The sequence below is a fragment of the Bradyrhizobium paxllaeri genome (assembly GCF_001693515.2).
GTDB classification, from domain to species: Bacteria; Pseudomonadota; Alphaproteobacteria; order Rhizobiales; family Xanthobacteraceae; genus Bradyrhizobium; species Bradyrhizobium paxllaeri.
The window spans coordinates 3914886-4366093 of the sequence record NZ_CP042968.1 but is presented as its reverse complement, the minus strand read 5'-3'; the positions used below and the strand labels follow the sequence as shown (position 1 = coordinate 4366093).

At 63.3% G+C, this 451208-nt stretch carries 443 protein-coding genes, 6 tRNA genes and 1 pseudogene (2 of these 450 cut by a window edge); 223 read left to right on the top strand and 227 right to left on the bottom strand.

What is annotated here, in order from left to right; all coding sequences use genetic code 11:
* Positions 1-1033, bottom strand: partial view of a sensor protein FixL gene (fixL, locus tag LMTR21_RS20865; protein ID WP_065756113.1) — the 5' portion only. Its footprint begins 509 nt before the window's first position; only the first 1033 of its 1542 coding nucleotides appear in the window; it begins with the start codon at positions 1031-1033; the stop codon falls past the left edge of the window.
* 272 nt (positions 1034-1305) lie between these two features.
* On the opposite strand from fixL, the gene LMTR21_RS20860 reads away from it, so the two are divergent.
* Together LMTR21_RS20860 and LMTR21_RS20855 are read left to right on the top strand one after the other, a co-directional pair.
* Complete coding sequence (locus tag LMTR21_RS20860) at positions 1306-2133, top strand: universal stress protein (protein WP_065756114.1); 828 nt, start codon at positions 1306-1308, stop codon at positions 2131-2133.
* A gap of 25 nt (positions 2134-2158) precedes the next feature.
* Positions 2159-2584 (top strand): CBS domain-containing protein, encoded by a 426-nt coding sequence (locus tag LMTR21_RS20855; protein WP_065756115.1) that lies wholly within the window; start codon positions 2159-2161, stop codon positions 2582-2584.
* Between the two features lie 22 nt (positions 2585-2606).
* Here the strand turns inward: LMTR21_RS20855 and LMTR21_RS20850 are convergent, their stop codons facing one another.
* Entirely contained in the window at positions 2607-3329 is a 723-nt protein-coding gene (locus LMTR21_RS20850) for a CBS domain-containing protein (RefSeq protein WP_065756116.1), read from the bottom strand.
* Positions 3330-3502: 173 nt separating this feature from the next.
* Here LMTR21_RS20850 and LMTR21_RS20845 point away from each other — a divergent pair, with 173 nt between their 5' ends.
* From LMTR21_RS20845 to LMTR21_RS20830, 5 genes are all read left to right on the top strand, one after another.
* Positions 3503-4486, top strand: a complete 984-nt coding sequence (locus tag LMTR21_RS20845) for a zinc-dependent alcohol dehydrogenase family protein (protein ID WP_065756117.1) — start codon at positions 3503-3505, stop codon at positions 4484-4486.
* On the top strand, positions 4483-6051 hold the full coding sequence (locus LMTR21_RS20840) for a bifunctional aminoglycoside phosphotransferase/ATP-binding protein (protein ID WP_065756118.1): 1569 nt from the start codon (positions 4483-4485) through the stop codon (positions 6049-6051). Before LMTR21_RS20845 ends, LMTR21_RS20840 begins: the two co-directional genes overlap by 4 nt.
* A 2-nt stretch (positions 6052-6053) precedes the next feature.
* Complete coding sequence (locus tag LMTR21_RS20835) at positions 6054-6971, top strand: CHAD domain-containing protein (protein WP_065756119.1); 918 nt, start codon at positions 6054-6056, stop codon at positions 6969-6971.
* A gap of 149 nt (positions 6972-7120) precedes the next feature.
* Complete coding sequence (locus LMTR21_RS40145; protein ID WP_187399153.1) at positions 7121-7279, top strand: hypothetical protein; 159 nt, start codon at positions 7121-7123, stop codon at positions 7277-7279.
* Positions 7280-7383: 104 nt separating this feature from the next.
* Positions 7384-7614, top strand: a complete 231-nt coding sequence (locus LMTR21_RS20830) for a DUF6894 family protein (RefSeq protein WP_065756120.1) — start codon at positions 7384-7386, stop codon at positions 7612-7614.
* Here LMTR21_RS20830 and LMTR21_RS20825 read toward each other — a convergent pair.
* A complete protein-coding gene (locus LMTR21_RS20825) occupies positions 7583-7891 on the bottom strand; it encodes a hypothetical protein (protein WP_187399152.1) in 309 nt (102 codons plus the stop codon). The two genes, LMTR21_RS20830 and LMTR21_RS20825, sit on opposite strands and share 32 nt — an antisense overlap.
* Positions 7892-8026: 135 nt before the next feature.
* On the opposite strand from LMTR21_RS20825, the gene LMTR21_RS20820 reads away from it, so the two are divergent.
* The 6 genes from LMTR21_RS20820 (at position 8027) to LMTR21_RS20795 (ending at position 15387) form a co-directional block, all read left to right on the top strand.
* Positions 8027-8758, top strand: a complete 732-nt coding sequence (locus tag LMTR21_RS20820) for a Crp/Fnr family transcriptional regulator (RefSeq protein WP_065756122.1) — start codon at positions 8027-8029, stop codon at positions 8756-8758.
* A 205-nt stretch (positions 8759-8963) separates the two neighbouring features.
* On the top strand, positions 8964-9179 hold the full coding sequence (locus LMTR21_RS20815) for a hypothetical protein (protein ID WP_057833869.1): 216 nt from the start codon (positions 8964-8966) through the stop codon (positions 9177-9179).
* Positions 9180-9350: 171 nt separating this feature from the next.
* Positions 9351-10184, top strand: a complete 834-nt coding sequence (locus LMTR21_RS20810) for a universal stress protein (RefSeq protein WP_065756323.1) — start codon at positions 9351-9353, stop codon at positions 10182-10184.
* A 106-nt stretch (positions 10185-10290) separates the two neighbouring features.
* Positions 10291-10716 carry a hypothetical protein gene (locus LMTR21_RS20805; protein ID WP_148635990.1) on the top strand — a complete coding sequence of 142 codons (426 nt, stop codon included), beginning with the start codon at positions 10291-10293 and terminating at the stop codon, positions 10714-10716.
* Between the two features lie 13 nt (positions 10717-10729).
* Positions 10730-12589: a PHA/PHB synthase family protein gene (locus LMTR21_RS20800; RefSeq protein WP_065756123.1), complete on the top strand. Its 1860-nt coding sequence runs from the start codon at positions 10730-10732 to the stop codon at positions 12587-12589.
* Between the two features lie 104 nt (positions 12590-12693).
* The gene (locus LMTR21_RS20795; RefSeq protein ID WP_065756124.1) at positions 12694-15387 is read left to right on the top strand and encodes a bifunctional acetate--CoA ligase family protein/GNAT family N-acetyltransferase; all 2694 of its coding nucleotides are present in this window, start codon (positions 12694-12696) and stop codon (positions 15385-15387) included.
* 58 nt (positions 15388-15445) lie between these two features.
* Here LMTR21_RS20795 and LMTR21_RS20790 read toward each other — a convergent pair whose 3' ends face one another.
* Genes LMTR21_RS20790 through LMTR21_RS20770 form a run of 5 tightly spaced genes read right to left on the bottom strand, consistent with a single transcriptional unit; the run spans position 15446 to position 20152 of the window.
* Complete coding sequence (locus tag LMTR21_RS20790) at positions 15446-16285, bottom strand: universal stress protein (RefSeq protein ID WP_065756125.1); 840 nt, start codon at positions 16283-16285, stop codon at positions 15446-15448.
* Between the two features lie 26 nt (positions 16286-16311).
* Positions 16312-18906, bottom strand: a complete 2595-nt coding sequence (locus LMTR21_RS20785) for a cation-translocating P-type ATPase (RefSeq protein ID WP_065756126.1) — start codon at positions 18904-18906, stop codon at positions 16312-16314.
* Between the two features lie 2 nt (positions 18907-18908).
* The gene (locus LMTR21_RS20780) at positions 18909-19334 is read right to left on the bottom strand and encodes a hypothetical protein (protein WP_065756127.1); all 426 of its coding nucleotides are present in this window, start codon (positions 19332-19334) and stop codon (positions 18909-18911) included.
* Positions 19335-19383: 49 nt separating this feature from the next.
* Entirely contained in the window at positions 19384-19875 is a 492-nt protein-coding gene (locus LMTR21_RS20775) for a phage holin family protein (protein ID WP_065756128.1), read from the bottom strand.
* A 1-nt stretch (position 19876) separates the two neighbouring features.
* Positions 19877-20152: a hypothetical protein gene (locus LMTR21_RS20770; protein WP_065756129.1), complete on the bottom strand. Its 276-nt coding sequence runs from the start codon at positions 20150-20152 to the stop codon at positions 19877-19879.
* A 170-nt stretch (positions 20153-20322) separates the two neighbouring features.
* Here LMTR21_RS20770 and LMTR21_RS20765 point away from each other — a divergent pair, with 170 nt between their 5' ends.
* From LMTR21_RS20765 to LMTR21_RS20755, 3 genes are read left to right on the top strand one after another with little or no spacing between them, the layout of a single operon-like run.
* Positions 20323-21459 (top strand): MlaE family ABC transporter permease, encoded by a 1137-nt coding sequence (locus LMTR21_RS20765; protein ID WP_065756325.1) that lies wholly within the window; start codon positions 20323-20325, stop codon positions 21457-21459.
* A complete protein-coding gene (locus LMTR21_RS20760; RefSeq protein WP_065756130.1) occupies positions 21460-22233 on the top strand; it encodes an ABC transporter ATP-binding protein in 774 nt (257 codons plus the stop codon).
* Between the two features lie 4 nt (positions 22234-22237).
* Positions 22238-23341 carry an ABC-type transport auxiliary lipoprotein family protein gene (locus LMTR21_RS20755; RefSeq protein WP_065756131.1) on the top strand — a complete coding sequence of 368 codons (1104 nt, stop codon included), beginning with the start codon at positions 22238-22240 and terminating at the stop codon, positions 23339-23341.
* A 46-nt stretch (positions 23342-23387) separates the two neighbouring features.
* On the opposite strand, the gene LMTR21_RS20750 is transcribed toward LMTR21_RS20755, so the two are convergent.
* Positions 23388-23705 carry a c-type cytochrome gene (locus LMTR21_RS20750; RefSeq protein WP_065756132.1) on the bottom strand — a complete coding sequence of 106 codons (318 nt, stop codon included), beginning with the start codon at positions 23703-23705 and terminating at the stop codon, positions 23388-23390.
* Positions 23706-23886: 181 nt separating this feature from the next.
* Here LMTR21_RS20750 and LMTR21_RS20745 point away from each other — a divergent pair, with 181 nt between their 5' ends.
* The 10 genes from LMTR21_RS20745 to ccoS all read left to right on the top strand — a co-directional run bounded on the left by LMTR21_RS20745 (position 23887) and on the right by ccoS (position 33261).
* Positions 23887-24600: a Crp/Fnr family transcriptional regulator gene (locus LMTR21_RS20745; RefSeq protein ID WP_065756133.1), complete on the top strand. Its 714-nt coding sequence runs from the start codon at positions 23887-23889 to the stop codon at positions 24598-24600.
* Positions 24601-24693: 93 nt separating this feature from the next.
* Entirely contained in the window at positions 24694-24834 is a 141-nt protein-coding gene (locus LMTR21_RS40140) for a hypothetical protein (protein ID WP_187399151.1), read from the top strand.
* A 519-nt stretch (positions 24835-25353) separates the two neighbouring features.
* Positions 25354-26973 (top strand): cytochrome-c oxidase, cbb3-type subunit I, encoded by a 1620-nt coding sequence (gene ccoN, locus LMTR21_RS20740; RefSeq protein WP_430642589.1) that lies wholly within the window; start codon positions 25354-25356, stop codon positions 26971-26973.
* An 11-nt stretch (positions 26974-26984) separates the two neighbouring features.
* Positions 26985-27719 carry a cytochrome-c oxidase, cbb3-type subunit II gene (ccoO, locus tag LMTR21_RS20735; protein WP_065756135.1) on the top strand — a complete coding sequence of 245 codons (735 nt, stop codon included), beginning with the start codon at positions 26985-26987 and terminating at the stop codon, positions 27717-27719.
* Between the two features lie 27 nt (positions 27720-27746).
* Positions 27747-27911 (top strand): cbb3-type cytochrome c oxidase subunit 3, encoded by a 165-nt coding sequence (locus LMTR21_RS20730; RefSeq protein WP_065756136.1) that lies wholly within the window; start codon positions 27747-27749, stop codon positions 27909-27911.
* 7 nt (positions 27912-27918) lie between these two features.
* A complete protein-coding gene (ccoP, locus tag LMTR21_RS20725) occupies positions 27919-28791 on the top strand; it encodes a cytochrome-c oxidase, cbb3-type subunit III (protein ID WP_065756137.1) in 873 nt (290 codons plus the stop codon).
* A gap of 99 nt (positions 28792-28890) precedes the next feature.
* Positions 28891-30354, top strand: a complete 1464-nt coding sequence (gene ccoG / locus LMTR21_RS20720) for a cytochrome c oxidase accessory protein CcoG (protein WP_065756138.1) — start codon at positions 28891-28893, stop codon at positions 30352-30354.
* Between the two features lie 71 nt (positions 30355-30425).
* Complete coding sequence (locus LMTR21_RS20715) at positions 30426-30872, top strand: FixH family protein (RefSeq protein WP_065756326.1); 447 nt, start codon at positions 30426-30428, stop codon at positions 30870-30872.
* Between the two features lie 11 nt (positions 30873-30883).
* Positions 30884-33076 carry a heavy metal translocating P-type ATPase gene (locus LMTR21_RS20710; protein ID WP_065756139.1) on the top strand — a complete coding sequence of 731 codons (2193 nt, stop codon included), beginning with the start codon at positions 30884-30886 and terminating at the stop codon, positions 33074-33076.
* Entirely contained in the window at positions 33076-33261 is a 186-nt protein-coding gene (gene ccoS / locus LMTR21_RS20705) for a cbb3-type cytochrome oxidase assembly protein CcoS (RefSeq protein WP_065756140.1), read from the top strand. The genes LMTR21_RS20710 and ccoS overlap by 1 nt, the downstream gene beginning before the upstream one ends.
* Before the next feature lie 828 nt (positions 33262-34089).
* Here the strand turns inward: ccoS and LMTR21_RS20695 are convergent.
* Both LMTR21_RS20695 and LMTR21_RS20690 read right to left on the bottom strand, forming a co-directional pair.
* Entirely contained in the window at positions 34090-34362 is a 273-nt protein-coding gene (locus tag LMTR21_RS20695) for a hypothetical protein (protein WP_141688621.1), read from the bottom strand.
* A 217-nt stretch (positions 34363-34579) separates the two neighbouring features.
* Positions 34580-34834 (bottom strand): DUF3551 domain-containing protein, encoded by a 255-nt coding sequence (locus LMTR21_RS20690; RefSeq protein WP_084030968.1) that lies wholly within the window; start codon positions 34832-34834, stop codon positions 34580-34582.
* A gap of 379 nt (positions 34835-35213) precedes the next feature.
* Here LMTR21_RS20690 and LMTR21_RS20685 point away from each other — a divergent pair, with 379 nt between their 5' ends.
* Positions 35214-35429, top strand: a complete 216-nt coding sequence (locus tag LMTR21_RS20685; RefSeq protein ID WP_065756142.1) for a hypothetical protein — start codon at positions 35214-35216, stop codon at positions 35427-35429.
* Between the two features lie 863 nt (positions 35430-36292).
* On the opposite strand, the gene LMTR21_RS20675 is transcribed toward LMTR21_RS20685, so the two are convergent.
* A tRNA-Ser gene (locus LMTR21_RS20675) sits at positions 36293-36382 on the bottom strand.
* A gap of 947 nt (positions 36383-37329) precedes the next feature.
* On the opposite strand from LMTR21_RS20675, the gene LMTR21_RS20670 reads away from it, so the two are divergent.
* The gene (locus LMTR21_RS20670; RefSeq protein WP_065756144.1) at positions 37330-38256 is read left to right on the top strand and encodes a septal ring lytic transglycosylase RlpA family protein; all 927 of its coding nucleotides are present in this window, start codon (positions 37330-37332) and stop codon (positions 38254-38256) included.
* An 83-nt stretch (positions 38257-38339) separates the two neighbouring features.
* On the opposite strand, the gene LMTR21_RS20665 is transcribed toward LMTR21_RS20670, so the two are convergent.
* On the bottom strand, positions 38340-39284 hold the full coding sequence (locus LMTR21_RS20665; RefSeq protein WP_065756145.1) for an alpha/beta fold hydrolase: 945 nt from the start codon (positions 39282-39284) through the stop codon (positions 38340-38342).
* A gap of 231 nt (positions 39285-39515) precedes the next feature.
* Here LMTR21_RS20665 and LMTR21_RS20660 point away from each other — a divergent pair, with 231 nt between their 5' ends.
* Genes LMTR21_RS20660 through LMTR21_RS20630 form a run of 7 tightly spaced genes read left to right on the top strand, consistent with a single transcriptional unit; the run spans position 39516 to position 46709 of the window.
* Positions 39516-40712: a D-alanyl-D-alanine carboxypeptidase family protein gene (locus LMTR21_RS20660; RefSeq protein WP_246175715.1), complete on the top strand. Its 1197-nt coding sequence runs from the start codon at positions 39516-39518 to the stop codon at positions 40710-40712.
* 2 nt (positions 40713-40714) lie between these two features.
* Entirely contained in the window at positions 40715-41401 is a 687-nt protein-coding gene (gene tmk / locus LMTR21_RS20655) for a dTMP kinase (protein ID WP_065756147.1), read from the top strand.
* On the top strand, positions 41398-42438 hold the full coding sequence (locus LMTR21_RS20650; protein WP_148635989.1) for a DNA polymerase III subunit delta': 1041 nt from the start codon (positions 41398-41400) through the stop codon (positions 42436-42438). The genes tmk and LMTR21_RS20650 overlap by 4 nt, the downstream gene beginning before the upstream one ends.
* A 53-nt stretch (positions 42439-42491) precedes the next feature.
* On the top strand, positions 42492-44426 hold the full coding sequence (gene metG / locus LMTR21_RS20645) for a methionine--tRNA ligase (RefSeq protein ID WP_084030969.1): 1935 nt from the start codon (positions 42492-42494) through the stop codon (positions 44424-44426).
* A gap of 15 nt (positions 44427-44441) precedes the next feature.
* Positions 44442-45233, top strand: a complete 792-nt coding sequence (locus tag LMTR21_RS20640) for a TatD family hydrolase (protein ID WP_065756149.1) — start codon at positions 44442-44444, stop codon at positions 45231-45233.
* Entirely contained in the window at positions 45230-46036 is an 807-nt protein-coding gene (locus LMTR21_RS20635; RefSeq protein ID WP_065756150.1) for an MBL fold metallo-hydrolase, read from the top strand. The genes LMTR21_RS20640 and LMTR21_RS20635 overlap by 4 nt, the downstream gene beginning before the upstream one ends.
* 34 nt (positions 46037-46070) lie before the next feature.
* Complete coding sequence (locus LMTR21_RS20630; RefSeq protein WP_246173939.1) at positions 46071-46709, top strand: antibiotic biosynthesis monooxygenase family protein; 639 nt, start codon at positions 46071-46073, stop codon at positions 46707-46709.
* Between the two features lie 93 nt (positions 46710-46802).
* Here LMTR21_RS20630 and LMTR21_RS20625 read toward each other — a convergent pair whose 3' ends face one another.
* The 5 genes from LMTR21_RS20625 to LMTR21_RS20605 form a co-directional block, all read right to left on the bottom strand.
* On the bottom strand, positions 46803-48452 hold the full coding sequence (locus tag LMTR21_RS20625) for an acyl-CoA synthetase (protein WP_065756151.1): 1650 nt from the start codon (positions 48450-48452) through the stop codon (positions 46803-46805).
* Positions 48453-48481: 29 nt separating this feature from the next.
* Positions 48482-50383, bottom strand: a complete 1902-nt coding sequence (locus LMTR21_RS20620; RefSeq protein WP_065756152.1) for a TRAP transporter large permease — start codon at positions 50381-50383, stop codon at positions 48482-48484.
* A 15-nt stretch (positions 50384-50398) separates the two neighbouring features.
* Positions 50399-51418 (bottom strand): TRAP transporter substrate-binding protein, encoded by a 1020-nt coding sequence (locus tag LMTR21_RS20615; protein ID WP_065756153.1) that lies wholly within the window; start codon positions 51416-51418, stop codon positions 50399-50401.
* Positions 51419-51741: 323 nt separating this feature from the next.
* The gene (locus LMTR21_RS20610) at positions 51742-52293 is read right to left on the bottom strand and encodes a hypothetical protein (protein ID WP_065756154.1); all 552 of its coding nucleotides are present in this window, start codon (positions 52291-52293) and stop codon (positions 51742-51744) included.
* 3 nt (positions 52294-52296) lie between these two features.
* Positions 52297-53103, bottom strand: a complete 807-nt coding sequence (locus LMTR21_RS20605) for an enoyl-CoA hydratase/isomerase family protein (RefSeq protein WP_065756155.1) — start codon at positions 53101-53103, stop codon at positions 52297-52299.
* Between the two features lie 259 nt (positions 53104-53362).
* On the opposite strand from LMTR21_RS20605, the gene nthA reads away from it, so the two are divergent.
* The 3 genes from nthA to LMTR21_RS20590 are packed head-to-tail and all read left to right on the top strand — an operon-like array spanning position 53363 to position 55049.
* Entirely contained in the window at positions 53363-54004 is a 642-nt protein-coding gene (nthA, locus tag LMTR21_RS20600; protein WP_065756156.1) for a nitrile hydratase subunit alpha, read from the top strand.
* Complete coding sequence (gene nthB / locus LMTR21_RS20595; RefSeq protein WP_065756157.1) at positions 54004-54663, top strand: nitrile hydratase subunit beta; 660 nt, start codon at positions 54004-54006, stop codon at positions 54661-54663. Before nthA ends, nthB begins: the two co-directional genes overlap by 1 nt.
* Entirely contained in the window at positions 54663-55049 is a 387-nt protein-coding gene (locus LMTR21_RS20590; RefSeq protein WP_065756158.1) for a nitrile hydratase accessory protein, read from the top strand. Before nthB ends, LMTR21_RS20590 begins: the two co-directional genes overlap by 1 nt.
* 142 nt (positions 55050-55191) lie before the next feature.
* On the opposite strand, the gene queC is transcribed toward LMTR21_RS20590, so the two are convergent.
* Positions 55192-55902 (bottom strand): 7-cyano-7-deazaguanine synthase QueC, encoded by a 711-nt coding sequence (queC, locus tag LMTR21_RS20585; protein ID WP_065756329.1) that lies wholly within the window; start codon positions 55900-55902, stop codon positions 55192-55194.
* A 132-nt stretch (positions 55903-56034) separates the two neighbouring features.
* On the opposite strand from queC, the gene mazG reads away from it, so the two are divergent.
* The gene (gene mazG / locus LMTR21_RS20580) at positions 56035-56889 is read left to right on the top strand and encodes a nucleoside triphosphate pyrophosphohydrolase (protein WP_065756159.1); all 855 of its coding nucleotides are present in this window, start codon (positions 56035-56037) and stop codon (positions 56887-56889) included.
* A gap of 7 nt (positions 56890-56896) precedes the next feature.
* On the opposite strand, the gene hflX is transcribed toward mazG, so the two are convergent.
* The 7 genes from hflX to dusB all read right to left on the bottom strand — a co-directional run bounded on the left by hflX (position 56897) and on the right by dusB (position 66323).
* Positions 56897-58270 (bottom strand): GTPase HflX, encoded by a 1374-nt coding sequence (hflX, locus tag LMTR21_RS20575; RefSeq protein ID WP_065756160.1) that lies wholly within the window; start codon positions 58268-58270, stop codon positions 56897-56899.
* Positions 58271-58281: 11 nt separating this feature from the next.
* Entirely contained in the window at positions 58282-58530 is a 249-nt protein-coding gene (gene hfq, locus LMTR21_RS20570) for an RNA chaperone Hfq (protein WP_006020546.1), read from the bottom strand.
* A 283-nt stretch (positions 58531-58813) separates the two neighbouring features.
* Positions 58814-60184 (bottom strand): nitrogen assimilation response regulator NtrX, encoded by a 1371-nt coding sequence (ntrX, locus tag LMTR21_RS20565; RefSeq protein ID WP_057833813.1) that lies wholly within the window; start codon positions 60182-60184, stop codon positions 58814-58816.
* Positions 60185-60201: 17 nt separating this feature from the next.
* A complete protein-coding gene (locus tag LMTR21_RS20560; protein ID WP_065756161.1) occupies positions 60202-62529 on the bottom strand; it encodes a sensor histidine kinase NtrY-like in 2328 nt (775 codons plus the stop codon).
* Between the two features lie 168 nt (positions 62530-62697).
* Entirely contained in the window at positions 62698-64140 is a 1443-nt protein-coding gene (ntrC, locus tag LMTR21_RS20555) for a nitrogen regulation protein NR(I) (RefSeq protein WP_057833811.1), read from the bottom strand.
* Between the two features lie 9 nt (positions 64141-64149).
* A complete protein-coding gene (locus tag LMTR21_RS20550; RefSeq protein WP_065756162.1) occupies positions 64150-65325 on the bottom strand; it encodes a two-component system sensor histidine kinase NtrB in 1176 nt (391 codons plus the stop codon).
* Positions 65322-66323, bottom strand: coding sequence for a tRNA dihydrouridine synthase DusB (gene dusB, locus LMTR21_RS20545; protein ID WP_084030970.1), 1002 nt, complete (start codon positions 66321-66323; stop codon positions 65322-65324). Before dusB ends, LMTR21_RS20550 begins: the two co-directional genes overlap by 4 nt.
* Positions 66324-66605: 282 nt before the next feature.
* On the opposite strand from dusB, the gene LMTR21_RS20540 reads away from it, so the two are divergent.
* A complete protein-coding gene (locus LMTR21_RS20540) occupies positions 66606-67787 on the top strand; it encodes a bifunctional 2-C-methyl-D-erythritol 4-phosphate cytidylyltransferase/2-C-methyl-D-erythritol 2,4-cyclodiphosphate synthase (RefSeq protein ID WP_065756164.1) in 1182 nt (393 codons plus the stop codon).
* A 1-nt stretch (position 67788) separates the two neighbouring features.
* Positions 67789-68391: a CinA family protein gene (locus tag LMTR21_RS20535; protein WP_065756165.1), complete on the top strand. Its 603-nt coding sequence runs from the start codon at positions 67789-67791 to the stop codon at positions 68389-68391.
* Positions 68392-68395: 4 nt separating this feature from the next.
* Here LMTR21_RS20535 and LMTR21_RS20530 read toward each other — a convergent pair whose 3' ends face one another.
* Both LMTR21_RS20530 and LMTR21_RS20525 read right to left on the bottom strand, forming a co-directional pair.
* Entirely contained in the window at positions 68396-70069 is a 1674-nt protein-coding gene (locus tag LMTR21_RS20530; RefSeq protein WP_141688622.1) for a thiamine pyrophosphate-binding protein, read from the bottom strand.
* Between the two features lie 101 nt (positions 70070-70170).
* Positions 70171-71088, bottom strand: coding sequence for an NAD(P)-dependent oxidoreductase (locus LMTR21_RS20525; RefSeq protein WP_065756167.1), 918 nt, complete (start codon positions 71086-71088; stop codon positions 70171-70173).
* Between the two features lie 221 nt (positions 71089-71309).
* On the opposite strand from LMTR21_RS20525, the gene LMTR21_RS20520 reads away from it, so the two are divergent.
* Positions 71310-72041, top strand: coding sequence for a FadR/GntR family transcriptional regulator (locus tag LMTR21_RS20520; protein ID WP_187399150.1), 732 nt, complete (start codon positions 71310-71312; stop codon positions 72039-72041).
* Here the strand turns inward: LMTR21_RS20520 and LMTR21_RS20515 are convergent.
* The 3 genes from LMTR21_RS20515 to lipA are packed head-to-tail and all read right to left on the bottom strand — an operon-like array spanning position 72038 to position 74028.
* Entirely contained in the window at positions 72038-72514 is a 477-nt protein-coding gene (locus tag LMTR21_RS20515; RefSeq protein WP_065756169.1) for a type II toxin-antitoxin system RatA family toxin, read from the bottom strand. The two genes, LMTR21_RS20520 and LMTR21_RS20515, sit on opposite strands and share 4 nt — an antisense overlap.
* Positions 72514-73053, bottom strand: coding sequence for a P-loop NTPase family protein (locus LMTR21_RS20510; protein ID WP_065756170.1), 540 nt, complete (start codon positions 73051-73053; stop codon positions 72514-72516). The genes LMTR21_RS20515 and LMTR21_RS20510 overlap by 1 nt, the downstream gene beginning before the upstream one ends.
* 15 nt (positions 73054-73068) lie before the next feature.
* Complete coding sequence (lipA, locus tag LMTR21_RS20505) at positions 73069-74028, bottom strand: lipoyl synthase (protein ID WP_065756171.1); 960 nt, start codon at positions 74026-74028, stop codon at positions 73069-73071.
* A gap of 134 nt (positions 74029-74162) precedes the next feature.
* Here lipA and LMTR21_RS20500 point away from each other — a divergent pair, with 134 nt between their 5' ends.
* The 3 genes from LMTR21_RS20500 to LMTR21_RS20495 all read left to right on the top strand — a co-directional run bounded on the left by LMTR21_RS20500 (position 74163) and on the right by LMTR21_RS20495 (position 78171).
* Positions 74163-74768: a DNA-3-methyladenine glycosylase gene (locus LMTR21_RS20500; protein ID WP_065756172.1), complete on the top strand. Its 606-nt coding sequence runs from the start codon at positions 74163-74165 to the stop codon at positions 74766-74768.
* Positions 74769-75421: 653 nt separating this feature from the next.
* Positions 75422-75586, top strand: coding sequence for a hypothetical protein (locus LMTR21_RS40135; protein WP_187399149.1), 165 nt, complete (start codon positions 75422-75424; stop codon positions 75584-75586).
* Positions 75587-75867: 281 nt separating this feature from the next.
* Positions 75868-78171: a glycoside hydrolase family 113 gene (locus tag LMTR21_RS20495; RefSeq protein ID WP_065756173.1), complete on the top strand. Its 2304-nt coding sequence runs from the start codon at positions 75868-75870 to the stop codon at positions 78169-78171.
* Between the two features lie 137 nt (positions 78172-78308).
* On the opposite strand, the gene LMTR21_RS20490 is transcribed toward LMTR21_RS20495, so the two are convergent.
* From LMTR21_RS20490 to LMTR21_RS20465, 6 genes are all read right to left on the bottom strand, one after another.
* Entirely contained in the window at positions 78309-78695 is a 387-nt protein-coding gene (locus LMTR21_RS20490; protein ID WP_065756174.1) for a VOC family protein, read from the bottom strand.
* Between the two features lie 166 nt (positions 78696-78861).
* Positions 78862-81720 (bottom strand): valine--tRNA ligase, encoded by a 2859-nt coding sequence (locus LMTR21_RS20485; protein ID WP_065756175.1) that lies wholly within the window; start codon positions 81718-81720, stop codon positions 78862-78864.
* A 244-nt stretch (positions 81721-81964) separates the two neighbouring features.
* Entirely contained in the window at positions 81965-82672 is a 708-nt protein-coding gene (locus LMTR21_RS20480) for a PopZ family protein (RefSeq protein WP_065756330.1), read from the bottom strand.
* A 318-nt stretch (positions 82673-82990) separates the two neighbouring features.
* Positions 82991-84397 carry a TolC family outer membrane protein gene (locus LMTR21_RS20475; RefSeq protein WP_065756176.1) on the bottom strand — a complete coding sequence of 469 codons (1407 nt, stop codon included), beginning with the start codon at positions 84395-84397 and terminating at the stop codon, positions 82991-82993.
* A gap of 247 nt (positions 84398-84644) precedes the next feature.
* Positions 84645-85310, bottom strand: coding sequence for a protein-L-isoaspartate O-methyltransferase family protein (locus LMTR21_RS20470; RefSeq protein WP_065756177.1), 666 nt, complete (start codon positions 85308-85310; stop codon positions 84645-84647).
* Between the two features lie 148 nt (positions 85311-85458).
* Positions 85459-85650, bottom strand: a complete 192-nt coding sequence (locus LMTR21_RS20465; protein ID WP_065756331.1) for a hypothetical protein — start codon at positions 85648-85650, stop codon at positions 85459-85461.
* Between the two features lie 268 nt (positions 85651-85918).
* On the opposite strand from LMTR21_RS20465, the gene LMTR21_RS20460 reads away from it, so the two are divergent.
* Together LMTR21_RS20460 and LMTR21_RS20455 are read left to right on the top strand one after the other, a co-directional pair.
* Positions 85919-85993: transfer RNA gene (locus LMTR21_RS20460), tRNA-Asn, on the top strand.
* A 374-nt stretch (positions 85994-86367) separates the two neighbouring features.
* The gene (locus tag LMTR21_RS20455) at positions 86368-87087 is read left to right on the top strand and encodes a choice-of-anchor K domain-containing protein (RefSeq protein ID WP_084030971.1); all 720 of its coding nucleotides are present in this window, start codon (positions 86368-86370) and stop codon (positions 87085-87087) included.
* A gap of 66 nt (positions 87088-87153) precedes the next feature.
* Here LMTR21_RS20455 and LMTR21_RS20450 read toward each other — a convergent pair whose 3' ends face one another.
* The gene (locus LMTR21_RS20450) at positions 87154-87639 is read right to left on the bottom strand and encodes an anthrone oxygenase family protein (protein ID WP_065756332.1); all 486 of its coding nucleotides are present in this window, start codon (positions 87637-87639) and stop codon (positions 87154-87156) included.
* Positions 87640-87641: 2 nt separating this feature from the next.
* Complete coding sequence (locus tag LMTR21_RS20445) at positions 87642-88463, bottom strand: NmrA family NAD(P)-binding protein (protein WP_065756333.1); 822 nt, start codon at positions 88461-88463, stop codon at positions 87642-87644.
* Positions 88464-88564: 101 nt separating this feature from the next.
* On the opposite strand from LMTR21_RS20445, the gene LMTR21_RS20440 reads away from it, so the two are divergent.
* Positions 88565-89215 carry a TetR/AcrR family transcriptional regulator gene (locus LMTR21_RS20440; RefSeq protein ID WP_065756179.1) on the top strand — a complete coding sequence of 217 codons (651 nt, stop codon included), beginning with the start codon at positions 88565-88567 and terminating at the stop codon, positions 89213-89215.
* Positions 89216-89236: 21 nt separating this feature from the next.
* On the opposite strand, the gene LMTR21_RS20435 is transcribed toward LMTR21_RS20440, so the two are convergent.
* A complete protein-coding gene (locus LMTR21_RS20435) occupies positions 89237-89494 on the bottom strand; it encodes a hypothetical protein (protein ID WP_065756180.1) in 258 nt (85 codons plus the stop codon).
* A gap of 267 nt (positions 89495-89761) precedes the next feature.
* On the opposite strand from LMTR21_RS20435, the gene LMTR21_RS20430 reads away from it, so the two are divergent.
* Positions 89762-89941 carry a hypothetical protein gene (locus LMTR21_RS20430; RefSeq protein WP_065756181.1) on the top strand — a complete coding sequence of 60 codons (180 nt, stop codon included), beginning with the start codon at positions 89762-89764 and terminating at the stop codon, positions 89939-89941.
* Between the two features lie 57 nt (positions 89942-89998).
* Here the strand turns inward: LMTR21_RS20430 and LMTR21_RS20425 are convergent.
* A tRNA-Cys gene (locus LMTR21_RS20425) sits at positions 89999-90072 on the bottom strand.
* 347 nt (positions 90073-90419) lie between these two features.
* On the opposite strand from LMTR21_RS20425, the gene LMTR21_RS20420 reads away from it, so the two are divergent.
* Positions 90420-90671: a DUF6894 family protein gene (locus tag LMTR21_RS20420; protein ID WP_065756182.1), complete on the top strand. Its 252-nt coding sequence runs from the start codon at positions 90420-90422 to the stop codon at positions 90669-90671.
* 115 nt (positions 90672-90786) lie between these two features.
* On the opposite strand, the gene LMTR21_RS20415 is transcribed toward LMTR21_RS20420, so the two are convergent.
* Complete coding sequence (locus LMTR21_RS20415) at positions 90787-91467, bottom strand: hypothetical protein (RefSeq protein WP_141688623.1); 681 nt, start codon at positions 91465-91467, stop codon at positions 90787-90789.
* A 142-nt stretch (positions 91468-91609) separates the two neighbouring features.
* Here LMTR21_RS20415 and LMTR21_RS20410 point away from each other — a divergent pair, with 142 nt between their 5' ends.
* The 5 genes from LMTR21_RS20410 (at position 91610) to LMTR21_RS20390 (ending at position 97876) form a co-directional block, all read left to right on the top strand.
* Positions 91610-91948 carry a hypothetical protein gene (locus LMTR21_RS20410; RefSeq protein ID WP_065756184.1) on the top strand — a complete coding sequence of 113 codons (339 nt, stop codon included), beginning with the start codon at positions 91610-91612 and terminating at the stop codon, positions 91946-91948.
* Positions 91949-92041: 93 nt separating this feature from the next.
* The gene (gene ihpA / locus LMTR21_RS20405) at positions 92042-93310 is read left to right on the top strand and encodes a divalent metal ion exporter subunit IhpA (protein ID WP_065756185.1); all 1269 of its coding nucleotides are present in this window, start codon (positions 92042-92044) and stop codon (positions 93308-93310) included.
* The gene (ihpB, locus tag LMTR21_RS20400) at positions 93307-94284 is read left to right on the top strand and encodes a divalent metal ion exporter adaptor subunit IhpB (protein ID WP_065756186.1); all 978 of its coding nucleotides are present in this window, start codon (positions 93307-93309) and stop codon (positions 94282-94284) included. The genes ihpA and ihpB overlap by 4 nt, the downstream gene beginning before the upstream one ends.
* A 9-nt stretch (positions 94285-94293) precedes the next feature.
* Entirely contained in the window at positions 94294-97503 is a 3210-nt protein-coding gene (locus LMTR21_RS20395; protein ID WP_065756187.1) for an efflux RND transporter permease subunit, read from the top strand.
* The gene (locus tag LMTR21_RS20390; protein ID WP_065756188.1) at positions 97496-97876 is read left to right on the top strand and encodes a hypothetical protein; all 381 of its coding nucleotides are present in this window, start codon (positions 97496-97498) and stop codon (positions 97874-97876) included. The genes LMTR21_RS20395 and LMTR21_RS20390 overlap by 8 nt, the downstream gene beginning before the upstream one ends.
* Before the next feature lie 56 nt (positions 97877-97932).
* On the opposite strand, the gene LMTR21_RS20385 is transcribed toward LMTR21_RS20390, so the two are convergent.
* From LMTR21_RS20385 to LMTR21_RS20355, 7 genes are all read right to left on the bottom strand, one after another.
* Positions 97933-98793, bottom strand: a complete 861-nt coding sequence (locus LMTR21_RS20385) for a hypothetical protein (RefSeq protein ID WP_065756334.1) — start codon at positions 98791-98793, stop codon at positions 97933-97935.
* Positions 98794-99191: 398 nt separating this feature from the next.
* A complete protein-coding gene (locus LMTR21_RS20380) occupies positions 99192-99671 on the bottom strand; it encodes a hypothetical protein (protein WP_187399148.1) in 480 nt (159 codons plus the stop codon).
* A gap of 218 nt (positions 99672-99889) precedes the next feature.
* On the bottom strand, positions 99890-100621 hold the full coding sequence (locus LMTR21_RS20375) for a tRNA-uridine aminocarboxypropyltransferase (RefSeq protein ID WP_065756190.1): 732 nt from the start codon (positions 100619-100621) through the stop codon (positions 99890-99892).
* Between the two features lie 36 nt (positions 100622-100657).
* A complete protein-coding gene (locus tag LMTR21_RS20370) occupies positions 100658-103762 on the bottom strand; it encodes an efflux RND transporter permease subunit (protein ID WP_148635988.1) in 3105 nt (1034 codons plus the stop codon).
* The gene (locus tag LMTR21_RS20365; protein ID WP_065756192.1) at positions 103763-106912 is read right to left on the bottom strand and encodes an efflux RND transporter permease subunit; all 3150 of its coding nucleotides are present in this window, start codon (positions 106910-106912) and stop codon (positions 103763-103765) included.
* A gap of 39 nt (positions 106913-106951) precedes the next feature.
* Positions 106952-108349 (bottom strand): efflux RND transporter periplasmic adaptor subunit, encoded by a 1398-nt coding sequence (locus LMTR21_RS20360; protein WP_065756193.1) that lies wholly within the window; start codon positions 108347-108349, stop codon positions 106952-106954.
* Positions 108339-109793 carry an efflux transporter outer membrane subunit gene (locus LMTR21_RS20355; protein ID WP_430642588.1) on the bottom strand — a complete coding sequence of 485 codons (1455 nt, stop codon included), beginning with the start codon at positions 109791-109793 and terminating at the stop codon, positions 108339-108341. The genes LMTR21_RS20360 and LMTR21_RS20355 overlap by 11 nt, the downstream gene beginning before the upstream one ends.
* A gap of 383 nt (positions 109794-110176) precedes the next feature.
* On the opposite strand from LMTR21_RS20355, the gene LMTR21_RS20350 reads away from it, so the two are divergent.
* From LMTR21_RS20350 to LMTR21_RS20335, 4 genes are all read left to right on the top strand, one after another.
* Positions 110177-111490 carry an NAD(P)/FAD-dependent oxidoreductase gene (locus tag LMTR21_RS20350; protein WP_065756194.1) on the top strand — a complete coding sequence of 438 codons (1314 nt, stop codon included), beginning with the start codon at positions 110177-110179 and terminating at the stop codon, positions 111488-111490.
* Between the two features lie 4 nt (positions 111491-111494).
* Positions 111495-112337: a DUF1365 domain-containing protein gene (locus tag LMTR21_RS20345; protein ID WP_065756195.1), complete on the top strand. Its 843-nt coding sequence runs from the start codon at positions 111495-111497 to the stop codon at positions 112335-112337.
* A 55-nt stretch (positions 112338-112392) separates the two neighbouring features.
* Positions 112393-113622 (top strand): SAM-dependent methyltransferase, encoded by a 1230-nt coding sequence (locus LMTR21_RS20340; RefSeq protein ID WP_065756196.1) that lies wholly within the window; start codon positions 112393-112395, stop codon positions 113620-113622.
* 91 nt (positions 113623-113713) lie between these two features.
* Positions 113714-114754, top strand: coding sequence for a cysteine synthase A (locus tag LMTR21_RS20335; RefSeq protein WP_065756197.1), 1041 nt, complete (start codon positions 113714-113716; stop codon positions 114752-114754).
* Between the two features lie 118 nt (positions 114755-114872).
* Here LMTR21_RS20335 and LMTR21_RS20330 read toward each other — a convergent pair whose 3' ends face one another.
* The 4 genes from LMTR21_RS20330 to LMTR21_RS20315 are packed head-to-tail and all read right to left on the bottom strand — an operon-like array spanning position 114873 to position 119381.
* Positions 114873-115616 carry an amino acid ABC transporter ATP-binding protein gene (locus tag LMTR21_RS20330; protein ID WP_065756198.1) on the bottom strand — a complete coding sequence of 248 codons (744 nt, stop codon included), beginning with the start codon at positions 115614-115616 and terminating at the stop codon, positions 114873-114875.
* Positions 115617-115626: 10 nt separating this feature from the next.
* Positions 115627-117138 carry an amino acid ABC transporter permease gene (locus LMTR21_RS20325; RefSeq protein WP_065756336.1) on the bottom strand — a complete coding sequence of 504 codons (1512 nt, stop codon included), beginning with the start codon at positions 117136-117138 and terminating at the stop codon, positions 115627-115629.
* A complete protein-coding gene (locus LMTR21_RS20320; protein WP_065756199.1) occupies positions 117135-118340 on the bottom strand; it encodes an amino acid ABC transporter permease in 1206 nt (401 codons plus the stop codon). Before LMTR21_RS20320 ends, LMTR21_RS20325 begins: the two co-directional genes overlap by 4 nt.
* A gap of 24 nt (positions 118341-118364) precedes the next feature.
* Complete coding sequence (locus tag LMTR21_RS20315; protein WP_065756200.1) at positions 118365-119381, bottom strand: amino acid ABC transporter substrate-binding protein; 1017 nt, start codon at positions 119379-119381, stop codon at positions 118365-118367.
* A gap of 336 nt (positions 119382-119717) precedes the next feature.
* Here LMTR21_RS20315 and metC point away from each other — a divergent pair, with 336 nt between their 5' ends.
* Positions 119718-120911: a cystathionine beta-lyase gene (gene metC, locus LMTR21_RS20310; RefSeq protein ID WP_065756201.1), complete on the top strand. Its 1194-nt coding sequence runs from the start codon at positions 119718-119720 to the stop codon at positions 120909-120911.
* Positions 120912-120921: 10 nt separating this feature from the next.
* On the opposite strand, the gene LMTR21_RS20305 is transcribed toward metC, so the two are convergent.
* From LMTR21_RS20305 to LMTR21_RS20280, 6 genes are read right to left on the bottom strand one after another with little or no spacing between them, the layout of a single operon-like run.
* A complete protein-coding gene (locus LMTR21_RS20305) occupies positions 120922-121953 on the bottom strand; it encodes a 4-hydroxythreonine-4-phosphate dehydrogenase PdxA (RefSeq protein WP_065756202.1) in 1032 nt (343 codons plus the stop codon).
* The gene (locus LMTR21_RS20300; RefSeq protein ID WP_065756203.1) at positions 121950-123476 is read right to left on the bottom strand and encodes a tripartite tricarboxylate transporter permease; all 1527 of its coding nucleotides are present in this window, start codon (positions 123474-123476) and stop codon (positions 121950-121952) included. The genes LMTR21_RS20305 and LMTR21_RS20300 overlap by 4 nt, the downstream gene beginning before the upstream one ends.
* A gap of 11 nt (positions 123477-123487) precedes the next feature.
* Entirely contained in the window at positions 123488-123970 is a 483-nt protein-coding gene (locus LMTR21_RS20295; RefSeq protein ID WP_065756204.1) for a tripartite tricarboxylate transporter TctB family protein, read from the bottom strand.
* Positions 123971-123981: 11 nt separating this feature from the next.
* A complete protein-coding gene (locus LMTR21_RS20290) occupies positions 123982-124974 on the bottom strand; it encodes a Bug family tripartite tricarboxylate transporter substrate binding protein (RefSeq protein WP_065756205.1) in 993 nt (330 codons plus the stop codon).
* Positions 124975-125026: 52 nt separating this feature from the next.
* Positions 125027-126280, bottom strand: a complete 1254-nt coding sequence (locus LMTR21_RS20285) for a CaiB/BaiF CoA transferase family protein (RefSeq protein ID WP_065756206.1) — start codon at positions 126278-126280, stop codon at positions 125027-125029.
* 8 nt (positions 126281-126288) lie between these two features.
* Entirely contained in the window at positions 126289-127089 is an 801-nt protein-coding gene (locus LMTR21_RS20280; protein WP_065756207.1) for an enoyl-CoA hydratase/isomerase family protein, read from the bottom strand.
* Between the two features lie 122 nt (positions 127090-127211).
* On the opposite strand from LMTR21_RS20280, the gene LMTR21_RS20275 reads away from it, so the two are divergent.
* The 5 genes from LMTR21_RS20275 to LMTR21_RS20255 all read left to right on the top strand — a co-directional run bounded on the left by LMTR21_RS20275 (position 127212) and on the right by LMTR21_RS20255 (position 132490).
* The gene (locus tag LMTR21_RS20275) at positions 127212-127874 is read left to right on the top strand and encodes a GntR family transcriptional regulator (protein WP_065756208.1); all 663 of its coding nucleotides are present in this window, start codon (positions 127212-127214) and stop codon (positions 127872-127874) included.
* Between the two features lie 284 nt (positions 127875-128158).
* Positions 128159-128956, top strand: coding sequence for a Flp pilus assembly protein CpaB (cpaB, locus tag LMTR21_RS20270; protein ID WP_065756209.1), 798 nt, complete (start codon positions 128159-128161; stop codon positions 128954-128956).
* Positions 128957-128973: 17 nt separating this feature from the next.
* Positions 128974-130431: a type II and III secretion system protein family protein gene (locus LMTR21_RS20265; protein WP_187399147.1), complete on the top strand. Its 1458-nt coding sequence runs from the start codon at positions 128974-128976 to the stop codon at positions 130429-130431.
* A gap of 41 nt (positions 130432-130472) precedes the next feature.
* Positions 130473-131216, top strand: coding sequence for a CpaD family pilus assembly protein (locus LMTR21_RS20260; RefSeq protein WP_065756211.1), 744 nt, complete (start codon positions 130473-130475; stop codon positions 131214-131216).
* On the top strand, positions 131213-132490 hold the full coding sequence (locus tag LMTR21_RS20255; RefSeq protein ID WP_065756212.1) for a CpaE/TadZ family protein: 1278 nt from the start codon (positions 131213-131215) through the stop codon (positions 132488-132490). The genes LMTR21_RS20260 and LMTR21_RS20255 overlap by 4 nt, the downstream gene beginning before the upstream one ends.
* Positions 132491-132591: 101 nt before the next feature.
* On the opposite strand, the gene LMTR21_RS20250 is transcribed toward LMTR21_RS20255, so the two are convergent.
* Positions 132592-133419 (bottom strand): tetratricopeptide repeat protein, encoded by an 828-nt coding sequence (locus tag LMTR21_RS20250; protein ID WP_065756213.1) that lies wholly within the window; start codon positions 133417-133419, stop codon positions 132592-132594.
* 154 nt (positions 133420-133573) lie between these two features.
* On the bottom strand, positions 133574-133702 hold the full coding sequence (locus LMTR21_RS41470; RefSeq protein WP_283813491.1) for a hypothetical protein: 129 nt from the start codon (positions 133700-133702) through the stop codon (positions 133574-133576).
* On the opposite strand from LMTR21_RS41470, the gene LMTR21_RS40915 reads away from it, so the two are divergent.
* Positions 133692-134048 (top strand): hypothetical protein, encoded by a 357-nt coding sequence (locus LMTR21_RS40915; RefSeq protein ID WP_246173938.1) that lies wholly within the window; start codon positions 133692-133694, stop codon positions 134046-134048. The genes LMTR21_RS41470 and LMTR21_RS40915 overlap by 11 nt on opposite strands.
* Positions 134049-134107: 59 nt before the next feature.
* Positions 134108-135793, top strand: a complete 1686-nt coding sequence (locus tag LMTR21_RS20245; RefSeq protein ID WP_065756215.1) for a Na/Pi cotransporter family protein — start codon at positions 134108-134110, stop codon at positions 135791-135793.
* A 3-nt stretch (positions 135794-135796) separates the two neighbouring features.
* Here the strand turns inward: LMTR21_RS20245 and LMTR21_RS20240 are convergent, their stop codons facing one another.
* The 6 genes from LMTR21_RS20240 to LMTR21_RS20215 form a co-directional block, all read right to left on the bottom strand.
* A complete protein-coding gene (locus LMTR21_RS20240; protein WP_065756216.1) occupies positions 135797-136135 on the bottom strand; it encodes a lipid-A-disaccharide synthase N-terminal domain-containing protein in 339 nt (112 codons plus the stop codon).
* Positions 136135-136878, bottom strand: a complete 744-nt coding sequence (locus LMTR21_RS20235; protein WP_065756217.1) for a glycosyltransferase family 2 protein — start codon at positions 136876-136878, stop codon at positions 136135-136137. The genes LMTR21_RS20240 and LMTR21_RS20235 overlap by 1 nt, the downstream gene beginning before the upstream one ends.
* Positions 136879-136949: 71 nt before the next feature.
* Positions 136950-137795 (bottom strand): phosphatase PAP2 family protein, encoded by an 846-nt coding sequence (locus LMTR21_RS20230; protein ID WP_065756218.1) that lies wholly within the window; start codon positions 137793-137795, stop codon positions 136950-136952.
* A 1-nt stretch (position 137796) separates the two neighbouring features.
* The gene (locus LMTR21_RS20225) at positions 137797-139539 is read right to left on the bottom strand and encodes an ArnT family glycosyltransferase (protein WP_065756219.1); all 1743 of its coding nucleotides are present in this window, start codon (positions 139537-139539) and stop codon (positions 137797-137799) included.
* A gap of 77 nt (positions 139540-139616) precedes the next feature.
* A complete protein-coding gene (pbpC, locus tag LMTR21_RS20220) occupies positions 139617-141779 on the bottom strand; it encodes a penicillin-binding protein 1C (protein ID WP_148635987.1) in 2163 nt (720 codons plus the stop codon).
* Entirely contained in the window at positions 141776-146989 is a 5214-nt protein-coding gene (locus tag LMTR21_RS20215; RefSeq protein WP_065756221.1) for an alpha-2-macroglobulin family protein, read from the bottom strand. The genes pbpC and LMTR21_RS20215 overlap by 4 nt, the downstream gene beginning before the upstream one ends.
* 322 nt (positions 146990-147311) lie before the next feature.
* Here LMTR21_RS20215 and LMTR21_RS20210 point away from each other — a divergent pair.
* The 3 genes from LMTR21_RS20210 (at position 147312) to LMTR21_RS20200 (ending at position 148148) form a co-directional block, all read left to right on the top strand.
* A tRNA-Arg gene (locus tag LMTR21_RS20210) sits at positions 147312-147388 on the top strand.
* Between the two features lie 113 nt (positions 147389-147501).
* Positions 147502-147759, top strand: a complete 258-nt coding sequence (locus LMTR21_RS20205) for a hypothetical protein (RefSeq protein WP_057861442.1) — start codon at positions 147502-147504, stop codon at positions 147757-147759.
* A 104-nt stretch (positions 147760-147863) separates the two neighbouring features.
* Positions 147864-148148, top strand: a complete 285-nt coding sequence (locus LMTR21_RS20200; protein ID WP_065756222.1) for a DUF3551 domain-containing protein — start codon at positions 147864-147866, stop codon at positions 148146-148148.
* A 47-nt stretch (positions 148149-148195) separates the two neighbouring features.
* Here the strand turns inward: LMTR21_RS20200 and LMTR21_RS20195 are convergent, their stop codons facing one another.
* Positions 148196-148471: a hypothetical protein gene (locus LMTR21_RS20195; protein ID WP_084030972.1), complete on the bottom strand. Its 276-nt coding sequence runs from the start codon at positions 148469-148471 to the stop codon at positions 148196-148198.
* Positions 148472-148715: 244 nt separating this feature from the next.
* Between LMTR21_RS20195 and LMTR21_RS20190 the strand changes: the two genes are divergently transcribed.
* Both LMTR21_RS20190 and LMTR21_RS20185 read left to right on the top strand, forming a co-directional pair.
* On the top strand, positions 148716-148967 hold the full coding sequence (locus LMTR21_RS20190) for a PilZ domain-containing protein (RefSeq protein WP_065756224.1): 252 nt from the start codon (positions 148716-148718) through the stop codon (positions 148965-148967).
* 232 nt (positions 148968-149199) lie between these two features.
* Entirely contained in the window at positions 149200-149517 is a 318-nt protein-coding gene (locus LMTR21_RS20185) for a hypothetical protein (protein ID WP_065756225.1), read from the top strand.
* 128 nt (positions 149518-149645) lie between these two features.
* Here the strand turns inward: LMTR21_RS20185 and LMTR21_RS20180 are convergent, their stop codons facing one another.
* From LMTR21_RS20180 to LMTR21_RS20170, 3 genes are all read right to left on the bottom strand, one after another.
* On the bottom strand, positions 149646-149942 hold the full coding sequence (locus tag LMTR21_RS20180; protein ID WP_065756226.1) for an H-NS histone family protein: 297 nt from the start codon (positions 149940-149942) through the stop codon (positions 149646-149648).
* Between the two features lie 1721 nt (positions 149943-151663).
* The gene (locus LMTR21_RS20175) at positions 151664-151966 is read right to left on the bottom strand and encodes a hypothetical protein (protein WP_065756227.1); all 303 of its coding nucleotides are present in this window, start codon (positions 151964-151966) and stop codon (positions 151664-151666) included.
* A 38-nt stretch (positions 151967-152004) separates the two neighbouring features.
* Positions 152005-152250, bottom strand: coding sequence for a hypothetical protein (locus LMTR21_RS20170; protein WP_065756228.1), 246 nt, complete (start codon positions 152248-152250; stop codon positions 152005-152007).
* Between the two features lie 198 nt (positions 152251-152448).
* On the opposite strand from LMTR21_RS20170, the gene LMTR21_RS20165 reads away from it, so the two are divergent.
* Positions 152449-152664, top strand: coding sequence for a hypothetical protein (locus LMTR21_RS20165; RefSeq protein WP_065756229.1), 216 nt, complete (start codon positions 152449-152451; stop codon positions 152662-152664).
* An 11-nt stretch (positions 152665-152675) separates the two neighbouring features.
* On the opposite strand, the gene LMTR21_RS20160 is transcribed toward LMTR21_RS20165, so the two are convergent.
* Complete coding sequence (locus tag LMTR21_RS20160; RefSeq protein ID WP_141688627.1) at positions 152676-152858, bottom strand: hypothetical protein; 183 nt, start codon at positions 152856-152858, stop codon at positions 152676-152678.
* Positions 152859-152984: 126 nt separating this feature from the next.
* Between LMTR21_RS20160 and LMTR21_RS20155 the strand changes: the two genes are divergently transcribed.
* Positions 152985-153338, top strand: a complete 354-nt coding sequence (locus tag LMTR21_RS20155) for a DUF6481 family protein (protein WP_065756230.1) — start codon at positions 152985-152987, stop codon at positions 153336-153338.
* Between the two features lie 133 nt (positions 153339-153471).
* On the opposite strand, the gene LMTR21_RS20150 is transcribed toward LMTR21_RS20155, so the two are convergent.
* A complete protein-coding gene (locus LMTR21_RS20150; protein ID WP_065756231.1) occupies positions 153472-153711 on the bottom strand; it encodes a pentapeptide MXKDX repeat protein in 240 nt (79 codons plus the stop codon).
* A gap of 336 nt (positions 153712-154047) precedes the next feature.
* Here LMTR21_RS20150 and LMTR21_RS20145 point away from each other — a divergent pair, with 336 nt between their 5' ends.
* The 3 genes from LMTR21_RS20145 to LMTR21_RS20135 are packed head-to-tail and all read left to right on the top strand — an operon-like array spanning position 154048 to position 156976.
* Positions 154048-155070 carry a TRAP transporter substrate-binding protein gene (locus LMTR21_RS20145; RefSeq protein WP_065756232.1) on the top strand — a complete coding sequence of 341 codons (1023 nt, stop codon included), beginning with the start codon at positions 154048-154050 and terminating at the stop codon, positions 155068-155070.
* Positions 155067-155621 carry a TRAP transporter small permease gene (locus LMTR21_RS20140; protein WP_065756233.1) on the top strand — a complete coding sequence of 185 codons (555 nt, stop codon included), beginning with the start codon at positions 155067-155069 and terminating at the stop codon, positions 155619-155621. The genes LMTR21_RS20145 and LMTR21_RS20140 overlap by 4 nt, the downstream gene beginning before the upstream one ends.
* Positions 155618-156976 (top strand): TRAP transporter large permease, encoded by a 1359-nt coding sequence (locus LMTR21_RS20135; RefSeq protein WP_065756234.1) that lies wholly within the window; start codon positions 155618-155620, stop codon positions 156974-156976. Before LMTR21_RS20140 ends, LMTR21_RS20135 begins: the two co-directional genes overlap by 4 nt.
* A 79-nt stretch (positions 156977-157055) precedes the next feature.
* On the opposite strand, the gene LMTR21_RS20130 is transcribed toward LMTR21_RS20135, so the two are convergent.
* Positions 157056-158285: an acetyltransferase domain-containing protein gene (locus LMTR21_RS20130; protein WP_084030973.1), complete on the bottom strand. Its 1230-nt coding sequence runs from the start codon at positions 158283-158285 to the stop codon at positions 157056-157058.
* Between the two features lie 196 nt (positions 158286-158481).
* On the bottom strand, positions 158482-159162 hold the full coding sequence (locus tag LMTR21_RS20125; RefSeq protein ID WP_065756338.1) for a GntR family transcriptional regulator: 681 nt from the start codon (positions 159160-159162) through the stop codon (positions 158482-158484).
* Positions 159163-159336: 174 nt separating this feature from the next.
* Between LMTR21_RS20125 and LMTR21_RS20120 the strand changes: the two genes are divergently transcribed.
* From LMTR21_RS20120 to LMTR21_RS20105, 4 genes are all read left to right on the top strand, one after another.
* Positions 159337-159960, top strand: coding sequence for a TRAP transporter small permease (locus tag LMTR21_RS20120; protein WP_065756235.1), 624 nt, complete (start codon positions 159337-159339; stop codon positions 159958-159960).
* Positions 159960-161225 carry a TRAP transporter large permease gene (locus LMTR21_RS20115; protein WP_065756236.1) on the top strand — a complete coding sequence of 422 codons (1266 nt, stop codon included), beginning with the start codon at positions 159960-159962 and terminating at the stop codon, positions 161223-161225. The genes LMTR21_RS20120 and LMTR21_RS20115 overlap by 1 nt, the downstream gene beginning before the upstream one ends.
* A gap of 26 nt (positions 161226-161251) precedes the next feature.
* Complete coding sequence (locus LMTR21_RS20110) at positions 161252-162235, top strand: TRAP transporter substrate-binding protein (protein WP_065756237.1); 984 nt, start codon at positions 161252-161254, stop codon at positions 162233-162235.
* A gap of 78 nt (positions 162236-162313) precedes the next feature.
* Positions 162314-163240, top strand: coding sequence for a dihydrodipicolinate synthase family protein (locus LMTR21_RS20105; RefSeq protein WP_065756238.1), 927 nt, complete (start codon positions 162314-162316; stop codon positions 163238-163240).
* Positions 163241-163435: 195 nt separating this feature from the next.
* Here the strand turns inward: LMTR21_RS20105 and LMTR21_RS20100 are convergent, their stop codons facing one another.
* The 5 genes from LMTR21_RS20100 to LMTR21_RS20080 all read right to left on the bottom strand — a co-directional run bounded on the left by LMTR21_RS20100 (position 163436) and on the right by LMTR21_RS20080 (position 171148).
* Positions 163436-165208, bottom strand: a complete 1773-nt coding sequence (locus tag LMTR21_RS20100) for an adenylate/guanylate cyclase domain-containing protein (RefSeq protein ID WP_065756240.1) — start codon at positions 165206-165208, stop codon at positions 163436-163438.
* Positions 165209-165340: 132 nt separating this feature from the next.
* Entirely contained in the window at positions 165341-166249 is a 909-nt protein-coding gene (locus LMTR21_RS20095) for a hydroxymethylglutaryl-CoA lyase (protein ID WP_065756241.1), read from the bottom strand.
* Positions 166246-168255, bottom strand: a complete 2010-nt coding sequence (locus LMTR21_RS20090; protein ID WP_065756242.1) for an acetyl/propionyl/methylcrotonyl-CoA carboxylase subunit alpha — start codon at positions 168253-168255, stop codon at positions 166246-166248. The genes LMTR21_RS20095 and LMTR21_RS20090 overlap by 4 nt, the downstream gene beginning before the upstream one ends.
* A gap of 2 nt (positions 168256-168257) precedes the next feature.
* Complete coding sequence (locus LMTR21_RS20085; protein WP_065756243.1) at positions 168258-169862, bottom strand: carboxyl transferase domain-containing protein; 1605 nt, start codon at positions 169860-169862, stop codon at positions 168258-168260.
* A 113-nt stretch (positions 169863-169975) separates the two neighbouring features.
* Positions 169976-171148 (bottom strand): isovaleryl-CoA dehydrogenase, encoded by a 1173-nt coding sequence (locus LMTR21_RS20080; protein ID WP_065756339.1) that lies wholly within the window; start codon positions 171146-171148, stop codon positions 169976-169978.
* Between the two features lie 185 nt (positions 171149-171333).
* Here LMTR21_RS20080 and LMTR21_RS20075 point away from each other — a divergent pair, with 185 nt between their 5' ends.
* The gene (locus tag LMTR21_RS20075; RefSeq protein WP_065756244.1) at positions 171334-171987 is read left to right on the top strand and encodes a TetR/AcrR family transcriptional regulator; all 654 of its coding nucleotides are present in this window, start codon (positions 171334-171336) and stop codon (positions 171985-171987) included.
* 7 nt (positions 171988-171994) lie between these two features.
* Positions 171995-172492, top strand: a complete 498-nt coding sequence (locus LMTR21_RS20070; protein WP_065756245.1) for an Lrp/AsnC family transcriptional regulator — start codon at positions 171995-171997, stop codon at positions 172490-172492.
* Positions 172493-172543: 51 nt separating this feature from the next.
* Here LMTR21_RS20070 and LMTR21_RS20065 read toward each other — a convergent pair whose 3' ends face one another.
* Positions 172544-172849: an ETC complex I subunit gene (locus tag LMTR21_RS20065; RefSeq protein WP_057863457.1), complete on the bottom strand. Its 306-nt coding sequence runs from the start codon at positions 172847-172849 to the stop codon at positions 172544-172546.
* Positions 172850-173082: 233 nt separating this feature from the next.
* Between LMTR21_RS20065 and LMTR21_RS20060 the strand changes: the two genes are divergently transcribed.
* Complete coding sequence (locus LMTR21_RS20060) at positions 173083-174243, top strand: OpgC domain-containing protein (RefSeq protein ID WP_065756246.1); 1161 nt, start codon at positions 173083-173085, stop codon at positions 174241-174243.
* Positions 174244-174259: 16 nt separating this feature from the next.
* On the opposite strand, the gene LMTR21_RS20055 is transcribed toward LMTR21_RS20060, so the two are convergent.
* Positions 174260-176071 carry a carbamoyltransferase family protein gene (locus LMTR21_RS20055; protein WP_065756247.1) on the bottom strand — a complete coding sequence of 604 codons (1812 nt, stop codon included), beginning with the start codon at positions 176069-176071 and terminating at the stop codon, positions 174260-174262.
* Between the two features lie 340 nt (positions 176072-176411).
* Between LMTR21_RS20055 and LMTR21_RS20050 the strand changes: the two genes are divergently transcribed.
* Positions 176412-176702 carry a hypothetical protein gene (locus tag LMTR21_RS20050; RefSeq protein WP_065756248.1) on the top strand — a complete coding sequence of 97 codons (291 nt, stop codon included), beginning with the start codon at positions 176412-176414 and terminating at the stop codon, positions 176700-176702.
* A gap of 112 nt (positions 176703-176814) precedes the next feature.
* On the opposite strand, the gene LMTR21_RS20045 is transcribed toward LMTR21_RS20050, so the two are convergent.
* The 3 genes from LMTR21_RS20045 to LMTR21_RS20035 form a co-directional block, all read right to left on the bottom strand.
* Entirely contained in the window at positions 176815-177822 is a 1008-nt protein-coding gene (locus LMTR21_RS20045; RefSeq protein ID WP_187399384.1) for an amidohydrolase family protein, read from the bottom strand.
* Between the two features lie 131 nt (positions 177823-177953).
* A complete protein-coding gene (locus LMTR21_RS20040) occupies positions 177954-178730 on the bottom strand; it encodes a cyclase family protein (RefSeq protein ID WP_065756250.1) in 777 nt (258 codons plus the stop codon).
* A gap of 50 nt (positions 178731-178780) precedes the next feature.
* Positions 178781-179764, bottom strand: coding sequence for a fumarylacetoacetate hydrolase family protein (locus LMTR21_RS20035; RefSeq protein ID WP_065756251.1), 984 nt, complete (start codon positions 179762-179764; stop codon positions 178781-178783).
* Between the two features lie 88 nt (positions 179765-179852).
* Between LMTR21_RS20035 and LMTR21_RS20030 the strand changes: the two genes are divergently transcribed.
* Genes LMTR21_RS20030 through LMTR21_RS20010 form a run of 5 tightly spaced genes read left to right on the top strand, consistent with a single transcriptional unit; the run spans position 179853 to position 183818 of the window.
* Complete coding sequence (locus tag LMTR21_RS20030) at positions 179853-180776, top strand: ABC transporter substrate-binding protein (RefSeq protein WP_246175675.1); 924 nt, start codon at positions 179853-179855, stop codon at positions 180774-180776.
* Between the two features lie 10 nt (positions 180777-180786).
* A complete protein-coding gene (locus LMTR21_RS20025; RefSeq protein WP_065756252.1) occupies positions 180787-181485 on the top strand; it encodes a GntR family transcriptional regulator in 699 nt (232 codons plus the stop codon).
* A gap of 4 nt (positions 181486-181489) precedes the next feature.
* Positions 181490-182293 carry an ABC transporter ATP-binding protein gene (locus LMTR21_RS20020; RefSeq protein WP_065756253.1) on the top strand — a complete coding sequence of 268 codons (804 nt, stop codon included), beginning with the start codon at positions 181490-181492 and terminating at the stop codon, positions 182291-182293.
* Complete coding sequence (locus LMTR21_RS20015) at positions 182290-183054, top strand: ABC transporter permease (RefSeq protein WP_065756254.1); 765 nt, start codon at positions 182290-182292, stop codon at positions 183052-183054. The genes LMTR21_RS20020 and LMTR21_RS20015 overlap by 4 nt, the downstream gene beginning before the upstream one ends.
* Entirely contained in the window at positions 183051-183818 is a 768-nt protein-coding gene (locus LMTR21_RS20010; RefSeq protein ID WP_065756255.1) for an ABC transporter permease, read from the top strand. The genes LMTR21_RS20015 and LMTR21_RS20010 overlap by 4 nt, the downstream gene beginning before the upstream one ends.
* Positions 183819-184159: 341 nt before the next feature.
* Here LMTR21_RS20010 and LMTR21_RS20000 read toward each other — a convergent pair whose 3' ends face one another.
* The 6 genes from LMTR21_RS20000 to LMTR21_RS19975 all read right to left on the bottom strand — a co-directional run bounded on the left by LMTR21_RS20000 (position 184160) and on the right by LMTR21_RS19975 (position 187575).
* Positions 184160-184384, bottom strand: coding sequence for a hypothetical protein (locus LMTR21_RS20000; protein ID WP_065756256.1), 225 nt, complete (start codon positions 184382-184384; stop codon positions 184160-184162).
* A gap of 102 nt (positions 184385-184486) precedes the next feature.
* On the bottom strand, positions 184487-185056 hold the full coding sequence (locus LMTR21_RS19995) for a CAP domain-containing protein (protein WP_065756341.1): 570 nt from the start codon (positions 185054-185056) through the stop codon (positions 184487-184489).
* A 110-nt stretch (positions 185057-185166) separates the two neighbouring features.
* A tRNA-Pro gene (locus tag LMTR21_RS19990) sits at positions 185167-185243 on the bottom strand.
* A 63-nt stretch (positions 185244-185306) separates the two neighbouring features.
* Positions 185307-185804 (bottom strand): DUF192 domain-containing protein, encoded by a 498-nt coding sequence (locus tag LMTR21_RS19985; RefSeq protein WP_430642587.1) that lies wholly within the window; start codon positions 185802-185804, stop codon positions 185307-185309.
* A gap of 130 nt (positions 185805-185934) precedes the next feature.
* A complete protein-coding gene (locus tag LMTR21_RS19980; RefSeq protein ID WP_065756257.1) occupies positions 185935-186600 on the bottom strand; it encodes a cold-shock protein in 666 nt (221 codons plus the stop codon).
* A gap of 213 nt (positions 186601-186813) precedes the next feature.
* The gene (locus LMTR21_RS19975) at positions 186814-187575 is read right to left on the bottom strand and encodes an SIR2 family NAD-dependent protein deacylase (RefSeq protein WP_065756258.1); all 762 of its coding nucleotides are present in this window, start codon (positions 187573-187575) and stop codon (positions 186814-186816) included.
* A 233-nt stretch (positions 187576-187808) separates the two neighbouring features.
* Between LMTR21_RS19975 and LMTR21_RS40125 the strand changes: the two genes are divergently transcribed.
* From LMTR21_RS40125 to LMTR21_RS19970, 3 genes are all read left to right on the top strand, one after another.
* The gene (locus tag LMTR21_RS40125) at positions 187809-187976 is read left to right on the top strand and encodes a hypothetical protein (protein ID WP_187399383.1); all 168 of its coding nucleotides are present in this window, start codon (positions 187809-187811) and stop codon (positions 187974-187976) included.
* 868 nt (positions 187977-188844) lie between these two features.
* Entirely contained in the window at positions 188845-188991 is a 147-nt protein-coding gene (locus LMTR21_RS40120; RefSeq protein WP_187399382.1) for a hypothetical protein, read from the top strand.
* Between the two features lie 138 nt (positions 188992-189129).
* Positions 189130-189324 (top strand): hypothetical protein, encoded by a 195-nt coding sequence (locus tag LMTR21_RS19970; protein ID WP_065756259.1) that lies wholly within the window; start codon positions 189130-189132, stop codon positions 189322-189324.
* A gap of 63 nt (positions 189325-189387) precedes the next feature.
* Here the strand turns inward: LMTR21_RS19970 and LMTR21_RS19965 are convergent, their stop codons facing one another.
* Positions 189388-189567, bottom strand: a complete 180-nt coding sequence (locus LMTR21_RS19965; RefSeq protein ID WP_065756260.1) for a hypothetical protein — start codon at positions 189565-189567, stop codon at positions 189388-189390.
* Between the two features lie 109 nt (positions 189568-189676).
* On the opposite strand from LMTR21_RS19965, the gene LMTR21_RS19960 reads away from it, so the two are divergent.
* The gene (locus LMTR21_RS19960; RefSeq protein ID WP_065756261.1) at positions 189677-189910 is read left to right on the top strand and encodes a hypothetical protein; all 234 of its coding nucleotides are present in this window, start codon (positions 189677-189679) and stop codon (positions 189908-189910) included.
* Positions 189911-189927: 17 nt separating this feature from the next.
* On the opposite strand, the gene LMTR21_RS19955 is transcribed toward LMTR21_RS19960, so the two are convergent.
* Both LMTR21_RS19955 and LMTR21_RS40115 read right to left on the bottom strand, forming a co-directional pair.
* Positions 189928-190224, bottom strand: a complete 297-nt coding sequence (locus LMTR21_RS19955; protein WP_065756262.1) for a putative quinol monooxygenase — start codon at positions 190222-190224, stop codon at positions 189928-189930.
* Positions 190225-190305: 81 nt separating this feature from the next.
* Positions 190306-190464, bottom strand: a complete 159-nt coding sequence (locus LMTR21_RS40115; protein ID WP_187399441.1) for a hypothetical protein — start codon at positions 190462-190464, stop codon at positions 190306-190308.
* Between the two features lie 153 nt (positions 190465-190617).
* On the opposite strand from LMTR21_RS40115, the gene LMTR21_RS41845 reads away from it, so the two are divergent.
* From LMTR21_RS41845 to LMTR21_RS19935, 5 genes are all read left to right on the top strand, one after another.
* Entirely contained in the window at positions 190618-190899 is a 282-nt protein-coding gene (locus LMTR21_RS41845; protein ID WP_430642574.1) for a Flp family type IVb pilin, read from the top strand.
* A 192-nt stretch (positions 190900-191091) separates the two neighbouring features.
* Positions 191092-191544 (top strand): VOC family protein, encoded by a 453-nt coding sequence (locus LMTR21_RS19945; protein ID WP_065756264.1) that lies wholly within the window; start codon positions 191092-191094, stop codon positions 191542-191544.
* 4 nt (positions 191545-191548) lie between these two features.
* Positions 191549-191764 (top strand): hypothetical protein, encoded by a 216-nt coding sequence (locus tag LMTR21_RS19940; protein ID WP_065756265.1) that lies wholly within the window; start codon positions 191549-191551, stop codon positions 191762-191764.
* Positions 191765-191811: 47 nt separating this feature from the next.
* Positions 191812-191934, top strand: coding sequence for a hypothetical protein (locus LMTR21_RS41465; protein WP_283813560.1), 123 nt, complete (start codon positions 191812-191814; stop codon positions 191932-191934).
* 158 nt (positions 191935-192092) lie between these two features.
* Positions 192093-192740, top strand: coding sequence for a glutathione S-transferase family protein (locus LMTR21_RS19935; protein WP_065756266.1), 648 nt, complete (start codon positions 192093-192095; stop codon positions 192738-192740).
* A 7-nt stretch (positions 192741-192747) separates the two neighbouring features.
* Here the strand turns inward: LMTR21_RS19935 and LMTR21_RS19930 are convergent, their stop codons facing one another.
* Together LMTR21_RS19930 and LMTR21_RS19925 are read right to left on the bottom strand one after the other, a co-directional pair.
* On the bottom strand, positions 192748-192999 hold the full coding sequence (locus LMTR21_RS19930; protein WP_065756267.1) for a porin: 252 nt from the start codon (positions 192997-192999) through the stop codon (positions 192748-192750).
* Positions 193000-193133: 134 nt separating this feature from the next.
* On the bottom strand, positions 193134-193394 hold the full coding sequence (locus tag LMTR21_RS19925; RefSeq protein ID WP_065756268.1) for a PilZ domain-containing protein: 261 nt from the start codon (positions 193392-193394) through the stop codon (positions 193134-193136).
* 250 nt (positions 193395-193644) lie between these two features.
* Between LMTR21_RS19925 and LMTR21_RS19920 the strand changes: the two genes are divergently transcribed.
* From LMTR21_RS19920 to LMTR21_RS19885, 8 genes are all read left to right on the top strand, one after another.
* Positions 193645-193719 (top strand) — tRNA-Glu (locus LMTR21_RS19920).
* A 441-nt stretch (positions 193720-194160) separates the two neighbouring features.
* Positions 194161-194778, top strand: a complete 618-nt coding sequence (locus LMTR21_RS19915) for a PEPxxWA-CTERM sorting domain-containing protein (protein WP_187399381.1) — start codon at positions 194161-194163, stop codon at positions 194776-194778.
* Between the two features lie 142 nt (positions 194779-194920).
* Positions 194921-195133 (top strand): hypothetical protein, encoded by a 213-nt coding sequence (locus LMTR21_RS19910; protein WP_065756270.1) that lies wholly within the window; start codon positions 194921-194923, stop codon positions 195131-195133.
* A 476-nt stretch (positions 195134-195609) separates the two neighbouring features.
* Entirely contained in the window at positions 195610-196842 is a 1233-nt protein-coding gene (locus tag LMTR21_RS19905) for a Zn-dependent hydrolase (RefSeq protein WP_065756271.1), read from the top strand.
* Positions 196843-196860: 18 nt separating this feature from the next.
* Positions 196861-198075 carry an MFS transporter gene (locus LMTR21_RS19900; protein ID WP_065756272.1) on the top strand — a complete coding sequence of 405 codons (1215 nt, stop codon included), beginning with the start codon at positions 196861-196863 and terminating at the stop codon, positions 198073-198075.
* A gap of 116 nt (positions 198076-198191) precedes the next feature.
* Positions 198192-199235 (top strand): PrsW family glutamic-type intramembrane protease, encoded by a 1044-nt coding sequence (locus tag LMTR21_RS19895; protein WP_065756273.1) that lies wholly within the window; start codon positions 198192-198194, stop codon positions 199233-199235.
* A 117-nt stretch (positions 199236-199352) separates the two neighbouring features.
* A complete protein-coding gene (locus tag LMTR21_RS19890; protein ID WP_065756274.1) occupies positions 199353-199937 on the top strand; it encodes an HdeD family acid-resistance protein in 585 nt (194 codons plus the stop codon).
* A 215-nt stretch (positions 199938-200152) separates the two neighbouring features.
* Complete coding sequence (locus LMTR21_RS19885; protein ID WP_065756275.1) at positions 200153-201241, top strand: 3-deoxy-7-phosphoheptulonate synthase; 1089 nt, start codon at positions 200153-200155, stop codon at positions 201239-201241.
* A 133-nt stretch (positions 201242-201374) separates the two neighbouring features.
* Here LMTR21_RS19885 and LMTR21_RS19880 read toward each other — a convergent pair whose 3' ends face one another.
* Positions 201375-201737, bottom strand: a complete 363-nt coding sequence (locus LMTR21_RS19880) for a DUF6665 family protein (protein ID WP_065756276.1) — start codon at positions 201735-201737, stop codon at positions 201375-201377.
* A 410-nt stretch (positions 201738-202147) separates the two neighbouring features.
* On the opposite strand from LMTR21_RS19880, the gene LMTR21_RS19870 reads away from it, so the two are divergent.
* Complete coding sequence (locus LMTR21_RS19870; RefSeq protein ID WP_065756277.1) at positions 202148-203338, top strand: MFS transporter; 1191 nt, start codon at positions 202148-202150, stop codon at positions 203336-203338.
* A gap of 77 nt (positions 203339-203415) precedes the next feature.
* On the opposite strand, the gene LMTR21_RS19865 is transcribed toward LMTR21_RS19870, so the two are convergent.
* From LMTR21_RS19865 to epmA, 4 genes are read right to left on the bottom strand one after another with little or no spacing between them, the layout of a single operon-like run.
* A complete protein-coding gene (locus tag LMTR21_RS19865; RefSeq protein ID WP_065756278.1) occupies positions 203416-203670 on the bottom strand; it encodes a hypothetical protein in 255 nt (84 codons plus the stop codon).
* 27 nt (positions 203671-203697) lie between these two features.
* Positions 203698-203910 (bottom strand): hypothetical protein, encoded by a 213-nt coding sequence (locus LMTR21_RS19860; RefSeq protein ID WP_065756279.1) that lies wholly within the window; start codon positions 203908-203910, stop codon positions 203698-203700.
* Between the two features lie 6 nt (positions 203911-203916).
* Entirely contained in the window at positions 203917-205008 is a 1092-nt protein-coding gene (locus tag LMTR21_RS19855; RefSeq protein WP_065756280.1) for a lysine-2,3-aminomutase-like protein, read from the bottom strand.
* Positions 205005-206057: an EF-P lysine aminoacylase EpmA gene (epmA, locus tag LMTR21_RS19850; protein WP_065756281.1), complete on the bottom strand. Its 1053-nt coding sequence runs from the start codon at positions 206055-206057 to the stop codon at positions 205005-205007. The genes LMTR21_RS19855 and epmA overlap by 4 nt, the downstream gene beginning before the upstream one ends.
* A gap of 238 nt (positions 206058-206295) precedes the next feature.
* Between epmA and LMTR21_RS19845 the strand changes: the two genes are divergently transcribed.
* The 3 genes from LMTR21_RS19845 to LMTR21_RS19835 all read left to right on the top strand — a co-directional run bounded on the left by LMTR21_RS19845 (position 206296) and on the right by LMTR21_RS19835 (position 209431).
* Positions 206296-206994 carry a hypothetical protein gene (locus LMTR21_RS19845; RefSeq protein ID WP_065756283.1) on the top strand — a complete coding sequence of 233 codons (699 nt, stop codon included), beginning with the start codon at positions 206296-206298 and terminating at the stop codon, positions 206992-206994.
* 165 nt (positions 206995-207159) lie between these two features.
* Positions 207160-207726: an elongation factor P gene (gene efp, locus LMTR21_RS19840; RefSeq protein ID WP_057835516.1), complete on the top strand. Its 567-nt coding sequence runs from the start codon at positions 207160-207162 to the stop codon at positions 207724-207726.
* Between the two features lie 142 nt (positions 207727-207868).
* Positions 207869-209431 carry a M23 family metallopeptidase gene (locus LMTR21_RS19835; RefSeq protein WP_084030986.1) on the top strand — a complete coding sequence of 521 codons (1563 nt, stop codon included), beginning with the start codon at positions 207869-207871 and terminating at the stop codon, positions 209429-209431.
* Between the two features lie 24 nt (positions 209432-209455).
* On the opposite strand, the gene LMTR21_RS19830 is transcribed toward LMTR21_RS19835, so the two are convergent.
* Together LMTR21_RS19830 and LMTR21_RS19825 are read right to left on the bottom strand one after the other, a co-directional pair.
* A complete protein-coding gene (locus LMTR21_RS19830) occupies positions 209456-209719 on the bottom strand; it encodes a hypothetical protein (RefSeq protein WP_065756284.1) in 264 nt (87 codons plus the stop codon).
* 251 nt (positions 209720-209970) lie between these two features.
* Positions 209971-210450 carry a carboxymuconolactone decarboxylase family protein gene (locus tag LMTR21_RS19825; RefSeq protein ID WP_065756285.1) on the bottom strand — a complete coding sequence of 160 codons (480 nt, stop codon included), beginning with the start codon at positions 210448-210450 and terminating at the stop codon, positions 209971-209973.
* A 182-nt stretch (positions 210451-210632) separates the two neighbouring features.
* On the opposite strand from LMTR21_RS19825, the gene LMTR21_RS19820 reads away from it, so the two are divergent.
* Both LMTR21_RS19820 and LMTR21_RS19815 read left to right on the top strand, forming a co-directional pair.
* Positions 210633-211082, top strand: coding sequence for a MarR family winged helix-turn-helix transcriptional regulator (locus tag LMTR21_RS19820; RefSeq protein ID WP_141688630.1), 450 nt, complete (start codon positions 210633-210635; stop codon positions 211080-211082).
* A 67-nt stretch (positions 211083-211149) separates the two neighbouring features.
* On the top strand, positions 211150-212382 hold the full coding sequence (locus LMTR21_RS19815; protein WP_065756286.1) for a lytic murein transglycosylase: 1233 nt from the start codon (positions 211150-211152) through the stop codon (positions 212380-212382).
* Positions 212383-212447: 65 nt separating this feature from the next.
* On the opposite strand, the gene LMTR21_RS19810 is transcribed toward LMTR21_RS19815, so the two are convergent.
* Positions 212448-213137, bottom strand: a complete 690-nt coding sequence (locus LMTR21_RS19810) for an FMN-dependent NADH-azoreductase (protein ID WP_065756287.1) — start codon at positions 213135-213137, stop codon at positions 212448-212450.
* A gap of 109 nt (positions 213138-213246) precedes the next feature.
* Between LMTR21_RS19810 and LMTR21_RS41840 the strand changes: the two are divergent.
* A pseudogene (locus tag LMTR21_RS41840) lies at positions 213247-214136 on the top strand (LysR substrate-binding domain-containing protein).
* A 51-nt stretch (positions 214137-214187) separates the two neighbouring features.
* Here the strand turns inward: LMTR21_RS41840 and LMTR21_RS19800 are convergent.
* Together LMTR21_RS19800 and recJ are read right to left on the bottom strand one after the other, a co-directional pair.
* Entirely contained in the window at positions 214188-214997 is an 810-nt protein-coding gene (locus tag LMTR21_RS19800; protein ID WP_065756288.1) for an SDR family NAD(P)-dependent oxidoreductase, read from the bottom strand.
* A 33-nt stretch (positions 214998-215030) separates the two neighbouring features.
* Positions 215031-216872 carry a single-stranded-DNA-specific exonuclease RecJ gene (gene recJ, locus LMTR21_RS19795; protein WP_065756289.1) on the bottom strand — a complete coding sequence of 614 codons (1842 nt, stop codon included), beginning with the start codon at positions 216870-216872 and terminating at the stop codon, positions 215031-215033.
* Between the two features lie 312 nt (positions 216873-217184).
* On the opposite strand from recJ, the gene LMTR21_RS19790 reads away from it, so the two are divergent.
* Positions 217185-218279, top strand: a complete 1095-nt coding sequence (locus tag LMTR21_RS19790; RefSeq protein ID WP_065756290.1) for a methyl-accepting chemotaxis protein — start codon at positions 217185-217187, stop codon at positions 218277-218279.
* A 13-nt stretch (positions 218280-218292) separates the two neighbouring features.
* Here the strand turns inward: LMTR21_RS19790 and LMTR21_RS19785 are convergent, their stop codons facing one another.
* The 5 genes from LMTR21_RS19785 to LMTR21_RS19765 all read right to left on the bottom strand — a co-directional run bounded on the left by LMTR21_RS19785 (position 218293) and on the right by LMTR21_RS19765 (position 223356).
* Positions 218293-219012 carry a haloacid dehalogenase type II gene (locus LMTR21_RS19785; RefSeq protein WP_065756291.1) on the bottom strand — a complete coding sequence of 240 codons (720 nt, stop codon included), beginning with the start codon at positions 219010-219012 and terminating at the stop codon, positions 218293-218295.
* A gap of 124 nt (positions 219013-219136) precedes the next feature.
* Positions 219137-220135: a class II fructose-bisphosphatase gene (glpX, locus tag LMTR21_RS19780; protein WP_065756292.1), complete on the bottom strand. Its 999-nt coding sequence runs from the start codon at positions 220133-220135 to the stop codon at positions 219137-219139.
* A 78-nt stretch (positions 220136-220213) separates the two neighbouring features.
* On the bottom strand, positions 220214-221533 hold the full coding sequence (locus tag LMTR21_RS19775) for a homoserine dehydrogenase (RefSeq protein ID WP_065756293.1): 1320 nt from the start codon (positions 221531-221533) through the stop codon (positions 220214-220216).
* 27 nt (positions 221534-221560) lie between these two features.
* On the bottom strand, positions 221561-222781 hold the full coding sequence (locus LMTR21_RS19770) for an LL-diaminopimelate aminotransferase (RefSeq protein WP_065756294.1): 1221 nt from the start codon (positions 222779-222781) through the stop codon (positions 221561-221563).
* A gap of 281 nt (positions 222782-223062) precedes the next feature.
* Positions 223063-223356, bottom strand: a complete 294-nt coding sequence (locus LMTR21_RS19765; protein ID WP_065756295.1) for a hypothetical protein — start codon at positions 223354-223356, stop codon at positions 223063-223065.
* 287 nt (positions 223357-223643) lie between these two features.
* On the opposite strand from LMTR21_RS19765, the gene LMTR21_RS19760 reads away from it, so the two are divergent.
* Positions 223644-225449: a PHA/PHB synthase family protein gene (locus LMTR21_RS19760; protein WP_065756296.1), complete on the top strand. Its 1806-nt coding sequence runs from the start codon at positions 223644-223646 to the stop codon at positions 225447-225449.
* 70 nt (positions 225450-225519) lie between these two features.
* Positions 225520-225918 (top strand): MAPEG family protein, encoded by a 399-nt coding sequence (locus LMTR21_RS19755; RefSeq protein WP_057863514.1) that lies wholly within the window; start codon positions 225520-225522, stop codon positions 225916-225918.
* Between the two features lie 81 nt (positions 225919-225999).
* Here the strand turns inward: LMTR21_RS19755 and LMTR21_RS19750 are convergent, their stop codons facing one another.
* From LMTR21_RS19750 to LMTR21_RS19720, 7 genes are all read right to left on the bottom strand, one after another.
* Positions 226000-227412: an outer membrane protein gene (locus tag LMTR21_RS19750; protein ID WP_065756345.1), complete on the bottom strand. Its 1413-nt coding sequence runs from the start codon at positions 227410-227412 to the stop codon at positions 226000-226002.
* 190 nt (positions 227413-227602) lie between these two features.
* Entirely contained in the window at positions 227603-228196 is a 594-nt protein-coding gene (locus LMTR21_RS19745) for a class I SAM-dependent methyltransferase (protein ID WP_065756297.1), read from the bottom strand.
* 15 nt (positions 228197-228211) lie between these two features.
* Entirely contained in the window at positions 228212-229264 is a 1053-nt protein-coding gene (gene argC, locus LMTR21_RS19740; protein WP_065756298.1) for an N-acetyl-gamma-glutamyl-phosphate reductase, read from the bottom strand.
* Positions 229265-229281: 17 nt separating this feature from the next.
* On the bottom strand, positions 229282-230262 hold the full coding sequence (gene argC / locus LMTR21_RS19735; RefSeq protein WP_065756299.1) for an N-acetyl-gamma-glutamyl-phosphate reductase: 981 nt from the start codon (positions 230260-230262) through the stop codon (positions 229282-229284).
* The gene (locus LMTR21_RS19730; RefSeq protein WP_065756300.1) at positions 230259-230927 is read right to left on the bottom strand and encodes an FMN-binding negative transcriptional regulator; all 669 of its coding nucleotides are present in this window, start codon (positions 230925-230927) and stop codon (positions 230259-230261) included. The genes argC (LMTR21_RS19735) and LMTR21_RS19730 overlap by 4 nt, the downstream gene beginning before the upstream one ends.
* 327 nt (positions 230928-231254) lie before the next feature.
* Positions 231255-232244 (bottom strand): MBL fold metallo-hydrolase, encoded by a 990-nt coding sequence (locus LMTR21_RS19725; RefSeq protein WP_065756301.1) that lies wholly within the window; start codon positions 232242-232244, stop codon positions 231255-231257.
* 192 nt (positions 232245-232436) lie between these two features.
* On the bottom strand, positions 232437-232967 hold the full coding sequence (locus tag LMTR21_RS19720; protein ID WP_065756302.1) for a DedA family protein: 531 nt from the start codon (positions 232965-232967) through the stop codon (positions 232437-232439).
* Between the two features lie 369 nt (positions 232968-233336).
* Here LMTR21_RS19720 and parE point away from each other — a divergent pair, with 369 nt between their 5' ends.
* The 5 genes from parE (at position 233337) to LMTR21_RS19695 (ending at position 239280) form a co-directional block, all read left to right on the top strand.
* Positions 233337-235391 carry a DNA topoisomerase IV subunit B gene (gene parE, locus LMTR21_RS19715; protein ID WP_065756303.1) on the top strand — a complete coding sequence of 685 codons (2055 nt, stop codon included), beginning with the start codon at positions 233337-233339 and terminating at the stop codon, positions 235389-235391.
* Between the two features lie 231 nt (positions 235392-235622).
* A complete protein-coding gene (locus tag LMTR21_RS19710) occupies positions 235623-236423 on the top strand; it encodes an outer membrane protein (protein WP_065756304.1) in 801 nt (266 codons plus the stop codon).
* A gap of 540 nt (positions 236424-236963) precedes the next feature.
* A complete protein-coding gene (locus LMTR21_RS19705; protein ID WP_065756305.1) occupies positions 236964-237149 on the top strand; it encodes a hypothetical protein in 186 nt (61 codons plus the stop codon).
* A 129-nt stretch (positions 237150-237278) separates the two neighbouring features.
* On the top strand, positions 237279-238049 hold the full coding sequence (locus LMTR21_RS19700; RefSeq protein ID WP_065756306.1) for an SDR family NAD(P)-dependent oxidoreductase: 771 nt from the start codon (positions 237279-237281) through the stop codon (positions 238047-238049).
* Between the two features lie 502 nt (positions 238050-238551).
* The gene (locus LMTR21_RS19695; RefSeq protein WP_065756307.1) at positions 238552-239280 is read left to right on the top strand and encodes an outer membrane protein; all 729 of its coding nucleotides are present in this window, start codon (positions 238552-238554) and stop codon (positions 239278-239280) included.
* Between the two features lie 91 nt (positions 239281-239371).
* On the opposite strand, the gene LMTR21_RS19690 is transcribed toward LMTR21_RS19695, so the two are convergent.
* The 3 genes from LMTR21_RS19690 to LMTR21_RS19680 all read right to left on the bottom strand — a co-directional run bounded on the left by LMTR21_RS19690 (position 239372) and on the right by LMTR21_RS19680 (position 244074).
* Entirely contained in the window at positions 239372-240580 is a 1209-nt protein-coding gene (locus tag LMTR21_RS19690; RefSeq protein ID WP_141688631.1) for an FAD-dependent oxidoreductase, read from the bottom strand.
* A gap of 127 nt (positions 240581-240707) precedes the next feature.
* The gene (locus LMTR21_RS19685; RefSeq protein WP_065756308.1) at positions 240708-241997 is read right to left on the bottom strand and encodes an O-antigen ligase family protein; all 1290 of its coding nucleotides are present in this window, start codon (positions 241995-241997) and stop codon (positions 240708-240710) included.
* Positions 241998-242574: 577 nt separating this feature from the next.
* Positions 242575-244074, bottom strand: coding sequence for a caspase family protein (locus tag LMTR21_RS19680; protein ID WP_065756309.1), 1500 nt, complete (start codon positions 244072-244074; stop codon positions 242575-242577).
* A gap of 384 nt (positions 244075-244458) precedes the next feature.
* Here LMTR21_RS19680 and LMTR21_RS19675 point away from each other — a divergent pair, with 384 nt between their 5' ends.
* Both LMTR21_RS19675 and LMTR21_RS19670 read left to right on the top strand, forming a co-directional pair.
* Entirely contained in the window at positions 244459-245943 is a 1485-nt protein-coding gene (locus LMTR21_RS19675) for a DEAD/DEAH box helicase (RefSeq protein ID WP_065756310.1), read from the top strand.
* A gap of 129 nt (positions 245944-246072) precedes the next feature.
* Entirely contained in the window at positions 246073-247140 is a 1068-nt protein-coding gene (locus tag LMTR21_RS19670) for a GGDEF domain-containing protein (RefSeq protein ID WP_065756311.1), read from the top strand.
* A 21-nt stretch (positions 247141-247161) separates the two neighbouring features.
* Here the strand turns inward: LMTR21_RS19670 and LMTR21_RS19665 are convergent, their stop codons facing one another.
* The 9 genes from LMTR21_RS19665 to LMTR21_RS19625 all read right to left on the bottom strand — a co-directional run bounded on the left by LMTR21_RS19665 (position 247162) and on the right by LMTR21_RS19625 (position 255332).
* Positions 247162-247599, bottom strand: a complete 438-nt coding sequence (locus LMTR21_RS19665) for a TfoX/Sxy family protein (protein WP_065756312.1) — start codon at positions 247597-247599, stop codon at positions 247162-247164.
* A 227-nt stretch (positions 247600-247826) separates the two neighbouring features.
* A complete protein-coding gene (locus LMTR21_RS19660; RefSeq protein WP_148635986.1) occupies positions 247827-248213 on the bottom strand; it encodes a HesB/IscA family protein in 387 nt (128 codons plus the stop codon).
* A gap of 128 nt (positions 248214-248341) precedes the next feature.
* On the bottom strand, positions 248342-248755 hold the full coding sequence (locus tag LMTR21_RS19655; RefSeq protein WP_065756314.1) for a VOC family protein: 414 nt from the start codon (positions 248753-248755) through the stop codon (positions 248342-248344).
* 9 nt (positions 248756-248764) lie between these two features.
* Complete coding sequence (locus LMTR21_RS19650) at positions 248765-249136, bottom strand: SUF system Fe-S cluster assembly protein (protein ID WP_065756315.1); 372 nt, start codon at positions 249134-249136, stop codon at positions 248765-248767.
* Positions 249133-250380: a cysteine desulfurase gene (locus LMTR21_RS19645; protein WP_065756316.1), complete on the bottom strand. Its 1248-nt coding sequence runs from the start codon at positions 250378-250380 to the stop codon at positions 249133-249135. Before LMTR21_RS19645 ends, LMTR21_RS19650 begins: the two co-directional genes overlap by 4 nt.
* A complete protein-coding gene (sufD, locus tag LMTR21_RS19640; protein ID WP_065756317.1) occupies positions 250377-251702 on the bottom strand; it encodes a Fe-S cluster assembly protein SufD in 1326 nt (441 codons plus the stop codon). The genes LMTR21_RS19645 and sufD overlap by 4 nt, the downstream gene beginning before the upstream one ends.
* 17 nt (positions 251703-251719) lie before the next feature.
* On the bottom strand, positions 251720-252472 hold the full coding sequence (sufC, locus tag LMTR21_RS19635) for a Fe-S cluster assembly ATPase SufC (RefSeq protein ID WP_065756318.1): 753 nt from the start codon (positions 252470-252472) through the stop codon (positions 251720-251722).
* 124 nt (positions 252473-252596) lie between these two features.
* Positions 252597-254093 carry a Fe-S cluster assembly protein SufB gene (gene sufB / locus LMTR21_RS19630; RefSeq protein WP_065756319.1) on the bottom strand — a complete coding sequence of 499 codons (1497 nt, stop codon included), beginning with the start codon at positions 254091-254093 and terminating at the stop codon, positions 252597-252599.
* Between the two features lie 84 nt (positions 254094-254177).
* Entirely contained in the window at positions 254178-255332 is a 1155-nt protein-coding gene (locus LMTR21_RS19625) for a cysteine desulfurase family protein (RefSeq protein ID WP_065756320.1), read from the bottom strand.
* Between the two features lie 264 nt (positions 255333-255596).
* Between LMTR21_RS19625 and LMTR21_RS19620 the strand changes: the two genes are divergently transcribed.
* Positions 255597-256244 carry an alpha/beta hydrolase gene (locus LMTR21_RS19620; RefSeq protein WP_025589847.1) on the top strand — a complete coding sequence of 216 codons (648 nt, stop codon included), beginning with the start codon at positions 255597-255599 and terminating at the stop codon, positions 256242-256244.
* A gap of 562 nt (positions 256245-256806) precedes the next feature.
* On the opposite strand, the gene LMTR21_RS19615 is transcribed toward LMTR21_RS19620, so the two are convergent.
* From LMTR21_RS19615 to LMTR21_RS19605, 3 genes are all read right to left on the bottom strand, one after another.
* A complete protein-coding gene (locus tag LMTR21_RS19615) occupies positions 256807-257961 on the bottom strand; it encodes an IS110 family RNA-guided transposase (RefSeq protein ID WP_065750576.1) in 1155 nt (384 codons plus the stop codon).
* Between the two features lie 88 nt (positions 257962-258049).
* Complete coding sequence (locus LMTR21_RS19610) at positions 258050-258730, bottom strand: glutathione S-transferase family protein (RefSeq protein WP_065753939.1); 681 nt, start codon at positions 258728-258730, stop codon at positions 258050-258052.
* A gap of 118 nt (positions 258731-258848) precedes the next feature.
* Positions 258849-259949 (bottom strand): anhydro-N-acetylmuramic acid kinase, encoded by a 1101-nt coding sequence (locus LMTR21_RS19605; RefSeq protein WP_065753940.1) that lies wholly within the window; start codon positions 259947-259949, stop codon positions 258849-258851.
* A gap of 177 nt (positions 259950-260126) precedes the next feature.
* Here LMTR21_RS19605 and tyrS point away from each other — a divergent pair, with 177 nt between their 5' ends.
* Together tyrS and LMTR21_RS19595 are read left to right on the top strand one after the other, a co-directional pair.
* The gene (gene tyrS / locus LMTR21_RS19600) at positions 260127-261380 is read left to right on the top strand and encodes a tyrosine--tRNA ligase (protein WP_065753941.1); all 1254 of its coding nucleotides are present in this window, start codon (positions 260127-260129) and stop codon (positions 261378-261380) included.
* A gap of 69 nt (positions 261381-261449) precedes the next feature.
* Complete coding sequence (locus tag LMTR21_RS19595; RefSeq protein WP_065753942.1) at positions 261450-262697, top strand: MFS transporter; 1248 nt, start codon at positions 261450-261452, stop codon at positions 262695-262697.
* On the opposite strand, the gene LMTR21_RS19590 is transcribed toward LMTR21_RS19595, so the two are convergent.
* On the bottom strand, positions 262687-263613 hold the full coding sequence (locus tag LMTR21_RS19590) for a LysR family transcriptional regulator (RefSeq protein WP_065753943.1): 927 nt from the start codon (positions 263611-263613) through the stop codon (positions 262687-262689). The two genes, LMTR21_RS19595 and LMTR21_RS19590, sit on opposite strands and share 11 nt — an antisense overlap.
* Before the next feature lie 97 nt (positions 263614-263710).
* On the opposite strand from LMTR21_RS19590, the gene bla reads away from it, so the two are divergent.
* On the top strand, positions 263711-264610 hold the full coding sequence (gene bla / locus LMTR21_RS19585; RefSeq protein WP_430642586.1) for a class A beta-lactamase: 900 nt from the start codon (positions 263711-263713) through the stop codon (positions 264608-264610).
* A gap of 65 nt (positions 264611-264675) precedes the next feature.
* On the opposite strand, the gene LMTR21_RS19580 is transcribed toward bla, so the two are convergent.
* Positions 264676-268344, bottom strand: a complete 3669-nt coding sequence (locus LMTR21_RS19580; RefSeq protein ID WP_065753944.1) for a YhdP family protein — start codon at positions 268342-268344, stop codon at positions 264676-264678.
* A gap of 216 nt (positions 268345-268560) precedes the next feature.
* On the opposite strand from LMTR21_RS19580, the gene LMTR21_RS19575 reads away from it, so the two are divergent.
* From LMTR21_RS19575 to LMTR21_RS19560, 4 genes are all read left to right on the top strand, one after another.
* The gene (locus tag LMTR21_RS19575) at positions 268561-269322 is read left to right on the top strand and encodes a peroxiredoxin (protein WP_084030692.1); all 762 of its coding nucleotides are present in this window, start codon (positions 268561-268563) and stop codon (positions 269320-269322) included.
* A gap of 102 nt (positions 269323-269424) precedes the next feature.
* Complete coding sequence (locus tag LMTR21_RS19570; protein ID WP_084030688.1) at positions 269425-270780, top strand: M23 family metallopeptidase; 1356 nt, start codon at positions 269425-269427, stop codon at positions 270778-270780.
* A 223-nt stretch (positions 270781-271003) separates the two neighbouring features.
* Positions 271004-271450, top strand: a complete 447-nt coding sequence (locus LMTR21_RS19565; RefSeq protein WP_065753948.1) for an SRPBCC family protein — start codon at positions 271004-271006, stop codon at positions 271448-271450.
* 263 nt (positions 271451-271713) lie between these two features.
* A complete protein-coding gene (locus LMTR21_RS19560) occupies positions 271714-273879 on the top strand; it encodes a carbamoyltransferase C-terminal domain-containing protein (protein WP_065753949.1) in 2166 nt (721 codons plus the stop codon).
* 18 nt (positions 273880-273897) lie between these two features.
* Here LMTR21_RS19560 and LMTR21_RS19555 read toward each other — a convergent pair whose 3' ends face one another.
* From LMTR21_RS19555 to LMTR21_RS19520, 8 genes are all read right to left on the bottom strand, one after another.
* On the bottom strand, positions 273898-274395 hold the full coding sequence (locus LMTR21_RS19555) for a cupin domain-containing protein (protein WP_210250584.1): 498 nt from the start codon (positions 274393-274395) through the stop codon (positions 273898-273900).
* Complete coding sequence (locus LMTR21_RS19550; protein WP_084030689.1) at positions 274392-275075, bottom strand: helix-turn-helix domain-containing protein; 684 nt, start codon at positions 275073-275075, stop codon at positions 274392-274394. The genes LMTR21_RS19555 and LMTR21_RS19550 overlap by 4 nt, the downstream gene beginning before the upstream one ends.
* A gap of 62 nt (positions 275076-275137) precedes the next feature.
* Entirely contained in the window at positions 275138-276067 is a 930-nt protein-coding gene (locus LMTR21_RS19545; RefSeq protein WP_065753951.1) for a DMT family transporter, read from the bottom strand.
* A gap of 74 nt (positions 276068-276141) precedes the next feature.
* Positions 276142-277011 carry an NAD(P)-dependent oxidoreductase gene (locus LMTR21_RS19540; RefSeq protein WP_065753952.1) on the bottom strand — a complete coding sequence of 290 codons (870 nt, stop codon included), beginning with the start codon at positions 277009-277011 and terminating at the stop codon, positions 276142-276144.
* A gap of 3 nt (positions 277012-277014) precedes the next feature.
* Positions 277015-278146, bottom strand: a protein-coding gene (prfB, locus tag LMTR21_RS19535) for a peptide chain release factor 2 (protein WP_141688374.1) whose coding sequence is annotated in 2 segments (ribosomal slippage) — positions 277015-278076 and positions 278078-278146 — 1131 coding nt in all. Because the reading frame shifts where the segments join, the coding sequence is not laid out codon by codon here.
* 89 nt (positions 278147-278235) lie between these two features.
* The gene (locus LMTR21_RS19530; protein ID WP_065753993.1) at positions 278236-280776 is read right to left on the bottom strand and encodes a penicillin-binding protein 1A; all 2541 of its coding nucleotides are present in this window, start codon (positions 280774-280776) and stop codon (positions 278236-278238) included.
* A 208-nt stretch (positions 280777-280984) separates the two neighbouring features.
* Complete coding sequence (locus tag LMTR21_RS19525; RefSeq protein ID WP_148635985.1) at positions 280985-283528, bottom strand: penicillin-binding protein 1A; 2544 nt, start codon at positions 283526-283528, stop codon at positions 280985-280987.
* Positions 283529-283777: 249 nt separating this feature from the next.
* The gene (locus LMTR21_RS19520) at positions 283778-285106 is read right to left on the bottom strand and encodes an N-acetylmuramoyl-L-alanine amidase (protein WP_065753955.1); all 1329 of its coding nucleotides are present in this window, start codon (positions 285104-285106) and stop codon (positions 283778-283780) included.
* A 712-nt stretch (positions 285107-285818) separates the two neighbouring features.
* On the opposite strand from LMTR21_RS19520, the gene LMTR21_RS19515 reads away from it, so the two are divergent.
* Entirely contained in the window at positions 285819-288914 is a 3096-nt protein-coding gene (locus tag LMTR21_RS19515) for an Rne/Rng family ribonuclease (RefSeq protein WP_148635984.1), read from the top strand.
* 66 nt (positions 288915-288980) lie between these two features.
* Here LMTR21_RS19515 and LMTR21_RS19510 read toward each other — a convergent pair whose 3' ends face one another.
* The 3 genes from LMTR21_RS19510 to LMTR21_RS19500 form a co-directional block, all read right to left on the bottom strand.
* Entirely contained in the window at positions 288981-290309 is a 1329-nt protein-coding gene (locus LMTR21_RS19510; protein WP_065753956.1) for a dicarboxylate/amino acid:cation symporter, read from the bottom strand.
* Positions 290310-290654: 345 nt separating this feature from the next.
* Positions 290655-291272 carry a biotin transporter BioY gene (locus LMTR21_RS19505; RefSeq protein WP_430642572.1) on the bottom strand — a complete coding sequence of 206 codons (618 nt, stop codon included), beginning with the start codon at positions 291270-291272 and terminating at the stop codon, positions 290655-290657.
* Positions 291273-291328: 56 nt separating this feature from the next.
* Positions 291329-292516 carry a pyridoxal phosphate-dependent aminotransferase gene (locus LMTR21_RS19500; RefSeq protein WP_065753957.1) on the bottom strand — a complete coding sequence of 396 codons (1188 nt, stop codon included), beginning with the start codon at positions 292514-292516 and terminating at the stop codon, positions 291329-291331.
* A gap of 201 nt (positions 292517-292717) precedes the next feature.
* Between LMTR21_RS19500 and LMTR21_RS19495 the strand changes: the two genes are divergently transcribed.
* From LMTR21_RS19495 to LMTR21_RS19455, 9 genes are all read left to right on the top strand, one after another.
* Positions 292718-294124, top strand: coding sequence for a M48 family metalloprotease (locus LMTR21_RS19495; protein ID WP_065753996.1), 1407 nt, complete (start codon positions 292718-292720; stop codon positions 294122-294124).
* Between the two features lie 127 nt (positions 294125-294251).
* Positions 294252-295019: a DsbA family protein gene (locus tag LMTR21_RS19490; protein ID WP_065753958.1), complete on the top strand. Its 768-nt coding sequence runs from the start codon at positions 294252-294254 to the stop codon at positions 295017-295019.
* 438 nt (positions 295020-295457) lie between these two features.
* The gene (locus LMTR21_RS19485) at positions 295458-296255 is read left to right on the top strand and encodes a DUF1236 domain-containing protein (protein ID WP_065753959.1); all 798 of its coding nucleotides are present in this window, start codon (positions 295458-295460) and stop codon (positions 296253-296255) included.
* Positions 296256-296642: 387 nt separating this feature from the next.
* Positions 296643-297113: a type II 3-dehydroquinate dehydratase gene (gene aroQ / locus LMTR21_RS19480; protein WP_065753960.1), complete on the top strand. Its 471-nt coding sequence runs from the start codon at positions 296643-296645 to the stop codon at positions 297111-297113.
* Positions 297114-297203: 90 nt separating this feature from the next.
* On the top strand, positions 297204-297695 hold the full coding sequence (gene accB / locus LMTR21_RS19475; RefSeq protein ID WP_065753961.1) for an acetyl-CoA carboxylase biotin carboxyl carrier protein: 492 nt from the start codon (positions 297204-297206) through the stop codon (positions 297693-297695).
* Between the two features lie 24 nt (positions 297696-297719).
* On the top strand, positions 297720-299081 hold the full coding sequence (gene accC, locus LMTR21_RS19470) for an acetyl-CoA carboxylase biotin carboxylase subunit (RefSeq protein ID WP_057861890.1): 1362 nt from the start codon (positions 297720-297722) through the stop codon (positions 299079-299081).
* Positions 299082-299195: 114 nt separating this feature from the next.
* Complete coding sequence (locus LMTR21_RS19465) at positions 299196-300728, top strand: sensor histidine kinase (protein WP_065753962.1); 1533 nt, start codon at positions 299196-299198, stop codon at positions 300726-300728.
* A complete protein-coding gene (locus tag LMTR21_RS19460) occupies positions 300725-301165 on the top strand; it encodes a response regulator (RefSeq protein WP_065753963.1) in 441 nt (146 codons plus the stop codon). The genes LMTR21_RS19465 and LMTR21_RS19460 overlap by 4 nt, the downstream gene beginning before the upstream one ends.
* Positions 301162-302256 carry a sensor histidine kinase gene (locus LMTR21_RS19455; RefSeq protein ID WP_065753964.1) on the top strand — a complete coding sequence of 365 codons (1095 nt, stop codon included), beginning with the start codon at positions 301162-301164 and terminating at the stop codon, positions 302254-302256. The genes LMTR21_RS19460 and LMTR21_RS19455 overlap by 4 nt, the downstream gene beginning before the upstream one ends.
* A gap of 5 nt (positions 302257-302261) precedes the next feature.
* On the opposite strand, the gene LMTR21_RS19450 is transcribed toward LMTR21_RS19455, so the two are convergent.
* A complete protein-coding gene (locus LMTR21_RS19450; protein ID WP_065753965.1) occupies positions 302262-303056 on the bottom strand; it encodes an IclR family transcriptional regulator in 795 nt (264 codons plus the stop codon).
* 168 nt (positions 303057-303224) lie between these two features.
* Between LMTR21_RS19450 and LMTR21_RS19445 the strand changes: the two genes are divergently transcribed.
* Genes LMTR21_RS19445 through LMTR21_RS19420 form a run of 6 tightly spaced genes read left to right on the top strand, consistent with a single transcriptional unit; the run spans position 303225 to position 307865 of the window.
* Positions 303225-304202: a Bug family tripartite tricarboxylate transporter substrate binding protein gene (locus LMTR21_RS19445; RefSeq protein WP_065753966.1), complete on the top strand. Its 978-nt coding sequence runs from the start codon at positions 303225-303227 to the stop codon at positions 304200-304202.
* Positions 304203-304213: 11 nt separating this feature from the next.
* Entirely contained in the window at positions 304214-304831 is a 618-nt protein-coding gene (locus tag LMTR21_RS19440; RefSeq protein WP_065753967.1) for a flavin reductase family protein, read from the top strand.
* Positions 304832-304889: 58 nt separating this feature from the next.
* Complete coding sequence (locus tag LMTR21_RS19435) at positions 304890-305750, top strand: fumarylacetoacetate hydrolase family protein (protein WP_065753968.1); 861 nt, start codon at positions 304890-304892, stop codon at positions 305748-305750.
* A gap of 4 nt (positions 305751-305754) precedes the next feature.
* Positions 305755-306558, top strand: a complete 804-nt coding sequence (gene hpaH, locus LMTR21_RS19430; protein ID WP_065753969.1) for a 2-oxo-hept-4-ene-1,7-dioate hydratase — start codon at positions 305755-305757, stop codon at positions 306556-306558.
* Between the two features lie 28 nt (positions 306559-306586).
* Entirely contained in the window at positions 306587-306970 is a 384-nt protein-coding gene (locus tag LMTR21_RS19425) for a RidA family protein (protein ID WP_065753970.1), read from the top strand.
* Positions 306971-306989: 19 nt separating this feature from the next.
* Positions 306990-307865, top strand: coding sequence for an amidohydrolase family protein (locus LMTR21_RS19420; protein ID WP_065753971.1), 876 nt, complete (start codon positions 306990-306992; stop codon positions 307863-307865).
* A 12-nt stretch (positions 307866-307877) separates the two neighbouring features.
* Here the strand turns inward: LMTR21_RS19420 and LMTR21_RS19415 are convergent, their stop codons facing one another.
* Positions 307878-308819, bottom strand: coding sequence for an AEC family transporter (locus tag LMTR21_RS19415; protein ID WP_065753972.1), 942 nt, complete (start codon positions 308817-308819; stop codon positions 307878-307880).
* A 135-nt stretch (positions 308820-308954) separates the two neighbouring features.
* Between LMTR21_RS19415 and aat the strand changes: the two genes are divergently transcribed.
* A complete protein-coding gene (gene aat / locus LMTR21_RS19410) occupies positions 308955-309629 on the top strand; it encodes a leucyl/phenylalanyl-tRNA--protein transferase (protein WP_065753973.1) in 675 nt (224 codons plus the stop codon).
* 55 nt (positions 309630-309684) lie between these two features.
* On the opposite strand, the gene LMTR21_RS19405 is transcribed toward aat, so the two are convergent.
* Positions 309685-310680 carry a DUF2155 domain-containing protein gene (locus LMTR21_RS19405; RefSeq protein WP_065753974.1) on the bottom strand — a complete coding sequence of 332 codons (996 nt, stop codon included), beginning with the start codon at positions 310678-310680 and terminating at the stop codon, positions 309685-309687.
* 284 nt (positions 310681-310964) lie between these two features.
* Between LMTR21_RS19405 and LMTR21_RS19400 the strand changes: the two genes are divergently transcribed.
* From LMTR21_RS19400 to LMTR21_RS19375, 6 genes are all read left to right on the top strand, one after another.
* Positions 310965-311744, top strand: a complete 780-nt coding sequence (locus LMTR21_RS19400) for an SDR family NAD(P)-dependent oxidoreductase (protein ID WP_065753975.1) — start codon at positions 310965-310967, stop codon at positions 311742-311744.
* A 117-nt stretch (positions 311745-311861) separates the two neighbouring features.
* Entirely contained in the window at positions 311862-312809 is a 948-nt protein-coding gene (locus LMTR21_RS19395; RefSeq protein WP_065753976.1) for an alpha/beta hydrolase, read from the top strand.
* Between the two features lie 49 nt (positions 312810-312858).
* Positions 312859-314076 (top strand): citrate transporter, encoded by a 1218-nt coding sequence (locus LMTR21_RS19390; RefSeq protein ID WP_246175672.1) that lies wholly within the window; start codon positions 312859-312861, stop codon positions 314074-314076.
* 137 nt (positions 314077-314213) lie between these two features.
* Positions 314214-315137 carry a hypothetical protein gene (locus tag LMTR21_RS19385; RefSeq protein ID WP_246175671.1) on the top strand — a complete coding sequence of 308 codons (924 nt, stop codon included), beginning with the start codon at positions 314214-314216 and terminating at the stop codon, positions 315135-315137.
* Between the two features lie 89 nt (positions 315138-315226).
* A complete protein-coding gene (locus tag LMTR21_RS40110) occupies positions 315227-315415 on the top strand; it encodes an endonuclease/exonuclease/phosphatase family protein (protein WP_065753977.1) in 189 nt (62 codons plus the stop codon).
* Between the two features lie 126 nt (positions 315416-315541).
* Positions 315542-316027 (top strand): hypothetical protein, encoded by a 486-nt coding sequence (locus tag LMTR21_RS19375; protein ID WP_065753978.1) that lies wholly within the window; start codon positions 315542-315544, stop codon positions 316025-316027.
* A gap of 13 nt (positions 316028-316040) precedes the next feature.
* Here the strand turns inward: LMTR21_RS19375 and LMTR21_RS19370 are convergent, their stop codons facing one another.
* Positions 316041-316979: a GlxA family transcriptional regulator gene (locus tag LMTR21_RS19370; RefSeq protein ID WP_065753979.1), complete on the bottom strand. Its 939-nt coding sequence runs from the start codon at positions 316977-316979 to the stop codon at positions 316041-316043.
* 112 nt (positions 316980-317091) lie between these two features.
* Here LMTR21_RS19370 and LMTR21_RS19365 point away from each other — a divergent pair, with 112 nt between their 5' ends.
* Positions 317092-317796, top strand: a complete 705-nt coding sequence (locus LMTR21_RS19365) for a DJ-1/PfpI family protein (protein ID WP_065753999.1) — start codon at positions 317092-317094, stop codon at positions 317794-317796.
* Positions 317797-318287: 491 nt separating this feature from the next.
* Here the strand turns inward: LMTR21_RS19365 and LMTR21_RS19360 are convergent, their stop codons facing one another.
* The 3 genes from LMTR21_RS19360 to LMTR21_RS19350 form a co-directional block, all read right to left on the bottom strand.
* Positions 318288-318983 (bottom strand): hypothetical protein, encoded by a 696-nt coding sequence (locus LMTR21_RS19360; RefSeq protein WP_065753980.1) that lies wholly within the window; start codon positions 318981-318983, stop codon positions 318288-318290.
* Between the two features lie 65 nt (positions 318984-319048).
* Entirely contained in the window at positions 319049-319492 is a 444-nt protein-coding gene (locus tag LMTR21_RS19355; protein ID WP_065753981.1) for a MarR family winged helix-turn-helix transcriptional regulator, read from the bottom strand.
* Between the two features lie 73 nt (positions 319493-319565).
* Positions 319566-319976: an NADH:ubiquinone oxidoreductase subunit NDUFA12 gene (locus tag LMTR21_RS19350; protein ID WP_065753982.1), complete on the bottom strand. Its 411-nt coding sequence runs from the start codon at positions 319974-319976 to the stop codon at positions 319566-319568.
* 266 nt (positions 319977-320242) lie between these two features.
* Here LMTR21_RS19350 and LMTR21_RS19345 point away from each other — a divergent pair, with 266 nt between their 5' ends.
* Positions 320243-320908, top strand: a complete 666-nt coding sequence (locus LMTR21_RS19345) for a BA14K family protein (protein WP_148635983.1) — start codon at positions 320243-320245, stop codon at positions 320906-320908.
* 60 nt (positions 320909-320968) lie between these two features.
* On the opposite strand, the gene LMTR21_RS19340 is transcribed toward LMTR21_RS19345, so the two are convergent.
* Positions 320969-321859 carry a DMT family transporter gene (locus tag LMTR21_RS19340; protein ID WP_065753984.1) on the bottom strand — a complete coding sequence of 297 codons (891 nt, stop codon included), beginning with the start codon at positions 321857-321859 and terminating at the stop codon, positions 320969-320971.
* A 175-nt stretch (positions 321860-322034) separates the two neighbouring features.
* Between LMTR21_RS19340 and LMTR21_RS19335 the strand changes: the two genes are divergently transcribed.
* The 3 genes from LMTR21_RS19335 to LMTR21_RS19325 all read left to right on the top strand — a co-directional run bounded on the left by LMTR21_RS19335 (position 322035) and on the right by LMTR21_RS19325 (position 325122).
* A complete protein-coding gene (locus LMTR21_RS19335) occupies positions 322035-322439 on the top strand; it encodes a response regulator (protein ID WP_065754000.1) in 405 nt (134 codons plus the stop codon).
* Between the two features lie 18 nt (positions 322440-322457).
* Entirely contained in the window at positions 322458-324692 is a 2235-nt protein-coding gene (locus LMTR21_RS19330; RefSeq protein WP_065753985.1) for a CHASE3 domain-containing protein, read from the top strand.
* 97 nt (positions 324693-324789) lie between these two features.
* Complete coding sequence (locus LMTR21_RS19325; RefSeq protein WP_065753986.1) at positions 324790-325122, top strand: HNH endonuclease; 333 nt, start codon at positions 324790-324792, stop codon at positions 325120-325122.
* Positions 325123-325518: 396 nt separating this feature from the next.
* Here LMTR21_RS19325 and LMTR21_RS19320 read toward each other — a convergent pair whose 3' ends face one another.
* The 3 genes from LMTR21_RS19320 to LMTR21_RS19310 all read right to left on the bottom strand — a co-directional run bounded on the left by LMTR21_RS19320 (position 325519) and on the right by LMTR21_RS19310 (position 327302).
* Positions 325519-325800 carry a helix-turn-helix domain-containing protein gene (locus tag LMTR21_RS19320; RefSeq protein WP_065753988.1) on the bottom strand — a complete coding sequence of 94 codons (282 nt, stop codon included), beginning with the start codon at positions 325798-325800 and terminating at the stop codon, positions 325519-325521.
* Positions 325797-326054 (bottom strand): type II toxin-antitoxin system RelE/ParE family toxin, encoded by a 258-nt coding sequence (locus LMTR21_RS19315; protein ID WP_347339182.1) that lies wholly within the window; start codon positions 326052-326054, stop codon positions 325797-325799. The genes LMTR21_RS19320 and LMTR21_RS19315 overlap by 4 nt, the downstream gene beginning before the upstream one ends.
* Positions 326055-326237: 183 nt before the next feature.
* On the bottom strand, positions 326238-327302 hold the full coding sequence (locus tag LMTR21_RS19310) for a ketopantoate reductase family protein (RefSeq protein ID WP_065753990.1): 1065 nt from the start codon (positions 327300-327302) through the stop codon (positions 326238-326240).
* Positions 327303-327613: 311 nt separating this feature from the next.
* On the opposite strand from LMTR21_RS19310, the gene LMTR21_RS19305 reads away from it, so the two are divergent.
* Positions 327614-328759, top strand: a complete 1146-nt coding sequence (locus tag LMTR21_RS19305; protein WP_148635931.1) for an IS4 family transposase — start codon at positions 327614-327616, stop codon at positions 328757-328759.
* 67 nt (positions 328760-328826) lie between these two features.
* Here the strand turns inward: LMTR21_RS19305 and LMTR21_RS19300 are convergent, their stop codons facing one another.
* The gene (locus LMTR21_RS19300) at positions 328827-329726 is read right to left on the bottom strand and encodes a DMT family transporter (RefSeq protein ID WP_065756753.1); all 900 of its coding nucleotides are present in this window, start codon (positions 329724-329726) and stop codon (positions 328827-328829) included.
* Positions 329727-330515: 789 nt separating this feature from the next.
* Between LMTR21_RS19300 and LMTR21_RS19295 the strand changes: the two genes are divergently transcribed.
* Together LMTR21_RS19295 and LMTR21_RS19290 are read left to right on the top strand one after the other, a co-directional pair.
* Positions 330516-334259 (top strand): vitamin B12-dependent ribonucleotide reductase, encoded by a 3744-nt coding sequence (locus LMTR21_RS19295; RefSeq protein WP_065756754.1) that lies wholly within the window; start codon positions 330516-330518, stop codon positions 334257-334259.
* A 328-nt stretch (positions 334260-334587) separates the two neighbouring features.
* The gene (locus tag LMTR21_RS19290; RefSeq protein WP_141688667.1) at positions 334588-335610 is read left to right on the top strand and encodes a hypothetical protein; all 1023 of its coding nucleotides are present in this window, start codon (positions 334588-334590) and stop codon (positions 335608-335610) included.
* A 63-nt stretch (positions 335611-335673) separates the two neighbouring features.
* On the opposite strand, the gene LMTR21_RS19285 is transcribed toward LMTR21_RS19290, so the two are convergent.
* Positions 335674-336594 carry a DMT family transporter gene (locus tag LMTR21_RS19285; RefSeq protein WP_065756756.1) on the bottom strand — a complete coding sequence of 307 codons (921 nt, stop codon included), beginning with the start codon at positions 336592-336594 and terminating at the stop codon, positions 335674-335676.
* Positions 336595-336834: 240 nt separating this feature from the next.
* Here LMTR21_RS19285 and LMTR21_RS19280 point away from each other — a divergent pair, with 240 nt between their 5' ends.
* From LMTR21_RS19280 to LMTR21_RS19275, 3 genes are all read left to right on the top strand, one after another.
* Positions 336835-338904 carry an ATP-dependent helicase gene (locus LMTR21_RS19280; protein WP_187399380.1) on the top strand — a complete coding sequence of 690 codons (2070 nt, stop codon included), beginning with the start codon at positions 336835-336837 and terminating at the stop codon, positions 338902-338904.
* Between the two features lie 119 nt (positions 338905-339023).
* On the top strand, positions 339024-339197 hold the full coding sequence (locus LMTR21_RS40105; RefSeq protein ID WP_187399379.1) for a hypothetical protein: 174 nt from the start codon (positions 339024-339026) through the stop codon (positions 339195-339197).
* Positions 339198-339230: 33 nt separating this feature from the next.
* The gene (locus LMTR21_RS19275) at positions 339231-339926 is read left to right on the top strand and encodes a hypothetical protein (protein ID WP_065756757.1); all 696 of its coding nucleotides are present in this window, start codon (positions 339231-339233) and stop codon (positions 339924-339926) included.
* A gap of 198 nt (positions 339927-340124) precedes the next feature.
* Here LMTR21_RS19275 and LMTR21_RS19270 read toward each other — a convergent pair whose 3' ends face one another.
* Positions 340125-340589, bottom strand: a complete 465-nt coding sequence (locus tag LMTR21_RS19270; protein ID WP_246175670.1) for a DUF2846 domain-containing protein — start codon at positions 340587-340589, stop codon at positions 340125-340127.
* Positions 340590-341193: 604 nt separating this feature from the next.
* On the opposite strand from LMTR21_RS19270, the gene LMTR21_RS19265 reads away from it, so the two are divergent.
* Positions 341194-342084 carry a hypothetical protein gene (locus LMTR21_RS19265; RefSeq protein ID WP_141688668.1) on the top strand — a complete coding sequence of 297 codons (891 nt, stop codon included), beginning with the start codon at positions 341194-341196 and terminating at the stop codon, positions 342082-342084.
* 105 nt (positions 342085-342189) lie between these two features.
* Here the strand turns inward: LMTR21_RS19265 and LMTR21_RS19260 are convergent, their stop codons facing one another.
* The gene (locus LMTR21_RS19260; RefSeq protein WP_148635931.1) at positions 342190-343335 is read right to left on the bottom strand and encodes an IS4 family transposase; all 1146 of its coding nucleotides are present in this window, start codon (positions 343333-343335) and stop codon (positions 342190-342192) included.
* A 444-nt stretch (positions 343336-343779) separates the two neighbouring features.
* Between LMTR21_RS19260 and LMTR21_RS40100 the strand changes: the two genes are divergently transcribed.
* Positions 343780-344712, top strand: a complete 933-nt coding sequence (locus LMTR21_RS40100; protein ID WP_187399378.1) for a BA14K family protein — start codon at positions 343780-343782, stop codon at positions 344710-344712.
* 81 nt (positions 344713-344793) lie between these two features.
* On the opposite strand, the gene LMTR21_RS19245 is transcribed toward LMTR21_RS40100, so the two are convergent.
* The 4 genes from LMTR21_RS19245 to LMTR21_RS19230 form a co-directional block, all read right to left on the bottom strand.
* Entirely contained in the window at positions 344794-345804 is a 1011-nt protein-coding gene (locus LMTR21_RS19245) for a tripartite tricarboxylate transporter substrate binding protein (protein ID WP_084031038.1), read from the bottom strand.
* A 157-nt stretch (positions 345805-345961) separates the two neighbouring features.
* Positions 345962-346291: a hypothetical protein gene (locus LMTR21_RS19240; RefSeq protein WP_141688671.1), complete on the bottom strand. Its 330-nt coding sequence runs from the start codon at positions 346289-346291 to the stop codon at positions 345962-345964.
* Positions 346292-346294: 3 nt separating this feature from the next.
* A complete protein-coding gene (locus tag LMTR21_RS19235; RefSeq protein WP_065756768.1) occupies positions 346295-347008 on the bottom strand; it encodes an ROK family protein in 714 nt (237 codons plus the stop codon).
* 194 nt (positions 347009-347202) lie between these two features.
* Positions 347203-348201, bottom strand: coding sequence for a Bug family tripartite tricarboxylate transporter substrate binding protein (locus tag LMTR21_RS19230; RefSeq protein ID WP_065756769.1), 999 nt, complete (start codon positions 348199-348201; stop codon positions 347203-347205).
* Between the two features lie 291 nt (positions 348202-348492).
* Between LMTR21_RS19230 and LMTR21_RS19225 the strand changes: the two genes are divergently transcribed.
* Entirely contained in the window at positions 348493-348831 is a 339-nt protein-coding gene (locus LMTR21_RS19225; protein ID WP_065756770.1) for a zinc ribbon domain-containing protein YjdM, read from the top strand.
* Positions 348832-348925: 94 nt separating this feature from the next.
* Here the strand turns inward: LMTR21_RS19225 and LMTR21_RS19220 are convergent, their stop codons facing one another.
* Both LMTR21_RS19220 and LMTR21_RS19215 read right to left on the bottom strand, forming a co-directional pair.
* Entirely contained in the window at positions 348926-349192 is a 267-nt protein-coding gene (locus LMTR21_RS19220; protein WP_065756771.1) for a hypothetical protein, read from the bottom strand.
* A 298-nt stretch (positions 349193-349490) separates the two neighbouring features.
* A complete protein-coding gene (locus LMTR21_RS19215; protein ID WP_065756772.1) occupies positions 349491-350159 on the bottom strand; it encodes an FMN-binding negative transcriptional regulator in 669 nt (222 codons plus the stop codon).
* Positions 350160-350335: 176 nt separating this feature from the next.
* Here LMTR21_RS19215 and LMTR21_RS19210 point away from each other — a divergent pair, with 176 nt between their 5' ends.
* A complete protein-coding gene (locus LMTR21_RS19210) occupies positions 350336-350680 on the top strand; it encodes a tRNA-binding protein (protein ID WP_065756773.1) in 345 nt (114 codons plus the stop codon).
* 461 nt (positions 350681-351141) lie between these two features.
* On the opposite strand, the gene LMTR21_RS19205 is transcribed toward LMTR21_RS19210, so the two are convergent.
* A complete protein-coding gene (locus LMTR21_RS19205) occupies positions 351142-351411 on the bottom strand; it encodes a DUF2312 domain-containing protein (RefSeq protein WP_057856066.1) in 270 nt (89 codons plus the stop codon).
* Positions 351412-351519: 108 nt separating this feature from the next.
* Between LMTR21_RS19205 and pdxY the strand changes: the two genes are divergently transcribed.
* Positions 351520-352368 (top strand): pyridoxal kinase PdxY, encoded by an 849-nt coding sequence (gene pdxY, locus LMTR21_RS19200; protein WP_065756774.1) that lies wholly within the window; start codon positions 351520-351522, stop codon positions 352366-352368.
* Positions 352369-352572: 204 nt separating this feature from the next.
* Here pdxY and LMTR21_RS19195 read toward each other — a convergent pair whose 3' ends face one another.
* Positions 352573-353847: an IS701 family transposase gene (locus tag LMTR21_RS19195; protein ID WP_148635982.1), complete on the bottom strand. Its 1275-nt coding sequence runs from the start codon at positions 353845-353847 to the stop codon at positions 352573-352575.
* 121 nt (positions 353848-353968) lie between these two features.
* Here LMTR21_RS19195 and hisC point away from each other — a divergent pair, with 121 nt between their 5' ends.
* Entirely contained in the window at positions 353969-355033 is a 1065-nt protein-coding gene (gene hisC / locus LMTR21_RS19190; protein WP_065754951.1) for a histidinol-phosphate transaminase, read from the top strand.
* Positions 355034-355059: 26 nt separating this feature from the next.
* Here the strand turns inward: hisC and LMTR21_RS19185 are convergent, their stop codons facing one another.
* The gene (locus LMTR21_RS19185) at positions 355060-355653 is read right to left on the bottom strand and encodes a septal ring lytic transglycosylase RlpA family protein (RefSeq protein WP_084030828.1); all 594 of its coding nucleotides are present in this window, start codon (positions 355651-355653) and stop codon (positions 355060-355062) included.
* Between the two features lie 278 nt (positions 355654-355931).
* On the opposite strand from LMTR21_RS19185, the gene LMTR21_RS19180 reads away from it, so the two are divergent.
* Complete coding sequence (locus tag LMTR21_RS19180; protein ID WP_065754954.1) at positions 355932-356840, top strand: ketopantoate reductase family protein; 909 nt, start codon at positions 355932-355934, stop codon at positions 356838-356840.
* 83 nt (positions 356841-356923) lie between these two features.
* On the opposite strand, the gene LMTR21_RS19175 is transcribed toward LMTR21_RS19180, so the two are convergent.
* From LMTR21_RS19175 to LMTR21_RS19165, 3 genes are all read right to left on the bottom strand, one after another.
* A complete protein-coding gene (locus LMTR21_RS19175) occupies positions 356924-357103 on the bottom strand; it encodes a hypothetical protein (RefSeq protein ID WP_057839906.1) in 180 nt (59 codons plus the stop codon).
* 121 nt (positions 357104-357224) lie between these two features.
* Entirely contained in the window at positions 357225-357575 is a 351-nt protein-coding gene (locus LMTR21_RS19170) for a hypothetical protein (protein ID WP_065754955.1), read from the bottom strand.
* Between the two features lie 170 nt (positions 357576-357745).
* Positions 357746-358336: an NADPH-dependent FMN reductase gene (locus tag LMTR21_RS19165; RefSeq protein ID WP_065754956.1), complete on the bottom strand. Its 591-nt coding sequence runs from the start codon at positions 358334-358336 to the stop codon at positions 357746-357748.
* Positions 358337-358516: 180 nt separating this feature from the next.
* Between LMTR21_RS19165 and LMTR21_RS19160 the strand changes: the two genes are divergently transcribed.
* Complete coding sequence (locus LMTR21_RS19160) at positions 358517-358849, top strand: hypothetical protein (protein WP_141688485.1); 333 nt, start codon at positions 358517-358519, stop codon at positions 358847-358849.
* 61 nt (positions 358850-358910) lie between these two features.
* Here LMTR21_RS19160 and LMTR21_RS19155 read toward each other — a convergent pair whose 3' ends face one another.
* Positions 358911-359276: a hypothetical protein gene (locus LMTR21_RS19155; RefSeq protein ID WP_065754958.1), complete on the bottom strand. Its 366-nt coding sequence runs from the start codon at positions 359274-359276 to the stop codon at positions 358911-358913.
* A 316-nt stretch (positions 359277-359592) separates the two neighbouring features.
* Here LMTR21_RS19155 and LMTR21_RS19150 point away from each other — a divergent pair, with 316 nt between their 5' ends.
* From LMTR21_RS19150 to LMTR21_RS19145, 3 genes are all read left to right on the top strand, one after another.
* A complete protein-coding gene (locus LMTR21_RS19150; RefSeq protein ID WP_065754959.1) occupies positions 359593-359826 on the top strand; it encodes a DUF6894 family protein in 234 nt (77 codons plus the stop codon).
* A 9-nt stretch (positions 359827-359835) separates the two neighbouring features.
* Entirely contained in the window at positions 359836-359979 is a 144-nt protein-coding gene (locus LMTR21_RS40095; RefSeq protein ID WP_187399377.1) for a hypothetical protein, read from the top strand.
* 251 nt (positions 359980-360230) lie between these two features.
* Positions 360231-361238 (top strand): hypothetical protein, encoded by a 1008-nt coding sequence (locus LMTR21_RS19145; protein ID WP_141688486.1) that lies wholly within the window; start codon positions 360231-360233, stop codon positions 361236-361238.
* A gap of 43 nt (positions 361239-361281) precedes the next feature.
* Here LMTR21_RS19145 and LMTR21_RS19140 read toward each other — a convergent pair whose 3' ends face one another.
* A complete protein-coding gene (locus tag LMTR21_RS19140) occupies positions 361282-361467 on the bottom strand; it encodes a hypothetical protein (RefSeq protein ID WP_057840049.1) in 186 nt (61 codons plus the stop codon).
* A 237-nt stretch (positions 361468-361704) separates the two neighbouring features.
* On the opposite strand from LMTR21_RS19140, the gene LMTR21_RS19135 reads away from it, so the two are divergent.
* Both LMTR21_RS19135 and LMTR21_RS40090 read left to right on the top strand, forming a co-directional pair.
* Positions 361705-361938 carry a DUF6894 family protein gene (locus LMTR21_RS19135; protein WP_065754961.1) on the top strand — a complete coding sequence of 78 codons (234 nt, stop codon included), beginning with the start codon at positions 361705-361707 and terminating at the stop codon, positions 361936-361938.
* 11 nt (positions 361939-361949) lie between these two features.
* Complete coding sequence (locus LMTR21_RS40090) at positions 361950-362099, top strand: hypothetical protein (protein WP_187399376.1); 150 nt, start codon at positions 361950-361952, stop codon at positions 362097-362099.
* A 95-nt stretch (positions 362100-362194) separates the two neighbouring features.
* Here LMTR21_RS40090 and LMTR21_RS19130 read toward each other — a convergent pair whose 3' ends face one another.
* The 3 genes from LMTR21_RS19130 to LMTR21_RS19120 form a co-directional block, all read right to left on the bottom strand.
* Entirely contained in the window at positions 362195-362983 is a 789-nt protein-coding gene (locus LMTR21_RS19130) for an SDR family NAD(P)-dependent oxidoreductase (protein ID WP_065754962.1), read from the bottom strand.
* 131 nt (positions 362984-363114) lie between these two features.
* Entirely contained in the window at positions 363115-363315 is a 201-nt protein-coding gene (locus LMTR21_RS19125) for a hypothetical protein (RefSeq protein ID WP_065754963.1), read from the bottom strand.
* A 56-nt stretch (positions 363316-363371) separates the two neighbouring features.
* Complete coding sequence (locus LMTR21_RS19120) at positions 363372-363566, bottom strand: hypothetical protein (RefSeq protein ID WP_141688487.1); 195 nt, start codon at positions 363564-363566, stop codon at positions 363372-363374.
* A gap of 195 nt (positions 363567-363761) precedes the next feature.
* On the opposite strand from LMTR21_RS19120, the gene LMTR21_RS19115 reads away from it, so the two are divergent.
* Positions 363762-364196 (top strand): hypothetical protein, encoded by a 435-nt coding sequence (locus LMTR21_RS19115; RefSeq protein WP_065754964.1) that lies wholly within the window; start codon positions 363762-363764, stop codon positions 364194-364196.
* 20 nt (positions 364197-364216) lie between these two features.
* Here the strand turns inward: LMTR21_RS19115 and LMTR21_RS19110 are convergent, their stop codons facing one another.
* Positions 364217-364456: a hypothetical protein gene (locus tag LMTR21_RS19110; protein ID WP_141688488.1), complete on the bottom strand. Its 240-nt coding sequence runs from the start codon at positions 364454-364456 to the stop codon at positions 364217-364219.
* 211 nt (positions 364457-364667) lie between these two features.
* Between LMTR21_RS19110 and LMTR21_RS19105 the strand changes: the two genes are divergently transcribed.
* Positions 364668-364922: a hypothetical protein gene (locus tag LMTR21_RS19105; RefSeq protein WP_148635981.1), complete on the top strand. Its 255-nt coding sequence runs from the start codon at positions 364668-364670 to the stop codon at positions 364920-364922.
* A gap of 121 nt (positions 364923-365043) precedes the next feature.
* On the opposite strand, the gene LMTR21_RS19100 is transcribed toward LMTR21_RS19105, so the two are convergent.
* The gene (locus LMTR21_RS19100; protein WP_065754966.1) at positions 365044-365793 is read right to left on the bottom strand and encodes an SDR family oxidoreductase; all 750 of its coding nucleotides are present in this window, start codon (positions 365791-365793) and stop codon (positions 365044-365046) included.
* A 159-nt stretch (positions 365794-365952) separates the two neighbouring features.
* On the opposite strand from LMTR21_RS19100, the gene LMTR21_RS19095 reads away from it, so the two are divergent.
* Positions 365953-368037, top strand: coding sequence for a methyl-accepting chemotaxis protein (locus LMTR21_RS19095; RefSeq protein ID WP_065754967.1), 2085 nt, complete (start codon positions 365953-365955; stop codon positions 368035-368037).
* Positions 368038-368234: 197 nt separating this feature from the next.
* Here the strand turns inward: LMTR21_RS19095 and LMTR21_RS40900 are convergent, their stop codons facing one another.
* Together LMTR21_RS40900 and LMTR21_RS19085 are read right to left on the bottom strand one after the other, a co-directional pair.
* Positions 368235-368327 (bottom strand): nitroreductase family protein, encoded by a 93-nt coding sequence (locus tag LMTR21_RS40900; protein ID WP_246175669.1) that lies wholly within the window; start codon positions 368325-368327, stop codon positions 368235-368237.
* 52 nt (positions 368328-368379) lie between these two features.
* Complete coding sequence (locus LMTR21_RS19085) at positions 368380-369255, bottom strand: MBL fold metallo-hydrolase (RefSeq protein WP_065754968.1); 876 nt, start codon at positions 369253-369255, stop codon at positions 368380-368382.
* A 164-nt stretch (positions 369256-369419) separates the two neighbouring features.
* Here LMTR21_RS19085 and LMTR21_RS19080 point away from each other — a divergent pair, with 164 nt between their 5' ends.
* Positions 369420-370394: a glycerophosphodiester phosphodiesterase family protein gene (locus LMTR21_RS19080; RefSeq protein ID WP_065754969.1), complete on the top strand. Its 975-nt coding sequence runs from the start codon at positions 369420-369422 to the stop codon at positions 370392-370394.
* Positions 370395-370494: 100 nt separating this feature from the next.
* Here LMTR21_RS19080 and LMTR21_RS19075 read toward each other — a convergent pair whose 3' ends face one another.
* Entirely contained in the window at positions 370495-372117 is a 1623-nt protein-coding gene (locus LMTR21_RS19075) for an ABC-F family ATP-binding cassette domain-containing protein (RefSeq protein ID WP_065754970.1), read from the bottom strand.
* 168 nt (positions 372118-372285) lie between these two features.
* On the opposite strand from LMTR21_RS19075, the gene LMTR21_RS19070 reads away from it, so the two are divergent.
* Both LMTR21_RS19070 and LMTR21_RS40895 read left to right on the top strand, forming a co-directional pair.
* On the top strand, positions 372286-372468 hold the full coding sequence (locus LMTR21_RS19070; RefSeq protein ID WP_084030832.1) for a hypothetical protein: 183 nt from the start codon (positions 372286-372288) through the stop codon (positions 372466-372468).
* 17 nt (positions 372469-372485) lie between these two features.
* Positions 372486-372992: a hypothetical protein gene (locus tag LMTR21_RS40895; RefSeq protein WP_246175668.1), complete on the top strand. Its 507-nt coding sequence runs from the start codon at positions 372486-372488 to the stop codon at positions 372990-372992.
* A gap of 17 nt (positions 372993-373009) precedes the next feature.
* Here LMTR21_RS40895 and LMTR21_RS19060 read toward each other — a convergent pair whose 3' ends face one another.
* Together LMTR21_RS19060 and LMTR21_RS19055 are read right to left on the bottom strand one after the other, a co-directional pair.
* Positions 373010-373387, bottom strand: coding sequence for a response regulator transcription factor (locus LMTR21_RS19060; protein ID WP_065754972.1), 378 nt, complete (start codon positions 373385-373387; stop codon positions 373010-373012).
* On the bottom strand, positions 373384-374259 hold the full coding sequence (locus LMTR21_RS19055) for a S1C family serine protease (RefSeq protein WP_065754973.1): 876 nt from the start codon (positions 374257-374259) through the stop codon (positions 373384-373386). Before LMTR21_RS19055 ends, LMTR21_RS19060 begins: the two co-directional genes overlap by 4 nt.
* 297 nt (positions 374260-374556) lie before the next feature.
* Here LMTR21_RS19055 and LMTR21_RS19050 point away from each other — a divergent pair, with 297 nt between their 5' ends.
* From LMTR21_RS19050 to LMTR21_RS19040, 3 genes are read left to right on the top strand one after another with little or no spacing between them, the layout of a single operon-like run.
* Complete coding sequence (locus tag LMTR21_RS19050) at positions 374557-376809, top strand: TonB-dependent siderophore receptor (RefSeq protein ID WP_065754974.1); 2253 nt, start codon at positions 374557-374559, stop codon at positions 376807-376809.
* 52 nt (positions 376810-376861) lie between these two features.
* Positions 376862-377965 (top strand): PepSY-associated TM helix domain-containing protein, encoded by a 1104-nt coding sequence (locus LMTR21_RS19045; RefSeq protein ID WP_246175667.1) that lies wholly within the window; start codon positions 376862-376864, stop codon positions 377963-377965.
* 59 nt (positions 377966-378024) lie between these two features.
* On the top strand, positions 378025-378162 hold the full coding sequence (locus LMTR21_RS19040) for a hypothetical protein (protein WP_210250583.1): 138 nt from the start codon (positions 378025-378027) through the stop codon (positions 378160-378162).
* On the opposite strand, the gene LMTR21_RS19035 is transcribed toward LMTR21_RS19040, so the two are convergent.
* Together LMTR21_RS19035 and LMTR21_RS19030 are read right to left on the bottom strand one after the other, a co-directional pair.
* Positions 378159-378863 (bottom strand): GrlR family regulatory protein, encoded by a 705-nt coding sequence (locus tag LMTR21_RS19035; protein WP_065754976.1) that lies wholly within the window; start codon positions 378861-378863, stop codon positions 378159-378161. The two genes, LMTR21_RS19040 and LMTR21_RS19035, sit on opposite strands and share 4 nt — an antisense overlap.
* Before the next feature lie 84 nt (positions 378864-378947).
* Positions 378948-379097, bottom strand: coding sequence for a hypothetical protein (locus LMTR21_RS19030; RefSeq protein WP_141686549.1), 150 nt, complete (start codon positions 379095-379097; stop codon positions 378948-378950).
* A 139-nt stretch (positions 379098-379236) separates the two neighbouring features.
* On the opposite strand from LMTR21_RS19030, the gene LMTR21_RS19025 reads away from it, so the two are divergent.
* Complete coding sequence (locus tag LMTR21_RS19025; protein ID WP_065754977.1) at positions 379237-379680, top strand: DMT family transporter; 444 nt, start codon at positions 379237-379239, stop codon at positions 379678-379680.
* Between the two features lie 11 nt (positions 379681-379691).
* Here the strand turns inward: LMTR21_RS19025 and LMTR21_RS19020 are convergent, their stop codons facing one another.
* From LMTR21_RS19020 to LMTR21_RS19005, 4 genes are all read right to left on the bottom strand, one after another.
* Positions 379692-380516, bottom strand: coding sequence for a tetratricopeptide repeat protein (locus LMTR21_RS19020; RefSeq protein ID WP_084030833.1), 825 nt, complete (start codon positions 380514-380516; stop codon positions 379692-379694).
* Positions 380517-380548: 32 nt separating this feature from the next.
* Positions 380549-381232, bottom strand: a complete 684-nt coding sequence (locus tag LMTR21_RS19015; protein WP_065754978.1) for a substrate-binding domain-containing protein — start codon at positions 381230-381232, stop codon at positions 380549-380551.
* A gap of 6 nt (positions 381233-381238) precedes the next feature.
* Positions 381239-381943: a hypothetical protein gene (locus LMTR21_RS19010; RefSeq protein WP_065754979.1), complete on the bottom strand. Its 705-nt coding sequence runs from the start codon at positions 381941-381943 to the stop codon at positions 381239-381241.
* Between the two features lie 192 nt (positions 381944-382135).
* Positions 382136-383173: a glutamine synthetase beta-grasp domain-containing protein gene (locus tag LMTR21_RS19005; RefSeq protein ID WP_065754980.1), complete on the bottom strand. Its 1038-nt coding sequence runs from the start codon at positions 383171-383173 to the stop codon at positions 382136-382138.
* A gap of 568 nt (positions 383174-383741) precedes the next feature.
* Here LMTR21_RS19005 and LMTR21_RS19000 point away from each other — a divergent pair.
* On the top strand, positions 383742-383948 hold the full coding sequence (locus tag LMTR21_RS19000) for a DUF2735 domain-containing protein (protein ID WP_057862866.1): 207 nt from the start codon (positions 383742-383744) through the stop codon (positions 383946-383948).
* A gap of 93 nt (positions 383949-384041) precedes the next feature.
* On the opposite strand, the gene LMTR21_RS18995 is transcribed toward LMTR21_RS19000, so the two are convergent.
* Positions 384042-384359, bottom strand: a complete 318-nt coding sequence (locus tag LMTR21_RS18995; protein ID WP_065754981.1) for an MliC family protein — start codon at positions 384357-384359, stop codon at positions 384042-384044.
* Between the two features lie 92 nt (positions 384360-384451).
* On the opposite strand from LMTR21_RS18995, the gene LMTR21_RS18990 reads away from it, so the two are divergent.
* A complete protein-coding gene (locus tag LMTR21_RS18990; protein WP_065754982.1) occupies positions 384452-385198 on the top strand; it encodes a tyrosine-protein phosphatase in 747 nt (248 codons plus the stop codon).
* A 343-nt stretch (positions 385199-385541) separates the two neighbouring features.
* Here LMTR21_RS18990 and LMTR21_RS18985 read toward each other — a convergent pair whose 3' ends face one another.
* The 3 genes from LMTR21_RS18985 to LMTR21_RS18975 form a co-directional block, all read right to left on the bottom strand.
* Positions 385542-386180, bottom strand: coding sequence for a hypothetical protein (locus LMTR21_RS18985; protein ID WP_246175666.1), 639 nt, complete (start codon positions 386178-386180; stop codon positions 385542-385544).
* 123 nt (positions 386181-386303) lie between these two features.
* Positions 386304-386504, bottom strand: a complete 201-nt coding sequence (locus LMTR21_RS18980; RefSeq protein WP_057839937.1) for a hypothetical protein — start codon at positions 386502-386504, stop codon at positions 386304-386306.
* 107 nt (positions 386505-386611) lie between these two features.
* Positions 386612-387334, bottom strand: coding sequence for an SGNH/GDSL hydrolase family protein (locus tag LMTR21_RS18975; RefSeq protein ID WP_065754984.1), 723 nt, complete (start codon positions 387332-387334; stop codon positions 386612-386614).
* A 129-nt stretch (positions 387335-387463) separates the two neighbouring features.
* Here LMTR21_RS18975 and fabG point away from each other — a divergent pair, with 129 nt between their 5' ends.
* A complete protein-coding gene (gene fabG / locus LMTR21_RS18970) occupies positions 387464-388144 on the top strand; it encodes a 3-oxoacyl-ACP reductase FabG (protein ID WP_065754985.1) in 681 nt (226 codons plus the stop codon).
* On the opposite strand, the gene LMTR21_RS18965 is transcribed toward fabG, so the two are convergent.
* The gene (locus tag LMTR21_RS18965; protein WP_065755286.1) at positions 388141-388854 is read right to left on the bottom strand and encodes a GrlR family regulatory protein; all 714 of its coding nucleotides are present in this window, start codon (positions 388852-388854) and stop codon (positions 388141-388143) included. The two genes, fabG and LMTR21_RS18965, sit on opposite strands and share 4 nt — an antisense overlap.
* Before the next feature lie 192 nt (positions 388855-389046).
* Here LMTR21_RS18965 and LMTR21_RS18960 point away from each other — a divergent pair, with 192 nt between their 5' ends.
* A complete protein-coding gene (locus tag LMTR21_RS18960; RefSeq protein WP_065754986.1) occupies positions 389047-389733 on the top strand; it encodes a DUF2161 domain-containing phosphodiesterase in 687 nt (228 codons plus the stop codon).
* A 146-nt stretch (positions 389734-389879) separates the two neighbouring features.
* Entirely contained in the window at positions 389880-390182 is a 303-nt protein-coding gene (locus LMTR21_RS18955) for a hypothetical protein (protein WP_065754987.1), read from the top strand.
* Positions 390183-390251: 69 nt separating this feature from the next.
* Here LMTR21_RS18955 and LMTR21_RS18950 read toward each other — a convergent pair whose 3' ends face one another.
* A complete protein-coding gene (locus tag LMTR21_RS18950) occupies positions 390252-390884 on the bottom strand; it encodes a GNAT family N-acetyltransferase (RefSeq protein WP_065754988.1) in 633 nt (210 codons plus the stop codon).
* Between the two features lie 262 nt (positions 390885-391146).
* Here LMTR21_RS18950 and LMTR21_RS18945 point away from each other — a divergent pair, with 262 nt between their 5' ends.
* The 3 genes from LMTR21_RS18945 (at position 391147) to LMTR21_RS18935 (ending at position 394331) form a co-directional block, all read left to right on the top strand.
* On the top strand, positions 391147-392094 hold the full coding sequence (locus tag LMTR21_RS18945; protein ID WP_065754989.1) for an AraC-like ligand-binding domain-containing protein: 948 nt from the start codon (positions 391147-391149) through the stop codon (positions 392092-392094).
* Between the two features lie 153 nt (positions 392095-392247).
* Entirely contained in the window at positions 392248-393261 is a 1014-nt protein-coding gene (locus tag LMTR21_RS18940; protein ID WP_065754990.1) for a carbon-nitrogen hydrolase family protein, read from the top strand.
* Between the two features lie 29 nt (positions 393262-393290).
* Positions 393291-394331 carry a phenylacetaldoxime dehydratase family protein gene (locus tag LMTR21_RS18935; RefSeq protein ID WP_065754991.1) on the top strand — a complete coding sequence of 347 codons (1041 nt, stop codon included), beginning with the start codon at positions 393291-393293 and terminating at the stop codon, positions 394329-394331.
* Positions 394332-394938: 607 nt separating this feature from the next.
* On the opposite strand, the gene LMTR21_RS18930 is transcribed toward LMTR21_RS18935, so the two are convergent.
* A complete protein-coding gene (locus LMTR21_RS18930; protein ID WP_065754992.1) occupies positions 394939-395337 on the bottom strand; it encodes a PaaI family thioesterase in 399 nt (132 codons plus the stop codon).
* Positions 395338-395461: 124 nt separating this feature from the next.
* Between LMTR21_RS18930 and LMTR21_RS18925 the strand changes: the two genes are divergently transcribed.
* On the top strand, positions 395462-396253 hold the full coding sequence (locus LMTR21_RS18925; RefSeq protein ID WP_065755287.1) for a cobalamin-binding protein: 792 nt from the start codon (positions 395462-395464) through the stop codon (positions 396251-396253).
* A 96-nt stretch (positions 396254-396349) separates the two neighbouring features.
* On the opposite strand, the gene LMTR21_RS18920 is transcribed toward LMTR21_RS18925, so the two are convergent.
* On the bottom strand, positions 396350-397627 hold the full coding sequence (locus LMTR21_RS18920) for an ArgE/DapE family deacylase (protein ID WP_065754993.1): 1278 nt from the start codon (positions 397625-397627) through the stop codon (positions 396350-396352).
* A 51-nt stretch (positions 397628-397678) separates the two neighbouring features.
* Positions 397679-398404: a pyridoxamine 5'-phosphate oxidase family protein gene (locus tag LMTR21_RS18915; RefSeq protein ID WP_065754994.1), complete on the bottom strand. Its 726-nt coding sequence runs from the start codon at positions 398402-398404 to the stop codon at positions 397679-397681.
* A gap of 75 nt (positions 398405-398479) precedes the next feature.
* Here LMTR21_RS18915 and pdxR point away from each other — a divergent pair, with 75 nt between their 5' ends.
* From pdxR to LMTR21_RS18905, 3 genes are all read left to right on the top strand, one after another.
* A complete protein-coding gene (gene pdxR, locus LMTR21_RS18910; protein ID WP_065754995.1) occupies positions 398480-399979 on the top strand; it encodes a MocR-like pyridoxine biosynthesis transcription factor PdxR in 1500 nt (499 codons plus the stop codon).
* Between the two features lie 87 nt (positions 399980-400066).
* Positions 400067-400219, top strand: coding sequence for a hypothetical protein (locus LMTR21_RS40085; RefSeq protein WP_187399375.1), 153 nt, complete (start codon positions 400067-400069; stop codon positions 400217-400219).
* Between the two features lie 20 nt (positions 400220-400239).
* Positions 400240-400470, top strand: a complete 231-nt coding sequence (locus tag LMTR21_RS18905; RefSeq protein WP_065755288.1) for a DUF6719 family protein — start codon at positions 400240-400242, stop codon at positions 400468-400470.
* A 16-nt stretch (positions 400471-400486) separates the two neighbouring features.
* Here the strand turns inward: LMTR21_RS18905 and LMTR21_RS18900 are convergent, their stop codons facing one another.
* The 4 genes from LMTR21_RS18900 to LMTR21_RS40075 all read right to left on the bottom strand — a co-directional run bounded on the left by LMTR21_RS18900 (position 400487) and on the right by LMTR21_RS40075 (position 402261).
* Positions 400487-400906, bottom strand: a complete 420-nt coding sequence (locus LMTR21_RS18900; RefSeq protein ID WP_246175710.1) for a nuclear transport factor 2 family protein — start codon at positions 400904-400906, stop codon at positions 400487-400489.
* A 176-nt stretch (positions 400907-401082) separates the two neighbouring features.
* On the bottom strand, positions 401083-401556 hold the full coding sequence (locus tag LMTR21_RS40080) for a hypothetical protein (RefSeq protein WP_065754997.1): 474 nt from the start codon (positions 401554-401556) through the stop codon (positions 401083-401085).
* A 100-nt stretch (positions 401557-401656) separates the two neighbouring features.
* A complete protein-coding gene (locus tag LMTR21_RS18890) occupies positions 401657-402055 on the bottom strand; it encodes a hypothetical protein (protein ID WP_065754998.1) in 399 nt (132 codons plus the stop codon).
* Between the two features lie 44 nt (positions 402056-402099).
* Complete coding sequence (locus tag LMTR21_RS40075) at positions 402100-402261, bottom strand: hypothetical protein (RefSeq protein ID WP_187399374.1); 162 nt, start codon at positions 402259-402261, stop codon at positions 402100-402102.
* Between the two features lie 386 nt (positions 402262-402647).
* Between LMTR21_RS40075 and LMTR21_RS18885 the strand changes: the two genes are divergently transcribed.
* Positions 402648-402938 carry a hypothetical protein gene (locus LMTR21_RS18885; RefSeq protein WP_141688489.1) on the top strand — a complete coding sequence of 97 codons (291 nt, stop codon included), beginning with the start codon at positions 402648-402650 and terminating at the stop codon, positions 402936-402938.
* A 32-nt stretch (positions 402939-402970) separates the two neighbouring features.
* Here LMTR21_RS18885 and LMTR21_RS18880 read toward each other — a convergent pair whose 3' ends face one another.
* Complete coding sequence (locus LMTR21_RS18880) at positions 402971-403519, bottom strand: CreA family protein (protein WP_065754999.1); 549 nt, start codon at positions 403517-403519, stop codon at positions 402971-402973.
* Between the two features lie 334 nt (positions 403520-403853).
* Between LMTR21_RS18880 and LMTR21_RS18875 the strand changes: the two genes are divergently transcribed.
* The 7 genes from LMTR21_RS18875 (at position 403854) to LMTR21_RS18845 (ending at position 411236) form a co-directional block, all read left to right on the top strand.
* Entirely contained in the window at positions 403854-405569 is a 1716-nt protein-coding gene (locus tag LMTR21_RS18875) for a L,D-transpeptidase (protein WP_246175665.1), read from the top strand.
* A gap of 72 nt (positions 405570-405641) precedes the next feature.
* Positions 405642-406214: a glutathione peroxidase gene (locus LMTR21_RS18870; RefSeq protein ID WP_065755001.1), complete on the top strand. Its 573-nt coding sequence runs from the start codon at positions 405642-405644 to the stop codon at positions 406212-406214.
* 157 nt (positions 406215-406371) lie between these two features.
* Positions 406372-407325, top strand: a complete 954-nt coding sequence (locus LMTR21_RS18865; protein WP_065755289.1) for a polysaccharide deacetylase family protein — start codon at positions 406372-406374, stop codon at positions 407323-407325.
* 18 nt (positions 407326-407343) lie between these two features.
* A complete protein-coding gene (locus LMTR21_RS18860; protein WP_065755002.1) occupies positions 407344-407898 on the top strand; it encodes a dihydrofolate reductase family protein in 555 nt (184 codons plus the stop codon).
* 178 nt (positions 407899-408076) lie between these two features.
* Positions 408077-409153, top strand: coding sequence for a TRAP transporter substrate-binding protein (locus LMTR21_RS18855; protein ID WP_065755003.1), 1077 nt, complete (start codon positions 408077-408079; stop codon positions 409151-409153).
* Between the two features lie 74 nt (positions 409154-409227).
* Positions 409228-409821, top strand: a complete 594-nt coding sequence (locus tag LMTR21_RS18850) for a TRAP transporter small permease subunit (protein WP_065755004.1) — start codon at positions 409228-409230, stop codon at positions 409819-409821.
* Positions 409818-411236: a TRAP transporter large permease gene (locus LMTR21_RS18845; RefSeq protein WP_065755005.1), complete on the top strand. Its 1419-nt coding sequence runs from the start codon at positions 409818-409820 to the stop codon at positions 411234-411236. The genes LMTR21_RS18850 and LMTR21_RS18845 overlap by 4 nt, the downstream gene beginning before the upstream one ends.
* A 7-nt stretch (positions 411237-411243) precedes the next feature.
* On the opposite strand, the gene LMTR21_RS18840 is transcribed toward LMTR21_RS18845, so the two are convergent.
* Together LMTR21_RS18840 and LMTR21_RS18835 are read right to left on the bottom strand one after the other, a co-directional pair.
* Positions 411244-411696 (bottom strand): DoxX family protein, encoded by a 453-nt coding sequence (locus tag LMTR21_RS18840; RefSeq protein ID WP_065755290.1) that lies wholly within the window; start codon positions 411694-411696, stop codon positions 411244-411246.
* Positions 411697-411986: 290 nt separating this feature from the next.
* Entirely contained in the window at positions 411987-414296 is a 2310-nt protein-coding gene (locus LMTR21_RS18835; RefSeq protein ID WP_065755006.1) for an NADP-dependent malic enzyme, read from the bottom strand.
* Positions 414297-414555: 259 nt separating this feature from the next.
* On the opposite strand from LMTR21_RS18835, the gene LMTR21_RS18830 reads away from it, so the two are divergent.
* Positions 414556-416538: a hypothetical protein gene (locus LMTR21_RS18830; protein ID WP_065755007.1), complete on the top strand. Its 1983-nt coding sequence runs from the start codon at positions 414556-414558 to the stop codon at positions 416536-416538.
* A 1-nt stretch (position 416539) separates the two neighbouring features.
* Here the strand turns inward: LMTR21_RS18830 and aspS are convergent, their stop codons facing one another.
* Entirely contained in the window at positions 416540-418315 is a 1776-nt protein-coding gene (gene aspS, locus LMTR21_RS18825) for an aspartate--tRNA ligase (protein ID WP_065755008.1), read from the bottom strand.
* Between the two features lie 193 nt (positions 418316-418508).
* Here aspS and LMTR21_RS18820 point away from each other — a divergent pair, with 193 nt between their 5' ends.
* The 4 genes from LMTR21_RS18820 (at position 418509) to rnd (ending at position 422343) form a co-directional block, all read left to right on the top strand.
* Positions 418509-419981 (top strand): protein adenylyltransferase SelO, encoded by a 1473-nt coding sequence (locus tag LMTR21_RS18820; protein WP_065755009.1) that lies wholly within the window; start codon positions 418509-418511, stop codon positions 419979-419981.
* Between the two features lie 351 nt (positions 419982-420332).
* Entirely contained in the window at positions 420333-420587 is a 255-nt protein-coding gene (locus tag LMTR21_RS18815; protein WP_065755010.1) for a type II toxin-antitoxin system prevent-host-death family antitoxin, read from the top strand.
* A 9-nt stretch (positions 420588-420596) separates the two neighbouring features.
* Positions 420597-421022 carry a hypothetical protein gene (locus LMTR21_RS18810; protein WP_065755011.1) on the top strand — a complete coding sequence of 142 codons (426 nt, stop codon included), beginning with the start codon at positions 420597-420599 and terminating at the stop codon, positions 421020-421022.
* 172 nt (positions 421023-421194) lie between these two features.
* On the top strand, positions 421195-422343 hold the full coding sequence (gene rnd, locus LMTR21_RS18805) for a ribonuclease D (RefSeq protein ID WP_065755012.1): 1149 nt from the start codon (positions 421195-421197) through the stop codon (positions 422341-422343).
* Positions 422344-422570: 227 nt separating this feature from the next.
* On the opposite strand, the gene LMTR21_RS18800 is transcribed toward rnd, so the two are convergent.
* Positions 422571-423710, bottom strand: coding sequence for an autotransporter outer membrane beta-barrel domain-containing protein (locus LMTR21_RS18800; RefSeq protein WP_065755291.1), 1140 nt, complete (start codon positions 423708-423710; stop codon positions 422571-422573).
* Between the two features lie 367 nt (positions 423711-424077).
* Here LMTR21_RS18800 and LMTR21_RS18795 point away from each other — a divergent pair, with 367 nt between their 5' ends.
* Positions 424078-424281 (top strand): cold-shock protein, encoded by a 204-nt coding sequence (locus LMTR21_RS18795; protein ID WP_057857829.1) that lies wholly within the window; start codon positions 424078-424080, stop codon positions 424279-424281.
* Positions 424282-424340: 59 nt separating this feature from the next.
* On the opposite strand, the gene LMTR21_RS18790 is transcribed toward LMTR21_RS18795, so the two are convergent.
* From LMTR21_RS18790 to purM, 3 genes are read right to left on the bottom strand one after another with little or no spacing between them, the layout of a single operon-like run.
* Positions 424341-425072, bottom strand: a complete 732-nt coding sequence (locus LMTR21_RS18790) for a glutathione S-transferase family protein (RefSeq protein WP_065755292.1) — start codon at positions 425070-425072, stop codon at positions 424341-424343.
* Between the two features lie 51 nt (positions 425073-425123).
* Positions 425124-425777: a phosphoribosylglycinamide formyltransferase gene (gene purN, locus LMTR21_RS18785; protein ID WP_065755013.1), complete on the bottom strand. Its 654-nt coding sequence runs from the start codon at positions 425775-425777 to the stop codon at positions 425124-425126.
* Complete coding sequence (gene purM, locus LMTR21_RS18780; protein ID WP_065755014.1) at positions 425774-426847, bottom strand: phosphoribosylformylglycinamidine cyclo-ligase; 1074 nt, start codon at positions 426845-426847, stop codon at positions 425774-425776. Before purM ends, purN begins: the two co-directional genes overlap by 4 nt.
* Positions 426848-426997: 150 nt before the next feature.
* Here purM and LMTR21_RS18775 point away from each other — a divergent pair, with 150 nt between their 5' ends.
* Positions 426998-427540, top strand: coding sequence for a CDP-alcohol phosphatidyltransferase family protein (locus LMTR21_RS18775; RefSeq protein WP_065755015.1), 543 nt, complete (start codon positions 426998-427000; stop codon positions 427538-427540).
* Here LMTR21_RS18775 and LMTR21_RS18770 read toward each other — a convergent pair.
* From LMTR21_RS18770 to LMTR21_RS18755, 4 genes are read right to left on the bottom strand one after another with little or no spacing between them, the layout of a single operon-like run.
* Positions 427537-428265, bottom strand: a complete 729-nt coding sequence (locus LMTR21_RS18770; protein WP_065755016.1) for an amino acid ABC transporter ATP-binding protein — start codon at positions 428263-428265, stop codon at positions 427537-427539. The two genes, LMTR21_RS18775 and LMTR21_RS18770, sit on opposite strands and share 4 nt — an antisense overlap.
* Positions 428243-428902: an amino acid ABC transporter permease gene (locus LMTR21_RS18765; protein WP_065755017.1), complete on the bottom strand. Its 660-nt coding sequence runs from the start codon at positions 428900-428902 to the stop codon at positions 428243-428245. The genes LMTR21_RS18770 and LMTR21_RS18765 overlap by 23 nt, the downstream gene beginning before the upstream one ends.
* Positions 428899-429570 carry an amino acid ABC transporter permease gene (locus LMTR21_RS18760; protein WP_065755018.1) on the bottom strand — a complete coding sequence of 224 codons (672 nt, stop codon included), beginning with the start codon at positions 429568-429570 and terminating at the stop codon, positions 428899-428901. Before LMTR21_RS18760 ends, LMTR21_RS18765 begins: the two co-directional genes overlap by 4 nt.
* Before the next feature lie 56 nt (positions 429571-429626).
* Complete coding sequence (locus tag LMTR21_RS18755; RefSeq protein ID WP_065755019.1) at positions 429627-430424, bottom strand: transporter substrate-binding domain-containing protein; 798 nt, start codon at positions 430422-430424, stop codon at positions 429627-429629.
* Between the two features lie 352 nt (positions 430425-430776).
* Here LMTR21_RS18755 and LMTR21_RS18750 point away from each other — a divergent pair, with 352 nt between their 5' ends.
* The 6 genes from LMTR21_RS18750 to ppx all read left to right on the top strand — a co-directional run bounded on the left by LMTR21_RS18750 (position 430777) and on the right by ppx (position 438376).
* Positions 430777-431649 carry a MurR/RpiR family transcriptional regulator gene (locus LMTR21_RS18750; RefSeq protein ID WP_187399373.1) on the top strand — a complete coding sequence of 291 codons (873 nt, stop codon included), beginning with the start codon at positions 430777-430779 and terminating at the stop codon, positions 431647-431649.
* Positions 431650-431689: 40 nt separating this feature from the next.
* Positions 431690-432808: an o-succinylbenzoate synthase gene (gene menC, locus LMTR21_RS18745; protein WP_065755020.1), complete on the top strand. Its 1119-nt coding sequence runs from the start codon at positions 431690-431692 to the stop codon at positions 432806-432808.
* A 13-nt stretch (positions 432809-432821) separates the two neighbouring features.
* A complete protein-coding gene (locus LMTR21_RS18740) occupies positions 432822-433718 on the top strand; it encodes an asparaginase domain-containing protein (RefSeq protein ID WP_246175663.1) in 897 nt (298 codons plus the stop codon).
* A gap of 120 nt (positions 433719-433838) precedes the next feature.
* The gene (locus LMTR21_RS18735; RefSeq protein ID WP_065755021.1) at positions 433839-434516 is read left to right on the top strand and encodes a P-loop NTPase family protein; all 678 of its coding nucleotides are present in this window, start codon (positions 433839-433841) and stop codon (positions 434514-434516) included.
* Positions 434517-434662: 146 nt separating this feature from the next.
* Positions 434663-436861 (top strand): RNA degradosome polyphosphate kinase, encoded by a 2199-nt coding sequence (locus tag LMTR21_RS18730; protein ID WP_065755295.1) that lies wholly within the window; start codon positions 434663-434665, stop codon positions 436859-436861.
* 12 nt (positions 436862-436873) lie between these two features.
* Entirely contained in the window at positions 436874-438376 is a 1503-nt protein-coding gene (gene ppx / locus LMTR21_RS18725) for an exopolyphosphatase (RefSeq protein ID WP_148635980.1), read from the top strand.
* A gap of 39 nt (positions 438377-438415) precedes the next feature.
* Here the strand turns inward: ppx and LMTR21_RS18720 are convergent, their stop codons facing one another.
* On the bottom strand, positions 438416-438676 hold the full coding sequence (locus tag LMTR21_RS18720) for a GlsB/YeaQ/YmgE family stress response membrane protein (protein ID WP_065755023.1): 261 nt from the start codon (positions 438674-438676) through the stop codon (positions 438416-438418).
* A 26-nt stretch (positions 438677-438702) separates the two neighbouring features.
* Positions 438703-439161, bottom strand: coding sequence for a YidB family protein (locus LMTR21_RS18715; RefSeq protein ID WP_065755024.1), 459 nt, complete (start codon positions 439159-439161; stop codon positions 438703-438705).
* 213 nt (positions 439162-439374) lie between these two features.
* Here LMTR21_RS18715 and LMTR21_RS18710 point away from each other — a divergent pair, with 213 nt between their 5' ends.
* Positions 439375-439572 carry a hypothetical protein gene (locus LMTR21_RS18710; protein WP_187399440.1) on the top strand — a complete coding sequence of 66 codons (198 nt, stop codon included), beginning with the start codon at positions 439375-439377 and terminating at the stop codon, positions 439570-439572.
* Between the two features lie 107 nt (positions 439573-439679).
* Here the strand turns inward: LMTR21_RS18710 and LMTR21_RS18705 are convergent, their stop codons facing one another.
* The 9 genes from LMTR21_RS18705 to LMTR21_RS18665 all read right to left on the bottom strand — a co-directional run.
* Complete coding sequence (locus LMTR21_RS18705) at positions 439680-441104, bottom strand: TRAP transporter large permease (RefSeq protein WP_065755026.1); 1425 nt, start codon at positions 441102-441104, stop codon at positions 439680-439682.
* A complete protein-coding gene (locus LMTR21_RS18700) occupies positions 441101-441664 on the bottom strand; it encodes a TRAP transporter small permease subunit (RefSeq protein ID WP_065755027.1) in 564 nt (187 codons plus the stop codon). The genes LMTR21_RS18705 and LMTR21_RS18700 overlap by 4 nt, the downstream gene beginning before the upstream one ends.
* A 111-nt stretch (positions 441665-441775) precedes the next feature.
* Entirely contained in the window at positions 441776-442882 is a 1107-nt protein-coding gene (locus LMTR21_RS18695) for a TRAP transporter substrate-binding protein (protein ID WP_065755028.1), read from the bottom strand.
* Between the two features lie 185 nt (positions 442883-443067).
* A complete protein-coding gene (locus LMTR21_RS18690; RefSeq protein ID WP_065755029.1) occupies positions 443068-444021 on the bottom strand; it encodes an alpha/beta fold hydrolase in 954 nt (317 codons plus the stop codon).
* A gap of 21 nt (positions 444022-444042) precedes the next feature.
* On the bottom strand, positions 444043-445365 hold the full coding sequence (locus tag LMTR21_RS18685; RefSeq protein ID WP_065755030.1) for an FAD-dependent oxidoreductase: 1323 nt from the start codon (positions 445363-445365) through the stop codon (positions 444043-444045).
* Positions 445366-445638: 273 nt separating this feature from the next.
* The gene (locus LMTR21_RS18680; protein ID WP_065755031.1) at positions 445639-446253 is read right to left on the bottom strand and encodes a class I SAM-dependent methyltransferase; all 615 of its coding nucleotides are present in this window, start codon (positions 446251-446253) and stop codon (positions 445639-445641) included.
* Between the two features lie 65 nt (positions 446254-446318).
* Positions 446319-447023 (bottom strand): c-type cytochrome, encoded by a 705-nt coding sequence (locus LMTR21_RS18675; protein ID WP_065755032.1) that lies wholly within the window; start codon positions 447021-447023, stop codon positions 446319-446321.
* 56 nt (positions 447024-447079) lie between these two features.
* Entirely contained in the window at positions 447080-450274 is a 3195-nt protein-coding gene (locus LMTR21_RS18670) for an efflux RND transporter permease subunit (protein ID WP_065755033.1), read from the bottom strand.
* Positions 450271-451208: the 3' portion of an efflux RND transporter periplasmic adaptor subunit gene (locus LMTR21_RS18665; RefSeq protein ID WP_065755034.1), read on the bottom strand. Its footprint extends 460 nt past the window's final position; 938 of the gene's 1398 nt are visible here — the last part of the coding sequence; its start codon lies off the right edge, out of view — the gene reads right to left on this strand; the stop codon is at positions 450271-450273. The genes LMTR21_RS18670 and LMTR21_RS18665 overlap by 4 nt, the downstream gene beginning before the upstream one ends.

Here is a 451208-nt window from a genome sequence, read left to right as displayed (position 1 = left end):
TGCGCAACCGCCTGATGATGTCGCCGGCACGGATCGCCTGCTCCGCGGCGCGATCGAGCGCGACTTCGATTTTCGGCGCGTTGGCGTCGCTGCTGCCGGCCAGCAGGCGGCGCGATCCCTTCATATAATTGCTGATCGCCGACAGCGGCTGGTTGAGCTCGTGGGCGAGGGCAGAAGCCATCTCGCCCATTGCGCTCAGGCGGGAGACGTGGACCAGTTCGGACTGCAGCTCCTGCAGCCGCGCCTGGGTCTGTTGCTGCTCGGTGAGGTCGCGGACAAAGCCGGTAAAGAAGGGCCTTTCCGCGGAATGCATCTCGCCGATGGTCAGATGCATCGGAAATGTGGTGCCGTCCTTGCGCATGCCGGTGACGATACGCCCGATGCCGATGATGCGCCGTTCGCCGGTCTTCAGGTAACGCGCGATATAGCCGTCGTGACGGCTGCGGTCCGGCTCTGGCATCAGCGCGCTGATGTTCCTCCCGATCGCCTCGGGTTCGCTGTAACCGAACTGACGCTCGGCGGCGCTGGAGAAGAACTGCATGATTCCATGCTGGTCGATCACGATCATCGCGTCCGGAATCGTGTCCAGAATCGAGCGAAAGTGCCGCTCGCGCGTCCGGACCGCGTCCTCAAGACGTTTCTCGCGGTTGATGTCGATCATCACGCCGCTGAGCCGGGCGGGAGCGCCGTCGGGACCATTGACGGTCGTGCCCAGCGCACGCACCCAGTGACCTTCATCCGAGTGCCGGCGCACCCTGTACTGAACATCGAAACTGCATCCGGTAGCGATCGACTGTTGTACAGCCTCGGCCGTTCGGTCGCGATCCTGCGCATCGAGCAGGGACAGGAAGAGGTCATAATCGACAGGGGCATCCAACTCGACGCCGAAGAGCTTCCGCGCGGCGCTGGACCAGCTCAACTTGAGGGTCGATAGCTCGAGATCCCACGCGCCGACGCATGCCCCCTCGGCACCGCTGCGCACGTTCTGCTCGAGTGGGTCTTGATCTTGAAAGGGTCGATCGGCGTTGAACATGCTTCGCCTTCCGGACTGCTCTGGCTCATCAGATACCGCATTGGATCGGGCATGGGAAACAGCGGTAAAGCAACATCATAAAGGCTCAGCATCTATTTGATAATATGTGTAATTTTCGAATTTCCACCGACGCGCTGGCTGCGATGGCTGATGCTTCAAAGAGGCCAACGCGATTCTTGATCTAGGTCAGCTTCAAATCGGTGCCGCCCTCTAGGATGTCGCCGTGCGGGCAGCGCCCGCACGGCATTTCGTCCCAAGGCGTGGAGCAGGTAATGGACTACAAAACCATCATGGTCGGACTGGCGCTGGACCGACCCAACGATGCCTGCCTCAGGGTTGCCGGAGATATCGCCGAACGATTCGGAGCGCGAATCATTGGCGTTGCTGCCTCGGATCTCAGGCCGCCGATGTACTTCGCGAGTGGCGCCTTTGCGCAAAAGCTCCTGGAAGAGGAGACCGTTGCTATCGAGCGACAGTTATCGGAACTTGAATCGGAGTTTCGTGCTTCGGTCGAAAAGCGTGCAACGGCGGTGGAGTGGCGCGCCAGCCGCACGTTACCGGTGCCCTACGTGCTGCAGCAGGCAAGAGCCGCCGATATCCTCGTGGTCGGCGCGCGCTCCGAAACCCTGGTGGACCCCAATGTGGCTCCCGATCCAAGCGATCTGGTGATGCAGGCGGGCCGGCCGCTCATTGTGGTGCCATCCAGAGCCGAATGGCTCGATCTGAGAAGCGTTCTGATCGCCTGGAAGGACGTGCGGGAAGCACGCCGGGCCGTGTTCGATGCTCTGCCGATTCTGGCTGCTGCAACGGAAGTCACCATTGCGGAGGTTCCGGAGCAGGATGACCGTCGCGCGGATGCGCTCTCGCATGTTGCCGACGTGGCGGCATGGCTGCGCGGCCACGGCATTGCGGCGAACACCCTCGTTCCCGAAAAGGCCGGTAACGTGACCGAGCAGCTCGAGAAGATTGCCGGAAATGTCGGAGCGGGCGCCGTGATCGCCGGCGCCTACGGTCACTCGCGATTGCGCGAATGGGTGCTGAGCGGCGTGACACACCACCTTGCAACTGAATCGCGCCGCTGCGCGTTCCTGTCCCGTTGAGAATTTGCAATGGCGAGGACCCACCATGCATAAATTTCTCGAAGCAACCGTCGGACAATACATGACGCGCGAAGTGAAGACGGTTTCGCGCGACAACACCATGCGCGAATTGCATGGGATGTTCGAGGCCGATGATTTCAACTGCTATCCGGTGCGCGAGGGCGACGACGTTGTCGGCATCGTGAGCAATTTCGATTTCCTGAAATGTTTCGCCTTCAACCCCGGCCGCATGGTGCCGGCCTATGACGACCTGTTGTCGCGGATGGTGGTGGATGTGATGACGCCGGAATTCATCTATGTCGATCCGGCAACGAAACTGACCCGCGTCCTGCAGCTGATGGTGGACCACCGGATGAAGAGTCTGCCCGTACTGGACGCCGAGCAGCGGCTGGTCGGGATCATCTCGCGCGGGGACATCATGCGTGTCCTGACCGAGAGCGCGCGCAGATAGGTTGCTTCCGCGGGATGCGGGTCTAGTCCGCCTTTGCCATCTCAATGTCCTCCGGCGACTTCAGGATCATCCCGGACATGGTATCGACCCAACAAAGGTGGTCATGAACTTTGTTCACGCCTGGGATGTTCTGCGCGGCTACAATGGCTGCTTGTCGCGAACGTTCGTCGGTGATCACGCCACTCAGATGGACGATGCCGTCGCGCACGATAACGTTGAGCCCGAACGGGCTCCAATCGTTCTTGTCGATCGCGGCGAAGACGCGGCTGCGAATGTGGTCGTCGTCGGCGGTCGGATCGGGAATTTCATGAGCAAGGCTTGCGACCGCTTGCATCAGATTGGTACGCGACAGAATGCCGACGAGCCTGTCGCCGTCCATCACCGGCAGGCGCTTGACGCTGTTGGCTTCCATCGCATTGACGACCTCTTCCAGTGTCGCGTCTTGTGTAACGGTGACCGGGTCGCTGGTCATGACGTCCGAGACCCTGCGGCCGTGTTCTTGAACGTAATCGACGGCGGAGTCGCCTAACAGGACCTTGAGCCAGCGGCCGCGCTTGCGCTGCGTGCCAATCTCGCTGCGGCGAATGAAATCGCCCTGGGAAACGATGCCGACGAGGGCTCCGGCGGCATCGACTACCGGGAGCCCGCTGACATGATGCCGCAGCATGGTATTGGCAGCTTCAATGATAGTGGCATCAGGTGCGATCGTGACAACGGAGCGGGTCATGATCTGGTGGGCACGCATGTGACGATCTCCTGTTCCATGCCATCAGGAAATGGCAGAACGCCGCGGCTGGCGCAGCTCCGTTGACGCCGCCATGTTAGAGAATGTGCACTCGGGCTCGATTGACCAGGATCAAACGTACTCCCGTTCGCACCGGTTAGGCTGCACACGCTTGCGTGAGGATAAGCGACGACATGCACGCCATGGTCCTGAATGCGCCCGGCGCGCCGCTGCAGTTTGAGCTGCGAAAGGAACCGATGCCCGGGCCCGGCGAAGTGCGCGTCAAGGTCGGCGCCTGCGGCGTGTGCCGGACCGATCTGCACGTCGTCGACGGGGAATTGCCTGACATCGCCTACCCGATCGTTCCCGGTCACGAGGTGGTTGGCCGCGTGGAGGCCCTTGGCCCTGGCATGACTTCTCGCATGATCGGTGAGAGGGTCGGCGTCCCCTGGCTGGGGCATACCTGCGGCGAATGTTGCTATTGCCGAAGCGGCCGCGAAAATCTGTGCGACCGGCCGCGCTTCACCGGTTACACGCGCGACGGCGGCTTTGCCACGCATCTCGTCACGGATAGCAGCTATTGCTTTCCGCTCGGCGAGGCCGGCGATGATGTCGCCATGGCGCCTCTGCTTTGCGCAGGCCTGATCGGTTGGCGCTCGCTGGTGATGGCGGGCGAGGGGATGCATCTCGGCATTTTCGGCTTCGGCGCGGCCGGGCATATCGTTGCGCAAGTGGCGCGGTGGCAGGGCCGTTCGGTCTATGCGTTCACCCGTGCGGGCGACACGGATACGCAGGGGCTTGCAAAATCGCTCGGCGCAGAGTGGGCGGGCGGGTCGGAGGACCTGCCTCCGGTGCCGCTCGACGCGGCCATCATCTACGCACCGGTCGGTTCCCTCGTGCCATTGGCACTGCGCGCCGTACGCAAAGGAGGGCGGGTGGTCTGCGCCGGCATTCACATGTCGGACATTCCCTCATTCCCTTACAACCTGCTCTGGGAGGAACGGCAGTTGGTTTCAGTCGCCAACCTTACGCGCAATGACGGCATCGAATTCTTCGAGGTCGCCGCGCAAGCAGGCATCAAGACGCACACCAGCGTATTTCCGTTGCGCCAGGCAAACGAAGTCCTCTCGAAGCTGCGGGCCGGGCAGATCACCGGCGCGGCCGTGCTGCAGCCATGATCGCCCAGCCGCCCGCCAGTACGGCTGGAGTCGAGGCCGACCCGCAGCGGGAGGTGCTGAAGTTCCTCGACGGCTCCAGCTTTGGTCCGGCCAAGGGCGGCAGGCGGATCGACACCCATGCCTCGATGGTTTTTCTCGGCGCAGATCGGGCCTTGAAGATCAAGCGTGCCGTGCGCTTGCCATTCCTCGATTACTCGTCATTGGAGAAGCGCAAGCGCGCCTGCGAGGAAGAACTGAAAGTCAATGCCGGCAACGCCCCCAAGCTCTACCGGCGCATCGTCGCCATCACGCGCAATTCCGACGGCGCCTTCGAAATCGGCGGCTCGGGCACTCCGGTCGAATGGGCGGTCGAAATGACACGGTTCGACGAGACGCAGTCGCTCGATTGTGTCGCGAAATCGAAGACGATCGATGCATCGCTTGCGACCGCCACGGCCGACGCCATTCTGCGATCCCACGACAACGTGCCGCGCGCAGACGGAGAAAGCTGGCTGGCCTCCATTCGACCGATCATCGAGCGCAATACCGCAAGGTTTCGCACCGTGCGCGGGCTTGATGCCGTTGCCGTCGACCAACTCGATGCTGCGAGCAGCGATACTGCAACAACGTTGCAGCCGTTGCTCAGGCAGCGTGCCGAGCAGGGGTGCGTGCGCCGTTGCCATGGCGATCTGCATCTTGCCAATATTGCCCTGGTGGACGGCCGGCCGCTGTTGTTCGATGCCATCGAATTCGATCCGGTCATCGCCACAACGGATGTGCTTTACGATCTCGCTTTTACGCTGATGGATCTGATCCATTTCGATCAACGCGCGGCGGCAGGCACAGTCTTCAATCGCTACCTTGCGGAGGCAAGGGAGGAACAGATCTCTGGCCTCCGCCTGCTGCCGCTGTTCCTGTCGGTGCGGGCGGCGATTCGCGCGCATGTGCTGTTCGTGAAGAGCGAACATGCCGACGAGAGCGACGCGGTGTGGCGGGAGGCCAAGCGCTATTTCGATCTGGCCGGACGCCTCATCATGCCCAAGCCGCCGCTGCTGGTGGCGATCGGCGGGCTGTCGGGGACAGGCAAGTCGGTGCTCGCGCGCGGGCTCGCGGGCCTGATCGAGCCTCCGCCCGGCGCGGTCATCGTTCGATCGGATGTGGTTCGCAAGCGCCTGTTCGGTACCAGCGAAACCACCGCTCTGCCGGAGTCCGCCTATCGGGCGGACATTACGAAACGCGTCTACGACGCGCTTGCGGACACCGCGCAGCGCGTCCTTGCCCAGGGCTGTTCGGTCGTCCTCGATGCCATGTATCTGCAGGAATGGGAGCGGACCGAAATCGCCGACCTCGCGGCCGGGCGCGGCGCGCGATTCGTCGGCCTATTCCTGACGGCTGACCTGGCGACCAGATTGGCGCGGATCGAGCAACGCAGGGATGATGCATCCGATGCAACGCGGCATATCGCCCTGAAACAGGAGGCGGTCGGCGCGATAAATTGGCATATGATCGATGCCTCGGGCACACCGGAGCAGTCGCTGCGCAATGCCTGTGTGCCGCTATTCGCGCCAGCGCGGGGGGTGAGCTGACAATGGCGGCGCCGACCAGAACGACCAGCCGGCGCAAGGTCCCCGCGGCGGCAAGCCTCGATTGTGCAACCGCATTCCAGGCGATGGCGCTCGACTGCGTCGCGGCCATCAAGGCCCATCACAGCAGCGCATGCGCCGGCGATGCCGAGGCCGTGCATCAGATCCGCATCGCTATCACGCGGTTGCGCTCCGCGGTGGCGTTCTTCGCACCGATCGTGGTCGATGCGGAATGGCTGCGTCTGAAGAAGGAGATCGCGTGGCTGAATGGCTCGCTCGGTGCCGCACGCGACAGTGATGTCCTGCAGGAATATGCGCGCCGCAAGCGATACCGCGCATGGGCACAGCGCATGATCGGGAAGCAACTCGATCAGCGCCAGATGCGGGACCACCGCCAACTGGTTCGCGCTCTGCGCTCGGTTCGGACGCAACGTCTGATCTCGGCAATGGCAGGCTGGATCAGGCGAGGGCCATGGCTGGCGCGCTGGCAGCGGCGCAAGGACGCGGAGGCGCTGCAAATCTATTGTGCCCGTGAACTCATCCGCTGGTACGGGCGATTGGTCCGCAAGGGACGCCGGCTGAAGACCCTGGGCACCTCGCGCCGTCACCGGCTACGGATCAAGTTCAAACGGTTCCGCTACATGCTTGAAGCACTGACGGAAACCGTCAGTCTGTGGGGTCGCCGCGAAGTGCGCCATCTGCATCGGCCGGCAAAACGGCTGCAGCGCGCATTGGGCGACCTCCGCGACCTCAAGCGATTTGCGAGCCTTGCCGACGATGCGCCGCAAGCAAAGAAGGACAAAGCAAACAAGCATCCGCCGGGCTACCGCCGTCGCAAGGAAAAGCTGCTCGACGCTGCGCTCGCGTCTCATCGCGAGATCGCCATGCCTTTCGCCGGTTCCATTCTCCAGAATTCAATCTAAGCCATTGTGAGAACGACACTTCCTTCGGATTGACGAGAATTCGCACGAGCCTCGCCTCGCGATCCTGCGGCTGGCCCCGTCGCGGCACGCTGCAGGCAACAGGAACCTTTGGCAGGGTTGACGCCTAATCCTTCCAAGGAGGTAGCGGCATGAGCAAGGAAACTCCCAAAGACGACCCGCGTCAGCAGACCGACTGGGGAACGCACAGGCAAACCGACAAGCCGTGGAAGGGCAATCCTGAAAAGGAACAGAAGTCCGGCACGACCAAGTCCGACCCGGACAAATGGCAGGAATCGAACACGCATTGAGGGAACTGACGATGGTTGTGAAGGAGCCGGCCGACAGGTAGGCAACTGCCAAAGAGTTTGGTTGCGTATGGGTCGAGAAGCATGCGCCGTAAGGGAATGCCCTCATGCCACGTTACTTTTTCAACGTGTATTACGACAGGGTCGAACTTGATGAGGAAGGTGAAGAATTACCCGACGTGCGAGCGGCATGGCGGGAAGCAACGGTAACCGCGGGACAGATCATCCAGGATCTCGACGGAAAATTGCGCCCGGGCAAGGACTGGCGGATGGAGGTAACCGACGAGTCCTCCAATCCGCTCTACGTCATTCACGTCTGCGCCGAAAAGCCCAAGTAAGAACGCAAGCGTGAGTTCGTTCAATCTGGTTGCGCCGCGAGCCGCGGAGAAACCAGGCATTCCGAAGCTGGATTATTTGGGGCCCCTGCAAGCCCGGGGAGGAAAGCCAGCGGTCGATGCTGGCCGCAGCCTCGTTTGCCATCGCAATTTCGATGAGACGGTCGCGTTCCCGGCCCGGCGGCAGGCCGGCGGCCTCTTCCCGCGCGCGAAGGGCAATCTGGCCCAGCCGCTCCTGAAGCGTGAGGGCCGGGCGGCTGCGATTGCGTTTCTTCTTCATGACGGACCTCCGTGCGGGTTCTGAAACCCTTCCACGTCAGGGTGGCGGCGTCCTTAACGTTTGTTGGGAACCCCGCACCGGCCGGTCCGTTGCGTTCACTGAAGGACAGTCGTCCAAACGGAGGAGACACGGGTTTTGGATCGGGAGCTGGTCTTTGCGGCGATGCTGCGGCGGCTCAATACCGTCTCAGGATTGGAGGAGGCAGATATCGCCGCATTACGCGAGCTACCGATTGCCATTCGCCACTGGGAAGCGGGTAGAGCGATCGTATCGGACGGTGAGCGCCCGACGGATAGTTGTCTGGTTATCGAAGGCTTCTGCATTCGGTCCAAGGTCATAGCCAGCGGCCAGCGGCAAATTCTCTCCATCCATATCCCGGGGGAAATTCCCGACCTGCAGAGCCTGCACCTGCACCGTATGGACCACGATCTCATTAGCTTGACCGCGTGCACGCTGGGTTTCATCAGCCACGCGTCGCTGCGGGCGCTGACACGGGCGAAGCCGAACCTGGCGGAAGTACTCTGGCGCGACACGCTGATCGATGCAGCGATGTTCCGGGAATGGATCGTCAATGTCGGGCAGCGACCGGCGACGGGGCGGCTCGCCCACATCGTTCTCGAACTTCGCAGGCGGCTTGAAGTTACCGGCCGGCCAACGGCCGACAATTTCGAAATGCCGCTGACGCAGGAACAAATCGGCGAGGCGCTGGGCATCACGCCTGTGCATGCCAACCGTGTGATCCGGCAACTGCGCGAGGAGCGGATCGTCGACATCAGCCGGGGCCGGGTGACGGTACTCGACGAAGCAAAGCTCGGGGAATTGGCGCAGTTCGACGATCGCTACCTCCACCAGAATCCGTCGCTCTGAAAATAGATATGAAAGCCGCGGATGGCGAAGCTGTCAGGCGAAATGACACCGTGTCCGTCTGATTTCCGTGAATTTTTGGAACGATTCGTTTTCGGGAAAATTATGCAATATGTGTCCAAGGGATGACACAGCAAACTCAAGCGGCTGCTGATAGCAGTCCCGCCCCCTAGACGCATTGGCAGCCGCTCCCTTTTTTAGCCACCCCATGAAGGATTTTGCAAATGCGTCGTTCCCGCCCGAGATTATCTCGGTGATGGAAGCGGCATTTGATGCCGCGGTGGCTTCGCTTCCCGAACCGGTCAGCTCCAGTCACGTTCAGGCTATTGCCGAGGCGATCCTACGCGCCGCTCGCGACGGAGAATACGATCCGGTAGTCTTGCAACGACTGGCGCTAATGGAACTGCAGATCATTCCGCGATAGCACGGCGTGATACATTTGCCGCGGCGCGCGATCTCGCATTCGCTTCCTGAGATACAAGGAGCCAATTCGAGCTTGATGTGGGTCAACCTCGGCCCTCCGTCCATCGTTTATCTTTGCCGGCATAATCGGGACGGGGCCGTCAGCGCCCCGCGAATGTGTGGGAGAATGGCGATGTTCAGGAACATTCTGGTTCATATTCCCTCAGAGCGTCAGATGCGGCCGGTGATCGACGTCGCTGTTGCCCTGACCGTTGCACGCCGCTCGCACCTCGATGCGATAGCCATCGGCTATGAAGCGAGGAGTGCCGTCGGGATGATTGTCGAGGGCGGCGCCGCCGCTGTTGGAGCCGTCATGGGGGCTGAACAGGATCGCGCCCAGGAACGAGCGAACGCCGCGATCGCCATGTTCGAGATCGAGGCCAAGCTCGCCAAAATCGCCTACGGCGTCAGGAGCTTCGTGACAATTCCTGCCGACGCCGGGCGGACCATCAGCTCGCTTGCCCGGCTTTACGACATGACAATCGTGCTGCAGCCCAACCCCTCAAGAACCAGTTACGACAACGAGATTCCGCAGCAGATCCTGTTCAATTCCGGTGGGCCGATGCTGATGGTTCCCTATATCCATAAGGGACCGCTTGACGCCCATTACGTCGGCATTGCCTGGGACGGCAGCCGCCTTGCGGCCCGTGCGTTGCGCGATGCGATGCCGTTTCTGATGGGCGCGAATGCCGTGACCGTGATTGCGGTCAATGAGGAGGAGAGCGAAGCGTCCTCAGGCCAGCTCGCCGCGCATTTGGCGCGGCGCGGCATTGCCGCCCGGGTGCAACGGCTGACGACGGACCGCGGCAATGTTCAGGGCGCCATTCTGTCGATCGCGGCCGAAAGCAATATGGGTCTCCTGGTGATGGGTGGGTACGGCCATTCGCGATTGCAGGAGCGAATTCTGGGCGGCGTCACGCGCAGCATGTTCGACAGCATGACCGTACCGGTGCTGATGTCGCACTGATATCGGACGGGAACGGGATGTGACTTTTTGTCCGTGTGAGTTCCTTGTCGCATGTCTTTCGGCTGCGGCTGGCGTCGCAATGACGCCAGTTTGATGCACCTCAATGTTGGATCCGAAGCCGGTCAATATCATTTCGGCGAAAACCTGGAGATCGGAGATTGTCATGGCAGAACTGTCTGAGCGGGTAGCTTCCGGTTCCTTTCCGACCGTCGCAAATGGGGAAGCCGAAGCCACCAAGCTGAACCAGGGCGCGTTGGAGTTCATGCTCGGTGCGCAGAAGATGATGTTAGCGGAGCTGGTATTTCTCGGTGACGAGATGCTGGAACGAACGCGAACCGAGATGCATCTGTGCACGGAGTTCGTCGCGAAAATGGCCGGCGCGCACTCTGTAAAGGACATCCAGACCATGTGCCAGGAATGCGGCCAGCATCAGCTCGACTTCTTCCGCCGTGACTCCGAGCGGCTGTTCAAGCATGGCGAGCGGATGATCGCGGCCACGTCGAATTTGATCAATGGCCGCTCCCTGAACTGATCGGCTAACCAGCATGGACCGGAAATCGACCCTGCCGACGGCGGAAGTCGCCGTCTTGCCGCTTCATCCCCGTTCCGCAGAGCAGAGCGATGGCCGGCAGCCGGCAGCCACGGTCGAACCACAGGTCTCCGCGTTGAGGGCAGGTGCCGATAGCACCGAGACATATCAAGCCGACCGCGCTTTGCATGCCATGCTGGCACGCCTGAGCGGCGGCATTTCGCCAGCCGCACTGTCGCTGGCCTATATGGACTGGCTATTACACCTGGCCGCGGCGCCGCAGCGGCAGATCGAGATCGCGCAGCAAGCCCTGCTCAACGTCAGGCGCTTGTTCGACGCGTCGCAGCATTTCCTCTCGCCTGGCCAAGGGCCATGGTCGCTGATCAAACCCCAGCCGCAGGACAAGCGCTTCGGGCGACCGGAGTGGGAACTACTACCGTTCAATCTGATGGCCCAGGCCTTTCTGCTCGCCGATCGATGGTGGCACAACGCGACCACGGGCATGCGCGGTGTCTCGAAGCAGAACGAGGCAATCGTCGAGTTCTCAGTCCGACAAATGCTGGACGTGATGTCGCCCTCCAATTTCGCCGCGACCAATCCGGAAGTGCTGCGGCGAATGCTGGAGAGCGGCGGTGGCAATTTCCTGCGCGGCTGGCAGAATTTCTGGAGCGACTGGACACGCCTGGTTTCGGCAGGCCTCGGCCCGATCACAACAGGAGAGTTTGTCGTCGGCGAAACCGTCGCCACATCGCCCGGCAAAGTCGTGTTCCGCAACGAGCTGATCGAGTTGATCCAGTATTACCCGACCACCGACAAGGTGCATCCGGAACCGGTTCTGATCGTGCCGGCCTGGATCATGAAATACTACATTCTCGATCTGTCGCCGCAGAACTCGCTGGTCAAATATCTCACCGGCGAAGGCTTCACCGTCTTCATGATCTCGTGGCGCAATCCGGAAGCTGGTGATCGCGACATCGCTTTTGACGACTATAGAAAGCTGGGCGTTGACGCGGCGCTCGATGCGATCGGCGGTATTGTGCCGGGTCGGCAGGTGCAAGCGCTGGGTTATTGCCTCGGCGGAACGCTGCTCGCGATCGCTGCCGCCTCCATGGCGCGCAATGGCGACGAGCGCTTGAAGTCGATCAGCCTGCTGGCCGCACAAACCGACTTCACCGAGGCCGGTGAACTGACGCTGTTCATCAACGAAAGCCAGGTTGCGTTCCTTGAGGACATGATGTGGGAGCGCGGCGTGCTCGATACCACGCAGATGGCGGGAGCATTCCAGTTGCTGCGTTCCAACGATCTGATCTGGTCGCGGCTGACGCGCGACTATTTGATGGGGGAGCGGGCCGCGCCAAGCGACCTGATGGCCTGGAATGCCGATGCCACGCGCCTGCCATACCGGATGCATTCGGAATATCTGCGCAAACTGTTCCTCGACAACGACCTTGCCGGCGGACGATACCTCGTCGAGGGCAAACCGATCTCGCTGTCGGACATACATACGCCGATGTTCGTGGTGGGCACCGTTCGCGATCACGTCGCGCCGTGGAAGTCCGTCTACAAGATCCACTATCAGGTCGATGCCGATGTGACCTTTGTTCTCGCCAGCGGCGGCCATAATGCAGGAATCGTGGCTCCTCCGGGCGAAGAAGGGCATACGTACCGGATCAGGACCAAGGCAGCGGATGCCAGATATGTCGGTCCCGATGAATGGCGGACCATGGTGCGGGCGGTCGAAGGATCTTGGTGGCCCGAATGGACCAAGTGGCTCTCCGGACGATCCGGCGAGCCATCCGAGCCACCGCGCATGGGCACCCAAGCCGTGCAGGCAGAACACTTGCCCGAGGCTCCCGGCGACTACGTTCGCCATTGACGCGGGTCCGATCGCCAAGCCGAGTGCGATTTGTCATCACGCTGCGACCGTTCCGGGTTAACCTGCCGCGCGAAGGGCAGCGACCTACCGACACTGGAGAACGGATGTCCACCTATCGCCTGAGCAATCTGCTTTCGCCGCATTCCGTCGCACTGGTCGGGGCCAGCCCCCGTCACGGCTCGGTCGGCCGTGCCATTCTCAACAATATTCGTAAAGCTCAATTCAAAGGAGAATTCGGTCTCGTCAATTCGCGTTATCACGAGATCGATGGTGTCGCGACCGTCGATAGTATCGCCAAACTGGCGTTTGCGCCGGAACTGGTTGTCCTCACCGCGCCGGCGCGCACCATCGCGGGTCTCATCGATGAAGCGGGTCGCCGCGGCGCGGCAGGCGCGGTCATTGTCAGTGCCGGGCTCGGCCATGGCCCGGATTCGCTGGCGGAGGCGGCGGAATGGGCCGCGCAGAAATACGGCATGCGGCTGATCGGTCCGAATTGTCTGGGCATCATGATGCCGGGCGTCAGCCTCAATGCCAGCTTCTCGGCACATATACCGGTCGCGGGACATCTGGCGCTGATCTCGCAATCCGGCGCCATCGCCGCTGGCATGGTGGATTGGGCGGCGCAGCGGTCCGTTGGTTTTTCCGGCATTGTTTCGATTGGCGACCAGCTCGATGTCGATATCGCCGATCTGCTCGACTACTTCGCGCTGGATGAAAAGACCAACGCCATTCTGCTTTACATCGAAGCGATCAAGGATGCCCGCAAGTTCATGTCAGCGGCCCGCGCCGCCGCCCGGGTCAAACCGGTCGTCGTCGTCAAGTCGGGCCGCATGGCGCAAGGCGCGCGGGCGGCGGCAACGCATACCGGCGCACTGGCCGGGGCAGACGCCGTCTACGATGCCGCATTTCAGCGCGCCGGCGTCCTGCGCGTCTCCGATCTTGGCGAGCTGTTCGACTGCGCGGAAACGCTTGCACGGCTCAAATCCCCACCCGGCAAGCGGCTGGCGATCCTGACCAATGGCGGCGGCATAGGCGTGCTCGCCATCGACCGGCTGGCCGAACTCGGAGGCATCTCCGCCCAGCTTTCGCCGGAGACGCGCGAGCGGCTGGATGCCGCGCTGCCTCCGACATGGTCCAAGTCAAACCCGGTGGACATTGTCGGTGACGCCGATGCCGACCGCTATGCCGTGGCGCTGGAGGCGTTACTGGCCGATACGAGCAACGACGCCGTGCTGGTGATGAATGTCCAGACGGCAATCGCGCGCGCCGATGAGATTGCCGCGACCGTGACCGGCGTGGTCCAGAAATACCGTGCCGAACGCCGCATGCTGCCCAAACCCGTGCTCGCGGTCTGGGTCGGCGCGGAACCATCGATCGGCAAGTTGCTCAGCGACGCCGGTATTCCGAACTATCCGACCGAGGGCGACGCGGTGCGCGGCTTCATGCATCTGGTCCGGCATCGCGAGCTCGTGGAGGCGCTGGCGCAGGTGCCACCCGCGATGCCGAGCGACTTTGCGCCGGACGTGGACGCGGCGCGGAAGATCGTGACCGCAGCACTGGCTGATGACCGCTCCTGGCTCGATCCGATCGAGGTCAAGCAGCTCCTCGATGCCTATGATATCGCGGCCGTGCCGACCTTCGCAGCTGCTGACGTCGACGAGGCGGTCGCGCATGCGAATGCGATCTTCGCGCAGGGATCGACTGTTGTGCTCAAGATCATGTCGCGCGACATCGCGCACAAGTCCGACGTCGGCGGCGTCGTACTCAACCTCACCAACGCAGATGCCGTGCGCAAGGCAGCCGGCGAGATTTTGGAGCGGGCACGATCGCTACGGCCGGAGGCGCGGATTGCGGGCGTGATGGTGCAGGCGATGGTGGTGCGGGCCAAGGCGCGCGAACTCATTCTCGGCCTCGCCGACGATCCGACGTTCGGCACCGTCGTCGTGTTCGGCCGCGGTGGCACGGCGGTCGAGATCATCAATGACAAGGCGCTGGCGCTGCCGCCGCTCGACCTGCAACTGGCGCGCAGCCTGATCGAGCGCACCCGCGTCTCCCGGCTGCTGCGCGCCTATCGCGACGTGCCGGCGGTGAAGCAGGATGCGGTGGCGATGGTCCTGGTCAAGCTCGCGCAGATGGCCGCCGATATTCCGGAAATCCGCGGGCTCGACATCAATCCGCTGCTGGCCGATGAAGCGGGCGTGCTCGCCGTCGATGCGCGTGTCGTGATCGGACGTGTCGAGCGCAAGTTCCGCGGTTCGGGGCCTGCGAATTTCGCCGTACGCCCATATCCCTCGCAATGGCAGCGCCACATCGAGGTCAAGGACGGCTGGCGCGTATTCGTTCGTCCGATCCGCCCCGAGGACGAGCCGCTGATCCACGACATGCTGAAGCATGTCACGATGCACGATTTGCGGCTGCGATTTTTTGCACCTATGAAGGAGTTTTCCCACGAGTTCATCGCCCGCCTGACCCAGCTCGACTATGCACGGGCGATGGCCTTTGTCGCGTTCGACGAAGCGACCAATGAACTCGTCGGCGTCGTCAGGATCCATTCCGACTCGATCTACGAAAGCGGCGAGTACGCGATCCTGTTGCGCTCGGACCTCAAGGGCAGGGGCCTCGGCTGGGTATTGATGCAATTGATCATCGAATACGCCAAGTCGGAAGGCCTCAAAGCCATCTCCGGCGACGTGCTCGCCGAGAACACGGTCATGCTGGCGATGTGTCGCAGCCTCGGCTTTGAGGTGAAGACAGACCCGGTCGAGCACGACATCTGCAACGTCAGGCTGGCGCTCTAATCGTTGCTTGAGCTTGCCGCGGCGGCGCGATGACGCCGCGCGCGGCAACGGTTGAGCGTCAATGCGAAAACATGATTGGAAGGGGCGGCTTTGACAGCAGGCTCTGGGTGGCGCCGCCCAGGATAAACTCGCGCCAACGCGAGGTCCCGTAGGCCCCCATCACGAGGACGTCGATCTTCTGCGAAACCGTATAGGCTTCCAAAACCTCACCGATCCCCCGCCCCGCGGCGTCGACTTTGTCCAGCACCACATCGATGCCGTGACGGGCTAGGTTCTTTGCCAGCTCTTCGGCCGAATGCTTGTTATCGAGCTTCTTCTCGTTGGTGACGGTTACGATGCGCACCTTCTTTGCCTTCTCCAGCAGCGGAAGCGAATCCGAAATCGCGCGGGCGGCGCCGCGGCTGAAATCCCAGGCAACCGCAACCGTTCCGAGCTGGAAGGGACGTGGGTGAGGGCCCTCGGGCAGGACAAGCGTAGGCCGGCCTGATCCGAATATCACCTGCTCAGCATACCACTGGTCGCTATTTTCCGGCACCGGGACGATGGTGAGATCACGCAGCCTTGCATAGTCGACCAGCATGTCCGGTACAGCGTAGGTCGGGCATCGCTCGAGATAGGTCTCGTGAAGAATGCCAGCCTTGCTCGCAGCGGCGTCGAAATCAGCCAGTATCTCCTTGGCGTTCTTGCGGCTCTTTTCGGCTTCGCCGGCAATAAGGCCGGGGATATTTGCGACCGAGCCGGAAAGAAAATGCCCGGGTATTTCAACGTGTACCTCGCATGCGACGGCGGCAAGATGAGCGCCGAGACTCGCGGCAATGGAGACTGCCTCCTCCGTGACTGCGACAGGGGTAGGCTCGGGATAACTCGTCAGTGTCAGCAATATGTCCTTGAACGCCATGGGATTCTCCTGTTTCGGAAGACAATCTAGCGTCCCGTGGATTTGCGCGTTTGATCCAGCGCAAGGGGTTGCATTTTCCGGTTCCAGGATTGCAGCCGTGGGCGCAGCACCGGCTTGAACATTTCCAGGATGATCAGCGCCATCAATCCCGCGCCGAGCGTCAGGGCGATGTCATCGGCGTGCAGTGGTCCAAACGCAAAGAGCTTGCTTGCTGCGGGCCAAAGCAGCGTGAGAGCCGAAATGGCGGCAACAGCGGCCAGCACCGCGGCCAAAGTCCGGTTTTGCCGGCGAAACGCCGTCAGCAGCGAGGGACTGAAGGAGCGATTGACCAGGATCAGGCTGACGATCACCACGACGAGCGAAAAGAACGTCAGCGCGCGCACTTCCGGCACCGGCATGCCGGAGCGCAGTGCCATCACATAGATGGCGGCCACGAGCACGAACGCAACCGTGCCCTGCAATACGCTCCAGCCGATCAGCGCCCACGAGAACAGCGGCTCGTCGGGCGCGCGGGGAGGCCGGTGCATGACATCTTCTTCCTCGGTCTCGGCCTCGAACACCAACGAGCACACGGGATCAATAACCATTTCGAGGAAGGCAATATGAATGGGCCCGAGCAGAAGCGGCGTGCCGAACAGCAATGGCAGCAGTGCCAGACCTGCGATGGGCACATGAACCGCCAGAATGAAGCTCATTGCCTTGCGCAAATTGTCGTAGATGCGCCGGCCGAGGCGGATCGCCTTGACGATCGAACCGAAATCGTCGTCGAGAAGCACGATTGCTGAGGCTTCGCGCGCCACGTCTGTTCCGCGGCCGCCCATGGCGATACCGATATGGGCCGCCTTCAGAGAAGGTGCATCGTTGACGCCGTCGCCGGTCATCGCGACGACCTCGCCATTATCCTTGTAGGCATTGACGATGCGGAGCTTCTGCTCCGGCATGATCCGGGCGAAAACGCTTGCCGTTTCCACCTGCGTTGCCAACTCCGCCTCGCTCAGCTTCCCGAGCTCGGCGCCGGTGATGAGTTCACCGCGTGCAAGCCCGGCCTGATGGGCGATCGCCTTTGCGGTTGCGGGGTAATCGCCAGTGATCATCACGGCCTTGATGCCGGCTGACTGGCATTCACGTACGGCCTCAATCACGCTGGGGCGGAGTGGATCGGCGAGGCCGACCAGTCCCAGGAACTCAAACGTCAATTCATGCGGTGAAGTTGGCCAGGTCGAGCCAATATGCGTGGCGCGCGCGACGCCCAACACGCGCAGACCATTGGCAGCCATAGCATCGATGGATTGCGTCAGCGCGGTGCGATCCGTGGCGCTCAGCTTGCAAAGACCAGCGATTGCTTCAGGTGCGCCCTTGGCGGCGACGACGTACTCCTGCCGGGAGCTATCAGCTTGCCAGATATGCGTCACGGCGAGCAGGTCGGGGCGAAGACCATAGGCGTGAACGAGCTTCCAGTTCGGGTGCTGATACGAAGCCACCGTCAGCCGCTCGCACGCGAGCACATGGAATGCCCGCTCCATCGGATCGTATGGCTCCGGAGCGCTCGCGAGCAGGCCGAACTCGCTCAGTGTGCGGAATGCTATCGGCATCTCCTCAGAGTGAGCGGGACGAAAAATGGTCTCATCCTTCAGCCTCAGTTCGACGATCGTCATCCGGTTCTCGGTCAGGGTACCCGTCTTGTCGGTACACAACACCGTGGCCGAGCCCAGCGTCTCGATCGCCGCCGCGCGCCGCGTCAGCACGCGCGCCAGTGAAATTCGCCACGCGCCCATGGCCATGAAGACGGTCAGGACGACAGGAAATTCCTCGGGGAGCATCGACATGCCGAGCGCAATGCCGGCCAGCACCGCATCCAGCCACCCGCCACGCATCAGTCCGTAGAGCAGAACCGCGAGCAGGCTCACGCCGCCGCCGAGCACGGCAAACAGTGTGACGACGTGCCGGGTTTGCGCCTGCAGGCGGGGCGGTTCGGTTTCAAGGGTGGCCAGCGATTGACCGATCTTGCCGATCTCGCTTTGTGTACCGATGGCGGTCACTTCCGCCAGCGCGGAGCCCCGCACGACCAGCGAGCCAGAGAAGACCTGCGGCAGGTCATCGCCGCCCGGACGGTGTGGTCCCGACCCGGTGCGATCGTCCCAAGCGACCTTGCGAACCGGCACGGATTCGCCTGTCAGGGTCGACTCGTCGACCTGCAGATCACTGCACTGCAGGACAACGGCGTCGGCAGGCACCCGGTCGCCTTCGGAAAGAACGATGAGGTCGCCGCGCACGACGTCCCGGCCGGCAATCCGCCTGCGTTCTCCGTCGCGGATGACGAGCGCGCGGGGGCTCGTCAGGTCCCGCAATGCCTCCAGCACGCGCTCGGTCCGCGTCTCCTGCACTACGGTGATCGCGATCGACATGGTCGCGAAGGCGGCGAGGATAATCGCCTCTTTCAGGTCGCCCAGCGCGAGATAGACCAGGCCGCCGACCAGCAGCAACGCGAGCATCGGCTCGCGCAGTACCTCGACCACAATTCGAAACGGCGTGCGTCGATCGGGTTGGGGGAGCTCGTTGTGCCCCTCGGCTAGCAGTCGCGCCGCTGCCTCGGCTTCACTGAGGCCGGAAAGCGGTTTCATCGTCAGAGATACGATATCGTTGTCACCCGATAGATGTGCATCTTGCCACCTTCGTTGAGAGAGACATATTCGCCGACGACGAAGCGCTCGTCCGCGAAGTGATAGCCGACTTCGTCAGGCAAACTGGTTTCGCTGTCGTCATAGTGGAATGCCCAGCCGCCGCCGGGGCGGTGAACGAGGTGGCCATGCTTGTCCCGCTGGTCCGGGCGCTGGCGCACGACCCGGCAGGCGTCGCGGTGCTCGCGCCACAGTCCCGCATCGATGCGATCCTCCGAATCCAGCGGTGCCACGATGATATAAGCCACATCTGCGTCGCCTTCGGGGTGTCCGGGCTCGCGAGCCAGCGCCAGACGGAATTGCCGGAACTGCGGCGGCAAGGAAGCGTTCAGGATCGGCTTCGGCTGGGACTTGGATCTCGTCTTGGACATCTCGGATGGCTCCTTGGTTCTCTGACATGAGGGGTGAACGCCGCCGTGGTCAGCTCGACTCTGCCGTGGCTTTCGCAGCAGGGGCGCTTGCCCTGGATTTCCTCAGGCTCCTGGCGATGATCGCGATCAGCGGCACCAGCACCGTCGGCAGCACGCTTTTCAGGGGATGGTGCATCATGCCGGTGAATTGCGATTGCAGTGCGCGGGCCTCGTTCTGCAACGCCTCGACTGCCGAGCCGTGAATTTCGGTGGCCAGCTCGAGTTCGCGGCCTGCCGGCGGCCTTCCGCCGACCACGAACAAGACGGCCGCGATCACGAAATTGATGAGACCGAGAATCGCGGCCGCGGAAATCGCGCTCCAGATCTGCACCAGCGCGAAGTAGGCCGACAGCTCCAGCATCAACAGGCCGAAGGCCGCGATCAGCGCTGCAAACGCCCGCAGACCGAGCCCGACCAGCATGTGCCGCATCCGGATTTCCGCAATGATGCGATCGGTACGCCAGAGCGCACGCAACTGCTTGACGATGTTCTCGCTGTTCACGTCAATGTCTCCTCAGCATGAAGCCGGTCACGAGGCCGAGCGCGAAGGCGGATGCCAGCGCCGCAATCGGCCGCTCCGCGATCAGCGTCTCGATGTGCTCTTCTCCCTCGCTCAGGGTCTCGCCAAATTCGCTCAGCAAGTCCTTGAGCTGTTCGCCCAGCGCTTCGACGTGGCCTTTCGCGGCACCGAGCATGTCGTCGGCAGGCATATTCAGGAAGCGCGACATCTCGTCCTTGAGCGTTAATAGCTCGTCACCAAAACTGCCTGATTTGAACATCGCGCTTGCTCGCTATCTTTGACTGCCAAATCCTAGATGAGACGACGATAGCGGCATTTGATTTGGGTCAACCGCGATCCTCATGTCGCATCCGGTGCCTTGAGGCAGGTCAATATGGCTGCGCGCTCGCGATCTACAAAAAGGAAGCAAACAGTTTCGGGAACATCATCTTGGCGGTCGCACCTGTGCTCACAGCCACGTCATCGGGCGATGCGCTCGAACTGCATCCAGCCGGCTCGTGGACGGCTGCAAATGCGGCGACACTCGAACGAATTTCCAGCGACGTCGTGCCGCAACTCGACCGGGCCGCTGCGCTCAGGGTTGATATGACCGGCGTGCGCGAACTCGATACGCTCGGCGCCTGGTTGCTGGAAAAGATGTCGCGGCGCGTCACGTCTGCCGGTCATCGCGCCGATGTCATCGGTATGGACGATAGATACAGCGGCTTGATCGACGAGGTTCGTCAGGTCAATCGTCGAACGCCTGACCCGGTCCCGGCACGCAATCCGGTCGTGGCGAAGCTTGATGGCATCGGCCGCGCCACCATTGGTGCGAGCGAAGACGTCGCCGCATTCCTGCAGATGCTGGGCTCGCTATGCATGGCTCTCGTGGGCATCCTGCGCCGGCCATGGTCGTTGCGGCTGACATCCCTGACCTACCAGCTCTACCGCGTCGGCTGGCAGGCGATTCCCATCGTCGTCCTGATCACCTTCTTGATCGGCGCCATCATTGCCCAGCAGGGCATCTTCCATTTTCGCAAATTCGGTGCGGATTCCTACGTCGTCGACATGGTCGGCATTCTGGTGCTGCGCGAGCTTGGCGTGCTGATCGTCGCCATCATGGTCGCCGGGCGCTCCGGTAGCGCCTACACCGCCGAACTCGGTTCGATGAAGATGCGCGAGGAGATCGACGCGCTCTCGACCATGGGCCTCGACCCGATCGAGGTTTTGATGCTGCCGCGGGTTCTGGCGCTGGTTTTCGCCTTGCCAATCCTGAGTTTCATCGGCGCGATGGCGGCGCTTTACGGGGGCGGGCTCGTGGCCTGGTTCTACGGCGGCATGGGGCCGTCGATCTTCCTTGCGCGATTGCACGACGCCGTCTCCGTTACCCATTTCGAGGTCGGCATCATCAAGGCGCCGTTCATGGCGCTGGTAATCGGCATCGTCGCCTGCAGCGAAGGCCTGCGGGTGAAGGGCAGTGCAGAGTCGCTCGGCAAACAGACCACCACCTCGGTCGTCAAGTCGATCTTCCTGGTGATCGTGCTCGACGGGCTGTTCGCGGTGTTCTTCGCATCGATTGGAATGTAGATGCAGGGCACGTCAGGTCAGTTTGCTATCCGTGTGCGCGATCTCGTGGTCGGCTTCCGCCGCCATGTCGTCATCGATCACCTTGCGCTCGATGTGCGGCGGGGGGAGATCCTCGGCCTGGTCGGCGCTTCCGGCGGCGGCAAGTCGGTGCTGATGCGAACGATCATCGGGCTGATCCCGCGCCAGGGCGGCGAAATCGAGGTGATGGGGGCGCCGATCAATCATGATCGCGCCACGCCGAGCGCGGCCGGGCGATGGGGTATCCTGTTCCAGCAGGGCGCGCTGTTCTCATCGCTCACAGTAAGGCAGAACATCCAGTTTCCGTTGCGCGAAAACCTTGTGCTCTCGGAAAGCCTGATGGACGAGATCGCCACCGTCAAACTCGAAATGGTCGGGCTCAAGCCGGAGGACGGCGACAAGTTTCCGTCCGAGCTGTCCGGCGGCATGACCAAGCGCGTGGCGCTGGCGCGCGCGCTCGCGCTTGATCCGGCGATCGTGTTTCTCGACGAACCGACTTCGGGGCTCGACCCGATCGCCGCCGGCGATTTCGACGCGCTGATCAAGACATTGCAGAAAACACTGGGACTGACGGTGTTCATGGTGACCCATGATCTCGCCAGCCTCAATACCGTCTGCGACCGCGTCGCGGCGCTGGCCGACGGCAAGATCGTCGCCATCGGGCCGATGCACGAACTCCTTCAATCCGAGCATCCCTGGGTGCGGGCCTATTTCCATGGCAAGCGCTCGCAGATGCTGCAGCCCAGAGCGAGTTAAACAGATGGAAACCCGCGCTCCCTTCGTCATTGTCGGTGCTTTTGTGATGGCGGCTATCATGGCCGTGTTCGGCTTCGTCTATTGGCTGCAGAATACGGGTGGGCTTGGCCCACGTTCCAGCTATCGCGTGCAGTTCGAGGGATCCGTTCCAGGCCTCCTCGTCGGTGCGGCGGTGCTGTTCAATGGCATTCGGGTCGGTGAGGTGACGGAACTCGGGCTTGCCCCCGGCAATCCGCGCGGCGTCAATGCCACCATCTCGGTCGTTTCGACGACGCCGGTCCACGCCGACACAAGGGTCGGCCTCGAGTTCCAGGGGTTGACTGGCGTGCCCGTGATCGCACTCGAAGGCGGTACGCAGGTCGCGCAGGGCGGCAAGGTGCCGACGTTGGTCGCTGAGCCGGGCGCAGGGCAGGGCATGACCCAGGCCGCGCGCGACGCGCTTCGCAAGGTGGATAGCGTGCTGTCGGAGAATTCAGAGGCGTTGAAAGACACGATCTCGAATTTCAAGGTGTTTTCCGAAGGGCTGGCGCGCAACACCGGCAAGCTCGACGGCATTGTCGCCGGCCTCGAACGGATGACCGGGGTCACCAGTCCGCCGCCGAAGATCACCTATGACCTCGCCGCGCTGCAGAATACGGGACCGGCGAGCAAGGTCATCAATGTGCAATGGGCTATCCCGGAGCCGACGGCAGTTGCGATGCTGGAGACGCAACGCTTTCTGTTCTCGCCGGCGCAGGAATATCCCGGCTTCGCGGAAGCGATGTGGGCCGATGCGCTGCCGAAACTGATCCAGGCGCGGTTGATCGAAAGCTTTGAGAACTATGACATCGCGCATGCACCGTTGCGCATGGCCGACGTCGCGCAGACCGAATTCCAGTTGCTGATCGACGTCAGGCGGTTCCGTATCGCCGTCGAACAGGGGCCGGCCGCCGAGATCGGATTGTCGGCGAGGATCGTCGACAAGAACGGCAAGGTCATCGCCTCGCGGCTGTTCGAGCAAAGCGAGACGTTTGCTTCCGTCACCCCACCCGAAGCCGTTGCTGCGTTCAGCGCAGCGTTCGGCCGGATTGCGAAAGACATGATCGCGTGGACGGTGCAGGTGAACTAGGCGAGCGAGGCGTTGCTCGCTCGCACATCCCGAGGGCGAAGCCAGTCTATTCGAGCGTCTTCAGATACGCCAGCAGGTCGCCAATCTGGTCCGGATCGAGCTGAAACTCTGGCATGGTTGGGTGGCCAGTCTGAATACCTTCAGCCAGCGCTTCGCTCAGCGATTCGACGGGGTAGCGCTTATGCAGCGTCCGGAAGGGCGGCGCGATCTTGAGCGGGCTCGGCGAGACCTTGTCGATCGAATGGCAGCGCGCGCAATTGTTCAGCGCGAAGGTCTTGCCGCGCTGCTCCTGAGGCGAAGCGGCCGCTGCCGGCACCAGCGGGATCAACGTGAACGCCAGTGGCATCAGGATTCGTCCGATCATCGCAGTTCCAACCTTTAGTGTGAATCTCCAGCCGATTCCTATTGTGAAGGTTTAATCGTCGGCGAATTTGACCTGGATCAACCAGCGCACGCTGTATCAGCTACAATGAACTATATCTCCGAGGTCCTGAGCGCGGCCATGATCGGGGGGCGTCAATCCGGCGCTTGAACGGACAGCGGCAATGATACGAACCATCTCGCCAAATCGTACCAGTTTCGGCCGCTGTTCGGCCTGCACCGTGCGCTCGTTCAGCATCTGCGGCGCGCTTGACCAGGCCGACCTTGCCGAGTTCGAGCGGATCGCCCGCCACGTTCATCTCGCTCCGAACGAAGCGCTGTTCACGGCGGGTCAGCTCGCGCATTCGGTTCACAATGTGACGGCAGGCGTCGCGCGTCTGTACAAGCTGTTGCCGGATGGGCGGCGTCAGGTCGTCGGCTTCGCGCTGCCGGGCGACTTTCTCGGCATGGCACCTACCGATCGCTACAGCTTCTCGGCGGATGCAGTCGACTCCCTCACCGTATGCCGCTTCTCCAGGGAGGCGTTCGCGCACTTCATCGAGCAGAGGCCGCACTTTCTGCTTCGGATCAACGCGTTCGCGGCGCGGGAACTGATGCTGGCGCAGGAGCAGATGCTGCTGTTGGGCCGGCGCACCGCGGAGGAGAAGGTTGCGTCCTTCCTGGTCGGCTGGCGGAAGCGCCTGGCCCATATCGGCGACGAACGGCAGACCATTGCGCTGCCGATGAGCCGGCAGGATATCGCGGATTATCTGGGGTTGACGATCGAAACCGTAAGCCGGACGCTCACCCGGTTCGAGCGCGAGAAGATGCTCATCATCGTCGCGGGTGGCGTCCGTCTGTTGGACCCGAGCCGGGCTGCAGCCATGGCAGCGGCATAAGAAATCCCGCGTAAATCGCAGTGGATTTGATCCTGGTCAAAGCCGCGATGGAGGCCCGCGTGCATGCTGTCTTCATCGCAGGAGATCAGCCGCATGCCAACCGATTCGTTGCTCGTTACCGTCTTCGTCGTCACAATGTTCGTGCTGTTTGCCGGGGTGCTGTTCTGGGGTGATCTGCAAACCCGCCCGAAACAATCGGCCGATTCCTCTGCCGCGAAGCGCCGCGCGTTCTGATAGCGGCGATCCCATGCCTGCGCCGGAAGGGCGCGATCCAGCAAGGCTGCCGATTTCGCTTGATTCACGTCAAGGGTAGGGCGCGGCCTTGCGCCTTGGTCGCGCGTGATCATCAAGGTCCTTGTGACAATCATGAACGCCCATACGAGAGGATTGACCGCCGCGATTGGTCGCCAATGGCGGTCAATGGCCGCCAGGTTCGCATGTCCGTCGGAACGGAAAGGCATTGCGCACCCAGAACTTTGCGAACTTTCGACTGAACGGGCTGCTTCCGTCGCGAAGCGACGCCTGAGCAAGGCCGATGTATCTCGAGAACGCGCTAACGCAACGCAGGCTTATCCGCCGATTGGCCCGTCCTGTTGCTGAATTCACTCTTAGCCAACCAGCATCTCCTCGAACTGCGCAAAACCTCACGAAAATTGACTTCGATCAATTTCCCGGTCGCGAGGCTGTGATCAGTGGAGCCGGCATCCGCAGAAGAGAAGCTAGCTCATGAACCCATCTTCAACCGCAAAATCGATGACGCTTGGCGAGGCCGGTCTGATCACGGTCTTTTCGCTAACCGCGTTCTTGTGCTTGCTCGCCGTGGCCATGGCGCAGGACACGGCGTTTGCATTCCATGCCGCGCTGTCGTCCGCCGCCAGCCTTTGGGCGGTCATTGCGATCGGCAACCGGTATTTTGCCCGCCCGTCGCTGCCGCCGCAGGAAATCAACGGCCGGCCCAACTACAACATGGGCCCGATCAAGTTCTCGGCGGTGATGTCGGTGATCTGGGGCATCGCGGGATTTGCAATCGGGCTATTGATCGCGTCCCAGCTCGCATGGCCTTCGCTCAATTTCGATCTGCCATGGACCAGCTTCGGCCGCCTGCGGCCGCTACATACGTCGGCCGTCATCTTCGCCTTCGGCGGCAACGTGCTGATCGCGAGCTCGCTCTATGTCGTGCAGAAGACCTGCCGCGTGCGCCTGGCCGGCGATCTCGCCCCCTGGTTCGTCGTCATCGGCTACAATTATTTCATTCTCGTCGCCGGCACCGGCTATCTGCTCGGCGTGACCCAGTCGAAGGAATATGCCGAGCCCGAATGGTACGCCGATCTGTGGCTGACGATCGTCTGGGTGGTCTATCTGCTGGTCTTCCTGGGGACCATCATCAAGCGAAAAGAACCGCATATCTTCGTCGCCAACTGGTTCTATCTGGCTTTCATCGTCACGATCGCCGTGCTGCATCTCGGCAATAATCCCGCGGTGCCGGTGTCGATATTCGGCTCGAAGTCCTACGTGGCCTGGGCCGGTGTCCAGGACGCCATGTTCCAGTGGTGGTACGGGCATAACGCGGTCGGCTTCTTCCTGACCGCCGGCTTCCTCGCCATCATGTACTATTTCATTCCGAAGCGCGCCGAGCGGCCGATTTATTCCTACCGTCTGTCGATCATCCATTTCTGGTCGCTGATCTTCCTCTACATCTGGGCCGGTCCGCATCATCTGCACTACACGGCACTGCCGGATTGGGCGCAGACGCTCGGCATGACGTTCTCGATCATGCTGTGGATGCCCTCGTGGGGCGGCATGATCAACGGCCTGATGACGCTGTCGGGCGCCTGGGACAAGCTGCGCACCGATCCGGTGCTGCGCATGCTGGTCGTGTCGGTCGCCTTCTACGGCATGTCGACCTTCGAAGGGCCGATGATGTCGATCAAGGTCGTGAACTCGCTCAGCCACTATACCGACTGGACCATCGGTCACGTGCATTCCGGCGCGCTGGGCTGGGTCGGCTTCGTGTCCTTTGGCGCCCTGTACTGCCTGATTCCATGGCTGTGGGATCGCAAGGGGCTGTACAGCCTGAAGCTGGTCAACTGGCACTTCTGGACTGCGACCATCGGCATCGTTCTCTACATCTCGGCGATGTGGGTGTCGGGAATCCTGCAGGGCCTGATGTGGCGCGCCTACACCTCGCTCGGCTTCCTCGAATATTCCTTCATCGAAACCGTGGAAGCGATGCATCCCTTCTACATCATCCGTGCCGCAGGGGGAGGGCTGTTCCTGATCGGGTCGCTGATCATGGCTTATAATCTCTGGATGACGGTGCGTGTTGGCGAAGCGGAAGTGCCGTCGCCCGTCGCTCTTCAGCCGGCGGAATGAGGAGCGCTAAAATGTCTTTCTGGGCACGGCACCAAATCTTCGAAAAGAACTCGATCGTCCTGGTCGCGGGAATCCTGGTGGTCATCGCGATCGGCGGTCTCGTCGAGATCACCCCGCTGTTCTATCTCAAGAGCACGATCGAAAAGGTCGACGGCGTCAGGCCGTACACCCCGCTCGAGCTCGCCGGACGCAACGTCTATGTCCGCGAGGGCTGCTACCTCTGCCACTCGCAGATGGTCCGGCCGCTGCGCGACGAGGTCGAGCGCTACGGACACTACTCGCTCGCGGCCGAGAGCATGTACGACCATCCGTTCCAGTGGGGATCCAAGCGTACCGGTCCTGATCTGGCGCGTGTCGGCGGCAAATATTCCGACGAATGGCACGTCACCCATCTGAACAACCCGCGCGCGATCGTGCCGCAGTCGGTGATGCCCGGTTACGCCTTCCTGTCGCAGACGGAAGTCAACGAAGCCAGCGTTGCCGGTCATCTGCGTACCAGCCGAGCGGTCGGCGTGCCCTATACCGACGATCAGGTGGCCAATGCGGTCGCCGACCTCAAGGCGCAGGCCGATCCCGACAATACCGGCGCGGATGCGTTCACCAAACGATACCCGAAAGCGGTTGCCCGCAATTTCGACGGCAAGGCCGGCGCGCCGACCGAAATGGATGCGCTGGTCGCGTACCTGCAGATGCTCGGCACGCTGGTCGATTTCAAACTCTACAATGAAAAAGCAAATCTTCGCTGAGCAAACCTTCGCTGAGAAAGCAGAACGATGAAAGCAATCCTCACTGTCCATAATCTTGCGTCGGATCTGGTCACGACGTTCTGGACGCCGATCTTCGTCGGAATCTTCATCGCCATCCTGGTCTACGCGCTTTGGCCACGCAACCAGGCCGCTTTCGACGAAGCGGCGAAAATGCCTTTGCGCGAGGAGTAATGCGATCATGACCGAACACGGCGATCTCGATCATGTTTCCGGAAGGACCACCACCGGGCACGAGTGGGACGGCATCAAGGAGCTTAACACGCCGCTGCCGCGCTGGTGGTTGATCACCTTCTACCTGACCATTCTCTGGTCGGTCGGCTACTGGATCGTCTATCCGGCGTGGCCGCTGGTCTGGAGCCATACGACCGGTATCTGGAATTATTCCACCCGCGCCGAGGTCGCCGCCGAACTTGCCAATCTGGAAAAGATCCGCGGCGACAAGATGGTGGCGCTTGGCAACGCCTCGCTGGAGGAGATCGAGAAAAATCCCGCTCTGCTGGCGCTGGCTCGTGCGCGCGGCAAGACCGTGTTTGGCGACAATTGCGCGCCTTGCCACGGCAGCGGCGGGGCCGGGGCCAAGGGCTATCCCAATCTGAACGACGACGAATGGCTGTGGGGCGGCAGCCTCGACCAGATCATGCAGACGATCCAGTTCGGCGCGCGCTCGGGGCATCCGAAGACCCACGAGAGCGCCATGCTGGCGTTCGGCAAGGAGGGCGTTCTCAAGAAGGACCAGATCGTCACCGTCGCCAATTACGTCCGGTCGTTGTCCGGCCTGCCGACGGCGGCGGGATACGATCAGGCCGCCGGCGCGAAGATCTTTGCGGAAAACTGCACGTCCTGCCACGGCGACAACGGCAAGGGGAACCAGGAACTCGGCGCGCCCGACCTGACCGACAAGATCTGGCTCTACGGTTCGGACGAGGCGACGCTGGTCGAGACCATCAGCAACGGCCGCGCCGGCGTCATGCCCGCCTGGGTCGGCCGGCTCGATCCTTCCACGATCAAGGCGCTGACGGTCTACGTCCATTCGCTCGGCGGAGGCAAATAGCGGCGCAGCGATGCTGCGTCGCCGTTCTGTTTGAGATGGATCAAACGGGGTTCTGGGGCTGGCTCTAGAGTGAACTCCTGAGACGAGACCAACCCGGCGATGAACAAACCCGTGAGCCAGACCGACCTGCAGCTCGACGACGACGCGCCGCTTTATGCGGCGCAGAAGAAAGTCTATCCGCAGAGCGTCTCCGGCACGTTCCGCCGGACCAAATGGGGGCTGATGGCGTTCTGCCTCGGCGTCTATTACCTGCTGCCGTTCGTGCGCTGGAACAGGGGGCTCGGCGCCCCGGATCAGGCGGTGCTGGTCGATCTGCCCAACAGCCGCTTCTATTTCTTCTTCATCGAGCTGTGGCCGCAGGAAGTCTATTACTTCACCGGCCTTCTGATCGTAGCTGCCCTGACGCTATTCCTGATGAACGCCGTCGGCGGCCGCGTCTGGTGCGGCTATCTTTGCCCCCAGACGGTCTGGACCGACCTGTTCTATGCCGTCGAGCGGCTGATCGAGGGCGACCGGCGCGAGCGCATGCGCAAGGACGCGGCCAAGGGCACGATGAAGCTCGAGCGCTTTGCCGAGATCCTGCTGAAGCAATCGATCTGGCTGATGATCGCCTGGTGGACCGGCGGCGCCTGGGTGCTCTATTTCAACGATGCACCGACGCTGGTGAAGCAGCTCATCACCTTCCAGGCGCCTGTCATCGCCTATATCTGGATCGGCATTCTCACCGCGACCACCTATCTGCTGGCCGGTTTCATGCGCGAGCAGGTCTGCGTCTACATGTGCCCGTGGCCGCGCATCCAGGCCGCGCTGACCGATGAATGGGCGCTCAACGTCACCTACAAATATGATCGCGGCGAGACGCGCACGTCGCTGAAGAAGGCCAACGAGCTGCGCGCGCTCGGCCAGGGCGTCGGCGATTGCATCGACTGCTATCAGTGCGTGGCCGTGTGCCCGACCGGCATCGATATCCGCAACGGGCCGCAACTCGACTGCATCCAGTGCGGCCTCTGCATCGACGCCTGCGACACCGTGATGACCAAGATCGGCCGGGAAACCCGCCTGATCGGCTACGACAACGACATCAACATTCATCGGCGGCAGGAAGGCAAGCCACCGATTTACCGGATCATCCGGCCGCGCACCGTCACCTATGCCGCTCTGATCGCGGCCGTCGGCGCGGTGATGCTCTATGCGCTGCTGACGCGGTCGCTGCTCGACATCAACGTGCTGCACGACCGCAATCCGGTCGCGGTGAAGCTTGCCGACGGATCGATCCGCAACGCCTATACCGTGCGCCTTCTGAACAAGCGCGGCTTCGACCGCGTGATCGCGATCGACATCGACGGCCCGGTCAACGCCACGCTCCATGTCGTCGGCGCCGATTCCGTGACGCAGGACCGGCCCATGATCATCCTGGCGCGCGACACCACCACCGAATTGCGGATGCTGGTGACGGCGCCGGCGGAGAGCAATCACGCCAAATCCGTTCCGGTGAATTTCCGCGTGACCGACATCGGGCTCGGCGAAGTCGCCTCTGCCACCGACCATTTCGTGTCGCCATGACACTTCCGGGGGACATTCACATGAACAGGGCACAGAAGCCGAGACCGATCACCGGGCGCATGGTGTTCGTGATGATGGTGGCATTCTTCGGCGTCGTGATCGGGGTCAATCTCCTCATGATGCGTCTGGCGATCCAGACCTTGCCCGGCACCGAGGTCGACAGCGCCTATGCTGCCAGCCTTGCCTATCAGAAGGAGATCGCCACCGCCCAGGCCCAGAGCGCGCGCAACTGGAAGGTCGATGCCCATGTCGAGCGCAGCGGGGATGGCGGCGCGACGCTGCAGGTCGAGGCGCGCGATCATGACGGCAAGCCGATGTCCGGCCTGAAATTCCAGGGCCGGTTCGAGCGGCCGACGGATCGCCGTGCCGATCTGCCGGTCGCGCTCGCCGAAGTCGGGATCGGCATCTATCGCGGCAGTGCGGACGCCATCGCACCTGGCCAATGGGATCTGGTGCTCGAAGGCGTCGCGTCGGGACAGCGGATGTTCCTGTCCAGGAACCGCGTGCTGTTGAACTAGGAAGGTCAGTCATGCAGGCGACGCGAGACTTTTCACATTATGTCCGGCACCTCGGCTCGGGGCTGTCGCATATCGATCTGGCGGTGGAGGGCGTCAATTGCGCCGGCTGCATGTCGAAGATCGAGCGCGGCCTTTCCGCGCTGCCCGACGTGACGCTGGCGCGCGTCAACCTGACCGACCGCCGCGTGGCGCTGGAATGGAAGGAGGGCACGCTCGATCCGGCCCGCTTCATCGACCGGCTGGCCGAGCTTGGCTACAAGGCCTATCCGTTCGAGCCGGTTCGCGCCGAAGCGGTCGAGACCGAGCAGGCGAGCTTCCTGCTGCGTTGCCTCGGCGTCGCCGCCTTTGCCGCGATGAACATCATGATGCTGTCGATCCCCGTATGGTCCGGCAATGTCAGCGACATGATCCCGGAACAGCGCGATTTCTTCCACTGGCTGTCGGCGCTGATTGCCTTGCCGGCTGCGGCCTATTCGGGACAGCCATTCTTCCGCTCCGCCTGGGGCGCTTTACGGGCGCGCCGCACCAATATGGATGTGCCGATCTCGATCGGCATCGTGATGGCGCTCGGGATGTCGGTGATGGAGACGATCCACCACGCCGAGCACGCCTATTTCGACGCCGCACTGATGCTGCTCGCCTTCCTGCTGGCCGGCCGTTACCTCGACCAGAGCATGCGCCGCAAGACGCGTGCGGTCGCCGGAAACCTCGCCGCGCTCAAGGCGGAGACGGCGACCAAGTTCATCGGCGCCGACGAAATCAGCGTGGTGCCGATTGCCGCCGTGCAGACCGGCGATATCGTGCTGCTGCGCCCGGGCGAACGATCCGCCGTCGACGGCAACGTAATCGAGGGGCAGTCCAAGATCGACCAGAGCCTGATCACCGGCGAGACCCTGCCCGTGAAAGCGGGGCCGGGCACGGCCGTCTATGCCGGCACGCTCAACCTGTCCGGCGCCTTGCGGGTGCGGGTATCGGCGGCATCCGAAGGCACGCTGCTGGCGGAAATCAGCCGGCTGCTCGATAATGCCGTGCAGTCGCGCTCCCGCTATGTGCAGCTCGCCGATCGTGCATCGCGGCTTTATGCGCCGGTCGTGCATACGGCGGCGCTGCTGACCATGCTCGGCTGGGCCGCCTATGGCGCCACCTGGCACGACGCCATCGTCATCGCGATCTCGGTTCTGATCATCACCTGTCCCTGCGCGCTGGGTCTTGCGATCCCGGCGGTGCAGACCGTCGTGTCCGGCGCCATGTTCCGCACCGGCGTGCTGCTCAATTCCGGCGATGCCATCGAGCGGCTGGCCGACGTCGAACGCGTCGTGTTCGACAAGACGGGGACGCTGACCTTGCCGGAGCTCGACGTGACGAACGCCGTCGACGTGCCGCGAGACGTGTTCGAGCTCGCCGGGCGGCTCGCGCTTGCCAGCCACCATCCCGTCGCCGCCGCGGTGGCTCGCGCCTCCGGCGCAAGGACACCGTTGACGGGAGTAGAGGAGGTGGCCGGCCAGGGCGTGCGCGGCTTCCTCCGTGGGCTCGAAGTCCGGTTGGGCCGGCCGTCGTTCTGCGGCGCGGACCAGATCGCCAACGAGATCCTGCACCGCGATCCCGAGGCCTCCGTCGTCGCCTTCCGTCACGGCGAGACACGGCATGTCTTCGCCGTGCGCCAGCGCCTGCGCCCCGATGCGGCCAGCGCGATTGCCACACTCGTCAAGGCCGGGATCGAAGTCGAGATTCTGTCGGGCGACCGCGAGCCCGCCGTACGCCATGCCGCCGAACAGCTCGGCATTCATGAATGGCGCGCGGGCGTCACGCCGGCGGACAAGATTGCCCGCATCGAGGAATTGAAGCGGCGGGGCGTCAAGGTGCTGATGGTCGGCGACGGCATGAACGACGCGCCGGCGCTGGCGGCTGCGCATGTCTCGATGTCGCCGGTCAGCGCAACCCATCTGAGCCAGGCAACCGCCGACCTGGTGTTCCTCGGCGATCGCCTCGCGCCCGTCGTCGCCGCCATCGGCTTCTCGCGCAAGGCGCTGCTGTTGATGCGGCAGAACCTGTGGCTGGCCGTCGGCTACAATTTGCTTGCCGTGCCGCTGGCCATCGCAGGCCTTGCCACGCCGCTGGTCGCCGCCGCCGCCATGTCGGGTTCTTCAGTGCTGGTGATCTTGAACGCGCTGCGCGCCCATCGCGGCGCGAGAGAGCTTTGCTGATGGAAGTCCTGGTATTCCTCGTGCCGCTGGCACTCACCCTCGGCGCCCTCGGGCTGGCGGGTTTTCTCTGGTCGCTCAAGAACGGGCAGTACGACGACCTGGAGGGAGCAGGGTGGCGGGCGATTGCGGATGATGAGCCGGTGTCGGAGGAAACGGTGATTTCGACGGGGCGTGGCGATCACTAGGTGCTCGGGATCGCCAACCTGCTTTTTGGTGTTGATGTAAATCCAAACCGTCATTGGTGCTTCCTTCGCGCACCAGATCCGAAGCTATTTGATCAGGTGCACCAGCATGGCCTCACAGGCCTTTTCGGCTTCGGCAAACGTCCTAAAGGGTGATCCGCCTATCCTGACGGCCGGTCTGTTGAAATCGATGGGGCGCCAAGAAGCTACAAAGCCGGGCTGCCCGTGGAGGCCGGGGCCATTCCTACTCTCATTGCTGATTACAAATGAGTAGCCGAGCTCATTCGCGCTCCAAATCTCTAGCTCCTCTGTAGCGGGAGCAACGCGGCCGAAGTGCAGGGCCATTCCACGATCCAGAGAGTCTCTAAACGGCCCCAGGTCGCCCCTGGGACCGCCAACCTTTGGGAGGTCTCCTTCCGGTCAGAGCAGGGGGCATCGGCCGGAAGTGAGGATTCGACGTCTCGTCGTGCCGGGAGTTCCAACGATCGGAGCATTTCCCCACGGTAGCCGGAGGAGGGGCGCTGGCATCGGTACGTAACGCCCGCGTGGCCTTTGTGTTGGGGAGCGGGGCCGCCTCGAGGGCTCAAAGCGACCGCTGATCGCGCAGCACAGGCACAAACTTGGGGACTGGCCAATCTGCGCGATTTGCAGCCACGCTATGCCTGTTTCGATCGGCCGCAATGAAACTCGCGTGTTAAGCTTGATGTCCGCGTTGGAGGTTAATTCTGGAACACGGGTTCACTTCGTCTCCAGCCTATCGAGCGGCTTGTCAGCCCACCGCTAAAAGCGCCTACGCGGCGATTGAAGGGGAAATCACCGCCTAGGTTGAATTCAATAGCGATAGTAGTGGTGTCGCCAACGTGGCCGGTACTCTTCCCTGTAGTATCGACGCGACGGATAGTAGGCGTAGCCCTGGCGCGCCGCTTGGTATTGCGGCGGGATAACGCCGTTGGGATAGCAGCGGCCATGGATATCGATGTCATAGCCGTGGCTGCACGAACCGCCACGAACCTGAACCACTGGCACTTCGTTCTGATCGTGCTGGACTGCGGGCATCCCGAGCTGGAGAGCGAGGACCGCAGCTGCTCCGCTGATCAAAGGCATTTTCGTCTCCCATTAGGTTTGTAGGAACTAAACGCGGCAAAGCCGCGCGCGGTTTCTCCGAAAAAGGATGGTAGCGCTCCCAGACGCAACGGCTGCTGAACGGAGAATTTAGGAGATGTTCAGTTCCACTGCGATCAGCGTCCCCGGCCGTGGGGTGCACGTCGACATCCGTCGCAGCAGGCACGGCGGCTCGGCGTATGCGGTCCTGCGGCCAACTCTAGTAAACCCGGGGATGCCGCCGGTAACCCGCGGGCTCTTGCGCGCCCCCGAAATATGGATTGATGACGCACTGTGCCGAGCGGCCTGATGCCGAGGCGTTGCATTGAGGCAGCGAGGTATAGCTGCATTCGTAATAGGTAGCCGGGCCGTATATCCGCAGGCAAACCGGGTAAGCCGGATCGTACATCTGGGCGGCCGCCGGCCGTATTGAGACCATCCCGATCGCTAAAATCGCCAAGGCTAGAATGCGCATCAGAGCCTCCTTCGACAGCTCCGCTCAAAAAAAGGGGCCGCCGGCGTTCGGCGGCCCAAGTCTTGGGAGGAAACGTCTTGGGAGGAAACGCGCCGAGAAGCAAAGCGCCTCTTGAACTCGTCGCATTCGCAGATTGACAGGAGATTGTTTCCGGCCGTCTTCACTGAAAAAGAAAATGGCTGCGGGATCGCTTCTTCGGAACCGAGGCGGTGAAGTCAGTTCACGGGGTCGAGAGGTCCTGCGTTCGCCGATTCGCGCTGGCGGGCCTCTCGCAATGGGAACGTGTCATGCCTAGAGCGTAGCACTCCAGCTTGTCGTGATGCGGGCTTTATGCTCGACTGCCGGCGCGTCTTTTTTTCCAAGTTAGGGAGAGCTGAGCATGAAGAAAATAATTCTTGTCGGTCTTGCGATCTTCGCTGTCTCCACTTCTGGCGCTTTGGCAGCCAAGAAAACGACGAAGCCGAAGGCACCTGCCGCCGCCGCCACGACCACGAACACGGGTGGCGCAGCTCCGCTCATGTTGGGCCAGGTTAGTGCCGCTGACCGCGAGCTATATGCGAAAAATCAACGAGATTCCGGCATGAAGAAGAAGTAGAGGGACAAGCTGCTCCAGCGCGCGCAATCGGGGCTGGAGGCTTAGAAAGTAAGGCCGCCTCAGTTGGCGGCCTCATTCATTCCAGAACCTCGTACTCAAAGGCCACGCCTTCGGGGTCGTTTTCGTCAAACCGGGTGTACGAGGGCAATACGTTGCTCAAGCAAATGGATTTTCTGGCGTGCCAATGAGGACACCAAAACGGCCCCGGCGCGGAGGCTGGGAGTGCGCGTGCCGGAGCCGTCCCCTTGCGCGCCCTAACGAGCGCAGACTCTACTCTATCAAGGAAGCAAGAGCCGGACGGGCCTACTTTGTCATATTCGGAACTTTGGCGGGGTAGCCCCTTAGTGGAACTTGACGCCGATCAAGCGTTCCGTTCGCCATATCACCGTGCAGGCACATCTCAAGCGATCAGCAACGATCAGGAGGGTAAACTGCGCCGGAATGCCGCGTGGACCGACTACCTCCAGCAACGCCCCTGTGTCGGACTGGTTACGAATGAGACAGGCGATCGTGCGCCCGTTGAACTCGATGCTTCCTGACTTCAAAGCGCTTCATTCCCACTCGGCATTACCTCGTCACGGTATCGCAAATCCGCACACCTTCGTCGGTCCGGCAGCGATCGAAGCGCTTCCCGATTCCCTCAGCAATTCGGCGTAGATTGTCGGCCCGCCGGCGTGGCATGCGCCCAATTCTGCCAGGAATCGCACCCAGCCTGAATTAGCCATTTCGGGGCGCCTCGCAGTGGCGAGGCCGGCGTATGTCGTCCGGTCCCGTCGTGCGCCGGGCCAGTTCAAGTATCAGGCGGGAAGCAGGGCCGCAGACCAGCCGCACCGCGACCCAGGTTTCGGGGATTTTGCCAATTCTGGCGGAAGGGGTGGGATTCGAACCCACGGTACCCTTGCAGGCACGCCGGTTTTCAAGACCGGTGCCTTAAACCACTCGGCCACCCTTCCTTGCCTTTACGATCAAGCGCTTAGCCGATGCGAAGGTGGAAACACAAGAGAAGAAAACCGGATTCGTCCGGAAACGCCAGGGCAGGGCCGCGAAGAATCAGTATCGTTGGCCAGGCCGGAAAAGCCACTTCACACACGCCGGGAAAAGGTGGTGGATGGCACCGGCCGTTAGTCGGCGGTCTGTCGGCACTTGCCAATTTCGCCGGGATCGGATCGTCCCGGCATCGCTGCCCCAATCGGTTCGGCTGTCGCTAGCCGAATACAACTGCCAGCAGGCCCGAGCAGAGGAGCACGAAGCTGGCCGTCGTCAGAGCAAGAAATCCGTTGGAGACATTGTCGTGGTTGCGCATGAGACACCTACCACACCAGATTCTCGTCCGAATTCATTAAAGCTTTCCGAATCCCTAACGGAGCCTATCGCCATTTCTCTGTCTGAAGTCCGGGCAGGTCACCCGAACCCCGGCCGTCAAAACTCAAGCTCTGGAACGATAGCCTTCAAATGCATGAGCTAGAAAAATGCCTGCGCTCACCAGGCCCATCACCGCTGTAACCGTCTCGATCATCGCACAAATCCTTTGCGCCCCTGCAATCCACAGAACGACTCCACCGTTGCACAGTCAAAAAGATTCACTGGCGGAATCGCAGATCGGTAGTGAGTGGTGATTTGATGCAACAGATTGTCTGAAAGCGGCACAGGAAGCCCTACGACGAAGGATGCATACGTCGTGAATCGAAGCGCGCTATGCCCGTAGATCAACGGATAGAGCAGGCAACCATTCATTCACCACGCGCGACCAGATCATTCGCCACGTGCGACCACACCCCATTTCCGCCGTGTTCCGGTTGCGATATCTTCATCACGTGATGCGGAGGTGGGCTGCATCGTGGGGTTCAGGCCGTACCGCTTCAACGTAGGCAGCAGGCCGCTGAAAATGGTAATTGGGGTGATGGGGATTCGACGGCCAACAACGATCGTTCGGGCGGTTAGTGGCACGGTTGCCGTGGCAGCATGCCTTGTCCTCGCCAACTGCGCCTCGTCGGACAAATTCGCCAAGCGCATCGATCCCAAGTATGGCGTTTCCTCGAGCCCCCGTGTGGTGGCTTTCGGGGAGGCCGTGCCGAAGGGCGGGGGAACCTACCGCGTCGGCAAGCCCTATACCGTTGCGGGCCGGGTCTACGTGCCGGAGGAGGACCCGAACTACCGGGCCGAGGGAATGGCCTCCTGGTATGGCGATGACTTCCACGGCCGGCTAACCGCCAATGGCGAAGTCTTCGATATGACCTCGCTGACGGCGGCCCATCCGACCCTGCCGATCCCGAGCTATGCCCGCGTCACCAATGTCCGGAACGGCAAGTCGCTGATCGTCCGCGTCAACGACCGTGGCCCGTACCACGGCAACCGGCTTATCGACGTCTCGAACAAGGCCGCGGAACTGCTTGAGTTCAAAGCCAATGGCGTGGCCAAGGTCCGCGTTGAGTATGTCGGCCGGGCCCCGCTCGAGGGTTCCGACGACCGCCAACTGCTGGCGACGCTGCGGACCGGCGAGCCCGCGCCGTCTCCGTCCACGGTCCGGGTCGCTTCGGCTCGTCCGTTTGTTCCCGAGATGATGCCGTCGTCCGCGGGCCGGATCCGGGGTGAGGTGCCGATGCCGGAGGGGAGGCCCTATAACCTCGGCAATACCTCGGCGGACTACGCCTCGGTCAATGCGACCTCGGAAATGTCGGCCTCCAGCCGTTCGCGCGGCCGTGCTGCGGAAAATCTGCGCGCCGTGTCCTACGAGAACGAGGCCAACTACGCGGCCCCGAGCCAGGCCTACCTGCCGGTCGATCCGCGGGGCCCGAGCGAAGTCCTCAGCGGGCGTGGACTTTACTAGAGCGTTTTCAAGCGAAAGCCTGCCCCGGACTTGATCCGGGGTGGCCCCGGTTCGCGCCAAGAAAGCGCGTCAAACAAAGAACTTTACCCCTTCAGGAAGGCGATCAGCGCGGCGTTGACCTCGTCAGGGCGCTCCTGCTGGATCCAGTGCCCGGCCCCATCGAGAATAAGCTTCTGCCGCAAGTTCGGCAGCACGCGTTCCATCTCCTTCACCTGCTTGGCACCGATCAGCCCGGTAATGACGCCGTCCTTCGATCCCGCGATGAACAGCGACGGCTGCCGGATCTGCGCGCCCTGCCAGGGCGCCGTCAGTTCCCAGTTGCGGTCGATGTTGCGATACCAGTTCAGTCCGCCGCGAAAGCCGGAGGCCTGATAAACGGAAGCGAAATAAGCGAGGTCAGCCTCGGTCAGCCAGTTCGGCAACGGCCGATTAGGATCGGTATCGCCGAGGAAGCCCTTGCCCTCCTGAACGAACTGATGGGCCGCCGGATCGGCGAGCCCGCGCCCGGAGAGCACGATTCGCATGGTCGCCGCCACGTCGCGCTCGAACTCGGCCTCCGCCACGCCGGGAGGCTGAAAATACTGCCAGTAGAAATTGGTGACGCCGTTCTGCCTCAGCGTCTCGAGCGGCAGGCCGCGTCCGCGGGAGGGGGGCGGAACGCTTAAGCCAGCAACACCAGTGAAGATATCGGGCCGGAACATCGCCGCGTGCCAGGCGACCGGCGCACCCCAGTCATGGCCGACAATGACCGCCTGCTTTTCGCCAAGCGCGGCCACCAGCGCGACCATGTCTCCGACATTGTGGAAGAGGGTGTAGGCGCCGACATCGGCCGGCGCGCTGGTCCGCCCGAACCCGCGCATGTCGGGGGCGACCACATGGAAACCGGCTTCGGCGATGGCGGGGATCTGGTGCCGCCAGGAGTAGGACAGTTCGGGCCAGCCATGGCAGAGCAGCACCAGCGGACCCTGTCCCTGTTCGACGACAAAGAAGTCCAGCCCGTTGGCGGAAATAGTGCGTGAAGATGGCATCGCGTTTCCGCCCTGTTTTTCGTATTCTGTCGGGAGATTGCAGCATCGCCACGATATGTTCCTTCGTCCGCTGCCGCAATCGGATCGACACGGCTGCACGTTCCAAAACCTGTGTTGTTTGCGATACTTCCAACTGTTAGAACGCGCGGATTCAGGACATCGCCGATGGCAGCAGAGACCTCCGTTCCCCGCAAATCCGACGCCGCGGCCGTTCTCCCTTGGCGGAGCCTGATGGCGGCTGTCCTCGCACTTTCGGTCGGCTGGGGCGGGATCGTCTACGCTGCCAACAACAGCGTGCAGGGCGCGCCGAAGAAGGAAGACGGCGGCTTTGACGGCGATGCGCCGACCGCGATCCTGGTCGAGGCCTCCAGCGGCAGCGTTCTGTTCGAGAAGAACGCCGACGAATTGCGGGCGCCATCCAGCATGATGAAGCTGATGACGGTCGAGGTGGTGTTCAACGCCATCAAGGAAGGCAAGGTCAAGCTGACGGACGAATACCGGATCAGCGAGAACGCCTGGCGCAAGGGCGGTGCGCCGGCCGGCGGCTCGACCATGTTTGCCATTCTCAATAGCAAGGTGCCGGTGGACGACCTGTTGAAGGGCGCGATCATCCAGAGCGGCAATGATTCCTGCATTGCGTTGGCCGAAGGCATGGCCGGCAACGAGCGGATATTTGCCGCCGACTTCCTGACCAAGCGCGCCCGCGAGCTTGGTTTGACGAAGTCGACATTCGGCAATTCCAGCGGCTTGCCCGATCCCGCCAACAGGATGACGGTTCGGGAGCTGGCAAAGCTCGCCCGCCACCTGATCCTGGCCTATCCCGACATGTACAAATTGTTCGGCGAGCGGGAGTTCACCTGGAACAAGATCCGCCAGCAGAACCGCAATCCGCTTCTGAACACCCTCAACGGCGCCGACGGGTTCAAGACCGGTTACACCAAGGAAGGCGGCTACGGCATGGTCGGCTCCGCGGTGCAGAACGACACGCGGCTGATCGTCGTCATCAACGGGCTCGAGGATCCCGATGATCGCGCCTCCGAGGCGAAGAAGATGCTGGAATGGGGCTTTCGCAATTTCGAGACGCGCACCCTGTTCGCGGCCAACCAGCAGGTCGGCTACGCCAAGGTATTCGGCGGTGAAAGCCGTTCGGTGAAGCTTGCCAGCCCTCAGCCGATCAAGGTGATGGTGCCGAAGAATGGCAGCGAGAGACTGATCGCCCGCATCGTCTACAATGGTCCGGTGCGGGCGCCGGTAGAGGCCGGCCAGCCGGTCGGTGTCGTCAAGGTGTGGCGCGGCTCCAATATCGCGGTGGAGGCGCCGGTCTATGCCGCCGAAGCGGTCGGCACCGGCTCGACCATGCGCCGCGCGATCGACGGAGCCAGCGAGCTCGTCATCGGCGTGTTCCGCGCGGGAGCAGAGAAGCTCTGAGCATGACCCAGGCAACGCTGCAGCGGCCATCCGGACGCGGGAAGTTCATTACCTTTGAAGGCGGCGAGGGCTCCGGCAAGTCCACGCAGATCAAGAAGCTCGCCGAGCGTCTGGCGGCGGCAAAGCTGCGCGCCATCGTCACCCGCGAGCCTGGCGGCTCGCCGGGCGCGGAAATCATGCGGCATCTCGTGCTCTCGGGGATGGGAAAGCTGCTGGGACCGGACGCGGAGACATTGCTGTTTGCAGCCGCGCGCGACGACCACGTTCGCACCGTGATCCAGCCTGCGCTCAGCCAGGGAACGTGGGTGCTGTGCGACCGCTTCTCGGACTCGACCCGCGCCTATCAGGGCCGGTTGGGACAGGTCGCGCCCGGCGTTCTCAACGCCATGCAGCGGGTCACGATCGGCGATCTCAAGCCGGATCTGACCATCATTCTGGATATCCCGGTTGAAGTCGGCCACCAGCGCGCCGCGGCCCGCCGCGGCAGCGGCGTGCCTGACAGGTTCGAGGCGGAAGACCTGCAATTCCATCAGGGGCTGCGCGACGCCTACAAGCAGATCGCCGCGGAAGAGCCGCAGCGCTGCGTGCTGATCGATGCCAATGCCGACGCCGACACGGTCGCCGGCCGCGTCTGGACCGCGCTGCGCGATCACCTGCTCGCGGTCCCGAGCACGGCAGGTACGGCATGAGCGCACGCAAGGCCGAGCAGGAGACGGCGGTCAGGCACCCCCGCGAAACGGCCGATCTGTTCGGCCACCGCGAGGCGGAGACGGCCTTGCTGACGGCCTATCGCAGCGGCCGCATACCGCATGCCTGGCTGATCGGCGGACCGCAAGGCGTCGGCAAAGCGACGCTGGCCTACCGCATGGCGCGTTTCGTGCTCGCCAATCCCAACCCCGTCCTGCCTTCGGTGCAGCGCGCCGAGACGCTGGCGCTCGACCCGGACGATCATGTCGCGCGCCAGGTCACCGCCGGCGCGCATGGCGGGCTTTTGGTGCTGGAGCGTGGCCTCAACGATCGCGGCGTGATGCGGACGGTGATCACCGTTGACGAGACGCGGGAGACGATTTCGTTCTTCGGCTCGACGGCGGCGGTGGACGGCTGGCGGGTCTGCATTGTCAACACCGTCGACGAGCTCAATCCGAACGCCGCCAATGCGCTGCTCAAGATACTCGAGGAGCCGCCGCACCGATCGCTGTTTCTGCTTGTCAGCCATTCGCCGGCGCGGGCCTTGCCGACGATCCTGTCCCGCTGCCGCAAGCTGCCGCTGCGGCCGCTGGCGACCGACGACGTCATTCGCGCGGCATCGAGAGCCGCTGACATCGCACCCGATGATCCGGCACTGTCCGAGGCTGCTGACGCCGCGGAAGGGAGCGTGTCCCGCGCGCTGACGCTGCTCGGCGGCGACGCGCTGAAGCTGCAGCAGCGGACCGCGGCGCTGCTGGCGACGCTGCCGCAGGTCGACCCCCGCGAGTTGCACGCCCTTGGCGAAGCGCTGGGCACCAGCGACCGGGTGGCGCTGGCTGCCTTCATCGACGGCATCGATCGCTGGATCGGCGAAAAGCTGCGCGCTGGCGACGCCAACGCCAATCTGCCCCGCCTTGCACGGCTGGCGGAGGTATGGGAAAAGATCGTCCGCGCCGCGCGCGACACCGAATCCTATAATTTGGAGCGAAAACCGCTGGTTTTCTCGGTGTTCGGGATGCTCGCGGAAGCGACGCGGTAACGCTCCGCCTGATCTCAATCCAAGACAATCTTTGAGTCATAAAGGAATTCGTAGTGGCGACGGCTGGAAAGAAAGCTTCGAAAAAGAAGGCGAAGAAGGCTCGCAAATCGCCGTCCGCCAGCGCCAGCAAGAAGGCGGCGGCGAAAAAGCGTGCGGCCAAGAAGACTGCGACCAAGAGCAAGCGCGGCGTGAAGAAGGCCGGCAAGGCTCCGAAGAAGGTTGCAAAGAAGGCTCCGAAGAAAGCCGCGAAGAAGTCCGCCAAGAAGGTGACGAAGAAAGCCGTCACCAAATCAGCGAAGAAATCCGCAACGAAAACTGCGCCGAAGAAGCGCGTGGTAACGTCGCAAGAAGCGAACCCTGCCGTTCAAGCGGCGCCAGTGGCAGAGAAACTGAAGCCGGCCGCGCCGCGCGTGAAGCCGGCGCCTGCCGCCAAGCCGGCAACGGCTGTCGAGCGCGACACGTACTTCATCACGACCGCGATCGCTTACCCGAACGGCATTCCGCATATCGGCCACGCCTATGAGGCGATCGCCACCGACGCACTGGCGCGGTTTCAGCGGCTCAATGGCAAGGACGTGTTCTTCCTCACCGGCACCGACGAGCACGGTCTGAAGATGGTGCAGACCGCCGAGAGCGAAGGCATGAGCGTCGCCGACCTCGCGGCGCGCAATGCCGGCCGGTTCAGGGAGATGGACGAACGCCTGAACGTGTCGTTCGACCGCTTCATCCGCACCACGGAGCCCGATCATCATCGTTCGGTCCAGGTGGTCTGGAACCGGATGCAGCAGAACGGCGACATCTATATCGACACCTATGCCGGCTGGTATTCGGTGCGCGACGAGGCCTATTACGCCGAAGAGGAGACCGTCCTCGGCGAGGACAATGTGCGCCGTGGCCCGCAGGGCACGCCGGTCGAATGGGTCGAGGAGAAGAGCTACTTCTTCAAGCTGTCCGCCTATCAGGACCGATTGCTGGCGCTGTATGAGAGCCAGCCGGATTTCATCGGCCCGGATTCGCGTCGCAACGAAGTCGTCAGTTTCGTGAAGGGCGGCCTGAAGGACCTGTCGATTTCGCGCACGACGTTCGACTGGGGCGTCAAGGTGCCGAACGACCCCGAGCACGTGATGTATGTCTGGGTCGATGCGCTCACCAACTACATCACCGGCGTCGGTTTTCCCGATGAAAGCGATGCGAACTGGCGCTACTGGCCAGCGGACGTGCACATCATCGGCAAGGACATCATCCGCTTCCATGCGGTGTACTGGCCGGCGTTCCTGATGTCGGCCGGCATTCCCGTGCAGAAACGGGTCTATGCGCACGGCTTCCTGTTCAACAGGGGCGAGAAGATGTCGAAGTCGGTCGGCAACGTCGTCGACCCCTTCAACCTGGCCGATCAGTACGGCGTCGACCAGATGCGCTATTTCTTCCTGCGCGAGGTGCCGTTCGGACAGGACGGCAACTACAACCATGAAGCCATTGTCGCGCGCATCAACGCCGATCTCGCCAACGGTCTCGGCAATCTGGCGCAGCGTTCGCTGTCGATGATCGCCAAGCAACTGGGCGGCGTGCTGCCGGAGCCCGGCGAGTTCACCGACAACGACAAGGAGATGCTGGCGGAAGCGGACGCCATGCTGGAGGCGTCGCGGACGGCGATGGCGACCCAGCAGATCCATCAATGGCTGAACGTGGTGTGGTCCGTGATCGCCGAGGCTGACCGCTATTTCGCGGGCGAGGCGCCCTGGGCGCTGGCCAAGACCGATCCGGCGCGGCAGAAAACCGTGCTCTATGTAACTACGGAAGTGGTGCGGCAAATCGCGATCCTGACGCAGCCGGTGATGCCGGAGGCCTCGGGCAAGCTGCTCGACAGCCTCGGCGTTCCCGCCGACGCCCGGGACTTTGCGGCGATCGGGACGCGGATCACGGCCGGCACGAATTTGCCGCCGCCGGTCGGGGTATTTCCGCGCTACGTCGAACCAAAGGCGGATTGAGCCGTTTTGCAAGCCATGCTCGTCGACAGCCACTGCCATCTCGACTTCCCGGATTTTGCCGAAGATCTCGACGGCATCGTTGCGCGCGCCGAGACGGCGGGGATTGGCCGTATGGTCACCATCTCGACCCGCGTCAAACGGCTCGGCGGGCTGCTTGCCATCGCCGAGCGGTTTCCGAGCGTCTATTGCTCGGTCGGCACCCATCCGCACAACGCCGATGAGGAAGACGGCATTCCAGCGAGCGAGCTGATCGAGTTGAGCAAGCATCCGAAGGTCGTGGCGCTGGGGGAGGCGGGGCTCGACTACTTCTATGAGCACGGCTCCCGCGCAGCGCAGGAGCGCGGCTTTCGCGCCCATATAGCAGCCGCGCGCGCCACCGGCCTGCCACTGGTGATCCATACCCGTGAAGCCGACGAGGATTGCGGCCGAATTCTCGAAGACGAGATTGCCAAGGGGCCGTTCCGCGCGGTGCTGCATTGCTACACCGGCGGGCGCGAGCTGGCGATGAAGGCGATTTCGCTGGGTCTATCAATTTCGTTCACGGGAATCCTGACGTTCAAGAAGTCCGAAGCCTTGCGCGAGCTCGCGGCTGAACTTCCGGCCGACCGCATCATGGTTGAAACCGACTCGCCGTATCTGGCGCCCGGCAAGTTTCGCGGCAAACGCAACGAGCCGTCTTACGTGGTGGAGGTCGCGAAGGTGCTGGCGGAAACGCGCGGCGTCTCGCTGGAGGAAATCTCGCGGCAAACCACGGAAAACTTCTTCCGCCTGTTCTCCAAGGTGCCGGCGCCAAAGGCGGCCGCATGACGGTGACGCTGACGATCCTTGGCTGTGGATCCTCCGCCGGCGTGCCGCGTCCGGCGCTCGGCTGGGGCGCCTGCGATCCCAACAATCCGAAGAACCGCCGCCGCCGCTGCTCGCTGCTGGTAGAGCGCAATGGCGCGCACGGCACCACGCGGATCGTGATCGACACCTCGCCCGACCTGCGCGAGCAATTGATCGACGCCAATGTCGATCACATCGACGCGGTGTATCTGACGCATGAACATGCCGACCAGACCCATGGCATCGACGATCTGCGTTCGGTCGTGCTGCACCAGCGCCGGCGTATTCCGGTCTATTTCAACCAGTCGACCGCCAAAGACATCATGGCGCGGTTCTCCTATTGCTTCATCTCGCCCGAGGGCAGCGACTATCCGCCGATCCTGACGCGCCACTCGATCGAAGCCGGCGAGAGCCACTTGACCGAAGGGAAGGGCGGCCCGGTCAAACTGTTGGCCTTCCTGGTTCATCACGGCAGGATTCCCGCGCTAGGATTCCGCGTCGGCGCCGCCGCCTACACGCCCGATCTCCACGACATCCCCGAGGAGAGCTGGCCGGCGTTGCAAAATCTCGATCTCTGGATCGTCGACGGGCTGCGCTATGCCGGCCATTCCAGCCATTTCAGCGTCAACGACGCGCTGTCATGGATCGAGCGCTTCAAGCCGAAGCAGGCCGTCATCACCAACATGCATTCCGATTTGGACTACGAGGTACTGCGCCAAAGCCTGCCGGACGGCGTAGTTCCGGCCTATGATGGGATGCGGCTGACGCTGGACGGCAAGGGCTGAGCTGCGTCGCAAATCCGTCGCTGGATGCGGAGGAATGTCGATGATTGGCCTGTTCTTTGAGGTCCAGACGAAGCCTGGGCACCGTGATCAATATCTCGATCTCGCTGCTTCGCTGAAGCCCGAACTTGAGGCGATGGGTGGCTGCCTCTTCATCGATCGGTTCAGAAGCCTGACCCGCGAGGACCTGCTGCTGTCCTACCAGATATGGCAGGACGAGGGGGCCCTGACGGCTTGGCGGGCCCATGCGCATCATCATGATGTCCAGACCATCGGCCGCGCGAAAGTCTTCTCGGACTATCGCATCCGCGTCGCCCAGGTCATTCACGAGGCGAGGCCGGGACAGCCCGTCTGGCAGCCCGAGCGGCGCACGCCTTACAACGATCCTGCCAGGCGCAAGCCGACTTATATGCTGGCGGCGGAATCGACGAGCGGCACGCTTCCGGTCGCAACCGAATGGCGCCGTGACGCTTTCACAAGCGTCTACCGTGACGAACACTTCGCGCACCTGATCGATCTGCCCGACGAACAAGCCGGCGTCGAATTCGGTTCACGCCTGTTTGCCGATCCGGCAATGCAGTATTTTCGCGTTTTCGAAGTCATGCGCGATTACGGCATGTTCGAACGCACTGAAGCGCCGCAATATTATCCGCCGGTCAGGAGGGAGCAGGTGTAGGGTGGGCAAAGGCGCGCAAGCGCCGTGCCCACCATCGTCCGTCGAACTTCCCCGAGCATGGTGGGCACGCTGCGCTTTGCCCACCCTACGAAACTACGCCGAAATCGCTTTCGCCGAATCCACCTGGTTGCGCAGCATGAATTTTTGAATCTTGCCGGTCGACGTCTTTGGGATAACTCCGAATACGACGGCCTTCGGCGTCTTGAAGCCGGACATGTGGCTGCGGCAGAAGGCGATGATCTCGGCCTCCGTCGCCTTGGCGCCGTCCTTCAGCTCGACGAAGGCGCAGGGCACCTCGCCCCATTTGGAATCGGGTTTTGCGACCACGGCCGCGAACAGCACGGCCGGGTGCTTGTAGAGGATGTCCTCGACTTCCACGGAGGAGATATTCTCGCCGCCGGATATGATGATGTCCTTGGAGCGGTCCTTGATGATGACGTAGCCGTGCTCGTCAAGCACGCCGAGATCGCCGGTGTGGAACCAGCCGCCGGCGAAGGCTTCCTGCGTCGCCTTCTCGTTCTTCAGATAACCCTTCATCACGATATTGCCGCGGAACATCACTTCGCCGATGGTTTCCCCGTCGCGCGGCACCTCCTGCATGGTCTCGGGGTCGAGCACGGTGACGGCTTCCTCCAGCGGGTAGGGCACGCCCTGCCGGCGTTTCATCTGCGCGCGCTGGTCGGCGGGCAGTTCGTCCCAACCCGGCTGCTCGGCACAGACGGAGGCGGGGCCATAGACCTCGGTCAGGCCATAGACATGGGTCAGCTTGATGCCGATGCTTTCGGCGCCTTCGAGCACGGCAACCGGCGGTGCCGCGCCCGCGATCAGTCCGACCACGCGTCGCGCCATGTCGCCCTTGGGTGCGCCCGGCGCGTTGATCAGCGTGTTGTAGACGATCGGCGCGCCGCACATGTGGGTGACGCCGTGCTTGGGGATCAGCTCGAAGATCTTTGCTGGATCGACCTTGCGCAGGCAGACATTGATGCCGGCGGAAGCCGCGACCGTCCACGGGAAGCACCAGCCGTTGCAGTGGAACATCGGCAGCGTCCAGAGATACACCGGATGCTGGCCGAGATTGCCGGCCAGGATGTTGCTGACGGCGTTGAGATAGGCGCCGCGGTGGTGGGTGACGACGCCCTTCGGATTGCCCGTGGTGCCCGAGGTATAGCTCAGCGCAATCGCGTCCCATTCATCGCCGGGCAGTCTGGCGACGAAGCTGGCATCGCCCGCCGCAACCGCCGCCTCGTACTCGATCTCACCAAGCCGCTTGCCACCCGCAAAGGTCGCGTCGTCGACGTCGACGACGAAAGGCTTCGGCCCCTTCATCAGCGTCAGCGCTTCCACGATCACGCCGGAGAATTCCGGATCCACCAGAATGATCTTCGCGCCGCCATGATCGAGCTGGAAGGCGATCGACGGCGCGTCGAGCCGGATGTTCAGCGCGTTCAGCACCGCGCCCACCATCGGGACCGCGAAATGCACCTCGTTCATCGCCGGGATGTTCGGCAGCATCGCCGCGACCGTATCGCCGTTGCCGATGCCGCGGCCGGCGAGCCATGACGCAAAGCGCCGGCAGCGTTCGTAGGTCTCGGCCCATGTGAAGCTGCGGCCCTCATAGACCGTGCTGACGTGATTGGGGAAAACGGCGGCGCTGCGCGCGAGGAAGCTCAAGGGCGTCAGCGGCACATAATTCGCCGGCGTCTTGTCCAATCCGATGGAATACTGGTTCTGGGCTGCGCTCATCGGCTGTGTCCCATTTACAAAATTAGACCTTACAAGAACCCGATGGAAATCCACGGGAAGATCGCCACGATAATCAGGCCGACCATCAGCGCCAACAGGTAACCCCAGATCGGCCGGATACCCTCGGCCGGATCGACGCGTCCGATGGCGCACGCCGCATAATAGCCTACTCCGAAGGGCGGCGCGAATAACCCGATACCCATCGCGAGGATTACGATCATCGCATAGTGCACCTCATGCACGCCGACGGTGCGGGCGATCGGAAACAGCAGCGGCCCGAACAGCACGATCGCCGGAATGCCCTCGAGCACGCTGCCCAGGATCACGAAGGCCACGATCGAGACCGCGATAAAGGTCGCCGAGCCGCCGGGCAGCCCGGTCATGGCGGCCGCCAGCGTGCGCGAGAAGCCGGATTGGGTCAGGCCCCAGGCCATGCCGGTCGCGCAGCCGATGATCAGCAGGATCGCGCCCGACAGGCTCGCGGTTTCGACCAGCATCGGCATGATCCGCCGCCAGTCGAAATTGCGATAGATCAGGAGGCCATAGACAAAAAAGCCGACGATGAAGGCGTAGACGATACCGATGGTGGAAACCTCGGTCGCGGTCGCGATGCCCTCGACCACCGCGTAGCGGATCACGAATGGCAGTGCGATGGCGGGCAGGGCGATGGCGAAGGCGCGGGTGATCTCGGTAGCGTTCGCCCGCGTGACGTGCCGCAGGTCCTCCTTCCGATAGCGCCACCACACCAGCGCCGACAGCGTGATCGCCAGCACCAGGCCCGGCAGCAGACCGCCGGTGAACAGCGCCGCGATCGACACGCCGGTCACTGAGCCGATCGTAATCAACACGAGGCTCGGCGGAATGGTCTCTGTCTGCGCGCCAGTGGCGGAGAGCAGGGCGACCAGATCGCCCGGCTTGGCGCCCCGCGCCTTCATCTCCGGAAACAGCACCGGCGCCACGGCTGCCATATCGGCGGCCTTCGCGCCTGAGATGCCGGACACCAGATACATTGCACCGACCAGCACGTAATGCAGGCCGCCGCGGACATGCCCCAGCAGGCTCGCCAGGAAAGCGACCATGGCGCGCGCCATGCCGGTCATCTCGATCAGCAAACCGAGAAAGACGAAGAGGGGCACCGACAGCAGGATGAGGTGGCTCATGCCCTCGTCCATGCGGCCGACCAGCACCATCAGCGGCGTGCCGGTGGTCAGCGCCAGATAGCCATAGGTCGCCAGGCCAAAGCCGAACGCGATCGGCACCCCGGCGAACACGCAGAAGCCGGCCACGCCGATGAAGAAAATGATCAGATTGAGGTTGCCGAGCGGCTTGAGCGAGCCCCTGAGCAGCCAGAAGACCCCGATGACCAGCGCGACCGACAGGATCGCGCCCAGCACCGTGCGAAGGTTGCTGACGCGGGCCAGCCGCAGCAGCGCAAACACCGCCATCAGCGCGATGCCGACCGGCAGCGCCGCGGCACGCCAGATATTGCTGATCTGCAGCGCCGGCGTGGTGATGTAGCTTTCCTCGTAGGCATATTCATAGGCCGGCCAGGCGATCAGAATCAGAAACGCCAGCGCCGCCGACGTCGCCACCAGATCGAGATAAGCGCGCGTCGCAGGCTTCGCGCTGGCGACAATCGCCGTCATCCGCATGTGCTCGGCGCGGCGGAACGCGACCGCGGCGCCGAGCATGGCAAGCCACAGGAACAGGATCGAGGCCAGTTCGTCCGACCAGATCAACGGCTGGTGCAGCGCATAGCGCGCCACCACGCCCGCAAACAGGATCACGATCTCGGCTATGACCAGAAGCGCGGCCGGAACCTCGACCAGCACTCCCAGGGCATGTTCGATCGACGCCAGCAACGGACGGCGGCGAGGAGGGGACTGACCCGCCTCGCCGCCAACGCCCTCACTCAATTCGGCATGAGCCATGACGCCGCTCAGACGCTACGAGAGCTTGCCGACGGACTTTTCCAGCAACTCCCAGGCCTGGTCGCCATATTTACCTTTCCATTCCGCGTAGAAGCCCGCGGAGCGCAGCTTGTCGCGGAATGGCGTGACGTTGGGCTGGTTGAAGGTAAGGCCTTTCTCGGCCAGTTCCTGCTGCAGCCCGGCATTCAGCTTGGCGACGTCCTCGCGCTCCTTGACGGCCGCCGCATTAATGTTCTTGGCCACGATGGTCCTGATATCCTCTGGCAGCTTTTCCCAGGCGCGACGGTTCGCCAGGAACCAGAAGCCGTCCCACATATGGTTCGTCAGCGAGCAGAACTTCTGCACTTCATACAGCTTTGCGGTCGAGATGATCGCCAGCGGGTTTTCCTGGCCCTCGACGATCTTGGTCTGCAATGCGGAGTAAACTTCGCTAAAATTGATCGAGGCGGGCGCCGCATCGAATGCCTTGAACATCGAAGTCCAGAGCGGCGAGACCGGTACCCGGATCTTGAAGCCCTTGAAGTCCTCCGGGCCGTTGATCGGCTTGGTGGACGACGTGGTCTGGCGGAAGCCGTTATCCCAGATCTTCTCCATCACCACGAGGTTTGCCTTGGCGATTTCACCTCGGATATGAGCGCCCAGGCCCCCGTCCATGGCCTTCCAAACCGTATCGTAGTCCGGAAACGCAAAGCCGATGCCGCTGATGGACGCCGCCGGCACCAGCGTCGCCAGAATCAGCCCCGACAGCGTGAAAAACTCGACGCCGCCCGAGCGGATCTGGCTCAGCATGTCAGTATCGGAACCGAGCTGGTTGTTCGGGAAAATCTGCAGGTCGAACCGGCCCTTGGTCTCAGCCTTGATCGCCGCGGCCATTTCCTTGGCCCGGACGTTCAGCGGATGTCCGTCAGGGAGGTTATTGGCGTATTTGTAGGTAAATTCGGCAGTCTGGGCCCGCGCCACCAACGGCGCGCCAATGCCGCCCAAAACCGCTGACGCAGCGGATGCCTTGAGAAGCGTGCGTCGTGAAAAACTCATCTGGATTTCTCCCTTGAGGATTGTTGTTCTTGAGGCCACTAGATTGCCCGAAGGTCATCAGCGATCTCGCGCTCGCGCGCTTATTGCAGCGTCCGCCAGCGACGGCAACACAGGCTTTGGCGGAGCAGGATTGCTTGCGTCAGACGAATGACCGTATGGCCGCCAGGCTGGCTTGGTTTGCTAGCATATCAAGCTAAATATCTGATCTAATTGTAGATATAAATATTCCATAATATACCTTATGCGAATTCCGGATATCGAGCGCTGGGTCCCGCCTTCCTGTTCTCCCGACTTCAGGTGCCATGCTGAGGCCTTGAGTGCACTTAGTGGCTCTCATATGGCTTCAGCTCCACTGCTGCTGCCGCCAGACGCCGGTAGAGATCGCGCCGGCGCGCAAGCGGCCACCAGTCATAGAGGAATATCTCCAGCGGCCGCCAATTGGCGACGGTGCCGAGAATCAGGAGGCTTTCTTCAACGAGTCCCTGAAGCGGATCTTCCGTCAGGTATCCGGCGGCAAATCGCGCAGCAAAGATGCATGCGACAAGGACCGGAATGCCGATGGCGAGCGAGCGCCGGCCGATCCGAAACAGCTCATTGAGGTCATGCTGGACGGCGCGCGCCCTGTCCTCGAAATAACGATGGAAGGCCAGGTTCAAGTCCCGCGAATTTCCGGTTTCAGCAGCATCGTGCGGGAGATGGACCGCAATCCTTATTGGACGCTTGTCTGGCAGTTCGCGCGCCCAACTGACGATGTAGTCTTCGGCTTCCTGATCGAGGTCCTTTTCGCGAAATGGAAACGGATCGAGCGTCTGGAAAAGCTGCGCCACCCGGTCAACGCGAATTTCAATCAAATGCTCCGCATTTTGCGAAGTCATGACCTACTTTCCCCTGAACCGCGGCTGGCGGCGGCCGAGAAACGCCTCGACGCCCTCTTTGTGGTCCTCCGACATGCTCGCCAACGCGAACTGGTCGAGATCCATGTGGCTCGCGAGATCGTCGAGCGCATGCGCGAGACGATTGACCGTCAACTTGGTCATGGCGACCGACAGCGGCGGCTGGGCGGCCACCTTGGTGGCGAGCGCCACCGCAGCGTCTAAGGCCTTGCCGGGATCAGCCACCTCCTCCACCAGCCGCCATTCGTAAGCCTCGGCCGCGGAGATACGCTGGTCGGCCAGGATCACGGCCTGTTTGGTGCGGGCCGGTCCCATCAGATGCAGCATGCGCGGCACACTTTGCCAGCTCATGTTCATGCCGAGCCCGATCTCGGGGACGCGCATATGAGCGTCGCGGGCCATCACCCGGAAATCCAGCGCGACCGCCAGCGCCACGCCGCCGCCGACGCAAAAGCCCTCGATGGCGCCGATGGTGATCTGCTCCATGTCCTGCCACGCTCGCGTCAGCCGCGGTCCGAGCTTCAGGTGCCGGCGCAGCGCGCCAAGGTCCATCGTCTGTCGTGAGCGTCCTTCCGGGTCCTTCAGATCGAAACCAGCGCTGAACGATTTGGCGCCGCCTGTGAGCACCACGACGGAGGTCGCGGCGTCATCCTCAAAGCTGCGCGCGGTGTCGGTGAGCTGGCGCATCGCTTCCGGCGACAGCGCATTGATGCCATCGCCGCGGTCGAAACGCACGACAGCAATGCGGCCATCAGGTCCGAGGCCTTTTTCAATCTTCACAAATTCGGTCACACATGGCCTCCCTGCCCTTGTTTTCCCGAAGCTTATCCCAGAACTGAATCCGCCGTGGCGAGAAAGGCTTGCGAGCAAGCTTGAAGGCGGATCACAAATGTCCGGTGCGACGGTGTTCCGGCTGGCCGCTCCTGCCGGAAGCCAGGCCAAAGTGCCTGCCGCAACGGCGGCTCCGATGTGCCCTGCCCTGATCCCATCGGCAAATGCTAGCAGAGTCCCTGCCTCGACATATCAGGGATTTTGCGCCTATCCTCACCCCATGAGCGACCATGACCACGACCACCACGGCCATCATCACGACCACGATCATTCCGAGTTGTCGGAGACCGAGCTGCGCGTGCGCGCGCTGGAATCGATCCTGACCGAGAAAGGCTATGTCGATCCGACGTCTCTCGACCTCCTGATCGATCTCTATGAAAAGAAGATCGGACCGCGCAACGGCATTCGCGTGGTCGCGAAGGCCTGGAGCGATCCCGCCTATCGCGAACGTCTGATGAAGAATGCGAGCGCTGCGATCGCCGAGCTGGATTATTCCGGCCGCCAGGGCGAACACATGGTCGTCGTGGAGAACACGCCGGAGCAGCACAATATGGTCGTGTGCACGCTGTGCTCCTGCTACCCGCATCCCGTGCTGGGATTGCCGCCGGTCTGGTACAAATCCGCGCCCTACCGCTCCCGCGCCGTCTCCGATCCGCGCGGCGTGCTCAGGGATTTCGGCGTGACGCTGCCGGACACCACGAAGATCCGCGTCTGGGATTCCACGGCCGAGATCCGCTACCTCGTGCTGCCGATGCGTCCCGAGGGCACCGAGGGCTGGAGCGCCGAACAGCTCGCCGAACTCGTCACCCGTGACAGCATGATCGGCACCGGCCTGCCGAAACAACCCGGCGAGATCGCCTGATGGACGGCGCGCATGACATGGGCGGCGCCAAGGGCTTTGGCCCCGTCGTACCCGAGCCGAACGAGCCGGTGTTTCATGGCGACTGGGAGCGCCGCGCCTTTGCGCTGACGGTCGCCATGGCGCGTCCCGGCGGCTGGAACATCGACATGTCGCGGTTCGCCCGCGAGAACCGCCCGCCCGAAGATTACCTCAGCAAGAGCTATTTCCAGATCTGGCTGGCCGGGTTGGAAACACTGATGGTCGAGCGCGGACTGGTGACGCGCGAGGAGATCGAGGCCGGCAAGGTGCTCTCGCCGCCCAAGCCCGGCGTCAAACCGGTTGCTCCCAATGAAGTCACGCCGGCGATCCGGCGCGGCGGCCCGACCGAGCGCGAAGCAAAGGCACCTGCGATGTTCGCGGTCGGCGACACCGTGCGGATGAAGGATATCCACCCGGTAACGCATACAAGGCTGCCGCAATATGTCCGCGGCCATCTCGGCACCATCGAGCTCAACCACGGCTGTCACGTCTTCCCCGACACCAACTCGCTCGGCCAGGGCGAAGACCCGCAATGGCTTTACACCGTGCGGTTCGACGGGCCGGAATTGTGGGGCAATGGTACGGACCCGACGCTCAGCGTTTCCGTCGACGCCTGGGAATCCTATCTGGAGCGTGTGTGATGAATTTGACTCCGCAGCAAGCGATGCGGGCGGCTGTTGCCGTGCCCGGCGTCCCCCGCGACGAGGACGGCCCGGTGTTTCGCGAGCCGTGGGAAGCGCGCGCGTTTGCCATGGCGCTGGCGCTGCATGAGGCCGGCCTCTTCACCTGGAAGGAATGGGCGGAGACGCTGGGCGCGCAAATCAAGCGCGCGCAGGCCGCCGGCGATCCTGATACGGGCGACACCTATTACTGGCACTGGCTTGCCACGCTGGAAACACTCGTCGCCGCCAAGGGCGTCGCGACGTCGGATGTCCTGCATCGCTATCGCGACGCCTGGGACCACGCCGCCGATCGCACGCCGCATGGTGTGCCGATCGAGCTGACGCCTGGAGATTTTGGCAAGTAGCTCGGCGCCACAATCGTCATACCCGCGAAGGCGGGTATCCAGTACGCCGCGGCTTCTCGGCTCAAACGCCGGTCTCTGGAATACTGGATCGCCCGATTTTCGCGGGCGACGACATGCAAATGGACGACGGATGTCGCGCGAGCTACGCCAGCGCATATTCCCGCCAGCCCTTGGCCCGCAACGCGCAGGCTGGGCACTCCCCGCAGCCATAGCCCCAATCGTGCTGCGCACCGCGCTCGCCGAGGTAACAGGTGTGGGAGTGCTCGCGGATCAGGTCGACCAGCCCTGCCCCGCCGAGCTCATGCGCGAGCTTCCAGGTCGATGCCTTGTCGAGCCACATCAGCGGCGTGTGCAATTCAAAATTCTTCGCCATGCCGAGATTGAGCGCGGACTGCAGCGCCTTGATGGTCTCGTCGCGGCAATCCGGGTAGCCGGAGTAGTCGGTCTCGCACATGCCGCCGACGATGTGGCGGATGCCGCGCCGGCACGCCAGCGCCGCCGCGAAGGTTAGAAACACCAGGTTACGGCCGGGTACAAATGTGTTCGGCAGGCCGTCAGCCCCCATGGCAATGGCTACGTCGCGCGTGAGCGCGGTGTCGGAAATTTCCGCCAATGTCGGGATTTCCAGCGTGTGGCTATCGCCGAGCTTTGCCACCCACTCCGGCCGCAGCGATTTCATCCCGGACAGCAACCGGTCCCGGCACGCAAGCTCGATCGCATGGCGCTGGCCGTAGCTGAAGCCGAGCATTTCGACGCGCGCAAAGCGGCGCAAGGCCCAAGCCAGGCAGGTGGTGGAATCCTGCCCGCCGGAAAACAGAACCAGCGCGGTTTCGGAGGATGATTGGTCGCTCATGATGCGCAATTAGCACTCCCGCGGCTTGAGGCCAACCGGTGGAAATTGCCCCGATTTCCGGCTCGTTCCACTGGGATCGGCAAGCCGCTTGCGGCATAAAGCTGCTGTCTTTCCCTGGCTTTCGGAAACCCCATGACCCCTTCCCGCGATATTTCCCGCCTCATCGAAATCATGGCGGCGCTGCGCACGCCGGTCACGGGCTGCCCGTGGGACCTCGAACAGGATTTTGCGACGATCGCGCCCTACACGATCGAGGAGGCCTATGAGGTGGCCGATGCGATCACGCGCGGTGATCTCGACGACCTGCGCGAGGAACTTGGCGATCTCCTGCTGCAGGTCGTCTATCACGCCCGAATGGCGGAAGAGCAAAACGCCTTTGCCTTCGGCGACGTGGTCGAGGCGATCGCACGGAAGTTGATCCGCCGCCACCCGCATGTGTTCGCCGACAAGGACGGCAACATTGCCCCCGCCGGCGTCAAGAGCGCCTGGGAGCGCATCAAGGCCGAGGAAAAGGCCGAGCGCGCGGCGCGTCGGCCGCCGGAAGAGACGACGCACAAATCGCTGCTATCGAGCGTCAAGGCCGGCCAGCCGGCGCTGACGCGGGCGATGGAATTGCAGCGCAAGGCGTCCACCGTCGGCTTCGACTGGAACGACCCGCGCGCGGTGCTGGCAAAAATCCGCGAAGAAGCCGATGAGATCGAGGCGGCGCTCGACCGCAAGGACGTGGAAGAGCTTGCGGAAGAAACCGGCGATCTCCTGTTTGCGCTGGTCAACCTGGCGCGGCATGTGGGCGCCGATCCCGAAACCGCGCTACGGGGCACCAACGCCAAGTTCGAGCGCCGCTTCGCCTATATCGAGCGCGCGCTGGCGGCCAAGGGACGCTCACTGGAGGATGCAACGCTGGAAGAGATGGACGCGCTCTGGAACGAAGCCAAGGGAGAGCAGTCAGGGGCGGCCGCACCGGTTCGCGTGCAAAACACTCGCTGAATTGGGCTCACGCCACGCGCGGCACGGCGTCGAACCTGGACACCACGATGTCGCGCTTGGTCTCGTCGACGCGCACCGTCATGTCGAAGCGCCCGTCGTGAAGCTCCTTGGTGAGCACTTCAGCGTTGCGATGCAGCCAGCTGATGCCGGCGCCGTCGGAGGCGTCGATGGACAAATCCAGCGTCGTGCGCGTCGCCGCCAGCCGTTCCTCGATCGCGCTCAACAGTTCGTCGATTCCCTCACCCGACACGGCTGAGACCAGAAAGCACGGCCGTTCCGGCGGCCGGCGGGCGGCGATGTTGCGCAGGTTCTCGCGCGCTTCGGGATCGAAGCGATCGATCTTGTTCCAGACTTCAAGGATGCGCCCGCCGGAGCCGGGATCGATGCCGAGCTGACGCAGCACCGCGTCGACGTCACGCTCCTGCGCCTCCGCATCCTCATGCGAGATGTCGCGAACGTGGAGAATGATGTCGGCCTCCAGCACCTCTTCCAGCGTGGCGCGAAACGCAGCAACGAGTTGCGTCGGCAGGTTGGAGATGAATCCGACGGTGTCCGAGAGCATCGCCTTGCCGCCATGCGGCAGGCTCAGCGCGCGCAAGGTCGGGTCCAGCGTCGCAAACAACATGTCGGCTGCCTGCACGTCGGCGCGCGTCAGGCGGTTGAACAGCGTCGACTTGCCGGCGTTGGTATAGCCGACCAGCGCGACCACGCGATAAGGCACCCGCTGCCGCCCGGCGCGATGTAGCCGCCGCGTCGCCTGCACCTTCTTCAGCTCGTTCTCCAGCCGCGTGATGCGGTCGCCAATCAGCCGGCGGTCCGCTTCGATCTGGGTCTCGCCGGGGCCGCCCATGAATCCAAAACCGCCGCGCTGGCGCTCCAGATGGGTCCATGAGCGCACCAGCCGACTGCGCTGGTAATTCAGATGCGCCAGCTCGACCTGCAGCGCACCCTCTTTGGTTTTGGCGCGGCGGCCGAAGATTTCCAGGATCAATCCGGTGCGGTCGAGCACCTTGGCGTTCCAGGCCTTCTCGAGGTTGCGCTGCTGGATCGGCGACAGCGCGCAATCCATCACCACGAGCTCGATGTCGTGGCCCGCGATCAGGCCGGTGATCTCCTCGACCTTTCCCTTGCCGAGATAGGTCGCCGGCCGGATCTGGCTGATCGGTGCGATCAATGCATCGGCAATCGTGAGGTCGATGGCGCGCGCCAAGCCGGCGGCTTCCTCAAGCCGCGCTTCCGAATCGCGCATGGCCTCATTCGCCTGCGCATCGGTATCGCCGCGGCGCATACGCAAATAAGGGCCGATGACGATCACCCGCCCGCTTTGTTTGGCCGCCGACCGCGGACGGTCGGCGCTCCCTTCACGGTCGAAGGGTTCCAATCAGTTCACTCTCAAGCCGGAGCATCCTCGCCGCCCTCGAACAACTGGATCGGAGCGCCCGGCATGATGGTCGAAATCGCATGCTTGTAGACAAGCTGAGAATGACCGTCGCGCCGCAGCAGCAAGCAGAAATTGTCGAACCAGGTGACTATCCCCTGCAGCTTTACTCCGTTGACCAGAAAGATCGTCAGTGGCGTTTTTGTTTTGCGAACGTGATTTAGGAAGGTGTCTTGTAGATTTTGTGCGCGGTCTGCCGCCATTGTTTTTGTCCCGCCGTCTCGGTGCTTCTTTTTATTAAGCCGGTTGTTGCTCTCTCACGGAGCCTGCCCCCGACTCGCCGGCTTCCCCTGAGATCCCCCTCCGGTCGGCTCGGCAATCCGATTAGAGGCTACGCGCGCTTTTTAGGCAAGCCGGTTCACGCGTCAGCCCCTCGGAACCCAGTGGCCATTCTCTTCAAATGACCTGAAAGAGATAAATATTCCCAAGCAGATGCATGGACCTGTGCCGGCCCACGAACTATCGAACAAACGATTCATTCAAACTTCAGCCGACCCCAAGCGCCTTGAGCTTGCGATGTAGCGCCGAGCGCTCCATGCCGACAAATTCGGCCGTCCGCGAGATGTTGCCCGAGAATCGGCTGATCTGCGCGATCAGGTAGTCACGCTCGAACACTTCCCGCGCTTCCCGCAGCGGCAGCCCCATGATGTGCTCGCCATTATTGCTGGTCGGCATTGCCGGCACCATCGAGCCCACATCCTGCGGCAGCATATCGGCGGTGATGATCGCTTCCGGGCCGCCGCCGGCCAGAATCATCACGCGTTCGACATTGTTGCGGAGCTGGCGGACGTTGCCGGGCCAGACATGGGACTGCAATACCGCCATCGCGTCCTGGCCGATCTGCCGCTTCGGCAAGCCCGTCGCCACAGATATCTGATCCATGAAATAGTCGATCAGTTCGGGGATGTCCTCGCGGCGCTCCGAGAGCGGCGGAACGCGGATCGGCACCACCGACAGCCGGTGATAGAGATCTTCGCGGAAACGCCCTTCCGCAATCTCCTCCTCCAGGTTGCGTGCCGTCGAGGAAATAATGCGGACGTCGACGTGGATCTTGGCGGTGCCGCCCGAGCGCTGGAAGGTCTGATCGACCAGCACGCGCAGGATCTTGTTCTGGGTCTCGCGCGGCATGTCGGCGATTTCGTCGATGAACAGCGTGCCGCCATGCGCCTCTTCCAGCGCGCCGGGCTTGCGTGCCTGCTCGCCGTTCGACTGTTCGATACCGAAGAGTTCGACTTCCATGCGTTCCGGGGTGATCGCCGCGGCGTTGATGACGACGAACGGGCCTTCTGCACGGCTCGATGCATTGTGCAGCGTCCGCGCCGCCAGTTCCTTGCCGGAGCCGGACGGGCCGACGATCAGGATGCGACTGTTGGCCTTGGCCGCCCGGTCGATGGTCTGGCGTAACTGGTTCATGCAGGCGGAGCGTCCGGTGAGCACGCTGGCGGTCGGAGCCAGTTGCTTCAATTCCTTCACTTCGCGCTTGAGACGCGAGGTCTCCAGCGCCCGCGTCGCGACCAGGATCAGCCGGTCGGACTTGAACGGCTTCTCGATGAAGTCATAGGCGCCGCGCTTGATCGCCGCCACCGCAGTCTCGATGTTGCCGTGGCCGGAGATCATCACCACGGGAACGTCGGCATGTTCCTTCTTGACCTGCTCGAGCAATTGCAAGCCGTCGAGCTTGGAGCCCTGCAGCCAGATGTCGAGAAACACCAGATGCGGGCGACGGTTGGAGATTTCAGCCAGCGCCGAATCGCTGTCGCGGGCGGTGCGGGTATTGAAGCCTTCGTCTTCCAGGATGCCTGCAACGAGGTCACGAATATCGGCTTCGTCGTCGACAATCAGAATGTCACTTGCCATGGGTTACACCTGTCTTGTCAGTTGCCTGTCGCGGCTTCGGATTTTGTTCGATCATTGGTCGCTGATGCCGCCTCATTGGTTTCGCTTGACGACCCTTTTGTTTCATTGCCCTGCTGATGTGTTTCCACCTTCGCAGCATGCCCGGAGACGGCGAATCGCAGCCGCATCCAGGCGCCGCGCTGCCCAGGCCGGAAATCGGAGGCATCCTTGAGTTCGATGCGGCCGCCATGGTCTTCCAGCACGCGGCCGACGATGGCGAGCCCGAGCCCGGTGCCTTTTTGCCGCGTCGTCACATAGGGCTCCAGCAGCCGCGCGCGGCTCACCTTCGGCAGGCCGATACCGTTGTCGATCACGTCGATCAAAATGTCGTCGTTTTCGCGCGCGGCGATCACGTCGATGCGTCCCTTGCCGAGCTCTTCCGGCGGCACCTGTTCGATCGCCTCAGTCGCGTTCTTGATGATGTTGGTCAGTGCCTGCGAAATCAGCCGGCGGTCGAACTGCGCGCGAATCGGGTCCTGCTTGATATCGGCCTCGATATCGAGATCGGGATGCCCGACCTTCATCAGGAATACCGCCTGCCGCACGGTATCGGCGACGTCCTCGCCTTCCATCACCGGCTTCGGCATCCGCGCAAAACGAGAGAATTCATCAACCATCCGCCTGATGTCGTCGACCTGTCGCACGATGGTGTCTGTACATTGTTCGAAGATGTTCTTGTCTTCGGTGATGACCTTGCCGAATTTGCGGCGAATCCGTTCCGCTGAAAGCTGGATCGGCGTCAGCGGATTCTTGATTTCATGGGCGATGCGGCGCGCCACGTCGCCCCAGGCCGAGGTGCGTTGCGCGGAGACCAGCTCCGTGATGTCGTCGAGCGTGATGATGTAGCTGTCGCGCGAATGGCTGGTCTGCTCTGCGCTGACGCGGACCGACAAATTGCGCTCGTGGCCGTCGCGCATGATCGTGATCTGGCCCTGCACCAGGCGCTGTGTGCCCTCACGCGCCGTCTTCATCATGTCGTCGAGCTCGGGCAGCACGTCCGACAGCGGATGGTCCAGCGTCTCGGATTCGGCATGACCGATCAGTTTCTCGGCCGAGCGGTTCAGAATACCGACGCTGCCGGAGGCATCGACGCCGATGATGCCGGCGCTGGCCGAGGACAACACCGCCTCGATGAAACGGCGACGGCTGTCGATCAGGTCCGAGGCGCTGACCAGTTCGTCACGCTGGGTGCGCAATTCGGCCGTCATCTTGTTGAAGGTCTCGCCGAGTTGCGCGAGATCGCCTTCGGATTTGTGAACCGGCACCTGAACGTGCAGATCGCCGGTCGAAACGATGTTGGCCGCGCTCATCAGATTGCGGATCGGCGCCACCAGCCAGTTGGCGAAGTTTAACCCGATCAGCACCGACGCCATCAGAATGGTCAGCGCAATCACCGCAAACATCAGCGCGAACGCGACCTGAATGCCGAGCCGGCGGGCTTCGATCTGGGCGTATTCGGCGACGCTGGCCTCGGTCTGCTTGAGCTGGCTGATCACGCGCGCATCGAGCACACGCGCGACGTAGAGGAAGGTATCGTCGAAGGCGCGCAACCGGATCACCGCGGCAACATAATTGGCCTCGGGGAAGACCGCGATCGCTGGCTCTTCTTCATTGACGTTGCCGAGAAAATCCTTCGGCGGCGTCGTGAATTCCTGTTGGATGCCGGTCTTTGCCGTCACCAGGATGTTGCCATCCTTGTTGACCAGCATTGCCGCTGGCAGGTTTCGCGCGGCCGCATTTGCGGTCAGCAATTGCAGGAATGACCTGCGGTCCTGGTCGAACAATGGCCGGGCAAGAGCAATATCGTTGGCCATGCCCAGGATGTCGCCGCGGATAAGTTTCGCGTGCTCTTCCATGTAAGCGCGCGCAACCGTCAGCGAGTTCCCTATGACCTCGCGCGTCGGGCCCGAGAACAGCCGGTCCAGGCCGCGATCGATGGTGACGTTGGCGACGATCGCAACCAGTACGGCCGGCAGCACGGCAATGATGGAGAACAGGCTGACGATCTGGACGTGCAGCCGCGCCGCAGCCCGGCCACGGCGCCGCGCCTGAATGACCAGCCAGACCTCGCGGACGATGATGCCGACCAGGAGCAGGATGGAGGCCGCATTGATCAGCAGGAACGAGTAGACGACTTGGCGGGTCGGCTCGATCGGCGTCAGGCCGCTCAGGACCACGAAGGTCAGGAACGCCGACAGCAGCGCGATCCCGACCGCAAACGGCGCCACCCACTTCCGCAGGAATCCCCCTGTGGAGTGGGCAAGCGATGGGTCGAACGGTGGCGCCGAGGTCTCTGTGGTGGTCATCCAGCAATTCGGTGAGATGAAAGACTTTAAGCCCGCCGGTCGCGAACTGATGCATTCATATCACAATGTTGCCGAATTGCGACAATTCCGCGACCATCCAACCGCTTAAAGCGATCAATCCTCAGCCGAATCACCCCGTTTCATTGCAAACGCGGGCTGATTCAATCGCTAGCCGCCGCTCCGATAAACTTGGATATCGAGATCCCTGATCTTCTTGCGCAGCGTATTGCGATTGAGGCCGAGCAGGTCTGCCGCGCGGATCTGGTTGCCGCGCGTGGCCGCCAGCGCTGCGGTGAGCAGCGGCACCTCGATTTCCTTGAGGATGCGGTGATAGAGGCCGGGCGGCGGGACGCCGTTCGGGAAGCCGGAGAAGTGCGAGGACAGGTAGGCTTCGACCGCGCCGCCGAGGTTCTCCACACCCATCGGGGCATTGCCGCCCGAAGTGACCGCTGGCGGCGCCAGCTCGCCATCGATGACCGAGGCCGTAATCACGTCCTGCGGGTAGAGCGCGGCCAGCCGGCGTGCGAGGTTTTCGAGCTCGCGCACGTTGCCGGGCCAGCGGTGCTGCTTGAGTCGTTCCAAGGCCAGCGTATCGAGCTTCTTCGGCGGCAGCCCGTCCTTTTCGGCGAGCGAGAAGAAATGGCGGATCAAATCCGGCAGGTCCTCGATCCGCTCCCGCAACGGCGGCAGGCGCAGCGGCACCACGTTCAGGCGGAAGAACAAATCCTCCCGGAACAGGCCCTGCTGGATCAGGATGCGCAAATCCTTGTTGCTCGCCGCCACGATCCGCACGTCGGTCTTGATCGGGGTGCGCCCGCCGACGGTCGTGTATTCACCCTGCTGCAGCACCCGCAGCAATCGCGTCTGCGCTTCCATCGGCATGTCGCCGATTTCATCGAGGAACAGCGTGCCGCCCTCGGCCTGTTCGAACCGGCCCGAGGCACGGGTATTGGCGCCGGTGAACGCGCCGCGCTCATGGCCGAACAACTCGGATTCGATCAGGTCGCGCGGGATCGCCGCCATGTTGACGGCGACGAACGGGCCGTTGCGGCGCTTGCCGTAGTCGTGCAGCGCGCGGGCAACCAGTTCCTTGCCGGTGCCGGACTCGCCGGAGATCATCACCGTGAGGTCGGTCTGCATCAGCCGCGCCAGCACCCGGTAGATTTCCTGCATCGCCGGCGAGCGGCCGACCAGGGGAATCGAATCGAATTCACCCTCGTCCGCTGCGCTCGCCACTCGCTCCTTCGGCTCGGCCAATGCGCGGCCGACGATGGTGATGAGCTCCTTCAGGTCGAACGGTTTCGGTAGATATTCGTAGGCGCCGCGCTCGGAGGCCCGGATGGCCGTCATGAAGGTGTTTTGGGCGCTCATGACGATGACGGGAAGGTTCGGCCGCATCTTCTTGATACGCGGCAAGAGGTCGAACGCGTTCTCGTCCGGCATCACGACGTCGGTGATGACGAGGTCGCCCTCGCCCTGGCTGACCCAGCGCCACAGCGTCGCAGCGTTCCCGGTCAGGCGAACTTCATATCCGGCGCGCGAAAGCGCCTGGTTCAGAACCGTGCGGATGGCGGTGTCGTCATCGGCAACGAGTATGCTACCTGCGGGCATAATTATTCCTCATCTTGCGTCCTGTGAGGCAGGCGAAGGCGTACCCGGAACGCCGTCGCGATTGCTTTGGTCGAACTGTTTGGTGGGACTGAACACCGGCATCAGCACGCGGAAGGTCGTTTTCCGAGGCTGCGATTCACATTCGATGATGCCGCCGTGATCGCCGACGATCTTGGCAACCAGCGCCAGCCCGAGGCCGCTGCCGGTTTGTTTGGTCGTCACGAAGGGATCGAACAGATTTGGCAGCAGGTCTTCCGGCACGCCGGAGCCGTTGTCCTTGACGCAAAACTCCAGCGGCAGCGACACGCGCGATTTCTTGCCCGGCACCGACAGGCGCACGCCGGGACGGAAGGCGGTGGTGAGCTGGATTTCCGCGTCGTTGCCGAGATCGGCGACGGCTTCGGCGGCGTTCTTCACCAGATTGAGGAACACCTGGATGAGCTGGTCCTGATTGGCCAGCACCGGCGGCAACGACGGATCGTATTCTTCAATGAAGCGGATGTTGCGGGCAAAGCCGGACTGCGCCAGCCGTTTGACGTGGTCGAGCACGGAATGAATGTTGACCGGCCCGCGCGCCACCGGGCGGTCGTCGCCGAACACTTCCATGCGGTCGACCAGGGTGACGATGCGGTCGGCTTCGTCGCAGATCAGCCGCGTCAGCATGCGATCTTCGGACGAGGCCGCCTGCTCCAGCAATTGCGCCGCGCCGCGGATGCCGGACAGCGGGTTCTTGATTTCATGCGCCAGCATCGCCGCCAGCGCGATCACCGAGCGCGCCGCGCTCCGATGTGTCAACTGCCGGTCCATCTTGTCGGCGATGGTGCGCTCCTGCAGCATCACGACGATATGGCCGGGCCGTTCGGTGAGCGGAGCGACATGGAGATCGACCTGGCGATCGCCGCCGATCCTGGGCGTGCCGAGATCAACCTTGTATTCGTTGACCGGCGAGGCGCTCGCGCGCACCTGGTCGATCAGCGCCAGCAACGGACTGCCGAACGGCACGAGCTCTTTCAGGGATTGTCGGCGCAGGAATTGCGTCGATATCTCGAAGAAGGATTCGGCGGCGATGTTGGCGTCGACAATGCGGCCGTCGGGCGCCACCAGCAGCACCGGGTTCGGCAGCGCGTTGAGGATGGCCTCGCTGTCTGCAGGCACTGGCCGGCGATTTTCTGCGGCTGACGTCATGCAGCAGCACTCCATGCAAAGTCGTCGAACGCGTCCTGCAGCGATCGGTGCACGCGGTGCGGATCTTCCGACGTCAGAATCTTTTGCCGCCAGCCTTTCAGCGTCTCCGCCGGCGCGCGGCTGCACTGGGCTGCAATCTCCAGGGCCCAGCCGAGATGCTTGCGCGCATGCTTGAGCCCGATGCGCAGCCCGTAATGGCTGCAAACCTCGTCGTAGAGTGCGCGCACATGGGCGAGTTGTTCCGCGAGCGACGGTGCGGTCTCCACCGTCCCGGTTTCAAGCCGACGGCCTATTTGTCCCGGCAGCCAGGGCTGCCCCTGCGCGCCGCGCCCGATCATCACGGCGTCCGCGCCCGACGCTTCCAGCGCCTGGACCGCCTTCTCGAATGAAGTGATGTCGCCGTTGACGACGAGCGGCACAGAGATCGCGTCCCTGACCGCGCGCACGGCGGCCCAATCGGCCGCACCCTTGTAGAACTGGCAGCGCGTGCGGCCGTGCACCGTGATCATCTGCACGCCGGCGGCTTCCGCGCGACGCGCGAGTTCCGGGGCGTTGAGCGAGCGATCGTCCCAGCCGAGCCGCATCTTCAACGTCACCGGCACCCTCACCGCCGCGATGGTGGCGTCGATCAGCTTGAGCGCATGATCGAGATCGCGCATTAGCGCCGAGCCGGACTGACCGCCAGTGACATGACGCGCGGGGCAGCCCATATTGATGTCGATGACGTCGGCGCCGCCCGCTTCTGCAACCCTTGCACCCTCCGCCATCCAGCGCGCTTCGCAGCCCGCGAGCTGAACGACGTGTGGTCCGACACCGGCTTTCTCGCAGCGCAGAACCGACATCGGCCTGCCGTGCACGAGTTCATCGCTGGCGGTCATCTCGGAGACGACCAGGCCGACGCCAAGCGTGGCGGCTAGGCGTCGAAAGGGGGCATCGGTGACGCCGGACATGGGCGCCAGAAGAACCCGGTTGGCGACAGCAATCTCGCCTATTTTCAACGACTTAGGACGTGAACTTTCCGGGCCGGTCACGGCGTTCTCATGGTTGGGGCGGCGGCGTCATTGCAACCGTCAGCGCATATTGTGAGCACAAATCTTGGGCAGTCAAGCTTCTTGCCTACACTTTAGACAGATCTATCATTTGTGCAAGTGCACTGCAACAAAAACCGCTTTTCCCACAGGTGATGGGAATCACTCTGTTTTCCGTATTCGGCGTGGTAAGGCCTGTGCGCCAGCGCCGACCCCCTCCTCAACCCCGATTCGTTCGTATTTTGAGTCCAGATGCCCAGACCTGAGCGTACCGCAGCCATTCTCGTCGCAGCCGGGCGCGGGCTTCGCGCCGGTGCCGGGGGACCGAAGCAATATCGCGAGATAGGCGGGCAGACGGTCATCTATCGTGCCATGGCTGCATTTAGCCAGCACCCCGATGTCTTTGCCATCCAGCCGGTCGTAAATCCTGATGACGCCGCCATATTCAACGCGGCCGTCGCGGGACTGCGTCACCAGCCTCCGGCCAATGGCGGCGCAACCCGTCAGGCTTCGGTGCATGCGGGGCTCGAGGCGCTGGCGGCGGAAAAGCCCGACATCGTCCTGATCCATGACGCCGCGCGGCCCTTCGTGTCGCCTGCGGTGATTTCGCGGGCGATCGATGCCGCCGGCCGCACCGGTGCGGCGGTGCCTGCGATATCAGTCACAGACACGATCAAACAGGTGAGCGATACCGGCGACGTCGAGGCAACGCCCGACCGCGCCCGCTTGCGAATCGCGCAAACGCCGCAGGCGTTTCGCTTCGATGTGATTCTCGATGCCCATCGCCGCGCCGCGCGCGACGGCCGCGGCGATTTCACCGACGACGCGGCGCTCGCGGAGTGGGTGGGATTGACGGTAGCGACATTTGAAGGCGATCCTGCAAACATGAAACTGACAACGCCAGAAGATTTCGTCCGCGAGGAAGCCCGCCTCGCCGCCCAGCTCGGCGACATCAGGACCGGCACCGGCTATGACGTGCACGCCTTCGGCGACGGCGATCACCTGATGCTGTGCGGCGTACGGGTGCCGCACACCCGCGGCTTCCTTGCCCATTCCGACGGCGATGTCGGCCTGCACGCGCTGGTCGACGCCATCCTCGGCGCGCTGGCGGACGGCGATATCGGCTCGCACTTTCCGCCGAGCGATCCGCAGTGGAAGGGCGCCGCGTCCGACAAGTTCCTGAAGTACGCCGTCGACCGCGTCACCGCGCGCGGCGGCCGCATCGCCAATCTCGAGGTCACCATGATCTGCGAGCGCCCGAAGATCGGGCCGCTGCGCGACGTCATGCGCGCCCGCATCGCCGAGATCACCGGGCTCAATATTTCCCGTGTTGCGGTGAAGGCAACGACCAGCGAACGGCTTGGCTTTACCGGCCGCGAGGAAGGCATCGCCGCTACCGCATGCGCCACCATCCGCTTGCCCTGGAGCGAATAGCATGAGCGGCAGCGACGCCCGCGCCCTCGCCCGCTCGCTGCTCGATTTGTGCCGGATGCGAAAGCTGATGATCGCCACGGCGGAATCCTGCACGGGCGGCCTGGTCGCCGGCGCGCTTACCGATATTCCCGGCTCTTCGGATGTGATCGACCGCGCTTTCGTCACCTATTCCAACGACGCCAAGCGCGCGATGCTCGGCGTCAAGGCCTCGACGCTGACGACCTTTGGCGCGGTCAGCAAGGAGACCGCAACCGCCATGGCGGTCGGCGCGCTGGAAAAGGCCGGCGTCGATCTCGCGGTATCCATCACCGGCATTGCGGGTCCGGGCGGTGCCACGCCGGGCAAGCCGGTCGGCCTCGTGCATTTCGCCGTGGCCTCGCGCGACGGCAAGATTCTGCACCGCGAATTCCGTTTTGGAGCCATCGGCCGCACCACCGTGCGCCAGCGCTCCGTGGTGGAGGCGTTGCGGATGCTGATGGAACTGGCGCGCGGACCACAGCCGCCGGTCAAGCCGCGACGCCAGACGATGAGCCGGTTGCGTCCGCGGATCGCGCGAACGCCGCGGCGCAGCGCCGTCAAGCGACGCCGGCCGACGCGGACCTGACCGATCAGGCCTGCGCAGCCAAAGCCTTGGCGCGCGTCTCGCTCAGCGAAGCTACCGGTGTCAACGCCTCCGGGCTGATCGAAAGTTCGATGATGGCCGGAAGCCCGCTTGCCACGGCTTCGTCGAACGCACGCGCGAAGTCCTCGGTCCGCTCGACATGCGCGCCAAAGCCGCCGCAGGCGCGCGCCAGCGCCGCGAAGTCAGGGTTGGCGAGATCGGTGCCGGAGACGCGGCCGGGATAGGTCCGCTCCTGGTGCATGCGGATGGTGCCGTACATGCCGTTGTTGCAGACGATCACGATCAGCGACAGCCGGTTTTCGACCGCTGTCATGAACTCCAGCCCGGTCATCTGGAAGCAGCCGTCGCCGGCGAAGGCGATCACGGTGCGCTCGGGATGCTGCAGCTTGGCGGCAACGGCTGCGGGCAGACCGTAGCCCATCGAGCCCGAGGTCGGCGCCAGCTCGGTGCGAAATTGCCGATAGCGCCAGAACCGATGCACCCAGACGGCATAATTGCCGGCGCCATTGCAGATGATGGTGTCATGGGGCAAGCGATCGCTTAAGCCCCGCACCACCTGCGAAAGCTGCACCTCGCCCGGCGAGCGCGTCGGCTCGGCGAAACCGAGATAGTCGGCATGCGCCGCCTTGACGTAGTCGGCGCGCGAGCGATGTTTCGGCTCCAACCGCTTGATCGCGGCGGCAAAAGCCGCGCTACTCGCGACCACGCCGAGCGTCGGCGAATAGACGCGGCCGATCTCTTCCGGGTCGGGATAGACGTGAACCAGCGGCTGCCTTGGCTTCGGAATATCGAATAGCGTGTAGCCGCCTGTTGTGGCCTCCCCTAGCCTTGCGCCAAGCGCGATCACGAGATCGCTGGTGCGGACCCGCTCGGCAATCTTTGCGTCGAGACCGATGCCGATATGACCGCCATAGCAGGGGTGCAGATTGTCGAAATAGTCCTGGCACCTGAACGAGACCCCGACCGGGACCTCGTGCGCAGCAGCAAACGCCTCGAGGTCGCGGCGGGCCTGATCGCTCCATCCGCCGCCGCCGACGATCAGGAACGGCTTCTTCGCCTCCGACAGCAGCGCTTGGAACTGCCGCAAGGCGCCGTCATCGGGCGCGACCGGAATCGGATTGTAGGGCGGCGCATCCGGCACCTCGGCGGTGTCGGTGAGCATGTCCTCGGGCAGCGCCAGCACGACCGGACCGGGACGGCCCGAGGTCGCGGTGAAGAAAGCGCGCGAGATAAATTCGGGTATCCGCCGCGCATCGTCAATCTGCGCGACCCACTTCGCCATCGGCCCGAACATCAGGCGGTAGTCGATTTCCTGAAACGCTTCGCGCTCCATCATGTCGCGCCCGACCTGGCCAAGGAGCAGGATCAGCGGGGTCGAGTCCTGGAACGCGACATGGACGCCGGCGGACGCATTGGTGGCGCCGGGGCCGCGGGTGGCGAACACGATGCCGGGCTTTCCCGTCAACTTGCCATAGGCGTCCGCCATCATGGCAGCGCCGCCCTCCTGGCGCGCGTTGATGAACCGCACCCGCTGGCTCTGGTACATGCCGTCGAGGGCGGCCAGGAAGCTTTCGCCGGGCACGCCGAACACGGTATCGGCGCCGTGCAAGGCCAATTGCTCGATCAGAATATGGCCACCGGTTCGAAGATTTGCGTCCATCAGTTCGCCCTTCCGTTGCGGGATTTACGGATTTGGACCCGGCTTAAAGAATGGCGTCGGCACCAGCAACCGGTTTCCTGCAAGATCTGATATGCCGCGGGTCATGTTCCTTGCTGGTCTTTCGGCCCTACCCGCGCCTCAACGCCGGTCACGGCTTCATACGCCTTGATGACGGCAGTGCAGGACTCGCCGTCGTGCCCCAACAGCGCCGCCTGCCGGTAGGTCTGATGCACGGCCTCAGCCATGAACCCGGGCAGGCCCGCCTCCTCCAGCCAGCGCGCGTAGTAGCGGACATCCTTGCGCGCGTTCGCCAGCGACATCAGCGGGGTGAAGTCGCCTTCGAGCGTTGCCTGGCCATAAAGATCGAGCATGCCGCTCTTGCCGCCGGCGGCCGAGATAATGCCGATCACTTGCGACAGATCGAGCCCCTCCTTTGCGGCAAGAGCAAAGCCCTCGCACCACGTCGCCACGTTCGCGAAAGCGATATAGTTGTGAATGAGTTTGAGGCGGATGGCGTGCCCCAAGGGGCCGATGTGGAAGACGTTTTCGGCATAGAGCTCGAAATAGGGCCTGAGGTCGTCGAGCAGGTCGCGCTCGCCGCCGAACAGCACGTTGACCTTGCCGGCGTCAGCATGTTTCGGCGTCCGCGTCATCGGCGCTTCGGCGTAACGCCCGCCGGCCGCACGCACCATCCGATCGAGCTTCGCAACCATCTGCGGGCTGCCGGTGGTGTGATCGACGATGATGAAGCCGGGCGTGGAACCGGCGAGCAGCCCGTCGCGACACATCATCAGCGCCTCGACGTCCTCAGCTTCATTGACGCAAATCATGACGATGCGGCAATTGTCGCGGATTTGCTGAACACCGCTGGCGGCGGTCGCGCCGAACGATTGGGCAACGGCAACAGCAGCCGGGTTGAGATCGTAGGCGGTCACGGCCACGCCCTTGGCGACGAGGTTCTTCACCAAACCTCGTCCCATTCCACCGAGGCCGATAAAGCCAACGCGTTCGAATGTCATCTCCGGCCTTCCCTGTAATTTTGGCGCTCTTTTGAAATTTTTTTTGCATTGGCGTGTGGGCGCATCACCGCGCACCGCTAGCTTTTTTCATCGGGCTACCATGTCGGCGAGCTGTCTGACAACCTGATAGTTCTTTGCCCCGATTGTTCGATTTCGATATCCCTTCGGGCTGGCGTGTCCCATACTGTTCGGATCAACGTCATCAGGGCAGGATGATCAATTTGAAAGTAAAATCGCTTGAACGGAGTCCTTCATTACCGGAGGAGATCGTCGCCAGCCTGACCGGCGCCCTGCACGCGGGCGAGCTTCGGCCAGGCGACCGCTTGCCGTCCGAACAGGCGCTGGCGAACGAGTTCGGGGTTGCGCGCACCGTGGTCCGCGAAGCGATCTCGCAGCTCAAGTATGACGGCGTCGTCCAGAGCCGCGTCGGCGTCGGGGCCTTCATCGCCCAGCCGCAGGAGCGGACGGCGTTTCGGATCAGCCCTGAGTGTTTCCAGAAGCGCAAGGAGCTGTTGAAGCTGCTGCGCCTGCGCAACGGCGTCGTCATCGAGGTCGCGGCGGACGCGGCGGTCGCGCGCTCCAACCGGGACGTTGTCCGCATGGAGGCCATCCTCAAGCAGATGCGCGAGGCGATCAGCGACCGCGAGCGCGGCGCCGAGCGCCATTTCGAGGCCGAGCGCCAGCTGATCCACACCATCGCCAAGGTGGCGGACAATGAGCACGCCCTCAACTTCATCATGATGATCGACGGCCAGATCGCCGAGAAGCTGCGATCGGTCGCGGTCAAAAACACCAAGGCCACCGAGCTCGCTACCGTTGCGATCGAGGAGCAGGCCCGCCTGGTCGAGGCGATCAAGCGCGGCGATCCCACCGCGGCGCGGGACAAGGCTCGCAAGCATTACGATAACGCCGCGCGCCGCCTGGCCGATCGCGCCGACCTTGCGGATGTTTAGCCGGTAGCAGGCCCCGCCCCCGCCTTGCCGTAAACCGCATCCGCGCGCTTCTCGAACGCGGCGGCAAAGCGCTGGAACGCGGCGTCGAACATCGTTCCCATCAGCATCGCCAGCATCCGGCTTTTGAATTCGTAGGACAGGAAGAATCCGACATCGCAGTCGGTTTCCGATCTCGGCTCGAACGTCCAGCGGTTTTCCAGATTGCTGAACGGGCCCTTCAGGTATTCGACCATGATCTTCAGGTTCGCCCGGTCCAGCGTCACCCGGCTGGTGAAGGATTCCCGCACCAGCTTGAACGACACGGTCATGTCGGCCACCACGATTTCAGTGCCGTCCGGCCTCGCCGTGCGCTGACGGATCCGCAGCGACTGGCACAGCGGCACGAATTCCGGATAGCGCTCGACATCGGCGACCAGGTCGAACATCTGCGTCGCGGTGTGATGAACCCGGCGCTTGCTGGAGAAGCGCGGCATCAGTGAATACTCGTTTGACTGCGCTTGAGCGCAATCTGGTTCAGATAGTCGTCCGCCTGCATCCGGTCGGTGAAGCAGACGAGCGATTGATCGGCGCGCAAACCTTGAAAATAGTCGAGAAGCTTCGGCCGCTGTTGCCGGCGATAGGTCCAGACGTAACGGAAGAACTCGAAGTCGATCCTCTCGGGGCAGCCTTCAGCCATCTCCGGGCGGACTTGGCCATAACTGCCGGCGATCCGCCGCATGATGCCGAGCATGCAGCTCCGGCGCGGCAGGTCGAACCAGATCACGGTGTCGCTGATCTCGCGGCGCAGTTCGCCCGCGCCGCTGCTGGTGTAATTGTCGTCGATGACCCATTGCGGCTTACGCATGACCTCTACCACGCGCTGCCCGAACTCCGCATTATCTGAGGCGACCCAGCCGGGTTTCCAGTACAGCGCGTCCAGCGAGACGAAGGGAATGCCGGTCATATCCGACAGCCGCCGCGCAAATGTCGATTTGCCGGACCCCGACGATCCCATCACGAGAACACGTTGCATTGGTTCAATCCGAGGCTAGCGGCCCCGCGCGATGCGCGCCGCCTGCAACTTGGCAAAATCCTCGCCGGCATGGTGCGACGAACGGGTCAGCGGGCTCGCCGACACCATCAGAAACCCCTTGGTGTAGGCGACCTTCTCGTAGCCCGCGAATTCATCCGGCGTGACGTAGCGCATGACAGCGTGATGCTTGCGCGTCGGCTGCAGATACTGCCCGATGGTGAGAAAATCGACATCCGCCGAGCGCAGATCGTCCATCACCTGCAGCACCTCGTGGCGCTCCTCGCCAAGGCCGACCATGATGCCTGACTTGGTGAAGATGGTCGGGTCGATCTCCTTGACCCGCTGCAACAGCCGGATCGAATGGAAGTAGCGCGCACCCGGCCGAACGGTGAGATAACGCGCCGGCACGGTTTCCAGATTGTGGTTGAACACGTCGGGCTTTGCCGCCGCGACCACTTCGAGCGCGCCCTCCTTGCGGAGGAAATCTGGCGTGAGGATTTCGATCGTCGTGGTCGGGCAGCGCGCGCGAATGGCGCGAATGGTCTGCGCAAAATGCTCGGCGCCGCCATCGCCGAGATCGTCGCGATCGACCGATGTCACGACCACATGGGTCAGGCCGAGCTTGAAGGTCGCTTCCGCCACATGTTCCGGCTCATTGGCGTCGAGCGCGCTGGGCATGCCGGTCTTGACGTTGCAGAACGCGCACGCCCGCGTGCAGGTGTCCCCCATGATCATGAAGGTGGCGTGCTTCTTGTCCCAGCACTCGCCGATATTCGGGCAGCCGGCCTCCTCGCACACCGTGACGAGGCCGTTCTCCTTGACGATCTTCCTTGTATCGGCATAGCCGCGGGTGTTCGGCGCCCGCACCCGGATCCAGTCCGGCTTCGGCGGCGACAGCGCATCCGGCCGGTTCACCTTTTCGGGGTGACGCGGGCGCACCTGGTTGGTGGAGACGGTATCGACGAGGACGACCATGTTAAGTCCAGAAATGACGAGAATACCTAGCTAATCCGTGTCGCGGGCGCCTGCAACCGCCACTCGCGAAACCTGGCAGATCGTGCAAGATAATGACGAATTTCACCCCTTCCGCGAACGATTCTCACCTGAAAATGGCTCAAAGCCCGAAGCCGGCCGACGGCGCCGCCCCCCGACTCGGCAAGCCGCTGAAACGCTCGTTCTTCGGCCGCAGCGTCCACGAGGTGGCGCCGGACCTGATCGGCGCCACACTTCTGGTTGGCGGCGTCGGAGGCATCATCACCGAGGTCGAGGCCTATCATCACACCGACCCGGCCGCGCATTCCTTCAACGGACCGACGCCGCGCAACCGGGTGATGTTCGGCCCGCCAGGCTTTGCCTATGTCTACCGTTCCTACGGCATCCACTGGTGCGTGAACTTCGTCTGCGAGGCGGAAGGCTCGGCCAGCGCCGTCCTGATCCGCGCGCTTGAGCCGACGCATGGCCTGCCTGCGATGCGCCGCCGCCGCGGCCTGCAGGAGGCCCGCGCGCTGTGCTCGGGGCCTGGCAAGCTGTGCGAGGCGCTCGGCATCACGATCAAGCATAATGAGTTGCCGCTCGACACGCCGCCGTTCGCGCTGCATGCGCGGGTCGGCAAGGCGGAGACCATTTCCGGCGTGCGGATCGGCATCACAAAAGCGGTCGATCTGCCGTGGCGCTACGGGCTGAAGGGATCGAAGTTTCTGAGCAAGCGGTTTTGACAAAGCCGTTTCTCTTTCATTCGTCATTGCGAGCGAAGCGAAGCAATCCATGTCGCCGAGCAAAGAAAGAGTGGATTGCTTCGCTGCGCTCGCAATGACGGTGGATACAGTTTCGCGCTCTCGCGACGTAATCCGCCCGAGGTTTGCATCTGATGCCCTCGTCAAGATGAGAGGGCGCAGGGAATGCCGGGTGCTTGCCGCACCCGCGGTCCCGTGTGCAAATGCACTTAAGGAAATGCGCACACGAGCATACAGGTACAGCCGGAGCAGCCCGGCATTCCCTGCGCAGTGGGTTTACGGCTTATGCCGTGTTCTCCCCGGAGCCGAATTCCTCTGGCCTCCGTCGCCGGCAGATTGGCGGTTCGTCGAAACCCGGTCGGGCTTCGAAAAACCTCCGCCGGCTTGACACCAGCCACGGGTGCCAGGACCACACGGTTTTGCCGTACGCAGCTTCCTTCGCCAAAGACATCGACCAGCCAAGTGCTTGCCGGCCGAAGCTCCGACGGAGGCGTTAAAGCGCCGTACGTCCTGCGCGTTGTGTTCACTCACGGATAGCCGCCCTGCGAACACCTCTCGCGCCCGACGCTGCCGCGTCCACCGCAACCCGTCCCAACGTTCGTGACGATGGCCAACGCCCCTCTTCTCGGGACGGGATGGCGCAATTTGTAGGCGTGATTTGGGTCTTGCGCGAAGCGGTTTATTTTTCCGCGCACCACTGGACGGGGCAAATCAGCTTGAAGTTGCAGGAGAAAATCGCGCATTGGCGCAGCGTCCAAATGCGCGGCATCCGTAGCGATCCAGGGATCAACCCAAATTGAGCGCACCGGAGTCCGAGTAACCCGCATGAGCGGAGCGACATGCCGAACAAACCAGCCGCCGCACTGGCAGTTCCTTCAACAATCGCAACAACGACTCAATCCTGTCACGACACACCCACGGTGCGCGCGTATCTGTGGCGCGCTGCTTTGCCGTGCGCGAGTCGAGTGCCCAGAAACTGGGCCGCGTTGAAAACGCGGGAACACGCAAGACTACTGAGTTTGCGGAACCAATGGGCTCATCAGGCAGCAAATAGAAACTGAAGAAGAAAAGGAGCTGCACGATGGCGGGCGTATTTTCGGTCCAGGGATTCGGCTTTCTATCGAACTATAACGGCGCCTTTGTCACCAATGCTGCCTTGTCCGCGATGCGGGCGATAGAAGCGACAAACGCCAATTCGATTTCGTTGGCGCCCCGCATCTTCATGCAGACGGGAACGTCGAACGACATCATCGTCCATCCCGACAAGACCGAGAGCGACGCCAACATTGCAACAGCGATTGCCAATGCCCACGCGCTCGGCCTCGACGTCATGCTCAAGCCGATGCTCACCGGTCTCGACGGAACCAATCAGGGCAAGCTGGCGCCAAGCGACCCCGCCGCCTTCTTCGCCTCATACAAGGCTGCGATCGTCCATTTCGCGACCATCGCCGAGCAATCCGGCGTCGAGTCGTTCTCGATCGGCAATGAACTCGCCAAGCTCACCGGATCGCAGTTCCGGAGCTACTGGATCGACATCATCGATTCCGTGCGCGAGGTATACCACGGCACCATCACCTACTCCGCCGCGACCGACGAAGCCATCAACGTCAGCTTCTGGGACAAGGTCGACGAGATCGGCATCAATGCCTATCCACCGCTGACGACGAGCCTCGATCCCTCGGTCGATCAGATGATATCAGCGTGGAAATCGATGCCGACGGACAATTACTGGGCGGCCGTGATGGATCACATGTCGCCGGTCGATTTCTTCCATTCGCTCGCCGTCAAGTACGACAAGCCGGTCTTGTTCACGGAAACCGGTTTCCGCAGCGTCGACGGCACCAACATCAGTCCGGGCGGCTGGGGCGGCACCACGCAGGACCTGCAGGAGCAGTATGACGCGTTCGACGCGTTCTTTCAGGTGTGGGGTTCCGAAGGCGGCAGCTGGTTCAAGGGCGCTCAGATCTGGAACTGGGACGCCAACAACCTGTATTCGCCGACAGGCTACTCGCCGATGGGCAAGCCGGCAGAGCAACTGATCACCGAGTGGTATGGCGGACAGCACCAGCCGCCGGCCCTCACCAACCCAGGCTCGCCATCGGCCGATCTCATCGATGTCGGCGGCGGCGATGACACGCTATCAGGCGATATCGGCAACGACGTGATCAGGGGCGGCGCCGGCAACGACGCCATCGTCGGCGGCCCCGATGTGATTCCCAAACTCACGGAGACGATCGTCACCGTAACCGGCTACAGCCCCGTCATCGACGGCGTCGGGGCCGAGATGAAACTGCTGATCAACGGCCAGCAGATCGGCGATATCGTGGAATTTCACGCCGCGGCCGATCCCTCCGGATATCAGACCTACACCTTCCAGTTTCGCAACCCGGCGACGATCAGCAGTCTCGATATTGCTTTCATCAACGATGCGGTCAGTTCCGGCGGCGACCGCAACCTCTATATCAAGGACATCACCGTCAACGGCGAGCACCTTGCCGTCTCCGATGCCGTCAATCCCAGTTCGCCGGGAACCTGGAACCTCTATCAGAACAAGTCCATCCACTATGACATGACGGCTCGCCAGGACCTGTTCTTCGGCGCGTCGACCGATGATGACGACCTCGACGGAGGTGCAGGCAAGGATGCGATCAGCGGCGGTGCCGGGACGGACATGATCCAGGGCGGCGCAGGTAACGATACCATCAATGGCGGCCCCGGCGCGGATGCGATCCACGGTGGGGCTGATGACGACACGATCAATAGCGGCGCCGGCATCACTACGGCCACCGACCAACTCTATGGCGACGACGGCAACGACGTCGTCAAGGCCAACACCGGCGACACCGGCGCCCTGCTCGACGGCGGCGCCGGCAAGGACCAGCTCTATGGCAGCGGCGCAGCCAATGCCATGAATGGCGGTGACGGCAACGACTATCTATCCGGTGGCGGCGGACTCGATACGATGCACGGCAATGCCGGCGACGACCAGCTCAAGGGCGGGACCGCGGCAACCCAAATGTCCGGAGACGATGGCAATGACAGCTTCCAGGGCGGCACCGGCAGCGAGTTCCTGTATGGCGGCAGCGGCAACGACCGGCTGACCGGCGGCGGCGGAAACGATTATCTGGCTGGCGGGGCCGGCAATGACACGTTCGTCTTCGCCCCTGGCTTCGGCAACGACACCATTGCCGACTTCCAGAACACCGACGGCGTGCAGGACATCATTCAGTTCGACAAGACGGTGTTCGCCGACTTCAGCGCGCTCCAATCGCACATGGCCGAAGTTGGCACCAGCGTCGTGATCACGGTTGATGCCAACAACACCATCGAGATCAAGAACACGACATTGAGCCAAATCCACGCCAGCGATTTTCTGTTTGTCTGACCGGGACAGATGGCAGCACGTAACCCGCGTGAGCTCCGCGATATGCGGGACGACCGACCCCGGATGTCGCTTCCGCCTTCGCTCGTTGAGCTACGGCGGACAAGCCGCTCATGCGGGCCACGAGTCCCCCGCGTGCCCTACTCAGCCCGATGGCACACCGCTTCGACCTTGTTGCCGTCGGGGTCGCGGAGGAAGGCGCCGTAATAGGCGGCGTGATAATGTCGGAGGCCCGGTGGGCCGTCGTCGGTGCCGCCGGCGGCGATGCCGGCGCGCCAGAAGGCGTCGACCTCGGCTCGCGATTTGGCCTTGAAGCACCAGTGGCGGCTGGTGGCTTCGTCCGGTTCTGCGCCCTTGTAGATGGCGATGTAGACGCGGTCCGGATACTGCGCGTCGGCGCGTTCGCCATAGCCGAGCCAGCGGTCGCTGCGGCCGACCTTGACGACGTCGAGGGCTGCCATGATCGCGTCGTAGAAGCGTTCGGCGGCGGCGAAATCGGATACCGTGATGGAGACGTGGTCGAGCATCGATCAGGCCCTCGATGATGACTCTCTCAGTCGTCATTGCGAGGAGCGAAGCGACGAAGCAATCCACCTCTCCGCGTGTGGCGCTATGAATTGCTTCCGCCTTCGCTAAAGCTACGGCGGACAAGTCGCTTCGCTCGCAATGACGGGGATAGGTCAGCGCCCTTTCTCAGGACGCCAGCTTCAGCCGCTCCAGCGCTTCCTGCAGCTTGGCCTTGCGCGCAACCGCCGCCTCGCGCTTTTCCTTTTCCTCTTCCACGATCTCTTCGGGCGCATTCGCCACGAACTTCTCGTTGCCGAGCTTGGCGTCAACGCGCTTGATGTCGGCGTCGGCCTTGACGATTTCCTTGTCGAGCCGGGTCTTTTCAGCCGAGAGGTCGATCACGCCCTTGAGCGGCAGCGCCACGACCTCGCCGCGCACGAGCAACTGCACCGCGCCTTCGGGTGGGCGATCGGCGAACGAGATATCCGACAGACGCGCCAGACGCTTGATGATGTCGCTCCAACGTCCCGCGCGGTCTTTGGTCTCCGTAGACGTAGCCGACAGCACCACCGGGATCAACGTTGCCGGCGGGATGTTCATTTCCGATCTCACCGACCGGACGGCGGTGACGAGGTCGACCACCCAGCCGATTTCGGCTTCGGCCGAATGATCGACGAAAGTGGCAGCGAACGCGGCAAGCTCCGGTGGAATCTGCGGGTTGTCTTTCGTGATTAGTGTCAAATCAAGCGGGAGCGCCCCCCGCTCCGGCTTGAGCGGCCATTCGGCCAGCACCAGCAGGCCGTCGCGCTTTGCCGTTACTGCCCACAACTCCTCGGTGATGAAGGGCATGAACGGGTGGAGCAGCTTGAGGATCTCGTCGCGCGCCCATGCGATCATAGCGCGGGTCTCGGTTTTCGCCGTCCCCTCCTCGCCCATCAGCAAGGGTTTTGCGAGTTCGACATACCAGTCGCAATAGACGTTCCAGACGAAGCGGTAGATCGCGTTCGCCGCGTCGTTGAAGCGATAGGCCTCGATCGCCTCGGTCACCTCGCGCGTGGCGCGCGAGGTTTCGTGCGCGATCCAGCGGTTCAACGTTTCCTCCGCCGCCGTCGGCTCGAAGCCATCAGGCTTGTCGCAGCCGTTCATCTCGGCAAAGCGGCAGGCATTCCACAGCTTGGTCGCAAAATTACGATTGGTCTCGACCAGTTGCGGCGACAGCTTGATGTCGTGGTTGAGCGCTGCACCGCGCGCCAGCGCAAAGCGCAGCGCGTCCGCGCCGAAATCATCGATCACGCCGAGCGGATCGATGACGTTGCCTTTCGACTTCGACATCTTCGCACCCTTCTCGTCGCGGACGAGACGGTGGATGTAGACGGTCGAGAACGGCGCATCCTTCATGAAGTGCAGGCCCATCATCATCATCCGGGCAACCCAGAAGAAGATGATGTCCCAGCCCGTGACGAGCACGCTGGTCGGGTAATAGCGCTTCACTTCCGCCGTGTCGTCGGGCCAGCCGAGCGTCGAGAACGGCCACAGGCCTGAGGAGAACCAGGTGTCGAGCACGTCCTCATCGCGCGTGATGAAGCCCTCGCGCTTGGCAGGGTCCTGCGCCATCTCGCGCCCCTGCTCTTCCGTGATGACTTCCTGCTCGACGTAATAGCCGAGCGCGTTGCCGACGGCTTCCTCTTCGGTCTCGGCGACGAACACCTTGCCGTCGGGCCCGTACCACGCCGGAATCTGATGACCCCACCAGAGCTGACGCGAGATGCACCAGGGCTGGATGTTCTCCATCCATTCGAAATAGGTCTTCTCCCAGTTCTTCGGCACGAAGGTGGTCGCGCCCGAGCGCACGGCCGCAATCGCCGGCTGCGCCATGGTCCTGGCGTCGACATACCACTGGTCGGTCAGATAGGGCTCGATCACCACGTTGGAGCGGTCGCCATGCGGCACCATGTGCGTGTTCGGCTCGATCTTTTCGAGGAAGCCGAAATCCTCCAGCCGCGCCACGATCTTCTTGCGAGCGGCGAAGCGGTCGACATTGTGGAGCTCCTCGGCGAGCATCAGCACGCCTTCGGGCAATCCGCGCAGATAATCCTCGTTGTCGACGAGGGCCATGCAGCCCTCGCGATCGAACACGTTGATCTGCGGCAGGCTGTGACGCTTGCCGACCTCGAAGTCGTTGAAGTCATGCGCCGGCGTGATTTTGACCGCACCCGATCCCTTTTCGGGATCGGCGTAGTCGTCGCCGACGATCGGGATGCGGCGGCCGACCAGCGGCAGGATCACGTGCTGGCCGATCAGGTGCCCGATCCGTTCATTGTCCGGATGTATGGCAACCGCGGTGTCGCCGAGCATCGTCTCGGGCCGCGTCGTCGCCACAACGACAAACGTCGAGGGATCGTCGGGGCTGAAGGTCATGCCCGAGATCGGATAGCGCAGATACCAGAGGCTGCCCTTGACCTCGACCTGCTGCACTTCGAGATCGGAGATCGCGGTGAGAAGTTTCGGATCCCAGTTGACCAGCCGCTTGTCCTTGTAGATCAGGCCCTCGCGGTACAGCTCGACGAACACTTTCACGACCGCGCGCGACAGCCCCTCGTCCATCGTAAAGCGCTCGCGCGACCAGTCGCAGGAGGCGCCGAGGCGCTTCAACTGGTTGACGATGGTGCCGCCGCTCTCGGCCTTCCACTGCCAGACGCGTTCGAGGAATTTGGCGCGGCCGAGGTCGCGCCGGCCCGGCTCCTGCCGTTCCATCAATTGCCGCTCGACCACCATCTGGGTCGCGATGCCGGCATGGTCGGTGCCGGGCTGCCACAGCACGTCGCGGCCGCGCATCCGCTCGAAGCGGCAGAGGATGTCCTGCAGCGTGTTGTTGAGCGCGTGGCCCATATGCAGCGAACCCGTCACGTTCGGCGGCGGGATCACGATGGTGAACGGCGCGGCGTCCTTCCGTTCCGGGCGGCCGGCCATGAACGCGCCGCTCTCCTCCCAGATCCGGGACATGCGGCTTTCGATATCGGCGGGCTGGTAGTTTTTCTCGATCATGACAATGCAGTTGGGTGCTGGGTGCGCTTTCAGGCAATCCGTTGCCGGATTGCCTAGAGAATACACATCAAATCAACGGATAGCGGCCGGTTCTGACGGGATCGGCGCCGGACGGCCCCTAGAAAGCCGCCACAGCGCCTCAAGTCAACCGGCCAACGTTAGTCCGGGGCAGCGGGAGCCCCGCGATAACGCCGGTTTGAATGTCCCGATGGGGCTTGATGCAGTCTCGCCAGGCGTTCTGGAACTAGCGCCCGCGCGAAACCCGCTCGATCTCGGCCTTGACGATCCGCTCCACCAGGCCCGGCAGATTGTCATCCAGCCAGGACTTCAGCATCGGCCGCAGCATTTCCTTGACCAGATCTTCCAGTGTTCGCGCGTTGTTGCTCAGCACGGTATTGGCCAGGGAATTGAAGGCGGACTCGACGGCGGAAACGGTTGAATGCGACAAGATCGGCGGCCCAGGGGGTGAGTTATCGAACGACGGCTCGTGAACCGGTTGCCTGGCCCTGCGGGCCTCGCTGAATTCGATGTCGTCCGCCGGCTCGATCTTGCTGAACGATGATACCGGCGGCGGTGGCGGCGCCGGGTCAGGCAACGCCATCTCGTCAGTGAGCTCGAACACGTCGGCCTCCGGCTGCGGCGCCGGCCTGATATCGGCCTCGGGCGTTGCCGCATCGAGGCTCGCCAGCATCGCGTCGATGTCGTCCTGGTTGTTGCTGGCTGCCGGTTCGGGCGCAGGCGGTGGCGGCGGGGCTGGTGCGAGCTTGGGCGCCGCCGGCTTGGGAGCAATCGCCGAGGGCGGGATGTCTCTCATCACCGGTTTCGGTGCCGGCGCGGCAGCGGCCTCCGGCTTGGCGGCCACGGGCTTCGCCTCGTCGTCGGCGATGATGCGACGGATCGACGCCAGAATCTCCTCCATCGAGGGCTCTTGGACCTTTGCAGGCTGCGTCATCTCCGACTCCACATCGAAACCATTTTATACCAAAGCCACGGAGGAATTGCCGGTTCCGGATATGCAGGTCGGGATTTTCATCGCAGAAGCCTGACTTGTCCCCAGATCAAGCCCGCCCGCCACACCACGCGGGGGACCTGCTCCCCTCAAAATACAACCCGACGCGCGTCCGTGCGATGCAAGGACACAAGCCGCGAATCGCTCAGCTCGCCCCGGAAACGGTACGTCATGGCCACAAATGATTGCAAGCAAAGCGCCCGGCGCAACAGGCGCCGGGCGTCGATATTCGTCCCGACTGTGCGGGAATAGACTCAGATATCAGCGGCCGTCGGGCGTGCGAACGCCGGCCCAGCTGTCGCGCACCTGATGATAGTGCACGCTCGGATCGTAGACGGTGGTGGGCAGGTTGAGCACCTGCGGCGACAGCCGTCCGATCTGGCTCAGCACGGAGTACGACGCCACCACGCGATCGTGCTGCGCGGTAACCAGCGCGACGCGGGCATTGACCAGCGCCTGCTGGGCGTTGAGCACGTCGAGCGTGGTGCGCTGTCCGGCCTTGGCTTCCTCGCGCACGCCGTTGAGCGCGATTTCCGATGCCTGCACCTGCGATTGGGCGGAGGCAACCTGCGCCTTGCCGGCAACGAGCTGTCCCCATGCCGTGACCACGTTGGCGCGGGTCTGGTCGCGGGTCTGGTCGAGAACGAGGCGCTGCTGCGCTACCGTTTCCTTGGACTGGCGGATCAACGAGTATTCAGCGCCGCCCTGATAGATTGGAACGTTGAGCTGCGCGACCGCGGACGCGCCGAACGAGCGGAACTGGATCAGGCTCTGCTCATAGGACTGCTGCACGGAGGCCTGCAGCGTGACCACCGGCAACAGCGCGCCTTCGGCCACCTTGACCTGGAGGTAGCTGACGTCGATGCCGAACATCGCTGCGGTGACGTTCGGATTTTGCGTCAGGCCGAGCTCGACGGCGGCCGGCAGCGTCGCCGGCAGGAAGCGGTCGACCGGTGAGCCCGGCGCCAGGTTTTGCGGCTCGTTGCCGATGATGCGGCGGAAATTCGAGCGCGTCGTGTTGAGGTTGGCTTCTGCGGTGAGGAGCTGCGTTTTGCCGGCGGCGAGCTGGGCTTCCGACTGCGCAACGTCGGTGCGCGTGACTTCGCCGACATTGAAGCGGTCGCGCGTTTGCTTCAGCGTCTGCTCGAGCACGCGAACGTTGCTCTTCTGCACCTCGACGATCGCGGAATCGCGCAGGTAGTCCATGTAGATCGTGGCGCCGCTGAGCAGCACGGTCTGTTCGAGCGAACGCAGCGCCTCGCGCGCGCCGGAGACCTGACCTTCCGCGGCCCTGGTCCGGTTCGCGGTCTGCTGGCCGTTGAATAGCGTCTGCGTGATGGTGGCACCGACGCTGCGGGGCGGATTGGCGCCGTGAATAGGGGTTTTGACGAGGTTGTTCGCGTCGCCGCCCTGCGTGCTCAGCGTATCCGTATATTGGTAACCCGCGCTTGCCGTGACTGCGACTCGCGGACGGTAGCCCGACAGCGCTTGCGGCACGTTCTCGTCGGTGATGCGCACCTGCGCACGCTGCGCATTGAGCTGCGGATTATTCTGATAGGCGCGCACCAAGGCCGCCTCAATCGTGTCGGCCAAGACGGGCGTCGAGCCCATGCACACTATTAGAAGGGCCGAAGCTGCAGCTCCGGCAAATTCCTTCACCCCACGCATCCCAAGCAATCCGATCTATTTGGTCGCCCGGCCCGTGATCATGGTCCCACATGATCATTAACCGAACGTCGCTTCATTCGAAGTGAGTCCCAGCTCACCTTAATCCGCACGTAAGCCCGACGGAACTACTCCGGGAGTATAGGCCGTCGAAACTCTTCACGTGGGGCAATCCGGCCACACTTCTGATTTCGAAGAGGATTTAGCCGGCCACCAAGGGCAAATATTGGGCGTGGAAAGGGCTGAAAGGCTAGAAAACGAAGGCTGGAACGAGTTCCATGCCGGGCAGCACCGGGGCGGCAGCATCGAACAGCGTCCGGTGACCGAAATCGCCGTGCGAACAGGTCGCGATGGTAGCCCGTGCAGGCCGCGACGTCGCAAAAACGCCAACCAATCGGCCACCGCTGCGCAATTGTCCGTAGAGCTGCTCCGGCACGATCTCGGTTGCGCCGTTCAGCACGATCACATCATAAGGCGCCCCCGCCGGATCTCCATCCACAGCCGCCGCGGTCCGGACCGTGACATTTCCACAGCCGTTGGCCGCCAGAATCGTCTGCGCTTTCGCCGCCAGCGCCGAATCGCTCTCCGTCGCGCTCACCTGGGAAGCGAATCGGGCGATCACGGCGGCGGCGTAACCGGTGGCGCAGCCGACCACCAGGATGCGGTCGCTCTCCTTGATCTCCGCCGCCTGCAGCATCTTCGCCAGCACCGCCGGCTTGATCAGGTAGCGCTTGGCTGCGCCGCTTTCGCTGACGTCGAGATCGAGATCGAGATAGGCCAGCGCCTGCTTGTTTTCGGGAACGAAGGCCTCACGCGGCACCGCCAGCATCGCATCGATGATACGGGAATCGGTCACGTCGCTCGGACGCACCTGACCATCGACCATATTCTGGCGCGCGGCCGCAAAACCGGACATAGACTAAGACCCTGAAAGCATGCGGGGTTACCGCAAGAGAACTGGAACCGACGGCTGAAAGCCGGGCCATCTTTGGTACAAGCTCCGGCAAAACGCAACATGCGCCCGGCTGCGACCGGGCCGTCCGCGGCCGAAGCGGAAAAGCCGCCTATTCGACCGTGACCGCCAGCCGGCCGATCAGCCGCGCGACTTCGTCCAAATGCTCGGTATCGTGCGCTTCATCGTGCGCTTCAATGGCTTTGGCGAGCCGAAACAGGCATTCGTCGTCGCTCATGGCGGGAATGTCGCTCGGGACGATTGAAGGAACAGTCTGCGTGAGGTCGGTTGCAATGGCTGGCATCGAATCAGCTCCCTTGAAACCCAGCGCCGCGGAGGCTCCGGGCCGATTGAGTCGAATTGGCGGCCCGATCCATGACGCCTGGGGATGACGGAATTCCACGCGATTGGTTCCGCTCCCCGCCTCCGAACGCCTAAAATGCTGACAAATCATTGGCGCACGGGAGCTTTCCGGCCCGCTTCAAGCAAATGCGCCGGCCGTGATTTGGTCCTTTGCAAGCGCGAAGGGCTTTGTTATACGCTCCCCGCTCGCGAGCCTTTGGTTCGCCTATTCCTCGGTAGCTCAGCGGTAGAGCATTCGACTGTTAATCGAATGGTCGCTGGTTCGAATCCAGCCCGGGGAGCCAGCAACGGCTTTTGCCCATTCACGGCCTTTATCCGTTCTCCGACACGACAGATCGATCTGCGCCGCGCGGCCCCCAGCCAGCCGGAAGAATAGCGCACCGCCTTACCGCGATTTAAAGCCTCCCAGCGCGGGATTTCCGAGCGAGCGATCCGCCTGCCCGCCAGCTGGCGGGCCTGATCGTCTGTTTAGCTATCAGAAAAGGCTTGGCCTTCGGTCCGGACGACGCCGTCGGGGGCGCTTCCCGCGGAGCGAACACGGGCCGCCGCGCAACCTCACAATATTTAATTATGGAAATTAAACCGCACTTGACTACCTATATAATATCTGAAAAGGTTCCATTAAATAAAAACAGATTAAAAACCGGGATGTCGTATTATGAGCAGGATATTTAAATTTTTGGCCGCGGGTTTGCTGGCCGGTTTGGCGCATGCCCCGGCAAACGCGGCCGTCGTTAGCTTCACCGGTGACGGCAACTTTTCCGGCATCTCGAATTGCAGCGGCAGCCCGACCTGCTCCATCACCAATAACTACAACGTGCTCAAAATGTCGGGCGCGGCGAATAACAACAAGCCGAGCACGCTGACGATTACTGATATCACCGGCAACATCACGTCGAACCAGGACGACTACGTCATCGGCAAGATCACCTGGGTGAACCTTGCGACCTACAACACCGACCAGAATTTCAACGTCAAATACACCTTCTCGCTGAACTTCACCTCGCCGAACAATGCGTTTGATAAGCAGGAGTTCAGCCTGAACATCCAGCAGACGACCAACCCGTCGCCTGACAACGTGTTCAACATCAGCCAGACACTGCTCAACAACCTTGGTCCGTTCACCCTCAACGGCGTTACGGTGTCCGACATCCACTTCGCTGAATATGGCGATGGATGGTACGACAAAAACACCGGCAAATGGACGAACCCCGAGGGCAAGACGTCGACGCTCAAGATCCTGGCAGACTTCACCTTCGAAACCGCGCCGCCGGTCCCGGAACCCTCGACCTGGGCGATGATGATCCTCGGTTTTGCGGGCGTCGGCTTCATGGCCTACCGCCGCAAGCGCAGCAGCAGCGCGCCCACCGCGGCCTGATCGCTCGCGCTGAACAAAATTCGAAAGCCGCCCTGCTCCGGGCGGCTTTTTCTTTGCCGGCCCTTCTTACTTCGCCGCAATGGCGGCGATAAACAGCGCGCAGGCTGCCGTGGACGCGACCGTCCGTACGTGATTCCAAAACGTCCAGTCCGTCAGATAGCGCGCCCACAGCGAGGCGGCCTCCTGGCTTGCGGGATCGGCCGCGGCAAGCGCGTTGTTCAGCGGCACGTTGAAGATCATGGTGACGACGAACATGCCAAGCACGTAGAGTACGCCGCCGGCCAGCATCGCCATCGCGCCCGGCTCACCCCAGCGCAACAGCGCCATCACCGCCAGCGCCGCGCTCGTTGCCGTCGTTGCCAGGAAGACCGGCAGGAACAGCGACTGCACAATGACGACATTGATCGCATTCATGGTGGCGATGCCGGCGGCCTGTCCGATGCGGCCGAGCGCCGTCATGATGAAGGCCGAAAACGCGAAGTAGAGCCCGGCGAGCAGGCCGCAGCCGATGGCGGAGAACCACAGCAGGCCGGTGATCAACATCTGCAGCATGATCAAGCCCTCCACACACCGGTCGCGGCGGTCCGGCGGGCGTAGTCGGAAAAGTCGCGTGCGGGGCGGCCGAGCGCCTGCTCGACGCCATGCGCGACAGCGGAATTGCGTCCGTCGAGCACGACGGTAAACAGCTCCAGCATCAGCTCGATGACGTCGTCGGGCACATGGGGGCGCATGGCGGCTGCAAAATCCTGCGGCGCGACCTGCCGGTACTGAACCGGCCGCCCCGCGGCCTCGGCGATCTCGGCAACCGCTTGCGCAAACGTCAGCGCGCGCGGTCCCGTCACCTCATAGAGCTTGCCGACATGGCGCGCCTCCGTCAGCGCCGCCACCACGACCTCGGCGATGTCGTCGACGTCGATGAACGGCTCTCGCACGGCGCCCGCCGGCAGTGCGATCTCGCCGGCCAGTACGCCGTCGAGCAGGTAGCCTTCGGAAAAATTCTGGTTGAACCAGCTCGCGCGCACGATGGTCCAGGGCACGCCGGACTGCTGCAGCGCTGCCTCCGCCCGCTGCGCCCTCGGCTCGCCGCGGCCCGACAACAGGACGACGCGCTCAAGCCCGTTCTCGCGCGCCAGCCGGCCCACGTCCGCGATCGCCTCGGCGGCGCCCTCGACCGCAAGATCCGGCTGATAGGTGACGTAGGCCATCGAGACGCCGGCAAGCACGGCCGGCCACGTCTCGGGGCGGGTCCAGTCGAACGGTACAGGCGTCGAACGCGACACTGGCCGGGTCGGGATGCCGCGCGACTGCAGCAGCGCATTGACGCGCGCACCGGTCTTGCCCGCGCCACCGATGATCAGAATCGGGAGTTCCGACATGAAGAAATCCTTTCGGGAGCAATACGAGAACATCTCGTATTTGCTAAATGCGATAAACTCTCGTATTAGTAACGTCAAGTCGCTTTTATGTGAGAGGACCGATGCCGCGGGCGAAAGCCGGACCGAAAACAGCCGAGGCTGCGCCTGCGCTGGCGCGCCTGGTCCCGACCCAGCAGCGCAGCCGCGAGCGGTTCGAAAAAATCCTGGCCTGCGCGGCGGAATTGATGGCGGAGAAAGGCAGCGAAGCCTTCCGTATGAGCGACGTCGTCGAACGCAGCGGCGTGCCGTTCGGCTCGCTCTATCAGTACTTTCCGGACAAGACGGCGATCATCGGCACGCTGGCGGAACGCTACAACGCGATTGGCCGCGACTGCGTCCAGCGCGACCTCGCGGTGGTCAAGGCTACCCGCGATCTGCATCCGGCCCTATGCCGCATTACCGACAGCTACTATCGGATGTTCATGGAGGTGCCGGTCATGCGCGACATCTGGCAGGCGACGCAGGCCGACCGTGCCCTGCAGAAACTCGACGAGGAAGACGGCGCCTATCTCGCCGGACTGCTCGGCGAGGCGCTGCGGCGGATCGCGCCCGACACGCCCGCATCCGCGCTGGCCTCGTTTTCCCAACTGATGATGACGCTGATCGCCGCGACCGTCCGCCACGCCATCACGCAGGACGCGAAGGAAGCCGCCCGCATCCTCACTCTATTCAAGCGGATGCTGCCGAAGAATCTGGCAGCGCTGGAGGTGTGAGGACGTCGCGCGCCGCCGCCCTCAACGCTCGAACACCGCCGCGCAGGCCGAACTCAGGCTTCCCTTTTGCCGGCGCAAGCAGGCGGTGATCGCCCGCACGTTGGGGATTTCGCCGGCACAGAGCCGGTAGACGTCGGGCGTACAGGCCCTGCGCTGTTCCGGCGTACCTTGCTGCGCATGCACTGAGCCGCCCGCCATCAGCGCCAGCAGGAAACCGAGCGTCGACGCTCGACGGGAACGACGGAGCAGTGCCGCACTTCGCGCAAACCTTGCCTTCATGACCGCGCCTCCTGGATTGCACCCGCTCTCATGAGGCAGGCGTCATCCAGCCGGATACGCGAACTAAATTTTGCAAAATGTGATTTTTCTCACACGCGCCTTGCGTGCGAACAGCCTACGGTTCGCGCGGGAACCTCAACACTTCATTAACCAGCCTTGGTAGCCAGTCTTGCCGCGGCCGCCGAATCGTTAAAATTCGAGCGATCTGCTCAATCTGGAAACAAAGTTGTTTTGCGACCGTCGCCCTCTGGAACCCCGGAGAGCGCGATGAGCGAAGCTGAATACGATTTGCTGCTGGAAGCCGTTCAAACGGCCATCGCGCCAGCACGGGAGGATGATTTCATGGTCCAGACGCAGCGCTCTTATCCGTCGCCGCGCGCCGCCAACGACAACCGGACCCTTTGGCCGCTGGTTCCGTTCCCCGAGGGCTGGCAAGCCGCCTACTGAAACGGCCGGCTTGCAGCTGCCCCTCATATAGTCAGCCTAAGTCATTGATTATATGGATGGAGGCCACGACCAGAATTGAACTGGTGTACACGGTTTTGCAGACCGTTGCGTAACCACTCCGCCACGTGGCCCCATCGGGGCGGATCAATACAGGCGATCAATCACTTAGGCAACCTGCCTCTACTGCCTCTCCTAAACTTCTGAAACTCCGATTCCGTCGCTATTTTAAAACTCGCGGGCACGGTCTGACGTGGCACCGTCCACCAGATCAGGTTCAGTGCGCATCCTAAATGTGCCGGCCTGCTACCGGCAGCTTGCGAAGGAGCGCCAGTGGCTCGGCACCGGCCCAATTGAAGGTGAGCGGCCGGTTAGGCCTCAGCGTTCTCAATTAGTCAGCCGAATAAACCTATGTCTGATTGAGAGCAGGCGAAGTCTGGTTTCTGTAGCTCTCACGACCGACTAAGCTGGATGAGGGCCGATGCCACGCTACTACTTCGACTTTCGGGACGGAGATAACCTATCATTTGATGATGAAGGAATGGAGCTATCGAGCATCGCATCTGTGCAGGAAGAGGCCGCGAGAACCTTGGCAGAAATGGCCCGAGATGCAGTGCGCGCCTCAAAATACGATGGCAGCAACAACCGTCAAATGTCGGTCGATGTCAGAAACGACGCTGGCCTTGTCCTGCAAGTGAAATTCACATTCGAGGTCGCCAGGTACCTCGGCTGATTGCCTGAACGAGAAAACGGCCTCAAGCGGCGCCGCCGAGATCCCCCTTGGGCTGAGGTGTCGCCCGACAAACCGCCGCCCTCGCTTGCGGGAGCTTGCGCAAGCGCAACGCGCCTCAGTCGGCGGAGCTATCCCCGATCCGGTTGTTCCGAAGCCCCAGCTTGGCCGTCCTCGCGCGGATGCCCCCGACGGTACGCTTCATTTCCAGCGCAATCGCCCGCGGCGGCTTGCCGCTGCCGATCAACGAACGCAGCAGCGCGTCGTCGTCCGCCGTCCATTCGGCGCCGCTCAGTTGAAAGCGCTCCTCGCGACTCGCTCCCGCGGCCGGCGGCGCAAATCGCTGCCAGCCCAGCGTCTCCTGGAAAATGATGACGAAGGCAATCCAGAGAACGATGGCGCGTCCCTCCGACAAGGCGGCTGCTTTGAGATGTTCTGCGCCGAAGGTCGCCGGCCGCAAGGCGTCCAGCGCAGGCCAGATGTCGCCGGCGATCGAATTGACGAAATAAACGTACAGCGACACGAAGGGGCCGGAGATGATCGCGCCGATGGCCGCGATCAGCCAAAGTGGCAGTCTTCCCCGAATGCGTTTGCTCGCCAACTCGGTGGCAAAGCCGGTCAGCCACCAAGGGACAATGGCGAGCAAGAGGACATAGGCGATTGCGCCCCCGGTTCCGAAAATTGACACATATGGTCCGAGAACGGCGGAAAGCATCGCCAGCGCGATCGGAACGGCGCAGAAGAAAGCGAGATCGATCCAGACCTGTTTCGAGAGGCGCAAATGCCCTACCAATTCCATCCCCGTTGCTCCCTCACCTCCGACGCGCATCCGTCATAGTGCGCGCACGAGAATGCAGCAACTTCGTGATAGTATAACACTACCGTCCACCCTTGACCCCCGCACAACGCGCGACTAACAGTTGGGGCGAAGGAGAGCCTGCTTGAAGCGCGTTGGATTACGCATTGCGAATGGCGACTGGCGACGACTGATCACGGTCGTGTGCCTCTCCGCGTTCGTTCTGCTGACCATCTGCCACGCGGGCCATTGCTTCGCACAGCCCGCCGCCAAGACGACGTGGAGCATGGCCGCCGCTGATGGAACGGATCATGGCGCTGCTGCCGGCGCCGAGTCCGTCTGTCAATTCTGCATGCAGATCGCGGAAGAGCTGACCTTCGTGGCCCTGGCTGGGCACAACCCCCACAGCGTGCGGGTTGAAACTGTCGTGTCCAAACTTTCGACGCGGCCGATTCCGGCAGAATTTCCGCCACCCATAGCCTGACATCGCAAAAACCGCGCTCGCCGCGGCGGACGTAATGCGTCCGCTCGCCGGCAGCACTGCTGCATCTTTCGATGATTCGGGAATCCAAACTTCATGCGCGCGCGCCTTACGTTCGCCGTCGCTGCCATCGCAACCCTTCTCGTCGCCCAGGCGCACGCCCAAGCGAGCGAGCGCGTGCTGACACTTGCGGGTGCGCTGTCGCGCGCACTGGCCACCAACCCTCGCCTGACCGCCGCCGAGCGCGACATCGGCATCGCCACCGGCCGGCGCATCCAGGCCGGCGCGATTCCCAATCCCGAGCTTTCAGCCGAACTGGATGACTCGCTTGGCAGCGGCAAGTATCGCGGCACCAGATCGGCTGAAACGACGCTGCAGATCAGCCAGGTCGTCGAACTCTGGGGCAAGCGCGACGCCCGCATCGCCGCCGGCGTTGCCGAGGTCGATGCCGTCACTTGGCAACGCCGCGCCACGCGGCTTGAGATTCTCTCCGAGACGGCAATCGCGTTCTTTTCGGTGCTCGGCTTGCAGCGCCGCGTCGAGATCCTCACCGAGCAGGTCGCCTCGCTCAACCGCCTGACCCCGCTGCTGCAGCGCCGGATCGACGCCGGCGCGGCCTCTCCGGCCGAAACCGGCCGTTCGACCATCGCCGCCGACCTCGTGCGGGTCGATCTCGAGCGCACGCGCGGGCTGCTCGCGAGCGCACGGCGCGAACTCGCGATCCTGATGGGCGACAACGCACCATCGTTTGCTTCGGTAACGGGACGGTCGGTCGCCATCGGCAGCGCGCCGCCATTCGCGAAGATCCTCGCCGCGATCGAATCAAATCCGGCGCTGATGCGCTGGACGTCGGTCCGGGCGCAACGCAATGCCGAACTGTTGATCGCGCGTCTGAAGCCCTACCCCGATCTGCGCCTTTCGGCGGGCTGGCGGCACTACAACGAAACCGGCGACGATGCGGTCAGGCTCGGAGTCTCGGTCGCCCTCCCGATCTGGGATCAGAACAAGGGCGACATTCTCGCAGCCCAGCAAAACCTGGAGAAGACGCGCGCCGAGCGGGCGATCAACCGCGCCGCGCTGCTGCTGGTGGCGGGGCGCGCCTACGACACGCTGACGGCCTCGCTCCGCGAACTCCAGATCCTGCGCGATTCCACGATCCCGACCGCCCGGACCTCCGCCGACGCGATCCAGGCCGGATTCGAACAGGGCCGCTTCACGCTGCTCGAAGTGCTCGATGTGCTCGGCTCCGTGGGGCAGGCCAATCTGCGCGAACAGGAGGCGACCCAGAATCTGCATACCGCAATCGCGACGCTCGAAGGTCTCGTCGGCGATCCCTTTGTGCTGGCCCGAGGAGCGAACCGATGAGGCGTATTGTCACCGCTGCCGTGGTGCTTCTGCTGCTGGCCGGCGCGGTCTTCGCCGGCATGAAGATCCTCGACGCCCCAACGCCGGGCAAGAACAGCACGACCACGGGGCATGCGCACGGTCATGGCCATGACGAGAAGGAACACGCGCATGGCGACGACGGCGTCACGATGAGCGACGCCAAGGTGCTGGCTGCGGGCATCGAGCTGGAAAAGGTGCAGCCGGGAACGCTCCGTGACGTCCTGCGCCTCAACGGCATTCTTCAGGCCAATCAGGAACAGACCGTGCAGATCACGCCGCGCTTTCCGGGCATTGTCCGCGAGGTGAAGAAGCGCGTTGGCGACGCCGTGCAGAAGAACGAGGTCGTCGCCACGATCGAGAGCAACCAGAGCCTCACGCTGTACGAACTGCGCGCCCCGATCGCCGGCACCGTGATCGACCGGCAGGTTTCGCTCGGCGAATACGCCTCCGAACAGAAGCCGGCATTCACCGTGTCCGATCTCTCGACGGTGTGGGTGGACCTCTCGGTCCCGCGTCGCGACTTCCGTCGCGTCAAGGTCGGCGATGCCGTGATGATCGATGTCGAGGACGGCGGTCCGCCCATCCACGCCAGCATCAGCTACGTCTCCCCGATCGGCGCCGCCGAAACCCAAAGCGCGCTCGCCCGGGCCACCGCCGCCAATGCCGGCGGCCGCCTGCGCCCCGGCCTTTTCGTCACAGCGCGCCTGATTCTTTCGGAAAAGAAAGCCCCGCTGGTGATCAAGCTCAGCGCGCTGCAGACGCTGGAGAACCGCAATGTCGTCTTCGCGCGCGCGGGCGACAAGTTCGAGGCCCGCGAGATCGAGCTTGGCGACAAGGACGGCGAGCACGCCGAAGTGCTGTTCGGGCTCAGCGAGGGCGACGTCTATGCCGCCCGCAACAGCTTCGTCATCAAGGCCGAAATCGGCAAGGGCAGTGCCGCGCACGAGCATTGAGGTCTGGTCATGATTGAAGCCATCCTTGCATTCTCGGTCCGCCAGCGCTGGCTGGTGATGATCATTGTATCAGGCGTTGCCGCATTCGGCGCTTGGTCGTTCACCCGGCTGCCGATCGACGCGGTGCCTGACATCACCAACGTGCAGGTGCAGATCAACAGTACGGCGGCCGGCTATTCGCCGCTTGAAGTCGAGCAGCGAATCACCTTCCCGATCGAGACGGCGATGGGCGGCCTTCCGAGGCTTGAATACACCCGTTCGCTGTCGCGCTATGGCTTGAGCCAGGTCACGGTCGTCTTTCAGGACGGAACCGACATCTACTTCGCGCGCCAACTCGTCAACGAGCGCATCCAGCAGGTGAAGGACCAGCTTCCGCCGGGCGTCGCAACGGCCATGGGGCCGGTGTCCACCGGCCTTGGTGAGATCTTCCAGTTCGCCGTCGAGGCCAGGCCGGACGCAAAGAACGCCGACGGCAAGCCCTACTCCACCACCGAGCTCCGCACGATCCAGGACTGGATCATCAAGCCCCAGTTGCGCACCGTGCCCGGCGTCGTCGAGGTGAACGCGATCGGCGGCTACCAGCGCCAGTTTCATGTCCTGCCGGATCCGGCCCGCCTGATGGCCTACAAGCTGTCGTTCCGCGACATCATGACCGCGCTCGCGGCCAACAATGCCAATGTCGGCGCCGGCTACATCGAGCGCAACGGCGAGCAATATCTGGTGCGCACCCCCGGTCAGGTCGCTGACATCGACGAGATCAAAGACATCGTGATCGGCTCCCGGCAGGGCGTGCCCATCCGGATCTCCGACATCGCGACCGTCGAGGAAGGAAAGGAGCTTCGCACCGGCGCCGCCAATGTCAACGGCAAGGAAGCCGTGATCGGCACGGCGATGCTGCTGATTGGCGAAAACAGCCGTGCCGTGGCGCAGCGCGTCGACCAGAAGCTGCAGGCGACCGCGGCGTCATTGCCGGAAGGCGTCGTCGCGCGCACGCTGTACGATCGCACCGCGTTGGTTGAAGCCACGATCGTGACCGTCAAGAAGAACCTGCTCGAAGGCGCGCTGCTCGTCGTCGCCGTGCTGTTTCTCGTTCTCGGCAATTTCCGGGCCGCGATTGCGGCCGCCTGCGTCATTCCGCTCGCCATGCTGATCACCGTGATCGGGATGGTGCAGAGCAAGACCAGCGCCAATCTACTGAGTCTTGGCGCCATCGATTTCGGCATCATCATCGACGGCGCGGTGATCATCGTCGAAAACTGCTTGCGCCTGCTCGCGCAGGAGCAAGCGAGCCGGGGCCGCATGCTTTCCACGCAGGAGCGGTTTGAGACCATCGTCAAGGGCGCAAGGCAGGTCATCAGTCCGAGCCTGTTCGGCACGCTGATCATCGCGGTGGTTTATCTTCCGATCCTGACGCTGACCGGCATCGAAGGAAAGATGTTCAGGCCGATGGCGATCACCGTGCTCTTTGCCCTCGGCGCGGCGGCGATCCTCTCCCTGACATTCGTGCCGGCGGCAATCGCCCTGCTGGTCCGCGGCCGGGTTTCCGAGCATGAGAACTGGTTCATGCGCATGAGCAGCCGGCTGTACGCCCCCATGCTCCACGCCAGCATCCGAAATCGCGGAGTTGTCGCGCTTTCCGCAGCAATCATCGTGGTGCTCACCGGTCTCGTCGCGACCCGCATGGGCGGCGAATTCATCCCGAGCCTCGATGAGGGCGACATCGCGCTGCACGCCATGCGCATTCCCGGAACCAGCCTCAGCCAGGCAATGGAAATGCAAAAGACGCTGGAGACTGCGATCCGCGAATTTCCGGAAGTGAAGGAAGTATTCTCCAAGGTCGGCACGGCGGAGGTGGCGACCGACCCGATGCCGCCGAACGTCGCCGACAATTTCGTCATGTTGAAGCCGCGGGACCAGTGGCCCGATCCGAAAAGATCGAAGTCGGATCTTGTCGAGGCCCTGGAGAAGCGGGTCGCGGAAGTGCCGGGCAACAACTACGAATTCACCCAGCCGATCCAGATGCGTTTCAACGAACTGATCTCGGGCGTCCGCAGCGACGTCGGCGTCAAGGTGTTCGGCGACAATCTCGATACGCTGCTGCAGGTAGCGGGTCGCGTGCAGGCGGTGATCCAGAAAGTCCCGGGTGCTTCCGACGTCAAGACCGAGCAGGTCACCGGCCTGCCCGTGCTGACGGTCAAGTTGAACCGCGCCGCGCTGGCGCGCTACGGCCTGTCCGCCGCCGACGTCCAGAACATCGTGGAGATCGCGATCGGCGGCAAGCATGCCGGCCTGGTGTTCGAGGGCGACCGGCGCTTCGAGCTCGTCGTCCGGTTGCCTGAGCATTTGCGCGTCGATATCGACGCCATCGGCGCCCTTCCCATCCCGCTTCCGGCGCTTGAGGAAAAGAGCACGGGAGCACGCGCGGCGCCGGTGAACCTTTCGCCGGCCTTGCAGCGCTACGTTCCGCTTTCCGCAGTTGCGACGGTGGAGTCGGCGCCCGGCCCGAACCAGATCAGCCGCGAGAACGGCAAGCGACGTATTGTCATCACCGCCAATGTGCGCGGCCGCGACCTCGGCTCCTTCGTTTCGGAAGCGCAGGCCGCAATCGCCCGCGACGTTCAATTGCCGGCGGGCTACTGGATTGGCTGGGGCGGCCAGTTCGAGCAACTGGTCTCGGCCGCCAAGCGCCTCACCATCGTGGTTCCGGTCGCGCTGCTGCTGATCTTCCTGCTGCTGTTCATGAGCCTGGGCTCAGCCGCCGACGCCGCGCTGGTGTTCAGCGGCGTGCCGCTGGCGCTCACCGGAGGCGTGGCGGCCCTTCTGACGCGTGGCATCCCCCTTTCGATCAGCGCCGGCATCGGCTTCATCGCGCTATCAGGCGTCGCCGTTTTGAACGGTCTCGTCATCATCGCCTTCATCGAGAAACTGCGGAGGGATGGCCGGTCGGTGATCGATGCCGTGACCGAAGGCGCCCTCACCCGGCTGCGCCCGGTGCTGATGACGGCGCTCGTCGCGTCCCTCGGCCTCGTGCCGATGGCGATCGCCACCGGCCCGGGCGCGGAGGTGCAGCGCCCGCTGGCCACCGTGGTCATCGGCGGCATCATCTCCTCGACCATCCTCACCCTGCTCGTGCTGCCAGCGCTCTACGTTCTGTTCCGGCGCGATTCAGCGCCCGTCGCGGCTCAATCCCAACCAACCAACGGAGTACAACATGCGTAAACTCGCGATGATCGCCGCCGCTTCTGTCTTGCTCGGATCGCCTGCCCTCGCCCAGCAACATGATCACGGCAACGTCAAGGGCCCCAACGGCGGTCCGGTCAAGGACGTCGCCGGCGTTCACGCCGAGTTCGTTGCGTCCGGCAGCACGATAACGTTCCATATTCTGAACGAGGACAACAAGCCGGTCGCGGCCAAGGGCTTCACCGGCGCGGCCTTGATCGTGAGCGGCTCGGAGCGCGAAACCGTTGACCTCATCGCCGGCGACAATTCGCTCAAGGGCGAGGCCAAGAAGGCCCTTCCGTCCGGCGCGGCCGTCACCCTGCAGGTCAAGACCGATGCCGGAAAATCCGGCCAGGCCCGCTTCAACAAGTAGACCGGGCGGAACCGGACGGCGCCACGCCGCGGCGCCGTTCCGTTATCGTGCAACGCTCAGGCCCGCCCCATTGCCTGGAGCCGCTTCCGTCCGCCGTCGTGATCCAGCGAGTGGCGCAATTGCTCCTCCAGTTCGTCCAGCAGGAAGAAGCTGACGTCGTCGACGGAACCGCGTCCCTTGGCGAAGGGCTGTTCGAGCAGCCGGATCAGGTACAGGACGTAGACGAACATGTAGGTGATGAATCCGAACAGCAAGGCCGCGGCCGGATCGCCCTCCGTCTTCAGCATAAGCAACAGCACGATGATCGACAATACCAGCGTCTGCACGAGAACATGCACCGACGGCACGAACTCGACGCGCTGGATGGTGTAGATCCGCAGCAGCACCCGGCGGATCGCGTCCTGGTTGGCGCGCAGGCGCACGACGAAATTCGCGGCCATGCCCATGCCCTCCAGCCTTCCGAGGATGGGCGTCAGCTTGCCAAGCTCGGCGAGCACGGGGGCAATGTTCTTGTGATCGTAGGCGTGGCCGAGACCGTCACGCAGTTTTCCGATCACACCCAGAAGGATCAGCCGCGCTTCCCTGAGATTGAAGCGCTCGTTGGTCGACGCGAAGCATTCCAGATCGCCGTCGATCGCCTCGATCGCGGTGCGCAGCACCGTCGGGATTTGCTCGGCTTCCTTGTAGTCCTTGAGAATGCTCGACAGCAGGAAGCCGATGATGAAGATGGCGCCGCCGATACCGCTCGTCACCAGGCCGTTGAGATCGAGGAATTCGAACTCGAAATAGTGAACGATCGCCTTGACGCTACCCAGCACCAGCACGACGGCGCCGACCGTGAAGAACAGGCGAAATTTCTTTCGGAAACTGAGTTCGGCGCCGCCGAAATGAAGGTGCGAGAGGATCGAAGACGGCAAAGCGTGAATATCCTTGTCCCTGGTGAACGAAAGCGGAGACAGTTCCGCGTCCCTATCCAGCATTTGCCAATCCAGCATTTGCGGCGCGAATCCGTCGACTTCGAAGACGGTTATCCACCATGCTTCGTCATCTCAAGCCCTGCAGATCGGTGCTGAAGACGGCCGTGCCCAGCCGCTGGATTACAGATGCATTTGGCTGCAGATAATCATCAAGCCCGCAAATGGCTCCCGCGGCGTTGGCGACATATCGCCACAATAGCGCGTTGGCCGCAGCCTCAAGCCGCCGTGGGCGGCACATTTTGATCAGCCTGAACAGCCGGTGCGCCGTCAGAATATCCAGCTAATGGCCGCGACGATGAACGGTGCGGCCATTAGCAGAACCGGCCACAGCCGGAATATCACGCGGCCAGACTACTACCCGCGGCAATTTTCTTCTTCAGCGCTTCGCAAACGGTGCGGACTTCCGATGTCATCAAGGAACAATCCTCGATCTGCAGGAAGTAGCGCTTGCCTTCCTCGCGATAGTTCGCCGCCAACTCCCTGATTTCGGTCACCATCGCGTGAACACCCGCGACCATTGCCTCGCATTTCTTGGCGGCCTCGGACAGTTCAGTGCCGAGCGCTTCAATCTCCTTCACCGCCGCGTCGTATTCGCGGACCACGGCTTCGGCCGAGAGTTTGCCGACCTGATTAACCCCTTCCTTGTGGGCGACGTAGTCGGGCATCGGGCCCTTCGGCAGCGGCTGATCGTAGCCGTTTGACACCCCTGGCATCGCCGGCCCTCGCCGGGTTTGATGGATTATGTTGCCGATTTCCCCTTCAAGTTCATCAGCGTCGAGTAATGGGGAACGCGTCAGAATTTCTGTGCTTAAAGTCATCGACTATTGCTCCAAAATTGTTACGCGGAGGGGGACGAATTTAGCATCGTCAAGGGCGGTGTCACCCTTGTCCACAGCCGTTTCTGGGCAAACAGGGGGTAGCTATGTCTTGTTGCCGACATTGGAACTCGGCCCCAGCACCGCGAGCATAACGAGCCCATAGCCCGTAACGCGCGAGCGATACGAACCTGCACCGACTATCCCTTCGAGCGCCGCCGTTACCCCCGCTTGCGCCGCCGCCAGTCCCGCTTTTTCGGCTTCGGCGCGACTTCCGGCATCTCCGCCTGCACCTCGCGATACCGCGCCAGCATCCGATCGAAGGTGGCGTTGAGCGCCTCCGAGATTTCGGGACGCTTCTCGAGCCTGGCCAGCAGCAGGCCCGCGGCCTCGATGGTGGAAAGGCCGTCGCGGCGCGGCTCCTTGCGCAGCTTGCCGTAACGCGACGGGCGCTTCGGCCCGAGAATGACCCGCTGGCATTTCAGCATCCAGGCATTGCGCCACCACAGCGCCTTGGCCTGGCTCCAGGTTCCGTCAAGCAGCACGACGCCCTCGATGTCGGACAGGATCGCACGCTGGTGCGGCTCGATTTCGCCCTTGCGGTTGATCGCCACGATCTCGGCATCGGTGTCGAGGTCGGCGACTTTGGCTGAACCAAGATAAAGCACCGCCCAGCGCGAGGGATCATGAACCGTCCGGCCCAACGCCTTGGACAGGCTCGGCCAGGACAAGCCGATTTTGACCACGGCATCCGCAAAATGCTGCGCCGTCAGCCGCGCGGTGCCGAGCGTCCTGTCCTGCTCCTGCGGATGTTGCAGGATCAGCAGCGAGATCCTGCTTTCGACCGGGGTCACGCTGTCGCAGATGCAGAGCGGCAGCGGCTTGCCGCAGCGCGGACACTCCGGAACGGCCTCCACGGCGGCGCCGGCCTGGGGATTGGATGGGTTTGGCATCCGCCCGCTATACGCTGTCCGTGGCCGGGTGTTCAACTATTCGGCGGGGGCTGCCACCGCGGCCGGCCGGGACCGCTGGCGCAGCCGGTCGATCAGCAGGTAAATGACCGGCGTGGTGTAGAGCGTCAGGATCTGGGAGACGAACAGGCCGCCGATGATGGTGATGCCGAGCGGCCGGCGCAGCTCGGTTCCGGGGCCGGTGGCGATCACCAGCGGAATGCCGGCAAACAGCGCCGCCATCGTCGTCATCAGAATGGGGCGGAAGCGGGCGCGGCAGGCCTCGAAGATCGCATCCGCCGACGACAGACCGCGGTTGCGCTCGGCGTCGAGCGCGAAATCGACCATCATGATACCGTTCTTCTTGACGATGCCGATCAGCAGGATGATGCCGACGAAAGCTATCACCGTCAGCGGAGTATTCGTCACCTGCAATGCCAGCAGTGCGCCGAGCCCCGCTGAAGGCAGCGTCGAGATGATCGTGATCGGATGCGCCAGGCTCTCATAGAGCACGCCGAGCACGATATACATCGCGACCAATGCGCCGAGGATCAGAAGCGGCTGCCGTCCGCTGGTCTTGTTGAAGTCGCCGGCATTGCCGTCAAAACTGCCGCGGATACCTTCCGGCATATGCAGCTCATCGACCGCGCGCTGGATGTTTGTGGTCGCGACCTCCAGCGGCACGTCGGGCAGCAGATTGAACGAGACCGTCGTCGAGGGGAACGATTGCGAGTGATATACCGCGAGCGCCGACAGGCCGCGCTGGTAGCGCACCACGGCCGATAGCGGAACCTGGGCGTCGTTGGCGCCGGCCACGAAGATGCGCTCGAGATTGGACGGGTCCGCCTGGAATTTCGGATCGATCTCCAGCACCACCATGTACTGGTTGCGCTGGGTATAGATGATCGAAATCTGCCGCTGCGCGAATGCATTGTTCAGGGCATTGTCAATATCCTGGACCCGAACGCCGAGGCTCGCGGCGGTCTTGCGGTCGATCACCAGCGACAATTGCAAGCCTCCGGGATCGCGGTCACTGGAGATGTCGGTGATGCCCTCCACCGTCTCCATGCGCTTGGCGACGATCGGGGCCCATTTCTGCAGCAGGTCGAGGTTGGTGCTCGACAGCGTGTACTGATAGTCGGAATCGCTCTGCCGCCCGCCGGTGCGGATATCCTGCGCCGCGAACATGAATAGGCGGATGCCGGCGACCCGGTAGAGATTGCGCCGCAGGCGATCGATCACCTGCGCCGTCGACACGCCTTCCCGCTCCTCCGGCGGCTTCAGGCTGATGAACATGGTGCCGCGGTTGGAACCGCCGCCGCCCGGCCCAGCGCTGCCGCCGAGCGACGAGCCAACGCCCGCGACCGCCGGATCGGCCATCACGATGTCAGCCAGTTGCTGCTGCAACCCCAGCATCGCCTGGAATGAGGTGTCGGCCGAAGCGCGTGTCGAGCCGATCACGAAGCCGCTGTCATCGGTCGGAAAATAGCCCTTCGGCGTCTTGATGTAGAGCACCACCGTCAGCGCGATGGTGGCGAAGAACACGAGCAGGGTCAGGAACGGGAAATTCAATACCGCGCGCAGCGTCCGGGCATAAAAGGCCACGATGCGCGACAGCGTGCCCTCGACGAGGCGGTCGAACCAGGTGGCATGGTCTGAGGTCGCTTCCTTGATGTAATGCGCGCAGATCATCGGCGTGATCGTGAGCGAGACCACGGTCGAGACCACGATGGCAAAGGTCAGCGTCAGCGAGAATTCGCGCAGCAGCCGGCCGACGATGCCGTCCATGAAGATCAGCGGCGTAAATGCCGCGATCAAGGACAGGCTGATCGACAGCACGGTAAAGCCGATCTGCTTGGCGCCTTCGAGCGCCGCCGGATACGGCGCCATGCCCTGTTCGAGATTGCGGTACATGTTCTCGATCATGACGATGGCATCGTCGACCACGAAGCCGACGGAAATCGCCAGCGCCATCAGCGACAGGTTGTCGATCGAGAATCCGGCGAGCCACATCCCGGCGCAGGTGCCGGCCAGCGCCAGCGGCACCGAAACGCCGGCCGCGATTGTCGGCGTCAGCCGCCGCAGGAAGGCGAATACCACCACCATGACCAGGAAGGCGGTCGCCAGCAGCGTGAACTGCATGTCGAGCACGCTGGCGCGGATGGTGCCGGTGCGGTCGACCAGCGTGGAAATTTCCACCCCGCCGGGCAGCCACTGCTTCAGTTCGGGAATCAGCGCCCTCACCCGATCGACGGTGTCGATCACATTGGCGTCGCCCTGCTTGGTGATCTGGATCAGCACCGCCGGCTGCTTGTTGAACCAGGCGATCGAGCGGGCATTGCGGACGGAATCTTCCACATCCGCCACATCGGACAGGCGGACGAAATTGCCGGCCGAACTCTTGATGATGACGTCGCGGAATTCGGCCGCCGTTCGCATCTGCTTGTTGGTCGAAATCGTCTCGCTCTGGCGGCCGCCGTTGAATATCCCGACCGGACCAAGCGGGTTGGCGTTGATGATCGCCTGACGAACGTCGTCGGTGGCAATCCCCGCATTCGACAGCGCCACCGGGTTGAGCGCGATCCGCACCGCCGGCTGATCGGCGCCAGAGACCGTGACCTCGCCGACACCAGGCACCTGCGAGATCCGCTGCGCGATCACGGTATCGGCGACGTCGTACATGGCGCTCGTCGTCAGCGTCTTTGACGTCAGCGCCAGCACGAACACCGGCGCGGCAGCGGGATTGGATTTACGGAAACGCGGCAGCGACGGCAGGTCGCTCGGCAAATCGGCCAGCGACGCATTGATCGCGGCCTGCACGTCGCGGGCGGCGCGGTCGATGTCGCGGCCGATCGAGAATTGCAATTGAATGCTGGTGGAGCCGAGCGAACTGGTCGAGGTGATCTTGTCCAGTCCCGCGATCTGGCCAAGCCGGCGCTCCAGCGGCGCCGCGACGGTCGACGCCATCACGGAAGGGTCCGCGCCCGGCCGCGTCGCGGACACCCGGATCATCGGGAAATCGACGTTCGGAACGGACGACACCGGCAGGAACACGTAGGCGACGATGCCGACCAGAAAGAGCCCGATCGCCAGCAGCGTGGTGCCAACCGGCCGCCGGATGAAGGGCTCCGAGATCGATGCCATCTATTGCATCCCCTCGGTGGCGCCGGCGACCGTGGGTCCGGGCGGCCCTGGGTCCGGCACGGCCTTCTCGATTTTGCGATTGATCCGGTCGAGCGCCAGATAGATCACCGGCGTCGTGTAGAGCGTCAGCAACTGGCTCAGCAGCAGACCGCCGATGATGGAAATGCCGAGCGGAAAGCGCAATTCGGCGCCGGTGCCGCTCTCGATCGCCAGCGGCAATGCGCCGAACAGCGCAGCCAGCGTCGTCATCATGATCGGGCGGAAGCGCAGCAGGCAGGCCTGTACGATCGCCTCGGAAGGCGACATGCCCTGATGCCGCTCCGCCTCCAGCGCGAAGTCGATCATCATGATCGCGTTCTTCTTGACGATGCCCATCAACAGAATGATGCCGATCAGGCCGATCACCGACAGGTCTTGCCCGAACAGCATCAGCGCCAGAATGGCGCCGACGCCGGCGGAGGGCAGCGTCGAGAGAATGGTGATGGGGTGGATGTAGCTCTCGTAGAGCACGCCCAGCACGATGTAGATGGTGACGATCGCCGCCAGGATGAGCCAGGGCTGGCCGGCCAGCGATTTGGAGAACTCGGCCGCATCGCCCGCATAGACGCCGACGATACTGCCGGGCATGCCGATCCTGGTCTCGATCTTCTTGACGGCCTCGACGGCATCGCCGAGCGCCTCGCCGGGCCCGAGATTGAAGCTGAGCGAGATCGCCGGAAACTGCGCCAGATGCGAAATCGCCAGCGGCGCCGTGGTGCGGGTCAGCGTCGCCACCGCCGACAGCGGCACCTGGGCGTTGGGCGCGCCGACGGTGGTGCTCGCAGCCCCCGGCAGGTAGAGTTTTGACAGGATCGAGGGATCGCGCTGGTACATCGGCATCGCCTCCAGCACCACGCGGTACTGGTTGGCCTGGCCGTAAATCGTCGAAATCTGCCGCTGCGCAAAGGCGTCGTTGAGGGTGTCGTTGACCGCCTGGACGCTGACGCCGAGCTGGCCCGCGCGCTGCCGGTTGATGTCGAGCGCGGCGCGCAAACCGCCCTCCTGCGCTTCCGACGAGACGTCGCGGAACAGCGGATCCCGGCGCATTTCGGCAATCAGCTTCTGCGACCACTTGGACACTTCCGCCGCATCGGTGCCGGTCAGCGTATACTGGTACTGCGAGCGGCTCGACTGGGTCGAGATCTGCACGTCTTGCACCGGCTGGAAATAGATCTTCATGCCGGGGATCGAGGCGGTGCGCTGCTTCAGCCGGTCGACCACGACCGAAATGTCATCCTCCCGCTCGCCGCGCGGCCGCAGCGTCATCACGAGACGCCCGACATTGGTGGTCGGATTGACGGAACCGGCCCCGATCACGGAGACCACGCCGACCACATCCGGATCGGCCTGGATCGCGGCCGCGGCCGCCGCCTGACGGCTCTGCATCTCGGCAAAGGAAACGTCGGGGCCGGCTTCGGTCACCGCGGTGATCGACGCGGTGTCCTGCAGCGGCAGGAAGCCCTTCGGCGCGACCACATACATCAGCAGCGTCGCGACAATGGTGGCGAAGGTCACCATCAGCGTCGCGCGCTGGCGCTGCAGCACCCACAGCAGCGTACGATGGTACAAGTCGACCGTACGGTCGATGAAACGGCTGACGGCGGCAAGGCCGGGGACCGTCATCTCCTCGCCGACATGCTTGAGCAGCCGCGAACACATCATCGGCGTCAGCGTCAGTGACACGATCGCGGAGGTCACGACCGCGATCGTCAGCGTCAGCGCGAACTCGCGGAACATGCGTCCGACCAGCCCGGACATGAACAGAAGCGGGATGAAGACCGCGATCAGCGATACCGTCAGCGAGATCACGGTAAAGCCGATTTCGCTGGCGCCCTTCAGTGACGCCTCCATCACGGACTCGCCGTTTTCCATGTGACGGACGATGTTCTCGATCATCACGATGGCATCATCGACCACGAAGCCGGTGCCGATCGTGAGCGCCATCAGCGACAGATTGTCGAGGCTGAAGCCTGCGAAATACATGATGCCGAAGCTCGTGATCAGCGACAGCGGCAGTGCCACGCCCGCGATCAGAGTGGCGCGCAGCGAGCGCAGGAACAACAGCACCACCAGCGTCACCAGCACCACGGCAAGGATCAGCGTGAACTGGACGTCCCGCACCGAGGCGCGAATGGTGACGGTGCGGTCGGAGACCACGTGCAAATTGACGCCGGCCGGGATCGAGCGCTGCAGCTTGGGAATTTCTGCACGGATCTGCCTGACGACCTCGATGACGTTGGCGCCGGGCTGCCGCTGGATGTCGATGATCACGGCCGGCGTGCCCTGATACCAGCCGCCGGTCCGATCGTTCTCCAGCCCGTCGATGATGATGGCGACGTCGCCGATCGTGACCGGCGAGCCGTTGCGATAGGCGATGATGATCGGCTTGTAGGCGTCCGCCGCCGCGATCTGGTCGTTGGCAGCGATGGTGTAGGCCTGCTGCGCGCCGTCGAGCGATCCCTTCGGCCCCGACACGTTGGCGCCCGCAATGGCGTTGCGCAGATCCTCCATCGAGATGCCGTAGGCGGCGAGCCGCGCCAGATCCGCCTGCACCCGCACCGCAGGCTTGAGCCCACCGAGGATGGCGACGCGCCCGACACCGGAAATCTGACTGAGCCGCTGGCCGAGGAGGGTGTCGGCGATATCGCTCATCGCACGCAGCGAAATCGTCTCCGACGTCAGCGCCAGCGTCAGGACCGGCGCATCCGCCGGATTGACCTTGGCGTAGGTCGGCGGATACGGCAGGTTTTTCGGCAGGATTCCGGCGGCGGCGTTGATCGCGGCCTGAACGTCCTGAGTCGCCCCGTCGATGTCGCGGTTGAGGTCGAACTGCAGCGATATCTGGCTGACGCCGTACGAGGAGGTCGACTGCATCGACGACAGCGACGGGATCTGCCCGAGCTGGCGCTCGAGCGGCGCCGTGATCAGGGACGCCACCACATCGGGGCTCGCGCCCGGCAGTTGCGTCGTCACCTGCACGGTCGGGAAATCGACCTGCGGCAGCGCCGATACCGGCAGCGCCCAATAGCCGAGCGCACCGCCGATCATCAGCGCGATCCCCAACAGCGAGGTCGCGATCGGCCGGCGGATGAACGGTTCGGATACGCTCATGGTTGCGTACTCATGGCTTTGCGAAGTTGCTTCAGACGATCAAGGCTGCGACTTCGCCGCGCCGCCCGATGGTTCACCTCGCGCTGGTCCGGTTTGTCCCTTCTGGTCGCCCTCGCCGCGCTCGCGCTTGCCGCGATGCTCGCCGTCCTTGCCCTGATGGACCTGGCCGTCCTTGCCTTGACCGCCCTTCGCATCCGGCGAGCGGCTGCGCTTGCGCGGCGCCAGATCGGCGGTCGGCGCCCGGTCGTCGGTGCCGATCAGGACCCTGGCGCCGTCGGACAGATTGGCAAAGCCGGTCGTCACCACGCGGTCGGACGTCGAAAGGCCGCTCGCGATCACCGCGTCGTTCTCGTTCTGCTGCGTCACCACGATCGCCTTGGCGGTCGCGACATTGTCGGGACCGATCACATAGCTGAATGTCCCGACAGGGCCGCGCTGCACCGCCGAGGTCGGCACCACGATCGCCTTCTCCAGCGTTTCGACCTTCAGCCGCACATTGACGAACTGCCCGGGCCAGAGCTGGAATTTGGCGTTCGGAAACTCCGCCTTCAGCTTCAGCGTGCCGGTGGTCGGATCGACCTGGTTGTCGATGCCCTTCAGCATACCGGTATCGACCACCGTCACGCCGTCATTGCCGAACACGTCCACCGCGAGCGGCCCCTTGGCGGCAGCGGCGTTGACGCGCACGATTTGCTGCTGCGGCAGGCTGAACTGCACCGCGATCGGCTGCAACTGCGTCAGGATGACGAGCCCGGTCGCGTCGGCGGCGCGGATGATGTTGCCCTGGTCGACCTGGCGCAGGCCGGCGCGCCCGGTCAACGGCGCGATGATCTTGGTATAGCCGAGCATCGCCTTCGCATTGTCGATCGCGGCCTGGTCGGCCTGCACCAGCGCCTCCTGCTGGGCGACCACGGCACGCTGCGTATCGGCCTGCTGCTTGGAACCTGCATTCGAGGCGGCAAGCTGCTGATAGCGCGCCAGATCGAGCTTCTGGTTGGCAAGCAGCGCCTCGTCTTGCGCCTTCTTGGCCACCGCCTGATCGTACTGGGCCTGGTAGATCACGGGATCAATCTCGGCGAGCACGTCGCCCTGCTTGACGTCCTGGCCTTCGACGAAGTTGACCTTGATCAGTTTGCCGTCGACCTGGGAGCGCACCGTCACCGTGTTCAGCGCCCGGACCGAGCCGACCGCGTCGAGATAGACCGGGACATCCTGCGTGCGCGGCGTGGCCGCCAGCACCGGCACCGGAAGGTCGGGGCGGGCGCCGGGCCCGTTGCGGCCGCCCGGCTTCTGCTGAAAGGCGTTCCAGCCGAGATAGCCGAGCCCGCCAAGGATCAATAGCGTGATCGTCAACGACACCATCCGCCGGCCAATCCCACGCGCGACGCGCTTGCGCGTCGTCTTCGCGTCTTCCTTTATTTCCGGCTTAAAGAGCATCGACCGGCCTTTCCATCCTTGGCTCCCAGCCGCCCCCCAGCGCCTGATAGAGGCTAACGATCGCCTGCAGCCGGGCCAGTTGGGCCTGCCACAGCAAATCCTCCGCCTGGAATAACGTCGTCTGCGTATTTAGCACAGTTACGATATCGGCGGTTCCAGCTCGCAACTGCTGCTCGGCAAGCTGGAAGGCCCGCCGCGATGCCGCCACCACTTCGCGCTGCAGCCGCAGCCTCTCCGTGGTCTGGCGGATCGAGTACAGGGCGTTATCGACATCGGCAAAGGCCTGCACCACGGTCTTGCGATAGATCTGCAGCAACTCGTCCTGCCGCGCCTTGGTAAACTCGAAATTGCCGAGGATCCTGCCGCCGTCGAAGATCGGCTGGGTCAGGCTGCCGACCATGCTGAAGAAGGCGGCGTGCGGCTGAAACAGCGAGGACAGCGCCGAGCTTTGATAGCCGCCCTGCCCGGTCAATTGGATGCTTGGAAAGAACTGCGCGCGGGCATTGCCGACATTGGCGGTCGCCGAGGCAAGCTGCGCTTCCTGTCGGCGGATGTCAGGACGCTGGGTCAGTAACTCCGACGGCAGGCCGGGCGTGACCCTCGGCGACCCGATCTGGTTGAGTGACCCGCCCTTGACGCGAACGGATTCCGGCGGCCTCGACACCAGGGTTGCCAGCGCGTTGATGTTCTGGTCGAGCGTCTGTTTCAGCGGTGGTACCTGCGCGCGCTGGTTGGCGACCACACTCTCCTGCTGCGCGACGTCGAGGTCGGTGCCGGTCCCGGCTTTGAAGCGGTCGCGGATGGCGTTGAGGATGCGCTCGGCGCTGGCGATGTTCTGCTGCGCGGTCCGAAGCCGGTCCTGCGCGGTTAGCACCTGGAAATAAGCGTTGGCAACCGTCGTCAGCGTGGTCAGCGCGACGACGTCGCGGTCGAAGCGGTTGGCGATCGCGGTCTCTTCCGCGGCTTGCGCGGCGTCGCGATTCTTGCCCCAGAAATCGAGTTCATAGCTGGCGCTGAACGAGGCCGAGTAGTTGACCACCTCGCGGCCGCCATTGGTCAGGCCGCTGGCGCTCGATCCGGAGGTGCGCGAATAGCTCTCTGAACCGGTACCGCTGAGGCTCGGCAACAACGCCGCGCCCGCGATTCGCGCCTGCGCATCGGCCTGCTGGAACCGCGCGGTGGCGGCGGCGATGTCCAGATTGACGGTTTGCGCCTCCTCCATCAGGCTCGTCAGCTCGCGCGAACGGAAGCCGCGCCACCAGTCGAGCGTCGGCGGCGCATCCTTGGGCTTCGAAAGCCGGGCCGCCTTGTAGCCCTCGGGAATGTCGAGCGCGGGATCGGGCAGGTCCTTGGTCAGGATGCAGCCAGCGGAACTGGCAACGAAGCCAAGCACCGCAAGTGATCGCGCCAGCCGCTTCGCGCCCGGAATGAGCGCAGGCCAAATCTCGATCGCAGCAGTTGTACTTCCTTGGGTCACACCCGTTCTCCACCGGGCAAATCCCGGCCCGGCGCATAACGAGCGCTTCTCCTGTTGGCCTGCAATACGATCACGGGGTGATGCTTCCGTTTGAACCGAAGCAGATATTACCCTTGCGGCCGGGACGCGGACAGCCCCGCGCTGCCCTTCACCAATGGTCCGAGCGGCGGCGCAAAACAGCCGGCAAAGCGCTCATTCTCCTTATTTTATAGGGTTTCGAACGATGCCGGGGTTCCACAGGACGCCGAAATCTTACGAAGATTTCATGGGGATTTTCCCCTGCCTGTGGCCGATTTGAAACCCCCGGGAACAGCCCCCCGTATCTCGCCTCGTGCAATGGAGGGCCAGAAATGCGGGTCGCGGTGGTCGGTACGGGAATCAGTGGCAACGCCGCGGCTTGGACCTTGTCGAAACAATATCCGGTCACGGTCTACGATCGCGAACTCAGGCCCGGCGGCCACAGCCACACCGTCAGCATCGACTATGACGGCGCGCAGCTTAACGTCGACATCGGCTTCATCGTCTACAACGAGCTGAATTATCCGGACCTCACGGCGCTTTTCGCCCATCTCGGCGTCGAAACCGTCGAAAGCTGCATGAGCTTTGCGGTGACGGCCGATACCGGCCGCTTCGAATGGAAAGGCGGCGGCAACAACTGGTTCGAGACCGCTTGCGGACTGTTCGCGCAGCCCATCAACCTGTTGTCGCCCTCCTACCTCTGGATGCTGCGCGACATCCTCACCTTCAACCAGCAGAGCGTCGAGGATTACGTCGCGGGCAAACTGGCCGGGCTGACGCTCGGTGAATACTTCCGCACGCGTCATTTTGCGCCACGGCTGTTGACCGATTATCTGGCGCCGATGGGCGCTGCGATCTGGTCGGCGCCGTCGAGCGAAATGCTGGATTTCCCGGCCGAAAACTTCGTCGCGTTTTTCGCCAACCATCGCCTGCTGCAATATGACCGCCCGGTCTGGCGCACCGTGAAGGGCGGCAGCCAGCGCTATGTCGACAAGCTGACCTCTTCGTTCCGCGACCGCATCAAGCTCGGCTGCGCCGTCACCGCCATCGAGCGTACTGCGCATGGTGTCGTCGCGCACGACAGCCACGGCAAGGCCAATGCTTACGACCATGTCGTGATTGCGTCCCACAGCGACCAGGCGCTGGCGTTGCTGTCGGACGCCGACGATCGCGAGCGTTCAATCCTGGGCGCCATCGGCTATTCCCCCAACACGATCTACCTGCATCGCGATATCAGCCTGATGCCGAAGCGCCGACGCGCCTGGGCGTCGTGGAATTTTCTGCGCTGGCCGCGCCAGACAAGCGTCGATAACGACGTATCCGTGACCTACTGGATGAACGAGCTGCAGGGCATCGATCCCGACAAGCCGCTGTTCGTCAGCCTCAACCCGCCGGTCGCGCCCGATCCCGCGCTGACCTTCGGCAAGTATCTTTGCGAGCATCCGCAGTACAACGCCGTCGCTTTTGCCGCCCAGAAGCGCCTGCCCGAAATTCAAGGCAGGCGGCATACCTGGTTCTGCGGCGCATGGACCGGATACGGTTTCCACGAGGACGGATTGCGCTCCGGCCTTGCCGTTGCAGAAGCGCTCGGCGCGACGGCGCCATGGCGGGAAGCGCCGCGAGAGCTGGCGGAAGCTGCGGAGTAACCCCATGGGGGAAACACCGACAAGAGCCGACGCTGCGGCGCTTTACATCGGCGACGTCATGCATGCGCGGCTGAAGCCGATCGGCCATCGCTTCAGCTATCGTGTGATGAGCCTGCTGATCGACCTGGACCGGCTGGAAGACGCGGACCGGCAATCGCCGCTGTTCGGCGTCAACCGCGCGGCGCTCTACAGTTTTCACGAGGCCGACCATGGTCCGCGGGACGGCTCATCCCTGCGCGCCTATGCGCAGCGTTGCGCGGCCGAACGCGGCATCGACCTCACAGGCGGGCCGGTGCTGCTGCTCTGCTATCCCCGCCTGCTGGGCTACGCGTTCAATCCGTTGTCGGTCTATTTCTGCTACCGCGCGAACCGCGAATTGGCACTTCTGATCTACGAGGTGCGCAACACCTTTGGCGATATCCACGCTTACGTCCTGCCGGTGACGCCAAGCGATGTCAGCTGTGCCGGCGTGCGGCAGCGGCAGGACAAGCTGTTTTACGTCTCGCCCTTTATCGAGATGGCCATGCGCTACCATTTTCGCGTGCTGCCGCCCGACAAGCGTGTGCAGTTGCGAATTCTGGAAACCAGCCGCGAAGGCCCCCTCCTCGCTGCAACCTTCAATGGTCACCGCCGCATGCTCAACACCAAGGAGTTGCTGCGGACGTTCTTGGCTCTGCCGCTGGTCACATTCAAGGTCATGGCGGCGATACATTGGGAGGCGCTGCGGCTTTGGCTCAAGGGCGCGCGGCAGGTCCCGCGGCAGCATGCCGCCTTCAATACCGGCTTGGCGAGCGGGAACGGCAACGATTATACTTCGCCAGCGTTGTCCGCCCATGCCGAAGACTGAGCAGGGCCGATCGGCCATGCGAAGTCGGGGTAAACCGACGTTCGATGGATCGCACATGTCCGAGTTAATTTCGGTCACATCGGAAACCGTAGACGCAACGTTTCCGGAATTGCCCCGCCTGGTCCGGCTGGCGCTGGGCTTCGGTTCAAAGCTGCAACATGGCACGCTCGACGTGACGCTGGCCGACGGCCGCATGGTGCGGCTGGGCGGCAACGGGCCGGGCCCGGCGGCGGCGATGACGATCTACGATTACGGCTTTGCCTCGCGACTCCTGCGCGGCGGCGACATCGGCATTGCGGAAGCCTATCTGCGCGGCGAATGGGACACGCCCGACCTCACGCAATTCCTCTATCTGTTCTGCGTCAACCAGGACTGGATGCAGACGATGCTGGTCGCCAACCCGCTGGCGCGCACGCTGCAGTTCATCAGGCATTGGCTCAACCGCAATACGCGGCGGCAGGCTCGCCGCAACATCTATGCGCATTACGACATCGGCAACGCCTTCTATTCGGCGTGGCTCGATCCGAGCATGACCTATTCGTCGGCGCTGTTCGAAGACGACACGCCCGACCTGACGGCCGCGCAACACAACAAGTACCGGCGGCTCGCCGAAGCCATCGATCTGCGGCCAGGCCAGAAGCTCCTGGAGATCGGCTGCGGATGGGGCGGCTTTGCCGAATACGCCGCCAAGACGTTCGGCGCCAGGGTAGTAGGCCTCACCATCAGCAAGGAGCAGCGCGATTTCGCACAAGCGCGGATTCACAATGCCGGGCTCAGCGACAAGGTCGAGATCAAGCTCAGGGATTATCGCGACGAGCGCGACCGCTACGACCGCATCGCCTCGATCGAGATGATCGAGGCGGTCGGCGAGCAATTCTGGCCGAACTATTTTTCACAGTTGCGCGACCGTCTGCTTCCCGGCGGGCTCGCCGGCATCCAGGCCATCACCATCCAGGACAGCCTGTTCCAGACCTACCGCCGCGAAGTCGACTTCATCCAGCGCTACGTCTTCCCGGGCGGGATGCTGCCCTCGCCGGAGATTCTCAAAACGCTGGGCGAGCGCTTCGGTGTTCCCGTCATCCGCGAGCGCATCTTTGGGCAAGATTATGCCAAGACGCTTGCGATCTGGCGAAACAATTTCCGCGCGGCGTGGCCAAACCTGACGCCGTCGGGTTTCGACGATCGCTTCCGGCGGCTCTGGGAATATTACCTCGCCTATTGCGAGGCCGGTTTCCTGTCGGGAAATATCGACGTGCGCCAGGTGGTGTTTGCGAAATCGGGCTGATCTGCCCTGCCGCAACGCTGGCTTGTGCGGCTAGCGGCGGTCCTTTAGGGTCGCTCAACGATTAGGCAAACAAACCGGCGATTTCAACGACATGGCCTTCAACAAAGACGTTATCGAAGCGATCGGCAATACTCCCCTCATCAAGCTGAAGCACGCTTCCGAAGCCACCGGCTGCACCATTCTCGGCAAGGCCGAATTCATGAATCCGGGACAGTCGGTCAAGGACCGCGCGGGCAAATGGATGATCCTGGAGGCCGAGAAGCGCGGCGAGCTCAAGCCCGGCGGCCTGGTGGTGGAATCGACCGCCGGCAACACCGGCATCGGTCTCGCTGTGGTCGCCAGCGCGCGCGGTTACCGCACGCTTATCCTGATCCCGGAAACGCAGAGCCAGGAAAAGAAGGATATGCTGCGGCTGTGCGGCGCCGAACTCGTCGAGGTGCCGGCGCTGCCTTACGCCAATCCGAACAACTACCAGCATGTCGGCCGGCGGCTGGCCGCCCAGCTTCGCAAGACCGAGCCGAACGGCGTGTTGTTCGCCGACCAGTGGAACAATCTCGACAACGCGAAGGCGCACTACGAATCCACCGGACCGGAGATCTGGGAACAGACCGGCGGCAAGATCGACGGCTTTATCTGCTCGGTCGGCACCGGCGGCACGCTGGCCGGCGTCAGCCGCTATCTGAAGGAAAAGCACCCGGGCATTGTCAACGCCTGCGCCGATCCGCATGGCTTTGCAATGTACGAGCTGTTCAAGCACGGCAAGGCCAAATCGACACCGGGTGACTCGATCACCGAAGGCATCGGGCTCGGCCGCGTCACACCTGTCATCGAGACCGCCAAGGTCGACGACGCTTTCCTGATCTCGGACGAGGAAGCCGTGACGGTGATCTATGACCTGCTCGAGCACGAGGGCCTGTGCCTCGGCGGCTCGACCGGCGTCAACATCGCCGGCGCGATCCGACTTGCCAAGCAGCTCGGTCCCGGCAAGACCATCGTGACCATCCTTGCCGACTCCGGCAATCGCTATCAGTCAAAGCTGTTCAATCCGGAGTTCATGCGCTCGAAGAACCTGCCGGTGCCGGCGTGGCTGGAGAAGCGCAGCAAGATCGACGTGCCGTTCGAGAAGACGTGAGGCCCCTGCATCGTCATTCCGGGGCGATGCGCAGCATCGAACTCTGGGGCGCTCCTTGCGCCCCTGAGAATCTCGAGGTTCCGGGTTCGCGCTTCGCGCGCCCCGGAACGACAGCTTCCTAATGTCGCAAAATCTGGCTCAGGAACAGCTTGGTCCGCGCGTGCTGCGGGTTGGCGAAAAACTCACGCGGCGTGTTTGACTCGATCACCTGGCCGGCGTCCATGAACACGACGCGGTTGGCGACCTCGCGGGCAAATCCCATCTCGTGGGTGACGACCAGCATGGTCATGCCCTCCTTGGCGAGATCGACCATGGTGTCGAGCACTTCCTTGACCATTTCGGGATCGAGCGCCGAAGTCGGCTCGTCGAACAGCATGACCTTCGGGTTCATGGTCAGCGCGCGGGCAATCGCCACGCGCTGCTGCTGACCGCCCGACATCTGGCCCGGATATTTGTTGGCCTGATGCGGGATCTTGACCCGCTCCAGGAATTTCATCGCGGTGGCTTCGGCGTCCTTTTTCGGGATGTTGCGCACCCAGATCGGCGCCAGGGTGCAGTTCTCGAGCACCGTCAGGTGTGGAAACAGGTTGAAGCTCTGGAACACCATGCCGACCTCGCGCCGGACCTCGTCGACCCGCTTCAGGTTCGGCCCCAGTTCGATGCCCTCGACCACGATCTGGCCTTCCTGGAATTCCTCCAGCGCATTGATGCAGCGGATCAGCGTCGACTTTCCCGAGCCTGACGGGCCGCAGATCACGATGCGCTCGCCCTTGGCGACATCGAGGTTGATGTCGCGAAGCACGTGAAAGTCGCCGTACCATTTGTTGAGTGCGTTGATGCCGACGATCGAGTTTGCGGTCATGGTGATCTACTCAGTTGCGACGATGGGCGTTCAGCCGGTTCTCGACAAACAGCGAGTAACGCGACATCCCGAAACAGAAGACGAAATAGATGATCCCGGTGAAGGCAAAGCCGGTGAACAGCGTCGTCGGCGTCGACCAGACCGGGTCGCTGAAGGAAGCCCTGAGCTGGCCGAGCAGATCGAACAGTGCGACGATCGAGACCAGCGAGGTATCCTTGAACAGCGCGATGAAGCTGTTGACGAGGCCGGGGATGACGTGGCGGAGCGCCTGCGGCATCACGATCAGCGCCGTGGTCTTGGTCCACGACAGGCCGAGCGCGCTCGCCGCTTCCGCCTGCCCGCGCGGGATCGCCGCCAGGCCGCCGCGGATGACCTCGGCCTGGTAGGCGCCGGCGAACAGCGCGATGCCGATCAGGGCGCGCATCAGCCCGTCGATGGTGAAGCCGGTCGGAACGAACAGCGGCAGCATATAGGTGGCGAAGAACAGAACGGTGATCAGCGGCACGCCGCGCCAGAACTCGATAAAGGCAATCGAGAAAATCCGGATCAGCGGAATGGTCGAGCGACGCCCGAGCGCCAGCGCGATGCCGACCGGCATCGAGGCGACGATGCCGACGACCGACACCACCAGCGTCACCAGCAGGCCGCCCCACAGCCTTGTATCCACCTCCGGAAGCCCGCCACGGTCGAGCCCCATCACTGCGATGACGGCGGCAATACCGACAAAGATCGCAAGCGTGGTGGCCACGGCGCGCACGCCACCGGTCAGCCAGAACAGCAGCGCCGACACGATCACGGCGGTCGCCGCGAGATCGGCCCAGACCGGACGTCCGTAGGCCTGGATCTGGTCACGCAGCCAGGTCAGCGGCAGAAGTATCCAGCTCACCACGGTGCTCAGCAGCACCAATAGCTTGCCGATCACCCACAGCAGCGGTCCGATGACGGCCGTGGCCTCGCCTGAGGTCACCAGCTTCCGGCCACCCTCGCCGATACTGTCGTTGAAGCCGGAAAGAAGCCCGGCCGTCCAGCTCACGCCGAAGCCGCCGAGCCCGCCGCCGCGCAGCAGGAAGAAGGCCACGACGGGAAGCGCTACGAAGAACAGGATGGCGTTCGGACCCTTTCCCGGCAAACGCGGAATCAGTAGCGGCACCAAGAGGATCGCAGCAAGAGCGAAAGTCAGATTGACGCGCCAGCGCTCCGGCTCCGGATAGAAGCCGTAGATGAATTGCGAGAACTTGGCCTGAATGAAGGGCCAGCAGGCGCCGACCACATCGTTCGGATTCTTCGGCAGGCAGGCGGTGCGGTCCGTGCCGGTCCAGACCGCGTCGATGAACGCGAATCTTATGGCGGGAACGACGATGACCCACAGCAGCAACGCGCTGACGATCGTGATCAGGATGTTGGTCGGGGAATTGAACAGCCGCGTGCGCAGGAAGCCGATGAAGCCGGTGGTCTTCACCGGCGCCGGCCGCTCCGGCACCAGATCCTGGCGGACGAAATTGGATGCGGTGGTGTCGCTCATCCGCCCATGCTCCGGCTGATGCGCCATCCATAGAAACTCATGATCGCGCTGGTGACCAGCGAGATCAGGAGATAGACGCCCATGGTGATACCGATGATTTCAATCGCCTGCCCGGTCTGGCTCAGCGTGGTTCCGGCGAACACGGAGACCAGGTCGGGATAGCCGATCGCGACCGCCAGCGAGGAGTTCTTGGTCAGGTTAAGATACTGGTTGGTCAGCGGCGGCAGGATCACGCGCAGGGCTTGCGGGATCACGATCAACCGCAGCACCGAGCCGCGCTGCAGTCCGAGCGAGGAGCCGGCTTCCATCTGGCCCTTGTGCACGGAGAGAATGCCCGCGCGCACGATCTCGGCGATGAAGGCCGCCGTGTAGGTCGATAGCGCCAGCGTCAGCGCCACGAATTCCGGGATGAGGCGCGAGCCGCCGGCGAAATTGAAGCCCTTGAGCACCGGCACCTCCCACGTAACGGGGATACCGAAGATCAGCATGCTGATGAGCGGCAGGCCGATGATCATGCCAAGCGCGTAGGGCCAGACCTTGATCACCCTGCCGCTCTGGAAGAGCTGACGGCGCGCATATCGCCACAGTGCGATCGTGGCCACGATCGCAACCAGCAGGGCGACGACGAAGGGCTCGAACCCCGCCTGTCCGACAGGCTTCGGAACGACCAGGCCGCGATTGCTGAGAAAGATGCTGTCGAAGATCGAAATGCTCTGCCGCGGATTGGGCAAGGCAGCGAGCACCGCGAGATACCAGAACAGGATCTGGAACAGCAGCGGCAGATTGCGGATCAGTTCGACATAGCCGCCCGCGATCCGCGACAGTAGCCAGTTCGGTGACAACCGGCCGAGTGCGACGAGGAATCCGATCACGGTGGCAAAGAAGATGCCGATCACCGAGACCAGCAATGTGTTCAGCAAGCCGACCACAAAGACGCGCGTGTAGGGATCGGACCCCGAATACGGGATCAGGCTCTGGCTGACGTCAAAGCCGGCATTGTTGGCAAGGAAACCAAAGCCCGCGGTGATCCGCTGCGCCTGCAGGTTGGCGCGGGCATTGGCGACGATCTCATAGGAGATCCAGGCGAGCGCGGCGACGAACAGGAGCTGGAGCACGAAGCCGCTCCAGCCTGCCCGGCCGCCCAGCGCCCGCTGCAGCCTGGGAAGTAGCTGCGATGGTGGTTTTCGGGGTTCGATGGCCATCGCCGCAGCCCCTCTCGCTGGCGCTTAGCGGATCGGCGGGGCGTACTGGATACCGCCCTTGCTCCAGAGGTTGTTGAGGCCGCGGGCGATGCCGAGCTTGGAGCCTGCGCCGACGTTACGCTCGAAGGATTCGCCGTAGTTGCCGGTAGCCTTCACGATCCGCACCATCCAGTCCTTGGTCAGGCCGAGTTGCTCACCCAGATTGCCGTCGGTGCCGACCGCGCGCTTGACCTCGGGTTTGTCGGACTTGGCCATCTCGTCGATGTTCTTCTGGGTCATGCCGAGCTCTTCAGCGCCGACCATCGCGTAAAGCGTCCATTTCACGACGTCGAACCACTGGTCGTCGCCATGGCGAACCATCGGTCCCAGCGGCTCCTTCGAGATCACTTCGGGCAGCACGACGTGATCGGCGGGATTGGCGACCTTCAGGCGCTCGGCGTAGAGCTGGGAGACGTCTGATGTGAAGACGTCGCAGCGGCCGGACTCGTAGGCCTTGACGGTTTCGTCGGCGGTCGCGAATGCGATCACCTCATACTTCATATTGTTGCCCTTGAAGTAGTCGGCGAGGTTCTGCTCGGTCGTGGTGCCAGTCTGCACGCAGACGGAAGCGCTGTTCAGCTCCAGCGCCGAATTCACCTTCAGCGACTTCTTCACCAGAAAACCCTGGCCGTCATAATAGGTCACGCCGGTGAAGTTGGCGCCGAGCGAGGTATCGCGCGACAGCGTCCAGGTGGTGTTGCGGGACAGCACGTCGATTTCGCCCGACTGCAATGCGGTAAAACGGTCCTTGGCCGACAGCGGCACGAACTTGATCTTGGTGGCGTCGTTGAAGATGGCGGCGGCGATCGCCCGGCAGATGTCGACGTCGAGGCCGGTCCAGTTACCCTTGTCGTCCGGCGACGAGAAGCCCGGCAGGCCCTGGCTGACCCCGCAGGACAGCATGCCGCGGTCCTTGACCGTCTTGAGGGTTTGCGCCGAGGCGGCCTGGGCCGACAGACCGGCGGCTAGGGCAAAGGTGACAACCAGAGATACGCGTTTCATGGGCTAGGCCTTTCAAGGGGACGTCCGGAGATTCTTTTTTAGGCAACGCCTGACGTTGTGGGGCCAACCCGCTGATCCCTCGCTGAAAAGCGTCATCGTGACCGTGCATTTGACATGCCAATCCGGTCAGGCGCTGGATCAGGTATCGCGGCAGGCCCCTCAACTTGCAGCGACTGTTAGTTGGTTCGCATCTCAGAACGACTAGCGTGCCGGGTCAAGGGGTTGACTGCCGTCTTCTGTGTCTTGTTATTAAGTCGCCGGCCCCGATCCGCCGCCCGGCGCTATTTTCGCGATCAAGTTGCGGCTGCGGCATAACGTCTTGGATAATGCAAACGCATGAGCTTTTCGAACGACGGCCCGTCCAATCCGCAAAAAGCCGAAACCAGGCTGGTTACTGCCGGCCGCGATACCAAGGGGCAAAGGGGCTTCGTGAACCCGGCGGTCTTCCACGGCTCCACCGTGCTCTATCCGACCGCCGAGGACCTGCATGCCCACCGCGCCGAATTCACCTACGGGCGCCACGGCAGCCCGACCACGCGGGCGCTGCAGGACGTGCTGATGTCGCTGGAGGGCCCGCAATGCGCCGGTGTCGGCCTGGTGCCGTCGGGCCTTGCCGCCATCAGCACCACCCTGCTCTCGGTCCTGAAGGCCGGCGACCATCTGCTGGTGACCGACAATGTCTACCGGCCCACGCGCAATTTCTGTAACGGCATGCTGGCCCGCTACGGCGTCGAGGTCACCTATTTCGATCCGCTGATCGGCGCCGGAATCGAAAAACTGTTCAAGCCGAACACCAAGGCGGTGCTGGTCGAGGCGCCCGGCTCGCAGTCGTTCGAAATGAGCGACATCCCCGCCATCGCCGCCGTCGCACATGCGAGGGACGCGCTCGTCATCGACGACAACACCTGGGCGACCGCGCTGTTTCACCGCTCGCTCGACCAGGGCGTCGACATCAGCATGCAAGCGGCCACCAAATATATCGGCGGCCATTCCGACATCATGTTCGGCACGATCTCGGCGAACGCGAAGGCGTGGCCGCTGATCGCCGAGGGCATCCGCCTGCTCGGCGTCTGCGCCGGGCCCGACGACGTATTCCTGGCGCTGCGCGGCGCCCGCACGCTCTCGGTGCGGCTCGCGCACCACTACCGCTCCGGCCTGGAAATGGCGCGCTGGCTCGCCAGCCGGCCGGAAGTCCTGCAGGTCCTGCATCCGGCGCTCGAAAGCCATCCGGGCCATGCGATCTGGAAGCGCGACTTCACCGGCGCCTCCGGCCTGTTCAGCATTGTCCTGAAGCCGGTGCCGCAGCAGGCGGTCGACACCCTGCTCAATACGGTCAGGCTGTTCGGCATGGGCTTTTCGTGGGGCGGCTTCGAAAGCCTCATCATCCCGTTCGACTGCAATGAGTATCGCACCGCAACCAAATGGTCGCCCGGCGGACCGACGCTACGGCTGCATATCGGCCTCGAGAACGTCGACGATCTCAAGGCCGATCTCGAGCGCGGCTTTGCGGCACTGAAAGCCGTTACCTAAACCGGGGCGCTCACGCCGCCCGATTCCCTACCCTGGCAGCGCCAGCCATCTCGGCCGCGAGCAACAAGGCCGCCCGGCTGGCGCCGACCGAGGCGACGCCCTGGCCTGCGATGTCATAGGCCGTGCCGTGGGCCGGCGTGCAGATCGGAAACGGGAAGCCGCCCAGGATCGTCACCCCGCGATCGAAGCCCATCAGCTTCATCGCGATCTGGCCCTGGTCGTGATACATGGTCAGCACCGCATCGAAGGCGCCGTTCCTGGCGCGCAGGAAAACCGTATCCGCCGGAAACGGCCCTTCCGCCGCGATACCTTCGGCCCGGCCGGCCATGACCGCGGGTTCGATCACATCGATCTCCTCGCGGCCGAAATTGCCGCCATCGCCGGCATGAGGGTTCAGCCCGGCCACGGCGATGCGAGGCTCGGCAAAACCGGCCCGTCGCATGCAGGCATCGGTCAGGTTCAGCGCACGATGAATACGCTCGACTGTCAGCCGCGAGGCGACGTCCTTGAGGGGGATGTGCGAGGTGACGCGGGCATTCCAGAGCCGGTCGAGCACGTTGAATTCGCTGGCCGGCGTTTTCAGGCCGGCGATCTCGGCGGAGAATGCAATCTCGTCATCATACTCTGCGCGCGCCAGCCGCATCGCCTTCTTGTTGAACGGCGTGAAGCAGACCGCATCCGCCTGCCCGTCGCGCGCCAGCGTCAGCGCGCGGCGGTAATTCTCCAGCGCGAACGCGCCGCCGGCCTGGCTCGCGACACCGCGTTCGATGGTGGCGGGATCGAGATGGCCGAGATCCATGAACGCGGCATCACCGCCGATTGTTTTGGGGTCCGCCGACGGCGTTACATTTGGCAGGTCGCTTTCGACGCCGGCCACGCGCGCGCCCTCATCGAAAACACGGCGGTCCCCGATCACGATCAGGCGCGCGCGGGAACGGATTTCGCCGAGGCAGGCGAGCTTGGCGGTCAGCTCCGGGCTGATGCCGGCGGGGTCTCCCATCGCCAGCGCGATCAGCGGCTTGCCGGGACTTTGCACGTTCATATGATTCTCACCTTCTCCTGAGCTGATACGTCCGGCTTTCGCAACAGACGCACGATCTGCAGGGCGAGCGGAAGCAGCAGCAAAGCCATCCCGGCCAGAACGAGGGTCGTCACCAGCCCGTTCGCAAAGAATATTCCGAGCGATCCCTTGGACATCAGCATGGCCTGCCGGAACGCGTCCTCGGCCTTGTCGCCGATCACGATCGCCAGCACCAATGGGGCCAACGGATAGTGCAGCTTCTTGAAGAGATAGCCGACGACGCCGAAGCCGAGCATCAGCACGACGTCGAGATATGAGTTGGAGACCGAATAGGCGCCGACGACACATATGATGACGATCAGGGGCGCGATGACGGCAAACGGAATCCGCATCAGGGCGGCGAACACAGGAACCGTGAGCAGCACCAGCGCCACCGCGACGATGTTGCCGACATACATCGAGGCGATCAGCCCCCAGACGAAATCCTTCTGATCGACGAACAGCATCGGTCCGGGGTTCAATCCCCAGATCATCAACCCGCCCATCATGACGGCGGCCGTGGCGGAGCCGGGAATGCCTAGCGAGAGCATCGGCAACAGCGCGCTGGTGCCGGCGGCATGGTCGGCGGTCTCCGGCGCGACGATGCCCTCGGCCTCGCCGGTGCCGAAACGCGCGCCGTTGCGCGAGAAGCGCTTGGCGATGCCATAGCTCATGAAGGAGGCGGCGGTCGGGCCACCTGGCGTTATGCCCATCCAGCAGCCGATGGCGGCGCTGCGTAGCAACGCAACGCCATGGTGCGGCAGACGGCCGAGCGCCCGGAACACTTCCTTCCAATCGACCCGCGACGATACCGCGCGGGCCTGAAACTCCTCCTCGACCGCAATCAGCAACTCGCCGATGCCGAACAGCCCCATGACGGCAACGACGAAGCTGACGCCCTTGACCAGTTCGTCGATACCCATGGTGAGCCGCACGCTGCCGGAGACCGTATCGATGCCGATCGCGGCGATGGCAAAGCCGATCGCGAGCGCCACCACTGTCTTGATCGGCGCCGCGCCACCCATGCCGACGAAACTGGCAAAGGCGAGAAAATAGACCGCGAAGTATTCTGGCGGTCCGAAGGCGAGCGCCACCTGCGCCACCCAGGAGGCCAGAAACGTAATCAGGATCACGCCGACCAGCGCGCCAAACGCCGCCGAGCCGAAGGCGGTGGCCAGCGCCGTCGTCGGCCGGCCGTCGCGCGCCATCGGATAGCCGTCGAAGGTGGTGGCGACCGAGGAAGGTTCGCCGGGGATGTTGAACAGGATCGACGTCACCGAGCCGCCGAACAGCGCGCCCCAATACATACTCGACAGCAGGATGATTGCCGACACCGGCTGCATGCCGAAGGTCAACGGCAACAACAGCGACACCCCGTTGGGCGCACCAAGGCCCGGCAGCACGCCGACGAGAATGCCGAGCAGGACGCCGATCACCATCAGCGTCAAATGCGGAACGGTGACCGCGATGGTGAAGCCGTGCAGCAGCGATTGAAGGTTTTCCATCGCCCGCCCCTTCAGAAACCGAACGCGGCGGCGAGCGCGCCGTGCGGCAGCGACACCTGGAACATGCGCTCGAACACGACGTAGAGCGCCAGCGGCGTAACCGCGGCGATGACGAGCGCGCGCAAAACCGATTGTTGTTTCGGCAATGCCAGGACCGCAAAAACATAGCCCGCCGAGGCGAGATACATTCCGACCATTGGAATGACGGCAACGAAGATCGCGGCTGGAACGAACAATCCCGCGAGGCGACGCAACTCGGACGGCGTGACGGCCACCCTGACGATGAAGAGGGTGCCGCGTCCGAGCGCGCCCTGCCCCAGATTGTAGAGGCTGCCGAGCACGATGATCACCCCGGTCAGGAACGGAAACGTACCGGCATCGACGCCGGCGCTCGACCAGCCGATGCCGTTGTCGAGGCTGGACACGATGACCACCGCACCGAAGATTCCGGTCAGCACCGCGGCGGCTATCTCGAGCGCACGTCGAGAGATCATCGCGTCCTGCCCTACTTCACCAGCCAGCCCTGCTCGCCCGCGACCTGCTTGATATGTTCGAGATCCTGCTTGATGAAGTCGTTGAATGCGGTGCCGGTCAGGAAGGTATCAACCTGCGAGGTCTTCTCGATGTACTCCTTCCATTCAGGCGTCGCCTGCACCTTCTTCATGAGATCGACGTAATAGGCCGCCTGATCCGGGCTGACCTTGCCGGGCAGCCAGACTGTGCGCGGCTGCTCATATTGCGAAATCGCGAGCCCCTGCTCGACACAGGTCGGCACGTCGCTCCAGCCTTCCGATGTCGTGACTTTCGGCCCTTGCGGCAGCCGCTTCGGGCTGAAGGCACAGAGCGGGCGCTGGGTGCTGCCGCGCCATTGCCCGAGGCTTTCGGAGGGGTTGTTGACGTGCGCATCGATATGGCCGCCGGCCAGTTGCACGGCAGCCTCGGCGCCGCTCTTGAAGGGGATGTAGGTGAATTTGACGTGCGCCGCCTTTTCGATCATCCGCGTCAGCACCTCGTCGGTGTCCTTGGACTGGGCGCCGCCCATCTTGAACTCGGTCGCGGCGGCCGCCTTGAGAAAATCGCCCGCAGTCTTGTAGGGCGCATCCTGTTTCACCCAGAGCAGGAACTCGTCCTGCGCCATCGCCGCGATGGGCGTGAGATCGGTGTAGTTGAAGGCGACCTTGGAGACGAGCGGCTGCTGCCATGCGTTCGAGGTGCCGAAGATTACCTTATAAGGATCGCCGGCGGACGCCTTGCCGTAGACATAGCCTTCCGCCCCGCTGCCGCCGCCCTTGTTGACGACGACGACCGGCTGGTCGGTCATCTTGTATTTGGTGATGATGCTCTGCACGGCGCGGGCGAGATTGTCGGTGCCACCGCCCGGCCCGGCGGTGGCGACGAACTCGATCGGCTTCTGCGGCTGCCAGGCAGCATCGGCCGGAAGCGCGCCCGCGAGCATGAACGCTGCCGTGGACAGCAGCAGCTTTGACGTGATCTTCATGGCTTCCTCCCGGTAGGCAGTTTTTGTTGTCGTTGATATTCTCGTTTTCTCGTCAGGCGACCTGTTCCTTGCGATCGACTGATGCGGCGACGATCGCGCCCTCCCGCTCGAACGCGTCGATCTCTGCCTGATCAAAACCATGCTCGCGCAGCACCTCGCGCGTATGCTCGCCATAAACAGGCGCGCCCGAACGCACCTTGCCGGGCGTCGCCGAGAACTTGACCGGCAATCCGATCGTCTTCACCGGCCCGAGCGTCGAATGTTCGACCTCGACCACCATGTCGCGCGCGAGCGTCTGCGGATCGTTCAGCGCTTCCAGCATGTCGTGCACGGGGCCGCACGGCACGCCCTTCTCGTCGAGTGCCGCCAGCCAATGCGCCCGCGTCTGCGTTCGGAAGCGCCGGCTCAGTTCGGCTTCGAGCTCCTTCAGGTTCGCCATCCGGTCGGAGCCGTTGACGAAGCGCGGGTCGGAAGCCAGTTCCAGCGCGCCAAGCGCTTCCAGCATCAACAGCCAATGCTTCTTGTTGGCGCCGCCGACCACGAGCCAGCCGTCGGATGCCTCGAACGCCTGATACGGCGCGTTGAGCGGATGAGCCGAGCCCATGGCGCGCGGCGCCACATTGCTGGCGAGCGCAATGGTCGACTGCCAGTAGGTCTGGACCAGCGCCGCCTCGTAGAGCGAGGTCTCCACCCATTGCCCTTCGCCGGTTTTGAGCCGATGCGAATAGGCGGCAAGGATCCCCATGCTGGCCAGCAGTCCGGCGGTGATATCTGATAGCGGCGGGCCGCATTTGACCGGCGGCCCGTCCGGCCGTTCGCCCGTGAAGCTCATGATGCCGCTCATCGCTTGCGCAACCAGATCGAAGCCGCGGCGATGCTTGTACGGGCCGGTGCGGCCGAAGCCGGACAGCGAGCAATAGATCAGCGCCGGAAATTCCCGGTGTAGTTCCTGATAGCCAAAGCCGAGCCGCTCCATCGCGCCCGGCGCGAAATTCTCGACCAGCACGTCGGCGCCCGCGATCAGCCGCCGCAGCACTTCCTTGCCGCCTGCGGTTTTCAGGTCGAGCACGATGCCGCGCTTGTTGCGGTTCATCATCAGGAACGAGGCCGCCTCGTCGCCGATCTTCGGCGGCACTGAGTGCCGCGTGTCGTCGCCGTTCGGCCATTTCTCGATCTTGATGACGTCGGCGCCCATGTCGGCGAGCATCAGCGTGCAGGTCGGCCCCGCCATCACATGGGTGAGATCGATGACCTTGAGGCCGGCGAGCGGCCCCGAAGGCGGCGTGGTGTCGTCATGAAGGGACATGCGGGCTCCTATTGGCCACGCCATTGCGGCGCGCGCTTGGTGAGAAACGCGTCGCGCCCTTCACGGAAATCCTGGCTGGTGTAGCACATCAGGATGAGGTCCTCGCCCTCGTCGCGCGTCAGCCGTTTCTGCAAGCGCGCAACCGCCTGCTTGGTCGCGCTCAGCGTCAGCGGCGCGTGGCCGGCAACGAGCCGCGCGATCTCGTCGGCGCGCTTGTCGAGCGCAGCCAGATCGTTGACCACTTCGTTGAGCAGGCCCAACGAGGCCGCCTCCTCGGCTTCGACCAGCCGTGCGGTGAAGATCAGATCCTTGACGCGCGCCGGACCGATCAACGCGGTGATGCGGCCGACATTCGACATCGACAGGCAATTGCCGAGCGTGCGCGCGATCGGAAACCCAATTCGCGTGCTTCGGGTGCCGATGCGCAGATCGCAGCAGGCCGCAATGCCCGCGCCGCCACCGGTGCAGGCGCCGTTGATGGCGGCAATGGTCGGCACCCGGCATGTTTCGAGAATGCCGAGGACGCGATCGATGCGGTTCTCATAATCGATCGCATCCTGCGGCGTCTTGAAGGCACGGAATTGGTTGATGTCGGTACCGGCCGCAAACGCCTTGTCGCCGGCGCCCCGCAGCAGCAGCACCTTGATCGCATGGTCGCGGTTGGCGCGTTCGCAGATCTCGGCCAGCCGCTCGTACATCTCGAAGGTGAAGGCGTTGCGCGCCTGTGGCCGGTTGAAGGTTACCCGGCCGATGCCGTCGTCGAGGGCAAACAGGAGGTCATCCTCCCGTACCGTTACGTCCTGATCCATCCCGACGGCCTTTCTTAATTGATTTTTACCATTCTGAATGCAAAATTAGGCTTTATCAAGCTAGAATTGACGAAATGCCGGTGATATAGCCATTTTTGCATTCAAATTGGATCTTTTGACCGATGCTGCATGAGGAAGTCGTCGGCCGCGTACGCGCCATGCTGCTCGATGGCGAGATCCCGCCCGGCGCGCGGATTCCCGAGCGCGACCTCTGTGAAAAGCTGCAGATCTCGCGCACGCCGCTGCGCGAAGCCCTCAAGGTGCTTGCCGCCGAGGGCCTGGTCCAGTTGCTGCCGAACCGCGGCTCGCGCGCGGCGAGACTGACCGACAAGGACATGCGCGATCTGTTCGAGGTGTGCCAGGGGCTCGAAGCCCTGGCCGGCGAACTCGCCTGCGAGCGCATCACGGATGCCGAGATCGCCGGCGTCGCCGATGCGCATGCCGCGATGGTGCGGCACTACGGAGATCGCGATCTGTTGCAGTACTATCGCTGCAACCGCTTCATCCACGAGGCGATCATCACGGCTGCCGGCAACCCGGTGCTGTCAGGCCTGTATGAATCCGTCACCGCCCGCATTCGCCGTGCACGTTACGTCACGCCGATGACGCCGCGGCGCTGGGCGCTGGCTGTGCAGGAGCACGAAGCGATCCTCAACGCCCTGCAACGCCGCGACGGCGTCGGGCTGTCGCATATCCTGCGCGCGCATCTGCGCCACAAGCGCGAAGAGGTCTTGCAGGCCGGCTTCGCGGAAACCGCACCTCTCGAACAAACTCGCGCATCATAGCTGCGTCAGGCCTGAGGCCTGATCGCAAGCACACGTCCATCCACATTGATGAGTTCGACCGGTAGCGCGCGCCCGCACTGAGCGGCTGTCCGGGTTTTTGCGGGAAGCAGCCTTCTCCTGAACGATAACCAGTCGTTCACCATGACCGTGAATCCCGCCCCTGCGATCGGCCAAATCGGTCACCCCTCAAGTTCCCTTATACCTTTGATGCCTAGTCATGGCCTTCGGGGACCTTCACTGCCGTGCCGTTGGGGCGTCCCGGCGTAAGAGTAGATCGTAAGCGTATGAACATCGCACGTCTCGTCGTTCTGGCCATCGCACTGAGTGCAGGCGGTGTCGCCGCCTATCTCGCCCGTGGCACCGAAGACAAATCGCAACCGCCGGCCGAACCGGTCGCCAATTTGCCGACAGTGGAAATTCTGGTCGCGAAGTCCGACATCGGGCTCGGCCAGGCAGTCAAGCCCGAGGACCTGCAATGGCAGGCCTGGCCGGCCGCGACCGCCAACAGCAACATGATCGATCGCGCGAGCAAGGCCGAGGCCATCAATGAATTCGCCGGCTCGATCGCGCGCAACCCGTTCTTCGCTGGCGAACCGATCCGCGAACAGAAACTGGTCAAGGCCAACGGCTCCGGCTTCATGGCAGCCATCCTGCCGACCGGCATGCGCGCACTCTCGACCGAGATCTCGCCGGAAACCGGCGCCGGTGGCTTCATCCTACCCAACGACCGCGTCGACGTCATCCTCTCCAGGCGCGAGAAGAATCCGGACGGCAAGGGAGGCGACGTCATCCAGTCGGACATCATTCTCTCCAACATCCGCGTGCTCGCGATCGATCAGGCGCCAAAGGAAAAAGAGGGCATGAACTCCCTCGTCGGCCGCACCGTCACGCTCGAACTGAAGCCCGAGCAGGCCGAGACGATGGCGCGGGCGCGCCAGAGCGGCACGCTGTCGCTTGCGCTGCGCAGCATCACCGATGCCAATGCGGCCGAAGGCCGTACCGACGAACAGACTCAAAAACGAAAAGAGAGCGTCTCCGTGGTTCGCTACGGAGTCTCTAGTCAAACGACGGCACAGAAGTGACCGAAAGGACGGCTGAGATGAAGTTTGGGGTAAGTCAGTCAGCGATGCGAACCGTGGCGGCGCGCGCACTGTTATTGTCGGCCGTCGCCACGCTGGCGCTCGGGCCGTTGCTGCCCGTGGTCGCAGCCGAAACCGAGAAGGATCCGGTAACGACTTCCGCCATCGGCCCGGTCAAGATGCGCTTCCTGGCGCTCGGCATCGGCAAGTCGGTGGTCGTTGACCTGCCGCGCGACGTCAAGGATGTGCTGGTCGCCGATCCGAAGATCGCCAATGCCGTCATTCGCTCCCCGCAACGCGCCTATATCATCGGCGGCGCCGTCGGCCAGACCAACGTGGTGTTCTTCGACGGCGACGGTCAGCAGATCGCTTCCTACGACATCGCGGTCAAGCGTGACCTCAACGGCGTGCGCGCCGCGCTGAAGCAGTCGCTACCGGGGATTCAGATCGAGGGCGTCGGCGACAGCGTGCTGCTGACCGGCTCGGTGTCGAGCCCGGTCGAAGCCCAGCAGGCCGGCGAGATCGCCGCGCGGCTGGTCGGCGGATCCGAGAAGGTCGTCAACTCGATCGTCGTTCGCGGCCGCGACCAGGTGATGTTGAAGGTCACTGTCGCGGAAGTTCGGCGGGATGTCGTCAAGCAGATGGGCATCGACCTCGGCGCCAAGTTCAACATCGGCAATACGAACGTGACCTTCAACAATGCCAATCCCTTCACGGCGAACAACGCGGCCCTCGTGCCCGGCAATGGCCTTATGCTGCAGGGCGGTTCGTCGGTCACGGCCGTGCTTCGCGCGATGGAGAAGGCCGGTGTTGTGAAGACGCTCGCCGAACCAAATCTGACAGCGATCTCCGGAGAATCCGCAACGTTTATCTCAGGCGGCGAATTTCCCATTCCGACCGGCGTGACCTGCAACACCAACGCAACGACTGGTGTCATCAGCGGGTGCATCCAGACAGTCGCTTTCAAGAAATTCGGCATCTCGCTCAACTTCACGCCGGTCGTACTCTCCGAGGGGCGGATCAGCCTGCGCGTGATGACGGAAGTGTCGGAAGTCTCGACCGAAAACGCCCTGACCGGCGGCCAGAATGGAACGACCATTCCCTCGATCAAGACCCGCCGCGCCGAGACCACGCTGGAAATACCCTCCGGCGGCTCGATGGCGATGGCCGGCCTGATCCAGGAGCAGACCAAGCAGGCCATCAACGGCCTGCCGGGACTCGATCAGTTGCCGGTTCTGGGCCAGTTGTTCCGCAGCCAGGACTTCATCGACAACCAGACCGAACTGATGGTGCTGGTGACGCCCTATGTCGTGCGTGCGGTCGCGCAGAAAGAATTGTCGCGCCCCGATGACGGCTTCGCGCCGGCATCCGATTCCCAGTCTGCGCTGCTCGGGCGCATCAACCGCATCTACGGTGTCGCCGCCCGCGTCGACCCCGTTGCCGGCGTCCAGGGCAATTTCGGCTTCATCATCGATTGAAATTCAGAACTGTTCAACGCGTGGGGACGAGGACAGAAACGATGACAACGAGAATACCGCTCCATCGCATCAGAGCCGCAGGGCTGCTTGGCGCCCTCCTCAGCCTTTCGGCGACACTCGGTGCCTGCACCTGGCAGTCCACGGAAGTCGTGACGACCGCGAGCGTTCCGGAAGATTACCGCCATCGCCATCCGATTGCGGTGACCGAAGCCAACCAATCGATCGTCGTGTTCGTCGGCCGTGGCCGCGGCGGCCTCTCCGGGCCGCAGCGCGCCGACGTCATGGGACTCGCGCAAACCTGGACGCGCGAAGGGACCGGCGCAATCATCGCCGATGTTCCAATCGACACGGCGAACGCACGCGCGGCTGCGGCGTCGTATCAGGAAATCCGGTCCGTGCTGATGGCGGGCGGCGTGCCCTCGCGCGCTATCTCGTTGCGTCACTACTATCCCGACGATCCCCGCACATTGCCGACGATCAGGCTGAGTTATCCGAAGATCAGGGCGGTGGCCGGTCCTTGCGGCCTGTGGCCGCAAGACCTCGGGCCGAACATCGATAACGTCGGCTACAACGAAAACCGCTCCTATCACAATTTCGGCTGCGCCACCCAGCGCAACCTCGCCGCGATGATCGACAATCCCGCCGATCTCGAACAGCCGCGTCCCGAGAGCCCCGCTTATACATCGCGGCGCAACATCGCCTTTGACAAATACCGCAAGGGCACGGCGACCGAGACCACCTATCCCGAATCCGACAAGGCCAAACTCAGCGATACAGGCAAATGATCAGCCGCGTCTTTCAAAAATCCGACGATCAACTGGACGAAACGCCGGCGCAGCCCGAGGAATACATCTCGCCGGCGCCACGCGTATCGGTGCAGGCCTTCTGCGCCAGCGTCGCCATCGCGACGGCGGTGCGCGCGGCGAGCGAAGACCGCCGTCTCGGCAAGGCCCACCTTTCGGTTCACATGGGCGGCATTGCCGCCGCCATCGAGGCTTACCACACGGCACCGACGCCGAACGTGATCCTGCTGGAGAGCGATCCCGGCACCGACATTCTCGAAGGGCTCGATGAACTCGCCTCCGTGTGCGACGCCGGAACGCGCGTCGTCGTGATCGGCAGTGCCAACGACATGACGCCCTATCGCGAGCTGGTGCGGCGCGGCGTCAGCGACTACGTGACCGGACCGATCGGGCCGATCGACGTCGTGCGTGCGATATGCGGCCTTTACGCGGCCTCCGAAGCCGTCGCGGTCGGCCGTATCGTTGCGGTCGTCGGCGCCAAGGGCGGCGTCGGCGCATCCACCGTCGCGCATAACGTCGCCTGGGCGATCGCGCGCGATCTTGCGCTCGACTCCGTCGTGATCGATCTCGACCTCGCCTTCGGCACCGCCAGCCTCGATTACAACCAGGACCCGGTTCAGGGCATCGCCAACGCGGTCTTCCAGCAGGAGCGGCCGGACTCCGCCTTCATGGAGCGTCTGCTGGCGAAATGCACCGACCGCCTCAACCTGCTGGCGGCGCCGGCGACGCTGGATCAGGTCTACGATTTCGGCGCCGATGCATTCGACGCGATCTTCGATACGATGCGCATGACGACCCCCTGCATCGTGCTAGACGTGCCGCATCAATGGTCGGCATGGACCAAGCGCACGCTGGTCGGCGCGGACGACATTCTGATCGTCGCCGAACCCGATCTGGCCAACATGCGCAACACCAAGAACATGCTGAACGTCCTGAAGGCGGCGCGGCCTAACGACCGGCCGCCACTCTATTGCCTTAACCAGGTCGGCATGCACAAGCGTCCGGAGATCACCACACGCGAATTCGCCAAGGCGATCGAGAGCCAGCCGATCGCCGCCATTCCGTTCGATTCGAAGATGTTCGGCACCGCCGCCAATAACGGCCAGATGATCGCGCAGATCTCAGCCAAGCATCGCACCACCCAGATGTTCCTGCAGATTGCGCAGCGCATGACGGGCCATGCCGTGACCAAGCGGACGTCATTGCTGGCGCCGCTGCTCAAGAAGCTTCAGGGCGCGACAGCCCGCAGGGCTTGAGCAAGCAACGGCGTTCAGCGGGCCTGCCCGCTGACACCGATAGCCATTCAAACGAAATGGATTGCCTCGATCGGTTCTGATTCAATCAGAACCGATCGAGGTCAGTCGGTGCGCCCGGCCGCGGCGATTGGCATCTTGTCGGCCTCGGCGCGCGCGTTTTCCCTGTCCTTCCGCGCCAGCAATCGCTTCAATTGCGTGACGTTGGCGGCGGCCTCGGCCGGCGGCAGATCGGCCTTCACGATCTTTTCCGCTTCGGCGAAATTGCCCTGCAGGCCGACTGCCAGCGCCAGGTTGGCGCGCACGCGCTGATCGTTCCCCGCAAGCCTGGAGGCACGGCGCAGCGTCTCCTCCGCCTTGGCGAGATCCTTCGAAAGCACGTAGGACAGGCCCAGGTTGGACAGCACCGAGGGATGATCGGGCGCGATCTTCAGCGCGCTCGCGTAATACTGCCGCGCCTCTTCGTAGCGACCGAGTTGATCGAGCGTGGCGCCCTGCGCCGAGAGCAGCCGCCAATCGGGATCATCGGGGCTGTGGGCGCGGCCGAGCACGTCGAAGGCCTCCTGAAAATTGCCGTTGTCCGCCAGCGCGCGGCCATAGGCGGCGAGCAGCGGCTTGTTGCCGGGATTGGCGATGGAGGCCTGTTCGAGCACCGCAACCGCCTGCGACCGCTGTCCCGTCGCGCGCAGCGCCTTGCCGTATTTCAGCGCCGCATCGGCATCCTTGGGATTGGCGCGATAGCGTTCCTGATAGACCTCGATGTCGCGGCGTGGATCGGTGGCGCGAGCGGTGTCGGCCTTTTCGTCGATCGAGCCGGTGATATCAGACAGTCCCGAGGTCTGGCAGCCGCCGATCCCCAGCGCCAGAGCCAGGATGGATGCGCAGGCGAGATGCCGCGCGACGCGGGGCGGATAGGATGACTTCTGGACCATGTAGCGGGACTCACGGCGGGAACTGTCCAGCAGTGTTCCCAGCTTAACCCTAAATTCAGGTTAAACCCGCCTGCATTTGCGGTAATCAATCACCATTGACGGGCCCTGGCCCCGCGGCCCATGCGCTCCTGCCCCGAACCGCCTGCAGGGCAACCTAGTCGAGGAATTGCGCGCCGAGTTCGCAGCCGATCCGCCAGGCCAACCGGCACTGACGCGGCCGGCCTTCCGAGAAAATCACCGTGAATTCGGGCGGGATTTCGGGATATTCGGCGATGATCTTCACGCCGCCATCGGACATGTCCGTAATCATGCAGTCGCGCGGCAATCCGCCGGTCGCGAACTGTATTTTTGCAAAATTTCTGCACGCACGACGTACGCTTGCGCGGCGATTCGCTGCCAACATGTCCACCCTGGCCCTTGCTCGATGTGATTCACTCGAAGGTGGATCAGCTTTACCGAAGAATTGTTGGAATTGGCCTAGCGCGGCGGCGCGCAATGTAATCGATATGTTCGAAATCCATTTACCGAACCCGGCGCCGCTCGCCGACAGCGGAGCCGTCGAACCATCGGTTAACCCCGCCCGCGGCCACGCCGCTGCATCGCAATTTTCGGCAAATTTAAAGGGTTGATCCCCCCTCGTTAGGCGATAGCCTGATCGCTCGACTCGATTTGGCGGAAACTTGAGCGCATGGGAAGTCTCGTTCTTCTCGATCTGATGGGCGGCGTGGCGTTGCTGCTGTGGGGCCTGCATATGGTCCACAGCGGGATCCTGCGCGCTTTCGGGGCGAACCTGCGCCTGCTGCTGGCAAAGGCCCTCAGCAATCGTTTCTCCGCCTTCGGCGCCGGCCTCGGCCTGACCGCGCTGCTGCAGAGCAGCACCGCAACCGCGCTGATCACGAGTTCGTTTACGTCGGAGGGACTCGTCAGCCTGGTCCCTGCTCTCGCCATCATGCTCGGCGCCAATGTCGGCACCACGCTGATCGTGCAGATCCTGTCGTTCAACATCGCCGCCGTCGCGCCCGTGCTGTTCATCATCGGCCTGGTCGCCTTCCGCAGCGGGCCGCGCTCGCGCATCAAGGATATCGGCCGCGTCTTCATCGGGCTCGGCCTGATGCTGCTGGCGCTGCACATCCTGCTCAACACGCTGGCGCCGGCGGAGAATGCGCCGGGCGTTCGCGTGTTCATGAACGCCATCACCGGCGATCCCGTGCTCTGCATCCTGTTCGCCGCGATCGTGACCTGGCTGGTGCATTCGTCGGTCGCCAGCGTGCTGCTGATCATGTCGCTGGCCTATGCGCATTTCATCATGCCCTATGCGGCGCTGGCGCTCGTGCTGGGGGCCAATCTCGGCAGCGCCATCAATCCGATGGTCGAGGGCGCGCGCCGCGACAATCCCGCGAGCTATCGGCTTCCGCTCGGCAACCTCGCCAACCGGCTCATCGGCATCCTGGTGGTAGCGCCGTTCCTGCAGCCGATCGTGGATCACCTGACCGCGTGGCAGCCGGATGCCGCCAAGGCAACCGCTTTGTTCCACATCGCCTTCAACGTCGTGACCGCTCTTGTCTTCATCGGCCTGCTAGACGTCATGGCGCGGCTGTTGAAGAAGCTGCTGCCCGAGCGCGTCAAGGAGGCGGATGCGCTGGGGCCGCGCTATCTCGACGAGAGCGCGCTGGAGACGCCCTCGCTCGCGCTGGCGGATGCCGCCCGCGAGGCGCTGCATATGGGCGATCACGTCGAGATCATGCTGCGCAAGGTGATGGCGGCGATGATGACCAACGACCGCGCGCTGGTCGACGAGGTCTCGCGGATGGACAACAGCGTCGACAGCCTCGACGAGGCGATCAAGCTCTATGTCACCAAGCTCACCCGCGGCAGCCTCGACGAGCGCGAAGGGCAGCGGGCGATGGAGATCGTCTCCTTCGCCATCAACCTCGAGCATATCGGCGACATCATCGATAAAAATCTCAGCGAACTCGCCACCAAGAAGATCAAGCGGCGGTTCCAGTTCTCTCCTGAAGGTGCCGAGGAGCTCTCCGCCTTTCACAAGCGGACGATGGATTCGCTTCGGATCGCGTTCGGGGTGTTCATGTCGGGCGACCTCAACGAGGCGCGAAAGCTGCTGGCCGAAAAGGCCGCGCTGCGCAACGCGGAGCTTGCGGCCACCGAACGGCACCTCGACCGTTTGCGCGAGGGCCGGCCTGAGACCATCGAGACCACATCGCTTCATCTCGACGTGTTGCGCGACCTCAGGCGCATCCACTCGCATATCTGCTCGGTGGCCTATCCCGTGCTGGACGCCGCCGGCGAACTCGCCGCCCATCGCAGCGCCGAGAGCGAATTGGCCGCGCTGCCCGCGACGGCGCCGACCCGCTGACCGTCAGCGATCCAGCGTCTTCGACGCCTTGCCGCGATGCCTGACGATCAGCATGATGTTTCTGATGTAGATGATGGTGGCCGCCGCCTGGCCGATGATGATCACCGGCTCACGCTTGGCGATGCCGTAGACCAGCGTCATCAGTCCGCCTCCCATCGAGAAGAACCAGAACGCGATCGGTATCACGCTTCGTCCGGCGCGCTCGCTCGAGATCCACTGCACCAGGAAGCGCGCCGTGAACAGCAATTGCGCGACCAGCCCGAAGGCCAGCCAGAAGTCGAACTTGGCGACGAAGACGTCATAGAGATAGTCGCCGAGCGCAGCGCCGTATTGAATCAGCATCAGAGAACCTCGGTCGCTACGGGCGTCGTCTTCTTGCGGCGGATCAGCCACCACACGCCGGCGAGATCCATGATCCCGATCCATAACCGGTCAAGGAAGCCGTAATTGGATACGCCGGAATGGCGCGGGCGGTCGATCACGTCCACGTAAGCGATATCGAAGCCTTCGCGGCGTACCAGTGCCGGCAGGAACCGGTGTAGCCCGTCGAAATAGGGCATCGAGAGGAACACCTCGCGCGGGAATGCCTTCAGTCCGCAGCCGGTGTCGCGGGTGCCGTCGCGCAGGATCGAGTTGCGCACGCCATTGGCAATCCGCGACTGCAGCTTCTTGAAACCGGTGTCCTTGCGCCCGACCCGCTGACCGGCGGCAAGGCCGATGCGCCCGCCGCCTTTTTCGACCGCCGCGATCAGGTCCGGCAGGAACGCCGGGTTGTTCTGTCCGTCGCCATCCAGCGTCGCCACGATGGCGCCGCGCGCGGCACGCACCCCGCTGCGCACCGCCGCCGATTGCCCTGATGAGGCGGCGTGCTTCAGTTGCCGGAGCTGCGGGTGCTGCTTCATCAGCGCCGCCAGCCGGTCGGCAGTCGCATCCGTCGAACCGTCATTGACGTAAATGATCTCATAGGCCCAGCGGCTGCCGAGCGCGCCGACGATTTCCGCAATCAGCGGCGCGACGTTATCAGCCTCGTTGCGCACCGGCACAACGATTGAAACGGCGACCGCAGCTCTGTCGGCAGGTGTCAAATCGGTACTCGTCTGGTTGGTTTGGAAGACCCCGGAACCGGGCGTATCGGGCCGTCAGGCGGCGTCCGCTTTTATGGGGCCAAAGCGCCCCGGGCAACCCTTTTGAGGCGCCCCGAGGAGGGCCCGACAAGGGACACGATGCTGCCGTCGCGCTGGATCGCAAATCCGAGCCGGCGGGCCGCGAACCAGTATCGCACGAACATCGCGCCGATGATGCCGACCAGGGCGCCGGCCACGACGTCGCTCGGATGATGGGCCAGCAGCACCAGACGGGTCGCCGCGATGATCACGGCGTAGACGGCCATCGCATGGCGCGCCTGGGGCCAGACCACCGACACGGCGAAAGCGAGCGCAAAGGCGGTCGTGGCGTGGCCGGACGGGAAGCTGTAATAGGCCGGATTGCCCGCGAAGTGCGAGAAGTGGAACGCGTTGGCCTCGCCGCCGACAAACGGCCGGCCGCGGCCGACGCTATATTTCAGCACTTCGGTGACCAGACTGGACACGGCGACGGCGCAGAAGATGAACTGCAGCCGTGTTCCCAGGCCAAGCAGCAGCGAGCGGCGGACACCATGCATGGCAGGAGCTGCGATCGCGACCGCGATCAGCGATATTCCCAGCGCCGCCAGCACATATTCGTCCTTGCCGAAATCGGTGAGAATGCGGACCCACCACAGCGAGGGTGTGCCGCGCTTCGGCATCTGGCTGATTTCCCACGCGTCGATCACGTACATCAGCACGATGATCGCAGCACCGAGACCCGCCGACAGCCACAGCACGTGCCGCGCCGCGCGGCGGGCGGCTTCGGCCCGGCGCGAATGCGACGGAGACCGCACGAGCTGCGCCAGTGACAGCCACGTCAGCGTGGCGAAGCGCGAAAGATAGTTCCTGGAATCGACGACAGCAGGGCTCGCGGGCATCTTATTCCGTACCTTCCGAGCGGAAGATGGCGATCGAGATCGCCTTGCCCTGCGAGATGTTATAGCCTTCGATCCGCTTCGCCACATTGTAGCGCAGCCCGATCGCTTCGGCACGCTGGACGAAGGCGCGTTCGGTGCGCGATTCTACCAGCGCGAAGCGGCAACTGCCCTGCCCCAGGAAATCGGCCGCGCCAGATCCATCGGTGAGCAGCGTGCTGGTGCCGACCATGAAGACGAGGCTCGGCTCGTGGAAGCCGGCTGCCGCGGACTTCGGCCCGACGCAGACCACGTTGCGAAGCGCGCGCGCAACCTCGGCGCTCGGAAACATCGCGGTCAACGACGGCATTACGATGCCGTAGATGGCGACCGCCAGAAACATCGCGGCGACCACGGCATTCAACAGCGAGCGCTCGGCGCGGCTGTCTTCGAACATCCACCACGCGATCAGGCCGAAGATCATCGCCGCCGCCAGGAACGGCCAGGCGGGAAACGCCGGGTAATGCGTCAGCTTGATCGCGCCGATGACGGCGATCACGGCTGCCCCCACGGGAACGACGAACCACCAGGCGGCGCCGCGCCTCAACCAGGACCGCGACAGCACGCGGCGCTCCAGCGCGCCGGCAGTGAGGATCGCAATCGCCGGATAAAGCGGCAGCACGTAATGCGGCAGCTTGGTCAACACCGCCTCGAACACGATCCATGACGGGACCAGCCACGCCAAGAGATATTGCGCGCCGGGCTCGCGCCGCGCCCGCCATACCGCCGGCGCCGCCATTCCCGCCAGCGCCGCGCCCGGCCAGAACGTGACCCAGAACAACAGCAGATAGAGGCCCGGCGGCGCGCCGTGGGATTCCTGCGCGCCGATCTTGCTCAGCATGTCGCCGCCGAGCGAATTGGAGAAGAACGCCTCGCCCGCGCGCCAGAAGATCGCAACGAACCAGGGTAGCACCAGCACCAGCGTCCACATCAGGCCCCAGACCAGGCGCAGCCGCCACAGCCACGCCGCCGAGCGATCCAGGATCGCGAGCGCCACGATCGTCAGGCCAACGAACATCAGGATCAACGGCCCCTTGAGCAGGATGCCGCCGGCCAGCGCCGTCCAGAAGATCGCGGGCGCCATCCACGGCGGATGCGCCGGGTCCTCGCCGCGCTGCCAGGACAGATAGACCCGCGCCATCGCCCCCATCGCGGCGACAACGGTCAACAGCAGCATCGCGTCGGTCTTGGCCAGCCGCGCTTCGGCGCCGAGCAGGACGGAGCTGCACATCATCAGTGCCGCTAGCGCCGCTCCGCGCCGCGTGACAAAGGCGAGCGCCGCCCAGTAGGTCAGGAGCACCGCGCCGATGGCGCCGATCAGCGAGGGAATCCGATAGAGCCAGATGCGCAACTGCGCGCGCGGCAGGCCGAGTGACGAGGCTGTCTCGACCACAGCCGCCTGCAGCCAATAGATACCGACCGGCTTCTTGTAGCGCACGTCATCCTGGAAGCGGATGTCGACGATGTCCCCGCTCTCGACCATCTGCTTGGTCGCCTGCGCAAACCGCGCCTCGTCGCGGTCGATTGCCGGGATGTTGAAGAAACCGGGCAGGAAAAGCACGAACCCACAGAGCACCAGAAACACGACGGCGCGAAAATGGTTGGCCGTGGCGAAGTCGAACACAAGGGCCAGCCTGCGGCCGGAATGCGCAGGTTTTACAGGCTGTTGGCCCGCTCCAAAGCGTGGGGGTTGGAAGGTTTCCACCATGCTGTTCGCATAGTATGAAACCGCACTGCAAACAACACCGCAGACCCCTTAAGTCGTGGTCAACAGAGCGTTTTTCCTCACTGTACCCGTATCACCACGGTATCAGCCGCGCCGGTCGCATCGATCACGGTCAGCCGGGCAAAGCCCGGTCCGGGTGGGTCCACCAGCCGCTGGCGGCGGCTGCCGATCTCGCCGACCGAGGTACCGTTCAGCATGACGGTCAGCGGCAGCACGCCGCCGGCGACCTTGACCGGCATCGCGGCGGCCTGCCCGTCGCCCGAACGGTCAACGTCGATCCGCGAGCCGTTCAGGGGGAACTGGATGCGCGGCGTGGCATCGTTGCTGGTCCGGATCAGTTCGCCGACCGCGCGGAAGCGCTTGAGCGGCAGCGGCAGCTTGGCATTGCTGGCTATCAGCGCGCCCTTCGGGGCCTTCGGCAGCGCCGCCGGGATTTTTCCGGTGCGTGCAAAGGCGTCGAACAGGATCGGCGCGGCGGCGATGCGGCCGACCAGGCCCGGCACCGGCGCACCGTCGGGGCGCCCCACCCACACGCCGATGGTGATGCGGCCGTCGAAGCCGACCGACCACGCGTCGCGATAGCCGTAGCTGGTGCCGGTCTTGAACGCGATCCTGTTATGCACGCCGTTTTCCGGCGGCGGCGTGCCGAGCAGCACGTTGCCAACCTGCCAGGCCGCGGTCTGATCCATCAGCCGCAGCGGCTCGCGGTCGGAGTTATCCTTTTCTTGGGCGAGCATGATTTCGCGCAGCGGCCGCGCCGCGCCGAGCCGCGCCAGTCCGGCATAGAGCTGCGCCAGATCCTGCAAGGTGACGCCGACGCCGCCGAGACCCATGGCAAGGCCCGGCGCTTCGTCCTTCGGCAGCACGAGGTTGCCGCCGGCCTGCTTCAGCCGCGACGACAGCCGGCTGGAGCCGACGCGATCGAGCAGCGCAATCGCCGGCACGTTCAGCGAGAGCTGCAGCGCCTTGCGCACCGGCACCGTGCCCTGGAACGTCATGTCGAAATTTTCCGGCGCATAGGAGCCGAAGCGAATGGGACGATCGTCGATCAGGCTTTCGGGATGCACGAAGCCGTCCTCGAAGGCGAGCCCATAGATGAACGGTTTCAGCGTCGACCCCGGCGAGCGTACGGCGCGGGTCATGTCGACCTGTCCGGCGCGGCGTTCGTCGAAATAATCCGCCGAGCCGACGCGTGCCAGCACCTCGCCGCTTTCATTGTCGACGGCGATGATGGCGACCGAGATATTCGGCCCCTGCGCCACGGCGCGGTCGCGCGCCAAGGCCTCCAGCATCTTCTGCAGGCTCGCATCCAGCGTCAGCTTCACCAACGGCGTATCCTTCACCGTCGCCATCGCGGCATCGGAGGAATGCGGCGCCAGAATTGGCATCGGCTTGCGCAGCCGCGGCACCGAGACCGCCTTGGCCTGCGCCGCGTCCTCCTTCGACACCACGCCATCCTCGACCATCCGCGCAAGCACGCGATCGCGCGCGGCGTGCGCGGCTTCCGGATGACGGTCGAGCCGGCGGCGCTCCGGCGATTGCGGCAGCGCGACCAGAAGTGCTGCCTCCGCAAGCGACAGCCGCTTCGGCTCCTTGCCGAAATAGGCGATGGAAGCGGCGCGGATGCCTTCGAGATTGCCGCCGAATGGCGCCAGCGCCAGATAGAGATCGAGGATTTCATCCTTGCTGAGTTGCCGCTCGAGCTGAACCGCGCGCACCATCTGGCGCAGCTTGGCTGAGATCGAACGCTCGCGCCGCGGCTCCATCAGCCGAGCCAGCTGCATCGTGATCGTCGAGCCGCCGGAGACGATGTGGCCGCGCGTGCCGAACTGCAGCGCCGCGCGCCCCAGCGCCAGCGGATCGATGCCGCCATGTGACCAGAACCGACGGTCTTCATACGCCAGCAACAGCTTGAGATAGCCGGGATCGACCGATGTCTTGGCATCCACCGGCAGCCGCCAGCGGCCGTCGGCCATCGCATAGGCGCGCAGCAGCTTGCCGTTGCGATCGACAATCGTGGTCGAGACTTTTCGCGCTTCGTCCAGCGGCAGCGGTCCGAGCGAGAAGACCCAGGCGGTAAAGGCGGTGGTACTGACGATGAGCAAGAAGGCGAGCGCTACCACGATCCGGAAGAAGTGGCGGCGTCCACTGCCAGCACCGTCGTGCCCGGGCTTGGCCCGGGCATCCACGTCTTCCCGTTGTTGGCGCAACTCTTCGCTCATTTCGCCGGACGCACCTCAACCGAGCCGGTGCCGGTGCGGCCGTAGCGCGAGGGGTTGTACATGTCCTCGACATAGGCCTGCGGCAGCACGTATTTGCCGGGCGACACGGCGCGCACGATGTAGGCCACCGTGAACACCGACTGGTCGTCGCTGGCGCGGTCGATCGCCGCCGTGAAGCGGTCGTCGCGGAACTCGGTATGTTCCGGCTCCTCGCCGTCCTCGATCCAGTCCAGCGTGCCCGAGTCACCTGACGACACCAGCCGCGGATTGTCGATCTCGAGGCCGGCCGGGAGATAGTCGGCCACCATGATGTGTCCGTATTCCGGCTTGGCCTCGGTGATCTTCAGCACCACGGCAAAGCGATCGTTCTGCTTGGCCTTGGTGACATCGGCGGGCTTGCCGTCGAGCGTGAAGTAATTGCGCTCGATCTTGAAGCCGTTCGACGCCGCCGGCTCCGGGGTAACCGGCGAGCCCGAGACCGAGACCACCGCCTGCACCGGTGCATCGCCGGTGTTGGTGATCTTGACCGGCTTGCCGGCCAGCGCCTCGGCCTTGTAGCTGCGATAGACCGCGGCCTTGGCCGGCGATCCATCGATATCGAGCGTCAGCGTTTCCTTCGACAGCGCACGTGCAGCCAGCACCATCCACGCATTCTCCTGCGTCGAGGTGTAGGGCGTAAGCCCCCGCGCCGCTTCGACCCGCTGGACGGCCTGCGTCAACGTTGCCCGCGGCGCATTGCCTTCGCTGGCGAGCGAGACCAGCGCCGCGGCATCGCGCAGCGCCGAGCCGTAATCGACGCGGCCGAACTCGATCACAGGCTTCGGCGCCAGCGCGTCGAGCGCAGCGCCATAGACCCGCTCCGCCCGCGTCTTGTCGCCGACCAAAGCCAGCGCCGCTGCGAGCTGCGACTTCGCGATTGGGGTCGCGAGGTTGCTCAGCTTGGTGTCCGCGAGATAGCGCAAGTCGCCGATCGGCGCTGCGCCATTGCGCGCGAGCACGTAGAGGCCATAGGCCAGATCGCGCCCGCCGTCCTTTTCCGGCTCGTTGGCGTTGACCACCGAGTTCCTGATGCGGTCGAGCGCGTTCTTGAACAGCACGTCCGGCACCGCAAAGCCCTTTTCACGGGCCCGCGTCAGGAAGTCTGTCACATAGGCGTCGAGCCAGGCATCGTCGCCGCCGGCCGACCACAGGCCGAACGAGCCGTTCGAGCCCTGTCGCGCCAGCAGCCGTTCGATCGCATCCTTGATGCGCTGATCGACGGCGGTATCCATCGCCAGATGCGCACCCGCCGCGAGGTCGTTGACATAGAGCAGCGGCATCGCGCGGCTCGTGATCTGCTCGGAGCAGCCGTGCGGATAGCGATCGAGCGCCTTCAGGATGGTCGCCGCATCGAGCGCCGTCGACAGGCCGACCGACAACGACACACCGCCCGTTCCCGACACGAGGTCCGAGAACATGTCCGACGTCAGCGTCAGGCTCTCGCCCTTTGCGAGCGTCCGGATCGAACGCCGCGCCAGCACCTGCGTCGCCGCCTTGACGTCGAGCGCATAGTGCCGCGCCAAGGTCAGCCCGTTCGGGCCTTTGATATCGACGTCGAGATTGGCGGTGCCGGCGCCGCCGGCATCGAGCGCCAGCGACATCGAGGTCCGCTGCTTCGCCGCCAGCTTCACGGTCGTGGTCGGATTACCCGTGACCTTTACCGGACCCGAGGTTTTCACGCTGATGCTGTAGTCGCCGGGCGCGCCTTCGACATTGTCGAGGTCGAAACTCATCGTGCCCTTGTCTCCGTTGAGCAGGAAGCGCGGCAGCGTCGCCGTCAGCACCACGGGATCGCGCACCGTAACATCGATGGTCGCACGGCCGAGCTTGGTCGCATTCCACGCCACCGCCATCACCCGCGCGGTGCCGGCAAACTCGGGAATGTCGAAGCTGATCTCGGCGGTGCCGTCGGCGCCGACCGTGACGATGCCGGAATAAAGCGCCAGCGGCTTCTGCGTGGGCGGTGAGCCCTGTAGCTCGGCGCCAGCGCCGTCGCCGCCAGTCCTGATCTGGCCGCGCGTGCCCTGCATGCCGTCGATCAACTGGCCATAGAGGTCACGGATCTCGGCCGTGAGACGGCGCTGGCCGAGATAATAATCGTCCGGCGCCGGCGGCTTGTAATTGGTCAGGTTGAGAATGCCGACGTCGACCGCGGCGACGACGATCTTGGCGTCCTCGCCGGGGTTGAGCCCGCCGAGCTTGACGGGGATCTTCAGGCTTGTACCGGGCCGTACCAGCGGCGGTGGCGACAGCGCGACGGCAAGCGTGCGGGTCTTCTTGTCGATGCCGAACCATTTCAGGCCGATTGCCCTTCCGGGCATCCGCAGCGCCGCGGCATCGAGCGGACGGCGCAGAGTCGCCAGCACATAGGCGCCGGTGCCCCAATCCTTGCCGACGGTCAGCCTGACCTGCTGGGTGCCTTCCTTGACGTCGATGGTCTGCGTCGTCAGCAGGCGATCGCCGAGCACGTTGACGGTCAGCTTGCCCGCGGTGCGCGCGTTGACTGAAACCACCATCGTGTCGCCGGAGGTGTATTCCGGCTTGTCGACCGAGGTCTCCAGCAGGTCCGGCGTATCGGCGCTGCCGTCGGAGTACCAGCCGACATCGAACTGAACCGAGGTGACCGGACCGTCCGCTTCGGTCGATTTGACGTCGAGGCGATAGCGGCCGGGCTCCGGCGAAACCGACACCCGCGCCGCCTTGTCGGCGGCCAACGTCAGGTCGCCATCGGCGACGCGCTTGGTCGATTTGACCGGCTCATACTCCCAGGAAGAGTTCTGACGGTACCACTGATAGCGCGACTCCATCTTGAGCAGTTCGTAGCGCAGGCCATCCCGCGAAAGTTGCTTGCCGTCGGGGCCGACGAATATGACGTCGAATTCGGCCTTGTCGCCCTCGGCGACGCTCTTGTCGCCGAATAGCGGCTTGATGCCGATCAGCGCGGCCTGCGGCGCCACGGGGAGCACCAGCTTGCGCTCGACGGCGCGGCCGCCGGTCTCCACCATGCGGATGAATATCTGCGCTTCCTGCGGGCGGGTGGACGTCGGCGCCTTGGCCAGCGAGACCGGGAAGGTCGCGACGCCATTGGCGTCGGCTTCGGGCAGGTTCTCGATCGGAGTCCGCTCGTTGCTCGCGGTCTCTTCATCGGCCACGCCGAACTGATAGCCGGGATAGCCCGGCCGCCCGGCGGCCGCGGGAGCGACCAGGATGTCGCCTTCGAGCTGCAGGCCCGAAGCGGGCGCGCCGTAGAGGAACTTGCCGGCGACCTTCAGTTCAACCGGAGCTTCAGCCTTGATCATCTTCTCCTTGGCCGAGATGTCGAACTCGATCCGCTCGGGGATATAGTCCTCGACCATGAAGGTGGTCTCGCCAACCGACGAGCCCTTGGGGTCGGTAAAGGCCCGCACCCGCCAGGTCCCGGTCGGGACCGCCGAATTGAGTGCGACGGCCATGGAGCGTCCGCCCGCGCCCTGATCGGGAAGCTGCGCGCGGCGGAATTCGACGCCATCAGGCCGCTCGATCACCAGGGTCAGCGGCCCACCGGCCATGGCGTTGCCCTGCCCGTCGCGGAGCAGCGCAGTCAGATAAACAGTCTCGTTCGAGCGGTAGACGCCGCGCTCGGCATAGACGAAGGCGTCGGCGCCGGGAGGTACGACCCGCCCCGACACGCCGCGGTCGGTGAGGTCGAAGGCGTTGGTCTTCAGGCTGAGGAAGGCGTAGTCGGCCTTGTCGCTCATGACCGTCAGCAGCGCCGGCGACAGCCCGCCCTCGCCGCGCGCCAGGCCCGCCTCGAACAGCACATGGCCGGCATCGTCGGTCTTGCGCGTCGCCAGGATCTCGTTGTTGCGCGCGACCAGCCGCACCTCGGCCTTGCCGATCGGGTCAGTCGACGCGAGTGAATTGACGAAGACATGGATGCCGTCGTTGCCGGAAAACGCCGTCAGTCCCATGTCGGAGACGATGAACCACTGCGTTGCCAGCGAGCCGTCATCATCGCTGCTGCTGCCGGGGCCCTTGGCGGCCGCCGTCATCACATAGACGCCCGGCTGCAGGTCGCCGAGCGCTTGATCTACGGGGAATGCCGTCACCACATCCTGGTTCAGCGTGGTTGCGGTCGCAAGCTCGCCCGACCAGACTTTTACGCCGCGCTCCTCGCCGAGAGCGGAGAGTTGGTAGCTCGAGAGCGTCTTCTGAAAATCGCTGTCGACCACCGTGTTGATCAGGTTGCGGTCGCCGATCCGGAACACGTTGACGTCCACAGCAGGCGTATTGACGCTGACCAGCGGAATGCCGCGCTGGCCGGTGCGCGGCAGCACATAGGCGCGGCCGGTGAAGCGCACGAACGGCTTGCGGTCGCGGACATAGATATTGAACTCGGCGGATTTCGGCAGCGTCTCCTTGACCGTGGACGGCAGGCCGGCGCGCAGATTGATGTTGTAGCGCTCGCCATGCTTCAGCCCGTCGACGCAGAGCTGCTTGCCCTCGCTGGTCAGCGCCGGCTTGTCGGTGCCGGCCAGCGCCACGAACGGCGCGAAATCGACCCGCTTGGCGAGGTCCTCGGAGAACTGGAAACAGGCCCGCGGCGAGGCCCCGTCGGAATCGACGGTGTAATCCAGCAGCCGGAAGCCGTGCTGGTCGCGCATCTTCTCATACTGGCCGCGGACCTCGGCGACCTCGCGCATGTCGAGCGACAGCCGCAGAGCATCCAGCGCCGGGCGCCACAGCTTGCGCTCGGACATCGCCCGTCCGAGCACCGCCAAGGCATCGGCCTCCTCGGCCTGGTTGCCGGCGCGCTGATAGGCGATGTAGGCCGCGGTCGAGGCGCGCTCATACAGGAAGGTCTGCTCGCTGGAACTGGCGGCGCGGATCTGGAAGATGGTCTTGGCGAGTTTTAGCCAATTTGCACTGTCTTCCGGCGTGGTGGCGGCGATGTGGCCGAGGATCTGCAAGCCGACCCGAAAGTCGGAGCGCTTGAAGGCGGCGTCGGCATCGTTGCGCAGCGTGGCGGAGGATTTGGCAACCGGCCCCGCCTCGCTCTTGATCTGGGCCTGCAGCTTGGTGGCCGAATCGGCGAGTTCGTCGCGCTTGAACGCCTTGTCCGCGGCCCCCGCCGCCGTCAGGCCAAGCGCCAGCGTGGCGCAAATCACTGTGGCGCGAACCAAACCGATCATGATGGGCTCCTTGCCGCGGACAGATGCCGCGTAACGAACAAAAAAGGCGCGAAAAGGTGACGGACTGATGACGGTAATGTCGGCTGCGAAAGGGTCGCATGCATGGCGCAAGTCAGTCCAAACGGTCCCGGCCGCCCCGGCCGAGGATAGCCGGCGGGCAGGCCTGTGTCAGGGCGAGCCATGGGCAGCCCGCCGTCTGCCTTAGTCGCCAAGTTGAGGAAATCGGTTCGACCGTCTTGGCGGGAAAGCGGATTTTTCATATTGGCAGTGCTAGAGAGGCTTGGAGAGGCCAAAGCGATGGCCAGCCGGCTATCGCCCGGACGGTCCCGTAGCTCAACTGGATAGAGTAGCGGATTTCTACTCCGCGGGTTGCAGGTTCGAATCCTGCCGGGATCGCCAACGCCGCTCTGCGCTTCTCCGCAATTTCGACTTCATTCTCGTCTCGGTTTGGATTCGGTCTAAGATGCCGGACAGCAACTGCTTCCCTTGCCCTGACAAAGGATGCGCTCGTCATGCCAAAGAAGGGAATCACGGGCCACGACGAATGGGTCATCACGGAAGCGCTGGCGACGGCGCTGGTCGCGCTGGAGCAGCTCGAACCGACCCAGCAGTCGCGCCAGCAGATGGACGATATCCGCAAGCTCCTGGCGGCGAACTGCCAGCCGGGGACCCTGAACCTGCATCTCGCCCAGGCCAAGTGCCGGTTGAACCCCCACGGCGATCGGGCTGCCATCTATCGCGAGTACGGGTTTGAGGACTGGGAAGTCTAAAGCGCGGCGACCCGTGCCTGCTGGAACAAGCGCCCGGCGCTGGTGTTTTTGTCGTTGGGAGAGGACCGCGACAAATTCCGCGGGGAAGTCTGGAGGATATCAGAATGAAGCTGCCGCACGCATCTGCCACAGCAACGGCGCTGACGATTTTGGCCGCGACGATCGCCCTGCCCGCACCTGCGTCTGCGCAGACCTACGATCCGGCCTATCCGGTTTGCCTGCAGGTCTACCAGGGCTTCACGGACTACTACTTCGAGTGCGCCTATCGAACGATGGGGCAGTGCCAGGCGTCAGCCTCGGGCCGCTCTGCGCAATGCGTGGTCAATCCCTATTACGGCGGGCCGAATGCCGGGCGCAGCAAACGCCAGAAGCGGTATCAGCAGTATTGATGGGCCAGTGCAGTTCGCGGCGCCCACCGGCGCCGCTGCACGAGGGTTCACCAGCCGTACGTGCCGAGCGCGAGCGGCGGCCGCTGCGCCTTGGCCGTACGCATATCGTCTTGCCTCAGGCAGCGCCGGGCGGCTTCGATCTCGGCATCGCTCGCGCCCTTGTTGCGCGCCCACTGCTCCGCGGCCGGCGCACTGTATTTCGCCACGTAGTAGCGCACGACCGGGCATGAAATTCGACGTAGAACACCGGACTGTTCACCCGCAACTCCGGCGCTTGAAGTCCCCAGACACAGCGCCAGCACGCACATCCAACGTAAAGCCATGCGATTCCCCTCTCTGTGCTAGAGAGGCTGGCTTTCACCGATGCATCAAGCCTGTTTGTGAGTTCCGCACACGGAACGGCCGTGGCTGTGTTGAACCCGCAACTGATACGGCTCCGGACGGGCATACTTTCTGCGATCATTAAAATTGATTGTTTACGAATTAGACCGAACCTGATTGCCGCCGGGAGGCAATTCGCCAAGCCGCTGCTTGCCCAGCCCAGGCGTGAACCGGTGGTAGCCGAGCATGGAAGTCGAACGCCGAGCCGTCGCACGGACGATGATTTCGAAAAACGCGCTTCTGTTCTTCGATGCGCAGCGCGGCGTCCTCACCTGCCGCGTTCAGGACGTGACGAATTCCGGGGCCGGAATTGAACTCCACGATCTCAATTTGCTGCCCCTGAATTTCGAACTGACCTTCGACAATTTTCACACCATTCGCGAATGCCGCGTGATCTGGCGGCAGGGTGATTTCGTCGGCGTTGCGTTTCAGAACTGATCCGCCTGTCCGTCCATCGCTGCGCTGAGACGCGGGTGCGGCCCGCCGGGCCGGGACAAAAGCCGGCCGACGGAACGAGCTGCCGCAGAATTGGAACCAACATCACAGTTCCGCGTCGACTCCCTGCTTTCGATGCCGCTCGGGCTCCACCGGCCGGCAACCCATGCCGGGTTACCGGCCTGGCGCATCCATCTGCGCCAGCATCATTCGAAATCTGTGACCGGAGTTCAGCATGTCCTGGGATCGACCGTTTGCTCAGCCCGTTCCGCTTCCGGCCGGAGCCCCTGCGCGGACGCTGCGAGACGCGGCCGACTACATCAGGAACCTGTCACAGCCGGAACGTGATCGTCAGGAATGGCGGCTTGCGGTCCAGATGCTGATCGATGCCGCCGAAGACCGCGGTCCCATGCTGTTCGCGCGCATGGGAATTGTCAGAGCTTTGGAAGCGAGCGTCGAAAGCCCGCCCAGCCACGACAAACAGGATCTACCCCTGGCCGAATTGAAGGGAGGCCGTGACGCCGGCCCTTCGAACAACCGTTCGCGCGCGTGAGCTGTGCGGGACATCGGAACGGTATCCGCAAACGGCAACAAGCCAATCTGCGGATACCCAAGCTATGGATATCCAAACACAAGCGCGTCGCAACCTGCGGCTGCAACTCGTCCCAGGGCCAAATCTTCCTAGGCTACGTGCCTGATGCGGAAGTCATCGATTCGCTTGCCGGACTTCAACTTTGCGGCGAGCCAGCGAGGCGTCTTTCCACGTCCCGCCCAAGTCTCGGACGGCCGATCCGGATTCCGAAACTTCGGAACGACTGTCGGATATGGCCGCTTCCCTGTCGATGAGCTTGCGCGCTCGCTGTCGCCGCCCTTGAGCTGCTTCAAGCGATCTTCAAGCACACGCTTCTCAGCAAGCAGCGTAGCAGCAAGCCTGGAAGCTACTTCCTCGTGTAGTGCCCACAATTCATCGGTGGACATCGATTTGAAGTTAGTTCGGTTCACGACCGTCCCCAATCATGATTCGATTTTCGGTTCTCATCGTTCGCAGAAAACATGAGGAGAATAAGGCCAATTCAGAACCTCTTTCGGGCCGAAAAGTTCCAGCCGGTTGGCATCATCACAGAACGCAACCGTAACGGAGTCTGTTCGTGGACGCACCAATTTTCGCAACTGTTGATTGATCGAACTGATCGCGCGCAGTGCTCGCGACGAGAGAAACCTAACGGCCTCTCGTTGATGGTTCCCTAATCGCAACTGCGTTCGATCATCGCTGCGAAATGTTTGCTCCCGCTCCATGCAGGTGCAAACGCGGCATCAGGTTAGCACGCGCTGTTCTCGCCGCGCGATATCATCCGGATTACCCAACTCGGCACAATGCCGCCCCACCCCCGCCACGCCGGCGTCAAAGTCGAACGAAGTCTCCCGCGTGCATCGCACCGAGGCACGATCACCGCGCGCCGCGCCGGCTATGAGTAGCAAGCGCGCCTCTTGACATCTTCCAGATGCAGCCAAAACCGGTCTTCTGTTGCCGGCGGGTGACATCGCTCGCGCTTGAATCCGGTAGTCTGGGGCCGTGTCGCGCAAACCTTATTTGATGGCATTTTCCATGAAGAGTTCGCAGCCGCGATTGCCATTCTACCGCTGCGCGGGCCGTTAGCCCCCGTGATGGGTTGCCCATAATAGCCGAGCGCACGTCTCCCTGGGGTAGGTGACAGGAACGGCGCCCGGCTATTCGGGCCGCGCGGCGGTGCGGCTCTAACAGGAACTCATTTCTGGCTTAAGGGAACTTTAAAAAGCTATTGAATCATAACGATTTTATTTACCGACTCAGTTTCCTGCCTGGATGCCAAGGCTTTCAGGGAACCAAAACGGCGCAAATCGGGGCTGAATTGCCTCGGTGCAAGGAACAGGGTCTATCGGCTGCTGGGCCAAGGTCAGGGCCGACGGCGCGGGCCTCCGATCCCGGCTATTCTTCGGAGACTTCCAGGAACGGCAAATCCACATCAAGAACCACGCCCAGGAACACGGCAACGCCGCCGATGACCGCCATCAACTCCAGGAGGATGAAGGCGAACAGCGCGCTCATTCCGATTGCCGCTTTTCTCCAGCCGTTCCACATGGAAATCCCTTAACACCGAAAATCCCGGGGCGGAGCAAAACGCGAACTTATGGCTAATGTGGAACCCGCCTTCCACGGTGTCTTCGCCGCCTTTCGGCGTCTGGTCGCCGGCATTGAAAGCCACGTGGCCAACTGCCGGCATTGCCCCCCGGGCAGGGACGTCGAACGGATGGCGCGATGAAAAGGATCGGCCGCACGGTCGTCCCGCGCATGCTCGGCGAGCGCGTTCGGCGTTCTTCGTCTTTGCGATGTGATGGAATGCCGATGAAGCCGGCCGACCGGTGGAAACGGCTCGGGTATTGCGATCAAGGAATAGACGAGGCCCGGAGTGCCTAGGAGTCCGGGCCTCGTGGCCTCCAGTGGTAGCACTCGTCGTGATGAACGAGCGCCCTGCCCCCCGCTGCAAGCGACGGCGTTATAGATCGTCGTTATCGGTGCGGCCAATCCGTACGAGTACGGTGCGCAGCCGCTGCGCGGTTCTGTGTGACAAATTGATCAGCAAGATGCGACAGACCGGATCGCCAAGCGACATGTGGGCTGATCTGCGGCGAAGGATCGCAAGAACACTTATGCGACGTCTCTATCGCTTATCGAACGGAATATACTGATGATACTCCTTCGGCACCGAGCTCCGGTATCGCGCGGGCACCGTGCCGCGGTCGATCGAATGGTCGATCTCCTGCTGTCGGGTCATCTTGGCCGGCTTCTTTTTCTTCGGCGCCGCCTTCTTCTCAGCCGCTGCGGTTTCCGGGGCGGCGGTCGATGAGGCTGCCGCCGGCGCGGTCCCGCCGCCCGGCGCGCCCTGCGCCAGCGCGGCGCCGGCCGGCGCGAGCACGAGAGCCGCCGCCGACGCGGCCACCACGAGATGAGACAGTTTTCGCATGGGAAACTCCAGCTCCGGCCCGTTCCGGCGCGATTCTATTACGTCCGTAGCCGTCCGCACACCGGGATCTTGGCGACACGGAGCGCCGCGGCCTGGCTGTGCTTGGCCCGGCTGCAGGTCGTGAAGACGAAGGCGAGCCGGCTGCACTGCCAGTCCGGACCAAGAGCCGCGCTGGCGGCTGGCTCGGGAGAGGACACGCCGGCCACGATGAAGCCTATAAAGGCCAGCGCGACGATGGCGGCGGTGACGACGAGGTTCTTGCGGGTCCACCAATTGTGGGGCATGGCGGTCGCTCCTGTTTCGGAAGTGCCGGAGAATAGGAACGACCCGCCGTAGTTCCTGTGAACCGGTTCACACTACACGGGTTTGTGCGCAGGCCCGCCTGATGCGGAAATTTGTATAACTCGCGTAAATCCGTTGCGGAAACGCAACCCTTGGTCGAGACTGACCATTCGGGGCGAATCGCGTGTGCGGGGCGTGCGATGGACGAGCAGGAAGCGGTTTACGACCACAACAGGTACAGGCAATTGCTGGCGGAAGCGGTCGACGAGACCAAACGGCTCGAGTTGATCGAGATCATGATCCGCGAGAAAGCCCGCGACAGGCTGGAGGCGCAGCGGGTGGCAGATCGGGCAGCGATGACGGCCATGACGGTCGCCCGCGTTCTCGGGCAGAGCGGACGTCGCGGCAGCTTCTAGGAAGCTACCGGTCACCTATCCGACGCAAACATCATCACCGAGCCGACCAGACCGATCAGTGCGCAGGCGAGCAGGCTATATTGCACGAACGCCAGCTCCACGCGCGGGGATTCGCTCGCCGTGGCCATCTCGTAGAGCAGCCAGCCTGATGTAATCCCGCTCATCAGCATCAATTTGGCCCATTTGCTGTTCACGCAAGCCTCCCCTGCTCTGCCAGCCCCCTTTCGACGCTGGCATTTTGCCCCGGGTTCACTTACCTAGTCGCCATTCCGCGCCCGTGGCGCGTCCAACCCCAAGAGTGAAAGCGACAAGGCCTCTTTATGAGTGGATTCAAGGAACCGAACTTCGCGGACCGCCAGAAGGCCGCGATGCAGGCGCGGCAGAACATTTTGAACAAGTTTCGCGCCCAGCCGGGACCTGACGATCCCGAAGTGAAGCGCCGGCAGGCCGAGCGCGAGGCGATCGCCGCCGCCCGCGCCAAGGCCAGGGAGGCCAAGGAAGCCGCCAAGGCCGAACAGCAACGTCTCGAAGCCGAGGCCGCCGCGGCCGAAGCTGCCAGGCTCGCGCGCGAGAAGGAGGAAGAAGCCGCCAGACAGGCAGCGCTGGAGGCCGAGCAGAAGGCCAAGCGCGACGCCCGTTATGCCGCGCGCAAGAGCAAGGGCAAGAAGCGGTAGGCACACCTCGTATCGCGGCCTCTTGCCGACGACCGATACAGCTCCCGTCATTCCGGGATGGTGCGTTAGCACCAGACCCGGAATCTCGAGATTCCGGGTCTGGTCCTTCGGACCATCCCGGAATGACGACGACTCAGTTCTTCTTCATGGCGTCATCTTTTTTCATGCCGTCCTTCGTCATGCCGTCGTGCTTCATGCCGTCCTTCTTCATCATGCCGCCCTCTTTCTTCATCGCGTCCCTGGACATGGACTCCTGCTTCATGCCGTCGCCCTTGCCCATCTTGTCCTGAGCGAAGGTGGCGGGCGCGAACGCAAGGCCGAGTGAAACGAGCGTGGCCGAGAGGATGAGGCCGATACGGGTCGTGGTGGTCATGGGGTGGTCGTCCTTTGGGGTTGGATAGATTAAAGCGACATCTGCCGCTTTCCCAACGACGAGTCCGCGACCCGCTTTGTTACCGGCCACATCCCGAAGTTCTTCCGAAGTCACGGTTAGTTGAAGCGGGCAAGTTAATTCGCGGTAACGCTCCGCGGGTGCGTACGCTGCAGCCTATCAGGCCTGCTGAAATCGGGGCTTGCCGTCGCGCGCCGCCTCGACCTATCACACCGCCTCAACCTATCAGACGAGAACTGCTTCGGATGACGACCGGCTAGCATGGGCTCAAACCGGTCGCCGTCGTCGACCCAAGAATCAATTTGCAGGGGAGAAACCATGCTCACACGCCGCCATGTCATCGTAACAGCGCTTGCCGTCCCTGCCGTGCTTCGCTTCGGCACCGGCACCGCCCAAGCTGCCACGACGCTGAAGATCTCACACCAGTTCCCCGGCGGCACGATCGACAAGGGCGACTTCCGCGATCGGCTGTGCCGCATGTTTGCCGCCGAAGTCTCCAAGCGCTCTGGCGGCGAGATCGCGGCCGAGGTCTATCCGAACTCCTCGCTGATCAAGACCAACGCGCAATTCTCGGCGATGCGCAAGGGCGCACTCGATATCAGCCTCTATCCGATGCCCTATGCCGGCGGCGAATTGCCGGAGACCAATATCGGCCTGATGCCGGGTCTGGTCGCGACCTACGATCAGGGCCTGCGCTGGAAGAAGGAGCCGGTCGGCAAGGCGCTGACCGACTTCCTCGCCGACAAGGGCATCATCCTGCTGAGCTGGATCTGGCAGGCCGGCGGCGTCGCCAGCCGCTCCAGGCCGATCGTCGCGCCCGAAGACGCCAAGGGGCTGAAGGTGCGCGGCGGCTCACGCGAGATGGACATGGTGCTGCAGACCGCGGGCGCCGCGGTGCTGTCGGTGCCATCGAACGAAATCTACGCTGCGATGCAGACCGGCGCGTGCGATGCCGGCATCACCTCCTCGACCAGCCTGATCTCGTTCCGCCTCGAAGAGGTCGCTAAATCGCTGACCTCGGGCGCCGGCGCCTCCTACTGGTTCATGCTAGAGCCCTTGATGATGTCGAAGGCGATCTTCGACAAGCTGCCCAAGAACCAGCAGGACATCATCCTGTCGGTCGGCAGCGAACTGGAGGCGTTCGGCCGCAAGGGCGCGCAGGACGACGATATCGAGGTCGCCAAGGTCTATGAGAAGGCCGGCGCCAAGGTCAGCCAGCTCGATGTCGCGACCGTCGGCAAGTGGCGTGACATCGCGCGCGACACCGCGTGGAAGGACTACAGCGCCAAGACGGCGACGTCGGCCAACCTGCTGAAGCTCGCCGGCGACGTTGCCGCATGATGCATGGTCCGATTCCGGATCAACAGGACCATTCCGAGGCCGCCATAGGCAACCCGCTCGTGGCGGCGCTCGACCGGGCGCTGGCGCTGTGCAACCGCGTCATCGTGGTCTTTGCCGCGTTCGCGCTGATCGCGGCCTGCGTGATCCTCAGTTACAGCGTGCTCGGCCGCGCGTTGTTCCACAGCGCCAATTACTGGCAGGACGAAGCTGCGGTCTTCCTCCTCGTCGGCGCCACCTTCATGACCGCGGCCTATGTGCAGGGCCAGCGCGGCCATATCGGCATCGAGGCCTTTGTCGGGCTGATGTCGCCGCTCGCCAACCGCATCCGGCTGTGGCTGGTCGATGTTGCAAGCCTGTTGTTCTGCGCCTTCTTCGCCTGGAAATCCTGGACGCTGGCGCATGAGGCTTACGTCGACGGACAGGTGTCGAACTCGATGTGGTCGCCCCCGCTCGCGATCCCCTATGTGCTGATGGCGCTGGGCATGACGCTGTTGTGCCTGCAGATCCTGTTGCAGATCATTCTTCCCTTTGCCGGTGCTTCACGTCGATGAACGTTCTTGGAATTGGTATCAGTTACGGCCTGGCGACCCTGTTTGCGATGTTCTCCGGCATGCCCATTGCGTTTGCTCTGGGCGCGGTCGCCGTCGTCTTCATGGCGATCTTCATGCCGACGGCCTCGCTCGATACGGTGACGCAGAACGTCTACGAGGAAATGGCCTCGATCACGCTGTTGTCGATCCCGCTGTTCATCCTCAAGGGTGCGGCGATCGGCAAATCCCGCGCCGGACAGGATCTCTATTCGGCGCTGCATGCCTGGCTGCACCGTGTGCCGGGCGGGCTTGGCGTCGCCAACGTGTTCGCCTGCGCGCTGTTTGCGGCGATGGCGGGCTCCTCGCCCGCGACCTGCTCAGCGATCGGTTCGGCCGGCATTCCCGAGATGCGCAAGCGCGGTTATTCCGGCGGCTTTGCCGCAGGCATCATCGCCGCCGGCGGCACGCTCGGCATCCTGCTGCCGCCCTCGATCACCATGATCCTGTTCGCGGTCGCCGCGGAAAAATCGCTGGGCCGGTTGTTCCTCGCCGGCATCGGCCCGGGGCTTCTGCTGGTGACACTGTTCGGCATCTACGCGGTGCTGCGCTTCCGTAAGGAATTTGCGGCCGCGCAGGCGCTCCATGAGAAGTCCGGAACGGAGTCCGCGATCCTGCAGCGTGACGAATTCACCATGGCCGAGCGCTTCACCATGCTGCCGCGGGTGATCCCGTTCGTGCTGCTGCTCACCGGCGTGATGATCGCGCTTTATGGCGGCTACGCGACGCCATCGGAAACCGCAGGGCTCGGCGGCCTTCTGGCGCTGGTGCTGATCGCGGTGATCTACACGGTATGGCGGCCGAGCGACCTGTCGCCGATCCTGACATCCACCATCCGCGAATCCACCATGCTGATGATGATCATCGGCATGTCGCTGCTCTATTCCTATGTGATGAGCTATCTGCATATCTCGCAATCGGCGGCGGAATCCATCGTCGCCATGCACCTGCCGCGCTGGGAATTGCTGGCGGCGATCTTGCTGATGGTGGTCGTGCTCGGCTTCTTCCTGCCGCCGGTGTCGATCATCCTGATGACCGCGCCGATCATCCTGCCGCCGCTGCGCGCCGCCAATTTCGACATCATCTGGTTCGGCGTCGTCATGACCATCGTGATGGAAATGGGGCTGATCCACCCGCCGGTGGGCTTGAACATCTTCGTCATCCGCAACGTCGCGCCGGATATTTCCTTGAGCGAGGTGATCTGGGGCACGCTGCCCTTCGTGCTGCTGATGATGCTGGCGGTGCTGCTGCTGTGCTTCTTCCCGGAGATTTCGACCTGGCTGCCGAACCTTGTGATGGGGCCGGACGGGGGGCGGTAGGTTAAACACCGTCGCCAACCCCGTCATTGCCTGCGACAAACGCCTCGGCCAATGAGTCATAATCACCGTGCCGCCGGTACTAGAGGTAGGATAACCACCAGTCGCTGCGACGTTTTTTGATGCCGACAAACCAGTTGCAAAGTGGATAGAGCGCCGCCACAACCGCAAGCCAGATGGAAAACACGCCCAGGAGGCCGACGCCGTATCCGTTCGGCTTGTCGGCAGGGAATGGACCAAACAGCCAGCCGGTCTCCGCACCGCTCGCCCACGCGAAGATCACCGCCAGCGCGTGAATGACAAAAACGTGAACCACATAATAGAAGAATGGAACGCGGCCGAAGGTGGTGATCCACGCCGCGAACCGGCCGCGCGCGTTCTCAACCGCAGCAAGCAGCAGCAATGTCGGCCCGATCGTCATGGCCAGATACAGCAGCGACGGCGGATATTTTTCGCAGTTGATGAAGGACAGCAACGTCGCAATTGCACCGGCTTGAACGGTCCAGGGCGCGGGATCGCCGTAGACGTTGCTCGCCCGCAGCAGGACGAAACCGACCACCGCTACGGTGCCCCATCCAACGAGCCAGCGCGTCCGCTTCGCACGATCGAGCGTGAAGACCGGACCGAGCGCGTAGCCCGCCGCCATCACGCCGATCCACGGGATCAACGGGTAGACCGCGAACCACTTCACGGTGGCGCCGAACTGCAGCAAGGCCGGCTCATGCAGGAAATTCCAGATCGGCGCGGCTGGGCCAAAGGACTCTGCCTTGATGGGATCGAGTAGATTGTGCCCGGCGATCAGGACGAGTGCGATGGCAGCGACCGCACTGCGCGGCAGAAAGACCAGCACTGAAAGCGCAATCATCGACGCGCCGATAGCGAAGATGACCTGGCTGAAGAAATAGCCGAGATCGAAGCTGAAGGTCCATGCAAGGCGGACGAGCGTGAGTTCGATCAGTATGAGCCAAATCCCGCGCGTGAGCAGGAAGCGGCTGAGCTGCCGCGTGCTACGGCCGCGCTCACCGTAGAGGAATGCCGACACACCTGCGAGAAGGACGAAGGCGGGTGCACAGAAGTGCGTGATCCAGCGCGTCATGAACAGCGCGGTATCGGTCACATCACGCGGGTTGAATCCACCCGGGGCGAAGAAATCGCGCACATGGTCGAGCGCCATCAACACCATCACGAGGCCGCGCGCGAGGTCGACGGAATCGATGCGCGTGCGCGCCGCCGTCTGCCCGGCGATGCCGTTCCTCGCCTGGCCGGTCCAGGACAGGCCTCCCCGTTGCCCCGCTTCGAAGCTTGCATTCATGATTTGATCCTCCCAGCGCACAGGTACGGCAAAGGTGCCGCGGGAGTTTCAGTCCGGGCGGCCGCGCCGGCGCCTCAGTTCGCCGGCTTTACCGGGATATTCAGGTAGTGAACGTCCATGGTGTTAACGCTCGAGCGCGAGGGATTCATCAAAAGGCAACCGCGCTGCCCCCGCAGCATCTCCCGGTGCAGTGGTACTAGCGCCCCGCTCGCGCCGCGATCGTCCCACCGCCCACCACCTGCAGCAAATCCGTCCTGACTGCCTCGATATGCTGCTCCAGAAACCGGCAGGCCTCCTCGATCTGCTTTGCCCGACACAACGTGATCAGGTGGGCATGCTCTTTTTCGGCTATCCCCATCGCCTTGGTGTTGGAGAGCTGCAGGCGCGTGTAGCGGTCGCTGGTCTGTAAGAGCGCGATGACGATCGCCTTGGTGCGCGGCTGCCGCGCGTGCACATACATCGCCATATGGAAATCGGCATTGAGCCGCCCCCATTCGGTGACGTTGCGCGCCTTGATCGCTTTTTCGAAGCGTTTCTGAATGTCATCCAGTCCGGCAAAATCGTCTTCCACAAAGTGCGGCGCCGACTGCGCCAGCAGCCGCGGCTCCATGATCCGGCGGAGGTCGAACACATCGTTGATCTCGTCCAGCGACAGTTCCGAGACAATCGCGCCCTTTTGCGGAACGATCCGCACCAGCCCTTCGGCCTCGAGCTGAAACAGCGCCTCGCGTACGGGAATGCGGCTCACGCCGTAGGTATCGCCCAGCGCGTCCTGCCGAAGCTGCGACCCGGCCGGATAGGTCCCGTCGAGGATCGCCTGCCTGAGCTGGTCGACGATCGCCGCCGACAGCGTCCGGTGCTTCAGAGGGCCTTTCATTTGATCTTCCGTCGTCATCGCCGGCCTTTCTGATCGAGGCGGCACAGTTTTCGCACGTCGATATGGCGGCAACCCAGCAAAAGCTGAGAAGGCTCCACAATCTCCATTTGACAGGATTGTATAAATTATACATTTTACAAGTGCACGACAAATTCCAGGGGGCAGCGGGCTCATATGATCGAGCAGACGATTGCGGATGCGCCGGCGTTCAGCGCCCGGCGGATCGTTGTCCGGGCCTCTACCCTGCTGCTCGCCTTCGAGCGCATCGCCTTGATGGGGCTGATGTATCTGCTGACGGCGCTGATTCTGGTGAACGTCGTCACCCGCTATTCGCACTTCCCGATCTACTGGATCGATGAATCGGCAGTCTATTGCGTGGTCTGGCTAACCTTCATCGGCGCCTCCGCCATGACGCGGCTGCGGCTCGATTTCGCCGTCTCCATGATGACCGAGCGTCTCTCGGCGCAGAATCAGAAGATCGCGAAGATCATGGCGACTGGCATGGTCGTGGTGTTCGGCGTCGCGCTGATCATCACCTGCTTCCTCTGGATGGACCCGATCGGTCTCGCCCGCGCCGGCTTCGACGCGCGCAAGCTCGCCGCCGAGACCTTCAACTTCCTCTATACCGAGCGCACGCAGACGCTGAACTGGCCGACCTGGGTGGTCTACCTGACGCTGCCGATCTTCGCGGTGTCGATGACCGTGCATGGCCTCGCAAACCTGCTCGAAGATCTCGAACTGGTGCCGCGGACCCCGCCAAAAGGTTTTCAGTTGTCCGAGCTCGACGGGGTCAACTGATGATCACGTCGGCTGCCTTTATCGCGATCATGCTGGTCGGCGTGCCGATCGGGCTTTGTCTCTGCCTTGCCGGTTTCGTCTACATCATCGCATCGGGCAATCCGGTGCTGTTCCAGTCCTACCCGCTACAGCTCTTCGGCGGGGTCGACAGTTACGGCTTGATCGCCATTCCCCTCTTCATCCTGATCGGCGAGATCATGAATGGCGGCGGCATCACGCGGCGCATCGTCGACATGGCGATGGCCTTTGTCGGCTCGCTGAAGGGTGGGCTCGCCTACGTCAATATCCTCGCCAACATGTTCATCTCCTCCATCCTCGGCTCCGCGACCGCGCAGGTCGCAATCATGGCGCAGATCATGGTGCCGGAGATGGAAAAGAAGGGCTACGACAAGACCTTCGCCGCGGGCCTGACCGCCTATGGCGGCATGCTCGGGCCGATCATTCCGCCCTCGGTGATGTTCGTCGTCTACAGCGTGCTGGCGCAGGTGTCGGTCAGCGACATGCTGATCGCCGGCATCGTGCCGGGCGTGATCCTGACAGCGATGTTCTGCATCGTCATCGCGCTGATGGGATACATCTACAATTATCCCAAGGCCGATTATCAGACCCCGCGCCAGCGGCTGGCGACGATCCTGCGGACATCGCCGACGCTGCTGATCCCCATCGTCATCGTCGGCAGCATTTTGGGCGGGCTCGCCAATGCGACGGAGTCCGCTGCGGTCGGCGCCGTGGCCGCCGCGCTGATCGGAAAATTCTGGACCAGGGAGTTCGAGTTCTCGCAATTGCCGCAGATGATGCTGCGCGCCGGCATCTATTCGGCCATCGTGCTGTTCCTGGTTGCCGCCGCCGCCGTGTTTTCCTGGGTGCTGATCTTCGGCAAGGTGCCGCAGGAAACGGCAAGCTGGATTCAATCCGTCGCCAAGGATCCGGTCAGCTTCATGCTCCTTTGCAACGTGATCCTGCTGATCATCGGCACCGTCATCGACGGCATTCCCGGCCTGATCATGACGGTGCCGATCCTGCTGCCGGTCGCGACCGAGATCTATCACATCGATCCGCGCCAGTTCGGCGTCGTCGTGGTGATCAATCTGGTGCTCGGACTGCTGTCGCCTCCGGTCGGCCTCTGCTTCTTCGTTGCAGCCGCCGTCACCGGCGCCAAGCCCGGCAAGATGTTCATGGTGACGCTGCCGCTGTTCGGCATCTCCTGCATCCTGCTGGTGCTGCTCTCGCTCTACCCGTCCCTCTCCCTCGTCCTCATCAAGTAGGTCCAACCCCTCAAGGAGCCCCTGCCATGTCGCTTTCCCGTCGCCGCTTCCTTGCCGCCAGCGCGGCCGTGCCGCTGTTCGCACCGTCGCTGGCGCTCGCTCAAGCCAAAGAGTTTCGCCTCGGCCTGATCACGCCCAACGGGCATTCCTGGAACAAGGCGGCGCTGAAACTCGGCGACGATCTCAAGGCCGCCACCAACGGCCGCCTGACCATGACGGTGTTTCACTCCGGCCAGCTCGGCAACGAGCCGGCGATGATGCAGCAATTGCAGTCCGGCGCGCTCGACATGGGCTTCATCCAGGCGGCCGAGCTCGGCTCGCGCGTGCCGCATATCGCCGCGATCAACGCGCCCTATATCGTGCGCTCGACGCCGTCGGTGGCGAAGTTCGTCCGCCATCCGGCCGCGATCAAGCTGTTCGACGTGCTGCCGCGGGAAACGGGAACGATCGGCCTCGGCTGGGGCATCACCGGCATGCGCGCGGTGTTCTCGTCCAAGGATCTGGCGTCATTGGCCGATATCAAGGGCATGAAGCTTCGCATCAACCCGACGCCGGTTTATCGCGATTTCTATTCGTCGCTCGGCGCGGCGCCGACGCCGATCCCGACGCCGCAGGTGTTCGATGCCATGGCGAACGGCCAGGTCGACGGCCTCGAGGCGGACCTCGAGTTTTCCTGGAACCAGCGCTTCGACAAGGTCTCGAAGGTCATCCTGCAGATGAACGCCGTCTTCATGCCGATGGCCGCCGTCGTCTCCGGCCGCGTCTGGCAATCGCTGCCGGCGGCCGACCGCGAGCTGATCACCAAGATGGTGAAATCGACGCTCGACGCGCAGATCGACGAACTCGCCGGCAATGAGCCGAAGCTGATCGAAAACTTCAAGAGCGCGCCGATCCCGATCCGCCAGGTCGACGCCAAGGACACCGAGGCCGTCATCGCCGAATTCGACAAGCTCTGGCTGCCCAAGGCCCCCGTCCTCGCCGAGCTGCGCAAGGTCGGCGCGACGCTCTGATCCCACCCCATCGCTTTCACGTCAAAGCCCGGTGGATTTTGACAATCCGCCGGCACCATTCCAATTGGAGCCAAACAAATGAGCCCACGCATTTCCTGGGAAGGCGTCTTCCCGGCCGTGACCACGCAGTTCAACGACGACCTGTCGCTCAATATCGATGCGACCGCCAAGGTGATGGATGGACTGATCCGCGACGGCGTTTCCGGACTGATCGTCTGCGGATCTGTCGGCGAGAACACTTCGCTGGAGCGGAGAGAAAAGATCGCCATCATGGAGGCGGCGAAGTCCGTCGCCGCCGGCCGCGTGCCTGTGCTGTGCGGCATCGCCGAGTTCACCACCGCCTTTGCCGTCGAGACTGCGAAGGAAGCGGCACGCGTCGGCATCGACGGCGCGATGGTGATGCCGGCGCTGGTCTATTCGTCGAAGCCGCATGAGACCGCGGCGCACTTCCGCTCGGTCGCCAGCGCCACCGACCTGCCCGTGATGCTCTACAACAATCCCCCGATCTACAAGAACGACGTCACGCCGGATATTCTGGCGTCGCTCGCCGACGTCGAAACCGTTGTCTGCTTCAAGGATTCCTCCGGCGACACGCGCCGCTTCATCGACACCCGCAACATGGTCGGCGACCGCTTCGTGCTGTTCGCCGGCCTCGACGACGTCATTGTCGAGAGCGTCGCCATGGGCGCGGTCGGCTGGGTGTCGGGCATGTCGAACGCCTTCCCACGTGAGGGCGAGACGCTGTTCCGCCTTGCCAAGGCCGGGCGCTATGCCGAGGCGATGCCGCTCTACGAATGGCTCATGCCGCTTTTGCACCTCGACGCCCGTCCGGACCTCGTCCAGTGCATCAAGCTGTGCGAGCACATCATGGGCCGCGGCACCGCGCTGACCCGCCCGCCGCGGCTGGCGCTGCTGCCGCACGAGAAGGCCGAGGTCGAGGCGATGATGGCGAAAGCGCTGAAGCACCGGCCGGCGTTGCCGAACGTCGGACTGAAGGCGGCGTAAGCGCCTCTACTTGGCGGCCTGCATCTTCGCATTCATCACCGCCGCCACGGGGCTGGAGGCTCGCAACGTTAACAACGCTGCGAGCCTGCTGGGGCGCGTACTCTTAATCGAGCTTAATTGGTGCCTGACCAATGCCTGCCATGCCTCGATAGCAACGAAATTCCGTATCGCAGCGATATGATGTGCCAATAACGGTCACTCCGGCATTCCAGCGATCCGGCAAGCCTTCGCCCATTTTTCGATATCTGCAGGTCGACGACGATATGTGAATCCGGAAATGCGCAGGGTTGGGTCTAGTTGCATCGCGCGCGCACAGACCTCTCGTGCTTCCTCAACCCGGCCAGACATTGCATGGCATGCCATCATGGCAAGATGAGCGCCTACAAATTTTGGTTGCTGCCGCAGGGCAGTTGTCGCCCACGATGAGGCATCCTCGATGCGGCCAGCGGAAAAATAAGCAAAGGCCAGCCCGGTCTGCGCATTGAAGATCAATGGATCCAGCGGGCTCAATCGCAGCGCGATCTTGAATTGCTCGATTGCGGCATCGTCGTTTCCGAGCCAAAGGTTGACCCACCCACTCCAATATCGTGCGGTAACCAGATTTGCGTCTAGATTTATCGCCCGCGAGAGCAGCGCGGCGCCTTCCTCGACTTCATTCGCTACGTAAGCGAGCGCGTGTCCGGCTATTGCAAGCACCGATGGATTGTCCTTATCGAGTTCGATCGCTCGCCTCGCGAATCGTCGGGCTTCAATTCGCTCCTGAGCGGCATCGGTGCTCCAACCGAAAGCCTTCCTTTGTATGCAGCAACGAGCGCCGAGCGCGTATGCTCCTGCGAATTCGGGATCGATACCGATCGCAATTTCCGTCAGCTTGAGGGCTTCAAGGTGCGCTTCTCTGGTGAATTTATAAATGCTGGCGAGCGCGCGAAGATAATAGTCGTAAGCTCGCAGGCTTTCGGTCGGCTTGCACTGGGCACGCTCGATTTCGGCGCGCTCCAGTTGAGGAGAGATTGCGCCGATCACGCTGCTTGTCACCCGATCCTGCAGATCGAAAATGTCTTCGAGCGTACTGTCGTATCTATCTGCCCAGATATGATTACCCGTCGCAGCATCAACGAGCTGCCCGGTGATGCGAACGCGATTGCCCGCCTTGCGGACGCTGCCCTCCAGCACGTAACGGACGCCAAGCTCGCGGCCGACATGTTTGATGTCGACGGCTTTGCCTTTGTAAGTAAAGGTGGAGTGTCGCGCGATGACGAAAAGCGATTTCGACCGCGACAGTCCCGTGATGATGTCTTCCACCATGCCGTCGGCGAAATATTCCTGTTCTGGATCGCCGCTCATGTTCTCGAACGGCAGGACGGCGATGGAAGGCTTGTCGGGCAGCGCGAGGGGCTGCGCAGCCGCGGTCGACGTTTTTATTGCCGGCGAAGAGCTTGGGCTGATGCGCGCGCGCCAAGCCCGCATCGGTTCGGCAATATTCTTCAGGGATTGCGAACCCATATCCTCCAAGGTGCTCTCAACCTTGCCCCGAACCTGCCGGTGGGCATCGTCGGAAATGCAAATCCCGCCCGGCTCTGCGATCCCCTCGAGACGCACTGCAATATTGACCCCATCACCGAAGATATCATCGTCTGCGATGACAATATCACCGACGTGAATGCCGATGCGAAATTCGATCCGCTTGTCCTGCGGCACATCGGTATTTTGCTCCGCCATGCTGCGCTGGATTTCGTCGGCACATCGCACGGCGTCGACCACGCTGGCGAACTCAACGAGAGCGCCGTCCCCGGTGTTCTTGACGATACGTCCGTGATGCTCGGCGATTTTTGGATCGAAAAGCGTTTTTCTGAGAGCTTTCAGTTGCGCCAGCGTGCCTTCTTCGTCGATCCCTATCAAACGGCAAGAGCCCGCGACATCCGCCGCCAGAATAGCCGCCAGTCGCCGCTCTACGTGCTCGCTGCTCAAGATGCACCCCCGGGGGCCTCGGGGAAATCGAATGGTTATATAGCAGGATTTTAGGCCGATGTCCGGCTAGGGGCCGCTCGAAGCCTGTCGTTCGACGAAAAGCTACTCCGGCAGACGGCGGAATTTACCGCTCTATTTCCCGGCCCGCATCTTCGCGTTCAGCGCCGCCGCGACGCGGCTGACCGGCGGACGGCCGATCAGCCCGCTCACGACATTGGTGGCCGCGACCAGCTTCGACATGTCAACGCCGGTCGCAATGCCCATGCCTTCGAGCATGTAGACCACGTCCTCGGTTGCGACGTTACCCGTCGCTCCGGGGGCATAGGGGCAGCCGCCGAGACCGCCGGCAGCGGAATCGATCACGCGGCAGCCCTCTTCCATTCCGGCATAGAGATTGACGAGCGCCTGGCCGTAGGTGTCGTGGAAATGCATGGCGAGATTGGCCATCGGCACGTGGCCTGCCACCGCGCGCAATAGCTGCCGCGCTTTTAGCGGCGTGCCGACGCCGATGGTGTCGCCGAGCGAGATTTCGTAGCAGCCGAGGTCCCATAGAACTTTGGCGACATCGACCACCGCCTGCGGCTTGATCTCGCCTTCATAGGGGCATCCGAGCACGGTGGAAATATAGCCGCGTACACGGACGCCGTCGGCCTTGGCGCGGGCCAGCACCGGTTTGAACCGCTCGATCGATTCCGCGATTCCGCAGTTGATGTTGGCGCGGGAAAAACCTTCCGATGCCGCGGCGAATACGGCGATCAGTTTCGCGCCCGCGGCCTGCGATGCCTCGTATCCCTTCTCGTTCGGCACCAGCACCGGCAATTCGCATTCCGTGTGATGACTGACGCCGCGCAACACTTCGGCCGATCCGATCATCTGCGGGATCGCCTTGGGCGACACGAACGCGCCGACCTCGACCGCCCTGAGCCCGGCGCCGATCAACGCCTCGACGAGGGTGATCCGGTCGGCGACGCTGACCGGGGTCTTCTCGTTCTGCAGCCCGTCACGCGGGCCGACTTCGACAATATGGACGGTATCGCTCATGATGCCGCCGCCGGTTCGACCTCGGCAAGCTCGACGCCTTCGCCGACGATATCACCGACCTTGCACCTGATCTTCTTCAGCACGCCGGCAAAGGGCGCGCGCAGCGTCTGCTCCATCTTCATGACTTCCAGCGTCAGGATCGCCGCGCCCTTTTCCAGCGTCGCGCCCTCCTCGGCCAGCAGCGCCACCACGGTGCCCGGCAAGGGCGCCACGATCTTGTCCTCACCGACTTGCTCCTCGGTCTCGCCGCCGAACGGGTCGACCCAGTGCAGGTCGAAGCGGCCGTGGCGAGTGCGCAGGTAAAGCTCGTGCCCTTCGATAACAGCGGTAACGCGCGACTTCATGCCTTCGATCGTCAGGTCGAAACTGCCGTCATGCGCCGGCGAGACTGAGAACACGAACTGGTGCTTGCCGATCGATAGCGTCGATGGTCCGCTACCATAGCGCAGCGTCACCTTGGTCTCGGCGCCCTGCCCCTGGCGGAACGAAAATACCCGTTGCCGCTGCCCGACGGGCATCCAGCCAAAAGTTTGCCAGGGCGAATGCGCTTCCCGGCGCGCCGTCTTCTGCTCGTCGTTGACGATGGCGGCAACGGCGGCGCAAAGCTCGAGATCGCCGGGCGTGCCTGAAGCTTCCGTCAGCTTCTTCAACTCGCGCTCGATGAAGCCGGTGTCGATGGTGTTGGCACGCACGTTCGGGTGGGTGATCAGCGCCGACAGGAACGGGATGTTGGTAACGATGCCCCGGACATCGGTCTCTTCCAGGCCGCGGTTGAGCCGCTCGATCGCCGCCTGCCGCGTCGGCGCCCACGCGATCACCTTGGCCAGCATGGCGTCGTAATAGGGCGACACCGCATCGCCGTCGCGATAGCCGGAATCGATGCGTAGACCATCGACCGCATCGGGCGTGCGCCAGGTCCTGATCTGGCCGACCGACGGCATAAAATTCTTCTGCGGGTTTTCGGCGTAGATCCGCGCTTCGATGGCGTGGCCGTTCAACATGATCTCGTTCTGCGCCAGCGGCAATTTCTCGCCAAACGCCACCCGCAACTGCCATTCGACGAGGTCAACGCCGGTGATCAATTCGGTGACAGGATGCTCGACCTGCAGGCGGGTGTTCATCTCGATGAAGAACACTTCCTTGCCGTCGGAGACGAACTCGATGGTGCCGGCGCCGACATAGTTCACGGCGGCTGCCGCCTTGCGCGCGGCGGCGCAAACGGTTTCGCGCTGCGTGGCGTCGAGCGTCGGCGACGGCGCCTCCTCGATCACCTTCTGGTGCCGCCGTTGCAGCGTGCATTCGCGTTCCCACAGCGAGAGCAGATTGCCGTGGCTGTCGCCGATGATCTGCACCTCGATATGCCGGGGATTCTTGACGAATTTTTCGATCAGCATGCGGTCGTCGCCGAACGCCGCCTTGGCCTCGCGCTTGGCGCTGACGATGGCCGCCGAAAGCTCGGCGGCTGAATTAACCACGCGCATGCCGCGACCGCCGCCGCCGGCAGACGCCTTCACCAGCACGGGGAAACCGATCTTGTCAGCGGCTTTTGCGAGTGTCGCCTCGTCCTGGGCCTCGCCGTGATAGCCCGGCACCAGCGGCACGCCGGCCTTTTCCATCAGCGCCTTCGAGCCCGACTTCGAGCCCATTGCCATCATCATCTCGGCAGTCGGGCCGACGAACACGAGGCCAGCGTTCAGACACGCCTCTGCGAACTCGGCATTCTCCGACAGGAAGCCGTAGCCGGGATGAATCGCCTCGGCGCCGGTCTGGCGCGCCGCCTCGATCACGCGTTCGATGTTGAGATAGCTGTCGCGCGCCCGCGCTGGCCCGAGCAGGACCGCCTCGTCGGCCATAGCGACGTGCATGGCATCGCGGTCCGCTTCCGAATAGACGGCGACGGTGCGCAGGCCCATGGCCCGCGCGCTGCGTATGACGCGGCAGGCGATCTCGCCGCGGTTGGCGATCAGAAGGGTGCGAAAACGCCGGTAAAGCTTCGAGCGGTCCATCATCACATCCTGAACAGGCCAAACTTCGTGGGTTCAATCGGCGCATTGGCCGCGGCCGACAATCCGAGACCGAGCACCAGGCGGGTGTCGGCGGGATCGATCACGCCGTCATCCCACAGCCGCGCGGTGGCGTAGTAGGGATTGCCCTGATGTTCGTATTGCGCGCGGATGGGACTGCGGAATTTATCTTCTTCCTCGGCCGACCAGCTCTCGCCCTTGGCCTCGATATTGTCGCGGCGCACCTGGCTCAACACCATAGAGGCCTGCTCGCCACCCATCACCGAGATGCGCGCGTTCGGCCACATCCACAGGAAGCGCGGAGAATAGGCGCGGCCAGACATGCCGTAATTGCCGGCGCCGTAGGAGCCGCCGATCACGACGGTAAATTTCGGCACGCCGGCAGTTGCAACCGCCGTCACCAGCTTGGCACCGTCGCGCGCGATGCCGCCGGCCTCGTATTTCTTGCCGACCATGAAGCCGGTGATGTTCTGCAAGAACACCAGCGGAATATTGCGCTGGCAGCACAGCTCGATGAAATGCGCGCCCTTCAGCGAGCTCTCGCTGAACAGGATGCCATTATTGGCGATGATGCCGACCGGATAGCCCCAGATATGCGCGAAGCCGCAGATCAGCGTCGTGCCGTAGAGTTTCTTGAACTCATCGAACTCGGAGCCGTCGACGATCCGCGCGATGATGTCGTGGACATCGAACGGTTTTCTGCCGTCGGCGGAGACCACGCCGTAGATTTCCTCGGCGGGGAACAGCGGCTCGCGCGGCTCCCGCATGTTGAGTACGGCCTTGGTCGGTTGCTTCAGCGTGGCGACGATGCGCCGGGCAATTCCGATCGCATGCGCATCGTTCTGCGCGTAGTGATCGGTGACGCCGGAGTGGCGGGAATGCACATCCGCGCCGCCGAGTTCTTCGGCGCTCACCACCTCGCCGGTCGCAGCCTTCACCAGCGGCGGGCCACCGAGGAAGATGGTGCCCTGGTTGCGCACGATGATGCTCTCGTCCGACATCGCCGGCACATAGGCGCCTCCGGCCGTGCATGAGCCCATGACGATCGCGATCTGCGGAATGCCCATCGAGGACATCTGCGCCTGGTTATAGAAGATGCGGCCGAAATGCCGCTCGTCCGGAAAGATCTCGTCCTGCATCGGCAGGAAGGCGCCGCCGGAATCGACCATGTAGACACAGGGCAGATTGTTCTGCCGGGCGATGTCCTGCGCGCGTAAATGCTTTTTCACCGTCATCGGGTAATAGGTGCCGCCCTTGATGGTGGCGTCGTTGGCGACGATGACGCATTCGCGGCCCGAAATGCGCCCCACCCCGGTGATGACGCTGGCGGAATGGACGTCACCGCCATACAGGCCGTGGGCCGCGAGCGGCGACAATTCGAGAAAGGCGGTACCGGGGTCGACCAGCAGGTCGACGCGTTCACGCGCCAGCATCTTACCGCGCGAGGTATGCCGCTTGCGCGAGGCCTCGCCGCCGCCGCCGGAGACCACCTTCAGCTTGTCGCGAAGCTCCGTCACCAGGCCACGCATGACGTCGGCGTTGCGAGCAAATTCGGAGGATTTCGGATCGATGGTGGAATGAAGCGGCATGGTCGGCGTTTTCTCTGGATGTTCAGGAGCCGTTGGGATGGCTTCAGGACGGTCGGGACAGCCCGTTCGATGAGGACGCGACAGCCTGTACCATCTTGGTCCCGATGTGAAGTTCAGGCCGTCTTTTCGAACAGTTCCCGCCCGATCAGCATGCGGCGGATTTCGCTGGTGCCGGCGCCGATCTCGTAGAGTTTGGCGTCGCGCAGCAATCGCCCGGTCGGATAGTCGTTGATGTAGCCATTGCCGCCGAGCAGCTGGATGGCGTCGAGCGCGCATTGCGTGGCTTTCTCCGCGGCGTAGAGAATGGCGCCGGCCGCATCCTCGCGCGTGGTCTCGCCGCGGTCGCAGGCTTTTGCCACTGCGTACACATAGGCGCGCGAGGCGTTCATCGTGGTGTACATGTCGGCGATCTTGCCCTGCACTAGTTGGAACGTGCCGATCGGCTCGCCGAACTGCTTGCGCTCGTGCACGTAAGGCAGCACCACGTCCATGCAGGCCTGCATGATGCCGATCGGGCCGGCCGCCAGCACCGCGCGCTCGTAATCGAGGCCGCTCATCAGCACGTTGACGCCGCGGCCGACCTCGCTCAGCACATTCTCCTCCGGCACCTCGCAATCCTCGAATACCAGCTCGCAGGTGTCGGAGCCGCGCATGCCGAGCTTGTCGAGCTTCTGCGCGGTCGAAAATCCCTTCATGCCCTTTTCGATGATGAAGGCGGTCATGCCGCGCGGGCCGGCATTGAGATCGGTCTTGGCGTAGACCACCAGCGTATCGGCGACCGGGCCGTTGGTGATCCACATCTTGTTGCCGTTGAGCACAAAGCGGTCGCCCTTCCTGTCGGCGCGGGTCTTCATCGAGACCACGTCGCTGCCCGCGCCGGGCTCCGACATCGCCAGCGAGCCGACATGCTCGCCCGAAATCAGCTTCGGCAGGTATTTCCGCTTCTGCGCCTCATTGCCGTTGCGGCGGATCTGGTTGACGCAGAGGTTGGAATGGGCGCCGTAGGACAGGCCGACCGCGGCGGACGCCCGCGACATCTCTTCCACCGCAATGCAGTGCTCGAGATAGCCGAGGCCGGCGCCGCCATACTCCTCCTCGACCGTGATGCCGTGCAGGCCGAGCGCGCCGATCCTGGGCCAGAGGTCGCGGGGGAACTGGTTGCTGCGGTCGATCTCGTCGGCGCGCGGTGCAATTTCGTTCTGCGAAAACGAAAACACCGTCTCGCGGATCGCATCCGCGGTCTCGCCGAGGTCGAAGTTGAGCAGCAGCGCCCGGTTCGAAGCCATCATTCCCTCCGCAATGTTCTTCTGGAATTAAACGATCATACGTTTTTTTACTATCCCTGCAAGCGGAACCGTAAAACGGTTCCGGCAAGTGATCAGGCTATTGAATTTACTACTCTTTCGTGTCAGAATTATACGATCACTCGCTCGTTTCACGACGGCGACTGCCTTCCCTTTCCAGAGGCCAAATGGCGCGGACGATCGGCTCACACGGCCCCAAGACGATGGAGGCGATCCGCAAAGCCGGGCTGCGCCTGATCTTCGAGCACGGCTACGCCGCCATGAGCCTGCGCCAGCTCGCGGCCGAGGTCGGGATCCAGTCGGGCTCGCTCTACAACCATATCAGCACCAAGCAGGAATTGCTGTTCGATCTGGTGCGGGACCACATCAACGAACTGCTGCGCCAGCTCGACCGCGCGCTGCAAGGCAAGCAGCAGCCGTCCGACAAGCTCCGCGCCTTCGTCGCCTTCCATGTTACCTACCACATGACCAAGAAGCGCGAGGTCTTCATCGCCAATTCCGAGCTGCGCAGCCTGGAGCCGAAGAACTATGAGGAGATCGTGGCGCTGCGCGGCGCCTACGAGCAGCGGCTCGCCGCCATCCTCGCCGAGGGCGTGGCGGAAGGCGAATTCGAGGTGGTCGATGTTCAAGTGGCGACCTTTGCCATCCTGGCCCTGTTGACCGGCCTCACCACCTGGTACCGCCCGGGCGGCCGGCTCACCAAGGAGGCCATCGTCGCTGCCCACGAGAAACTGGTGCTGTCGAGCGTCGCCCCAGCTGGAACGCCCGATCGGGCAAGCCAGCGCGCCCCCTCCCCGCGTGGCGGGCTGGAGCGCCGTTAAGATGCCCATGACGGAACATCACGCCCTCGACGAAATCGACCTGAAGATACTGGCCGAGTTGCAAAAGGATGGACGCATCCGCAACAACGAGCTGGCCGAGCGGGTCGGTCTCTCGGAGCCGCCATGCCGGCGACGGGTTCGATCCTTGCGCGAGCGCGGCTATGTCAGCGCCATCAGAGCAACGCTGGACGAAAAACTGCTGGGATACGAGGTCATTTCCTACGTATTGATCCAGTTGCAGAGCCAGGCCCAGGCGACGTTACAGGCGTTCGAAAGATCGATTGCGGCGCTGCCGCTGGTGCAGCAGAGCTGGCGGATTTCGGGCGATGGCGACTATCTGCTCAAATGCGTGGCGCGGAACGTCGAAGGCATGCACCAGCAGCTTCTGCAATTTTCCGCTATGCCCGAGGTCCGCCATATCAGGACCTTCCCGGTGCTCGGCGTCGCCAAGGATGCGCCGCTGCCGTTACCCCGCGCGCGCTCGGCATCTGGCCCGGCGCAATAGCCGTCGGCACCAAACCTGGCGTCGTGCCGAAGCACGCCGGTCGTCAGGCTCCTAGTGGGTCCAGGGTTCGACGCGCTTGAAGGCGAAATTATCGGCGTAGGCGGCCGCCCGGCGCACCGAATCCTTGGGCTCGATCACCTGGTAGGCAATGCCCTTGCGCTCGCAATAGGCGATCGCGTCTTCCTTGGTGTCGAAGTGCAGGGTGAGCTGCTGCTTCATGTCCACCGAAGAGGTCCAGCCCATCAGGGGTTCGATCGCACGGGGCTGCTCGGGCTCGTAGTCGAGCTGCCATTCCCGGGTCTTCGCCCTGCCCGATTGCATCGCGTTTTTGGCGGGCTTGAAAATGCGTGCGGTCATGGATGGTTGAGTCCTCGAGCGATATGCGACACGGTAGCGGTTGGTGGAAACAGCCGGGATAGTATAGAGACACCTATCAGAAAACTTGATCGGTGATTCCCTAAAACCCGGATGTACCATTTCCGTACCGGTATAGTCATTATGCCGTACTGTGACAATCTAGGGACATCGGGCGGCCGGGCCCCGGTCTTGCGGCGCGATCTTCCCGAAAGCAGCAGCTCAAAGCGGCACCCATGAAAATCAACGCCACCCTGCCAGAAAAAGGACGCGACCTCCGGCTCGACCTGTTTCGCGGGGTCGCAAACTGGGCGATCTATCTGGACCACATTCCAGACAATGTCGTGAACTGGATCACCACCCGTAATTACGGGTTCAGCGACGCCGCCGACCTGTTCGTTTTCATTTCCGGCTATACCGCCTCCTTCGTCTATGCCCGGATGATGCTGGAACGCGGCTTCATCGTCGGTGCTACGCGGCTGACCAAGCGCGTCTGGCAGCTCTATGTCGCGCACATCATCCTGTTCGTGATCTATATCGCTTCGATCAGCTATCTCGCCTTGCGCTTTGGCGATTCCCAACTGGTCAACGACTTCAACGTCGCCGGCCTTATCGACAACGCGACCGAAACGCTGCGGCAGGGCCTGTTCCTGAAGTTCAAGCCGGTCAATCTCGACGTGCTGCCGCTCTATATCGTGCTGATGGGCCTGTTCCCGCCGGTGCTGTGGTTCATGCTGCGCCAGCCCAACTGGACCATGCTGGCGGCGATCGCGCTGTGGCTGGTGTCGCGGCAGACCGGCTGGAACCTGCCCGCCTACCCGGTCGGCACCTGGTATTTCAACCCGTTCGCCTGGCAGGTGCTGTTCGTGTTCGGCGCCTGGTGCGCGCTCGGTGGCGCCCGCAATAATTTGGCCATCATCAACTCGCCGATCACGCTGTATCTGTGCATCGCCTACATGATCCTGGCGCTGGTCATGACCATGGCCGGCCGCTTCCCGGCTTTCGGCGACATGTTCCCGCACTGGCTGTATTCGACCTTCAACCCGAACGACAAGACCAACCTCGCGCCCTATCGCTTCCTGCACTTCGTGGCGATCGTGATCCTGGTCATCCGTTTCGTGCCGAAGGATTGGCCGGGCCTGGAGTGGAAGATTTTTGATCCACTGGTTGTTTGCGGCCAGCAGTCGCTCGCGGTGTTCTGCGTTGGCGTGTTCCTGTCCTTTGTCGGGCATTTCCAGTTGTCGCTGAGTTCGGGATCGCTGCTGGTGCAGATCCTCGTCAGCGTGACCGGCATCGCGATCATGACCGTCGTCGCGTACTACATTTCCTGGTCGAAGCGGCAGGACAAGCCGCTCAAGCCGCCGGCGCCGAAAGCCACCCCGGCAGTTTCCGGCTGAAGCGCGGCAGCCGGCGTCAGGCCGGCTGCGCCGTCGATGCCACCAGCGTACGCACGTCGGCATAGACGTTGAGTACCGGCGCCACCACCTTGTGCATCCTATTCTTCGAAACGATGGTGTCGTGGATCACGAGGTGATCGACGCCGGTGGTCAGGAAGCAGTTCACGGCATCCTGCGGCGTTTCCACGATCGGCTCGCCCTTGATGTTGAATGAGGTGTTGATCAGCACGGGAACGCCGGTCAGCGCCTCGAATTCCTTCAGCAGGCGATAGAGCATCGGATTGGTTTGTTCGCGCACGGTCTGGACGCGCGCGGTGCCGTCGACATGCACGATCGCCGGAATCCGGTCGCGCCACTCCGGGCGCACCGGCTTGGCGATCAGCATAAAGGGCGAATCCTCGTCGCCCTCGAAAACTTCCTTCATGCGTTCGGCCAGCACGATCGGCGCGAACGGCCGGAACGCCTGCCGGTGCTTAACGCGGCTGTTGAGGATATCCTTCATCTCGGGTTTGCGCGGATCGGCCAGCAGGCTGCGGTTGCCGAGCGCGCGTGGTCCGAATTCCGAGCGATCCTGAAACCAGCCGATCACCTTCTGGTCGGCCAGCAGTTTTGCGGTGTCGCGGCAGACATTGTCGCTCCTGACCACATCGGCCTGGATCCGCACCAGAAATTTCTGCAGTTCCTTGGCGACGTTCTGGTCGCTGTAGCGCCGGCCGACATAGGAATGATCCATCACGAAATCGCGGCGCTGCTTCAGGATCTCGAGCCAGCCGTAATAGGCGCAGCCGATCGCGATGCCGTCGTCGCCGGCCGCGGGCTGGATCCAGACATTCTCGAATCCGGCCTCGCGGGCCACCCGGCCATTCGCTACGCAGTTCAGCGCGACGCCGCCGGCCATGCAGAGATTTTTCGCGCCGGTGGTTTCACGCAGCCAGCGGGCGCGGGCCAGCAGCACGTTTTCGGTGTCGTCCTGCGTGCGCCAGGCCAGATCCTCCCAGTGCCGCATCGCGGGGCTCTTCTCCCAACTGCTGCCGGGTTCGAACACGTAAGGCTGCTTGAAGTCGGCGGTCCACTGCGGCACCTGCAGCTTGTCGCCGTTCATTTCGAGCAGATGCTTGACCTGGTCGCGGCGGCCATAAGGTGCGAGGCCCATCAACTCGCCGCATTTATTCCAGTCGCCGAAGATATAGGTCGAGGCGCGACTGTAGAGCGCGCCGAGCCCGGACATGTTGTAGAATTCGTCGCTGAGGAAGCCGCGCTCCGGCTCCATCCATACCTTCTTCACGCATTCCAGCGTCTTGCCGCTGAACTTGTAGTAGCTCTCGGACTCCCGTGCCAATGGCGTTGCCGCGTCGGCAGGCGGATAGGATTCCATGACGTCGGACTGGTAGCTGCCGACACCGTCGACGATCATCACCACGCCATCTTCGAACGGCGACACCGCGAAGGCGCTGTAGGCGTGCGCCAGATGGTGGGAGATCGTGACCACCTTGTCCGAATGCTTCAAGTAGAGCGGATGCTTGGCCGCGTCGCCGCGTTCGAAGTCCGGCAGGAAGCCCGGCGCGTCGAAATAGACCAGCCGCTCCTCCATTTCCGGGACCGGCATGATGTAGCAGTTGCGCACGACGAGATCGACGTCGTCGAGCGTGATGCCTTCGGCCTCGAGACAATAGTCGATCACTTCCTTGTAGAAGCCGGAGGCGTGCTTGGCGCGCGTGATCCGCTCCTTGGCGATCGCATACGCAATGGCACCGTCGCGCAACAGGCAGGCGCTGACATCATGGTCATACGTGTTCAGGCCAAGGACGTAAGTGTGTTTTTTGGGCATGGGTACTCGTCAGGAGAGGATCATCTTGCGCTGAGAAACGGAGATCATGTCGACATCAAGTTGTTGGCGTGACGACCTTGCCGGAATTTTTTCCAATTCTAGGTTCTGCGATGCACAATCCCAAGTGTTCATCCAGTATTCAGATAGATGAACGGCGCAAGAAGCCGCGACAGATCGGCCGTAACTTGACCTTACCTGCCCTTCTTAATAAAGTCCCAAAAGCCCGAAAGAACCTTAGTGAAAATATTGTCTTAGCGCATCTGAACCGAGGGCTTTCTCACGCGTCTAAGTGAGATAGTGCCGAAGTCCAGATGTTCGGAAGTGACCGGGAGATCCTCGTATGGCTAAACGCTATAATATTCTGACCCGCTGCCTGGCAGCGCTGGCCCTGTTGTTCGTCTATGTGGCCAGCACCTCTGCCATCCTGGTGGGCGGGACAACGACGTCCGCGCAGGCGCGTGGTGGCCGAGGCTACCGCGGCGGTGGCCGTGGCTTCTATCGCGGCGGTCGTGGCTTCTATCGCGGCGGCCGAGGTTTTTATGGCCGAGGTTACGGCTTCTATGGCGCACCGGTCGTTGTTGGCCGCCGCTGCTGGTGGAATGCCTACGGCCAGCGTGTCTGCAGGTGGTGACATAGCCCGATCGCCGTCAGATCAGACGCGATCATGGGGAGAATCAGGCGTGCCAACCGGCACGCCTTTTTCTTTTGAGTAATCGATCCTGTCAGCGCCGGCCGCGCCCGGCCTAACTTGCAAGCCGCGGAATCAACTTAAGCGCATTGCCGCGCTCGATCGCCGCAATCTGTTCGTCCGTAAACACGCTTGCCTCGCGCAGTCCTTTCACGTGATCGCTGCCGGTCCGGTACGGGAAATCCGTCCCGAACACGATCTGCGACGGCGGTATGATCGCCGCAAGCGCCGACATCGAACCGCGGTTGGAGGTCTGGGCGGTGTCGTAGAAGAAGCGCTTGAGCTCCGCGAGCGTGCCATCGGGCACGGTCTCCTTGGCCTTCGGCGCCAGTAGCGGATGGCGCACGAAGCGCTCGGTCAGGAACGGCATCGTCCCGCCCGCATGCGAGAAAATCCAGCTTATATCGGGAAACCGCCGTGCATTGCCGGAGAAGACGATGTCGGCGATGGTGCGCGTCGTGTCGGTGCCGAACTCGATCATGACGGGCGGCTGCGTCGGCACCAGGTTCACGCAGCAATTGGCCGCCGTCGGATGGGTGTAGACCAGCGTCTTGCGCCGATTGAGCTCTTCCATCACCGGCCGGAATAGCGGGTCGCCGAGCCACTTGTCGCCATAGCTCGTCATCAAGGCGATGCCGTCGGCCTTGAGCGTATCGAGCGCATATGTAAGTTCGCGCAGACTGCCTTCAGCGTCAGTGAACGGCAACATCGCGAAATTGCCGAAGCGTCCGGGATAATCCGCAACCAGCTTTGCGGCGTATTCATTCGCCTCGCGGCAGAGTTTTCGCGCAGCGTCGCCCTTGGTGAAATTGACCGCAGGCGTGGTGACTGAGAGCATCGACGTGGCGATGCCGGCCTTGTCCATGTCGGCGAGCGACTTCTCGATCGTCCAGTTCTTCATCAGCGGATCGCCGAACCCCGCATCGTTCGACGCGGCCACGTAGGTCGGCGGCGACAGATGATGATGGACGTCAATCCGGAACGGTTTTGCGTCGGCGGTTTGTGCTGTTGCGTGGTCACCACCAATGGCGGCAGTCAGCGCCAGCGCGCCGGCGCCGAGCATGAAGCTACGCCGGCTCGGCGTGGAGAGTGACTGAGTTGATGGATCACAGCAGAAGCACCCCCGCAAGCGCGGCGCGCGCAAATCCGTCATTCGTTCTCTCTCCCGGTTTTTGTTTGTTGTTGCGTAAAGCCTCAGCCGTCGAGAACGGCAACTGCCCGGGTCCAGCCCGCGGAAGCGCGCTCGATCTTCACCGGGAAACACGACACCATAAAGCCGGTCGAGGGCAGTTGCTCGAGATTGTGCAGCTTTTCGATGTGGCAATAGCCGATGTGGCGGCCGGCCTTGTGGCCTTCCCAGATCAGGCTGGCGTCTTTGGTCTCGGCATATTTCTTAGCCGTGTAGACGAACGGCGCGTCCCAGCTCCAGCCGTCGATGCCGGTCAGCCGCACGCCGCGCTCCAACAGATACATCGTCGCCTCGTAACCCATGCCGCAGCCGGAGGTGACGTAATCGGGCTTTCCATATTTGACGCCGGCGCTGGTGTTGACCACCACGATCTCCAGCGGCGACAGCGTATGGCCGATGCGCTTCAGCTCGGCTTCGACGTCCTTGGCGGTCGCGACATAGCCGTCAGGCAAATGGCGGAAGTCGAGCTTCACGCCCGGCTGAAAACACCATTCCAGCGGCACCTCGTCGATGGTCCATGCGCGCTCGCCGCGGTTCATGGTGGGATGGAAGTGCCAGGGCGCATCGAGATGCGTACCGTTGTGGGTGGAGAGCGATACCTGCTCCACCGCCCAGCCCTGCCCGTCAGGCAAATCTTCGGCCTTCAACCCGTCGAAGAACTGCAGCATGCGCGGCAGGCCCTGCTGGTGATCGATGTACTGGATGGTCGGGTGATTGCCTGGCGGATCGGCCGGCACGTCGTTTTGCAGGGGAACGGAAATGTCGATCAGTTTGCGCGCCATGGCGTTTCCTTAAGCTTGATGTTCTTTTTGGGTAACGTCACCGGAACAAACTATTGCCGCTCGACCCGGTTCTTCAAGATGCCGATCTTCTCGACCTCGAGCTCGATCGTATCGCCATGCTCGAGATACCAGCCGAGTTCGAGGCCGCAGCCATTGCCAACGGTACCGGATCCGATGAACTCGCCGGGCATGAGGGTTTCGTCCTTGCTGACATGGGCGATGATCTCCTCGAACGAGAACAGCATACCCTCGCTGACCCCTTGCGAGCGCCTCTCGCCGTTGACGCGTGCTTCCATCTTCAATTTGTAGGGATCGCCGATCTCATCCGGCGTGACGATCCACGGCCCCATCACGTTGCCACCGTCAAAGCTCTTGCCTTTCGCCGGCCCCAGCCGCCCTTCCATTTCGATGCGCTGGGCATCACGCGCGGAAAAGTCGTTGAAGATCGTATAACCGAAGATGTGACCTTTGGCCCTGGTGGCGGAGATGTTGGCGCCCTTGTTCCTGGTGACGATGCCGAATTCGAGCTCGTAGTCCATCACCTGGCTGTAGCGCGGCCATTTCACCGTGGTGTTGGTGCCGCGAACGCTGAAGCGGTTGGTGATGTAGTAGATCGGCTGCTTGCGATAGACCTCCGGCAACTCACCAAGCGGCTCGGCCTCGATCCGCGCCAGCTCCGCCATGTCGTTCCTGGCGCGCGAAGCAAGCTTGAGCTGCCCGCGCGGGGCCTGCAGGATGTGCAGCGGGAACGACATGCCGTCGCGCATCTGCCGCGGCTCGGGGACCGGCGCGAGGATTTCCGCTGTCGCCACCGGTATCGAAAGGCTCTCGTCCTTGCCGTGCTTCTCGAAAGCCGCTGCTGCCGCTTCGAGCGCAGCGTCTCCGGCGTCGATCAATGCCAGCATCGAGGTAAACGCCGGATTGGCGCTTTCGCTGCGGGCAGCGGCAGCCGCGAGATCGAAAATGCGCGTATCGCCCCCATGCACGATTCCGATCTTGTCCTGTCCGCCGGATTTGAATGTCGCGAGTTTCACTGGATGCACCCCTTGTTTTCTTCAAAAATATATGATCAAAGAAAATATCGATAATCAAGTCAGAAAAATGTGTCGTGGGGAGAACGCCGTGAAAAAGGTCCTTACCGCCCTCCTGCTCAGCGTGGCGCTGACCGACACTGCTATTGCGCAGACCAAGATCCAGGTCGGCTGCACGGCGACCTCGGACTGCGCCTCTGCCATGGTGGCGATCGACGAAGGCATTTTCAAAAAGCACGGACTCGAGGTTGAGATGACGCCGATCGGCATCAACTCGAACATCCCGGCGGCAATCCTGTCGAACTCGATCCAGATCGGCGGACCGACCTCGACGGTGTTCCTGCAGGCCGTCGATGGCGGCCTCGATCTCGTCGCTATCGCGGGCGCTACCGTGATGAATCCGGTGTCGAACGGCAACATCACCGCCTTCGTCCGCAACGGCATCACGATCAAGGAACCAAAGGATTTCGTCGGCAAGAAAGTCGGCGCGCCCGGCCTCAACGCTTTCCTGCACGTGCTGTTCGTGAAATGGCTGGTTGAGAAAGGCGTCGATCCCAAGGGCGTCAATTTCGTCGAGGTCACCTTTCCGACCATGGCCGACATCATCAAGTCGGGCGGCGTCGACGCCGTGCTGACCGCCGAACCCTTCGTGACCCGCATGACCAATGCCGGGCTGGGCTCGGTCGGCGCCCGCTATGCCGTCGAACTGGCGCGCACCGATCCGATCATCTTCTATGCGGCGTCGCGCGAATGGGCGGACAAGAACGCCGCGGCGATCAAGAAATTCCGCGAAGCGCTCGCCGAATCCGCCGTCATCGTCAACAATGACCGCGAAAAGGCGTCGAATTCGATTGCAAAATTCACCAAGCAGCCGATCGAACTGGTCAAGGCGACGCCGCCGAACCAGTCCGAACCGGTGCTCAAGCCCGAGCAATTGGCCTGGTGGATCGAGGTGATGTCGACCCAGAAGATGCTGCAGTCCAAACTCGACCCCTCAAAACTGGTCCTGAAGTAGGATTTTTCCGATGCCGGTCTCCGACCGCCATGCAAATCGACCGGTGACCGACGCCACCACGCTGAGCGAACGCGCGGCCACGCTGGTCGAGCACGATATCCTCGCCGGCCATCTGCCGCCGGGGGCCCGCCTCGGCATCGTCGATCTCGTCCAGCGTTACGAGATCGGCGCCACGCCGCTGCGCGAAGGCTTGTCGCGGCTGATGTCGCGCGGGCTGATCGTCGGCATCGGACAGCGCGGCTTTCGCGTTGCCGATATCAGCCGCGAGGATCTGCTCGACATCACCACGATGCGCACGGCGGTTGAGGTCGAGGCCATCAGGCTCGCCATTATCCATGGCGACGACGCCTGGGAAGCCGGCATCGTCAGCGCGCTGCACCAGATGCGCCGCCACATCGAGCGGACCGGCGATGAATTCCGCGAGGGCGCGGAGGATTTCGACCGGCTGCACAAGGGTTTTCACACCGCTTTATTGGCGGCCTGCGGCTCGAAACGCCTGCTGGCGGCACATTCCGATCTCTACGATCAGGCCTACCGCTACCGGCGCGTGATGATGAGCTCCTTCGATAGCGGCAAGAAATTCGTCCGGGCCCATCAATTGCTCGCCGACCGTATCATCGCACGCGACGTGCAGGGTTCACAGGCAATGCTGACGGCGCATCTGCGCTCGACCATGGACTTCGTCTATCCCTCAGGCAGCGAGAGCTGACATCATGGCAAGCGCCGCAAAACGCCTCGACGCCGGCCCCGGCACGCCTGCGCCGCAAATCAGCTTTGACGCGGCCACGCTGCAGCTCGGCGGCAAAACCATCATCGAGAATCTGAGCCTGGGCGTGCAGCCCGGCGAATTCCTCTGCATCGTCGGCGCCTCCGGCTGCGGCAAGACCACGGCGCTGCGTCTGGCCGCCGGTCTCTACCAGCCGACCAGCGGAAGAGTGAATTTCGACGGCCAGCCGATGCGCGCGCCGCGCCGCGAGATCGCAATCGTATTCCAGGACTATGGCAAGGCGCTGCTGCCGTGGCGCACCGCAGCGGGTAATGTCTCGCTGGCGCTGGAAGCGGCCGGCATGCCGTCGGCCGAACGCCCTGCCCGCATCGAGGAACTGTTGCGCACCGTCGGGCTGCCCGGCCATGCCGGCAAATATCCGTCCGAGATGTCTGGCGGCATGCAGCAGCGCCTGCAGATCGCCCGCTGTCTGGCGCAGGAGCCAAAGACGCTGCTGATGGACGAGCCGTTCGGCGCGCTGGACGCGATGACGCGGCAGGGATTGCAGGACGAGGTGCTGTCGCTGGTGGCGGCGAGCGGCGCCACCGTGATCTTTGTGACCCACGACCTCGATGAAGCGATCTATCTCGGCGACCGCGTCATCGGCCTGCTGCCGCATCCGGGACGGATCGGCATCGAGCTGGCGGTCAACCTGCCGCGGCCGCGCGACCAGCTATCAACCCGCGAGCATCCGGAATTTTTGCGGCTGCGGCGGCAGTTGTTCGATTTCATCAAGGCGACCGAGCAATGACGGCGGGCTCCGCCAAGGCGCTGGCGCTGCCGCTTGCCGTGCTGGCAGCGTTCGAGCTCTGGGCCCGTGCTACGCACCTGCAGAGCGACAGCCTTGCGCCGCCGAGCGATATCGTGATGGCGCTGTTCGGGGCCTTTGCCGATCTGTCCATCCTGGCGGCGACCCGCGACACGCTGTTTTCAGCGTTCGCCGGGCTTGCGATCGGCACCACCATCGGCCTCGCCTTCGGCATCGCGTTCGGAATCTCCGACACGCTCAACCGCCTGATGGAAGTAACCGTCGAGGCGATCCGCCCGATTCCCTCGATCGCGCTGTTGCCGATCGCGCTGATTGCGCTCGGCTTCGGCTATCGCATGGAAATCGTGATCGTCGCGTTTGCCTGCGTGTGGCCGATCCTGATCCTCTCCCGCGCGGCCGTGCGCAGCATCGAGCCGCGGCTGATGGAAGTGGCGCGGGCATTGCGCCTGCCGCCGGCGCAGCGGGTCTGGAAGATCATCATCCCAGCGGCGCTGCCGCGGATCTTCGTCGCCTTCCGGCTGGCGGCCGGCATCGCGCTGATCGTCGCCGTCACGGTCGAAATCGCGATCAATCCGCTCGGGCTCGGCGCCGGCATCATGCTGGCGCAGCAGGCGCTGCGCCCGGACCTGATGCTGGCCTATCTGGTCTGGATCGGCGCCATCGGCTACGCACTGAATGTCCTCCTGGTCGTCGCGCAAAACCGCCTGTTCGGCCGCGCCGCGATGAGCGGAGACGGCCGATGAATCGCGGCGCAATCCTCTGGCGGGTGGCGAGTTTTGCGGTCGCAGCCGGCTTCATCGGCCTATGGCAACTGATCACCAATCTGAAACTGGTCTCGCCGGTGTTCCTGCCCGGACCTGACAGGGCCTGGGCGTCGCTGGTGCGCGGATTTTCCTCCGGCGATCTCTGGGGCAAGCTCGCCGGCACGCTCGAACACATGGCCTATGGCTGGCTTCTCGCCTCCATCGCCGGCATCGCGATCGGCGCGATCATCGGCTCGTCGCGCACGATGCGAACCTATGTCGCGCCCTCGCTGGAATTTTTGCGGCCGCTGCCGGTTTCCGCAATCATTCCGGTTGCGATCGCCATGCTCGGGCTGACACAGGCGATGGCGCTGTTCGTGATCTCATTCGGCGCGATCTGGCCGATCATGCTCGCGACCATCCACGGCTTCGCCGCGGTCGAACCGCGGCTCTACGAGGTCGCGCGCTCGCTGCAGATGTCGCGGCTTGCCGTGATCTTCAAGATCGCGCTGCCCTCGGCCAGCCCCGACATCCTCGCCGGTATGCGCCTCAGCCTGACGGTCGCGCTGATCCTGTCGGTGGTCTGCGAGATCCTCGCCGGCCTCGACGGCCTCGGCCATTGGGTGCTGCTCTCGGCCCGCGCGTTCCGCTCGGCCGACCTGTTCGCCGGCGTCATCCTGTTAGGGGTAACGGGCTATGTGACGTCGGTGGCGATGTCGCTGGCGGAGCACAAATTGCTGGCGTGGCAGGCGGCGCAGCGCTGATCGCGGATGGCCGCGCCATTGTGGCTACGTTGTCCGTAACAGGTCGAGCCGAAACCTCCGGCTCTTTCGACGTCGTCATAAGGCGCCGGCAAACCCGTCCGATCGCGCGCCAGAGCGCGCGAAGGCTGAAAGTGACGAGCACCTCATGGTGCCGCATCCCCTTGCCGCCCTTGACCAGCCCGAGATCGCGGATGATGCAATACGTCCCGCTGCTCATGCGGGCGAACTTCGCACCTCGAAAATGATTGCGCACACGCGACAACATGCACGCAGCTTGCACCGCGGATCGATTCCGTCAATCTTGACCGGCGGCGAATCAACCCGCCGAAATACGAAAGCCGTCAGAGCGTTGCGTTGTTGCTGCGGTCGCCGATGCGATAGAGTTGCGCGGTCCTGACAGGCAAACGATTGAGCACTTCGCGTCGCTCGTTCATGCGCGCGCCCGGCGAATCCGGCTGCGCAAAATATTCAAGGATCTGGATCCGGATTTCCTCCGCGAGTGGACCCTCGACCTGGCGCATGCGATTCCAGAGCCGGATGATTTCCCGTTGCTTCTCGACGTCCATTGGTCACCTCCGAAGATGATCAATGAGAACATACAGGGAACAATATTGCAAGCCGCAAAATCTCGGCTGCGGCGAAGATTCACTGCTTCCGCGGTTTCGGTTCTAGAAGCACAGGCTGAGAATCTTCAGCCGGCAGTTCTCGGCAGCGCGCGATTTGGGCTTCGCAGCGCTTGCCTGCTTTGATTCCTTCGGCGAGTCTTTTGGCGAACTCTTCGGCGAGCTCTTTGGCAGACTCTTGGGCGCTTTGGGACGCTCATAGTCGCCGGCGATCACCATGGCCCAGTACATGCGGCCGGTCTTCGCGCTCTTCACGCTGGCAACACCGACGCGCGTCGCGCCGGGCAACAGCAGGTTTTTCCGGTGCCCTGACGAATTGATCCACTGATCGAGGGTTTTGGGAAAGCTGTCGTAGCCGTAGGCAATGTTCTCCGCGGCCCGGCCTGCGCCTGCAGGGTTTACACGCGTCGTGAACCGGCCAAGGACATCGTGATCGAGCTGGTCCTTGGCGGCCATCGCCTGGGCCTGATCGTGCGCGATGCGTGTGAGCGTCGCATCCAGGGTGACGCGCTTCTCGCCGTGCTTGAGCCGGAAATCAGAAATCATCTGCGCGGGATTGGCCGCAGCCGTCCGGCACCCCACTACGGCGACAAAACAAATCGCAAACCCCAGCAGAAGGGCCTGCCGCGCCAGGATAATCGTCTTCCTACCCGCCACAAATGTTCCCCTGCCCCTCCCGATGGGAAGCCTCAATCGAAAAGGACGCAGCAAGTCATTGATTTTGTTGGTCGGGGCAGCTGGATTCGAACCAACGACCTGCAGTACCCAAAACTGCCGCGCTACCAGGCTGCGCTATACCCCGATCCCCTGGAAATGCGTCGATACACGCTAAAACCGCGGCCAGCAAGGCGACGGAAGGCCCGGATCAGCGCTTGTTGAACAGCGGATGCGCCACCCGGTCGCCGGGCTGAATTCCATATTTTTGCGCCGTGCCGGCAATCACTTCCAGCACGCCCCTGGCCAGCCCGCCCGATGAGATGATCTTGGTGGACATCGGCTCGGTGTTTTCGGCGATCCGCAGGATGCGGCCGTCAGCGCGGATGAAGATCATGTCGAGCGGGATGTAGGTGTTCTTCATCCACATCGAGATCTGCTGCTCCGGCGAGAAATCGAACAGCATGCCTTTGCCGTCGGGCAGCTCCTTCCGGTGCATCAGCCCCTGGGTCTTCTCCTCCTCAGTCGTTGCCATCTCGACCGAGAATACCTGCACGCCCGATTTGGTGACGATCTCGAGCGGCTGAAAGCTGGCGGCCCTGGCGGCGGGACTGGCGCAGAGGGTGACGACCACGGCCGACGCCGCCGCCAGCGACGCCACGAGGCGGCCCGCGAAGCGAAGCCGCACCATCATCAAGGCGAAATTCATCAAAGCACTCACGCGGAAATCTCAAGGGGAATTGCCGGCGAACCCTACCCCAGGGATCGCAGCAAATGCCAGAGCCCGCCGTGCAAGTGCACGGCGGGCGGCTCACGTTTCCGTCAGTTGTCCGGCGGGACTAATGCGACGACAGCGCCGACGGTCCGGTCTCCGGATGGATCTCGGCCGCCATCATACCCTTGGACCCCGGCCCGAAGCGCACCAGCACGTACTGGCCCGGCCGCAGCTCGGTCATGCCGAAACGGCGCAGCGTTTCCATGTGGACAAAAATGTCCGGCGTGCCCTCGCCGCAGGTCAGGAAGCCGAACCCGCGCAGCCGATTGAACCATTTGACCTGGGCCCGCTCCAGCCCGCTGGTCGGCGTGACGCTGACGTGGGTCCGGGGCGGCAGCATTTGCGCCGGATGGATCGCGGTCGATTCGTCCATCGAGACGATTCGGAACGCCTGATAGCCCTTGGCGCGCTGCACACATTCAACCACCAGCCGCGCGCCTTCATAGGCCGTCTGGTAGCCGTCGCGCCGGAGCACGGTGACGTGCAGCAGCACATCGGGCCAGCCATTGTCCGGCACGATGAAGCCGTAGCCCTTCGAAGCGTCGAACCATTTGATGACGCCCGATATTTCGACAAGATTGGCTGCGGCATCGCCGAGCCCCGATAACGCATCCACCGCCGGGTCGCGTTGCGCTCCGGTTGTGTATTCACCTGGTCCAATCCTGTTTTGCCCTGTTCCGCCTGATGGCGGGCCCCCGAGCTTCTTGGACCCAAATTCGTCCGACCCCATGACCCCGGACCTCACACTTCTCAAAAAGCGGCCCGCTTGTCGCCGAAGCGGACCGGAACACGCGCCCTACCATGACCATCATGCTAACGCAGCGCGAATCTCTCGAATCAAAAGATAACACTACCGATTGCGGCGCATAGCTAAAAAACAATTCGGGCGAGAACTATAAACAGACTTGCAACGGCCACGAATCAATCACGAATCAGTTGGCGATCAATTGCCTACAAACGGTCCGAGCGTCTCTCCGATGTCGTGACGGATCACCAGGTCGGCCACATCATCCTGTTCCGTGGGCTCGTTATTGATGATCACGAGCCTGGCGCCGCAATTCCGGGCCATCAGCGGAAAACCTGCGGCGGGCCAAACAACTAGCGAGGATCCGATCGCCAGGAACAGATCGCATTGCTGGGCCAGTTCGGTGGCGCGCCGCATCTCGTCTTCCGGCATCGCCTGTCCGAAAGAGATCGTCGCGGTCTTTATCGGCTCATCGCAGAGGGTGCAGTCGGGTGCGCTGCCATTTTCTTCGAAACGCGCCTTTACCCAAGGAAGATCATAGGCATGTCCGCAGCCGATGCAGCGGGCATAGGTGGTATTGCCATGCAGCTCGATCACGTCGTCGGCCTTGAAGCCGGACGCCTGATGCAAATTATCAATATTCTGGGTGATAATCGCGGGTGTCTTGCCGGCCCTGTAGAGCGAGGCCAACGCGCGATGTCCGCGGCCGGGCCTGGCCGCCGCAAAAGTCTCTTCCATCGCAAAGCGCCGCCGCCAGGCCTCGGCCCTCGCGTCGGCGCTGGCGACGAATTCGTCGAATGCGATCGGGCGGTTGCGGGTCCACAGGCCGCCGGGGGAACGGAAATCCGGAATGCCGCATTCGGTGGAAATGCCGGCACCGGTAAAGGGGACGATGCAACTAGCCTCGGCGATCATGTTGCCGAGCTGCTCGACGCCGCTGCGCAAATCCTTGGCGATCACCGCTAATGTTTCCGAGTTGTTGGGCCGCGCGGACTATAGCACGGGCGTTCGGATTGCCAGATCGATGCGCCCTGCCCGGCGGAGCGGCACGTGCATGGCTATCAAGCTATGCCGCCACGCCTTATCCACCGCCTTCGCCTCAACGACCGCGCGATCACAATGCGTCCAATTCGTGCCCCAATCGCGCAGGCCAATGTCGCGGGGCGCGAATCAAACAATAAGACGGACGGGCGATGACGGAGAAGGAAGAAAGACTCGCGCGCGATCGCGCCGAAATCGCCGCACGCGTGGCACGCTTCAGGGAAACCCAGCAGAAGTTCGAACGCGAGCGCGAGCAGTATTACCAGACGACGCTGGCGAACGCGCTGAACGGATCCGGTCGGCCCTCGTTCTGGCGTTGAAGCGGAACCGGCAAGGAGCATTCCGCCGCCGTTGCGTTATCACCGATAGAATATGACGCACGGAACCCGCAGGAAAATTCCGCGACCAAAGCGGAACGAAGCAGACGCCTCGATGTTTTCCTCTCAAGTGCAGCAACCTTGCGAGAGGTGAAAGCACGAATGACCCCGTCGGCATCTGCGGATGTAGGCGGGGTTTTCATTGATAGACCAGACCGGATGCGCCGCGGGATCGCGAGCCATGCGATCGCGCGGGTCTGACCATCTAAGATTGCGCAGGAACAAAGCCGCCCCTGTGGAGTTTATCTACACGGAGAAGTGCGTCATGCCCGTGTGGATGGAAATTCTGATCAATGTGATCGGTTACGCCGGCTTCGTCGCCATCGCGACCTATCACAGATCGTCAGGCGAAAAATTGCCGGATCGTTGAGTGCCGGAGGTCGGGGCGTCAGTTCGCCTTATGCGGTTCGCCCGCGGTGCGGACCAGCCAACCGTATAGGGTTATCTGCGTTTTCTCAGTGAATTTGAGACGGCGGCCGCAGCGCTTTCGACTTCCGCACGCGGTCGGTTTCGCGCAATCAGTTCAGTCCGCAGCAGCGAGTTCGAGACCTCTCGGGCGCGTGCCGCGCTTCCCGCTGCAAACGCCCCCCTCATCGCCGTCCAATTCCAGCAATGCTGCCTAACCATCGGACCGAGCGGAGGTCGAAGCGAAGCAATCAGGCGTCCATCGAGAAAGGACTCCCTTTGTTCTCTTGGAACGAACAGGGGGCGCATTTTCCGGCATGATTGCCTTCTTAAGATACCGTTACCTCGCGGTGCAGGCCGTCGAACCTTTTTGGCGTCATCCGTACTCATCTAAAAAGGTGCTGCGATGACCCAAGCCGACCATTACCGAGAGCAGTCCACCAGGGCCCGGCGGCTCGCTGAAGCCGTGAAGGATCCGGAAGCCTCGAAGAAGCTGATCGAGATGGCCGAGGAATTCCGCCTCTACGCCGAGCGGCTGGAACAGACGCATTAACGCTCTGGATCGGGCACGGAAACAGAAAGCCTTAAGCCTCTGTTTACCCCTTTGCGCCGTAGCACCCCGCCGTTAACCGAACCTCTTTACAAGACGTAAACACGGGCCTGACAAATTTTGACCAGGAGGGTTTATCCCATGGTCATTTATCCCGTACCGGCAGAAGTGACACAGGCCAGAATACAACTCGTCGTCGATCAGACCGCCAAGGCGCCGGCGCATACGATCAATCAGGATCTGCAAGCCGTCGACCACGCCAAGGCAGCCGCCATAGAAGCGGCCCTGGCCGACCTGCAGACCGAAGAACCGCCGCTGGTGGACGTCAAGGTCTGACCTGACGGCAAATACTAACTTGCGCAGAGGGGCCAGACTGCGTCCGGTCCGGTACTTACACGCTCACCATGCGAGCTGCTGCGCGTGCACGACGCGGAGCGTCAGCAAGCCACCGATGCTGGCGAGCACGGCCAACCCTGCGAACCAGGCCCACTGCGGCTTTTCCTTGTAGGCGAGGAACGCGGAGCAAATCGTACACACGATCGTCGGCAGATTCGCGACCAGTAAAACCCACGCCAGCATCTTGAGCCTCCCAGGCGAAGCGGATGCGCAACAGCTAACGCTTCCGCTGATGAGGCGACTGTGCCACCGGTCACATCGGTGATGCGGTCACCCGCGCTATCGTCGTCCCATGATGCTGTTTCGCACCATCGTGATCTGGGCCGTGCAAGTGCTGCTGTTCTGCGTCGGCATTGGTGTCGCGGGACTGTCCGCACACCTGTTCGGCCCGATCATGGCGGAGACCTTCAGCATCCACGAACTGATCCCGACCGCGCTGATCTTCTTCGCGGTGGCGGCGACGCTGGGCTGGATCGGAAACAGGTTCTGGCCGGAAGACTGGACGTACTGCAATCCCCTGCTCTAGACCTCGCCGCGGTGGCCTTATCGCGGTATCGCCTCGGTACGATAAATGTTCGTCCCCGAGGTTTCGACGATCCGTCCCTTCAGCGATTTCACGAACGCCTTCGAGCCTTCGACGGCGAAATGCGTGCGCAACGCCGCTTCGTCTTCCCATCGTTCGAAGAAGAACAGCCGCATCGGGTTCTGGCAATCGACATGCACGTCATGCGAAATGCAGCCGGGCTCCTTGCGGGAGCGCTCGACATGCTCGATGCAGGATCGAAGCACATCGTCGAACGTGTCCTCGCGCGCTAGAATGCTGCCGGTTACGATAATCATGCCGATCCCCCGTTCGCGTCAGCCAACCGCCCGCCCTCGAAAGGCGCCGGTCGTTACGCGTCGAGGCGGGCATTTCCTTCGTTAATGCATCAGGCGCGGCACGACAACCGCTGCCGCCAGCAGTATGCCGAGGCTGCTTACCACGGACAATTTCATCCGGGCCGTCCTGAAATCGGTAATCGGGAGCACGAGAAAGAAAGCCATCGCGAGTATAAGCAGGCCGTGGAGCAAATACATCATTGATCCCTCCATTGGTGCGACAATGCAGGGCGGCGCCGGCTGCGTATGTGGAGGGGATCACGCAAGTAATGGGGCGCTCTGGTGTCCGAAACAGAGCCGAACAACCCAGCCGGGACAAACACAAGCTCCAACGGCCGCTATTAGCGTCACTTATTGAAGTCAACCATCGACGCCGGCTTCGCATCAATGAATACTGCAATTTTACGCTTTTGGTTTTCTGGATGGCAACTTGCGCGTGCCACATCGTTTCTGGTCAAAATTCGAGAGAGAATGGGAATGTTTGGGAAGTTTCTGCGCGACGAGAACGGCGCCACCGCAATCGAATACAGCCTCATCGCCGGGTTTATCGCCCTGGCCATCATCGCCGCCGTCGGAATGACCGGACAAAGGCTCGTGGAGTTGTTTGAGAGTCTTATTCCGGCGCTGACACGTTAGGTTATCACCGCAGCATTCAAGCTTTTAGTTCACAGCGGGCTGGCTCGCGGTTTCGCGCTTGCTCGGATTTTCACGTAAACGGGACAGAGTGAGACCCACCACCCCTGCCCTACGCCGCAATTTGCTGCTAGTTGTTACCCTCGGGAGCTGAAACGATCTCCAGTTTCGCAAGCCTTCAAGAGGACAACAAACATGCGCTATCTCCACACCATGCTGCGCGTCCGCAATCTCGATATCGCGATGAAGTTTTACCAGGATGCGCTGGGGCTGAAGGAAGTACGCCGGGTCGACAACGACAAGGGCCGCTTCACGCTGGTGTTCCTGTGCGCGCCCGAGGACGAGGGGCTGTTCAAGGCCGCGCCGCAGAACCGCGGCGCGCCGCTGGTCGAGCTCACCTATAACTGGGACGAGGAGAAGTACGGCGAGGACCGCCATTTCGGCCACCTCGCCTACGAGGTCGACGACATCTACGCCACCTGCGACCGCCTGATGAAGGCCGGCATCACCATCAACCGCCCGCCCCGCGACGGCAACATGGCGTTCGTGCGCTCACCGGATCTGCATTCGATCGAGCTGTTGCAGAAGGGCGAGCCGAAGCCGCCGGCGGAGCCGTGGGCATCAATGCCGAACACCGGCCATTGGTAGGTCCTTGTACCATTTCTTCGTCCACGTCCGTCATCCCTGCTACCGGCTCGTGACCCGGGCGGACGCGCCGTTTCCGAACGAGACCAGTGAGAACGAATGGCGGCTGACGCGCAGCCGCCATTCCGACGACGTCAACGCCGAAGTGCGCGAGGCGGTGGAGCGTGACGGCTACTCGCTGTTTCGGATTGGATTGACGCTCGCGGAAATTCCCAAATCATAAAACGTTCCTTCGCTTGCGTTGTTTTATCCGCAGGAACGGGCCACGGCATGGCGCGTTTTCTCCTCGAATCCATTTTGAAGGAGGAAATGATGGGACGAGGAATTTTGCTTTGGTTGCTGGGCGTGCCTATTCCGGTGATCATTCTGCTGTGGCTGTTCCTGGGCCACTGACCGGGCCGGTGTTCGCCACGCGTAATGCGAGAAATGGCCTCTGTCGCCCTGCGGCAGAGCCTGTTTTTTGTTAGCGCCGGCCCAGCGCTAAGCGCGCGCTTTTTCGTCGATCTTCGGCTAAGAACTGAGCACAAGCAGATCAGTCGGGAGCGAGGCGCGTGGCGGACAACAAGAAACAACAACTCACCATCTGGGGCCGGGCCAACTCGGTCAACGTTCAAAAAGTGCTGTGGTGTCTCGCCGAGCTCGATCTCGCCTATGAGCGCATCGACGCCGGCATGCAATTCGGCAAGAACAACGAGGCGCCTTACCTCGCGATGAATCCGAACGGCCGCGTGCCGACGATGGTCGATGGCGACTACGTGCTGTGGGAATCCAATTCGGTGATGCGCTATCTCTGCATGGCCTATGGTGAGGGCTCGCCGATCTATCCCTCGCAGCCGAAGGCGCGCGCCGGCGTCGACCGCTGGCTCGACTGGACGCTCTCGACATTGCAGCCGGTCGACCGGCCGGTGTTCTGGGCGCTGGTGCGCACCCCCGTCGAAAAGCGCGACATGGTCGCGATCCAGAAGGATGCCGATGCGGAAGGCCTGGTGTGGCGGATCGTCGAGGCGCAGCTGGCAACACGGCCCTTCATCGAAGGCGATCAGTTCACGATCGCCGATATCGCGCTCGGCGCGTATGCGCGGCGCTGGTTCGGCGTCGAAGGCGTCACCAAGCCGGAACTGCCGAACCTCGAACGCTGGTTCGCGCAATTTGCCGCCCGCCCCGGCTTCACCAGGTTCATCGCGCCGCCGATGACGTAAGGGTCTGTTAGCGCGAGCCGCTGGACACACCGGCGCCGACGCTTATCGCGCCGCCGATCTTCATGCAGGTATTGGTGCCTTCGATTCTGACGAAGCCCGCGCCGTATTCCGCGCATGCATTGGCCGAGCCGGGGCGTTTCAGCGGAAGCGCCTTGCCAGGTGTTGCGGCCTTGTCGGACCTCTGGAGACGGAGTTGCCCGGCGAGCGCGGGAACCGAAGGCAGCAGCACCGCCATCATGACCAGGAGGAATTTTCGCATCCGGCCTTTTATCGCCGCTTGCGGATCAGCACCAGACGAGTGTCCTGTTCCGATTGAATCGGAACATGACTCCCGATTCTTGCTTTGACGCGTTTTCTTGCCGCGAACCGGCCTCCACTTCGCTGGAAAACGCTTTACCGGACGAACTTGACACCGACCGATTTGCCGCGGCGCCAGACCACCTCGCAGCGGCGTCCGGTCCTGGCATCGCGCGAAAACGCCAGCCGCAACTTGGCCGGCAGCGAGTTGGGATCGTCGATCGTGACCTTCGCCCCCGTCGTGGACAGATCCTGCACCACGCACTGTCGCGCGGCAAAACCGCCTTCGAGCGTGATCCACCCGGGCTGACTCAACGATTTGCGCGTCTCGCGCTTCTTGCTCGATAGCAAAGCCATGTCGAAAGTTCCCTCCGATACAGCCTAACGCCATGCGGCTTTAAAATCCGTTGCCTGAGACGGCCGTTTCGCCGCGTTCGGCCATCATGTCGATGGCGATCAAAACAGTCCCAAAACGCCTTTTCGAGCGGCTTGCCCACCCGGCCAAACGCCACTATACGTTCGCCCGTCGCCGCCGCCATGCAACATGGATGGCCGGCGGCCAACACGGCCCATCAAGCGCATAACGCCTTGATTTTCCTGTTGTTTTGCTCCCTTCGTCTATCGGTTAGGACGCCACCCTTTCACGGTGGAGAGAGCGGTTCGATTCCGCTAGGGAGCGCCAATGTTCCGACAACTTGCCACTGCTCCGCCCCGTCGATCGGACAATTTGCGTTTAAAGCTGGCCCGACGCACGACGCTTCCGGACGACACGCGCCGGGCCATCCCCACCGCGGGTCACTCCCGAAATGGTCTACCCAGGCTGCGGTGACGCTTCTCGAACCACAAAGCAGCGAAGAGAGAGCAAGAAAACGCCGCCTTTCCTGCTTGCTTTACCCGAAATTAAATATCGCGCCCTGCCCGAAATTAAATCGCATTATTCTCGTCGAGAGGTAGGCGAGGAATATTCGGCAACGATGAGTAGAATTAGGCGCTCGCCTGAAACAGTTAAATATCAGTTAAATCGTTTGACACTGGGAAAAACTGGCAATAGAGTTCTTATTGGAATTATTCAAAGCAATTTTTTCGAGGTGAGATAATGCGTACGCATTTGGGATTAACAGTCTTGGCGATGAGCCTCCTCGGTGCAGCCGTCCCATCGGCCCACGCAAGCCTCGTCATCACGTCCGGAAACGGATCATTCGATGAGAACGTCCAGTATCAAAGCCCGGTTAGCTCTAATAACGGCCTGACACTGACAACGACGACCAACGCTGGGACCAGCGTGACGTTCACGGGCCTCGAAGCTCTGGTTGGTTCGGGTGGCCAAGCCACGATCACGGGGACGGACAATAGCATCGCTTATCTGTCGTGGACGCTAACGGACACCACGTTGGGCTACAATGACGGTGTGTTCAAGGTGACGGCTTCCAACGGCTCGGGTGGCGCAACAGGCGTGACCATCACGGCGATCGACCAGTTTGGCACGGCCTTCACCGAGTTTCTGGCGATCAGCGGAAGCGGATTCTTCAACGTCCATGCGCTTGACGACCAATTGATTCGCACAATTACAGTAGCCGCCAACGGTCAACTCGACGATATCCGGCAAGTGCGCCTTGGCGACGTTGAGGCTATAGCCGCGGTACCGGAGCCTTCCACCTGGGCGATGCTGATCCTTGGTTTCGCTGGTGTTGGTTTCATGGCCTATCGGCGGAAAAGCCAGGCCGCTCTGCGACTCGTCTAACCCCAATATGGTTGTCGATTAGGGATAGGGTCGCCGAGAGGCGGCCCTTTTTCTGCGTATCCCTAAAACGTATTGAGATGAGCCGACCGCGGCGTTTGTGTAGGAGGGAGCATCCTGTGGATCGAGATCCTCGCGCGACGGAATGGCCAATCTGAAACAGGCTCGCGCGAAGTTCGGGCACGAGCTCGATGCCTACAAAGCCCGCATCGGATGCAAGTCAAAAGCGTCTCAGCCGCATCGCCTGACGTCGACCGACTCTCACATTGCGTTCGCCAATGAGGTCGTCGCGGCCATCAAAAACCGGATGACCGAAACTCACTGCATGGTCAGTATTCGGGGAAGCCACCTCTCCTAGCGCGATCCACGCGACTTCCGTCAATCCCCATCGGCCCCAGGACCTCGGTTCGCTCAATCGGCGTCCGCCTTTCCTTGGCGCGCTGCGAACCACAATTTCGGCTTGCTTCGTTCTTCACCACCCGCCATGCGAGAATTGCTTCTTTTCTGAAACCAAGTGAGTAAAGTCGTTTCAACGGCCGCATGTCCTCACACGTTTTGCGAAAAGAATGCGCGACTACACGCTCAAGGAGAAGGCCAAGATCACAGCCGGCGCCGTGGCGGCGCTCGTCATCGTGGCCTGGCTTGCCGTTTTCGCATTGGCGCTGCTATCGACGGGATAGCTGCTATCGACGGGATAGATGAGGCAATTGGTGATATTGCAGGAACTTCGTTCTACCACCAGAACGATCTCCGGAACTTTGTTCTAACCGGAGGACCACATCAGGAACTTTGTTCTTCTCCGGAGAACTACGGGCCGACAGGTACGAAAACTCAATGACCAACAATCTCTCACGCGTCGATGGTGCGCGTGTTCTCTCCGACCTTCGCGCCCTGCGTGCAATCGGCACGTATAAGTCCGGTGTCCACAAGCCGACATTCTCGGAGCCGCATCTGCGTTCGCTGTCGTGGCTGGTCGAGCGGTTGCCCGAGGCCGGCCTTGCGGGCGAGATCGACGGCATCGGCAATATCCTCGGCACCAGCACGAAACACGGGCCGAAGCTGCTGGCGGGATCGCACCTGGAAAGCCAGAACTATGCGGGCTGGCTCGATGGACCGCTCGGCGTGGTCTATGCGCTCGAAGCCGCCCGCGTCATCAACACCGATCCTGATATGAAAGGCGCCGTTGAAGTCGCGGCGTGGTGCGACGAGGAAGGCCATTTCGGACACTTCCTCGGCAGCCGGTCCTATGTCGGCGGCGTCACCGAAGCCGATATCGACACCGCGCGCGACCGCAACGAGGGCAAGAGCATGCGCGATGCCCTGCGCGACGCGGGTCTTGCCGGCCGCCCCCGCACACGGTGCGAACAAGGTCGGCATATCGGATATCTGGAAGCCCATATCGAACAGGGCGAGACGCTCGAGAGCAGCGGTCTCAACATCGGAATCGTCACGTCCATCGTTGGCATCTGGCAATACCGCATCGCCTTCACCGGCGAACAGAACCACGCCGGCACCACGCGGATGGCGGTTCGCCGCGACGCCGGGCTTGCGCTCGCCAGGTTCTGCGTCGATATCGACGGTCGCTTCCCGGCGGCCTGCGGTCCGCGCACGGTATGGACTACGGGCCGCATCACGCTCGATCCCGGTGCGCCCAGCATCATTCCGGGGGCGGCGGAAATGCTGTTCCAGATTCGCGACGATGATCCCGCCGTGATCGCCCGGCTGGAAGATCTCCTCCGCCGCATGGCTGCAGAGGTCAACGCGCAGGGACGCTGCACCGTCGCGGTGGAGCGCATCCGCACCGGGGCGCCTGCGTTGATGGACGCCTCATTCCAGCAGGCCATCGAACAAGCCGGCGCAGCCTTTGCCGGCGGCAGATCGCTCCGCATCCCGAGCGGCGCCGGCCACGACGCGCAGGTCCTTGCCACCGTCATGCCGGCGGGCATGCTGTTCGTGCCCTCGATCGGCGGCATCTCGCACCACTGGACCGAGAACACCGCCGACGCCGACATCGTCACGGGCGCCGAGGTGTTTGTCGATGCCTGCCGGCGGCTGTTGGCACGATGAGGCGGCGCGAGAGACGACATGGCCGCTGAGAGCAAGCCGACCCGTTCGATCAGGGACATTCCACCGGGCGTATGGATTCTCGGATTCGTTTCGATGCTGATGGACGTCTCGTCGGAGATGATCCATGCGCTGCTGCCGATCTACCTGGTCACGGTGCTCGGCGCGTCGATGGTGACGGTCGGCGTCATCGAAGGCATCGCCGAGGCCACCGCCTCCATCACCAAAATATTCTCCGGCGCACTCTCGGACTGGCTCGGCAAGCGCAAATGGCTGGCTGCCATCGGCTATGGCCTTGCGGCCTTCACCAAGCCGGTGTTTCCGCTGGCGCCAACCGTCGGCTGGCTGGTGGCTGCGCGTTTCGTCGACCGGATCGGCAAGGGCATTCGCGGCGCCCCCCGCGACGCGCTGGTGGCGGATCTCTCGCCGCCAGACCTGCGCGGCGCGAGTTTTGGGCTCCGCCAATCGCTCGACACGATCGGCGCCTTCCTCGGCCCCCTGCTTGCCATCGCCCTGATGTGGTGGACGGCTGATAACTTCACGACGGTGTTCTGGGTTGCCGTGATCCCCGCCTTCCTGGCGTTCGCGCTGATCGCCTTCGCCGTGCGCGAGCCGGAACGGCCGAAAGCGCTGCGCACCGTGCGCAATCCGATCAGCCTGGCCGAGATCAAGAACCTCGGAACGGCCTATTGGTGGGTGGTGGCGGTCGCGAGCGTGTTCACGCTGGCGCGTTTCAGCGAAGCCTTCCTGGTTCTCCGCGCCCAGAATGTCGGACTGCCGATCATGCTGGTGCCTGCCGTGCTGGTCGCCATGAATGTCGTCTATTCCCTCGCCGCCTACCCCGCCGGCGTCTTGTCGGACCGCATGAGCCGCACGATCGTGCTGGCGGGCGGCATTGTGGTGCTGATCATTGCGGATGTCGTGCTGGCCCTGATGCCCTCGATAAGCGGCGTCGCGCTCGGCGTCGTGCTCTGGGGCCTGCATATGGGGCTGACGCAAGGCTTGCTGGCCGCGCTGGTGGCCGACACCGCGCCGGCCGAGCTGCGCGGCACGGCTTTCGGATTCTTCAACCTGCTCGGCGGCGTGGCGATGCTCGCCGCCAGCATCATTGCCGGCGCGCTCTGGGATATCGCGGGACCGAAAGGAACGTTCCTGGCCGGCGCCGGCTTCGCGCTGGTCGCGCTGGCGGGACTGCTGACGGTACGGGGCAAAATCGGCCAACGGACCTCTGGCTGAACGCCCCGCAGGTTTCAATCCGCCCGTTCCTTGGTGACAAGGAGTCGCGTCCAGTTTTCTTGCAAACGGCTGCGTTTGCGGCCATTTACGCTCACGTGAGGTAAAGTTCCGCAAAGATGCTGCTGCTTCAGGCCCTTCCAACATCGATCGGTGTTGCCGCGATTGCGCCGGCGTTGCTGGTGCTATGGCTCGTCATTGCCGCCGACGAACGTCCCGGCCCGCCCGCGCGGGTATGGCTCGCATTCGTGCTCGGAGCCGCCAGCATCTCGCTGTTGGGTGTCGCGCGCGCCCCGTTTGCCGCGATCCTTGCGGTGCCGGGAAACCCCTGGATGACGCAGGGCCTGCGCTCCATCTTCGGCGTCGCCGCGCCAGAGGAAATCGTCAAGGTCCTCGTGATCATTGCCGTGTCACTGCCGGTGCGTCGGCGGACGTTTGCGGATCCGATGGACACCGTGGTCTACGGCGCGGCCGCTGGCCTCGGCTTCGCGGCTTACGAAAACCTCGCTTATCTGGTGCAGCATGCCGACATGTGGCGCTCGCTGGCGGCCTTGCGCAGCGTGCTGACGGTGCCGTTCCACGGCGCGCTCGGCATCATCGCGGGCGCCTATATCGCCATCGCCCGCGCCGGCACCGCGCTCGGCGCGCATCGCCACCATCGCGACTGGGCGCGGCTCTCGAGCTGGTGCCTGGCGCTGTTCGCGCCGGTCGCGCTGCATGCCGCCTTCGACTTCCCGCTGCTGACCCTGCAGAAGCACCCCGATCTCGGCCCCACGACGCGAATGCTGCTGGGGACGGCGAGCCTTTTGATCGGCTTCAGCTCGATCGGTTTTGCCATCCGCCTGGTGCGGCGCGTCGGCCGCCATCACGCGCCGCGCACCGAAGTCGCGCGTGAGCGGCTGAGCCAGTTGCGGCGGATGTGGGCGCTCCTGCTCGTGGGCAGCGGCGCGGGCTTCGCGGGCGCAGCTTTCGTGCTGACCTCGCTCCATCACTGGTTCATCAATCCGGATCGCAACGCCTCCCTGCTGCTCATTCCGCTTGGCATGACCTCCATTCTGATCGGCCTGGCATTGTTGCTGGCGACATCTGCGGTTTACGTGTTCGGCCGCAACCGTATCAGGACGTCCTCGGAGGGATTTTCGTCGGCGCCGGAGCCGGGCTGAAATGTCGTCCTGCCGTCATTGATCTCGCGCAAGGATAACGGCGAACAAATTTTACCCGCGGTCGGCGCACGGGCTATATTGGACACTCGATCGGCGCTGAAGGCATCGGGAGCTCCAATGACCCTTCCCCAGGACGACCCTCCAGACCTCGGCAAACTGAAGTCTGAAATGAACGCCGCGGTGAAGGCGCGCTGGAAGGTCATTCTTTTTGAAGGCATCGTGCTCGCTTTGCTCGGCCTCGCCGCGATGATCGTGCCGCCGTTGGCAAGCCTCGCCGTCACTATATTCCTTGGCTGGATGTTTCTGATTGGCGGCGTTGCCGGGCTGTTCGTCACCTACTGGTCGCGGCAGATGCCGGGCTTCTGGTGGTCGCTGTTCTCGGCGGCGCTCGCCGTTCTCGCCGGCGGCATCCTGCTGGCGCGGCCCATGCAAGGCATCCTCACGCTCACCATCATCGTGGGCGCGTATTTCCTGGCCGAAGGCGTCGCCACCATCATGTACGCGCTGGAGCATCGCCGCGAATTGTCGGAGCGCTGGTCCTGGCTGCTGATCTCAGGCGTGATGGACCTGCTGATCGCCTTCACCATCGTTGCCGGGTTGCCGGGGTCGGCGGAATGGGCAATCGGCCTCCTGGTCGGGATCAACCTCGTGCTCGGCGGCGGCTCGATGGTCGGGATGGCGCTCGCCGCGCGGAAGTCCTGACGCCGATTATGGGGTGACAAGCCCGAACGGCTGGGCTATAGAGCCCGCCATGATCATGATCGCCGCCAGCAACTTTTGGTATTTTAGCTACGACAGCTCGCTGGCGGTGGGAGGATCGCGCTCAATCTGATGAATTGAAGCCAAAAATCCGAACAGCCGCCAAACCTGGCGGCTTTTTTATTGGCCGGCAGGTTTCCTAACCAGGAGCCAGAGCCGTGTTGAGCACCACCGACGATCTTCGAATTCGCGAACTGAAAGAGCTGAGTACCCCGCAGGAGGTGATGGGCGAGATACCTCGCACCTTGACCGCGACGCGCGTCGTGATGGCGGCACGCAACGCCATCCACGCCATCCTGAACGGCGCCGATGACCGCCTGCTGGTCGTCGTTGGCCCCTGTTCGGTCCACGATCCCGCCGCGGCCGTCGATTACGCCGAGCGGCTCGCCGCCCTGCGCGAACAGCTCGCCGACCGCCTCGAGATCGTGATGCGGGTCTATTTCGAGAAGCCGCGCACGACGGTCGGGTGGAAAGGGCTGATCAACGATCCCAATCTCGACGGCTCCTTCGACATCAACAAGGGTCTGCGGCTCGCCCGCAACGTGCTGTCAGCCGTGAACAATCTCGGCCTGCCGGCCGGGACCGAATTCCTCGACATGACGACGCCGCAATACATCGCCGACCTGATGGCATGGGCGGCGATCGGCGCGCGCACGACGGAGAGCCAGATCCATCGCGAACTCGCGTCCGGCCTCTCCTGCCCGGTCGGCTTCAAGAACGGCACCGACGGCAATGTCCGCATCGCAGCCGATGCCGTGAAGTCGGCCTCGCATCCGCATCATTTCATGGCGGTGACCAAGGGCGGACGCTCGGCGATCGCGGCGACGACCGGCAACGAGGACTGCCACATCATCCTGCGCGGCGGCCACAAGCCGAACTACGACCGCGAAAGCGTCGAGGCAGCGTGCCTCGAACTCACCCGTGCCGGCGTCGCGCCGCGGCTCATGATCGATACCAGCCACGCCAACAGCTCCAAGAAGCCGGAGAACCAGCCGCTGGTGGTCGCCGACATCGCACGCCAGATCTCGAACGGCGAGCAACGCATCACGGGAGTCATGACCGAGAGCAATCTCGTCGCGGGCCGTCAGGACGTCGTGCCGGGCAAGCAGCTGACCTATGGGCAGAGCATCACCGACGGCTGCATCGACTGGGAGACGACGGTCGCCTCGCTGAATGTGCTGGCGGATGCGGTGAAGGCGCGGCGGGACGCACAGTCGCGCAAGTTCCGGGAGGAGCGTTCGGCTTAAGACACGCGGCTCAATGACGGCGAAGCAGGGCACGCGGACGGCGCGCGCCCTGCTTCTGCTTATTGAAGCGCCGACCACGATCCGTAACGTGGACGCATAATCCGGACAAACGCGAGATAGCTGGCGGCGAGGTTCAGAACATTGGCGCCGACGCGGCCTTGACCTCCATGGTCTTCGTCGGCTGGATGCTCGGCGTGGCCAACGGCCCCATGCGGACATACACCTCGTTCGGCACCCCGTAATCCCGCAGCACCTGGGAGATCTTGTTGAGACCGCAGGCCTCGCGTTGCACGACGAAGAGCCAGAGCGCATAGCCGGCCTGTTCGACGAGAGCATCGCGGATTTTTCGATCGGAATTTTCCGTACGCGGACATTCGGCAAGCGCCGCCAGCGCGGCCTCGAGCCGCCGCCCAAGCCGTCCGAACGCCGACGCCCTCTCCTGGGCGATCTCATAGTCGAGCGTTGCGTGTGCAGAACGAAGTAAGTCCAACGTCATATTGGCGCGCTCCGAAACGTTAGCCTGCCAACTCTTGCTCTCATCTTATTGGTCGGCGGGTCGCTGTTCAAGACACGGTCAAAACACGTCGATCGTCGGGAAGCGCGGCTCTCCAGTGATGCAATCCCAAAGGTAGATCGCAAGCCCGACATCGCCAGTCCGCGGCCAACGACGGCATGGGCGCCGCGATACTGAACGATGGCCGTCATCGCCCGAGATTTTCGTTCGGACCGTCCAGCTATTTCGATGTCTGAACAGCCTCAGCGTCTTGAGCGACCGGCAACAAGCGTGTATCGGCGCGAGCGGAATCCAAGTATCGCGCCGGCCGCATCGCCGTCGCCGAAGCAGGTGATCGATTGAGCTCAGAGCCTTCAACAAAACCCGTGGCTACATCCAGTTCGTTCGCAGCCATGAAGTCGCGGCCCTATCGCGCGCAGTTCATGGCCTACGTGCTGGCCATGATGGCCGACAATATCGAGCATGTGATCAGCTATTGGGTGGTGTTCCAGAAATTCCATTCGCCAGCGCTGGCGGGCTTCGCGGTGCTGTCGCACTGGCTTCCCTTCCTGTTCTTCTCCGTTGCCGTGGGCGGGTTGGCTGATAGGTTCGACCCGCGCCGCATCATCCAGTGCGGCATGCTGCTGTTCATCGTCGCCTCGGCGGGATGGGGCGTTTTCTTCATCTCCGATACGCTCGAGATGTGGCACGCGATGCTGCTTCTTGTTATCCACGGCTGCGCCGGTGTGCTGTGGCAGACGCCGAACCAGTTGCTGCTCTACGACATCGTCGGCCCAACCGATCTGCCGAGCGCGGTGCGGATGAACGCGACGGCGCGCTATCTGGGCATCCTGGTCGGTCCGGCCGTGGGCGGCGTCATCATGCTGACGCTGGGCCCATCCCACGGCATCATTTTCAACACGCTGTTCTATTTGCCGATGCTGCTATGGCTGTTCTGGGCGCCGGTTCGCGACATGAGCCTCGCGGCGCGTCGCCTCGCCGTGCGCGGCCTTGCCGATATCGTGCAGACCATCCGCGACATCGGCAACCACCGGGTCTTGACCAGGATGACGCTACTCGCCGGGGTGACCTCCTTCATGATCGGCAATGCCTACCACGCCCAGATGCCGGGCTTCGCCGGCGAACTCGGGCATGGCGACCCCGGTGTCGCCTACAGCGTGCTGCTGGCCGCCGACGCCGCCGGCGCGCTGCTTGCGGGCATCGTTCTGGAAGCGTGGGGACGGCTCAAGGTGACGCCGCGGACCGCCATCGTGCTCGCCATTCTCTGGAGCCTGTCCCTGCTCGCGTTCGCCTCCGTCGGGATTTACGCGCTTGCGATCGTATTGCTGTTTGCCGCGGGGTTCTTCGAGCTGTCGTTCAACACGATGGCGCAGGCCCTGGTCCAGATAAATGCGCCGACCGACATTCGTGGCCGCGTCGTCGGCCTGTTCAACATGGCCGGGCTCGGCATGCGCGCCTTCAGCGGGATTACCGTGGGCCTGCTAGGTGCTGCGATCGGCATTCACTGGTCGCTCGGCCTGTCGGCCGCCGTGCTGCTGGCCTTCCTGCTCATCCTGTATCGCCGCGCGGCAAAGCACGGCTGACACTGCAAGCGGAGGCCGCCGCAAAACCCGCAGGTCCGCAGCAACGATCGCTTTCCGGTTCTTGCGGAGTCTGGCCTCTAGCAGCCGCGGCAGATGCTCTTGATCTTGCGGTCGAGCGCTGCGTTTTCCTTGCTCAAGGGATCGTTCGGATCCAGGTTCTTTTCGGCCGGCACGTCGCTGCGGCGGGGCTGACGGTGTCCGATCGGCGCCTCCGGAATCCCTCCGGCGCTCGGGCTGCTGCTCTTTGGCATGGTCGACGTTCCGCCCTGCGCGAACGCTATAGGCATGCCAAGCAGGACCATCAGCGCGACCGACAAGATTGTTTTTTGCATCCTGATTCTCCCGCCTTTTAATTTCATTTATCGTGTCCGTTCCGGCACGTCGATCGTGGCGCAGTTACGGCGTCCCTGGGCGGCGCAATCCTGCGCCTTTCGTACATCGGCCATGGTGCCGAGCAGCCAGATTCCGGCGGCCACCAGCACCACGAAGAAGCCGAGCAGCACCGCATTTTCGATTCCGCGATGCCCCTCTTCTTCCGGCGGCTCCCGTTTCTCCTCGCCGTCCTCAGCCATCGTAGATCACGGCTTGGGCGGATAGAGGTGAACGTCGCCGCAATAGTCGACGATACGATACTGCGCTTCGGAAGATAGTTCAGATTCACTGGAACTTGCATGCGACAAATAATTCGGTCCAACCGGCGCCTTTCCGTGGCCGCCGGGAACATCGAGCACATATTCCGGCTGGCACAGGCCCGAGACGCGGCCACGCAAATGGCGCATCAGTTCCTGCCCCTCTGCGATCGTGGTGCGCAGATGCGCCGTCCCCGGCGCCAGATCGCCATGATGCAGGTAATAGGGCTTGATTCGATTTTCGACAAAAGCGCGCATCAGCGCTTCCAGCGTCGCCGTATCGTCATTGACGCCGCGAAGCAGCACCGTCTGGCTCACCAGCGGAATGCCGGCATCGGCGAGCCGCGCGCAAGCGGTTCGCGCTTCGCCCGATAGTTCACGCGGGTGATTGGCGTGAACGGCGATCCAGGTCGTCGCGCCGTCAACCCGCAACGCTTTGATCATGTCGCCATCGATGCGCGCAGGGGCCGCCACCGGCACGCGGGTGTGGATGCGAACAATTTTAACGTGATCGATGACGGCGAGGTCAGCCATGATTTCGGCCAGCCGCCGCGGCGACAGCATCAAGGGGTCGCCGCCGGTCAGGATGACTTCCCAGATTTCCGTGTGCTCGCGGATATAGTTTAGTGCGTCGCGATAGGCCGCATCCGACAGCGCGGTTGCCTTGCCCGGCCCGACCATCTCGCGGCGGAAGCAGAAGCGGCAATACACCGCGCAGACATGCACCAGCTTGAACAGCACGCGATCGGGATAGCGGTGGACGATGCCGCTAACCGGCGAATGCGCGTCGTCGCCGATCGGATCGGCATTTTCGCCCGGCGCGCTCACCAGTTCGAGCGCGCTCGGGATGAACTGCCGCGCGATCGGATCATCCGGATTTTCCGTGTCGATCAGGTTGGCGAGTTCAGGCGTCACCGCAATCGCATAGCGCGCGGCGACGCGTTCGAGGTCGGCGAGATCCGCGGTCTTCGCCAGTCCGCGCTCGACGAGATCGGCGGGCTGCCGCAGCGTTGCCGACAATTTCGGATCGATCCTGTTCATGTCTCTCCTGAAGGCGGCGTCCACACCACCTGGTCCACCCGCAGCGCGCCGCTGGCCAGCATCACCAGCCGGTCGAAACCGAGCGCGACGCCGCTCGATGGCGGCATCTCGGCAACGGCTGCGAGAAAATCCTCGTCCAGCGGATAGCGCTCGCCGTAGCGCCGCTGCTTCTCGTCCATCGCTGCGGCGAAACGGCGGCGCTGTTCGCCGGCATCGGTCAGTTCGCCAAAGCCATTGGCGAGTTCGACGCCACAGGCATAGACCTCAAAACGTTCGGCGACGCGCGGATCGGCCGCCTTCGTCCGCGCCAGCGCTGCTTCGGGCGCCGGATATTCGAACAACACGGTCAAACGCCCCTGCCCCAGATTGGGTTCGACATACTCGACCAGCACCTTGCTGAAAATGTCCGACCAGGTGTCGTCCTCCGTGATCCGCACCTGCGATCTGGCCGCCGCCGCAAGCGCCGCGCGATCGCCCTCGCCATGGCTGATGGTGGAGAGCAGATCCACTCCGGCAAAGCGCTCGAACGCGGATGCCACGGTCAGAAGTTCCGGCTCGGCAAACGGATCGGCCGTCCTGCCGCGGAACGAAAACCGGCCGATCCCGGTTGCCTGCGCCGCGTGGGCGATGACGACGATGGTGTCGGCCATGACAGCGTCATAGCTGGCGTCGGCGCGGTACCATTCCAGCATCGTGAATTCGGGCAGATGCAGATCGCCGCGCTCGCGATCGCGGAACACGCGCGCGAATTCGAATAGCTTGGTCTCGCCGGCGGCGAGCAGTTTCTTGGCAGCGAACTCCGGCGATGTCCGCAGATAGCGCGTCGCGCGGGTGCCGTCGTTGCCGATGATCTCGGTGCGGGGGGCATGCAGATGCGTCTCGTTGCCCGGCGAGACCTGCAGGATGCCGGTCTCCACCTCGCAAAATCCTTGCTCGTCGAACCAGCCGCGTACCGCCCGCGTGATCGCGCTTCGCGCCATCAGGAACGGCTTCCGGTCGGCATGCCGCGCGGCCGACCACCATGGCGATGGCTGATCGGTTCCACCCATCAGCGGCAACCCCATCGCATCCAGCGCCCGGCGGAACCCATGCAAGCGTTCAGGGAGTCGCAGAATATCATTGATATTATTATACTTTCCTTGCGGTACCGCGGCACGACCATATCATCCCGCTCCAAGTGCTTCTTTTCATGTCGAAAGACCCCGCACTTGTCCATTGGCAGTAGCCCGGTGCGCTGAACCATGCAGCCGCCTCCCCCAATGCCAGACTCTACAACGAGATACGGATATGTCTGGCAGCAGCTTGCGAACAGCGGTGTTTCTTTTTGCGTGCCTTGTGGTCTCGCCGGCAAGCGCCGCTGGTCCCGGCAGCACGCTGAAGCATCTATCAGACGAGACGTTCACCTCGCCCGATGGTCAGGTGCGTGTCGAGCAGTATTCGAGGGAGCGTGGCAACGACATTCTCCACCAGTTCTGGATCTTCGACGGGAAGCAGCGGGCCTCGTTGCTAAATCCCGGCGAAGGCGCCGATATTGCGGGATATCGCGCCGCCTTCCGCTTCACCCCCGACAGCCGATGGCTGGTCCGCATGCAGAAGCTCGGCGCAGGATATCAGACGCTGTTGCTCTACCGCCGTGACGGCGATCGATTTTCACCGGCGACCACAAAGCCGCTCGGCAAACTGGCCTGGGACTATCTGTTCAGTCTGCCGGTATCCAAGGGCATGCAGAGGCCCCTCAACCACACGCAAGTGCACCTGCTGAAGGGATTGGACGAGAATTACGCCTGGCTCGGAAAGCATTGGCCCGACAGCCGCTATCTCGTGCTCAGCCTCTCCTTTGACATCCAGGGTCAGAAAAAGCCTTCGCCCTGGGTCGAAGGCTGGCGCTGCGTCTACGACATGAAAACCGGTAAATTTACCGTCCCGCCGGCTTTCGCCGATCACAACGCCACGGCCGTCAAACGGCGCGACCAGGCCCGCCGTTAGGCCGTCGAAACAGGGCCGTTTGCGGCCTCCGGAAGCCTACGGAATCGCCGTAAAACGCTGGCATCGACGGGCAAAATCAGTATGTTGCAGCCCGAAACCGCCTGATTGGCCCTGCGGACGCCCATGTCCGATGTGGCCGAAGGCCAGAAATTCGGGAAAACAGCTTTGAAAGTCATCGCCAGCTCTATCCGCAAGGGCAACGTCATCGAGCAAGACGGCCGGCTCTACGTCGTCCTTTCGGCCGAAAACATCCATCCCGGCAAGGGAACCCCGGTCAGCCAGATCGAAATGCGCCGTATTGGCGACGGCGTGAAGGTGTCGGAGCGCTACAAGACCACTGACCAGGTCGAGAAGGCCACCGTCGAGGACCGCAATTTCAACTACCTCTATGAGGATGGCGACGGCTTCCACTTCATGAATGCCGAGACCTATGACCAGGTTCAGGTGTCGAAGGAGATCGTGGGATCGTCCGCGCCCTACCTGCAGGAAAACATGACGGTGAAGCTGTCGATGCACGACCTCAATCCGGTCGCCATCCAGTTGCCGCAGCGCGCGACCCTCGAAGTTGTGGAGACCGAGCCGGTCACCAAGGGTCAGACCGCGTCTTCCTCCTACAAGCCTGCTATCCTCTCCAACGGCGTGCGAACCTCGGTGCCGCCGCATATTGGAACGGGAACACGGATTGTCGTCATGACCGAGGACGGCTCCTATGTCGAGCGCGCAAAGGATTAACGCCGCGCTTTATAGCGTTTTCAAGCGCAGTGGGCACCGGTTCGCGTGAAGAAAACGCGTCAAAACAGGAGTCTTGAGTTTCGGTTCTGATTTCATCAGAATCGAAACTCTGGGCTACGGAGCATACGCCGGGGGCGATGCATTGAATACGAAGGCGGTCAGCTTGCTCTCGCGGTGGCTGGCAGCCTTTTGTTTGCTCTTTGTCGGGGTTACCGGCGTCTCCGCCAAAGAGTTCCGGACGCCGTCGATTTCGGCCATTCGCGTCGAATGGCGCGCCGTCCTCGATCAGCTTCGCACCGAGATCGGTTCCCAGCCCGCGATAGCCTCGCGCTTCACCTTCGCAGGCCGGGCGCGGCTGCCGGCTGGGGATCCGCGCGCAACGCCCGCGCTGGTGCAGTTGAACGCGATCAATTCGCCAATGTTCACCGGCATCGGAAGCAGTCCGGTACCGGTGCTGTTGCCGTTCGACACCGCGGCCTATCTCGATAGCCGGGCCCGTGGCACGCGCCATTCGGAGGTGTCGCGCTATCAGGCCGACTTCCGCCCCGTCGATGTGTTTCACGCCGGCCCTTCCGGCTACGACGCGGTATTTTCGCTGGAGCCCGACGACGGCCCGTCGCGAACCTTCGCCCGGCCGGTCGAGGTGCAGATCACGGGCTCGGTGCTGGTCTACGATCTCGCGGATCCGCTCGACGGCAAGGGCCAGCCGGTCAGGGCGCTGGCGGCGCAATTTCCTGACATCCGCCGCTTCATCCGTGAAGGCTATGTGCGCTACGCCTTCACCCGCTTCGGCGTGCCCTATGTGGTATCGATCCAGTGCCTCGATTCAGCGCCGCGCCCGCGCAGGCTCGCTTGCCGCGAAGCCTATCCGATCGCCGAGCGTTTCCTGAAAGCGCTGCGCATCGCCGGCGGCCAGCCGACGCGCCCGCGCTACGATATTCCCTCCGGCCTCGCCGAGCGGCCGACCGCCGCTTCTCCGGACTTCACCTATCGCCCGGGCGGCGACATCATCGCCCGCAGCGGCGCGCGCAGGCGCGGCGGCCACGCTGATCTCGCGGTCTATTCGCAGATCCGCTTTCCGCTGGAGAGAGCACCGGCCCTGGTCAGCTCGCAGCAGTTCGGCACGCGCAAATCCGGCGAACGCATCAGTGTCTATCCGTGGCGGGACAATTTTTGCGAGGCGCGCAGCTTCCAGGTCGGACAATGCGCGGCCGGCTTCGGTCACCAGGGCCAGGACATCCGCCCTGCGCCCTGCCCGCCGAACAGCAGCAGCACCTGCCATCCCAGGAAACAGGCGGTCGTCGCCGTGCGCGACGGCATCGTCATCCGTTCCCTGAAGCAGCAGGCGGCGACGCTGCAGATCAATACCCGTACCGAGCACATCCGTTTCCGCTACATGCACATGACCCCGTCAGCCATGGACGCCGATGGCGTCCTCAACGGCCGCCAGGTCGCCGAGGGCGAGAAGATCGGCGTAGTCTCCAACTATCTCGATTTCCCCAACGGCACGTCATACCACCTGCACTTCGACGTGCAGGTGTTCACGCGTGACGGCTGGATCTGGGTCAACCCCTACACCACCCTGATCGCGTCCTACGAGCGGCTGATCCGCGCCCGCGGCCGCGAGATCGGCACCCAACCTCCGGCCGCCGCCGCCGTGGCGCACGTGCTGCCGGGGGACGTCGTCCGTCAAGTCGCGCGGTAGGATCGCGAGAACGGGGACGCGCCTTCATTTTGGAAGGCATTCGACATTGTATGCAATGATGACTTGCGCCGGGTCAGCCTTGCGAAGGCTTTTCAAGTCTTCCAAACCACTTCTGAGCTTGGCTCCCGCCTCTTGCAGGCTGCCCTCGAGTGCCGACTTGGCTGCCTTGCATCGTTCTTCATTGGAGAACTCCTTAAACACCACGGTAGGCAGAAGCCTCCATTCGGCTCTGTCGTCGGTAGCAGCCGGGCTGACTGAGTCGGAGAAGACGTACATCAGGACCCACATCGGTATGCTCCACACGTGACGGAAGCAGTAGGGCTGCGCCAATAGAGCGGCCCTGCCTCGCTGGCTCAGAGGCTGTCACGATGACGCTCCGCGGCTCGTCAGCAAGCAATCATCTAGATCAACGGGTGATGGAGCTGTCGCAGTCTTTCCGACCCGGCATTCTGCCGTTTCGCTCGATCCAGGTTAAGCAACCGAGCGCGAAGTTCTTTGGCGCAAGAACCGCGCGCATTATCAACGGCAGTTTCCGCCGCTTACGAAGCCGCAGCCCCCACGACCTGCTTCCGCGCCGGCGGCGTCCAGCGGAACGCCGCGCCGAACCTGTTCCAGACATTGATCGCCGCGACCGCCGAAGTGAGATAGGCCAGCTCCTTCTCGGAGAACTCCGCGCTCGCCTGCGCATAGACCTCGTCGCTGACGCCCTCGCTCAGCAAGGTCAGCGCTTCGGTCCAGGCCAGCGCCGCGCGCTCGCGTTGCGAGAACTGCGGCGCCTCGCGCCAGACCACCACGAGATTGAGCTTGTCGGTGGGCACGCCGAGCTTCTCGCCTTCCAGAATGTGGTACTGCACGCAGAAGGCGCAGCCGTTGATCTGCGAGGCGCGCAGCTTGATCAGTTCGAGCAATTGCTTGTCCACGCCCGCCTTGCCGGCGATCTGGCTGAGTTCCAGCACGGCCGCATAGGCATCCGGCGTCAGCGCCATGAAATCCTTGTACTCTTTGCGGGCGTGTGACATCGGCCGTTCCTCATGTTATCAGTGCTCTGATTTATTATAAGAGCACTGATATGCAGCGCAAGGCATCGCAAAACACGGCGGCGCGATCGCAGAGCACGTCGGCAAAAACGCCGCAAGCGAAGCAAACAGCGGTGGCCGGAAAAACCGGGCGGCAGTCGCAGCAGGAAAGTCGCACACCATTAATGCTGCGTCCGCCTCCGCCCGGCGAAGGCAAGCGCGGCGAACAGGGCTACCTCGCCTATCTCCTGCGGCAGGCGCAAGGTGCGACCCGGCTGGCGATGGAACGGTCGCTGGCCGAACTCGGCGTCACCTCGCCGCAATTCGTGGTGCTGACGATGCTCAAGGCCTATCCCGGGCTATCAGGCGCGGAGCTCGCGCGGGTGGCGATGCTGACGCCGCAGACCGTCGGCGTCATCATCCGTAATCTCGAGCGCGACGGCGCTATCCGCAAAACCCCGCACCCGGTCCACGGCAGGATGCTGCAATGGACGGTGACGCTGCGGGGCGCAACGCTGCTGGGTCGATGCCGCCGCCACGCCGAGACGGTCGAACGGCGGCTAGCGGCCGGGCTCTCCGCCGAGGCGCAACGCACGATCCGCCGCTGGCTCGCCCGAATTGCTACTGATTTGTAAGAAATCGCCCGGTTCCCGCGGCGTCATGGCTTTTGGCCCTAGCGTCCCGCCCCGGTAGAATGGGGGCATGAAACAGCCCGATTCTCCGATCCTCCCAACCCGCCGCGCCCTACTGAAAGCCGGCCTCGGCGGCGGCATCCTGCTTGCCGCGCCATCCGTCACCTTTGCCGCGCCGGCCGGCTTCGACCAGTGGCGCGACAATTTTCGCGCGCGCGCATCGGCCAAAGGCATTTCGGACGCGACTTGGACGCGGGTGATGGGGCGCATCGAGCCCGACATGACCGTGTTCCGGCAGATGCAGAAGCAGCCGGAATTCCACGAGCAGATCTGGCAATACATCAACCGCCGCGTCTCCGACTGGCGCATCATCAACGGCCGCGAGGCCTTGAAAAAGCACGAGGCGCTGTTCGCGCGGATCGAGCAGGATTTCGGCGTCGAGCGCGGCACGCTGCTGGCGCTGTGGGGCGTTGAATCGGCCTATGGCGATCCCCTGGTTCAGCAGAACCATATGCGCCCGATCTTTCCGGCGCTCGCCGCACTCGCATGGAACGAGCCGCGCCGCCGCGCCTATTGGGAAACCGAGCTGATCAACGCGCTGAAAATCGTCGACCGCGGCTGGGGCACGCCGGAGGAGATGCGGGGCTCCTGGGCCGGTGCGATGGGCCACACGCAATGGATGCCGGAAGTCTGGCTCAATGTCGGCATGGACTACGACAAGGACGGCCGCGTCTCGCCGTTCGGCAAGCCCGACGATGCGCTCGGCTCCAGCGCGCGCTATCTGCTCAACCGCGGCAAGTATCACCGCGGCGAGCATTGGGGTTATGAGGTCCGCAGTTCCGGCGGCGCATCGAGCGGCAGCCGGACCTACGCCGCATGGGCGAGCGCCGGAGTCACGCGCGCCGACGGCAAGCCGTTCCCGCAGCCGAACGCATCGGCGCAGATGTGGGTGCCGGTCGCCGGCGGCCCTTCGTTCCTGCTGGGTCCGAACTTCTATTCGGTGAAGAGCTACAACCCGTCGATGAACTACGCGCTGGCGATCTGCCATCTCGGCGACCGCATTCTTGGCGCGCCGCCGTTCATCAACCCCTTCCCCGGCTCCGAACGCGCGCTCACGCTCCCCGAAGTGCAGGAGCTGCAGACACGTTTGACCAAGGCCGGCTTCGACACCGGCGGCAATGACGGCCGCGTCGGCAACGACACCATGAAGGCTGTCCGGGACTACCAGACCAAGATGGGGCTGTTGCCGGCTGACGGCTATGGCGGACTGAAGGTGCTGGCGCGGTTGAGGCAGGGCGGATAGCGGCCAGGATCGGAAGCGAAGGGATCATCAAGCCTCCTCCCGTCAAGCTCCGTGACGCGACGGGCTCAGGCCATTTCCCGCTGCTCCGCTTCCTGCATTATTTGATCGACCAGTTCATCGACCGCGCGTTCGGCCGCCGCAATGGACGCCTGCAATCGATCACCGCCGAACTCGTCATACTCTATTGCAATGCTGTGGAATGCGGTGACGCCGAGGAAGGCGAACACATCGCGGATCGCCCCTTCCACATGATTGATGTGAGCGATGCGGCCGCCCGGATCGTACCCGTAATCGCCGCGCGACCCGAGCAAGACAAGGCGCTTGTCCATCCCCGCCAGCAACGGCGTATAGGGATCGTCCGGCCGAGAACGGTCAAAACCGAAGGTGCGACCGACCCGCACGACATTGTCGATATAGGCCTTGAATTGCGCGGGCATCCCGAAATTGTACATCGGCACGCCGGCGACGACCAAATCGGCGGCGATCAGTTCGTCGATGAGCGCATCGCTTTCGGCCAGCGTCTCGCTCATCCACGCCTCACGCCGGTCGGGCTTGGTGAAGGCGGCGCCGACCCATTTTTCGGCAACGGGATGCGGCGGCGATTGGCCGACATCGCGACTGATCAGAACGTCATTCGGCCGCTCTTGCAGCCAGCGCCGGGTAAACCGATTGGTGAGCCTGCGTGTATGCGATCCGCGCGAACTTTGGTCGGAGGTTTGGGAACGCGCGCTGGAATCTATCCGTAACAGCTTCATGGCATATCTCCGTTCATCTGCTGGTTCTTAAATCGGTGCAGAAAGCCGCATTGACAAACGCAAATTACTCAGCCTATGGCTGAGCATAATTCATCTATAGGCTGCAGCGATGAGACGCCTGCCTCCATTGATTGGCCTGCGCGCGTTCGAAGCCGCCGCGCGACATCTGAGCTTCAAGCGCGCAGCACACGAACTGCACGTCACGCCAACGGCGATCAGTCATCAGGTGCGGCAGCTCGAGGAAGCGATCGGCGTAAGCTTGTTCGAACGGCGCACGCGCCAGGTGCTGCTCACGGCGGCGGGGCAAGTATTGCTGCCGGTCCTGCGCGACGGCTTCGATTCCTTCGCACGCATTATCGACGGCTTGAGCCGCACGCCGCGGCGCACCGTGGTGACGCTCTCCGCGACGCCGGCTTTCGCGGCGAAGTGGCTGGTGCCGCGCATCGCGGCATTTCACAAGACACGACCGGATATCGATCTCACCTTGCTCGCGACGCTGGAAGCCGTCGACCTCGGTTCGGGTGTCGCTGATCTCGCCTTGCGCTATGGCCCCGGACCCACCCGGATCTGATCGCCGAGACCCTGACCGTAGATCGCTTTGCGCCGGTGGCAAGTCCGCGTCTCGGTATCAAGAAGGCATCCGACCTGCCGTCAGCAACCTTGCTTCATTTCGACTGGTATCGTCACGATCCCCGCAATCCGACCTGGCGCCGCTGGATGAAAATTGCCGGCGTGGACGGCATCGATGCGCGGGCGGGCTTGCGCTTCAGCGATGAGACTCATGCGATCCAGGCAACGGTCGCCGGCGCCGGGATCGCGCTGCATGGCCTGCTGCTGATCTCCGACGAACTGGCGCAGGGCTCGTTGGAGGTCCCGTTCGGACCGGAGCTTGAAGGCTTCGCCTTGCACCTGGTGCGCGGCCGCGACAGGCCGCTGAGCGAACCGGTCGAAGCCGTGCAGGCCTGGTTGCGGGCGCAATTCACCGCAGCGCCCCAATAGTGCCCTGATGCCCGTCACCGCAAGGAAGCAAATTCCGCCACGGGTTACGCCTCACACCCTCCGCGCAATCCCGCCCGCAAACATGCCGCCGTCGATGACGAGCTCGGTGCCGGTCACATAGCGCGACGCATCGGACGCCAGATACAGCACGCCCTGCGCAATCTCCTCCGCGTGGCCGGCACGCCCCAGCGGCGTCGCTATTTTGGCACGCTCCTCGGGATCGATCGGCGCGTTCTGTCCCTGGCCCGCAGCCTCCGTCGGAATCTTGCCCCAGATCGGCGTGTCGATGATGCCGGGATGAACGGAGTTGACGCGGATGCCGTCGCCGAAGGTCGCGCATTCCATCGCGATGGCCTTGGCGAACAGCCGCACGCCGCCCTTGGTCGCGCAATAGCCGGACAACCCCGCCGCGCCGCGCAGGCCCGCCAGCGATGACATCATGATGACGGAGCCGCCGCCGGTCTTGCGCATCACGGGCAGGCAGTGCTTCACCGAGAGAAACACGCCGTCGAGATTGATCGCGGTCTGCCGCCGCCAATCCCCAAGCGACATCTCGGTGATCGACGGCACCGAAATGCCGATGCCGGCATTGGAGACCAGCACGTCCAGCCGGCCGTAACGCTTCATGACATCGGCCACGACCTCGATCCAGCGCTCCTCGCTGGTGACGTCGTGATGCCAAAAGCTCGCCTCCCCGCCGGCTTTCTTGATCCGCGCGACGACCTCGGGACCTCTGAGATCGTCCACGTCGGTCACGGCGACCGACGCACCCTCGCGCGCCAGCAATTCCGAAACCGCTTCTCCAATGCCGGATGCACCGCCCGTCACCAATGCGACCTTGCCCTGAACCTGCCCTGTCATTTCTTCTCCCGTTTGTTGTTCTTGGTTGTTGAACTACCTGATCACGGCCGGTCCCGGATCGGGCACCGCGACGTCGAGCACGCGCATTTGCACGCGCTCGGCCCCCTGGAAACGATCGACGGCGAGCGAGCCAGCGACATGCAGCGGCTGGCCGCGGTTCTGCGTCAGCGCCTGGCCGAGTTTTTGTCCGACCGCGCGGAACGCGATCCCGTTGACGATCGCGCCGTCACCCGCCTTGAAGCGCACGCGCAAGTGAGCCTGACCCACCTCATCAGCATAGACGAGCTGATGCGCCGGGAGCGCGATCACCGGCTCCGGATTGGCGGCGCCGAACGGCCCGGCGCGGTTCAGCGTGTTGGCGAATTCCACCGTCACGCCGCGCGCGCTGATCGCGCCGTCGATGAACAGCTCGTTCTCGTGCCGCGAATTGGCGACATCCTCGGCCAACGCGCTTTCCATGAAGGCGCGAAACTCCGCGAGCTTCTCCTTTCGCAGCGTCACGCCGGCCGCCATGGCATGACCGCCGCCCTTCATCAGGATCCGTTCCTTCACCGCCTGTCGCACTGCCTTGCCGAGATCGACGCCCGAGATCGAGCGGCCCGAGCCGGTGCCGATGCCGCCCGGCTCCAGCGCAATGGCAAAGGCTGGACGCGCAAACTTCTCCTTCAGCCGCGAGGCGACCAGGCCAACGATGCCGGGGTGCCAGCCTTCGGCGGCGGTGACGATCACCGCACCCTTGTCCTCGAGCCCGAGCGAGGCCAGCGCCTCGGCTTCGGCCTGCGCTTCCGCCGCCTGCTCGATGACGCGGCGCTCGCTGTTGAGGCGGTCGAGTTCGGCCGCGATCCGTGCGGCTTCCGAAACATCGCCCTCCAGCAACAGCCGCACCCCGAGATCGGCGCGCCCGATCCGGCCGCCCGCATTGATGCGCGGCCCCAGCATGAAGCCGAGATGCCAGGCTTCCGGCGGCCCGTTCAGCCGCGCCACATCCATCAGCGCGGTATGGCCGACATGGTCGCGGCGGCGCATCGCGATCAGTCCCTTGGCGACGAAGGCGCGGTTGAGCCCCATCAGCGGCGCGACGTCGGCGACCGTGCCGAGCGCGACGTGATGCAGCATGCCGAGCAGATCCGGCTCCGGCCGCTCAGCATTCCAGAAGCTGCGGACCCGCAATTCCCGGTTCACCGCGACCAGCGTGATCAGCACGAGACCGACGGCGGCGAGATGGCCGAGGCCGGAGAGATCATCCGGCCGGTTCGGATTCACGAGCGCATCGACCTCGGGCAATTCGTCCCCGGTCTGGTGATGGTCGATGACGACGACGGACATGCCGAGCTTCTTCGCTTCCGCCAGCGGCTCGATGCTGGTAGTGCCGCAATCGACCGTCACCAGCAGCGTCGCCCCTCGGCCGGCAAGCGCCCGCACCGCCTCCACATTGGGCCCGTAACCCTCGAAGATGCGGTCGGGGATATGGATCAGCGGATCGAGTCCACAATGGCGCAAGTGCCAGGCCAGCAGCGCCGCCGAGGTCGCGCCGTCGACGTCGTAGTCGCCGAAGATTGCGACCTTCTCGCCGCGCTGGGCTGCGTCAGCAATGCGTTTGGCGGCCACCTCCATCTGCGTCACGGTGTGGGGATCCGGCATCATTTTGCGGATGGTCGGATCGAGGAAATCCTCGACATCGTCGATCCCGACATCGCGGCCCGCCAGTACGCGCGCCAGCATCTCCGGCAACTGGTAGCGCTGGGTGATCGCCAGCGCCCGCGCCGCCCCCCTGGCATCGAGCCGGTCGCGCCACAATTTGCCGGTCGCCGAGCGCGCCACGCCGAGAAAGGCTGGCGGTGCTTCAACGGGTAGTGCGGATGCGGGGAGGATCATGATGCCTGCGAGAAACTAGGGGCAAAGCGGACTGTCGGCAAACGCAAACGGGTCGATAGCGCTCTCCATTCCCCGACGAATCGCGGGCAACGGATTTTCGCGCCATTCGGCAACACCTGCTGTGGGGCTGCTGCCGATAAAAGCAACCTGCACAAAGAAGATGCAGCCTGTTCCGCCAAACTACCCGCTGGACAGCCGAATTTAAACCAATCGTTAGCCATGTTCCCCGACAAATGACCCAACACGCCCTCGTTGAGTCCAGTCGATCTGCAGGAGACGGCGAGAGCACAAAAGACTGAGGAAGTCCCGCCAATGTCCGTCGCGCTTCGCTCCCAGACTGCAACGATCGCAAAACAGCCGGCCAATGCGGCTGCTACCGAGGACGAAGCCGACGTTTCCGCGCTGATCGCCAGATTGACCGCCGAGGTCAACCAGGTCGCCTGCGAGAAGACCAAGTCGATCCAGAAGATCACCAACCAGATGAAGATGCTGGCGCTGAACGCGCTGATCGAGAGTTCGCGCGCCGGCGCGCAAGGCGCGGGCTTTGCCGTGGTAGCGCAGGAGGTCCGCAATGTCGGCCAGCAGGTCGAAACCATCGCCCGCGAGCTCGAAAGCCAGCTCACCAACCGGACCGGCAATCTGATGAACTCGATCGCGCAGATGGCCGACCGCTCGCGCGGCGAGCGCATGGTCGACCTGTCGCTGAACGCCATCGAGCTGATCGACCGCAACCTTTATGAGCGCACCTGCGACGTGCGCTGGTGGGCGACCGACTCCGCCGTGGTCGATTGCGCGGCATCGCCGCAAGCTGCCGCCGTCAGCCACGCCTCGGAACGAATGGCCGTGATCCTCGGCGCCTACACCGTCTATCTCGATCTCTGGCTCTGCGACCTCGACGGCCATGTGCTGGCCAATGGCCGCGCCGATCGCTTTGGCGCCGTCGGGCAGAACGTGGCCGCGACCAAGTGGTTCCGCGCCGCGCGCGCCCTGCGCTCCGGCGACGATTACGCCATTGGCGATGTCGAATGCCAGCCCTTGCTCGGCAATGCCCAGGTCGTGACCTATTGCGCCAGCGTGCGCGAAGGCGGCAAGGCCAACGGCAAACCGACCGGCGTGCTGGCGATCCATTTCGACTGGGAGCCGCAGGCCCGCGCCATCGTCCAGGGCGTGCGCGTCGGCGCCGCCGACAAGGCCCGCGTGCTGCTGGTCGATTCGAATTTCCGGGTGATCGCGGCGTCCGACGGACAAGGCCTGCTCACCGAACGGATTTCGCTCCCGCTGGAAGGGCGACGCTCCGGCTTCCATCAGGACCGCTCCGGCGCAATGGTCGCCTTCCACGCCACGCCCGGCTACGAGACTTACAAGGGGCTCGGGTGGTTCGGCGTGATTCAGGCCGGCGCGGGATAGGCGCGCGGAATAGTCAGCACCCCAGCCGGTCGGCGATGCCGCTGAAATCGTTGGCTACGATGTCCCAATCGCCCTTGGCCTCGAAATCGTATTTCTGGTGCGGGCCGTATTCGGTCGGACGTGCGACGAAGGCGGTCTTGAGGCCGTTCTGCTGCGCGGCTTTCAGGTCGTTGTTGTGGGCGGCGACCATCATCACCTGCTCCGGCGGCAAGCAGAGCAGCTTGGCAGCGCCGAGATAGGTTTCGGGATCGGGCTTGTAGTGCTCGAACAATTCCGCCGACATGATCAGATCCCACGGCAGGCCGCCAAACTTCGCCATGTTGGTGAGCAGCGCGACGTTGCCGTTGGAGAGCGGCGAGATGATGTATTTCTTTTTCAGCCGCGTCAGCCCCGGCACGCTGTCCGGCCATGGATGCAGGCGATGCCAGCCCATGGTCAGGTAATGCAGATCGGCGTCGCTCAGGCCCTTGATCGAAAATTCAGCCACCAGCTTTTCCAGCGACCGCCGGTGCAGCGTGTCCAGGATCTGATAGCCGCGCTCGGGATGTTTGCGTACCTCGTCCATCGAGGCCATGTAGACGCCACGCCAGCCGTCGACCAAAGCGGTCCAGTCCGCCTTGATGCCCGAAGTCTTCGACCACTCGGTAAAATCGTTGATGAGGCTGGTGCGCCAGTCGACGACGGTGCCGAACACGTCGAACACCAGCGCCTTCACGGCTGATACGTCGGACATTGGCCGCTTCCCCTGCTTTTTTCTTCTTGTTCGTCATTCCGGGGCGATGCGCAGCATCGAACCCGGAATCTCGAGGTTCCGGATTCGATGCTTCGCATCGCTCCGGAACGACGTCGTCACCAACTCAATCCAGGTGGAATTTATCCAACTGCCGATGCTCGGCCTTGATGGTGCGCACCGTGCCGGTCACCGAACGCATCACCACCGTTTCGGTCTCGATCACATCCTTGCGGAACTTGACGCCCGTGAGCAGCGAGCCCGTGGTGACGCCGGTTGCAGCAAACAGGCAGTCGCCCCGCACCATGTCCTCGATGCCGTAGATCATCTTCGGATCGGTCACGCCCATCTTGTGGGCGCGCGCGCGCTTCTCGTCGCTGTCGAGGATCAGCCGGCACTGCATCTGGCCGCCGATGCAGCGCAGCGCCGCCGCCGCCAGCACGCCCTCGGGCGCGCCGCCGGTGCCGATATACATGTCGACGCCGGTGTTGTCAGGGTCGGCACAATGGATCACGCCGGCCACGTCGCCGTCGGTGATCAGGCGCACCGCGGCGCCGGTCGAGCGGACGCCGGCGATGATGTCGGCGTGGCGCGGGCGATCGAGCACCAGCACCGTGATCGCGGCCGGATCGACGCCCTTGGCCTTCGCGAGCCGGCGGACGTTGTCGGCGGGCGATGCGTCGAGCTCGACCACGCCCTTGGCGTAGCCCGGACCGACCGCGAGCTTCTCCATGTAGACGTCGGGCGCGTGCAGCAGCGTGCCGCCATCGGCCATCGCCATGGTCGCGATCGCGCCCGGCATGTTCTTGGCGCACAGCGTGGTGCCTTCCAGCGGGTCGACGGCGATATCGACCTGCGGACCGGCATTCAGCCCGACCTTCTCGCCGATGAAGAGCATCGGCGCCTCGTCGCGCTCGCCCTCGCCGATCACGATGGTGCCTTCGATCGGCAGCTTGTTGAGTTCGCGGCGCATCGCATCGACCGCGGCCTGGTCCGCGGCCTTCTCCTGGCCGTGGCCGCGCAACCGCGCGGCGGAAACCGCAGCACGTTCCGTCACGCGCACGATTTCGAGCGTAAGGATGCGCTCAAGCAGCAATTGCGGCGGAACGGAAATATGGGTCGACATCGGCTTACTCCTCTGAACGTGCACAGGCCTCCCGGCCCGCAATCAATCCTATAACGCGCGATCGGTTCGAACGGCGCGTCAGTTCTTTTCGATCCGTATCACCTGCGGCCGGCCGCTGATCACCTTGTCGCGCTGCACCGCCTCCAGCGCGCGGTAGACCGCGTCCTCGGAAGTGGCGTAGGTGATCAGGATAACCGGAACCGGTGACGCTTTCTTCGCGGAGCCGTTCGCGTCCACGCCTTCGGGATGACGCTGCACGATCGATTCCAGCGAAATCTTCTGTTTGGCGAGGTGGGTGGCGATGGTGGCGGCGGTGCCGGCGAGATCGCGCGCCATCAGGCGGATGTAGTAGCCGCCCTCGTGGCGTTCCATCGGCGCCTTGGTGGTCTCGCGCAGCCGCTCCACCGGGCGCCCGAACGGCTTGGCTCGGATGCCGCGCGCGACGTCGGCGATGTCGGCGACCACCGCTGACGCGGTCGCGGCCCCGCCGGCGCCGGGTCCGACCAGCGTGATCGCGGGAATGCCCTCGCCGTCGATGGTCACGGCGTTGGTGACGCCCATCACCTGCGCGATCGAAGACGATTTCGGCACCATGGTCGGATGCACGCGCTGCTCGATGCCCTTGGCGGTGCGCACCGCCACGCCAAGCAGTTTGACGCGGTAGCCCAATTCTTCGGCCGCGCGCAGGTCTTCCGGCGCGATCGAGGAGATGCCTTCGACATAGACCGCGCTCTGCGCCACCTTGGTGCCGAAGGCGAGGCTGGCCAGGATCGCCAGCTTCTGTGCGGTGTCATGGCCGTCGACGTCGAACGACGGATTGGCTTCGGCATAACCGAGCCGCTGGGCGTCCTTCAGGCATTCGGCGAACGACAGGCCCTCCTGCTCCATCCGGGTCAGGATGTAATTGCAGGTGCCGTTGAGGATGCCGTAGACGCGGTTGACGCCGGTGCCGGCAAGGCCTTCGCGAAGGGTCTTGATGACGGGAATGGCGGCACCGACCGCCGCCTCGTAGTTGAGCGCGCCGCCATGCTTCTCGGCGGCCTTCGCCAGCCGCACGCCGTGCTTGGCGATCAGCGCCTTGTTGGCCGTCACCACCGACTTGCCGGCCTTCAGCGCTGCTTCGATTGCCGACAGCGCCGGCTCGCCGGCACCGCCCATCAGTTCGACGAAGCAATCGACGTTGGGGTCGCTGGCCAGATCAAGCGGGCTTTTGGCCCAGTCGATGCCGCGCAGGTCGAGCGAACGCTTTTTCGCCTTCGAGCGCGCGGTGACGGCGACCACGCGCACGCCGCGCCCGCTGCGTTCGGAGAGCGTCCGCGACTGTTGTTCGATGAGGCGGACGACTTCGGCGCCAACAGTGCCGAGCCCCGCAATACCCACTCTCAGGGGTGCGACCATGGATGAGAGAACCTGCAGTAAAAGGAATTAGCGCCGGTTGGCGAGAGGAACCACGTTGTGCAACGTTTCAAGGCCGCTTTCAAGGAAACGGCGCACCCCGCGTGCGGCCTGGCGGATACGTTGCTCGTTTTCCACCATGGCGATGCGGACATAGCCTTCGCCATGCTCGCCGAAGGCGACGCCCGGCGAAACCACCACGCCTGACTTCTCCACCATCAGGGTCGCGAACTGCATGCTGCCGACGCCCTCGAAGGCCTTGGGCAGCGGCGCCCAGGCGAACATCGAGGCCTGCGGCGGCGGGATGTCCCAGCCCGCGCGGCCGAACGATTCGACCAGCGCGTCGCGGCGCTTGCGGTAGGTATCGCGCATCTCCTTGATGCAATCTTCCGGTCCGTTCAGCGCGGCGGTCGCCGCCACCTGGATCGGCGTGAACGCGCCGTAGTCGAGATAGGATTTCACCCGCGCCAGCGCCGCGATGATCCGCTCATTGCCGACGGCAAAGCCCATGCGCCAACCCGCCATCGAGAACGTCTTCGACATCGAGGTGAACTCGACGGTGACGTCGATCGCGCCGGGAACCTGCAGCACCGAGGGCGGCGGATTGTTGTCGTCGAAATAGACCTCGGCATAGGCCAGATCCGACAGGATGAAGATTTCGTGCTTCTTCGCGAAGGCCACCAGATCTCGGTAGAAATCGAGGTCGGCGACATAGGCGGTCGGGTTCGAGGGATAGCAGACGATCAGCGCGATCGGCTTCGGGATCGAATGGATGATCGCGCGCTCCACCGCCTCGAAGAATTGCGGCGTCGGTTCCGACGGCACCGAGCGGATCACGCCGCCCGCCATCAGGAAGCCGAAAGCGTGAATCGGATAGCTCGGATTCGGGCAAAGCACGACGTCGCCGGGCGCGGTAATCGCCTGCGCCACATTAGCAAAGCCTTCCTTCGAACCCAGCGTCGCAACGACCTGGGTGTCCGGATTGAGCTTCACGCCAAACCGCCGCGCGTAATAGGCGGCTTGTGCCTTGCGCAGGCCGTTGATGCCGCGCGAGGCCGAGTAGCGATCGGTCCGCGGCTTACCGAGCGTCTCCTTCAGCTTGTCGAGCACATGGGGCGGCGTCGGCAAGTCCGGATTGCCCATGCCCATGTCGATGATATCGGCCCCGGCATTGCGCGCCGCTGCCTTGGCCTGGTTGACCTTCTCGAACACGTAAGGCGGCAGACGGCGGATGCGGTAAAAATCTTCCATGGGACCCTTGCTCCGACAACCGGCAGGACAGAATCGGGGGAACCTGCGCGCGCAACAAAACCCGATCGGATTCGTCCAGAAATCGCGCTTAATCAAGGATTTAGAGCGAATTCAGGCGCGAGGTCTTTAGGCTCTGGACCCGCACTGCGGTTGAATTGGGTTCTTTTACCACGGGAGCCCGGCAGCGCCAGTTCTTATGGTGCTTTCTGGCGAAACTGGCTCCGGTTTGGGTCCTGGGGCCGCTTCACGCCGGGGAGACGCCAGCCGCCTGCGACAAATCCTCACTTCTTGGCCGGTTTCGCGGGGGTCGCAGCCGTCGCCTGACGGTCCCGGGCGGCGGTCAATTCTGCCTGGATTTTAGCCAGCTCGGCCGGCTTCATCGCTTCCTCGTTGCGATCCGGCGGCAGGTCATGAACCGGCAGATAGCCACCGGCTTCCTTCGGACGTTCCGGCGCGTCAGCCGGCACACCAAGGCCCGGCATATCCGCAATCTGCGTCGAGCAGCCGCCGAGCGCGAGCGCCGACGCAAACAGCGCGGCCGTCGACCACAGCCTTATCGTTCGATTGACCGGCATCCGTCCGGAATTCCCCAACTACCTGCGCACCCCCGCATCGCGACGGTATCTATGCGCTGGTACGAGCCTTGCAACGCCAAACCGTCCCACGGGCGTTGATTTCGCTAGAACCGTTCAAACCATTGTTGCTCGAAACGATTAAAGCCCAAAGAGCAAATTCAACAGGTGCGGCTGCAATGTGTCGCAACACGAAAACTTTATCGCAGCGCAACAACAGGGTTAACTCAAATCCGCTGACGCAAATCGGCGCGGTGACGAACGTGAAATGAAGCTATAGTGTGCCCGATATGAGCGACGTCAACACCGAGTCCCCGGCTTCGACAACATTCAACGCCGAAGCATTCGCCATGAACATCGCAAGGGCGATGGAGACGAGCGGGCAAGCGCTCGCGGCCTATCTCAAGCCGCGCGAGAACGGGGAACCGAAGGACAAGCCGCCCAGCGAAATCGGTGAAGTCATCAAGACCTTCACCAAGGTCGCGGAGTACTGGCTGTCGGACCGGGAACGCGCGGAGCATCTTCAGACCAAAATGGGCAAGGCCTATCTCGACCTCTGGGGCTCGGCGGCGCGCCGCATGGCCGGGGAAGAAGCCAAGCCCGCGATCGAGCCGTCGCCGCGCGACAAACGCTTCAAGGATCCCGAGTGGAAATCGAACCAGTTCTTCGATTTCGTGCTGCAGCTCTATCTTCTCACCGCGCAGTGGGCCCAGGAACTGGTGAAGAACGCCGAAGGCGTCGATCCGCACACGCGCAAGAAGGCCGAATTCTACGTTCAGCAGATCACCAACGCGATCGCACCCTCGAATTTCGTGCTGACCAATCCGGAAGTGCTGCGCGAAACGCTGGCCTCGAATGGCGACAACCTCGTGCGCGGCATGAAGATGCTGGCGGAAGACATCGAAGCCGGACGCGGCACGTTGCGCATCCGCCAGTCCGACCCGTCTAATCTCGTCGTCGGCGTCAACATGGCGACGACACCCGGCAAGGTGATCTACCAGAACGAGCTGATGCAGCTCATCCAGTACACGCCGACGACGGAGACCGTGCTGCGCACGCCGCTTTTGATCGTGCCGCCCTGGATCAACAAGTTCTACATTCTCGACCTCAAGCCGGAAAAATCCTACATCAAATGGTGCGTCGACCAGGGCATCACCGTGTTCGTGATCTCCTGGGTCAATCCAGACAAGGAACTCGGCAAGAAGACCTTCGACGACTACATGAAGGAAGGCCCGCTCACCGCGATGGACGTCATCGAAAAGGTGACGGGTGAGATGAAGGTCCATACTGCCGGCTACTGCGTCGGCGGCACCCTGCTCGCCTCAACGCTGGCCTGGCTTGCCGAGAAGCGGCGCCAGCGCGTCACCTCGGCGACGTTCTTTGCGGCGCAGGTCGACTTCACCCATGCCGGCGATCTGCTTGTGTTCGTCGACGAGGATCAGATCTCGACGCTGGAGCGCGAGATGGAAGAGCGGGGCGTGCTCGAGGGCAGCAAGATGGCGATGGCCTTCAACATGCTGCGCTCCAACGACCTGATCTGGTCCTATGTCGTCAGCAATTACCTGAAGGGACAGCCGCCGACCGCCTTCGACCTCCTGCACTGGAATTCCGACGCCACGCGGATGCCGGCGGCCAATCATTCCTATTACCTGCGCAACTGCTATCTGGAGAACCGCCTCTCCTCCGGCAGCATGGTGCTCGACAACACGCTGCTCGACCTGTCGAAGGTCAAGGTGCCCGTCTACAATCTGGCGACGCGCGAGGACCACATCGCGCCGGCGGATTCGGTGCTCTACGGTTCACAGTTCTTCGGTGGTCCGGTCAGATATGTACTGTCAGGCTCCGGCCATATCGCCGGCGTGGTCAACCCGCCGGCAGGCGGCAAGTATCAGTACTGGACCAACGACAACATCAAGGATGTCACGCTCGCCGACTGGATGAAGAACGCCAGCGAGCACAAGGGCTCGTGGTGGCCCGACTGGCTGCAATGGCTGGATGGCCTCGACCCCGAGCGGGTGCCCGCGCGCGCCGTCGGCTCCGAGGCACTGCCGCCGATCGAGGACGCGCCCGGCAGCTACGTCAAGGTCCGCGCATAGCGCCGACTCGCGTTGTCCGGTATAATCGGCCATCCCACGCCGGGATTTGAAATCAGTTGAGGGGGAACCGATGACCCGCGAATTGTTCTGGCTGACACTGACCGTGATTTTGACCGGGCTGCTCTGGGTTCCCTACATCATCAACCGCTGCCAGGTGCGCGGTCTCTCCGGCGCGATGGCTAACCCCTCGCGCAACGACAAGCCGCATGCGGAATGGGCCAACAGGTTGATGTTCGCCCACGACAACGCCATCGAGAATTTGATCATCTTTGCGCCGCTGGTCCTGATCCTCAACGATCTCGACTACTCCACCAAATGGACCGTCTATGCCTGCGCCGTCTATTTCTGGGCTCGCGTCGCCCATCTGATCGTCTACACGCTTGGCCTGCCCGTGTTCCGCACGCTGGCCTTCACCGTCGGCTTCCTGGCGCAGGTCGTGCTGGCGCTGGCGATCTTCCAGGTGGTGTGAGGCCTTCGAGCCCACGGGATCAAAACAAAAACCCCGGAGTTCGGCTCCGGGTTTTTTTCATTGGCGTCTCTGAAATAGCGCTCAGTACTTCGCAACGACCGGCGAGTTGAAGTGGTAGTTGATGCCGGTGCGGAACACGTGCTCGGTGACCGAACGGGTTGCCGTCGCCGGGGTCCCGCCGATGATGAAGTTGTCCGAGTTCGAACCGAGGTCGACGTAGAGATACTCGGTCTTGGTCGTCCAGTTCGGGCCCAGCAATCCCAACAGCGTAAACGGCGTCTCGATGCCGGCGCCCGCGGTCCAGCCGGTATTGGTGTGTGAGAAGGACTGCGTCACCAGGCCGGCGACCGAGTTGGTGTTGATCTTGGTCTTGACGCTGCCGTAGGCGAGACCGCCCGTCGCGTAGAACAAGGTCGATCCGACCGAATAACCGAGCCGCCCGCGAACCGTACCGAACCACGGCAACGTGGCATCATATGCCGCGAAGAGCCCGGGCGTGCAGGTGAGGATGCAGGTCTTGTTGTCCTGCTGCGTGCTGCCCTGGATATCGGCCTCCAGACCGAACACCACGTTGCCGGCCTGCCAGTTGTAGCCGGCCTGGACGCCGCCATTGATGCCATCGGGCGCGAGGTTGAAGTTCTCGAAGATGGGCGCCGCTGGAACGCTCAGGGTGCTGCGATCACGCCCGGTGCCGGACCCGAAATTGCCGCCGAGGTAGAAGCCGGCCCAGTTGGCAGCGGCGACCGGCACATAGGACGAATTGCCACCGATGCGGTAGTTCAAACCGACGCGGAAGATGTTTTCGCGGATTTCGGTGTTGATCGGGGTCGGAGCGAACAGCGTCGAGATGTCGGTCTTGTTGCCGAGGTTGAGGTAGAGGTACTCGATCTTTCCGGTCCAGTTGCCGCCCAGCGCCGCCTCGACGCCGCTGCCGACCACCCATCCGCTCTGGGTGCGGTTCGTCGAGAAGCTGGCATTGAGGCCGCCGAGCGTCTCGACCGCGCTGGTCTTGACGTTGCCGACGGCGTAACCGGCGGTCACGTAGCTCAGCACCGGGCCATTGGCGATGCCGACGCGCCCGCGCGCGGTGCCGAACCAGTCGAGCTTCTGGCTGTAGCTGTTGTTGATGCCGACCACGGAGAAATTGGTGTGATCATCGCTGAGGCCGGCGCCCTGAATATCCGCCTCGATACCGAAAACGATCGGCCCGAACACCGAGGCCGTCTGCCAATTGTAGCCGATCTGGCCACCGCCGAATCCCCCCTGCGGCGACGCGTAGAACGAATAGGGTGCCCCGGTGCCGAGCCAGTCGTGCTGGAAGCGATCGCGGCCGCTGCCGACACCGGCATTGACGCCGATGTAGAAGCCGGTCCAGTCGTAGACAGCTGCGAGTGCGGGAGCTTTGGTGTAGGGCCTTCTTGCGGCGAGGTCTGCGGCGATTGTCGGAGCGGAACCAAGGCCAACGAGCGCGGTGGCCAGCAGATACGTCTTCAATTCCATTTACAGCATTCCCAGTCCGGCATTCCCAGAACTTCCCGACGCAACAGCGATCGGCATTTGGGCAGTGTTACTACTGGATTCGCATTCGAATGCTGTAGCCCATCGGCCACATCTCTCCGCGAATTCAGCCGCCCCAGACAACGGAGCAATATCCGACTGGAATCATGGGGTTGGATGTCGATCTTCAGCGGCCTTTTTCAGCCACCACGAACAGCATCGGCGCCGTCTTGTCATCGAATCCCCGGACCTCGCCGCAGTCGATCGACAGCGCGTTCCAGTTTCCTGCCTCGGCATAGGTCGCACGCAGCCAGTCCTGCGAGGGATAGTTGTAGTAGCGATGGAGCGTGTCGCGGCCGCCGGCGTCGCCTTCCTTGTAGGAGGCGAAGAACACGCCGTCCGGCTTCAATGCGCGCCAGATCAGCGCAAGAACCGTCGCGAGCTGATCGCGCGGCACATGCAGCAGGCAGGCATTGGCCCAGACGCCATCAAAAGCCTCGAACTCGTCGAGTTCGTGGAACAGCAACGTCTCGACCGGACGGCCGAGGCGCCTTGATGCCAGCTCGGCCATTTCCGGCGATCCATCTGTCGCGCGAACGTCGAACCCGCGCGCCAGCATTTCCGCGGTGTCGCCGCCCGCCCCGCATCCGAGTTCGAGAATGGCAGCATTCGGCGGAAGCCGCGCGAGATACGCCGTCAGCCGCGCCTGGCGCGAGGTGATCTCGCGCCAGGCATAGGCTTCGGCGTTGCGGCGATAGAATTGCAGCGTCTCCTCGTCCATCGGCAGCGCTGTGCCTCACGGGAACAGCGCGATCTGCTCAAGCCCCGCCGTCTCGGGCAGCCCGAACATCAGGTTCATGTTCTGGATCGCCTGACCGGCCGAGCCTTTCACCAGATTGTCGAGCGTGGAAATTACGATCGCCCGGTTTTTGATGCGGTCGGCGACGACGCCGATCTGAACGTAGTTCGAGCCGCGCACGTTCTGGGTCTGCGGCAGCACGCCCTTTCTGGCGACATGCACGAACGGCTCGTTGGCATACGCCTTCTCCAGCGCACCCCGCAGATCGTCCGGCGTCGCGCCGCCCGCGAGTCTGACATAGGACGTGCATAGTTCGCCGCGCGCCATCGGGATCAGATGCGGCGTGAAGTTCACAGTCACCGCCGTTCCCGCCGCAACGCCGATCTCCTGCTCGATCTCGGGCGCATGCCGGTGGGTGCCGACCGAATAGGGCGACAGCCCCTCGCCCGCCTCGCTGAACAGCGTGTTCTGCTTCAGCCCGCGGCCGGCGCCGGTGACACCGGATTTCGCATCGATGACGATGTCGTCGACGTCGATCAGCTTTGCCTTCGCCAGCGGCACCAGTGCCAGCAGCACTGCGGTCGGATAGCAACCGGGGCAGGCGACGAGGCGCGCCGACGCGATCTTCTCCCGGTAGAATTCGGTCAGGCCGTAGACCGCCTCGCCTTGCAGTTCGAGCGCCCGGTGTTCGTGGCCGTACCATTGCGCATAGGTGTCCTTGTCGCGCAGCCGGAAATCGGCGGACATGTCGAGAACCTTGATCTTCGGATTGGCCTTGAGGACGGCGGCGATGATCTCCTGCGTGGTGCCGTGCGGCAGCCCGCAGAAGACGGCGTCGAGCGTGGTCCAGTCGACCTTTTCCCATTCGACAAGCTTCGGCAGGTCCAGCATGAAGAAATGCGGGAACACCTCGCTCATGGCCTTGCCGGCATGGGTATTGGCCGTGAGCGCCGTAATCTCGGCACTCGGATGCCGCGCCAACAGGCGCACCGCGTCGGCTCCGGTGTAGCCGGAGGCGCCGAGGATGCCGATCTTCTTCTTCGAGCTCATCACGCGTTCCTTTCAGGCTACTGTTCGGCAAGCCCCAGCATCAGCCGCATGTTCTGCACCGCGGCGCCCGAGGCCCCCTTGCCGAGATTGTCGAGCCGCGCGACCAGAACCGCCTGACCATGCTTGTCGCTGGCGAAGACGTAGAGCTCCAGTTTGTTGGTCTCGTTGAGCGCCTCCGGCTCCAGCCGCCCGCCCTTGGTCGCCGCGTTCTCGAGCGGCATGACCGAAACGTACTTGCTTCCCGCGTAACGTTTCGCAAGCGCCGCGTGCAGATCGGGTCCACCGGGCTTGCCCGTCAGCGTGTCGAGATGCAGCGGCACCGACACCAGCATGCCCTGCCGGTAGTTGCCGACCGACGGCACGAAGATCGGCCGCCGCGTCAGCTTTGAGTAAAGCTGCGTCTCCGGCAGATGCTTGTGCTCGAAGCCGAGGCCATACAATTCGAAGGACGGCGCGCTGCCATCCTCAAAACTCGCGATCATCGACTTGCCGCCGCCCGAATAGCCCGAGACCGCGTTGATCGTCACCGGATAGTCTGCCTGCAACAACCCGGCATCGACCAGCGGCCGCAGCAGCGCAATCCCGCCGGTCGGATAGCAGCCGGGATTGGAGACTTTTCGCGCCGCCCTGATCTTGTCGGCTTGGTCCGACGTGAGCTCCGGAAATCCGTACGTCCAGTCGCCGGCGACCCGAAACGCGGTCGAGGCGTCGAGCACCTTGGGCGCCGATGCGCCCATGCTGTCGATCAGCGCAACGGTTTCCTTCGCGGCATCGTCAGGCAGGCAGAGGATGACGAGATCGACCTCCTCCATCAGCGCCCGCTTGGCGCCGGCATCCTTGCGCTTGTCTTCAGCAATGCTCTTCACGACGACGTCGTTCTGCAGCCGCAGGCGCTCCTGAATGCCAAGGCCCGTGGTTCCGGACGCACCGTCGACGAACACGGCGGATTTTGCCGCAGCGCCAGTGGTCTTGGGCTGGTGGCTGTCGGTGAGGGTCATGGCCCGGTCCTTTCGATCTGGTTCGTTTCGTCGGCAAAGGCTTGCGGCCGTGCCTCTTTCATCAACTGCGCAATCCCCTGCGCGCTGGCGTCGGCCTGCATGCCAAGCGCACCGGCAACCGCGGCATAGTCGGTCTCGGATTTGTGCTGGTTCAGCTTGAAGCTGCCTTCAACCCCTTCAACTGTCATCTCAAGACCCACGATCGCCTTCTTCATCGCTTCCAGCCGCCCGGCCGTCATCTTCGACGACAGCCACGGCTTTTTCGGCAGCAGCCGCGCTTCGAACTTGGCGCTGAGCGCCTCGATCTGCGCGGCGAGTTCGTCGTCGGACATCGCCCGCACCGGCCCGGTCAGGTGCACCGCCTGATAGAGCCAGGTCGGCACCTGATCCGGCGAAACGTACCAGTCCGGCGACACATAGGCATCCACGCCGTTGACGGCCAACAGCCAGGACGTGGTTCCGTCCGCGAGCTTTACCAGCGGATTGTGACGCGCGACATGAAACGCCGCGCGCGGCGTGCCGTCATTGGCCGAGGTCAGATAGAACGGCAGCGACGAGGCGACCGGCTTTGCGCCATCCCACGCGCAGGCCAGCCCAAAGCCGCGCGCTTCCGCGAACGCAAGGCTCGCGGCACGGTCGGACTTGAACGGTGGTGGCGTATACATCTCAAACTCCTGCGTGACGTAGGAGCCGCCAGTTCAGTCCGCGATTTCTGGAAAAGGAAGAAGCCGCGGGACCGGATCCGGCGGCAGGGGCGATGATCTTAAACGCAGACGACCGCCCGAACCGCGATGGCGCGGCGGCGGCGAGCGATGGCGATGGTCGAGGCGTTGATCATGGGCGCGGCTATAAGGCCGCGCCCGCCAAACGTCAAGGTGGCTGGTCCTTCCGGGATGGTCCGTTAGGACCAGACCCGGAATCTCGAGGTTCTCAGGGGCGCAAGGGCGCCCCATAGTTCGATGCTGCGCATCGCCCCGGAATGACGCTCCGCGTCAGATCACCGGATTCCACGGCGCCGGGATCAGCCGGTAACCATTGCCGTCCTTCTCGACAAAGCCATTGGCCGGGAACGGATAATGGAAGCCCTGCACCCGCATCTTGTCGGCGACCAGCATGTCGTAGACCCGGCGGCGGGTCTTTTCCGCCAGTGCCGGATCCTGGTCGAACATCAGGTGCCAGCCGGGATTGGCGACGAACAGCGCCGGCAGGTTGGTGACGTCGGACTGGATGAACACCTTGTCGGAGCCGGAGGCGAGCACATAGGAGGTGTGACCCGGCGTGTGGCCGATGGTTTCCACCGCCGTCAGTCCGGGGGCAACTTCCTTGCCCCATTCATAGGGCGTAGCCTTCTTGTTCAGCCCCGCCTCGAACACACGGCGAGCGTTCTTGAACACGGTCTGCATCCGCCCTTCCGGCGCCCGGCTCATCTCGCCGTCATCCATGAAGTATTTCCATTCAGCCGCCGGCACCAGCACCTCGGCATTGGGGAATGCCGGCTTGTTATCGGCGGTCAAAAGGCCGTTGATGTGGTCGCCGTGGAAGTGCGAGATCACCACCATGTCGACGGCACGGGGATCGAAGCCTGCGGCGACCATGTTGGCGCCGAACTGTCCGACATTGCCCTTGCTCAAGGCAAAGGCGGCGGCGCCGTTGCCGGTGTCGACCACCACCAGCTTGCCGCCGGTGTTGATCACCAGCGGCGCAAACTGGATCGACATCTTGTCCTTCGGCATGAAGTTCTTTTCGAGCGCCGCGTTGACCTCGTCCTTCTTGACGTTGAGCACGAACGTATCGGGCAGCGCAAAATTGTTGACGCCGTCGGAGATGGCCGTCACCTGGGCATCGCCCACCTTGTAGCGATAGAAACTCGGCGCCTGCTTTTCCGCGACCGGCGCGGCCGCCTTGGCGAGTGCTTGCGGCAAGAGCGGCGTGGCGGCGAGCGCTGCAGCGCCGGCGAGTGCGTGACGACGTGTCAATTCCATAGTGATGTTCTCCCCAGTGAGACGATAGATGCGGTTCGCGGGAATTCGCGTTTTTTGCCGGCCCTTGTTCGGTCGCGCCGAACCTATCAGCGATTCTGCGTTGGCGCGACGACAGCCGGGTGACGGCAATGCGAAGATGGCTCGGGTATTGTGGGAGCTAACACCTCTGCCGTCAGCTTATTCCAGCCTGCCTTACGCCAGCCGCCACAGCCATTCGGCGAGCTTGCCCATGACGTCGCCGACCAGCAGCAGGACGGCCGACCACACCAGCGCCGAAACGAAATTGGCGATCTGGAATGGCCAGTAGGACATTTCAAAAATGCCGGCGGCGAGCGGCACCGAGGCGCGCAGCGGCCCGAAGAAGCGGCCGATGAAGATCGAGGGCACGCCCCATTTTTTCACGAACGCCTCGCCGCGCGGCAGGATCTCGGGATAGCGCGACAGTGGCCACATCTCGGCGACGTGCTCTTTGTAGCGATAGCCGAACCAGTAGGAGACCCAGTCGCCGAGCGCAGCCCCAATGCCGCCGGCGAGCCAGACCGGCCAGAAGCTGATGCCGCTGACGCCGATCAGCGCGCCGATCGCGACCAGCGCGCCCCAGGCCGGCACGATCAGCGAAACGAAGGCAAGCGATTCGCCGAATGCCAGCAGCAGAACAATTGGAGCGGCCCAGGCCTGATTGTCGCGCACGAAATCAGCCAGCGCGCGCACATAGTCTTCCATGTCTTGAGTGCCTTCCCAGCCCCGTTTGTGCCATTGAATTCCTCCGATTCAAGGCTCATGACAGCTAAGCCAGCCGGTTGCGTGACTTCAAGTCACAATGGTGGGGACGGCTTGTGATCAGCCCTCATTCGCGGCGGCTGCAGCCGTCTTCAATGCCAGCAAAAACCGCACTTTCTCCGGACCATGGAACAGGGCGTTACGATCATCTGTTCAGCGGCGTGCAGGCCTGATAGAGGGCTCGCCAACAGGTGCAGCGGCCGAAGAAGGCGCGATCGCGCTTTGCCCAGCGTCACCTTTTGAGCCCATCCGTGCCATAGTCAGACAAACCGATTCGCTCGCGCGAGATTCGCGCGCAACACCTAAAGAGCCATGTCCAAGCCATTGAAATCAGCTGCAAAACCAAAATCCGCCAATGACCTTTTCGGCGCGGAAGCGAAGGGCCGCACCGCGCCCAAGGCCGCCTCGCGGGGAACCAGCGCCGAGGCCGGCTATACCGCGGCCGACATCGAGGTGCTGGAGGGATTGGAGCCGGTGCGCCGGCGTCCCGGCATGTATATCGGCGGCACCGATGAAAAGGCGCTGCACCATCTGTTCGCCGAAGTCATCGACAACGCCATGGACGAAGCCCTGGCGGGGCACGCCTCCTTCATCGAGGTGGAGCTGAGCGCCGACGGATTCCTGACGGTCACCGACAACGGCCGCGGCATCCCGGTCGATCCGCATCCGAAATTTCCGAAGAAGTCGGCGCTCGAAGTCATCATGTGCACGCTACACTCGGGCGGCAAATTCGACTCCAAGGTTTACGAAACCTCGGGCGGTCTGCACGGCGTCGGCGTCTCCGTCGTCAACGCGCTGTCCTCGCGGCTCGAGGTCGAAGTCGCGCGCAGCCAGAAGCTCTATCGCATGAGTTTTGAGCGCGGCCATCCCAAGGGCAAGCTCGAAGACCTCGGCAAGATCAACAATCGCCGCGGCACCCGCATCCGCTTCAAGCCTGATACCGACATCTTCGGCGCCAAGGCCGCCTTCAAGCCGCAGCGCCTGTTCAAGATGACGCGCTCGAAGGCCTATCTGTTCGGCGGCGTCGAGATCCGCTGGCGCTGCGATCCTTCGCTGCTGAAGGGCGTCGAGGACGTGCCTGCCGAGGATAGTTTCCACTTCCCGGGCGGCCTGAAAGATTATCTCGGCGCGGCGATCCACGCCGACACGCTGGTGCACCCGGATATCTTCTCCGGCAAATCAGGCCGCAACGGCGCCCATGGCGCCTGCGAGTGGGCGGTCGCCTGGACCGCGGATGCCGACGGCTTCCTCTCCTCCTACTGCAACACGGTGCCGACGCCTGATGGCGGCACCCACGAATCCGGCCTGCGCAGCGCGATGCTGCGCGGCCTGAAAGACCACGCCGAGCGCATCGGCCAGGGCAAGCGCGCCGCGCCCGTGACGTCGGAAGACGTCATGGTGGGCGCTGCCGTGATGCTCTCAGTGTTCGTGCGCGAGCCGGAATTCCAGGGCCAGACCAAGGATCGTCTCGCGACTGCCGAAGCGCAGAAGATCGTCGAGCAGGCGATCAAGGATCCGTTCGATCACTGGCTGTCGGGCAATCCGCTGCAGGCCAACAAGCTGCTCGATTTCGTCATCGAGCGCGCCGACGAGCGGCTGCGCCGCCGCGCCGAGAAGGAAACCTCGCGCAAGACCGCAGTGAAGAAGCTGCGCCTGCCCGGCAAGCTCGCCGACTGCACCAACACCGCAACCGAAGGCTCCGAGCTCTTCATCGTCGAAGGCGACTCGGCCGGCGGCAGCGCGAAACAGGCGCGAGACCGCAAGACCCAGGCCGTGCTTCCCTTGCGCGGCAAAATCCTCAACGTCGCTTCCGCCGGCAAGGACAAGCTGATGCAGAACGCGCAGCTCGCCGACCTGATGCAGGCGATCGGCTGCGGTACGCTGGCGCATTATCGCGAAGAGGATCTGCGCTATTCGCGCATCATCATCATGACCGACGCCGACGTCGACGGCGCGCATATCGCATCACTGCTGATTACGTTCTTCTACCGGCAGACGCCGCGGCTGATCGATGAGGGCCACCTCTATCTCGCGGTGCCGCCGCTTTATCGTCTCACCCATGGCAGCAAGACGGTTTACGCCCGCGACGAAGCCCACAAGGACACGCTCTTGAAGAGCGAGTTCAACGCCAACGCCAAGGTCGATGTCGGCCGCTTCAAAGGCCTCGGCGAGATGATGCCGGCGCAGCTCAAGGAAACCACCATGGACCCGGGGAAGCGCACGCTGCTCCGCGTGGTGCTGCTGGCCGACGACCGCGACGGCACCGCCGATTCTGTCGAACGGCTGATGGGAACCAAGGCCGAGGCCAGGTTCGCCTTCATCTCCGACAAGGCTGAATTCGCCAGCGACGACCTGCTGGACGTCTGAATCGCCGCTTTCAGGCCCTTTTTCGGGCGATTTCCGGCCTATATGGCCGGATAACGCCGATTTGTGCCTGTTTTCTGGGCGGTTTCGCAACCGCCGATTTCGGGCACCTGTGTTCCTCACGCAACAGCAATTTCGGCGGAACTGCGTATAGTCACGCTACTGGATTTTGGGAATCGGCGCTCGCGCACCCCAGTGGGGTCTACTGGGGCACCTTAGGTGAGGGACTTGAAAATGAAGAAATTGATGATCGCGCTGGCTGCGGCAGCGACCTTCTCGGCCCCGGCCGTTGCAGCTGATCTCGGAGCTCGCCCTTACGCCAAGGCGCCGGCCCCCGTGGCCCCGGTATACAACTGGACCGGCTTCTACGTCTTCGGCGGTGGTGGTGGCGGGCTCTGGAACGCCGATAGCAACGTGCAGACCTTCCCCGGTGCTATTGCCATCACCCGCGATCAGCGGTTTGGCGGCAGCGGCTGGTTCGGAACGGTCGGTGCCGGCTATGATATGCAGTTCGCTGGCCGATGGGTGGCCGGTATTTTCGGTGACGCGCAATTCGGAGATATCCGCGGCTCCCTCGGCGATCCTACCTTCGCCACCGAAGGTCGTATGAAGCTCGAGACGAGCTATGCCGCCGGTGTGCGGTTGGGCTATCTGGTGGCTCCCAATGTATTGTCTTACGTGAATGCTGGCTATTCTGGTTCAGAGTGGTCAGGTACTACCCAGAGCACTCTCGCCGCTGGCGGTGGCCCTGGCTTCTACACCACGCCCTCCTTCGATCGGAATGGATGGTTCATCGGCGGCGGCGTCGAGAACAACCTGGACCTTTTCGGCATCTCGGCTCCCGGCTGGTTCATGAAGACAGAGTATCGCTCTGCTTTCTATGACCGCGTCACCTTGCCAGGGACGGTCACGCCTGCCTTCGGCGGCGGTCCGACCGGCACCGCTGTGACCTTCAAGCCCTGGACGCAGACCATCAGCACCTCGCTGGTCTACCGCTTCAACTGGGGTGGCCCTCCGGTCGCCGCCCGGTACTGATTTCTTCTAAATCGGCACTTCAAAAGCCCCGGCATCGTCCGGGGCTTTTTTGTTGTCCGGATTTGGGATCTTTTCGAACCGTCTTGATCGCCAGCCACTCCCGCCTTCAGGAAGCGGTACACGCGCCGCAAGCGGAATTCGATCTCGGACCAGTCCGTTTCCGTTATCCCCTGCCCCCGGCTGTCACGATAAGCCATCGCCTCAGCGCGGCCGATACCTGACATCACCAGCGGCGGATCGTCGGTCCGCTTGCCATAGCCTGACGCGGCCACGACCGTAGACGCCCAAGACCGCTGCGAGGACAAGCGCCAGCGTGAGAATGACGGTTCGGCGGTTCATGATGCCCCTCGAGATGGCGCCGCGACTTCCGGCCTTGCGGAGCCGGCCGGCTTTCTATTCGATCGGAAGCTACGGCCGCCGGCGGCAACGGTTTCCTGCGGCGGCCCAGGAGAACGCACGATCAGAAGCGCACGATGGGCCGCGCGGCGCGTAGCAACCGGGACGGCAATCAGGGAGAACAGCCATTCAGGGAGAACAGCCATGGCCAGATCGCTTTCGATCATCGGCTTTCTGGCGCTTGCGATCGGCCTCCTATGGATCGGTCAGGGCACCGGCGTGTTTCCGTGGCCGTCATCGAGCTTCATGGTCAATCAACTGCAATGGGCCGGCTATGGCGCGCTGCTCGGCGCCCTCGGACTGATCATGATCTGGCAAGGCAATCGTTAGATTGGCGCATGCGTGCTTTTCGCTCGTCATGGCCGGGCTTGTCCCGGCCATCCACGTCTTTAAACATCGGCGGCAAGGAAGACGTGGATGCCCGGGACAAGCCCGGGCATGACAAGGAAGGAAGCGCACATGACAACAAAACTCTTCGACCTCACTGGCAAGGTAGCCATCGTCACCGGCGGCAATGGCGGCATCGGGCTCGGCATGGCCCGCGGCCTCGCACAGGCGGGTGCTGCGGTCGCCATCGTCGGCCGCAACGAGGCCAAGTCGGCCGGCGCCGTCGCGGAGCTTGCGCAGGGCGGCGCCAAGGCGATTGCGGTCGCGGCCGACGTCACCGACAAGGCCGCGGTCGCTGCGATGGCCGAGCGCGTCATGCGTGAGCTCGGCCGCATCGATATCCTCGTCAACAATGCCGGCATCAACATTCGCAAGCCGCCGCATGCACTCGACATTGCCGAGTGGAACAGCGTGATCCAGACCAACCTCACCAGCGCCTTCCTGTGCTCGCAGGCGGTCTACCCCGCGATGAAGGCAGCGGGCGGCGGCAAGATCATCAATATCGGCTCGATGATGTCGATCTTCGGCGCCAGCTTCACGCCGGCCTATGCCGCGAGCAAGGGCGGCATCGTGCAGTTCACGCGGTCCTGTGCCTGCGCCTGGGCGGCCGACAACATCCAGGCCAATGCCGTGCTGCCGGGCTGGATCGACACCGACCTCACCAAGCGCGCCCGCCAGGAGATCGACGGCCTGCACGACCGCGTGCTGGCGCGCACGCCGGCGGCGCGCTGGGGCGCGATCGGCGACTTTGCCGGCATCGCCGTGTTCCTCGCCTCGCCCGCGTCTGACTTTGTCACCGGCACTGCGATTCCCGTCGACGGCGGATATTCGGTGATGGGGTAGACGGGAAGCGGGGACCAGAGTTCGCCTGATATTTGCCTGTGATCAGTACTTCGCGACGACTGGGCCGCGGAACCTGCAGCTCGGACAAAACCTCGGCCGACGGGATCGTGGTGCTGAAATCCTGTTGCGAAGTTGTCCATAGCGGCAGGAAAGGCTGTAACCAGCCAGCAACGGTGGCGTTCGAACTGTGTTACCGGCAGCGTGATTCTCCCTCAATGGCGGTATTTTGTTACAGGATAGGCAGACCGCTTCTTCGGTTCCTATTAACGCTGCCATGCAAATGATTGGGCCGAAGAGCGCGGACCGACGGCAAAACCGCCGAAATCTCGGTGTTTTGCCCGGTTCGGAGCCGATTAGCGGCCACTGTCGGGCAATGTCCTGGCCCGGAAGTGTTCGAAGGTTTGCGACTGTGGCGTGCAGGTGACAGCCTTGGTGCGACTCCTGGGATATGTTGCATCAGCATCAATTGCTCGCATTACTTGTCTGAAAATTGGGGAAAATAATGAAAAAGTTCGCCATCGCCGCCGCCGCTCTGGTCATCGGCACTGCCAGCGCCTCGGCCGCCGATCTGGCCGCCCGGCCTTACACCAAGGCACCCGCGCCTGTCGTCGCCGTCTACAATTGGACCGGTTTCTACATCGGTGCACAGGTCGGTTACGCTTGGGGTGACAACAGCACCACTGAGTTCGTCACCGCAACAGGCCTGCCCAACAACTTCAGCCGGGGTTTCAACACTGATGGCTTCGTTGGCGGTGGTCACCTTGGCTACAACTGGCAGGTCGGTCAGTTCGTCTTCGGTCTCGAAGGCGACATTGAAGGCGCGGACATCAAGGGCGGTTACCGCCTTGCAAACCTGAACGGCACGGACTTCCGGATCGATGCGCAGGCCTCTATCCGTGGCCGCCTCGGTTTGGCCTTCAACAACTCGCTGCTCTACGTGACCGGCGGTGCGGCGTGGGCTGATATGGACCACACCTACGTGTTCGCGAACACCCTTTTTGAAACCCACTCCACCACCCGTACTGGCTGGACCGTGGGTGCAGGCTGGGAATACGGCTTCACGCCGAACTGGTCGGCCCGTCTCGAGTATCGCTACACCGACTTCGGCAGCTTCCGGAACAACTCTGTCTTCTCGTTCCCCGGCTTCACGTATGAGCATGATCCGGTGTTCCACACGGTGCGTGGCGGTATCAGCTATCGCTTCGGCGGTCCGGTGGTCGCCAAGTACTGATCCAAGTACTGATCCGGCTACTACCTTATAACCTTCAACAACTCAAAGCCCCGGCATCGTCCGGGGCTTTTTGTTCTTGGTCCGGCACTAACTAGCCGCCCGGCGAGTGCACATGCTCAGGCCGCACGCCCAGGCCCACGAATCGCGCCGTGATGCCTTGCAGCCACGGCATCGCGGTGACCAGCCGCATCACGAACGGAACCTTCAGCGGCTGGTTGCCCGGCTTCAGCGCAGCGTTGACGATGTTGTTCTGCACGACCACCTGCATCCGCTGCGTCATCCGCACCGGAAACGCGCGGCGCCGGCGCACCGCGTCGAGTTCATCCTCCGACGGACAACCGCTCACCAGCTTCGATGCCAGCAGGTTCGCGGTCGCAACCGCATCCTGCACCGCGAGGTTGACGCCGACGCCGCCGATCGGCGACATCGCATGCGCGGCGTCGCCGATGCACAACAGCCCCGGCCGCGTCCAGCGCTGCAGCCGGTTGACCGCAACGGTCAACAGCTTGACGTCGTCCCAGCTCTTCACCTCTGACAGTCCGGATTTGAGGATCGGCGCCATCCGCGCGACCTCGTCGAGCAGCGCGGGCAGTCCCCTCGCCTTCACCGCCTCATGCTGCCCCTTGGGAATGACGAACGCGCATTGCCAATAGTCGCCACGGTCGAAGGTCACCATCATCTTGCCGGGCTCGACCCGCGCAAACAGGTTCTCGCTTTCGCCCTCCCGCTTGCCGGCGCGAAACCACAGCACGTCCATCGGCGCGCCGATTTCCTCGACCTTGAGGCCCGCGCGCTCGCGCAGCAGCGAATGGCGGCCGTCGCAGGCAATGGTGAGATCCGCCTCGATATCGATCACTCCATCCGGCGTCTTCGCCCTGACGCCCGCGATGCGCTCGCCGTCACGAAGCAGATCGATCGCTTCGGTCGACATCATCACCTTGAGCGAAGGGAAGCGCTTGCCGCTCTCGCGCAGGAAGTTGAGAAAGTCCCACTGCGGCATGAAGGCGATGAAGGGATATTTGACGTGGAGCCGGCTCAGATCGGCGATCCGCACGGCCTCTCCCCCGAACATGCCTTCCATCTTCTGCAGGCGCTGATGCGGCAGCTTCAGGAATCCTTCGATCAGCCCGAGTTCGTCCATCACCTGCAGTGTGGATGGATGCACGGTATCGCCGCGAAAATCGCGAAAGAAGTCAGCGTGCTTCTCCAGCACCACGACGTCGATGCCGGCCCGTCCGAGCAGATATCCGAGCATCATGCCGGCCGGCCCGCCGCCGACAACGCAACAGCGTGTCTTCATCGCGCAACCCATCAATCGTGTCACGCGAACTGTAGGGTATCTTCCGCCCGAGGGGAATTGGTCGCCGCCGCCGAGGCGCGTGCTTGGCGGTCGATATCGCTCAAGGCCGGATCATGCCGGCCAGCTCTTATCCGCGCCCTGAGGCGGATTGAGACTGCGCCCGCGCGACCATGCCACCCACCACCCCGACGCCGAGAACGTAGATCCAGCCTTCGTGGAAATCGAACAGATGGGAATTGAACAGCGAGCTGACGAAGTTCTGGACCACGATCACCATTCCGATCCACGCCGCAAGCGTCGATCCCCGAAACAGCTGTAGATGAAAGTACCACATCGCATACAGGACGAGGCAGCCGAGCACCCCCCACTGGATGGCGGCATAAAGCGTCTGGTTGTGCGGGTTGCGAATGGACCAGCCCCACTCGCCGGTCTTGCCTTCGGCTTCGCGTTCAAACAGCTGCTTGGTCGATCCGGTGCCGTGTCCGAAGATCGGCGCCTCCGATATCGATCTGATGGACGTGCGCCAATAGGCCAGCCGCAGGCCGTTCGAGGTCGCAGCCGGAGTTGCGGCATTGGAATCCACAGTCACCTGGGAGTCCTGCACCGTGCGCTCGACGCGGTCGCGCAGATAGGGTGAGGTGAACAGAACAGCGCCCTCGACGATCGCCGCACATATGAGCAGATAAATTGCGTGCCGCCGGTTCAGATATTTGAAGGCAAAAAGGGCCAGCAGCACGGGGAAGCAGACCAGCGTGGTGCGCGACGTCGCAACAAACCGCATGTCGCAGTAGAAGCCCAGCATGATGGCCGCGAGCGCGATGGCCCAGGCGCGATGGCCGTTTGCAGCAAATGACAGCAGCAGCGGCGCGACGGCAAACAGGCACAACGCGAGTTCGTGGCTTTGGTCGATGTAGTTTCTGACGGGGACGCCGGCCATGCCGTTCGGCGATGGCTTCCAGTCCGCGAAATACGTCGCCCATGACACGCCCATGAGGAGAACGCAGGAAGCCAGGAAGGCAATCAGCACCCAGTGCCCGCGCTCGGAACGCTGGTAGTGATAGATGAGAAGCGGAATGGCCAAGAGCTTTACGACGGGACTGAGCCCCAGCAATTTTACTGCAGCGGTATCGCTGGCCCAGAGAACGCCGAGAAGCGCCAGTGCAAAGAAGGCCAGAGGCACGGACCGCGCCGGCGCACGCAAGGACTCGAAGAATGCCGGCCAGTGAATCGTGGGCAGCACGATGGCCAACCACACCGCCGTAAAGATCGAGACCGCGCTCGTCGACCATGGCAGCGCCGCTGCGGCCAGTGCCGGGTAAACATCAACACTGAGCAACCAGAACCGGGACTGCGGCCAGGCCGCGATGAACGCTGGAATTCCCGGCCTCAGGACTGGAGCGGCGGCTACATCTGACATACGCAACACAACTCAAAACAGATTTTGCAAACGGGATGCTGCAACTACAGCGACACCGCAGACGTCCGAAGTGATCGGCTCTTCAAGGCGTCGGCTAATCCACTTGGATGCAGGCACATGATGGCCAAAAGAGGAGCCATTTCGGCCGGCGGTATGGTGAACATCCGGCCTTTTATCGCGCCGCTGTTTCGCTGCCCTGCACTCGCCCGATCCACGCCGCGCAGATACCCCACCCTGCACGCATCGGTTGATTTCAAGGGATGACGTTTTGGACAACGTCGGGCGCGGTGCGTCGCGAGAATGCGAAGTCATATTCAGTCGTCATCACCCGCGCATGCGCGAATGCGGGTGATCCAGTATCCAGAGACAGCAGTGATAGAATCGAGAAGCCACGGCGTACTGGATCCCCTGCTTTCGCGGGGGATGACGGCTGGTGGGGCTTCAGCACTTCAACGTTATTGCGAGCGAAGCAATCCATCGCGCGGCAGAAAGGAAGAATGGATTGCTTCGCTTCGCTCGCAATGAAGTGAACTACTGGATACCCGTGCGTGCGCGGGCTGTGACGGAAGTGAAAACCCTACCGCCGGAAACTTTTGATCTCCGACACGCTGCCATCGCGGTACGTCAGCTCCACCGACACCGACCTGGTTTGCGGCGCAAGCTTCAGATAAGGCGTCGCATCATGCGGAATGGCGATGGGATCGCGGGGATCGCAGGGCGGAAGCTTCAAAACCTTGTCCGGCACCGCCGAGTCGATGCCGACGCGCACCTCGCGGATCGCGCAGCGATATGACATCAGGTGCGTGTAATAGACCAGCAGGCCGTTGAAGTCGCGGAACGACAGCCAGCTCGTCGCCGTCATGTCGAGGATCTTGCGCTGGTCGCGGATCAGCGCGGCTTCAGGATCGAACCGGATCGGGAACGGCCCCTGCAGCTCGCCATTGGTGTCGACATAACGCACCTGGATCACGGCAGCCGGCGCATCGGCCGGCAGTTCGACCGACGGGTTGGGCATCCGTTTGCGGGTGCGCGGATCGAGCGTGTCCATGAAACCGGTCTCGCGGAAATTGCCGCTCTCGCCAATCCGCCAGGAAATGCCGAGCGTCGGATCGGCGATCGAGAACACCACGGTCCAACCGCCATTGTGGCGCGAGAACATCGCGATCGGCGCGTTGACGGAATCGTTCTGCGGCTTGAGTTGCTGCACCGGCGGCAAGGCCGCAAGCTTCTGCAGCGGCTCGGCGGATTGCGCCGCAGCCTCGGGCTGCGCCTTCGCCAGACCGTTCAGAAAAACGTCGTCGACCATCTGGTCGAAGTAAACCGGGATCTGCTTGTGACGGACGGTCTCCGCCAGTTCGCTGACCGCGCGCCGCGTGCGCTGCGCGACCTGAACGAGGTTAGCGCCCGGCTGCGTCAGCTCCTTGGCGAAGGTACGCGTGAACACCGAATTGGGATTGGTGTCGTCGTTGGAAAGCCGGTCGAGCGCGGTCTGCCGCGGCCCGGCCGAGAAGATCGAGAACACGCCTTCCGGCAATTGCGTCATCGGGGCGAGACCGCCGCCGCCGGCAACCGCGCGCGTGCCGGGACGCTCGAACGGATTGTTGCGGCATGCATCGAACACCAGGATGGCGGTGCGCACCTTGCGGTTCTGCAGCCGCTCGATGATGCGGTCGGCGAGAACAGAGGCGTCGCGCACCAGCTCTTCCTGCCCTTCGGTCGCCGCCGGCACGTCGGTCGGCAGCAGGAAGTTCTGGCCTGCAATTTCGAAACCGTGACCGGCGAAGAAGAAAAACGCGGTATCGCCGGCATCGACCGCCTTGTCGAACGCCAGCAGCGTCTGGCTGAACGCCTGCCGGTTCTGGTTCTCCGCCACCATCACCGTGAAGCCGAGCTGCTTGAGCGTGTCGCCCATGGTGCGGGCGTCGTTGACCGCCTTCTGCAGCTTGGGCACGTTCCGATAGTCGTTATTGCCGACCACCAGCGCCACGCGCTTTTCCGCCTGCGCAGGCGCGGCAAAGGCAGCGATGCACGTTGCGAGGCTCGTCACCGCGAGCAGTCTGGTAAGCCAACCCTTCATGGAATTCCCCATCCGCACGATCTGGTCCTTTGGGCCGTGCGATACCGCTTCATGCCATAGTCGGCGGCCTGTTGCCCACGGTTCAACGGCTTCTCTTGATTGGAATGGGATGGCCTGATTTGACGGCCAAATGACGGTTTTCGCCGTTATTTGTGCGAAAACATTAAGCTTTTTGGGCTTCAATGGGGGTTCCTAGATTGACTTTGGCCATTTCGACCCTATGTTCGCGCTCAAAGCGGCCTTGGACCGAAACGCGATTCCTTAGGTTAGCCGCTCGTCTGCGTAAGTCAGAGCCCCCAGCTTTTCAAAAGCGCGCCGTTTCGGGGCAAAACGCGACAGCCTTTTTACCCTCGATTCCGAACGGCGGTGTCGACTAGAGGCTCAATGTCTTTTTCCAATCTCGGCCTTTCCGATAAGGTCCTCGCCGCAGTTGCGGCCACCGGGTACACCACCCCCACCCCCATCCAGGAACAGGCAATCCCGCACGTTCTGGCCCGCCGCGACGTCCTCGGCATCGCCCAGACCGGCACCGGCAAGACCGCCGCCTTCGTCCTGCCCATGCTCACGCTTCTGGAAAAGGGCCGCGCCCGGGCACGAATGCCCCGCACCCTGATCCTCGAACCGACCCGCGAACTCGCCGCCCAGGTCAAAGAGAATTTCGACAAATACGGCGCCGGCCAGAAACTCAACGTCGCGCTCCTGATCGGCGGCGTCTCGTTCGGCGACCAGGACTCCAAGCTGACCCGCGGCGTCGACGTCCTGATCGCAACCCCCGGCCGCCTGCTCGACCACACCGAACGCGGCGGTCTCCTGCTCACCGGCGTTGAACTGCTGGTCATCGACGAAGCCGACCGCATGCTGGACATGGGCTTCATCCCCGACATCGAACGCATCTGCAAGCTGGTGCCGTTCACGCGCCAGACCCTGTTCTTCACCGCAACGATGCCGCCGGAAATCAGCCGCATCAGCGAAACCTTCCTGCACAATCCTGAAAGAGTCGAAGTCTCGAGACCGGCAACGACTGCGACCGGCGTGTCGCAATTCAAGGTCAATGGCGGCCGTGAGCCGCATGAGAAGCGCGAGCTGCTTCGCCGCCTGCTGCGCGACGCCAAGGACCTCAACAACGCGATCATCTTCTGCAACCGCAAGCGCGAGGTCGCCGTCGTTCACAAGTCGTTGCAGAAGCACGGCTTCAGCGTCGGCGCCCTGCACGGCGACATGGACCAGTCGGCGCGCACCGCGGCGCTCGATCAATTCCGCAAGGGCGAGATTCCGTTGCTGGTGGCTTCCGACGTCGCCGCCCGCGGCCTCGACATTCCCGCCGTCAGCCACGTCTTCAATTTCGATGTGCCGCATCACGCCGACGATTATGTGCATCGCATCGGTCGAACGGGGCGCGCCGGGCGCGCCGGCACGGCGATCTCGATCGTCAGCCCGCTCGACAGCAAATCGCTCGCTGCGATCGAACGCCTGATCGGGCAAACCATTCCCATCGCCGAGGGCGATTACGCCGTGCACTCGGAGCCGTCGGAGGACGGCGATCAGCCGCGCGAACATCGTTCACGGGAAGGCTCGCGCGGCGGCCGCAAGCCGCGCCGCGAACGTGAGCCGCGCGCCGCAAGGGATTCTGATAGACGTGGCGACAAGAGCGCCGAGCGCGAACCGCGGCATGCCAAGGGCGCTGGCCGCGGCGCCAGACCGCAGCCGGAAGCTGGGGCCTTTACGCCACCCGCTGCGGCGCAGCCGTCGCGCGTGCCTTCGATCGGACGGCCTGAACCGCGGCGCGCCCATCGCGAGATCGAATCCGAGCCTGCCGATCACTCACATCTTCCTGCATTTCTTTTGCGGCCCGTTCGCGCCCGCGTCTGACCGGCACAGGTCCTGACGGCCGGGGCATTTACCGGCCGTTCATCCTCCTCCGTTAACTTGCCAGCGATAATTTAGACATTGCTGCCGCCCGGCAACGACCGGTGCTGCTCGTTATTTGGGGACGGATCAGTGGTCAAGCTGCTGGACGAACACGAACGCACGATGGCGTTTGCCGAAGTCGCGTTGGGCCAGATCAGATCGCTCCGGCAAACCGCCGTCCCGCGCAACTATGAAATCTGGTACGTCTACGCGACCGGATACAACGCCCCTCTCAACAAGATCATCAACGAGACGCTGGCGCGCAACGGCAAGCTCAGCGAAGCCGACCTCGAACAGATCTACGAGACCTATCTCTCGCACATCAAGGCGTCCGATCGCATCGACAAGGTCGGCGCGCGCGTCATCGGCGAGATCGACGACGTGATGACGCTCATCACCGAAGCGCTCGGCATGTCGCAGAGCTACGACTCCAGGCTGAGCGGCGCGAACGAGAAACTCAGAACTGCCAACAACCGCGATCAGATCAAGGCGGTCGTCGACGGCCTCTTGAAATCGACACGCGAGATGCAGGAGACCAACAAAGCGCTGGAAAGCCGGCTGGCGCTGTCGAAGACCGAGATCAGCAATCTCCAGCACAGCCTGGAGGCGATTCGCGCCGAGAGCCTGACCGACCCGCTGACCGGATTGGGCAACCGCAAGTACTTCGACCGCTCGATCGAGATGGCGGTGCGAACGGCGCTGGCGAACGGCGAGCCGCTGTCGCTGATGATGTTCGACATCGACCATTTCAAATCGTTCAACGATTCCTACGGCCATCTCACCGGCGATCAGGTGCTGCGGCTGGTTGCGATGTCGCTGAAGCAGACCATCAAGGGCCAAGACATTACCGCCCGTTACGGCGGCGAGGAGTTTGCGGTCGTGCTGCCGAATACCGGGCTGCGCCAGGCGCTGACGGTTGCCGACCACATCCGCCGCGCGGTGATGGCAAAGGAATTGAAGAAGAAATCCACCGGCGAAATCCTCGGCCGCGTCACCATCTCGGTCGGCGTTGCCATGCTCAAGCCGGACGACGACACGGATGCATTGATTGAACGCGCCGACGCCTGCCTCTACGCCGCCAAACGCAACGGCCGCAACCGCGTGATCTGCGAAGTCGACCCCGAATACGCCGACGAGACCCGCAGCCAGGTCGCCTGACACCGAGTCGCCTGACACCGACTATTTGCTCGGCGCCTTCCGTGTCCGCGCTGCCTTCCTCACCCCTGTCGCCTTCCGCTTCGCAGCAGCCTTCCCCGACACCTTCGCCTTGGCAGCCTTGCGCGCCTTCGGCCGCTTGCGCACGGCCGCGCGCTGCGCTGCAGCCAATGCCGCCCTCGCCCACTCGGCCAGCTCCTCGGAATCGTCGAACAGCCGCGCCGGCAACTGCCAGTACGAGTTCACGGTGACCGTCTTGGCCCGCGTCTGATACTGAAATGGCTGAGAGCCTTCCGCCTCGAATTGCGGAATGGTCTGATCATCGGCGCGGAAATAGAGACCAGCGCGCAACGAAAGCGCAAAGTTGGTGCCGTCGGCGGAAATGCCATAGCCGGAAAACATCCGGCGGATTGTGACCGGACCGAAGTCCGCGAACAGGTCGGTGAGGAAATCGCGGTCCATGGCGGCGCCTGCCCTCGCATTCGTCCCCAATGCGGCGCTGCGCGCTCCCTTCATCCTCCCCTGGAGGGGAAGGATCGGTTCGCATGAAATGCGGACCGAGGTGGGGTGACGGTCTCTCCGCGTCCAACGGTGCCCGTGTTGAGAGACCGTCACCCCGCCCCGTCTCGCATTTCGCTACGCTCTATGCGAGCCGACCCGCCCCCTCGAGGGGCGGGTGAAGAAAAAGGCTACACCTTCGCCGGCGTCAACTGCACCGACTCGCCGCAGCCGCAGGCGGAGACCTGGTTCGGATTGTTGAAGATGAACTGAGCCTGCATCTTGTCGGCCTTGTAGTCCATCTCGGTGCCGAGCAGGAATAGCACCGCCTTGGGGTCGACCAGGATCTTCACGCCCTTGTCCTCGACCACCTCGTCGGTCGGGCGGATCTCGTGGGCGTATTCCACCGTGTAGGACTGACCGGCGCAGCCGCCGTTCTTGATGCCGACGCGCAGGCCGACGATCTCAGAATCGGCGCGCTTGGTGAGCTCCGTGATCCGGGCAGCGGCAGCCTCGGTCAGCTTCATGACCTGCGGACGGGGCCGCGGCTTCGGCTTGGACTGGACGGTGGTATCCATTGCAGTCGATCTCCGGCGTCGCCTCATGGCGACGAGCTATCATGGCATTAAAATAACAACGAAATTCCCGCTGTGAAGGTCTCTCGTTGTGAACTCGATCAGAACCCGTCAAACGAACCGCCAGCTTCCTAGTAGATCGCCCATATTCCCGGCGTTGCCAGCTCCAGCAGATGGTTGTCGGGGTCGCGAAAATAGATGCTCTTGCCGCCGCGGGGCCAATCGGTCCTGCCTTCAATTGCGACATTGTGTTCACCAAGCGCCTTCTCCCACCCCGGCAGCTCGGCGGCCGCAATGGCAAAGGCCATGTGGATCGGGCCGCTACCGTCATGCGGCGGAATGGTCCCGCCGGGTAGCTGGATCGTCTCGGGCGTCGAGCCGCGGAGGAACAACAGTAAAACGCTCCGGCCACCGACATCAAAGGCAAGAAAGCGCGAATCGGCCGTCAGCGGCACAAGCCCGAGCACCTTCTCGTAAAACGCGCGGGCGCGATCGAGGTCGTCAACATAAAGCGCGGTTTCGAGGACACCGGACAGTTTCGGCAACGGATCCCTTCACCACATGTTGAGGACGAGGCGCGCCTCGTCGGACATGCGATCCGGCGTCCAGGCCGGATCCCACACCAGATTGACATTCACGACACCAACGCCCGGCACGCTGGCGATGGCGTTCTCCACCATGGTCGGCAACTCGCCGGCCGCCGGACAGTTCGGCGTGGTCAGCGTCATCGTCACGTCGACGGCACGATCGTCCTTGAGGTCGACCTTGTAGATCAGGCCGAGCTCATAAATGTCGGCCGGAATTTCCGGGTCGAACACTGTCTTCAGCGCTGCAACGATTTCGGTGCCGAGACGTTCGGTCTCCTCCGGCGGCAGCGCCGAATTGGTTTCCATGTTGGCTGACTTGACTTCGGCCGTATCACTCATGCGAACAAATCCCGCGCCTTGATCAGCGCCTGTGCCAGATGGTCGACTTCTTCCCGGGTATTATACATGCCGAACGATGCCCGGCAGGTGGCTGTGACATTGAACCGCTCTAAAAGAGGCATCACGCAATGGGTGCCGGCGCGCACCGCAATGCCCTGCCGGTCGATCACGGTCGCGACGTCGTGGGCGTGCGCCCCCTTCATTTCGAAGGAGATCACCGGTCCCTTGCCGCGCGCAGTACCGATCAGGTGCAGCGAATTGATTTCGCGCAGCCGTTCCTGCGCATACGTGAGCAGATCGTGCTCGTGGGCGGCGATGCGCTCCTTGCCGATCGAGGTAACGTAATCGATCGCAGCGCCCAGCCCGATCGATTCGACGATCGCTGGCGTACCGGCCTCGAATTTGTGCGGCGGATCGCCATAGGTGATCCAGTCGCGGGCGACTTCGCGGATCATCTCGCCGCCGCCGTTGTAGGGGCGCATCGCCACGAGGTGCTCATGCTTGGCATAGAGCACGCCGATGCCGGTCGGCCCGTACAGCTTATGGCCGGTGAAGACGTAGAAATCGGCGTCGATGTCCTGCACGTCGACCGCCAGATGCACGGCGGCCTGGCTGCCGTCGATCAGCACCGGGATGCCGCGGGCGTGCGCCAGCTTCACCACGTCCTTGACCGGCACGAGGGTGCCAAGGGCGTTCGACATCTGGGTGATCGCGACGATCTTGGTGCGATCGGTCAGGAGCTTTTCGAACTCGTCGATCAGGAAATTTCCCTCGTCGTCGACCGGCGCCCATTTGATCACGGCGCCATGTCGCTCCCGGAGGAAATGCCAGGGCACGATGTTCGAGTGATGCTCCATGATGGAGATCACGATCTCGTCGCCCGCCTTGATATTGGGCTCGCCCCAGGACGACGCCACGAGGTTGATCGCCTCGGTGGCATTACGGGTGAAGATGATCTCTTCGGTGCGCGCAGCGTTGAGGAACTTTGCCACCTTGGCGCGGCCGCCCTCATAGGCTTCGGTGGCGGCATTGGCGAGATAATGCAGGCCGCGATGAACGTTGGCGTACTCGCTCTTGTAAGCCTCGGTCATGCGATCGAGCACGGCGGTCGGCTTCTGGGCGGAGGCGGCGTTGTCGAGATAGACCAGCGGCTTGCCATAGACCTTCATCGCCAGCGCCGGGAAATCCTCCCGCACGCGATGGACGTCATAGGCTCCGTTTTTGACCGCTGGATGCTGACTCATGAACGGGCCTCCAGCCAACGCTGCGCCGCGGCGATCGCAAGCTCACGCAGATCGTCATTGACGATGGATTCAATGGCCTCGCCGACGAAAGCTTGAATCAGCAGCGCCTGGGCTTCCTTTTCGGACAGGCCGCGAGCACGCAGATAGAACAGCAGGCTCTCGTCGAGCGCGCCGGTGGTCGCGCCATGGCCGCAGGTGACGTCGTCGGCGAAGATTTCCAGCTCCGGCTTGTTATCGGCCTCGGCCTCGTCGGACAAGAGCAGCGCCCGCGTCATCATCTTGGCGTCGGTCTTCTGCGCATCCGGACGCACGATGATGCGGCCCTGAAACACCGAATGGGCACGGTCGTCGGCGACGGCGCGGAACACCTCGCGGCTGGCGCAATGCGGCACCGCGTGGTCCATGAACAGCGTGGTGTCGGCGTGCTGCCGGCCATTCAGCAGGTTCACGCCGTTGGTCTCCACGCGGGAATGCTCGCCGGCAAACGCAATGGTCGCCTGGTAGCGGCTGACGGCCGCACCCGAGCTCATGCCGAACGTGTTGAAGTGCGCATGCGCGCCCAGCGTCAGCACGGCGGAGGAAATGTTGACGGCCTCGCGGGCGTCCTCAACCAGGCGGACGTGGTCGAGTCGGGAATTGTCGCCGATCGACACGATCAGCGAGTCATGGGCCTGATAGGATTTCGCGCCATCGGCCGCGATGTAGCTCTCGACCAGCGTCACGCCGACATCCTTGCCGAGGCGCAGCAGCGAGCGGGTGAACATCGCAGCCGGCGTGGCGCCGGTCGCGACATGAATGACCTGCAGCGGCTGTTTCAGCACCACGCCATTGGCGATCTCGATCACCACGCCGTCGGTCATCATCGCGCTGTTGAGCGCGACCATCGGGTTGGCGGTGTCGGGGGTGAACAGTTCGGTCTGCAGCGCGGCGTCGCCGGCTTCCAGCACTTCCCGCAAGGTGCGGACGACAATGCCCTTCTCCAGCCCGTCCAGTTCGGAGAGCTTCGGCGCGAACACGCCATCCACCAGCACCAGCCGGCGGGCGCCCTTGATCACCTGCAGCTTGACGGCGGCCGCGGCCCGCTTCAGTGCAGCCGCATCCGGCGCGGGCGCCAGCGGCAGCACCTCGCGCATCAGCGCGCGAAGATCGGTGTATTTCCAGTCCTCGATACGCCGGTGCGGCAGGCCCACACGGTCATAGGCCTCGAAGGCGGCGCTTCGCGCCTCCGCGACCTTGCCCGTGCCCGGCAGCCGATCGCGCGCGACGGCAAAGCTGTCGCTCAGCGGGCGTCCGGTCTCGTTCTTTGCCAAAGCCAAATTCATCACAAATCCGTTTCGCGTCAGGCTGCGTCTTCGAACTGGGCGTAGCCGGAAGCCTCGAGCTCCAGCGCCAGATCCTTGCCGCCGCTCTTCACCACCCGCCCCTTGGACATCACGTGCACGAAGTCAGGCACGATGTAGTTGAGCAGGCGCTGATAGTGGGTGATGACGACCATGGCGCGCTCCGGCGAACGCAGCGCATTGACGCCGTCGGCGGCGACGCGCAGCGCGTCGATGTCGAGGCCGGAGTCCATTTCATCGAGAATGCAGACGGCCGGCTCGAACAGCGCCATCTGCAGGATCTCGTTGCGCTTCTTTTCGCCGCCGGAGAAGCCGACATTGACGCCACGCTTGAGCATGTCCTGCGGGATGTTGAGCGACTTCGCGACCGCGCGGACCTTCTTGAGGAACTCCGGAGATGTAAGCGGGCTCTCGCCGCGCGCCTTGCGCTGGGCGTTCAACGCGGTGTGCAGGAAATTCCAGGTGGTCACGCCGGGGATTTCGACCGGGTACTGGAACGCCAGGAACACACCCTTGGCGGCGCGCTCATCCGGCTCCATCTCCAGCAGGTCCTCGCCCCTGAACAGGATCTGGCCGTCGGTGACTTCATAGCCCGGCTTGCCCGCGATGACGTGGCTGAGCGTCGATTTGCCGGAGCCGTTCGGCCCCATGATCGCATGCACCTCACCCGGATTTACAGTGAGCGTCAGTCCGTGGAGAATTTCGTTATCCTCGACGCGGACCTTTAGGTCTTTCACTTCAAGCAGAGACATTGTTTTCCGTTCCTTGTTCCTCGTCCTGAGGAGCGCCGATAGGCGCGTCTCGAAGGACGTGGCCAACAATCTTTCCTCTCATCCTTCGAGACGGCCGCTGCGCGGCCTCCTCAGGATGAGGTCGCTATCCAACCGAGCCTTCGAGGCTGATCGAGATCAACTTCTGCGCCTCAACCGCGAATTCCATCGGCAGTTGCTGCAGCACGTCCTTCACGAAGCCATTGACCACGAGGCCGACGGCTTCTTCCTGCGAGAGCCCGCGCTGGATGCAATAGAACAGCACGTCCTCGGAGATCTTCGACGTCGTCGCTTCATGCTCGAAGGTCGCCGACGAGTTCTTGGCCTCGATGTAAGGCACGGTGTGCGCGCCACACTTGTCGCCGATTAGCAGCGAGTCACACGCCGTAAAGTTACGCGCGCCGGTGGCTTTACGGTGCGCCGTGACGAGGCCGCGATAGGTGTTTTGCGAGACGCCCGCCGCGATGCCCTTGGAGATGATCCGGCTCGACGTGTTCTTGCCGAGATGGATCATCTTGGTGCCGCTATCGACCTGCTGGTGACCGTTCGAGATCGCGATCGAGTAGAACTCGCCGCGCGAATTGTCGCCGCGCAGGATGCAGCTCGGATATTTCCAGGTGATCGCCGACCCGGTCTCGACCTGCGTCCAGGAAATCTTCGAATGGTTGCCGCGGCAGTCGCCACGCTTGGTGACGAAATTGTAGATGCCGCCGACGCCCTCGGAATTGCCGGGGTACCAGTTCTGCACCGTCGAATATTTGATCTCGGCGTCGTCGAGGGCGACGAGTTCGACCACGGCGGCATGAAGCTGGTTCTCGTCGCGCTGCGGTGCTGTGCAGCCTTCGAGATAGCTGACGTAAGAGCCCTTGTCGGCGATGATCAGCGTGCGCTCGAACTGGCCGGTGTTGCGCTCATTGATGCGGAAATAGGTCGACAGCTCCATCGGACAGCGCACGCCCGGCGGCACGTAGACGAACGAGCCGTCCGAAAACACCGCCGAGTTCAGCGTCGCGAAATAATTGTCGGAGGTCGGCACGACCGTGCCGAGGTACTGCTTCACCAGCTCGGGATGCTCGCGGATCGCCTCCGAGATCGGCATGAAGATCACGCCGGCGGCCTTCAGCTCCTTCTGGAACGTGGTCGCCACCGACACCGAGTCGAATACCGCGTCGACCGCAATCTTGCGGTTGGCCGACGGCTCGCTACCAGGCGGCAGTTCGACGCCTTCGAGAATGGCGACTTCCCGCAGCGGAATGCCGAGCTTCTCGTAGGTCTTGAGGATTTCGGGATCGATCTCGTCGATCGAGGACAGCGTCTTCTTCGGCTTCGGCGCCGCGTAATAGTGAATGTCCTGGTAGTCGATCTTCGGATAGTTGACGCGGGCCCAGGTCGGCTCGGTCATGGTCAGCCAACGGCGATAAGCCTCCAGGCGCCATTCCAGCATCCAGGCAGGTTCGTTCTTTTTCGCAGAGATGAAGCGGACAGTGTCTTCCGAGAGACCCTTGGGGGCCTTCTCCGATTCGATAAGCGTCTCAAACCCATATCGATACTGGTCGACGTCGATGCGCTTCACGCGCTCGACCGTCTCTTGTACGGCTGGCATTCCATCCTCCGCTCGCGGTTTCAAGGACCGCGGTGGAACAAAATCTGTGACGAAGCCTGTCCGGCGAAACGCTCTTAGAACGGTTCAAGCCGTGTTTCGTCGCCCTCTAAGTAAGGCATCGGCAAGCTTTCGCCAAGCCTTGAGGGCCAAATCTATGTCTGTCTCAGAGGTAGACCAGCCCAGACTGATCCGCACCGCTCCCTGGGCCAGATCCCTGCCAAATCCCATCGCGGCCAGGACATGCGACGGCTGCACCTTGCCGGAGGAACAGGCCGAGCCCGAAGATACCGCAATACCGGCGAGATCGAAGCCAATCACCGCCGTTTCGGCGTTCAGCCCGGGAACCGTGAACAGGGTGGTATTGGGCAACCGTGGTGCGTCTTCGGAAAACACAATTATATCAGCGGCTTGCTTGAGCCCCTTTTCAAAGCGCTCGCGCAGGATCTGAAGCCGGTCGGCATTATCGGCCAGTTGCGCCGTCGCGGCTGCGGCTGCAGCGCCAAAGGCCACGATGCCGGCCACGTTCTCAGTGCCGGCACGGCGTCCGAGCTCCTGCCCGCCGCCGCGCAACAGCGGTTCGATTCCCTGCACGCCCTCGGCCAGAACCAGCGCACCAACGCCCTTGGGGCCACCAATCTTGTGCGCAGACAGCGTGACCAGATCGGCCTGCATCGCCTTGATATCGATCGGTATTTTACCCAGTGCCTGGATCGCATCGACATGCAGCAACCCGCCGGCCTCATGCACGATCTCAGCGGCTTCGGCGACTGGTTGAATGGCGCCGGTCTCGTTATTGGCTGACATCACCGACACCAGCGGCGGCGGCCCGTCCGCCAGCAAGGCACGCAGATGATCGAGGTCCACCACGCCAGCGCCGGAGACGTTGATGGACGCGGTCGCGTCCGCCGGAAACCGTCCTCCTGACAGCACCGACGGATGCTCGATGGCCGAGACCACCAGCCGCTGGATTGGCCAGCCCGAGCCCCGGCGCAATCCCGGCGTCAGCGCCATTGCATTGGCTTCGGTGCCGCCAGAGCAAAACACCACGTCCTGCGGCCGGGCCGAAACGGCCGCCGCCACAGCGGTCCTCGCATCTTCGACCAGCCGGCGCGCCTGCCGGCCTTCGGCATGAACCGAGGAGGGATTGCCGGTCATGTCCCAGGCAGCCGCCAGTGCCTGCCGCGCCTCAGGGCGAAGCGGCGTGGTTGCATTCCAGTCGAGGTAGACCCGATCAGGCATCGCTGTATTATATTACCTATATTGCCAAGTAGCCTTCGCGCGCGAGCACAAGGCGCCTTATTGCAATTGGCGATCGCGCCGTCTGCAGGCAATCGCAAACTAGCATCTTGAACCGCCTTCTAGATGTTCAAGATGCTTGCTTTTTGCCCCTCGCCTCATGTTAGAACGCCGCCACCAGTTCACGGGAGCGTCGTTCGCGCATCGCCCAGCGACGCCTGATCACATTCTCTCCGCCGGATCACATCCGTTGCCCAGGGATCATCAATGCCTGAAGTAATTTTCACCGGCCCCGCAGGCCGCCTCGAAGGCCGTTATCATCCGGCCAAGCAGAAGAACGCGCCGATCGCGATGATCCTGCATCCGCATCCGCAGTTTCACGGCACGATGAATCACCAGATCGTCTACCAGTGCTACTACGCGTTTGCGCATCGCGGCTTCTCGGTGCTGCGTTTCAATTTTCGCGGCGTCGGCCGCAGCCAGGGCTCGTTCGATCACGGCACTGGCGAGTTGTCGGATGCCGCTTCCGCGCTCGACTGGGCGCAGACCATCAATCCCGAAGCGCGCGCCTGCTGGGTCGCGGGCTTTTCGTTCGGCGCCTGGATCGGTATGCAGCTTCTGATGCGCCGGCCCGAGGTCGAAGGATTCATTTCGATCGCGCCGCCCGCCAATCTCTATGACTTCTCCTTCCTTGCGCCCTGCCCGTCCTCGGGCCTGATCGTGCATGGCGAGAAGGACGCGGTGGTGCCGCCGAAGGACGTCAACACGCTGGTCGAGAAGCTGAAGACGCAGAAGGGCATCGTGATTGATCAGCAGATCATTCCGGGCGCGAACCACTTCTTCGACGGCAAGCTCGAGCCGCTGATGGAGACGGTGACTGGTTATCTCGATATGCGGCTCGCCAACGTGCGCTGATGTAGCCTTGTGGCCCGGATGGAGCTCAGCGAAATCCGGGGTCGCAGCCAGCGGCGAGATTCCCGGATTGCGCTTCGCTCCATCCGGGCTTGTATGGGGTAGTGGTTGTCAAGGGGATTGATTCATTAGGGCATGGCTTTGCCTTGGCATGTTCGGTGGAGAGCAACGGCTCTTGATGGCTGTTTCGTTCCGATGGATAGCCGCTGCGCCGGACGCGGCACGGTCAAGGCTGGCCGCAGGCCACCGCCGGAGGCGGCGCGTAGCGGCCTTGACGGTGGCAAGGCCGGTGCGAAGCTTTCGGATCGGGACGTTTCGAGGCGCGCGATTGACAGCTTGACGTGATGTCCTGGACTGGGCCGTGACGTCGTATGCGGCCAACACCGCATCAACTTGTATCCGGTCGGGTGTGGTGGCCCGGACCCTGATCTTTCATGCACGGGTGAAGGTAAGGCCCAGAAGAGACGGGACCCATCTACGAAAGCGGAATCCGAAGACCCAAGCCCGGGTTCGGTCACACGTCTGTCCTGGATCACGTCGGCCGTCATTGGCACACCGGCGTTGGTTAGAGACTTGGACGCATCACAGCGCCGCTCGGCACAAGGCCGGTTTCCAGATAGCGCCAGAGCGCCACCATCAGCTTGCGCGCCAGCGCCACGATGGCGATCTTGCGGATGCGACCCTTGAGGTTGCCAACCCGCTCGCGGAACCAGCGGCTCAGCTCGCTGTCGGGCTGATGGCTCAGCCATAGCCAGGCGAGCTCGATGGCGGTCGTTCGCGCTCGGCGATTGCCAGCCTTGCTGATGCCCTGTTGCCTGCGGCTGGCGCCGCTGTCGTAGGGCATGTCGGTCAGTCCGAAGCAACTGCCGACCTGACGCCGGTTCTTGAAGTTGCGGTAGAAGACCTCGTTGGCGAGAAGCTGGGCGATGTGCGGGCCGATCGCCTTGAGTTGGGCAAGCTGAACCGCCTTCGCCTCTACCGAGTCCTTGGCCGGTGCCCGATGCGCGGCCGCATTCGCTGCCTCGAGCGCCTTGATCTGCTTGTGCACCAAGACCAGCCGCTCATGCTCGCGACGGATCTCGTCCTTCAGCCGCGGCGGCAGAGCGCGCCCATCGCCGGTACGCATCTCCTCCAGACCCGACAAGAAGTCCGGCTTCAGGGGCATGACATCGCGGATACCCTGGCCATGCAGCAGCCCCTTGATCCGATTGCTGTGCCCGGTGCGCTCCTCCAGCAGCCGCTCGCGCTCGCGCGTGCGCCGTTTGCGGTCCTCCTCCTCAGGCGTGGGAACCCGAACCATGCTGCAAACCCGCGGTTCGCCACGCAGGTAAGCCAGAAACGAGCGCATCAACTGCGCCAGGTCGATCCGATCGGTCTTGGCACGCCGTGCCCGCCGGTTCACCTCGATGCTCGACGCATCGATCTCGTAATTGAGCACCTCGTTGTCGGCAAGCCAGCGGTGCAGCCAATGACCGTCGAGACCTGCTTCATAGCAAGACAGGATACGAACCGGCTTCCCCGTCTGCGCCGCCTTCGATCGAGCCTTGACCAGCAAACTCGACAACGCCGCCAAGTCGCCACCGTCAATCCGGTAACGGCTCACCTTCTCGGCACCAGGCATCATTATGCCTAGCTGCCATTTCGCCTTGCTCAGTTCGAAAGCAACGTAAACCGTGGCATACTCGCAGCCGGCGGGTGTGTCAGCGTGATCTGTGCACATCGTGGATCCTCTGGGTGAGTGGGGGTCGCAAACTCAACTTACCCCCTGAACACCTGCCACCCATAGGATCTACAGCGATATCGCGACCCTACGCCGCCAGCTTCAGCATATGCGCGTCATGGCGAACCAGGAACGCGTGCAGCAGCTGCGGATAGTCGGCTCCCACCGCCGTGCGTACGCTCGGCCGCTTTGCCAATTCCTCTCGCCATGCACGGACCTTCGGCGTATCGGCAAAGACCGAGAGATCGATCAACTGATCGAACACATCGAAGTAGCGGAAGATCGGCGCGAACACTGCGTCCACCAGGCTGAAATGTTCGCCGGCGAAGAACGGGCCCTTGCCTAGCGCCTCCTCGGCGCGCGCAAACTTTGCGGCAACCGCCTGCCGCTTGCTTTCGAACACCGCGGGATCGTCTGTCGTCTCCAGACCCCATAGCTCGCTCAGAATGGTGGATCCAAATTCCATCCAGGCCCGATGCTGCGCGCGTTGCAGCGCATTGTGCGGATGCAGCTTTGCGCCAGCTTGCGTCTCCTCGATGTATTCGCAAATCACGTTGCTCTCGAACAGCGCGGCCTCGTTGCCGTCGTCGCCGGTCACCAATAGCACCGGCACCTTGCCGAGCGGCGATATCTTCAAGAACCAGTCCGGCTTGTTGGCGAGATCGATGTCGACCCGCTCGAACGGAACGCCCTTTTCGTTCAGCGCGATCACGGCGCGCTGCACGTAGGGGCAAAGCTTGTGGCTGATCAAAGTGAGCTTTTGCGCCATGACGACCTCCCAAGGCGAAGGCTGGCCGCCCTCGCTCCATGCATCTGCATCCAAATTAGATGCGTATGCATGCAGTCGTCAAGGTCGATGCAATTGCATCAACATATCTTGAACCGCGTCACGGTCGCGCGATGATGCCGCCGGTCATCGGGATCGGCACCCCTGTGGTGGCGGGGTAGCTCAGCGGCAGGCCTTTCAGGCCCCGCGCTGCCAGGAATCCAAACGCCTGCGCCTCGATGGCGTCGGAAGCCCAGCCCAGCGTATCCGCCGCCTGGACCTGTGCCGGCGCCAGGCATTCGCGCAGCATCCGCAGCATGGTCAGGTTGCGGGCGCCGCCGCCGGCCACGATCCAGCTCCTGGGCTCCTTCGGCAGCAGCGGCACCACCCGGGCGATCGCAGCCACCGTAAACGCGGTCAGCGTCGCCGCACCGTCCTCGGGCGGCATATCGCCGAGCTTCAGCCCGGCGAAATCGTTCCGATCGAGCGATTTCGGCGGCGGCAGCGCAAAGAACGGCATCGCCAGCGCGCGATTGATCCAGGCCGCATCGACCTTGCCGAGCGCTGCGGTACGGCCCTCGGTATCGAAGCGCTGGTTCATGCGGCGGAGCATGTGGTCGTCGAGCAGCGCGTTGCCCGGGCCGGTATCGCAGGCGATCAGCGTATCGCCGTCGATATAGGTGATGTTGGCGACCCCGCCGATGTTGACCACGACGGTCGGCCCCTCCCGCTCCAGCGATTGGGCCAGCGCGCGGTGATAGACCGGCACAAAAGGGGCGCCCTGGCCGCCGGCTTCGACGTCGGCTGCGCGGAAATCGTACATGACTGGAATGTGGATCGCCTTGGCCAGCATCAGCGCGTCGCCGATCTGGACCGTCAGCCTTTTGTCGGGCCGGTGCAGCACGGTCTGGCCGTGGAAGCCGACAATGTCGATGTCGTCGAAGCGCATCCGGTGTTGGGCGGTAAAGGCGGCCACCGCCTCGGCATGGGCCGCGGTAACGACCCGTTCGGCCTCGCGCAGGCAGCCGGGCCGGGCCGTGCGATCCGGCAGGTCGGCGGCCTCGTACAGCGCCTGGCGCAGCAGGCCGCGCTCCGTATCCGTATAGGGCCGGTATCCGGACGGTCCGAGCGCATTCACCCGGCGGCCGTCGGTTTCGATCAAAGCGACATCGACCCCGTCAAGCGAGGTGCCGCTCATCAAACCCAATGCCGTCAACATCATAGCAGATTGTGCCTTTGAAACGCCCTGCTCGATACGTCCCGCCGACGACGATCAGCTTGTGCCAAACACGCACATCTTATAATGCCACAGCGCCTGGCCCTGCGGCAGCCTGTTCCGCGATGGTTCCGCAAAGCAGTTACAATTACAGTGAAAATAGAATGATCAAAGCGCCCGCCAATGACCGCATTTAAATCAGATTTCCTGAACATTTTACAGGAGCGCGGCTTCATCCACCAGTGCTCCGATTTCGAGGGCCTCGACGCGCTGGCGGCGAAGGGCCAGGCGATCGCCTATGTCGGCTACGACTGCACGGCGCCCTCGCTCCATATCGGCAACTACCTGACCATGATGATGCTGTACTGGCTGCAGCAGAGCGGCAACAAGCCGATCACCCTGATGGGCGGTGGCACCACCATGGTCGGTGACCCCTCCGGCAAGGATGAATCGCGCGCCATCCGCTCGATTGCGGAAATCGAGTCCAACAAGGCCTCGATCCGCGGCGTGTTCTCCAAGGTATTGCGTTACGGCAACGGCGCCAGCGACGCGATCATGCTGGATAACGCGGAGTGGCTGACCAAGCTGAACTGGATCGAGATGCTGCGCGACATCGGCCGGCATTTCTCCGTCAACCGCATGCTGACGATGGACTCGGTGCGGCTCCGGCTCGAGCGCGAGCAGGAGATGAGCTTCATCGAATTCAACTACATGGTCTGCCAGGCCTACGACTTCGTCGAGCTGGCGCGGCGCACCGGCTGCCGCCTGCAGATGGGCGGCTCCGACCAATGGGGCAACATCGTCAACGGCGTCGATCTCGGCCGCCGCATGGGCACGGAGCAATTGTTCGCGCTGACCACGCCGCTGCTGACGACGGCCTCGGGCGCCAAGATGGGCAAGACCGCGCAGGGCGCGGTGTGGCTCAATGCCGACCAGTTCTCGCCTTACGATTTCTGGCAATACTGGCGCAACGCCGAGGACGCCGACGTCGTCAAGTTTCTAAAGTTGTTCACGACCCTGCCGATGAGCGAGATCGCAAAGCTGGCGGCGCTGCAAGGCGGCGAGATCAACGAAGCCAAGAAGGTGCTGGCGACGGAGGCGACCGCGCTGCTGCACGGCCGCGAGGCCGCCGACACCGCCGCCGAAACCGCGCGCCAGACCTTCGAGCAAGGTGCGATCGCGGAGAACCTGCCCACCGTCGAAGTTTCGCGCGGCGAACTCGAGGCTGGCGCGGGCGTGGTGGGACTGTTCGTGAAGGCGGGCCTCGTGGCCTCGAACGGCGAAGCACGGCGCCAGATCAAGGGCGGCGGCTTGCGCGTCAACGATACCGCCGTGACCGACGAGAAGATGGTGCTGACGGCGTCCAACCTGACGCCGGAAGGTGTCATCAAACTTTCCATGGGGAAGAAAAAGCACGTCCTGCTGAAGCCGGCCTGATCCTGCCTGCATGGGCGCATTCGCTTTTTGACGCTTGCGGGGAACTGCGGAAACGCGCTCCCTGCATCCATGGATCGCAAGACGCCAGAGCACGACGCGTCAACCAAGCCGCTCAAGCCGGAGCGGGTTGCGCTCAACGTGCTGGCGCTGTGCTTTACGCTGGCGCTGCTCGGCCGCGGCCTCGGCGAGAGCTTTACGGTATTCCTGAAACCGATCGCGGAGAATTTCGGCTGGGACCGCGCCGAAGTGGTTTCGGTCTATTCGCTGACCTGGCTGGCGGGCGGGCTGATGGCCCCGGTGGTCGGCCGGCTGTTCGATCGCTACGGCCCGCGCACCGTCTATTCACTGGGGCTGCTGCTGCTCGGCGGCGCGTTTCTGGGGGCCTCCCACGCGCAGGCACTGTGGCAATTGCAGTTGAGCACCGGGCTGGCCGTCGGGATCGGCATCGCCTTCATCGGCAACGTGCCGAACTCGATCCTGCTCGGCCGCTGGTTCGGCCCGCGGCTGCCCACCGCGATGGCGATCGTCTATTCCGCAACCGGCGCCGGCGTTCTGGTGCTGCTGCCGGCGTCGCAGATCCTGATCGATTACGTCGGCTGGCGCGGCGCCCACCAGATTTTCGGCATCTTCACGCTGTGCCTGCTGGTGCCATTGCTGCTGTTGCCATGGCGGCTGTTCGCCACGGGCTCACCGCACGTCACCAAAAAAGCCGATCCCGATTTCGTTGACGATGGCTGGACGCTCGCGAGCGCCATGCGCCACCACGCATTCTGGGCGCTGTTCTCGACCTTCTTCTTCACCGCCGTCGGCATGTACGCGATCTCGGCGCAGATCGTCGCCTATCTGATCGATGCCGGCTTCCCGCCGCTACAGGCCGCGACCGCCTGGGGCTTTTCCGGCGTCGTGCTGCTGTTCGGCATGCTGGGCGTGACCCAGCTCGATGCGATGATCGGGCGACGGCCGTCGGTCTTGCTCAGCTACGCCATCTCGATTCTAGGCATCATCCTGCTCTGGCTGTTGCAGTACTATCCGAACTTCTGGCTGCTCGGCGCCTTCGTCGTGACCTTCGGCAGCATGATCGGCTCGCGCGGACCGCTGATCACGGCGACCGCGATGAAGATCTTTCGCGGCGAGCGCGTCGGCACCATCTACGGCACGATCTCGATCGGCAGCGGCCTTGGCTCGGGCCTCGGCGCATGGGGCGGCGGTTTGATCCACGACTGGACCCACAGCTATAATCCCGTGATCGCGTTTGCGCTGGTCGCGGTGGTGCTGGGGATGATTCCGTTCCTGGTCGTCCCGGCGCTCAGGCGGTAGCCAGGTCTCGGTACGCTTGGCGGGGGCTGCTGTTTTTTGCTGCGATCGTTTCAAGCAGCCAGTTCTTGAATGCGAGCATCGCTTGTGTCGGTTGCCGGGAGTGCAGCGACGTAATCCAGTAGTCGCCTAGTGCCACTTCGATTTGAAAGGGGCGTACCAGCCGCCGTCGACGGATCTCGTCCTGAAACAACGCCGGCGGCAGCAGCGCAACGCCGAACCCACGCGCAGCTGCGCTGGCGATCGTGATCGATGAATCGAACACCATTCCCTTGAGGACCGGGCTCTGCAGTCCCGCCGCGGCAAACCACCGTGGCCATTCCTCCTGCCGATAGGAACGCAGCAGCACCTCGCGCTTGAGATCGGCCGGCCGGCTCAGCCTGCGCGCCAGCGACGGCGCGCAGAGCGGGGTAAATGGCGCGCCCATCAAACGGGTCGCATCGGTACCGTGCCAAAGGCCGTCGCCAAACCTGATCGCGTAATCGAGGCCCTCACCCGCGATGTCGATGCGATTGTTATTGGTGAACAGGCGCAGATCGATCCGCGGATAGGCCTTCCTGAAGGCATCGAGCCGCGGCAGCAGCCATCCCGAAGCAAACGTGCCGACGACGCCGACCGCGATGACATCCTGGTAGTGGCCATCTTCAAAACGATTGAGCGTTTCGGTGAGCCGGCCGAAGGCCTCGACAATGCTCGGCAGCAGCAACTGCCCTTCATCGGTGAGCGCAACGCCGCGCGGTAATCGGCGAAACAACTGCACGCCAAGCCGGTCCTCCAGCACCTTCACGTGCTGGCTGACGGCCGCCTGAGTGACCCGAAGTTCCAGCCCGGCACGGGTGAAACTGAGGTGGCGCGCTGTCGCCTCAAAAGCCCGCAGCGCATTGAGCGGAAGGTGCGAAAGCTTCGTCCGGCGACGCATTGCTTGTCCCTAGTTTTTCTTATGCCTGCCCGCAGAACTGATCGTTTGTCAAGATTGCGGCCTGTCGGCACCTTCCCGCCCGCAGAACGGAGGATTCATTGTGATCACGAGAAGACAGTTCCAGCTTGGATGCGGCGCAGCGCTGGTAGCGACTGCCTTGAGCGGCCGGCTGAAAGCAGTGAGCGCATCGACACTCAATCAACGACTGATCGACGAGATCAAACGTCTGGAGCGCGAGAGCGGCGGCCGGCTCGGTGTGTGTGTCCTGGACACGGCAACGGGCGCTCGTCATGTCCATCGAGGCGACGAGCGCTTTCCGATGTGCAGCACCTTCAAGGCGCTGGCGGCCGCCGCGATCCTGGCGCGGGTGGACGCCGGCAAGGAACAGTTGACGCGGCGCATCACCTTCGAAGCATCCGCGCTCGTCACGTACTCGCCCGTAACCGAAAAGCACGTGGGCGGCGACGGCATGACGCTCGCCGAAATTTGCGAGGCGGCGGTGACGCTGAGCGATAACACGGCCGGCAACCTGCTGCTCGCTGCTCTCGGCGGACCTCCGGGGCTGACGGCCTTCGCCCGGAGTCTCGGCGACCAGGTCACGCGGCTGGACCGTAACGAGCCCTCGCTCAACGAGGCTTTGCCCGACGATCCCCGCGATACCACGACACCGAATGCGATGGCTTCCAGTTTGCAGGCCCTCGTCGTTGGAACCACGGCGCTGTCGGCGCCATCGCGCGAGCAACTGACGGCATGGCTGGTCGCCAACAAGACCGGCGACACCAGACTGCGTGCAGGCCTTCCGAAAGACTGGCGCGTCGGCGACAAGACCGGCACTGGTGCGCGAGGCACAAATAATGACGTCGCCGTGATCTGGCCTCACGGCAAGGCCCCCATCGTGATCACGGGCTATCTGACTGGCGCCACCGTTCCTGCCGCGCAGCAAAACGCCGTTTGGGCTTCGGTCGCGCGGGCGGTCTCGGCCATGGCATCCGGCTAGAGGCAGATCAGACAGCGATTTCCGCCGCAGGCAGCTTCCCATTCCGAAGCTGCGGCGGTTCCTGACTAATTATTCGGCGGGAGTTCGACCGGGTTATTGTTCTGCTTGCCGGTGTTGAACTCGAATATCTTGCGCAGCACGCCTGGCATCACTGCCGAAATCGGATTGACCCGCAGCACCGGCTGGCCGGGCGTGCCGACCACTTCATAGGTCACGCCGATCAGGCCTTCATTGCTACCGCCGCCGAGGAACAGGCCGAGCACGGGAATCTGCCCGAACATGTTGTTCAATCCGTACATCGGAACGAAGGTGCCGCTCATGCGCACGGCATTGCCGACATAATCGATGCTGCCTTCGATGGTCGCGCCGATGGTCGGACCCTTGACGACACCGTCGCGGATCGCGAGCTGTCCGCTTTGCCGGGTGAACTCCGCCCGCAATGCCGAAAATGATATGCCGCTCTGGGCGCCGGCCGGTGCGCCGGCAGCGGCGCGCTCGAGCGCGGCCTCGCCCCTGACAGAGAAGTCGCGGACGTTGATCAGGCCTTCCTTCGCGCTGGGTTCGACGGTTGGCGGCTCCATCGCCAGCGAAAGTTGGCCGCCGACCATTTTCGAGTAGGTGTCGGTGAAGCGGAAGAACGCGCCGGCATCGTTGGTCTGCAGCACGATGATGTCGCGTCCCTGCCCCGCTCCGCGGCCGCGCAGATCCGCCGTCACGGCCGTGTCGCGCCCGACCTTGCCGGCGAGCGTAAAGGCTCTCACGACGCCGTTGCGGCGGGAGAACTTGCTGTCGACGCTGCGCAGCGCCTCGCCGTTGAAGCCCTGGACCGCGCCGAGTTTGACGTCGATATCCAGATCAATGTTCCTGGACTTGCTCCTGGGGTCGGCTTCCTTGCCCGAGATCGCCGATTTGAGGAAGCCGCGGCCGTCGAACACATCGCCACGCATCGTCACCTTGACGACGCCGTCGGCGCCGCGCTCGGCCTTCAAGTTGGTCTTGTCGCCATCCGACGGCGCGTAGGTCGGGAAGTTCGCGCTCATCAAGTCGCCGTTCTGGTCGACCTCGAGCGATCCCTTGATCGACACGCCGCCGCCTTCGACCACGATATCCTGGAACAGCGTCGACTGTTCCTTCTTCACCACGTTGAACGTCGCCTTGCCCGACTTGCCGGGCGACTTGACCCAGCCCGGCAGGATATTGTCGAGCCGCAGCGAGGTCAGGTCGGCCTCGATGCCGACGCGGCTGTCGTTCTCGCCGATCTTGCCGACCACCTTGATCGGGATCGAGCCGCTCACGGCAGATCCGAGGTCGATACCGAGGCGTGCGCGGCTGGCATCATCCAGTGTCGCCTGCAGCCTGATATCGGCGTCGCCCTCGCTCGGCTTGCGATAGTCCAGCGAAGCCGCCTGCCCGTTGATCTTGACGTCGCCCTTGACCTGATAGCCCGCGTTGTTGGCGAGCACCTTCAGCGCGTTGGCCTCCAGCTTCTGATTCATCACGAGCCTGTCGGCAGCAAAGCCACTCAGGTCACCAATCACCGTGTAGGTGGTATCGGCCTTGGTCATCGAGCCCTTGACCGGCATGCCGAGCGTAATGGTGGCGGCAACGTTGCCCTTGCTGGCGTTCGGATCGATCAGCGTGCCGGAGAGATCGCTGATACGGTCGGAAGCCAGAATCTCGGCTGCGGCCGGCACCGGACAATCCACCCTGAATTTCACCTTTGATGGAGACGGTTTCGGCGCCATGTCCGGCACCTCGAAGATGAAATCAGAAATGTTGATCTTGCGCCCGGCAGGCGTGTCGGCAATTCCCTGCCCGATCGTCACCGTCGCGGTGCGTCCGGTAACCCGCGCCTTCAAATCCGCATCGCGGACCGCGGGCATGTCGTCGACCGGGCGCGCCGTCACGCCCGAGGCGACGATGTTGACGGCCAGGCCATCGTCCGGAATCGGCGGTCCCTTGCGCGAGAGATTGCGCACCGGCGAATTGACGCCAACCTCGATGCGCTGGAGCGTACCGCGCTCGATGCGCTCGATCACCCATTCACGTACTTCAGGCACGATCAGAATCGGCCACATCCGCTTCAGCGCGGATGCCGACATCGGCGTACCCGCAAAACCGAGCTGCAGGCGCGCTTCGTTCGCATAGTCGATGCTGCCGGTGCCGGCGATGCCGATCTCGCCGTTGCTGATATCGGCCTGGGTGAGCAGCACACGTTTCCGGTCGGTGTCGAACTTCATCCCGATCGAGATCCGGTTGAAGATCAACGGTGGTTCATTGTCGGTACCGGCCAGCAGGATCGTACCGCCGCTAAGGCCGGCCTGCCATTCGGTGGTGGCGCCATTCGGCGGCTCGAGATGACCGAGCAGCGTAATCCGGTTCGCGCCGGAAACGACCTTGAAGGGCGCGACCAGCACGCGCCGTCCGGAGTCCCATTCGACGCTCATCTCCGCCGAATCGATCGGCATCGGATAATCGGGCGTATCGCTGTCGATGAGGTGCCCGGCGCCCGCCGTGACCTTGCCGCGTAAATAGGTCGGCACGCCATCGCGGCCCAATTCGCCTTTCAGTTCGCCGGAAAGCGGCAGGTCCGCGCCATAGGTGAGATCCTTGACCCGCATCGCCAGCAGGATGTTGGCAGCCGGCACCTTGTCGGCGCGAAGATCAACCGAGCGCACGCCGTTCTGCGGCGGTCCGACCACCACCTTCAGCGACCATGGACGCGCGCCCTCTTCGCCAAGGCTTACTGCCACCCCGCCGCTGCTCGGGCGGCGCATACTGAGGCTGATATTGTCGAACGTCCACTTGTTGCCGCGCTGCTGGTCGTCGACGACGAGATTGCCGTTCTTGAGGCCGATCTCGTTCAGATTCTGTCCGTCGAGCCCGGTCAGGCTGAGGCTGTCGAGCCAGTCGAGGCCGGCCAGCAATCCGTTCTGCGTCGGATCGGGAGCCGTCGCCGGCGCGCCTGGGGCGGGCGCAGGCGCCGCGCGGGGGAAGGTCGGCGCTATGCCGGCATCGCGCTTGGAGGCAACGCCCGTCGCCAATGGCTTGGCAGTTTCGCCGGCGGATACCGTGACCTGACCGTCCGGCGTGATTCGTACCGCGAGTTCGGCGTCGACCAGATTGAGGCTCTCGGCGCGCAGCCGCCCCATCAGCAGCGCCGTGCCTGACAGTCTCACCTCGGCCTTCGGTGCGGTGGCGACAACGACCTGATCGCGGTCGCGGACCACGATGTCGCGAATGCGCACCGCTATACGAATCCGTCCGGCCCGCTCGATCTGCGTACCGCCGACCGCAACCGTATTGCCGTGGCCGATATTTTCCTCGATTGCGGCCGCGAGCCAAGGCGTCGCGATATCGAGATTGATGGGCCCGGCGCCAAGCCGCCACCACAACCCGCCGAAGCAGCCGATGAAGATCACCGCCAGCACGGCGATCACGATCGCCAGGCGCTTGACCCAGCGCTCGCCGCTCATCCACCGCCGCAGCGCTGAGAACCTGTCGCCGGCACGGTGAAATCCGGAATCGGAACGCGACAGCAGGCGCCGCGCGCGGTAGCCGGCGGCTTCGTCCTGCTCCCAGCCCGCTGCGTCATCCCATTGCTGGGTCTCGGCATGCGGATTCGACCCCTTTGGCGAAGTATTCCTAGCCATTGCCTCTCGGTGTCGGCGCTGAGGTTGATCGCCGCCAAGGGCGCGCTCTTCGATCTGTATCGAGCGCTCCTGTGCCGGCATCGCTGCCAATCCTCGATTAATACTGTTACTCGTGGTCGGACCCAAGGACTGATTGGGCGGCCCCATCGACGAGCGGACGGGTGTAGCGTCGAATTCCTTGTAACCGTACTCCGGGGTCATCAAAGTTGCCCGGCAGCCGGAGCGAATCCGACGGTCAAAGGCAAGACCCGCAATACCCTAATGGTTGATCTGCGGAAAGCGACGAAAGGAAGGCGTATGTCCAAGAAAACGCGCATGAAATCCTCCAAGCCATCCTCCCAAAGCCGCAAGACGCCCGCTCGAAAACCATCCGCAGCCAAGGCCGCCCGTAAGACGGCCCGCCCCGCCGCCGCGGCATCAGCCAAAAAGCCTGCCGCCAAGGTAGCCCGCAAGGTAGGCCCCAAGGCCGCCAAGGAAACTGTCAAAAAACCGGCCAAGGCCGCAAAAATCGCATCAGCAAAATCGTCGCATAAGCCGACACCTAAAAAGTTAATAAAATCCAACCTATCGGATGCGCCCAAACCGGCTGCCGGAACCGGGCTGGCCGAAGGCACCATGGCCCCCTCTTTCAGCCTGCCACGGGATGGCGGCGGCAGCGCGTCGCTGGCCGACTATGCGGGCAAGAAACTGGTGCTGTTCTTCTACCCCCGGGCCGACACCCCCGGCTGCACCCGGGAGGCGATCGACTTCACCCGGCTCCGCAGCGCGTTTGCCGATGCGGGCGCTGAGGTGCTCGGCATCTCCGCCGACACCGTAAAGGCCCAGGAATCCTTCCGCGACAAGCACCAGCTTTCGGTTCCTCTGATCTCGGATGAGCAGCATGACATGCTGGAGGCCTATGGTGCCTGGGGCGAAAAATCGATGTATGGCAGGACCTTCATGGGAATCATTCGCACCACGGTTCTGATCGACGCCGAGGGGCGGATCGCCAGAATCTGGCGCAATGTCCGGGTCGACGGCCATGCCGAAGAGGTGCTCGCCGCGGCGCAGGCCATCTGATTTGGCCAGTTCCCATTTTCCAAAAATTAACCATGAGAGGGTCAAATCGGCCCCGCAGATTGAGCCGTACGGAACTTATCTCCGACCGGCGCGGGAGTGCCGATGTCGTACCGTTCCGGTCATTATTCCGATCACCACCACCCTCATGATCATGGCCGGACGCCGCCGCGCCGGCCTGCACCCCAGGCGGCAAGGACCGCCGCCGCGCTCGATGGCAATGGCTATGCCATCGTCCATGCCGGCAAGCAGGTCCGCTTCGGGCCGGTGGTGTTCTGGATCGTGGTCGGTACGATCGTGCTGCTCGGCATGTGGTCGGCGGCGACCGCCACTTACTTTGCGTTTCGCGACGACGTCCTGACCCGGCTGATCGCCCGTCAGGCCGAGATGCAATATGCCTATGAAGACCGCATCGCGGAGCTGCGCGCCAAGGTCGACCGCACCACCAGCCGACAGCTGCTCGATCAGGAACAGTTCGACCAGAAGCTCGACCAGATCATGCGCCGCCAGACCGCGCTCGAATCGCGCGCCACCGCACTCGGCGCGATGCCGGATGCTGCGGCCACCGGTTCGATTCGGCCGCCGGCCCGCGGCGCGGCCGTAGAGACGCCCCCGTCCGGCAGCCTGAAGCCCTCCCCGATCAGCGACACCGTGATCTTCGTCGCGCCGCCGGATCGCGAAGCGCGGCTGGAATCGCGCACGCCGATCGTCGCCAAGCCGCAGCCCAATCAGTTCGCCAAGGTGCAGGGTGTCGACAACGTGCTGGTGCGCCTGCAGACCTCGCTCGATTCCGTCGAGCGGCGCCAGATGGCGGCGCTCAGCGCAGTCGAGGACAACATGGAATCGCGCGTCCGTCGCATGCGCGGCGTGTTCACCGATCTCGGCCTCGACATGACGCAGCTCGAGGCGGCAACGCCGCGCTCGGCGATCGGCGGCCCGTTCGTGCCGGTAAAACTGTCGGCCGACGCCGGCGCGTTCGAACGCCAGCTCAACCGCATCAACATCACCCGCGCCCAGATGCAGCGCCTCAACGCCACGCTGGCGCTGGTGCCCTACCGCAAGCCTGTTGTCGGCGAGGTCGAATTCACCTCTGGCTTCGGCGTGCGCAGCGATCCCTTCCTCGGCCGCCCGGCCATGCATACCGGACTCGATTTCCGTGCTGCCACCGGCGATCCCGTGCGCGTCACCGCGAACGGCAAGGTCGTATCGTCGGGCTGGATGGGCGGTTACGGCCGCATGGTGGAGGTCGACCACGGCAACGGCTTGTCGACCCGTTACGGCCATCTGTCGGAAATTCACGTCAGGGTCGGCGATGTCGTCAAGATCGGCCAGGTGATCGGCGCGGTTGGCTCGACCGGCCGCTCCACGGGTCCGCATCTGCATTATGAAACGCGGATCGACGGCGATGCAGTCGACCCGCAGAAGTTTTTGCGCGCCGGCGTAAGGCTAAGCGCGGGATAGACTCGCGCTGTCCGAACTGGCGCGTCCGTCCATTGATTGCGCGCGGGCTATTTCCTCTATTCTACACCAGCTCCCACCGTCGCCTAACACGGGAACCGGCGCGCGGCCGCGCTGGTAAAATTTTTTGAGCCTCATGTCGGCTCACATGGAGTTCAGTCGTCCTTGTGGCAGAGACTGAGCTAACCTGCGATAACCCCCGTTCAGTACCGGAGAATATAACGTCATGTCCCAAGGCAATACCGTTCGTTTGCACCGCGTCTTCGCCACCACGCCGGAGAAGGTTTTTCGTGCTTTCCTCGATGCGGAAGCCCTGGCCAAGTGGCTGCCGCCCTATGGCTTCACCTGCAAGGTCCATCATTTTGAAGGGAAAGTCGGCGGCACATTCAAAATGTCGTTCACGAATTTCACCACGAACACGGGCCATTCATTCGGCGGCGAGTATCTGGAGATCGTGCCCAACGAGCGCATCCGCTACACCGATCGTTTCGACGATCCCAATCTTCCCGGCATTATCGAGGTCACCGTGACCCTGAAGGCGGTTTCGGTCGGAACCGAGGTTAACATCGAGCAGGCAAACCTGCCGACGGTGATCCCGGTCGAGGCCTGCTATCTCGGCTGGCAACAGTCGCTCGCCCAGCTCGCGCTGGTCGTGGAGCCGAATATTCCGTAATAGCGACGGGTCGAGAAGAGGCGCCACGCCGCGACGCCTCTTCAAGCCCTCAAAGCAACAAGGTTCTGCATACGAACCGACACCGTTTTTTTTTCTCCCTTCTTTTTCAGTCATCTTGCAGGCAGATCTCGCAAGCCGCATTCGGGCTTGCAAGCATGTGCTTATTCCGCATGACGAAACAGCATTGTTGCCAGGCCGCAATTGTGATTGATGCTCGTTCGCGTCATTACCATGCGAGCAACGCCCCAGAAGGTTGGAACAGGTTGAAACCGAACGTACGAATTGGACCGCGACATCCGAGGCTCGCGGCCGGCGGCTTCCGCTTCGCGCGCTGGCTGGCGGCGAAAACCATGGGCGCTGCCGGATTTCATCAGCTCGGCTCTGAGTTCGCCGATGCGCGGATCGCGCATGTTCGCGGAAAACTTGCGCGGGGCGAAACCGTCTATCTCGCGGGCATCGGTGCGCCCGGCACGCATAATTCAGGGCTGGCGCTGGTCGAGGTGACGCAGGCGCACGGACCGCGACTGATCGTCAACAACGAGGAAGAGCGCTTCTCCGGCAACAAGCACACGACAGAATATCCAAAGCTGTCGATCGACGCCGTTGTGGCGACGCTGCGGGCCATGGGCCGCGACATCGGCGATATCGATGCCTGGCTCACGAGCTGGGATTATCCGACGCTCGCCGGCACGCTGGCGCGCTCGGTGCTCGAGGAACTGCCTCAGAGCATAAAACTCGTGCGCACCACCGAGGCCGCCGGCTTCGACGGCCGCCGCCTCGACCAGATGACGCGGACGCCAAAGATCCTTGCCCGCCAGCTCGGGCTTGCCGAGCGCGTGCCGCTGATCTGCCTGCCGCATCACGACAACCATGCCTGGTTCTCCTACGCCGCCTCGCCGTTCGCCGACGACGATAAGCCGACCGCGATCGCGGTGCTCGACGGCACCGGCGATCAGGGCTCGATCTCGCTTTACGTCGTCGAGCGTGGCGCGATGCGCCGGCTCTATTGCAACGACAGCATGTTCGATTCACTCGGCGCATTCTACAGCGTCATCTCGTCGACGCAGGGCGGCTGGACCTGGCTGTCCTGCGAGGGGCGCTATATGGGCGCTGCCGCCTGGGGCGACATGGACCGCGCCAGCAATCCGTATTACGCGCGCTTGCGCGATGTTCTGCATTTCGGTGCGAACGGCAAGGTCCAACTCAATCGCGCGCTGGCGAACTGGTACTGCGACCCCTTCGACCACCCGTACAAGCAAGCCCTCACCGAGATCCTCGGCGAGCCGCTGAGGCCGGACCAGCTCTGGAATCCCGATGCGGTGCTGCGCGTCGAGGACATCCACCATCGTCCCGATACAAAGGATCGTCTCGACAAGGCGGCTGCGACACAACTGGTGTTCGAGGACGCCATGATCCATGTCGTCGATCATCTGCTGCGCGCGACGGCCGCCGATCGGCTGGTGCTGACCGGCGGCGTCGCACTGAACGCGGTCGGCAATATGCGGCTGCTCGAGCATTTCAGTGAAGCATGGTTCGCGGAAGCGCAGCAGCGCAACGCCCGCCTGCGTCTATGGGTGCCGCCAGTGCCCGGCGATCCCGGCGTCACCATCGGCGCCGCCTGGCTGTTCGCGCATCTGGCGGGCGCCCCACGCGGTGCGCCGATGACGCATGCTTTCTATTGCGGCACGCCGCCGTCGCGCGACGACATTGCCGGCGCGCTCGAAGCCGACGACGTCGCCTCGCAACAGATCGGCGATATCTCGACGCCTGAAGGCCGCGAGGCGATCGCGGATTTGATGGCGTTCATGGTCGCGCAGAACGGCGTGATCGCGCTGTATCAGGGTGCGGCCGAAACCGGCCCCCGCGCGCTCGGCCATCGCTCGATCCTCGCCAACCCCTGCGATCCCAAGGCGCGCGAGCGGCTGAACGAGCGCGTCAAATATCGCGAGGCCATTCGCCCGCTGGCGCCGATGGCGACGCTGGAGGCGGCGCAGGAATATTTCGAACTGCTGCCCGGCGCCTCGGATGCCGACTACAACGCCTATAATTACATGGTGCTCACGGCGCATTCGAAGCCGCATGCCCGCGAAAAAATTCCGGCGGTCATTCACGCCGATGGCACCGGCCGCATCCAGATCGTGCGCGACGAAGACGATCCCCTCACCTACGCCTATCTGAAGGCGCTCGGCCGCCACATCGGCGTGGAGCTATCTGTCAATACGTCCTTCAATGTCGCAGGCCCCATCGCCCAGACCCCACAACAGGCGATCGATACGCTGCGCCGTTCCAAGGGGCTCGACGTCGTCATCATGGTCGCCGGCGACGGCACCGTGCACGCGGCCTGGCACGGGGGGACGCGCGACAGCGGAAGGTTCAGAAACTGGCTCGCCGACTGGAAGACATCTGCTTCCAGTCAGCCTGCGCGATAGATCGCGTGATCGGCCGGTTCAGAGATCGACGCGTTCGCTCGCAACCGCCTTGCGTTCCGCCATGTTGAACCGGCCGCTATAGATCGGACGCTCACCGGTTGTCGGACCAGGATACTGGACGATGAATATCTCCCCGCCCGTTTCAGTGCGGAATTCGCCCTCAAAGTGCGGGTCGGGATGGAACAGCACCGTTCCCGGACCATGCAGCGTTCCGTCGATTGAAAACTCGCCCTTCAGGATGTGCCAGACCTGCGCGAAGCCATGATAGTGCTCGGGGTGATAGGCGCCGGGCTCAAGCCGCAGGATTCCCGCGTTCGGTTCGGTCGGACGTTCCGGTCGCGGATGAAAGAGCATTTTGCCTGTTTCGCCCGGCCACCTGATCGTCTCCCAATCGACGTCGTCGAAATGGCGCGTCTCGTATGGCTTGTGGTCCTTGCGCGACGCTTCGCGCGCCGTCGTCAAATCCGCATTGGCGGCCGCCGTATCGGGAATCTCCTTGCTGCTGACAGCACTCATTTTGCTCTCCCTTTTGCCGTTTTCTCTCGTTCGCCTTTCCTGCCCGCAATATTGCTCCACCACTCGACCGCGATGGCCGACTGATTTTCGATCGATGTCACCATGAGCAGGCGCGCGCTGCCGGAGCCCCGCGCCCACGCCATATGCGGCACGTCCGAGCGCAAATGAATCGAATCGCCGCGCTCCAGCGCGATGGTCTCGTCGCCCACCTGAAATTCGACGCTGCCTTCGAGGACAAAACACATTTCTTCGCCGGGATGCGCGACCAGCGTCGGCTTGCGCGGTTTGGCCGACAATTCGAGCAGGAAAGTCTCCAGCCGCTGCTCGCCCACGCCCGAAGCAAGCTTGCACCAGGCATAATTTGCGTCGGCGTCCTTCGATGGAGCAGCATCGATGGACCGCACCACGCGATACGCGCGTGTCCGTTCCTCGCCTTCGATATCGGCGAATAATTCGGCCGGCGGCAGTTGAAGGACGCCGGCAATTTCCAGGAGATTGCCGATCGAACACGCGATCAGTCCGCGCTCGATCCGCGAGAGAAACGTCACTGACAGCCCGACCATTCCGGCGAGTTCATCGAGCGTCAAACCGCGTGCCGATCGAGCCCTGCGAATGACAGCGCCAATCCCGGCAAGGCGCGCCGCCTCGCGGGCGCGCCGGCCAGCCTCTGCCGAAACCACGCTGCTCTCCCGCTTTGCTTATAAGGCAAATCGTATTGCTATATAGGCAAATGTCAAGCTGGCTAGCGCCCCCTTGCGCGAGCAAGCCAACGCTTGGGAAACTTCAGCACGCGGCCGTCGATCAACAGCAGCGCGCTGCCGATCACCAGTGCGCCTGCGATCTCGCGCGGCGAAATCTGCTCGCCGAGCACGAGCGAGCCGAGCAGGATGGCGGTGACAGGCACAAGCAGCGTCACCAGCATGACGTTGGTGGCGCCGGAGCGCCGCAAAATCTGGAAGAACACGATATAGGCAAGCGCCGTCGACAAGCCGGCAAGACCGAGCACCGCGAACCATGTCACCGCACCAGGCATCGGCAATTGCCAGGGACGCTCGAAAATGCCGGCAACGACAGACATCATCAGGCTCGATGCCATCAATTGAAACGTGGTGGTGGCAAGCGGCGGCGAATCCGATAGCGCGCGCCGCGCGATCAGCGCGGAGATGCCGTAGCTCAGGGCTGCCGCGAGACACAGCAGGACGCCGAGCCCCTGCCCGCCGGCAAAGCCCAGTCCGCCGCCGCGAAGGATCACGACGCCGGCAAGGCCGACGATAACACCGGCCACACGCCTGATGATGAGCTTCTCCTCGCCCGCCAGTGCCATCACCGCCACCGTGAACAGCGGCGTGGTGGCATTGAGGATCGAAGCCAGTCCGCTCGGGATGTAGATCTGTCCGGTGACGATCAGCGAGAACGGCAGCACATTGTTGAACAAGGCGACGAGGAAGAACGGCCTCCAGCCGATCCACCCCTTCGGAAACGGCAGTCGCTGCGCGCAAAGCACCGGCAGCAGGATCATGGCGGCCAGCAGTACACGCAACAGCACGAGCGTGAACGGCGGCAACTCGCGCAGCACCACGCCATTGAAGAAGAACGATCCGCCCCACAGCACCGACAATGCGGCAAGCAATGCCCAATCGCGCGTATCGATCCGGCCGTCGCTGGCGGTCATTTCGCAAGAACCTGGTGAAATCGCGCAGCCAGCTAGGACCGGATGCACGTTGCCGTCCACCCGATTTCTGAAGATTATTTCGGCCGCGATACGATCTCGATCATCCGGCCCTCGTCTTCATCGGGCGCGTTTGTCTTCGCCTTCTCATAGGCGGCAAGCGCGGCGCGGCTGACGGGCACGCCGGGCAGCAGCGTTTCAGCGAGCGCCACCGCATAGGCCGCGTCCTTGTGACGGAGCGCTGACGTGAACGACGCGCCGGAGAAATCGCGCGCGACCATGCGCTTTGAATGCCGGATCACCTGCGGAGACGCCACCGCGCCGGTTGCCAACGCTTCCGCGACCAGGTTCATGTCCAGCCCGGCCTGCTCGGCCATCGCCACGCCTTCGGCGAGGCTTGCGATCTGCACCGCGCCCATCAGGTTGTTGATCAGCTTGAAGACGGTGCCGGTGCCAACGGCGCCAAAGTGCCTGATGGCGTCGCCGATTGGGGCGAGATAGGGTTTTGCGCGATCCAGATCGGCGGCGTCAGCACCGACGAGCAAGGTCAGCTTTCCGGCAGCAGCCGCCTGCGGCAGGCCTGTGACAGGACAATCGATATAGATCAGGCCGCGCCCACGCAGTTCGCGCGCCATGTCGAGCGCATGCTGGTGCGAAACGGTCGAACACTCGATCGCGAGGCTGCCGGCTTTCATCTTCGCTGCAGCGCCACTCTCGCCGAGCCAGACGCTGCGCGACGCCTCGTCGTCGGCAACCATCGTCACGACGGCATCTGCGCCGTCGGCGGCATCAGCCGGAGACGAAGCCCACCGCGCGCCGCGCGCGATCAAATCTTCCGCTTTGGCCTTGCTGCGATTCCACACCGCAACGTCAAAACCTGCATCGAGGTAGCAGCCGGCCATGCCATGACCCATGCGACCGAGCCCGATGAAGGCCACTTTGGTCATGGATTAATCCACATCCTCGACCGAGCCTGGACCCGTGCCAAACGCGCGCTGCGCCAGCGTTGCCGCCATGAACTCGTCGAGGTCGCCGTCGAGCACGCCCGAGGTATCCGAGGTCTGCACGCCGGTGCGCAGGTCCTTTACCATCTGATAGGGTTGCAGCACGTAGGAGCGGATCTGGTGGCCCCAGCCGATGTCGGTCTTGGCGGCCTGATCGGCGGCGGCCTGCTCCTCGCGCTTCTTCAGCTCGATCTCGTAGAGCCGCGCGCGCAACATGTCCCACGCCTGTGCGCGGTTCTTGTGCTGCGAGCGGCCTGCCTGGCAGACCACGGCAATGCCGGTCGGAATATGGGTCAGGCGCACCGCCGACTCGGTCTTGTTGACGTGCTGGCCGCCGGCGCCGCCGGAGCGCATGGTGTCGGTGCGTACGTCGGATTCCTTGATCTCGATCTTGATGGAGTCGTCGATGACGGGGAAAATCTGCACCGACGAGAACGAGGTGTGCCGTCGCGCGTTGGAGTCAAACGGCGAGATCCGCACCAGGCGATGCACGCCGGCCTCCGTCTTCAGCCAGCCATAGGCATTGTGGCCGCTGATCTGGATGGTGGCGGATTTGATGCCGGCCTCTTCGCCCTGGGACTCCTCGAGATATTCGATCTTGAAGCCGTGGTTCTCGGCCCAGCGCGTGTACATGCGCAGCAGCATCGAGGCCCAGTCCTGGCTTTCGGTGCCGCCGGCGCCGGCATGCACTTCGAGATAGGAATCGAACTTGTCGGCTTCGCCGGACAGCAGCGCTTCCAGCTCGCGGCGGGCGACTTCCTTCTTCAGGGCTTTCAGCGCGTTCTCGGCCTCGACGACGACGCCTTCGTCGTTCTCGGCCTCGCCGAGCGCAATCATCTCGACATTGTCGTCGAGCTCGCGCTCGACCTTGCCGATGCCTTCGAGCGCATCCACCAGCGAGGTGCGCTCCTGCATCAGCTTCTGGGCCTTCTGGGGATCATTCCAGAGATTGGGATCTTCGGCGAGACTGTTCAGCTCGGCGAGCCGGGCCGTGGATTTCTCGACGTCAAAGATGCCTCCTCAGCAGCCCGACTGACTGCTTGATCTCTTCTACGAGGCGTTCGACTTCCGCGCGCATGGTCTCTTCTGTCTGCGGCTTATGCCGCGATTGGATGATGCCGCAAGGGATGTAGCGGCGGACGCCACAAAGCGCAACCTGCTGGCGGTCTAGTAGAGCCGGCCGGTTCCGGGACGCATGATCGAGTCGGTCTCGGGCCGATACCCTTGGGGATATCCCTGCGCCTGAGGATATCCCTGTGCCTGGGGATAGCCCTGCACCTGTCCTTCTTCCCCCTCAGCAACGCCGACGACGGCGGCGTAACTATCCGGTGGCGCGGTGCCCGGCTTGAAGGCTTCCAGAACCGTACGGCCGGTATCACCGGGTGCGGGGCGCATGCCGCTCTTCGAATCGATGCGCACCAGCCTGATTCCGGGAGGAACCTTGAACGGGGTCGGCGGCTTATCGGCCAGCGCGAGCTTCATGAAATCCTTCGCGATCGGGGCGGCGATGCGGCCGCCCTGCGCGGCCCGGCCCAGCGTGCGTGGCTTGTCGTAGCCAAGATAGAGACCGACGACGAGATCCGGCGAAAAACCGACGAACCAGACGTCTTTTGCGTCACTGGTGGTGCCCGTCTTACCGGCGATCGGCTTGCCGACCTCGCGCATGATCGTCGCCGTTCCACCCTGCACCACGCCTTCGAGCATCGACGTGATCTGGTAGGCGGTCAACGTATCCAGCACCTGCTCGCGGCGGTCGACGAGTTGCGGCTCGGGCTGGTTCTTCCAGCCGCCCGGCGCATCGCAGCCGCGGCACTCGCGCTGGTCATGCTTGAAGATCGTGCGTCCGTAGCGGTCCTGGATGCGGTCGATCAGTGTCGGCTTCACCCGCCGGCCGCCATTGGCAAACATCGAATAGGCCGTCACCATCCGCATGACCGTGGTCTCGCCGGCGCCTAGCGAATAGGAAAGATAGTTCGGCAATTCCTCGTAGACGCCGAAGCGCTTGGCATATTCGCCGATCAGGGGCATGCCGACATCCTGCGCCAGCCGCACCGTGACGGTGTTGAGCGATTGTTTCAGGGCATCGCGCAGCGTGATCGGCCCCTTATAGCTGCCCACCGAAAAATTGTCCGGCCGCCAGACGCCGTTGCCCTGCCCCTGATCGATCTCGATCGGCCCGTCGATCATGATCGTCGCCGGCGTGTAGCCATTGTCGATCGCCGCCGAATAGACCAGCGGCTTGAAAGTCGACCCCGGCTGCCGATAGGCTTGGGTCGCGCGATTGAACTGGCTCTGGTCGAACGAGAAGCCGCCGACCATCGCGACCACGCGGCCGGTCAACGGGTCCATAGCGACCATGGCGCCAGACACTTCCGGCAACTGACGCAGCCGATACTGGCCCTCGATCACCCTGCCTTCCTTGTCGAACAGCGGATCGGCGTAGATCACGTCGCCCGGCGACAGGATCTGCGAGACCGAGCCTGTCGCCGGTTTGCCGCGCGCCGCAGCCGGCTTCGCCCATCGCACGCCATCCAGCGTGATGAGACCGGTTTGCCGTTCCTTGGAAATGGCGCCGCCAAGTTCGCGGCCGGGCTGGAAGCCGATGCGGGCCGACTGTTCGGATGTCTCCAGCACCACGGCCATCCGCCAGGGCGAGATGTCGCTCAGCGATTTGATCTCGGCGAGCTTCACGCCCCAGTCGCCGGAAATGTCCAGCTTGCTCATGGCGCCGCGCCAGCCTTGCGCTTCGTCGAAATTTACGAGGCCGGCGGCCATGGCCTTGCGCGCCATCACCTGCATCTTCGGATCGAGCGTGGTGCGGACCGACAAGCCGCCTTCGTACAGCTTCTTCTCGCCGTAGCGCTCAAAAATGTCGCGGCGGACTTCCTCGGCAAAATACTCGCCGGCAAACGTATGCGCGCCGTTGCCGCGGCTGGCCACGACCAGCGGCTCCTTGCGCGCCTTGTCGGCGTCGGCCTGCTTGATCCAGCCGTTTTCGACCAGACGATCGATCACGTAATTGCGGCGCTCGACCGAGCGGTCGCGATTACGCACCGGATGCAGCGTACCCGGCGCTTTCGGAAGCGCGGCGAGATAGGCGGCTTCGGCAATCGTCAGGTCGTTCACGGACTTATCGAAATAGACCAGCGACGCCGCGGCGATACCGTACGCACCAAGGCCGAGATAGATTTCGTTCAGATAGAGTTCGAGGATGCGATCCTTCGAATAGGCGCGCTCGATGCGCATCGCGAGCAGCGCTTCCTTGATCTTGCGTGTGAACGACACCTCGTTGGTCAGCAAAAAGTTCTTTGCGACCTGCTGGGTGATCGTCGAGGCGCCCTGCGGGCGGCGGTTGGAGCCGAGATTCTGCACGTAGAGGACTGCGGCGCGCGCCAGGCCGGTGAAGTCGAGGCCGCCATGCTCGTAGAAGTTCTTGTCCTCTGCTGCGAGGAACGCGTTGGTGACGAGTTTCGGCATCGCCTGAATCGGCAGATAGAGCCGCCGTTCCTTGGAATACTCGCCGAGCAGCGCGCCGTCAGCGGCGTGCACGCGCGTCATCACCGGCGGCTCGTAATCCTGCAGCTGCGAATAATCCGGCAGATCCCTGGAGAAATGCCAGATACCGGCTGCGACACCGGCCACGCCCACCAGGAACACCACGCTTCCGGCTGCGAACAAGAAGCCGAAAAACCGCAACAGAAAGCGTATTATCAAAGTTTCATTCCAACTGTTGCGTCGTAATTCCCGACGTGCATTCGCGCACAAACCCTCTACCCGAGGATTCGCCGTCTGACGCTATCCCATGCTCAAATGGTCGAAATCGGGCAATTCGCTTTCCCGCGATACGAGCCGGCGTGCCGGGTCGATATCAGGTGACATCGCAAGCGCAGCTTGTGATTACAGTAGGGCTCTCGGATTAGTAAAGGCCGCCGGTCCCCGGACGCATGATATTGCCGGCGTCGGGCTGTTGATATCCTTGCTGATACCCTTGTTGGTACCCTTGCTGATACCCTGGCGGGTATCCCTGCGGCGACCGGCCATCCATGTCGGCGACGCCGATGACGGAATAGTTATCCGGCGGCGCGGTGCCCGGCTTGAACGCTTCGAGGATGGTGCGACCGCCCTCGCCCGGGCCGGCGCGCATGCCGCTCTTGGCATCGACGCGAACCAGCTTGATGCCGGCGGGTACTTTGAAGGGGATCGCCGGCTTGTCGGCGAGCGCGAGTTTCAGGAAATCCTTGGCGATCGGCGCGGCGAGGTGACCGCCGGTCATGCCGCGGCCGAGATTGCGCGGCTTGTCGTAGCCGACATAGATGCCGACCACGAGGTCCGGCGAGAAGCCGATGAACCACGCGTCCTTCTCATCATTGGTGGTGCCGGTCTTGCCCGCGATGGGTTTGCCGACTTCCTTGACCACCGTCGCCGTGCCCGCCTGCACGACATACTCCATCATCGAAGTGATCTGGTAGGCCGTCATCGGGTCGAGCACCTGCTCGCGCCGGTCCACCAGTTGCGGCTCGGACTGATTCTTCCAGCCGCCAGGCGCGTCGCAGCCGCGGCACTCGCGCGCGTCGTGCTTGTAGATCGTATGGCCGTAACGGTCCTGGATGCGATCGATCAGGGTCGGCTTCACCCGGCGGCCGCCATTGGCGAACATCGAATAGGCCGTCACCATGCGCATCACAGTGGTTTCACCGGCGCCGAGCGCGTAGGACAGGTAATTCGGCAGTTCGTCATAGACGCCGAAGCGCTTCGAATATTCGCCGATCAAGGGCATGCCAATGTCCTGCGCCAAGCGCACCGTCACCGTGTTCAGCGATTGCCGGAGCGCGTTACGCAGCGTCGTCGGGCCGCCATATTTGCCGGACGAATAGTTTTCCGGACGCCAGACACCGGCGCCCTGCCCCTGGTCGATCTCGATGGGCGCGTCGACCACGACGGTCGACGGCGTGTACCCATTGTCCATCGCCGCCGAATAGACCAGCGGCTTGAACGACGAGCCCGGCTGCCGATAGGCTTGGGTCGCACGGTTGAACTGGCTCTGGTCAAACGAGAAGCCGCCGACCATCGCGAGCACGCGGCCGGTCCACGGGTCCATCGCGACCATCGCGCCGGACACTTCAGGCAATTGCCGCAACCGGTACTGGCCCTCGACAGGCTTGCCCTCCTTGTCGAACAGCGGATCGGCGTAGATCACATCGCCCGGCGACAGCACCTGCGCCACCGAGGTCGGCGTCCTGCCTTTCGTGGGCCCGGATGCAGCCTTGGCCCAGCGCACGCCGTCGAGCGTGATGATGCCGGTCTGCCGCTGCTTGCTGACGGCGCCGCCGAGTTCGCGGCCCGGCTGGAAACCGATCCGCGCCGACTGGTCCGATGTTTCCAACACCACGGCCATCCGCCAGGGCGAGATATCCGACAGCGATTTGACGTCGGCGAGCTTGACGCCCCAGTCGCCGGAAATGTCGAGCTTCGAGGGCGCGCCGCGCCAGCCGCTCGCCTCGTCATAGCGGACGAGGCCGGCAACCATGGTCTTGCGCGCCATCACCTGCATCTTCGGATCGAGCGTCGCACGCACCGACAGCCCCCCCTCGTACAGCTTCTTTTCGCCGTAGCGCTCGAAAATGTCGCGCCGGACTTCCTCGGCGAAATATTCGCCGGCAAAGATATGCGCGCCGTTGCCGCGGCTGGTGACGTTGAGCTGTTCCTTGCGGGCCTTGTCGGCGTCGGCCTGCTTGATCCAGCCGTTTTCCACGAGGCGATCGACCACGTAGTTACGCCGCTCCACCGCGCGATCGCGGTTACGCACCGGATGCAGCGCAGCGGGCGCCTTCGGCAGCGCCGCCAGATAGGAGGCTTCCGCGACCGTGAGCTCGTTGACCGATTTGTCGAAATAGACCAGCGAGGCCGCCGCGATGCCGTAAGCGCCGAGACCGAGATAGATTTCGTTGAGATAGAGTTCGAGGATGCGGTCCTTGGAATAGGCGCGCTCGATACGCATCGCCAGCAAGGCTTCCTTGATCTTGCGGGTGAAGGAGACTTCGTTGGTCAGCAAGAAGTTCTTCGCGACCTGCTGGGTGATCGTAGACGCACCCTGCGGACGCTTGTTGGAGCCGAAGTTCTGCGCATAGAGCACGGCCGCGCGCGCCATGCCGGTGAAGTCGATGCCGCCGTGCTCGTAGAAGTTCTTGTCCTCGGCCGCCAGGAACGCGTTGATGACGAGCTTCGGCACTGCCTGGATCGGCAGATAGAGGCGGCGCTCCTTGGAATACTCACCGAGCAGCGCGCCGTCGGAGGCGTGCACGCGCGTCATCACCGGCGGCTCGTAGTCCTGGAGTTGCGAATAGTCGGGCAGGTCCTTGGAGAAATGCCAGATCGCGCCCGCAACGCCGGCCACGCCGACCAGGAACACGACCGTGCCGGCGGCGAACAGGAAACCCAGAAACCGGACCAGCAAGCGCATTATCGACGTTCCGTTTCAACCCTTGCGCCGTCATCTGCGGCGGCTATCCAAACGCGGCAATCCCCCGAACGGGCCACCGCTACGCGGTCGAACAATAATAAAGGTCCGGCGGACAATATTGACCGATTCCGAAGACCAGTACGCGATTTTCTACCCGATCTATACCGTTGCCGCTGTGGCCAAACTAGGGCTTGGGCCACCGAGCAGCACGCCTTTCAGCCCACTTTTACGCGATGTGTATCGGGCTTTTTATTTGCCCGGCCCGGCAGTTGCCAGCCGTTTGGCCAGAAACGTATCGATTGCCTGCGCCATCGAGCCGACGGTCCGGTTCCGCCAATTTTCCGACACCAGATGCTCAAGATCGCCCTTGTTGGAGACGTAGCCGAGTTCGACCAGGACCGAGGGCACATCGGGTGCCTTCAAGACCCGGAAGCCGGCTGATTTCAGCGGGTGCTTGTGCATCCGCACCGTGTTCTTCATTTCGCCCATCAGGACCCGCGCGAACCGGTTTGAAAAGGTCTTGGTCTCCCGCTGCACCAGGTCGATCAGGATATCGGCGACTTCGGTCGGCTCGTCGGCGAGACTGACCCCGCCGATCGCGTCCGACTTGTTCTCGACATCTGCCAGCCGCTCGGCTTCGGAGTCAGAGGCCTTGTCGGACAGTGTGTAGATGGTGGCGCCCTGGGCGTCGCCCTCGCCGCGCGGCAAAGCGTCGGCATGGATCGAAACGAACAGCGCCGCCGCCTCGCTGCGCGCAACCTTCACGCGGTCAGCGAGCGGAATGAAGGTGTCGTCGGTCCGGGTCATGACCACGCGATACTTGCCCGATTTCTCGATTCGGTCGCGCAGCGCCAAACCAAAGGTCAGCACCAGGTTCTTTTCCATGATATCGCCGCCGCCGGCCTGGGTGCCGTTGTCGACGCCGCCATGGCCGGGATCGATCACGACCACCGGCCTCTTGTCCGTCGGGGCGGCAGGCTTCGCCGCAGCCGGGGCGTCCGGGGTGGCGGCGTTGGCCTCGGCAATCGCAGGCCGTAGTTCGGGACGATTTTCGGGCGGCAGCGACTGGACGAAGGCGGTGCGATCAATCTCCTCGAATTCAATCACGAGACGCGGCGGCTGGCCGTTGGCCGCCTCCAGCACATAGGATTTGGCGATCTTGGCCGGCCCGGACAGGTCGAACACGATCCGCGATCCACCCGGCATGACGAGACCGTAGCGGAACGCCTTGACCAGCCCCCGGCCCGTCGCACCGACCCCGGCGGGGAGCGTGAAGCTGATCTGGGGAAGATCGACAATCACGCGATAGGGATCGGCCAGCGCGAAGGCACGAAACTGAACCGGCTTGTCGAGATCGAGGATGAAACGGGTTTGCCTGGCATCACCAGCCAGCCGGGCGTCAGACGCGACCGGAAAATTCGATCCCGCCGCAGGGCTCGCGGCAGCTGCGACGGAGGCCGGCGCCTGAGGAGAGGCCACTTGGGCTGCGCTGGGGCTGATCATCTGGGTGCATAGCAATGTTGCGGCGCACAATGGGCCACATCCCAGCAAAACAAGGAGATTTGCGCGGCTCGCCAACGATTCGGTGCCTCCGGAAGGAGCCTTCCCTTACCCGATTAGGGCCACAGGGTTAATCGGACCTTAATATCCGCCCGGCAAAAAGGGGCAAGTGTTGCAGTGCTGCGACTCTTGCGGAAGGTTCCCTTGCACGGCGTCCCCAATCCACGTATGTACGAGGTGCTGACGGCTAATACTCCCGGTTGTGTCGCGTTCAGCCTCCCGGTGCAGCGCCGGAACCTTCGGAACCGAAGGCCTCCTGCGTCTTTCCCGATCCCTCCCCAGCCAGCGCTGCGCGCGGCTGACACGGAGCGGCGGTTTCGAGCCCGAGCGGCGTCCGGTCCCAGGTCTTTTTCCAGGGACGGTTTGAGACACGGCAAAACTGATTATCCGGACCCCAAACGGTCCGATATGCGATGGCCGGCGGGCGTTTAGGCGCCGAACCGGGCTTTCAGCGATAAATACGGCGGTATCCCTTTCCGCCAACATGTTCAGACGGGCCGACGCTTGATGCGCCAGACTGTGTTGCCGACCAGGATCCACGGAACGATCGCGCCGACGCGAAGCGAAAGCTTCGCACGTCGCATCGTACTGGTGGGCCCCCGTTCGGCGCGGCGCCAAGAAGTGCGTTTTGGCCTTCCCCTCACCCCCGAATCAGGTGGACCGTCGCGTCACCGGGCCGCGCAATTTGCGCGCGCCATGCACCGCGCCCGCCCCCTTCAAGAGTTCCAAAATGCCCAACAAGATGTTGATCGACGCTACCCACCCGGAAGAGACCCGGGTTGTTGTGGTTCGCGGCAACCGCGTCGAAGAATTTGATTTTGAGACCGCCCAGCGCAAGCAACTGCGCGGCAATATCTATCTCGCCAAGGTCACACGCGTAGAGCCGTCGCTGCAAGCGGCGTTCATCGAATATGGCGGCAACCGCCATGGCTTCCTGGCCTTCAGCGAAATTCATCCGGACTACTATCAGATCCCGGTCGCCGACCGTCAGGCGCTGATCGAGGCCGACGAGCGCGCCCATCGCGAAGCCGAGGAAGAGAGCGAGAACCGCTCCAGCCACCGCCGCCGCTCGCGCCACCGCAATGCGCGCCGGCGCGGCCATGGCGACCGTGTCCAGAGCGACGTCATCGAAAACGCCGGCCAGGATCCCTCGCAGGCGGCTCAGCCCTATGAGGGCGGCGAGCACGAGCACGACGGCGTGTATGCCGGCGAAGCGCAGCCGCATGATGCCGAACATCACGAGGATGCCGCCCATCACGACCATGACGCGCATGAACACGAAGCGCATGGCCACGATCACGATCAGCCGCACGATCACCATGATCACGATGTGCCGGCGCCGCAGGAACGGACGGATGCCGTAAGCGAAGCGCCGGCCGCGGAAGCCGAATCGGGCGCACCTGCCGCAGCGCCGGTCGAGGCGGCCGCCGCCGAAGCGACGGCGGAGCCTGAGCCTGCGCATGATGAACATCATGACCACGAGCAGCCGGCCGACAGCACGGCCCACGCCGACGAGCCGCCGCATGTCGAGCATGCCGGCGAAGGATACGCCGCTGCCGCTCCGGACGAGTTCGCTCGCGTTCCCGAAGGCGACGACGGTCACGACGATGAAGATGACGGCGAGGACGCCGAAGAGGAAGTCGTCGAGTCCGTCGGCGGCGACGACGTGCTGGAGGAAGTCCCGGAGCGTCCGTTCGGTCCGCGCCGCCAGTACAAGATTCAGGAAGTCATCAAGCGCCGCCAGGTGATGCTGGTTCAGGTCGTCAAGGAAGAGCGCGGCAACAAGGGCGCAGCGCTCACGACCTATCTGTCGCTGGCCGGCCGTTACGCCGTCCTGATGCCCAACACCGCCCGCGGCGGCGGCATCAGCCGCAAGATCACCTCGGCCCAGGACCGTTCGCGGCTGAAGGAAGTGGTGCAGGATCTCGACGTGCCCGAGGGCATGGGGATCATTCTGCGCACCGCCGGCGCCTCGCGGACCAAGCCCGAGATCAAGCGCGACTTCGAGTACCTGATCCGCATGTGGGAAACCGTGCGCGACATGACGCTGCGGTCGCAGGCCCCCACCCTCGTCTACGAGGAAGGCTCGCTGATCAAGCGTTCGCTGCGCGACCTCTACAACAAGGAGATCGACGAGATCCAGGTCGCCGGCGAAGCCGGCTACGGGGAAGCCCGCGACTTCATGAAGATGCTGATGCCCTCGAACGTGCGGGCGGTGAAGCAGTATCGCGACGGGCAGCCGCTGTTCTCGCGGATGGGCGTCGAGAGCCAGCTGGATGCGATGTTCTCGCCGACCGTGCAGCTCCGTTCCGGCGGCTACATCGTCATCAACCAGACCGAGGCGCTGGTTTCGATCGACGTCAACTCCGGCCGCTCGACCCGCGAACATCACATCGAGGATACCGCGCTCAAGACCAATCTGGAGGCGGCCGAGGAAGTCGCCCGGCAATTGCGCCTGCGCGATCTCGCCGGCCTGATCGTCATCGACTTCATCGACATGGACGAGAAGCGCAACAACCGCGCGGTGGAGCGAAAACTCTCCGACTGCCTGCGGCAGGATCGCGCGCGCATCCAGGTCGGACGCATCTCGCATTTCGGCCTCTTGGAAATGTCGCGCCAGCGCATCCGCGCCAGCGTGCTCGAGAGCTCGACCGAGCCCTGCCCGCAATGCGGCGGCAGCGGTCATGTGCGCTCGGTCTCCTCGGTCGCGCTGCAATTGCTGCGCGGCATCGAAGAGATCTTGATGAAGGGCGCGACCCACAATCTGGTGGTGCGCACCCGCACCGACGTCGCGCTCTATGTGCTGAACCACAAGCGCGGCCATCTGCGCGATCTCGAAAACGCCTTCAAGGTGACGCTGGCCGTGGTCGCCGACGCCACCGTGAGCGGCCAGCAGTCCTATGTCATCGACCGCGGCGAGCAGGTGCACACACTGGAGGCCGCCAAGGCGTTGCTGGCGGCACAGGCCGCCTCCTTCCCGCCGCAGGTCGAAGAAGCCTATGACGACGACGATGGATACGACATCGAAACCGAATCCGAGGTTGAGACCGAGGAAACCGAGGGGCTGACCGACGATGCCGCCGAGGCGGCGACGGGCGAAGGCGACGGAGACGGCCAACGCCGCAGGCGGCGCCGGCGCCGGCGCGGCCGCGGTGAGCAACGTGAGGGCGGCGTCCCGCGCGAGGACGGTGATGCCATGCGCGTCGCGAGCGAGGCGGTCGAAGGCGCGATCGCCGAGGATGGCGAAGCCGATGAGGATGAAGGCGACGAACAGCCGGGCATGGCCCGCGGCGATCAGTCTGCCGGTGGCGAGCGGCGTCCGCGCCGCCGCGGCCGGCGTGGCGGCCGTCGCCGGCGTGGCGGTGGGCTGGAAGACGGTCTTGCCGGTTCGATCGCAGACGAACTCGGACCGGCCCAGGCGTCGGAAGCGACCGATGCAGTTGCCGATTTCGACGGCGGCTCTTCCGAGCCCGCGCCTTCATTGGTGCAGGCCGACGATCAGCCCGAACCGGTATCGCCGCCGGCGGAGATACAGCCCGCAGCCGATGCCCAGCCGGAGCCGGTAGCGAGTGCGCCTGCCCCGGCCGCTGAAGAAACCGGACCAGAGGCCGAACGCGCCGCGGCACGGCGGCGCTCGACCGTCCGCGAGAAAGTCAGCTTCATGACCAGCGTTCCGGCCGAACCGGCGCCCCCCGTCAGCCAGACGGCGCCGGAGCCGATCGCGCCTGCCGAGCCCGCTGCGGCCGAACCGGCGCCGGCGACATCAAGCGAAGCCGCGCCACGCAAGGCGGGCTGGTGGTCGCGGCGCTTCGGCAGCGGCGAGTAAGGAATCGAACCCAAGAAAACCGCCCGGCGAAAACCGGGCGGTTTTTTTATTGCGACGAACCGATCCTCAGCCCGTCGTGAGCGCGGTCTCCACATCGGACGGGTCAACCTGCTTGTTCAGATTGGCGTGCAGCTTCTCCTTGTTCAGCTCGCCCTCCCACCACGACACCACCACGCAGGCGACGCCGTTGCCGCACAGGTTGGTCAGCGCGCGGCACTCGCTCATGAACTTGTCGATCCCGAGAAGGATGGCCATGCCCGGAACCAGGCGCGGATCGACCACGGCCAGTGTCGCCGCCAGCGTGATGAAGCCCGCGCCAGTGATGCCGGACGCTCCCTTCGAGGTCAGCATCGCCACCAGGAGGATGGTCAGTTGCTGGCCGAACGTGAGATCGAAACCGAGCGCCTGCGCGATGAACAGGGTTGCCAGCGTCATGTAGATGTTGGTGCCGTCGAGATTGAACGAGTAGCCGGTCGGCACCACGAGGCCCACCACCGACTTGGAGCAGCCGAGCCGCTCGAGTTTCTCCATCAAGGACGGCAGCGCGCTTTCCGAAGATGACGTGCCGAGTACGATCAGGAGTTCGTCCTTGATATAGGCCAGGAACTTGAAGATCGAGAAACCGACGGTCCGCGCGATCACGCCGAGCACCACGAAAACGAACAGCGCGGCGGTGACGTAGAACGTCGCGATCAGCCCGAGCAGGTTCAGGATCGCACCGGTCCCGAACTTTCCGATCGTGAACGCCATCGCGCCGAACGCGCCGACTGGCGCCGCCTTCATCACGATGGCGATGACGCCGAATACGGCATGGGCAGCGTCGTCGATGAAGGCGCGGATGGTGTGGCCGCGCTCGCCGAGCCCCATCAGCGCAAAGCCGAACAGGATCGAGAACAACAAAACCTGAAGGATTTCGCCCTGCGCAAAGGCGCCGACGACAGTGTCGGGAATGATATGCAGGAAGAAATCGACCGACTTCTGCGCTTCCGCCTGCTTGGCATAGCCGGCGACCGCTTGCGCATTCGCCATGCTGCCGCCGAAACCGTGACCAGGCCTGACCAGGTTACCGACGACGAGACCGATCACCAGCGCGAAGGTGGAGACGACTTCGAAATAGATCAGCGCCTTGACACCGATGCGGCCAACTTTCTTGGCATCTTGTATATGCGCAATGCCGGATACCACGGTGCAGAAGATGATCGGCGCGATCACCATCTTGATCAGCTTGATGAAGCCGTCGCCGAGCGCCTTGATCCAGTCGTTGGTCGCAAGCGTAGGCCACAGCCAGCCGACCAGCGCGCCGAGCACAATGGCGATCAGCACCTGGACGTAAAGAACCCGATACCAGGGCTTTGCCGCACTCGCAGGCGCTTCGGTCGCAATCGTTGCCGCCATGACGCTCACTCCCCTTTGGTGGCGCGGACTGGTCGACATGCGCCAATCCGTCGCACACAGCCAAAGTCCTTTGAGGCAGTGGAGTCAACAGGCAGTCGGTGTCGTGATCCGCAAGAATAAATTTTTCCAGCAGCGTTCGACTCGATGGAACAAAAGCAAAGGTAATTGCGCGCCGCTCTGAACACGACAGCGCTTGTCTTGGCTACGTTCGTTCCAGCTTGACGCAAAGTCTCGCGGCTACGTTAGCTGCAGCACCTGACCTGCAACACGTCTCCTGGACTACCCAACCCAACAACGCGTAGCCAATCGCATTGGCTACGCGCGAGTGCATCCAGGCGCGATCGCTCAACCGCGACGGTCGAAAATCTGGCGGATCGCCGGCACCAGCGCAGCACCGAGCGCGTTCTTGATCAGCGAGCCCGCGATGAACGGGGCAACGCCGACCAGCCACGCCTTTTCCACGCCGAGCTTCACGCCGAATGCCAGCCAGCCAAATCCGGCGGCGAGAATGAGAATGTGTCCGAGCGCCATCGCCGCGAACAGCCAGAACACCGATCGATCCCAGCCGCGCTCGGCGAGCCATCCCGTGACAAAAGCCGCCGCCACGAAACCGAAGAGATATCCGGCCGTCGGACCGACGAGCGGCGCGAGGCCGCCGACGGGACTTGCGAATACCGGCAGTCCGATCGCCCCTTCGGCGAGATATGCGATCAGCGTTGCGCTGCCGAGTCGCCAGCCATAGGCCGCGCCGATCATCAGCACGACCAGCGTTTGCAGCGTCATCGGCACATAGGGCAACGGCAGATTGACCTTGGCCGACAAGGTCAGCAGCGCCGTTCCCAGCGCAATCAGGATCACGCTGCGCAACAGGCCTGACGAGCCGTCCGCACGATGCGGCCACAGCAGCGCGGCGAGGGGAAAATGCGACGGGACGACGGTTTCAGGCATGGTTCTGGCAGACATGATGGCTCCCCGATGGATTGCAGATGAGAATGGTGTGGATGACAGATTGCTGCGCGCTAACGAAGCCAGCGCGCAATGCGTGTCACCGCTTCGCGCATCTCGTCGGCCGAGCGCGCGTAGGAGAAGCGGATGAAGCTGCGGCCGTGAATCGGATCGAAATCGACGCCCGGCGTTGCCGCCACATGCGCCTTCTCCAGCATGCGGCTTGCAAACTCGAAACTGTCGGAGGTGAAATCCGAGACATCGGCGTAGAGATAGAACGCGCCATCCGCGGGCAGGAACTTGGTGAGGCCAGCCTTCGGCAGTCCCTCGATCAGGATGCGGCGGTTCTCCTCATAGCCGTGCTTGATCGCCTCCATCTCGTCGCGGCCCTCGAAGGCCGCTTCGGCCGCGATCTGCGACAGCGTCGGCACCGAGATCGACAGGTTCTGCTGCAGCCGCTCGATCGGGCGCACCAACGGCTCCGGCACCACCATCCAGCCGACCCGCCAGCCGGTCATGCAGAAATATTTCGAGAACGAATTGATCACGAGCGCATGCGGCGACAGTTCAGCCGCCGTCACGGCCGGGAACGCATAGTCGAGGCCGTGATAGATCTCGTCGGAAATGAAGCGGATCCCGGCGCCTTCCGCCGCTTCGATCAGCCCGGTGAGCGCTTCGCGCGACATCATCGTTCCCGTCGGATTGGCGGGGCTGCCGACCAGCACGCCCTTCAGCGGCGACTTGCGATGCGCGGCCAGCAACGCCTCGCCGGTCAGGGCATGGCGCGTCGCGCTCGATGTCTCGATCAGCACCGGCTCGCAGCCGAGCGCGGTCAGGATATGCCGATACGGCGGATAACCCGGCACCGTGACCGCCACACGGTCGCCGGGCTCGAACATCGACAGAAACGCCAGAATGAAGCCGCCCGACGAGCCGGTCGTGACCACGATCCTGTCAGACTCGACCATGCAGCCATACGTATCGCGATAGTGCCGGGCGACTCGCGCGCGCAGCGTCGGCAAGCCGAGCGCCGAGGTGTAGTCGATCCGCGCCGCGTCGAGCGCGGCATGCGCCGCTGCGATCGCGACCTTGGGCGCGGACGCCGCCGGCTGCCCCACTTCCATGTGAATGACATGACCTCCGGCCGCTTCGATGCGGGCTGCAGCCGCCATCACGTCCATCACCATGAAGGGCGGAACGTCGCTCCGTGCCGAGGGCGTCAATAGCGCTGTTGCGCGGTCTCTAAGTGTCGATTCCAGCATCGATTTCTGTTATTTGCGCGGGCGCGGCCTCGAATCGAGGGTTCCCGAACCGGTTACCGCCCCAGACTGGCCGTATTCGATGGCTTGTTATAGCGTTTTCAAGCGCAGTGATACCGGGTCGGATAAAGAAACGTTGAAACAACAAACCGGGACCTCGTCCGGCCAAATCCGGAAATGAAAGCCAATCGCCAAAGACTGCTCATGCTGCTCCGCATCGCCTTACGCAAGAAATCACTGAAGTTGACGGCGCTGGCCACAGCCGTCGCGCTTGTTGCTGCGCCGATGACGGCGACGGCGCAGGAAAACAGGGGCCCGCCCGTGCTCCGCGACGCCGAGACGGAACAATTGCTGCGCGAATATACCCGTCCGATCCTACGCGCCGCCGGTCTGGAAAAGCAGAACATCCAGATGGTGATCATCAACCAGAGCGTCTTCAACGCCTTCGTTGCTGACGGCCGGCGTATCTTCGTGAACTACGGGGCGATCCTGCAGTCGGAGACGCCGAACCAGATCATCGGCGTGATGGCGCATGAAACCGGCCACCTCGCCGGCGGTCATCTCGCCAAGATGCGCGAACAGATGGCGCAGGCGCAGACGCAGATGATCATTGCCATGCTGCTCGGCGCCGGCGCGATGGTCGCGGGCGCGCAAGGCGGCGGCAGCAATAGTGGCCTGGCCAACGCCGGCGCGGCGATGTTCTCGGCTCCCGGAGAAATCATCCGCCGCAATCTGCTCTCTTACGTGCGCCAGCAGGAGGAAAACGCCGACAAGGCCGGCGTGAAGTTTCTGAACGCCACCGGCCAGTCCTCTAGGGGCATGTACGAGACCTTCAAACGCTTCACCGAGGAAAGCCTGTTCGCCGCGCGCGGCGCCGACCCCTACGTTCAGTCACATCCGATGCCGGCCCAGCGTGTCGCCGCGCTGGAAGAACTGGCACGGTCGAGCCCTTATTGGGACAAGAAGGACGACCCTGCCCTGCAGCTCCGTCACGACATGGTGCGCGCCAAGATCTCGGCCTTCATGGAGCGGCAGGAGACCGTGTACCGGCGCTATCCGATGTCCAACAACAGCCTGCCCGCGCGCTATGCGCACGCGATCGCGACCTATCGGCACGGCGATCTGCGCAGCGCACTTTCCCAGATTGACGCCTTGCTTCAGCAGCAGCCCAACAATCCCTATTTTTATGAAGTGCGCGGGCAAGCGCTGCTCGAGGGCGGCAAGCCGCAGGAGGCGATCGCGCCGCTGCGCAAGGCGGTGCAGCTCTCCAACCACTCGCCGCTGATCGAGATGATGCTTGGGCAAGCCCTCGTGGCAACCGGCAACAACGCCTACACCGACGAGGCCATCTCGATCCTGCGCGGGGCGGTAGCGCGCGAGACCGAGGCGCCGATCGGCTATACCCAGCTCGCCATGGCCTATGGAAGAAAGGGCGACTACGCGCAGGCCGACCTCGCCTCGGCCCAGGCCGCCTACCTTCGCGGCGACAGCAAGACCGCCCGCGATCTTGCCTCACGCGCCAAAACGCGCTTCGCAATCGGTACGCCCGGCTGGGTCAAGGCTGACGACATTGTGAGCGCCAAGCCGCTGCCGGGCCAGAAGAGCAACTAGAATTCAACCGCATTCGGCTATAATCCGACCTGGTTCACTCAGGATCAGGTCGCCACGAACCGAGATATTCTCCAGGAGCCGGCCTTCAGCAGAATTGCCCGGGACCCCGCCGCATAAGGACTTACCGATGCCCTCGTTCCGTTTTCTCATCCCCGCATTGTTCGCTGTGGCGCTCTGCGGCGCGCCGCCGCCCGCTTCCGCGCAGAGCTTCACCGACAGCCAGCGCGGCGAGATCGAAGCCATGATCCGGAATTACCTGATCAAGCATCCCGAAGTGCTCGAAGAGGCGATGACTGAACTCAGCAAGCGCCAGGCCGCGGCCGAAGCCGCCAAGCACGAGGCCGGCGTCGCCAACAATGCCGAGGCGATCTTCAACTCGCCGCGCAACGTCACGCTCGGCAACAAGGACGGCGACGTCACCTTCGTCGAGTTCTTCGATTATAATTGCGGCTACTGCAAGCGCGCGATGATCGACATGATGGAGTTGATGAAGGCCGACCCGAAACTGAAGGTCGTGCTGAAGGAATTTCCGGTCTTGAGTGCCGGCTCGGTCGAGGCCGCCCAGGTCGGCGTCGCCGTGCGCATGCAGGATCCGACCGGCAAGAAATATCTCGACTTCCATCAGAAGCTGCTGACCGGCCGCGGCGCCGCCGACAAGGCGCGCGCGATGGCCGTTGCCAAGGAAGTCGGCCTCGACATGGCAAAGCTGGAGAAGGACCTCTCGAGCGCCGAAGTCCGCAACACGCTCGAGGAAAACTTCAAGCTCGCCGAGGCAATGGGCATGAACGGCACGCCGAGCTATGTAATCGGCAAGCAGGTCGTGATCGGCGCGGTCGGTGCCGAAGCCCTGCGCGAAAAGATCAACAATGCCCGTTGCGGCAAGGCGACCTGCTGAGACCAGCTGAAATCGTTGAAGCCATCAAATCCGGCTGCACCGCAGCCGGATTTTCTTTTTCGGGCAAGGCCCGCCGATCGAACCGTGACCATGCAAGGGGTCACTAGACGAACTCGGCGCGTACATCGCGCCCTACACCGAACGATGCCGAAATACAGCGCGACCTATCTCGAGATCGAAGAGCATTTCGGCGGCTTCAATTTCGGTGGCGGCAACGGTCAGCTCGATCTCGCGACGATGGAATTCGACTGGGCCTGCGGCTGAGAAACTATCCCGCATTGAGAAAAGCAAACGCGTCGGCAAAGCCTGTATCCGTCGGGGTCCGCGTTCATCGCGCATTCACAAAACAAAGTCGGCGGAACTATCAACTTATCAGGAACATCACTCAAATCCTTTCGTTGTCGGTGCGGGCAATGCAGACACGTGAGGAGACTTTCGATGAGTAATCGCTTTCTGATTACGGTCGCGACAGCGGCCCTGATCGCCGGAACCGGCTTTGCAAATGCGCAAGGCACCGGCATGGGGCGCGACACCGGGGCTGGTTCCACGGCGCAACAGAGCGCGCCTTCTTCTGAGCGCGGTGGCGCCTCAGGCACCATGCAACGTGAACCCAGCGGCAAGTCCGAGATGAAGGGTGCGCAGTCCGAGCAGCCGAAGTCGATGGGCGCTGAAAAGAACCAGCGCGCCGACGACCAGAAGAAGGGCGGCAAAGACATGAAGGCCGAGGGAAAAGAAGACCGCGGTGGCATGAAGTCCGAGCAGAAGGCCGAACAGAAGTCCGACAAGGGCCAGACGACCGGCCAGGGCAAGATGGAACGTGATCAGAGCACGACCCAGCGTGACCAGACCCAGGACCGCGACAAGAGCATGCAGCGTGACCAGAAGGCCCAAGGCCAGCAGGACCGCCAGCAGGACCGCATGCAGACCCAGACTCAGGGTGGAGCCGCGGGTCAGACCACGACGGGCCAGGCCGGCGCCGGCGCGAAGCTCTCGACCGAGCAGCGCACCCAGATCACCAGCGTGATCAGGGAGCAGCGCGTTCAGCCGGTGACCAACGTGAACTTCTCGATTTCGGTTGGCACAAGGGTGCCGCGCGACGTGCACTTCCACGCGTTGCCGGAGCGCGTAGTGACGATCTATCCGGAGTGGCGCAGGTATAAGTTCATCCTCGTCAAGGAGCAGATCGTGATCGTGGATCCGAACACCTTCGAGATCGTGGCAGTTCTGGAAGCCTAACGGCGAGATTTTCGCAAGCGATCAGGGCGGGCAGCAATGCCTGCCCTTTTCGTTTGTCGAGGGTACGAGCAAACCATAGCCGTCGAGTTGACGAGGTACAACTTACTAGACCCATCGTGGCGCGGCTCTACCATGGGCAGCATTGTTACCTATCGCTTTCGGCCGAACCGGGCGTCTCAGCAGCAACAGTGGACGAACAATCGCCGCACGGCCACCGCGGGCCGATTCGGAGTCATTGGTTAATGAACGAATTCAGCAGGTTCCATGCGCCTTTTTATGAACAGGATGAGGCGCTTGAAAGGGACGGCGGCGGGCTAAAGGCTTCCCCTTGGCCGCGTTGTTACCTATAACGCCGCGACCTGCCCGCCCCTTTTTGCTGGAATCCGGATGGCCCAAGGAACCGCTGCCGCGACGATCTATGTGCTCAACGGCCCGAACCTCAACATGTTGGGGATTCGCGAGCCGGAAAAATATGGCCATTCGTCGCTTGCCGATGTCGAAAAGCTTTGCGTGGAAACCGCAGCGCAGTTCGGCCTGAAGGCCGATTGCCGGCAGTCCAACCGCGAGGGCGAACTGATCGACTTCATCCACGAGGCGCATGCGAAGAAGGTAGCCGGCATCATCATCAACGCCGGCGGCTATTCGCACACCTCGATCGCGCTGCACGACGCGCTGGTCGCGGTGAAGATCCCAACGGTCGAAGTGCATATCAGCAACATCCACGCCCGCGAGAGCTTCCGTCACCACTCCTTCACGGCCATGGCCGCCTTCGCCTCGCTCTGCGGCTTCGGCATCGACGGCTACCGGCTCGCAATCAACGGCCTGGCCGCCAAGATCGGCGCCAAGGCGAAGACCTGACTTTCAAAAACTGACCTCACACCTGAGATCGAACGACACCAAGCCTGACGCTTAAGCCGTCACCCACATCGAGATTCCGGATCAAAGAGCATGGCCCGCCAGCCCGACAACAAGTCAGCGGACAAATCAGCCGCCAATCTGCAGAGCGACGACAGCGCGCTCATTCGCGAACTCGCGCTCCTGCTGGATGAGACCAGCCTGACCGAGATCGAAATCGAGCGCGCCGGCCTGCGGCTGCGCGTCGCGCGCAACGTCACGGTCGCCGCGACAATGCCGGCGAGCTACCAGCCGATGCCGGCTGCGGCGGCAGCCATTGCCGCGGCTCCGGCGACGGATCTTGCCAAACATCCGGGCGTGGTCCCCTCGCCGATGGTCGGCACCGCCTATTGGGCACCCGAGCCCGGCGCCAAGCCGTTCATCGACGTCGGCACCAAGGTATCGGCCGGGCAAACCCTGCTGATCATCGAAGCGATGAAGACGATGAACCAGATCCCGTCGCCGCGCGCCGGCACGGTGACGCAAATTCTCGTCGAAGACGGCCAGCCGGTCGAATTCGGCGAGCCGCTCGTGATCATTGAATAAAACTCGTCAACGTCAGGCGCTGCGATGTTCGATAAGATTCTGATAGCCAATCGCGGCGAGATTGCCCTGCGCGTGCTGCGCGCGTGCAAGGAGCTCGGCATCTCCACCGTTGCCGTGCATTCCACCGCCGACGCCGACGCCATGCATGTGCGGCTCGCCGACGAGAGCGTCTGCATCGGGCCGCCGCCGTCCAAGGACTCCTACCTCAACGTTCCCGCACTGCTCGCGGCCTGCGAGATCACCGGCGCGGACGCCGTGCATCCCGGCTACGGATTCCTGTCCGAGAACGCCCGCTTCGCCGAAATCCTCGCCGAGCACAATCTGCATTTCATCGGCCCGAAGGCCGAACACATCCGCCTGATGGGCGACAAGATCGAGGCCAAGAAGACCGCCAAGCGGCTCGGCATTCCCGTCGTGCCCGGCTCCGACGGCGCGGTTTCGTCGGATGACGACGCGATGGCGATTGCCAAGGCGATCGGCTTCCCCGTGCTGGTCAAGGCCGCTGCCGGCGGTGGCGGCCGCGGCATGAAGGTCGCGCAAACCGCCGACGATCTGATGATGGCGCTGACGACGGCCGGCAATGAAGCCAAGTCGGCGTTCGGCGATGCCTCGGTCTATCTGGAAAAATACCTGCAGAAGCCGCGCCACATCGAGATCCAGATTCTCGGCGACGGCCGCGGCGGCGCGATCCATCTCGGCGAGCGCGACTGCTCGCTGCAGCGCCGTCACCAGAAGGTCTGGGAAGAAGGCCCCTCGCCGGTTCTCGCCGCCGCCGCCCGCGCCAAGATCGGCGAGACCTGCGCCAAGGCGATGCGGGACATGAAGTATCTCGGCGTCGGCACCATCGAATTCCTCTACGAGGATGGCGAGTTCTATTTCATCGAGATGAACACCCGCATCCAGGTCGAGCATCCCGTCACCGAGAGCATCACCGACATCGACCTGGTGCTGGAGCAGATCCGCATCGCCGCCGGCGGCGACCTGCCCGCGAAGCAGGAAGAGATCGCCATCATCGGCCATGCCATCGAATGCCGCGTCAACGCGGAAAACCCGCAGACCTTCCGCCCCTCGCCCGGCAAGATCACGCAATTCCACCCGCCCGGCGGGCTCGGCGTGCGGATCGATTCCGCGGTTTATCAGGGCTACGTCATTCCGCCCTATTACGATTCGCTGGTCGGCAAGCTGATCGTGCACGGCAAGACCCGCGCCGAATGCCTGATGCGGCTGCGCCGGGCGCTCGACGAGATGGTGGTCGACGGCATCGAGACCACCCTGCCACTGTTCCGGGCGCTGGTCCGGGAGGCCGATATCATCAACGGCGACTACCACATCCACTGGCTTGAGCAGTACCTCGCCGGCAAGCCGGTGGACGGCAAGGCCTCCTGAGCGAGGACACCTCAATATTCGACGGCGCATGGAACCGATCGGTTCCATGCTCGTTGACGTGTATAGGGGTTAGCTAGGGGCGCTTGTTCCGTTTGCTCATGACGCGAGATCACTGTGACCGCTGACTCCCAGCGCAAGCGCGCCATGGGCCACGCCCTGCTGCTTGGGGCGGGGCTGCTGGTCTTGACCGTCATCAGCGCCGCCTCGGTCCATTTGGTCAACTTGGCGCGCGAGGACGCCCGCAAGGTTGTGCGCACCCTCGAGGTTGAAAACCAGATATCGCTCGTCCAACTGCAGTTGCGGCGCGCCGAAAGCGCCCAGCGCGGCTATCTGGCGACATTGCGGCCGGATTTTCAGGCCGATTTCGAGCAGGCGATGACCGAACTGGCGCCGGCGCTGACGCGGCTGAGCCAGCTGATCAGCGACAATCCGGTGCAAAGGCGGCTCATCAACGAGATGATGCCGCTCTACGATCAGCGGGTCGAGGAATTCCGCACCACACTCGAACTGGCCCGGTCGCAGCGCATGAGCGACGCCGCCAAGATCGTGCGCGAGGGCATCGGCCGCGACACCATGAAACATATCGAAGATCTCGCGGTGCGGATGCGGGCCGAGGAAGATCGTTTGTTCGTCGAGCGAACGACCAATGCAGATCGCAGCCAGACGCTGGCGGCTTCGATTACGGGCATCGGCTCGGGTCTTGTCGTTGTGCTCGCCGGCATCGCGATCTTCCTGGTGCGGCGTTCGTCGCATGCGCGCGACCTGGCCGACGCCAGGCTGCGCGACAGCCATCTCAACCTCGAAGCCACGATCGACGAGCGCACCGCGGACCTGCGCGAGGCCAATGACGAGATTCAACGCTTCGCCTACATCGTCAGTCACGATCTGCGCTCGCCGCTGGTGAACATCATGGGCTTCACCAGCGAGCTGGAGGAATTGCGCGGCGACATATTCAAACGGATCGCAGCGCTTTCCCGCGCGCAATCCGAAGCGCCAGCCGCCCCGGAAAACGCCACCGACACCGCCGAGCCGGCGCTGGAGGGTGCCGACAAGCAGCTCTCGCAGGATTTCTCGGAGGCGCTCGGCTTCATCAAATCGTCGATCGGCAAGATGGACCGGTTGATAACGGCGATCCTCAACCTCACCCGCGAGGGACGGCGCGAATTCGAGCCGGTCTGGATCGACACCAAGGAACTGATGGAAGCTATCGTGACGACGGTGGCGCATCAGGCCGCGGAAGCCCAGGCCGAGATCCGGATCAACGCGCTGCCGAATATCGTCAGCGACCGCCTTGCGCTGGAGCAGATATTCTCCAATCTGATCGATAATGCGCTCAAATACCTCAAGACCGGGGTCCCCGGCGAAATCTCGGTGCGCGGTCGCACCAAGCTCGGCTTTGCGATTTTCGAGATATCGGACAATGGGCGCGGCATCGATCCCAAGGACCACCAGCGCATTTTCGATCTGTTCCGCCGGGCGGGAACCCAAGACAAGCCGGGACAAGGCATCGGGCTCGCCCATGTCAGGGCCCTGGTGCGCCGCCTGGGAGGAACCATGTCGGTCGCGTCGGAACTTCACCAGGGCAGCACGTTCACGATTACGCTGCCTATCAATTGGCCAGCAGGCAACCGGAACAAACGTACATGAGTAATCCAGTCACCATCATCATGATCGAGGACGATGAGGGGCATGCCCGCCTGATCGAGCGGAATATACGCCGGTCCGGTGTCAACAATGAGATAATTCCGTTCACCAGCGGTACAGCCGCACTGAACTATCTGTTCGGCACGGACGGGACGGGCCTGAACCACAAGGGCAGCGCGCTCCTGATTCTGCTCGATCTGAATTTGCCCGACACGACGGGCATCGACATTCTGAAGCGGGTCAAGGAAAACAAGTATCTCAAGACCACGCCGGTCGTGGTGTTGACCACCACCGACGATTCCCATGAGATCAAGCGTTGCTACGAGCTCGGTTGCAACGTCTATATTACCAAGCCCGTGAACTACGAAAGCTTCGCCAACGCCATTCGCCAGCTCGGTCTGTTCTTTTCCGTCATTCAGGTCCCCCCGGCAGCCCTATGAAACCTGCGACGCCGACATTGCTGTATATCGACGACGACGCTGGCCTTGCCCGGCTGGTCGACCGCGGCCTGACGCGTGCCGGCTTCAAGGTTGTCCACGCGGCAGGCGGAGAAGAAGGGCTGGCGCGGCTGGCACAGGGCGGCATCGACGTGATCGCGCTCGACCAGTACATGCCAGGTCTCGACGGCCTCGAAACGCTGGAACGGATCATGGCGATCGCGGACGCCCCGCCGGTGGTGTTCGTCACGGCCGCGCAGGATTCGGCGATCGCCGTCACGGCGCTGAAGGCCGGCGCCGCCGACTATCTCGTCAAGGATACGCAGGGCGACTTCATTCCGCTGCTGCAGGTTGCCGTCAACGGCGCGCTGCGGCAGGCGGAGCTGCAACGCGCCCGCGACGAGGCCGAAGCCGAGGTTCATGCCTCGCGCGACCGCTATGCGGCGCTCGCGGCCGAACGCGAAGTGCTGCTGCGCGAAGTCAACCACCGCGTCGGCAACTCGCTGCAGATCATCGCCTCGCTGTTGCACCTGCAGGCCAATTCGGCCACCCAGGACGACGTCAAGGCTGCGCTGACCAATGCGATGGGCCGCGTCGCCGCCGTCGCCCAGGTGCACCGCCGCCTCTATACCTCGCATGACCTCAAGAGCGTGCTCCTGAACCAGTATCTCGAGGCCCTGCTGGAAGACCTCCGCCGTTCGGCCGAGGGCAACAGGATGTCGCGGTTGACGCTCACGGCCGAACCGATCGAGATCGACCCGGATCGCGCGGTGGCGATCGGCATCATCGTCAACGAACTGGTGATGAACGCCGTCAAATACGCCTATCCTGACGGCGCCGGTCCCATTCACGTCGAGCTCAAGTCCGACGGCGAAGACCTCGTGGTCTCGATTTCGGACGACGGCGTCGGCCTCAACGCCAAGGCCGACCCGCGCTCCACCGGGATGGGACAACGCATCGTCAGCGCGATGGCCGCCAAGCTGGACGCCAGCGCCGAGCGCGATCCCGACCATCACGGCACGCGGATCGTGCTGCGGTTCCGGCGTGTTCCTCCCGCACCGGCAGCGAAACCGGCGAGCGCCGCGGCAGGTTAAGCGTACTAATCGCGCGGCGTCGCCGCTTCGATCGCCCGCGCAGCCGCGACGAGAACGTCCGCCACTTCGATGGCACGGCGTGGGCTCATTCTGTTCCGAATGGCAGACAACGTGATCGCGGCGGCAGGCTGGCCGTCCGGCGCCCGTATCCAGGCTGAAAGCGATTTCGTTCCCTGCACCAGACCGACGTCACGCAGATTATAGCCCCTGCGGCGGGCGAGTTGGACCTGTCCAAGCACCGTCGGCGTATCGGTCCGGTAGGTGCCAAATCGCGCTTCGTTGGCGAGCACAATCCGCCGCGCCTCCGCAGCAGGCATCGCCGCCAGTATCGCTACGCCGGCGCTGCTGACGCCGAGCGGACGACGCACGCCTACCTCGATCGACAATATCTGGATCGGATAGCTGCCGATGCGGCGTGCCACGCACAAGGTGTCGAGACCGGTGCGCACCGTCAGAAACAGGGTATCGCCAAGCTGCGCCGACGCCGCCGCGAGATGCGGCTCGGCCGCAATCAGCAGCGGCGAACGCGATGGACGCGCCAGCGCCAGTTCAGGCACCTGGCGGCCGACCACGTAGTTGCCGGTCCGCTCGCTGCGCTCGACGATGCCCTCCTCGATCAGCACGTGCACGATGCGATGGACGGTGGGTCGTGTGAGCGAGGTGGCGTGCACGACTTCCGCGAGAGGCACGCCTCGCTCGCCGCCGATTGCGAGCGTGCGCAGCACTGTCAGCGCCCGGCGGATCGCCTGCCCGCCCTGCAGCGGCCCATGCCTGCGCTCCCTTAACCGACCGTTCGTCATACGTATGGCCCACTGTCCACAATGTGGACAGAAACACCACAATTTCGTCGACAGTGGAAGAGGCAAGCGCAAAATCCGCCGCGCGGAACAATACATGCGCATGCCGCTGGGACGGGGCGTGCGCAAACAAAAGTAGCGGCAAATGTGCCGCTTTTTCGGGAGAATCCGATGAAGTTTTTCGCGATCGCAGGCGTCGCTGTATCGGCACTATTGGCCGTGGTGTCCAACACGCCGGCCGACGCCCAGCAATGGCCGGCGCGACAGGTGCGCCTGATCGTCCCCTATCCGGCCGGCGGCAATGTCGACAGCGCCGCGCGCGTCATCGCCGACAGGCTGCAGGCGAAGCTCGGCCAGCCCTTCATCGTGGAAAACAAGGCCGGCGCCGGCGGCCTGATCGCTGGCGAGGCGTTCGCGAAAATGCCGCCGGACGGCTACGCGCTGTTCGTCGGCGCCAACGGCCCGGTGCTGTTCGCGCCCGAGATCGCCAAGCGCGACGCCTACAACTGGAAGCGGGATTTCATTCCCATCAGCTCGATCACGATGACGCCGCTGGTGCTCGAAGTGCATCCGTCGGTTCAGGCCAAGGATCTCAAGGAATTCATCGAGCTTGCCCGCCGCGATCCGGGCAAGCTGACAATGGCCTCGCCCGGCCAGGGCACCACCAACCATTTGCTCAGCGAATTGATGCAGGAGAATCTGAAACTGCAATGGCTGACGGTGCACTACCGCGGCAACGCGCCTGCCCTCAACGACCTGATCGGCGGACAGGTGCAATTTGCCCTCGACCAGATTTCGGTCGGACTGCCTTCGATCAAGAACGGCATGCTGCGCGCGCTCGCCGTCACCGGTGGCCATCGCGCCTCCTGGCTGCCCGACGTCCCCACCTTCACCGAACTCGGCTACAAGGAATTTGACGGCCAGACCTTCACCGGCCTGTTCGCGCCCGCGCGCACGCCGCCCGAGATCGTGACCAAGCTCCACGAAACGCTCGCCGAGATCCTGAAAGATCCCGCCATCGTCGAGAAGTTCAATGCGCTCGGCGCCGAGGCCGTATCGATGACACCAGCGGAGTTCACCAGCTACCTCGAAAAAGAGGACGCCAAATGGATTCCCGTTGTCCGCAAGGCGAACATCAAGGCTGACTGAAGGTCTTTCCAATGCGGATTGATCCGGCATATCTCGACCCCGAAACGGCCTACCGGCTGCTCACCGGCATCGTGGTTCCCCGCCCGATCGCATGGGTGACCAGCCTGTCCGGCAGCGGCGTGCTCAACCTCGCGCCGTTCTCCGCCTTTACCTTCGTCTCGCCGAAGCCGCCGATGCTGGCCATCAGCGTCGGCCGCAAGGGCGGGCTCTACAAGGATACCGCGCAGAACATCCTCAACAACGAGGAGTATGTCGTTCACATCGCAAACTCCAGCCTGATGAATGCGGTGCATGAGAGCTCCACCGAGCATCCGCCAGATGTCAGCGAGGTCGAGGAGTTACGGCTTTCGACGCTGCCGGGCGAACGGATCAAGGTGCCCCGCCTCACGGCCGCGCCGATTGCGATGGAATGCCGCTTCCGGCAGTGCCTCGAATTCGGCGAGACCCGCAGCCGGCTGATCGTCGGCGAAGTGCTGGTGTTCCATATCAAGGACGGCCTGGTGAACAACGGCAAGATCGAGACCGAGGCGCTCGACCCGATCGCCCGCATCGCCGGTCCCCGTTACGCCAGGCTCGGCGAGATCGTCACCTTGAAGCCGGTGTTCCAGACCTCGAAAACTGAATCCTGAAAACGCCGAAGGGCGCTGTCGCTGCGCTTACTGCAGCGCTGATCCGGAGATCCACTGCATGCGTCTTCTGAGTTATCTCGCAAACGGCGAGCCGCGTTTCGGTGCAGCCGTAGCCGGCGGCGTGGTTGACCTCACCAAACGGTTGGGGCCGAAATGTCCCGACCTTCGGTCCCTGATCGCCAGGAACGGCCTGGACGTGGCGCGCCAACTGGTCGCCGACCTCAAGCCGGATCACGCCCTCGATGACCTCGTGCTGCTGCCGCCGATCCCGACCCCGGAAAAACTCTGGTGCATCGGCGTCAACTACAAGGACCGCAACGCCGAGTACAAGGACAATTCGGACCTGCCGAAATATCCGAGCCTGTTCGTCCGCAATCCCTCCTCCGTCGTCGGCTCCGGTCAGCCGATCGAGAAACCGAAGATCTCCGAGCAGCTCGATTACGAAGGCGAGCTTGTCATCGTGATCGGCAAGGAAGGTCGACACATTCCGCGTGAGCGCGCATGGGACCACATCTTCGGCATGACGCTGTGCAACGAGGGCAGCGTTCGCGACTGGCTGCACCACGGCAAGTTCAACGTCACCCAGGGCAAGAATTTCGACCGCTCAGGGAGCATCGGCCCGTGGATCGTCACCTCGGACGAATGCGACCCGCGCGGGCCGCTCGACATCATCACCCGCGTCAACGGTGAGGTGCGCCAGAGCGATTCCACCGAGCGCTTGATGTTCCCGTTCGACTTCCTGATCGCTTATCTCTCCACCTTCGCCACCCTGAAGCCCGGCGACATGATCGCGACCGGCACTCCGACGGGGGCCGGCGCCCGCTTCACGCCGCCGCGCTGGCTCAAGGTCGGCGACGTCGTCGAGGTGGAATCCGCCAAGCTCGGCATCCTCCGCAACACCGTCGCGGAGGAGCAGTAAGCCGATGCTCGATCAACAAACCGTCGAACGGCTGGCGCAGCGCCTGGACGAGGCCGAGCGCAGCAAGTCGCTGATCCCGGCATTCACGCGCGACTATCCGGATCTCACGATCGAGGACGCCTACGCCATTCAGCGCGCCTGGACCAAGCTGCAGCTCTCCCGCGGCCGCGTCGTCAAGGGACACAAGATCGGCCTGACGTCGAAGGCGATGCAGAATGCCGTTGGCATTTCCGAGCCTGACTACGGCGTGCTGTTCGCCGACATGTTCTATCCCGACGCGTCGCCGATCCCGTTCGACCGCTTCCGCGCACCCCGCATCGAGGTCGAACTGGCCTTCGTGCTGAAGGCGCCGCTGAAGGGGCCTGATAGCACGCTGTTCGACGTGCTCAACGCCACCGACTACGTCACGCCGGCGCTCGAAATCCTGGAAACCCGGATGCACCGCGTCGATCCCGAAACCAAGGCGCCGCGCAAGGTGATGGACACGATTTCCGACAACGCCGCGAATGCGGCGCTGGTTGTCGGTGGCCGCCCGATCCGTCCGCTTGATGCGGACCTGCGCTGGATCGGCGCGCTGTTGTTCCGTAACGGCCAGATCGAGGAAACCGGCATCGCCGCCGGCGTTCTCAACCATCCCGCCAACGGCGTGGCCTGGCTCGCCAACCGGTTGGCGGCGCAGGGCGAGCATCTCGAGGCGAGCGAAGTGGTGCTGGCGGGATCGTTCACGCGCCCGGTCGACATTGCCAGAGGCGATACGTTCCATGCCGATTACGGCCAGTTCGGATCGGTGTCCTGCCAGTTCGTTTGAATAAAAAGCGTCCCAGGGAGAAGTAATAATGACAAGGCGCAAGAGCATTCATATCGGCGAATTCAAGCACGCCAATCCCATTCCGAACGCTGCCCGTATCGGCAATCTCCTGATGTCCGGCGTCATTCTCGGCCGCGATCCCGCCACCGGCAAGATGCCGGAAAAGATCGAGGACCAGTGCGCCCATATGTTCGCGCACATGAAGGCCATCGTGGAAGCCGGCGGCGGCACAACCGACGACATCATCAAGATGACGGTGTGGCTGCAGGACCGCACGCAGCGTGCGCCGGTGAATGTCGAATGGCTGAAGATGTTTCCCGACGAGCATTCCCGCCCTGCCCGCCATGCGCTGCAGATGGACATGGAAAACGGCGCGCTCGTGCAATGCGATTTCACGGCCGTGATCGGCTGACCCCAACAAGGAACCAGACATGCCGACCTATCTTCCGTTCGATCCGAACCCGCGCCGTCCCTCGAAGCTGCCGCCGCCGAAAACCATCGACAGCCAGTTTCACGTGCTGGGCCCGCTGGACAAATATCCGGTGCGGCCGGGCGCCGCCTACCAGATGCCGACCGCGACCTGGGAAGCGGCGCTACGTGTCCACAAGACGCTCGGCATCGAGCGCGGCATCATCGTGCAGACCACGACCTATGGCGCCGATCATTCCGTGGTGCTCGACGCGCTTGCGGCAATGGGACCGAACTATCGCGGCTGCGCCAATGCGCTGGTGTTCGCCGAAGCCGATGACGCCTATCTCGCCAAGCTGCACGACGCCGGCGTGCGCGGCGCACGCTTTAGCTTCCGCCAGGAACTCGGCGCCGTGCTCTCGGACAAGGATTTTGCCCGCGCGATCGACAGGATTCGCGAACTTGGCTGGTACGCAAAAATCCAGCCGGAGAAGGACGGCATCGTCTCCAGCGCCGCCAAATACGAAAACCTCGACGTCCCCGTGCTGATCGATCACATGGCGCGCCCTGACCCGGCGGGCGGCAAGAACGACCCGAATCTGCAGAAGATGCTGGAGCTGCTGTCCAAGGGCAATTTCTGGGTGATGCTGTCGCTCGGGGAAAAGACCTCGAAGAAGGGCCCGCCCTGGGACGACGTCATCCCGATCGCGCGCGCCTATATCGAGGCTGCTCCCGAGCGCTGCGTCTGGGCCAGCGACTGGCCGCACCCGGTGTCCGTGGTGCAGCCGCCCAACGATGCCGACCTGCTCGAACTGCTCTATCGCTACGTAGCCGATGAGGCGGAGCTGAAGAGAATCCTGGTCACCAACCCGGCCAAGCTGTTCGGCTACGCGGATTAGGCCGAATTGCGCCTAGCGCAGCGCGACCGTCACGAATGACACGACGACGGGTAGCGTCACCGCTGCCAATGTCGTGCCGAGCGCGACGGCGCCCGAGACGGCTTCGTTGAGCCGTCCGTACTGGGCAGAGAAAATATAGGCATTGGCGCCGGTCGGCATCGCCGCAAAGAGAACTACCACGGCCGCAGAGATCGGCGGCAAGGCCAGGACGTAGAAGGCGAGGACGGCGGCAACGGCCGGCATCGCCACGAGCTTGAGCGCACACATGATGGCCATGCCGAGCGCCTGGCCCTTGATCCTGAATCCAAAGAGATTGATGCCGAGCGCAATCAGAGCCGTGGGCGAGCCCGCCTGCGCCAGCAGTTCGAGCGTCTTGTCCGCAACCGGATGCAGCCCCAATCCGGTGAGGCGCCAGAGAAAACCGAAGCCGAGCGCAAGCATGATCGGATTGCGCGCGATCTCGCTGATAGCCCGCAGCACCAGGAGCGGTGCGCTCTCCGAAGACTTCCGCTCCGCCCACGCCATCTGCAGCGTGCCGCAAAGCCAGAGCAGCGGCGTGTTGACCGACAGGATCAACGCCATCGAGCCGGCGGCCTGATCTCCCAGCGCCGACAAGATCAGGGGAATGCCGAGCATCACGATGTTGCCGTAGATCGAGCCGATCGCGAGCACCACGCCGTCGGCCCGGGATTGCCGCAGCAGCGATGACGCCAGCAGCGCGACGATCCAGATCACCGCCGTTGCCCCGTAATAGGCGCCCCACACCGAGAAGGCGCTGACAGCAGGAAATTCGGCGACGACCACAATTCGGAACAGCAGCGCGGGAATGGCGATGCTGAAAGCGAACTCGGCAATGCCCTTGTGCGCCGTAGGGGTAATGAAACGCAGCGCGACCGCCGCATAGCCCGCTCCGATCAGGGCGAACACGGGGACGACGATCAACACTGCATTCATGCCGCACTCATCTGCCGGAATTCGGCCGGGGGTCCCCCTCGCCGTCATCCTTGTCGCATCAATGCGGCCGTGCTTGCGCACCAAATGCTCTTGAAACGTAGCATAGGCCCGCTGCCTCCTGCTATCCTCCCGCCCATGACATCACGCGAGTCAGCCGCTTCCGAGATCACCCCCGAAGTTCTGCTGCGGGCCTATGCCTGCGGCATTTTCCCGATGGCCGAGAGCGCCGGCGATCCGACGCTGTTCTGGGTCGAGCCGGAACTGCGCGGGGTGATCCCGCTCGAGAGCTTCCGCATTGCCTCACGGCTTGCCCGCACCGTGCGCTCGGATGCTTTCAGCGTCACCGTCGATACCGCCTTCAAGGCTGTGATCGCCGGCTGCGCCGCGCCGCAGCCGGGCCGCGACGACACCTGGATCAACAAGCGCATCCGCGATCTCTATCTCGGCCTCTACGAGCTTGGACACTGCCATAGCGTCGAGGTCTGGCAGGACGGCGATCTCGTCGGCGGCCTCTATGGCGTCAGCCTGGGCCGCGCGTTCTTCGGCGAGAGCATGTTCCATCGCGCCCGCGACGCATCGAAAGTGGCGCTGGTGCATCTGGTGGCGCGGCTGATCGCGGGCGGGTTCGAGCTGCTCGACACGCAATATGTCACCGAGCATCTGCGCAGCTTTGGCGCGGTCGAAATTTCAAGGCGGCGCTATCGCGCCCTGCTCGACAAGGCGATCGTTGGAGAGCCGGCGGATTTCATGCGGTTACAGCCCAGCATCAGCGGTGCGGAAGCGCTGGAGATTATTGCAAAGCGCACGTAGCCCGTAGCCCGGATTTCGCTGCGCTCCATCCGGGCTACGGATTTGGTAATCCCGTCTAATTCCCGAACAATCCGCCAAACAATCCACCCGGCCGCTGCTGCGGCGGAGGTGGCGGTGGCGGCGGGGCCTGCTGCGGCTGCGGCTGGAATTGCGGCTGCGGCGGCGGTCCCGGCGGACGCGGCGCGGCCTGCTTCGGCTGCGGTGGCCGCTTCTGCCCGGCCGGCGGCGGAGCGGTCGCCTTGGCCGGATCGGGCTGCGCGCTGACGATGGTCTGGTCAGGGCCTTTGCAGTCCGTCAGCCAGATATCGTAGACCGGATGCTCGACGCCATGCAGGCCGGGGCTGGCGGCGAACATCCAGCCCGAGAAGATCCGCTTCACCTCGCCCTGCAGCGTGATCTCGTCGACCTCGACAAAGGCATCGGTGTTGGCGGCTTCGGTCGACGGCCGCGTGTAGCAGGCGCTGGTCTTCACGCGCAGCGCACCGAACTGCACGGTCTCGCCGATGTCCTCGTCGAAATTGATGATGCGGCCGGTGATCTTGTCGAGGCCGGAGAAGCTCGCCTTCTTGTTGGTGATCTTGGTGGCCGGCGGCTCGGACACGACCTCGTCGCCCGGCTGCAGCGTCGCCGGCGAACTCGGCACGCCCTTGGCTGGCGGCTGGCGCTGTCCCGGCGGCGCATTGGCGACGCCCGGCTGACCCGGCTGCGGCGGCTGAGCGGCGACACCCGGCTGGGTGCCCTGCGGCGCGACGGTGGTTCCGGGCGGCGGTGGCAGCGGCTGGGACTGGAAGCTGCCAGGCGGCGGTGCGCCCTGCCCCGGCGGTGGCCGGTTCGGCGTCGGCAACAGCCGGCCGCGCGGCAATTCCGGCACTTCCTCGTCGTCGTCGGGGATTTGTTGCTGCTGCTGACTGCCGCGCGGAATCGCGCCCGGCGGCCGCAGCGGCGGATCGGAAAAGATATTGCCGATCTGCGCCTGCGCCGGAGGCGCGAGCGAGGCCGTGGTGGCGGCGATCAGGGCCGCAAGACCGGTCAGGGCAATGGTTCGAAGCATCTCGCGCGGCTTTAATGGGCGAATCGGGCTCGCGACATAGTACAGACTTATCCGCCGCTCGCGTCCCTCCCGGTTAACACGCTGAATACGGCGGGGAAAGGGCGGTTTGCCCCCTTCCCGCCGCACTGAATCATGGCCCGGAAAGGCGGAAAGCGTCCCCGGATGCTCGCCCCATGATCTAGCCACGTCCCGTTTCAGATGAAATAGTTGCCCCCGTCGCGCGGCCCCGCGCGAAAAACATCAAAATCCGGGAAAACCGGACGAGCCAGAGGAAAGCCCAAGCTATGCCCGATCGAATTCGCCTCGATGGCCGGGTTGCCGTCGTGACCGGCGCGGCCGGCGTCATCGGAACCGCGACCATTCGCCTGTTGGCCGAACGCGGCGCCCGCATCGTCGCCGTCGACCGCAGGGAAGACGACCTCAAGGCCGCCATCAGTGGCCTGCCCGCCTCCGCCGAAGCGCTCGCGGTCACGGCTGATGTTACCCAGGAAGACGACGTCGCCGAATATGTCCGCGCCACCGTCGACCGGTTCGGCACGATCGATGCCTTCTACAACAATGCCGGCATCGAGGGCGACATCAAGCCGATTCCGGAATATTCGCTGGAGAGTTTTCGGCGCGTGCTCGACGTCAACGTCGTCGGCGTCTTTCTCGGCATGAAGCACGTGCTGCCGGTGATGCTGAAGCAGAACAAGGGCAGCATCATCAACACCGCCTCCATCGCCGGCCTGATGGGATCGCCGATGATCGCCGTCTACAGCGCCAGCAAGCACGCCGTGATCGGTCTCACCAAGAGCGCCGCCTGGGAGTGCACCGGCACCGGCGTGCGGGTCAATTGCGTCTGCCCCGGCCTGATCGACAGCCGGATGCTCAGCACGATCCTGCAGGGCCGCAATCCCGGCAACGAGCCGCCGGCATCTGAGAAGATCGTCGACCGCATTCCGGCACGACGGCTCGGACAGGCGTCCGAAGTCGCATCCATCGTGGCGTTTCTGGCGTCCGACGAGGCGAGCTACGTCTCCGGCTCCGCCTATACCGTCGATGGCGGCCGCACGGCTGCCTGATGCAGCCGTCATTCCGGGATGGTCCGAAGGACCAGACCCGGAATCTCGAGATTCCGGGTTCGCATCTTCGATGCGCCCCGGAATGACATACTCAAAAACAGAGGTTCATTCCCCACCATGCCCGTTACGCTCGATCCCGATGCCGCCGCCGTCTACAAGGCTTTTCAGGACGCAGGCCGCCCCACCTATGAGACGCTGACCGCACCGGAAGCGCGCGAATATTACCGGGCCGCCCGCGTCGTCAGTAATCCCGAGCCGCCCGCACTGGAATCGAACAAGCCGCTCATGATCCCCGCGCCGCACGGCACGATTCCGGCGCGCATCTACACGCCGAAGGCGCTGCGGACGAGCAACGGTCTTGCGCCTTGCCTGCTGTTCTTTCACGGCGGCGGTTGGGTGATTGGCGATCTCGATACCCATGAGGTGGTTTGCCAGAAGCTCGCCCATGAGGGCGAGTTGATCGTCATCTCCATCGACTACCGGCTGGCGCCGGAGCACAAATTCCCCGCCGCCATCGACGATGCGATCACCGCGACCAAATGGATTGCCGCCAACGCCAATGAGCTCGGCATCGACGCGGGGCACCTGTTGGTCGGCGGCGACAGCGCCGGCGGCAATCTCGCGGCCGTCGTGGCGCTCGCCGCGCGCGACGGCGACGGCCCGAAGCTTGCCGGCCAGGTGCTGGTCTATCCCGCCACCGACTTTGCGATGAAGCATCCCTCGCACAGCGAGCCCGAGACCAGCATTCTCCTGACGCACTCCGTCATCAAATGGTTCTGCAACCATTATCTCAATGGCACGACCGATATCGATCACTGGAAAGCCTCGCCCGCGCGCGCCAGGACGTTCGCCGGATTGCCGCCCGCCTATGTTCTGACCGCCGGCGCCGATCCCTTGCGCGACGAAGGTGCCGAATATGCCGCGCGCCTGAAGGAGGCCGGCGTGCCCGTGACGTATCGCCACTTCCCCGGCCAGTTCCACGGCTTCTTCACTATGGGTAAGCTGTTGAACCAGGCCAATGTCGCGGTTAGCGAAATCGCGACGTGGCTGAAGGCGCTGAAATAACGCTAAAGTATCGCTCACATTCTTTTCGCTCGCATTCGAGGCCATGGTGATGGAGCCAATACTTGTGTTTGGAATACCCGTCGACTTCATCCTGTTCGCACTGACGCTGCTTGGGGTCGCGCTATTCCATCACAAGACGCTTCAGGTCGCGCTCACCGGCCTTGCCGCGATCATCGTCTACAAACTGGTATTCACCGGCTTCAAGCACGGTCCGGGTCTCGCCGGCCTCGGCCACCACATGGCGCATGAGTGGGTCACGCTCGCCAACCTGTTCCTGCTCCTGATGGGCTTTGCGCTGCTCTCGCGGCATTTCGAGGAGAGCCGCGTTCCGGATGAGATGCCGGCGCTGTTGCCGGACGACTGGAAGGGTGGCGTTGTTCTGCTCTGCCTGGTGTTCGTGCTGTCGAGCTTCCTCGACAATATCGCTGCGGCTTTGATCGGCGGCACCGTGGCGCGGCACGTCTTCCGCGGCAAGGTTCACATCGGGTATCTCGCCGCCATCGTTGCAGCGTCGAACGCCGGTGGTGCCGGCAGCGTCGTCGGCGACACCACGACGACGATGATGTGGATCGCCGGCGTCAGCCCGCTCGCCGTGGTGGAAGCCTATATCGCGGCGATCGTCGCGATGCTGGTCTTCGCCGTGCCCGCCTCCATTCAGCAACAGCGCTACTCGCCGATCCAGAAGGATGTGTCGAAAGGCCTGAAGATCGATCCAGCGCGGGTTGTCATCGTCGCCGCCATCCTGATCGCCGCGCTCGCCGCCAACATCATCGCCAATGTGAGGTTCCCCGCATTGCTCGAGATCATCCCGGTTCTCGGCATTGCCGTCTGGGCGGTCATTCTGCTGACGGCGGCGTGGCGTGCGCCGGACTGGAAGGTGATGCCGGAAACCTTCAAAGGTACCATCTTCCTGCTTGCACTGGTCACCGCGGCCTCGCTGATGCCGGTCGAGAAACTGCCGGCCGCGTCATGGCCGACCGCGCTCGGCCTCGGATTCGTTTCCGCGGTGTTCGACAACATCCCCCTCACCGCGCTCGCGCTGAAACAAGGCGGCTACGATTGGGGATATCTCGCCTATGCCGTTGGCTTCGGCGGATCGATGATCTGGTTCGGATCGTCAGCCGGCGTCGCGCTGTCGAACATGTATCCGGAAGCCAAATCGGTCGGCCGCTGGGTCAGCCACGGCTGGCCGGTGGCTGTTGCTTACGTCGTCGGATTTTTCGTGATGCTGGCGGTGCTCGGCTGGCACCCCGACCGGCCGCATTAGCTTTGGCAAATGCGCACCAGAGGTAATGGCCTGCCCCTTCCCGGCCACCATCTTGTTGACCGGCATCATCAAGCCGCAATCTCTCCCATTTTCGGGCTAGTCTTCGCAACTAACGAATCTGCCTGCTGATTCGGCAGATGATCGTGACGCGCGGGGGTATTGCCATGGCATTTTTTAAGCGCGAATTTTTTAAGCGGGAACTCGACCCGATCGAGCGCTTCGAGAACGCGCTGAAGGAGAAATTGGCGGCCCGGCAGAAGCTGGCCGACCGCTTGAGTCTTGCCGAAACGGAACTTGCAGAGAAACGCGCCGCGGCCGAACGGCTGGCGGTCGCAGGAGCCGCCGCTGCCCGGCTCGATCGGGCAGAAGCTGACATGCGTGCCGTCGAAGAGCGCACCAAGACATGGCGCGCCGCATTGGTGGAACATGACGAGCAGGTCGCATCAGCCGAGCGCGCACTGGCCGATGCCAAGGCACAGCGCGACCGCGACACGATGGCGGACCAGATCGAAGCGATGGCGACCGCCATCGAGCGCGCTGCGCCGGGATTTGACGCAAGTGCCACGACGCTGGTCGAGGCCGTCACCAAGGCTGCGCTGTCGATAGCGGACGCAACCAGGTTTTCGAACAACGTGGATGCCGTGCGTCGCGAAGTTCTCTCGGCAGCGGACTTGATATGTTGGGAGCTGCGATCCGCGGCGGTGCGCACACGTGCGGGCAACGCCAACCTGGCCGACCCCTCGCTGTCAGTGTCGGAACAACTGCTATCGCCCGAGATTGATCGGCAGTTGATCTACACCCTCCATCCTCTGCTTTGGCGCGAGGACGGCGAGATACGCCGCGTTCCGGCCTTCGCGCTGGTCGGGTTGCCCAAGGCGCTGTTGCCGGTCGCGCTGCAGCATCAGCACGTGGACCATCTCAACGCCCGCCGTGTGCAGACGCTGATGCATCTTCACGGCAGCGCAGGGCTCGGCGAACCCGAGGCTGACGATCCACAACTCGTCGATCTCGACGCTTTGCTCGCAGAAGATAAGCCGAGCGCGCAAGCCGACGTTGCGTGAGCCGGCGCGGACGACAATCGACGAGCGCTGAACCAACGCCTCCGGCGAACGTTGTCCGGGTTCTTTCATGAACCCGGACTGACCTCGCCATGCGGCTGCGTGTTGTCACGCTCAATGTCTGGAATCGGCAAGGCGATCCGAAACGAACCGCTTTGATCAACCGGGAACTGCGCCGGCTGGCTCCCGATCTCGTGTCGTTGCAGGAAGTCGCGAAATCGCCGGAACATTCGCAGCTCGACGAATTGATCCGCGAAGTCAGAGCCGCGTCTCCTGTGTGAAAGCGCAACGGTTGCCGCGCAAGTTCCCCCGGAAATCGGGTGGGCGCCACGCCTCCATCCTGCGATCTCAAACGTTGACGAAGCAAGCCGTGCCGCTTGCAGCAAAGCAGCAGTTGGAGAATGCCAATGAAGTCCGAAAACAATCCGACAAGCCGTAATCCGTTCGGCCTCATGGACGTTCCAAATCCCACCGACGATGGCGTAATGCAGTTCGCGCGCGTCACGGTGCCGGAAGAATCCGCCACCGACGAAAACGCAAAGCCATGGAGCAACGGCGAGACCAACGACCGACGCGACACGATCGAGGGCCAATGGTCGAGCCGCTGGAAGGGCGCTGCGGACCCCACCATATCAGGCGATACTCCCGATCAATGGAAACAGGGCCGCGGCGAAGCGAGGATCGTGGGCGACCGCGTGTACCTGCTGTTCGACTGGGATTCCGGCGCGCGTCGAGGACTGATCGACGCGCGGCGCGAAGGCCCGCGGCGGCTGGTCGGCAAATATATCAACCTGAACAACCCGGAGATCACGGTGCCCTGGGTCGGCCTCGTCGTGAGCGATCAGCGGATCGACGGCTATTTTTCACAAGGCCGGGTGGATTTCCGCAGATAGCGTTTCAATGCGCCTACCCGGCCCGCGCCGCGCGGCGCAGCGATTGCGGCGGCTGGCCGAAGGCACGGATGAAGGCGCGGCGCATCCGTTCCGGATCGCGGAAGCCTGTGGTTTGCGCGACACGTTCGATCGCCTCGCTCGAGGATTGCACGCGCTGCCGCGCCACCTCGATGCGCAACCGCTCCACCGCTTTCGACGGCGTGGTGCCGGTCTCCGCCATGAAGGCGCGGGTGAAATGCCGCGAACTCATGCCGGCCTGCTCGGCGAGATCCTCGACGGTCAGCGGCGCATCGAGGTTTTCCCGCGCCCAGGCCAGCAACGGCCCGAAGCGGCCGTTCGGCGCCTTCAATTCCAGGAGCGAGGAGAATTGCGACTGGCCGCCGCTGCGGCGGTGATAGAGCACGAGTTGTTTGGCGGTCTTCTGCGCGATATCGTCGCCGTAATCATCCGCGATCATCGCCAGCGACAAATCGATGCCGGCCGATATTCCGGCCGACGTCCAGACGTCGCCGTCGCGGACGAAGATGCGGTCGGGCTCCAGCTTCACTTGCGGATAGGTTTTCAGAAAGTGCCGCGTGCGCTGCCAATGCGTGGTGGCGCGGCGGCCGTCGAGCAGGCCGGCTTCCGCAAGCACGTAGGCGCCGGAGCAGACGCTGGCGATGCGGACGCCACGTTTGGCCATCGCGCGCACGAAGCTGAGCGTCTTCTCGCAGGTCGCTGCCTGCCGCACGCCCTCGCCGCCCGCCACGATCAGCGTCGTGATCGCGGATGCCGATTTCAATCCCTTCGCAACGATCTCGACGCCCGAGGACGAGCGCACCGGCCCCGGCGTCACGGCCAGAACTCTTATCGCCGGCGCGCTCTCGGCGAAGCGCGCCGCGATCTCGAACGCCGAAATCGGGCCGGCCGCATCGAGCAACTGAAAATCCGGAAAGACGAGAACACCGATCATGTGACTTGCCCGTTTTTGGCCGATGTCCTGAAACGAGGGAAAAATGCCATTTCTGACGTGAGGCGACCATGTCAGGATGGCTTCCGTCAAGCCAAATTTTCCGGAGGTCACGATGTCCGCCCCATCCCCGACACCCACGCCGCTGCAGATCGGTCTCGTGCTGTTCCCACGCGTCACCCAGCTCGACTTCACCGGCCCCTTGCAGGTGTTTTCCAGCCTGCCCGGTGCGAAAGTGCATTTGATCTGGAAGCGGATCGAGCCGGTGACGAGCGATTCCGTGCTGACGCTGACGCCGACCACGACCTTCGCCGATTGCCCGCAGCTCGACGTCATCTGCGTGCCCGGCGGGTTCGGCACCGACGACATGATCAACGACGAGGAGATGCTGGCCTTCCTGCGCCGGCAGGCGCCCGGCGCCAAATACATCACCTCGGTCTGCACGGGCTCGCTGGTGCTTGGCGCCGCCGGCCTGCTCAAAGGCTACCGCGCGGCGACGCACTGGACGGCGATGGATTTCCTTTCCGCGTTCGGGGCGATCCCGACCAAGACGCGGGTCTGCGTCGACCGCAACCGCGTCACCGGCGGCGGCGTCACCGCGGGCATCGATTTCGCGCTAACGCTGGTCTCGCTGCTGCACGACCAGCGGACGGCAGAGGCGATCCAGCTCCGCCTCGAATACAACCCGGCGCCGCCGTTCAATTCCGGCTCACCCGACACCGCGCCGCCGGAAGTCCTCGCCATCATGAAGGACAGGATTGCGCCAGCGCAAATCCGCCGCGGCGAGATGATCGAGCGCGCCGCCGCGCGGCTGGGGTGACCTGGAAGATTGTCGCGTCCCGGACGCGGCGCGGCACCGTCAGCGCATTCACGCGCGTCTTCGACACGCTATGTGAGGCGACGCAGAGCCGGGCCCCTCGGCGTGCAGGTCCCGGCTCTACGGTGCACCGCTGAAGAGCGCTGCACCGCGTCCGGGACACGGATCCGGAATACGAAACAGAAAAAGGCCGCCTGGTTGCCCAGACGGCCTTTCCTTTCCTACGGCAGCCACACATTAGCGGGCGATTTCAGGACTTCTGCACCGGGGGCCTATCTCCCAGCCGTGTCCTACTCGGTGGCCGCTGCTAGCCGGGACAGTCGCGATCTGGAGCCCGACACCGACGCGATGGTTTCCCATCTCCGTAAGATGGATTCATTAAGCCGCACCAACGCGGAGAGCACAACATCGCTGCGATGGTTGTACCCGCTGATCCCGCTATCCACAGTCGAAGCTGATCTACGAAAGGAACACGTGCAGTGCAGCGCCGGGCGTCAGGCCGGCACGCGCTGACTGCCCTGCGCCAGCTTCGCAAAGATAATGCCGTGCACGATCAAATACATCGGCACCAACACGGTCGGGATCAGCGACCACGGCAGCACCTGCACCGCCTCCGAGCCATCGCCGGCGTGGATCATCTGCAGCGGCGAGCCATTCGCCGAAATGACGCCGAGCATGATCGCGGCCACAAGATCGAGCATGCCGAATGCATTCCAGGTCCAGACCAGCGCCCTGCCTTGGCTACGTAGCGCGAGCCAGGCCACGGGCAAAGCCAACACGCCGGTGATGATATCGCCCCAACCAGCCGAGGTTGGAAATGGTCCGCCAAGCCGGCCTTCGGCCGCCAGAAGCAGGAAGAATCCTCCCCCCACACGCCAGATGTTCAGGCCGATCAGGAACGGCATCGGCATCCCCAGCAGCGTCGCCCGCACCGATGGCGAGATCCACGCCGCCACGGCCGTCGCGATCAGCGGCAGCGTGATGACCGTACCGATCGTCGGCGGCCCCAGCGGATTTGACCCGAGGAACAGGTTCGCGCCGGCGAGCGCGGCGGCCAGACCGGTCCACAGACCGGCACCGAGCGAAAGGGCGATACGCTGTGACGTGCTGATCGGAATCGCGCCGGTGAGCGCATTGATGCTGACGATGATCGCGGCAACGAGCACGATGGTTCCGATGAAGTCGAGCATGACATCTCTCCTTTACGTGTAGTTACACCTATCGTGATAAACGAAGCGGTGGCCGAAGCCCCGCCTCATCCCAAATTCCGGGAATCCAGCAGCTTCAGCGCAGCCTGGCCGTCAGCGCCGAGCAGCTTGCCGATATGCGCCTGCGCCTTCGACCAGAACGGAAAGCTGCGGCGCACCACGCTCCTGCCCTGCCCGGTGATGCCGATCATTCGCGCGCGCGGGTCATCGCCGGGCTTGATCGAAATCCACCTTTGCTGCTCGAGCACCGTGAGATTTCGCGTCAGCGTCGTGCGTTCCATGCCGAGAATGCCGGCGAGCTTGCCGATCGGCATCTCCCCTCGCAGCATCAACTGCGACAGGATGGTGAACTGGGTGACCCGAATTCCGGATTCCTGCATGTAGGAATCGTACAGCCGCGTGATCTTTCGCGCGGCCTGCCGCGACGCCAGACAGAAGCAGCCGGCGGCGGCCATATAGTCAGCGGCATCAGGGTCGTTCGGCTGCTTCATAAGATGAGTGTATCTACACCTATCTCCAGCAGCAAAGACTCCCGAAGGTGTTCCCGCTAAAATAAACGTGAAGTCAGTTTCCCGGAGTCCAGGCTTGGTAGTCGCCGGTCGCCTTGGGGCGGCGGCCGCTGACCAGTGTCGAGCCGGAGGGACGATAGGCCGCGGGCGTGCCGGTCAGGTTCGGCTGATGCGGCTTTTCCCATTCGCGCGGCGTGTAGCCGGTTTCGGTCGGCGGGGTATCGACAACGTGGTGCAACCAGCCGTGCCATGACGGCGGCACCCGGCTCGCCTCGGCATAGCCATTATAGATCACCCAGCGCCGCTCGAAGCCGAGCGTCGGATCGATCTTGCGGTCCTTGGTGCGGTAGTAGCGGTTGCCCTGCTCGTCCTCGCCGACCAGCTCGCCGAATCGCCACGTCCACAATTGCGTGCCGAACGTCTGGCCACTCCACCAGGTGAAAAACTTCAGCAAAAACTGCTTCATGGGGGCTCGGCCGGTTCGAGAAAATGTGCCGTTCTGATGCCATCGGCGGGGCCGATTGTCCAGACAAAGGCGGAGATTCCAGCCTTGCGGAGGCGGTTTTGCCAAGCCCGATTGTATCAGCCGATGGTCGCGGTATCGGCGCAATCCGTTCATCCCTGGTACAGTTCCGCTGCCACAGGCTGGGTCCGCGCGCAATCCATGCGCGGGTTCGGGAACGTACGCCTCTTGAACGGGTTGGGGCCTATATCCCGGAAATGGAGCCTACAATGATCAGTCTGAAAGTTTTGAGTACTGCGGCAGCGATAGCGCTTACTTTGCCGATGATCGCAAGCTTTAGCGCCGCTCAGGCGCAGGGCATGGGCGCTCGTGGTGGTGGCGGCGGCGGCGGCGGTGCAGCTATCGGTGGCGGCGGTGGCGGTGGCGGTGCAGCTATCGGCGGTGGTGGCGGTCGAGGTGGCGGCGGTGGCGCGGCAATCGGCGGTGGCGGCATGAGCGGTGGCGGCATTAGAGGTGGCGGCATGGCCGTTGCACCCGGTGGTGGTGGTGGCGGCGGTTTCAGAGGTGGCCCCGTTGCCAGCACGGACGGTCGCGGAATGGGCGGCATTGGCCGACCTGGCGTAGTCAGGCCTGGCATCGGAGGGGGTTCCGTCGCGGGCGGCGGCTGGCATGGCGGTCGTCACCACCATCATCACCGCCACGGCTTCTGGCCGGGCTTTGCGATTGGTGCCGGCATTGGGTCGGCCTACGGCTACTACGGCAACTCTTATTATTACGATGACCCATACTACTATGACGACACCGTGGTCGCTGCGGCCCCCCCGGCCGGCGATGATGCCGTGGCGTATTGCATGCGCAGGTACAAATCCTACGATCCGGCGTCAGGCACGTATCTTGGCTATGACGGCCAACGGCACCCCTGCCCGGCGCAATAGCACGACAGCGTGAGTTCAAAGGGCGGCACATTACGGTGTGCCGTCCTTTTCGTTCCAGAATTACGAGCGCAGCGCCACCGCGACACCGCCGAGCGTGAACACCAGCGCGGCGATTTCGCGCAGACCGAGTGGCTCGCGCAGCATCGCCGCCGCTGCAAGCACGCCGATGACGGGAACCAGCAAGGTTCCGATCGAGGCCGTTGCCGCCGGCAGCCGTTCCAGTGCGGCAAACCAGCACACGTAACACAGGCAGAACTGGATCAGCGTCATATAGACCAGCGACGCCCAGCCCACCGATGACAGATCAGCCAGCTGCGGCTGCTCGACTGCGAGGCCGACGATCGCGATCGGCAGGCAGCCGAGCCCGATCTGCCAGGCGGCCAGCGACAGCGGAGGCATCGCCAGCGGGAAATGCTTGGTCAAGACGGTGCCGAGCCCGACGCAGACCGCGCCTGCCAGCGCGAACGCAATGCCCGGCAATTTCTCGACGCTGGCCTCGATGCCATGACCGCCGATCAGCACGGCGATGCCGGCGAGCGCGACCGTCAGCGCGATAGCACGAAGCGGCGACAGCCGCTCACCCAGGATCGGCCACGCAAGAAACGCCACCCAGACCGGGATCGATATGCCGAGCACCGCCGCCTCGCTGGCGTTGAGCCACAACAGCGCCAGCCCCATGAACGCGACCCAGCCGCCGATCGTCAGCGTCGACACCAGCAGGAGCCGCAGCCACATCGACCGCGACACGGTCAGTTTTTGCCGCCGCGCGAGCGCAAACAGCGCCAGCGCCGCGGCGCCGACGATGCCGCACAGGCCGCGCGAGGACAGCGGCGGCCATTCGCTCAGCAAATGTTTCATAATCGGGAAGTTGAGCCCCCACCCGACCGACGTGACCGCAAGCAGGATGAGCCCGAGCGGCGAAAGCCGTCCCGAAAGATTGATCGGCGGCATGGCTGGCTTAGATCCGGAACCGGGATTGCATTTGTTCTTGTTCTGACGTGCGAAACGGAATTGCTCTCGACAACTTTTATGTGCACTCTACCATACAGACGACCTGTCGGCGTTTCGACTTAATCGTCGTATGGGATGTGCGCCTGGCCGCCGCCCGAGGGAAGAAGGAATCATCGTGCCGCGCGTTCTCGTGGTCGATGACGACCCGATGGTATGCGTTGCCATCGAGGTCTGTCTGACGCGCAAGGGTTTCGAGGTCACCGTTGCCGACGGCGGTGAAGCCGGAATGCGCGCCCTCGAATCCGACGATTTCGACGTCATGCTGGTCGACGTGTTCATGCCGCATATGCGCGGCTTCGAATCGATTCGAATGTTTCATGAGCGCAGACCGGGCGTGCCCGTCATCGCGATGTCGGGCTACGCTTTCGCCAACGCCGAACGCGCGCCGGATTTCCTGCGAATGACCCTCGAGCTCGGCGCGGCATGCTGCCTGCGCAAGCCGTTCACGCCGGACGCGCTGTTGACCTCGGTCAATCAATGCCTCACCAAACCGAAAGCTTCCGCGCAGCACTCAGAATAATGAAGTAAGCAACTCGCAATGCCCTCGCAGCGTATCATTCTTGGAATTGGCCTCGCCATCCTCCTCGTTATCGGCGCTGCCTCGATCGGTCTGGATCTCAAGTCGCGGTCCGATGCGGCCTCGGTCGACCGCGCGCTCGGAATCCTTAGCAAGCTCTCCGACATGCGCCCGCTGCTGCGCAGCGCGGAAAGCGCGGCGCGCGCATTCGCGCTTACCGGCGATGAGAAATTCGCCAGGGAATACCGCGAGGCCAGTGACGCCATCCTGGCGGCGCTGCCGCCACTGATCGAGGCGGTCAAGGACAATCCCACCGAAAAGCAGTTGATCGAACAGACCAAGGCGCTGCTCGAGCGCCAGATTGCCGTCAATGGCGAGTTGATCAGGCTTCGGAATGCGGGAGACAGCGCCGCTGTCGCTGATCTCGTCGGCCAGGAAGATCGCGAGGCGACGGCGGCGATCGCTGGAAACCTTGCAAAGGCGGTGGCGGAAGAGCGCCGGCTGCTTTTCGCCAGACGTGTCGAATCCGACATCAACGGCAGGTTACTGCTGGCGATCGATCTCGCCGGCGTAGCGCTAATACTGGTGCTTGCCACCGTCCTGACGGTGTCGACCCGCCGCTCGCGCCAGGAACTGCAGGATTCGCTGAGTGCCAGCAAGGCCAACAACGAGGTGCTGGAGGCCGCGGTCGCCGAGCGCACCGAGCATCTGGTTGCCGCGCACGACGAACTCCGCCTTTCGGCCGCAATCCTGCGCAGCACGTTTCATAGCATGGCGGAGGCGGTGCTCGTCATCGACACCAAGGGCGAGGTCTTGCTCTCCAATCCTGCCGCCGAGAAGATGCTGCGCTTTCGCCCCGGCATGACGGTCGAGTTGCTGCGCTCGCTCAGCACGGTTTTTCAAGCAGATGGCGTCACACCGCTGCCGGTCCAGGATATGCCCGCCTCGCGCGCGCTGCGCGGCGAAGCGTTCGACGCCAGCGAAATCGTGGTGCGCCCGGTCAGCGGCAATCCGCCGGCTCATCTCGTGATCAGCGGCCGGCCGTTGCGCGATGCCTCCGGCGCCATCAGCGGCGCTGCGCTGGTCTATCATGACATTACGGGGTCGCGCGAAACCGAGCACAAGCTTTTGCAATCGCAGAAGCTCGACGCCATCGGCAAGCTCACCGGCGGCGTCGCCCACGACTTCAACAACATGCTGACCGTGATCACCGGCACTACCGAAACGCTGGTCGCTAGCCTCAAGCATGAGCCGGCGCTGCAGAAGACCGCCGAACTGATCGACCAGGCAGCGGAACGCTGCAGCGAATTGATCCAGCATCTGCTCGCCTTCGCCCGCCGCCAGCCGCTGCAGCCGCGCAATGTCGACATCAACGCCACCGTGCTCGACATCGCAAAACTGCTGCGCCCGACGCTCGGCGAGCAGATCGAGGTCAACTCGATCCTCGAGCAGGAAATGGCGAGCGCCCATATCGACGCCTCGCAACTCGCCAACTCCCTGCTCAACATGGCGATCAACGCGCGCGATGCGATGCCGAACGGCGGCAAGCTGTTGCTGGAGACGCGCAACGTCGTGCTCGACGAGGCGTATGCGCAAGGAAATCCGGGCGTGAAGCCCGGCCCCTATGTGATGCTCGCGGTCAGCGACACCGGCGCCGGCATGCCGCAGGACGTGCTGGACAAGGTGTTCGAGCCGTTCTTCACCACCAAGGAGGTCGGCAAGGGCTCGGGCCTCGGGCTGAGCATGGTCTACGGCTTCGTCAAGCAATCGGGCGGGCACATCCGCATCTACAGCGAGATCGGGCACGGCACCACGATCAAGCTCTATCTGCCTCCTGCCCGCGGCCAGGTCGAGGCCGCACCGGCTGCGGCGCCGCCGCTGCCGCACGGCAACGAGACCATCATGGTGGTGGAAGACGACGCGCTGGTCCGCAACTTCGTCACCGCGCAATTGCAGAGTCTCGGCTACCGCACGGTGGCCGCCGCCAACGGGCCGGCAGCGATGAACCTGATCGAAGACGGCCAGGCATTCGACCTGCTGTTCACCGACGTCATCATGCCCGGCAGCATGACCGGCCGCGAACTGGCGGACAAGGTGTTGAAGCTCCGCCCCGGCATCAAGGTGCTGTATACATCCGGCTATACCGACAACGCGATCGTGCACCAGGGCCGGCTTGATGCCGGCGTGCTGCTGCTGACGAAACCTTACCGGAAGTCGCAACTGGCGAACATGATCCGCCGGGCGTTGTCGGGATGAACAAGCCTCTCCCCTGCGGCGTCGTTTTCGACACCGGCTTGATATATGAAAAGGATGAGACGCTGGACGAAATGATTCGCGGGAAGAGCCAAGGCTGATGGCCGACGTGATCTACAAGCGCTGCTATTTCGATTGGGGCGGACGCTGCGCCTACTGCGATGTTGTACTCTCCCGGCAAAAGACGGGCGGCAAGGTGAAGGCCAGCATCGACCATTTCATCCCGCTCTCAAAGGGAGGTCAGAACGGCCGGAGCAACCGCGTGCTGTCCTGCTACCCCTGCAACCTCGCCAAGAACGACACCGATCCGCGCGAGACCAATCAGTGGCCCCACGTCGAACAGCGGCTTGCCCAGATCGCCGCGTCGCCGATTATCAGTCACGGGAAGCTTAGACTGCTTATTCCCGAACTGGAGAAGCAGCTTGTCGGCTAGGGGGATGAGCCGTCCGCGAGAGCCGCGCTGATTGTCCCCATGGGCCCCCGTACAGTTGGGGTCAAGCTCTTGAGAAGAGAGAAATCAAGCTTGAAATGCTTCGCTAGCGGCTCCGTTCGATCTGCATATTTTAAGTCGGAGTCGATAGCTTGCCGGACCGTTTCACGAACGTAGACTTCCATGATCGTGGAAAGTCTCATGGGTACGAAATCGGTGAAGTCTTCCGCCCGTCTTTCGTGCGCGTTCCACGCCCCTGCTAGGTCATCGACGCGCCCTAGGAGTTCAGCGCCGACCCTCGATCGACCTCTTCTTCGCTTCCATGCGATGATCTGATATGTGGCAGTACGTTTTGTCATTTTGGATATTGTCCAATCCGTCCCGCAGACAAATGACGCGTCAAGCCGCCGACAGCCGCACGTGAAACTTACTACCGGTTGCTTCAGCATAGCGCAGCAGTGTCTTCGTGCTCGGTAACGTTTGACCGCTTTCAAGTCGTGCGATCGTGGATTGGCTGGTCCTCATCCGGGCAGCCAGTTCGGCTTGCGAGAGACCCGCGCGCAGGCGAGCCCTGAGCAACTCGGCGGCAATTTCGAACTCTGGAGCGAGCGCCTCGTACTCCGCCTTCACCTTCGGATTGGTCAAGAGACGAGCTTTGATCTTTTCAAACGGAATTGTCATCTGACCTCCTTTGCTCGCTGCAGCGCGAGCTCGATCTCCGAGCGTGGGGTCTTTTGAGTTTTCTTTGCAAATGCGCGAACTATGACCACCCTTCGGCCGATCGCCGTGACATAAAGCGCGCGAGCAATTCCGTCACGACCTGTCAGCCGCAACTCCCATAGCTTCCCTTCGAGATGTTTGACGTGCGGCTCGCTCAGGCTTTCTAGCCCAGCTAAGCTGATGCGTTCTGCTAGTCGCAGAAACCGCGCCTGCATGTCACTCGGAAGGGAAGCGATTTCCGCAGCGACCGATTCGTTCAGGATTTCTACCCGCCAAGCCACGAGCGACCATATCTCATTTTTGAGATATGGTCAAGACGAGCCTCACGGCCAGGCCTTCAATGCTCGGTGCCCATGTTTAGTCGTGGCACGCCATTTTGAACCGCGCCTACGCGCGCCTCACTGCGCGCCCGAGCCGCCCGCGACGATCTTCTCGTTCAGCTTCTGATCGACGATCTCGACCGTGCGGTCGATCTCGGCGCTGGGGGCGCCGAGCTGATGCGAGATCAGCTTCACGAGCAGGTCGACGCGCTCGATGAACGGCGCGCCCGCGGCGACCGCACGCGCTGCCGATGACGGCTTGAGCAGGCTCTCGGCCGCCTTGGCATATTTCGCGAACGGCACCTGATCGGCGGGGTCGGCGCCGAGCCGGCGGGCGATGCCGTCGACATGGTCGTAGATCGACTGCGACAGTTTCAGATCGCCATGCACGGCGTCGCGGATCGCCTGCGGCTCGGTCGGCGTGATGCAGCGGTAGTTGCCGGTCAGGAGCATCGACCATTTGGCGAGCGGCACGAACAGCGAAGAGAACACCTTGAGCTTCACCGGAACGTCGTGGCCGTCGAGCGTCACCGCATCGATGTCGGCTTCCAGCTCGCGCAACAACTTGTTGTGCTGCTCGTCGGCAAAGGCGGCGGCCTTGAAGTTGGTGGGCAGGCCGACATGCAGCACGTTTGCCGCCTCTTCCGGCGGACGGAAGGCCTGCGGATCGGGCGAGCACAGCGACACCAGCCCGGGCTCGAAGCGTTCCCACACCTGCGCGTTGGTATAGGCCTCCTCCAGGTCCATATCCGCCAGCGCCGGAATGCGCTTCAGATACGGCAGCGGCGGCATGTTCATGATCGACAGGCAAGGCAGCTTCGCCGCGGCGATCTTGACCATCAGCACCCGGATCGTGTGGTTGGTGTATTGCGGCTCCTGCATCGCAAGGCCGACCAGGTCGTAGCGTGAAAGGTTGACCTCGGCGGGCGTGGTCGCGTCCAGCTTGCCGGGAAGATTGCGCGAGAAGATCGCGCGATGCACCGCCTCGTCGCGCAGCTTGATGCGAACCTCGGTACCGTCGCGGTTGATGAGCTCGGCCGTCTTCTTCCGGCAGACCAGGGTCACGTTGTGACCGGCCATCAACAGCTTCGTCGCCAGCAAGGAGCCGTAGGAAGCCCCCAGGATCAAAATGTTGCGCGCCATACTCTCTCTTTCACGGATAAAGCCAGGCCGTCCGGCCTGGCACCCATTATGCCAGAACTTTCCGCCCCGATGCCTACTGCAAACCGGCAGCCATTACAATCGGATAGGAAGGGCGCTGGCTTCCCCTTCCGTCATGGCCGGGCTTGTCCCGGCCATCCACGTCTTCACTTCCGGCTGCTAAGCAAAGACGTGGATGCCCGGGACGAGCCCACGGCTGTCCGGTTTAATTTTTGTAGACAAGGCGCATGGCGTTGATTCTTCTGTGCTCCAAGCGTTTGGCGACGTTTTGGGACACGGAGAAAGATCAAGCCATGCTGCATCAGAATAGCGTATTCCACGGACTTCTAAAGCACGTTCCATGGCATCGGTTCGACAGGCTTGTGGAGGAGCATGGAGCCGATGCGCGGGTGCGCCGGTTGTCGACCAAGAGCCAGTTGGTGGCGCTGCTTTATGGTCAGCTTTCGGGGGCGGCGAGCTTGCGCGAGATCGTGGCAGGACTTTCGAGCCATGCTGTGCGGCTCTACCATGTGGGCGCGGCACCGGTTCAACGATCGACCTTCTCGGATGCGAACGCGCAGCGGCCTGCCGCCGTGTTCACCGAACTGTTGGCGATAATGATGAAGCAGGCGCATCGCGGGCTGCGTCGCAAGCTTGCCGAGACGACCTACCTGATCGATGCCACGAGCGTGCGCTTGAACGAACACAGCGCCGGCTGGGCGCGGTTCTCGGCGGGGGTCTGCGGTGCCAAAGTGCACGTAATTTACGACGCCGACGCGGATCGCCCAATCTATGCCGCGGTCACTCCGGCCAACGTCAACGACATCACCATGGCCCAGCAAATGCCGATCGAGCCGGGCGCCACTTATGTCTTCGATCTCGGTTATTACGACTATGCCTGGTGGGCCGCGCTCGATGCCGCCGGCTGCCGGATCGTCAGCCGCTTCAAATCCAACACGCCGCTCGACGTGGTGGAGGAACTGCCCGTCATCCCGGACGGCAACATCCTCTCCGACCGCATCGGCTTCCTTCCCGCACGCCAGGCCAAGAGCCGCTGCAATCCAATGCAGGATGCGGTACGCGAGGTCCGCATCATGACCGATACCGGAAAGATGCTGCGTATCTTGTCGAATGATCTCGATGCCAGCGCACAAGAGATCGCTGATCTCTATCGTCGACGCTGGGCCATCGAGTTGTTCTTCCGCTGGATCAAGCAGACCCTCAAGATCACTCGCTTCGTCGGCACATCCGAGAATGCCATACGCATCCAGATTGCGGTCGCGCTCATCGCCTTCCTGCTGCTGCGCCTGGCCCAGGCTGCACAGAAAGCCGTTCCAAGCCCAACCGTCTTCAGCAGGCTGGTCCGGGCCAACCTCATGCACCGCCGATCGATCGACAAGCTGCTCGAACCATCGCCAATCGTCCAAGATCAGCGGCAGATGAGCCTAAGTCTATGCTAAAACTAAACCGGACAGCCGTGGGACGAGCCCGGGCATGACGATACCGACAGACCTTGCTTTTTGGCGCCTACGACCGCGTCGCCAGCACGACGCCGGCAAGCGTAAACACCAGCGCCACGATCTGGATCAGCCCGAGCGGCTCGCCGAGCGCGATCGCGGACGCCACGACGCCGATCACCGGCACTGCCATGGTGCCGATCGCGGCCACCGAGGCCGGCAGGCGGGCGAGCGCGGCGAACCAGCTCACATAGGCGATGCAGAACTGGATCACGGTCGAATAGACCAGCAGCCACCAGCCGAGCGGCGTCACCTTCTCGATATCAGTGGTCTCGACCGCGAGGCCGATGACAACGATCGGCAAGCAGCCGAGCCCGATCTGCCAGGCCGCGGCCGGGATCGGCGGCAGCGGCACCGGCAGCTTCTTCGCCAGCACCGTGCCGAGCGCAAAGCCGAACGCGCCGGCGAGCGCCATCACGATGCCCGGCAGTTTTTCCGCGGTGGCCGTAATGCCGTTGCCGCCCATGATGGCGGAGAGCCCTGCGAACGCCATCACCAGCGCGACCGTGCGCAGCACCGTCGGCCGCTCGCCGAGCACCGGCCACGCCAGCAGCGAGGCCCAGACCGGCATGGTGTAGGCGATCAGCGCCGTCTCGCTCGCCGGCAGCCAGAGCAGCGCCAGCCCCATCAGGACCATCCACCCCGTGACGTTAAGCAGCGACAAGAGCATCAGCCGCAGCCACAAATGCCGCTCGACCCTTAGGCTCTGCGAACGTGCGAGCGCCAGCACGGCCAGCAGCGCCGCGCCGATGACGCCGGTGGAACCGCGCAAGGTCAGCGGCGGCAATTCGCTCAACAGATACTTTGTGACGGGCCAGTTGAACCCCCAGCCCACCGAGGTGATGGCGAGGAACATCAGGCCTGCGGGCGCGATCCGCGAGGGCGTGCTGGTCGGTTTTGATTCTGTCATGGAGCCCGGCAGGGGATGGAATCGGCCTTCACCTTGCCGCTTATCCGGGCGTCCGACCACGGATGCGCGGACATGCCAGACCTCCCCTGCCCGTAGCCTTACGTGAGTCTCGCCAGCGCAACCCCGAACGGCGAATAAATACCTGCCCTGTGAACAGCGGGACGAAGGCGATTTCCACACGGGGAAGAACAAATTTTTTGGTTGGGAATCCCTGAGGACTCACTGATACTTGGCCCTATCACAGGCGCGGCACCGACCCTGTTTTCCCGATCTTTCCACCATATTTAGTATTTGATTCAGGAACTCGTACTACTCCTTGACGGGTGTCACGGGTTTGTCCTAGCCTTGGTACTGGACGGCGCGAGTTAAGTTCTGGGTCCCGCCGATCGCTCCCAAATGGGTTCCGAACGAGCACTCCGTCAGCCGGTTGAGGCACGGATCGAGGGCTTGTCTGCCCAAAATTCGGGGGTGATCCGGGGCCGAAAAAACGAGCCGAATGGCTCCGGCGACGAGTTGCGGCGTTGAGTTCGAGCATGATCGGGGAAGGCCGACCTGGGGTAGGCGGCGCTCCGAACCGATCAGGCTCAAAGCGTAAGGATGGGGCTGGCCTCGCCAAAGAGCGGGACGAGCCCTTGGGGTGGCTAAAGCAGAACAGGGCCGGGTTCACCGGTAGAGCATGCGGATCTCAGGCCCAAGGTTGTCTTCAACCTTGGTGCCGAAGTTCGCTCACTGAAAACAATCCGGCAACCGCTACGAAAGCGGACCGGGCAAGAGATACGGGGCACTAAAATGCGAATCGAGCGGCGCAACACCACTTCCGGCCAGTCACCCTATGCAGGGATTGATTTCAGGCTGACGACATCGGAGATCCGCAACCCCGACGGTTCGATCGTGTTCCGACTCGAAAATGTCGAGGTGCCCCAGTTCTGGTCGCAGGTCGCTTCCGACGTGCTGGCGCAGAAGTATTTTCGCAAAGCCGGCGTCGCCGCGTGCCTGAAGAAGGTCGAGGAAGAGAGCGTGCCCTCGTTCCTGTGGCGCTCGGTGCCGGACAACGAGGCGCTGGCCCTGCTCCCCGAAAGCGAGCGCTATGTCGGCGAAATCAGCGCAAAGCAGGTGTTCGATCGCCTCGCCGGCTGCTGGACCTATTGGGGCTGGAAGGGCGGCTATTTCTCCAGCGATGAAGACGCGCAGGCGTTCTACGACGAGCTGCGCTACCAGCTCGCCAAACAGATGGTCGCGCCGAACTCACCGCAGTGGTTCAACACCGGGCTGCACTGGGCCTACGGCATCGACGGCCCCGGCCAGGGCCATCACTACGTCGACCCGTTCACGGGCAAGCTGACCAAGTCGAAATCGGCTTACGAGCATCCGCAGCCGCACGCCTGCTTCATCCAGGGCGTGGGTGACGACCTCGTCAACGAGGGCGGCATCATGGACCTCTGGGTGCGTGAGGCGCGCCTGTTCAAATACGGCTCCGGCACCGGCTCCAACTTCTCCCGCCTGCGCGGCGAAGGCGAGCGCCTGTCCGGTGGCGGCCGCTCGTCCGGCCTGATGAGCTTCCTCAAGATCGGCGACCGCGCAGCCGGCGCCATCAAGAGCGGCGGCACCACGCGCCGCGCGGCCAAGATGGTCGTGGTCGACGCCGACCATCCGGATATCGAGACCTATATCGACTGGAAGGTGAAGGAGGAGCAGAAGGTTGCCGCCCTCGTCACCGGCTCCAAGATCAACCAGAAGCACCTCAAGGCCGTGCTGAAGGCCTGCGTCAACTGCGAAGGCAGTGGCGACGACTGCTTCGACCCCGAAAAGAACCCAGCGCTCCGCCGCGAGATCAAGCTCGCGCGCCGCGCGCTGGTGCCCGACAACTACATCAAGCGGGTGATCCAGTTCGCCAAGCAAGGCTACAAGGACATCGACTTCCCGATCTACGACACCGATTGGGATTCGGAGGCCTATCTCACGGTATCCGGCCAGAACTCCAACAACTCGGTCTCGCTGAAGGACGATTTCCTCCGCGCCGTCGAAACCGATGGCGACTGGAATCTGATCGGCCGCACCAACAAGAAGATCACCAAGACTCTCAAGGCCCGCGAGCTCTGGGAAAAGATCGGCCACGCCGCCTGGGCCTCGGCCGATCCCGGCCTGCACTTCAACACCACCATGAACGACTGGCACACCTGCAAGGCGTCGGGCGAGATCCGCGCGTCGAACCCGTGCTCGGAATACATGTTCCTGGACGACACGGCGTGCAACCTCGCCTCCGCCAACCTCATCACCTTCTATTCGACCACGACCAAGCGGTTCGACGTCGAGGCCTACGAGCACCTGTGCCGGCTCTGGACCATCGTGCTCGAAATCTCCGTGATGATGGCGCAATTCCCGTCGAAGGCGATCGCCGAACTCTCCTATGAGTTCCGCACGCTGGGCCTCGGCTTCGCCAACATCGGCGGCCTGCTGATGACCATGGGCCTGCCCTACGACTCAAAGGAAGGCCGCTCGCTCTGCGGCGCGCTGACCGCCGTGATGACCGGCATCGCCTACAAGACCTCGGCCGAGATGGCGGCCGAGCTCGGCACCTTCCCCGGCTACAAGAAGAACGCCCAGCACATGCTGCGCGTGATCCGCAACCACCGCCGCGCCGCCCACGGCAACGCCTCGGGTTATGAAGCGCTCGCCGTCAACCCGGTGCCGCTCGACCACGCCTCGTGCCCGCAAGGAGACATCATCGCGCATGCGACCAGGGCATGGGACGATGCCCTCGCCCTCGGCGAGACCAGCGGCTTCCGCAACGCGCAGACGACAGTCGTGGCGCCGACCGGCACCATCGGCCTCGTGATGGATTGCGACACCACCGGCATCGAGCCGGACTTCGCACTGGTGAAGTTCAAGAAGCTCGCCGGCGGCGGCTACTGGAAGATCATCAACCAGGCCGTCCCCGAGGCGCTGCGCGCGCTCGGCTACCGCGAAAGCGATATCGCGGAAATCGAGGCCTACGCCGTCGGCCACGGCTCGCTCTCCAACGCCCCCGGCATCAACGCCTCCACGTTGAAGGCAAAAGGCTTCACCGACGAAGCGCTGGCCAAGGTGGAAAAGGCGCTGCCGACCGCGTTCGACATCAAGTTCGCCTTCAACAAGTGGACCTTTGGCGAAGATTTCCTGCGCGATACGTTGAACCTCGCGCCGGAAGCCATTGCCGCCCCCGGCTTCGATCTGCTCGCAGCGCTCGGCTTCACCAAGCGCGAGATCGAGGCGGCCAACGTGCACATCTGCGGCGCGATGACCGTGGAAGGTGCGCCGCACCTGAAGGCCGAGCACTATCCGGTGTTCGACTGCGCCAATCCCTGCGGCAAGATCGGCAAGCGTTATCTCTCGGTCGAGAGCCACATCCGCATGATGGCGGCGTCGCAGCCGTTCATCTCGGGCGCGATCTCGAAAACCATCAACATGCCGAACGACGCCACCGTCGAGGACTGCAAGTCGGCCTACCTGCTCTCCTGGAAGCTCGCGCTGAAGGCCAACGCGCTCTACCGCGACGGCTCGAAGCTTTCCCAGCCCTTGAACTCGCAGCTCATCTCGGATGATGACGACGAGGACGATGCGGTGGAGGCGCTCTACGAGAAGCCGATGGCGGCGCGCGCCGCCCAGGTCTCGGAAAAGATCGTCGAGAAGCTCGTCGAGCGCATCGTCGTGATGCGCGAGCGCGAGAAGATGCCGGATCGCCGCAAGGGTTACACCCAGAAGGCTGTTGTCGGCGGCCACAAGGTCTATCTGCGCACCGGCGAGTATGACGACGGCCGTCTCGGCGAGATCTTCATCGACATGCACAAGGAAGGCGCGGCACTCCGCTCCTTCATCAACAACTTCGCGATCGCCGTCTCGCTCGGCCTGCAATACGGCGTGCCGCTGGAGGAATATGTCGACGCCTTCACCTTCACCCGCTTCGAGCCGGCGGGCCCCGTGCAAGGCAACGACAGCATCAAGTACGCGACCTCGATCCTCGACTATGTCTTCCGCGAACTCGCGGTCAGCTACATGTCGCGCTTCGATCTCGCCCATGTCGATCCCAGCGAGTCGAATTTCGACGCGATGGGCAAAGGCGTCGAGGAAGGCAAGGAGCCGGGTGACGGCCACCAGGCCACCAAATATCTGTCCAAGGGCCTGACCCGCTCGCGCACGGATAACCTCGTCGTCATGCGCGGCGGCGATGTGGATGCCCGCGGCTCCCACAACGTCACCGCGATCGCCGGCCACGGCGCCAGCGCCCGCGCCTCCGACGCCCAAGAAGGCGCGGTGGCACTGAAGCAGGAAACCAGCCACGACCTGTCGCCCACGGAACGGCTGGACGCGATGAAGTGGAGCAAGGCCGGCAGCGCTGCGGTGGCGGTCGCGCCGAGCAAGGCCGAACGCCGGGCGGAAGCGAAAGCCAAGGGGTATGAAGGCGAGATGTGCAGTGAGTGCGGCAACTTTACGCTGGTGCGGAATGGCACGTGCATGAAGTGCGATACGTGTGGAAGCACGACGGGGTGTAGTTGAGAGCTGGCTGTTATTTGAAGATGACCCTCGTCCCTGTGACTTTAAATCATGGGGTCGAGGGTTCGACTCCCTCCGCGCTCACCAAAACCCCCTTAATTATAGTGTTTCCTGAGTTAGCCGAAGTGCCGCAAGCGATGCTTACAACCGCGGCGAGCCGTTAGTAAGTGCTTAGTAAGCCCCCTTCGTAAGACGCCGCCGCAACTCGGCAGTGTCCCCATAATGTCCTTTTGAGAGCCTGTGAATAGCCGGTCCTAAGGCGCAGATTAGTTTGACCGATTTGCCGCTCCTTCGGTATTCCCAGAACGAACACAGCAGGGGCATCAACCGCATGGCCGAACCCAACGGCGACAACCCCCAACAAAAGAAAACGCAGCAGCCTAAGGTCGGTGACCGGTTTTGGTTTTGGCTTGAGGGAGAACCATCGGCATTCGAAGTCATGTTAGCCGACGCACTCGCCGCCTTTCCAAAATCGGAAGGTGCTGAGAACGACAATGGTCTCTTTCAGGTAAGAGCTTACTCGTGGCGCGGCACAGTAGATTTCACGCACGATTTTCTAGAAACCCATCTTCCTCGCAAGATCGAACTCCCCTTTGACCGTATAATTACGTTCTTAAGGGTCGATGACACATTGAATTTCTCAATTCCGGTTCCTACGCTGTCTTTTTCTGACATTGCAACGGCTGGCTCGATCCACATTAGCCCACACAAATACAGCTTCACCCATCAAACGCTGTTGATATTGGCGTGTCGTCAGACCGATCACGATCGCGAGCGACCGGCCCTCGCTGAGACGTTTGACGCTCTCGGCCTCGTCTCGATCCTGTCAGGTCATATTTTGCAGGGTCGCTCTCTTTTTTCTTCCTATTTCTGCACAAATCGCAAAAAATTCATCAGCGGAACGTTGGGCGTTGTTAGCCAGTCATCTGTAGACTGGACACCTTTAAAGTTAGCGGCTGCTGATCCAGAGGTATTTGATGCGCGGGATGATAGGACTCATGCCGCACTTTGGTTTGCTGGCGCAGCATTCTCCTCACACGACGATGCTGCCAAAATTGTTTCTTACGTCACTGCTTTCGAAATTCTCATGGGAAAGAACCTGCAAAATTACGTTAGGCAGCTCTATCGAAGAGACTCTGAGTTACAAAAATTTGCATTGGAAAAAATACAAGCCTTGGAAAAACTGCGAGGTGACCTAGTGCATGCAGGTCGCCGCATCGCACTTTCGCCTGAACTGGAAAGATACGCGCAGGCATTTATCCTTGATGCGATCCGCCGCAACAAAAACTTGGCGTCACTGGCGTTTGCAATGCAAAGCGTGGGTCACTCGATCCGCCAAGGTGTAACCCCCTAAGTCAGTGCACTTAATCTGCCGACGTCGAAGTGCAGTCCAGCACTGTCACCGTGATCGAACCCCTCACCGCTGCCTTTGCCCCAGATAGAATCCGAACAGCACCGTGACCAGTCCCGCCGCCTGCAGCGCGGTCGGGGGCTCGCCGAGCAGGAGCCAGCCGGCGAGTATCGTCAGCGCCGGCACGGTCGCGGGGATCACCGCGGCGCGGGCGACGCCGATGGTCTGGATCGAGAATGCGAACAGATACAGCGCGGCGGGGCCGGCCAGGATGCCCTGTGCCAGCGCCTGCAGCGCGTTTTCGCCAAGGCCGAGCGCCGCCACGCGATTGAGGCCGCCGTAGGCCGCATAGAGCGGCAGCAGCGCTAGCGACAGCACGCTGATGACGGTGGCGGCCGAGAACGCGGAGACGCGCCAATGGCGCAGCAGCGTGCCGAACACGGCGAACATCGATCCGGTCATCACGAACAGCAAGTCGCCCAGCACGCCGTCGGCGCCGATATGGCCGATCGACTCGGCGCCGATCACCGCAAGCCCGCCCACGATGACGACCGCCCCCAGCACGCGCGAGGGCGGAACTCGCTCGCGCAGGAAGAACGCGGCCAGCAGCAGGCCGCCGAGTGTCGCGCTGGAAGGCTGGATGACGCTGCCATGGCCCAGTGGCACAAACAGGAAGCCGGTATAGCTGATGAGCGACATCACGGGACCACCAAGCACCATCAGCACCAGTCCGCGGCCCCAGCCGATCCCGCCCAGATTGCCAATGCCGGCGCGCAGCACGAGCGGAAGGAACACCAGCCCCGACCACACGAAGCGATGCATCAGCAAGTCCGGCGGCGTGAACCCGACCTTCAACCCGTGCCGGGTCGCGACAAAACCGAGCGCCCAGCACAGCGCCGCACCAGCGCCGCACGCGACCCCAAGCAGGGCCGGTTTGGTGTCAGGTTTCTGGGCTGGAGCATCGCCGCCGCCGATCGGCTGGTTCATGGCGGACGCTTAACTTGGCCCACACCCCTGTTCAACCCACGCCCATGCAGGGCTGACGGGCGCGCCGCCGCAAGCCGCCTGCTTCCTGACGTCGCCTCAGGACTCGCCCGCCGCCGTAAAGAACTTCGTCGCAACGAAAAACCGGCTCGAACCACGTCGGTTAGGGGCTTAGCTTGTTCGGACCCCCCTCATTGCGACCGTCAGCGAATCCGCCGATCCTCCGATGACATGGGGTGATTCGTGCTGGCTGAAACGACCGATCAATATCTGGAAAGCCTCAATCCGGAGCAGCGCCGCGCCGTCGAGCACGGCGTCGGCCCGGATGGAACCATAGGCGCGCCGCTGCTTGTTATCGCCGGCGCAGGATCCGGAAAGACCAATACGCTCGCGCATCGTGTGGCGCACCTCATCATCAGGGGTGCCGACCCGCGTCGCATGCTGCTGATGACGTTTTCGCGCCGTGCCGCCGCGGAGATGACGCAGCGGGTCGAACGCATCGCGCGCCGCGTGCTCGGCGACAAGGCCGGCATCATGACGGAGGCGCTGACCTGGGCCGGAACCTTTCATGGCATCGGGGCGCGGCTGCTGCGCGAATACGCTGAAAGCATCGGCTTCGATCCGGCGTTCACGATCCATGATCGCGAGGATTCGGCTGATCTGCTCAATCTGGTGCGGCACGAGCTCGGATTTTCAAAGACCGAGAGCAGGTTTCCCACCAAGGGCACCTGTCTTGCGATCTATTCCCGTTGCGTGAACGCGCAAATGCCGATCGAGGCGGTGCTCGGACAGCATTATCCCTGGTGTTCGGGATGGGCTGATGAGCTCAAGCAATTATTCGCTGCTTACGTCGAGGCCAAGCAGAAGCAGAACGTCCTCGACTATGACGATCTGTTGCTGTGGTGGTCACAGATGGTCTCCGAGCCTGCCATCGCGCAGGAGATCGGCGACCGGTTCGATCATGTCATGGTCGACGAGTATCAGGACACCAACAAGCTTCAGGCGTCGATACTGCTGGCGCTCAAGCCGGATGGACGCGGCCTTACGGTGGTGGGAGACGATGCCCAATCGATCTATTCGTTTCGCGCGGCCACCGTCAGAAACATTCTGGATTTTCCTGACCATTTCAGCCCCAGGGCGGAGATCGTCACGCTCGACCGCAACTATCGCTCCACCCAGCCGGTTCTGGCGGCCGCCAATGGCGTGATCGGACTTGCCCGGGAACGGTTCACCAAGAATCTCTGGACCGAGCGCCATTCGGCGCAGCTGCCGCGCCTGGTCACGGTTCGCGACGAGGCCGACCAGGCGCGCTACATCGTCGAGCAGGTGCTGTCGAACCGCGAGCAAGGATCGCGGCTCAAGGAGCAGGCCGTTCTGTTCCGGACGTCCTCGCACAGCGGCCCGCTGGAAGTCGAGCTGACGCGGCGCAATATTCCCTTCGTCAAGTTCGGCGGCCTGAAGTTTCTGGACGCCGCCCACGTCAAGGACGTGCTTGCGCTGCTCAAATTCGTCGAGAACCCCCGGGACCGGGTTGCGGGATTCCGCGTGCTGCATTTGCTGCCCGGCATCGGCCCGGCGTCGGCTCAGCGCATTCTCGATCAAACCACTGTAACGGCCGATCCGATCACCGCGCTCGCGGCGCTTCCGACGCCTCCCCGCGCCGGCCAGGATTGGACCGCCTTTGTCGAAACGCTTACCAATCTGCGCTATTCGGAATGGCCCGTTGACGTCGAACGCATCAGGCTCTGGTACACCCCGCATCTGGAACGCATCCATGAGGATGCCGAGGTGCGGCAGGCCGACCTCCTGCAGCTCGAGCAGATCGCCTCCGGCTATCCTTCCCGCGAGCGCTTTCTGACCGAGCTCACGCTCGATCCGCCTGATGCGACCAGCGATCGCTCCGGCCCGCCGCTGCGCGACGAGGACTATCTGATCTTGTCCACCATCCACTCTGCAAAGGGACAGGAATGGAAGTCGGTCTACGCCTTGAACGTTGTCGACGGCTGCATGCCGTCCGATCTCGGCGCCGGCACGACGGCCGAACTCGAAGAAGAGCGACGCCTTCTCTACGTCGCGATGACGCGCGCCAAGGACGATCTGCATCTGATCGTGCCGCAGCGCTTCTTCGTCCACGGCCAGCAGGCGCGCGGCGACCGCCACGTCTATGCGTCGCGGACGCGCTTCATACCGGATCATCTGGTAAAACTGTTCGATCGGCAGGTATGGCCGGCGACGGCCCCGGCGGCCCGCGTGACGCCAAATCAAGCCGTGCAAATGGATATTCGTGAGCGCATGCGCGGCATGTGGCGTTAGCGCGTGGCCAGGACGAGCGCAGCAATCTCCGGGGCAACTCTAACATCGTCCCCGGATATACTCGTAGTTCTCAAGATCAACCGACAATCGATTGAAATGCACGCATCGGAAGGACCGGCATGAACGGAAATCGATATTACGGGGTTCGCGTCGAGGGCGCGAAATACGGCGTGGGCTTCGGCTCGGCACTCGCGATCGCAATCTCCTATACCAACAACCATTCGATCCTGTGGGCGATCATCCACGGCATTTTGGGCTGGCTCTACGTGATTTATTTCGCGCTATTCAAGTGATTTGGCTGATGCCAAACCGAAGGTGAAACCCCAATGAGACGCCTTGTCCAGGCTTCGTTCGGACTGCTCGCATGGAGTCTTCTCCAGACCTCGCCCGCGTCCGCCCAGCTCAAGGGCAATCCCGACAACGTGTGCCGGAACGGATATTTTCCACGCGAGAGCACGAACTACAGGCTGGCGAAGATCAAGGGCGCGGCCGGCGACAGGATCTATTTCCATGGCGATGCCAACGAGCGATGCCCGGACGATGCGGCCTGTCGTCTGAAAACCTATGTCATTCCCAACGATGAAGTCATTGTTTCGCGGACGCTGGGCAAGTTCGCATGTAGCTGGTTTCAACCTCGCAAGGGCACCGAAACGGTCGGCTGGATCGAGACCGACCGGCTTGCGTGGCAGGAGGAGATGCGACCACCGGAGATGCGGGATTGGCTCGGCGAATGGCGCGCTTACGACAATCTCATTCGCATCTCGAAATCGAAAGAGGCAGGCGGGCTCGCCATCAAGGGCGAGGCCACATGGGGTTCGGGCAGCCGCACCCATACCGGCGAGCTCGATTACGACGCAAAACCTTCTGCCGATAAAATGAAGTTCGGCGACGGGACGGACGAACTCGACTGCCAGGTCACGATGCAGCTCGTCGGCAAGCACCTGGTCGTCGGCGACAATCTCCATTGCGGCGGCGCCAACGTGTCGTTTTCAGGGGTCTACCAACGGCGACCGAAGCGATAGAGCCGTGCTGGCAGGCTTGGGGGAAACCGCAAGCCATGATGCACGAGCAACTAGCTCGCATGAGCACCGCGATATGCGGGCTGTTCTGTCGACTATTGCTGCCGTCCCGCATGTCGCTTCGCTCATGCGGGCTACGCGCTGCCAGCGATGCACCCGCCCGGACCGTTACCAGCTCCAGTCCCGCGGGAGGGATCGGAATCAGGGGCCGACGTACCTGAGGCGGCTGACGTCGGATTGCCCCTGCTCGGGGAATTCGAGCGTCGGCGTGACATGGCCGACGAGGATGCCGGGCGTCACTCTTGTCTTGATGTACTTCGTCTCGCCCGCGGCCAACTGGAACGTAACCGCATTTTCGACCTCGGTTGCCGTTGTCACGGCGTATCTCCCCGGGGGGCGGTCGACATAAGAGAACCCGCCGGGCACAGATCTGCCAACGACTTCGTTGTTCATCCGAATCTCGGGCTGAATGGCCGCCCCCGTCAATTCGGACGGCCGGGTGAAGTAGACACGACCTAAACCCGCCTTCAATGCCGGGATCTGAACCGGCGCTTCATCGATGCCGCGTGGACTCGCGCAACTGGCCAGCAAAAATCCGGCAACCACAAGGGGCAGCGCCCCGATCTTCCACCCCATATGCCCCGTCTCGATATTGAAAGTGCCCAATTCCCAAATCGACGGCAAACAACAACGGTCGGCAATTTGCCTTGTTGTTGTTTCCTCGCCCCACGCACTCCATTAGGCATACACCCTTCGATTGTGCAACGTTTTTCGTTCCGCGCGATCTCGGCGACTGCGCGCGAGCAAATCACTCGCGATATCGATGAAGGATGAGCGCCTCAAAATTCTGACGATGGTCCGCCATCGGCCAAGGCAATGATCAAGCTGATGGACGCGTGTGCAAGGAAGGCCGTCGTCGGAAAACCGTCCCCTTGTACGATCCCGTCACCACGATGAGCGAGACAGTAAAATTTCACATCACGTCTTCGGGCACCTTGCTCCGGCGGCGAAGCTTGTGCGGATCACCGCTCCGCTTGCGTCTGCGCTGGTTACGGGCAACCGCGACGCTGACCGGAGCCGAGACGCGGCCTCAAACTAACCACGCTGTCACCGCATTCCCCATGATGCACGAGCGGAAGTCGCCCCCGGCCGGATCGACGACAAGGCCGGCCACCCCGGATAGCCAAACGCCCATCGAAAATTCTTATTGAACATTGTTCATTTTCGGATTACTAATACTTGAGCAACGCTCAAGAACTGGAGAGTCCTAATGCAGCCCGCCCCCGGCCTGGACGTCGCGATCCGCCCGAGCCACCCCATGGCCCCATGGATCAAGCACGTTCCGACGATCATCACCGTCGGCATGATCGTGATCCTGGCGCTGCACGGACGCATTGCGCAGCCGGCGCATTACCACGACTTCGCCGACCATTCAGCCGCCTTCGGCATTCCCCACGCAGCCGATGTGTTTTCCAACGCGGGGTTCGCGCTGGTCGCGATCTGGGGCTGGCTGACATTGCGGCCCCGACGCGCCAGCGAGCAGTTGCGCGCCGGATGGCCCGGCTACAGGCTGTTCCTGATCGGACTGTTCCTGACCGCTTTCGGGTCCGCGTTCTATCATCTCGCCCCCGACAATATCCGCCTGATCTGGGACAGGCTGCCGATCGCGCTGGTTTGCGCCGGCCTGCTCGTCGGCGTCCGCGGCGACACCCAAGGCGGATCGAAGAGCGGAATCGAGGTGATCGTGCTCGGGCTCTACGCCGTCGCCAGCGTCGCATGGTGGGCCATCACCGAAAGGAACGGCGCGGGTGACTTGCGACCGTATCTCCTGTTGCAGGGGCTCCCGCTCATCCTCATCCCGCTATGGCATGCGATCTATCGCGCCCCGCGCACCGATCGCATCGCCTTCGCCGCCGCGATGGCGCTGTACATCCTAGCCAAGGCCGCCGAGGTGCTCGACCACGAGATCGCGACCGTTTTCGGCTTCGTCACCGGACACACGTTGAAACATCTGATCGCGACGGCAGCCACGGCCGCCGTGGTCTGGGGATTGACCCGACGCTTTTCGCATGACGATCACGCCGCGCGTCGCGTGGATGAGCCGACCCTGCCCGCCGTAGCTCGACGAGCAAGCGTAGGCGCCGAGGTCACGAACGCTTAAGTTCCAGCATCGTCATGGCCGGGCTTGTCCCGGCCATCCACGTCTTTTCGTGCGGAGGCCAAGACGTGGATGCCCGGGACAAGCCCACGGCTGTCCGGTTTAGTTTTAGCATAGACTTAGGCTCATCTGCCGCTGATCTTGGACGATTGGCGATGGTTCGAGCAGCTTGTCGATCGATCGGCGGTGCATGAGGTTGGCCCGAACCAGCCTGCTGAAGACGGTTGGGCTTGGAACGGCTTTCTGTGCAGCCTGGGCCAGGCGCAGCAGCAGGAAGGCGATGAGCGCGACCGCAATCTGGATGCGTATGGCATTCTCGGATGTGCCGACGAAGCGAGTGATCTTGAGGGTCTGCTTGATCCAGCGGAAGAACAACTCGATGGCCCAGCGTCGACGATAGAGATCAGCGATCTCTTGTGCGCTGGCATCGAGATCATTCGACAAGATACGCAGCATCTTTCCGGTATCGGTCATGATGCGGACCTCGCGTACCGCATCCTGCATTGGATTGCAGCGGCTCTTGGCCTGGCGTGCGGGAAGGAAGCCGATGCGGTCGGAGAGGATGTTGCCGTCCGGGATGACGGGCAGTTCCTCCACCACGTCGAGCGGCGTGTTGGATTTGAAGCGGCTGACGATCCGGCAGCCGGCGGCATCGAGCGCGGCCCACCAGGCATAGTCGTAATAACCGAGATCGAAGACATAAGTGGCGCCCGGCTCGATCGGCATTTGCTGGGCCATGGTGATGTCGTTGACGTTGGCCGGAGTGACCGCGGCATAGATTGGGCGATCCGCGTCGGCGTCGTAAATTACGTGCACTTTGGCACCGCAGACCCCCGCCGAGAACCGCGCCCAGCCGGCGCTGTGTTCGTTCAAGCGCACGCTCGTGGCATCGATCAGGTAGGTCGTCTCGGCAAGCTTGCGACGCAGCCCGCGATGCGCCTGCTTCATCATTATCGCCAACAGTTCGGTGAACACGGCGGCAGGCCGCTGTGCGTTCGCATCCGAGAAGGTCGATCGTTGAACCGGTGCCGCGCCCACATGGTAGAGCCGCACAGCATGGCTCGAAAGTCCTGCCACGATCTCGCGCAAGCTCGCCGCCCCCGAAAGCTGACCATAAAGCAGCGCCACCAACTGGCTCTTGGTCGACAACCGGCGCACCCGCGCATCGGCTCCATGCTCCTCCACAAGCCTGTCGAACCGATGCCATGGAACGTGCTTTAGAAGTCCGTGGAATACGCTATTCTGATGCAGCATGGCTTGATCCTTCTCCGTGTCCCAAAACGTCGCCAAACGCTTGGAGCACAGAAGAATCAACGCCATGCGCCTTGTCTACAAAAATTAAACCGGACAGCCGTGGGACAAGCCCGGGCATGACGAGTTTGTGGGATACACCGAACCACTGCAATGACCGCATATCCGATAGCCTTGCAAGTCGTCCGGTTACGTTTCGCTAACCCGCCCTGCTCGCTCGTCTCTGCTACGCTCTCCTTGGTTGCAGAACGACCAAATCTCTTTTCATAATTGCACGCCAAAGTTGCTTTCGCTGTCTTGGCGCCGGGCCCTCAAGACGGATGGTGTGGCAGCCAGCACACGCTCAATGTTAAACGCGTCGTCATCAGCGAAAGCGCCGCACTGATCACAGACTTGCCGCAAATGGGTGTGGAACTTTCGCGGGGACAATTAGCCGAGTATCAATCCATGCGTTTGTCAGCTCTTTCGACGGCCGTCGCCGAGTGCGCCGGCGTGCTGTGTTGTGTCTTGTTGATGGGATTAAGCGCTCCGGCGCTCGCGCAGACATCGGTCACGGACAATCCGGGCCCGGCCGCCGCGCAGGCCTCACCGCCCGCAGAGGAAAAGCCTGCGGTGGCTGCCGAAGAGAAGCCGCCTGCCGTGGACGACAAGCCCGCCACCGCCGAACAGAAGCCGGCGCCTGCGGAGGAGAAGCCAGCCATCGCGCAGGACAAGCCCGCGGCGGTCGAGGAGAAGTCGGCCGCCACGGACGACAAGCCTGCCATCGCCGAGCAGAAGCCGGCGCCTGCCGAGGAGAAGCCAGCTATCGCGCAGGACAAGCCCGCAGCCGTCGAGGAGAAGGCGGCTGCCACGGACGACAAGCCAGCCGTCGTCGAGCAGAAACCGGCGCCTGCGGAGGAGAAGCCAGCGGTCGCGCAGGACAAGCCCGCAGCCGTTGGGGAGAAGTCCGCTGCCGTGGACGACAAGCCTGCCGTCGTCGAGCAGAAGCCGGCGCCTGCGGAGGAGAAGCCAGTCATCGCGCAGGACAAGCCCGCCGCCGTCGGGGAGAAGTCGGCTGCCGTGAACGACAAGACCGGCGCCATCGAGCAGAAGCCGGCCCTCTCGGACGCGAAGCCTGCGGCTGTCGAGCAGAAGAAACCGGCGCTTGCGCGAACGAAGCCCGCCTTGAAGCAGACGTCTGTCGCAAGGCCATCGCAAATCGCTGCCCGCAGCGAAGGGACAGTGCCCGGTAAACCGGTGCAACCGGCCAAGGAAACCCACAGGGCAACCCACAAGCCGCGCGAGCGGACCCTGGTCATGCTCTGCACCCGCTTCCGCACCTACAATCCGACGTCCGGCACGTACCGGGGCTACGACGGCAAGACGCATTCCTGCCGATAGGCGAAGGCGGGCGCGGCTAGCGAGTAGCCCGCCCGCTACTTTGCATGGGGTTGTTTTCGCGATTTTGAGTCTGGACCCTGCTTACTTCGCCAGCCCGAGCGACTTCAGCGCCTTGCCGTTGTCCTCGTTATCCGCCTTCATGAACTCGCCGAACTTCGCCGAATCCAGATAGATCATGTCGAAGCCGCGCCGGTTCATGAACTCCTTGAACTCCGCGCTGTCCCAGATCTTCTTGATCGCGGTCTCGTATTGCGTGGCGATCTCCTTCGGCAGGCCCTGGGGCGCCGCGAAGCCGCGCCACACGCCCTTGTGCACCTTGTGACCCGTCGCCTCCTCGGTGGTCGGCACGTCGGGGAAGTTCGGCGCGCGCTTCGGCGAGAAGAACACGAGGCTGCGGACGCGGCCCGCCTTGATCAGCGCCTCGGCTTCCGGCATCGAGCACGCGACGAAGTCGACGCCGCCGGCCGCGAGATCGGTCAGCGCGGTCGCGGCCCCCGTGGACGGCACCCAGCGGATCGAGCCGGGCGAAACGCCGTCGGCCTGCATCAGGCCAGCGAGCGCAACATGCCAGCTTCCGCCCTGCCCCGTGCCGGAGGCCACCACCTTGTTCGGGTTCGCCTTGATATGCGCGAACAGTTCCTTGACGTTCTTGTAGGGCGCGTCCGCCTTGACGTGGATCGCGGCGGGGTCCTGGTTGACCAGCGCGAGCGGCGTATACTTCTCAAAGGTGAGATCGGTCAGCCCCGCCCAGTGCATCAGGTTGATCTCGAGCGTGATGAGACCGAACGTGTAGCCATCCGGCGCGGCAGTGGCGATCGCCTGGTGGCCGACCACGCCCGATCCGCCCGTGCGATTCACGACGTTCACCGGCTGCTTGAAATCGCGTTCCAGCATGTGAGCGATCTGGCGCGCGACCGCGTCGGTGCCGCCGCCGGCGGCCCACGGCACGATCAGCGTGATCGGCCGCTCCGGGAAGTCCGCCCGTGCGTTTCCGGCACCGAGCAGGCTTGCGGCCGCAGTCGCGAAAAGCGCGAAATTTCTGACATGGCGAAACACATAGCGAAGCACTTGGCGAACCACTTGGCGCAACATTCGCAAACCCTCCCGCCTTGTTTTTATGCGCCGGGTGAAACACCGCGACGCGCGCTTATGCGCTGTCAGCCATTCCGGCGGCGGAGCGCTGACATGTCAAGGGAAAGCAAGCCGCAGGGCGGATCGGCCCAACGGCGCCCTGCTCGCGCCTCGCCTCTTATTGCAAGCCGCGCTTATGCAAGGTGATGATGACGATGCGAATGATGCAGTCCGATATCGACTCGTCCTGCAGCCGCAACTTCTGCAGCCACTGCCACGTTGCCGCGTCGATCTCGATCCGCCAGTTGCCGTTCGGCAAGCGCCGTCCGGGCGGAGGCTCGAACACGCTCGCGATCAGAGCGCGGCACTCCTCAGTGATCTCGGTATCCGGCATCGTCCAAATGGAAGGAAGTCCTCGCGCGCCCAGCGCCGCCGGCGTGTTGCCCCGATCCAGCAACATGCACCAGTTAAATCGCGGCAATGCTGCCGACGCCGCCAGTTCCGGCATTCTCTATCGCCGTACACCGGCCGGTTTGACCGCCCCCTTCTTCCACAGTCGAAATCCGCCTTCGAACGCGTTGGTGTTGAGGCCGAGGCGGACCTTGCGCGGCAGGCGGGCGAGCTTGTCGGCATTGCCGCCGCCCAGCATGATGTAATCCGGCTCCAGCGCTGCGAGCAGACGCTTCAGGACGTCATCGACCGTGCGCTGCCATTTCTTCCTGCCAACGCGCTTGAGGGCGGCGGCGCCGACATATTGCTCGAACGTCTTGCCGTTGCGGTACGGCAGGTGAGCCAGCTCCATCGGCTCCAGAATGCCGTCCACGATCATCGCGGAGCCAAGACCCGTTCCGAGCCCCAGGAACAGCATCCGGCCGCCCTGGTAGCTGCCGATCGCCTGCATCAGCGCGTCGTTCACGACCTTGGTCGGACGGCGGAAAGCCTTTTCGAAATTGAAACCGGCCCAGCCGCGACCGAGATTGTGCGGTTCCGACAAGGGCCGGTTGTTGATCACAGGCCCGGGATAGCCGATCGCGATGACGTCGTAGGGCCAGTCCTTCGTCAGCGCCTTGACCTTCCTCACCATCACTTTCGCTGACAGCCCGGGACCGGACGCAAATGCGCGCCTGGTTCGCTCCGTGCTGGTCATGACCTTTACGCGCGAACCGCCGATGTCGATCGCCAGGACCGTTTGTCGCGATGTCCGCTTGCCGGTTTTCTTCGCCATGGATTCGCGCCCTGCTCGGTCGGATGATCATAACGCCAGCCGACACTCACCTGAAGCAGGGAGACAGGCAGCACCACAGCTTTGTTCTCCATCCGACTCCAGTTTGTTCGCATGGAACGAATCGCATCAGCGCAAATCAGCGCGAGCCAATTCTTAACAACGCGTTTGCTTCGTGATTGCGTGGCACGTAGCCCCTACCCACCCTCCGGCTTGATCCCGGCCGCCTTCATGATCGGCAGCAGCCGCGCTTCCTCGCTGTCACGATAAGCCGTGACCTCCTGCGCCGTGGTCGGCCAGGTGGTGGCGCCGAGGTCGGCGTAGCGCTGTTTCACCCAGGGGTCGTTCAGCGCCTTGGCGGTGAGCGCGTTGATCTGCGCGACGAGGTCGGGCGGCATGTTCGCAGGTCCAACCAGCGCGGCCCACGAGGTCATCTCGTAGCCGGGCAAGAGTTCGGCCATCGCAGGAACATCGGGAAGCTCCGCGATGCGTTTCTTCGCGGTGACCGCGACGGGCCTGATCGTGCCGGCGCGCACGCTCGGCAGCGATCCCGGAAGATTGTCGAACAAGAGATCGATATTGCCGGCGAGCAAATCGTTCAGCGCCGGCGCGGCGCCCCGGTAAGGCACGTGGCGGACCTGCACGCCGGCCATGCTGTTCATCATCTCGCCGGAGAGATGCAGCGTGGTGCCGAAGCCGGCGGAGGCGTAGGTGTATTTGCCCGGCTCCTTCTTGAACGTCGCGAGCAGTTCCTTCAGATCCGCAGAGAACAGGTCCTTCTTCGCGGTCAGAATGTTCGGCAATTGCCACATGCCGGAGATGAAGGTGAAATCCTCGCGCGGCCGATACGGCAGTTTGGCGTAAGAGCCGATCGCGAGCACGTTGGAGGCGATGCCGCCGAGCCCGACCGTGTAGCCGTCCGGCGGCGATTTGGTGATCGCGTCCGCGCCGAGCACGCCGCCGGCGCCGGCCTTGTTCTCGACCACGAAGCTTTGGCCGGACAGCTCGCTCAGCTTCTGGCACAGCACGCGCGAAAGCGTGTCGGTGGCGCCGCCGGCCGGAAAGCCGTTGACGTATTTCACGGGTCGGATCGGCCAGGCCTCTGCGGCGCTGGCAAGGCGCGGCACCAGCCATGGCGCGGCGACGACAGAGCTAACGAGCGCGAGCGCGCGACGGCGGTTCACGGATGGCGGCATCGGTGTCCTCCCCTTCCCAAGGGCCGTGCGCCGCGTTGCAGCTTTTCGCTGTTCTGTTCTCCTTGCCTTCCGGGTCCTCGATCGGCGTGACGCGGCGATCTCTGGCGGGAGGCGGGGCGCGTTCGGCTGATGTCAGCTTATGGGTTGCGCGCGAAGCTGCAAAGCCCCGCTATCGCGACAAAGAGGCCCTGCCCGACGCAGCAACTTGTAGTGCGGATCAGAGGATTTTCCCTTGCTTTACCTGGACATGAACCTACGGTGCGCTTCGCTTGGACAGGGTTGAGTACGACAATGAACTGCCCGAAATGCAATTCCGAACATGCCTACCCGGATGGCAGCCTGTGGGTTTGCCCGGAATGTGCCCATGAATGGAGCGCCGAGGCCGGCACCGCCGCAGAGGTCTCGCCCGAGGTGGGCGTGCGCGATGCCAACGGCAACGCGCTCTCGGACGGCGACAGCGTCATCGTCGTCAAGGACCTCAAGGTGAAAGGATCATCGTCGGTCGTCAAAGGCGGCACCAAGGTCAGAAACATCCGCCTGACCGAGGGCGCAGACGGTCACAACATCGCCTGCAAGATCGACGGTATCGGCGCGATGAATCTGAAATCGGAATTCGTGAAGAAGGCGTAAGCCGGATCATCACGAAAAAGCCCGCGAGAATTTCGCGGGCTTTCTGCAAGGCGCTCGCACGTCGGCGCCAATTCAAGCGCCGATCAAGCGGTCCTCAGCGAATGGCGTGACCGGTGGTGCCGGTCTGGCCTTGTGCGGTCGTGATCCTGTTCCGCGGCGTCAGCACGCTGACCTGAACGGGCGTGGCGGAAGTTGCGACCGGCGATGCTTCCTGAACGCTTTCGGCGCCCAGCACCTGAAGCTGCATGGCCGAAACCGGAAAACCCGCCTTTTCGTAAGTCGGCAACTCGGCTGCGACAGCTGCGGTAGCAGCCGTCATCGCGAACACAGCGGCGGCGGCGGCCAGGGAAATCTTCTTCACTTCAGTTCTCCTTAATAGCTTGAAATATGGACCTAATATTCATTTTGCTGCATTGCAATAGTTTGTTGCTGCAATGCACGCATGCGGTGGCAGAATGCGGAACCGCGCGTAGGTCGTACGAGGCGCCGTGGAGGTTCGCTGGAATTTTGGCCGGGCCGGCACCCATCGGCAGGCCAGCGAACGGTGGTGCGGCTGATGCGTCGATATCCCGCCTGCGGTCGAGGAAAAGTTGTCAATGATGTCCCGGACGCGGAACCATTCGGCCGTCCGTTGCTGTGGACCCGCCTCGAATCCACATTCAGCCTGCGGCGGTCTCCAGGCCATGCTTGCCACATTCATACGCCAACTCCGGGCGCAGCGCCCGCATCCGCCCGGCCAGCCTTCTGCTCCCGGTCTCCTCCGCACGCGCCAACTGGTTGCTCACGGCCACATGGTCCGCATCGCTCTTGTGCTGGTTAAGTTTTGACTGTCCCTCGATCTGATCGACGACGAGGTCGATGACGCGGATCGAGGCGAGCATGCTCTCGCGCTTGGCGGGCTCCATTCCAGCCAGGTCCCAAGGCTGTTTCGGCAAGCGCGCCTCCGCGACCGCAAGCAGCGCATCGCCGTGGCCACGATTCTCGTCGAGCGCACCTAAGTGCGCGATGCCTGAGAGATGCACGGCCTCGTAGAGCCAGGTCGAGACGTTATCGCGCGAGGCGTACCAGTCGTTGGAGACATAGGCGTCGTCGCCGGAAACGATCAGGAGAAAGCGCCTGTTGCCGTCGGCGAGTGCGGCGAGTGGATTTTTGGCCGTGAGATGGATCTGCACGATCACGCGGTCGTCGCGCCGCAGGATCACGAACGGTACGTGCGAGCCGCGCGGCCCGCGCTCATCGGCGGCAACGATCACACCAAAGCCGCGCTCGGCCGCAAACGCGAGCGCGCGCTCCTGTTCGATGCGAAACTGAGGTCGAAGGATGTGCATGGCCAAGCGCTCGAACGGCTGGAGGACGGAGAGTTCAGGCGAGGCTAACCTATTCGGCGAGCGATCACCAACCTGCGCCCACGTGTGTTCCAACCACAAGGCAACTGCGATATGAGGCTATGTGTCGCTCATTCAGACAGTTCCCGACAACCAGCTTGCCAACCGAGCCCGACGCCATGCCCCCGATAAAACCCCAGGCCACCTATGACGACTTCGCCCGTCTCGATATCCGGATCGGCAAGGTCGTGGACGTGCAGCCCTTCCCCCGCGCGCGCAATCCATCCTGGAAGGTCGGCGTCGACGTCGGCGCGGACAGGGTCATGTGGTCGAGCGCGCAGATCACAAACTATGAGCCGGCGGCGCTGCTCGGCTCGCTCGTCGTGTGCGTCTGCAATTTCGCGCCGAAGAACATCGCGGGTTTCACCTCCGAACTCCTGATCCTCGGCGCCAAGGACGCTGATGGCAACGTGATTGTGCTCGGCCCGCGCAGCGACGTTGCGATCGGCGAGCCGGTCTTTTGACGCCACGCATGACGCGGGCGCGGAGGAATGAGATCGCCGGCGTCGCCGGAGAAGACAAGCGCAGCTTTGTTCTCCATCCGACTCCATTTTGTTCGCAAAGAACGAATCGGAATCAAACAAATCAGCGCGGGGCAATTCTTAACAACACGTTTGCTTCGTGTTTGCGCGCGACTGCGAAGAAGTGACGACGAAACCCGCGGCTGTCCTTGAGAAAGACTCTCTCCTCGTCATTTGCGAGCACAGCGAAGCAATCCATAGTCCCCGCACGTGGAGAAATGGATTGCTTCGCTCGCAATGACGGGGAGGCACAGACCGAATGAGCGAGTAGCCCGGATGCGCAACGCGACATCCGGGACAACTCTCACATCGCCCCGGATATCGCGGAGCCTGTCATCGGGTGCGCATTTCGCGCGACCCGTTGGCTTATCCGGGCTACATTCTTTGCTCGGCTTCGCTTTGGCTCAGGCCGCCTTGGCAACCTTCTCCGCCGGCGCGGTTTCCATGGCGCGCATGTAGAGATCGAGCAGGCTTTCGCGCTCGTCGCGCTCGTCCTGGTCCTGCTTGCGCAGCTTGATGATCTCCTTGAGGATCTTGACGTCGAACCCCTCGCCCTTGGCCTCGGAAAACACTTCCTTCTTCTGCTCGTTCAGCTCCTGCAATTCGGTGTCGAGATTCTCGATCCGCTCAACGAAAGAACGGATCCGGCCGCCGGGAATGGTGACGTCAGACATGGTGACTCCCTGTTGAATGAGGTCGTGAAAATGACCGCAAACAAATAACCAATGTGTTAACCTCGGCGGGTTCCTGTCCCCACAAATAAGATAATGCCCAGACTCCACATGAACGTGATTTCCATTCAGTCGCAGGTCGCCTTCGGCCATGTCGGCAACAGCGCCGCAGTCTTTCCCATGCAGATGCACGGCATCGACGTGGTGGCGGTGCCGACCACGCTGCTCAGCAACCGGCCGGGCTATCCGACACTGCGCGGCCGCGTGCTCGATGCGGCGCTCGTCGCCGATCTCCTGCGCGGTATCGAGGAGCGCGGCGTGGTGGACCGCGCGCAGATGATCCTGTCGGGCTATCTCGGCTCGGCCGACAACGCCAAAGTGGTCGCGGATTTTGTCGCGCGCGCAAGAGCGAAAAATCCCGCGCTGCGCTATTGCTGCGATCCCGTGCTCGGCGATCGCGACCGCGGCCTGTTCGTGCACGCCGAGATTCCGCCGCTGGTGCGCGATCTCTTGTGTCCGCTCGCCGACATCATCACGCCCAATCATTTCGAGTTCGAATGGCTGTGCGGAGCGAAGTCCGCGACGATCGATCAGGTGCTCAAGGCGGCGCGCGCGTTTATGGCGCGCGGGACAATCGTTGTCACCAGCGCCGAGCTGGCCGATACGCCTGAAGGCCAGATCGAGACGTTGGCGGTCGAACGCGCCAACGCCTTTCGCGTGCGCACGCCGAAACTCCCCATTAGCCCCAACGGCACTGGCGACCTGTTCGCCGCGCTCCTGGTCGCCGCGCGTCTTCGCGGCGCCGACACGCCGGCGGCGCTGAGCCACGCCGCGTCGGCCATCTTCGCCGTGCTGGAGCGCACCGCGGCCATCGGCAGTGAGGAAATGCGCATCGTCGAGAGCGCGGAGTGGCTCATGCATCCGCAACGCAAATTCGAATGTATAGCGATCAACCCGTAGGGCCGGCGGATTAGCCGAAGGCGTAATCCGCCGTTTGTTCGCGGCCGATCGGCGGATTACGCTTCGCTAATCTTACTGCGTCATAGGCGTCCGCGACTTATCGATGCTGCGTGGCCGCCACAGCACGGACATCTCAGCAAGTTTTTTATAAGTGCGCGGGTCAATCGCACGCGCATAGTTGCGATCGAGTTCGGGACATGGCGTTCAGGCCGCGCGGGCGGAGCCTCTGGGTCGATAATTGTCGGGTAACGGAGGGACTTCGACTGGCGCGGTGGAACGAGGTCCTGAGGGGGGAATCATCGCCTGCTCGGCGAGAAGGAAGCCGTAGGCTGCGATGCACAGCGTTGCGTGATGGTGGAAGCCACGCCAGCCGCGCCCTTCGTAGTGGCCGAGCCCGACCTCCTGCTTGAGTTCCTGGTAGTCGCGCTCGATGCGCCAGCGCAGCTTGGCCAGATCGACGAGTTGCGTGAAGCTGACGTCCTCCGGCAGCGTGGAGAGCCAGTATTTGGTCGGCTCTGCCTCGCCCTCCGGCCATTCGATCAACAGCCACTCAGGTGATAGCGTCTCGGGGATCAGCTTGTTGTAGCTGACGCGGACAGGTACACGCGCGAAGCGCGAGGACAATTGCTCGGCCGAGCCTTCGCGCCACGTCACCGTGCGCCACGCCCGCTTCGGTAGACCGAGCGCCACTTTTTGGGCCGAGATCAGTGCGGGCTCGTCACGACGGCCGGTGTTGTTCATCGGCTTGTCCATCCGCCGTGGGGCGCTGCCAGGGGCCCACATCAGGATGGTCGGCACGATGCCGACCACGTAAGGCACGCCAAGTTCCGTCATGCCTGCGCGCAGCCGCGCGTCCCTGCCGTATGCTGCATCCATCAACGCAACGCCGCGTGGCAGGCCGCTTTCGCAGGCCCAGCCGATTTGCTCCAACGCGATCTGTAGCTTGGTCCTGAACTTGAGTTGCTTGGGAACGCCTGCCTTCTTCCGCCGTGCACGATCCTTTGACCAGGCTTCCGGCAAGTACAAGCGATAGGCCACCGGCAGGCTGGCGGCATGATTGGCGATCGACAGCGACACCGCCACCTGGCAGTTGGCCTGCTTGCCGAGCTGACCGCAATATTGGCGGTGCACGCCGACCGAATGCTTGCCCTGCTTAGGGAACGAGGTGTCGTCGATGATCCACGCCTCGATCGGTCCACTCTTCTCGATCGCCGGCAGCACCATCTCGCGTACCTTGGCCAGCACGGTCTCGTCCGACCAATCGGCGTTGGCGACAAAGTGCAGCAGCGACTGGTGCTGTGCCGCTGTCCTCGCCGGAGCCGTCCGCGCTGCCATCGGCTCAACGCTCTTGCGGTCACCGGGCAACATCAGTCCCGTACAATAGTCGCGCAGCGGCCGCGTCCGCTCCGCGTGACCGATCACGCTTCCAAGTCCCGCAATGTAAGACGCGAACCGTGCTTCGCTTTGATCAAGATCCATCCGGCCCTCCCGCGTGCCAAAGATCGAATCCCATCAAATACTTGATTCACGGCCTCAAGGACTGCGACCGCTTGACTCAGTAGTGCTAATCCGCCCTACGCTGGCCGATCTGGAGAAATAAATGAGCCGTTTCTGGAGTAGCTTGATCCACGACCTGAAGCCCTATGTGCCGGGCGAACAGCCCCGCATGGCGGAGCTGGTCAAGCTCAACACCAATGAAAGTCCATTTGGTCCATCGCCACGCGCGTTGGAAGCGATCCGCGGCGAGGCGGCCGATACGTTGCGTCTATACCCGGACCCACAAGCCACAGCGCTGCGGGCCGCCTTGGCCACCTACCACGACGTGCGGCCCGAACAAGTGTTCGTCGGCAATGGCTCGGACGAGGTGCTGGCCCACGCCTTCGCCGCGCTGCTGAAGCATGATGCGCCGTTGCTGTTCCCCGACATCACCTACAGTTTCTATCCCGTTTATTGCCGGCTGTTCGGCATCGCCTATGAGGCCGTGCCGCTCGATCAGGCCATGCACATCCGCGTGGCCGACTATCACCGGCCGGCCGGCGCGCTCATCCTGCCCAATCCGAACGCGCCGACGGGTATTGCGTTGTCACGGGCCGAGATCGTTACCCTGCTGGAGCAACATCCCGACGCGCCCGTTGTCATCGACGAGGCCTATGTCGATTTCGGCGCCGAGACTGCGATCCCGCTGGTCGCTTCCCATCGGAATCTTCTGGTGGTTCAAACCATGTCCAAGTCCCGGGCGCTCGCCGGCTTGCGGGTCGGCTATGCGATCGGCGACGCCGACCTGATCGAAGGGCTCACCCGGGTGAAGGACAGCTTCAACTCCTACCCTCTTGGCCGGCCCGCCCAGGCCGGCGCCATCGCATCGTTGGAGGACGAAGCCTATTTTCAAGCGAGCCGCGCGCGCGTGATCGAAGGTCGGGAGCGGCTGAACCGCGGACTGATCCGGCTGGGTTTCGAGGTGCTGCCGTCGTCGGCCAACTTCGTCTTTGCGCGGCATCCGGCGCACGAGGGTGCGGCGCTGGCTACCGCGCTGCGCCAACGCGCGGTGATCGTCCGCCATTTTTCCGCGCCGCGTATCGCTGACTATCTGCGGATAAGCGTGGGCACGGACGAACAAATCGACCGGCTGTTGTCGGCTCTATCGGATATCCTGGGCGGCCCATAGAGCGGATGCCTGACGGCCCCGCTCGCCTAGTCAGCTACGACGTCAAGTTTGACCTTGGCAACGCCCTTCCCCACCATTCCCAGAGCGTCGGCCGCGGAATAGGAGACGTCGACAACACGGCCCTGAACATAGGGACCGCGGTCATTGACCCGTACCGTCACCGACTTGCCGCTCGCGACGTTTGTCACGCGCAGCTTGGTGCCGAAGGGCAATGTCGGATGGGCGGCGGTCATATCGAGCGTGTTGAACTTTTCGCCGCTCGCTGTCTTCGTTCCCTCGGTGTAGAAGCTGGCAACCCCGTGCGAGGGCGTCTTGGCGCCACCTGAATTCTTGCGCGACGCGAACCGGGAGTGCTTTCTCACGGCGACCACGCGCTTCTTCATCATGGATGATGCCGCTCGATCCTGGTCTACCGACGCGTGCCGGCTGGTGCGAAGATCAGATTTCTGGGTGACCACGGAGGTCTGCATGCAGGCAGCAAGCGATGCCGCTCCCAGCGTGACGGCAAGCAGCCGGACGAATTTCCCTGCGCGCGCGGCCGTGATCAACGGCGCTTCGACTTGAGTACGGCCTGCTCTGACGTCGACGTACGAAGTACCGGTGCAGCCAATGGAAGACATGTTGCAATCCCCCGCTCGTGCCCCAGCCCAAGCCGAAAACCAACACGCGGCAATGGCGGGACTGAATACAGGCGGAAACGTGACCGGAAGCGGCCTCCACAGCGCATTCGGTCTGAGTGTGATGATTGTGTCACAGAATTTGGCGACCCCGTTGTCGCGGATGAGCGCAAGCGATATCGGGGGTGGCGTTAGAGTGGTCCCGGATGTCGCGGAGCCTGTCATCGGGCGCGCATTCGCGCGACCCGTTGGGCTCTCCGGGCTACAATAGGAGAAACATCATGCATGTCGCGGTCATCGGCGCCGGCGCCGTCGGATGCTACTATGGCGGACTGCTGCTGAAAGCCGGACATGACGTAACCTTCATCGGCCGGCAGCCGCATGTCGACGCCATCAATGCGCACGGCCTCCTGCTGGACACCAAGACGTTCAAGGGCCACCTGCCCGCAAGGGCCGCGACCGACACGACCAACCTCGCCCCGCCCGATCTGGTGCTGTTTTGCGTGAAGTCCGCCGACACCGAAGCGGCGGGCCGGTCGCTCGCCGGACGCCTGCAGCCAGAAACATCTGTGCTCAGCCTGCAAAACGGTGTCGATAACGCACAGCGTCTTAGCGCCGTCACCGGTCACGCCGTCATTCCCGTCGTCGTCTATGTCGGCAGCGAGATGGCCGGGCCCGGCCATGTCAGGCATCACGGCGGCGGCGACCTCGCCATCGGCCCCTCTGCCGCGAGCGAAGCGCTGGCACAGATGTTTCAGGCCGCCGGCGTCAACATCACGATCGCCGACGACATCGACACGACACTATGGAGCAAGCTGATCATCAACTGCGCCTTCAACGCGCTGTCCGCCGTGGCTGGCATTTCCTACGGGCCGATGCTGGAAGTCGAAGGCACCCCCGATGTCGTCAGCCGTGCGGTGCAGGAAGCAACCTCCGTCGCCCGCGCCAGCGGCGTCGCAATTCCCGACGACCTCCTCGCGCACATCCTGAACATCCCCACCCTGATGCCGAATCAGATGTCGTCCACGGCGCAGGATCTTGCGCGCGGCAAGCCCAGCGAGATCGACTTTCTCAACGGCCATATAGTGCGCAAGGGCGCCGAGCTCGGCATCTCGACACCGACCAATCAGGCGCTGCAGCTGATGGTAAAGCTCGCCGAGCGAGCTAAGAAAGGGCGCAGGGCGGACTAGCGCAAACGTAATCCGCCATTCTTCGCGGTCAGTATCGGCGGGTTACGCTATCGCTAACCCGCCCCACGCATCGTGGCTTCCGCCTATGCGGTTCGCTTTTCGAGGATCTTGCGGAAATCCGTCGCCAGGCTCGCGTAATAGCCGGCCAGCCCCTCATAAAAGGCCTGCTGCGCCTTGTCCTTGGCCTCCTTGGCCATCGCTTCGCACTTGCCGGCCTTGATCTCCCACTTCTCTACCTTGGTCTGAAGTTCAGCTACTACCATGGTCGTTACTCCCCGCCACACTCACGTCCAGGATGCTAGGCCCACACACGTCGAAAAGATGACGAGCGTGAGGAGATTTCGCAGCGTTGCCGTGAGCGAGCGATGGCGGCGCACCGGCGTCCTATCGCGCCGGCACCGGCGCGGGCGGGCGCATCGATGATCGCGACGCGCCTTTCGGGGCCGGCTTCGCCGCGACGCGCTTCGCGCTGTCGATGGATTCCAGATAGGACGACAGCGCCCAGGCCGAGCTGGAGCCGCTGACATAGTGCTTTTGCAGGAACAGATAGAGCGAAAGGCGGAAGCGCCCCTTGGCGAGGCCCCGCGCGCTGCGATGGCAGGACGCACAGCCTTCGGCAAACAGTTTGGCCGGCGGCTTGCCCTGATCGAGATTCTGCGCACCGGCCGGCGAGCCGAACAGCATCGCCGCGAGCGCAACAACAAACAGACCGCAGCGCGCTTTCGTTGGCGACATCGTTTCTTGATCCGTGCAGGGAGCATAAGCGAGCCGCAGATGGTGGCTCGGTAAAGTCGGAAGATGGCAGGCAGGGCGCAATCTGCTGTCCAGCCGTGGCGAAAAGTGGGTGTGTTTTCGCCAACATTACGCTCCATTCGCGGCACGGAGCGGGTGCTGACGGACATCCCTCAATATGGCGGCTTCTTCCGCTCCCGCTGCGCTCGCGCCGCCTCCATCCACCACGCGAGGTCATCGGCAAAGCGCGGAAACGCATGCGTCAGCGCCTTGCCGCCCTCGCCGGTCGGCTTGCCGTCTTCGGCGAGCGTCTGCGCGATCGGCCCGACCGCGATCGTACTCGAGATCACCACCATGCCCATTTCCGACAACGTGCCGTGCCAGGCGATCGCGGCGCGCGCGCCGGAGAAGCGGCCGGCCGAATAGCTCGCGATCGCCGCCGGCCGCCAGAACCATTCTTCCAGGAAATGGTCGGTGAGGTTTTTCAGTCCGGGCTGCATGCCCCAATTATATTCGCCTGACACGAACACAAAACCGTCGGCATCGCGGATCTTTGCCGCGAGTTCTTCAAGCACCGCGGGCGCCGCGCCTTTCGGATGTTCCTTGTACATGCGGTCCAGCATCGGCAGGCCGATCGCCTTGGCGTCGATCAGTTCGACGTCGTCGCCACGCGCGCGAAATCCCTCGACGACGAATTGCGCAAGACGAATGCCCATGCGGTCGGAACGGTAGGAGCCGTAAAAGACGAGAATGCGGTTGCTCATGGCACTCACCCCTCAGACATTGGATGATGCAGTCGAACCATGCGCGCCCATCCCACGCAAGACCGACAACTTATCCAATGAACCTGAAGGCCGGCCCGAAGCACCTAAGGCCGAGCTTCATTGATCCCTGACAATGCCCGGATGGATCAGCATCTTTCCGGATTTGCCGAAAGAGAGAAGATGTCGACCCCGCCCCCGCTACCGTCCGCCTCCGATTGGGATGTGCCCTCAACCCGCATCACCGCGTTGGCGCTGGCGGCCTGTAACGCGGCGTTCTGGATCTACACCTTCCCCTTCATCTATGCCCACGCCGATCCCAAGGGCACCGGCTTCGACATGCTGCCGGTGATGCCGTTCACCATCATCTTCTTCGCGCTGACCTTCCCAGCAGCCGCCAAGGCGATCGGCGGGCGCGGCCTCGGCGTTGCGCTGGGCCTCGTGCTCGGCGCGACCGCGCTGAACACCATCATCTTCCTGGCGCTATTGTCGTCCTACGCGGCGGCCAGCCGCTGAAGCGTCGGCCAGCCACCAAAAAAGCGGCCTTGCGGCCGCTTTTTTGCAGTTGCGGATCCGGCTACCAATAACCGGGCCCATCATAATAGGCATAGGAATCAACGTACGGCGCGCCGGCGATTGCAGCCGCCGTTCCAATCGCGCCGGCGGCTACGCCGGCCGCAAGCCCGACCGGGCCGGGCCCGTAATATGCGCGAGGTCCATACACGCGGGGGCCGTAATACACGCGAGGTCCGTAGTCGCCATAGTAGTAGCTATTGTCATAGGGACTCGGCGTACGCACACCGTATCCGCCGAGGAGATAGTTGGAATTCGGGTAGTTGAACCCGATCATTCCGGGCTCCTGGGTGGCTTCCTGCGACATTGCCGGTGTTGCAAGCGCCGTCGCCAGGATGGCAGCCGCCCCGAGCAGCTTAAGTTTGGTCATTGGCTCATTCCTCCATTCGCGTATGAAGGACGAACGAGCGAGGCCGGGGTGCTGTTCCGGACACCGATTCACAGCGCTGTGAGTTCTGGGCGCTCGCAAAGAGAAAAGGCCGGCGGGCATTACGCCGCCGGCCTTCTCCTGCAACTGCCGGCTCGGGAGGGTCCGGTTCCGCTGCGATTCCATTGCCTAAAGTTTGACCAATACACCCTTAACAAAATCTTAAGTAGTAACTGTGATCTCCCTCACGGTGTCCCAGAACCTTGTCCGGCTAGCCTGCAACCAACGAGACAGATCGTCTCAAACGCAGGAGGCCGCCATGGCCCAAGTTTATTTCCACTGCTCGAGCTCCCGGGAAGTCCGCATCGACCGCTCCGGCGAAGCGGTCAGCGATCTCGCCGAGGCGCGCGACCGCGCCGCCTGCATGGTCCGCTCGATGATCATGGGCCGCGACGCCGAAGACTGGCGCGACTGGGTCGTGCATGTGAACGACGATTTCGACGACGAGCTCTTCGTTCTGCCCTTCGCCTTCGTGCTCGGCAAACCGCACTGAGAGGCCGCCATGCTGCTCCGCCGCCTCGATACGATCTTGGTGCGCTGGCACAGGCTGGTGGAGCGCGCCTTCGACCCCTATCGCCCCGAGCGCCACTATATGCGCGGCCCCGGCCCGAAATGGCACGCCCGGCATGGTGCCCAGCATATCTGAGACGGGGGCACCCGCCTCTCGATGCCGGCTGAAGTCCGGCAGTGACAAGCGCAGATTGGCCTCGGCTCGCTCGATTCTGTTGCCGGTTCCCGCATCCCCGCACCCCCCGTAGCCCCAACCTCTCCACGAGATTGCCTTGCTTTGGTCAAACCTCGCTGGCCGTGTGGCGGCGTGGGCAGAGGATTTTCACGCTAGCAAGCATGCTCGCCGCCCGGCCGCGGGAGCCATTGGACTCATGCAAGGGACCGCCAATGCAATCCACGCCAATGCTGAAAGAGGCTGATCCGCACGACGTTTTCGCGATCGAGACGGTACTGGCCGCACACGCCCACAAAGCGCCGCCGCTGGCGCACGAACCGGCTCCGGTGCCGCCGCCGGTAGCGCCCCAGGTTCATGTCGCGCCCCCCATATCGGTCGGCACGCCGGCACCGCAGGTCGAACCGACGTTTCGAACCACCGACATGCGCGACATCAAGCTCGAGGATGCCAAATCGGCAGAGATCAAGGTGGACAGCATCCTGCCTGCCGCCGACCGGCCGACGCCCAAATGGGTGAAGCGCGCCGTTATGGCGGTGCTCGGCCTTTCCGCCGCCATGGCTGCTGCAGCCTGGCAGCAATATGGCGATCAAGCCAAGGCGATGGCCGTTGAGTGGGTCCCGCCCTTCGTGCTGGCGGCGTTGCCCTCTACAGCCGAGCCCGCGGCCGCCGAGCAGCCGAGCGAGCCGGTCACGCAGGCCGCCGCAACCGATCAGGCCGCCGCGCCACCGCCGGCACAAGCAGCGCCGGCCGAGGCCCAACCTGCTGCGACCACTGCAGCGGCCGCGCCTTCAGCTGAAACGACCCAGTTGCAATCGATGGCGCAGGATCTCGCCGCGATGGGCCAGCAGGTGGAGGAGCTCAAGGCCACCATTGCGCAACTCAAGGCAAGCCAGGCGCAGATGGCGCGCGACCTTGCCAAGGCGTCCGAGACCAAGGCGTCCGAAGCTAAGTCCGCCGAGACCAGGACCGCCGCCGAGCCGAGCCCGCGGCCCCGGGTGTCGGCGCTGACGCCGCCTCCGGTGCGGCCGGTCACGCCTCCGCCCGCCCCGCGCAGGCCGAAGCCGACCACGTCTTATTCGCCGTCCTATTCACCCGCGCCGGTGGCGGCCGCTCCCGCAGCGCCGCTTCCGCCGGCGCAGGCCGCGGCGCCGCTACCGCCTCAGCAGACGATCGCAGATGATGGCGAGCCGGTGGTCCGCCCGCCGATGCCGCTGCGGTAAATGGTAAGTTCCCCGGATGCGGCGCACGCATCCGGGATCAACGCTAGCTCTGATGCGGCCCCCGCATCATCTTCATCGCGTCTTCAATGTGACGCCACTCCTTGGCTTCCTCGATGTCGCCTTTGCTCTCGCAGGCCTGCGCATTGTGTGCGGCTTGCGCGATCGCGGTGAGGCCATGCTTCTCCATCATCTGACGCGCAATCGTGTGGATCTGCATTTCCGAGATCATGTCGCTCTCCCAGGGTTCCGGCGCGGCGTTTAGCCAACCGCCGCGGCTTTCCGTGAAAACGGTCGAACCGAAACTCTCGTTCCTCCCGGGAGAATGGATAATTTTGAGACAAGTTCAGGCAATGGTTCCACCTGGGGTGGCTTCTCCCCGTAGTATCCCGTCCGCAATCTCCCCGAATATTAAGCCGCTCTTCCGCCTGCTATTTTCAGCGTGAAATTGCAATCGCAGGAGTCGGACATGGCACGAGTCTATTTCCACTGCTCCAATTCCGAGGGTGTGTGCTTCGATCAGCGCGGCGCCGCCGTCGAAGATCTGGCCGAGGTGCGCGCCCATGCCGCCCGCGTCGTGCAGTCGCTGATCATGCTGCAGGACCCGGAAGACTGGCGCGACTGGACACTGCATGTCAGCGACGATCTCGACGACGAAATCTTCGCCCTGCCGTTTTCGTCCCTGCTCGGCAAGCCGCATTGAGAGGTGTCGCCATGCTGGCCATGCAACCACTGTTCCGACGCCTGACCGAGATTGTGACCCGATGGCAGGGTCTGCTCGGCCTTGCCCACAACCGCTACCGCCCCGAGTTGCACTACATGCGCGGCCCCGGCCCGAAATGGCACGCGAAGCATGGGGCGTGACCCGTAGAGGGTCGGCAAAGGCGCTCTTGCGCTGTGCCCACCAACTCGCACTAACGGTGGGCACGCTTCGCTTTGATTTGCCCACCCTGCCACCGCTACAACTCCCCCAATTCCGGCGGCTCGAACCAGTTCGTCAGCGATAGGCCGCCGTCGATCGTGATCGCCGCGCCCGTGACGTAGGCCGATATCCGGTTCGAGAGTACCGCCAGCGCCAGCGGCGCAAGGTCCTTGGCCTCACCAAGCCGGCCAAGCGGAATGTGTCTGGCAAGCGCGGGGTCGGCGACGAAGCCGCCGGCCGCGATCGCGCCCGGCACCAGCGCGTTGACGCGGATGCCAAAGCGGCCGAACGTCTTGGCCAATTCCTTCACCAGCATCGAAAGCCCGGCCTTCGCCGTCGAGTAATGCGGCAGGTTGCGCGGCGTGCCAGCATGCAGCGAGGTCAGCAGCAGGAACGAGCCGGCCTCGTTGTCAGCGATCAATTTTTGCGCCAGTTCGCGGGCAAGATGAAATCCGGCTTCAAGATTCACCGCATGCATCTGCGCCCAGATCTCGGTGGTGACGCCGAGCACATGGTCGCTCTCGCGCCGCGGCGGCGAGGCGCTATGCACGAAATGCGTCACGCGCCCGAGCGCGGCGGCAGATTCCGCCAGCAGCGCCTCGCGTGCGGCGGGATCGGCGAGATCGCCGATCCAGGGCATCGCCAGTTCCGGCCGCGTCGAGGCCTTGATCGCCGCGGTCACGGTGTCCCGGTTCACATCGGCAAACACCGTGCGCACACCCTCTCCCACCAGCGCCTGCGCAATCGCGCGGCCGATGCCGTTACCCGCACCAGTGACGAGCGCGGCCTCGTGCGCGGGATCGAACGCTGCACTCAACAGACTCATGTTCGCGCCTCCCGTCGAAACGAGGCGCATCCTAAGACCGCAGGGCGGATAAGCGAAGCGTCAAATACGATAGCCGCGCAACAACACTTCGCTATTGACTCCACGCATCTGAACTTGATCGAACCGCCGGTTCACGGCAGCGAACGCGCGCGGGTTTTCGTAGCCCCCAGCATCGCCCTGGCCGCGCGCTCCGCCTCCCGAGCGGAGCTGAAATCGCGGCCGTCGAGGCGATCGAAGGCGCGGTCGGAGGAGAAAAACGTAAAACCGCGCTCGTCGCCGGCGACGATGCCGGCGGTGCGGTCGTGAACTTCGATGATGTAGGCTTTGGACATGACTGTTCGTTCGCCGAATATCGGCGCTCCTGTCGAATAAGTGATCACGGGTTTGTTTACGTGCGGATCAGCAACAGGCGCCGGTCGCCGACGAGACGCAGCGGCGGGTCATGCGCTTGCGCATATCGCCCACGACTGGCTTTGGATTCGATCTCATGCGGTGATCCCGATTGACGAAAAGCAGCACCAAATATCCGGCCGGTCGCCGGATTGGTCAATGAAATGGCTATCCAATCTTTCTCGCCCGACACCAGCGCCCTTCTCCGCAGCACTCGTAAAACGGACGAAACCATTTTCGGCCTTTGCAAGTTGTTTTGACTGCCGATCCGCGCGAGAGCGCACGCTGTGGCATGCCGTCTCAATTTGGCGCATGCCTGCACCGTCAGGTTGCTTCCGCGCGTTGTGAAATCGGCCTAACCTGTCCCGACAGCGGCGGGAGGCCAATCATGCAGAGCCGCGTCCGAAAAATTGCCCACGTTCTGGAACGCCTTGGGCTTGCGATGGCAGGCGCGGCGAGCGGATTGTTTGTGGCCGCACTGGTCGGAACGAGCCATTCCGCACTCACCAACCAGGCCTTCCTGCTCCTGATGATGATCGGCGGCGCCATCGGCTTTTACCTCGGCATCGATACGCCGCCCCTGCCCTCCAACGCCTTTAACAAGCCGCTCATCGATGGCGCCTGGGTCGGCAAGATCGACGGGCCGGAACTCCTCAGCGCCGTCGGCACCTTCCTCGCGGCGTTCTCGGCGTTTGCTTGCGTCGGCGTCATCGTGCTGCGCCAGGATCCGCATGTGGGATGGATAGGGATGATCATGGCTGGATGGATCGTCGGCGTCACCATGCAGATCGTCGCCGGCGCGATCGCCCGCCTCCGCCGCTGATCAGGCAGGCCGTCCGACCTTCAGCTCTCTTCTTCCAGCGTCAGCACCAAACCGGTCAGCACTGAGCCGATGCCGAACATCAGGGCGTAGGTCGTGACCAGCATCACCGTGGTCTGGACCGGTGCGGCGCTCTTGGCAACGAGGTCTCTGACGTGGAAGGCGTCGATGAGGCTGAGCAACAGGACCATCGACAGTCCAAGCGCCACTCCCATCAGGAAATGGGTAAGCAGCGCGTTGAAGAGTGACTTTTCCGGACGCATGGGCCGTGCCTTCGGCATGATGCCGGGCCAACGCGCAGCTGCAGAAACTGGTTCCTGCGCGCGAGAACAGAATTCATTCTGCGCTGTGCGCGTCCGCTCCCGCGCGTTTGCCATTCGTTAAGCAAGTGCCGGTACGTCCATCGGCATTCCCAAAAATTTCCACAATATCTTTTAGGAAGAATACATCGTTTCGAGAAAAGGAGAATTTGTCATGCGGCTAGGGCAAGCGATCTTCTTCGGTTCGGCGGCTGCGCTTCTCACTTTGGCGGCGCCGACGCTCGCCAGGAACTCAAGCACGAATTCCCACCCGGCGAAGACGAGCGAAGCACCCGCTTCCGCCGCCTGCCATGCCTATCAGCAGGAAGCCGACGGCACATGGACGCAACTGCCGTGTCATGCGATGGGTTCCAAAGCCTCGACCCAGCCGCGCGCCACCGCAAAGGATGCGACCGAAGAAGCGCAGTGAGTGGCTCCTCGTCCGCCAGATCGGTAGGGTGTGCAAAGGCCGCTCTTGCGTCGTGCCTACCATCCATCACCGATCGTCTCTCCTGACATGGTGGGCACGCTTTCGCTTGCCCACCCACCGACTACGGACTTCGCTGAGCCAGCCAATCGTCGAACCGTGTCGGCATGATCCGTGCGCCGTTGTCCGGCACCAGCGTGCGCAACGCGAGCGGCGCACCGAAATACGGCACGTCGGCGCCCGCCACGATCTTGCTGGCATCGCCCTGCTTGCGCAGCCAGCGGCCGACGAAATCCGCCATTGGCGCCGCTTCGGGGCCCGCGACCTCGCGGATGCCGCCGGCAGGCTCGCCAAGCGTCACATCGGCCAGCGCCAGCGCGACCTCGTCGGACAACAACGGCTGCATCAACTGGCTCGAGACATGGACCGCGCCGTCCTTTCGCCCGGAATCTGCAATCGCGCCGACGAACTCGTGAAACTGGGTGGCGCGCAGGATCGTGTAGGCCAGGCCGGCATTTTCGATCAGCCGCTCCTGCACCAACTTGGCGCGGAAATAGCCGCTGCCCTCGAGCCGGTCGGTGCCGACGATCGACAGCGCAACGCAGTGCCGCACGCCGGCCTGCTTCGCGGCCGCGATCAGGTTGCGCGTTCCCGTCTCGAAGAAGTGCAGCACCGCCTTGTCCTCGAACGAGGGCGAATTCGACACGTCGACGACGATGTCGGCGCCCGCCAGCGCCGCTTGCAGGCCCTCCCCGGTAACCGCGTTGACGCCCTTGCTCGGCGCGGCCTGCAAGACCTCATGGCCGCGCGCGCGCAGCAACGGAGCCAGTTTCGAACCGATCAGGCCGGTACCACCGATGATAACGATCTTCATGTTCCTTGCTCCTCTCTCCCGAAAACCGCGCAACCCCCCGTTAAATCAAGACGAAATGGAAGGCACGGGTGTGACACGCCAACCGTAACTCTGGATTAATTAGCACCACTTATACTGGTGGTCCGCTCTCCCAGACCCGCGCAAATGGCCTGAAATCCCATGAAAATCGGCACCCTCCTCACCGCTGCTATCGTCTCGCTTTCCGCCGTCGGCGGCGGGCTCGCCGTCTATGTGGCGGTTTCGAAGTACCAGACCATGGACAAGGTCTCGCTCGCGCAGAGCCGGCTCGAGGTGGTGCGGGCGGTCGGCGACATCCCGCGCTACATGAACTCCGAGCGCGGCTTCTCGACCAACATCCTATACGGACCGCCTGCGGTCGATCCGGCGGTGCGGAAGGAACTTAACGAAAAATTGCGCAAGAACACCGACGGCGCCCGCGACAAGATGAACGCGGTCCGCAAGAACCTGTCCGGCGGGCTCGACGACGCCGCCGCGATCGGCGCCGGCATCGACGAACTGAACGTGAAATTCAACGCGCTGCGCACTGCCATCGACAAGGCGATCGACGGCCCGGCCGAAGCGCGCAAGGATGCCGCCAGAAAGATCGTCGCCGACAATGCCGTGTTCAACGCCGCAGTCACCAAGCTGCTCGACGAGCAGGTGCGCCGTATGGCGCAGCTCGACGGCGATGCCTATCGGCAAGCCGTCTATGCCAACATCGCCTGGAACCTGCGCGACGTCGGTGGTTACAACGCCAGCATCCACAAGAACCTCGTGGGCGCCAATCGCGCCGCCACCGAGGTCGAAAAGATGGAGTATTCGCGCTCCCAAGGGCGCGCCGACCAGATCCTGATGTCGCTGCAGGAACTGCGCGGCAATCCGGCGACGCCGCCCAATGTGGCCGCGGCGCTGGAAAAGATGAATGAAGTCTATGTCGGCCGTTTCGGCAAAGAACTGAAGCTCGCCAAGGAAGGCGCGGCATCAGGCAAATACGAACACAATGTCGATTTCTTCTATGCGGAATCCCAAGTCGGCCTCGGCGCCGTCGTCGAGGTTCGCAATGCCTTCTACGACAACGCCGAATATGTTCTGGGCAGCGCTTATTCCGCCGCGCGCTTCAGCTTCCTGATCGCGCTCGCCGGCCTCGTTGCGGTTACTGTTGCGAGCGCCGTGCTGATCGCGATGGTGCGCCGCCGTGTCTGCGGCCCGATCGTCGACCTCACCTCCACGATGTCGCGGCTGGCCAGCGGCGACGTATCCGGTGACATCGCCGGCGCCGGGCGCTCTGACGAGATCGGCGCGATGGCCGCAGCGGTAGGCGTCTTCAAACACAACATGATCGAGGCGGAACGTCTCGCCGCCGAGAAGGCTGCCGAGAGCGACGGCAAGATGCGCCGCGCCCAGGTGCTCGACGAACTCACCCGCGCGTTCGAAGCCAAGGTCACCGAGCTGGTCGGCGGGCTTTCGGCGGCCTCGTCCGTCATGGAGGACACCGCGCAGTCGATGTCGTCGACCGCGACCGCCACCAACCGCCAGGCGGCGATCGTCGCCGCCGCGTCCGAACAAACCTCCGCCAACGTGCAGACGGTCGCCAGCGCCACCGAGGAACTGACCTCCTCGATCTCCGAGATCGGCCGTCAGGTCGCGCAATCGACCGAAATCGCCTCCCGCGCGGTCGAGAACGCACGCCGCACCGGCGAGACCGCGCGCTCGCTTGCCGAAGGCGCGCAAAAGATTGGCGACGTCGTGACGCTGATCCAGAGCATCGCCGCACAGACCAATCTGCTCGCGCTGAACGCGACCATCGAAGCCGCGCGCGCCGGCGACGCCGGCCGCGGCTTTGCCGTCGTCGCCTCCGAAGTCAAATCGCTGGCCGGCCAGACCGCAAAGGCGACCACCGAAATCTCCGAACAGATCGCCTCGATCCAGACGGCGAGCGACCAGACCGTGACGGCGATCCAGAACGTCGCCAACGTGATCGCCGAAATCGACCAGATCGGCACCGCTATCGCAGCGGCGATCGAGGAGCAGGGCTCCGCGACCAAGGAGATCTCACGCAGCGTGTCAGAAGCCGCGCGCGGCACCCAGGAAGTCAATTCCAATATCACGGGCGTGCAGAAGGCCGCCGACGACACCGGCGCCGCCGCCAATCAGGTGCTGGGCGCAGCCGAGCAATTGTCCTCGCAGTCCAAGGACCTTGCCGGACAGGTCAACCGCTTCCTCTCCGAGGTGCGCGCGGCCTAAGGCCGGATCCCGTCGCGCTAATCGGCGAACCCGACATAGCGGACGAAATCGCTGTTGGCTTCACGGTCCGACCGCACCGCATTGGCGGGAAAGCTGTCGTCGGGATAGCCCATGACGATGCACGTCATGATGACCTCGTCCTCGGGATATCGCACTTCTTCCAACGGCTCGCCGGTCAGGACATGGATAAGCCAGGGCTAGGTGTTCATCGACGACGGCGCGCGCTTGGCGACATCGATGATCTCCTCGATGACGGCGCGCGAGACCGGCTCCTTGGTGAAGCCGCGCACGCTCTTCGGGTCTGAACCAGCGTCTCGAAATCCATCCGTTGCATTCCCACAATCAGTCCCTTCTGAATCGATAATCGAACCGGTCGCCGTCCGCGGTGATCAGCCCGACGGTCGGCGCCGGGAAATGGATCGGCAGGATCAGCGTGTCGGTGCCGGCGACCGAGGCAAAGAACTTGCGCCGTGAGATCGCCGATTGTTTCGGATCCCAGTCGGGCTTGGCCGACCATTCCGGTTCGCGGCACTGAATCACGTGATGCATGAGATCGCCGGCCACCACCGCGCGCTTGCCCCCCGAGAAGATATTGACGCAGCAGTGGCAGGGCGAATGCCCCGGCGTCGGCGTCAGCGTAATGGTATCGTCGAGGGCGTAATCGTCGTCAACCAGCACGGCCTGCCCGGCCTCGACGATCGGCAGGCAATTGTCGCGGAAAACCGTGCCGGGCGGGTTGGCGCCCTTGGCGTTTTCCGCCTCCCACGCCGCATATTCCCTCTTGTGAAATATGTAGTTCGCATTGGGGAATGTTGGCACCCAGCGCCCGTCGCGCAGCGTAGTATTCCAGCCGGTATGGTCGATGTGCAGATGGGTGCAGAACACATAGTCGACCTGCTCATAGCTAATGCCGAGCGCGAACAGCTCGTTGCGCCAGCGCTCCTTGCCCGGAAAATCGAACGGCGGCGGATGGCCCTTGTCCTCGCCGGTACAGGTATCGACCAGGATGGTGTAGCGCGGGGTGCGGACCACGAAGGTCTGGTAGGTGATGACCATCAGCCCCAGCGCGGTATCGAACACCTCGGGCTCCATGCCGGCAAGGTGATGCCTGAACACCGCCTCGTCATAAGCCGGGAAGAAATCCTGCGGCCGGCGCCACGGCCCTTCGCGCTCGATCACCGCATCGATGGTGACGTCGCCGATCCTGAGCTGCTTCATCCTCGCTTCGCTCCCCATTTTTCGAAATAGCCTAACGGGCGAGTTCGGCGCCGACAAGGTGTACGCGAGTTGCAGCACCCACACGTTTCGACATTCGCTGCTCTCCGCCGCAAATCGAACAGAAATACTGCCTAGCGAATCCGCCTCTCACGCGGGGGCAAGCCTTGAACAAGAAACTCAAATATGCCGCGACGGCGATCGCAATTATCGCGGCCGCGATCTACCTCAACAACACCAATCTTTTCGCCGAGCACCGCGACGGCAAGCCCGTCCTGCTCGCCCATCGCGGCATGGCGCAGCGCTTCGACGAACGCGACCTGAAGAACGACACCTGCACGGCGGCAAGGATGTTGCCACCGACGCACGAGTATCAGGAGAATACAATCAGTTCGATGCGGGCGAGCTTTGCGGCCGGCGCCGATATCGTCGAGCTCGATGTCCACCCGACAACAGACGGTGAGTTCGCCGTGTTTCACGACTGGACGCTGGATTGCCGGACCGACGGGCAAGGCGTCACGCGCGAGCATTCCATGGCCTATCTGAAGAAGCTCGATATCGCTCATGGCTATACCGCTGATGGCGGCAAGACCTTTCCCTTCCGCGGCAAGGGCATCGGCCAGATGCCGACGCTTGCCGAGGTGCTGACAACCTTCCCGCAGGCGCGGCTATTGATCAACGTCAAGAGCCGCGACGCGTCCGAGGGCGAGAAGCTGGCGGCCGTGCTGTCCAAGTTGCCTAGCGAGCGCCGCGCGCAGATCATGGTCTATGGCGGTGATGAGCCGGTCCAGGCCGTGCGGACGCGCCTGCCGGAGATCCGGACCATCTCGCGGGCGACCATCAAGAGCTGCCTGCTCGGCTACATCGGCTACGGCTGGACCGGCCTGGTGCCGAAGGCCTGCAACAATGCGATGGTGATGCTGCCGATCAATGTCGCACCGTGGATGTGGGGATGGCCGGACCGCTTTCTCAATCGGATGAAAGCGGCCAACAGCGAAGTCTTCGTGCTCGGCCCTTATCGCGGGGGCGGATTTTCCAGTGGCATCGATACATCAGAGCAGTTTGCACGCCTGCCGCAAAATTTTTCCGGCGGCATCTGGACCAACGAGATCGAGGTTATTGCGCCGCTTGCCCGCAGATAGCCTGTAGCCCGTAGCCCGGATGCAGCGAAGCGAAATCCGGGGTTCTCGCCGCTGGCTAAACCGTTCCCGGATTGCGCTTCGCTCCATCCGGGCTACGGCATTAGCTCCGCAATCCCGGCGCTTCCTGCCCGGTGCGCGCGACATATTCGGTGTAACCGCCGCCATATTGGTGGATGCCGTCGGGCGTCAGCTCCAGCACGCGGTTGGAGAGCGCCGCCAGAAAATGCCGGTCATGCGAGACGAACAGCATCGTGCCCTCAAATTCGGAGAGCGCACCGATCAGCATCTCCTTGGTCGCAAGGTCGAGATGGTTGGTCGGCTCGTCCAGCACCAGAAAGTTCGGCGGGTCGTAGAGCATCTTCGCCATCACCAACCGCGCCTTCTCGCCGCCCGAGAGCACCCGGCACTTCTTCTCGACGTCGTCGCCGGAGAAGCCGAAGCAGCCTGCCAACGCCCGCAGTGAGCCTTGTCCTGCCTGCGGGAAGGAATCTTCCAGCCACTCGAACACCGTGCGATCGCCGTCGAGCAGATCCATGGCATGCTGGGCGAAGTACCCCATCTTGACGCTGCCGCCGATCGCCACCGTGCCGTCGTCAGGCTCGGCCGAGCCCGCCACCAGTTTCAGCAGCGTCGACTTGCCGGCGCCGTTGATGCCCATCACGCACCACCGCTCCTTGCGGCGGATCATGAAATCGAGCCCCTGATAGATGCTGCGGCTGCCATAGCCCTTGTGGACGTTCTTCAGACTGACGACATCCTCGCCCGAGCGCGGCGCCGGCATGAATTCGAATGCCACGGTCTGCCGCCGCTTCGGCGGCTCGACGCGCTCGATCTTGTCGAGCTTCTTCACCCGGCTCTGCACCTGCGCCGCGTGCGACGCGCGCGCCTTGAAGCGTTCGATGAACTTGATCTCCTTGGCCAGCATCGCCTGCTGGCGCTCGAACTGGGCCTGCTGCTGCTTCTCGTTCAGCGCGCGCTGCTGCTCGTAGAATTCGTAATTGCCGGAATAGGTCGAGAGCGTGCCACCGTCGATCTCGACGACCTTGTTGATGATGCGGTTGATGAACTCGCGGTCATGCGAGGTCATCAGCAGCGCGCCTTCATACCCTTTCAGAAACTGCTCCAGCCAGATCAGGCTTTCGAGGTCGAGATGGTTGCTCGGCTCGTCCAGCAGCATCACGTCGGGCCGCATCAGCAGAATGCGCGCCAGCGCGACACGCATCTTCCAGCCGCCGGAGAGCGCTCCGACGTCGCCTTCCATCATCTCCTGGCTGAAGCCGAGGCCCGACAGTGCCTCGCGCGCCCGGCCGTCGAGGGCATAGCCGTCGAGCTCCTCGAAACGATGCTGCACCTCGCCGTAGCGCGCGATGATGTCTTCCATCTCGTCGGCGCGATCCGGATCGGCCATCGCGGCCTCGAGTTCCCTCAACTCGGCCGCCACGACGCTGACGGGGCCGGCGCCGTCCATGACTTCAGCGACGGCACTGCGGCCCGACATCTCGCCGACATCCTGGCTGAAATAGCCGATGGTAATGCCGCGATCGAGGGAGACCTGGCCTTCGTCGGGCAATTCCTGGCCCGAAATCATCCGAAAAAGCGTAGTCTTGCCCGCCCCGTTCGGGCCGACGAGGCCAATCTTCTCGCCCTTCTGCAGGGCTGCGGAAGCTTCGATGAAAAGGATCTGGTGGCCGACTTGCTTGCTGACGTTATCGAGGCGGATCATTGGGGCCTGAAAGGAGGAAAATCGCTGCGGCCGCTGCTTAGGACATCGCAGGCGGACCTTCAAGTTCCGTAGAACTCCGGCGACGTAGTTCCCGAAAAATCGGCCAGAAACCCTTGCGGTTCACCGCGCGTTGACCCCGCGGCACAAGCAAAACAACGGGAGCCCGCAATGACTAAGCCTCCGCCCGTCCCGCAGGACAATCAAAGTCACAAGGGTACCGGTGACCCCAGGTCCGGCAATGCCCATCAGGCCCAGAAGGATCGCGGCCGTATCGAGAATCCCGAACAGCAGGGCCAGCAGGGCAATACCGCAGAGAACACCACCCATCAGGGCCACCGGCAGGATCGCTAGCGAGGGAGGAGCGCATCATGAGCCCCAAGCACGTGAAACTGAGCAAGCCGACCAACGCCGACCTGCATCGCAACCCGCTGATCGGCGGTTCGAAAGGCGCCGCGATGGCGCAGGTAACGCCGGATGAACTGGAGGAGTTTGAAGGTGCCAATACCTTCGAGGGCGACATCGAGAACGACACCAATGCTCAGGGCGGCATCGACAAATCAGAGGTTCGCGACCGGCGGCGCGGGCCGCCGCAGAACGATCGGGATTGCGGCCCACGGAAGACGACGCTTCAGGGCAAGAAGACGCATGAGCAGCAACTGCGCATGCTGGAAAGGAAGCCTGACGTCCCCGATGCCAGACAGGTCGAGGACGACATCGCGCGCACGCAACGCGATGGCGGCGCAAACATCGCCAAGCGCGAGGGCCGTCAATCCGAATTTGCGGTGAGCCGCGGCGGCCTCAACCAGGAGAGCCAGCACAACAAGCACAATCATCCGGGCCAGTCAGGCCACAAGCCTCAAAAATCGCACGGATAGAACCTCAACACGTCAGGTCACAGGTTGATCACACCGAGCCGTGCCGCGTGCGTGACCGCATCGGTACGGCCGGTTGCGTCGAGCTTGTCCAGCAGCGAACCGACATGGAATTTTGCGGTATGAACGGATATTCCGAGCCGTCGCGCAATGGCCTTGTTCGATGCGCCCTCCGCCAACAGCAGGAGCACGTCGCGTTCGCGCGGCGTAAGATCGACCTCGGCCGGCTCCGTGACGGTCGGACGGTCGCGTGAGACGAGCGCCACCGTCGCTTCTTCTCCTGGTGCCGCCAGGCGAATGCCGGTTACGCCGCTGAGCAGCGATGCGAGCCGGTCCACCAGCGCCGTATCTGCGATCTCGATCGCGACCACAATCGCCGGCGACGCCGCGCCGTTCATGCTTCCGGCCTTTCGCCGATCGTGAGCCTGACCTGCACCGGCTCGCCGGCACGCCTGATCGCGACGTCGACGACCGAGCCGATGCTATCAGGGCCGAGGGATCGTAGCAGTGATCGGACGTCCCTGAGCTTCTCATTGTTCCAACCGACGATGATGTCGCCCTGACGAATGCCGGCGGCAGCCGCAGGGCCTGCCCTGTCGACGCTCATCACCATCGCACCAAGGCCATCGTCGAGTTCGACGGGCTGCAATCCCACCCCGAGGTAGCCGCGCGCGATCCGGCCATGCGTTTCGAGCCTCGCGGCAACCCGCTCGATGGTGGCACTCGGAATCACGAGTATGCGTCGCACACCCTGGACAGCCATGCCGATCACGTCGCCAGAGGCACTGAGGACAAGGCCACCCTCGTGACGGCGCCGCAGCCGCACGTCCAGTTCGATCCTTGCGTCGATCTCCCCGCCCCGCATGCTGCGCCAGCGGTTGCCGACCAGCGAGACCATCCCGAGCGCCGCAGTCGGAGCGCCCTGCTCGGCTGCGACGACGACCGCCAGCGAACCGAGATCCGGAACGATGGGTGAAAGCGCCATCGGCACACTATTCCCGGAATCGACGCGCAGCAGGGCAATGTCGGTCGTATGATCGCGTCCGGCGATACTCGCACGCCGTTCCGATCCGTCGGGAAACCTGATCGCGACGTCGCCTTCATCGGCCAGGGGCTCATCGGCCGTCACGATCAAGCCGGGCTTCCAGATAAAGCCGGAGGCTCGCGAGCGATGGGAATGCACCGAGACGATTGCGGATTTTGTCCGGGCGACCATGTCGGCAAGGGCTGAGGACAACGAGGGAAGGATTGGAGCGGTTGGGTCTGTCATGGCGGGAGCTCCTTGATTGTCTGATTTCAATCTGGGAGTTCGGATCGCGTTGGGGAACTAGCCTGATGGGGAGGGAGCAACGATTGCCGAGTATTCCCGCGCCACAGCCTTCAAGTGTCGATGACAAATCGACAGTACACGGAGCATTCCTGGAACTATTCTAAGAACGGCTCTAAGAACCTTTCCATTAGAGGAATCGAACTCCCTCGCGTATGCGTCGAAACGTTGCGCTGCTGAACCAGGGGAAGGCGCGACAAAGTACTCGCAGGTTGGGGTGGTGCCTTGAAGTCTCGTGATTTGTTGCAGGTCGCCGCGTTGGCGACCGTATCCGCATTGGCGTTGTGGCCACAGGCGTCGTTCGCGCAGTCAAACTCTTCGCAGCAATCCGGGGCGCAGCCGTTGCCCCCCGTGGTCGTCGGAGCGCCGGAGGGCCGCCGTCGCGTCGCAACGCCGGAGCGGCGGCAGACGCGGCGCGCAACGCAGGCCGCGCAAACCAACCGGCCGCAGCCGCAGCGTGGAGTAAGCTTCGTCGAAAACCCGCGCGGCGACGTCCAGGGATATGTGGCCGGCCGCTCGATGGCGGGCACCAAGACCAATACGCCGATCATGGAGACGCCGCAGTCGCTGTCGGTGATCGGCAGCGAACAGATTCGCGATCAGAAGCCCGGCAAGTTCGACGAGATCCTGCGTTATACGCCAGGCGTTGTCGCCGGCACATTCGGCGCAGATATCCGCAACGACTGGTTCCTGATCCGCGGATTCAAGTCGGACGATATCGGCCTGTTCCTCGATGGCCTGCAGCTCTTCTACACATCCTATGCGAGCTGGAAGCTGCAACCGTTCAACCTCGCCCGCGTCGAAGTGCTGCGCGGTCCCTCTGCCGTACTATATGGCGGCTCCAGCCCAGGCGGCATCGTCAATGCGGTCAGCAAGACCCCTCCGATGGAGCCGATCCGCTATCTCGAAACCGGCGTCAATAACTTCGGCAATGCCTATGTGGGGTTTGATTTCGGCGGCCCGGTCGCAACCGCACCCGAAAACGGCAAGCTGTTCTACCGTGTAGTCGGTCAGATCCAGAATGGCGGCACCCAGGTCGATTTCACTCCCCAAAATAACTACTTCATCGCGCCGTCGCTGACCTGGAAGCCCGATGCCGACACGACATTCACCGTGCTGGCGTCAGCTTCGAAGTTGGAGACTCGCAGCGAGAACTTCCTGCCGTATATCGGCACCGTCGTTAACGCTCCGTTCGGCCGGATTCCGACCCGTCTGTTTGCCAGCGATCCCAGTGTCGACACCTTCAAGCGCGAGCAGGAGATGATCGGCTACCAGTTCGAGCGTAACCTCACCGACGACGTGACTTTCCGGCAGAATGCTCGCTTCGGCCATGTCGACGTTACGCTATCGACGCTGTTTGGCCTCGGCTATGTCAACGGAGACCCCGCGACGGCTTCGTTGGCACGCGGCAACTTCCTCACCCACGGCATCGCCAATCAGGGCAATCTCGACAACCAGCTCGAATACCGCTTCAACACAGGCATTCTCAGGCACACCGCGCTGTTCGGCCTGGACCTCAAAACTTACAGAATCGACGATTGGCAAGGTTTCGGCGGCGCCACACCGCTCAATCTCCTGAACCCGGTCTATACGCCGACCGCGCGCTTCAATGGCGCTCCTTATCAGGACACGACACTGACGCAGAATCAACTCGGCTTCTACGCGCAGGACCAGATCAAGCTCGATCGCTTCACGTTCGTGCTGAGCGGCCGAAACGATTGGGTCGCGACCAACAATAACAACCATATCGGTGCGGGACAGAGCCGCGAAGACAGCAAGTTCAGCGGACGCGCCGGACTGATCTACAATTTCGATTCCGGTCTTGCGCCCTACGTCTCCTACGCCACGAGTTACAATCCGATCATCGGTCTCAGTTCCGGCCAATTGCTGTTGCCGGAGACCGGCCAGCAAACCGAGGTCGGATTGAAATTTCAGCCGAACGGCTTCAATGGCCATTTCGGCGTCGCGTTGTTCGACTTGAAGCGTCAAAATGTGCTTACCACCAATCCCAATAGCATCCCGCCAAATCTGCAGATGCAGAACGGCGAGTGGACCTCGCGCGGCATCGAACTGGAAGCCGTTGCCAACCCACTCCCCGGCCTCAAGGTGATCGGCGCGTTCACGAGCTATGATCTGTTCGTTAGCAAGGATCTGGACCAGGCCGTGATCGGGAAGGTCCCGACCGCCACGCCCCGGACACTCAGCTCAGGCTGGATAGATTACACCTTCCAGGAAGGCCCGCTGACCGGCTTTGGCTTCGGCGGTGGCGTGCGCTATATCGGCGGCTCCTTTGCCGACAATATCAACCTGATGCCTGTCCCCTCCGTCGTGCTCGGCGACGCCACCATCCACTATGAATGGCAGAACTGGCGCGCGGCGTTAAACGTCATCAACTTCGCCGACACGATCTACGTGGCGAACTGTTCGTCGGTGAACGCCTGCTTCTACGGCGACCGGCGCCGTGCGACGGCGAGCTTGTCGTACAAGTGGTAGGAGTGATCGAAAGGAGGCTGCGCTGAAAGCCAGAACCGTTCGCATCTGGTCGGTGGTTCACACCTGGAGCAGCCTGATATCGACGCTGTTCCTGCTGTTGCTGTGCATCACCGGCCTGCCGCTGATCTTCCATCACGAGATCGATGAGCTGCTCGGCTACGATCCGAAACCCGAGATCGCTCAGCCCGGCGCGGTGAAACGCAGTATCGACGAAATCGCCCGCACCGCGCTGGCGCACGATCCCGGCCGCGTCCTGCAATACATCTCGTGGGACAAGGACGAACCGAACAACGTAATCGCCTTCACCAACAGCAAGGTCGACGGCGATCCAGATGCGACGACGCTCCGCGCGTATGATGCCCACACCGCCAAGCCGCTCGGCCCGGTCGGCGGCGGTCCGATGCTGATCTTCCTGAAGCTCCACGTCGATATGTTTGCGGGGCAGCCCGGCAAGTTGTTCCTCGGCGCCATGGGATTCCTGTTCCTCGTCGCGATCATCTCCGGCGTGGTGCTGTACTGGCCGTTCACGCGCCGCCTGAGCTTCGGCACGCTCAGGGGCAAATCACGCCGCATCGCCTGGTTCGACTGGCACAATCTGCTCGGCGCCGTGACCATCGCCTGGGCGCTGGTGGTCGGCGCCACCGGCGTCATCAACACGCTTGCGGAGGTGATGCTGGGCCAGTGGAAGGCCAACGAACTCGCCGACATGGTCAAGCCCTACGCCGGCAAGCCGCCGCCGGTGCATCTGGCCTCGCTCGATACGACGCTCGCGAATGCGCACAAAACCGCGCCCGGCATGAACGTCTCGTTCGTCGCCTTTCCCGGCACGCCGTTCACGAGTTCGCACCATTTTGCGGTCTTCATGCGCGGCGACACGCCGCTGACCTCGCGCCTCCTCAAGCCCGTGCTGCTGGATGGCGAAACCGGCGAAGTCTCCGATGCGCGCGACCTTCCCGTCTATCTCAAGGCGCTATTGGTCTCGCAACCGCTGCACTTTGGCGACTATGGCGGTATGCCGCTGAAAATCATCTGGGCGCTGCTCGACATCATGACCATCGTCGTCATCGCCAGCGGGCTCTATCTGTGGGTCGTCAAGCGCCGCAAGCATCGCAGCCACGCGATCGCGGGACAGCCTTCGCTACAGCCGGCGCGATGATCGACGCACGAAAATCACGATCCAGCGGGAGTTGGCGGACAGTATATGGCGGCCCGCTCTTGATCGGCGTGCTGTCGGTCGCGGGGCTGACGAGCGCGTTGTTGTACGAAGGTTTTGGCCGCTATTTTTCCTGGCTCGCGCTTGGCGCGCCGGTTGCCCTCACCGCCTGGTTCTTTGCGCGCCGCAAACGGATCTAGGCCGGCCGCATCAACTTCAGCGTCGCCGCCAGCCGCAGGCTGCGCTTGCCGGCCAATGCAATGGCTTCGAGCTCGGCCCCCGCTTCGTCGCAGGTGCCGGTAAACCCGATGCCCACCTCATGGCCGCCGAACACGGGGTTTTCGCCTTTCGCCGGCGTGTGCTCCTGGTTGAGGATCTCGCCCTTCCAGCGGCCGTCGGCCGACGCGTAGGAACCGAGGTAGTAGAAGAAGGCGTCGCCGCCGAGGATGCGACCGTCCAGTAGCAGCATCACGCCCGACAAGTTGGCCTCGATCCCGTCGAGCGCGCGGAGCTGCAGGGAGTAGAGTCCGTTGGTAATACCGCCCGGCCCGACGATGCCGACCGGCGGCAGCGCCTCATCGTCGAGCCGCGTCAGGTCCGCCCAGAACAAGGCGCCCGGCCGTGGCGCGGCGCTGCCCTCGAAGCGAATCTTGTTGTCCTTCAGCCTGCCCCGCACGCTGATGGCGGCGACGTCGGTGTCCATCAGCGGTTTGTAGTGGGGATCGTCATTGTGGCGCTGGGTGATGACCTCGCCGACAATTTCCCCGCCGATCTCCTGATAGGTGCCGAGATGGGCAAAGGCGGAATTGCCGCCTAGCATCTTGCCATTGTGCATGCACATGATGCTGCGGCCGAACGCGTCGTTGACGCCGTACTCAACCTTGTAAAGCCCGTTCAGCAACGGAAAATGTCCTGATATCGAAAATGTCTGGCGGGGGCTTAGCACCGCCGCAGGCGAGGTGCCAGCCGCGAATTAACGCAAGGTTCAGTGCCGCTTGAAATATTGTACGGCCCGTTCGTGCTTTTCGGCCGCTGCCCGCGATTTGAAGGTTCCAAGGTTACGGCGCTTGCCCGTTTTCGGATTGATTTTGCGGGAATAGAGCCGGTATTCGCCTGACTGCAGTTTTCGGATCATGGCAAGCTCCGCTTATTGGCGGGCCCCTGCCCTGTAGTAATCGCGCGGCGGTCCCTCTTGTTCCGATCCAGCTATTCGCGTTGTCTTCGGCCTTGCAATGCCGGATCGCTCCGCCGGCAGGAAATAACCGGGGGATCACGTGCAACATTTCTTCTTCTATCTTCTCGCGCTCGGCGCCGGCGTCAGCGTCGTGACCCAGCAGATGTTGAATAGCAGCCTGCGCACCGCGCTCGATTCACCCGCATGGGCGGGACTGGTCAGCTATGCCGGCGGGCTCATCACCATGATTGTCGCCGTCATTGCGCTCGGCGAGCGCGTGCCGTCCTGGAAAACGATGGCGGACGTGCCCTGGTATGCGTGGTCCGGCGGCGTGTTCGGCGGCGCGTTCATCCTGCTGGCGATCTTTCTGCTACCCTCGCTCGGCGCAGCGACGCTGTTTGCGCTTGTCATTGCCGGCCAGGTGCTGGCCGCGGTGACGCTCGATCATTTCGGCGCATTCGGGCTGACGCCGCATCCCATCGGCGCCGCGCGGCTCGCGGGCGCGGTGCTGTTGATCGCCGGCGTCGTGTTGATCCGGGAGTAAGCGTCAGCGCGTCAGAAGCACAGATTGGTGACCACGTTTCCGCGCTTGTCCTTGATCGCATAGGGACAGCGCAGCCGCTCCAGCGCTTTCTTCGCATCCTCGTCGCCGAGTGCGGCAGCGCGCTGATAATAGGCCTTGGCGGCCTCCGCATCCTTTGGTCCGCCGCGCCCTTCCTGCGCGAACGCGCCCATTCGCTCCAGCGCGCCGGGATGATTTTGCGCCGCCGCCTTCTCGAACAGCGCACGGGCGGCAGCATCGTCTTTGGTCCCGCCATTGCCTTCCGCCAGCATCATGCCGAGCTGATACTGCGCCTCGGCGTTGGTCTCGGCGCCCTTCGACAGCAATTCGCGTGCACGCGCCGGATCGGATGACGCGCCACCGCCGAGGGCGGCGAGATTGCTGACGCCCCGCGGATTGCCGGCTTGCGCCGCGCGCTCGAACAGTTTTCGTGCCTGCGCTTCATCGCGAGCGACGCCGGCGCCGGTTGCGTAGAGCACGCCGAGTTCAACCATCGCCGAGGTCGAGCCCTTGTCGGCCGCCTTGCGCCAGACCGCCACCGCTTCCGGTAACTGCCGATTGGCCGCGTAGGCGCGCCCGAGCTGGTACATCGCGCGCCGCGACGTATTCGCGGCGTTCCTGCAAAACTTGATGGCCGTCGCGATATCAGAGGCCGCAATATCGGGCACGCCTTTCGCGTCGGCCGGCTTGTCCGGATCGGCGGGATCGGCAGCCACGCGGTCGCACAGCACGAGGTCGGCCGATTGCGCAGCCAAGGGCGTCGGCGCTATGGCGGCGGCAACGGTCACGATCAGCAGGTTTCGGAACGTCCCCTTCATGAGACGCAGGTTGCTTCGACGGGACACCAAATTCAAGGCTCGAGCCCGCTCTCGCGCAGCGCCGGCGCGACGTCGGGTGACGCGAGAAACCGCAGCAGCCGCTCTGCCTCGCCCGCGTTCGGCGATGCCGCCATTCGCCCCGCCGAAAACACCGCAGCCGTCTGCAGTTCGCGCGGAATGGGCCCGACCACCTCGATGCCGCCGACCTGTTTCAACTCGCTGATCTGCTGGACCGCGAGATCGGCCTCGCCGGTTACGAGCCGCTCGGCGGTGAAGCCTTGCGGGATGATGACGGCGCGGGTGTTGATATCGGCGGCAATGCCGAGCCGCTCGATCAGATTTGCGAACAGGATGCCGCTGGCGCCAAGCCGCGAATAGGCCACGCGCGCGCCGAGTAACGTCTCGCGCAGCGCGGCCTCAGTGGCGATATCGGGATGGGCCGCCCCCGCCTTCACGGCGATGCCGACCCATGAGCGGGCCAGATCCACGCAACTCTCGGCGGCCACCCGCCCCTCGCGGGCGACCTCGTCGAGCCCCTCACGGGTCAGGATCACGACGTCGGCGGCTTCGCCCGCGCGCAAGCGGTCGAGCAGCGCCAATGTGGGTGCGAAATCGGCATCGATATGTGCGCCGCCGGCCGCCTGATATTGGCCGGCCAGGCCATGGACGGCGCCCTTCAACGCCAGCGTCGAGAGCACGCGGATGGCATCGCTCATCGGCCGCTACACCCGCCGCATCAGCTTCAGCACCGCGGTCATGCGAAGGCTGCGCTTGCCGGCGAGCGCGGTCGCCTCCAGCAGCGCGCCTTCCCCATCGCAGGTGCCGGAAAAGCCGATGCCGACTTCATGGCCGCCGAAGATCGGGTTCTCGCCCATCGATGGCGTATGCTCCTGATTGAGGATCTGGCCCTTCCAGCGGCCGTTCTCCGAGGTGTAGGTGCCGACATAGTAGAAGGATGCGTCGCCGCCGAGGATGCGGCCCTCGTTGAGCAGCATCACGCCGGTGAGGCCCCCTTCGACGCCATCGAGCAGGCGAACGTGGATGGAATAGAGACCATTGACGATACCGCCCGCGCCGACACCGCCGGCGATCGGTATGACGTCCTGCTCGATCGGCGTCATCACCGACTGGAACGCCACGCCTGGCAATTCCTTCAAGCCCCCTTCAAAGCGGTAGAGGTTTCCGTCCGCCCTGCCCTTCGCCAGCAGGGTGGCATCGTCGGTACCGGCCATCGCGCGATAGGCCGGATCCGGGTTGTGGCGCACCGTCTGGATCACGACGTCGACGCCGTCGTCCTGCTTTTCGTAGGTGCCGATATGGGCAAAGGCGGAGTTGCCGCCCAGCATCCTGCCGTCACGCGCATACATCACGCTGCGGCCGACCGAAGCGCCAAGCTGAAACCTGACCTTGTAAAATCCCTCAAACAATGCCGTGTCCCCGGCAAGCTCACGGCCCGTGTCTAGCGCGGTTCACAACCCAGGGGAACGGTCTTGAACGGTCGGATTTAATCCCGGCCCCGCCAGGACGCCGTGTCATCAAAACGCAATGATCCGCCAAGGCGGTTTTTGCCTTGGCGGATCATCTTTGCCCCCGGTGTCCCGGAGCCTGTCGTCCGTGCCTTAAGCGGCGGCCGCCTTGGCGCCGGTCGGGACTTCCGAGATGGTCTTCAGGATCTGCGAAGCGATCTGGTAAGGGTCGCCCTGGGAGTTCGGGCGGCGGTCTTCCAGATAGCCCTTGTAGCCGTTGTTGACGAAGGAGTGCGGAACGCGGATCGAGGCGCCGCGGTCAGCCACGCCGTAGCTGAACTTGTTCCAGGGTGCGGTCTCGTGCTTGCCGGTCAGGCGCTTGTCGTTATCAGGCCCGTAGACGGCAATGTGGTCCATGAGGTTCTTCTCGAAGGCACCCATCAGCTTCTCGAAGTATTCCTTGCCGCCGACTTCGCGCATGTACTTGGTCGAGAAGTTGGCGTGCATGCCCGAGCCGTTCCAGTCGGTATCGCCAAGCGGCTTGCAGTGGAATTCGATGTCGATGCCGTAGGATTCGGTGAGGCGCAGCATCAGGTAGCGGGCGATCCACATCTGGTCGGCCGCGGTCTTGGAGCCCTTGCCGAAGATCTGGAATTCCCACTGGCCCTTCGCCACTTCGGCGTTGATGCCTTCGTGGTTGATGCCGGCGGCGAGGCAGAGGTTGAGGTGCTCTTCCACGATCTTGCGGGCGACGTCGCCGACGTTCTTGTAGCCGACGCCGGTGTAGTACGGGCCCTGCGGCGCCGGATAGCCATCCGACGGGAAGCCGAGCGGACGGCCGTCCTTGTAGAAGAAATATTCCTGCTCAAAGCCGAACCAGGCACCTTCATCGTCGAGGATGGTCGCGCGCTTGTTCGAGGCATGCGGGGTCTTGCCATCCGGCATCATGACTTCGCACATCACCAGCGCGCCGTTTTCACGCGCGGCATCCGGATAGACGGCGACCGGCTTCAGCACGCAATCGGAGCTGTGGCCTTCGGCCTGATTGGTGGACGAACCGTCAAAACCCCACAACGGAAGCTGTTCCAGCGTCGGGAACTTGTCGAATTCCTTGATCTGCGTTTTGCCGCGCAAACTCGGCGTCGGCGTATAGCCGTCGAGCCAAATATACTCGAGCTTGTACTTGGTCATTGAGCCTCTCTTGAGTTGCTTCTGTGAAATGCGGAAGACCGACGCTTGAAATCTGAGGTGTGACGCCCAGCCCCCGGAGGTCTTTCGCATACGTGTACCCGGCCACGTAGGCCACGCCTTACTAAGCATTTAACGTGCCAATCGCTGCAGTGCGGCAACGGTCATCCACAGGGCTTGCCCTCGGGGCCTAAAATAAAAGCTGCGACATAGGAGCGCGGCAGACCCGCAAATCCGGCAGTCCAGCGGCAGGCCGGCAACCCGAATCCAGCCCATTTCTCCGGCATTTCCGCCTGCTGACCGCTAAACGCTTAAAGGTGCGGCACCGTTTTGAAGTCGCTGCAAGGGCCGTCGGCCTACCCGAGCAACCATCCCGCCGGCCCAGGCGTTGATCACGCGACCGCTGCCTCGCAGGAAGCAGCGCCGAAACTGCCTACGAAATAGACAAAATCTGCCGCTCTCTTGGTCACTTGCACCCGCCCGGAGCACCGACAATATCGACTTACGTAACCACTCAAGAACGAGTCGGGCGCACCATGGAGGCTCGCGCGTCGACAGAAGGAGATTTCCGATGATGACTACGGGTTTGAATCAGGGGACCGCCAAGATCTACCAATTCCCAGCCGGGGGCCGGGCGGCTCTCGGGGGACGTCGCTATGGCGAGACCAAAGCTGTAACCGAGTTTGCCGCTGCCCAGCCGGTCAACCTCGCTGACTGCTGCGATAGCTGGTACCACGCCGCGGCGATCCAGGACGCCAGCAACGAGCGGGATCACTGATGCCTGGGAGGTGTTTGGCAGGGACGCGCCCGGCAAACGAGGCGCGGACGGAGAACTAGAAAAGGGTCGGAACGAAAGCGTTTCGGCCCTTTTTCATGTCTGCTCGCATGTCGTGGTCTTCCGTTTGGCGTGCTTGAGCGTCGTAACCCCGGCCTTGGTGATCCGTAAGGTCACACCCTTCGCCTGATAACGCGAGCCCGACAGGGCCCAACGTTTCGGCAGCGTCACCGCCTTGCCGTCCAGTTGCAGATGGGCGCGCTTGTCGTACTGGAAAAATCCGACCATGAATTGCGATCCGTCGGCGCAACGGTAGTTCCGGAAGCTGGACTGCGCCGTTGCCGGCGATGCCGCACCTGCAATCGCGACGAGGCCCAGCGCCGCGCCAAAAATCGTGATGTTCCGCCGATTCATGTTTCGCCCCCGTGAGAGTTCAGTATAGACGAGACGAGGCGGAACGACACCCGATCCGTCCCATATTCTCCGTTCGAACCCCTGATGCATTGATGTCAGATTCCCCTGCCCGCCATCTCAACCTTTACGGCGCCAGCAATTTCCGCGACCTCGGCGGCTATCCCACCAGCGACGGCCGAACCGTGCGCTGGCGGCAGATTTTTCGCTCCAACCATCTCGGCCATCTCACCGACGACGATGTCTCCGTCGTGCGGGAGCTCGGCGTCCGCAGCGCATTCGACTTTCGCGGCAGCGAGGAGCGCACCGCTGCCCTGTGCGGCATGCCTGAAATCACGGTTCATTCGCTGCCGGTCGAACCCACGGTGGTCGCGGCGCTACGCGCGATCGTGGCCGCCGGCACACCGCTATCGACCGACCACGCCGTCGAGGTGATGCGCGACTCCTACCGCAGCTACGTACAGAAGAACACGCGGCACTACCGGACGCTGTTCGCCCATTTGCTGGAAGAACGTGCGCCGCTGGTGATCCATTGCACCGCCGGCAAGGATCGCACCGGCTTTGCGTGCGCGCTGATCCTGCATACGCTCGGCGTTTCCGAGGACATCATTTCGGAAGACTATCTGCTGACCAACCGCTTCTACCGACGGGATCCCAATCACAGCACCGATCTGCCTGACGACATCAGGCAGGTGCTTGGTTCAGTGCAGGCCTCGTTCCTCGCCGCCGCCTTCGAGGCCATCGACGCCGACTACGGCAACCTCGAAACCTATCTCCGCGACGGCCTCGGTCTCGGCGAAGCCGAACGCGCCCATCTCGAAGCGCGCTATCTGCAAGGCTGACATCAGAAAGAGAGCCCCGACGCTGCGCGCGCCGGGGCTCTTCTCTCGGATCGCAAGGCTGGGTACTTCCGCCAACCGGACAATCCTGAACTCGCGATATCGCTCCGCTTCTCCCGCAAGCCTACAGGCAGGATACAGCGCCTTGGCGAGCTGCTGAATACCTCGTACGGGCTAACCCCCACACTCAAGGGGGCGCAAGATACGACGAAGTCTGCGGCACTCGCAACGACGCGCAGCCAACCATCACGACGCGCACGTTCAACAGCTGACGCCTTAATGGTTATCTGGTGTCGCGAAGAGGATCGGCTACAACGCAAGAAACCTCATCCAGCATGGACGTGCGCTAATCCGCCTTCGCCCGCCGCAGCGACACGACCTGCGCGGACGGTTTGCCGCCTGTCGTGCGGACGTTGACCTGTATCTTGTAGTCGTTGCTGGTTTCGCTCTTGGGCACATAGAGCATCGCGGTAAAGCGCAGGCGGCCGCGCGCATCGAGCGTCACCGGCTGATCCGTCCGCACGCGGAAGGAATTGCCCTGGCGATTTCGCGGCGGCAGCCTCGCTGTCATGACAGGCTCGACCAGCGCACGCAGATCGAGCCTGGTCGCCGATGCACCGTCGATCCGGTAATAGGCAAAGGAATCGCTTTCCCACCGGCTGTTCGCGACCTCAATGACGGATCGGCTGTCCGGCGACCAGGCGGCGGTCAGTTCGTAGCGGTTTGCGCGCATCTCGCCCGTCGCCCAATACTCGCCGCCGAGCTTGGCGAGCACCGCGCCGTCATTGAGGCGGACCAGGACGTTTTCGATGTTGTCGGGAGTATCGCTGCCTGACGGCAGGCCCTGCGGGCTGCGCCAGGCGAACGCGTAATTCTTCGAGGGCGAAATGGTGTCGGCGACGACACGCATCGCGGCCTTGCCCTCGCCGCAGACGAGGCCGCCATGTTGATCGGCGACGCAGGCCTGGGCATTCGCGCCAGCCATTGGCTGAACACACCATGCGAGGAGCGCGAGTGGAACTGCCGAAACACGCATGGCGCGATCTTATCCGGCGCGCGCCAGCAGTAAAGCGGGTCGTGGCAGTTGCGGAAGGCCGCGCCTATCGGCTCAAGCCGCCGCTTCCATTTCCATTTCGGCGTCGAGATCGGCGATGACGTCCTCGAACGCCGAGATCGCCTGCTGGATCGCGGCGATCTGCATCAATTCCCAGCTCGAGACCGGACCGCTGCGATTTTGCAGCGCTACGACCAGGTCGCGCCGCTGCTCCTTAAGCTGAACAAGCGGTAAACCGTGATCCGGCAAACCCATGACAAATCCCCCTGCCTTCTTGTTGGAACCCGCTTGTATCGAACGGAGTCTGCAAACGGCTTACAGAACTCCGGCAAATTTTATCGATCTTGCCTCGTCCCGTAGTCTTACGTGGCGTCGGCCGCCTTCACCATCCTCTTGATTTGACTGAACAGCGCCTCCGTGACGTTCCGCGTTGCCCAGTCGCTCAAGTGGAGTGCGAGGTCATCGGCCGGATCGACCAATTCTCGCATCGCGATGTGCCACCGCTCCATCAGGGCGTAGCGACGGAACACATCGACCCCGGCGACCTCAGCCAACTCGGATATGCGCTTCACCATCGCCTCGGAGAGCGGCTTCTTCTCGGGTGTCACGACGGCGGTCGCGTATTGCGAGTCCATCAGGATGACATCGGTAGGGAGTTTGGACAGGCGATCCAGCCCCTCCGCAATGGCGGCGAAGACTTTCTCGAATGCGAATTCCGGCACCGTGTTGCGAAAGACAGCGTTGGTGCCGACCTGCCAGATCACCAGCGCCGGCGCCTCGTCGATTACATCGGATTGCATGCGCGGCAGTTCGGTCGACGCCTCCTCGCCGCCGACTCCCCGGTTGATCACGTTGATCATCCGTTTGCCGAACTCGCTGGTCATCTCGGTGCCGAACTCGTTCCTCAGCATCAACTCAAGGTAGGCCGGAAAGGGCACGACCTGACGCGTTCCCGCCGTCGACGAGGAACCAAAGGCAACGATTTTAGTGTTTCGCTGCTTCAGGCTTCGCGCCAGATTCGGAAGCGGGTATTTGAAGCCGATGACTTCGTCAGGGAGATCGGCGACGGCGAAATTGTCAACCATTTGAAACCTCCGCTGTGTGATACCATCTCACGTTGCAGGGGTATTTCGTCGCCAAAATCGCCGCATTGCAAATGAAAATATGCAGGCGCTAGTGTGCGCTTGCCATTTCCCCCGCGTACGGAGGCCATCATGGACGGAAAGGTCATTGTGGTGACGGGGGCTCTCGGCGCGCTTGGCAGCGTCGTCGCCGACGAGGCGCTGGCGCGCGGCGCCAGGATTGCGAGCGTCGATCACGCGCCGACGCAAGCTCCCGCTACCGCCGATCTGTTCGAACTCGGCGGCGTCGACCTCACCGACGCGGCGCAAGCCAGGAAGGCGATCGACGCCGCGGCCAGGCATTTCGGCAAGCTCGACGCGCTGATCAACATCGCCGGCGGCTTCGCCTTCGAGACGGTGGCCGATGGCGATCCCAGGACATGGCAGCGGATGTACGCGCTCAACGTGACGACCGCGCTCAATGCGTCGCGCGCGGCGATCCCGCATCTCGTCGCATCGGGTGCCGGGCGGATCGTCAATGTCGGCGCCATGGGCGCACTGCAGGCAGGCGCCGGCATGGGCGCCTACGCCGCCTCCAAGGCTGGCGTGCACCGCCTCACCGAAGCGCTTGCCGCGGAGTTGAAGGGCAGGATCACCGTCAACGCCGTGCTGCCGTCGATCATCGACACCGCGGCCAACCGCGCCAGCATGCCCAAAGCCGATTTCGCCAAATGGGTGACGCCGAAGGAATTGGCCGAGGTGATCCTCTTCCTCGCCAGCGACGCCGCAAGCGCCGTCACCGGCGCGCTGCTGCCGGTGAACGGGAGGGTTTAACCCTCCACCTCCACCAGCTTTCGCAGCACGGCCTTGAAGCGGATGCTGCGCTTGCCGGCGAGCGCGGTGGCTTCGCCTACGGCGCCGTCGGCGTCGTAGGTGCCGGAGAAACCGATGCCGACTTCATGGCCGCCGAATATCGGCCGCTCGCTCATGGACGGCGTATGCTCGCGGTTGACGAGTTCGCCTTTCCATCTGCCATTCGCCGCCGAATACGCGCCGATATAATCGAAGAAAGCGTCGCCGCCGCGGATACGGCCGTCACGCAGCATCATGACACCGGTATTGCCGGCGTCGATGCCGTCGAGCATGCGGATGTGGATCGAATAAAGTCCGTTGCTGATCGCGTCAGGCCCGACCTCGCCGGGCGGCGGCGCGTCGGTAACATCGATGGGGCTCAAAACGGTCGTGAAATGGACACCGGGCAAGGCCGCGCTGCCGCCCTCGAAATGAATTTCCTCGCCGCACGGCTTGCCTGTGAAGTTCATCACGGCATGTTCGACCTCGAACATCGGAACAAATTTGGGATCGTGATAGTGGCGCGACATCGTCACCTCGCAAGAGAGGATGCCGTTGGCCTCGGTGAAGCTGCCGACAAAGGAAGAGCCGGAATCGCCGCCATAGAGCTTGCCGCCCGCGGTCGCGAACATCACGCCCGAGCCTTCCCCGCGCTCCGTCGTGAAACGGAATTTGTACAGTCCCTTCAGCACGCCCCTGCTCGCTTCTAATCCGGCAAATACCATTTGCCCCGCGAACACTGGATTCGCAGGTTCCATCAATTGCCGTATGGCCTTGTCCCCGGGAGCCAGAATAGCCGCTGCGGTGCGGCCCGATCAAACGCTTTGCCGGAATTCGGCTAGAGTCCGGACATTGAGTCGCGGCCACCGCCGCCGGAGCAGATTTTGGAAACCGCGCTATATCTTCCTGTCAAACGCTTCCTCGAAAAGCTCGGCTTCACCGTCAAGGGCGAGATCGGCGGCTGCGACCTGGTCGCGCTGAGCGGCGACGATCCGCCGATCGTGGTGATCGGCGAACTGAAGCTTTCCTTCAATCTGGAACTGATCCTGCAAGCGGTGGATCGCGCCGGCGCGGCCGACGAGGTCTGGCTCGCGGCCAAACTGTCTGCCCGCGGCAAGGGCCGCGAAAGCGACGCGCGCTACCGCAATCTCTGCCGCCGGCTTGGCTTCGGCATGCTCGCCGTCACCAATACCGGCGATGTCGAGGTGATCGTGAAGCCGCCGACATCGGCGCCTCGCCGCGATCCCAAAAAGCGCTCGCGGCTGATCGCGGAGCATCAGAAACGCAAGGGCGATCCCGTCCTGGGCGGATCGACACGCGCGCCGATCATGACGGCTTACCGGCAGCAGGCGCTGGCCTGCGCCTCGGCGCTGTCGGGCGGCCCGCAGCGGGTCAGGGATCTGCGCGCCCAGATTCCCGATGCCGGCAAAATCCTGCTGCATAATGTCTATGGCTGGTTCGATCGCGCCGAGCGCGGCATCTATGTCCTGACCGATGCAGGCCATGCAGCGTTAAAACGCTGGCCGCAACAGCCGCTGGATCTGACCGCGGCCGGCAATTCCGTGCCCTGACGCACGGATCGATCAAAATATCGAGACCGTACGGCGCTACCGGATTTGAGAGGTTGTAGACGCATGGCTGTATTGCCACGCGAAATTCATATTGCAATGCAACATTAGGGCACATAGGTATCTCGGCAATCGAATGCGAGGCCCCTATGAGCGAAGACTGGAACACGAAATACGGCACACGACGCGTCCGGCGGGATCCGCCGACGCTGGAAGAGGCAATCTTCGCCGCGGTGGGGATCACCGACGATCAGCAGCAGCAGGCGGAAATCGCCGCCGCGCTGATGGGGCTGCCCTATGAGGAAGTGCTGGCGGAAGTGAAGAAGACCGGCCGCGCGCTGGCGCGATCGGCGACCCGCGTTATCGCGGGCGAAGCGGGCGCGCAGCGCTCCGTCGTGGTCGAGCGCCGCGTCGTCAGGCGCTTCGGCAACGACAAGCGCACCGGCACCTGACAAGCCCCAACACTCCCTGAATTGTCTCCAGCGAATTGCCCTTCGGGCAATTCGCTGGATTGAACGTGCCTACGAGGCGCCCCACTCCGACGGCGCGGTGCCAGCCATCCGAAGCAGCATTCGCCAATAGGCGCGGTTGAAAGCCACCACCGTGCGCGTCGCATTCATTGCGTTCTCGACCCAGGACGTCGCGAACTCTGCCTGATCATATTTCGTCAGGTCGATGGTGCCGGTGGATTCGCCGTGGCGAAACACGAGCTGCGCGCCGAATTTGCTGGCAAGCGCCCGCATCGCCTCGTTCTGCGCACCCGTGGTGATCCGCAGGCTCTTGTAGCCCTTGGCCCGCGCCACCGCGATCAGCTTGCGGAACAGGATGCTGCCGACGCCGCGGCGCCGCACCGACGCTTCGACGCTGAAGGCGATCTCGGGAAGCGAATCCGATGATTGATCCGGCGGATGCAGCTCTGCCGCGCCCCGGACCACGCCGTCTTCGAAGAAGGCAATGATGACCGTGCCGTCATTGGCGCATTTTTCGGCGTAGCGCTCGATGAAGCTGTCGTCCATGAAGCCATGGAACCGGTCGCGGCGGCTGATGCGGTCGAGCCGCAGCAGGTGATCGCGCAACAGCGGCAATTCTTCCTGCTGGCTGAGCGTACGCACGCTGCTGTTGGCGAGCGCGGCCGCAATAACGCTGAGGTACATAGTCCAAATCTCCTCTCAGAATAGCCCTTCGAGGAGGCGTCGAATCCCTAGACCACCAATATTGTGCGCCGCAACATCAAAAACAAGACCGGATTGCTCCGTATACTGCCTTAAATAACAGCAATGTTTGCAGCGACTTAACGGCGGCACCATTAATCAATTGTTAAGATTTACCGCCCGGCGCAGACTGGCGTGGCGCCTGCTTAGTTCCGAACAAACCAAGGCAATACACCCGGATCGTTCGTGGAGGCCCGTTGTGGCTGTGGTGCTCGACACGCGTTCATGCCTCCCGGGCCGCCGGCTTGCGGTGTGGCAGGACATCGTCTGCGATACCTTCGTGGGCCTCGACTGCAAATCGGACATGCGCGGCGCGTTCTGGGGCTCGGTATCGCAATCCAGAATCGGACCTGCGGCGTTCACGCGGGTCGATTCCACCGCGCAGCGGGTGTTCCGCACGCCGTCGCGAATTGCGCGCGCCAGCGAGGATTTCGTGCTGATGGCGATGGGCAACAGCGGCGTGAACGGCGTCTTCCAGGATGGCCGCGAGGCGATCGTCTCCGCAGGCCAATTCGTTATCTACGACACCACCCGCCCCTATGAGCTGCGCTTCGACGACAGCTTTTCGCAGACCATCCTGCAGATGCCGCGCAAGCTGCTGCAACAGCGCATCGGCGCGTTCGATGGCTTGACCGCAACGACGTTCGCCGGCGATCGTCCGCTCGAACGGCTGACCTATGATTTCATGCTCAATGTGAGCAAGACGATCGAACAGGTCGATCCCGCCGCCGCAAGCCGCCTGCTCGACCAGGCGCTCGACCTGCTGGCGATGACGCTGGCCGACAGGCTGCATGCGCGCTTGGCCGATCAGTCGGCCCACCGCTCGGCGCTGCTCTACCGACTCAAGAACCATATCCTGACCCATCTCGCCGATCCCGAACTGTCACTGCCGCGCGCCGCCGCCGCGGTCGGAATCTCGCCGCGTTACGCCAGCGACCTGATGGCGGACGAACAGACCTCGTTCCGCGGCTACGTGCAGACGCAACGGCTGGAGCGATGCAAGCGCGACCTTGCCGACCCCGCCTGTCAGGCCCGGCACATCGGCGAGATCGCCTTCGCGTGGGGTTTTAACGACCTCGCCCATTTCAGCCGCATCTTCAGGCAGCGCTTCGGTGTCTCGCCGCGCGAATGGCGCGAACAGCCCGGCAAATAGCGCCAGCCCTCACCTCGTCACACCTTCCCCTCAGCCATCCATCTGCCGGTTACGACAAGTTTTCGTTCCGCCGCGGACAAGCGGCGCGCGCGGCCGTGGCGGTAGGCTTGCCCGCAGCAAGTGTCGGTCACCAATGCGAAGAGGATGGGTGCGATGGGTCTGGTTCATCAGAAGTACAAGGTGGCGGTGGTTCAGGCGGCGCCGGTCTTTCTCGATCTCGACGCAACCATCGACAAGACCATTGCCCTGATCGAGGAAGCTTCCGCGAAAGGTGCCAGGCTGATCGCCTTTCCCGAAACCTTCATTCCCGGATATCCGTGGCAGATCTGGCTCGGCGCGCCGGCCTGGGCGATCGGCCGCGGCTTTGTGCAACGCTACTTCGACAACTCGCTCGCCTTCGACAGTCCGCAGGCGGAAAAGATCCGCCAGGCCGTGAAGCGCGCCAAACTGACCGCGGTGCTCGGCCTGTCCGAACGCGACGGCGGCAGCCTCTATATCGCGCAATGGCTGATAGGGCCCGACGGCGAGACCATCGCCAAGCGCCGGAAACTGCGGCCCACTCACGCCGAGCGCACCGTGTTCGGCGAAGGCGACGGCAGCGATCTCGCAGTTCACTATCGCGCCGATGTTGGACGGCTTGGTGCGCTGTGCTGCTGGGAGCACCTGCAGCCGCTGTCGAAATTCGCGATGTATGCCCAGAACGAGCAGGTGCATGTCGGCGCATGGCCGAGCTTTTCGCTGTACGATCCGTTCGCACACGCGCTCGGCCATGAGGTCAACAACGCCGCCAGCAAGGTCTATGCGGTCGAGGGCTCCTGCTTCTTCCTGGGTCCCTGCGCGGTCGTCTCGCAGGCGATGATCGATGAACTCTGCGACTCCCCCGAAAAGCACGCCTTCCTGCATGCCGGCGGCGGCCACGCCGTGATCTACGGGCCGGACGGCAGCCCGCTTGCCGAGAAGCTTCCGCCGGACCAGGAAGGTATTCTGTATGCCGACATCGATCTCGGCATGATCGGGGTGGCGAAGAACGCGGCCGATCCGGCCGGGCATTATTCGCGGCCCGACGTCACGCGGCTGTTGCTCAACAACAAGCGCGCCAACCGCGTCGAGCATTTCTCGCTGCCCGTCGATGCCGAGGTCATGAGCGAAATCAGGCTGCAGGCCTGAACGCATTCATTCCGACAAGGAGCAGGCCGATGGAATCCGCGATCCCTGCACATCTGCAAACCGCACGAACGCGCCATCGCCGTGTCGGCGACGATTATGCGCCACCCTACCCGTCCTTCGTGGCGCGGCACAAACCGAGCGTCACGCGCGTGGTGATGGCCTATTTCGGCCTCCAGACCCGCGGCACGCCATCGATCGCCGCCGAGCAGGCGCTGGCCCGGCTAGTGTCAGAGTTCGCGGCCGCGGATGGTCCATCGCATTGGGACCGTGCGCGCTATATCGACGAAGCCGGTTTCACCAACGTCGTCACGGTCGCCTATTGGGACGACCGGCAAGCATTCGACCGCTGGTTTCCGGCCGCGCGCGGGCGCTGGACCGGCAGGGAGCGAACGAACGACGGGTTCGGCACCTTCATCGAGGCGCTTTATCCTTCCGTGGAGGGCTATGAGACGCTGTTCTCTTCCCTCGACCGGCCCGAAGGCGTCGCCGTTCTCGCCGACGGCATGAGCGGCGAGGTGTTGGAGCACGCCTATTGGGGCGGCATGCGCGACCGTATCCCGTTGTCGCAAACCAGCGAGATGGCGCCTTCAGGCTCGGCCCGCGCCGTTCGCGACGGCGCGCGCGTCCGGATCATTCCGCACGATAATGTCTGCCTGATCCGCTCCGGCCAGGACTGGGGCGACACCGAAGCCGCCGAGCGCAAGATGTATCTCGGCGATGTCGAGCCGGTGCTGCGCGAGGGCATGGATTTCCTGCGCGACCAGGGCCGTTCAATCGGCTGCTACGCCAACCGTTACATGACGGTGATTGGCCGCGACGGCGCGGCGACCGAAAAGTCCTACGGCATGAGTTGGTGGAAAAGCCTGTCGGCGCTCGAACGCTGGGCTGAATCGCACCCGACCCATGTCAGGATTTTCGGCGCCGCCATGAAATATTTGTCAACGCTCGGGCCGGCCGCAAAGCTGCGGCTCTACCACGAGGTCACCGTCGCCCGCGCCGACGAGCAGCTTTTCGAATATGTGGATTGCCATCCGCAAACCGGAATGCTGAACGCGGTAGAGGCAGCGTAGAACTCATCAGTCAGGCGCTTAGTCTTGGTCGCGCCTGACGTCGGCTCATCGATCAACAGCAATGCAAAAGCGGACATTGCCGGAGCGCCAACAGGAACGCTCGCGAATGATGGAAGCCGCCAACTGAGACGACCTCAATCGCCCCAGGCAATTCCTCCGCATAGGCATCGAAAGAGACGAAGCGTCCTGCCGTTGCGGGAATCGAGTATCTCGATGAAAAGATGAAGCGTGGCGGCACATCTTGCACAAAATACCTGCTCGCTCCCTGGGGCCTCGTTGCCCGCGCGCTCATCTGAACCCGCGTACTCATCTGAACCAGCGCGATCCATGGCTTGTCCCCTGGACTGCGTACGCCCCAAGCCGCCAAGGTATGAATGCAGCATTGACGAAAGCGTGGCCATACGATGGTGAGTGTGGGGCACCATGGAACTTTGGAACTCGAGGCGCTGGGGCCAACACCAGCGAGGAGTTCCGGCTGCGCTCCGCGCGCGCAAAAGTGCTTTGATCAGGTCGTGCCTTGCTCTCTATGAGGAAAAGATACAGTTGCCAGTTGCGCTCTCTCCGCTCGGCCCTTGGAAGCCGGACTTCACTTTTATGAATCCACGCCCTACAGCACCATCTGCGTCTGCGTCACGACCGCGACCAGCTTGCCGTCCTCGGTTTCCAGCCGCATCTGCCAGACTTGGGTACGGCGCCCCCGATGCACCGGCGTGGCAGTGGCGATCACGGTCGAACCTTCCTTGGCGCCGCCGATGAAATTGGTCTTGCTCTCGATCGTGGTCGTGCCCTTGGCGTCCGCAGGCAGATTGATCACGGTCGCCGCGGCACCGACCGAATCCGCAAATGCCATGACGGCGCCACCGTGAATCGTATTCCGCAGCGTGCAGAGATCCGGCCGCACCAGCATCTTCGCTACCACCCGATCCATTCCGGCCTCCGTGAAGGTCACACCCTTCAGCTCCGCAAACGGCATCTTCATCGACTGGATCTTTTCGAGCGGCGTCATTCGTCCTCCGGCTTTTCTTGGAAATGATGTCCCGGACAGAATGGCGGCTGCCGGTAAATCAGGCAATGACCTCCGAGGTAATGGCTGCCGTGACATGGGGCCGGAAATTCGCCATATCATCGGCATGCGCCAGTTCCCGCCCCGCCGTATCGTCTGCCTGACCGAAGAGACCGTGGAGACGTTGTACCTTCTCGGCGAGCAGGACCGCATCGTCGGCGTCTCCGGCTATGCGGTGCGGCCGCCGCAGGTCCGTCGCGAGAAGCCGCGGGTTTCGGCCTTCATCTCCGCAGACATTCCGAAGATTTTGGCGCTTGAGCCGGATCTCGTGCTGGCCTTCTCCGATCTGCAGGCTGACATCGTCGCCGATCTGGTGCGCGCAGGCATCGCCATCCACGTCTTCAACCAGCGCGACATCGCCGGCATCCTCGCGATGATCCGCACGCTCGGCGCCATCGTTGGCGCGACAGAACGAGCCGATCAACTCGCGGGCGATCTTGAACAGCGCCTTACGCGGATCGCTGCAACGCCCCGGCCCGCGCCCAAGCCAAAAGTCTATTTCGAGGAATGGGACGATCCCCTGATCTCCGGCATCGGCTGGGTGTCCGAGCTGATCGAGATTGCCGGCGGCGACGACGCACTGCCGAAGTTACGGTTTCAGCAGGCGGCCAAGGACCGGATCATTCCGCCCGATCTGGTGCGCGACACCGCGCCTGATGTGATCCTCGCGTCATGGTGCGGCAAGAAGGTTGTGCCCGATCGCATTCGGCAGCGTCCGGGCTGGAGCGATATCCCGGCGGTGCGCAACAACCGCATCGTCGAGATCAAGTCGACGATCATCCTGCAGCCCGGACCGGCGGCGCTAACGGACGGGCTGGATGCGATCGTGAAGGCGTTGTGGGATTCGCCGGTTTCGTAGGGTGGGCAAAGGCGCGTAGCGCCGTGCCCACCATCTAACGCTCGGGTGCAAGTAATGGTGGGCACGCTTCGCTTTGCCCACCCTACGATTTCCTGCTCAAGCCTTCTCCACCCCACACCATTCCGCGATGAACAGCGCGGTCGCTTTCGTCGACTTCCGCAGCGAATCCAATTCGACATACTCGTTGAAGCCGTGCATCGCCGCGCCTTTGGCGCCGAAGCACAGGCTTGGGATGTTGTAGTTCAAGCCGTAGAACCGCGTGTCGGTCAGCGCGGTGAACGCTCGGTCCGGCACCACGCCGCCATAGACGGCGCCGAACGCTTTTGCGAATGCGGCCTCCGGCTCGGCCGAGTTCACCAATTCATATCCTTCCGACAGGAAGCCCGACCATTCCACCTGCGGCGGGTTGTTGGAGAGGAAACGATGATCGCGCGCCGCCGCCGAGACGCAGGCCAGAATCTCTTTTTGGCATTCGGCAATCGACCAGCCCGGCAGGACCGCGATGCGACAATCGACATCGCACCAGGCCGGCACGCTCGAGGCCCAGTCGCCGCCCTTGATGATGCCCGGATTGAAATTGAGCGGATGGCTGACTGCCTTGAAATGGCGGTCGGCCTTGGCGCGCTCGTTCCAGTCGGCCTCGAGCTTTTGCAGGGCGTGGATCAGATGATAGGCCGCCATGATCGCGTTGGCGCCGGCGCCAGCCTCGAACACGTGCACCGGGAAGCCGCGCACCTTCAGGCGAAACCAGATCACGCCGACCTGCGAGCGCACCATGGTCTCGCCCGTCGGCTCCGGAATGAAGCAGGCGTCCGCGCGATAGCCGCGCTGCAGGGTCGAGAGTGCGCCGACGCCGGTGCTCTCCTCCTCGATCACGGACTGGAAATGGATGCGCGCCGTCGGCTTCAGTCCCGCGGCCTTGATCGCGTCCAGGGCATAGAGCGCGCCGATGGTGCCGGACTTCATGTCGCAGGCGCCGCGGCCATACATCTTGCCGTCCTTGATGGTCGGAGAGAACGGCGGCGTTTCCCACATGTCGAGGGGACCTGCGGGAACGACGTCGCAGTGACCCTGCAGGATCAGCGATTTGCCGGCATTACTGGACGGCCGGTAAGTACCGACCACCGTTCGCGCTTTGGAAAAATCATGTTCGATCGGGCCGAAGCCGCGCAGGTCCTTCAAATCCTCGACATTGATATGCCAGTCGTCGACCTCATAGCCACGTTGCCGCAGCAGGTCGCCGATCATGTCCTGGCATGGTCCCTCGGCGCCGCGGGTCGAGGGGATCGCAACGAAATCCCGCGTCGTCGCCAGTTGCGCGTCAAAGCCGGCGTCAACGGCGTCGAGGATTCTTTGTTGCGTATCGGTCGTCATGCGGCGGCTCCAGTCGCGAATTCAGGTCGGGAGCGCCACCCTACCCCGATCTCAGCCGCCGGCGTAATGCACAAAATGCGCATCCCGCAATGCATCTTCGAGCAGGCGGCCTTCCGAATAGGCACCGAGCGACGCCGGGCGTTCGACGCCGTCGAGAAGCCGCGGACAGGGTTCCGGCCGCCCCAGTACGGTGCGCACCGGAATTCGCTCCGCATAGATCGGCAATTCGTAGTCCTCATCGTCGTCGGCGACGCCCTTCGACCTGATCTTGGCGGACGCCTGCTCGATCTCCATCGCGATGACCGACGTCGCCTTGATCTCTTGCACCGTGCTTTGTCTTAAGCTCGCGGTGCGATCAGGAAAGAAGCGGTCGACCATCGCGACCAGCGCGCGTTCCTTCTCGACCGGATCGGTGACGAGATAGGCGGTGCCGAACGCCATCACGGCGCGGTAGTCCGCCGAATGGTTGAAACCGCAGCGGGCCAGCACCAGGCTGTCGAGATGCGCCACCGTGAGGCAGACCCGCTCGCCTTCGGACTGGTTGCGCAGCATGCGGCTGGCGCTGCTGCCATGCCAGTACAGCTTGCTGCCCTCCCGCCAGAAGAAGGTCGGCGTGCAATAGGGCTGACCGTCGATCACATAGGAGACGTGGCACAGCATCGAGGCGTCGAGCAGGCGATGGACCGTGGCATGGTCGTAGAAGCCGCGATCGTGGCGCCGCTTCACCTGGTTTCGCGGCGATAACGGATACGCATCGATGGTCACGGCGTCGGTCACGGCAAATCCTCATCCAAACAGGTGTGTTCATCGACAGTTGTACTTGGCAATTTGGCCTGCGATAGTGCCAATTCCATGCGAAAAATTCCGACCAATTCTCCGCCGTCCCGCCGCAAGGCCGAGCTCGCGCTCGATCTCTCCGGCCCTCACGTGACGCCGGGCGCCTCCTCCCAGCACCGGCTCTATCAGGCGCTGTGCCACGCCATCACCGGCGGGATCGCAAAGCCCGGCGAGCCGCTGCCGCCGTCGCGCACGCTGGCCAAGCAGACCGGTTTTCGCCGCAACGCCGTCACCTCGGCCTATGAGCGGCTGATCGCGGATGGTTTTGCCGTGGCCACCGTCGGCTCCGGCACCTTCGTCGCCGCGCGCATCCCCGCCCCGGCCAACGAGGCGCGCAAGAAGAAGATCGCAATCGAGCCGCAGCAGCAGGGCCCGCTGGCGCTCGGCTGCACGCATATTGACGAGCGGGCGCTGCAACGCTTCCGGGCGTTCGCCGGCCGGCGCATGCGCGCCTTCGGCACCGAGCACCTTCACTATGGCGACCCGCGCGGCAGCCATGAACTCCGCGCCGCCATTGCGGACCACCTGCTGTCGGCGCGCGGGCTGCGCTGCGATCCCGACCAGATCATGCTGACCTCGGGAACGCAGCATGGCTTACGGATCGTGCTCAGCGCGATCCTCAAGGTTGGCGATCAGATCTGGTGCGAGGATCCCGGCTATCCCGCCGCGCGACGAGCGATCGGACATTGCGGCCTGCGTCCCGTCGCCGTGCCGGTCGATACTTCAGGCATGATCGTCGCCAAAGGCCGGGCGCTCGCTGCTGCGGCGGGCGCGGCCTACGTGACCCCGTCGCACCAGTTTCCGCTGGGCGTGCAGATGTCGATGACGCGGCGGCTGGAATTGCTCGACTGGGCCAGGGACGCCGGCGCCTTCGTGATCGAGGACGATTACGACAGCGAGTTTCGATACGACGGCGCGCCACTGCTGTCGCTTGCCGGCATCGATCACCTCTCACGCGTGATCTACATGGGCACGTTTGCCAAGACCTTGTTTCCGGGATTGCGCATCGGCTATTGCGCCCTGCCCGAGCGCCTCGTCGGACCGGTGACGACAGCCCGCGCCGCGCTCGACCGCTTTCCCGGCACGCTGCTGGAAGGCGCGGTGGCGGACATGCTGAATTCCGGCGCGTTCGCCGCCAACCTGCGCAAGGTGCGCGGGATCTACCGCGAAGCGCGCGACGTGCTGGCCTCGACGCTGTCGGCGGCGTCGCAGGGACAGCTCTCGGTGCCCGTGCCCTCGCAGGGCCTGCATCTGGTCGCGCGGTTCGATTCCGCGACCGATCCGCTGGTTGCCGCCAAGGCAAAGGCGGATGCCGGTGTCGCGGGCTGGCTGTTGGCAGAAACCTATTTTCGCGCGCGGCCATTGCCGGGCTTTGTGCTGGGATTTGCCGGCCACAAGCTGCCGCAACTGGTCGCCTCGGCCGAGCGGCTGGCGAAATCATCGCTGGCCGCCTTGCAGGCAACTCGCAATCCGCATGGAACCGGTCGAGCCAAGCAGCGGAAGGCCGCGGGCTGAACGCTCCGGCCGACCGTCGCTCTATCAGAATCGCCGCCGCGTCACTAAGCTCGTTGCCTCAAATCAATTTCACGGCGGAAACGGCGGATGCCCGGCAATCGCAACGTCCTGTATCTCATTATCGGCGTGTTGATCGTCGCCGTCGGCGTGCTCGGCTACAATCTCTATCAAGCCAAGCAAGAACCCGAGGGCCTGCAGATCAATGTCGGCCCCGACGGGCTGAAAATCAAAACCAAGTGAGGAAGATCGAATTGACGCCGATGAAAGCCTCCGCCGCCCTCGTCCTGTTGTTGCTCGCCACGCCTGCGCTCGCGCAAACGGTCTCGCGCGAGCAGGACATCGTCGACCTCAGGCTCGGCCAGCGCGTCCTGGTCGATGACGGATCGTGCCCGGCCGGACAGATCAAGGAAGTCCAGGGCTCGCAGATGACGACGTCAGGCGTCGTGCGCACGCGCAAATGCATCCAGCGGCTCGGAACGAAGCGGCGCTAGAAACGCTCGCCCGAACCTAGAACATCCCGTTGGTGTTGGCGGCCTTCTCCGGAATTTCCTGCACGACGTCCCAGTGCTCGACGATCTTGCCGTTCTCGAGCCGGAAAATGTCGACGATGGCGCGGCCGCGCGTACCCTTCTCGCGTACGCTGTGGACGTGAAGGATCACATGGTCGCCGTCGGCAAAAACGCGCTTGATCTCGCTGCGGGAGTCCGGAAATTTCTCTCTCAGGAACCCAAGGAAGTTCTTGAAGCCCTCGATGCCGTCAGGCGCCGTCGGATTGTGCTGGATATAGTGTGGCCCGAAATACTTCGCGGCAGCGTCGAAGTCTTTCCGGTTGAGCGCCGCATCGTAGAATTCGAGCACCGCCTTCTTGTTGGCTTCCTCACTCCCCGGCTCGGCGGCTGAGGCTGGCGACACGACGAACGGCAACATGCCGATCAGGCCGATGATGATGGTTCGCATGGTGTTCCCCTGTGCTATCTGTTTCGATGTTGAGCCCAACTACCAGCTACCGTATTTGGCGACGACCCCGCGCCACAACGCATCGCGTTCGCGCGCGAACGACTCCTTGCCGACGCTGGCGTTCTTCGCCGCCGCGGTAATGACCATCACCAGCTTGAGTTCGGGATCGACGAAGAAGACTGCCCGTAGACGCCGAGCAGCGCGAACCGCCGCTTCTCGCTCGGAAACAGCCAGAACTGGTAGCCATAGCCGAAATAGGGCGTCGCCTTGCGCGGCGTGAACGCCTCGGGCTGGCGGTGCCAGTCGGTGGCGTCAGTGCCACCGTCTGATTGGACGCATAGTGAAAGCGGCTCCCCTGCTCGACCTCGCGCGTCGGGAAGGCGCGCAGCGCCGCAACCGAGTCCTGCGTGAGCCGCCTTCTTCAGCGTGTAGTGCGGCAGGATGCTGTCGAGATGGCTGAACGATCCGACCCGGACGCTTTCGTCATAAAACCAGTTGGCGCCCGAGCCGATCGGATAACCGGCCGCCTTTCCCAACAGGTCCTCATCGGGCGCAGCGGCGGCTGGCATGCCCAGCACGACAAGCACCGCGCATGAGAGCAGGATTCGTCCCGGCTGCATTGACAGGCCCCGCAGAGATCGTCGACCGGCCATTGCTTACAATGGCCGTTATCGACGTGTCGAGACTGAGGGAATTGCAGGAGACTAAGTAACGCCGGCGTTACTGGTTCGTCGCGGGCTCAAACATGCATTGCAGCGTCGGCTTGGCAATCTTGGTGAAGGTCGGTCCGATCTGGGATTGCTTCGACGCCGGGACCCAGGCGGTCTCGATCGTCGGCACGCCGGTCTCGCTGATGCCGCGCAGCAATGCTTCGCGCAGGTCGGCATCTTCCACGGTCGCGGCGGCGTAGTCGTGCAGGCAGCCGCAGACGCTTTCGGGATGCGCCCAACGTCCGACCATATGAGGTGCGCAGAGCCGCACGAACTCGCCGCGCGGATCGGGCACCTTGAAGAGCGAACGGAATGAGGTCTGCGGCGGCTGAAACTGGACCTGAGCCTGCGCTGCGCCGCTGAGAAGGAGGGACGTCAGAATTACGGCCAAACAGATACGTGCGGACATACAGGGCCTTTATCGGCAATCTCTTTGCAACGGACCCGTCACGCTTACTTGGCGGCGATGACCATCGGCTGCAACGCCGTGGTCGCAACCGGCGAACCACTGTAGGCAAAGGTACCGACGCCCGGCAGACCCTGATCCGAAGAACCAGCCATCGAGGGACCCGCCAGAACGAAGGCAAAGGCGAGGATGAAGCTGAGGTTCCGCATCTAAACTGTCTCCGGTTGTCGGTGGCCGCTAGCCGCCGCCGTCTCGTTGCCAATCTGATACCCGCGGGCCGTTTCCGGACATCTGCGCCAAAAAAGAAAAATGGTTTCGTCACACAGGAGAATTGTTTCGTCGCCACTGCTCGACGAAACAATGGCGGGAAAAGTCCAATGAATTCAGCTAGGGCACCCTCGCCTCGGATGTTCCGGCTGAACGCCGCAAGCCGGCCAATCGGGCCGCTTTGGCCTTCGTCCAGTGGACGAGGGCCGTCTCGTTCACAGGCGTTATCGGATGAACCGAAGCCTCGGTCCGGCCGACTCAACCGGACACCGTGCAACTTTGCGCGGGCTCGTGCGTTTCGACCCTTCCTCAACAAAGGACAGCAGTCGTGGGCCATCGCAACACCGATGTTGGCAATGACACCCCGACCCGCAAACCCGGCCAGCCGGTTGTTGGAAATTTGTCCGGGAGTAACTCGCGGATCGATCCCTCCCTCAAGCGCCAGGAAAAAGCCTCAGAGCATCCGTCACGCGTTTGTGGTGCGATGTCGCAGCAAGGCGGCGAGTTCCGCGGCAATGTCTCGGCGCCGCAGAAATTCGTCCATCTGGTCGGTTGCCGCGACCGCAAGGTCGCGCCCGGCCCGGAGGTCCGCCAATATCCCAATCCGCTCAAACGGTAAGCCCTCATCCCGAATCCGGGATGGCATCGGACTTACTGGAAGAATTCACCGCATTTCTGAACCCCGGCCTCGGTCGCCCCCCAGGGCATGATCGGCACCGAGGAGGTCGAGTTCTTGGGTGAGCCTTCGATCAGCCTGTCCGAATAGACCATGTAGACCAGCACGTTGCGCTTGGCATCGCAGCCGCGAACGATCTGCATCTTCTTGAAGAACAGCGAGCGGCGCTGGCGAAACATGTCGTCGCCCTGCTCCAGCTTGTGCTTGAACTTGACGGGGCCGATCTGGCGGCAGGCCAGCGAGATGTCCGAGACCTCCTCGGCAAGCCCGAGCCAGCCCTTGAAGCCGCCCTTTTCCGGCACGGTGAAGTGACAGGCGACCCCGTCGACTTCAGGGTCGTCGACGGCGTAGGTCGCAAGCTTGTCGTTCGGGCTCAGCCATTTGAACACCGTCGAACGGCGAAAGATCAGGTCGGGCTCATCAGCGGCCGACGCCGGGGATGCCTGCCACACTGTCAGCGCCAACACCACCAAGGCCAAAATTTCCCACTTCTTGTCACACTTAACGACGGCCTTGGATGTCATTGATATCTCCGCTGAAGGGCACGTCGCCTATGTAGTGCTGCAATGCCGAACAGGAAGGCCATCGTGCTGACTCGATAGTGCGATACCCCCAGCCAGCCCGACCGCGGTCGTTTAACGGAATGTGAGGCTTTTTTGCTACGATCAGGGCGAAAAGCGCTGAAATTATAAGGCCTACGCTGGTGAACGCTTTTCGCCTCTGCGACAACAAACGGATTGGCAAGACGGTAAATTCGAGTAACTGGATTTGAGGATTATGCGCGTGAGCGAGCATCGGTTTTTCAGTACGAGTATTGCGGACGCGACTATTTCCAGGCAGCGATTTTGGCAGATTGCGATGTTGACCGTGGCCGGCTCTATTGCCACCGCTTCCCAGGCGGATGCCGCGACCATGTTCTACTGGCAGGATTCCGATCCGAGCTATTATCGGCCGATGCCGCCGGCGCAGCCGCGCAAGCCAAAGGTGCGCCGGCCGTCGGCCAAGTCTGAGACGGCCGTCAAGGAAACCAACGCCAAGCCGCATGGGCCGCTGATCATCGCGGTCTCGATCGAGCAGCAGAAGGTCCGCGTTTACGACGCCAACGGGTTGTTCGCCGAAAGCCCGGTATCGACGGGCATGAAGGGGCATTCAACCCCGATGGGCGTGTTCAGCGTCATCCAGAAGCACAAGATGCACCGCTCCAATATCTACAGCGGCGCACCGATGCCTTACATGCAGCGCATCACCTGGTCGGGCATTGCGCTGCATGCCGGCGTGCTGCCGGGCTATCCGGCATCGCACGGCTGCATCCGCATGCCGACGGCCTTTGCCATGAAGATGTGGAACTGGACCAGGATGGGCGCGCGCGTGATCATCACGCCCGGCCAGATCACGCCGGCCAGTATTTCGCACCCCTTGCTGGTGGCGCAGAAGGTCGTGCCGCAGCCGCTGATCGCCGATGATCCCAAGCTCGATGCGCCCGCGATCAAGAGCGACAAGGGCGCGGACGCCGGCGGCGCGACCAGGCCGGCGAATGCCAGCCTGGCGAACTCGGAGCCGAGTCTCGATCTTCGATCGACGCTTGGACACACGGCCCCGTTGCGCGAACAGACCCACACCGCGGATGCCAGCAGCGCGCTGGCGGCGAAGAACGCGGTCATGTCCGATGCAGCGCCGTCTGCAGCCAAGGCGCAGTCGGTTGGCGAGACCGCGAACACGGAAGCAAAGGCTGACCCTGCCGTGGCGAGCGAGCCCGCGAAGACCGAGGTTTCCGCAGGCGAGAGCGTCAAGGCCGAGGACAAGCTCGGCGAGGTGAAAGCTGAAGCGAAACCGGACGAAATAAATAGCGAGACGCCCGCGGCGGCCATTACCAATGCGGAGCCTGCCAAGGCGACAGCGCCGAAGGTCGAGGAAACCAGGACTTCCGAATCCAAGGCTCCCGAAACCAAGGCCGTTGAACTCAACGCGAATGAATCGAAGGCCACCGAAAAGCCGGCAGAGTCCGTCAAGGCGGTCACCGATGCACCGGCCATTGCACCTGACGCGAAGAAAGATCCGGCGCGTCTGCCCGGCGGGGAAAAGGCTGCCAAGGCAGAAGCGCCCCGGCGCCCTGGCCAGATCGCCGTGCTGGTCAGCCGCAAGGACGCCAAGCTCTACGTCCGCGAAAGCTTCAAGCCGCAATTCGACGTTCCAGTGACAATCGCGCCGGGCGACCGGCCGCTGGGCACGCATGTATTCACTGCGGAAGCCGACAAGACCGATCCCAATCTGCTGCGCTGGTCGGTGGTGTCGCTGCCTGCGGCGCGCAACGCTGCTCCAGTCAGCGAGGACGAACGTCCTGCGCGGCGCAGGCTGGCCGGCGGTTCACCCGCCGAAGCGAAGCCGCTGCCGGCGCAGAACAGCCCGGCCGAGGCGCTGGACCGCATCACGATCCCGCAGGACGCGCTCGTTCGGATCGCGGAGGTGCTGACCACCGGCGGATCGATCATTGTGTCCGATCACAGCATCAACCAGGGCGGCGAAACCGGCGAAGGCACCGATTTCATCGTCCCTCTGCGCGCGGTCCGGCCATAACGGCTTGTTGAGCGGCGACCGTCCGGACGTTGCGCTATGCTTTGCGCTGTTGAACCACAGCCGAGGCGTTTCATGATCGACCGCAGGAGCGTGATGACGGCGGCGCTGGCCGCGATCGCAGCCGCCGCCTCGAACAGGCAATCCCTGGCGCAGGCCGGCATGAGCCGGATCACGGCCTACGCGTTTTCGTTTCCCGGGCTTTCCGGCGGCGACATCAGGCTTTCCGAATTTGCCGGCCGGCCGATCCTGATCGTCAACACCGCTTCGCTTTGCGGCTACACGCCGCAATATGGCGGCCTGCAGGAATTGTGGACAGAATTCGGCGGCCGCGGCCTGATGATCGTCGGCATTCCGTCCAACGATTTCGGCGGCCAGGAGCCGGGCGGCGCGACCGAAATCACCGCAACCGCTCAAAACCACCGCGTCTCTTTCCCGATCGCCGCAAAGGCCGTCGTCAAGGGACCGAACGCTCATCCCTTCTACAAATGGGCGGCGGAGGCGCGGCCGAAGGATGTTCCACGCTGGAACTTCCATAAATACCTGATCGGCCGCGACGGCTACATTGCCGAGGTCTTCCCGGAATCCGTCGACCCCGTGGATACACGGGTGAAAACCGCCATCGCTCGGGCACTGGCTGCTTCCTGAATTAACCGGCTCGGGGACAAACCCGCTGCGTGTGATCGCAACGGTTGCGTTGGCGCGCTTGCTCCAACTAGGCTACTATCTGCTTCGGGGAATGGAGGCAGACCGGACGGGCGCAGCGCCGCGACCGGATGCGGGATTCAAATTTAAGGAAAACAAGATGCGTGTTGCGGCAGGGATGATCTTTGCAGGCGCGGTTTCGTTGTTGGCATCCAGCGCGGCGTGGTCGCAGGCGCTACCCACCAAGGGCGCGGCGGCGGCTCCTCAGGCCACTCCAGCGGCAGCGCCGGTCCCCGCCCCGCCGCCGGCGCCGGTCTCGACCCGTCCGCCCTGCAACAATCCCAACGCACTCGGCATCGGCCGCACCGTCGAGATCGACACCACGGGCGGTCCCGGCTTCGGCTTCGAGCATTTCAAGGAGCTCGACTTCCTTCGCGACAAGGAAGTAGTGCTGACCTTCGACGACGGTCCGTGGCCGGTGAATACGCCTGCGGTGCTGAAAACGCTCGCGGAGGAGTGCACCACCGGTATCTTCTTCCCGATCGGCAAGCACGCCACCTACTATCCCGAAATCCTCAGGCAGGTCGCGGCGGCCGGCCACTCGATCGGATCGCACACCTGGTCGCATGCCGCCCTCGTCAACAAGAAGCTGACCGAGCAGCAGCGCAAGGATGAAATCGAAAAGGGTTTTAGCGCTGTGAAATGGGCGCTCGGCAAGGCCCCGGCGCCGTTCTTCCGCTTCCCCGCGCTGCAGCACCCGCCGGAGATGGTGACCTATCTCGGCACCCGCAACATCGCGATCTTCTCCTGCGACCTCGACTCCTTCGATTTCAAGGCAAGCAAGGCGCAAACCATCATCGACAACGTGATGCGCAAGGTCGACAAGAACGGCAAGGGCATCATCCTGATGCACGACTTCCAGAAGCACACCGCGGAAGCCCTGCCCGAGCTTCTCAAAAAGCTGAAGGCTGGCGGCTACAAGGTGGTCGCGATGCGCGCCAAGGCGCCGATCCAGACCATCGCGCAATATGACGAGGACATCGTCAAGGACCTCAAGCTGCCGACCGTGAGCTCGCGCCCGGTCTCCAGCGTCGTCCAGACGATCTCGGAATAAAAGCGGCGCGACGCACACGTGGCGCTGCGCATCGAAGGCTATGTCATCGTCTCCGCCGACGGCATGCTGGCGGATGCGCGCAACGTCATGCCTGACGAATTGAAGTTCGAGGGCGACAAGGCGTTTTTCACCGCCGCCCTCGACCGCGTCGACCTGATCCTGCACGGGCGCAATTCCTATGAGGACCAGCCAAATTCGCCGCAGCGCAAGCGCGTCATCCTGACGCGAACGGTAGCTGCGATCGCACCCGATCCGACCAATCCGAACGCGACGCTGTGGAATCCCGCCGGCCCATCCTTCGAAGCCGCCTGCCAGTATGCCGGCGTCGCGTCCGGCACCGTCGCCGTGATTGGCGGCCCCGGCGTGTTCGGCATGTTCATGGACCGCTACGACGAGTTCTGGCTGTCGACCGCGCCGCATGTCCGCCTGCCCGGCGGCGAGCCGTGCTTCCCGGGCGTGCCTGCGCGCTCTCCGCAGGAGATCCTGGCCGCGCATGGCTTGCGTGCCGGCGAACCGCAGATGCTCGATGCCGCCGATGAAGTCAGCGTCACACCGTGGCGGCGCAACGCCTAGGGCGTAATCCTTTCGTTCAAATCAGCCTCGTCGCGAGCCACCTGCGGCTAGAGATCGCGCTTGACAGCACGCGGACGCGGTTCCACCCTGAAAAGAAAAAAAGACACATAACATCATCGGGAGGACCAACGACATGTTGAGGTACGCTTCAACCATGGTTGCAGCGGTGACTCTTGGAATGGTCACCGTCTTTGCTGAACCGGTTTACGCTCAGACTACCGAAAAGCCGCTCGTTCTGAAGGGTCAGTCGACCCACCCCGCATCCTCGAACTTCCATCTGATCTTCAAGCTGTGGGCGGAGACCGTCGAAAAGATGACGGCCGGCCGTCTCAAGATCGAGACGCTTCCGGCGGGCGCGATCGTGCCTGCCTTCGAGGTGTTCGACGCCACCTCCAAGAACGTGCTCGATGTCGGCATGGGGCCGTTCGGCTACATCCTCGGCCGCAACACCGCGACAATTCCGATGTCGCACGGTCCGCTGTACGGTATGGACGGCTCGGACTACTGGGCCTGGTACTATGACGGCGGCGGCATGAAGCTGCTCGACGAGTTCTACAAGGACGTTCTCAAGCTGAACGTCGTCGGCTTCCCGATCCCGACCGACTACCCGCAGGGAATGGGCTGGTTCAAGAAGGAGATCAACAGCCTGGCCGATCTCAAGGGCCTGAAGTACCGCATCTACGGCATCGGTGCGGAAACCTACGGCCGGCTCGGCGTCTCGGTTGTCACCATTCCCGGCGGCGAGATCGTGCCCGCAATGGAGCGCGGCGTGATCGAAGGCGCCGAATGGATCAACTGCGAAGAGGACAAGAAGCTCGGTCTGCACCAGGTCGCCAAGCACTACTACACGCCGGGCATGCATGAGCCCGTCACCGGCGGCCAATTGATGATCAACGGCGACGTCTGGAAGAAGCTCACGCCGGACCTGCAGGAAATCATCAAGGTGGCGAGCGTTTACGCAACGACGACGCGCAACTTCGCCTTCAACCGCGAGACGGCGCACGCTTGCCAGGAGCTGCTCAAGGCAGGCGTCCAAATGCATCGCACGCCCGACGAGGTCCTGAAGAACTTCCTCGACGAGTGGGAGAAGATCCAGACCGAGCACGCGGCAAAGAACCCCTTCTACCGGAAGGTGATCGACAGCCAGAAGGCTTATGCCGAACAGATCGTGCCGTTCAAGCTCTCCTGGTTCCCGCCGTACAATTTTGCCGGCGAGTATTACTGGAAGAACAAGATCTATCTGACCAAGAAGTGATCTCTCTTCGCCTGTAGCGAAGCTGCTGGCGTCCGCAACGTCTGGACGCCAGCACTGCCTCAAGAGGAGCGATCATGTCGTCGGACGTCGCAAGTGCTTCGGCCCCGGACAATGCGGGCGCGCAATTCCCGCGCGCGTTCTACGCGATCATTCGCGCAATCGATCGCTTCACGGACGTCACCGGCAAGCTCATCTCCATGACGATGCTGTTCCTCATGTTGACGATCTCCTACGAGGTCGTCATGCGTTACGGGTTCGGCGCACCGACCGTCTGGGTTTATGAATCGAGCTTCATGGCCAATGGCGCCGCCTTCATGCTCGGCGCGGCCTATGCGCTGCTGAAGGGCGCCCATGTTCGCACCGACATCTATTGGGAGAACTACTCGGAGCGGAAGAAGGGCGTCGTCGACCTGATCTCCTATCTGGTGTTTTTCTATCCGGCCATGATCACGTTCATGCTGATCAGCATCGACGACGCATGGCATTCCTACGACACCGGCGAACGATCGCAGGAGAGCGTGTGGCGGGCGATCATGTGGCCGTTCCGCGCCACGATCCCGCTGGCCGCCCTCCTTCTCATGATCCAGGGCGTCTCCGAGGTACTGAAGTGCTGGTACCAGGTTCGGTTCGGTCGCGAATTCGTGCACAGGGAAAAGGTCGAGATATGACCGGCCTCGAGCTCCTCGGATTAGTCATGCTCCTGGTGATGCTGGGAGTGATCTTCATCGGCCTGCCGATCAGCTTCACGCTGTTATTTCTCGCGCTGTCATTCGGCTATATCGGCATGGGCGAGCGCGTCTTCAACCTCGCCTACCTGCAAACCATCGGCCTGATGAAACAGGACGAACTCGTCGCGGTGCCGATGTTCATCCTGATGGGGTTCATCTGCGACCAGGCCGGCCTCATGGAGCGGCTGTTCAAGGCGTTCCGCGATCTGTTCGCGCCGCTGAATGGCGCACTCTACGTGGTCGTCATCCTGACCGCGACGCTGTTCGGGATCGCCGCCGGAACCGTCGGCGCAACCGTCGCCCTGCTCGGCATCATGGCCGGGCCGATGATGATCCGCTCCGGCTACGATGTGCGCATGTCGGCCGGCTCCATCGCCGCCGGCGGCACGCTCGGCATTCTGATTCCGCCGTCCGTGATGCTGGTCGTAATGGCGCCGGTGCTCGACATCTCGATCATCGATCTCTATGCGGCGGCGTTCGGCCCCGGCTTCCTGCTGTCGGCGATGTTCATCGCCTACACCCTGATCCGCTGTTACTTCAATCCGAAGCTCGGGCCGCCGGTGCCGGTCGAGGAGCGGCCGGAGTCGATGCGGATCGTGCTGTGGGAATGCCTGGTCGGCCTCGTGCCGGTAACCGTGCTGACGATCGTGACGCTCGGCGCCATCCTCGCCGGCATCACGACGGCCGCGGAAGCGGCAGCGTTCGGCGCGCTCGGCGCGATCCTGCTCGTCATCGCCTATGGCAAGTTCACATTGCGGGGGTTGCTGGATGCTTGCTATGCCACGCTCGCGACCACCAGCATGGTGCTGCTGCTCGCGGTCGCCTCCAACGTGTTCGGCGCCGTGTTCGCATGGCTCGGCACGGCGAGCTGGATGACCAAGGCTCTGCTCGCTTCGCCGCTGCCGTCCTGGGGCACGATGTCCCTGCTCCTGACCCTGATCTTCCTGCTCGGCTGGCCGTTCGAATGGCCGGCCATCGTCTTCATCTTCCTGCCGATGCTCGCGCCCGTCGCCAAGGGCCTAGGCTACGACATGGTCTGGTTCGGATGCATCGTCGCGGTCGTGCTGCAAACCGCGTTCCTGTCACCGCCTGTCGCCATGTCGGCCTATTATCTCAAGCAGGTCGTCAAGGAATGGAATCTGCGGCTGATCTACCGCGGCATGGCCGACTTCATGGTGCTGCAGGTCGCCTGCGTGGCGCTGGTGCTGATCTTCCCGGCGATCGCGATGTGGTTCCCGAACTGGCTGCAGGCGCGCCGAATCGCGGCCCGCACCGCGCAGATCGAGCAGGTCGCGCCGCCGCAGAACGCTGCGACAGTGCTCGACGGTTCACGTGTTGCGATCCGGAATTTCTGACTTCGGTTCAGATATCCCCGTAGGCCGGCTCATTCGGCCGCGGCCCCTTGCCGTAGCCCGCGATCATGAACAGGGCGCCGATGATCGAGAGATTCTTCAGCGCGTCGATCAGCGTCTTGGCATTCTCGGGCGCCGGCTGATTCCAGAAATCGTGGAAGTAGAAGGTCGTGGCGATCACGAAGAAGATCAGCAGAATCGCAAAGAAACGCGCGCCGAAATTGACCGCGATCATCAACCCGGCAAGAATCTCGAATCCGCCGACGCCCATCGCCAGCAATTGCGGCATCGGCATGCCCGTCATGGTTTCGATCTGCGAGGCATAGGGCATAAGCACCGTCGGAATGGCCACCTTCGATGCAATGAAGTCCGCCGTCTGCTGGATCGCGAAAAGCTTGGTCGCCCCCGTGTACATGAAGAGCACGGCGAACAGGACTCGCCCGAAGGTAACTAACGCTGGCATGGGATCGGCCTCACTGAATGGCATGCAAAAGATAGCAGGCGGCGCGAAACGATTATGGGCGTTTCGTGTCCGCTTTTCAAACGCTCAAATCGAAACCGTCCGCGCAGGTGGCCTGCGCGCGGCTCCACCAGACATACTGATAGAAGCAGAACCAAGGCGCTTTCTTGATCATAGCATTTTGCGCACAGCATGCCTCCCCGGACTTGAGCCGGGGCGGCGGGATTTCGCTCGAAGAAAGCGCGTCAGAACAAGAGGCTAAATCCCGATTTTGAATCAATCTTAGCCGCGATCTAGCCGAACAGGGTCGGCTGCTGACGACCGGCACGCTCCTGGGCTTCGACGGCAGCCACCGCCGTCATGTTGAGCACGCCGCGCGCCGTCACGCCGGGTGTGAGGATATGCGCCGGACGCGCCGGACCGATCAGGATCGGGCCCACCGGCAGCGCGTCCGCCAGTGTCTTGATCATCTGGTAGGCGACGTTGGCGGTATCGAGGCTCGGCATGATCAGGATATTGGCGTCGCCTTCCAGCTTCGAATGCGGCAGCACGAGTTTTCGCGCGGCAGCCGAGAGCGCGGTGTCGCCCTGCATCTCGCCGTCGGCCTCGATCTCCGGGTGCTTTTCCTTCAGCAGCGCAGTGGCGCGGCGCATCTTGCGCGAGGAGTCGGTATCATAACTTCCGAAGTCGGAATGTGACACGAACGCGACGCGCGGCTTCATGTTGAACCGTTGCACGTGGATCGAAGCCAGCGAGGCGACTTCCGCGAGTTCTTCGGCGCTCGGATTGGGCCGCACCTGCGTATCGGCGATGAAATAGGAACCCTTGCTGGTGATCATCATCGCCAGTGCCGCAAAATCGCTGACACCGGGAAGGAACCCGATGATCTCGCGGACGTGGCGCAGATGGCTCATATAGCGACCTTCGACGCCGCAGATCATGGCATCGGCTTCACCGCGCATCACCGCCAGCGCCGCGATCACGGTGTTGTTGGTGCGAACCACGGTACGCGCCGCCTCGGGCGTGACGCCGCGCCGTCCGGCGACGTCGATATAGGTCTGCACATAGGAGCGGTAGCGCGGATCATCCTCGGGATTGACGAGATCGAAATCCTTCCCGGCCTTGATCGAGAGGCCGAACCGCTTGAGCCGCGCTTCGACCACCGAAGGCCGCCCGACCAGGATCGGCCGCGCCAGTTTCTCCTCCAGCACGACCTGCGTCGCGCGCAGCACGCGCTGGTCCTCGCCCTCGGCATAGATCACGCGAACCGGTTGGGTCTTTGCCTTGGCGAATACCGGCTTCATGGTCAGGCCGGAGCGGAAGGCAAAGCGCTCGAGCAGCGCGGTGTATTCCTCGAAATTCTTGATTGGACGCGTCGCCACGCCGGAGTCCATCGCAGCCTTCGCCACCGCAGGCGCAATGCGCAGGATCAGCCGCGGATCGAACGGGCTCGGGATCAGCGAGCCCGGGCCGAACCCTTGCGCCTCGCCGCTGTCAAAACCCTGGGCCACTGCATCCGACGGCGGATCGCGCGCGAGCTGCGCGATCGCGTCGACGGCCGCATGTTTCATTTCCTCGTTGATCCCGGTGGCGCCGACATCGAGCGCGCCGCGGAAGATGAACGGGAAGCACAGGACATTGTTGACCTGGTTCGGAAAGTCGGAACGCCCGGTGCAGATCATCGCATCGGGCCGCGCTTTCCGCGCCTCGTCCGGCATGATTTCCGGGTTCGGATTGGCAAGCGCCATCACCAGCGGATTGTCGGCCATCGACTGGACCATCTCGGGTTTCAGCACGTTCGGCGCTGAAAGCCCCAGGAAGATATCCGCGCCGCCGATCACATCCGCCAGCACGCGTGCGCTGGTCTTCTGCGCGTAGACCGCCTTCCAGCGATCCATCAGCGTGTTGCGGCCCTCATGCACGACGCCGTCGATGTCGCAGACCCAGATGTTCTTGCGCTGCGCGCCCATCGACACCAGGAGATTGAGGCACGCGATCGCGGCGGCGCCGGCGCCGGAGCAGACGATCTTCACATCCGACAACTTCTTGCCGTTCAGCAGCAGCGCGTTGACGATGGCGGCGCCGACGATGATCGCCGTTCCATGCTGGTCATCATGGAACACCGGGATCTTCATGCGCTCCTTGAGCTGCGCCTCGATCTCGAAGCACTCCGGTCCCTTGATGTCCTCCAGATTGATGCCGCCGAAGGTCGGCTCCAGCGCGGCCACCGTCTCGACCACGCGTTCGATGGTGTCGGCGGCGATCTCGATGTCGAAGACGTCGATCCCGGCGAATTTCTTGAACAGGACCGCCTTGCCCTCCATGACGGGCTTCGAGGCGAGCGGGCCGATATTGCCGAGCCCCAGCACCGCGGTACCGTTGGAAACCACGGCCACCAAATTCGCCCGCGAGGTCAGTGCCGCCGCTTCCGCCGGATTGTTGGCGATTTCGGTACAGGCGGCCGCAACGCCGGGCGAATAGGCCAGTGCGAGGTCGCGCTGGTTGGCGAGCGGCTTGGTCGCCTGGATCTCGAGTTTACCCGGGCGCGGCAGCCGGTGATACGCAAGCGCCGCGGAATGGAGCTCTTCGGAATAGGACGACATACACTCCCCCCACGGGCTTCAACGACCCCGAAATACGTGCCGAGGCCGGTCTTCATGTGAACCGTTAGTTTTGCGGCAGATTGAGCCGGATGTGAAGCACGGGCAACCACTTGGATCAACATCCGAGCGCATTCCCATCAACAGGGGGCATCGACGCAACGCGGCAAAGCCGGTAGCATAATATCCTCCCTACCCGTCCCCTTGACCGACATTGTGGCAATTTTGCCTCCCGCTGACGTCGGCGTCCGGAGCACAACTAATGGTAAAGATATTGCTGGGCCTGGTCGCCGCGGTCGTGATCGCGGTGGGCGGCTACTTCGGCTTCGAGTTCTACACGCAGCAACGCGTCGCGGGCGAAGTCGACGCCGCGTTCGAGCAGCTCAGAGCCGGCGGCGGCAAGGCAAGCCACGGCAAGGTGTCGTTCGACCTGAAGAGCCGAACCGTCACCATCGCCGACATCCAGACCGAATCGGCAACGCAGCCGCCGGTCCGCATGAAGATCGCCAGCATCGTCGCCTCGGGTGTCAGTCAGCCGGATACGGGCCGGTTCTCGGCCGACAGCATCGAAGCGGCGGACGTCGAGTTCGGCGTCAGCATCGCGGGTCCCACCGGTGGGAACCTGACCTACAAGATGCCGCGGCTGGTCATGAAGGACTACTCCGGTCCGGCGAGCCTGCAGCGGCCCCAGGCTTCCGCATCCGTCATCGACGTGTATCGATTTGCGCTGGAGCAATTCGCAACGGTCTCGGCGACATCGCTCGAAGCTCCGGGCGTCACGGGAACGATCAACTTCGGCCCGGCCATGTCGGGCGAGTTCGCCTATTCCGGCACGGCGCTGCGCGACATCAAGGCGGGCAAGATCGACAGCATGCAGATCGAGCGGGTCAATTTTACGGTCAACACGCAGCAGGCCGGCAAGGCCGACAAGATGACCGGCGAAATGCTCAAACTCGCCTCGAGCGACTTCGATATAGCGGCGCTCACCGCCATCCTGGATCCGCAAAAGGCGAATGACGATCGCTATATCCGTGCCTACGGCAAGACGACGGCCGGTCCCTACACCGTGACTTCCGCGCTCGGACTTCGCATGCGTATCGACGCGATGACGATCGACGAGGTCGGCGTACGTCCGTCGCGGGTGCAATTGCCGTCGCTGCTCGCGACGATCCAGGCGGCCGGAGGAACCCCGCAGCCTTCGCCCGCGCAAGCGCGTGAGCTGCTTGAAAAGGCGGCCGCGATCTACGAAGGCATGCGGATCGGAACGGCCGAGATGCGCGGCCTCTCAGCCGAAACACCGCAGGGCCCATTCAAGCTCGCGACGATCAGGTTCAACCTGGAGAACGGCAAGGTCGGTGAGTTTGCATTTGAAGGCCTTGATGCAAATACGCCGAAAGGCCCCGTCAAGCTCGGACGCTTCGCGCTGAAATCGCTGGATATCGCCAACTTCATGCGCATCTCGGCGCAGTTCGCTGGCCCCGGACAACCCGCCTCGCCCGAACTGATCGCAGGACTGTTTCCGCTGATTGAGGGCGTCGAGATCAAGGGCGTGACGGCGCCCTTCAAGAACACCGGCAAGTTCGTCAACCTCGACGGCTTCGATATGAGCTGGGGGCAATTCGTCGGCCCGATTCCGAGCAAGGCACGCCTGATTGCAAAAATGACCACGCCGGTCGACGCGAGCGATCCCGCCATGAAGCCGCTCATTGCGGCTGGGCTGGACAAGCTAGCGGCGGATGGCGATATCGGCCTGGAGTGGACCGAGGCGGCCCGCGGGTTCGTCGTCGAGGTCCCGAAGCTCGAGATCGGCGGGCTCCTGAACGCATCGGCGCGGATCGCACTTACCAACGTGCCGCGGCAGACCTTTTCGGCCAACGCGGCTCAGGCGATAGGTGCGGCAGCACAGATCGAGGCCGGCGCAATCGAGCTGACGGTGCGCGATCTCGGCAGCGTTGATGTCGGGGTCGTCCAGTACGCCCGGGCCCAGAACATCAGCCGCGACGCCGCTCGGCAAGCGATTGTCGAAGGCATCAGGGCCAGCAGCCAGGACGTGGCCGCGGCCAACCCCGATGCCGCGAACGCCGTGCAGGCGCTCGCGCGTTTTGTCGAAAGCCCGGGACAAACGCTTGTCATCAAGCTCACGCCTTCAGACAAGGTACCGGCGATGCAGCTATTCCAGATGCTGAAGACCGATCCGCTCCTCGCGCTGGCGCAATTCAAGATCGAGGCTTCGACGGGGCTGTGAGCTAGCCCTTGTCCGGCAGGTTGAGCCGGATATGGAGCTCGCGGAGCTGCTTGGTGGTGACCTCCGATGGCGCACCCATCAGCAGGTCGACCGCCTGCTGGTTCATCGGGAACAGCGAGATCTCGCGCAAATTCGTGGTGCCGCAGAGCAGCATCACGATGCGGTCGACGCCGGCCGCCATGCCGCCATGCGGCGGAGCGCCATACTGGAACGCGCGATACATGCCGCCGAAACGCTCGACGACGTCCTTCTCGCCATAACCTGCGATCTCGAACGCCTTCACCATCGCTTCCGGCTTGTGGTTGCGGATGCCGCCGGAGGCGATCTCGTAGCCGTTGCAGGTGATGTCGTACTGGAACGCCTTGATGGTCAGCGGGTCCTGCCCCTTGAGCGCATCGAGGCCGCCCTGCGGCATCGAGAATGGGTTATGCGAGAAGTCGACCTTCTTGTCTTCCTCGTTGTACTCGTACATCGGGAAGTCGACGATCCAGGCAAGCTCGAACCGCTCCTTGTCGATCAGGTTCAATTCCTCGCCCACCTTGGTGCGGGCGAGACCTGAAAACTTCCAGAATTTTTCCGGATCGCCGGCGACGAAGAACGCCGCGTCGCCCTCCTTCAAGCCCAACTGCGCGCGGATCGCCGCCGTCCGCTCCGCACCGATGTTGTTGGCGAGCGGACCCGCACCCTCGCCGCCCTCGCGCCACATGATGTAGCCGAGGCCGGGCTGGCCTTCACCCTGCGCCCACGAGTTCATGCGGTCGCAAAACGCGCGTGAGCCGCCGCCCGTGCCGGGGATCGCCCAGACCTGGTTCTTCGGGTCTTCCAGCATCCGCGCGAACACCTTGAAGCCGGAGCCGCGGAAGTGCTCGGAGACGTCCTGCATGACGATCGGGTTGCGCAGGTCCGGCTTGTCGCTGCCGTATTTCTTCAGCGCCTCGGCGAAGGGAATCCGCGGCCAGCCTTTGGTCACCGGCTTGCCCTTGGCGAATTCCTCGAACACACCGGTCATGACGGGCTCGACGGCCGCGAACACATCTTCCTGCTCGACAAAGCTCATTTCGAGGTCGAGCTGATAGAACTCGCCCGGCAGGCGGTCGGCGCGCGGGTCCTCGTCGCGGAAGCACGGCGCGATCTGGAAGTAGCGGTCGAAGCCCGACATCATCAAGAGCTGCTTGTACTGCTGCGGCGCCTGCGGCAGCGCATAGAACTTGCCGGGATGGATGCGCGAGGGCACCAGGAAGTCGCGCGCGCCTTCCGGCGAGGACGCCGTCAGGATCGGGGTCTGGAACTCGAAGAAGCCCTGCTCCTTCATCCGCTTGCGCATGGAATCGACGATGGCGCCGCGGGTCATGATGTTCTGATGCAGCTTCTCGCGACGCAGGTCGAGGAAGCGGTACTTGAGCCTGATATCTTCAGGATATTCCTGCTCGCCGAACACCGGCAGCGGCAGTTCGCCGGCAGGTCCCAGCACCTCGATCTCGCTGACGTAAACTTCCACGGCGCCGGTCGGCAGTTCCGGATTGTCGGTACCCTCGGGGCGCTTGCGCACCTTGCCGTCGATCCGCACCACCCATTCCGAGCGGAACTTTTCCACTTCCTTGAACGCCGGCGAATCCGGGTCGGCCACACACTGGGTGATGCCGTAATGGTCGCGCAGGTCAATGAACAGCACACCGCCATGGTCGCGGATGCGATGGCACCAGCCGGAAAGGCGGGCGGTCTGCCCGATGTCGCTGTCGCGGAGCGCGCCGCATGTATGTGACCGGTAGCGATGCATGGAAGTCCCAAAAAACAGATGTCGGAGGTCAGAATCGGGGGCCAAAGCGCCCGCGCGAAGTGCGGGACGGTTTACCCGACGCGGCCGGAAGCGGCAACCAATGGCGGGGCTGTTTTCGGCTCAAAAGCGGCCATTTCGGCACGACCGCATCTGAACCGTTTGCCTATTCCCCGCCCGCGCCTATCTTTAGGTCATGACCGTCCATTTCCCGTTCCAGAACACCTATTCGGCCCTGCCGGCGAACTTTTTCGCGCGCGTGGCGCCGACGCCCGTAGCCAGCCCCCGGCTGATCAAGCTGAACCGGGCCTTGGCCGTCCATCTCGGGCTGGATCCGGACGTGCTGGATAGCCCTGAGGGCGCGGAAATCCTCGCCGGAAAGCGCGTCCCTGAGGGCGCCGATCCGATCGCCATGGCCTATGCCGGTCACCAGTTCGGGCAATTCGTGCCCCAGCTCGGCGACGGCCGCGCCATCCTGCTCGGCGAAGTCATCGACAGAGACGGCGTCCGCCGCGACATCCAGCTCAAGGGAAGCGGGCCGACCCCGTTCTCGCGCCGCGGCGACGGCCGCGCCGCGCTCGGTCCGGTCCTGCGCGAATATATCGTCAGCGAGGCGATGTTTGCGCTTGGCATCCCCACCACCCGCTCGCTCGCCGCCGTGACCTCGGGCGAGCGCGTTCAGCGCGAAACCATGCTGCCCGGCGCCGTGCTGACGCGCGTCGCCGCAAGCCACATCCGCGTCGGCACCTTCCAGTTCTTCGCCGCCCGCGGCGACACCGACGGCGTGCGCGCGCTCGCCGATCATGTCATCGCGCGGCACTATCCGGATATCGCCAACGCCGAGCGCCCCTATCACGCGCTGCTCGAAGGCGTCGTCGCCCGCCAGGCCGATCTCGTCGCGCGCTGGCTTCTGATCGGCTTCATCCATGGCGTGATGAACACCGACAACACGTCCATATCGGGCGAGACCATCGACTACGGCCCCTGCGCCTTCATGGACGAATACAACCCCGCGCAGGTGTTCTCCTCGATCGACGAACTGGGCCGCTACGCCTACGCCAACCAGCCGCGCATCGCACTGTGGAATCTGACCCGGCTCGCCGAATGCCTGCTGCGGCTGTTCTCCGACGACCAGGACAAGGCGATCGAACAGGCGCAATTCATCCTCGGCGACTTCGCGGAAAAATTCACCGCCGCCTATCAGGCCGGCCTGCGCCAGAAGATCGGGCTGTTCACCGAGCGCGACGGCGACGAAGCGTTGATCCAGGACCTGCTCGACGCGATGGCGAAGAACCAGGCCGACTTCACCCTCACCTTCCGCCGCCTGAGCGATGCCGTCGCCGATCCGGACGACGATAGCGTGAGAGCACAATTCGAAGAGCCCGCCGCGTTCGATGAGTGGGCCGCACGATGGCGAAAGCGCCTCGCGGAAGAACCGCAATCCGCGAGCGAACGGCAGGCCGCGATGCGGGCCGTCAACCCAGCCTTCATCCCGCGCAACCACAGCGTCGAGGCCGTGATCGCCGCCGCCGTCAACAACGACTACGCGCCGTTCGAGGAATTGCTGACGGTGCTGTCGAAGCCGTACGAGGACCAGCCGGAGTTCGCGGCCTACGCGGATCCCCCGCTTCCCGATCAGCGCGTGCTGCGGACGTTCTGCGGGACGTGAGGCGCTATACGCGCACCCTCGTTAACCCAAATCCTTAAGCGCCCATCCACCATTCGGCGACGCACTCCGCACCCGTTAAGAACCCGTCAACGCACTCCCCACAACTCTAACGGATTATTGTGGGAGAATTGCCATGGACGCCTTTGCTTTCGGATTCATGGGAATGGTGATGATTGCGCTGTGTCTCGCCGTGCTCGCGATCCCGTCGGGCCGGCGCCGGTCACGGCACATCCGTTACGAGTAACGGGCCTGGAATTCCCCCTCAGCGGGTCCAATTCACTGTACAAATTGCCTTGCCCCCATATATGTATTATACGTACAATCCTGAGATTTCGATGAAGGCGATCGGCAATGGTCAAAACCACAGCCTTGGAATTCCAGCGCAAGTTCGGTGAATTTCAGCATCAGGCACAACGTGAGCCCGTGGAGATCACGCGGCACGGCCGGCGTGAGTTCGTGCTGATGTCGGCTGAGCAATATGATTGGCTCACGGCTGCCGCCAAGCGCACCCATCGGACATCAGATGCAACGTCGGTGATTATCGATACGGTGGAGCGGGCCGAAATGGACGTCGAACACGCCAAGCTCGACGACCTCCTGAAGTGAAGCGACGACGTGAAGCTTCCTCATCCGAAGCCCGGGCTCATCGTCCGCTACGATTATCTCTGGTCTCACGAAGCGGCCGCCGGACGCGATCAGGGAAAGGACCGTCCGACCTGCCTCGTTGCTGCAAGCGATAGTGCGACGAAGCCGCGCTTTGTTGTGCTGTTGCCGATCACGCATTCGCCGCCCGACGTCGATACAGTCGGCGTCGAAATTCCTACGAAGGTCAAGCATGCCCTTGGCCTCGATGACGCGCCGAGTTGGGTTATCGTTTCCGAATACAACGTCGACGAATGGCCGAATGCCGGCCTGTCACCGCTACCCGGACGACCGGGCGTATTCAGCTATGGCTTCATACCGCCCGGCCTGTTCGGACAGATCAAGGCCAAGTTTCTCGAGCTGGCTCGACAGAAAAGAGGCCGCGCCGTACGCCGCTGACCCGGATTCTGGAAGACCGGCAGATCGCAAATGGTCAAGGACCTCGCTCGGCCGCGGTTGGGACGCAAAAAAGCCATGCCCCGGCTCAAATGCACGGCTCAAATCCACAGCGACACCCTTGACATATCAGCGTTTTCGGCAGAACGCCTGTCCGACGCGTCATGGATTGTTCATGGATCTGATTACTACCACTCCCGACCTCGCCGCCGCCTGCTCCCGGCTCGCACAGCACAAGGTCATCACGGTCGACACCGAGTTCCTGCGGGAGACGACCTACTACCCCCTGCTCTGCGTCGTGCAGATGGCCAGCCCGGACGAGGCCGTCGTGATCGACACGCTGGCGCCCGGGATCGACCTCAAGCCGTTCTTCGAGTTGATGGGGAACGAAGCGGTGCTGAAGGTGTTCCACGCCGCCCGCCAGGACATCGAAATCGTCTGGCACCAGTCCGGCACCATTCCGCACCCGATCTTCGATACCCAGGTCGCCGCCATGGTGCTCGGCTATGGCGACAGCATCGCCTATGACCAGCTCGTCGAGCGCGTCACCGGCCACCGGCCCGACAAGACCCACCGCTTCACCGACTGGTCGCGCCGGCCGCTGACGCCCGAGCAGATGCATTACGCGGTCTCCGACGTCACCCATTTGCGCGACGTCTTCGCAGCGCTCGACGCCGATCTGAAGAAGCGCGGCCGCAACGACTGGGTCAGCGAGGAGATGGAAATCCTGACCTCGCCCAAGACCTACGATTTCCACCCCGAGCGCGCCTGGGAGCGGCTCAAGACGCGGGTGCGCAAGCCCAAGGAACTCGCGGTGCTGATGGAAGTCGCGGCCTGGCGCGAGCAGGAAGCGCAAAGCCGCGACGTGCCGCGCTCGCGCGTCATGAAGGACGATGCGGTCGGCGACATCGCCACCCACGCCCCGACCTCGCTGGAGCGTCTCGCCAGCCTGCGCTCGCTGCCGAAGGGCTTTGACCGCTCGAAATGGGGCACCGATATCATCGCCGCCGTCCAGCGCGGCCTCGCCCGCGATCCGCATACGCTGCCGAAGATCGAAAAGCCGCGCGGCAATTCGAATGGCGCGGCCACCGTCGAGCTCCTGAAGGTGCTGCTGCGGATGACCTCGGAACGCCACGCCGTCGCCAGCAAGGTGATTGCCACCGTCGATGACCTCGACCAGATCGCCGCCGACGACCACGCCGACGTTCCGGCCCTGCACGGCTGGCGCCGCGAATTGTTCGGCGAAGCGGCGATTGCGCTGAAGCACGGAAGGCTGGCGCTCGCGATCGAAAAAGGCCGCGTCGTCAGGGTCGATCGGGTTTAGCCGGATCGCGATGCGATCCCGCTCTTATCCTCCCCTGGAGGGGGAGGATCGACGCGCAACGCGCGGCGAGGTGGGGTGGGGTGGGGTGACGGTCCCTCCACGTCCGACAGTGCCCGAGTGGAGAGACTGCCACCCCGCCCCGTCTCACATGGCGCTGCGCTCCATGTGAGACGACCCAAGAGCGAGCTTCGCTCGTCTCGACCCCCTCAAGGGGCGGGTGAAGAACCTCACCACTTCAACTCCAGCCCCACCGTGCCCTGATGCGACTGCATCGCGGCGCGGACTTTGGCGTCGTAATTGACGTAGAGCCGCGCGGTGTTGGTGAGGCTCAGCGACGCCGAGGCGCCGGCATCCGCGCCGTACCGGCTCTCGCCGATGCCCTGGAACGTAATGCTCTGCACGCCCTGGCTGACGGTGATGTCGGAGAAATTCTGCACGACATTGTCGACGAACTTGCCGTAGCCCGACAGATCCAAGATCTTGCCGTCGAAGATCCAGTAATGGCCGATCTCGGCGCCGATCAACAGCCGCGCGCGCTGCACGGTGGCGCCCGTCGCCGTTACGGGATCGAGGCCGCCGATCTCCTGCAACGCCCCGGTCTGGGCTCGGACATATTCGAACGCACCCTTCGGCACGATGCGGCCCTGGTCCTTGGACCAGTAATAGCTGATCTCGCTCAGGACACCGTCGAGCCGCGCATTGTATCCGGCGGTCGCCAGCCCAAGGCCGGTGTCGCGGCGCGAGTTGACGTTGCCAAAGCCGTGCACCACCGCGCTGACCCAGGTCCACGGCCCGCTGTCGATGGACGCCGTGAAACCGAGCTGGGTCAGGTCGATGGTCGCCGATTGCAGCGCCAGCGGAATGTCGATTGCTGATCGGCTCTGGTCGACCGAGAAGCCGATATTGATGCCCGGCGCCACCCGCGCTCCGATCCCGGCCACACCGCCCCAGGTCTTTCGCTTATCGCCGACGAAATCGCCGACCGCGCCGTTCCTGGTCGAGTTCCCATAAGCCTCGAACCAGGTCCGGTAGCGCGGGGCTTCCGTGCTCTCGGAAGCGCCGCCGCCGCCCGGATTGGTTCGCTGCAGGCGGTTGAAGCCGTTGCTCGACTGGTTGCCCAGCCGCTCCAGGAAATTGCTGCCGAGATTGGTCAGCGCCGCACCGGATGAGACCGTCGAATTGATCACCGTCGGTGTGGGGCTTGGCGTCGGCGAAGGCGTGGGGGTCGGGGTGGGCGTGGGTGTCGGCGATTGCGCCTGCGCCGTCGACATCACGGCGACAAGTACGGCCACGATCGCGAGCAACCGCGCGAGCGCGCGACACATCCCGCTTCTTCGTGCCCGCCAAAGCCGCGATGCGCAGCGCATGCAATCCATTCCCAAGGGCAGAAGCGCGGCCCGAAAAATGCGCAAATCCCGATCAACTGCAACGATTTGCACCCGGTTTACCCAAGGGGTCAATCGGTCAGCCCCCCGGCATGCCGCCGAATACGTGTCATTGTTGTTCGGCTGCCACAGCTCGCGCGACATCGTGACCGCGTTTCCAGTGTGTGCCAGAACCTTGCGAACGCCCGAATTTCGTGTTGCAATCCGACGCACAATCGGATTCAGGCCGTTCGACTGTGCGTTTCGTAAGCAGGAAATCCAGCAGCTACCGGGGAGCCCGTTTGTGGCGTGGCACGTGGAAAACGTGGCCGCGTCTTTTTTGTATCTAGTCTAAACTTGGAGACAGGCGATGCAGAAGGGCAGCGTCAAGTGGTTCAACCCCACCAAGGGGTATGGGTTCATCAAGCCGGCGGTCGGCGAGAAGGACGTGTTCGTCCACATCTCGGCCGTCGAGCGCGCGGGACTCACCACCCTCAACGAAAACCAGCACATTGAGTACGACCTTGTCGAAAACCGCGGCAAGACGTCAGCGGAAAACCTCAAGGTCACCTAAGACTTCGTCTATGCAAATTTCCCCCCGGCCTCGCCGGGGGATTTTTGTTGCCCTGGATTTCAGGCCGCGGCTTGGCAGCCCGCGATCTCGTTGAGTTCCGGATAGAATCGCGCAGTCATCCGGCCGACATACCGCCGCAAATTGGCGTGGCCCGCCGCCGCCCGCTGCAACTCCGATTCGAACAGCGGACAGATCGCGCTGACCGCAAAGGCAAACATCGTAGCGTCGATTCCGGTGGGCTCCTTGCCCATGAAGAACAGCTTGTCGCCGAGATAGGCTGCCATCGCATCGATCGACCGGATTCCGATCGCGGTGATCTCGTCGGCGGAGTGACGGCCGATTCCCTGGCCATGCAACGTCTTGCGCAGGCGGCGGCGGATCATCGAGACGATGACGGGCCGGACCGGCGCAGGCACGTCCTTGAAGAAGTTCACCGGACCCTTGCGGAAATTGTCGTCGATCATCCAGCGGAAGTAGACGCTGGCCCAGTATAAATTATCCTCCGCCATCTTCTCGAACGCCCAGGCGACCGCGAGTTGCTCGGCGGAAAGACCCTGGTCGAAATCGATCCCGTATTTCTTTTCCAGATGCCAGCGGATCAGCGTGGAGTCGCCGAGCAACTGGCCATCGTCCTCGATGTAGGGAATCTTGCCCTTCGGCGCCTTCGAAAAACTCATCAGCGCCTTTTCGAACGGCAGCTTCGACATCCGCAACAAGGTCTCCGCCTTGGTCACGAACGGGCTTGCGTCGGGAAGGCCGAAATTGGGCCCGGAGCCATAGAGCGTGATCATGGAACCCTCGATATATCCTGCGGAGCGCGGCACCTGCCCCGGCAGATAGTATCAGATCGTCCGCGGCGAAATCAGGGTGCCGTCGCGGCTGGCCCCGCCGGCGGTCTTGCAGATGTCGCCTTCGAGGCGAAGCTTGCCGCTCGCCAGCAACCGCAGCGCCTCGGGATAGATGCGATGCTCGATGCCGAGGATGCGCTGCGACAGCGTCTCCGGCGTATCGTCATCGGCCACCTCGACCGCGCCCTGCATCACGATCGGACCGGCGTCGGTTTCCGGAATCACGAAGTGCACGGTCGCGCCCGAGAGCTTCACGCCGGCCCGCAGCGCCTGGCCGTGCGGATCGAGTCCCGGAAAGGATGGCAGCAGCGAGGGATGGATGTTGAGCATCTTGCCGTACCAGCGCTGCACGAACTCGGCGGTGAACAGCCGCATGAAGCCGCCGAGGCAGATCAGCTCGACCTTGTTTTCTTCCAGCGCCCGCTGCAGGACCGCTTCGAAGCCGGCGCGATCCTTGCCGAACGGCTTGCTCTCGATGACCACAGTCGGGATGCCGTTCGCAGCCGCCCTCTCCAGTCCCAGCGCATCGGCCCGGTTGGAGATGACGGTGACGATCTCGGCCGGAAAGTCCGCAGCCTTCGCCGCGTCGATCAGCGCGGCCATGTTCGATCCGCGCCCCGAGATCAGGATGGCGACACGGCGTTTCATGGGGCGAGGTCGAGATGGCCGTTATAGACCACGCGATGTTCGCCCGCCGCCGGGATCACCTCACCGAGCAAGGCGACGGTCTCGCCGCTTTCGGTGAGGATCTCCGTCACCTTCTCGACCGCATCCGGCTTGACGATCGCGATCATGCCGATGCCGCAGTTGAAGGTGCGCAGCAATTCGAGCTCGGCGATGCCGCCTTGCTCCGCCAGCCACTTGAACACCGGCAGCACCGGCAGCCGCGCCAGATCGATGCCGACCCCCAGATGTTTTGGCAGCACGCGCGGAATGTTGTCGGTGAAGCCGCCGCCGGTGATGTGGGCGAGGCCCTTGATTGCGCCGGTCTCGCGGATCGCGCGCAGGCAGGATTTGACATAGAGCCGCGTCGGCGCCAGCAGCGCGCCGCCCAGCGTCATGATCGGCGAGAACGGCGCCGGGGCATCGAAACTGATGCCGGAGTTTTCCACGATCTTGCGGACCAGCGAAAAGCCGTTGGAGTGAACGCCCGACGAGGCCATCCCGATCACGGCGTCGCCCACGGCGATGTCGGCGCTCGGCAGCAGCGTGCCGCGCTCGGCCGCCCCGACCGCGAAGCCCGCCAGGTCATAGTCGCCGTCCTTGTAGAGCCCCGGCATTTCGGCGGTCTCGCCGCCGATCAGGGCGCAGGCTGATTCCCGGCAGCCCTCGGCGACACCGGCCACGATGGCCACCGCAGCCTCGGGGTCGAGCTTGCCGCAGGCAAAATAGTCGAGGAAGAACAGCGGTTCCGCGCCCTGAACCACGAGGTCATTGACCGACATCGCCACCAGGTCGATGCCGATGCCACCGTGCAGGCCGGTTTCGATCGCGATCTTGACCTTGGTCCCGACGCCGTCGGTCGCCGCCACCAGCACCGGATCCTTGAACCCGGCCGCCTTGAGGTCGAACAGGCCGCCGAATCCGCCGATTTCGGCGTCAGCGCCGGCCCGGGCGGTGGCGCGCACCATCGGCTTGATGAGGTCGACCAGGCGGTTGCCTGCGTCGATATCGACCCCCGAATCCGCGTAAGTCAGCCCGTTTTTGCGGTCGTTCATGCCCAAATTCCAGTATGATGACCGCTGGTTACGAGGAATTCAGCGATCCTGCAATGGCTCGCAAGCGCTTGGCGCATATACTATGTAGATAAGAGCCGGCTGAACCCGCCAGGGGCCGGATCTAAGGCCGGGAGCCGGGAAGCGACCGAGTTGAGTATTCCGAATATCATTACGCTGGGGCGCATCATTCTGGTGCCCGTTATCGTCTGGGCGATCGTTTCCAGCCAGATGGAAATTGCGTTTGCGATTTTCGTCATTGCGGGCGTCAGCGATGCCGTCGACGGCTTTCTCGCCAAGCGCTTCAACATGTCGAGCGAACTCGGCGCCCTGCTCGACCCGCTCGCCGACAAGGCGCTGCTGGTTTCGATCTTCGTCTCTCTCGGCATCTGGGGCGCGGTTCCGCGCTGGCTCGTCATCCTCGTGGTGTCGCGCGACATCATGATCGTCACGGCGGTAATCGTGTCATGGCTGTTCGATAAACCGATTCCGATGAAACCCCTGATGGTGTCGAAGCTCAACACGGTGGCGCAGGTAGCGTTCGCGGCGCTGGTGCTGGCCTCGCTCGGCTTCAACTTCAAGCCGGCGCCGTACGACGTGATCCTGATGGGATTCGTAACCGTCTTTACGCTGGTATCCGTCTCGCTCTATCTCGTCGAGTGGGTGCGGCACATGAGCACGATCGAAGCGCGCTAGCTCTGAACACCCAGGAACTGCTGGAGTTCGGGCGTAGCCGGCGCGGAAAAGATCTTGTCGGGCGGCCCGATTTCGTGGACGCGCCCCTGGTGCATGAAGACCACGCGATTGCAGACGTCGCGGGCGAATTTCATCTCATGGGTAACCATCACGAGCGTCATGCCGTCGGCGGCAAGCGCACGGACGACGGCAAGCACTTCGGACACGAGTTCCGGATCGAGGGCCGAGGTGATCTCGTCGCAAAGAAGGGCGATCGGCTGCATGGCGAGCGCCCGGGCGATCGCCGTGCGCTGCTGCTGACCGCCCGAAAGCTGGTCAGGATAGGCGTCGAACTTCTCGGCCAAGCCGACCCGGTCGAGCATAGCGCGCGCGATGCGCTCGGCCTCGCCCTTCGGCGTCTTCTTCACAACCGTCTGCGAAAGCATCACATTGGCGCCGGCGCTCAGGTGCGGAAATAAATTGAATTGTTGAAAGATCATGCCGACTTTCAGCCGCAGCTCCCTCAGATGGGCCTCGTCGGGTCGAAGCTGCGCGCCGGCAACCGTGATCGAACCCGCGTCGATGCTCTCCAGGCCATTGATGCACCGTAGCAGGGTCGACTTGCCGGAGCCGCTCTTGCCGATGACGGCGACGACCTCGCCGGGCTCGATCGCAATAGTGATGCCCTTCAGGACCTCGTTCGTGCCGAAGCTCTTGCGGACCTCATTGATTTCGATGAGCGACATTGAGCCTCCTCTCGAGCGACTGGCTCGCCTTCGACAGGGGCCAGCACATGGCGAAATAGATCAGCGCGACGATGCCGTAGACGGTGAAGGGTTCGAAGGTTGCGTTGGTGACCTCGGTGCCTGCCTTCGACAATTCGACGAAGCCGATGATCGAGGTGACCGCCGTGCCCTTGATGACCTGCACCAGAAATCCGACGGTCGGCGGTACGGCGACCCGCAGCGCCTGCGGCAGGATCACATGACGCATCTGCTGGACGTAGCCCATGGCCAGGCTGGCCGATGCCTCCCATTGGCCGCGGGCGATGGACTCGACGCAGCCGCGCCAGATCTCGGTCAGGAAAGCGGCCGTCCAGAGCGTGAGCGCCGCGCCGGCGGCGACCCAGGCCGGCACATCGATGCCGAAGAGGCCGAGCCCGAAGAAGGCGAGGAACAGCTGCATCAGAAGCGGCGTGCCCTGGAACAGCTCGACGTAGTATTTCACGAAATTCCTCAGCAGCCGGCGCTTGCCGATGCGCAAGAACAGCAAGATGGCCCCGAGTACGCCGCCGCCGACGAACGCGGCGATCGACAGGACGACGGTCCAGCGCGTGGCAAGCAGGAGGTTGCGGACAATGTCCCAGATGGTGAAGTCGCTCATCGCGCAACCGTCCGGGGAAAGATTATCCGGCCAAGCCTCGCCAGCACCCAGCGCAGCAGGATCGCCAGAAGGAGGTAGAGGACCGTCGAGAAGAAATAGGCCTCGAAGGCGCGAAAGGTGCGCGACTGGATGAAGTTCGTCGCGAAACTCAGATCCTGGGCGGCTATCTGCGAGACGACGGCCGAGCCCAGCATCACGATGATCACCTGCGATGAGAGCGCCGGCCAGATCCGCTGCAGCGCGGGGACGAGGACCACATGCCGGAAAGTCTCGAAGGGAGTCATGGCCAGGCTCGCCCCGGCCTCGAACTGACCCTTTGGCGTGGCCTGAATTCCGGCGCGGATGATCTCGCAGCTGTAGGCGCCGAGGTTTACGACCATGGCCAGATTGGCAGCCTCCAGCTCGCTGAGGCGCAGGCCGAGCGGTGGCAGGCCGAAATAGATGAAGAAGAGCTGGATCAGAAACGGCGTGTTGCGGATGAGTTCGACATAGGCCGTCACGGGCGGCTTCAGCCAGGCCGGGCCCAGCGCGCGCACCCAGGCGCAGCAGATGCCGACCGTGATCCCGACCGTGGCGGCGACGACGATCAGCTCGATGGTGATCGCGATGCCATGCAGTATCTGCGGGTAATAGACCAGCAGCCAGCCGAAATCGAAATTATAGGTCATGGACGGCCTCTACGGGCGGCCGGGCCGGAGTTGCAGCCCGGCCCGGTCATCTGCGGTCAGAGGTTCTTGTCCAGCGGCTGATGCAGCCACTTCTCGGAGATGGCGTTCAGGGCGCCGTCCTTCTTGGCAGCAGCGATGATCTCGTTGATCTTGGCCATTAGCGCCGGTTCGTTCTTGTTCATGCCGACATAGCAGGGCGAGTCCTTGATCAGGAACTTCAGTTCGGGCTTGCGCGGCGGCTTCTTGTCGAGGATCGCGGCCGCGACGACGTTGCCGGTGACCACCGCGACGACCTGCCCCGACAGGAAGGCCGAGATGTTGCCGTTGTTGTCCTCATACCGCTTGATCGTTACGCCCTTGGGCACGAGCTTGCTCAGCTCCAGATCCTCGATTGATCCGCGGGTCACGCCGACGACCTTTCCTGACAGGTCGGCAACCGTTGCGATCGCCACGTCTTTCGGCGCGAAGACGCCGCTGAAATAGGGAGCGTAGGCAATGGAGAAGTCGATCACCGCAGCGCGCTCGGGGTTCTTGCCCAGGCTCGATATGACCAGATCGACCTTGTTGGTCTGCAGATAGGCTACGCGGTTGGCGCTGGTCACGGGCACCATCGAAAGCTTCACACCCAGTTTCTCCGCGACGAGCGTCGCCACGTCGATGTCATAGCCCCGGGGCTTCATGTCGGGGCCGACACTGCCGAACGGCGGAAAGTCCTGTGGGACCGCAATCCGGATCGTCTTGCTCGACGTGATGTCCGCGAGCGCGTCGGCGATGGCCGAGGAGACCGGAAAGGCCGAGGCGAGCGCGGCGCTGCCGACGGCGACAAGCGCCGTAATGAGTTGCCTCTTGTGCATTGGTCATTCCTTTCCAAAATGGTGTTTCGCTAAGGACAGGCAAAAGCTGCGCCAGGGCGCCTCCCGGATTCGAACGACCATTGTTCGGCGGCGCGCGGGGATGTCGTCCCGACATCCCGAAAAGCCGGCGGGCCAATGTCGCTGGCCCTGGTCCGGACGATATGATGGCCAGGCACGGCGTAACGCGCCGGCCCCCGTGGGCCTCGCGGCCACAGTCCCATTCATCCCCGTTCTCCTCTGGTCCGACCGGTTTTCCCGGCGTTCTTTTGTTCCCGCCGATTACGATACAAAAATTTCAGATTGTCAACATACCGATACTTATGTTTTAGTTTTGCCCACGAATGAGGCACACATGACGGACGAGAACCGCAAACCGCGCATGCTCGAAAAGCGTATCCACGGCCTGTACGATGATCTTCCGGGCAGCGAGCGGGCCCTCGCCGATCTGATCCTGGAATTCCCCGGCGACCTGCTGGTCTACTCGGCGACCGAGTTGTCGGAGCGCGGCGGCGTGTCGAAGGCGGCCGTTACCCGCTTCGTCCAGCGTCTCGGCTACCAGGACTATCGCGAGATGCAGCGCGAAGTGCGCGAGGCGCAGGAGGCCGGAGAGCCCATCTACCTCAATACCGGGCTGCTGGGGTCCACGGTCGACCGCGCCCGTCTGCAACAGCATCTCGAGCGCGACGTCGCCAATCTGCGCCAGACCCTTGAGGCCGTGAACCCGGACGATCTCCGCGAGGTCGTTCGCCGCTGCCTGACGGCCCGTCGGGTCTGGGTGTTGGGCTTTCGCAACAGCTATTTCTTCGCAGCCTATATTCGCCGGCAGTTGATACAGGTCCGCTCCGACGTGACGCTCGTGCCCGCGGCGGGGCAAGTCCTGATGGAAGATCTGGGCAGCATGACGCCGGAGGACCTGATGATCGCCGTCGGACTGCGGCGCCGAACGCCCACGCTCGGGAGGGCGATGCAGATCGTCCGCGACCTGGGCGTGCCGATCGCCTACATCACCGATCGCGTTGCCGTCACCACCCCGAAGCTGGCTACATGGACCTTCCCCTGCCAGGTGCGCGGCATGTCGCTGTTCGATTCCTATGTCGGGGTGATGAGCCTTGCCAACTACCTCTGTACCGAGATCGTTTCGGCAGCCGGGGAGCGCGGGCGCGAGCAGCTCAACCGCATCGAGGATCTCATGGGCCTGATGGGAGAGATCGACCCCAGCAATTGACACTGCTGCGGCGTCAGTTCCGGTATTCAAAGGAAGTGCAATGCTGATCGACGAAATCGAACTCTTTCACGTGGCGATGCCGCTCAAGGAGCCGTGGCGAACAGCCTTTGGCGAGGAGACGGCGATCGACACGGTTCTGGTCCGGCTGAGGGCGGAAGGCGAAGACGGCTGGGGCGAGACGGCCCCTTACCGCCTGCCGCAGTTTTCGCCGGAATGGGCCTCCGGCGCTTTCGCGCTGCTGCGCGACGCCATGGCGCCGGCGCTGCTGGGCAAGCGCATCGACACTGCCGAAGATCTGCAAAGGGAACTGGCCCCGCTGAAGGGCAACCAGTTCGCCAAGGCCGGACTCGACACAGCCTGGTGGGACCTCGCCGCGAAGGTCGCCGGCAAGCCGCTCTGGAAAATGATCGGCGGCAGCGGGCCGGATGCGATTGTCGGCGCCGACATATCGGTGATGGACAGCATCGACGAACTCGTCGCCGCTGTCGGCAAGGCTCAGCAGGACGGCTTTCAGCGGACCAAGCTGAAATTCCGCCGCGGATGGGGGCTGGAGATGGTCGCTCGCGTCCGCGAAGCCTTCCCCGATGCGGTTTTGCATGTCGATTGCAACAGCGGGTTCACCCTGGACGATATCGCCATGTTTCGCGAACTCGATCGGTTCGGCCTCGCAATGATCGAGCAGCCCCTCGCCTACGACGACCTCATCGACCATGCGCGTCTGCAGTCGGAACTGAAGACGCCGATTTGCCTGGACGAGAGCATCACGTCGGTCGACCGGGCCCGAAAGGCGATTGACATCGGCGCTTGCGGCTGGATCAACATCAAGCCGGGCCGCGTCGGCGGCCTGACCAACGCGATCGCCATTCATGATCATTGCGCAGCCCGTGATGTCCCGTGCTGGATCGGCGGCATGCTCGAATCCGCTGTCGGACAGGGGCCGGCGCTCGCGCTGTCGACGCTGCCTAACGTCAAGTACCCCTGCGACGTCTTCCCGACCGAACGGCTCTACGAAGCGGATCTTTCCGAGCCGGAGATTGTCCTGAGCGGGCCGTCGCGCATCACGGCATCGCAACAACCTGGCCATGGCTTCCGGCCCAATCCAGGACGCTTGAGGAGTGCCACGCGCGAATACGCTGCGGTTACTACGAGGACGACCTGATGGGTCGGATGAAGTGACGGAAATTCTTGTCGTGCATACCGGGGGCACCATCGGCATGGTCCCCGGGCCGGATGGGCTGGCGCCGGCGGCGGGCGTGGTCGAGCGGGCCGTGGCTGTATTGGCGCCGGCAGGCGCGCATGTGACGGTGCGGGCCTTCGACCCGCTGGTGGACGGCGCCGAGATCGGCCCCGAACACTGGAACCGCATCATCGACCTTGTCGCCGCATTCGACGGCGCGGGCGTCGTTGTCACCCATGGCACCGACACGATGGCCTACACAGGGGCGGCCCTCGCCCGGGCGCTGGCGGGGATCGCGACCCCAGTGGTCCTTTGCGGCGCGATGAAGCCACTCAACACAGGCGGCGATGCCGAGGGCAACCTTCGGCAGGCGCTCGAAGCCGCGCATCGCGGCGAAGCCGGGGTCTGGCTCGCCTTCGCCGGCAGGCTTCTGCCCGCGGCGGGGCTGGTGAAGCATCACTCGCAGCGACCTAACTCGTTCCGCTCGATGCCGCAGCCGCCGCAGCCCGGTCCTTATCGCCCGCGCCGCTTCGGCGCGGCGCGGCTTGCGATCCTGACGCTTTCACCCGGGATGCCCGTGCCGGCGCTCGCCGCCATGCTCGACGAACTCGACGGGGCGGTTCTCAGGATCTACGGGACAGGAACGGCCATGAGCGACCCTGCGTTGGAAACGGTACTGGCGAGCGCGGTGCGGCGCGGCTGCCGCATCCGCGCCGTTAGCCAATGCGAGGCAGGTGGCCTCTCGCCCGGTACCTATTCAGCGGGCGCGGCGCTCTGGCGCGCGGGAGTCGAGAATGGCGGAAGCGAGACGCCGGAAGCCGCTCTCGCCCGGTTATGGATCGAAATGCCAGGCTGCGCCGATGCTGGAGATGATCGGCGACAGCCTGGATAAATAGCGGCCGGCCGAAAGCGTCAGGATCATCTCTTGTTGATGCGTTTTCTTCACGCGAGCCGGTAGCCATTTCGCTCGAAAACGCTATGAAGGCTGCAATATCCCGGCCTGGAGATTTGCGTGGCAGTTCGCGTTCAACCTCGTCAGCTTGCTTTCTTGCTGCCGCATGCGGAGAGCCTGACCCGCGACAATTTCCTGGAAGGGCCGGCCAATGAAGCCGCGTTATCGCTGATCGAAAGCTGGCCGGACTGGCCGAACCGCGTGATGGTGCTGATGGGACCGGAGGGCTCCGGCAAGAGCCATCTTGCCGCGATCTGGGCCGAACAGGCCGGCGCGCGATCGATCTCGGCGCACGCGCTTGACCCCGCTGCCGTCCCCGGCGCGCTCACGACCGGGGCATTGGTGCTCGAAGATCTGAAGCCGTCCGACTTCGATGAGCGCGCGATGTTTCACCTCCTGAACCTGGCGCGCGAGGACGGGGCTTTCATCCTGATCACGGCGCGCGTTCCGCCGGCTTCGTTCGAGATCGAATTGCGCGATCTCCGGTCGCGGCTGCGCGCCGCACCCGCCGTGTCGCTGTTGCCGCCGGACGACCTGTTGTTTCGCGGCCTGATCATCAAATTCTGCGCGGACCGCCAATTGAGCATCGACGAGACGGTCGTGAGCTATCTCGCCACCCGGATCGAGCGCTCCTATGCCGCCGCCCGCCGGGCCGTCGAACTCCTGGACACCGAGGCGCTGCGGCTCGGCCGTCCGGTGACCCGGGCTCTGGCTGTGGAAGTGCTGCGCAACGCCTGACCCGCCCATGCATGCAGCGACCTGTCGCCTTGACGGCGGCATGCCGTGGAACATCAATGTCATTGAAACGTCATCGGAATATCACATGCTTTAGGCGGCATTCGCCTATCAATGCCGGCACCCCGCCCGAGATGGATCAAAGCCTCATGGAATCGGCACAAGTTATTGAAATCAAAGAAAAAGAACAAATTTCCGAGGCGCCTCCCGCGATTGCCACCAGTCCTGAGCGGTTCATCAACCGCGAGCTTTCCTGGCTGCATTTCAATCGCCGGGTGCTCGAGGAATCGGTCAATCCGGGCCATCCCGTGCTGGAGCGGGTGCGGTTCCTGTCGATTTCCGCCAATAACCTTGATGAGTTCTTCATGGTCCGCGTCGCCGGTATCAAGGCACAGGTCCGCGAAGGCATCGCCGAACGCAGTCCGGATGGGCTCACGCCGTCCGAGCAGCTCGCCCTTATCAACAAGACGGTTTCGGAACTCGCTTCCGACCAGCAGGCGATCTGGCGCGATCTTCGCGCCACGTTGTCGGATGCCGGCATCAAGCTGGTCGACGGCCACGACTTCACCAAGGCGGAGCGCGGCTGGCTCGAGGACCACTTCCTCCGCAACATCTTCCCGCTGCTGACGCCGCTGGCGATCGATCCTGCGCACCCCTTCCCGTTCATCCCGAGTCTGGGCTTCACCATCGCGCTGCAATTGTCGCGGATTGCCGACGGCAAGGCGATGAACGCGTTGATCCGCATGCCCGGCAAGATCGACCGCTTCATCCGCATGCCTTCGAGCGGCGATGGCACCGTGCACCTGATCCCGCTGGAGCAGGCCACCGGCCTGTTCATCGGCCGCCTGTTTCCCGGCTACACCGTCAAGGGCCAGGGCGCCTTCCGCATCATCAGAGACTCCGAACTCGAAATCGAAGAAGAGGCCGAAGACCTTGTGCGCCTGTTCGAGACCGCGCTGAAGCGGCGACGTCGGGGTTCGGTGATCCGGCTGGAGATGGAAGCCAAGATGCCGGAAGCGCTGTGCGCCTTTGTGCGGCAGGCGCTTGCGGCGGCGGATGATGAGGTGTTTCTGGTCGACGGCGTGCTGGCGATGAACGAACTCTCGCAGCTCACGCGGCTCGACCGGCCCGACCTCGAATTCACGCCCTATGTGCCGCGCCATCCCGAGCGGGTGCGCGACCATGGCGGCGACATCTTCGCCGCGATCCGGCAGAAGGATTTGATCGTCCATCATCCTTACGAATCCTTCGACGTCGTCGTGCAGTTCCTGCAACAGGCGGCGCGCGACCCTGACGTCGTCGCCATCAAACAGACGCTCTATCGCACCTCGAACAATTCACCGATCGTGCGCGCGCTTGCCGAGGCCGCCGAGGCCGGTAAATCGGTGACGGCGCTGATCGAATTGAAGGCGCGGTTCGACGAGGAGGCCAACATCCGCTGGGCGCGCGACCTCGAACGCGCCGGCGTGCAGGTCGTGTACGGCTTCCTCGAATTGAAGACGCACGCCAAGCTATCGATGGTGGTGCGGCGCGAGGGCGGTAACCTCACGACCTATGTGCACACCGGCACCGGCAATTATCATCCGGTTACCGCGCGCATCTACACCGACCTCTCCTACTTCACCTCGGACCCGATCATCGGCCGCGATGCGGCGCGGGTATTCAACTACATCACCGGCTATGCCGAGCCGAGCGACATCGAACGGATGGCGGTGTCGCCGCTGACGCTGCGCAAGCGCATCATCGAGCACATCAAGGGCGAGACCAATCACGCCAGGCATGGCAAGCCGGGCGCGGTCTGGATGAAGATGAACTCGCTCGTCGACCCCGACATCATCGACGCATTGTACGAGGCATCGCAGGCCGGCGTGTCGATCGAACTGGTGGTGCGCGGCATCTGCTGCCTGCGGCCGGGACTGCCCGGGTTATCGGACAATATCCGCGTCAAATCGGTGATCGGCCGCTTTCTGGAACACGGCCGAATCTACTGCTTTGGTATGGGTCAGGGCCTGCCCGGCCCAAAGGCGGCTGTGTATATCTCGTCCGCCGACATGATGCCGCGGAACCTCGACCGCCGCGTCGAAGTGCTCTGTCCGTTGCAAAATCCTACGGTACATCAGCAGGTTCTCGAACAGATCATGGTCGCGAACCTGAAGGATACCGAGCAGAGCTGGCAATTGTTGCCGGACGGGTCCTCAACGCGTATGAAGGCCGCGAAAGGCGAAGAGCCGTTCAATTTGCACAATTACTTCATGACGAATCCGAGCCTGTCTGGTCGTGGAAAGTCTCTCAAGGAATCTTCGCCACGCCGGCTCACGCGCCGTAACGAGCGCCAACCATCGTCATAAGGGGCCGCGACTGTGAAGCGGCCGCGAAAGCGCGCTTCCAGCGTCGCCGTCATCGACATCGGTTCGAACTCGGTTCGTCTCGTCGTCTATGAGACGATGGCGCGCAGCCTCGTCACCATCTTCAACGAGAAGGCGCTGTGCGGGCTCGGCCGCGAGGTGCAGAGCACCGGTTTGATGGCGGAGGACGCCGTAACCAAGGCGCTGACGGCGCTGCGGCGATTCCGGGCGCTGTGCCGCATCCAGCAGGTGGGACGCGTCTTCGCCATCGCGACTGCCGCCTGCCGCGACGCCAAGAACGGTCCTGACTTCATCGCCAAGGCCGAGCGCATCTGCGGCACTCCGATTCAAATCCTGTCGGGACCGCGCGAAGCCAAATTGTCCGCGCTCGGCGTCGTCTCCGGCATCCACAATCCCAACGGCATCGTCGGCGATCTCGGCGGCGGCTCGCTTGAACTGATCGACGTGCAGAAGAGCCGGGTTCAAGGCGGCGTCACCCTGCCGCTGGGCAGCCTCGCGCTGCAGGATCTCTCGCACAAATCCTTGAAGCGCGCTGAGCGCATCGTGCGCGACAACCTGTCCGGCGTCGCCCAGCTCAAGGCCGCCCGCGGCCGCACCTTCTATGCCGTCGGCGGCACCTGGCGCGCGCTGGCGCGCATCCACATCGTGCAGAGCGGCTATCCGTTGCGCGTGATGCACGGCTATTCGATACCGGCCGCCGACGCGCTCGATTTCGCCCGGCGCCTGCGCCGGCTCGCGGCCGCCAACATGCTCGCCGATATCGAAGTAGTCGCGGACGCCCGGCGCCCGCTGCTGACCTATGCGGCGCTGGTGCTCGAATACATCATCCGCGTCGGCCGGCCGAAGGAGATCGTGTTCTCGACCTTCGGCGTCCGTGAAGGCCTGCTCTACGAAATGCTGCCGACACAGGAGCGCGCCAAGGACGGCTTTATCTGCGCCGCGCAAACGCTCAACGGGCTGCTGTCGCGGTCCGCACGCCATGCCGAGGAGCTAGTCGCCTGGACCGATCGGCTGGTGCGCGTGGTGAGACTGCGCGAGACCGAGGAAGATCGAAGGCTGCGCCATGCCGCCTGCCTGCTTTCCGACATCGGCTGGCGGGTGCATCCGGACCATCGCGGCGAGGAAACGCTGAGCCTGATCACCAACGGCAATTTCGGCTCGATCAGCCATCAGGGCCGCGCCTTCGTCGCGCTGTCGGTGTTTTATCGCTACGCGGGCCTCAGCGAGGAGAATGAGCCGCCGGAGCGCATCCGCGAGCTGGTGCCACCGGCGATGGACGAACGCGCGCGCCTTCTCGGTGCCGCCTTCCGCGTTGCGCACCTGATCTCCGCGGCGCGCACCGGCGTGTTGCCTGCGACGCATTTTCGAACCCAGGGCCGCAAGCTGATGTTGGTGTTCGAGCATCGCATGGTCGACCTCGTCGCCGACCGCGTCGGCAGCCGCTTCAAGCAACTGGCGCGCCTGGTCGGGCGCGCTGGTTCGATCGTGCGCAAATGAACGTTGGCGCGGAATCCAGCTAAGGACCGGCAAAAAAACTCAAACTGCGCGCTGCTTGCCGGCGAAGAACCCATAGATCAGCAGCACGATGATCGCGCCGACCACGGCACCGACGAAACCGGCCCCCTCGCCCGCCTTGTACCAACCGAGAGCTTGCCCGAGATAGGAGGCGACGAACGCGCCCACGATGCCCAGAATGGTCGTCATAATGAACCCTGACGGTTCATTGCTTCCAGGCATGATGAACTTTGCAACGACGCCCGCCAAAAACCCGATGATGATGGTCCAGATGATGCTCATCTCACCAATTCCTTGCGCACGATGAATCAGGCGTCGCGCGGAGGTAGACGACCGTCCGGCGTGTATTTGTCGACCGCCGATGGCAGCTCCCGCGAAAGTCGGGCGAGAATTTCTTCCTGCGAAAGCCCCGTCTGCTGCGCCAACACCGCCAGGACATCCTGACCGATGGCTTGCTTGAGCTGGGGCGGCGAAATCTCCTTGTTGGGGCCGGTGCCGATCCACGATTCCGCTGCCTCGCCTTGACCGTTCTTCTTGAATTGTTCGAACAATTCGCCGAGGCCACCACCAAGCAAGCCGCCGACTCCCGCGCCGCCCAGCATGTTACTCAGCACATCACTCTGCCCCGGCGGCTGTTTGCCGCCTTCGGGTTTGGAAAGCGATCCCACCGCGCTGTTGAATATTTCCGCGAGCTTGTCGCGATTTTGATATCCCGCAAGGGCAAGCATCCCAAGGAGTGCAGTCATCGATGGCATCCCGCGGCTCATTTTTGGCCTCCTTAATATCTGTGTTTCAGGTCTTAGGCCGATCAGACCGGTCAAACTCCGAGGACGCCGGAAAGTTCGGCCAAAACTGCCCATGGGCTCAGCGGCTATGCCGGCAGCGAACGCTGAGACCGCGACGCGAAGTTTGATCTAGGTCAACGTCGCTGCGGTGGAACCTCCTCCATCGTTCTGCTTCGACTTGACCAGGGGGTGGGCTTGGCGATGAATTTTTCGCAAATGAAGGACGAACGAATTTTGGCGTTCTATGAAAATGTCCGGCAGCAGGTCGAACTGGATCTGCGAGCAGGCGGCAAGTATCGCTTTGCCGGTCCCGGTGTAAAAGAATACGCAGAACGGCTGCGCGAGGAGATGGATCGCCGTCGACTGCATTACGATCCGATCGATTGGTCGTGATACCGCGAGGGTCTCCTTAGACTCGGCCGGTGTCCGTTGGGACAATAGCACCAGAGAAACTGGCTTTTGGAGCCGCGCGGACGTCACCCGGTACGCACAACGCCGGGCTACTTCTTTTTTGGTGTCAGCCAATCTTCGTCTTCCAGGGACGGTGCCAGCTTCTGCTGCTCCAGGATTTTCCTGTGCTCCTCCGGTATCACCTGACTGCGCGACGCCTCGTGCAGCGTGTGCGGGAACCAGGTCGCAATGCCGGGGAAGGCGATCATCAGCCCGACGCAGATCACCTGCAGGATCATGAACTGGAACATGCCGGCGTAAATCGTCGTGAGACTCCAGCCCTTGACCACCTGCTTGAGATAGTAGGCCGACATGGCGACCGGCGGCGACAGGAATGCGGTCTGCAGTACGACCGCAACCAGTGCTCCGAACCATATGAGATCGATGCCCATGCCCTTCACGACGGGGTAGAAGATCGGCAGGAACACCAGGATGATGGCCGGCCACTCAAACGGCCAACCGAGCAGAAAAATGAGCAACAGCACGACAATCAGCATGAGGCTTGGAGGCAACTGCAGGCCGAGCATCGTCTCGGTGATCCAGTTCGCCGAGCCAAGGCGGGCGAACACCGCACCGAAAATGTTCGACGTGACCGCCAGCAGCAGGACCATGCTCGACGTCGCCATCGTCGAGATCAGCGCGCGCTGCAGTCCGCTGAGCGAGAACCTGCCATATGCGACGGCCAGGATCAGCGCGCCGACGCTGCCGATGCCGGCGGCCTCCGTCGGCGTCGCAAGGCCCCCAATGATCGAGCCGAGGGTTGCCGTGATGAGCCCGAGCAGGGGCAGCGTGCCGATGATCACCTCGCGCGCAATGTGCCCGGCTGAGTAGATCCGCTCGTCCTTTGGCACCGGCGGCCCGAGTTTGGGGTTCAGGAAGGCGCGGCCCATCAGATAGACGATGTAAACGCCAGCCAGCAGGAAGCCCGGCCCGAAGGCTGCGGCATAGAGATCGGCGACCGACACCCCGAGCACCGGCCCCATCACGATCAGCATGACCGACGGGGGAATGAGAATGCCGAGCGTGCCGCCCGCCGTGATGGTGCCTGCTGAAAGCTTGGGGTCGTATCCCGCCTTGTTCATGATCGGCGAGGCCATGATGCCAAGCACGGTGACGGCTGCGCCGACAATGCCTGTCGCCATCGCGAACACGGTCGAGGTCAGGATGACGACGAGAAAGAGTGCGCCGCGCACCGGCGCAAGCAGCATGCGGAACGCCGTAAATAGGCGCTCCATCAGTCCCGCCTGCTCGGTGATGAAGCCCATGAAGATGAACAGCGGCACGGCGGCCAGCAATTCCTCCTTCATCATGCCGATGGTCTGGAAGTAGCCAAGTTCGAAGACCGTCGCGCCCATGCCCCAGTAGCCGAACGAAAAGGCGAGAAACAGCAATGTGAACGAGATCGGCACGCCGATGAAGATCGCGCCAAGCAAGACCACAAGCATGATGAGGCCGATGAGCGCTTCTGCGGTCATATCTCGACCTTCTCCTTGTGCTCGAGCTCGACACCGGTGCGCAGCATGTAGATGCTCTTGATCAGTTCGGACACGCCCTGGACCAGCAGCAGGAGGCAGGCGAGCGGCACGACGAACTTGAACGGCCACAGCACCGGCCGCCACGGTGTCTGGTCCGAAGTTTCGTTGATCTCCCAGGCGTAATGAAATTCGTTCCAGCTGATCAGCAACAGCATGATCAGGCTCGGGAAGAAGAAGACGACATAGGAGATCGTATCGATCCAACCCTTCCTGCGGATGGAGAACTTCTCCCAGAAGAAGTCGGTGCGGATATGAGCGCCCTTGTGCAGCGCGTAGGCGGCGCCGAGCATGAACAGCGAGCCGTAGAGCATGTAGGTTGCGTCGTAGGCCCAGATGGTCGGCGCATTGAACAGGTAGCGTGCTGTAACCTCGTAGGCGACGGCCAGAACAAGCGGCACCGACAGCCACGAGATGATCGTGCCGGTTCGGTCTGTAAAGCCGTCGATGATCCTGATTATGGCCAGGAGCGCCGGCGGCTGCCTGCCTGTCATCTCGGCCATCCCTCTCCCTTCCGCCGACCGTTCGGGCGGCGCATTTGCGGCACGACGGACGCCGGCCGCATGAGCCGCATCAACCGAGGGCGGTCAAATCGACCGCCCTCGGACGAATCCCTATTTCTCGACGGGGAAGTAGTAGTTCGCCATGAAGGAGTACGGCGGGAAATAGGACCGCTTGTACGGCACCACGGCGCTGGCATAGGCCTTCTGCGAGTCGTGCACCTTCTTGAAGAACGGGTTCCTGGCGGACTCGGCCGCCGCGATCTCGTCCCACTTCTTGATGAAGGTCAGCAGGATCTCGGTCGGCGTGCGCAGGATCTGTACGCCGTGCTTCTGCTGCATCTCTTTCAGCGCGTCGGCGTTCTGGCGCTGCCACTTGGTCCACCAGACGAGGAATGTCTCGTTGGCCGCCGACTTGATGATCTCCTGCTGCTGAGCGCTGAGCTCCTTCCATACGTCGCCGTTGATCACGATTTCGCCGACCGTCACGTTTTCATGCAGGCCGGGCGAATAGTGGTATTTCCAGACGTTGTGGAAGCCGAGCTGCAGGTCCTCGATGCCGCCGACCCATTCCGCACAATCGATCACGCCGCGCTGCGCGGAGGGAATGATCTCGCCGCCCGGCATGTTGACCACCGTGAAGCCGAGCGCCTGCCACACCTCGCCGGCCATGCCGGTCTGGCGGCATTTCATGCCCTTCATGTCCTCAACCGTCTGAATCGGCTTCTTGAACCAGCCGAACGCCTGCGGCCCTGCAGGCAGGATGGGGAACACGACGACGTTGAGCTTGAGCTCCTTCTGGTAGAACTCGTTGTACAGATCGAGGCCACCGCCGTGATAGAACCAGCCCATCACGTCCATGTAGTCCATGCCGAACGTGCCGCCGGGGCCGCCGGTGAACAGGATCGCGGTCTTGTTCTTGCCGGTCCAGTACCCGGCCCACGCATGCGCTCCGTCGAGCACCTTCTTATGGGTCGCGTCCAGCACCTCGAAGGCCGGTACGACCTGGCCGGCGGGCATCGCCTCGATCTTCAGCGTACCTGCCGATAGCTTGTTCACCCGCTCGGCGAAATAGGTGAAGTTGTCATAGAGCGTAAGCGATGCGGGCCATGTGGCCTGCATCTTCAGCACCTTCGTTTGCGCCATGACGGTCGTGGTGGATCCGACAAACGCCGATGCGATCAGGGCAACGGCGACTAATCCCAGAAACAAGCGTTTCATGAGCCATCTCCTCCCTTGGACGACGTGAGCGCGGCGATCGCTTCTTCTACGTTGTTCTTGGTCGCCGGAGCTTCAAACCACGTCTGTCACCAGTCTGCCACCATCGCCGCAAGTTGTCATCTTGCTTTCTGGCCGCAGCAAGCGCCGGCGGGCTGCGTGCGAACTTTTCCGAGGTACCGCCCGCGCTATAGCCCCCGCACGAACGCTTCGAGCGCCGCGTTGGTCTCTCGTGGCGCTTCCTGCTGCACCCAATGTCCGATACCGGGGATGATGGTCGAGCCGCGAAGATCGGAGCAGGCTATGCCGGGCTCGGCGTAAAGGTCGACGCCCGGGACGAAGGCGCGCACGGGGTCGCGTTCGCCGGCGATGAAGACCGACGGCTGCGCGATGTTGCGTCCGCTCAATTCGGTCAGCTCGGCGAAGTCGATTGTTTGCGCGCGGTATCGGTTGAGCGGGCCGCGGAAGCCGCCGGCTCTGAAAGCATCGACATAGACGGCCAGATCGGCCTCTTCCATCCAGCCTGGAAACGGCTTCGGATCGACGAGCCCATCGAGTAGCCGTGCCTCTGGAGGCTTCGGCTCGAGCCACTTGTTGTGGGGTGCCACCCCGCACAGTGCGAAATACATCTTGCGCAGGGCGGCGGCGATGTCGCTCTCCAATTCGGCCTCCGCAACGCCCTCTTGCTGGAAGTAGAGCTGATAGAAGAAGCGCCCCTTGTAGAGAGATCGCGCGAGTTCAATGAAGGGTACGGGTCCGCGCGGCCGGTACGGCACGCTGAGGCCGGCCACCGCCCTGATCTTGTCGGGGTGAAGCAGCGCGGTGTGCCACACGATGGGTGCGCCCCAGTCATGGCCGAACAGAATGGCTGGACCATCTCCTATGTGCTCGATCACGGCAACGACGTCGGATGCGAGGTGACGCATCGTATAGGCCGCGATTTCTCCAGGCTTCGAGCTTCGCCCGTAGCCGCGCACGTCGAGCGCGGCGACCCGAAACCCCCGTGCCGCGAAATGCGCGATCTGGTGCCGCCAGGAGTACCAGAGTTCCGGGAAGCCGTGGACGCAGACGATCAGCGGGCCCGAGCCGGCGACCGCCACATTGAGTTCGATCGCTCCGTTTCGGACGGTAACAAAATCCACCGCGGCCTCCCCGCCTATCGATTACACCAGCGACATCACGCGCGCCACGAACGCCGGCTCGCGTAGCGCGGCCTGCGGCTTGAGCAGTTGCGAGACTTCCGTCGTCAGCCGGTGCACCTCGGGATCCTCAGCGGCGAGCCTGGTCAGAGCCATACCGTATTGCAGGCGCTGCGCAAGGTCGGCGGGCCGAACGCCGCGCGTGGCGGGGTAGACGAAATCGGAGACGGCAACGCCCCACGGCGTCGCGATGGTGCCTTGAATGGCCGCGAAGAAGTCACGCGCCAGCCGCTCCATGGGGATTTCTTCCGCCAACAACCGATCGAGGATCACGGCTTCCTGCGCGGCCACGCTCATACCCTGGCCGAACACCGGATTGAAGCGGCAGACGGCATCGCCGATCGCCAGCAGCCCAGCCGGGAACGACTCCAGGCGCTCGAAATGTCGCCGCGTACTGCAAGGCAGCTGGTAGCGCACGATATCCGTCAGCGGACGCGCGTCCTTGACCGCGTCATAAATCGTCGGCGTACGCAGGCTCCTGACGAAATCCATAAATCCCGCGCGGTCGTCCGGAGGCGCATCGCCATGATTGCCTCCGACAGAAAGCAGCCATCGCTGCTTCTCGATCGGAAACAGGAACGCTCCGCGGCTGCTGGCGGGTGCGGACGGCAGGACGATGTTGCCGAGCCAGTCGGCGTTGTGATCGGGCCGCTCGACGATGGTGCTCGCATACGCCTGATCAATGCCGATCTCGGTTTCTTCGGGCCTCTCAAGAGAAAGCTCTTCGAGCAGTTGCAGTGTCAGGCCGCAGCGGCCGGAGGCTTCAATCACCAGGTCGGCTTCCACAGTCACAGCAGGGCCATCGCCGCTTTCATAACGGATCGCCTCGATCCGCGTCGCATCGGGAGAGGCGACAAGTCCGGTCACGCGGGAGCGCATGCAAATGCCAATGTTCGGGGCCTGCAGGACGCGTCGCCGCGTAACGGCTTCGAGCAGCGGGCGCGACATGCTGAAAATATCGAAGCCGAGATCGCGAACAGGGAATGGATCGAAGCCGGGGCGCTCAAACCGGAGGTCCTTCCCGGCACGGATCCTCACCGCGCCAGCTTCCGCCAGATCGTTCTCGAACCCCGGAAACAGCGTCTGCAGCGCCTTCAGCCCACCCGCGAGAAGCATGTGAGCGTGCTGGCATTGCGGCGTCCCCCTCCGCGGCGTGGCCCCCGCAGGAAGCATATCCCGCTCGATGACCGTGACTTTTCCGAAATGCGCTGAGATCGCCTGAGCGGCCGTAAGGCCGGCCATGCCGGCGCCAATCACCACGGCATGACTTCTTGCAGGATCTGGCATGTTTTCCTCCTGGAACGGAGATGCAAGCGGTATCCGAAATGGATCAACGGACGCGTACGCCCGGCGCAGCCGGGTAAGCCGAGCCTATCTGATCTTTTCTGCCGCGATGGTGAAACGCATCACACGTTTGCGGTGGGAGCCACCTCCAAAAAGCAAGCTCATTGGATCATCGCATCACCGTTTCAACGTGCAAACAGCGTCTATTTCGGGTTTTTGTGCTCCGGAATGATCTTGCCGCGCACAATCGTGCGAAGCTGAAGCCGACCAGTAGACCTAGCCTCGCCGGGCGCTGCCCTCATACATGAACGCCATCGCCTTGGGTCCAGGCATATAGCCTGTTTCCACCCGGTCGATCCTGAAACCGGCGCCTTCAATCATCGAGCTGATGGGGCGATTGAGGTGGCAGCCGCCACTGATGCATTTCCAGGCAGGCGTCAGCCAGTCCTGCCATCGTCGCACATTCTTGTCCGGCGCCATGCCGTGCTCCACGAACAAAAGCTTGCCGTTCGACCGAAGCACGCGACGCATTTCGGTGAGCGCCATGGCGGCATCTGGAATGCTGCACAAGGTCCACGTCGTCACGACTGTATCGACGCTGCGATCGTCGAGTGGAATGGCTTCCGCGGAAGCTTCAACGAAGTTGACGGGCATGGCCGGGTCACGGGCCGCCTGCCAAGCCATCGCGATCAGTTTCGGAGCCGGCTCCAGCGCCAACACCTCTTTCACCGGCGGCCGGTAGAACGGCAAATTCAGCCCTGAGCCAATCCCGATTTCGAGCACCCGCCCTTCGGCCGCACCAATCACCCGCTCGCGATAGGGCCGAAGTTGCTTATTGCGCATCGCGAGATCGCAGAGTCTTGGCAGGATGACGTCACTATAGAATGCCATCGATACACCCCGCGGCTGCCGAGAGCACGGTATGTGGAGACCCTCAGCCGCCAATGCCAGCCCTCTCAGCATCGCGCTTCGATCATCTTGCTGATCTCTTCCGGCGCGGCAAAAATCACGTCGGCACGGTCGCCCATCATCCCCGCGGGCACAAGAGCTGGTGCGCCGCTTTGCGGACCGTCTTTTCCAGAATCGGTTTTCAAGCGCAGATTGCGCTCCCAAAAGGCGCGGGTTCTGCCATCGGCCGTGGTCACCCGATAGGTGTCGCGACAGTAGCTGATCGTCTTCACCTGCATGTTCGACTCCAGGCTTTTCAAATTGGGAACGCGACCGCCGCCCATCATCCCGCCCATGCCTCCCGTCGGCGCTTGAGCGCTCATTTGCGGCGCGGCTCCCAGTCTTGTTGCTTCCTTCAGAAAGGTGAGCAGGTCTGCGCGGTGCTGCGGGTCCTTGATGCCGTTAAACGGCATCTCATTGTCCGGCACCATGCGATCGGGGTCGGTCAACCAGGCGTCCAGCGAACGGTCGTCCCAGATGATGCCGGACGATTTGAGAGCATCGGAGTAGCGTTCGAAGCTCGGCAACGATCCGGCTTTCCGTTCCCATAGACCGGCAAGGCTCGGCCCCGTCATGTTTAGGTCCGGCTCAAGCGAATGGCAAGGCGCGCACAGGCGGAACATACGCTGGCCCCGCGCGGTGTCGCCCGGCTCGGCAACAGCAGGAGACAAGCATGCGAGCATCGAAAGCGCGATGACAAAGAGTCTGTTCATCGTCAACCTCCTCGTTTCGGCATCGATCCCGATAAAATCTCGTACTTCTCATTGGATCATTGGGCTGGCTCCAGAATCGGCCTCTTCCGCGGGCTGGACGACGGCGTGGAATGCGGAGGCCCTCCCGCGGAATCGTCGTCGGTCTTCAGCCCAAAGCCCTTCACCAGGCCGAAGATCGCCGGGATCACGATCAGCGTCAGCAAGGTCGACGAAATCATGCCGCCGATCATCGGCACCGCAATGCGCTGCATGATCTCCGAGCCGGTGCCGGTGCTCCACATGATCGGCAAGAGGCCGGCCATGATGGCGACCACCGTCATCATCTTTGGGCGCACCCGTTCCACCGCGCCCTCCATGATGGCGTCGTAGAGATCACGTTTCGTCAGCGGCTGCTTTTCGACGTCCCGGTGGGCACTGATTTCTGCGAGCGCCTGGTTCAGGTAGATCAACATCACGACGCCGGTCTCGGCGGCTACTCCAGCGAGCGCAATGAAGCCGACCGCGACCGCCACCGAAAGGTTGAAGCCGAGCCACCACATCAGCCAGAACCCGCCGACTAGCGCAAACGGCAGGGACAGCATCACGATCATCGTTTCGGTGATGGACCGGAAATTGAGATACAACAGCAGGAAGATGATGAGCAGCGTCGCGGGAACGACGATTTTGAGCCTTGCGGCGGCGCGTTCGAGATATTCGTACTGGCCGCTCCACATCACGTAATAGCCGGGCGGAAACTGGATGCTGGCCTGCACGGCGCGTTGGGCGTCGGCGACGTAGCCGCCGAGGTCGCGGTCGCGGATGTCGACATAGATGTAGGTCGCCAATTGGCCGTTCTCCGTGCGGATCGATGTCGGCCCCCTCGCAGGGGCCACCTTGGCCACCTCGCCGAGCGGGACGGCGCCGCCGGCGGGCATTGGCACCAGCACGTCGCTTGCGATCGCCTTCGGATTGTCGCGCAGATCGCGTGGATAGCGCATGTTGACGGCGAACCGCTGACGTCCCTCGACCGTCGTCGTGACCGTCTGTCCGCCCAGCGCCGTTGCGATGGTGTCCTGGACGTCCTGGACCATGATGCCGTAGCGCGCCATCGCGTCGCGGTCCGGTGCGATCTCCAGATAATAGCCGCCGATGCCGCGCTCGGCATAGGCCGATGAGGTGCCAGGCACCGCCTTCAAGACCTGTTCGATCTGCTTGGCGAGCTTGTCGATCTCGACCAGATCGGTACCAATCACCTTGACCCCGATCGGAGTGCGGATCCCGGTCGACAGCATGTCGATGCGAGCCTTGATCGGCATGGTCCAGGCGTTGGAGACGCCAGGAAACTGCAGTGCCTTGTCCATTTCCGCGATCAGGCCGTCGATCGTCACGCCGGGTCGCCACTCATGCTTCGGTTTGAGATTGACGACCGTCTCGTACATTTCCGATGGCGCCGGGTCGGTTGCGGTCGCGGCGCGGCCTGCCTTGCCGTAGACGGACGCGACTTCCGGAAACGATCGGATGATCCGATCCTGGGTCTGCATCAGTTCGGCGGATTTGGTGATCGAGATGCCGGGCAATGTCGTCGGCATGTAGAGCAGCGTGCCCTCGTTCAGGTTCGGCATAAACTCGGTGCCGAGCTGGCGCGCAGGCCATACGCTCACGGCCAGGATCCCGAGTGCGAGCAGGACGACCAATGTTTTGGCGCGCAAGACGCCCTTGATGACGGGACGGTAGATCCAGATCAAGAAGCGATTGATCGGGTTCTTTCGCTCGGGAACGATTCTGCCGCGGACGAAGATCACCATCAGCGCCGGCACCAGTGTCACCGAAAGCAGCGCGGCGGCGGCCATTGCGAAGGTCTTTGTGAAGGCCAGTGGACTGAACAGCCGTCCTTCCTGCGACTCCAGCGTGAAGATCGGGATGAACGACACGGTGATGATCAGCAGGCTGAAGAACAGCGCCGGCCCGACTTCAGATGCGGCATCGATCAGGATCTGCACGCGGGACCGCCCCGGCTCGGCGCGCTCCAGATGCTTGTGCGCATTCTCGATCATGACGATCGCGGCATCCACCATGGCCCCGATTGCAATCGCGATGCCGCCGAGGCTCATGATGTTGGAGCCGATGTTGAGCAGCTTCATGGCGCCGAAAGCCATCAAGATGCCGACCGGAAGCATCAGAATCGCAACCAGCGCACTGCGGAAGTGCAGCAGGAATACGATGCAAACCAGCGCAACGACGACACTTTCCTCAAACAGCGTGTGCTTGAGTGTGTCGATGGCCGCATAGATCAAGTTCGAGCGGTCGTAAACTGGCACGATCTCGACCGATTTCGGTAGGCTAGATGCAATTTCCGTAAAGCGTTTCTTGACGTTCTGGATCACATCGAGCGCGTTGACGCCGAAGCGTTGCAGCACGATGCCGCTGGCGACCTCGCCCTCCCCGTTCAGCTCGGTGATGCCGCGCCGTTCGTCTGGGCCAAGCTCCACCCGGGCGACGTCGCGCAGCAGGACGGGCGTGCCATTGCTGACCTTCAGCACGACGTTTCCGAGGTCGTTGATCCCCTTTAGATACCCCTTGCCGCGGATGACATACTCGAATTCGGACAGTTCGACGGTGCGGCCGCCGACATCGGCATTGCTGGCGCGGATCGCCTCGCGCATCTTCTGCATGGTGATCCCGAGATCGCGCATCCGCTGCGGATCGAGGATCACGTTGTACTGCTTGACGAAGCCGCCGACGCTCGCCACTTCGGCGACACCTTCGGCCTTGGCGAGCGCGAACTTCAGATTCCAGTCCTGGATTGTGCGCGTGTCGGAAAGGTTCAGCTCCTTCGACATGATGGCGTACTGGTAAACCCAGCCGACGCCGGTCGCATCGGGACCGATGGTCGGCGTCACGCCGGCGGGAATGCGCGCGGCCGCGGCGTTCAGAAATTCAAGCACCCGTGAGCGCGCCCAATAAATATCGGTACCGTCCTCGAAGATCACATAGACAAACGAGACACCGAAGAACGAGAAGCCGCGAACCACTTTCGACTTCGGTACCGTCAGCATCGCTGTCGTCAGCGGATAGGTGACCTGGTCCTCGATGACCTGCGGCGCCTGGCCCGGGTACTCCGTGTAGACGATCACCTGCGTGTCAGAGAGGTCCGGGATGGCGTCGAGCGGCAGATGGATGAGTGCATAGAGACCGGCCGCGGCCGCGAAGCCGGTGCCGAACAACACCAGCAGCAGGTTACGGGCCGACCAGGCGATCAAGCGGGCGATCATTGCGGCGCTCCCTCGGCAAAGCCCTTGAGAGCCGCTTTCAGATTGCTCTCCGCATCGATCAGAAAATTGGCGGAAACGACGACCGGATCGCCGTCCTGCAGTCCGCTGCGGATTTCGATTAGTCCGCCTCCCCGGCGGCCGATCTTGACGTCGCGAGGCTCGAACCTGCCCTCGCCCTTATCGACCAGAACGATCTGGCGCGAGCCCGTATCGAGCACCGAGCTGTCAGGAACCGTCAAAACGGATTCCGAGCCGCCGATCTCGATCTCGGCGTCGACATACATGTCAGGCAGCAACGCTAGGTCCGGATTGGCGAGTTCAATCCGAACGCGAGCCGTCCGTGTCTCGCGATTGACCTGGGGATAGACGACCGCGATCTTTCCGGAGAAGTCGCGCGTCGGGAAGCTGCGCGCCCGAACGGTCACGGGCTGCCCGACCGCAAGCGAGCCCAGGTCGCGCTCGGCCACGTCGATCATCGCCCAGACAAGCGAGGTGTCGGCGACGCGAAAGAGCACATCGCCTGGTTGAGCTCGCATGCCCTGGACCGCGTTGCGTTCCAGCACGATGCCGTTGCGCGGGGCCGACCACTCGACGGTCACAGGAACGACCCGCGTCCGTTCGATCGCGGTAATCACCGCGTCGGGCACGTCAAGATTCATCAACCGCTGCCGCGAGCCACGTCCGTAGGAGGGCTCGCCCGCCGTGGTCCTGGACGTCAATGTCGTCACATATTCGGCCGCCGCACTGGAAACTGCGGGACTGTAGACCTCCATCAAAGGCTGCCCCTTCTTGACGAAGGTGCCGGTCGTAACGTCGGCGACCGATTGCAGGTAGGTTTCCGCACGCATCGCGATAACGGAGACACGGCGCTCGTCGAGCTGGATCGCGCCTGGCGCCCGCACGACGGTCCGGATCGGACGGAGGGCAGCCGGCT

Excerpts from the sequence above, each read along its gene's own strand:
- LMTR21_RS20860 (WP_065756114.1), top strand. The coding sequence starts at position 1,306 with ATGGACTACAAAACCATCATGGTCGGACTGGCGCTGGACCGACCCAAC.
- LMTR21_RS20855 (WP_065756115.1), top strand. The coding sequence starts at position 2,159 with ATGCATAAATTTCTCGAAGCAACCGTCGGACAATACATGACGCGCGAA.
- LMTR21_RS20850 (WP_065756116.1), bottom strand. The coding sequence starts at position 3,329 with ATGCGTGCCCACCAGATCATGACCCGCTCCGTTGTCACGATCGCACCT.
- LMTR21_RS20845 (WP_065756117.1), top strand. The coding sequence starts at position 3,503 with ATGCACGCCATGGTCCTGAATGCGCCCGGCGCGCCGCTGCAGTTTGAG.
- LMTR21_RS20840 (WP_065756118.1), top strand. The coding sequence starts at position 4,483 with ATGATCGCCCAGCCGCCCGCCAGTACGGCTGGAGTCGAGGCCGACCCG.
- LMTR21_RS20835 (WP_065756119.1), top strand. The coding sequence starts at position 6,054 with ATGGCGGCGCCGACCAGAACGACCAGCCGGCGCAAGGTCCCCGCGGCG.
- LMTR21_RS40145 (WP_187399153.1), top strand. The coding sequence starts at position 7,121 with ATGAGCAAGGAAACTCCCAAAGACGACCCGCGTCAGCAGACCGACTGG.
- LMTR21_RS20830 (WP_065756120.1), top strand. The coding sequence starts at position 7,384 with ATGCCACGTTACTTTTTCAACGTGTATTACGACAGGGTCGAACTTGAT.
- LMTR21_RS20825 (WP_187399152.1), bottom strand. The coding sequence starts at position 7,891 with ATGAAGAAGAAACGCAATCGCAGCCGCCCGGCCCTCACGCTTCAGGAG.
- LMTR21_RS20815 (WP_057833869.1), top strand. The coding sequence starts at position 8,964 with ATGAAGGATTTTGCAAATGCGTCGTTCCCGCCCGAGATTATCTCGGTG.
- LMTR21_RS20810 (WP_065756323.1), top strand. The coding sequence starts at position 9,351 with ATGTTCAGGAACATTCTGGTTCATATTCCCTCAGAGCGTCAGATGCGG.
- LMTR21_RS20800 (WP_065756123.1), top strand. The coding sequence starts at position 10,730 with ATGGACCGGAAATCGACCCTGCCGACGGCGGAAGTCGCCGTCTTGCCG.
- LMTR21_RS20795 (WP_065756124.1), top strand. The coding sequence starts at position 12,694 with ATGTCCACCTATCGCCTGAGCAATCTGCTTTCGCCGCATTCCGTCGCA.
- LMTR21_RS20790 (WP_065756125.1), bottom strand. The coding sequence starts at position 16,285 with ATGGCGTTCAAGGACATATTGCTGACACTGACGAGTTATCCCGAGCCT.
- LMTR21_RS20785 (WP_065756126.1), bottom strand. The coding sequence starts at position 18,906 with ATGAAACCGCTTTCCGGCCTCAGTGAAGCCGAGGCAGCGGCGCGACTG.
- LMTR21_RS20780 (WP_065756127.1), bottom strand. The coding sequence starts at position 19,334 with ATGTCCAAGACGAGATCCAAGTCCCAGCCGAAGCCGATCCTGAACGCT.
- LMTR21_RS20770 (WP_065756129.1), bottom strand. The coding sequence starts at position 20,152 with ATGTTCAAATCAGGCAGTTTTGGTGACGAGCTATTAACGCTCAAGGAC.
- LMTR21_RS20760 (WP_065756130.1), top strand. The coding sequence starts at position 21,460 with ATGCAGGGCACGTCAGGTCAGTTTGCTATCCGTGTGCGCGATCTCGTG.
- LMTR21_RS20755 (WP_065756131.1), top strand. The coding sequence starts at position 22,238 with ATGGAAACCCGCGCTCCCTTCGTCATTGTCGGTGCTTTTGTGATGGCG.
- LMTR21_RS20750 (WP_065756132.1), bottom strand. The coding sequence starts at position 23,705 with ATGATCGGACGAATCCTGATGCCACTGGCGTTCACGTTGATCCCGCTG.
- LMTR21_RS20745 (WP_065756133.1), top strand. The coding sequence starts at position 23,887 with ATGATACGAACCATCTCGCCAAATCGTACCAGTTTCGGCCGCTGTTCG.
- LMTR21_RS40140 (WP_187399151.1), top strand. The coding sequence starts at position 24,694 with ATGCCAACCGATTCGTTGCTCGTTACCGTCTTCGTCGTCACAATGTTC.
- ccoN (WP_430642589.1), top strand. The coding sequence starts at position 25,354 with ATGACGCTTGGCGAGGCCGGTCTGATCACGGTCTTTTCGCTAACCGCG.
- ccoO (WP_065756135.1), top strand. The coding sequence starts at position 26,985 with ATGTCTTTCTGGGCACGGCACCAAATCTTCGAAAAGAACTCGATCGTC.
- LMTR21_RS20730 (WP_065756136.1), top strand. The coding sequence starts at position 27,747 with ATGAAAGCAATCCTCACTGTCCATAATCTTGCGTCGGATCTGGTCACG.
- ccoP (WP_065756137.1), top strand. The coding sequence starts at position 27,919 with ATGACCGAACACGGCGATCTCGATCATGTTTCCGGAAGGACCACCACC.
- ccoG (WP_065756138.1), top strand. The coding sequence starts at position 28,891 with ATGAACAAACCCGTGAGCCAGACCGACCTGCAGCTCGACGACGACGCG.
- LMTR21_RS20715 (WP_065756326.1), top strand. The coding sequence starts at position 30,426 with ATGATGGTGGCATTCTTCGGCGTCGTGATCGGGGTCAATCTCCTCATG.
- LMTR21_RS20710 (WP_065756139.1), top strand. The coding sequence starts at position 30,884 with ATGCAGGCGACGCGAGACTTTTCACATTATGTCCGGCACCTCGGCTCG.
- ccoS (WP_065756140.1), top strand. The coding sequence starts at position 33,076 with ATGGAAGTCCTGGTATTCCTCGTGCCGCTGGCACTCACCCTCGGCGCC.
- LMTR21_RS20695 (WP_141688621.1), bottom strand. The coding sequence starts at position 34,362 with ATGCCTTTGATCAGCGGAGCAGCTGCGGTCCTCGCTCTCCAGCTCGGG.
- LMTR21_RS20690 (WP_084030968.1), bottom strand. The coding sequence starts at position 34,834 with ATGCGCATTCTAGCCTTGGCGATTTTAGCGATCGGGATGGTCTCAATA.
- LMTR21_RS20685 (WP_065756142.1), top strand. The coding sequence starts at position 35,214 with ATGAAGAAAATAATTCTTGTCGGTCTTGCGATCTTCGCTGTCTCCACT.
- LMTR21_RS20670 (WP_065756144.1), top strand. The coding sequence starts at position 37,330 with ATGGGGATTCGACGGCCAACAACGATCGTTCGGGCGGTTAGTGGCACG.
- LMTR21_RS20665 (WP_065756145.1), bottom strand. The coding sequence starts at position 39,284 with ATGCCATCTTCACGCACTATTTCCGCCAACGGGCTGGACTTCTTTGTC.
- LMTR21_RS20660 (WP_246175715.1), top strand. The coding sequence starts at position 39,516 with ATGGCGGCTGTCCTCGCACTTTCGGTCGGCTGGGGCGGGATCGTCTAC.
- tmk (WP_065756147.1), top strand. The coding sequence starts at position 40,715 with ATGACCCAGGCAACGCTGCAGCGGCCATCCGGACGCGGGAAGTTCATT.
- LMTR21_RS20650 (WP_148635989.1), top strand. The coding sequence starts at position 41,398 with ATGAGCGCACGCAAGGCCGAGCAGGAGACGGCGGTCAGGCACCCCCGC.
- LMTR21_RS20640 (WP_065756149.1), top strand. The coding sequence starts at position 44,442 with ATGCTCGTCGACAGCCACTGCCATCTCGACTTCCCGGATTTTGCCGAA.
- LMTR21_RS20635 (WP_065756150.1), top strand. The coding sequence starts at position 45,230 with ATGACGGTGACGCTGACGATCCTTGGCTGTGGATCCTCCGCCGGCGTG.
- LMTR21_RS20630 (WP_246173939.1), top strand. The coding sequence starts at position 46,071 with ATGTCGATGATTGGCCTGTTCTTTGAGGTCCAGACGAAGCCTGGGCAC.
- LMTR21_RS20625 (WP_065756151.1), bottom strand. The coding sequence starts at position 48,452 with ATGAGCGCAGCCCAGAACCAGTATTCCATCGGATTGGACAAGACGCCG.
- LMTR21_RS20620 (WP_065756152.1), bottom strand. The coding sequence starts at position 50,383 with ATGGCTCATGCCGAATTGAGTGAGGGCGTTGGCGGCGAGGCGGGTCAG.
- LMTR21_RS20615 (WP_065756153.1), bottom strand. The coding sequence starts at position 51,418 with ATGAGTTTTTCACGACGCACGCTTCTCAAGGCATCCGCTGCGTCAGCG.
- LMTR21_RS20610 (WP_065756154.1), bottom strand. The coding sequence starts at position 52,293 with ATGACTTCGCAAAATGCGGAGCATTTGATTGAAATTCGCGTTGACCGG.
- nthA (WP_065756156.1), top strand. The coding sequence starts at position 53,363 with ATGAGCGACCATGACCACGACCACCACGGCCATCATCACGACCACGAT.
- nthB (WP_065756157.1), top strand. The coding sequence starts at position 54,004 with ATGGACGGCGCGCATGACATGGGCGGCGCCAAGGGCTTTGGCCCCGTC.
- LMTR21_RS20590 (WP_065756158.1), top strand. The coding sequence starts at position 54,663 with ATGAATTTGACTCCGCAGCAAGCGATGCGGGCGGCTGTTGCCGTGCCC.
- queC (WP_065756329.1), bottom strand. The coding sequence starts at position 55,902 with ATGAGCGACCAATCATCCTCCGAAACCGCGCTGGTTCTGTTTTCCGGC.
- mazG (WP_065756159.1), top strand. The coding sequence starts at position 56,035 with ATGACCCCTTCCCGCGATATTTCCCGCCTCATCGAAATCATGGCGGCG.
- hfq (WP_006020546.1), bottom strand. The coding sequence starts at position 58,530 with ATGGCGGCAGACCGCGCACAAAATCTACAAGACACCTTCCTAAATCAC.
- ntrX (WP_057833813.1), bottom strand. The coding sequence starts at position 60,184 with ATGGCAAGTGACATTCTGATTGTCGACGACGAAGCCGATATTCGTGAC.
- LMTR21_RS20560 (WP_065756161.1), bottom strand. The coding sequence starts at position 62,529 with ATGACCACCACAGAGACCTCGGCGCCACCGTTCGACCCATCGCTTGCC.
- ntrC (WP_057833811.1), bottom strand. The coding sequence starts at position 64,140 with ATGCCCGCAGGTAGCATACTCGTTGCCGATGACGACACCGCCATCCGC.
- LMTR21_RS20550 (WP_065756162.1), bottom strand. The coding sequence starts at position 65,325 with ATGACGTCAGCCGCAGAAAATCGCCGGCCAGTGCCTGCAGACAGCGAG.
- LMTR21_RS20540 (WP_065756164.1), top strand. The coding sequence starts at position 66,606 with ATGCCCAGACCTGAGCGTACCGCAGCCATTCTCGTCGCAGCCGGGCGC.
- LMTR21_RS20535 (WP_065756165.1), top strand. The coding sequence starts at position 67,789 with ATGAGCGGCAGCGACGCCCGCGCCCTCGCCCGCTCGCTGCTCGATTTG.
- LMTR21_RS20530 (WP_141688622.1), bottom strand. The coding sequence starts at position 70,069 with ATGGACGCAAATCTTCGAACCGGTGGCCATATTCTGATCGAGCAATTG.
- LMTR21_RS20525 (WP_065756167.1), bottom strand. The coding sequence starts at position 71,088 with ATGACATTCGAACGCGTTGGCTTTATCGGCCTCGGTGGAATGGGACGA.
- LMTR21_RS20515 (WP_065756169.1), bottom strand. The coding sequence starts at position 72,514 with ATGCCGCGCTTCTCCAGCAAGCGCCGGGTTCATCACACCGCGACGCAG.
- LMTR21_RS20510 (WP_065756170.1), bottom strand. The coding sequence starts at position 73,053 with ATGCAACGTGTTCTCGTGATGGGATCGTCGGGGTCCGGCAAATCGACA.
- lipA (WP_065756171.1), bottom strand. The coding sequence starts at position 74,028 with ATGGTCGTCCTCGTCGATACCGTCTCCACCAACCAGGTGCGCCCGCGT.
- LMTR21_RS20500 (WP_065756172.1), top strand. The coding sequence starts at position 74,163 with ATGGCTCAAAGCCCGAAGCCGGCCGACGGCGCCGCCCCCCGACTCGGC.
- LMTR21_RS40135 (WP_187399149.1), top strand. The coding sequence starts at position 75,422 with ATGGCGCAATTTGTAGGCGTGATTTGGGTCTTGCGCGAAGCGGTTTAT.
- LMTR21_RS20495 (WP_065756173.1), top strand. The coding sequence starts at position 75,868 with ATGGCGGGCGTATTTTCGGTCCAGGGATTCGGCTTTCTATCGAACTAT.
- LMTR21_RS20490 (WP_065756174.1), bottom strand. The coding sequence starts at position 78,695 with ATGCTCGACCACGTCTCCATCACGGTATCCGATTTCGCCGCCGCCGAA.
- LMTR21_RS20485 (WP_065756175.1), bottom strand. The coding sequence starts at position 81,720 with ATGATCGAGAAAAACTACCAGCCCGCCGATATCGAAAGCCGCATGTCC.
- LMTR21_RS20480 (WP_065756330.1), bottom strand. The coding sequence starts at position 82,672 with ATGACGCAGCCTGCAAAGGTCCAAGAGCCCTCGATGGAGGAGATTCTG.
- LMTR21_RS20475 (WP_065756176.1), bottom strand. The coding sequence starts at position 84,397 with ATGCGTGGGGTGAAGGAATTTGCCGGAGCTGCAGCTTCGGCCCTTCTA.
- LMTR21_RS20470 (WP_065756177.1), bottom strand. The coding sequence starts at position 85,310 with ATGTCCGGTTTTGCGGCCGCGCGCCAGAATATGGTCGATGGTCAGGTG.
- LMTR21_RS20465 (WP_065756331.1), bottom strand. The coding sequence starts at position 85,650 with ATGCCAGCCATTGCAACCGACCTCACGCAGACTGTTCCTTCAATCGTC.
- LMTR21_RS20455 (WP_084030971.1), top strand. The coding sequence starts at position 86,368 with ATGAGCAGGATATTTAAATTTTTGGCCGCGGGTTTGCTGGCCGGTTTG.
- LMTR21_RS20450 (WP_065756332.1), bottom strand. The coding sequence starts at position 87,639 with ATGCTGCAGATGTTGATCACCGGCCTGCTGTGGTTCTCCGCCATCGGC.
- LMTR21_RS20445 (WP_065756333.1), bottom strand. The coding sequence starts at position 88,463 with ATGTCGGAACTCCCGATTCTGATCATCGGTGGCGCGGGCAAGACCGGT.
- LMTR21_RS20440 (WP_065756179.1), top strand. The coding sequence starts at position 88,565 with ATGCCGCGGGCGAAAGCCGGACCGAAAACAGCCGAGGCTGCGCCTGCG.
- LMTR21_RS20435 (WP_065756180.1), bottom strand. The coding sequence starts at position 89,494 with ATGAAGGCAAGGTTTGCGCGAAGTGCGGCACTGCTCCGTCGTTCCCGT.
- LMTR21_RS20430 (WP_065756181.1), top strand. The coding sequence starts at position 89,762 with ATGAGCGAAGCTGAATACGATTTGCTGCTGGAAGCCGTTCAAACGGCC.
- LMTR21_RS20420 (WP_065756182.1), top strand. The coding sequence starts at position 90,420 with ATGCCACGCTACTACTTCGACTTTCGGGACGGAGATAACCTATCATTT.
- LMTR21_RS20415 (WP_141688623.1), bottom strand. The coding sequence starts at position 91,467 with ATGGAATTGGTAGGGCATTTGCGCCTCTCGAAACAGGTCTGGATCGAT.
- ihpA (WP_065756185.1), top strand. The coding sequence starts at position 92,042 with ATGCGCGCGCGCCTTACGTTCGCCGTCGCTGCCATCGCAACCCTTCTC.
- ihpB (WP_065756186.1), top strand. The coding sequence starts at position 93,307 with ATGAGGCGTATTGTCACCGCTGCCGTGGTGCTTCTGCTGCTGGCCGGC.
- LMTR21_RS20395 (WP_065756187.1), top strand. The coding sequence starts at position 94,294 with ATGATTGAAGCCATCCTTGCATTCTCGGTCCGCCAGCGCTGGCTGGTG.
- LMTR21_RS20390 (WP_065756188.1), top strand. The coding sequence starts at position 97,496 with ATGCGTAAACTCGCGATGATCGCCGCCGCTTCTGTCTTGCTCGGATCG.
- LMTR21_RS20380 (WP_187399148.1), bottom strand. The coding sequence starts at position 99,671 with ATGACTTTAAGCACAGAAATTCTGACGCGTTCCCCATTACTCGACGCT.
- LMTR21_RS20375 (WP_065756190.1), bottom strand. The coding sequence starts at position 100,621 with ATGCCAAACCCATCCAATCCCCAGGCCGGCGCCGCCGTGGAGGCCGTT.
- LMTR21_RS20370 (WP_148635988.1), bottom strand. The coding sequence starts at position 103,762 with ATGGCATCGATCTCGGAGCCCTTCATCCGGCGGCCGGTTGGCACCACG.
- LMTR21_RS20365 (WP_065756192.1), bottom strand. The coding sequence starts at position 106,912 with ATGAGCGTATCCGAACCGTTCATCCGCCGGCCGATCGCGACCTCGCTG.
- LMTR21_RS20360 (WP_065756193.1), bottom strand. The coding sequence starts at position 108,349 with ATGCTCTTTAAGCCGGAAATAAAGGAAGACGCGAAGACGACGCGCAAG.
- LMTR21_RS20350 (WP_065756194.1), top strand. The coding sequence starts at position 110,177 with ATGCGGGTCGCGGTGGTCGGTACGGGAATCAGTGGCAACGCCGCGGCT.
- LMTR21_RS20345 (WP_065756195.1), top strand. The coding sequence starts at position 111,495 with ATGGGGGAAACACCGACAAGAGCCGACGCTGCGGCGCTTTACATCGGC.
- LMTR21_RS20340 (WP_065756196.1), top strand. The coding sequence starts at position 112,393 with ATGTCCGAGTTAATTTCGGTCACATCGGAAACCGTAGACGCAACGTTT.
- LMTR21_RS20335 (WP_065756197.1), top strand. The coding sequence starts at position 113,714 with ATGGCCTTCAACAAAGACGTTATCGAAGCGATCGGCAATACTCCCCTC.
- LMTR21_RS20330 (WP_065756198.1), bottom strand. The coding sequence starts at position 115,616 with ATGACCGCAAACTCGATCGTCGGCATCAACGCACTCAACAAATGGTAC.
- LMTR21_RS20325 (WP_065756336.1), bottom strand. The coding sequence starts at position 117,138 with ATGAGCGACACCACCGCATCCAATTTCGTCCGCCAGGATCTGGTGCCG.
- LMTR21_RS20320 (WP_065756199.1), bottom strand. The coding sequence starts at position 118,340 with ATGGCCATCGAACCCCGAAAACCACCATCGCAGCTACTTCCCAGGCTG.
- LMTR21_RS20315 (WP_065756200.1), bottom strand. The coding sequence starts at position 119,381 with ATGAAACGCGTATCTCTGGTTGTCACCTTTGCCCTAGCCGCCGGTCTG.
- metC (WP_065756201.1), top strand. The coding sequence starts at position 119,718 with ATGAGCTTTTCGAACGACGGCCCGTCCAATCCGCAAAAAGCCGAAACC.
- LMTR21_RS20305 (WP_065756202.1), bottom strand. The coding sequence starts at position 121,953 with ATGAACGTGCAAAGTCCCGGCAAGCCGCTGATCGCGCTGGCGATGGGA.
- LMTR21_RS20300 (WP_065756203.1), bottom strand. The coding sequence starts at position 123,476 with ATGGAAAACCTTCAATCGCTGCTGCACGGCTTCACCATCGCGGTCACC.
- LMTR21_RS20295 (WP_065756204.1), bottom strand. The coding sequence starts at position 123,970 with ATGATCTCTCGACGTGCGCTCGAGATAGCCGCCGCGGTGCTGACCGGA.
- LMTR21_RS20290 (WP_065756205.1), bottom strand. The coding sequence starts at position 124,974 with ATGAAGATCACGTCAAAGCTGCTGCTGTCCACGGCAGCGTTCATGCTC.
- LMTR21_RS20285 (WP_065756206.1), bottom strand. The coding sequence starts at position 126,280 with ATGTCCCTTCATGACGACACCACGCCGCCTTCGGGGCCGCTCGCCGGC.
- LMTR21_RS20280 (WP_065756207.1), bottom strand. The coding sequence starts at position 127,089 with ATGGATCAGGACGTAACGGTACGGGAGGATGACCTCCTGTTTGCCCTC.
- LMTR21_RS20275 (WP_065756208.1), top strand. The coding sequence starts at position 127,212 with ATGCTGCATGAGGAAGTCGTCGGCCGCGTACGCGCCATGCTGCTCGAT.
- cpaB (WP_065756209.1), top strand. The coding sequence starts at position 128,159 with ATGAACATCGCACGTCTCGTCGTTCTGGCCATCGCACTGAGTGCAGGC.
- LMTR21_RS20265 (WP_187399147.1), top strand. The coding sequence starts at position 128,974 with ATGAAGTTTGGGGTAAGTCAGTCAGCGATGCGAACCGTGGCGGCGCGC.
- LMTR21_RS20260 (WP_065756211.1), top strand. The coding sequence starts at position 130,473 with ATGACAACGAGAATACCGCTCCATCGCATCAGAGCCGCAGGGCTGCTT.
- LMTR21_RS20255 (WP_065756212.1), top strand. The coding sequence starts at position 131,213 with ATGATCAGCCGCGTCTTTCAAAAATCCGACGATCAACTGGACGAAACG.
- LMTR21_RS20250 (WP_065756213.1), bottom strand. The coding sequence starts at position 133,419 with ATGGTCCAGAAGTCATCCTATCCGCCCCGCGTCGCGCGGCATCTCGCC.
- LMTR21_RS40915 (WP_246173938.1), top strand. The coding sequence starts at position 133,692 with ATGATCTTCACGCCGCCATCGGACATGTCCGTAATCATGCAGTCGCGC.
- LMTR21_RS20245 (WP_065756215.1), top strand. The coding sequence starts at position 134,108 with ATGGGAAGTCTCGTTCTTCTCGATCTGATGGGCGGCGTGGCGTTGCTG.
- LMTR21_RS20240 (WP_065756216.1), bottom strand. The coding sequence starts at position 136,135 with ATGCTGATTCAATACGGCGCTGCGCTCGGCGACTATCTCTATGACGTC.
- LMTR21_RS20230 (WP_065756218.1), bottom strand. The coding sequence starts at position 137,795 with ATGCCCGCGAGCCCTGCTGTCGTCGATTCCAGGAACTATCTTTCGCGC.
- LMTR21_RS20225 (WP_065756219.1), bottom strand. The coding sequence starts at position 139,539 with ATGGTGGAAACCTTCCAACCCCCACGCTTTGGAGCGGGCCAACAGCCT.
- pbpC (WP_148635987.1), bottom strand. The coding sequence starts at position 141,779 with ATGAGCGAAGAGTTGCGCCAACAACGGGAAGACGTGGATGCCCGGGCC.
- LMTR21_RS20215 (WP_065756221.1), bottom strand. The coding sequence starts at position 146,989 with ATGATCGGTTTGGTTCGCGCCACAGTGATTTGCGCCACGCTGGCGCTT.
- LMTR21_RS20205 (WP_057861442.1), top strand. The coding sequence starts at position 147,502 with ATGCCAAAGAAGGGAATCACGGGCCACGACGAATGGGTCATCACGGAA.
- LMTR21_RS20200 (WP_065756222.1), top strand. The coding sequence starts at position 147,864 with ATGAAGCTGCCGCACGCATCTGCCACAGCAACGGCGCTGACGATTTTG.
- LMTR21_RS20195 (WP_084030972.1), bottom strand. The coding sequence starts at position 148,471 with ATGGCTTTACGTTGGATGTGCGTGCTGGCGCTGTGTCTGGGGACTTCA.
- LMTR21_RS20190 (WP_065756224.1), top strand. The coding sequence starts at position 148,716 with ATGGAAGTCGAACGCCGAGCCGTCGCACGGACGATGATTTCGAAAAAC.
- LMTR21_RS20185 (WP_065756225.1), top strand. The coding sequence starts at position 149,200 with ATGTCCTGGGATCGACCGTTTGCTCAGCCCGTTCCGCTTCCGGCCGGA.
- LMTR21_RS20180 (WP_065756226.1), bottom strand. The coding sequence starts at position 149,942 with ATGTCCACCGATGAATTGTGGGCACTACACGAGGAAGTAGCTTCCAGG.
- LMTR21_RS20175 (WP_065756227.1), bottom strand. The coding sequence starts at position 151,966 with ATGCGAAAACTGTCTCATCTCGTGGTGGCCGCGTCGGCGGCGGCTCTC.
- LMTR21_RS20170 (WP_065756228.1), bottom strand. The coding sequence starts at position 152,250 with ATGCCCCACAATTGGTGGACCCGCAAGAACCTCGTCGTCACCGCCGCC.
- LMTR21_RS20165 (WP_065756229.1), top strand. The coding sequence starts at position 152,449 with ATGGACGAGCAGGAAGCGGTTTACGACCACAACAGGTACAGGCAATTG.
- LMTR21_RS20155 (WP_065756230.1), top strand. The coding sequence starts at position 152,985 with ATGAGTGGATTCAAGGAACCGAACTTCGCGGACCGCCAGAAGGCCGCG.
- LMTR21_RS20150 (WP_065756231.1), bottom strand. The coding sequence starts at position 153,711 with ATGACCACCACGACCCGTATCGGCCTCATCCTCTCGGCCACGCTCGTT.
- LMTR21_RS20145 (WP_065756232.1), top strand. The coding sequence starts at position 154,048 with ATGCTCACACGCCGCCATGTCATCGTAACAGCGCTTGCCGTCCCTGCC.
- LMTR21_RS20140 (WP_065756233.1), top strand. The coding sequence starts at position 155,067 with ATGATGCATGGTCCGATTCCGGATCAACAGGACCATTCCGAGGCCGCC.
- LMTR21_RS20135 (WP_065756234.1), top strand. The coding sequence starts at position 155,618 with ATGAACGTTCTTGGAATTGGTATCAGTTACGGCCTGGCGACCCTGTTT.
- LMTR21_RS20130 (WP_084030973.1), bottom strand. The coding sequence starts at position 158,285 with ATGAATGCAAGCTTCGAAGCGGGGCAACGGGGAGGCCTGTCCTGGACC.
- LMTR21_RS20125 (WP_065756338.1), bottom strand. The coding sequence starts at position 159,162 with ATGAAAGGCCCTCTGAAGCACCGGACGCTGTCGGCGGCGATCGTCGAC.
- LMTR21_RS20120 (WP_065756235.1), top strand. The coding sequence starts at position 159,337 with ATGATCGAGCAGACGATTGCGGATGCGCCGGCGTTCAGCGCCCGGCGG.
- LMTR21_RS20115 (WP_065756236.1), top strand. The coding sequence starts at position 159,960 with ATGATCACGTCGGCTGCCTTTATCGCGATCATGCTGGTCGGCGTGCCG.
- LMTR21_RS20110 (WP_065756237.1), top strand. The coding sequence starts at position 161,252 with ATGTCGCTTTCCCGTCGCCGCTTCCTTGCCGCCAGCGCGGCCGTGCCG.
- LMTR21_RS20105 (WP_065756238.1), top strand. The coding sequence starts at position 162,314 with ATGAGCCCACGCATTTCCTGGGAAGGCGTCTTCCCGGCCGTGACCACG.
- LMTR21_RS20095 (WP_065756241.1), bottom strand. The coding sequence starts at position 166,249 with ATGAGCGATACCGTCCATATTGTCGAAGTCGGCCCGCGTGACGGGCTG.
- LMTR21_RS20090 (WP_065756242.1), bottom strand. The coding sequence starts at position 168,255 with ATGGACCGCTCGAAGCTTTACCGGCGTTTTCGCACCCTTCTGATCGCC.
- LMTR21_RS20085 (WP_065756243.1), bottom strand. The coding sequence starts at position 169,862 with ATGCCGCTTCATTCCACCATCGATCCGAAATCCTCCGAATTTGCTCGC.
- LMTR21_RS20080 (WP_065756339.1), bottom strand. The coding sequence starts at position 171,148 with ATGGCTTCGAACCGGGCGCTGCTGCTCAACTTCGACCTCGGCGAGACC.
- LMTR21_RS20075 (WP_065756244.1), top strand. The coding sequence starts at position 171,334 with ATGGCGCGGACGATCGGCTCACACGGCCCCAAGACGATGGAGGCGATC.
- LMTR21_RS20070 (WP_065756245.1), top strand. The coding sequence starts at position 171,995 with ATGACGGAACATCACGCCCTCGACGAAATCGACCTGAAGATACTGGCC.
- LMTR21_RS20065 (WP_057863457.1), bottom strand. The coding sequence starts at position 172,849 with ATGACCGCACGCATTTTCAAGCCCGCCAAAAACGCGATGCAATCGGGC.
- LMTR21_RS20060 (WP_065756246.1), top strand. The coding sequence starts at position 173,083 with ATGAAAATCAACGCCACCCTGCCAGAAAAAGGACGCGACCTCCGGCTC.
- LMTR21_RS20055 (WP_065756247.1), bottom strand. The coding sequence starts at position 176,071 with ATGCCCAAAAAACACACTTACGTCCTTGGCCTGAACACGTATGACCAT.
- LMTR21_RS20050 (WP_065756248.1), top strand. The coding sequence starts at position 176,412 with ATGGCTAAACGCTATAATATTCTGACCCGCTGCCTGGCAGCGCTGGCC.
- LMTR21_RS20045 (WP_187399384.1), bottom strand. The coding sequence starts at position 177,822 with ATGCTCGGCGCCGGCGCGCTGGCGCTGACTGCCGCCATTGGTGGTGAC.
- LMTR21_RS20040 (WP_065756250.1), bottom strand. The coding sequence starts at position 178,730 with ATGGCGCGCAAACTGATCGACATTTCCGTTCCCCTGCAAAACGACGTG.
- LMTR21_RS20025 (WP_065756252.1), top strand. The coding sequence starts at position 180,787 with ATGCCGGTCTCCGACCGCCATGCAAATCGACCGGTGACCGACGCCACC.
- LMTR21_RS20020 (WP_065756253.1), top strand. The coding sequence starts at position 181,490 with ATGGCAAGCGCCGCAAAACGCCTCGACGCCGGCCCCGGCACGCCTGCG.
- LMTR21_RS20015 (WP_065756254.1), top strand. The coding sequence starts at position 182,290 with ATGACGGCGGGCTCCGCCAAGGCGCTGGCGCTGCCGCTTGCCGTGCTG.
- LMTR21_RS20010 (WP_065756255.1), top strand. The coding sequence starts at position 183,051 with ATGAATCGCGGCGCAATCCTCTGGCGGGTGGCGAGTTTTGCGGTCGCA.
- LMTR21_RS20000 (WP_065756256.1), bottom strand. The coding sequence starts at position 184,384 with ATGGACGTCGAGAAGCAACGGGAAATCATCCGGCTCTGGAATCGCATG.
- LMTR21_RS19985 (WP_430642587.1), bottom strand. The coding sequence starts at position 185,804 with ATGAATTTCGCCTTGATGATGGTGCGGCTTCGCTTCGCGGGCCGCCTC.
- LMTR21_RS19980 (WP_065756257.1), bottom strand. The coding sequence starts at position 186,600 with ATGGGGTCGGACGAATTTGGGTCCAAGAAGCTCGGGGGCCCGCCATCA.
- LMTR21_RS40125 (WP_187399383.1), top strand. The coding sequence starts at position 187,809 with ATGACGGAGAAGGAAGAAAGACTCGCGCGCGATCGCGCCGAAATCGCC.
- LMTR21_RS40120 (WP_187399382.1), top strand. The coding sequence starts at position 188,845 with ATGACCCAAGCCGACCATTACCGAGAGCAGTCCACCAGGGCCCGGCGG.
- LMTR21_RS19970 (WP_065756259.1), top strand. The coding sequence starts at position 189,130 with ATGGTCATTTATCCCGTACCGGCAGAAGTGACACAGGCCAGAATACAA.
- LMTR21_RS19965 (WP_065756260.1), bottom strand. The coding sequence starts at position 189,567 with ATGCTGGCGTGGGTTTTACTGGTCGCGAATCTGCCGACGATCGTGTGT.
- LMTR21_RS19960 (WP_065756261.1), top strand. The coding sequence starts at position 189,677 with ATGATGCTGTTTCGCACCATCGTGATCTGGGCCGTGCAAGTGCTGCTG.
- LMTR21_RS19955 (WP_065756262.1), bottom strand. The coding sequence starts at position 190,224 with ATGATTATCGTAACCGGCAGCATTCTAGCGCGCGAGGACACGTTCGAC.
- LMTR21_RS40115 (WP_187399441.1), bottom strand. The coding sequence starts at position 190,464 with ATGATGTATTTGCTCCACGGCCTGCTTATACTCGCGATGGCTTTCTTT.
- LMTR21_RS19945 (WP_065756264.1), top strand. The coding sequence starts at position 191,092 with ATGCGCTATCTCCACACCATGCTGCGCGTCCGCAATCTCGATATCGCG.
- LMTR21_RS41465 (WP_283813560.1), top strand. The coding sequence starts at position 191,812 with ATGGCGCGTTTTCTCCTCGAATCCATTTTGAAGGAGGAAATGATGGGA.
- LMTR21_RS19930 (WP_065756267.1), bottom strand. The coding sequence starts at position 192,999 with ATGCGAAAATTCCTCCTGGTCATGATGGCGGTGCTGCTGCCTTCGGTT.
- LMTR21_RS19925 (WP_065756268.1), bottom strand. The coding sequence starts at position 193,394 with ATGGCTTTGCTATCGAGCAAGAAGCGCGAGACGCGCAAATCGTTGAGT.
- LMTR21_RS19910 (WP_065756270.1), top strand. The coding sequence starts at position 194,921 with ATGGCCAATCTGAAACAGGCTCGCGCGAAGTTCGGGCACGAGCTCGAT.
- LMTR21_RS19905 (WP_065756271.1), top strand. The coding sequence starts at position 195,610 with ATGACCAACAATCTCTCACGCGTCGATGGTGCGCGTGTTCTCTCCGAC.
- LMTR21_RS19900 (WP_065756272.1), top strand. The coding sequence starts at position 196,861 with ATGGCCGCTGAGAGCAAGCCGACCCGTTCGATCAGGGACATTCCACCG.
- LMTR21_RS19895 (WP_065756273.1), top strand. The coding sequence starts at position 198,192 with ATGCTGCTGCTTCAGGCCCTTCCAACATCGATCGGTGTTGCCGCGATT.
- LMTR21_RS19890 (WP_065756274.1), top strand. The coding sequence starts at position 199,353 with ATGACCCTTCCCCAGGACGACCCTCCAGACCTCGGCAAACTGAAGTCT.
- LMTR21_RS19880 (WP_065756276.1), bottom strand. The coding sequence starts at position 201,737 with ATGACGTTGGACTTACTTCGTTCTGCACACGCAACGCTCGACTATGAG.
- LMTR21_RS19870 (WP_065756277.1), top strand. The coding sequence starts at position 202,148 with ATGAAGTCGCGGCCCTATCGCGCGCAGTTCATGGCCTACGTGCTGGCC.
- LMTR21_RS19865 (WP_065756278.1), bottom strand. The coding sequence starts at position 203,670 with ATGCAAAAAACAATCTTGTCGGTCGCGCTGATGGTCCTGCTTGGCATG.
- LMTR21_RS19860 (WP_065756279.1), bottom strand. The coding sequence starts at position 203,910 with ATGGCTGAGGACGGCGAGGAGAAACGGGAGCCGCCGGAAGAAGAGGGG.
- LMTR21_RS19855 (WP_065756280.1), bottom strand. The coding sequence starts at position 205,008 with ATGAACAGGATCGATCCGAAATTGTCGGCAACGCTGCGGCAGCCCGCC.
- epmA (WP_065756281.1), bottom strand. The coding sequence starts at position 206,057 with ATGGGTGGAACCGATCAGCCATCGCCATGGTGGTCGGCCGCGCGGCAT.
- LMTR21_RS19845 (WP_065756283.1), top strand. The coding sequence starts at position 206,296 with ATGTCTGGCAGCAGCTTGCGAACAGCGGTGTTTCTTTTTGCGTGCCTT.
- LMTR21_RS19830 (WP_065756284.1), bottom strand. The coding sequence starts at position 209,719 with ATGTGGGTCCTGATGTACGTCTTCTCCGACTCAGTCAGCCCGGCTGCT.
- LMTR21_RS19825 (WP_065756285.1), bottom strand. The coding sequence starts at position 210,450 with ATGTCACACGCCCGCAAAGAGTACAAGGATTTCATGGCGCTGACGCCG.
- LMTR21_RS19820 (WP_141688630.1), top strand. The coding sequence starts at position 210,633 with ATGCTGCGTCCGCCTCCGCCCGGCGAAGGCAAGCGCGGCGAACAGGGC.
- LMTR21_RS19815 (WP_065756286.1), top strand. The coding sequence starts at position 211,150 with ATGAAACAGCCCGATTCTCCGATCCTCCCAACCCGCCGCGCCCTACTG.
- LMTR21_RS19810 (WP_065756287.1), bottom strand. The coding sequence starts at position 213,137 with ATGAAGCTGTTACGGATAGATTCCAGCGCGCGTTCCCAAACCTCCGAC.
- LMTR21_RS19800 (WP_065756288.1), bottom strand. The coding sequence starts at position 214,997 with ATGACAGGGCAGGTTCAGGGCAAGGTCGCATTGGTGACGGGCGGTGCA.
- recJ (WP_065756289.1), bottom strand. The coding sequence starts at position 216,872 with ATGATCCTCCCCGCATCCGCACTACCCGTTGAAGCACCGCCAGCCTTT.
- LMTR21_RS19790 (WP_065756290.1), top strand. The coding sequence starts at position 217,185 with ATGTCCGTCGCGCTTCGCTCCCAGACTGCAACGATCGCAAAACAGCCG.
- LMTR21_RS19785 (WP_065756291.1), bottom strand. The coding sequence starts at position 219,012 with ATGTCCGACGTATCAGCCGTGAAGGCGCTGGTGTTCGACGTGTTCGGC.
- glpX (WP_065756292.1), bottom strand. The coding sequence starts at position 220,135 with ATGTCGACCCATATTTCCGTTCCGCCGCAATTGCTGCTTGAGCGCATC.
- LMTR21_RS19775 (WP_065756293.1), bottom strand. The coding sequence starts at position 221,533 with ATGGTCGCACCCCTGAGAGTGGGTATTGCGGGGCTCGGCACTGTTGGC.
- LMTR21_RS19770 (WP_065756294.1), bottom strand. The coding sequence starts at position 222,781 with ATGGAAGATTTTTACCGCATCCGCCGTCTGCCGCCTTACGTGTTCGAG.
- LMTR21_RS19765 (WP_065756295.1), bottom strand. The coding sequence starts at position 223,356 with ATGCCGGTCAATCGAACGATAAGGCTGTGGTCGACGGCCGCGCTGTTT.
- LMTR21_RS19760 (WP_065756296.1), top strand. The coding sequence starts at position 223,644 with ATGAGCGACGTCAACACCGAGTCCCCGGCTTCGACAACATTCAACGCC.
- LMTR21_RS19755 (WP_057863514.1), top strand. The coding sequence starts at position 225,520 with ATGACCCGCGAATTGTTCTGGCTGACACTGACCGTGATTTTGACCGGG.
- LMTR21_RS19745 (WP_065756297.1), bottom strand. The coding sequence starts at position 228,196 with ATGGACGAGGAGACGCTGCAATTCTATCGCCGCAACGCCGAAGCCTAT.
- argC (WP_065756298.1), bottom strand. The coding sequence starts at position 229,264 with ATGAGCTCGAAGAAGAAGATCGGCATCCTCGGCGCCTCCGGCTACACC.
- argC (WP_065756299.1), bottom strand. The coding sequence starts at position 230,262 with ATGACCCTCACCGACAGCCACCAGCCCAAGACCACTGGCGCTGCGGCA.
- LMTR21_RS19730 (WP_065756300.1), bottom strand. The coding sequence starts at position 230,927 with ATGTATACGCCACCACCGTTCAAGTCCGACCGTGCCGCGAGCCTTGCG.
- LMTR21_RS19725 (WP_065756301.1), bottom strand. The coding sequence starts at position 232,244 with ATGGAATTGACACGTCGTCACGCACTCGCCGGCGCTGCAGCGCTCGCC.
- LMTR21_RS19720 (WP_065756302.1), bottom strand. The coding sequence starts at position 232,967 with ATGGAAGACTATGTGCGCGCGCTGGCTGATTTCGTGCGCGACAATCAG.
- parE (WP_065756303.1), top strand. The coding sequence starts at position 233,337 with ATGTCCAAGCCATTGAAATCAGCTGCAAAACCAAAATCCGCCAATGAC.
- LMTR21_RS19710 (WP_065756304.1), top strand. The coding sequence starts at position 235,623 with ATGAAGAAATTGATGATCGCGCTGGCTGCGGCAGCGACCTTCTCGGCC.
- LMTR21_RS19705 (WP_065756305.1), top strand. The coding sequence starts at position 236,964 with ATGGCCAGATCGCTTTCGATCATCGGCTTTCTGGCGCTTGCGATCGGC.
- LMTR21_RS19700 (WP_065756306.1), top strand. The coding sequence starts at position 237,279 with ATGACAACAAAACTCTTCGACCTCACTGGCAAGGTAGCCATCGTCACC.
- LMTR21_RS19695 (WP_065756307.1), top strand. The coding sequence starts at position 238,552 with ATGAAAAAGTTCGCCATCGCCGCCGCCGCTCTGGTCATCGGCACTGCC.
- LMTR21_RS19690 (WP_141688631.1), bottom strand. The coding sequence starts at position 240,580 with ATGAAGACACGCTGTTGCGTTGTCGGCGGCGGGCCGGCCGGCATGATG.
- LMTR21_RS19685 (WP_065756308.1), bottom strand. The coding sequence starts at position 241,997 with ATGTCAGATGTAGCCGCCGCTCCAGTCCTGAGGCCGGGAATTCCAGCG.
- LMTR21_RS19680 (WP_065756309.1), bottom strand. The coding sequence starts at position 244,074 with ATGAAGGGTTGGCTTACCAGACTGCTCGCGGTGACGAGCCTCGCAACG.
- LMTR21_RS19675 (WP_065756310.1), top strand. The coding sequence starts at position 244,459 with ATGTCTTTTTCCAATCTCGGCCTTTCCGATAAGGTCCTCGCCGCAGTT.
- LMTR21_RS19665 (WP_065756312.1), bottom strand. The coding sequence starts at position 247,599 with ATGGACCGCGATTTCCTCACCGACCTGTTCGCGGACTTCGGTCCGGTC.
- LMTR21_RS19660 (WP_148635986.1), bottom strand. The coding sequence starts at position 248,213 with ATGGATACCACCGTCCAGTCCAAGCCGAAGCCGCGGCCCCGTCCGCAG.
- LMTR21_RS19650 (WP_065756315.1), bottom strand. The coding sequence starts at position 249,136 with ATGAGTGATACGGCCGAAGTCAAGTCAGCCAACATGGAAACCAATTCG.
- LMTR21_RS19645 (WP_065756316.1), bottom strand. The coding sequence starts at position 250,380 with ATGAGTCAGCATCCAGCGGTCAAAAACGGAGCCTATGACGTCCATCGC.
- sufD (WP_065756317.1), bottom strand. The coding sequence starts at position 251,702 with ATGAATTTGGCTTTGGCAAAGAACGAGACCGGACGCCCGCTGAGCGAC.
- sufC (WP_065756318.1), bottom strand. The coding sequence starts at position 252,472 with ATGTCTCTGCTTGAAGTGAAAGACCTAAAGGTCCGCGTCGAGGATAAC.
- sufB (WP_065756319.1), bottom strand. The coding sequence starts at position 254,093 with ATGCCAGCCGTACAAGAGACGGTCGAGCGCGTGAAGCGCATCGACGTC.
- LMTR21_RS19625 (WP_065756320.1), bottom strand. The coding sequence starts at position 255,332 with ATGCCTGATCGGGTCTACCTCGACTGGAATGCAACCACGCCGCTTCGC.
- LMTR21_RS19620 (WP_025589847.1), top strand. The coding sequence starts at position 255,597 with ATGCCTGAAGTAATTTTCACCGGCCCCGCAGGCCGCCTCGAAGGCCGT.
- LMTR21_RS19615 (WP_065750576.1), bottom strand. The coding sequence starts at position 257,961 with ATGTGCACAGATCACGCTGACACACCCGCCGGCTGCGAGTATGCCACG.
- LMTR21_RS19610 (WP_065753939.1), bottom strand. The coding sequence starts at position 258,730 with ATGGCGCAAAAGCTCACTTTGATCAGCCACAAGCTTTGCCCCTACGTG.
- LMTR21_RS19605 (WP_065753940.1), bottom strand. The coding sequence starts at position 259,949 with ATGATGTTGACGGCATTGGGTTTGATGAGCGGCACCTCGCTTGACGGG.
- tyrS (WP_065753941.1), top strand. The coding sequence starts at position 260,127 with ATGACCGCATTTAAATCAGATTTCCTGAACATTTTACAGGAGCGCGGC.
- LMTR21_RS19595 (WP_065753942.1), top strand. The coding sequence starts at position 261,450 with ATGGATCGCAAGACGCCAGAGCACGACGCGTCAACCAAGCCGCTCAAG.
- LMTR21_RS19590 (WP_065753943.1), bottom strand. The coding sequence starts at position 263,613 with ATGCGTCGCCGGACGAAGCTTTCGCACCTTCCGCTCAATGCGCTGCGG.
- LMTR21_RS19580 (WP_065753944.1), bottom strand. The coding sequence starts at position 268,344 with ATGCCGGCACAGGAGCGCTCGATACAGATCGAAGAGCGCGCCCTTGGC.
- LMTR21_RS19575 (WP_084030692.1), top strand. The coding sequence starts at position 268,561 with ATGTCCAAGAAAACGCGCATGAAATCCTCCAAGCCATCCTCCCAAAGC.
- LMTR21_RS19570 (WP_084030688.1), top strand. The coding sequence starts at position 269,425 with ATGTCGTACCGTTCCGGTCATTATTCCGATCACCACCACCCTCATGAT.
- LMTR21_RS19565 (WP_065753948.1), top strand. The coding sequence starts at position 271,004 with ATGTCCCAAGGCAATACCGTTCGTTTGCACCGCGTCTTCGCCACCACG.
- LMTR21_RS19555 (WP_210250584.1), bottom strand. The coding sequence starts at position 274,395 with ATGAGTGCTGTCAGCAGCAAGGAGATTCCCGATACGGCGGCCGCCAAT.
- LMTR21_RS19545 (WP_065753951.1), bottom strand. The coding sequence starts at position 276,067 with ATGACCGCCAGCGACGGCCGGATCGATACGCGCGATTGGGCATTGCTT.
- LMTR21_RS19540 (WP_065753952.1), bottom strand. The coding sequence starts at position 277,011 with ATGACCAAAGTGGCCTTCATCGGGCTCGGTCGCATGGGTCATGGCATG.
- LMTR21_RS19525 (WP_148635985.1), bottom strand. The coding sequence starts at position 283,528 with ATGCGCTTGCTGGTCCGGTTTCTGGGTTTCCTGTTCGCCGCCGGCACG.
- LMTR21_RS19515 (WP_148635984.1), top strand. The coding sequence starts at position 285,819 with ATGCCCAACAAGATGTTGATCGACGCTACCCACCCGGAAGAGACCCGG.
- LMTR21_RS19510 (WP_065753956.1), bottom strand. The coding sequence starts at position 290,309 with ATGGCGGCAACGATTGCGACCGAAGCGCCTGCGAGTGCGGCAAAGCCC.
- LMTR21_RS19505 (WP_430642572.1), bottom strand. The coding sequence starts at position 291,272 with ATGTCTGCCAGAACCATGCCTGAAACCGTCGTCCCGTCGCATTTTCCC.
- LMTR21_RS19500 (WP_065753957.1), bottom strand. The coding sequence starts at position 292,516 with ATGCTGGAATCGACACTTAGAGACCGCGCAACAGCGCTATTGACGCCC.
- LMTR21_RS19495 (WP_065753996.1), top strand. The coding sequence starts at position 292,718 with ATGCTGCTCCGCATCGCCTTACGCAAGAAATCACTGAAGTTGACGGCG.
- LMTR21_RS19490 (WP_065753958.1), top strand. The coding sequence starts at position 294,252 with ATGCCCTCGTTCCGTTTTCTCATCCCCGCATTGTTCGCTGTGGCGCTC.
- LMTR21_RS19485 (WP_065753959.1), top strand. The coding sequence starts at position 295,458 with ATGAGTAATCGCTTTCTGATTACGGTCGCGACAGCGGCCCTGATCGCC.
- aroQ (WP_065753960.1), top strand. The coding sequence starts at position 296,643 with ATGGCCCAAGGAACCGCTGCCGCGACGATCTATGTGCTCAACGGCCCG.
- accB (WP_065753961.1), top strand. The coding sequence starts at position 297,204 with ATGGCCCGCCAGCCCGACAACAAGTCAGCGGACAAATCAGCCGCCAAT.
- accC (WP_057861890.1), top strand. The coding sequence starts at position 297,720 with ATGTTCGATAAGATTCTGATAGCCAATCGCGGCGAGATTGCCCTGCGC.
- LMTR21_RS19460 (WP_065753963.1), top strand. The coding sequence starts at position 300,725 with ATGAGTAATCCAGTCACCATCATCATGATCGAGGACGATGAGGGGCAT.
- LMTR21_RS19455 (WP_065753964.1), top strand. The coding sequence starts at position 301,162 with ATGAAACCTGCGACGCCGACATTGCTGTATATCGACGACGACGCTGGC.
- LMTR21_RS19450 (WP_065753965.1), bottom strand. The coding sequence starts at position 303,056 with ATGACGAACGGTCGGTTAAGGGAGCGCAGGCATGGGCCGCTGCAGGGC.
- LMTR21_RS19445 (WP_065753966.1), top strand. The coding sequence starts at position 303,225 with ATGAAGTTTTTCGCGATCGCAGGCGTCGCTGTATCGGCACTATTGGCC.
- LMTR21_RS19440 (WP_065753967.1), top strand. The coding sequence starts at position 304,214 with ATGCGGATTGATCCGGCATATCTCGACCCCGAAACGGCCTACCGGCTG.
- LMTR21_RS19435 (WP_065753968.1), top strand. The coding sequence starts at position 304,890 with ATGCGTCTTCTGAGTTATCTCGCAAACGGCGAGCCGCGTTTCGGTGCA.
- hpaH (WP_065753969.1), top strand. The coding sequence starts at position 305,755 with ATGCTCGATCAACAAACCGTCGAACGGCTGGCGCAGCGCCTGGACGAG.
- LMTR21_RS19425 (WP_065753970.1), top strand. The coding sequence starts at position 306,587 with ATGACAAGGCGCAAGAGCATTCATATCGGCGAATTCAAGCACGCCAAT.
- LMTR21_RS19420 (WP_065753971.1), top strand. The coding sequence starts at position 306,990 with ATGCCGACCTATCTTCCGTTCGATCCGAACCCGCGCCGTCCCTCGAAG.
- LMTR21_RS19415 (WP_065753972.1), bottom strand. The coding sequence starts at position 308,819 with ATGAATGCAGTGTTGATCGTCGTCCCCGTGTTCGCCCTGATCGGAGCG.
- aat (WP_065753973.1), top strand. The coding sequence starts at position 308,955 with ATGACATCACGCGAGTCAGCCGCTTCCGAGATCACCCCCGAAGTTCTG.
- LMTR21_RS19405 (WP_065753974.1), bottom strand. The coding sequence starts at position 310,680 with ATGCTTCGAACCATTGCCCTGACCGGTCTTGCGGCCCTGATCGCCGCC.
- LMTR21_RS19400 (WP_065753975.1), top strand. The coding sequence starts at position 310,965 with ATGCCCGATCGAATTCGCCTCGATGGCCGGGTTGCCGTCGTGACCGGC.
- LMTR21_RS19395 (WP_065753976.1), top strand. The coding sequence starts at position 311,862 with ATGCCCGTTACGCTCGATCCCGATGCCGCCGCCGTCTACAAGGCTTTT.
- LMTR21_RS19390 (WP_246175672.1), top strand. The coding sequence starts at position 312,859 with ATGGAGCCAATACTTGTGTTTGGAATACCCGTCGACTTCATCCTGTTC.
- LMTR21_RS19385 (WP_246175671.1), top strand. The coding sequence starts at position 314,214 with ATGATCGTGACGCGCGGGGGTATTGCCATGGCATTTTTTAAGCGCGAA.
- LMTR21_RS40110 (WP_065753977.1), top strand. The coding sequence starts at position 315,227 with ATGCGGCTGCGTGTTGTCACGCTCAATGTCTGGAATCGGCAAGGCGAT.
- LMTR21_RS19375 (WP_065753978.1), top strand. The coding sequence starts at position 315,542 with ATGAAGTCCGAAAACAATCCGACAAGCCGTAATCCGTTCGGCCTCATG.
- LMTR21_RS19370 (WP_065753979.1), bottom strand. The coding sequence starts at position 316,979 with ATGATCGGTGTTCTCGTCTTTCCGGATTTTCAGTTGCTCGATGCGGCC.
- LMTR21_RS19365 (WP_065753999.1), top strand. The coding sequence starts at position 317,092 with ATGTCCGCCCCATCCCCGACACCCACGCCGCTGCAGATCGGTCTCGTG.
- LMTR21_RS19360 (WP_065753980.1), bottom strand. The coding sequence starts at position 318,983 with ATGCTCGACTTCATCGGAACCATCGTGCTCGTTGCCGCGATCATCGTC.
- LMTR21_RS19355 (WP_065753981.1), bottom strand. The coding sequence starts at position 319,492 with ATGAAGCAGCCGAACGACCCTGATGCCGCTGACTATATGGCCGCCGCC.
- LMTR21_RS19350 (WP_065753982.1), bottom strand. The coding sequence starts at position 319,976 with ATGAAGCAGTTTTTGCTGAAGTTTTTCACCTGGTGGAGTGGCCAGACG.
- LMTR21_RS19345 (WP_148635983.1), top strand. The coding sequence starts at position 320,243 with ATGATCAGTCTGAAAGTTTTGAGTACTGCGGCAGCGATAGCGCTTACT.
- LMTR21_RS19340 (WP_065753984.1), bottom strand. The coding sequence starts at position 321,859 with ATGCCGCCGATCAATCTTTCGGGACGGCTTTCGCCGCTCGGGCTCATC.
- LMTR21_RS19330 (WP_065753985.1), top strand. The coding sequence starts at position 322,458 with ATGCCCTCGCAGCGTATCATTCTTGGAATTGGCCTCGCCATCCTCCTC.
- LMTR21_RS19325 (WP_065753986.1), top strand. The coding sequence starts at position 324,790 with ATGGCCGACGTGATCTACAAGCGCTGCTATTTCGATTGGGGCGGACGC.
- LMTR21_RS19320 (WP_065753988.1), bottom strand. The coding sequence starts at position 325,800 with ATGACAATTCCGTTTGAAAAGATCAAAGCTCGTCTCTTGACCAATCCG.
- LMTR21_RS19315 (WP_347339182.1), bottom strand. The coding sequence starts at position 326,054 with ATGCAGGCGCGGTTTCTGCGACTAGCAGAACGCATCAGCTTAGCTGGG.
- LMTR21_RS19310 (WP_065753990.1), bottom strand. The coding sequence starts at position 327,302 with ATGGCGCGCAACATTTTGATCCTGGGGGCTTCCTACGGCTCCTTGCTG.
- LMTR21_RS19305 (WP_148635931.1), top strand. The coding sequence starts at position 327,614 with ATGCTGCATCAGAATAGCGTATTCCACGGACTTCTAAAGCACGTTCCA.
- LMTR21_RS19300 (WP_065756753.1), bottom strand. The coding sequence starts at position 329,726 with ATGACAGAATCAAAACCGACCAGCACGCCCTCGCGGATCGCGCCCGCA.
- LMTR21_RS19295 (WP_065756754.1), top strand. The coding sequence starts at position 330,516 with ATGCGAATCGAGCGGCGCAACACCACTTCCGGCCAGTCACCCTATGCA.
- LMTR21_RS19290 (WP_141688667.1), top strand. The coding sequence starts at position 334,588 with ATGGCCGAACCCAACGGCGACAACCCCCAACAAAAGAAAACGCAGCAG.
- LMTR21_RS19285 (WP_065756756.1), bottom strand. The coding sequence starts at position 336,594 with ATGAACCAGCCGATCGGCGGCGGCGATGCTCCAGCCCAGAAACCTGAC.
- LMTR21_RS40105 (WP_187399379.1), top strand. The coding sequence starts at position 339,024 with ATGAACGGAAATCGATATTACGGGGTTCGCGTCGAGGGCGCGAAATAC.
- LMTR21_RS19275 (WP_065756757.1), top strand. The coding sequence starts at position 339,231 with ATGAGACGCCTTGTCCAGGCTTCGTTCGGACTGCTCGCATGGAGTCTT.
- LMTR21_RS19265 (WP_141688668.1), top strand. The coding sequence starts at position 341,194 with ATGCAGCCCGCCCCCGGCCTGGACGTCGCGATCCGCCCGAGCCACCCC.
- LMTR21_RS19260 (WP_148635931.1), bottom strand. The coding sequence starts at position 343,335 with ATGCTGCATCAGAATAGCGTATTCCACGGACTTCTAAAGCACGTTCCA.
- LMTR21_RS40100 (WP_187399378.1), top strand. The coding sequence starts at position 343,780 with ATGCGTTTGTCAGCTCTTTCGACGGCCGTCGCCGAGTGCGCCGGCGTG.
- LMTR21_RS19245 (WP_084031038.1), bottom strand. The coding sequence starts at position 345,804 with ATGTTGCGCCAAGTGGTTCGCCAAGTGCTTCGCTATGTGTTTCGCCAT.
- LMTR21_RS19240 (WP_141688671.1), bottom strand. The coding sequence starts at position 346,291 with ATGCCGGAACTGGCGGCGTCGGCAGCATTGCCGCGATTTAACTGGTGC.
- LMTR21_RS19235 (WP_065756768.1), bottom strand. The coding sequence starts at position 347,008 with ATGGCGAAGAAAACCGGCAAGCGGACATCGCGACAAACGGTCCTGGCG.
- LMTR21_RS19230 (WP_065756769.1), bottom strand. The coding sequence starts at position 348,201 with ATGCCGCCATCCGTGAACCGCCGTCGCGCGCTCGCGCTCGTTAGCTCT.
- LMTR21_RS19225 (WP_065756770.1), top strand. The coding sequence starts at position 348,493 with ATGAACTGCCCGAAATGCAATTCCGAACATGCCTACCCGGATGGCAGC.
- LMTR21_RS19215 (WP_065756772.1), bottom strand. The coding sequence starts at position 350,159 with ATGCACATCCTTCGACCTCAGTTTCGCATCGAACAGGAGCGCGCGCTC.
- LMTR21_RS19210 (WP_065756773.1), top strand. The coding sequence starts at position 350,336 with ATGCCCCCGATAAAACCCCAGGCCACCTATGACGACTTCGCCCGTCTC.
- LMTR21_RS19205 (WP_057856066.1), bottom strand. The coding sequence starts at position 351,411 with ATGTCTGACGTCACCATTCCCGGCGGCCGGATCCGTTCTTTCGTTGAG.
- pdxY (WP_065756774.1), top strand. The coding sequence starts at position 351,520 with ATGAACGTGATTTCCATTCAGTCGCAGGTCGCCTTCGGCCATGTCGGC.
- LMTR21_RS19195 (WP_148635982.1), bottom strand. The coding sequence starts at position 353,847 with ATGGATCTTGATCAAAGCGAAGCACGGTTCGCGTCTTACATTGCGGGA.
- hisC (WP_065754951.1), top strand. The coding sequence starts at position 353,969 with ATGAGCCGTTTCTGGAGTAGCTTGATCCACGACCTGAAGCCCTATGTG.
- LMTR21_RS19185 (WP_084030828.1), bottom strand. The coding sequence starts at position 355,653 with ATGTCTTCCATTGGCTGCACCGGTACTTCGTACGTCGACGTCAGAGCA.
- LMTR21_RS19180 (WP_065754954.1), top strand. The coding sequence starts at position 355,932 with ATGCATGTCGCGGTCATCGGCGCCGGCGCCGTCGGATGCTACTATGGC.
- LMTR21_RS19175 (WP_057839906.1), bottom strand. The coding sequence starts at position 357,103 with ATGGTAGTAGCTGAACTTCAGACCAAGGTAGAGAAGTGGGAGATCAAG.
- LMTR21_RS19170 (WP_065754955.1), bottom strand. The coding sequence starts at position 357,575 with ATGTCGCCAACGAAAGCGCGCTGCGGTCTGTTTGTTGTTGCGCTCGCG.
- LMTR21_RS19165 (WP_065754956.1), bottom strand. The coding sequence starts at position 358,336 with ATGAGCAACCGCATTCTCGTCTTTTACGGCTCCTACCGTTCCGACCGC.
- LMTR21_RS19160 (WP_141688485.1), top strand. The coding sequence starts at position 358,517 with ATGTCGACCCCGCCCCCGCTACCGTCCGCCTCCGATTGGGATGTGCCC.
- LMTR21_RS19155 (WP_065754958.1), bottom strand. The coding sequence starts at position 359,276 with ATGACCAAACTTAAGCTGCTCGGGGCGGCTGCCATCCTGGCGACGGCG.
- LMTR21_RS19150 (WP_065754959.1), top strand. The coding sequence starts at position 359,593 with ATGGCCCAAGTTTATTTCCACTGCTCGAGCTCCCGGGAAGTCCGCATC.
- LMTR21_RS40095 (WP_187399377.1), top strand. The coding sequence starts at position 359,836 with ATGCTGCTCCGCCGCCTCGATACGATCTTGGTGCGCTGGCACAGGCTG.
- LMTR21_RS19145 (WP_141688486.1), top strand. The coding sequence starts at position 360,231 with ATGCAATCCACGCCAATGCTGAAAGAGGCTGATCCGCACGACGTTTTC.
- LMTR21_RS19140 (WP_057840049.1), bottom strand. The coding sequence starts at position 361,467 with ATGATCTCGGAAATGCAGATCCACACGATTGCGCGTCAGATGATGGAG.
- LMTR21_RS19135 (WP_065754961.1), top strand. The coding sequence starts at position 361,705 with ATGGCACGAGTCTATTTCCACTGCTCCAATTCCGAGGGTGTGTGCTTC.
- LMTR21_RS40090 (WP_187399376.1), top strand. The coding sequence starts at position 361,950 with ATGCTGGCCATGCAACCACTGTTCCGACGCCTGACCGAGATTGTGACC.
- LMTR21_RS19130 (WP_065754962.1), bottom strand. The coding sequence starts at position 362,983 with ATGAGTCTGTTGAGTGCAGCGTTCGATCCCGCGCACGAGGCCGCGCTC.
- LMTR21_RS19125 (WP_065754963.1), bottom strand. The coding sequence starts at position 363,315 with ATGTCCAAAGCCTACATCATCGAAGTTCACGACCGCACCGCCGGCATC.
- LMTR21_RS19115 (WP_065754964.1), top strand. The coding sequence starts at position 363,762 with ATGCAGAGCCGCGTCCGAAAAATTGCCCACGTTCTGGAACGCCTTGGG.
- LMTR21_RS19110 (WP_141688488.1), bottom strand. The coding sequence starts at position 364,456 with ATGCGTCCGGAAAAGTCACTCTTCAACGCGCTGCTTACCCATTTCCTG.
- LMTR21_RS19105 (WP_148635981.1), top strand. The coding sequence starts at position 364,668 with ATGCGGCTAGGGCAAGCGATCTTCTTCGGTTCGGCGGCTGCGCTTCTC.
- LMTR21_RS19100 (WP_065754966.1), bottom strand. The coding sequence starts at position 365,793 with ATGAAGATCGTTATCATCGGTGGTACCGGCCTGATCGGTTCGAAACTG.
- LMTR21_RS19095 (WP_065754967.1), top strand. The coding sequence starts at position 365,953 with ATGAAAATCGGCACCCTCCTCACCGCTGCTATCGTCTCGCTTTCCGCC.
- LMTR21_RS19085 (WP_065754968.1), bottom strand. The coding sequence starts at position 369,255 with ATGAAGCAGCTCAGGATCGGCGACGTCACCATCGATGCGGTGATCGAG.
- LMTR21_RS19075 (WP_065754970.1), bottom strand. The coding sequence starts at position 372,117 with ATGATCCGCCTCGATAACGTCAGCAAGCAAGTCGGCCACCAGATCCTT.
- LMTR21_RS19070 (WP_084030832.1), top strand. The coding sequence starts at position 372,286 with ATGACTAAGCCTCCGCCCGTCCCGCAGGACAATCAAAGTCACAAGGGT.
- LMTR21_RS40895 (WP_246175668.1), top strand. The coding sequence starts at position 372,486 with ATGAGCCCCAAGCACGTGAAACTGAGCAAGCCGACCAACGCCGACCTG.
- LMTR21_RS19060 (WP_065754972.1), bottom strand. The coding sequence starts at position 373,387 with ATGAACGGCGCGGCGTCGCCGGCGATTGTGGTCGCGATCGAGATCGCA.
- LMTR21_RS19055 (WP_065754973.1), bottom strand. The coding sequence starts at position 374,259 with ATGACAGACCCAACCGCTCCAATCCTTCCCTCGTTGTCCTCAGCCCTT.
- LMTR21_RS19030 (WP_141686549.1), bottom strand. The coding sequence starts at position 379,097 with ATGATCCGAAAACTGCAGTCAGGCGAATACCGGCTCTATTCCCGCAAA.
- LMTR21_RS19020 (WP_084030833.1), bottom strand. The coding sequence starts at position 380,516 with ATGAAGGGGACGTTCCGAAACCTGCTGATCGTGACCGTTGCCGCCGCC.
- LMTR21_RS19015 (WP_065754978.1), bottom strand. The coding sequence starts at position 381,232 with ATGAGCGATGCCATCCGCGTGCTCTCGACGCTGGCGTTGAAGGGCGCC.
- LMTR21_RS19005 (WP_065754980.1), bottom strand. The coding sequence starts at position 383,173 with ATGACCAAGTACAAGCTCGAGTATATTTGGCTCGACGGCTATACGCCG.
- LMTR21_RS19000 (WP_057862866.1), top strand. The coding sequence starts at position 383,742 with ATGATGACTACGGGTTTGAATCAGGGGACCGCCAAGATCTACCAATTC.
- LMTR21_RS18995 (WP_065754981.1), bottom strand. The coding sequence starts at position 384,359 with ATGAATCGGCGGAACATCACGATTTTTGGCGCGGCGCTGGGCCTCGTC.
- LMTR21_RS18990 (WP_065754982.1), top strand. The coding sequence starts at position 384,452 with ATGTCAGATTCCCCTGCCCGCCATCTCAACCTTTACGGCGCCAGCAAT.
- LMTR21_RS18985 (WP_246175666.1), bottom strand. The coding sequence starts at position 386,180 with ATGGCTGGCGCGAATGCCCAGGCCTGCGTCGCCGATCAACATGGCGGC.
- LMTR21_RS18980 (WP_057839937.1), bottom strand. The coding sequence starts at position 386,504 with ATGGGTTTGCCGGATCACGGTTTACCGCTTGTTCAGCTTAAGGAGCAG.
- LMTR21_RS18975 (WP_065754984.1), bottom strand. The coding sequence starts at position 387,334 with ATGGTTGACAATTTCGCCGTCGCCGATCTCCCTGACGAAGTCATCGGC.
- fabG (WP_065754985.1), top strand. The coding sequence starts at position 387,464 with ATGGACGGAAAGGTCATTGTGGTGACGGGGGCTCTCGGCGCGCTTGGC.
- LMTR21_RS18955 (WP_065754987.1), top strand. The coding sequence starts at position 389,880 with ATGAGCGAAGACTGGAACACGAAATACGGCACACGACGCGTCCGGCGG.
- LMTR21_RS18950 (WP_065754988.1), bottom strand. The coding sequence starts at position 390,884 with ATGTACCTCAGCGTTATTGCGGCCGCGCTCGCCAACAGCAGCGTGCGT.
- LMTR21_RS18940 (WP_065754990.1), top strand. The coding sequence starts at position 392,248 with ATGGGTCTGGTTCATCAGAAGTACAAGGTGGCGGTGGTTCAGGCGGCG.
- LMTR21_RS18935 (WP_065754991.1), top strand. The coding sequence starts at position 393,291 with ATGGAATCCGCGATCCCTGCACATCTGCAAACCGCACGAACGCGCCAT.
- LMTR21_RS18930 (WP_065754992.1), bottom strand. The coding sequence starts at position 395,337 with ATGACGCCGCTCGAAAAGATCCAGTCGATGAAGATGCCGTTTGCGGAG.
- LMTR21_RS18925 (WP_065755287.1), top strand. The coding sequence starts at position 395,462 with ATGCGCCAGTTCCCGCCCCGCCGTATCGTCTGCCTGACCGAAGAGACC.
- LMTR21_RS18920 (WP_065754993.1), bottom strand. The coding sequence starts at position 397,627 with ATGACGACCGATACGCAACAAAGAATCCTCGACGCCGTTGACGCCGGC.
- pdxR (WP_065754995.1), top strand. The coding sequence starts at position 398,480 with ATGCGAAAAATTCCGACCAATTCTCCGCCGTCCCGCCGCAAGGCCGAG.
- LMTR21_RS40085 (WP_187399375.1), top strand. The coding sequence starts at position 400,067 with ATGCCCGGCAATCGCAACGTCCTGTATCTCATTATCGGCGTGTTGATC.
- LMTR21_RS18905 (WP_065755288.1), top strand. The coding sequence starts at position 400,240 with ATGAAAGCCTCCGCCGCCCTCGTCCTGTTGTTGCTCGCCACGCCTGCG.
- LMTR21_RS18900 (WP_246175710.1), bottom strand. The coding sequence starts at position 400,906 with ATGTTGCCGTTCGTCGTGTCGCCAGCCTCAGCCGCCGAGCCGGGGAGT.
- LMTR21_RS40080 (WP_065754997.1), bottom strand. The coding sequence starts at position 401,556 with ATGCAGCCGGGACGAATCCTGCTCTCATGCGCGGTGCTTGTCGTGCTG.
- LMTR21_RS18890 (WP_065754998.1), bottom strand. The coding sequence starts at position 402,055 with ATGTCCGCACGTATCTGTTTGGCCGTAATTCTGACGTCCCTCCTTCTC.
- LMTR21_RS40075 (WP_187399374.1), bottom strand. The coding sequence starts at position 402,261 with ATGCGGAACCTCAGCTTCATCCTCGCCTTTGCCTTCGTTCTGGCGGGT.
- LMTR21_RS18880 (WP_065754999.1), bottom strand. The coding sequence starts at position 403,519 with ATGACATCCAAGGCCGTCGTTAAGTGTGACAAGAAGTGGGAAATTTTG.
- LMTR21_RS18875 (WP_246175665.1), top strand. The coding sequence starts at position 403,854 with ATGTTGACCGTGGCCGGCTCTATTGCCACCGCTTCCCAGGCGGATGCC.
- LMTR21_RS18870 (WP_065755001.1), top strand. The coding sequence starts at position 405,642 with ATGATCGACCGCAGGAGCGTGATGACGGCGGCGCTGGCCGCGATCGCA.
- LMTR21_RS18865 (WP_065755289.1), top strand. The coding sequence starts at position 406,372 with ATGCGTGTTGCGGCAGGGATGATCTTTGCAGGCGCGGTTTCGTTGTTG.
- LMTR21_RS18855 (WP_065755003.1), top strand. The coding sequence starts at position 408,077 with ATGGTCACCGTCTTTGCTGAACCGGTTTACGCTCAGACTACCGAAAAG.
- LMTR21_RS18850 (WP_065755004.1), top strand. The coding sequence starts at position 409,228 with ATGTCGTCGGACGTCGCAAGTGCTTCGGCCCCGGACAATGCGGGCGCG.
- LMTR21_RS18845 (WP_065755005.1), top strand. The coding sequence starts at position 409,818 with ATGACCGGCCTCGAGCTCCTCGGATTAGTCATGCTCCTGGTGATGCTG.
- LMTR21_RS18840 (WP_065755290.1), bottom strand. The coding sequence starts at position 411,696 with ATGCCAGCGTTAGTTACCTTCGGGCGAGTCCTGTTCGCCGTGCTCTTC.
- LMTR21_RS18835 (WP_065755006.1), bottom strand. The coding sequence starts at position 414,296 with ATGTCGTCCTATTCCGAAGAGCTCCATTCCGCGGCGCTTGCGTATCAC.
- LMTR21_RS18830 (WP_065755007.1), top strand. The coding sequence starts at position 414,556 with ATGGTAAAGATATTGCTGGGCCTGGTCGCCGCGGTCGTGATCGCGGTG.
- aspS (WP_065755008.1), bottom strand. The coding sequence starts at position 418,315 with ATGCATCGCTACCGGTCACATACATGCGGCGCGCTCCGCGACAGCGAC.
- LMTR21_RS18820 (WP_065755009.1), top strand. The coding sequence starts at position 418,509 with ATGACCGTCCATTTCCCGTTCCAGAACACCTATTCGGCCCTGCCGGCG.
- LMTR21_RS18815 (WP_065755010.1), top strand. The coding sequence starts at position 420,333 with ATGGTCAAAACCACAGCCTTGGAATTCCAGCGCAAGTTCGGTGAATTT.
- rnd (WP_065755012.1), top strand. The coding sequence starts at position 421,195 with ATGGATCTGATTACTACCACTCCCGACCTCGCCGCCGCCTGCTCCCGG.
- LMTR21_RS18800 (WP_065755291.1), bottom strand. The coding sequence starts at position 423,710 with ATGCGCTGCGCATCGCGGCTTTGGCGGGCACGAAGAAGCGGGATGTGT.
- LMTR21_RS18795 (WP_057857829.1), top strand. The coding sequence starts at position 424,078 with ATGCAGAAGGGCAGCGTCAAGTGGTTCAACCCCACCAAGGGGTATGGG.
- LMTR21_RS18790 (WP_065755292.1), bottom strand. The coding sequence starts at position 425,072 with ATGATCACGCTCTATGGCTCCGGGCCCAATTTCGGCCTTCCCGACGCA.
- purN (WP_065755013.1), bottom strand. The coding sequence starts at position 425,777 with ATGAAACGCCGTGTCGCCATCCTGATCTCGGGGCGCGGATCGAACATG.
- purM (WP_065755014.1), bottom strand. The coding sequence starts at position 426,847 with ATGAACGACCGCAAAAACGGGCTGACTTACGCGGATTCGGGGGTCGAT.
- LMTR21_RS18770 (WP_065755016.1), bottom strand. The coding sequence starts at position 428,265 with ATGTCGCTCATCGAAATCAATGAGGTCCGCAAGAGCTTCGGCACGAAC.
- LMTR21_RS18765 (WP_065755017.1), bottom strand. The coding sequence starts at position 428,902 with ATGAGCGACTTCACCATCTGGGACATTGTCCGCAACCTCCTGCTTGCC.
- LMTR21_RS18760 (WP_065755018.1), bottom strand. The coding sequence starts at position 429,570 with ATGACCTATAATTTCGATTTCGGCTGGCTGCTGGTCTATTACCCGCAG.
- LMTR21_RS18755 (WP_065755019.1), bottom strand. The coding sequence starts at position 430,424 with ATGCACAAGAGGCAACTCATTACGGCGCTTGTCGCCGTCGGCAGCGCC.
- LMTR21_RS18750 (WP_187399373.1), top strand. The coding sequence starts at position 430,777 with ATGACGGACGAGAACCGCAAACCGCGCATGCTCGAAAAGCGTATCCAC.
- menC (WP_065755020.1), top strand. The coding sequence starts at position 431,690 with ATGCTGATCGACGAAATCGAACTCTTTCACGTGGCGATGCCGCTCAAG.
- LMTR21_RS18730 (WP_065755295.1), top strand. The coding sequence starts at position 434,663 with ATGGAATCGGCACAAGTTATTGAAATCAAAGAAAAAGAACAAATTTCC.
- LMTR21_RS18720 (WP_065755023.1), bottom strand. The coding sequence starts at position 438,676 with ATGAGCATCATCTGGACCATCATCATCGGGTTTTTGGCGGGCGTCGTT.
- LMTR21_RS18715 (WP_065755024.1), bottom strand. The coding sequence starts at position 439,161 with ATGAGCCGCGGGATGCCATCGATGACTGCACTCCTTGGGATGCTTGCC.
- LMTR21_RS18705 (WP_065755026.1), bottom strand. The coding sequence starts at position 441,104 with ATGACCGCAGAAGCGCTCATCGGCCTCATCATGCTTGTGGTCTTGCTT.
- LMTR21_RS18700 (WP_065755027.1), bottom strand. The coding sequence starts at position 441,664 with ATGGCCGAGATGACAGGCAGGCAGCCGCCGGCGCTCCTGGCCATAATC.
- LMTR21_RS18695 (WP_065755028.1), bottom strand. The coding sequence starts at position 442,882 with ATGAAACGCTTGTTTCTGGGATTAGTCGCCGTTGCCCTGATCGCATCG.
- LMTR21_RS18685 (WP_065755030.1), bottom strand. The coding sequence starts at position 445,365 with ATGCCAGATCCTGCAAGAAGTCATGCCGTGGTGATTGGCGCCGGCATG.
- LMTR21_RS18680 (WP_065755031.1), bottom strand. The coding sequence starts at position 446,253 with ATGGCATTCTATAGTGACGTCATCCTGCCAAGACTCTGCGATCTCGCG.
- LMTR21_RS18675 (WP_065755032.1), bottom strand. The coding sequence starts at position 447,023 with ATGAACAGACTCTTTGTCATCGCGCTTTCGATGCTCGCATGCTTGTCT.
- LMTR21_RS18670 (WP_065755033.1), bottom strand. The coding sequence starts at position 450,274 with ATGATCGCCCGCTTGATCGCCTGGTCGGCCCGTAACCTGCTGCTGGTG.